At 67.7% G+C, this 423447-nt stretch carries 381 protein-coding genes, 4 tRNA genes, 5 pseudogenes and 1 riboswitch (1 of these 391 running past the window's edge); of the genes and pseudogenes, 209 read left to right on the forward strand and 181 right to left on the reverse strand.

All coding sequences use genetic code 11. The annotated features are described in order from the left end of the window. The 3 genes from TRAD_RS13005 to TRAD_RS13015 all read left to right on the forward strand — a co-directional run. Positions 1–223 carry the final stretch of a PSP1 domain-containing protein gene (locus tag TRAD_RS13005; RefSeq protein WP_013179075.1) on the forward strand. Its footprint begins 605 nt before the window's first position, so only the last 223 of its 828 coding nucleotides appear in the window; its start codon lies beyond the left edge, outside the window; the stop codon is at positions 221–223. A 51-nt stretch (positions 224–274) separates the two neighbouring features. Continuing rightward, entirely contained in the window at positions 275–1852 is a 1578-nt protein-coding gene (locus TRAD_RS13010; protein WP_013179076.1) for an ABC transporter permease, read from the forward strand. A 90-nt stretch (positions 1853–1942) separates the two neighbouring features. Then, complete coding sequence (locus tag TRAD_RS13015) at positions 1943–2734, forward strand: hypothetical protein (protein ID WP_013179077.1); 792 nt, start codon at positions 1943–1945, stop codon at positions 2732–2734. Between the two features lie 412 nt (positions 2735–3146). Here TRAD_RS13015 and TRAD_RS13020 read toward each other — a convergent pair whose 3' ends face one another. Next, a complete protein-coding gene (locus tag TRAD_RS13020; protein WP_013179078.1) occupies positions 3147–3827 on the reverse strand; it encodes an aquaporin in 681 nt (226 codons plus the stop codon). 170 nt (positions 3828–3997) lie between these two features. Next, a complete protein-coding gene (locus tag TRAD_RS13025) occupies positions 3998–4681 on the reverse strand; it encodes a M23 family metallopeptidase (RefSeq protein WP_013179079.1) in 684 nt (227 codons plus the stop codon). Between the two features lie 94 nt (positions 4682–4775). Here TRAD_RS13025 and TRAD_RS13030 point away from each other — a divergent pair, with 94 nt between their 5' ends. From TRAD_RS13030 to TRAD_RS13040, 3 genes are read left to right on the forward strand one after another with little or no spacing between them, the layout of a single operon-like run. Beyond that, on the forward strand, positions 4776–5564 hold the full coding sequence (locus TRAD_RS13030; protein WP_013179080.1) for an MBL fold metallo-hydrolase: 789 nt from the start codon (positions 4776–4778) through the stop codon (positions 5562–5564). Continuing rightward, positions 5561–6562: an ABC transporter ATP-binding protein gene (locus tag TRAD_RS13035; RefSeq protein ID WP_013179081.1), complete on the forward strand. Its 1002-nt coding sequence runs from the start codon at positions 5561–5563 to the stop codon at positions 6560–6562. The genes TRAD_RS13030 and TRAD_RS13035 overlap by 4 nt, the downstream gene beginning before the upstream one ends. Then, on the forward strand, positions 6559–7182 hold the full coding sequence (locus TRAD_RS13040; protein WP_013179082.1) for a thiamine diphosphokinase: 624 nt from the start codon (positions 6559–6561) through the stop codon (positions 7180–7182). Before TRAD_RS13035 ends, TRAD_RS13040 begins: the two co-directional genes overlap by 4 nt. Positions 7183–7813: 631 nt before the next feature. On the opposite strand, the gene TRAD_RS13045 is transcribed toward TRAD_RS13040, so the two are convergent. The 5 genes from TRAD_RS13045 to TRAD_RS13065 are packed head-to-tail and all read right to left on the reverse strand — an operon-like array spanning position 7814 to position 11939. Then, positions 7814–8296 carry a hypothetical protein gene (locus tag TRAD_RS13045; protein WP_013179083.1) on the reverse strand — a complete coding sequence of 161 codons (483 nt, stop codon included), beginning with the start codon at positions 8294–8296 and terminating at the stop codon, positions 7814–7816. After that, a complete protein-coding gene (locus TRAD_RS13050; RefSeq protein ID WP_049773126.1) occupies positions 8293–9057 on the reverse strand; it encodes a sugar phosphate isomerase/epimerase family protein in 765 nt (254 codons plus the stop codon). Before TRAD_RS13050 ends, TRAD_RS13045 begins: the two co-directional genes overlap by 4 nt. A 20-nt stretch (positions 9058–9077) precedes the next feature. Next, entirely contained in the window at positions 9078–10274 is a 1197-nt protein-coding gene (locus tag TRAD_RS13055) for an ABC transporter substrate-binding protein (RefSeq protein ID WP_013179085.1), read from the reverse strand. Positions 10275–10311: 37 nt separating this feature from the next. After that, positions 10312–11076, reverse strand: a complete 765-nt coding sequence (locus TRAD_RS13060; RefSeq protein WP_041948083.1) for a carbohydrate ABC transporter permease — start codon at positions 11074–11076, stop codon at positions 10312–10314. A gap of 5 nt (positions 11077–11081) precedes the next feature. Further along, complete coding sequence (locus TRAD_RS13065; protein WP_013179087.1) at positions 11082–11939, reverse strand: carbohydrate ABC transporter permease; 858 nt, start codon at positions 11937–11939, stop codon at positions 11082–11084. Positions 11940–12659: 720 nt separating this feature from the next. On the opposite strand from TRAD_RS13065, the gene TRAD_RS13070 reads away from it, so the two are divergent. Together TRAD_RS13070 and TRAD_RS13075 are read left to right on the forward strand one after the other, a co-directional pair. After that, complete coding sequence (locus TRAD_RS13070; protein WP_013179088.1) at positions 12660–13256, forward strand: NifU family protein; 597 nt, start codon at positions 12660–12662, stop codon at positions 13254–13256. A gap of 236 nt (positions 13257–13492) precedes the next feature. Further along, the gene (locus TRAD_RS13075; protein WP_221401610.1) at positions 13493–14446 is read left to right on the forward strand and encodes a beta-ketoacyl-ACP synthase III; all 954 of its coding nucleotides are present in this window, start codon (positions 13493–13495) and stop codon (positions 14444–14446) included. An 82-nt stretch (positions 14447–14528) separates the two neighbouring features. On the opposite strand, the gene TRAD_RS13080 is transcribed toward TRAD_RS13075, so the two are convergent. Continuing rightward, complete coding sequence (locus TRAD_RS13080; protein ID WP_013179090.1) at positions 14529–17180, reverse strand: bifunctional acetate--CoA ligase family protein/GNAT family N-acetyltransferase; 2652 nt, start codon at positions 17178–17180, stop codon at positions 14529–14531. Positions 17181–17330: 150 nt separating this feature from the next. Here TRAD_RS13080 and TRAD_RS13085 point away from each other — a divergent pair, with 150 nt between their 5' ends. After that, positions 17331–17732, forward strand: coding sequence for a carboxymuconolactone decarboxylase family protein (locus TRAD_RS13085; RefSeq protein WP_013179091.1), 402 nt, complete (start codon positions 17331–17333; stop codon positions 17730–17732). A gap of 2 nt (positions 17733–17734) precedes the next feature. Here the strand turns inward: TRAD_RS13085 and TRAD_RS13090 are convergent, their stop codons facing one another. Then, complete coding sequence (locus TRAD_RS13090; protein WP_013179092.1) at positions 17735–18622, reverse strand: hypothetical protein; 888 nt, start codon at positions 18620–18622, stop codon at positions 17735–17737. 264 nt (positions 18623–18886) lie between these two features. On the opposite strand from TRAD_RS13090, the gene TRAD_RS13095 reads away from it, so the two are divergent. Then, positions 18887–20863 carry a putative bifunctional diguanylate cyclase/phosphodiesterase gene (locus tag TRAD_RS13095; protein WP_013179093.1) on the forward strand — a complete coding sequence of 659 codons (1977 nt, stop codon included), beginning with the start codon at positions 18887–18889 and terminating at the stop codon, positions 20861–20863. 448 nt (positions 20864–21311) lie between these two features. On the opposite strand, the gene TRAD_RS13100 is transcribed toward TRAD_RS13095, so the two are convergent. Further along, a complete protein-coding gene (locus TRAD_RS13100; protein WP_013179094.1) occupies positions 21312–22007 on the reverse strand; it encodes a tetratricopeptide repeat protein in 696 nt (231 codons plus the stop codon). Positions 22008–22095: 88 nt separating this feature from the next. Next, a complete protein-coding gene (locus tag TRAD_RS13105) occupies positions 22096–22989 on the reverse strand; it encodes an NAD-dependent protein deacetylase (RefSeq protein WP_013179095.1) in 894 nt (297 codons plus the stop codon). 332 nt (positions 22990–23321) lie between these two features. Between TRAD_RS13105 and TRAD_RS13110 the strand changes: the two genes are divergently transcribed. From TRAD_RS13110 to TRAD_RS13120, 3 genes are all read left to right on the forward strand, one after another. After that, positions 23322–24458 (forward strand): carboxylate-amine ligase, encoded by a 1137-nt coding sequence (locus TRAD_RS13110; RefSeq protein ID WP_013179096.1) that lies wholly within the window; start codon positions 23322–23324, stop codon positions 24456–24458. A 59-nt stretch (positions 24459–24517) separates the two neighbouring features. Further along, a complete protein-coding gene (locus tag TRAD_RS13115; protein ID WP_013179097.1) occupies positions 24518–25423 on the forward strand; it encodes an alpha/beta fold hydrolase in 906 nt (301 codons plus the stop codon). Positions 25424–25490: 67 nt separating this feature from the next. Then, positions 25491–25961: a DUF6992 family protein gene (locus TRAD_RS13120; protein WP_013179098.1), complete on the forward strand. Its 471-nt coding sequence runs from the start codon at positions 25491–25493 to the stop codon at positions 25959–25961. A gap of 54 nt (positions 25962–26015) precedes the next feature. Here the strand turns inward: TRAD_RS13120 and TRAD_RS13125 are convergent, their stop codons facing one another. Further along, complete coding sequence (locus tag TRAD_RS13125) at positions 26016–26600, reverse strand: thioredoxin family protein (protein ID WP_013179099.1); 585 nt, start codon at positions 26598–26600, stop codon at positions 26016–26018. Between the two features lie 423 nt (positions 26601–27023). Between TRAD_RS13125 and TRAD_RS13130 the strand changes: the two genes are divergently transcribed. Then, complete coding sequence (locus tag TRAD_RS13130) at positions 27024–28523, forward strand: SDR family oxidoreductase (RefSeq protein ID WP_013179101.1); 1500 nt, start codon at positions 27024–27026, stop codon at positions 28521–28523. On the opposite strand, the gene TRAD_RS13135 is transcribed toward TRAD_RS13130, so the two are convergent. The 6 genes from TRAD_RS13135 to TRAD_RS13160 all read right to left on the reverse strand — a co-directional run bounded on the left by TRAD_RS13135 (position 28520) and on the right by TRAD_RS13160 (position 34790). Beyond that, the gene (locus TRAD_RS13135; RefSeq protein ID WP_013179102.1) at positions 28520–29467 is read right to left on the reverse strand and encodes a polyprenyl synthetase family protein; all 948 of its coding nucleotides are present in this window, start codon (positions 29465–29467) and stop codon (positions 28520–28522) included. The two genes, TRAD_RS13130 and TRAD_RS13135, sit on opposite strands and share 4 nt — an antisense overlap. A 96-nt stretch (positions 29468–29563) precedes the next feature. Further along, positions 29564–31180, reverse strand: coding sequence for a PKD domain-containing protein (locus TRAD_RS13140; protein WP_013179103.1), 1617 nt, complete (start codon positions 31178–31180; stop codon positions 29564–29566). Continuing rightward, complete coding sequence (locus TRAD_RS13145) at positions 31180–31797, reverse strand: hypothetical protein (protein WP_148221257.1); 618 nt, start codon at positions 31795–31797, stop codon at positions 31180–31182. The genes TRAD_RS13140 and TRAD_RS13145 overlap by 1 nt, the downstream gene beginning before the upstream one ends. A 322-nt stretch (positions 31798–32119) precedes the next feature. Continuing rightward, complete coding sequence (locus TRAD_RS13150) at positions 32120–33028, reverse strand: DUF1338 domain-containing protein (protein WP_013179105.1); 909 nt, start codon at positions 33026–33028, stop codon at positions 32120–32122. Positions 33029–33170: 142 nt separating this feature from the next. Next, entirely contained in the window at positions 33171–33827 is a 657-nt protein-coding gene (locus TRAD_RS13155) for a nitroreductase family protein (RefSeq protein WP_013179106.1), read from the reverse strand. A gap of 18 nt (positions 33828–33845) precedes the next feature. After that, positions 33846–34790: an SDR family NAD(P)-dependent oxidoreductase gene (locus tag TRAD_RS13160; protein ID WP_049773128.1), complete on the reverse strand. Its 945-nt coding sequence runs from the start codon at positions 34788–34790 to the stop codon at positions 33846–33848. Between the two features lie 161 nt (positions 34791–34951). On the opposite strand from TRAD_RS13160, the gene TRAD_RS13165 reads away from it, so the two are divergent. Beyond that, a complete protein-coding gene (locus tag TRAD_RS13165) occupies positions 34952–35188 on the forward strand; it encodes a hypothetical protein (RefSeq protein ID WP_041947304.1) in 237 nt (78 codons plus the stop codon). A gap of 288 nt (positions 35189–35476) precedes the next feature. Continuing rightward, positions 35477–36895: a hypothetical protein gene (locus TRAD_RS13170; RefSeq protein WP_013179109.1), complete on the forward strand. Its 1419-nt coding sequence runs from the start codon at positions 35477–35479 to the stop codon at positions 36893–36895. Between the two features lie 7 nt (positions 36896–36902). Here TRAD_RS13170 and TRAD_RS13175 read toward each other — a convergent pair whose 3' ends face one another. Together TRAD_RS13175 and mnmC2 are read right to left on the reverse strand one after the other, a co-directional pair. Further along, positions 36903–37976, reverse strand: coding sequence for an NAD(P)/FAD-dependent oxidoreductase (locus TRAD_RS13175; RefSeq protein WP_041947306.1), 1074 nt, complete (start codon positions 37974–37976; stop codon positions 36903–36905). Further along, positions 37973–38698 (reverse strand): tRNA (5-methylaminomethyl-2-thiouridine)(34)-methyltransferase MnmC2, encoded by a 726-nt coding sequence (gene mnmC2, locus TRAD_RS13180; protein ID WP_041947307.1) that lies wholly within the window; start codon positions 38696–38698, stop codon positions 37973–37975. Before mnmC2 ends, TRAD_RS13175 begins: the two co-directional genes overlap by 4 nt. 62 nt (positions 38699–38760) lie before the next feature. On the opposite strand from mnmC2, the gene TRAD_RS13185 reads away from it, so the two are divergent. Continuing rightward, entirely contained in the window at positions 38761–39576 is an 816-nt protein-coding gene (locus TRAD_RS13185) for a hypothetical protein (RefSeq protein WP_013179110.1), read from the forward strand. Here the strand turns inward: TRAD_RS13185 and TRAD_RS13190 are convergent. Continuing rightward, positions 39573–39950, reverse strand: a complete 378-nt coding sequence (locus TRAD_RS13190; protein ID WP_013179111.1) for a nucleoside triphosphate pyrophosphohydrolase family protein — start codon at positions 39948–39950, stop codon at positions 39573–39575. The genes TRAD_RS13185 and TRAD_RS13190 overlap by 4 nt on opposite strands. A gap of 137 nt (positions 39951–40087) precedes the next feature. Between TRAD_RS13190 and menC the strand changes: the two genes are divergently transcribed. From menC to TRAD_RS13205, 3 genes are all read left to right on the forward strand, one after another. Then, positions 40088–41191 (forward strand): o-succinylbenzoate synthase, encoded by a 1104-nt coding sequence (gene menC / locus TRAD_RS13195; RefSeq protein WP_013179112.1) that lies wholly within the window; start codon positions 40088–40090, stop codon positions 41189–41191. 108 nt (positions 41192–41299) lie between these two features. Next, positions 41300–42613 (forward strand): alpha/beta hydrolase family protein, encoded by a 1314-nt coding sequence (locus TRAD_RS13200; RefSeq protein ID WP_148221258.1) that lies wholly within the window; start codon positions 41300–41302, stop codon positions 42611–42613. 203 nt (positions 42614–42816) lie between these two features. After that, entirely contained in the window at positions 42817–43275 is a 459-nt protein-coding gene (locus TRAD_RS13205; protein WP_185095175.1) for a hypothetical protein, read from the forward strand. On the opposite strand, the gene TRAD_RS13210 is transcribed toward TRAD_RS13205, so the two are convergent. Genes TRAD_RS13210 through TRAD_RS13220 form a run of 3 tightly spaced genes read right to left on the reverse strand, consistent with a single transcriptional unit; the run spans position 43272 to position 45614 of the window. Further along, the gene (locus TRAD_RS13210; protein WP_013179115.1) at positions 43272–43889 is read right to left on the reverse strand and encodes a flavin reductase family protein; all 618 of its coding nucleotides are present in this window, start codon (positions 43887–43889) and stop codon (positions 43272–43274) included. The genes TRAD_RS13205 and TRAD_RS13210 overlap by 4 nt on opposite strands. Next, positions 43867–44529 carry an alpha/beta hydrolase gene (locus TRAD_RS13215; protein WP_013179116.1) on the reverse strand — a complete coding sequence of 221 codons (663 nt, stop codon included), beginning with the start codon at positions 44527–44529 and terminating at the stop codon, positions 43867–43869. The genes TRAD_RS13210 and TRAD_RS13215 overlap by 23 nt, the downstream gene beginning before the upstream one ends. Next, positions 44529–45614, reverse strand: a complete 1086-nt coding sequence (locus TRAD_RS13220; RefSeq protein WP_013179117.1) for a VOC family protein — start codon at positions 45612–45614, stop codon at positions 44529–44531. The genes TRAD_RS13215 and TRAD_RS13220 overlap by 1 nt, the downstream gene beginning before the upstream one ends. 127 nt (positions 45615–45741) lie before the next feature. Here TRAD_RS13220 and trmFO point away from each other — a divergent pair, with 127 nt between their 5' ends. From trmFO to TRAD_RS16740, 4 genes are all read left to right on the forward strand, one after another. Then, positions 45742–47070, forward strand: a complete 1329-nt coding sequence (trmFO, locus tag TRAD_RS13225) for a methylenetetrahydrofolate--tRNA-(uracil(54)-C(5))-methyltransferase (FADH(2)-oxidizing) TrmFO (RefSeq protein ID WP_013179118.1) — start codon at positions 45742–45744, stop codon at positions 47068–47070. Positions 47071–47701: 631 nt separating this feature from the next. After that, entirely contained in the window at positions 47702–48664 is a 963-nt protein-coding gene (locus TRAD_RS13230) for a GDP-mannose 4,6-dehydratase (RefSeq protein WP_013179120.1), read from the forward strand. 1 nt (position 48665) lies between these two features. Next, positions 48666–48803, forward strand: a complete 138-nt coding sequence (locus TRAD_RS16435; protein WP_185095176.1) for an NUDIX hydrolase — start codon at positions 48666–48668, stop codon at positions 48801–48803. Then, on the forward strand, positions 48764–49015 hold the full coding sequence (locus TRAD_RS16740) for an NUDIX domain-containing protein (protein WP_148221259.1): 252 nt from the start codon (positions 48764–48766) through the stop codon (positions 49013–49015). Before TRAD_RS16435 ends, TRAD_RS16740 begins: the two co-directional genes overlap by 40 nt. A gap of 117 nt (positions 49016–49132) precedes the next feature. Here TRAD_RS16740 and TRAD_RS16830 read toward each other — a convergent pair whose 3' ends face one another. The 4 genes from TRAD_RS16830 to TRAD_RS13255 form a co-directional block, all read right to left on the reverse strand. After that, on the reverse strand, positions 49133–49402 hold the full coding sequence (locus TRAD_RS16830; RefSeq protein ID WP_013179121.1) for a type II toxin-antitoxin system RelE family toxin: 270 nt from the start codon (positions 49400–49402) through the stop codon (positions 49133–49135). Continuing rightward, complete coding sequence (locus TRAD_RS13245; RefSeq protein ID WP_013179122.1) at positions 49399–49596, reverse strand: hypothetical protein; 198 nt, start codon at positions 49594–49596, stop codon at positions 49399–49401. The genes TRAD_RS16830 and TRAD_RS13245 overlap by 4 nt, the downstream gene beginning before the upstream one ends. 48 nt (positions 49597–49644) lie before the next feature. Then, complete coding sequence (locus tag TRAD_RS13250) at positions 49645–50706, reverse strand: thiamine ABC transporter substrate-binding protein (protein ID WP_013179123.1); 1062 nt, start codon at positions 50704–50706, stop codon at positions 49645–49647. A 55-nt stretch (positions 50707–50761) separates the two neighbouring features. Continuing rightward, a riboswitch (TPP riboswitch) is annotated at positions 50762–50867 on the reverse strand. 52 nt (positions 50868–50919) lie between these two features. Further along, complete coding sequence (locus tag TRAD_RS13255) at positions 50920–53595, reverse strand: BamA/OMP85 family outer membrane protein (RefSeq protein ID WP_013179124.1); 2676 nt, start codon at positions 53593–53595, stop codon at positions 50920–50922. A 157-nt stretch (positions 53596–53752) separates the two neighbouring features. Between TRAD_RS13255 and TRAD_RS13260 the strand changes: the two genes are divergently transcribed. Genes TRAD_RS13260 through TRAD_RS13270 form a run of 3 tightly spaced genes read left to right on the forward strand, consistent with a single transcriptional unit; the run spans position 53753 to position 55791 of the window. Next, a complete protein-coding gene (locus TRAD_RS13260) occupies positions 53753–54589 on the forward strand; it encodes a purine-nucleoside phosphorylase (RefSeq protein ID WP_049773129.1) in 837 nt (278 codons plus the stop codon). A gap of 15 nt (positions 54590–54604) precedes the next feature. Further along, on the forward strand, positions 54605–55318 hold the full coding sequence (locus TRAD_RS13265) for a YggS family pyridoxal phosphate-dependent enzyme (RefSeq protein WP_013179126.1): 714 nt from the start codon (positions 54605–54607) through the stop codon (positions 55316–55318). Continuing rightward, complete coding sequence (locus TRAD_RS13270) at positions 55315–55791, forward strand: DivIVA domain-containing protein (RefSeq protein ID WP_013179127.1); 477 nt, start codon at positions 55315–55317, stop codon at positions 55789–55791. The genes TRAD_RS13265 and TRAD_RS13270 overlap by 4 nt, the downstream gene beginning before the upstream one ends. Before the next feature lie 70 nt (positions 55792–55861). On the opposite strand, the gene TRAD_RS13275 is transcribed toward TRAD_RS13270, so the two are convergent. Continuing rightward, on the reverse strand, positions 55862–56503 hold the full coding sequence (locus TRAD_RS13275) for a helix-turn-helix domain-containing protein (protein ID WP_013179128.1): 642 nt from the start codon (positions 56501–56503) through the stop codon (positions 55862–55864). A gap of 185 nt (positions 56504–56688) precedes the next feature. Then, positions 56689–57579 (reverse strand): MerR family transcriptional regulator, encoded by an 891-nt coding sequence (locus TRAD_RS13280; RefSeq protein WP_185095177.1) that lies wholly within the window; start codon positions 57577–57579, stop codon positions 56689–56691. Positions 57580–57905: 326 nt separating this feature from the next. On the opposite strand from TRAD_RS13280, the gene rnhA reads away from it, so the two are divergent. Then, positions 57906–58388, forward strand: a complete 483-nt coding sequence (gene rnhA / locus TRAD_RS13285; protein ID WP_013179130.1) for a ribonuclease HI — start codon at positions 57906–57908, stop codon at positions 58386–58388. On the opposite strand, the gene TRAD_RS13290 is transcribed toward rnhA, so the two are convergent. The 3 genes from TRAD_RS13290 to TRAD_RS13300 are packed head-to-tail and all read right to left on the reverse strand — an operon-like array spanning position 58385 to position 60343. After that, positions 58385–59479 carry a M20/M25/M40 family metallo-hydrolase gene (locus TRAD_RS13290; RefSeq protein ID WP_013179131.1) on the reverse strand — a complete coding sequence of 365 codons (1095 nt, stop codon included), beginning with the start codon at positions 59477–59479 and terminating at the stop codon, positions 58385–58387. The two genes, rnhA and TRAD_RS13290, sit on opposite strands and share 4 nt — an antisense overlap. Beyond that, a complete protein-coding gene (locus TRAD_RS13295) occupies positions 59476–59721 on the reverse strand; it encodes a hypothetical protein (RefSeq protein ID WP_013179132.1) in 246 nt (81 codons plus the stop codon). Before TRAD_RS13295 ends, TRAD_RS13290 begins: the two co-directional genes overlap by 4 nt. Next, positions 59711–60343, reverse strand: coding sequence for a response regulator transcription factor (locus tag TRAD_RS13300; RefSeq protein ID WP_373466579.1), 633 nt, complete (start codon positions 60341–60343; stop codon positions 59711–59713). Before TRAD_RS13300 ends, TRAD_RS13295 begins: the two co-directional genes overlap by 11 nt. A 207-nt stretch (positions 60344–60550) precedes the next feature. On the opposite strand from TRAD_RS13300, the gene TRAD_RS13305 reads away from it, so the two are divergent. The 3 genes from TRAD_RS13305 (at position 60551) to TRAD_RS13315 (ending at position 62700) form a co-directional block, all read left to right on the forward strand. After that, positions 60551–61855: an anaerobic sulfatase maturase gene (locus TRAD_RS13305; protein ID WP_013179134.1), complete on the forward strand. Its 1305-nt coding sequence runs from the start codon at positions 60551–60553 to the stop codon at positions 61853–61855. 66 nt (positions 61856–61921) lie between these two features. Then, positions 61922–62012, forward strand: a tRNA-Ser gene (locus tag TRAD_RS13310). 214 nt (positions 62013–62226) lie between these two features. After that, a complete protein-coding gene (locus TRAD_RS13315; RefSeq protein WP_013179135.1) occupies positions 62227–62700 on the forward strand; it encodes a putative dsRNA-binding protein in 474 nt (157 codons plus the stop codon). 10 nt (positions 62701–62710) lie between these two features. Here TRAD_RS13315 and TRAD_RS13320 read toward each other — a convergent pair whose 3' ends face one another. Next, a complete protein-coding gene (locus TRAD_RS13320) occupies positions 62711–63046 on the reverse strand; it encodes a hypothetical protein (protein WP_041947310.1) in 336 nt (111 codons plus the stop codon). Between the two features lie 418 nt (positions 63047–63464). Between TRAD_RS13320 and TRAD_RS13325 the strand changes: the two genes are divergently transcribed. Beyond that, on the forward strand, positions 63465–66035 hold the full coding sequence (locus tag TRAD_RS13325) for a cation:proton antiporter domain-containing protein (RefSeq protein ID WP_013179137.1): 2571 nt from the start codon (positions 63465–63467) through the stop codon (positions 66033–66035). A 379-nt stretch (positions 66036–66414) separates the two neighbouring features. Here TRAD_RS13325 and TRAD_RS13330 read toward each other — a convergent pair whose 3' ends face one another. The 9 genes and pseudogenes from TRAD_RS13330 to TRAD_RS16555 form a co-directional block, all read right to left on the reverse strand. Further along, positions 66415–67116 (reverse strand): Crp/Fnr family transcriptional regulator, encoded by a 702-nt coding sequence (locus tag TRAD_RS13330; protein WP_148221354.1) that lies wholly within the window; start codon positions 67114–67116, stop codon positions 66415–66417. A gap of 224 nt (positions 67117–67340) precedes the next feature. Beyond that, positions 67341–67715: pseudogene (gene mnhG, locus TRAD_RS13335) on the reverse strand (monovalent cation/H(+) antiporter subunit G); the annotation flags it as partial. Then, complete coding sequence (locus TRAD_RS13340) at positions 67712–67996, reverse strand: monovalent cation/H+ antiporter complex subunit F (RefSeq protein WP_013179140.1); 285 nt, start codon at positions 67994–67996, stop codon at positions 67712–67714. The gene TRAD_RS13340 and the pseudogene mnhG, both read right to left, overlap by 4 nt. Then, on the reverse strand, positions 67993–68475 hold the full coding sequence (locus TRAD_RS13345; protein WP_013179141.1) for a Na+/H+ antiporter subunit E: 483 nt from the start codon (positions 68473–68475) through the stop codon (positions 67993–67995). Before TRAD_RS13345 ends, TRAD_RS13340 begins: the two co-directional genes overlap by 4 nt. Continuing rightward, positions 68472–70016 carry a Na+/H+ antiporter subunit D gene (locus tag TRAD_RS13350; RefSeq protein ID WP_013179142.1) on the reverse strand — a complete coding sequence of 515 codons (1545 nt, stop codon included), beginning with the start codon at positions 70014–70016 and terminating at the stop codon, positions 68472–68474. The genes TRAD_RS13345 and TRAD_RS13350 overlap by 4 nt, the downstream gene beginning before the upstream one ends. Then, positions 70013–70426 (reverse strand): Na+/H+ antiporter subunit C, encoded by a 414-nt coding sequence (locus TRAD_RS13355; protein ID WP_013179143.1) that lies wholly within the window; start codon positions 70424–70426, stop codon positions 70013–70015. The genes TRAD_RS13350 and TRAD_RS13355 overlap by 4 nt, the downstream gene beginning before the upstream one ends. Beyond that, entirely contained in the window at positions 70426–70839 is a 414-nt protein-coding gene (locus TRAD_RS13360) for a Na+/H+ antiporter subunit B (RefSeq protein WP_013179144.1), read from the reverse strand. The genes TRAD_RS13355 and TRAD_RS13360 overlap by 1 nt, the downstream gene beginning before the upstream one ends. Positions 70840–70903: 64 nt before the next feature. Continuing rightward, positions 70904–73231: a putative monovalent cation/H+ antiporter subunit A gene (locus TRAD_RS13365; RefSeq protein ID WP_013179145.1), complete on the reverse strand. Its 2328-nt coding sequence runs from the start codon at positions 73229–73231 to the stop codon at positions 70904–70906. Positions 73232–73416: 185 nt separating this feature from the next. Further along, positions 73417–76017 (reverse strand): thioredoxin domain-containing protein, encoded by a 2601-nt coding sequence (locus TRAD_RS16555; protein ID WP_221401612.1) that lies wholly within the window; start codon positions 76015–76017, stop codon positions 73417–73419. A 194-nt stretch (positions 76018–76211) separates the two neighbouring features. On the opposite strand from TRAD_RS16555, the gene TRAD_RS13380 reads away from it, so the two are divergent. After that, positions 76212–78077 carry a dynamin family protein gene (locus TRAD_RS13380; RefSeq protein ID WP_013179147.1) on the forward strand — a complete coding sequence of 622 codons (1866 nt, stop codon included), beginning with the start codon at positions 76212–76214 and terminating at the stop codon, positions 78075–78077. Between the two features lie 315 nt (positions 78078–78392). Here the strand turns inward: TRAD_RS13380 and TRAD_RS13385 are convergent, their stop codons facing one another. From TRAD_RS13385 to TRAD_RS13395, 3 genes are all read right to left on the reverse strand, one after another. Then, entirely contained in the window at positions 78393–79214 is an 822-nt protein-coding gene (locus tag TRAD_RS13385) for a hypothetical protein (RefSeq protein ID WP_013179148.1), read from the reverse strand. Between the two features lie 271 nt (positions 79215–79485). Then, positions 79486–80697, reverse strand: coding sequence for a hypothetical protein (locus TRAD_RS15440; protein WP_013179149.1), 1212 nt, complete (start codon positions 80695–80697; stop codon positions 79486–79488). Positions 80698–81027: 330 nt separating this feature from the next. Then, positions 81028–81318 carry a hypothetical protein gene (locus tag TRAD_RS13395; RefSeq protein WP_041947313.1) on the reverse strand — a complete coding sequence of 97 codons (291 nt, stop codon included), beginning with the start codon at positions 81316–81318 and terminating at the stop codon, positions 81028–81030. A 566-nt stretch (positions 81319–81884) separates the two neighbouring features. Between TRAD_RS13395 and TRAD_RS13400 the strand changes: the two genes are divergently transcribed. Next, complete coding sequence (locus TRAD_RS13400; RefSeq protein WP_148221260.1) at positions 81885–83588, forward strand: hypothetical protein; 1704 nt, start codon at positions 81885–81887, stop codon at positions 83586–83588. A gap of 119 nt (positions 83589–83707) precedes the next feature. Here the strand turns inward: TRAD_RS13400 and TRAD_RS13405 are convergent, their stop codons facing one another. After that, positions 83708–85396 (reverse strand): alpha-amylase family glycosyl hydrolase, encoded by a 1689-nt coding sequence (locus TRAD_RS13405; protein WP_221401613.1) that lies wholly within the window; start codon positions 85394–85396, stop codon positions 83708–83710. A gap of 212 nt (positions 85397–85608) precedes the next feature. On the opposite strand from TRAD_RS13405, the gene TRAD_RS13410 reads away from it, so the two are divergent. The 4 genes from TRAD_RS13410 to TRAD_RS13425 all read left to right on the forward strand — a co-directional run bounded on the left by TRAD_RS13410 (position 85609) and on the right by TRAD_RS13425 (position 90080). Then, a complete protein-coding gene (locus TRAD_RS13410; protein ID WP_013179152.1) occupies positions 85609–86796 on the forward strand; it encodes an MFS transporter in 1188 nt (395 codons plus the stop codon). Between the two features lie 139 nt (positions 86797–86935). Continuing rightward, a complete protein-coding gene (locus tag TRAD_RS13415; protein ID WP_013179153.1) occupies positions 86936–87880 on the forward strand; it encodes an alpha/beta hydrolase in 945 nt (314 codons plus the stop codon). Next, the gene (locus tag TRAD_RS13420) at positions 87877–88614 is read left to right on the forward strand and encodes an esterase family protein (protein ID WP_013179154.1); all 738 of its coding nucleotides are present in this window, start codon (positions 87877–87879) and stop codon (positions 88612–88614) included. Before TRAD_RS13415 ends, TRAD_RS13420 begins: the two co-directional genes overlap by 4 nt. A gap of 200 nt (positions 88615–88814) precedes the next feature. Beyond that, on the forward strand, positions 88815–90080 hold the full coding sequence (locus TRAD_RS13425) for an ATP-grasp domain-containing protein (RefSeq protein WP_013179155.1): 1266 nt from the start codon (positions 88815–88817) through the stop codon (positions 90078–90080). Positions 90081–90312: 232 nt separating this feature from the next. On the opposite strand, the gene nikC is transcribed toward TRAD_RS13425, so the two are convergent. The 3 genes from nikC to TRAD_RS13440 all read right to left on the reverse strand — a co-directional run bounded on the left by nikC (position 90313) and on the right by TRAD_RS13440 (position 93783). Beyond that, positions 90313–91200 carry a nickel transporter permease gene (gene nikC, locus TRAD_RS13430; protein WP_013179156.1) on the reverse strand — a complete coding sequence of 296 codons (888 nt, stop codon included), beginning with the start codon at positions 91198–91200 and terminating at the stop codon, positions 90313–90315. Positions 91201–91208: 8 nt separating this feature from the next. After that, complete coding sequence (gene nikB, locus TRAD_RS13435; protein WP_013179157.1) at positions 91209–92138, reverse strand: nickel ABC transporter permease; 930 nt, start codon at positions 92136–92138, stop codon at positions 91209–91211. Positions 92139–92268: 130 nt separating this feature from the next. After that, on the reverse strand, positions 92269–93783 hold the full coding sequence (locus tag TRAD_RS13440; protein ID WP_013179158.1) for a glutathione ABC transporter substrate-binding protein: 1515 nt from the start codon (positions 93781–93783) through the stop codon (positions 92269–92271). Between the two features lie 338 nt (positions 93784–94121). Between TRAD_RS13440 and TRAD_RS13445 the strand changes: the two genes are divergently transcribed. After that, the gene (locus tag TRAD_RS13445) at positions 94122–95072 is read left to right on the forward strand and encodes an aldo/keto reductase (RefSeq protein ID WP_013179159.1); all 951 of its coding nucleotides are present in this window, start codon (positions 94122–94124) and stop codon (positions 95070–95072) included. Positions 95073–95155: 83 nt separating this feature from the next. Then, positions 95156–96187: an MBL fold metallo-hydrolase gene (locus TRAD_RS13450; RefSeq protein WP_013179160.1), complete on the forward strand. Its 1032-nt coding sequence runs from the start codon at positions 95156–95158 to the stop codon at positions 96185–96187. A gap of 295 nt (positions 96188–96482) precedes the next feature. On the opposite strand, the gene TRAD_RS13455 is transcribed toward TRAD_RS13450, so the two are convergent. Both TRAD_RS13455 and TRAD_RS15445 read right to left on the reverse strand, forming a co-directional pair. After that, positions 96483–99260, reverse strand: a complete 2778-nt coding sequence (locus tag TRAD_RS13455; protein ID WP_013179161.1) for a valine--tRNA ligase — start codon at positions 99258–99260, stop codon at positions 96483–96485. A 105-nt stretch (positions 99261–99365) separates the two neighbouring features. Continuing rightward, a complete protein-coding gene (locus TRAD_RS15445) occupies positions 99366–100148 on the reverse strand; it encodes a class I SAM-dependent methyltransferase (protein WP_013179162.1) in 783 nt (260 codons plus the stop codon). A gap of 440 nt (positions 100149–100588) precedes the next feature. Between TRAD_RS15445 and TRAD_RS13465 the strand changes: the two genes are divergently transcribed. Beyond that, a complete protein-coding gene (locus TRAD_RS13465; RefSeq protein ID WP_013179163.1) occupies positions 100589–101215 on the forward strand; it encodes a DNA-3-methyladenine glycosylase family protein in 627 nt (208 codons plus the stop codon). A gap of 70 nt (positions 101216–101285) precedes the next feature. Further along, positions 101286–102008: an SDR family oxidoreductase gene (locus tag TRAD_RS13470; protein WP_013179164.1), complete on the forward strand. Its 723-nt coding sequence runs from the start codon at positions 101286–101288 to the stop codon at positions 102006–102008. Between the two features lie 268 nt (positions 102009–102276). Here TRAD_RS13470 and tnpA read toward each other — a convergent pair whose 3' ends face one another. Further along, on the reverse strand, positions 102277–102705 hold the full coding sequence (tnpA, locus tag TRAD_RS13475) for an IS200/IS605 family transposase (protein ID WP_013177059.1): 429 nt from the start codon (positions 102703–102705) through the stop codon (positions 102277–102279). A 205-nt stretch (positions 102706–102910) separates the two neighbouring features. On the opposite strand from tnpA, the gene TRAD_RS13480 reads away from it, so the two are divergent. The 9 genes from TRAD_RS13480 (at position 102911) to TRAD_RS13520 (ending at position 111918) form a co-directional block, all read left to right on the forward strand. Then, on the forward strand, positions 102911–103312 hold the full coding sequence (locus TRAD_RS13480; RefSeq protein ID WP_013179165.1) for a fasciclin domain-containing protein: 402 nt from the start codon (positions 102911–102913) through the stop codon (positions 103310–103312). Between the two features lie 109 nt (positions 103313–103421). Next, positions 103422–104510, forward strand: coding sequence for a quinone-dependent dihydroorotate dehydrogenase (locus TRAD_RS13485; RefSeq protein WP_013179166.1), 1089 nt, complete (start codon positions 103422–103424; stop codon positions 104508–104510). Between the two features lie 72 nt (positions 104511–104582). Next, the gene (locus TRAD_RS13490; protein ID WP_013179167.1) at positions 104583–105260 is read left to right on the forward strand and encodes a metal-dependent transcriptional regulator; all 678 of its coding nucleotides are present in this window, start codon (positions 104583–104585) and stop codon (positions 105258–105260) included. 272 nt (positions 105261–105532) lie between these two features. Continuing rightward, on the forward strand, positions 105533–107002 hold the full coding sequence (locus TRAD_RS13495; RefSeq protein WP_013179168.1) for a UbiA family prenyltransferase: 1470 nt from the start codon (positions 105533–105535) through the stop codon (positions 107000–107002). Beyond that, positions 106999–108492 carry an FAD-binding oxidoreductase gene (locus TRAD_RS15450; RefSeq protein WP_013179169.1) on the forward strand — a complete coding sequence of 498 codons (1494 nt, stop codon included), beginning with the start codon at positions 106999–107001 and terminating at the stop codon, positions 108490–108492. The genes TRAD_RS13495 and TRAD_RS15450 overlap by 4 nt, the downstream gene beginning before the upstream one ends. Further along, positions 108489–109223, forward strand: a complete 735-nt coding sequence (locus TRAD_RS13505) for an SDR family oxidoreductase (protein WP_013179170.1) — start codon at positions 108489–108491, stop codon at positions 109221–109223. Before TRAD_RS15450 ends, TRAD_RS13505 begins: the two co-directional genes overlap by 4 nt. Then, on the forward strand, positions 109223–110164 hold the full coding sequence (locus TRAD_RS13510) for a lysylphosphatidylglycerol synthase transmembrane domain-containing protein (RefSeq protein ID WP_013179171.1): 942 nt from the start codon (positions 109223–109225) through the stop codon (positions 110162–110164). The genes TRAD_RS13505 and TRAD_RS13510 overlap by 1 nt, the downstream gene beginning before the upstream one ends. After that, complete coding sequence (locus TRAD_RS13515) at positions 110161–111693, forward strand: glycosyltransferase family 117 protein (protein WP_013179172.1); 1533 nt, start codon at positions 110161–110163, stop codon at positions 111691–111693. The genes TRAD_RS13510 and TRAD_RS13515 overlap by 4 nt, the downstream gene beginning before the upstream one ends. Positions 111694–111843: 150 nt before the next feature. Continuing rightward, positions 111844–111918 (forward strand) — tRNA-Val (locus TRAD_RS13520). A gap of 72 nt (positions 111919–111990) precedes the next feature. Here TRAD_RS13520 and TRAD_RS13525 read toward each other — a convergent pair. Beyond that, a complete protein-coding gene (locus tag TRAD_RS13525; protein ID WP_013179173.1) occupies positions 111991–112380 on the reverse strand; it encodes a type II toxin-antitoxin system VapC family toxin in 390 nt (129 codons plus the stop codon). Positions 112381–112567: 187 nt separating this feature from the next. Here TRAD_RS13525 and TRAD_RS13530 point away from each other — a divergent pair, with 187 nt between their 5' ends. From TRAD_RS13530 to TRAD_RS13560, 7 genes are all read left to right on the forward strand, one after another. After that, positions 112568–115843 (forward strand): helicase-related protein, encoded by a 3276-nt coding sequence (locus TRAD_RS13530; RefSeq protein ID WP_013179174.1) that lies wholly within the window; start codon positions 112568–112570, stop codon positions 115841–115843. A gap of 75 nt (positions 115844–115918) precedes the next feature. Then, positions 115919–116155: a type II toxin-antitoxin system Phd/YefM family antitoxin gene (locus TRAD_RS13535; RefSeq protein WP_013179175.1), complete on the forward strand. Its 237-nt coding sequence runs from the start codon at positions 115919–115921 to the stop codon at positions 116153–116155. 142 nt (positions 116156–116297) lie between these two features. Beyond that, the gene (locus TRAD_RS13540; RefSeq protein WP_013179176.1) at positions 116298–116741 is read left to right on the forward strand and encodes a type II toxin-antitoxin system VapC family toxin; all 444 of its coding nucleotides are present in this window, start codon (positions 116298–116300) and stop codon (positions 116739–116741) included. Then, entirely contained in the window at positions 116738–119935 is a 3198-nt protein-coding gene (locus tag TRAD_RS16440; RefSeq protein ID WP_013179177.1) for a DUF559 domain-containing protein, read from the forward strand. The genes TRAD_RS13540 and TRAD_RS16440 overlap by 4 nt, the downstream gene beginning before the upstream one ends. A 70-nt stretch (positions 119936–120005) precedes the next feature. After that, positions 120006–120239 (forward strand): hypothetical protein, encoded by a 234-nt coding sequence (locus TRAD_RS13550; RefSeq protein ID WP_148221261.1) that lies wholly within the window; start codon positions 120006–120008, stop codon positions 120237–120239. A 17-nt stretch (positions 120240–120256) separates the two neighbouring features. Continuing rightward, positions 120257–120628 (forward strand): type II toxin-antitoxin system VapC family toxin, encoded by a 372-nt coding sequence (locus tag TRAD_RS13555; RefSeq protein ID WP_049773133.1) that lies wholly within the window; start codon positions 120257–120259, stop codon positions 120626–120628. A gap of 7 nt (positions 120629–120635) precedes the next feature. After that, the gene (locus TRAD_RS13560; RefSeq protein ID WP_013179180.1) at positions 120636–123845 is read left to right on the forward strand and encodes a DUF499 domain-containing protein; all 3210 of its coding nucleotides are present in this window, start codon (positions 120636–120638) and stop codon (positions 123843–123845) included. Between the two features lie 285 nt (positions 123846–124130). Here the strand turns inward: TRAD_RS13560 and TRAD_RS13565 are convergent, their stop codons facing one another. The 3 genes from TRAD_RS13565 to TRAD_RS13575 form a co-directional block, all read right to left on the reverse strand. Next, entirely contained in the window at positions 124131–125285 is a 1155-nt protein-coding gene (locus tag TRAD_RS13565; protein ID WP_013179181.1) for a M20 family metallopeptidase, read from the reverse strand. A gap of 58 nt (positions 125286–125343) precedes the next feature. Continuing rightward, positions 125344–125682: a hypothetical protein gene (locus tag TRAD_RS13570; RefSeq protein ID WP_013179182.1), complete on the reverse strand. Its 339-nt coding sequence runs from the start codon at positions 125680–125682 to the stop codon at positions 125344–125346. 93 nt (positions 125683–125775) lie between these two features. Continuing rightward, the gene (locus tag TRAD_RS13575) at positions 125776–127167 is read right to left on the reverse strand and encodes an MFS transporter (RefSeq protein WP_013179183.1); all 1392 of its coding nucleotides are present in this window, start codon (positions 127165–127167) and stop codon (positions 125776–125778) included. A 73-nt stretch (positions 127168–127240) separates the two neighbouring features. On the opposite strand from TRAD_RS13575, the gene TRAD_RS13580 reads away from it, so the two are divergent. From TRAD_RS13580 to TRAD_RS13600, 5 genes are all read left to right on the forward strand, one after another. Next, a complete protein-coding gene (locus TRAD_RS13580) occupies positions 127241–128611 on the forward strand; it encodes a flippase (RefSeq protein ID WP_013179184.1) in 1371 nt (456 codons plus the stop codon). Between the two features lie 219 nt (positions 128612–128830). Continuing rightward, positions 128831–129784 (forward strand): sulfotransferase family protein, encoded by a 954-nt coding sequence (locus TRAD_RS13585; protein ID WP_185095178.1) that lies wholly within the window; start codon positions 128831–128833, stop codon positions 129782–129784. A gap of 99 nt (positions 129785–129883) precedes the next feature. Further along, the gene (locus tag TRAD_RS15455) at positions 129884–130885 is read left to right on the forward strand and encodes a sulfotransferase family protein (RefSeq protein WP_013179186.1); all 1002 of its coding nucleotides are present in this window, start codon (positions 129884–129886) and stop codon (positions 130883–130885) included. Next, positions 130882–131739 (forward strand): sulfotransferase family protein, encoded by an 858-nt coding sequence (locus TRAD_RS13595; protein WP_013179187.1) that lies wholly within the window; start codon positions 130882–130884, stop codon positions 131737–131739. The genes TRAD_RS15455 and TRAD_RS13595 overlap by 4 nt, the downstream gene beginning before the upstream one ends. 40 nt (positions 131740–131779) lie before the next feature. Next, a complete protein-coding gene (locus TRAD_RS13600) occupies positions 131780–132877 on the forward strand; it encodes a glycosyltransferase family 4 protein (protein ID WP_049773134.1) in 1098 nt (365 codons plus the stop codon). A 386-nt stretch (positions 132878–133263) separates the two neighbouring features. Here the strand turns inward: TRAD_RS13600 and TRAD_RS13605 are convergent, their stop codons facing one another. From TRAD_RS13605 to TRAD_RS15460, 5 genes are all read right to left on the reverse strand, one after another. Beyond that, positions 133264–133905, reverse strand: a complete 642-nt coding sequence (locus tag TRAD_RS13605; protein ID WP_013179190.1) for a redox-sensing transcriptional repressor Rex — start codon at positions 133903–133905, stop codon at positions 133264–133266. A 12-nt stretch (positions 133906–133917) separates the two neighbouring features. Continuing rightward, positions 133918–135186 (reverse strand): SPOR domain-containing protein, encoded by a 1269-nt coding sequence (locus tag TRAD_RS13610; protein ID WP_041947315.1) that lies wholly within the window; start codon positions 135184–135186, stop codon positions 133918–133920. 286 nt (positions 135187–135472) lie between these two features. Continuing rightward, positions 135473–137149: a tetratricopeptide repeat protein gene (locus tag TRAD_RS13615; RefSeq protein ID WP_013179192.1), complete on the reverse strand. Its 1677-nt coding sequence runs from the start codon at positions 137147–137149 to the stop codon at positions 135473–135475. A 51-nt stretch (positions 137150–137200) separates the two neighbouring features. Beyond that, on the reverse strand, positions 137201–138250 hold the full coding sequence (gene rlmN, locus TRAD_RS13620; protein ID WP_013179193.1) for a dual-specificity RNA methyltransferase RlmN: 1050 nt from the start codon (positions 138248–138250) through the stop codon (positions 137201–137203). Positions 138251–138258: 8 nt separating this feature from the next. Further along, entirely contained in the window at positions 138259–138771 is a 513-nt protein-coding gene (locus TRAD_RS15460) for a hypothetical protein (RefSeq protein WP_013179194.1), read from the reverse strand. Between the two features lie 219 nt (positions 138772–138990). Between TRAD_RS15460 and glgC the strand changes: the two genes are divergently transcribed. From glgC to hisG, 6 genes are all read left to right on the forward strand, one after another. Then, a complete protein-coding gene (gene glgC, locus TRAD_RS13630) occupies positions 138991–140241 on the forward strand; it encodes a glucose-1-phosphate adenylyltransferase (RefSeq protein WP_041947317.1) in 1251 nt (416 codons plus the stop codon). A 700-nt stretch (positions 140242–140941) separates the two neighbouring features. Next, positions 140942–142939, forward strand: coding sequence for an ATP-dependent zinc metalloprotease FtsH (gene ftsH / locus TRAD_RS13635; protein WP_013179196.1), 1998 nt, complete (start codon positions 140942–140944; stop codon positions 142937–142939). Positions 142940–143312: 373 nt separating this feature from the next. Continuing rightward, the gene (locus TRAD_RS13640; protein WP_013179197.1) at positions 143313–145022 is read left to right on the forward strand and encodes a Stk1 family PASTA domain-containing Ser/Thr kinase; all 1710 of its coding nucleotides are present in this window, start codon (positions 143313–143315) and stop codon (positions 145020–145022) included. A gap of 180 nt (positions 145023–145202) precedes the next feature. Then, complete coding sequence (locus tag TRAD_RS13645; RefSeq protein WP_013179198.1) at positions 145203–145547, forward strand: histidine triad nucleotide-binding protein; 345 nt, start codon at positions 145203–145205, stop codon at positions 145545–145547. Between the two features lie 211 nt (positions 145548–145758). Continuing rightward, positions 145759–146925 carry an ATP phosphoribosyltransferase regulatory subunit gene (locus tag TRAD_RS13650; RefSeq protein WP_013179199.1) on the forward strand — a complete coding sequence of 389 codons (1167 nt, stop codon included), beginning with the start codon at positions 145759–145761 and terminating at the stop codon, positions 146923–146925. 1 nt (position 146926) lies between these two features. Continuing rightward, on the forward strand, positions 146927–147544 hold the full coding sequence (hisG, locus tag TRAD_RS13655) for an ATP phosphoribosyltransferase (RefSeq protein ID WP_041948118.1): 618 nt from the start codon (positions 146927–146929) through the stop codon (positions 147542–147544). Positions 147545–147680: 136 nt separating this feature from the next. On the opposite strand, the gene TRAD_RS13660 is transcribed toward hisG, so the two are convergent. Further along, positions 147681–147983 (reverse strand): hypothetical protein, encoded by a 303-nt coding sequence (locus tag TRAD_RS13660; RefSeq protein ID WP_013179201.1) that lies wholly within the window; start codon positions 147981–147983, stop codon positions 147681–147683. Positions 147984–148360: 377 nt separating this feature from the next. Here TRAD_RS13660 and TRAD_RS13665 point away from each other — a divergent pair, with 377 nt between their 5' ends. Further along, a complete protein-coding gene (locus TRAD_RS13665) occupies positions 148361–149677 on the forward strand; it encodes an acetyl-CoA C-acyltransferase (RefSeq protein ID WP_013179202.1) in 1317 nt (438 codons plus the stop codon). After that, positions 149677–151833 carry a 3-hydroxyacyl-CoA dehydrogenase NAD-binding domain-containing protein gene (locus tag TRAD_RS13670; RefSeq protein WP_013179203.1) on the forward strand — a complete coding sequence of 719 codons (2157 nt, stop codon included), beginning with the start codon at positions 149677–149679 and terminating at the stop codon, positions 151831–151833. The genes TRAD_RS13665 and TRAD_RS13670 overlap by 1 nt, the downstream gene beginning before the upstream one ends. 90 nt (positions 151834–151923) lie before the next feature. On the opposite strand, the gene TRAD_RS13675 is transcribed toward TRAD_RS13670, so the two are convergent. Genes TRAD_RS13675 through TRAD_RS13685 form a run of 3 tightly spaced genes read right to left on the reverse strand, consistent with a single transcriptional unit; the run spans position 151924 to position 153931 of the window. Beyond that, positions 151924–152676: a TrmH family RNA methyltransferase gene (locus tag TRAD_RS13675; RefSeq protein WP_049773135.1), complete on the reverse strand. Its 753-nt coding sequence runs from the start codon at positions 152674–152676 to the stop codon at positions 151924–151926. Continuing rightward, positions 152676–153719 (reverse strand): hypothetical protein, encoded by a 1044-nt coding sequence (locus TRAD_RS13680; protein WP_013179205.1) that lies wholly within the window; start codon positions 153717–153719, stop codon positions 152676–152678. Before TRAD_RS13680 ends, TRAD_RS13675 begins: the two co-directional genes overlap by 1 nt. Further along, entirely contained in the window at positions 153716–153931 is a 216-nt protein-coding gene (locus TRAD_RS13685) for a hypothetical protein (RefSeq protein ID WP_041947318.1), read from the reverse strand. The genes TRAD_RS13680 and TRAD_RS13685 overlap by 4 nt, the downstream gene beginning before the upstream one ends. A gap of 196 nt (positions 153932–154127) precedes the next feature. Here TRAD_RS13685 and TRAD_RS13690 point away from each other — a divergent pair, with 196 nt between their 5' ends. The 18 genes from TRAD_RS13690 (at position 154128) to TRAD_RS13770 (ending at position 170902) form a co-directional block, all read left to right on the forward strand. Next, a complete protein-coding gene (locus TRAD_RS13690; RefSeq protein WP_013179206.1) occupies positions 154128–154730 on the forward strand; it encodes a hypothetical protein in 603 nt (200 codons plus the stop codon). After that, positions 154727–155065, forward strand: coding sequence for a DUF3618 domain-containing protein (locus TRAD_RS13695; protein WP_013179207.1), 339 nt, complete (start codon positions 154727–154729; stop codon positions 155063–155065). Before TRAD_RS13690 ends, TRAD_RS13695 begins: the two co-directional genes overlap by 4 nt. 173 nt (positions 155066–155238) lie before the next feature. Continuing rightward, on the forward strand, positions 155239–155646 hold the full coding sequence (locus TRAD_RS13700; RefSeq protein WP_013179208.1) for a hypothetical protein: 408 nt from the start codon (positions 155239–155241) through the stop codon (positions 155644–155646). Between the two features lie 76 nt (positions 155647–155722). After that, complete coding sequence (locus tag TRAD_RS13705) at positions 155723–156625, forward strand: YrzE family protein (protein ID WP_013179209.1); 903 nt, start codon at positions 155723–155725, stop codon at positions 156623–156625. 13 nt (positions 156626–156638) lie between these two features. Next, positions 156639–156800, forward strand: coding sequence for a YqaE/Pmp3 family membrane protein (locus TRAD_RS15800; protein ID WP_013179210.1), 162 nt, complete (start codon positions 156639–156641; stop codon positions 156798–156800). Positions 156801–157069: 269 nt separating this feature from the next. Continuing rightward, on the forward strand, positions 157070–158017 hold the full coding sequence (locus tag TRAD_RS13715; protein ID WP_013179211.1) for an ion channel: 948 nt from the start codon (positions 157070–157072) through the stop codon (positions 158015–158017). 4 nt (positions 158018–158021) lie between these two features. After that, a protein-coding gene (locus tag TRAD_RS15805) for an IS5 family transposase (RefSeq protein WP_148221177.1) occupies positions 158022–158881 on the forward strand; the annotation gives its coding sequence in 2 pieces (ribosomal slippage) (positions 158022–158376 and positions 158376–158881; 861 coding nt in all). Positions 158882–159304: 423 nt separating this feature from the next. Then, on the forward strand, positions 159305–160306 hold the full coding sequence (locus TRAD_RS13720) for an NAD(P)/FAD-dependent oxidoreductase (RefSeq protein WP_013179212.1): 1002 nt from the start codon (positions 159305–159307) through the stop codon (positions 160304–160306). Between the two features lie 69 nt (positions 160307–160375). Beyond that, positions 160376–161416: a sulfotransferase family protein gene (locus TRAD_RS13725; protein WP_013179213.1), complete on the forward strand. Its 1041-nt coding sequence runs from the start codon at positions 160376–160378 to the stop codon at positions 161414–161416. 192 nt (positions 161417–161608) lie between these two features. Further along, positions 161609–164473, forward strand: a complete 2865-nt coding sequence (gene uvrA / locus TRAD_RS13730) for an excinuclease ABC subunit UvrA (RefSeq protein ID WP_013179214.1) — start codon at positions 161609–161611, stop codon at positions 164471–164473. Then, positions 164470–165003 carry a hypothetical protein gene (locus tag TRAD_RS13735; protein WP_013179215.1) on the forward strand — a complete coding sequence of 178 codons (534 nt, stop codon included), beginning with the start codon at positions 164470–164472 and terminating at the stop codon, positions 165001–165003. Before uvrA ends, TRAD_RS13735 begins: the two co-directional genes overlap by 4 nt. Then, on the forward strand, positions 165000–165689 hold the full coding sequence (locus TRAD_RS13740; protein WP_013179216.1) for a lysophospholipid acyltransferase family protein: 690 nt from the start codon (positions 165000–165002) through the stop codon (positions 165687–165689). Before TRAD_RS13735 ends, TRAD_RS13740 begins: the two co-directional genes overlap by 4 nt. A gap of 88 nt (positions 165690–165777) precedes the next feature. After that, the gene (locus TRAD_RS13745; RefSeq protein ID WP_013179217.1) at positions 165778–166077 is read left to right on the forward strand and encodes an HU family DNA-binding protein; all 300 of its coding nucleotides are present in this window, start codon (positions 165778–165780) and stop codon (positions 166075–166077) included. 136 nt (positions 166078–166213) lie between these two features. Beyond that, positions 166214–166930: an L-serine ammonia-lyase, iron-sulfur-dependent subunit beta gene (sdaAB, locus tag TRAD_RS13750; RefSeq protein WP_013179218.1), complete on the forward strand. Its 717-nt coding sequence runs from the start codon at positions 166214–166216 to the stop codon at positions 166928–166930. After that, positions 166920–167753, forward strand: coding sequence for an L-serine ammonia-lyase, iron-sulfur-dependent, subunit alpha (locus TRAD_RS13755; RefSeq protein ID WP_013179219.1), 834 nt, complete (start codon positions 166920–166922; stop codon positions 167751–167753). Before sdaAB ends, TRAD_RS13755 begins: the two co-directional genes overlap by 11 nt. A gap of 126 nt (positions 167754–167879) precedes the next feature. After that, a complete protein-coding gene (locus tag TRAD_RS13760; RefSeq protein WP_013179220.1) occupies positions 167880–169277 on the forward strand; it encodes an NAD(P)/FAD-dependent oxidoreductase in 1398 nt (465 codons plus the stop codon). A 42-nt stretch (positions 169278–169319) separates the two neighbouring features. After that, a complete protein-coding gene (locus TRAD_RS13765) occupies positions 169320–170123 on the forward strand; it encodes an inositol monophosphatase family protein (protein ID WP_013179221.1) in 804 nt (267 codons plus the stop codon). 50 nt (positions 170124–170173) lie between these two features. Next, positions 170174–170902 (forward strand): ribonuclease H-like domain-containing protein, encoded by a 729-nt coding sequence (locus tag TRAD_RS13770; RefSeq protein WP_041947320.1) that lies wholly within the window; start codon positions 170174–170176, stop codon positions 170900–170902. Positions 170903–170968: 66 nt separating this feature from the next. Here TRAD_RS13770 and TRAD_RS13775 read toward each other — a convergent pair whose 3' ends face one another. Then, the gene (locus tag TRAD_RS13775; RefSeq protein WP_013179222.1) at positions 170969–172669 is read right to left on the reverse strand and encodes a hypothetical protein; all 1701 of its coding nucleotides are present in this window, start codon (positions 172667–172669) and stop codon (positions 170969–170971) included. 634 nt (positions 172670–173303) lie between these two features. On the opposite strand from TRAD_RS13775, the gene TRAD_RS13780 reads away from it, so the two are divergent. The 7 genes from TRAD_RS13780 to moaA all read left to right on the forward strand — a co-directional run bounded on the left by TRAD_RS13780 (position 173304) and on the right by moaA (position 178316). Then, a complete protein-coding gene (locus tag TRAD_RS13780; RefSeq protein ID WP_041947322.1) occupies positions 173304–173771 on the forward strand; it encodes an Rrf2 family transcriptional regulator in 468 nt (155 codons plus the stop codon). Positions 173772–173847: 76 nt separating this feature from the next. Then, positions 173848–174861, forward strand: a complete 1014-nt coding sequence (locus TRAD_RS13785; RefSeq protein WP_221401614.1) for a quinone oxidoreductase family protein — start codon at positions 173848–173850, stop codon at positions 174859–174861. A gap of 55 nt (positions 174862–174916) precedes the next feature. Then, positions 174917–175699 carry a gamma-glutamyl-gamma-aminobutyrate hydrolase family protein gene (locus TRAD_RS13790; protein ID WP_013179225.1) on the forward strand — a complete coding sequence of 261 codons (783 nt, stop codon included), beginning with the start codon at positions 174917–174919 and terminating at the stop codon, positions 175697–175699. Positions 175700–175714: 15 nt separating this feature from the next. After that, positions 175715–175873 (forward strand): hypothetical protein, encoded by a 159-nt coding sequence (locus TRAD_RS16445; protein WP_013179226.1) that lies wholly within the window; start codon positions 175715–175717, stop codon positions 175871–175873. 6 nt (positions 175874–175879) lie between these two features. Next, positions 175880–176968: a prephenate dehydrogenase gene (locus tag TRAD_RS13795; protein ID WP_013179227.1), complete on the forward strand. Its 1089-nt coding sequence runs from the start codon at positions 175880–175882 to the stop codon at positions 176966–176968. Between the two features lies 1 nt (position 176969). After that, positions 176970–177215, forward strand: a complete 246-nt coding sequence (locus tag TRAD_RS13800; RefSeq protein ID WP_013179228.1) for a hypothetical protein — start codon at positions 176970–176972, stop codon at positions 177213–177215. Between the two features lie 90 nt (positions 177216–177305). Beyond that, complete coding sequence (moaA, locus tag TRAD_RS13805) at positions 177306–178316, forward strand: GTP 3',8-cyclase MoaA (protein ID WP_013179229.1); 1011 nt, start codon at positions 177306–177308, stop codon at positions 178314–178316. A gap of 13 nt (positions 178317–178329) precedes the next feature. Here moaA and TRAD_RS13810 read toward each other — a convergent pair whose 3' ends face one another. The 5 genes from TRAD_RS13810 to TRAD_RS15465 all read right to left on the reverse strand — a co-directional run bounded on the left by TRAD_RS13810 (position 178330) and on the right by TRAD_RS15465 (position 183140). Then, positions 178330–179214, reverse strand: coding sequence for a metallophosphoesterase (locus tag TRAD_RS13810; RefSeq protein WP_013179230.1), 885 nt, complete (start codon positions 179212–179214; stop codon positions 178330–178332). Between the two features lie 63 nt (positions 179215–179277). Further along, on the reverse strand, positions 179278–179658 hold the full coding sequence (locus TRAD_RS13815; protein ID WP_013179231.1) for a response regulator: 381 nt from the start codon (positions 179656–179658) through the stop codon (positions 179278–179280). A gap of 60 nt (positions 179659–179718) precedes the next feature. Continuing rightward, entirely contained in the window at positions 179719–180891 is a 1173-nt protein-coding gene (locus tag TRAD_RS13820) for a thiolase family protein (protein ID WP_013179232.1), read from the reverse strand. A 175-nt stretch (positions 180892–181066) separates the two neighbouring features. Continuing rightward, entirely contained in the window at positions 181067–181513 is a 447-nt protein-coding gene (locus TRAD_RS13825; RefSeq protein ID WP_013179233.1) for a hypothetical protein, read from the reverse strand. A gap of 169 nt (positions 181514–181682) precedes the next feature. Next, the gene (locus TRAD_RS15465; protein WP_049773137.1) at positions 181683–183140 is read right to left on the reverse strand and encodes a PAS domain-containing sensor histidine kinase; all 1458 of its coding nucleotides are present in this window, start codon (positions 183138–183140) and stop codon (positions 181683–181685) included. Between the two features lie 133 nt (positions 183141–183273). Here TRAD_RS15465 and TRAD_RS13835 point away from each other — a divergent pair. Continuing rightward, positions 183274–183349, forward strand: a tRNA-Lys gene (locus TRAD_RS13835). A gap of 373 nt (positions 183350–183722) precedes the next feature. On the opposite strand, the gene TRAD_RS13840 is transcribed toward TRAD_RS13835, so the two are convergent. From TRAD_RS13840 to TRAD_RS13870, 7 genes are all read right to left on the reverse strand, one after another. Then, positions 183723–183956 carry a ChaB family protein gene (locus TRAD_RS13840; RefSeq protein WP_013179235.1) on the reverse strand — a complete coding sequence of 78 codons (234 nt, stop codon included), beginning with the start codon at positions 183954–183956 and terminating at the stop codon, positions 183723–183725. A gap of 11 nt (positions 183957–183967) precedes the next feature. After that, positions 183968–184840 carry an SDR family oxidoreductase gene (locus tag TRAD_RS13845; RefSeq protein WP_013179236.1) on the reverse strand — a complete coding sequence of 291 codons (873 nt, stop codon included), beginning with the start codon at positions 184838–184840 and terminating at the stop codon, positions 183968–183970. A gap of 52 nt (positions 184841–184892) precedes the next feature. Continuing rightward, positions 184893–185711, reverse strand: coding sequence for an SURF1 family cytochrome oxidase biogenesis protein (locus tag TRAD_RS13850; RefSeq protein WP_013179237.1), 819 nt, complete (start codon positions 185709–185711; stop codon positions 184893–184895). Positions 185712–185804: 93 nt separating this feature from the next. Next, positions 185805–188516: a cytochrome c oxidase subunit I gene (ctaD, locus tag TRAD_RS13855; protein WP_013179238.1), complete on the reverse strand. Its 2712-nt coding sequence runs from the start codon at positions 188514–188516 to the stop codon at positions 185805–185807. Next, positions 188513–189664, reverse strand: coding sequence for a cytochrome c oxidase subunit II (coxB, locus tag TRAD_RS13860; protein WP_013179239.1), 1152 nt, complete (start codon positions 189662–189664; stop codon positions 188513–188515). The genes ctaD (TRAD_RS13855) and coxB (TRAD_RS13860) overlap by 4 nt, the downstream gene beginning before the upstream one ends. A gap of 10 nt (positions 189665–189674) precedes the next feature. After that, complete coding sequence (locus TRAD_RS13865; protein ID WP_013179240.1) at positions 189675–190571, reverse strand: heme o synthase; 897 nt, start codon at positions 190569–190571, stop codon at positions 189675–189677. Next, positions 190568–191572 (reverse strand): COX15/CtaA family protein, encoded by a 1005-nt coding sequence (locus TRAD_RS13870; protein WP_013179241.1) that lies wholly within the window; start codon positions 191570–191572, stop codon positions 190568–190570. Before TRAD_RS13870 ends, TRAD_RS13865 begins: the two co-directional genes overlap by 4 nt. A gap of 382 nt (positions 191573–191954) precedes the next feature. On the opposite strand from TRAD_RS13870, the gene TRAD_RS13875 reads away from it, so the two are divergent. From TRAD_RS13875 to fabF, 15 genes are all read left to right on the forward strand, one after another. Then, entirely contained in the window at positions 191955–192476 is a 522-nt protein-coding gene (locus tag TRAD_RS13875; protein ID WP_013179242.1) for a hypothetical protein, read from the forward strand. A gap of 85 nt (positions 192477–192561) precedes the next feature. Further along, the gene (locus TRAD_RS13880) at positions 192562–193401 is read left to right on the forward strand and encodes a PIG-L deacetylase family protein (RefSeq protein WP_013179243.1); all 840 of its coding nucleotides are present in this window, start codon (positions 192562–192564) and stop codon (positions 193399–193401) included. A gap of 144 nt (positions 193402–193545) precedes the next feature. After that, positions 193546–194613, forward strand: a complete 1068-nt coding sequence (locus TRAD_RS13885; protein ID WP_185095179.1) for a tetratricopeptide repeat protein — start codon at positions 193546–193548, stop codon at positions 194611–194613. A 178-nt stretch (positions 194614–194791) separates the two neighbouring features. After that, positions 194792–195619: a 30S ribosomal protein S2 gene (rpsB, locus tag TRAD_RS13890; RefSeq protein WP_013179245.1), complete on the forward strand. Its 828-nt coding sequence runs from the start codon at positions 194792–194794 to the stop codon at positions 195617–195619. 96 nt (positions 195620–195715) lie between these two features. Beyond that, positions 195716–196309, forward strand: coding sequence for a translation elongation factor Ts (tsf, locus tag TRAD_RS13895; RefSeq protein WP_013179246.1), 594 nt, complete (start codon positions 195716–195718; stop codon positions 196307–196309). Between the two features lie 50 nt (positions 196310–196359). Continuing rightward, complete coding sequence (gene pyrH / locus TRAD_RS13900) at positions 196360–197103, forward strand: UMP kinase (RefSeq protein ID WP_013179247.1); 744 nt, start codon at positions 196360–196362, stop codon at positions 197101–197103. A gap of 41 nt (positions 197104–197144) precedes the next feature. Beyond that, a complete protein-coding gene (frr, locus tag TRAD_RS13905) occupies positions 197145–197699 on the forward strand; it encodes a ribosome recycling factor (RefSeq protein ID WP_013179248.1) in 555 nt (184 codons plus the stop codon). Between the two features lie 31 nt (positions 197700–197730). Further along, positions 197731–198606, forward strand: coding sequence for a phosphatidate cytidylyltransferase (locus TRAD_RS13910; RefSeq protein ID WP_013179249.1), 876 nt, complete (start codon positions 197731–197733; stop codon positions 198604–198606). 41 nt (positions 198607–198647) lie between these two features. Beyond that, positions 198648–199217 carry a YceD family protein gene (locus TRAD_RS13915; protein WP_013179250.1) on the forward strand — a complete coding sequence of 190 codons (570 nt, stop codon included), beginning with the start codon at positions 198648–198650 and terminating at the stop codon, positions 199215–199217. 42 nt (positions 199218–199259) lie between these two features. Next, complete coding sequence (gene rpmF / locus TRAD_RS13920) at positions 199260–199448, forward strand: 50S ribosomal protein L32 (RefSeq protein ID WP_013179251.1); 189 nt, start codon at positions 199260–199262, stop codon at positions 199446–199448. 159 nt (positions 199449–199607) lie between these two features. Next, entirely contained in the window at positions 199608–200591 is a 984-nt protein-coding gene (locus TRAD_RS13925) for a beta-ketoacyl-ACP synthase III (RefSeq protein ID WP_041948135.1), read from the forward strand. Further along, entirely contained in the window at positions 200588–201511 is a 924-nt protein-coding gene (gene fabD, locus TRAD_RS13930; protein ID WP_013179253.1) for an ACP S-malonyltransferase, read from the forward strand. Before TRAD_RS13925 ends, fabD begins: the two co-directional genes overlap by 4 nt. Then, on the forward strand, positions 201508–202257 hold the full coding sequence (gene fabG / locus TRAD_RS13935) for a 3-oxoacyl-[acyl-carrier-protein] reductase (RefSeq protein ID WP_013179254.1): 750 nt from the start codon (positions 201508–201510) through the stop codon (positions 202255–202257). Before fabD ends, fabG begins: the two co-directional genes overlap by 4 nt. An 82-nt stretch (positions 202258–202339) precedes the next feature. Beyond that, on the forward strand, positions 202340–202579 hold the full coding sequence (gene acpP / locus TRAD_RS13940) for an acyl carrier protein (protein ID WP_013179255.1): 240 nt from the start codon (positions 202340–202342) through the stop codon (positions 202577–202579). 106 nt (positions 202580–202685) lie between these two features. After that, a complete protein-coding gene (fabF, locus tag TRAD_RS13945) occupies positions 202686–203918 on the forward strand; it encodes a beta-ketoacyl-ACP synthase II (protein ID WP_013179256.1) in 1233 nt (410 codons plus the stop codon). 294 nt (positions 203919–204212) lie between these two features. Here the strand turns inward: fabF and TRAD_RS16835 are convergent, their stop codons facing one another. The 3 genes from TRAD_RS16835 to cysK are packed head-to-tail and all read right to left on the reverse strand — an operon-like array spanning position 204213 to position 205762. Further along, complete coding sequence (locus TRAD_RS16835) at positions 204213–204533, reverse strand: GNAT family N-acetyltransferase (protein ID WP_083770864.1); 321 nt, start codon at positions 204531–204533, stop codon at positions 204213–204215. Between the two features lie 4 nt (positions 204534–204537). After that, positions 204538–204771: a GNAT family N-acetyltransferase gene (locus TRAD_RS15475; RefSeq protein ID WP_049773140.1), complete on the reverse strand. Its 234-nt coding sequence runs from the start codon at positions 204769–204771 to the stop codon at positions 204538–204540. A 40-nt stretch (positions 204772–204811) separates the two neighbouring features. After that, the gene (gene cysK, locus TRAD_RS13955) at positions 204812–205762 is read right to left on the reverse strand and encodes a cysteine synthase A (protein ID WP_013179257.1); all 951 of its coding nucleotides are present in this window, start codon (positions 205760–205762) and stop codon (positions 204812–204814) included. Positions 205763–205933: 171 nt separating this feature from the next. Between cysK and TRAD_RS13960 the strand changes: the two genes are divergently transcribed. The 3 genes from TRAD_RS13960 to TRAD_RS13970 all read left to right on the forward strand — a co-directional run bounded on the left by TRAD_RS13960 (position 205934) and on the right by TRAD_RS13970 (position 208791). Next, on the forward strand, positions 205934–206239 hold the full coding sequence (locus tag TRAD_RS13960) for a hypothetical protein (RefSeq protein ID WP_013179258.1): 306 nt from the start codon (positions 205934–205936) through the stop codon (positions 206237–206239). A gap of 161 nt (positions 206240–206400) precedes the next feature. Further along, complete coding sequence (locus TRAD_RS13965; protein ID WP_013179259.1) at positions 206401–207249, forward strand: DegV family protein; 849 nt, start codon at positions 206401–206403, stop codon at positions 207247–207249. A 60-nt stretch (positions 207250–207309) separates the two neighbouring features. Further along, a complete protein-coding gene (locus tag TRAD_RS13970; protein WP_013179260.1) occupies positions 207310–208791 on the forward strand; it encodes a YifB family Mg chelatase-like AAA ATPase in 1482 nt (493 codons plus the stop codon). On the opposite strand, the gene TRAD_RS13975 is transcribed toward TRAD_RS13970, so the two are convergent. Further along, the gene (locus TRAD_RS13975; RefSeq protein WP_148221262.1) at positions 208788–209081 is read right to left on the reverse strand and encodes a hypothetical protein; all 294 of its coding nucleotides are present in this window, start codon (positions 209079–209081) and stop codon (positions 208788–208790) included. The two genes, TRAD_RS13970 and TRAD_RS13975, sit on opposite strands and share 4 nt — an antisense overlap. Before the next feature lie 162 nt (positions 209082–209243). On the opposite strand from TRAD_RS13975, the gene coxB (TRAD_RS13980) reads away from it, so the two are divergent. The 8 genes from coxB (TRAD_RS13980) (at position 209244) to TRAD_RS14015 (ending at position 216648) form a co-directional block, all read left to right on the forward strand. Further along, on the forward strand, positions 209244–210308 hold the full coding sequence (gene coxB, locus TRAD_RS13980) for a cytochrome c oxidase subunit II (protein WP_013179262.1): 1065 nt from the start codon (positions 209244–209246) through the stop codon (positions 210306–210308). Positions 210309–210351: 43 nt separating this feature from the next. Beyond that, positions 210352–212319, forward strand: a complete 1968-nt coding sequence (gene ctaD, locus TRAD_RS13985) for a cytochrome c oxidase subunit I (RefSeq protein WP_013179263.1) — start codon at positions 210352–210354, stop codon at positions 212317–212319. Further along, positions 212316–212927 (forward strand): cytochrome c oxidase subunit 3, encoded by a 612-nt coding sequence (locus TRAD_RS13990; protein WP_013179264.1) that lies wholly within the window; start codon positions 212316–212318, stop codon positions 212925–212927. Before ctaD (TRAD_RS13985) ends, TRAD_RS13990 begins: the two co-directional genes overlap by 4 nt. Positions 212928–212934: 7 nt before the next feature. Next, the gene (locus TRAD_RS15810; protein WP_013179265.1) at positions 212935–214329 is read left to right on the forward strand and encodes a c-type cytochrome; all 1395 of its coding nucleotides are present in this window, start codon (positions 212935–212937) and stop codon (positions 214327–214329) included. Between the two features lies 1 nt (position 214330). Next, positions 214331–215131: a cytochrome c oxidase assembly protein gene (locus tag TRAD_RS14000; RefSeq protein WP_013179266.1), complete on the forward strand. Its 801-nt coding sequence runs from the start codon at positions 214331–214333 to the stop codon at positions 215129–215131. Between the two features lie 63 nt (positions 215132–215194). Beyond that, complete coding sequence (locus TRAD_RS14005) at positions 215195–215602, forward strand: hypothetical protein (RefSeq protein ID WP_185095181.1); 408 nt, start codon at positions 215195–215197, stop codon at positions 215600–215602. 87 nt (positions 215603–215689) lie between these two features. Next, complete coding sequence (locus TRAD_RS14010; RefSeq protein WP_013179268.1) at positions 215690–216313, forward strand: HAD family hydrolase; 624 nt, start codon at positions 215690–215692, stop codon at positions 216311–216313. Then, positions 216310–216648: a DUF3208 domain-containing protein gene (locus tag TRAD_RS14015; RefSeq protein WP_013179269.1), complete on the forward strand. Its 339-nt coding sequence runs from the start codon at positions 216310–216312 to the stop codon at positions 216646–216648. The genes TRAD_RS14010 and TRAD_RS14015 overlap by 4 nt, the downstream gene beginning before the upstream one ends. Here TRAD_RS14015 and TRAD_RS14020 read toward each other — a convergent pair. The 3 genes from TRAD_RS14020 to pdxS all read right to left on the reverse strand — a co-directional run bounded on the left by TRAD_RS14020 (position 216645) and on the right by pdxS (position 218469). Beyond that, complete coding sequence (locus TRAD_RS14020) at positions 216645–216866, reverse strand: hypothetical protein (protein WP_013179270.1); 222 nt, start codon at positions 216864–216866, stop codon at positions 216645–216647. The genes TRAD_RS14015 and TRAD_RS14020 overlap by 4 nt on opposite strands. Before the next feature lie 2 nt (positions 216867–216868). Further along, entirely contained in the window at positions 216869–217360 is a 492-nt protein-coding gene (locus tag TRAD_RS15480; RefSeq protein WP_013179271.1) for a DUF11 domain-containing protein, read from the reverse strand. 170 nt (positions 217361–217530) lie between these two features. Beyond that, positions 217531–218469 (reverse strand): pyridoxal 5'-phosphate synthase lyase subunit PdxS, encoded by a 939-nt coding sequence (gene pdxS, locus TRAD_RS14030; protein WP_013179272.1) that lies wholly within the window; start codon positions 218467–218469, stop codon positions 217531–217533. Between the two features lie 146 nt (positions 218470–218615). On the opposite strand from pdxS, the gene TRAD_RS16155 reads away from it, so the two are divergent. After that, positions 218616–219992, forward strand: a complete 1377-nt coding sequence (locus TRAD_RS16155) for a YopA family protein (protein WP_148221263.1) — start codon at positions 218616–218618, stop codon at positions 219990–219992. A 47-nt stretch (positions 219993–220039) separates the two neighbouring features. Here the strand turns inward: TRAD_RS16155 and trpD are convergent, their stop codons facing one another. The 7 genes from trpD to TRAD_RS14060 all read right to left on the reverse strand — a co-directional run bounded on the left by trpD (position 220040) and on the right by TRAD_RS14060 (position 225331). Further along, positions 220040–221095, reverse strand: a complete 1056-nt coding sequence (gene trpD, locus TRAD_RS14035; protein ID WP_013179274.1) for an anthranilate phosphoribosyltransferase — start codon at positions 221093–221095, stop codon at positions 220040–220042. Further along, a complete protein-coding gene (locus TRAD_RS14040; protein WP_049773215.1) occupies positions 221092–221934 on the reverse strand; it encodes a glycosyltransferase family 2 protein in 843 nt (280 codons plus the stop codon). Before TRAD_RS14040 ends, trpD begins: the two co-directional genes overlap by 4 nt. A gap of 57 nt (positions 221935–221991) precedes the next feature. Beyond that, a complete protein-coding gene (locus TRAD_RS14045; protein ID WP_013179276.1) occupies positions 221992–222567 on the reverse strand; it encodes an anthranilate synthase component II in 576 nt (191 codons plus the stop codon). 108 nt (positions 222568–222675) lie between these two features. Next, the gene (locus TRAD_RS15815; protein ID WP_148221264.1) at positions 222676–223050 is read right to left on the reverse strand and encodes a four helix bundle protein; all 375 of its coding nucleotides are present in this window, start codon (positions 223048–223050) and stop codon (positions 222676–222678) included. A 23-nt stretch (positions 223051–223073) separates the two neighbouring features. Beyond that, positions 223074–224528 (reverse strand): anthranilate synthase component I, encoded by a 1455-nt coding sequence (gene trpE / locus TRAD_RS14050; protein ID WP_013179278.1) that lies wholly within the window; start codon positions 224526–224528, stop codon positions 223074–223076. Between the two features lie 152 nt (positions 224529–224680). Then, a complete protein-coding gene (locus TRAD_RS14055) occupies positions 224681–225085 on the reverse strand; it encodes a type II toxin-antitoxin system VapC family toxin (RefSeq protein ID WP_013179279.1) in 405 nt (134 codons plus the stop codon). A gap of 12 nt (positions 225086–225097) precedes the next feature. Beyond that, a complete protein-coding gene (locus tag TRAD_RS14060) occupies positions 225098–225331 on the reverse strand; it encodes a FitA-like ribbon-helix-helix domain-containing protein (protein WP_041947326.1) in 234 nt (77 codons plus the stop codon). Between the two features lie 129 nt (positions 225332–225460). Here TRAD_RS14060 and TRAD_RS14065 point away from each other — a divergent pair, with 129 nt between their 5' ends. Continuing rightward, positions 225461–226027: a hypothetical protein gene (locus TRAD_RS14065; RefSeq protein WP_013179281.1), complete on the forward strand. Its 567-nt coding sequence runs from the start codon at positions 225461–225463 to the stop codon at positions 226025–226027. 53 nt (positions 226028–226080) lie between these two features. Here TRAD_RS14065 and TRAD_RS14070 read toward each other — a convergent pair whose 3' ends face one another. Genes TRAD_RS14070 through TRAD_RS14085 form a run of 4 tightly spaced genes read right to left on the reverse strand, consistent with a single transcriptional unit; the run spans position 226081 to position 229774 of the window. Continuing rightward, positions 226081–226728 carry a VOC family protein gene (locus TRAD_RS14070; protein WP_013179282.1) on the reverse strand — a complete coding sequence of 216 codons (648 nt, stop codon included), beginning with the start codon at positions 226726–226728 and terminating at the stop codon, positions 226081–226083. Positions 226729–226749: 21 nt separating this feature from the next. Then, positions 226750–227550, reverse strand: a complete 801-nt coding sequence (locus TRAD_RS14075; protein ID WP_013179283.1) for an enoyl-ACP reductase FabI — start codon at positions 227548–227550, stop codon at positions 226750–226752. A gap of 23 nt (positions 227551–227573) precedes the next feature. Then, positions 227574–228338, reverse strand: coding sequence for an SIR2 family NAD-dependent protein deacylase (locus tag TRAD_RS14080; RefSeq protein WP_013179284.1), 765 nt, complete (start codon positions 228336–228338; stop codon positions 227574–227576). A 2-nt stretch (positions 228339–228340) separates the two neighbouring features. Then, positions 228341–229774 carry a hemolysin family protein gene (locus TRAD_RS14085; protein WP_221401615.1) on the reverse strand — a complete coding sequence of 478 codons (1434 nt, stop codon included), beginning with the start codon at positions 229772–229774 and terminating at the stop codon, positions 228341–228343. A gap of 210 nt (positions 229775–229984) precedes the next feature. On the opposite strand from TRAD_RS14085, the gene TRAD_RS14090 reads away from it, so the two are divergent. From TRAD_RS14090 to TRAD_RS14100, 3 genes are read left to right on the forward strand one after another with little or no spacing between them, the layout of a single operon-like run. Further along, a complete protein-coding gene (locus TRAD_RS14090) occupies positions 229985–230614 on the forward strand; it encodes a deoxynucleoside kinase (protein WP_013179286.1) in 630 nt (209 codons plus the stop codon). Then, positions 230614–231246 carry a deoxynucleoside kinase gene (locus tag TRAD_RS14095; protein ID WP_013179287.1) on the forward strand — a complete coding sequence of 211 codons (633 nt, stop codon included), beginning with the start codon at positions 230614–230616 and terminating at the stop codon, positions 231244–231246. Before TRAD_RS14090 ends, TRAD_RS14095 begins: the two co-directional genes overlap by 1 nt. Before the next feature lie 24 nt (positions 231247–231270). Next, positions 231271–232785, forward strand: coding sequence for a UDP-N-acetylmuramoyl-L-alanyl-D-glutamate--2,6-diaminopimelate ligase (locus TRAD_RS14100; RefSeq protein WP_013179288.1), 1515 nt, complete (start codon positions 231271–231273; stop codon positions 232783–232785). A gap of 64 nt (positions 232786–232849) precedes the next feature. On the opposite strand, the gene TRAD_RS14105 is transcribed toward TRAD_RS14100, so the two are convergent. From TRAD_RS14105 to TRAD_RS14115, 3 genes are read right to left on the reverse strand one after another with little or no spacing between them, the layout of a single operon-like run. Next, positions 232850–234079: an alginate O-acetyltransferase gene (locus tag TRAD_RS14105; protein WP_013179289.1), complete on the reverse strand. Its 1230-nt coding sequence runs from the start codon at positions 234077–234079 to the stop codon at positions 232850–232852. Between the two features lie 14 nt (positions 234080–234093). Further along, positions 234094–235500 carry an MBOAT family O-acyltransferase gene (locus TRAD_RS14110; protein WP_013179290.1) on the reverse strand — a complete coding sequence of 469 codons (1407 nt, stop codon included), beginning with the start codon at positions 235498–235500 and terminating at the stop codon, positions 234094–234096. 19 nt (positions 235501–235519) lie between these two features. Further along, positions 235520–236179 (reverse strand): alginate O-acetyltransferase AlgF, encoded by a 660-nt coding sequence (locus TRAD_RS14115; protein ID WP_013179291.1) that lies wholly within the window; start codon positions 236177–236179, stop codon positions 235520–235522. Between the two features lie 196 nt (positions 236180–236375). Here TRAD_RS14115 and TRAD_RS14120 point away from each other — a divergent pair, with 196 nt between their 5' ends. The 4 genes from TRAD_RS14120 to TRAD_RS15820 all read left to right on the forward strand — a co-directional run bounded on the left by TRAD_RS14120 (position 236376) and on the right by TRAD_RS15820 (position 239982). Next, entirely contained in the window at positions 236376–237656 is a 1281-nt protein-coding gene (locus TRAD_RS14120) for a thymidine phosphorylase (protein ID WP_013179292.1), read from the forward strand. Between the two features lie 6 nt (positions 237657–237662). After that, positions 237663–238061, forward strand: coding sequence for a M67 family metallopeptidase (locus TRAD_RS14125; protein WP_013179293.1), 399 nt, complete (start codon positions 237663–237665; stop codon positions 238059–238061). Positions 238062–238735: 674 nt separating this feature from the next. Continuing rightward, entirely contained in the window at positions 238736–239125 is a 390-nt protein-coding gene (locus tag TRAD_RS14130) for a transposase (RefSeq protein WP_013179296.1), read from the forward strand. Then, positions 239122–239982, forward strand: a complete 861-nt coding sequence (locus TRAD_RS15820) for a DDE-type integrase/transposase/recombinase (protein WP_083770868.1) — start codon at positions 239122–239124, stop codon at positions 239980–239982. The genes TRAD_RS14130 and TRAD_RS15820 overlap by 4 nt, the downstream gene beginning before the upstream one ends. Positions 239983–240823: 841 nt before the next feature. Here TRAD_RS15820 and TRAD_RS16160 read toward each other — a convergent pair. Together TRAD_RS16160 and TRAD_RS16165 are read right to left on the reverse strand one after the other, a co-directional pair. Beyond that, complete coding sequence (locus TRAD_RS16160) at positions 240824–241348, reverse strand: hypothetical protein (RefSeq protein WP_148221265.1); 525 nt, start codon at positions 241346–241348, stop codon at positions 240824–240826. A gap of 13 nt (positions 241349–241361) precedes the next feature. Continuing rightward, positions 241362–243110 (reverse strand): hypothetical protein, encoded by a 1749-nt coding sequence (locus tag TRAD_RS16165; RefSeq protein WP_148221266.1) that lies wholly within the window; start codon positions 243108–243110, stop codon positions 241362–241364. A 377-nt stretch (positions 243111–243487) separates the two neighbouring features. Here TRAD_RS16165 and TRAD_RS14140 point away from each other — a divergent pair, with 377 nt between their 5' ends. Together TRAD_RS14140 and TRAD_RS14145 are read left to right on the forward strand one after the other, a co-directional pair. Next, positions 243488–244255, forward strand: coding sequence for a HesA/MoeB/ThiF family protein (locus TRAD_RS14140; protein ID WP_041947327.1), 768 nt, complete (start codon positions 243488–243490; stop codon positions 244253–244255). A 112-nt stretch (positions 244256–244367) separates the two neighbouring features. Then, positions 244368–245402, forward strand: coding sequence for an isocitrate/isopropylmalate dehydrogenase family protein (locus tag TRAD_RS14145; protein ID WP_013179300.1), 1035 nt, complete (start codon positions 244368–244370; stop codon positions 245400–245402). 102 nt (positions 245403–245504) lie between these two features. Here the strand turns inward: TRAD_RS14145 and TRAD_RS15830 are convergent. The 3 genes and pseudogenes from TRAD_RS15830 to TRAD_RS16175 all read right to left on the reverse strand — a co-directional run. After that, positions 245505–246272, reverse strand: a pseudogene (locus tag TRAD_RS15830) (IS5 family transposase); the annotation flags it as partial. A 47-nt stretch (positions 246273–246319) separates the two neighbouring features. Beyond that, positions 246320–246865, reverse strand: a complete 546-nt coding sequence (locus tag TRAD_RS16170; RefSeq protein ID WP_148221267.1) for a hypothetical protein — start codon at positions 246863–246865, stop codon at positions 246320–246322. Further along, on the reverse strand, positions 246856–248565 hold the full coding sequence (locus TRAD_RS16175) for a hypothetical protein (RefSeq protein WP_148221268.1): 1710 nt from the start codon (positions 248563–248565) through the stop codon (positions 246856–246858). The genes TRAD_RS16170 and TRAD_RS16175 overlap by 10 nt, the downstream gene beginning before the upstream one ends. A 341-nt stretch (positions 248566–248906) precedes the next feature. On the opposite strand from TRAD_RS16175, the gene TRAD_RS14155 reads away from it, so the two are divergent. The 3 genes from TRAD_RS14155 to TRAD_RS14165 are packed head-to-tail and all read left to right on the forward strand — an operon-like array spanning position 248907 to position 252816. Beyond that, a complete protein-coding gene (locus TRAD_RS14155) occupies positions 248907–249767 on the forward strand; it encodes a cell division protein FtsX (RefSeq protein ID WP_013179302.1) in 861 nt (286 codons plus the stop codon). 2 nt (positions 249768–249769) lie between these two features. Beyond that, the gene (locus TRAD_RS14160; protein ID WP_013179303.1) at positions 249770–251131 is read left to right on the forward strand and encodes a murein hydrolase activator EnvC family protein; all 1362 of its coding nucleotides are present in this window, start codon (positions 249770–249772) and stop codon (positions 251129–251131) included. A 53-nt stretch (positions 251132–251184) separates the two neighbouring features. Beyond that, positions 251185–252816, forward strand: coding sequence for an adenylate/guanylate cyclase domain-containing protein (locus TRAD_RS14165; protein ID WP_013179304.1), 1632 nt, complete (start codon positions 251185–251187; stop codon positions 252814–252816). A gap of 150 nt (positions 252817–252966) precedes the next feature. Here TRAD_RS14165 and TRAD_RS15490 read toward each other — a convergent pair whose 3' ends face one another. After that, positions 252967–253728 (reverse strand): hypothetical protein, encoded by a 762-nt coding sequence (locus TRAD_RS15490; RefSeq protein WP_049773145.1) that lies wholly within the window; start codon positions 253726–253728, stop codon positions 252967–252969. Between the two features lie 196 nt (positions 253729–253924). Here TRAD_RS15490 and TRAD_RS14175 point away from each other — a divergent pair, with 196 nt between their 5' ends. Together TRAD_RS14175 and TRAD_RS14180 are read left to right on the forward strand one after the other, a co-directional pair. After that, complete coding sequence (locus TRAD_RS14175; protein WP_013179306.1) at positions 253925–254917, forward strand: threonine ammonia-lyase; 993 nt, start codon at positions 253925–253927, stop codon at positions 254915–254917. A gap of 274 nt (positions 254918–255191) precedes the next feature. Then, the gene (locus TRAD_RS14180; protein ID WP_013179307.1) at positions 255192–255713 is read left to right on the forward strand and encodes a Z-ring associated ZapG family protein; all 522 of its coding nucleotides are present in this window, start codon (positions 255192–255194) and stop codon (positions 255711–255713) included. On the opposite strand, the gene guaD is transcribed toward TRAD_RS14180, so the two are convergent. Then, positions 255710–257017 carry a guanine deaminase gene (gene guaD, locus TRAD_RS14185; protein WP_041947328.1) on the reverse strand — a complete coding sequence of 436 codons (1308 nt, stop codon included), beginning with the start codon at positions 257015–257017 and terminating at the stop codon, positions 255710–255712. The genes TRAD_RS14180 and guaD overlap by 4 nt on opposite strands. A gap of 206 nt (positions 257018–257223) precedes the next feature. On the opposite strand from guaD, the gene TRAD_RS15495 reads away from it, so the two are divergent. The 21 genes from TRAD_RS15495 (at position 257224) to TRAD_RS14285 (ending at position 281505) form a co-directional block, all read left to right on the forward strand. Then, positions 257224–258960 carry an N-acetylmuramoyl-L-alanine amidase family protein gene (locus TRAD_RS15495; RefSeq protein WP_148221269.1) on the forward strand — a complete coding sequence of 579 codons (1737 nt, stop codon included), beginning with the start codon at positions 257224–257226 and terminating at the stop codon, positions 258958–258960. Positions 258961–259231: 271 nt separating this feature from the next. Next, complete coding sequence (locus tag TRAD_RS14195) at positions 259232–259702, forward strand: NUDIX domain-containing protein (RefSeq protein WP_013179310.1); 471 nt, start codon at positions 259232–259234, stop codon at positions 259700–259702. Then, complete coding sequence (locus TRAD_RS14200; protein WP_013179311.1) at positions 259699–260517, forward strand: hypothetical protein; 819 nt, start codon at positions 259699–259701, stop codon at positions 260515–260517. The genes TRAD_RS14195 and TRAD_RS14200 overlap by 4 nt, the downstream gene beginning before the upstream one ends. Further along, complete coding sequence (locus TRAD_RS14205; protein ID WP_041947330.1) at positions 260514–260702, forward strand: hypothetical protein; 189 nt, start codon at positions 260514–260516, stop codon at positions 260700–260702. Before TRAD_RS14200 ends, TRAD_RS14205 begins: the two co-directional genes overlap by 4 nt. 273 nt (positions 260703–260975) lie before the next feature. Beyond that, positions 260976–262586 (forward strand): GNVR domain-containing protein, encoded by a 1611-nt coding sequence (locus TRAD_RS14210; protein ID WP_013179313.1) that lies wholly within the window; start codon positions 260976–260978, stop codon positions 262584–262586. Continuing rightward, positions 262583–263938 carry a UDP-glucose dehydrogenase family protein gene (locus TRAD_RS14215; RefSeq protein WP_013179314.1) on the forward strand — a complete coding sequence of 452 codons (1356 nt, stop codon included), beginning with the start codon at positions 262583–262585 and terminating at the stop codon, positions 263936–263938. Before TRAD_RS14210 ends, TRAD_RS14215 begins: the two co-directional genes overlap by 4 nt. Positions 263939–263953: 15 nt before the next feature. Then, positions 263954–264877: a glycosyltransferase family 2 protein gene (locus TRAD_RS14220; protein WP_013179315.1), complete on the forward strand. Its 924-nt coding sequence runs from the start codon at positions 263954–263956 to the stop codon at positions 264875–264877. A 37-nt stretch (positions 264878–264914) separates the two neighbouring features. Continuing rightward, positions 264915–266294 carry an O-antigen ligase family protein gene (locus tag TRAD_RS14225; protein WP_013179316.1) on the forward strand — a complete coding sequence of 460 codons (1380 nt, stop codon included), beginning with the start codon at positions 264915–264917 and terminating at the stop codon, positions 266292–266294. Between the two features lie 2 nt (positions 266295–266296). Continuing rightward, positions 266297–267355 (forward strand): glycosyltransferase family 4 protein, encoded by a 1059-nt coding sequence (locus tag TRAD_RS14230; RefSeq protein WP_013179317.1) that lies wholly within the window; start codon positions 266297–266299, stop codon positions 267353–267355. A 132-nt stretch (positions 267356–267487) separates the two neighbouring features. Then, positions 267488–268471 carry a GDP-mannose 4,6-dehydratase gene (gmd, locus tag TRAD_RS14235; protein ID WP_013179318.1) on the forward strand — a complete coding sequence of 328 codons (984 nt, stop codon included), beginning with the start codon at positions 267488–267490 and terminating at the stop codon, positions 268469–268471. Continuing rightward, on the forward strand, positions 268464–269381 hold the full coding sequence (locus tag TRAD_RS14240; RefSeq protein ID WP_013179319.1) for a GDP-mannose 4,6-dehydratase: 918 nt from the start codon (positions 268464–268466) through the stop codon (positions 269379–269381). The genes gmd and TRAD_RS14240 overlap by 8 nt, the downstream gene beginning before the upstream one ends. Further along, the gene (locus TRAD_RS14245) at positions 269368–270513 is read left to right on the forward strand and encodes a glycosyltransferase family 4 protein (protein WP_013179320.1); all 1146 of its coding nucleotides are present in this window, start codon (positions 269368–269370) and stop codon (positions 270511–270513) included. The genes TRAD_RS14240 and TRAD_RS14245 overlap by 14 nt, the downstream gene beginning before the upstream one ends. Before the next feature lies 1 nt (position 270514). Next, the gene (locus tag TRAD_RS14250; protein ID WP_148221270.1) at positions 270515–272437 is read left to right on the forward strand and encodes an O-antigen ligase family protein; all 1923 of its coding nucleotides are present in this window, start codon (positions 270515–270517) and stop codon (positions 272435–272437) included. A 29-nt stretch (positions 272438–272466) separates the two neighbouring features. Further along, positions 272467–275616 carry an undecaprenyl-phosphate galactose phosphotransferase WbaP gene (gene wbaP, locus TRAD_RS15500; protein ID WP_049773146.1) on the forward strand — a complete coding sequence of 1050 codons (3150 nt, stop codon included), beginning with the start codon at positions 272467–272469 and terminating at the stop codon, positions 275614–275616. 52 nt (positions 275617–275668) lie between these two features. Next, positions 275669–276580, forward strand: a complete 912-nt coding sequence (gene rfbA, locus TRAD_RS14260; RefSeq protein ID WP_013179323.1) for a glucose-1-phosphate thymidylyltransferase RfbA — start codon at positions 275669–275671, stop codon at positions 276578–276580. Between the two features lie 63 nt (positions 276581–276643). Continuing rightward, entirely contained in the window at positions 276644–276796 is a 153-nt protein-coding gene (locus tag TRAD_RS16450) for a hypothetical protein (protein ID WP_013179324.1), read from the forward strand. Then, entirely contained in the window at positions 276793–277539 is a 747-nt protein-coding gene (locus TRAD_RS14265; protein ID WP_013179325.1) for an SDR family oxidoreductase, read from the forward strand. The genes TRAD_RS16450 and TRAD_RS14265 overlap by 4 nt, the downstream gene beginning before the upstream one ends. Then, complete coding sequence (locus tag TRAD_RS14270; RefSeq protein ID WP_013179326.1) at positions 277536–278129, forward strand: dTDP-4-dehydrorhamnose 3,5-epimerase family protein; 594 nt, start codon at positions 277536–277538, stop codon at positions 278127–278129. Before TRAD_RS14265 ends, TRAD_RS14270 begins: the two co-directional genes overlap by 4 nt. Next, positions 278129–279169, forward strand: a complete 1041-nt coding sequence (rfbB, locus tag TRAD_RS14275) for a dTDP-glucose 4,6-dehydratase (protein WP_013179327.1) — start codon at positions 278129–278131, stop codon at positions 279167–279169. The genes TRAD_RS14270 and rfbB overlap by 1 nt, the downstream gene beginning before the upstream one ends. Beyond that, the gene (locus TRAD_RS14280) at positions 279153–280085 is read left to right on the forward strand and encodes an isoprenyl transferase (RefSeq protein ID WP_013179328.1); all 933 of its coding nucleotides are present in this window, start codon (positions 279153–279155) and stop codon (positions 280083–280085) included. Before rfbB ends, TRAD_RS14280 begins: the two co-directional genes overlap by 17 nt. 382 nt (positions 280086–280467) lie before the next feature. Further along, positions 280468–281505: a mannose-1-phosphate guanylyltransferase gene (locus tag TRAD_RS14285; RefSeq protein ID WP_013179329.1), complete on the forward strand. Its 1038-nt coding sequence runs from the start codon at positions 280468–280470 to the stop codon at positions 281503–281505. On the opposite strand, the gene TRAD_RS14290 is transcribed toward TRAD_RS14285, so the two are convergent. From TRAD_RS14290 to TRAD_RS14330, 9 genes and pseudogenes are all read right to left on the reverse strand, one after another. Continuing rightward, positions 281502–281948, reverse strand: a complete 447-nt coding sequence (locus TRAD_RS14290) for a hypothetical protein (protein WP_013179330.1) — start codon at positions 281946–281948, stop codon at positions 281502–281504. The two genes, TRAD_RS14285 and TRAD_RS14290, sit on opposite strands and share 4 nt — an antisense overlap. 63 nt (positions 281949–282011) lie before the next feature. Further along, positions 282012–282543: pseudogene (locus tag TRAD_RS15505) on the reverse strand (Uma2 family endonuclease). A 103-nt stretch (positions 282544–282646) separates the two neighbouring features. Beyond that, a complete protein-coding gene (locus tag TRAD_RS14300; protein ID WP_221401617.1) occupies positions 282647–285742 on the reverse strand; it encodes a DNA translocase FtsK in 3096 nt (1031 codons plus the stop codon). Between the two features lie 61 nt (positions 285743–285803). Beyond that, positions 285804–287117: an AI-2E family transporter gene (locus TRAD_RS14305; protein WP_013179332.1), complete on the reverse strand. Its 1314-nt coding sequence runs from the start codon at positions 287115–287117 to the stop codon at positions 285804–285806. A 121-nt stretch (positions 287118–287238) separates the two neighbouring features. Next, complete coding sequence (locus TRAD_RS14310; protein ID WP_013179333.1) at positions 287239–289071, reverse strand: amylo-alpha-1,6-glucosidase; 1833 nt, start codon at positions 289069–289071, stop codon at positions 287239–287241. Between the two features lie 237 nt (positions 289072–289308). Further along, on the reverse strand, positions 289309–290739 hold the full coding sequence (locus tag TRAD_RS14315; RefSeq protein ID WP_013179334.1) for a carbohydrate ABC transporter permease: 1431 nt from the start codon (positions 290737–290739) through the stop codon (positions 289309–289311). Then, positions 290739–291845, reverse strand: a complete 1107-nt coding sequence (locus TRAD_RS14320; protein ID WP_013179335.1) for a carbohydrate ABC transporter permease — start codon at positions 291843–291845, stop codon at positions 290739–290741. Before TRAD_RS14320 ends, TRAD_RS14315 begins: the two co-directional genes overlap by 1 nt. 60 nt (positions 291846–291905) lie before the next feature. Beyond that, positions 291906–293147 (reverse strand): extracellular solute-binding protein, encoded by a 1242-nt coding sequence (locus TRAD_RS14325; RefSeq protein WP_013179336.1) that lies wholly within the window; start codon positions 293145–293147, stop codon positions 291906–291908. A 110-nt stretch (positions 293148–293257) separates the two neighbouring features. Continuing rightward, a complete protein-coding gene (locus TRAD_RS14330) occupies positions 293258–294247 on the reverse strand; it encodes a LacI family DNA-binding transcriptional regulator (RefSeq protein ID WP_013179337.1) in 990 nt (329 codons plus the stop codon). 258 nt (positions 294248–294505) lie between these two features. Between TRAD_RS14330 and TRAD_RS14335 the strand changes: the two genes are divergently transcribed. Beyond that, positions 294506–294724 (forward strand): DUF2905 domain-containing protein, encoded by a 219-nt coding sequence (locus TRAD_RS14335; RefSeq protein WP_041947333.1) that lies wholly within the window; start codon positions 294506–294508, stop codon positions 294722–294724. Positions 294725–294843: 119 nt separating this feature from the next. Here the strand turns inward: TRAD_RS14335 and TRAD_RS14340 are convergent, their stop codons facing one another. The 4 genes from TRAD_RS14340 to TRAD_RS14355 all read right to left on the reverse strand — a co-directional run bounded on the left by TRAD_RS14340 (position 294844) and on the right by TRAD_RS14355 (position 304231). After that, positions 294844–296925 carry a PQQ-dependent sugar dehydrogenase gene (locus TRAD_RS14340; protein WP_013179339.1) on the reverse strand — a complete coding sequence of 694 codons (2082 nt, stop codon included), beginning with the start codon at positions 296923–296925 and terminating at the stop codon, positions 294844–294846. Positions 296926–296949: 24 nt separating this feature from the next. Further along, entirely contained in the window at positions 296950–299319 is a 2370-nt protein-coding gene (locus tag TRAD_RS14345) for a choice-of-anchor D domain-containing protein (RefSeq protein ID WP_013179340.1), read from the reverse strand. Between the two features lie 482 nt (positions 299320–299801). Next, positions 299802–301004, reverse strand: a complete 1203-nt coding sequence (locus tag TRAD_RS14350) for an acetoin utilization protein AcuC (RefSeq protein WP_013179341.1) — start codon at positions 301002–301004, stop codon at positions 299802–299804. Continuing rightward, positions 301001–304231 (reverse strand): ATP-binding protein, encoded by a 3231-nt coding sequence (locus TRAD_RS14355; protein ID WP_013179342.1) that lies wholly within the window; start codon positions 304229–304231, stop codon positions 301001–301003. Before TRAD_RS14355 ends, TRAD_RS14350 begins: the two co-directional genes overlap by 4 nt. A 158-nt stretch (positions 304232–304389) precedes the next feature. Between TRAD_RS14355 and TRAD_RS14360 the strand changes: the two genes are divergently transcribed. Then, the gene (locus tag TRAD_RS14360; protein WP_013179343.1) at positions 304390–305880 is read left to right on the forward strand and encodes a hypothetical protein; all 1491 of its coding nucleotides are present in this window, start codon (positions 304390–304392) and stop codon (positions 305878–305880) included. Between the two features lie 103 nt (positions 305881–305983). Here the strand turns inward: TRAD_RS14360 and TRAD_RS14365 are convergent, their stop codons facing one another. The 4 genes from TRAD_RS14365 to TRAD_RS15840 all read right to left on the reverse strand — a co-directional run bounded on the left by TRAD_RS14365 (position 305984) and on the right by TRAD_RS15840 (position 310030). Next, positions 305984–307033, reverse strand: coding sequence for a zinc-dependent alcohol dehydrogenase (locus TRAD_RS14365; protein ID WP_013179344.1), 1050 nt, complete (start codon positions 307031–307033; stop codon positions 305984–305986). Between the two features lie 91 nt (positions 307034–307124). Beyond that, complete coding sequence (locus TRAD_RS14370) at positions 307125–308165, reverse strand: zinc-dependent alcohol dehydrogenase family protein (RefSeq protein WP_013179345.1); 1041 nt, start codon at positions 308163–308165, stop codon at positions 307125–307127. Positions 308166–308188: 23 nt separating this feature from the next. Beyond that, positions 308189–308950, reverse strand: coding sequence for an SDR family NAD(P)-dependent oxidoreductase (locus tag TRAD_RS14375; RefSeq protein ID WP_013179346.1), 762 nt, complete (start codon positions 308948–308950; stop codon positions 308189–308191). A gap of 66 nt (positions 308951–309016) precedes the next feature. Further along, positions 309017–310030 (reverse strand): LacI family DNA-binding transcriptional regulator, encoded by a 1014-nt coding sequence (locus TRAD_RS15840; RefSeq protein ID WP_013179347.1) that lies wholly within the window; start codon positions 310028–310030, stop codon positions 309017–309019. A 259-nt stretch (positions 310031–310289) separates the two neighbouring features. On the opposite strand from TRAD_RS15840, the gene TRAD_RS14380 reads away from it, so the two are divergent. From TRAD_RS14380 to TRAD_RS14435, 12 genes are all read left to right on the forward strand, one after another. Beyond that, the gene (locus tag TRAD_RS14380) at positions 310290–311603 is read left to right on the forward strand and encodes an ABC transporter substrate-binding protein (RefSeq protein ID WP_013179348.1); all 1314 of its coding nucleotides are present in this window, start codon (positions 310290–310292) and stop codon (positions 311601–311603) included. Positions 311604–311719: 116 nt separating this feature from the next. Next, on the forward strand, positions 311720–312634 hold the full coding sequence (locus tag TRAD_RS14385; RefSeq protein ID WP_041947334.1) for a carbohydrate ABC transporter permease: 915 nt from the start codon (positions 311720–311722) through the stop codon (positions 312632–312634). Continuing rightward, positions 312631–313461 carry a carbohydrate ABC transporter permease gene (locus tag TRAD_RS14390; RefSeq protein WP_013179350.1) on the forward strand — a complete coding sequence of 277 codons (831 nt, stop codon included), beginning with the start codon at positions 312631–312633 and terminating at the stop codon, positions 313459–313461. Before TRAD_RS14385 ends, TRAD_RS14390 begins: the two co-directional genes overlap by 4 nt. Then, the gene (locus TRAD_RS14395; protein WP_013179351.1) at positions 313458–314477 is read left to right on the forward strand and encodes a zinc-dependent alcohol dehydrogenase family protein; all 1020 of its coding nucleotides are present in this window, start codon (positions 313458–313460) and stop codon (positions 314475–314477) included. The genes TRAD_RS14390 and TRAD_RS14395 overlap by 4 nt, the downstream gene beginning before the upstream one ends. A gap of 18 nt (positions 314478–314495) precedes the next feature. Next, the gene (locus TRAD_RS14400) at positions 314496–315524 is read left to right on the forward strand and encodes an NAD(P)-dependent alcohol dehydrogenase (protein ID WP_013179352.1); all 1029 of its coding nucleotides are present in this window, start codon (positions 314496–314498) and stop codon (positions 315522–315524) included. 167 nt (positions 315525–315691) lie between these two features. After that, a complete protein-coding gene (locus TRAD_RS14405; RefSeq protein WP_049773149.1) occupies positions 315692–316852 on the forward strand; it encodes an MGDG synthase family glycosyltransferase in 1161 nt (386 codons plus the stop codon). 81 nt (positions 316853–316933) lie between these two features. Then, a complete protein-coding gene (locus TRAD_RS14410) occupies positions 316934–317746 on the forward strand; it encodes a PIG-L deacetylase family protein (protein WP_049773150.1) in 813 nt (270 codons plus the stop codon). Between the two features lie 100 nt (positions 317747–317846). Beyond that, positions 317847–320948, forward strand: a complete 3102-nt coding sequence (locus tag TRAD_RS15510) for a bifunctional diguanylate cyclase/phosphodiesterase (protein WP_013179355.1) — start codon at positions 317847–317849, stop codon at positions 320946–320948. 59 nt (positions 320949–321007) lie between these two features. Continuing rightward, complete coding sequence (locus tag TRAD_RS14420; RefSeq protein ID WP_041947335.1) at positions 321008–322414, forward strand: tetratricopeptide repeat protein; 1407 nt, start codon at positions 321008–321010, stop codon at positions 322412–322414. 170 nt (positions 322415–322584) lie between these two features. Continuing rightward, a complete protein-coding gene (locus TRAD_RS14425; protein WP_013179357.1) occupies positions 322585–323106 on the forward strand; it encodes an L-2-amino-thiazoline-4-carboxylic acid hydrolase in 522 nt (173 codons plus the stop codon). A 28-nt stretch (positions 323107–323134) separates the two neighbouring features. Further along, positions 323135–324712, forward strand: a complete 1578-nt coding sequence (locus TRAD_RS14430; protein WP_013179358.1) for an Rqc2 family fibronectin-binding protein — start codon at positions 323135–323137, stop codon at positions 324710–324712. Positions 324713–324759: 47 nt separating this feature from the next. Continuing rightward, complete coding sequence (locus TRAD_RS14435; protein ID WP_013179359.1) at positions 324760–325959, forward strand: MFS transporter; 1200 nt, start codon at positions 324760–324762, stop codon at positions 325957–325959. A gap of 22 nt (positions 325960–325981) precedes the next feature. Here TRAD_RS14435 and TRAD_RS14440 read toward each other — a convergent pair whose 3' ends face one another. Both TRAD_RS14440 and TRAD_RS14445 read right to left on the reverse strand, forming a co-directional pair. Next, positions 325982–326284 carry a hypothetical protein gene (locus tag TRAD_RS14440; protein WP_013179360.1) on the reverse strand — a complete coding sequence of 101 codons (303 nt, stop codon included), beginning with the start codon at positions 326282–326284 and terminating at the stop codon, positions 325982–325984. 9 nt (positions 326285–326293) lie between these two features. Continuing rightward, positions 326294–326653, reverse strand: a complete 360-nt coding sequence (locus tag TRAD_RS14445; RefSeq protein ID WP_013179361.1) for an antibiotic biosynthesis monooxygenase family protein — start codon at positions 326651–326653, stop codon at positions 326294–326296. A gap of 168 nt (positions 326654–326821) precedes the next feature. On the opposite strand from TRAD_RS14445, the gene TRAD_RS14450 reads away from it, so the two are divergent. The 5 genes from TRAD_RS14450 to TRAD_RS14470 all read left to right on the forward strand — a co-directional run bounded on the left by TRAD_RS14450 (position 326822) and on the right by TRAD_RS14470 (position 331404). Beyond that, positions 326822–327547, forward strand: coding sequence for an endonuclease III domain-containing protein (locus TRAD_RS14450; RefSeq protein WP_013179362.1), 726 nt, complete (start codon positions 326822–326824; stop codon positions 327545–327547). Positions 327548–327688: 141 nt separating this feature from the next. Next, the gene (locus TRAD_RS14455) at positions 327689–328351 is read left to right on the forward strand and encodes a hypothetical protein (RefSeq protein WP_013179363.1); all 663 of its coding nucleotides are present in this window, start codon (positions 327689–327691) and stop codon (positions 328349–328351) included. Between the two features lie 229 nt (positions 328352–328580). Continuing rightward, positions 328581–329963: an FAD-dependent oxidoreductase gene (locus tag TRAD_RS14460; RefSeq protein WP_013179364.1), complete on the forward strand. Its 1383-nt coding sequence runs from the start codon at positions 328581–328583 to the stop codon at positions 329961–329963. Between the two features lie 147 nt (positions 329964–330110). Further along, positions 330111–330866 (forward strand): bacteriorhodopsin, encoded by a 756-nt coding sequence (locus TRAD_RS14465; RefSeq protein WP_013179365.1) that lies wholly within the window; start codon positions 330111–330113, stop codon positions 330864–330866. 106 nt (positions 330867–330972) lie between these two features. Continuing rightward, positions 330973–331404 carry a c-type cytochrome gene (locus TRAD_RS14470; protein ID WP_013179366.1) on the forward strand — a complete coding sequence of 144 codons (432 nt, stop codon included), beginning with the start codon at positions 330973–330975 and terminating at the stop codon, positions 331402–331404. 85 nt (positions 331405–331489) lie between these two features. Here the strand turns inward: TRAD_RS14470 and TRAD_RS14475 are convergent, their stop codons facing one another. The 3 genes from TRAD_RS14475 to TRAD_RS14485 form a co-directional block, all read right to left on the reverse strand. Next, the gene (locus TRAD_RS14475; protein WP_013179367.1) at positions 331490–332533 is read right to left on the reverse strand and encodes an ABC transporter permease; all 1044 of its coding nucleotides are present in this window, start codon (positions 332531–332533) and stop codon (positions 331490–331492) included. A gap of 53 nt (positions 332534–332586) precedes the next feature. Further along, positions 332587–333612: an ABC transporter permease gene (locus TRAD_RS14480; protein ID WP_013179368.1), complete on the reverse strand. Its 1026-nt coding sequence runs from the start codon at positions 333610–333612 to the stop codon at positions 332587–332589. Between the two features lie 243 nt (positions 333613–333855). Continuing rightward, positions 333856–335616, reverse strand: a complete 1761-nt coding sequence (locus TRAD_RS14485; RefSeq protein ID WP_013179369.1) for an ABC transporter substrate-binding protein — start codon at positions 335614–335616, stop codon at positions 333856–333858. Between the two features lie 216 nt (positions 335617–335832). Here TRAD_RS14485 and TRAD_RS15515 point away from each other — a divergent pair, with 216 nt between their 5' ends. Further along, positions 335833–336465, forward strand: a complete 633-nt coding sequence (locus TRAD_RS15515; RefSeq protein WP_013179370.1) for a Fe(II)-2OG oxygenase family protein — start codon at positions 335833–335835, stop codon at positions 336463–336465. 7 nt (positions 336466–336472) lie between these two features. After that, on the forward strand, positions 336473–337933 hold the full coding sequence (locus TRAD_RS14495) for an aspartate aminotransferase family protein (RefSeq protein WP_013179371.1): 1461 nt from the start codon (positions 336473–336475) through the stop codon (positions 337931–337933). A gap of 128 nt (positions 337934–338061) precedes the next feature. Here TRAD_RS14495 and TRAD_RS14500 read toward each other — a convergent pair whose 3' ends face one another. Continuing rightward, positions 338062–339372, reverse strand: coding sequence for a DUF2254 domain-containing protein (locus TRAD_RS14500; protein WP_013179372.1), 1311 nt, complete (start codon positions 339370–339372; stop codon positions 338062–338064). Positions 339373–339569: 197 nt separating this feature from the next. Here TRAD_RS14500 and TRAD_RS14505 point away from each other — a divergent pair, with 197 nt between their 5' ends. Both TRAD_RS14505 and TRAD_RS16840 read left to right on the forward strand, forming a co-directional pair. After that, positions 339570–341333, forward strand: coding sequence for a choice-of-anchor Q domain-containing protein (locus TRAD_RS14505; protein WP_013179373.1), 1764 nt, complete (start codon positions 339570–339572; stop codon positions 341331–341333). A 30-nt stretch (positions 341334–341363) separates the two neighbouring features. Continuing rightward, a pseudogene (locus tag TRAD_RS16840) lies at positions 341364–342287 on the forward strand (NAD(P)-dependent oxidoreductase); the annotation flags it as partial. A gap of 67 nt (positions 342288–342354) precedes the next feature. On the opposite strand, the gene TRAD_RS14515 reads toward TRAD_RS16840, so the two are convergent. After that, positions 342355–342789 (reverse strand): Hsp20/alpha crystallin family protein, encoded by a 435-nt coding sequence (locus TRAD_RS14515; protein ID WP_221401618.1) that lies wholly within the window; start codon positions 342787–342789, stop codon positions 342355–342357. Positions 342790–343010: 221 nt separating this feature from the next. Here TRAD_RS14515 and TRAD_RS14520 point away from each other — a divergent pair, with 221 nt between their 5' ends. Then, on the forward strand, positions 343011–344321 hold the full coding sequence (locus tag TRAD_RS14520; protein WP_013179376.1) for a cytochrome P450: 1311 nt from the start codon (positions 343011–343013) through the stop codon (positions 344319–344321). Positions 344322–344346: 25 nt separating this feature from the next. On the opposite strand, the gene TRAD_RS14525 is transcribed toward TRAD_RS14520, so the two are convergent. After that, positions 344347–345096, reverse strand: a complete 750-nt coding sequence (locus TRAD_RS14525) for a class I SAM-dependent DNA methyltransferase (protein ID WP_013179377.1) — start codon at positions 345094–345096, stop codon at positions 344347–344349. An 82-nt stretch (positions 345097–345178) separates the two neighbouring features. Here TRAD_RS14525 and TRAD_RS14530 point away from each other — a divergent pair, with 82 nt between their 5' ends. The 4 genes from TRAD_RS14530 (at position 345179) to TRAD_RS15845 (ending at position 348268) form a co-directional block, all read left to right on the forward strand. Continuing rightward, positions 345179–345664 (forward strand): flavin reductase family protein, encoded by a 486-nt coding sequence (locus TRAD_RS14530; protein WP_013179378.1) that lies wholly within the window; start codon positions 345179–345181, stop codon positions 345662–345664. 94 nt (positions 345665–345758) lie between these two features. Beyond that, positions 345759–346064, forward strand: coding sequence for a cupin domain-containing protein (locus TRAD_RS14535; protein ID WP_013179379.1), 306 nt, complete (start codon positions 345759–345761; stop codon positions 346062–346064). A 195-nt stretch (positions 346065–346259) separates the two neighbouring features. After that, a complete protein-coding gene (locus TRAD_RS16180; RefSeq protein WP_148221272.1) occupies positions 346260–346898 on the forward strand; it encodes a transposase in 639 nt (212 codons plus the stop codon). A 569-nt stretch (positions 346899–347467) separates the two neighbouring features. After that, entirely contained in the window at positions 347468–348268 is an 801-nt protein-coding gene (locus tag TRAD_RS15845) for a sulfotransferase domain-containing protein (protein WP_013179380.1), read from the forward strand. A 533-nt stretch (positions 348269–348801) separates the two neighbouring features. On the opposite strand, the gene TRAD_RS15855 is transcribed toward TRAD_RS15845, so the two are convergent. Then, entirely contained in the window at positions 348802–349176 is a 375-nt protein-coding gene (locus TRAD_RS15855; RefSeq protein ID WP_083770882.1) for a transposase, read from the reverse strand. 360 nt (positions 349177–349536) lie between these two features. Here TRAD_RS15855 and TRAD_RS15860 point away from each other — a divergent pair. Next, positions 349537–350397, forward strand: a pseudogene (locus tag TRAD_RS15860) (IS5 family transposase). Positions 350398–350777: 380 nt separating this feature from the next. On the opposite strand, the gene groL reads toward TRAD_RS15860, so the two are convergent. The 3 genes from groL to TRAD_RS14550 all read right to left on the reverse strand — a co-directional run bounded on the left by groL (position 350778) and on the right by TRAD_RS14550 (position 353248). Beyond that, positions 350778–352430, reverse strand: a complete 1653-nt coding sequence (groL, locus tag TRAD_RS14540) for a chaperonin GroEL (protein WP_013179382.1) — start codon at positions 352428–352430, stop codon at positions 350778–350780. A gap of 12 nt (positions 352431–352442) precedes the next feature. Further along, complete coding sequence (groES, locus tag TRAD_RS14545) at positions 352443–352730, reverse strand: co-chaperone GroES (protein ID WP_013179383.1); 288 nt, start codon at positions 352728–352730, stop codon at positions 352443–352445. 164 nt (positions 352731–352894) lie between these two features. Next, a complete protein-coding gene (locus tag TRAD_RS14550; protein WP_013179384.1) occupies positions 352895–353248 on the reverse strand; it encodes an FUN14 domain-containing protein in 354 nt (117 codons plus the stop codon). 121 nt (positions 353249–353369) lie between these two features. Here TRAD_RS14550 and TRAD_RS14555 point away from each other — a divergent pair, with 121 nt between their 5' ends. The 3 genes from TRAD_RS14555 to TRAD_RS14565 all read left to right on the forward strand — a co-directional run bounded on the left by TRAD_RS14555 (position 353370) and on the right by TRAD_RS14565 (position 356837). After that, positions 353370–354197, forward strand: coding sequence for an SMP-30/gluconolactonase/LRE family protein (locus TRAD_RS14555; protein WP_013179385.1), 828 nt, complete (start codon positions 353370–353372; stop codon positions 354195–354197). Positions 354198–354326: 129 nt separating this feature from the next. Continuing rightward, entirely contained in the window at positions 354327–356711 is a 2385-nt protein-coding gene (locus TRAD_RS14560; RefSeq protein ID WP_148221273.1) for a glutamine--tRNA ligase/YqeY domain fusion protein, read from the forward strand. Between the two features lie 49 nt (positions 356712–356760). Continuing rightward, positions 356761–356837, forward strand: a tRNA-Ile gene (locus tag TRAD_RS14565). Positions 356838–356901: 64 nt separating this feature from the next. On the opposite strand, the gene TRAD_RS15520 is transcribed toward TRAD_RS14565, so the two are convergent. Continuing rightward, entirely contained in the window at positions 356902–358389 is a 1488-nt protein-coding gene (locus TRAD_RS15520) for a S1C family serine protease (protein ID WP_013179387.1), read from the reverse strand. 133 nt (positions 358390–358522) lie between these two features. Between TRAD_RS15520 and TRAD_RS14580 the strand changes: the two genes are divergently transcribed. Beyond that, positions 358523–359551: a DHH family phosphoesterase gene (locus tag TRAD_RS14580; RefSeq protein ID WP_013179388.1), complete on the forward strand. Its 1029-nt coding sequence runs from the start codon at positions 358523–358525 to the stop codon at positions 359549–359551. Between the two features lie 11 nt (positions 359552–359562). Here the strand turns inward: TRAD_RS14580 and TRAD_RS14585 are convergent, their stop codons facing one another. Both TRAD_RS14585 and TRAD_RS14590 read right to left on the reverse strand, forming a co-directional pair. Then, positions 359563–360702 carry a sensor histidine kinase gene (locus TRAD_RS14585; protein WP_013179389.1) on the reverse strand — a complete coding sequence of 380 codons (1140 nt, stop codon included), beginning with the start codon at positions 360700–360702 and terminating at the stop codon, positions 359563–359565. After that, positions 360699–361598 carry a beta/alpha barrel domain-containing protein gene (locus TRAD_RS14590; protein WP_013179390.1) on the reverse strand — a complete coding sequence of 300 codons (900 nt, stop codon included), beginning with the start codon at positions 361596–361598 and terminating at the stop codon, positions 360699–360701. The genes TRAD_RS14585 and TRAD_RS14590 overlap by 4 nt, the downstream gene beginning before the upstream one ends. Positions 361599–361745: 147 nt before the next feature. On the opposite strand from TRAD_RS14590, the gene recN reads away from it, so the two are divergent. Next, entirely contained in the window at positions 361746–363404 is a 1659-nt protein-coding gene (gene recN, locus TRAD_RS14595; protein ID WP_013179391.1) for a DNA repair protein RecN, read from the forward strand. A 30-nt stretch (positions 363405–363434) separates the two neighbouring features. Here recN and TRAD_RS14600 read toward each other — a convergent pair whose 3' ends face one another. From TRAD_RS14600 to TRAD_RS14610, 3 genes are all read right to left on the reverse strand, one after another. Beyond that, positions 363435–364655 (reverse strand): cysteine desulfurase-like protein, encoded by a 1221-nt coding sequence (locus tag TRAD_RS14600; RefSeq protein WP_013179392.1) that lies wholly within the window; start codon positions 364653–364655, stop codon positions 363435–363437. A gap of 61 nt (positions 364656–364716) precedes the next feature. Continuing rightward, positions 364717–365115, reverse strand: coding sequence for a hypothetical protein (locus TRAD_RS14605; RefSeq protein WP_148221274.1), 399 nt, complete (start codon positions 365113–365115; stop codon positions 364717–364719). Between the two features lie 548 nt (positions 365116–365663). Continuing rightward, complete coding sequence (locus TRAD_RS14610) at positions 365664–366476, reverse strand: aldo/keto reductase (RefSeq protein WP_013179393.1); 813 nt, start codon at positions 366474–366476, stop codon at positions 365664–365666. 98 nt (positions 366477–366574) lie between these two features. On the opposite strand from TRAD_RS14610, the gene ppgK reads away from it, so the two are divergent. The 3 genes from ppgK to TRAD_RS14625 are packed head-to-tail and all read left to right on the forward strand — an operon-like array spanning position 366575 to position 368149. Continuing rightward, entirely contained in the window at positions 366575–367336 is a 762-nt protein-coding gene (gene ppgK / locus TRAD_RS14615; RefSeq protein ID WP_013179394.1) for a polyphosphate--glucose phosphotransferase, read from the forward strand. 25 nt (positions 367337–367361) lie between these two features. Next, positions 367362–367754: a 2Fe-2S iron-sulfur cluster-binding protein gene (locus TRAD_RS14620; protein WP_013179395.1), complete on the forward strand. Its 393-nt coding sequence runs from the start codon at positions 367362–367364 to the stop codon at positions 367752–367754. Beyond that, entirely contained in the window at positions 367751–368149 is a 399-nt protein-coding gene (locus tag TRAD_RS14625; protein ID WP_013179396.1) for a hypothetical protein, read from the forward strand. Before TRAD_RS14620 ends, TRAD_RS14625 begins: the two co-directional genes overlap by 4 nt. A 142-nt stretch (positions 368150–368291) precedes the next feature. Here the strand turns inward: TRAD_RS14625 and TRAD_RS14630 are convergent, their stop codons facing one another. Together TRAD_RS14630 and TRAD_RS14635 are read right to left on the reverse strand one after the other, a co-directional pair. Beyond that, positions 368292–369176 (reverse strand): bacteriorhodopsin, encoded by an 885-nt coding sequence (locus tag TRAD_RS14630; protein ID WP_013179397.1) that lies wholly within the window; start codon positions 369174–369176, stop codon positions 368292–368294. Between the two features lie 271 nt (positions 369177–369447). After that, positions 369448–370776, reverse strand: coding sequence for a glycerate kinase type-2 family protein (locus TRAD_RS14635; protein WP_013179398.1), 1329 nt, complete (start codon positions 370774–370776; stop codon positions 369448–369450). Between the two features lie 116 nt (positions 370777–370892). Between TRAD_RS14635 and TRAD_RS14640 the strand changes: the two genes are divergently transcribed. From TRAD_RS14640 to TRAD_RS14660, 5 genes are all read left to right on the forward strand, one after another. Then, on the forward strand, positions 370893–371240 hold the full coding sequence (locus tag TRAD_RS14640; RefSeq protein WP_013179399.1) for a hypothetical protein: 348 nt from the start codon (positions 370893–370895) through the stop codon (positions 371238–371240). A gap of 2 nt (positions 371241–371242) precedes the next feature. Next, a complete protein-coding gene (locus TRAD_RS14645) occupies positions 371243–372052 on the forward strand; it encodes an NAD-dependent epimerase/dehydratase family protein (RefSeq protein WP_013179400.1) in 810 nt (269 codons plus the stop codon). A 33-nt stretch (positions 372053–372085) separates the two neighbouring features. Continuing rightward, positions 372086–372469 (forward strand): hypothetical protein, encoded by a 384-nt coding sequence (locus TRAD_RS14650; RefSeq protein ID WP_013179401.1) that lies wholly within the window; start codon positions 372086–372088, stop codon positions 372467–372469. Between the two features lie 295 nt (positions 372470–372764). Next, positions 372765–374693: an AMP-dependent synthetase/ligase gene (locus TRAD_RS14655; protein WP_013179402.1), complete on the forward strand. Its 1929-nt coding sequence runs from the start codon at positions 372765–372767 to the stop codon at positions 374691–374693. Positions 374694–374757: 64 nt separating this feature from the next. Then, on the forward strand, positions 374758–376110 hold the full coding sequence (locus TRAD_RS14660; RefSeq protein ID WP_013179403.1) for an acyl-CoA dehydrogenase family protein: 1353 nt from the start codon (positions 374758–374760) through the stop codon (positions 376108–376110). 96 nt (positions 376111–376206) lie between these two features. On the opposite strand, the gene TRAD_RS14665 is transcribed toward TRAD_RS14660, so the two are convergent. Together TRAD_RS14665 and miaA are read right to left on the reverse strand one after the other, a co-directional pair. Continuing rightward, entirely contained in the window at positions 376207–377826 is a 1620-nt protein-coding gene (locus TRAD_RS14665) for a tyrosine-protein kinase domain-containing protein (protein ID WP_013179404.1), read from the reverse strand. Between the two features lie 377 nt (positions 377827–378203). After that, positions 378204–379121 (reverse strand): tRNA (adenosine(37)-N6)-dimethylallyltransferase MiaA, encoded by a 918-nt coding sequence (gene miaA / locus TRAD_RS14670; RefSeq protein WP_049773153.1) that lies wholly within the window; start codon positions 379119–379121, stop codon positions 378204–378206. Positions 379122–379314: 193 nt separating this feature from the next. On the opposite strand from miaA, the gene TRAD_RS14675 reads away from it, so the two are divergent. Further along, complete coding sequence (locus tag TRAD_RS14675) at positions 379315–379695, forward strand: Hsp20/alpha crystallin family protein (protein ID WP_013179406.1); 381 nt, start codon at positions 379315–379317, stop codon at positions 379693–379695. 34 nt (positions 379696–379729) lie between these two features. Here the strand turns inward: TRAD_RS14675 and TRAD_RS16185 are convergent, their stop codons facing one another. Genes TRAD_RS16185 through TRAD_RS15525 form a run of 3 tightly spaced genes read right to left on the reverse strand, consistent with a single transcriptional unit; the run spans position 379730 to position 382337 of the window. Continuing rightward, complete coding sequence (locus TRAD_RS16185; RefSeq protein ID WP_013179407.1) at positions 379730–380629, reverse strand: hypothetical protein; 900 nt, start codon at positions 380627–380629, stop codon at positions 379730–379732. 5 nt (positions 380630–380634) lie between these two features. Further along, positions 380635–381717 carry an LptA/OstA family protein gene (locus TRAD_RS14685; RefSeq protein ID WP_013179408.1) on the reverse strand — a complete coding sequence of 361 codons (1083 nt, stop codon included), beginning with the start codon at positions 381715–381717 and terminating at the stop codon, positions 380635–380637. A 53-nt stretch (positions 381718–381770) separates the two neighbouring features. Then, positions 381771–382337: a hypothetical protein gene (locus TRAD_RS15525; protein WP_013179409.1), complete on the reverse strand. Its 567-nt coding sequence runs from the start codon at positions 382335–382337 to the stop codon at positions 381771–381773. 474 nt (positions 382338–382811) lie between these two features. Here TRAD_RS15525 and rpoD point away from each other — a divergent pair, with 474 nt between their 5' ends. Beyond that, positions 382812–384152 (forward strand): RNA polymerase sigma factor RpoD, encoded by a 1341-nt coding sequence (rpoD, locus tag TRAD_RS14695; protein WP_013179410.1) that lies wholly within the window; start codon positions 382812–382814, stop codon positions 384150–384152. 89 nt (positions 384153–384241) lie between these two features. On the opposite strand, the gene greA is transcribed toward rpoD, so the two are convergent. Then, on the reverse strand, positions 384242–384718 hold the full coding sequence (gene greA, locus TRAD_RS14700; RefSeq protein WP_013179411.1) for a transcription elongation factor GreA: 477 nt from the start codon (positions 384716–384718) through the stop codon (positions 384242–384244). Between the two features lie 280 nt (positions 384719–384998). On the opposite strand from greA, the gene TRAD_RS14705 reads away from it, so the two are divergent. The 4 genes from TRAD_RS14705 to murJ all read left to right on the forward strand — a co-directional run bounded on the left by TRAD_RS14705 (position 384999) and on the right by murJ (position 390514). Then, entirely contained in the window at positions 384999–385463 is a 465-nt protein-coding gene (locus TRAD_RS14705; protein WP_013179412.1) for a GreA/GreB family elongation factor, read from the forward strand. A gap of 40 nt (positions 385464–385503) precedes the next feature. Further along, a complete protein-coding gene (lysS, locus tag TRAD_RS14710) occupies positions 385504–386988 on the forward strand; it encodes a lysine--tRNA ligase (protein ID WP_013179413.1) in 1485 nt (494 codons plus the stop codon). 421 nt (positions 386989–387409) lie between these two features. Then, entirely contained in the window at positions 387410–388861 is a 1452-nt protein-coding gene (locus TRAD_RS14715) for a glycoside hydrolase family 13 protein (RefSeq protein WP_013179414.1), read from the forward strand. A 72-nt stretch (positions 388862–388933) separates the two neighbouring features. Beyond that, positions 388934–390514, forward strand: coding sequence for a murein biosynthesis integral membrane protein MurJ (gene murJ, locus TRAD_RS14720; protein WP_013179415.1), 1581 nt, complete (start codon positions 388934–388936; stop codon positions 390512–390514). Here the strand turns inward: murJ and TRAD_RS14725 are convergent. The 10 genes from TRAD_RS14725 to ndk all read right to left on the reverse strand — a co-directional run bounded on the left by TRAD_RS14725 (position 390474) and on the right by ndk (position 401163). Further along, entirely contained in the window at positions 390474–392657 is a 2184-nt protein-coding gene (locus TRAD_RS14725; protein WP_013179416.1) for a bifunctional rhamnulose-1-phosphate aldolase/short-chain dehydrogenase, read from the reverse strand. The genes murJ and TRAD_RS14725 overlap by 41 nt on opposite strands. Further along, positions 392654–393295: a LutC/YkgG family protein gene (locus tag TRAD_RS14730; protein WP_041948186.1), complete on the reverse strand. Its 642-nt coding sequence runs from the start codon at positions 393293–393295 to the stop codon at positions 392654–392656. The genes TRAD_RS14725 and TRAD_RS14730 overlap by 4 nt, the downstream gene beginning before the upstream one ends. After that, entirely contained in the window at positions 393292–394725 is a 1434-nt protein-coding gene (locus tag TRAD_RS14735; RefSeq protein WP_013179418.1) for a LutB/LldF family L-lactate oxidation iron-sulfur protein, read from the reverse strand. Before TRAD_RS14735 ends, TRAD_RS14730 begins: the two co-directional genes overlap by 4 nt. Next, positions 394709–395500 carry a (Fe-S)-binding protein gene (locus tag TRAD_RS14740; RefSeq protein ID WP_013179419.1) on the reverse strand — a complete coding sequence of 264 codons (792 nt, stop codon included), beginning with the start codon at positions 395498–395500 and terminating at the stop codon, positions 394709–394711. The genes TRAD_RS14735 and TRAD_RS14740 overlap by 17 nt, the downstream gene beginning before the upstream one ends. After that, positions 395497–396669 carry an L-rhamnose isomerase gene (rhaI, locus tag TRAD_RS14745; protein WP_013179420.1) on the reverse strand — a complete coding sequence of 391 codons (1173 nt, stop codon included), beginning with the start codon at positions 396667–396669 and terminating at the stop codon, positions 395497–395499. The genes TRAD_RS14740 and rhaI overlap by 4 nt, the downstream gene beginning before the upstream one ends. Beyond that, positions 396666–397463 carry a DeoR/GlpR family DNA-binding transcription regulator gene (locus TRAD_RS14750; protein WP_148221275.1) on the reverse strand — a complete coding sequence of 266 codons (798 nt, stop codon included), beginning with the start codon at positions 397461–397463 and terminating at the stop codon, positions 396666–396668. Before TRAD_RS14750 ends, rhaI begins: the two co-directional genes overlap by 4 nt. Before the next feature lie 78 nt (positions 397464–397541). Next, positions 397542–397961 (reverse strand): thioredoxin, encoded by a 420-nt coding sequence (gene trxA / locus TRAD_RS14755; RefSeq protein WP_013179422.1) that lies wholly within the window; start codon positions 397959–397961, stop codon positions 397542–397544. Positions 397962–398034: 73 nt separating this feature from the next. After that, positions 398035–399339, reverse strand: a complete 1305-nt coding sequence (locus tag TRAD_RS14760) for an MATE family efflux transporter (RefSeq protein WP_013179423.1) — start codon at positions 399337–399339, stop codon at positions 398035–398037. A gap of 54 nt (positions 399340–399393) precedes the next feature. Further along, entirely contained in the window at positions 399394–400557 is a 1164-nt protein-coding gene (locus TRAD_RS14765) for a pyridoxal phosphate-dependent aminotransferase (RefSeq protein WP_013179424.1), read from the reverse strand. A 186-nt stretch (positions 400558–400743) separates the two neighbouring features. Further along, positions 400744–401163 (reverse strand): nucleoside-diphosphate kinase, encoded by a 420-nt coding sequence (gene ndk / locus TRAD_RS14770; RefSeq protein ID WP_041947338.1) that lies wholly within the window; start codon positions 401161–401163, stop codon positions 400744–400746. A gap of 107 nt (positions 401164–401270) precedes the next feature. Here ndk and TRAD_RS14775 point away from each other — a divergent pair, with 107 nt between their 5' ends. Beyond that, entirely contained in the window at positions 401271–401591 is a 321-nt protein-coding gene (locus TRAD_RS14775; protein WP_013179426.1) for a rhodanese-like domain-containing protein, read from the forward strand. Between the two features lie 58 nt (positions 401592–401649). On the opposite strand, the gene TRAD_RS14780 is transcribed toward TRAD_RS14775, so the two are convergent. From TRAD_RS14780 to mnmG, 21 genes are all read right to left on the reverse strand, one after another. Continuing rightward, complete coding sequence (locus tag TRAD_RS14780; RefSeq protein WP_013179427.1) at positions 401650–403113, reverse strand: NADH-quinone oxidoreductase subunit N; 1464 nt, start codon at positions 403111–403113, stop codon at positions 401650–401652. After that, positions 403110–404597, reverse strand: a complete 1488-nt coding sequence (locus TRAD_RS14785) for a complex I subunit 4 family protein (RefSeq protein WP_013179428.1) — start codon at positions 404595–404597, stop codon at positions 403110–403112. Before TRAD_RS14785 ends, TRAD_RS14780 begins: the two co-directional genes overlap by 4 nt. Further along, positions 404594–406537, reverse strand: coding sequence for an NADH-quinone oxidoreductase subunit L (nuoL, locus tag TRAD_RS14790; protein WP_013179429.1), 1944 nt, complete (start codon positions 406535–406537; stop codon positions 404594–404596). The genes TRAD_RS14785 and nuoL overlap by 4 nt, the downstream gene beginning before the upstream one ends. After that, positions 406534–406866 (reverse strand): NADH-quinone oxidoreductase subunit NuoK, encoded by a 333-nt coding sequence (gene nuoK / locus TRAD_RS14795; protein ID WP_013179430.1) that lies wholly within the window; start codon positions 406864–406866, stop codon positions 406534–406536. The genes nuoL and nuoK overlap by 4 nt, the downstream gene beginning before the upstream one ends. Continuing rightward, positions 406859–407413, reverse strand: a complete 555-nt coding sequence (locus TRAD_RS14800; protein ID WP_013179431.1) for an NADH-quinone oxidoreductase subunit J — start codon at positions 407411–407413, stop codon at positions 406859–406861. The genes nuoK and TRAD_RS14800 overlap by 8 nt, the downstream gene beginning before the upstream one ends. Before the next feature lie 94 nt (positions 407414–407507). Further along, complete coding sequence (nuoI, locus tag TRAD_RS14805; protein ID WP_013179432.1) at positions 407508–408032, reverse strand: NADH-quinone oxidoreductase subunit NuoI; 525 nt, start codon at positions 408030–408032, stop codon at positions 407508–407510. Positions 408033–408042: 10 nt separating this feature from the next. Beyond that, on the reverse strand, positions 408043–409071 hold the full coding sequence (gene nuoH / locus TRAD_RS14810; protein ID WP_013179433.1) for an NADH-quinone oxidoreductase subunit NuoH: 1029 nt from the start codon (positions 409069–409071) through the stop codon (positions 408043–408045). Continuing rightward, positions 409068–411542 (reverse strand): NADH-quinone oxidoreductase subunit NuoG, encoded by a 2475-nt coding sequence (gene nuoG / locus TRAD_RS14815; RefSeq protein WP_013179434.1) that lies wholly within the window; start codon positions 411540–411542, stop codon positions 409068–409070. Before nuoG ends, nuoH begins: the two co-directional genes overlap by 4 nt. Before the next feature lie 25 nt (positions 411543–411567). Beyond that, positions 411568–412911, reverse strand: a complete 1344-nt coding sequence (gene nuoF, locus TRAD_RS14820) for an NADH-quinone oxidoreductase subunit NuoF (protein ID WP_013179435.1) — start codon at positions 412909–412911, stop codon at positions 411568–411570. 61 nt (positions 412912–412972) lie between these two features. Further along, positions 412973–413548, reverse strand: a complete 576-nt coding sequence (locus TRAD_RS14825) for an NADH-quinone oxidoreductase subunit NuoE family protein (protein WP_013179436.1) — start codon at positions 413546–413548, stop codon at positions 412973–412975. A gap of 120 nt (positions 413549–413668) precedes the next feature. Then, positions 413669–413896, reverse strand: coding sequence for a hypothetical protein (locus tag TRAD_RS14830; protein ID WP_013179437.1), 228 nt, complete (start codon positions 413894–413896; stop codon positions 413669–413671). A gap of 9 nt (positions 413897–413905) precedes the next feature. Beyond that, positions 413906–415135, reverse strand: coding sequence for an NADH dehydrogenase (quinone) subunit D (nuoD, locus tag TRAD_RS14835; protein ID WP_013179438.1), 1230 nt, complete (start codon positions 415133–415135; stop codon positions 413906–413908). Continuing rightward, positions 415132–415782, reverse strand: coding sequence for an NADH-quinone oxidoreductase subunit C (locus TRAD_RS14840; RefSeq protein WP_013179439.1), 651 nt, complete (start codon positions 415780–415782; stop codon positions 415132–415134). The genes nuoD and TRAD_RS14840 overlap by 4 nt, the downstream gene beginning before the upstream one ends. Then, a complete protein-coding gene (locus TRAD_RS14845) occupies positions 415779–416315 on the reverse strand; it encodes a NuoB/complex I 20 kDa subunit family protein (protein ID WP_013179440.1) in 537 nt (178 codons plus the stop codon). Before TRAD_RS14845 ends, TRAD_RS14840 begins: the two co-directional genes overlap by 4 nt. 11 nt (positions 416316–416326) lie before the next feature. Further along, positions 416327–416656, reverse strand: coding sequence for an NADH-quinone oxidoreductase subunit A (locus tag TRAD_RS14850; protein ID WP_041948193.1), 330 nt, complete (start codon positions 416654–416656; stop codon positions 416327–416329). Between the two features lie 261 nt (positions 416657–416917). Next, complete coding sequence (locus TRAD_RS14855) at positions 416918–417400, reverse strand: Fur family transcriptional regulator (protein ID WP_013179442.1); 483 nt, start codon at positions 417398–417400, stop codon at positions 416918–416920. Positions 417401–417615: 215 nt separating this feature from the next. Next, a complete protein-coding gene (locus TRAD_RS14860; RefSeq protein WP_013179443.1) occupies positions 417616–418596 on the reverse strand; it encodes a malate dehydrogenase in 981 nt (326 codons plus the stop codon). A 440-nt stretch (positions 418597–419036) separates the two neighbouring features. Beyond that, positions 419037–419915: a ParB/RepB/Spo0J family partition protein gene (locus tag TRAD_RS14865; RefSeq protein ID WP_013179444.1), complete on the reverse strand. Its 879-nt coding sequence runs from the start codon at positions 419913–419915 to the stop codon at positions 419037–419039. Beyond that, a complete protein-coding gene (locus tag TRAD_RS14870; protein ID WP_013179445.1) occupies positions 419899–420657 on the reverse strand; it encodes a ParA family protein in 759 nt (252 codons plus the stop codon). Before TRAD_RS14870 ends, TRAD_RS14865 begins: the two co-directional genes overlap by 17 nt. 73 nt (positions 420658–420730) lie before the next feature. Continuing rightward, on the reverse strand, positions 420731–421360 hold the full coding sequence (locus tag TRAD_RS15530; RefSeq protein WP_049773154.1) for a 16S rRNA (guanine(527)-N(7))-methyltransferase RsmG: 630 nt from the start codon (positions 421358–421360) through the stop codon (positions 420731–420733). 100 nt (positions 421361–421460) lie between these two features. Beyond that, the gene (gene mnmG, locus TRAD_RS14880) at positions 421461–423329 is read right to left on the reverse strand and encodes a tRNA uridine-5-carboxymethylaminomethyl(34) synthesis enzyme MnmG (RefSeq protein WP_049773219.1); all 1869 of its coding nucleotides are present in this window, start codon (positions 423327–423329) and stop codon (positions 421461–421463) included. Between the last annotated feature and the right edge of the window lie 118 nt (positions 423330–423447).

Below are 423447 nucleotides of genomic sequence, written 5' to 3' on the forward strand. Positions count from 1 at the left end.
CGAGCACGACCTCTACAAAGAGCTCCTCAAAGACCTCCCCAAAAAGGGTGCGAGAGCCTGCCACAAAGAGACCGGCGCGTGCGGGCGGGTGGTCAAACTCAACCCGCTTAAAGGCACCGCCGAGCTCGCTTTCGACGACGGCGGGGTGCAGGAGCTGCGCGCCGAGCTGCTCGAGCGCCCTCACAAGGCGTCGCCGAAGCAGGCGGCGCAGCGGCGCTCGTAACCCCGCGCGCCAGGGGTGCTGTTGGCAGTCCCGTAGGGATACACTGTCCCCGTGCAGCGCCCCCTCCTCGCGCACCTCTGCGGCGCCTTCGCGGCGCTTTTTTTAGCGGTTTTTCTCCTCTACCCGCTCGCGGTGATCCTGGTGCGCAGCGGTAGCGGCGCGCTCGCTTTTGAGGCGATCTTCGGCAACCCCTACTACCGCCAGCGGCTCGCGTTCACCACCTTTCAGGCGCTTCTCTCGACGCTCTTAACGGTCGCGCTCGCGCTGCCGAGCGCGCTGCTCTTGGCCCGCTTCGACTTTCCGGGCAAACGGCTCTTTCGCAGCCTGCTCACCGTCCCTTTCGTCATGCCGACCGTGGTCGCGGCGATCGGCTTTCTCGCCCTCGTAGGGCCGCAAGGGGTTTTCGGCGGGGTTCTCGACCTGCGCGGCACGCTCGCTGTCATCCTGCTCGCGCACGTGTTTTACAACTACGCGGTGGTGGTGCGCATCGTGGGGGCCTACCTCGAGGCGCTCGGACCGCGCCCGAGCGAGGCGGCGGCGACCCTCGGCAGCTCAGGCCCGCGCACCCTGTGGCGGGTCACGCTGCCGCTCGCCTGGCCCGCGGTCCTGGCGGCGGCCACCTTGGTCTTCATCTTCTGCTTTACGAGCTTCGGCGTGATCTTGATTCTCGCCCCCCAACCGCGCTTCGGGACCCTCGAGGTCGAGATCTACCGCCTCACGGCGCGGCTCTTGCAGCTCGACAGCGCGGCGCTCCTGGCGCTCGTGCAGCTCGCCGTCGTCGGCGGCTTTACCCTCCTCTACACGCACCTCCAAACGCGCCTCGCGGTCCCCGTGAGCGGAGCCGGGCGCCCCCGACGCCCCGAGGGGGTGTGGCGCTGGCTCCTCGCGCTCAACCTGTGCGTCGCCGGCGGGCTCATCCTCGCCCCCCTCGCCGCCCTCCTGCTGCGCGCCTTCTGGTCGGGCGGGGCGCCGTCGCTCGCGAACTTCGCGGCGCTCGCCGAGGCGCCGCGCACGGTCGGCTTTGCGGGGCCTGGGCGAGCGGTCCTCAACACGCTCCGCTTCGCCCTCTTGAGCCTCGGGGTGTCGCTCACCGTCGGCGCGGCGTTCGCCTACGCGGTCGCGCGCGGCGCCTGGCGCTGGCTCGACGCGCTGAGCCTGCTGCCGCTCGCGACCAGCGCCGTCACGCTCGGGTTCGGCTACCTGCTCGCGTTTCCGCAGCTGAGCGCGAGCTTTTGGGGCATCGTCTTGGCGCACAGCTTGGTCGGCTTTCCGTTCGTGGTGCGCAGCCTCCTCCCCGCCCTGCGCGGGATACCGCCGAGCCTTTTGGAGGCCGCGAGCACCCTCGGCGCCGGCGCCTGGAGCCGGTTGCGGCGGCTCGAGGCGCCCCTACTGGCCCCCTCGCTGGTCGTCGCGGCAAGCTTTGCCTTTGCCGTCTCCGTCGGCGAGTTCGGCGCCACGTTGGTGCTGCAACGCCCCGAGTTCGCAACCATCCCCGTGGCCATCTTCGACCGCCTGGGCCGTCCGGGGGCCGCCAACTACGGCGCCGCGCTCGCTTTAAGCGCGCTCCTCATGCTCCTCACCGCCGCCGCCATGCTCCTTCTAGAGCGCTTTGGGCGGGGCGAGTGGTAGGGGCTGTGTGGGCAAACGCAAGGTCTACCGCTTCCGCTTGTGGCAGCGTATGCTAAGACCATTTAAGTCTCACCAAAGGGGCGATGCTACATGAGAAACCTTCTACCTCGAACCGTTTGGGACGTCGTGCTCGCCGCGATCAACGCGGTCGTGATGGCCCTTATCGCGCTGCTGCTCGTGGGGCTCGTCGCGGGTTCGCTGGCGAGCCGCACGACGATTACCTACCGCGCCCTCTCGGGTAACGTGACCTACCAAGCGGTCGTCGATCACCTCGCGGCCGTGGGGGGGATGGCGCTCCTCGGCGTCTTGCTCGCCTGGCTGCTCTACGAGGGGGCGCTCTTTTACCGGGCGCGGGGGAGCATCCTCGAAGGGGGCAGCGAGGCGCGCCTCATGACCCGCCGCTCGCTGCTGCGCGCGCTGACAGGGGGCGCCGTCGCGGGCCTTTACGCGACGCTCGTCGCCCTCGCGTTCGTGCCGCTCGCGCGGGGCGCTTTTATCGCCGACCTCAACCCGAGCTGGGTGCTGAGCCTCGGCCTGCTCCCCTCCTTTTTCCTGATCGCCGCCTTCGCCCTCGCCTACACCTTTACGGGAGATGAGGCCAACGCGCTGCGCCGCGAGGTGACCCTTTGGGAGCAGATCTTTTTGCTCGCCCTACCGCTCGCCCTCGGGGTGCTTTTGGGCCTCCTCTTTGGGGCGGCGGCCGCTGGCACCGAGGGCATCTTGAAAGCCCTCCTGGCGGCGGTGCTCACCTACGGTTTGGTCGACCGCTTTACGAGGCTCAAGGGGCGCGAGCTCGAGCGCGTCTGGACGAAGCTGCTCGACGCGCGCGGCGCCCCGACCATCAAGGTCGTCTCCGAGCACCGCGCCAAGCGGCACAGCTAACGGGGCGCAAAAGCTAAGCCAAAGCGCGCCAAAGCGCCACCATCCCGACGAGCAGGCCGAGCCAGAGGCCGCGCGAAACGGCGTAGGCTGCAGGCGACGAGGCCAGAGGGGAAGCATGGCGCGACGCGCTAGAAGTCGCGGCGTCCTCCGGCACGTAGGTTCGTGGTCGGCGGCGCTTTCACGCGCCCAGCTTACGGGCACACGCCGCTATCTCACCCGAAGCCATCACCGCCCTCGGCGAGAAGCACTCGCCGAGGACGGTGCGAGCCGAGCGCGGTGCGACAACGCTCCCCATGCAAAGAGCCGTCTTTGAGCGCGTTCTAGGTCCCCCGCGGCGCGCTCGGGGTGCCGCTGTGCCGCAGAAAACCTCACGCAGGGGCTTCCCGACAGCCGACCCGTCACCGAGCGCGAGCTACGCTGCAACCTCCGCTTCCGGCGACAAGTAGAACGCGAGCAGCGCACCCGTCACCGCGGCGATCAGCGGCGCCAGAAGGTAGGTAAACGGTTGTATGGGCTGGCCCCGCAACAGGTCGCCCGTAAGCAGCACGGTAGCGATGGCTGGGTTGAGCACCCCCCCGCTGCTCGGCCCCGCGATGGCGATCCCGATCAGCAGCGCGACGCCGATGCCGAGCGCCGAAGCGGCCTCGGGGAGCTTGGCGAGCACCACGCGCACCACGACAAAGACGAAGAGCGCGGTGCCCAACATCTCAAACCACGTGGCGTTAACAGCCGGGTCGGTCTCGGGGAGTCGCCGGTCGAGCAGCTGACCGAGACCGAGCGCCAAAAACGCCCCGACGACCTGAGCTGCGAAGTACGCTACCCCCTCGCTAAGGGGAAACTTCCGGACGACCACCAAGCCGACTGTCACGGCGGGGTTGATGTGCGACCCCGAAACCTTGCCGATCGCTAGGACCATAACGAGCAGCGTCGCCCCGACGATCGCGAAGGTGAGGTGCGGCGGCGAGAGAAGCGCGGCGACGGTGAGCAAAAAGGTACCGACCGTCTCCGCCACGCACCGCGTCGCTAGGCTCGGGGGTTTCGCGAGCGGCGTGGTGACGGCGTTGACGTCGGCAGCACTCGGGGCGGTTGTCATAATGCCTCTCCTGACGGGAGTGTCGGGTCGTTACACGCCTCCCGAACATCTCCGCCCCCGGCAGTCGGTCAGGCGCAGCCTAACCGCTGCAAAAGGGGCACAGCGTAGATTGCCCCACAATCACGCTCGAGCGGCCACGCGGCCGGGTGCACAACCGCGCCGCAGCCCCCTCAGTCGTCCAAACCGGCCTGCCAGTCGCGGTCCACAAGGAGCGGCAACGGGTCTTCGGCCTCCCAGTCGCAAAGCCCGGTGTACATCCCGAGGTGCAGGTGAGGGGGCGTCCCCGAGGCGTTGCCCGTGCGCCCCACAAACCCCAACAGCGTCTCCGGCGTCACCGCCTGTCCCTCGGTGAGCCCCTCGGCGAAAGCGCTTAGGTGCGCGTAGTAGTAGCGCACCCCCGCCCCGCCGATCACGGTGACGACGTTGCCGCCGAGGTCGTTCTCGCCGATGCGGTAGACGAAGCCGTAGGTGGCCGAGTAGACGGGGGTGCCCTCGGGGGCGAAGATGTCTTGTCCCTCATGGACGCGCCCCCCGCCGCGCGGCGCACCCCAGGTGTCGGCGACGTGCGCGACGCGCGCCCCGAAGACGGGCATCAGCAGCTCGGTGTCGCGCGCTTCGGGGAGCGCCGCCAGAAAGAGCGGCAGGAGCGCGCGGTAGGCGCGGCGGCGCTCGCGCTCCTCCGGCGCGCGGTCGGCGTCGCGCCCCCCCTCGGGCGGGTCCGGGCAGACGAGCGGCGGCAGCGCTTCGAGGGGGGGCAGCCCCGCGACCTGGGGCGGCTGCTGCGCGGGTGCGAGCGCGCCAAAGAGCGCGGCGAGCGCGAGCGGGCGGGCGACGCGGCGGGAGAGGCGGGCCATAGGTCATGATAACGCCTTCTCAACACCTCTGGGTGGGACACGTGAGGGGCGCTGCGCCCACCCCCACGGCGGCGCCAAGCGATATGCTGCCCCCATGCCCTCCGGACCCACCCTCCGTTTTTTGGGCGCCGCCGACTCGCAAGGGGTGCCGCGCTGGTGGTGTGCTTGCAGCGTCTGCCGCGACGCGCGCGGGGGCGGCGTCAACGCCCGCACCCGCCCCTCGGTGCTCATCGAAGGCCCCGAGCGCGTTCTCATCGACGCCGCCCCCGAACTGCGGCTGCAGGCCTCGCGCGAGGGGCTCACGGGTTTCAGCGCGGCCCTCATCACCCACGCGCACAACGACCACGTCCTGGGGCTCGGCGACCTCGCCGACTGGAGCCGTTGGACGGGGGCGCGCTGCCCCATCTACGCCCCCCGCGAGGTGATGGAGGCCTTGGCGGCGCGCTTTCCCTACCTGCAAACCGCGAGCTACCGAGCGCGCACGCCGCTTCTAGCGCTCGAGGACGCCGCTTGCAGCCGCACCTTCGCCGGCTACCGCGTTAGCGCCCTGCGCGTGCCGCACGGCTTTAACGGGTTTGCGTACGGGTTTCGCTTCGAGGGTCCCGGGGGCGCCTGGGGGTACCTACCCGACTGCCTGGACCTCGCCGACCTCGCGCCGTGGCGCGGCCTTAAGCTCCTGGTGCTCGGCGCGAGCTTTTTCCGCGAAGCCGCGCCCAAGGCGGGCCGCAGCGTCTACGACGTGCAAGAGGCGCTTGCGCTGCTCGCCGAGCTGAAGCCTAAGCGCGCCCTACTCACCCACCTCGGGCACGGCGTCGACGCCCGCCAAGGGGCGCCCGATGGCGTGCAGTACGCCCGCGACGGCCTGGTGGTGCCGCTCCCGTGAGCCTGAGGCTCGAGCGCGTCAGCAAACGCTTCGGCGACACCGTAGCGGTGCAGGACGTCTCGCTCACGCTCCGTCCGGGCGAGACGGTGGCGCTCTTGGGCCCCTCGGGGTGCGGCAAGAGCACGCTGCTGCGGCTGATTGCGGGGCTCGAGCACCCGGACGGCGGCCGTATCGGCTTCGCGGGGGCCGACCTCACGCGGGTGAGCGCGCCGCGGCGGGGCTTCGGCATGGTCTTCCAGGACTACGCCCTTTTCCCCCACCTGAACGTCTTCGGCAACGTCGCCTACGGGCTCGTCGAGAGGGGGTGGCGCCGAGAGCGACAGCGCGCCCGCGTCGCCGAGCTGCTCGACCTGGTCGGGTTGGCGGGGTTAGAGGCGCGCCGCGTCACGGAGCTTTCGGGCGGCCAGCAGCAGCGCGTCGCCCTGGCGCGCGCGCTCGCCCCCGAACCGCGGCTTCTGCTCCTCGACGAACCGCTCTCCAACCTCGACCTCACCCTGCGCGAGGAGCTCAAAGAGAGCCTCCGCGCGCTCCTCGCCTCCCTCGCCATCCCCGCCGTCTTCGTCACGCACGACCAGTCCGAAGCCTTTACGGTCGCCAACCGCGTCGCGGTGATGCGCCAGGGGCGGCTTTTGCAGCTCGGGGACGCCGAAACGCTCTACGCCCGGCCCGCGTCCGTGTGGGTGGCGCGGTTTTTGGGGCACGCCAACCTGTACGCGACGAGCGAGCACCGCGCGGCGCTCGCCAGGCTGATGGGCGCTCCCCCGGCGGCCCCTTACGTGCTCCTGCGGAGCGACCTCGTGCGCCTCGGGGCGGGCGCGTGCGCGGCGACCGTGCGCGCGCACCGCCGGGTGGGCGCGCTCCACCACCTCGAGCTCGAGCTCCTCGGCCTGCGGGTGCGCTGGCGCGGGTTTGCGCGCGAGCTGCCGCCCCTTGACCTCGGGCAGCCCGTGCGCCTAGAGGTCCCCCCCGAAGCGCTCGTCCCCCTGGAGGCGGGGTGAAGGCCGTCCTCCTGGCGGGGGGGCCGGTGACCCCGACAAGGGGGCTGCTAGAACGCCTCCGAGGGGCCGCGCTCGTCGTCGCCGCCGACGGCGGGGTGCGGCACGCGCGCCCCTTGGGGCTGACGCCCGACATTATCGTCGGCGACTTTGATTCGGCCACCCCCGAGGAGCTGGCCCCCTTCGCGGGGGTGCCGCGGCAGGTCCATCCGCCGCGCAAAGACCTGCTCGACCTCGAGCTCGCCGCAGCGGAAGCGGAGCGGCAGGGGGCATCTGAACTGCTCTTCGTCGGCGCCCTCGGTGGCCGCTTCGACCAGTCCTTGGCCGCCCTCTTCATCGCCATGCGCCTGCGCGAGCGCCTCACGGTCTCCCTGCACTCCGGTTGGAGCGCGGCCTATCCCCTCGTAGCGGGTGACGCGCTCACCTTAGAGCTCCCTCAAGGGCAGCGCTTCAGCCTCCTCAGCCTAGAACCCGCGCGCCTCAGCCTCACCGGGGCGAGCTACCCGCTGACGCGCGCGCTGCTCCCCTTCGGCGTCGGTCTGGGCGTCTCCAACGAGGTCGCCGCCTCCCCCCTGACGGTCACCCTGCACGAGGGGCGGGCGTTTTTGGTGCTCGACTGCTAAGCCGCGCACAGCGCACGTCCCTTACGAGGGGAAGCCAGGCGCACGCACCTTCGCCCGGTTTACTCGTAGCCGACGGCTCTCCCGCGATGACGAGCGCCAACCCCCAAAGCTCCGAAGCGCGGGTCTAGGACGCAGCGCAAAGACGGCCCTCCCGACGGGGAGCGTCGTCGCTTACGCGCCCAGCTCGCACTCGGCAAGCCCTGCCCGCCAAGGTTGTTGCGATGGCTTCGACACCTGGGTCTACACCCGGGTCTACACCGCCACCATGCGCCACAGTAGGTCTCACGAAAAGACGGTTCGCCGAGCTGTGATCTGGGTTCAAAAGCGTCTCACGGCCCGCAGCGTGCGGTCACGGCGCTCCGCACGGCCTGCGGTTCGGGGCCAGAGCCACCCTATCGGCGCCCGCCCGGCTATGACGCGTCACCCTGAAGACCATCCCTGACCCACGACGTAGGCAACGCCGACAGGTCTTCACCATCTACCGCCACCCACCCCCGCAAATACCGGCAGCGACCGATAAGAGCGTGAAGCTGCCGAGACCGCTCCCTCCCGAAGGCGCGAGCATCTGGCTTGTGCGTCACATCGCCCGGCGTCCAAACGCTAGGCGCAAGCAACCTAGGTGCGGCTCAGGTCATCTGCCGCCTGGCTGGGCGTGGGCTACGCCAGCGTGGCGAGCCGCCCTGCCGCGTCTGCTGCGCCACCACAGCAGCAGCACCGTTAGCACGCCCAGCGGCAGCGCCACGAACCCGAGCTCGAGCACGAGCGCATACACCAGGTTGACGGGCGTGTTGATAAGCGCACCCCGGACCAGGCTTGGACGCCCCCAGCCGCCGCCGAGCGTCAGCTCGACCAAGCCGGCGACGACCCCGGTCACAGGGGCGTAGAGCAGCAGAAAGAGCAGCGTCACCAGCGGCAGCGTAAGCCAGCCGCTACGGCGAAAGAGCGGCGCAAAGAGCAGCGCGCACACGAGCGTCATGACCGTGTAGATGGCAGCGTCCACCCAAGCCCACGAGGTCAGCGCGGTAAAGAGCCCCAAACGAGCGCTCGTGACCTCGATGATGATCGCACCCATCAAGCCCAACACCAAAGCTAAGGCGGCGTACGGCAACCTCATCCATCCCCCTTGACGACGGCCCGCAGGTGCGCAACGCTCCTACCCACGCCAGCCTCGCTGCTGATTTCTAGACAGATGGTGCCGTTAAACGTGGCGAGAAATTCGCGGTAGCAGCGGTAGTCGATGCTGCCTTCAGGGGTCGGCAGGTGCTCGTCGCGCTGGCCGTGGTTGTTGTGCAGGTGCAGGTGCATGAGGGTGTCATCCAGCAGCTCGAGGTAGCGCTCAAGCCGCGCCTCGCCGGCGGCGTTGCTTTCGATGTGGGCGTGACCAAAGTCGAGGCAGTTGGCCAGGTCAAATTGGCGCGTGAGCTGCGCCAGCTCCTCAGGGGTGCGCAGGTAGTCATCCTCATCGAGCACCAGGTTCTCAAGCGCTACCGGCACGCTGGCGCCTTTAAGCGCCGCGAGCGACTCGCTGAGCGCCTCGGCGACCAGCTGGTCTGCCAGCGGGTGGCGCAGGTAGTGGCGCCCGGTGTGCAGCACCCCGCAGCCCGCTTCCACCTGATGGGCAAACTCGAGCCCGCGCAAGGTGCGCTCAACGGCAGTCTGCCGCGCAGCTGGGATGAGCGAGGCCAAGTTTAAGTCGACGTAGCTTAAGTGCACCGTGACGCCGACACCGCTATGGCGACGCAGCTCGCGCACCCGCGCAGGCTCCTGCAGCGCCGGCGCCAGCTCGTGCAGGTCAGCTGAGAGCTCGACAAAGTCAAGCGCGAGCGACTCGGCCAGGCGAAAGGCCGCCTCGAGCTCGAGCATGCCGGCGGTCATTGGGGTAAACCCAAGCCGCATTAGCGGCTCTCCAAAGCGCGCCGCTGCGCTTCGGCCAAAGCGGCTTCGGGTGCCTGATTGCCGCGCAGCGCCCGCTCGAGCGCCTCGTCTAAAAGCGCCCGCCAAGCGTTAAACTCGGGGTTGCGCGGGCGCGGCACCGCGAGCTCGAGCTGCGCGAGCGCCGCTGCGCGGTTGGGGTCAGCCGCGTAAAAGTCTTCCAGTAGCGGCAACGCCGCGCGCCTCACCGGGATGTAGTAGGAGGCCTCGATCCACTTGGCCACGTTCTCGGGCTCCATCAAAAACCGCCAGAAGGCGAAGGCGCCTGCCCGCTCCGCTTCGCTCGCGCCGCGCATCACCACCAGCTGCGCGCCGCCCAAAGGCACGCGCCCCCCTTCGCGCATCGGCACCGGCGCTGCGGCGATGTCGAAGCCGATCGAAAAGCGCCGCACGTCCGGCCAGTTGGCGATGCTGGCGAAGGCCATGTTCGCCCGCGTGCGGACAAAGCTAAGGATCGCCGGGGTGCTCTCGCCGCTACCGAAAAACGCCAGTTGGCGCTGCTGCACCAGCTGCTGCAAGAGCGTGAGCGCTTCGACCGCCTCGTCGCTCGTAAAGTTGGGGGTGCCGTCAGCCAGCACCAACTCACCGCCAAGGCTGCGCACCATCATCTCAAAGAGCCACGAGTCGCCGACAAAGACCACCCCCTGCGCCCGGCGCGAGGTCAAGGCCGCCGCCGCCTCGGCAAACGCCTCCCAGGTGGTCGGCACCGCGACGCCCGCCTGCTCGAGCGCGTTGGCGTTGTAGTACATCACCGGTGTCGAGCTGTTCCAAGGTAGCCCGTAGCGGCCACCCTCGAGCTCGCCGTAGGCCCACAGCCCCGGATAGAAGTCCTCGGTAACGTCTTGGGGCAACGCGGCCACCAGGTCGCTTAAGTCCTGCACCGCGCCGTCGGCGACCAGACGCGGAAAAAAGGCGATCTCCGCCTGAAACAAGGTCGGCTCATCGGCGCTGCCAAAGGCCGCCACGAGCCTCGTCTGCGCTTCGCTATACGAGCCGACGTAGCGCGCTTCGACCCGGTAGTCGCTCTGCGCGCTGTTAAACGCGTCCACGAGCGCAGCCACCGTGTCGTCCACCGCCTCCATCGAATGCCAGAAGGTAACGGTCGTCTGGGCGAAGGAGAGGCTCAGAGCGAGCAGGACGGGTATTCCAAGTAGCCTCATGAAACTCCTTTGACCGGCTTACCGCCGTGACGGCAGGTCATGAACGAAACCCCGCCTCAAAGACCTGCACGATGCGCTTTTCAAAAAGGCTGTAGAGCAGCAAAATGGGCAAGCTGGTAACGAGCGCCGCCGCGCCGAGTAAGCCCCACTCAAAGGGGCGGGTGCGCAAGAGCTCGGTGAGCACTGCCTGCACCGTCCAAAGCGACTCGCTGGTCATAACGCGCGGGTAGAGCACCAAGTTCCAGTGCGAGGCAAAGGCCAGCACGCCCGTTGCCAGCAGCTCGGGGCGCAACATCGGGGCGACGATGCGTCCCACGATGGTCAGCTCACCCGCCCCGTCGAGCCGCGCCGCTTCGATCGTCTCCCGGGGGATGCGTCTAAGCGCCTGGAGCAGCAAGAAGATGACCAGCGGGCTCGCCAGAAAGGGGAGGATCAGCGCCGCCAAGGTGTCGAGCAGCGCCAGGCTCTGAAGCTGCCGATAGAGCGGGATAATCAGCAGCTCGGTGGGCAGCGCCAAAAGCACCATGACGAGCCCCAGCAGCCGAAAGCCGTTACGAATCGCGTAGGCGGCCCCCAGCCCGAAGGTGAGCTGCCCCAAAACGACCAGGCTGGTGGCGCTGACCGACACGCCGAGCGCCCGCCACAAGCCGCTCCCCCAAAGCGCTGCAAAGTTGTCGAAGCTCACCCCGAAGGTCGCTAAGTTGGCCTGTACAAGCGCCTCTGCTGGTAAAAATGCCGCGTAGACGAGCCAGAGAATGGGCAGCGCCACAAAGAGGCAAAAGGCAGCGGTAATGGCGCGCATCACCCTCACCCTTGCACCTCCACGCCACCGCGCCGCGCCAAGAGCTTCGCCTGCACCGAGGCGACCGCAAGCGTCACCAGCATGACAAAGAGGGTGACGGCCGCGCCGTAGCCCAGCTCGAAGCGCTCGAAGGCGGTTTCGTAGAGGTAGTAGCCCAGCACCCTGGTCGAACCGAAGGGGCCGCCGCGGGTCAAAAGATACACGGCCGTGTACGACTGGAGCGCGAAGACGGTACCGACCACCAGCAAAAAGAGCAAGGTCGGCTTGAGCAGCGGCAGGGTGATGTGGAGGCGCACCTGATGCTCGCTCGCCCCATCGATGCGCGCGGCCTCTTTGACCTCACGTGGGATGCCGCGCAGCGAGGCGGAGGTGACCAACACCCCATAGCCGGTCTGCTGCCAGAGGGTAAAGAGCACCACAAACAGCAGCGCCGCCCAAGGAACGGTCGTCCAGGGGAGCGCTAGGCCGCTGAGCTCGACGACAAGGCCAAAGTCGGGGTTGTAGAGCAGGTACCAGGCGATCGCCGAACCACCCACGGTGATGAGCCCCGGCAGAAAGAGCAGCGCCTTGACGAAGCGCTCGAGCCGCACGCCCTCGATCGCCATGGCGATCACCACCGACAGCACCAGAAAAGCCGGCAGCGCCACGAACATAAAGAGCAGCGTGGTGCCCAGCGAACGCCACAGCGCCCCATCTGAAACGAGCCGCGCCAGGTTGAGCAAGCCGACCGGTACCGGCTCGGTCACCCCGCTCCAGCGCCAGGTCGCGTAGCGCACGACGGACAAAAGCGGCAAGACGCTAAACGCACCAAAGACAACGAGCGCGGGGAACGCCAACAGCGCCGTTTGCCAGCGCGACCTCACACGCTCTCCCCAACTGCGCCTATGGCTCGCTCGTTGCAAGGCGCCTTGACGATGACGCCCACGCCGTCAGCATATCGCACGCCAGGCTAGTCTAGCTACGGTTTGTCAGCGCGGTGTCAGGCGGCACGCGATCGGTGCGCGCCCAATGACGGGCTGACGCTGAGAACGGGGCAAAGCGCCCGGGGAGGTCGCAGCCCAGAAACGCCTGGGCGGCAACGTGATCGCAGCCGCGTCGACAGGGGTCAGGGAGATGCTTACCCGAGCACGCGTAGCGGACGAGAGCCCAACGCCGCCCGGATGCGCGAAAGTCCTCTGATCTGCCGACGCCGTTTGTCGAGCTGCGGCTCTCGACCGTCTCGGGTTTTGTGACACCTCTTTGCGGTTAGGAGAGCTCGTCGGGCGAGCTGGGAGCGTGGGTGCGGTGGGAGGGTCGACCGAGCGACGCGGTAGCAGAACCTCGCTACCTCGTCGTAGCCGTGGCGGACTATGGGACCAGAGCTGCAGGGCGGGCCTAGGGCCTGTGGTCGTTGCGTATGGTCGTTGCAGAGCCGAACGCGGCTCTAAAAGCGCACGGTTGGCGCCACGCTTCGCATACCGAGCGTACCGGGCGTTCTGCGCGTGAAGCGCATGGGCTGAGGGCGGCAGCTCCCGATGGGACAGAACGAGCACCAAGGTAAGGGCTAATGCACCCCGCCCTCACGCGCACCCGTACACTAAAGCATGCTGACCTTTACCGACACCGCCAAGGAGAGGGTCGCGCGCTTTTTGGCGCTGCAGCAGGCCCAGGGCGTGCGCGCGCTGCGCGTCGCCGGGGACCGCCGCGAACAGAAGCTCTGGCTCGTCAAACCCGAAGACCGCCGCCCCGATGACCACACCTTCCGCGTCGCGGGCGACGAGGGCTTCGACGTCTTCGTCGACCCCCGCAGCGCCGAGCAGCTCGCGGGCGCTACCGTCGACTTCGTCGAGGACGTCATGCAGAGCGGTTTCCGCGTCTTCTACCCGAGCCCCACTTGGGACGACCCCGTTGCGCAGCGCGTGCAGGAGGTGCTCGACCGCATCATCAACCCCGGCGTCGCGAGCCACGGCGGGCACGTCTCGCTCGCCAAGGTCGAGGGCGACGCGGCGTACGTGCTCCTAGGGGGCGGTTGCCAAGGTTGCGGCGCCGCCGACATCACGCTGCGTCAAGGGATCGAGGAGGCCATCTGCAGCGCCGTGCCCGAGATCAAGCGGGTGCTCGACGCGACCGACCACGCGAGCGGCACCAACCCCTACTACGCCCCCGCCGAGTCGGGCGACTCGCCGCTCGCCCGCAGCTAGGCGGCGCCCCGGTATGCCGTACCCGCCCAGACCGCCTCGCCGCACTACCCTGCAGCTAGCACCCGGTAGCCTCTCCTGCGTCGACAAGCCGCGGACGCGCTGTGGATAACTTGTGGACAACCTGTGGATAACTCCCGTCCAACCTGTGGATAACCCGCCCGAATCTGGGGATAAGCCGTGGATAACCCGCCGCGGCACCCCCTCCGGAACCGCGGCTTGTGGATAACGCGGCGCACGTGAGCGTGCTCGGCGTCGGCTCCTACGTCCCCACAAAGCGCCTGACCAACGCCGAGCTCGAGCGCCTAGTGGACACCTCCGACGCCTGGATCACCACCCGCACCGGTATCTCGGAGCGGCGCGTGGCGGAGTCGGGGCAAGCGACCTCGGATCTGGCCCACGCCGCCGCCGCCGCCGCCCTCGAGGACGCCGGCACCCTCCCCGAGAGCATCGACCTCATCGTCGTCGGCACCTCGACGCCCGACCACGCCTTTCCGTCGGTCGCTTGCAAGGTGCAAGCGCGCCTCGGCTGCACCCGCGCGACCGCTTTCGACGTCAACGCGGCCTGCGCGGGTTTCTTAAGCGCCCTGCAGGTGGCCGAGCAGTTTCTCCGCGCGGGCGGGGCCACGCGGGCGCTCGTCATCGGCGCCGACACGATGTCGCGCATCGTGGACTATAGCGACCGCACGACCTGCATCCTCTTCGGTGACGGCGCGGGCGCGGTGGTGCTCGCCAAAGGGGAGCGCCCCGGGCTCCACGCGACCGTCACCCACGCCGACGGGACGCACTACGAGCAGCTCTACGTCCACGGCGGCGGCAGCCGTTTGGACACCGAGGGCGAAAGGCCGCGCATCAAGATGAACGGGCGCGCGATCTTCCCCTTGGCCGTGCGCGCGATGATCTCGGTGACCGAAGAGGTGCTCGCCAAAGCGGGCAAGACCCTCGACGACGTCACCTGGCTCGTACCGCACCAGGCCAACCAGCGCATCCTCAAAGCGGTCGCCGAAGGTTTGAACGTCCCCGAAACGCGCGTCGTGAGCACCATCCGCGACTACGGCAACAACTCGGCGGCGTCGGTCCCTCTGGCGCTCGACCTGGCCATTCGAGACGGGCGCATCCGGCGCGGCGACACGGTGCTGCTGACCGCTTTTGGCGGCGGTCTGGCGTGGGGCGGGGCGCTGCTGACGTTGTAACGGCAGAGGTCGGTAGCCAGAATTCAGGGGTCAGAACCCAGCGTCAACGGGTTTCGCCTGACCCCTGAGTCGTGGCCTCGGGCTACTGCCCTATCCTCACCCGCGCCGAGAGCACCACCACCCCCTGCCCCGGGGAAAAGGCGCGCAGCGGGTTGAGCTCCAACTCGGCGACCTCGGGCAGCTCCTCGACGAGCCTCGAGACCCTGAGAAGCGTCTCCTCGACGGCCCTAAGGTCGCTCGCAGGGTGGCCGCGGTAACCCAAAAGCAGCGGAAAGCTCCGCACGCTGCGGACCATCTCGGCGGCGTCGCGGTCGGTGAGGGGCGTGACGCGCAGCACCCGGTCGCGCAGCACCTCGCTGTAGAGCCCGCCCATCCCGAACGATACGAGCGGCCCGAAGAGCGGGTCGCCCTGCACCCCGACGGTGAGCCCCGTCCCCTCGGGGACCATCTTCTGCACCCAGACGCGTAGGGGCCCCTCCGAGACCGCGCGGCGGAGCTCGCCGAACGCCCGCCGCACCGCCGCGCTCTCCGTCAGGCCCAACTTGGGCTCCGCTCGCGGGTCGCCGACACCCGTGTCGTTGGTCGCCAGTTTGAGCACGACGGGGAAGCCGAGCGCCTCGGCGGCCGCGACCGCCTCATCTTCAGTGGTTGCGCCGCGCCCGGGGGGGAGGGGGAGGTTAAAGGCGCGCAGCAGCGTCGTCACCTCCTCCGGGTCCAACCAACCGCCGCCCTGGGCGCGCTTCGCGCGGCAGAGCGCGCGCGCCGTGGGGAGGTCGAGGTCGTCAAAGCGCGGCAGCGTTCCCAAGGGCTCGGCGCGCCAGCGGGCGTAGGCGTAGGCGCGGGCGAGCGCGCGCGCCGCCGACTCGGGGAAGCGGTAGCTCGGCAACCGCTCGCGACCCGCATAGAGCGGTTCGTGGGCACCCGTAAAGCAAGCCAGCACGGGGCCGGCGTATCCCGCCCCCCGCGCCCGCACGACCTCCTCGCCGAGCACCGCCCCGATCTCGGCCGCGGTGCTCGTCCCGAGGGGGGCGAACACGACGAGCAGGGCGTCGAAGGGGGAGGCGAGCGCCCGCCGAACGGCCTCTCGGTAGTCCTCGGGGGTCGCAAAAGCGCTCAGGTCAAACGGGTTCGCCTCGTCGTCCGTCGGCGGCGCGAAGGGGTCGAGCGGCGCCAGCCCCGCCGCGCGCAGCGTGTCGACCGCCAGGGCCGCCGGCCCGCTCGCGTTGGTGACCACCCCGACCCGCGGTCCACGGGGGAGGGGTTGGTGCGCCAGCAACGAGGCGACGTCAAACAGCTCCTCGAAGGTCTCCGTGCGGATCACCCCGGTCTGCTGAAAGAGCGCGTCCGCGGCCCGCTCGCTGAGCCCCCCTTCGGCGGCGGTCGCCGCGTCCAGGGGCGCGCGCCCCGCTTTAACCGCCAAGATGGGCTTTTTGCGGCCCACGCGGCGCGCGAGCCGCGCGAAACGGCGCGGGTTCCCGAACGAGGCCAAGTAGAGCAGGATCAGCTTCGTCGCCTCGTCGTCCTCCCAGTACTGCAGCAGATCGTTGCTGGAAACGTCCGCCTTGTTGCCCAAGCTCACGAAGCTCGAGAGCCCCAACCCCGCCGCCGCCGCGTGCTCCAAGATCGCGAGCCCCAGCGCGCCCGACTGCGACGACACCGCGACCGACCCCGCCGGTGGGGGGTGGGGGGCGAGGCTGGCGTTAAGGCCGACGCTTAGGTTGATCACGCCCAGGCTGTTGGGGCCGATCAGCCGCATGCCGTGCGCCCGCGAGCGCTCCGCGATCCCCTCCTGGAGCGCTCGCCCCGCCGCTCCGGTCTCGGCGAAGCCGGTCGTGACCACCACGAGCGCCCGCACCCCCGCCGCGCCGCAGGCGTCGACGGCCGCCAAAACCTGCTCGGGCGGGAGCGCGATAATCGCGAGGTCGGGGGGCTCCGGCAGGGCGGCTACGGAGGGTGCGGCGCCCTCGAGGTTGGGGTTGACGAGCGTCACCTCACCGGCAAAGGGCTGCGCGCGCAGGTGTTTGAGCAGCCGCTGCGAGGCGCTTTTGGGGGAGGTCGAGGCGCCGATCACCGCGACCCGGCGGGGGTGAAAAAAGGGGTAGAGCGAGGCGACGGTCGCGACGCGCTCGCGCAGCTCCATGCGCTCGACGCTCTCGCGGCTCGGCAAGATGGAGAAGTTCACCTCGACGTCGCCGTACTCGAGCCGCCTCTCGACCGCGAAGCCGCTGCTACCGAACATGCTGATCATCGGGCGGTTGCGCGCCATCGTCACGGCGGTAAAGCGCGTGATGCCGTGGCGCGCCGCGACCAGCGCGAGCCGCTCGAGAATGAGCGTGCCTAGGCCCTTGCCGTGAAAGGCGTCGTCGACCAAAAACGCGACCTCGGCGACCTCGGCGTCGGGGCTTTCGCGGACGTACTCGCCGGTCGCCAGCAGCCGCGGGTGCGCCGCGTCGCCGGCGAGCACAAAGAGGACGAGCTTGTTCTCGCGCGGCTCGGGCGCCAACATCCGCTCGGCAGCGACCTCGATGGGGGTCTCCGCGTAGAAGCGGCGGACGTACGACTCTTTGGAGATGCTCCGCAAAAAGGTGCAGAGCAGCTCGAAGTCCTCCGGCGTCGCGGGCCGCAAGGTCGCGGTGCTGCCGTCGCGCAAGATGACCTGTCCGGCGTCGGGTGCCCCCTGCGGCTCCGGCGCCTGGTAGTAGCGCGCGTCACCCTCTCGGTCAGCCTGGCTCATCGGACCCCCTTCGCCCTACAGTCTACAGGTGGGCCCCAAAGTTCCTCTACCCAGAAGGCGCTCACCGGCGCGTATAGTGAGCGCGTGTCACGTCCTATCCACAGCAGCGACCCAAACCACCCCGGTAAGGTCGCGGACAACCACCCTGACATGACCGGCGCCGACCGGGGCGACCAACCTGGCGCCGCCAGCGTCCGTCAGCGGCTCTGGGGGGCGCAGCGCGCGGCGATCGAGGGCGCCCTCCACACCCTCGACCCCGACCTCGCCGCGCTCATCACCGACGTCGTCTACGAGACCGTCTTGGCGCGCCCCGGGCTCGACCTCAAAACGCGCGAGCTGCTCGCCGTCACCGCCCTGATCGGCGTCGGGGGCGAGCGGGAGCTCAAGACGCACCTGCGCGGCGCGCTGCGCTGCGGCGCCACCGTCGGCGAGCTCAAAGAGGTGATCATCCAGGCGGCGATGTTCGTGGGCTTTCCCAAAGCGCTCGCCGCCATGCGGGCGCTAAGGGGGCTCGAGCCCCCCCCGGCGCCGGACGCCGCCGAGGTCGGCTGAGCTCAGCGCGGCTCGAGCAGCATCTTGGCGGTGCACACCTCGCGCTCACCCGCGAGCACCCGGCAATCGAAGCCGGCGATACCCGTCGCGAGCAGCGCGCGCTCGTCCGCGAACGCCTCCGGCGCGCGCCGCACCTCGAAGCGCGCCGCCTCACCGGCCCAGCAGAGGTCGCTCGCCACGACGCTCGCGCGCACCCCGCGAAAGGCGCCCGTCGCGAGCAGGTGCGACGCGGTATCGCCGAGCTGGCCGACGAGGAGCGCCACGGGCAGCGCCGGGTACGAGGCGAAGTGCCCCGCGCAGGCCGCTTCGGGCACCGCCGGCACCTCGTAGCTAGCGGTGTCGGTGACGCTGAGGCGCCCCGGTAGCGCGGCGCACATCCGGGCACGCGGCGCCGTCGCGCGCGCCCGGTGCCGGAAAAGGCGCCGAAACGCGTACTCGGTCAAGATGGTGTAGCTCACCTCGAGGCGCGCTAGGGGCTCGTCGCCGACGCTCGCCGTGATGCTCGAGCGGGCGCTGCGTTTGTTGAGGTCCTCTAGCTGCGCGCAAAAGCTCACCGGCGTGCCGTAGGGCGCGGCGCTCGGCAGCGCGTAAAACTCGGCGCGCTGCGCCAAGTAAAACCGCCGGTCGTCGTCCCCCTGCGCGAGCGCCGCGCCGCAGAGGCCGGCGATTGCCGCGTGGCGGCTGATCTCGGCGCTGCTCATCGGGCCGACCTCGCGTCCGAGGGGCAGGTCGGCGGCGGCGGTTGCGTAAAAGCGCCCTTCATGAGCGCGCAGCTTATCGAGGGCGAAGTAGGGGCGCGAGACGCAGATGCGCGTGAGCAGCGCCGTTTCGGAGACGGGCGTGCCGGGCAGAGCGGCAGACGTCGGCGTGGTTTCGACAGGAAGCTGCATGAGTCGGGCCTTTCATCCCGTCGCCCTTCGGGGCGGTCGGGAAACGTCACAAGAGGCAAAGTTCACACCGGGGGTGCGCTGTGCAACGGTTCAAGCATAGAGCGCTCTGCAGCGCGTATTGTGGGTGTCACAGCGCCGCCGGGCCCATGGTGACACACTTCGGGCGCGGCGCTTGTGACCTGCTGCGCGCTTTACCTGCCCGTAAAGGGCGCTTATGCTACACCGGCGAGCGCGACACCGCTCAGCCGTGAGGGCGCCTAGACGATGCTCAAGAACCTTCGCCTCTCCCTACCGCCCGGTGAGGGCGCCCCCGCCCCCAAGGGTTGGCGCCTCGGGCTCCTGCTCGCTTTGCCGGTGCCCGCGTTTGCGCTCCTGATCGGGCTCGCCCTCGAGCACCCGAGCGGCCAAGCGACCCCTTTTGACCTCGCCGTCTACCCCGCGCTCGCGGCGCTCTTGCTGGCGCTCGACGTGCTCCTCTACCTGCGGGTCTGGAGCTTCGAGCGCGTGTTTCGCGTCACCATGGGCGCCGCGAGCGCCTTTTTCATCGGCAAGCTCGTCTACATCCTCTACTTCCTCCCCCCCACGGCCGACTTTTTCCGCGAGCTGAGCGAGTCGTTTTTCTGGGTGCCGGCGATCTACGTGCTCTCGTCGCTCCTCCCGCGCATCCGCGGCGGACGGGCGGTGGCGCTGACCTGCCTGTCGAGCATGGTCGCGATTAGCCTCGTGTATGCAGTCCCCAACCTTTTAGCGGGCGAGAACTACGGCGAAGTCTACGCGCTGTCGCAGCTCGTCTTGGCCAACGTCACCTTCTACGTGCTGACGCAGCTCTTTAGCCTCTACATGGAGCGCTTTATCCGCTCGCAGACGCACGCGCAGACCATGGAGCGGCTCGCCTACACCGACCTCCTCACGGGCCTACCCAACCGCCTGGCGCTCGAAAACGAACTCAAACGCCTCCTCTTCGCCGACGACCCCCTCGAGCCGCACCCGCTACCCGACAAGCTGGCACTCCTCTTTATCGACATCGACGGCTTTAAACTCGTCAACGACACCATGGGCCACGAGGCGGGCGACACGCTCTTGGTGCTCATCGCGCAGCGCCTGCGCACCTATAGCCGCCAGGGCGACCTCTTGGCCCGCATGAGCGGCGACGAGTACGTCCTCGTGCTGCACAACGTGCGCTGCGGCGACGAAGCGGTGCGCGTCGCCGAAGCGCTCAAGCTCGCCCTCGACGAGCCCTTTTTCATCGAAGGGCAGGTCGTGAGCGTGAGCGCGAGCATCGGGGTGAGCGTCTACCCCGAGGACGCGCTCGACCCCGCGGGGCTTTTGCGCCACGCCGACAGCGCCATGTACCACGTCAAACACGCGGGCAAAAACGGCGTCAAGCGCTACCACGCGAGCGTCGACGCCGCTTTGGAGGAGCATAAACGCCTCGAGCGCGACCTGCGCGGCGCGCTCGGGCGGGGGGAGCTGCACCTCTGCTACCAACCGATGTTTCACCTGGGGAGCGGTCAGCTGCTTAAAGCCGAGGCGCTGCTGCGCTGGCGCCACCCGACGCGCGGTTGGATCTCGCCCGCCGAGTTCGTCCCGCTGGCTGAAGCCAACGGCTTTATCCTCACCCTCGGGGAGTGGGTGTTGCAGGCGGCGATGGCGCAGGCGCGAGCGTGGCAGGGCGGCCAGTGGCCGGTGCGGCTCAGCATCAACGTCTCCCCTCTCCAGTTCGCCCAACCCAACTTTAAAGAGACGGTCTTGGCCGCCCTTCGTGACGCCCAGTTCGCACCGCAGCTGCTCGAGCTCGAGCTCACCGAGTCGATCGTCATGCGCAACCCCGAGATCGTGCGGCGCAACCTCCAGGAGCTGCGCAACGAGGGGATCACCGTCGCCATCGACGACTTCGGGACCGGTTACTCGTCGCTGTCGTACCTGCGCGACTTCGACATCAACACCATCAAGATCGACCGCTCGTTTGTCCGCGACCTGAGCACCCCGCGCCACGCGCCGCAGTACGCCCTGGCGCTCGTCGAGGCCATCGTCAAGCTCGCCGGCAGCCTCGACGTCGAGCTCGTCGCCGAGGGCATCGAGAGCCGCGAGCAGTTCGAGCTGGTCCGCTCGCTAGGGTGCGACGTCGGGCAGGGCTACTTTTTCGCCCGCCCCTTGAGCGCCAGCGAGTTTGCGCGCCTGCTCGGGCGCGAGCCGCGTCAGCCCGTCACCTTCGAGCGGGTGCGCGAAGTGCTGAGCTAGGCTCTGGGTGACGTCGTGTCCCGACGCCCGCAGGTCAAGGGCCCTGTCGCGTGTAGCTCGTGGCCCGTGGAGGACGCGTCACCCGCGGTGGCTGAACCCCCAAGAGCGCGCGGGTGACACCCACGCGACCCCCCGGCAGGCGTTGGCGCCGCAGCCAGCACCCTCGCCCGACCCCAAAAACAAAAAAACGTCAGGTCCCCTGGTAACGGTGAAGGAGAACGCGGGGACCTGAGCTGGCTGAAAGCTTTCTAGAGAGTGCGGGGGGAACGTGAAAGCCTTCTAGCGGCACGATAACTGCAGCGCGCTTACAGAACTCTTACACGGCGCTCTTGCAACGACCGCAACGGCTCCCCCCTCAGATGCGCAAGTGCGAGGGGAGCGCGGATGAGCGAACGCACAACCGACACGACAGGGCGGTTGCAAGCAGCCTAGTGGCCTTGGGTCAGCGTCAAAAGCGCGACGCGAGAAGCTCGCGGGCGCGCGCCTGTTCGGCCCTATCCGCGGCGGTCGGGGCGGGCAGCTCGAGGGCCAACTCGAGCTGTCGCCGCGCCGCTTCGGGGTCGCCGAGCGCCAGGAGCGTCTCGCCGTACTCGAGGTGATGGAGCACGGTGGGGTTTATCGCAATGGCGCGCTCAAAAAGGGGCCGGACCTGCTCCGTGCGGCCGCCGAACACCCACGGGACGTTTGTGTGCCACAGTGCGAGCGCGTGCAGGGCGCCGTCGTGGTCCGGGTCGAGCTCGAGCGTCCGGTCGAGCTCGCGCTTAATCAGCGTCGCTAAGTTGAGCGACTCCAACACGCCGCGGTACTGCGCCAGGCGCCCCCACGCGCGCGCGAGCGCGAAGTGGGCTTCGGGGTCGTCGGGGGCGAGCTCGGTCGCGCGCCGCGCGTGCGCTACCGCCTCCTCGTAGAGGGCGACCGCCGCCTCCCCTGCCGTCTCGCGCGCCTGATAGGTGCGGGCGCGCGCGGCGTGGTAGAGGGCCGCCGCGTCCTCGGGGTCGGCTTCGGCGGCGGCGAGGTAGGCCGCGGCCGCCGCCGCGTAGTCGCCTGCGGCGAACAGACGGTCGCCGTCGGCGCTCTGGGCGTGCGCGCTCACGGCGAGAGCGAACAGCAACAAGCTCAACCAGCGGTATCGCGAACGTCTCATCGAGCCTCCTTGGGTGCAACCAGCATGTCACATCCCGGGGGCGCGTGCGAGCGTCTGGCGCGCGCCAAAGTAGTCCGTACCCGTAGCGCTAGGCGGCGAGCAGCGCGGCGAGCTTGGGGAGCGCCTCACCGAGGGGCGCCTCGAGCTTGAGGGCCGCAGCATCGTCGCCCCGCGTCGGGCCGCGGTTGAGGATGTACACCGGCCGCCCCGTCTGCACCGCGCGCACCACGAAGCGGTAGCCCGAAAAGACGGTTAACGACGACCCGACGACGAGCAGCGCCTCGGCGCGCTCTAGCATCGCGTACGCCCGCGCCACCCGCGGCGCCGGGACGTTCTCCCCGAAAAAGACCACGTCGGGTTTGAGCACCCCGCCGCAGTGCGTACAGGCGGGCACCCGCACGCAAGCCCAGAGCGCCTCGGGGATCTCGGCGTCGCCATCGGGGGCACTCGCGGACGCAGCGCGAGCGGCCAGCGCTAGCTCTGGGTTGAGTGCGAGCAGGCGCGTCTGCAGCTGCCGCCGCGACGACACCCTGCGGCACGTGAGACAGCGCACCGCCGCGAGGCTGCCGTGGAGCTCGAGCACCCGCCGGCTCCCCGCCGCTTGGTGCAGACCGTCGACGTTCTGCGTGATCACGCCCATGACGCCGCGCGCCTCGAGGCGCGCGAGGGCGCGGTGCGCCGCGTTGGGCTGCGCCGCGGCGACGCGCGGCCACCCGACCGCCGAACGCGCCCAGTAGCGCTGCCGCGCCCCTTCGGAGGCCACGAACTGCTGATACCGCATCGGATGGCGCGGTTTCGCCAAACGCTCGGGGCTGCGGTAGTCGGGGATGCCCGAGTCGGTGCTGATCCCCGCGCCGCTTAAGACGAGCGTCCGCCGCCCGGCGAGCTGCGCGGCGAGCTCCGGGAGCGCGGCGGTAAGAGCGGGGCCACCGAGGGACGCTGCGGGACGCGCCGCAGACGCGGAAAGGGCGTTGCGGGACATGCTCTACTCTAGAATGGCGCCGCGCGGCGGGCAAGGCGGCGTTATACCCGGGCGCTAGGTTGTAGGTGCTGGGTTGTAGGCGCTCGCGGCAGCGCCAGCCGCACCCAAACCGCCGCACCCGCGACCGCACCTATAGCGGCACCTCACAACGGCACCTAGCGACTGCAGATTGCTCTTGAGCGCAGAGCGAGGTGTACCGTTACCCCCAACGCGCGAGCTCGACACCCCAACCCAAGCGGGCGCTCCTCGCCCCCTTCGCCCCGCTTCATCCCCCACACCGGCTGCTAGAATCGGCTAATATCAGCAAACTTAGCCAGCGATTGGAGCGCACCGTGGCCGTCAAACGCCCTTCGTTAACCGTCGGCATCGAAGAGGAATACCAGATCATCGATCCCGAGACGCGCGAGCTCAAAAGCTACATCACCCAGTTTATGCAGGGTGACCACAGCGTGCTGCGCTACCTAGACCTCAAACCGGAGCTCCACCAGAGCACCGTCGAGGTCGGCACCAAAGCCTGCGCCACCATCCAGGAGGTGCGCGGCGAACTGATCGGTCTGCGCTGCCAAGTCGCCGACTTCGCCAGAAAGCAGGGGGCGTGCATCGCGGCGGCCGGTACCCACCCCTTTTCGACCTGGCAGACCCAGGAGATCACCCCCGACGCCCGCTACCACGGCATCGTCGAGGACATGCAGGACCTCGCGCGGCAGATGCTGATCTTCGGAATGCACGTCCACGTCGCCATCGAGGACCCCGAGCTGGTGATCGACACGATGAACACGCTGCGCTACTTTATGCCGCACGTCCTCGCGCTCTCGACCTCGTCGCCGCTATGGGAGGGGCGCGACACGGGGCTTAAAAGCTACCGCAGCGCGCTCTTTAAACGCTTTCCGCGCACCGGGCTGCCCGTCGAGTTCGGCTCATACGGCGAATACCAGAACTTTATCGACGTACTTGTGAGCACCCGCTGCGTCGCCGACGCCTCGAAGATCTACTGGGACCTGCGCCCGCACCACAAGTACCCGACTCTGGAGTTTCGCATCTGCGACCTCTGCACGAACGTCGACGACGCCCTCTGCTGCGCCGCCATCTTTCAGGCGCTCGTGCTCAAGCACTACATGATGCGCGTCGACAACATCTCGTTCCGACGCTACCCCTTGGCCATGATCGAGGAGAACAAGTGGCGCGCCGTGCGCTACGGTCTCGGTGGCAAGCTGATCGACTTCGGTCGCCAAGAGGAGCTGCCGATGGACCTGCTTTTAGGCGAGCTGCTCGAGTTCGTCGACGACGCGCTCGACGAGCTCGGCAGCCGCAAAGAGGCCGAGCACGCCTACACCATCTTAAAGCGCGGCAGCAGCGCCGACCGGCAGCTAGAGGTTTTCGGGCGCACGCAAGACCCCAAAGCAGTCGTCGACTGGCTTGTACAGGAGACCACCGCGAGCTGCACCGTACAACCCGAAGGGGCGGCGTAGCGGCGAGGAGCGTGCGCTCCCTACCAGAAGCCCCGCACCGCTCGTCGTACACTAAGGGAGTGACGACGGGCGGTGCGGGGGCGGAGCCTTTTTCCGGGCGGGGTGCAGCTAACCCCACGAGCCTCGAGCCCACCCCCCACACCCTGCGGGTCGACGGCTTGCGCGTCCACTACCTGCGCGGCGGGCGCGGGACGCCGCTCGTCTTGCTCCACGGTTTTAACGTCGGCAGCAGCCGCCTCACCTACGGCCCGAGCTTGGCGCCCTTAGCTGAGCGCTTCGACGTCATCGCCCCCGACCTCCCCGGCTACGGCCTCAGCGACGCCCCCGACCCCTTTTACACCACCGAGGACTACGTGCGGTTTTTGACGCGCTTTTTGGACGCCCTCTGCGTCAGGCGCGCCCACCTCGTCGGCTTCTCCAAGGGGGGCGGTATCGCTCTGGGGGCGGCGCTCGAGCACCCGGAGCGGTTTTACAAGCTCATCTTGGTCAGCGCCTACGCGCTGAACCGCACCCCACAGCTGCCGCTTCTGCCCTACCTGGCGCTGCGCTCGCCCTGGCTCAGCCAGATTTTTTGGCGCACCCTGCGCCGCTACCGGCGCCTGCTGCCTTGGTACCTCAAAAACGTCATCTTCGGCGACGCCCAAAAGGTCACCGAGCAGCTTTTGGAGGAGGTCCGCGAACCCTTGAGCCACGAGGGGAGCGAGGCGGCCTTTATGGCCTGGTTGCGCGGTGAAATGGGCCTTTTGCGCTTTCGCACCGACTACCGCGCGCAGCTTGGCGACCTGCAGGTGCCGACGCTGTTGCTCCACGGTACGCGCGACCTCGTCGTGCCCGTTTGGGGGGCGCGGCGCGCGGCGCGCAGAATACCCAACGCCCGCCTTCGGCTCGTCCCGCGCTGCGGGCACTGGCTGCCGCGCGAGGCGCCGGAGGCGCTCATCGAAGCCGCCACGACGTTTTTTGGCTAAGTGTCGCTGAAGCTGCCCGCCGAGCCGCGGCCACGAACCGAACTCCCTATCCCGCGTATAGTGGGTTATGGTCCAAACGTCCATCTGGTCTTTGCAGCGGCAGCTGTCGCGCAACCTGCTCGCCTGGAGCGCGCTGAGCGTGGGCGCGGGGGGCTTACTCCTCGCGGGCACCCCCTTCTGGCGCGGGGTGGGTTTGCAAGGGGTCGTCTGGGGGGGGATCGACGCCGGCATCGCCGCTTTCGGGTTGCGCGCCATGCGGCGTCGGCAGCGGGCGCTAGAACGCCCCGACGATCCGCAGGTCACCCGCGAGGAGGCGCGCAACCTCCACAAGCTGCTGCGCGTGAACGCCGGACTCGACGTGCTCTACGTCGCCGGCGGGGCGGCGCTCGCGCTGACCGCCGGCACGACCGACGCCTTTGCGCGCGGCAACGGCGTCGGCGTCGTCGTGCAGGGGGCTTTTCTGCTCGCTTTCGACCTCGTCTACGCGCAGCGAACGGGCCGCTACCTCCAGGAGCGCCGTCAGAGCGCCCAAGCTTGAGTTGGGCGTTGCCGCAGCGACCGTACCGCTTGTGAGCGGCTTATAGCACGCGGTTTATAGCACGAGGTCGCACGCTTCGGGCGGCATCCAGTGGGCGTCGCGGCCCTCCCACTTGATGTTGCAGCCGATCGGGTTGGTCACGGGCACGCGGACGGGGCGGCCCGCCAAGAGGTCCTCGAGGGCGTTCTCGAGGTCACTTACGGTCACGCGGCCTGCGTCTTTGGGGTTGTCCACCCCACGCCCCGTGTAGACGAGCTTGCGCTCGCGGTCGAAGACGAAAAAGTGCGGGGTCCGGAGGGCGCCGTAGGCGTAGGCGACCTCCTGCGTCTCGTCGCGCAGGTAGACCCAGGGGAAGCGGTGCTCGCTCATCCGCGCGACCATGTGCTCGAAGGAGTCTTCGGGCTTCGTGGTGGCACTGTTCGCGTTGATGCCGACGAAGGCGACCCCTTTGGGCATGAACCTCTCGGCCGTCTTACGCGTCAGCTCGTCCGAACCGAGGACATAGGGGCAGTGGTTGCAGGTGAAAAAGACGACGAGGGCTTCTGCGCCCTCAAAGCTCGCCAGGCTGTAGGTCTGGCCGTCGGTGGCCGGAAGCGAAAAGTCTTTGGCTGCTTCGCCAAGCTGTAGGGTAAAGCTCATCCGCGTCTCCTTTCGCCGAGCGTGTAAAGACGTGCGGGTCTAGGCTACCGCGACCCGCGGAGGTCACGTGTAGGCAAGGCAGCGCTGCGGGTCGTGGCGGCCGTCAAAGTCGGGGAGCGCGTTGGCCTCGGCGTGAGCGAGCGCGTGAGCCCAGCGTGCCCCTGAGCGGGACGTCGCGCCGCGGCGCCCATCGGCAGCGCCCCGCACAGGGGCTCTCCCAAGTGAGCGCTACTGGCCGCGGCCAGGGTTTTTAAGAGCGCCACCCCGACACCATCATGCCCACGAGCATCGCCTTGGCTACGCAGCCGTCACCCCAGACGGGTCTCGCGCGCACGCCGAAGACGGCCGCGACCAACGTCATGCGACCCCTCAAAAGCGCTTTGGGTCGTTGTTTCAGCGCGCCACAAGGGCCACACTAGGAGCATGCAACAGCTCGTGCTCGTCACGGGGGCAACGGGGTATATCGGTGGACGCCTCGTCCCGAGGCTTTTGGAGGCGGGGCTGCCGGTGCGCTGCCTCGTGCGCGACCGGGCGCGCCTTGCGGGCAAACCGTGGTTTGCGCAGGTCGAGGTCGCCGAAGCCGACGTGCTGCGGGGCGAGGGGCTAAAGGCGGCCTTGAGGGGCGTCCACACGGCGTACTACCTGATTCACTCGATGGGCGCCTCTGAAAAGGGGTTTGAAGACCGCGACCTAAGAGCGGCCCGCAACTTCGCTGCGGCGGCGCGCGAGGCCGGCGTGCAGCACATCGTCTACCTGGGCGGGCTGGGCGCCGCGCACAAGGGGATGTCCAAACACCTGCGTTCGCGCCAGGAGACGGGCGCCGCCCTCGCCGCCGCCGGGGTGCCCGTCACCGAGTTTCGCGCGGCGATCATCGTCGGCTCGGGGAGCCTCTCGTTCGAGATGATCCGCTACCTCACCGAGCGCCTGCCCCTCATGGTCACCCCCAAGTGGGTCGACACGCGCGTCCAACCCATCGCCATCCGCGACGTGCTGGCCTTTTTGCAGGGCGCTTTGGAGAGGCCCCCGCAGGGGCACCACGTCGTCGAGATCGGCGGCCCGGACATCCTGAGCTACCGCGACATGATGCTCACCTACGCGCGGGTGCGCGGGCTTAAACGCACGATGATCCCGACCCCCGTGCTCAGCCCGCGGCTCTCGTCGTACTGGATCAACCTGATTACCCCCATCCCGGCGTCGATCGCCCGCCCCCTGGTCGAGGGGCTCACGAGCGAGGTGATCGTCGACGACCCCGAACCCGCCAGAGCCTACGGCGTCCACCCCATCTCCTACGAGACCGCCGTCAAGCTCGCCCTCGACCGCACCCAACAGGGGGCGGTTGAAACGCTCTGGAGCGGCGCGCTGGCCGCCGTGCCGCGCGGCACCCCCGAACCCACCAAGCTGAGGCCGCGCGACACCGAGGGGATGCTCCTCGACCGGCGCGTCGAGCGCTTCCGGGTAGCTCGTGAGGACGTTTTTAGCGCCGTTTTGCGGATCGGCGGTGAGGAGGGCTGGGGGACGTTCGATTGGCTCTGGCAGCTGCGCGGCCTCCTCGACCGGCTCTGGGGCGGGGTGGGGATGCGGCGCGGACGGCGCGACCCCGTGAACTTGCAACCCGGCGACGCGCTCGACTTCTGGCGCGTCGAGAGCGTCGCGCCCAACGACCACCTGCAGCTGCGCGCCGAGATGAAGCTGCCGGGGCGGGCGTGGCTCCGCTTCGACCTGCGCGACACCGAAGACGGCGGGACCGAGGTGCAGCAGACCGCATTTTTTGAACCCAAGGGGCTCTTGGGGTTTCTCTACTGGTGGGCCGTCTACCCCTTGCACCTGTTCGTCTTCCCGTCGATGCTCCGCGCCATCGGGCGGCGCGCCGAGCAGCTCAGCCAGCAGCGCGCGGTGGCGCCGGACCCGTCACCGAGCCCCTAACGCACCCGCTCGAGCTCCCGCTCGGCGAGCGAGACGAGCGCCCGCTTGGCCGGGCCCTCCTCAAAAGGCTCCAGGGCCCGCATCGCCGCCTGTGCCTCGAGCGCGATCTGCGCCGCCGCCCGCGCCTCGGCGCCGTGCGCGCGCACGAGCTCGAGCATCCGCTCGACATCACCCGGTTCGCTGGCGTGCCGCCGCAAGATGGTCCGCGCCTCCTCGACGCCCGCCTCTAGAAGCGTCAGCACCGCAAAGGTCGCCTTGCCCTCGCGCAGGTCGCCGCCTATGGGTTTGCCGAGCGTCTCGGGGTCGCTCATGAGGTCGAGTAGGTCGTCGCGCATCTGAAAGGCGCGGCCGTAGTGGAGCCCGAAGGCGCGCAGGGCGCGCCGCGCCCCCGGCGCGGCGCCCGCCAGGAGCGCCACCCCTTCGGTCGCGGCGGCGAGCAGCACCGCGGTCTTGCCCTCGATGATGGTGTTGTAGTGCTCGAGCGAGTAGGTCTCTAAAGACGCCATCTGAAACTGCAGCACCTCCCCCTCGCAGATGCGCGCGGCGGTCTCGGACATGAGCCGCGTAAAGCTCGGCGCGTCCGCCTCGGCGAGGATGCCGAGCACCCGCGCGAGCATAAAGTCGCCCGACATCACGCTCACCACGTTGCCGTAGCGCCGAAACGCCGCGACGACGCCGCGCCGCGTGCTGGCGTCGTCGATGAGGTCGTCGTGCAGGAGCGAAGCCGAGTGCAGCAGCTCGACGGCGAGCGCGACCCGCATCGCCGCCTCGCGCTCCGCGCCCAAAAGCCGCCCCGTCAAAAAAGCGAGGCTCGGCCGCAGCCGCTTGCCCCCCGCGTGCACGAGGTCCTCGCCGATGGCGCCGATAAACTCGACGGGTGAGTAGAGCTCCTCGGTCAGGCGCGCTTCGAAGTCGCTGAGGTCCTGCTGGATAAGGTCGAACACACTAGGCAGTATACGGGGCAGTACACGGGTCCGCTCGCACCGCCCGAACGCGGCCCGCCCCCTTGAGGCGGCCCCCTCGAAGCGCGCCGCGAGCAGCTAGCGGCGCGCTTCGATGCGGACGAGCACCCGGCCGGTGGCGCGGTTGCCGGCGGTGTCCTCGATGGTGTAGGTAAACGCGTCCGTGGTGAGGAGCTCGGGCGGCGGCGTGTAGCGGACGAACCCCCCGTCCACGACCTCCGCCACGCCACCCGCTACCGGCTCGCTCACCCCTACGAGGGTCAGCTCCCCCGCGCTCGAGGCGTCGTTCGCGAGGACGTTGATCACCACCGGTTCGCCGGGCAGCGTCACCGCCGCGTCGTCACCAGCGATGATCGTCGGGCCGCTCGGCGGCGCGGGGGGGGCACCGCCGTCATCACCACCGCCGTTACCGCCCCCTCCTGCGGTCACCGTCACCGTCACGCTGGCCCGCCCGACCCCGCCGCGGCCGTCTTCGACGGTGACGGTCGCCGTGTAGCTGCCGGGGGCCGTATAGGTGTGCGTCTGCACCCGCTGTTCGCGGGTCGTCGCGGGCAAAACCGTGCCGTCGCCAAAATCCCAGCGGAAGGTGAGGGGGTCACCGTCGTAGTCCTTGGCGTTGGCCGTAAAGGTCACCGTGAGGGGCGCTTCACCGGCGGTGGGCTCGGCGGCGAGCGCGACTTCGGGGCGGCGGTTGTCGGGGTCCTCGGGGGGGGTGGTCGGGGGTGCGGGCGGGTCCGTGGGCGGGTCGGTAGGATCCGTCGGGGGCGTGGGCGGGTCGGTGGGGTCGGTCGGCGGTGCGGGGGGGTCGGTGGGGTCCGTGGGAGGTGCGGGGGGGTCGGTGGGGTCGGTCGGGGGCGCGGGCGGCGCGGTGGGGGGGTCGGTCGGCGCACCGTCGCTCGGACGCTCCGCGACCCTGAAGGTGTACGAGGTCGCGTTGGGAACCCCCACCCCGTTGACCGCCTCGAGCCGCACCGTGTAGGAGCCCGCGGGCAGCTCGAGCGCTGCGGAGAACGACGCGGGGGAGGCGGGGTCGAGCGCCTGCTCCTGGCCGTTTACAAAGACCGCGAAGCTCGCGATCCCGCTTTCCGGGTCGTTCGCGCTCGCGCTCAACTGCACCGGGCCGGTCGCACTGGCGCCGTGGCCGGAGACCGAAAAGTCGAAGTCGGGGCGGCTGCCGTCGGCTTGCACCTCGAGGACAGCCGTCTGACGCTGCTGCCCCGCGGCGTTACGCACGACCGCCTGGAGCTGCGAGGTGACAAGACCGCTCGCCGCGCCCGGCAGCGGTACGCTGGGGCGCCCGCTCTCCGGCGCTGGAAAGACAAAGGGGTTGCCGAAGGCGCGCGGGTCCGTACCGCGCACAAAGCGCCCCATCGACGCGCCGTTGACGAAGAGCTCGACGCTCTCGACGCGCTCGCTGTCTGAAGCGGTGACGAACACGGCGACGGGGTAGCTCGTCGTCTGCTGGGTGACGGGGTCGTACTGCGTGTCGGCGGGGACGAGGAGCGGCCCGTTGCGCGGGGCGCGCGCGTCGACGAGCACCTGCGGCAGCGGTTCGGCGTTCGGGTTACCGATCTGCGCGATGGCGACCGCAGGCTCCTCAGCGGGGCCCGAGCCAGCGGTCGGTTGTGGGCTGAGGGAGCTGCAGGCGCTCAGCGCGCAGACAAGGAGGAGCGCGCAGCGAAAGGGGGGGCGCATCACGGCCCCTGACCCACGATGATCGCGACCTGATAGGGCCCGCTGCGAAACGGCCGCTGCAGGTCGTCGGTCCCGTAGAAGTAGAGGTTGGCGTAGGCGCCGACGGCGCCGCCGACACCCACGAGGCGGTAGAGCTCCCGAGCGACGTCTTCGGGGACGAGCGTCGTCGTCGGTAGGTTTTCCGCCTGCCCCAAGGGGGGCCTTACGGGGCCGCGCCGGAAGGCTGCGCCGGGGGAGTTGACCGTGCAGCCGTCGAAGGTCTCGTCCTCTAGGAGCTGGTCGCAGGAGAGCCCCGGGGGCACGTAGAGGTTGAGGCTCCCGCGGCTCCTGAGAACAGCGTCGCCGGGGAAAGCCGGGTTACCGCTCGCTTCATAGAAGAAGATCTCGTACCCCTCGATGGTCGCACCGACCGCCCCCGCTTTGCTCGCAAACCGCAGCACGTGGGCGCTCGGCGCGTACGTAGCCCTACCCTCGGGGCCGAGCGCCACGTTCAGGGTGATGGGTTGAGGATCTAGCTGCACGTCAAACGCGTAGGGCGCCATGCGCAGCGTGTGGCTGCACGCCACGAGGCCCATGAGTAGCGCCCCGCTCGCGATCCGCATAGCAGCTCTAGGCATGAGAGTCATCTGCGCCTCCTGGCCGATTCGGCACACACCCCAAGCTTAGGGGCCCCGGAGGTGCGCCTTTGGTGAAAACTCCACAGCCAGCGCCGCACATGTAAAGGAGTTCACACCGTAGGTCTTCCCAGGTTTTTGGGGGCGACGTCTTCCGGTGCCTGAAGGGTAGCCGCAGCTACGCGAAGAGGCGTTAAGCGTGGCGGCGTTGAGGGCCAACTGACCTGCAGATGCCCCCCTAGCGCTTGACGCATGGCGGCGAGCGCAAAAGAGAGGGCTCGAGGTCGCCTCGAGCCCGTTGCTAGGTTTGGGCTGCAGGTTCGGGCTATCCGCGCCGCCCCGTCTGCGCGGCGTAGGTGCTCTCAAAGATCTTGTCGGCGTTGCCCGCCTCGAAGCCCTCGCGGCGCTGCTCGCGCGTCAGCTCCGTCTGCCCCGCGAACTCGGGGAGCGGACGCCTTTCGGCGAACTCGACGTACGACCCCGCGATCTTATGCCGCTCGCCCCCCGCGAACTCGGCTTCGATCATCTCGGCGACCGTCGAGCTCTGGATGAGGAGGCCGTCGGGGCTCCTTTTCGCCTTGCCACCCGCGGCGTTGAGGGTAAAACCCCGAGCCTCCAAAAAGGCGTTGAACTGCTCTACCGTGTTGTACCCCTCGGGCAGGTTGTGCACCGAAATGGTGAAGTGGTTGAGGTAGTAGCGGTTGTAGATCACCCACGCCGCGTACTCGCTCTCCTCGGCGAGGCGTCTGTAGTCGGCGTAGCTCGGCAGCCGCCAGAGCGGGTGGTGCAAAAAGGCGTCGACCGCCCCCGCGTCGTCGAGGTCAAGGGCGTCCACCGGGTCGCGCGTCACCTCGTCCGTGTAGGCGTGGATGATGCGCTGCGCCTCCGGGCTCAGCTCGCCGACCCGCAGCTCGCTGATAAAGACGCGCGGAAAGCGCGGTTCGGGCGGGCTGTACCAGTAGGCGTCGAGCTTTTTCGCCGGAAAGTCGTAGGCGTCGCGGCGCCGGTAGCCGTAGTGCAAAAAGACCTTTTCGAGCGACGCGATACCCAGGTGCGGCACGCCCATCGTGCGAAAGGCGATGTGGTCGTTTTCGATCTCCTCGGGCGTGCGGATGATGCCCTCGGCGGTCATCGCCTGCAGGATCGCCTCGACGTCGGGGACGCGCGCCTTGTAGCGGCGCATGAGGCCGTCTAGCACGCCCTGCAACGTTTCCAGTTTGGATGCAACGCTCATCGGCTCCTCCTTAGGCTTTAAAGCCTTTGGCGCCACCATACACCCAAAGCGAAAGCGCGTCTAGCGTTTTACGGCAGAACCGTAGGCCACAAAAGCGCTTTGCTTATGGACCGAAAAAGCAGGGTGAGGGTAACGGCTGGCCTCAGGGCTCGAGAAACCCCGCCGCCTCTCCCCACGCCCCCTCGAAGACGAGCTCGCGCAGCGGTTTGCGTCGCCGCGGCGCGCGCTCCCGCTCCTGCAGCTCCGCGGGGAGCGCGGCGGGGTCGCCGAGGTAGCCGAGCGCCAAGACGGTCACGGGCCTAAAGGTCTCGGGGATACCGAAGGCCGCCCTCGCCTCGTCGGGGCGAAAACCGGCCATCTGGTGCACAAAAAGGCCCAGTGCGGTCGCCTGAACGGTCAAGTTGGCGACCGCCAGACCGACGTCGTGCAGCGCGTAGGCGTGCTCGGCCGCGGGTTTGTCGCCCTTGGCCGGCAGCAGGGTGTCGGCGAGCGTCAGGATGAGCACCGGCACCCGCTCGGTCCAGCTCTGGTTGCCCCGCGCGAGGCAGGCGCGCAGCGCGTCAAAGGCGTCCGTCTTGCGCCGCGTCACCAGAAAGCGCCAGGGTTGCAGGTTCGACGACGACGGCGCCCAACGGGCGGCCTCGAGCACGCTGGCGAGCTTTTCCGGTTCAACCGGCGTCTCGGCAAAAGCGCGCGGGCTCCAGCGCCGCGCCAGGAGGTCGGTGAGGGGGTAGTCGCTCGGGGCGCGCCGGTCACGGTCGGGACGCTCGGCGTCCTGGGGGGGGATAGCGGTACGCATCCCGCTATTATCGGGCGCCTAACGCGCCGCGCCTGCAGCCTGGCTCACGCGGCGCAGCGCCGCCGCCTCCTCGTCACCGAGGCCGACCAACGCCTCGCTCAGGCGCCAAAAGCGCGCCTGCAGCTCCGGGTCGCGCGAACGCCACGACGAGCTCGCGGGCCGGCAGTCGGCGAAGTAGCGCCCCGAGATCCCCGCGACCTCGGGCGACGCCGCGAGGTAGATCACGGTCTTCGCCCCCTCCTCCGGCGACTTAAATAGGGGCCGCGCGAGCTTGAGCAAAAGCGCCCCGACGCCACGGTTGCCGCTCCCGAAGCCGGTCGCGACGCCGCCGGGGTGGAGCGCGTTGACGCTCACAGCGGTGCCGGCGAGGCGGCGCGCGAGCTCGTACGAAAAGAGCAGGTTGCCGAGCTTCGACTGGCTGTAGGCTTTCCAACCGTTGTAGCCGCGCCGCAGCATGGGGTCGTCCCAGTGCACGCGCCCGAGGCGCTCCGCTTGCGACGAGACGGTGACGACGCGCGCCGCGGGGCTCGCCAGCAGCGGTTCTAGAAGCAGGTGGGTCAGCAAAAACACGGAGAGGTGGTTGAGCGCGAGGGTGCGCTCGAGCCCCTCGGCGGTCGTCTGGCGCTCCGAGAAAAAGGCGCCCGCGTTGTTGACGAGCACGTCGAGCCGCGGCGCGCGCGCGCGCAACGCGCGCGCCACGCGGCGCACCTCGGCGAGGCTGGAGAGGTCGGCGGGGAAAAAGTGCACCTCGGCGCCCGTCTGGCGTAGCTGCGCCGCCAGCGCCTCCCCCTCGCCGCTCGGCCGCGAGACCGTCAACACGGTGGCGCCCGCGCGGGCGAGCGCGCGGGCCGTCTCGCGGCCTATGCCCGAGCTCGCCCCGGTCACGAGCACCGTGCGCCCACGGAGGTCGGCAGGGGCGGTGATCCGGGCCGCTGCGGATGGTGCCGTCTCTGAAGTCTGCATATAGGGCACTATACGGACGCGCGCCCCCTAAGAGCGTGGGGAGGGGCCCCTTTCGGCGCCCACCCCGCGCTCGAGGCCGGCCCCCATGGGCCATGGGTCTTATCGCCACACATGTCCGCCGAATCTACGGTGTCGTGAGGCTCGGCGACCTACACTTGGGCATGGCCGACGCGCAAAGTTACACCTCCGAAGAGCTCCTAGCGATGTGGCAATCCTTTCAGCTCAACCAGCAGCCCATGTGCCCCGCCTGCGGCGAGGCGGTCGAGCTCGAGCTCTCCGGCGACCCCGCCGAGAGCGGCGCCGACACCGCCGAATTCAGGGCGCACTGCACCGGCTGCGGCCGCGAGGGCCGCGACAAGCCGGGGGAGCACGGCGACGTCCAGGCGTGGCTCGACTAGTCGGGCGCGGGCGGCGCCTCACCCGAAGCGTGGGGGGGCGGCTGCGCGGGACCGCAGCGCAGCCGTTGTGACCCCAGCGCCCTGGCGGTGACCTCAGCCGAGCCCCCTAGTCTTGCCCGCAGCGCGCTCTTGGCGCGCTTTTTTTGTGGCGTGACCGCCTTGCGGCGCTCTAAACCGTGCGGTGCGCACCGGCCAAAAGGAACGCCACCGAACGGCTGCGCCCCCTCGCCACCCGCCCCGTCGCCGCCGTCTGCTATACTCACACGAGTCTCATCCAGAGGAGGACGGGTGCCTCGACCCCTGCCGACACGACCCCCCTTCAGGGCGGCTTTGCAGCTGCGCTCGGTCGCCTCGCTGCTCATCGGCGCGTGCGTCGTGGGGTGCGCGGACGGGCGCGGCGACGTGACCGCTTCGCCGCTCTGGATCGGCGTCGAGGGCGCGCAGTGGGTCGCGTTGCAAGACGGATCGGGGCCGTGGCGCGCGCTCGAGCTGCGCGGCGCGCTCCCCTACACCCCGCCCCCGACCGAGGCAGCACCCTTTGAGGTCGCGGCGCGCGCCGCCCCACCCACCACCCGAACCGACGCCTCCAGCTTCGCCTTGCAGGTCACGGTCGCCGATCCCCAAGGGCGTTACGGCGTCGCGAGCGTCTGCGTAGACGCTTCGGGCAGCGTCGTCGTCCGCGTGCAGCACGCCACCCTCGCCGAGGGCGCGCACGTCACCTCGGGCTGCACCCCACCCCCTACCGGTGAGGTCGCAACGGTCGCCGGAAAGGTCATCGGGCTCGCGGAGGGGGCTTACAGCAGCGTCTACCTGGGGGGACGCGCCACCCTCGTCGAGGGTGCAGCGCCGGAGCAGCGCTTGGTGGTGCCCCCTCACGGCGACGCCGCGCTCGACCTCGTCGCGGCCCGCTACCGAGGCGACGCGCTCGTCCCCGAGCGGTTGGTCTACGAACCCAACGTCGCTCTGGCACCCGAAAGCGGCCTCGAGGTCGATTTCACCGGCCCGTCATCTTTTGCGCCACACCCCAACCGCTTTACGGTCGGCGGCGCTGCCGTCGGGGAGGTCGTCGCCGGGAGCGTCGACCTCGTCAGCCCCGGCGGCACCCGGGCGCGTTTGGGGGAGGTCAGCGGCGAAGGGGCGCTCGTCTACGCCCAGCCGACCGCCGACCGCGTGCCGGGGAGCGTGCTGCACGCCGTGGTGCAGGGCTTTGCGTACGACGACGCCGCGCAGGCGGGCGCGAGCCGCGGGCTCGCGGTGGCGTTCCCCCCGCCCGAAGCGCCCCGCGCGCCGCAGCACCCGCCCAAGCTCACGCTCCCCGCAGCGCTCGGCCCGGTGCAGCTCACCCTCCGAGGCGCGCCCGATACCCTACGCCCGCTCGCCTCGTGGTCCGCACACGCGCGTAGCGGCCGCTACGCGCAGGTCTACTCGCAGATCCGGGGTGGGCGCACCCTGTCGTACGCCCTGCACCAGAGCCACCGCTGGACCGAGCTGCGGCGCGCGCGCTCGAGCGTGCGTGGGGGCGAGCGCACCCTGCGCGCAGCGCTCCCCGACTTCAGCGACCTCCCGGGTTGGGACCCGAGCTGGGCGCTCAGCGCGGACACCGAGCTCTTTTGGAGCGTGGTCTTCGAGAGCGCACCCTTCCCCATCGGTGGCGTTGGGGGCACGGCGCGCGCGTTCGCGAGCCGCTCGGGGGTGGTGCGGCCGTAGCAAAGCCTCAGGGATGACCGCGGCCACCCGCGCGCGCGCCCCCCACGAGCGCCTCCGCGAGCGGCGCGGCGAGCGCGGCGGCGGCCAGGAAGCCGCGCCCAGCGAGCGCGCCGACGAACACCACGTTGGGGGCGAGCTCGAGCACCCGCGGCCGGTTGTCCTCCGCCTTGGCGCGCACCCCGGACCACACCGCGCACTGCGGCGCCCCCAAAAGCGCAGGTACGAACCACCCCCCCGCGCGCTGCAGCCGCGCGGGCGCCGACGAGTCCTCACGGTCGGCCGCGCGGTGGTTGCCCCCCAGGTGCATCACCCCCGCCTCACCCCCCGCCGCGACCGGCACCCCGTAGACGGCCCCCGCGAGCGGGTAGCTGGGGAGCGCCCCCAGCGCGAAGGTCACGACCTCCCCCGCGACGTGCGTCAGCTCGGGGGGTGCAGCCGCCCCCGCCGGTAGGGGCGGGAGCGCGTGCGCACCGACGCAGAGGGCGACGGCGTCGGCGACCAAAGGCCCCGCCGCGGTGCGCAGCGTGTAGGGGCCGCCGCGCTGCGGCGCCTCGACCGCCAGCACCTCGCACGCCGTGCGCAGCGCCGCGCCGCGCGCCGCCGCCGCCGCGCGCAGCGCCGCGAGGTAGCGCGAGGGCAGCACGAAACCGCCCTCGCGCGCCACGAAACCGCCGAAAGGGGTGTGAAACCCGCCCCGCGCCACCCGCCCTGGCACCGCGTCCGGCCCGAACCAGCGCACCCCCGGCCGCTGCGCCCAGAGCCGCGCCTGCTTGGGGCTCGAGGCGATGCGGAGCACCCCGCTGCGCACGGCGCCGGTGCGGTAGCCCGCGGCCTCGAGCTCCGCGACGAGCGCCCAGGTCGCCCGCAGCGCCGCGAGGTCGGCGCCTGTGGCCCGCGCGCTGCGCCCCCGGTACGGGTTCAGCAGCGCCGCGGGCACCGCCGACGCCCCTCCGGAGCCCGCGGGGGCGCGCTCGAGCAGCGTCACCCGCGCGCCGCGCCGCGCGAGGGCGTAGGCGAGCGTCGAACCCATCACCCCGCCCCCGACCACGGCGACGTGCGGTGAGTCTTGCGGCGGGTTCATCGGGGAGCGTGGACGGGTTTATAGGCCAGCAGCACCTCGCGCTTACCCCCTTGGGGGCCGGGGCGCTTGTGCGGCACCAGCCCGAGTGCGGCGAGGCGCCGCCGCACCTCGCCCTGGACGCAGTAGCTCGTCAGCGTCCCCCCGGGGACGAGCGCCGCGGCGAGGCACGCCAAAAACGCGGGGGTCCAGAGTTCGGGGTTGACCTCCGGGCTAAACGCGTCTTGGTAGACCGCGTGGTGCGCGCAGGCGAGCCCGCGAACCCGCTCGGCGGCGTCCCCGAGGCGGAGCTCGAGCGTCACCTCTGCACCCGAGCGCGCAAAGGAGAAGGGCTGCGCTTCGGAAGCCGGCCCCGAGCGCCACGCGAGAAACGCCTCGACGAGCCCCTCCTCGCCGAGGAGCGCGCCGTAACCGAGGGCGGCGAGTTCGGCCGCCGTGAGCAGGTCGCGCTCGAGCGCCACGTAGTGCAGCCGCGCCCCGGGGGTGCGCAGGGCCGCGCGCGCCGTCACGAAGAAGTTGAGCCCCGTCCCGAAACCGACCTCGAGCACCCGCGCGCGCCCCGCCGCGAGCCGCGCGGCGACCCCCGAGGGCTTCAGAAACACCTCGAGCGCTTCGGTGAGCGCCCCGTGGCGCGAACCGTAGGCTTGCGCGTAGCGGGCGCTGTAGAGCGTCAGGCTGCCGTCGCGCGTCCTTTGCACGTGGGGCTGGGGGGTAGGCGCCGTCACCCCCCCATCGTACCGCAGCCCCTCCCTCACCCCCGCCACGGAGCGCGGTATAAGCTGTAGGCATGATGGACGTGCTTGAACGGGCGCGGGCGACGGTGACCGCGTTTCTCTCCGCAACCGGCGCGGCCTTGGGGGCCGCTCTGGCGCGCCTCGGGCCGCTCGAGTGGGGCGCGCTCGCCGCCGCGCTGCTGCTCTTTGTCCTCGTCGCGCTCCTTGTGCGCGCCCGCCGCAGCGACCCCAACCAAGGACGTCCGGAGGTGCTCATCTCCCTGGGCGCCATCACCGCCTCCGAAGGGTTCGACGCGGAAGGGGGGGTGATGCTGCCCAAACGCTACCGGCTCAAGATGACGGTCAGCAACCTCAACACCTACCCGATGCAGGCGCTCGAGCTCGCCCTCAAAACCCCCGAGATGGCGCTGCCCATTACCGTCGAGCTCGCCGCCATCATCCCCCCCGAGGGGTCGGTCGTGATCGACGAGCCGCTCCCCGAGATCACGGGCGACGAGGGCAAGCTCAACCTCTACCTCTACGCCGCCAACCGCTCGGGGCGCACCTACCGGTTGCAGACCGCGTTTGCGCTCGAGCCGTGGAACGAGCGCTACAAGATCTCCCCGCTCGGTCAGAGCGTCGCCGTCACCCGCCAGCTCGCCAGCATGGGGGTCAGCCGCGTCCAGGAGCGGGCGTGGCGCGAGCGCGAGGAGCGGCGCGCCCCTAGCGAGAGCGGCGCGTGGCGCGCGCCCGTGCGCCGCGCACCACACGCCAGGCGCCGCGAGCGCGCCGAACCCGAGCGCGGCGTAGGGGTCTATGACGCGCCCGAAGAGCCCTTACGCGAGGAGGCCGTGCGGGGCGAGCGCCTCAGCTTCCCGGACGAGTTCTAGCGCCCGTCCCCCTCGCCGCCGAGCGTCCCGCGCGCTTGCCGCGAGGCGAGCTTGGCGAGGTTGGCCTCCGCGACCTCCCCGAGCGTCAGCCCGAGCTCCGTACAGATCTGGGTCAGGTACCAGAGCACGTCGCCGAGCTCACCCTTAAGCGCCTCGCGCTCCGCCTCGCCGATCACCCCGCCCTTGTCGCGAAAGATCTTCTTGATCTTGCCGGCGACCTCCCCCGCCTCGTTGGCGAGCCCCAAGGTCGGGTAGACGATGGGGTGGTCCGTTTGGATCACGCTCCAGGTGTCGCGTGAGAGGCGTTGGTAGCGCGCTAGGTCGAGAGACGGGTCGCGGGCTGGGTCGCGTGATGGGTCGCGCGTGTCGTCCATACCGCCTTTATAACGCGCCCACGGGGTCGTCGGGGCGCCCAGCCGGTCGCTGGCCACGCCGTGATGGTAGCGTGAAACGGGTTGTGTAAGACGGATCGCGTGAGACAGCGGCGCAAGACGCCCCCGAGGAGGCCGACATGAAACTCGAACGCATCGAGCTGCGCGAGCTCGAGGTGAGCTTAAAGTTCCGCTTTGAGACGAGCTTCGGCGTCGAGCAGCGCCTGCGCAAGGTGCTCGTCACGGTGTTTAGCGAAGGGCTCGAGGGTTACGGCGAGGCCACCGCGGGCTCCTTTCCCGGCTACTCGTACGAAACCACCCGGACGGTGTGGGACACCCTTTGCGAGCACGTCGTACCGCGCGTGCTCGGCCACGACGTGCAGACCCCCGCGCAGCTGCTGGCTTGGCTCGCCCCCATCCGCGGCCACAACATGGCAATAGGCGCTCTCGAGACCGCCTTCTGGGACCTTCAGGCTAAAGCCGCCGGGGTGCCCTTGTGGGTGCTTTTGGGGGGCGTCCGCACGGCGCACCCGGTCGGGGCGTCGCTGGGGATCCAGGAGAGCATCGCCAAAACGGTCGAGGTCGCCCTCGCCCACGCCGAAGCGGGGTACAAGCGCCTCAAGTTCAAGATCAAACCGGGGTGGGACGTCGCGCCCCTGCGCGCCGTGCGCGAGGCGCTCCCCGAGATGCCGCTGACGGTCGACGCCAACAGCGCCTACCGGCTCACGGACGCGCGCGTCTTCGGGCAGCTCGACGACCTCGGGCTCGACTACATCGAGCAGCCCTTGGCGCACGACGACCTCGTCGACCACGCGCAGCTCCAGCGCCTCCTCGCCACCCCCCTCTGCCTCGACGAGTCCGTCCACTCCCCCGAGGACGCGCGCAAGGGTCTGCAGCTCGGGGCGGGGCGCGTGATCAACATCAAAGTGGGGCGCGTGCGCGGGCACCTCCTGGCGCGGCGGGTGCACGACGTCGCCCTCGCGTTCGGCGCGTCCGTGTGGTGCGGGGGGATGTTGGAGCTCGGCGTCGGGCGCGCGCACAACCTGCACCTCAGCGCCCTCGAGGGCTTTTCGCTCCCCGGCGACACCGCGAGCGCCTCGCGCTACTGGGACGAGGACATCGTCGAACCCACCTTGGACGCCGTCAGCGGCGTGCAGCGGATCCCCGAGGGCGCCGGCATCGGCGTCAGCTTAAAACGTGACCTCATCGAGAAGCTGACGCTGCGCCGCGAGACCTTCGCCTAGCAGCCCCTCGACTTCTGGCTACTGCCTTCTGTCTACTCCCTTCTACCCCCAAGGAGCCCCATGCCCACCCTACGCGCCCTACACCCGCTCTGCGTTAGCGTCTCCCTTATGGCCTTCTCCGTTGCGCTCACCCAGACCGACGCCACCGCCCAGACCGCCGCCGCCAGCTTCGTCTTCGGCGACCCTCTGCCGGACGCGCCGGAACTCGCGGCGCGCGGCCCCTACGGGGTCGGGGTGCGCACCCTGGCGCTCGTCAACCCGGACCAGCTCGAGGTGCTCGCCGTCACCCCCCAGGACCCCGAACCGCGCTACGACCGCCCGCTCACCGTCGAGCTCTTCTACCCCGGCGACGCCCCCGCGGGCGCGCTGACGACCTACGAGGACGTCTTCGGTCACAGCGCCGACCCCGAGCGGCCCAACCGCCCCCTGACCTTCCTCGGGCGCGCCGAGCGGGACGCCGAACCCGACGCCAGCGGCGCGCCCTACCCCCTCGTCATCTTGTCGCACGGCTACCCGGGCTCGAGGCTGATGATGACCTACCTCGCCGAGAACCTCGCCTCCAAGGGGTACGTGGTCGCCGCCGTGGCCCACACCGATTCGACCTTCGACGATGTGGGCGCGTTTGCCAGCACGCTCTTAAACCGCCCCCTGGACCAGCTTTTCGTGCTCGACGAGCTCGCCCGGCGCGGCGCGGGCGAGGGCTTTTTAGGCGGTCTCGTCGACGCCGAGAGGGTCGCGCTCATCGGCTACTCGATGGGCGGTTACGGCGCACTTAACGCCGCCGGCGCGGGCTTTAGCGAGGCGGCGGTCGCCGCCCCCTTCGTCCCCAACCGGGCGCTCGCGCTGCGGCAGACGGGCGCCTTCGAACCGGACCCGCGGATCAAGGCGGTCGTGGCCTTCGCCCCCTGGGGGGGGCCCGCCGCCCTCGAGGCCGTCGGCGTCTCCGGGCTGTCGTTCTGGGACGAGGCGGGGCTCGCCGGGCTGCGCGTCCCCACGCTCTTCGTAGCGGGCGACCAGGACGACGTGTCGGGGTTCGAGGGGGGCGTCAAGGCGCTCTTCGAGGGGGCTGTAAACGCCGAGCGCTACCTGCTCGTCTACCAGAACGCGCGGCACAACGTCGCGCCGAACCCGCCGCCTCTTGGCGCCCCCTTTACCGAGTACGCGCGCTACGCCGAGTTCGCCTGGGACGCGCGGCGCATCAACAACATCAACCAGCACTTCGTGACGGCGTTTTTGGCCAAGGTGCTCAAGGGGGAGCCGACGGGGCGCTACTTGGAGCTCGTCGAGCGCTCCAACGAAGGCGTTTGGGCGCAGCGCGAGGACGGCTCCTTCGCGCCCGAGCACTCCTACTGGGCGGGGTTTGAAAACCGGACGGCGGTCGGGCTCGAGTTCTACCACCGGCCCGCTCGCGGGCGCGAGTAGCGCTTTAGGGAGCCGCGTACCGTCACGGGGTGACCGACGCACCTAGCTTGAACCCAGCGCACGGTGTCAGTCTGGGGGGAGGCCCGCACCCCGCGCGTCGGGTGTTGCCAAGGGGTGAAGAATTGCTACAATACCCTAAGGACGCTCGGCTTGGCAGCCGAGCACCGACGCCGTGTAGCGGTTGCCTGGTTGAAGGGGAGATGATGCGTCGTTTCAACACCCATAGATGGTTGCTCGGAGGGCTTTTGGGGCTCCTCGTCGGGTGTGGTGAGCTTAGCTACACGGGTACGATCAGCGGCACGGTGACGGCGCCGGCCGGCGGGGACGTCGCCGGCACCAGGGTCATCGCCTGCTACCGCAACGAACGCGACTGCGAAACGTTCGAGACGCTCGTGACGCAGTCGGGGCCGTCGGCGAGCTACCGCATCAGCGGTCTGCCCCGCGGTTCTTTCGGCGTCTACGCCCTTAAAGACGTCGACAACGACGGGCGCGCCGACGGCGACGGCGACTTTTACGGGGTCTACGCCCCCGACCCGCGCTTCGTCACCCAGGTCACCCCGCCCGCCGAAGGTGTCGACATCACCATGTACGTCCTGAGCGGCGTCACGCAGCCCCCCTTAGAGGCGCCACCCGCCGTACGCGAGTCCGTCAGCGCGCCCTAGACCTCCGGGCGCGCAAGCCGAAACACGCGCCCGAGCGTCGCGTACGCGTCTCGGCCCAAGCGGGCGACGGGGCGGTACGCCGCCGCGTCTATCAGGCCGTCCTCGGCGAGCAACCCCTCACGCACATAGATCACCAGCACCTCACCGAGTACAAGCGTCGACGCCCCACCGGCAAGCTCGAAAAGCTGCGTGACGCGGCACTCCAAAGCGACGGGGGCCGCCGCGACGCGAGGCGCTCGGACCCGCAGCGAGGCCGCCGCGCGCAGCCCCGCCTCATCAAACTCGCTGACCTCGTGCGCCCACGCCCCGGAGGTGTGGTTCATGGCCTCGGCCAACGGCTCGTCGACGAGGTTGACGACGAACTCGCCCGTCTCCTGAGCGTTTTTGAGCGAGTCCTTGGGGGACCCGTCGCGTTTGCGACCGGCGGAGAAGAGGACCGTGAGGGGCTCGCTCGCCACCGCGTTAAAGAACGAATAGGGGGCGACGTTAGGCACCCCACCCTTGGAGACGGTGCTGACCCACGCGATGGGCCGGGGGATGACGGCGCTCGTGAGCAGCTTGTAGGCCCTTTGGGCGCCCAACGCGGCGACGTCAACGTGTGTGGGCGGTGTCATCGGCCTCCGACAGCCCGGTGAGAAGCTGCCGCACGGCGTCCAGTTCGTCTTGGTTGACGGTGTGCCCCAGCCCCGGATAGATGCGCTTCGTGACGTCGCCCCCGAGGCGCGCCATCACCTCCGCCGACGCGTGGACCCTTGCTGCGGGGATGTGCGCGTCCACGTCGCTGCACCCCAGGAAGACCGGCGTGCCAAGGAGCGACCCCGAGAGGTCCCGCGGCGTCCCCTCGGGGCCGATAAGACCGCCCGAGAGCGCCACGACCCCGCCGTAGCGCGCGGCGTTGCGAGCGGCGTACTCGAGCGCCAAACACGCCCCCTGCGAAAAGCCCAAAAGCACCGTCTTCTCCCTCGGCACCCCCGCCTCCCCGAGGACCGCGAGCGCCTCCCCGACCGCCCGCAGCGCGGCGCTCAAGTGGGGCTCGTTCTGCTCCAAGGGCGCCAGAAACGAGTACGGGTACCAGCTCCCCCCCGCCGCCTGGGGCGCCGCGAAGGCGACCCCGGGGACGTTAAGAGCGTCGGCCAGGCTTAAGATCCCCGCCGCCGAGTCGCCACGCCCGTGCAGGGCGAGCACGGCGACCCTGGCGCGCTCCAGGGGGGCGCCGCGGCGGGTGAGCTGGCGGCCGTCGTGGAGCGTCGCCACTACCCCACCACCTGCGGGTCCCAGAGGGGCGCCTCGAGGGGTTGCAGGTAGGGCTCGAGCCGCCCCCGCTCCGCTTCTAACCAGGGCGGCAGCATGAGCCCGGTGCCCAGCGCGTGCTCGTCCTCGTCGACCGTAAAGCCGGGACCGGCGGTCGCGAGCTCGACGATGTGCCCGTCGGGGTCTTGGGTGTAGATGCTCTTAAAGTACACCCGGTCCATCACCGGCGACACCCGGTACCCCGCCGCCAGGAGGCGCTCGCGAAAGACCCCTTGCGTCTCGTCGTCGGGTACCGCGAGCGCGTAGTGGTGCGTCTGGCCGGCGCCCATGCGGGCGCGCGGCTCCCGTCTGGGGTCGCGCTCGAAGTAGGTCACCAGCGTCCCCGGTCGGCCACCGCTGACGCCCCAGTACAGGTGCGCGGACTCCGGGTCGTCGAAGTTGGCGGTGCGCTTGACGAGCTCCAACCCTAGCAGCTCGCCTAAAAAAGCGTGCGTCCGCCCGATGTCGCTGGCGATGGCGGTGATGTGGTGCATACCGAACCTGAGCGCCATGTCGGGGGTCCGCTCCGGCACCTCCTCGGGGTAGGTGTCGGCTGTGACGCGCGCGCGGTCGCGGTTGGTGGTGAGCATCTCAGAGGGCGGTGCGCGGTAGCTCTGGCCCAAGGCGTCCGCCGGTTCGTCGATCGTCCACCCCGGGCCCTGCGTCGCGAGCTCGATAGTGGCGCCGTCGGGGTCCTCGAAGTAGAGCGACTCGAAGTAGTGCCGGTCCAAGGGGCCTTTGACCGCGACCCCACGGTCCGTTAGGTAGCGCTTCCACTTGCGCAGCACGCTGCCGTCGGGGACTTGCAGGGCGAAGTGGTGGGTGCCCCCGATGCCCGGCGCGCCCCGCGGCGCCCCCGCCCACTCGAAAAAGGTCACCACGCTCCCCGGTGTACCGCGCGCGTCGCCGAAGTAGAGGTGATACGAGGTCGGGTCGTCGAAGTTGACGGTCTTTTTGACCAGCCGCAGACCCAGCACGCGGGTGTAAAAGGCCACCGTCCGGGCGGCGTCGCTGCAGCCCAGCGTGATGTGGTGAAGTCCTGTGACCATACGCTCTCCCTTGGCGCAGACGCCCCTAACCACATCATAGGGGGGTTTTGAGGCCGAGAGAGAACCGGAGCGCCCAATCACGAAGCGCGCGACGTCACGAGCACATGGCCCTTGCTAGACTCGTTTTATGACGACACCGACCCTTACGGTCATCGGCGCGGGCATGGCCGGTTCGGACGCGGCCTTTGCGGCGGCCAAGCTAGGCGTCAAGGTGGCACTTTATGAAATGCGCCCCGCCAAGATGACCCCCGCGCACCGCACGGGCAGCTTTGCCGAACTGGTCTGCTCGAACTCGTTTGGCGGCGAGGGCGAGGCGAACGCCAAAGGGCTCCTGCAGCGCGAGATGCTCGCCGCCGGTGGGCTTGTGATGACGAGCGCGCACGCGACTCGGGTGCCCGCCGGGGGCGCGCTCGCGGTCGACCGCGAGGCGTTTAGCGCGCGGGTGACCGAGGCCCTGTGCGAGCACCCGAACATCACCGTGCACACCGAGGAGCTGACCGAGCTTCCAGACGGCGTGGTCGTCGTCGCTTCGGGGCCCCTGACCTCGGACGCGCTCGCCGAGAGCTTGCGCAAGAGCGTCGGCGAGGACTTTCTGGGCTTTTACGACGCCGCCGCCCCCGTGATCGACATAGACTCCATCGACATGGGGATCGCCTACCGCAAAGGGCGCTACGACCAAGCCGCCGACTACCTCAACCTGCCCTTTACCAAAGAGCAGTACGACGCTTGGTATGACGCCCTTACCCGGGCGCGACAGCACACCCCGCACGACTGGGAGAAGCTCGAGTTCTTCGAGGGCTGCATGCCCATCGAGGAGCTCGCGCGGCGCGGCCCCGACACCCCCCGCTTCGGGCCCCTCAAACCGGTCGGTCTGGAGCACCCCGAGACGGGGGAGCGCCCCTACGCCGTGGCGCAGCTCCGGCAGGAGGACGCGCGCGGTCAGATGTGGAGCCTTGTAGGGTTTCAGACCGGCCTCAAGTGGGGCGACCAGAAGGAGGTCGTGCGGCTTATCCCGGGGTTGCAGAACGCCGAGGTGGTGCGCTACGGCGTGATGCACCGCAACACCTACCTCAACGCCCCCAGGCTCCTGACGCCGCACCTGAACCTGCGCGCGCACCCGCGGCTCTTCGTCGCGGGGGTCTTGGCGGGCACCGAGGGGTACCTCGAGTCCTCGGCCACGGGCTGGCTCGCCGGGACAAACGCGGCGCGGCAGCTCCTGGGCCTAGCGCCCGTGCTGCCGCCGGAGACCAGCATGCTGGGCGGGTTGGTCCGCTACCTCGCGAGCGCGAACCCGGACAACTTTCAACCGATGAACGCCAACTGGAGCCTCGTGCCCGCCCTGCCCAAGGTGCGGGGCGAGGGGAAAAAAGAGCGGCGCGCCAGGGCCTTTCGGCGGGGGCTGGAGGCCTTCGAGGGGTGGCTTCAGGAGGTGACCACCCCACCCGTGCTAAGCTAGGGGTGTGGCAAAAGTCGTGCTCGAGGTTCCCGGTGCGCTCGCTGCAGAGGCGCGCCAACGGGGCTTACTTACCCCCGAAGCGCTTCGAAAGTGGCTCGCAGACATGCTCCGACAGCGCCGCATCGAGGACTTTTTTGCCGCCGCCAACCCGAGCGCACCATCCTCGAGCTGGCGCGCGCCTCGCGTCTGCACCTCTGCACGAGCCCGCCACTACTTGCCGAACTGCAAGGGGTCTTGGCGCGAGAGAAGTTCAGACCCTACCCGCTGAGCGCGAAAACCAACGCCTACGATGTAACGCTAGGCTACGCAGCGCTCGCCACGGTCTTTCAAACCCCCACAATCGCTCCTGTTGTCGCAGCCGACCCCGACGACGCCGTCCTCGCCTGTACAGAGGCTTCAAAAAGCGCTTACATCGCGTCAGGGGATCGTCATCTTTTGGCGCTAGGCCGCTATGACGGGGTGCCTATCGTCAACGCTCGAGCGTTTGTCGAAGCTGAACTTTAAGTTGCCGAGGGGTCACGTATCGCCACACCGCTTTAGCGGCTTGGGTGCTCCCAACGCAGCACCTGCCCTAAAATGAGGAGGCGCTCGTGTCAAACTGACGCTATGACACCGAGGATGAGGGGTTGACGTGAAGATCTTCGTAACCGGAGCCGCTGGGTTTATCGGCAGCCACCTCGCCGAAGCGCTCGCCAAGCGGGGCGACACCGTCATCGGCGTGGACAACTTTAACGACTACTACGACCCGGGGCGCAAACGGCGCAACGCGGCCGCCGTCACGGCGCACCCCGGGGTGACGCTTCTCGAGGCTGACATCCGCGACCGCGAGCGGATGTTCGCGCTCTTTGAAGAGCACGCCTTCGACGCGGTCGCGCACATCGCGGCGATGGCCGGCGTGCGCAACTCGGTCGCCAACCCGGCGCTCTATATGGACGTCAACCTGGTCGCGACGCAAGGGCTCATGGACGCGGCGCGCACCTTCGGGGTGCAGAACTTCGTCTTCGCCTCGACCTCGTCGATCTACGGCGACACCCCCGACATCCCCTTCCGCGAGTCCGACCCCTGCGTGCGGCCGCCGCAACCTTATGCCGCCGCGAAGCGCGCCGCCGAGCTCTTGGGCTACACCTATCACCAGCTCTACGGCCTGCCCTTTACCGCCACGCGCTTTTTCACCGTCTACGGGCCGCGGGGCCGCCCCGACATGATGCCGGGGCTGTTGGCCGAGAGCCTCTTTTACGGCCGCACCATCCCGCTCTATGAGGGCGACATGCGCCGCGACTGGACCTATGTGGACGACATCGTCGCGGGCGTGGTGCTGGCTCTCGACAAGCCGCTCGGTTACGAGATCCTAAATCTGGGCCGGGGGGCGCCGCAACCCTTGGCCGCGTTTATCCGCGAGATGGAGCGAGTCGCCGGCAGACGCGCGAAGCTCGAGCCTAAGCCCAAGCTCCCCGCCGACGTGTACGTCACCTACGCCGACATCTCCAAGGCGCGTAAGCTCCTGGGGTTCGAGCCCAAGGTCTCCATCCCCGAGGGGGTCGAGCGGTTCTGGAGGTGGTTCGAGGCGGAGCAGCGCGACCTCGTGGGCGCGTAGGGTGCCGACCTCCTCGTACATCCAGGGGGTGCGTGACAAGATCGGGCACGGCCTACCGCTCAACCCCGGCGTGGCGGCGCTTATCCGCGACGAGACGGGGTGCGTTCTTCTGCAAAAGCGGAGCGACGACGGCTCCTAGGAGGTGCCCGCAGGGGGTATCGACCGGGGGAAACGCCCACCCAAGCTGCCTTTCGGGAGGTGTTCGAGGAGACGGGCTTGCTGACCGTACCTACGCCCGTCGTCGCGGTGCTCGGCAGCCAAGCCAGAACTTACCCAGACGTCATCGAACCGACCACCATCCTCTTCGAGAGCACCGTGGTCGGTGGAACGCTTGAGTCCCACGACGGGTAGGTGCTAGCTTTTCGTCACGTGCCGCCAAACGAGATGCCAGAGAGCCGCTTTTTTCTTTGCCGAGGACTTTACCGGCGTCTACTTCGGTTGGGATGAACGCTGACGTGAAACGCTCGTCTAAGGGAAATAACGGTAGATGTCCTTGCGATGTAAAACGCGTCTAAAAACAACCGTCTCCCCTTCTAGTGTCAGACCCAGACGGTACTCGCCGAGTTTGATCCGGTAAGCGTCACGATACCCCGTGAGCTTTTTAAGGTTGGCTACCTCACCTAGGGTCCTGGCCTGTGGCACCGTCTCAAAAGCGAGGGTATGGATGCGGGAATAGGCATCCGTACCCTCGAGCTTTTTTAGGTCCTTGATAAAACTTCTCGCGTAGGCCGTCCTCATTCATCCTCGAGCGCCAGACGTGCTTGCTCAGGCCCGAGCAGGTCATCCCCTGCGGTTTCCCGGAGGGCACGTACAAGCCCTTCGTCCTCCAACGCTTCTAACAGCTTTTCATACTGCTCGATAGGCAAGAGGACATGCGTCTTGTGGCCCCGAGCGTCGTAGACAAACGCGGCAACTTCATTAAGGTCAAGCATGCTTTGAGTTTAACCGTGCTAGGGAGCGTGCACGCTGACCCCACCGCGCTACCGCACCGCCCCCGGGTCCTGCCCCTGCTGCACCACCCGCGTCCAGGCCTCGAGCCAGGCGTCTAGGTTGGCCGCCACCTCGTCGAAGGCGATTTCGGCCACGTGCTCGGGTTCGGGCAGACCGCCGTGCTCTCTAAACACCTCCGGCACCTCGGCGTCCTCGCTCACGGGGTAGACGAACATGTTTAGGGGGATGTCCTCTTGCACCTCGCGCGAGAGCAGCCAGTCGATAAAGGTTCGCGCCGCCTCGACGTTGTCGCTCCCCGCCAAGATCCCCGCCGCTTCGATCTGTTCAAACACGCACCCCTCGCAGAAGAGGTTGGCGGTCGGCGCGGCGTCCAGCGCCTCCTCGGCAAAGACCACCTCGGCCGCGGGTGACGAGGCGTACGAGAGCACGATCGGCCGGTCGCCGCCGTAGCGGGTGAACGCGGTGTAGTAGGCGTCCGTCCACCCGTCGGTGACCTGCAGGCCGTTGTCGCGCAAGGCCGCCCAGTACGCCAGCCAACCGTCGCCGAACTTGGCGATAGTGGTGAGCATAAAGGCGAGCCCGGGGGAGCTGCTCGCGGGGTTTTGCACCACGGTGAGGTCTCTGTAGGCGGGCTCGGTGAGCGCCTCGAGGCTCGTGGGCGGCTCGAGCCCCTCGGCTTCAAACCACGCCACGTCGTAGTTGAAGTTGACGTAACCGACGTCGACGGGCGTCACCAGCTCGGAGAAGCGGTAGCGCTCGGGGACGCGCGCTAGCTGCGGGCTCGTGTACGGCTCGAAAAGGTCCGCTTGCGCCGCGCGCGCAATCAGGCTGTTGTCCACACCGAAGAGGACGTCGGCGAGCGGGTTCGCGCGGGTCAGGATGGCGCGGTTGACGGTCTCCCCCGCGTCGCCCCCCTGGATAAAGGTGACCTCAATACCGGTCTCCTCGGTAAAAGCCGCCACGAGCTCCTCGGAGAGGCTAAACGAGCTGTGGGTCAGCACCTCGAGGGTCTGCGCGGCGGCCGGAACGAACGCGCCCCCCAACGCCGCGCCGCCCAACGCCAGAAGCCACACATGAAGAGCTTGAAACATAAAAAATCCTTTCCGTCACCAGAAAGGAGGGCGCAGGACCCGCGCGCAGGCTGCGGCGTCCCCGACGTCACGCTCCCTCCGCCGGTCTTAACCGGATCAGGTTCGTAAGGGTATGGTCTCAGCCGCCGTGGCCTTCTTCGGCAGCACCCCTGGTGACAAGACGACGCTACCCCGCCGCTTCGGGGGTGTCAAGCGGCGAGGCGACGAGGCGCGTTAGAAATTAAACCCCAAGCGGAAGCCGAACACCCCCGTGGGGTGCGTCGGCGAAAAGCCGTAGTCGAGGCGCAGCGGGGGGATGGCAAGGCCGCCGCCGAAGCCGATGTTGATCTGCAACCCCACGCCGGCGCTCGGCAGCAGCGCGGCGTCGACGCTCGAGGCGTACCCGAGGTCGACGAACGCGAGCCCCACGACCGTCTGCGTCACGGCGGTCGCGAGCCCGAAGTCGTAGCGGTACTCGGCGGTCGCCGTGGCGTAGGTCTGCGCCGGGTTGATGTCCTCGCGGCGGTAGCCGCGGATCAGGGTCGCTTCGTTGTTGGTGTCGCCGACGATAAACAGCCGGCTCTCGGGGTAGTCGGCGCCGAACTGGTGGCCGACGTTGGCGCGAAACGCGAAGACGTGGTTGCGGTCGCTAAAGGGGGTGAGGTAGGTGCGGCCGCCGAGCTCGAGCTGCTGGTAGGTGTAGCCCTGCTGGACGCCGGCGACGCTAAAGTCGTTGCCGAAGCCTACCCCGCCGCCGACGGTGACCCGGTAGCCCTCGCGGGCAAACTCGGGGTTGTCGCGGGTGTCGTAGGCGAGGGTCGAACCGATAAAGCTCGAGAAGCCCGACTGCGGGACGAAAGCCCGCGCCTGCGCGACGGGTAGCGCGCAGGTGTCGGTGATCGCCCCCGGCGCGCAGACCTCAGCGGGAGGCTCGAGCGCGTAGTCGCTGCGGGTAAAACGCGCGGTGAGACCCGCCGAGAGGTTGGGGATCACCGGCCGCCCGACGCCGAAGCGGAAACCGCTGTCACGCTGGGTGTACTCGCCGATCAGCACGCGCTCCTCGTCGGGGCACTCGCCGCCACCCAAACAGACGCGGCGCCCCCCCTCGAAGGTGAGCGGTTGGTTCGAGACCACCTCGCTAAAGACCTCGCCGCTCAGCTCGGTCGCAACCTCCTGGAAGTCCAGGAAGTCGAGGTAGAGCCACGGGATGGTGTAGGCGAGGCTGCCCCCGACCAAAAAGCCGATGTCCGAGGTTCGCGCGCTGATCGAGGCGCTCGCGCGGTGCGCCTCGCCGAAGAGGTTGGTGTCGCTCACCGACAGGTCGGTGCCAAACGCGATGCCCCCTTCCGTGGTGAGCTCCGCCGACGGGCGCAGGGTGCGCGAGGGCAGTTCGCGCGCGGCGAAGCGGAGCACCTGCTCGCTCGGGTCCTCCGTCGGGATCAACCCGACCTGCGTGGGCTGCACGATCTGCAGCCGGCTGATCTGCAGCACGGCGCGCTGCACCGCGTTCTGGTTGTAGACGCTGCCGACTGGGGGCAAGTAGCGGGTGATAACCGCGGGGTTGGTGCGCGGCGCGTCGGCAAGGAGGTCAACCTCGTACCCCGCGATCCGCACCTCCCGCAACCGCTGCACGTAGGTACCGTCTAGAAAGTTAAAGTTCGGTTCGGGGACGAGCAGGTACCCGGCGGCGGCGTAGCGTTCGCTGAGGCGCGCGAAGTCCTCTTGCGCCAGCGCCGAGGTAAAGGTGTCGCCGACGCCGAGCGCCAACACCTCGAGGAGCTCCTCGTCGGTCAGGGCGGTGTTCCCCTCGATACGCACCGCGGTGATCGGGCCGGCCGTACCGGGCGGCTCCGAGGTAAAGACCACCCGCACCCCCCCCTCCGGCGTCGTCTGGGTCTCCAAGCGGATGTCGCGGTCGCCCCCCTCGGCGAGGCGGCGTACGTCGGCGAGGAGCGCGTCGTAGTTGAAGAGGTCGCCGGGTTGCAGCGACAGCTCCGCGGGGTCGACCCCGATAGCGGTGGTGTCGAGGCTGAGGATAGAGAGCTCGACGAGCTGCACGCGCAGCGTCCCGCCGACGAGCTCGCTGCGCTGCGCGTCGACCCCGCTGCCGCGAAACCCGCGCGCTTCGTAGGCGTCTGCGACGCGCCCAACCGCCGCGGTGTAGGCCTGCAAATTGAAGGCGTCGGCGCCCACGAGCGGCCGGAAGAGGTCGCGCAGCTCGCTCTCGCCCAGCACCGTCGCGCCCGCAAAGGTGAGGGTGTCCAGGGGTGGCGATTCGTCGACGGTGTAGATGAGGCGCAGCGCCTCGGCCTCGGCGAAGTCGACGCTCGCCGGGGGCGCTTCTGCCTCCTCGTCCTCGTCGGTGGGGGGCGCCTCGCCGGGCGTCATCGGGAGCACCGACAGCGTCACCGGGATCGTCCCCGGAAAACCGACCGCCTGCTGGTAGATCGCCTGCAGGGTCCCGACGGCCTCCTGCGCGCGGGCGCTGTTAAAGGGGCTGCCGACTTCGATCAGGTTTTCCTGCTGCAGCGCCGCCAAGACCGCCTCGGTGCTAAGCTGCGAGCCGCGCAGCTCGACCGCCCCGATGGGCGGGTTTTCGCGCACCCGCACGACCATCACGGGGCCAGCCGCGGACGCCTCGAGGCTGACGCTCACCTCCGAAAAGGTGCCCAGGTTGTAGACGCGGTTGCGCTCGGCCTCGAGGTTGATGCTCTCGACGGGGGTACCGGGGCGCGCCACGAGCCGCACCCGTACCAGGCTCTCCGTGGTGGGGCTGCTGACCCCTTCGATGCGGACCTCGGCGAGATCGCCGGCGATCTCGGCGGTTTGCGGCGCAGCGGGGGCGCTCTGGCCCCACGCCGCGGGGAGCAGAAGGCACGTCAAGAGGAGAAGGTGAAAAGCCCTAGGCATGGCGCCCAGTTTAACCTTGCAGGGGGTGAGAACTCCCCGGAGCGCGTGAACATCCGGTCACCTCGAGGACGCCGCGGCGGATGAGGCGCGCGCGCCCTCCCCTAGCGCTGCCCGAGCGCTCAGCCGACCGGCCCGCCACATTGCTATGATGCACCCCATGCCCCTTTCAGAAGCCCCTCCCCTACAAAGGACGCTGCACGACGCGGTAGACGCCGTGCGCGCCCACACCGACTTCGCCCCCGAGATCGCCCTGATCCTCGGGTCGGGCCTCGGGCCGCTCGCCGACGAGATCGCCGCGCAAGCCACCCTCCCCTACCGCGAGATCCCCGGCTTCGCACCGAGCACCGCCCCCGGCCACGCCGGAGAACTCATCCTCGGAACGCTCGCGGGCCGCGACGTCGTCGCCATGAAGGGGCGGCTGCACGTCTACGAGGGGATCACGGCGGCCCAAGCGGCCTTCCCGGTACGCCTCATGCACGCCCTCGGCGCCCGCAGCCTCGTGGTCAGCAACGCCTGCGGCGGCCTCAACCCCCACTTCCGCGCGGGCGAGATCATGCTGCAGCTCGACTTCATCAACTTTACGGGTACAAACGCCCTTATCGGCCCCAACGACGAGGCGCTCGGCCCCCGCTTCCCCGTCGCCTTCGACGCCTACGACCCCGAATACCTCGAGACCGCCCGCGCGGTCGCGCGCCGCGAAGATATCCGCCTGTGCGAGGGGGTCTATCTGGCGATCAGCGGCCCGAGCTACGCCAGCCGCGCCGAGCTGCGCATGTTCCGCGGCTTCGGCGCCGACGCCATCGGGATGTCGACCGTCCACGAGGTGCTCGTCGCGCGCCATCAAGGGCTGCGCGTGTTGGGGCTCTCGGTGGTGACCGACATGGCGCTCCCCGACGGGGAACGCCACGCCGACGAGGGGGACGTGCTCGAGACCGCCGCGCGGACCGGCCCCACCTTTCGGCGCTTGGTCAAGGCGCTCTTACCGCACCTTTAGCTGCCGCTTACCCGCATGAGTGCGCTAGACGCCGTCAAGACGCGCCTCGAGCGCGCCTGCGCGCGCGCAGGGCGCGACCCCCGGGCCGTGACGCTGGTCGCCGTCACCAAAGGGCGCAGCGCCGAGGAGGTCGAGGCGCAGCTTTTGGGGCGCGGCCACCTCACGCTGGGCGAGAGCCGCGTCCAGGAGTGGCGCAGCAAAGCCGCGCGGCTTGCCGAGCGGGGCTGGGCGCCCGAATGGCACTTTATCGGCAACCTGCAGACGAACAAGGTCAAGTACTGCGCGCCCTTTTACGCGCTGCACTCGCTCAACTCGAGGCGTCTTGCCGAGGCGCTCGAGGCTTTCGGCGCGAGGCGCGCGCACCGCTTTCGGGTCTTTGTCGAGGTCAACGTCGCGGGCGAGGCGAGCAAGCAGGGCGTACCCCTGGCCGAAGCCGAGGCGCTCGTGCGCTACGCGCAAGGGTTGCCGCACCTCGAGGTCTTGGGGCTCATGACCATCGCCCCCTATAGCCACGACCCGGAGGCGGTGAGACCGGTGTTCCGGGCGCTCCGCGAGCTGCGTGATAGACTCGCGCTAGAGGCGCTCTCGATGGGGATGAGCGGCGACTTCGAGGTCGCCATCGAGGAGGGGGCGACGCACGTGCGCGTAGGTTCGGCGCTGTTTACGCCCGACACCGCGACCCTTCCGGAGCCCCCCGCCGGACCGCGTGACAGGAAAGGGACCGCGTGAAACTCAGCCCACTCGACATCCAGCACCAGGAGTTTGCAACCGCCCTCAACGGTTTTAACAAGGCGCAGGTGCGCGACTTTCTGGAGCAGGCCGCCGAGGCTCTAGAGGCGCTCGCCCGCGAAAACCAGGCGCTCAAAGACGAACTCGTCAAACGCGACGCGTTAATTAGCGAGCTGCGCGCCGGCGAGAGCGAGCTGCGCCGCGCGGTCGTCTCGGCCGAACGCCTCGGCAGCGAGATGAAAGAGCGGGCACAGCGCGAAGCCGAGCTGATCATCCAAGAGGCCAAGGCCGAGCGCGCCGCCCTGCTGCGCGAAGCCGAAGCCGAGCTGCGCGAGCTTAAAGCCGAGTTCGCCCGCACCGAACGCGAGCACCGGCTCTTTAGCGAGCAGTTTCGCGGCATGCTGCGCGCTTATGAGCGCAGCTTAGACAGCGTGAGCCGTACGCCGGGGGTGCCGGTCATCCGCGACGAGTAGCCTAGGCGTTCACCAGAGCGGGGACGGCGCGACGGCCGTCCCCGAACGGTTGCGAGCACGGGTATCGCTGCTAGAAGCCCTCGGCGATCTCCTCGAGGGTGTCCGTGTCGAGCAAGACGATCGAGCGGTAGCCCGACTCGATGAGCCCCTCGCTGCGCAGCTCGGTGATGATCTTCGAGACGCTTTCACGCGTGCTCGCGGTGCCCTCGGCGATGAGCTCGTGCGTCGCCGAGACGACGATGCGTCCCTCGTCGTTGCGGGTCGCGAGCGGCGTCTCCGAGAGGCTCATGAGGTAGCGCGCGACGCGCTGGCGCAGGTCACCCGTCTGGAGGTGATACTCGTAGTCCATGAGGCGCTGCATCTGGCGCGACAGCGACTGCGTGATGGTCATGAGGTCGCTGTGGTTGATCAGCTGCGGGTCGATCGCTTCGACCTGCGCGTTGGTGAGCGCTTCGGCCATCTCCTCACGGCGGGCGTCCATAAAGGCTTCTTCGCCGAAGAAGTCACCGGGCATCACGTGGCGCACGGTCAGGATGCGCCCCTCGGGGGTCATCCGGGTAATGCGGATCAGGCCGTCGCGGACGCGAAACACCGACTGAGCGGGGTCACCGTTGTGATAAAGCGTCTGCTTCCGTTGAAAGCGCAGCATCTGGCTGGGCGCCTCGATAGGGACGTCGGTTTGTTTGGCAGCGTCGTTCATCGTGCTATTCATGATGCCTCCCGTAACGTGTGAGGGCTTGAAGCGGACCGTATCGGCAGATGGTGTCAGCGTGTCTAGCGCGGCGTCTATGCGCGTCGTACGTTGTTGAGGTCGTTAAACCGTCACACCCTCGTGCCCCCTTTCGCTGCCACCCCGGCACGGAAAGTAGCGGGGGCAACGCGCAGCGTAGCGAGCGCTCACGCGCGCATCACCCCCTTTTCAAGGACGAGGTCGTTAAAGCGTTCGACCGCCAAAGCCCCCTCTTCGGCGAGGAAGGTGCCGCCCAAGCTCTGCGCGAGCTCCGGCTGGCGGTTGAAAAAGCCGCCGCCGAAAGCGAGCACGGGGGCGATCCCTTGAAGGTAGCGGCGCCCCGCTTGCAGCTGCCGAAAGGCCTCGGGGGAGGAGGCCGAGATCATGACGCCTACGGGAGCGAGCTCGTCGGCCATCTCGCGCAGCTCTTTAAGCGGCGTGTTGGCCCCGACGTAGAGGACGCGGTAACCCGCGCGGCGCAAAAGCACCGCGAGGCAGAGCGCGCCGAGTTCGTGCTGCTCCGACGGGGCGCAGGCAATGATGACCATGGGCGCCCGTTTGGGGTTGCCCATCACGCTTAGCAGCGCCCGCAGACGCCCGTGGAGGTACGCGCTCGCGAAGTGCTCGGTCGTCGTCGACACCGCGCCGCGGTGCCACAGGGTCCCGATCTCGACCATCGTCTTGCGCACGAGCTCGAGCACCGTCTCAACCGGGTGCAGCGCGTGCGCTTCGCCGAGCAGCCTTTCGGCGGCGGCTTCGTCGAGCTGGACAAGCGCCCCGACGAGCCCCGCTTGCAGTTCGCTGAGCGTGCTCGGCCGCGCGGGGGCGGGCTCGAGCTGGCGCACGAGCTCGGCGGCGCGCGAAGCGGGCACCCCCTCGGCGATAAAGCGCTTCATCGCCTCGATAAGGCGCACGTCCTCGTCGCAGTAGAGCCGGTACCCCGAAGTCGAGCGTTCGGGTTTAGGGAAGCCGTAGCGCCGCTCCCACTGGCGCAGCGTGCTGCCCGACACCTTCGTACGTTCCTCGACTTCGTTGACGGTGTAACGACCCCTACTCACACGCACCTCTCTCGCGATGGCCTCTCCACAGCGAGGTCTGTACAACCTCTGAACAAGCGTAGGGCAAGTATAGCACCACCTTGTACAATGTCAATACTGACAAATGTACCTAAGGGGTGGACTCAGGGACGCAAAAATGACCTTTTTGCTCGACTAACCTTGCACGTGAGCTGTGGAAGCTTTGTCCATAAGAATTGTGAGCTGCGTAGGATTGTACCCGAGCTTGTACAAGGTTGTGTACGAGGTTGTGTACTGTCGCGCAGCGCCTAGCGTAGCGGGCCCCCCTCCGCGGCGCCGCCACGGTGCGGCGCGGTAGACTCGTGCCGATGACGCTGACCGATTTCCCCCACCACCCCCCTGCGAAGGCGCCGCGCAAAGCGGTGCTCATCTACACCGACGGCTCGTGCGACACCGCCTCGCGGCGGGGCGGCTGGAGCTATCTGCTCGTCTACGGCGAGCACCGCAAGACCGCCTCGGGGTCTGCGAGCGACACGACAAACAACCGTATGGAGCTGACCGCCGCGGTCGAAGCGCTCTCGGCGCTGACCGAACCCTGCGCCGTGACCCTGGTGACCGACTCGCAGTACCTCAAAAAGGCCTTTAGCGAGGGGTGGCTGCGCAGCTGGCAGCGCAACGGCTGGCGCACGGCGGGAAAGCAGCCGGTCAAAAATCGCGACCTCTGGGAGCGGCTGCTGGAACTCACCGCGCGCCACCAACTCACCTGGCGCTGGACCAGGGGGCACGCGGGAGACCCCGAAAACGAGCTCGTCGACCGCCTAGCGCTCCAAGCGCGGCAGCGCGGCCGCTAAAGGGCGCTCAGGCGCTCCAACAGTCGCGCCAACACCCCGTACCCCACGCTTAAAGAGGCGGGCTCGAGCCACTCGGAGAGGCGGTGCGCGTCGCCGCCGCGGTAGACCCCGAAGGCGATAGCCGGGACGCCCGCCGCCATCGCCGCGTTCGCGTCGGTGCTGCTCGCCGCGAGGCGCACGTTCACCCCGGCCTCGCGCAGCGCCGCCTGCGCTTCACGCACGAGCGCGGCGTTGGGCACGCTCGCGGTCGGGCGGTCGCCGACGCACCGGACCGCGAGCTCGACGCCATGCTTGCGCGCCACCCGCGCGAGCCGCTTGCGCGCGCCCTGCTCGAGCCGCGCGAGCGTCGCGGCGTCGGTGCTGCGCAGGTCGAGGTTAAACCCCGCGCGTTGGGCGATCGCGTTGACGCTCGAGCCCCCCCAGACCTGACCGACGTTGTACGAGCTGCGCGGCAGCTCCGGCACGGGGAGCTTGCCGAGGCTAAAGACGGCCTCACCGAGGGCGTGCGTCGCGCTCGGCGCCGGGAAGTCGCCCCACGAGTGGCCGCCGCGCGCCGAGAAGGTGATCTCGAAGCGTTTGGAGCCGACCGAGGCGTGGATAAGCGCCCCGAGGTGGCCGTCGAGCGCCACCATGAGGTCGAAGTCGTGGGCGCGCTCCGCCATAAGGTGCCGGATGCCGCGCAGGTCGCCTAGCCCCTCCTCGCCGACGGTAGCAGCGACCGTGAGGCGCGGCCGCAACGGGTGCGCGTCCCTGCGCTGCAGGTAGAAGAGCAGCACCGCCAAGCTCGCGCTGTTGTCGCCGATCCCCGGCGCGAGGAGCCTCGCGCCTTCGGCGCGAACCCGCACGTCGGTGCCGGCGGGGAACACGGTGTCGAGGTGCGCGGCGATCAACAGCCGCGGCCCGCTACCGCCGGGGACCTCGGCCGTGACGTTGCCGACCGCGTCGGTGCGGGGCGTTAGACCCGCGCGCTCGAGCAGCTGCGCGACGAGCGCGCCGCGCGCAGCCTCCTCAAAGGTCGGCGCCGGCACCTCGCAGATGCGCGTCAAGAGGGCGACGAGCTCGCGCTCGTGCCCCGCTGCGCGCGCGCTCACGGCTCGAGCTGCGCGCGCAGCGCCCCGAGCGCAGCGAACGGGTGCGGCGCCCCCTGGGGGAGCCAGCGGCAGAAACTGGGTCCCCCGTCGGGGGTGAGGCGGTGCGGGCAGGCCGGGCACTCGGGGTACGCGAGCTCGGTGTAGGCCAGCTCAGGGAGCCCCGCGGGCCCCTCGCAGGTGCGCCCGCAACCCGCCCTAAAACGCGCGCTGCGCAAGGGCGCGCGGCCGGCGCTAGCTTTCATGCGTCAGGGTGGCGATGCCCTCGCGCAGGGCGTAGAGCGCCGCTTGGGTGCGGTTGTTGAGGCGCAGTTTGGAAAAGATCTCCGACAGGCGGTTGCGCACCGTCTTCTCGCTCACCCCAAGTGAGACCGCGATCTCTTGGTTCGACGCCCCTTGGGCGAGCAGCCGCAAAATGGTCGCTTCGCGTTCGGTGAGCTCCGAAAGGCGGTGCTCGGGGTGCTCGGGGGTTTCGGACTTGGCGCGGCTAAACTCGTCTAAGACCGACGCCGCGAGCTCGGCGCGCAGCAGCGTCTCCCCCTCGTCGACGCGCCGAATGGCGCTGATCAGGTCGTCCGCCCCGGCGTCTTTGAGCAAGTAGCCGCGCGCCCCCGCTTTGACCGCCTCGAAGACGTAGCGGTCTTGGCGGTACATGGTGAGGATGATGACCTTGGCGTCGGGGAACTCCTCGAGGATCGTCTTCGTCGCGGCGACCCCGTCGAGTTCGGGCATCTGGATGTCCATCAAGATGACGTCGGGGTGGGTCTCGAGGGCGTAGCGCACCGCCTCGCGCCCCGTGGCCGCCTCGCCGATCACCCGAAAGCCCTCCTCGGTCTCGAGGATGCTCCGCAGCCCCTGGCGAAACATGGCGTGGTCGTCGCAGATGAGCAGGCGCGTCACCCCCTCATGGTAACGCACCCCGGCGCCCCCGACCTACCCAGCACCTACAAAGCCCTACCGCCAAAGCGCCTCGCGAGCTCAGCGTGACCCCCGCCACTAGCGGTCTGGCGCTGCGCCGGGCGCCTTAAACGCGGGTGGCCCCAAAGGGGTACCCTAAAGGCAACCGGAGGCCCCGTGACACCACCCGCCGACACCCCCACCGCCACGGTTCCAGAACGCCCCGCGTTTCACGTCATGATTAAACCGGGCGGGGCGATCTGTAACCTCGACTGCGCGTACTGCTACTTTTTAAGCAAAGAGCTCCTCTACCCCGGCAGCCGCTTCCGTATGGCCTACGAGCTGCTCGAGACCTACACGGCGCAGTACATCGCGGCGCAGCGCGTCCCCGAGGTGACCTTTGCCTGGCAGGGGGGGGAGCCGACGCTGTTGGGGCTCGAGTTCTACCGCCACGCCTTCGCCTTGCAGCGACGCTACCGCCGCCCGGGGATGCGCATCCACAACACCTTTCAGACCAACGGCGTGCTCTTAGACGACGCCTGGTGCGCGTTTCTCAAAGAGCACGAGGTCTTGGTCGGGCTCTCGCTCGACGGGCCCGAGAGGCTGCACGACGCCTACCGCGTCAACAAGGGCGGTAAGGGCACCTTTCAGGAGGTCATGCGCGGTCTCGGCTACCTTAAAAAGCACGGCGTCGCCTTTAACGTCCTCACCACCGTCCACGCCGCCAACGCCCCCTACCCGGAGGAGGTGTACGCGTTTTTGCGCGACGAGGTCGGGGCGCAGTTTCTGCAGTTTATCCCCATCGTCGAACGCGACACCGCGAGCGGGTCCCGCGTGACCGAGCGCTCGGTCACCGCCGAGGGGTACGGGCGCTTTATGACACGGGTCTTCGACCTCTGGGTGCGCCGCGACGTCGGGCGCGTCTTCGTGCAGCTCTTTGACGTGGCGCTCGCGGCGTGGCTCGGCCTCGAGCCCGGTCTATGCGTGTTCGCGCGCACCTGCGGGGGCGCGTTGGCCTTGGAGCATAACGGCGACCTCTACAGCTGCGACCACTTCGTCGAACCGGCCTACAAGCTCGGCAACCTGCTCGAGCTGCCCCTCGCGAGCATGGTCGGCAGCGAGCAGCAGCGCGCGTTCGGCGAGGCGAAGGCGTCTACGCTGCCGCAGTACTGCCGGCGGTGCGAGGTGCGCTTCGTCTGTAACGGCGGCTGTCCAAAAGACCGCATCCGCACCACGCCGGACGGCGAGCCGGGGCTCAACTACCTCTGCGCGGGCTACCGCGCGTTCTTTAACCACATCGCCCCCGCGATGCGCTTTATGGCCGCGGAGCTGCGCGCGGGGCGCTCACCCGCCAACATCATGCCGCACCTCGCGCGCCAAGCGGCGCAGCCGGAGCGCCGCGCGGCGGGGGGGTCGCGCAACGCCCCCTGCCCCTGCGGCAGCGGCCGCAAGACGAAGCGCTGCTGCGGGGCGCGCCGCTAGCGTCCGCTCGGCGCAAAGGACGTGACAACGCCGGCGGAGTAGGGTATACTAACGCTCGCCGCTTGGGGAGAGGTGCCAGAGCGGTTGAATGGGACGGTCTCGAAAACCGTTGTGTCCTTTTAGGGCACCGTGGGTTCGAATCCCACCCTCTCCGCCAACTCTAAGGGACGCTCAGCTGCTGGCTGGGCGTTTTTTTCGGCACCACGAGCTTGCGCCGGTCACGTCATGACAGACCTCGACGGGTATCATCTCACAAGGCGCGCGTCGCCACGTTACCCGTTTTGGCGACGTAGCGCCGCCCTCGGGGGTTTGCCGCTGACACCCAGGTGCGCAACCCCGGCGGCTGACAACCGAGCACACGAAGGAGATACATGCAACACCCCAAAGGCACGCTGATCGAGCGCTGCAAACAGCTGAGACTCGGCGCCCCGAGCTTTAACACCCGCAACCTCGGCCCCGACCACGAACCGCGCTTCGAGAGCGAGGTCCTTATCCAGGGGGAGGTCTACGGTCGCGGCGAAGCGGGGACGAAGCGCGACGCCGAACGCCGCGCGAGCGAGGAGGCGCTCGAGGCGCTCGAGGCGCTCGCCGCGCGTACCGGCGCTGCAGCCTCGCACCGCGCCCAGGACCAGGGCGGCGCCGGCGACGAACCGTTCACCGGTCCCTGGCCGATCTTCCCGGAGGTGCTCGCAGCCAGCCTCACCGTCGCCGGCAGCCGCGTCAACCCGACCCTCATGGGAGAGACCGCCATCCTCGAAGTCCAGGCGCTCGCCCTGCAGCTCTACAAGGGCACGCTCGAGGCGTTGGGCGAGGTGATGGAGATTGAAGAGGAGGTGGGTCGCTAATCACGGGGGGTCAGCCGCGTGACTCGGACGCCTGCTCCCCCGCTGCGCGCCGCCTCCCTTTGGCCCACCTTTCGATCCGCGTCAACTCGTCCGTGGCGCGCTCTTTTTTAAGGAGCGCGATCACCTTGGGGTCAGCTTTGACCTCACCGGTACCGATCCCCTCGATGATGTCGAGCATCTTGGCGCTAAACGCGCGCAGCGGGGTGCTGTAACCGGCGGCGGCCGCCTCCTCGGGGGTCGGCTCGCTGAGCGACAAGAGGTCGTCCTCGAGGGCGTTCGTGCAGCTTTCGTTGACGCGCACGAGCACGTCACCGTAGTCGGTCGTCACGAGGTAGGTCTGAGGCATGCTAGAGGGTATCATCAGTAAGGGCCCCCTCGGGCTCCCTACCGGACGTCGGCGGGTCGCCTCGGTACCTTCGCGCTGCGCTAGGCCACTATGCATCCGGCAGACACCTGGCGCCCGAATGGCGCCCGAGCGCGCCGCAGCCCCGCCGGAGCGCCCCCGACAAGCCTGGGACGACGCCTCTCGGGGACCAGACTCGTCTTCGTCGGTTCGCCAACGCGTTTGGAGACCCCTTACCCCGCTAAACCACCTCGCCTAGCGCGCGCAGATAAGCGCCTAGAGACTTTTAGGTACAGACTATGGGCTATACCTCAGCGCGACCCACGCCGGGGGTGCTACACTCGCGCGGGGTTGGGCGCACCCCCCCCCGACACCCCTCCCATCAAGATGCTCTTCCCGCTCGCGGCCACGTTGGAGGGCCATGACTGACCTGCTCGCCCACTTCGCCACCCCCTTTACCGACCCCGTTTTGATCTTCGCCGCGGCGATGACGATCTTTCTGCTCGTGCCGCTCCTGTTCGAACGCCTCGGGATCCCGGGGATCATCGGGCTCATCCTCGCGGGGACGCTCGTCGGCCCGAACGGTTTGGGGCTCCTCGAGCGTGACGCCACCTTTCAGCTCCTCGGTCAAGCGGGGCTGTTGTACCTCATGTTCGTCGCGGGGCTCGAGATCGACTTGGGCGGCTTTCGCCGCAACCGCAACCGGAGCCTCGGTTTCGGCGCGCTGACCTTTCTGATCCCGCAGGGTCTGGGGACGCTGATGGCGCTCTATCTGCTCGACTTTAGCCTCCCGGTCGCCATCTTGCTCGCGAGCTTGTTCGCCTCGCACACCCTGCTCGCCTACCCCGTCGCCAGCCGGCTCGGCATCTCCAAATCCGACGTGGTGACGACCGGCGTCGGCGGCACCATCATCACGGACACCGCCGCGCTCTTGGTGCTGACCATCGTCGCCGCGTCGGCCGTCGGCGACCTCGACGCGCGCTTCTGGGCGACGCTCATCCCGTCGGTCGCGCTCTACACCTTTCTGATCCTCTGGGGGCTGCCGCGGCTCGGGCGCTGGTTTTTCCGCAACGTCAAAGCGGGCGGGGTCGCCGAGTACAGCTTCGTCCTCGCGGTCGCCTTTATCTGCTCGTTCTCAGCCGAGCTCGTACGCCTCGAGCCGATCATCGGCGCCTTTTTGGCCGGCCTCGCGCTTAACCGCCTGATCCCCCCCGCGAGCACCCTAATGACGCGCATCGAGTTTTTCGGCAACGCCCTCTTTATCCCCTTTTTCCTCGTCTCGACGGGGATGCTGGTCGACGTCCAGGTGCTTATCGAAGACCGCAGCGCCTGGCTCGTCGCGGGGGCGATGGTCGTCACCGTGACGCTCACGAAGTTTCTCGCGGCTTGGGGGACGAAACAGATCTTCGGCTACTCGAGCGCCGAGGGGATGGTGCTCTTCGGGCTCTCGGTGCCCCAAGCGGCGGCGACGCTCGCCGCCGTCGCGGTCGGCCTCAACCTGGGGCTCTTCGACGAAGCGGTGCTCAACGGGGCCATTTTAATGATCCTCGTCACCTGCCTTATCGGCCCCTCGGTGGTCAGCCACTTCGGTCGGCAGGTCGCGGTGCAAGAGGAGAGCGCCCCCTTTACCCTCAAGGACGCGCCCAGGCGGACCCTCATCCCGCTCGCCAACCCCGCGACCGCGAGCGCCCTGCTCGACCTCGCCTTTCTGGTTCGCGACAAGAGCTCGAGCGAACCCGTCTTGCCGCTCACGGTCGTCCCCGAAGACGAAAACGCCCTCGCGCAGGTCGCCGGCGCCGAGCGTATGCTTGCCCACGCGGTCGTGCACGCCGCCGAGGCCGACGTACCGATCACGCCGCTCACGCGCGTATCGCAAAACCGCGCCTCGGGCATCGTGCGCGCAGCGACCGAGGCCCGCGCCACGGACATCATCATCGGGTGGAACGGCAAACGGAGCGCGCCGCGGGCGATCTTTGGCAGCGTCATCGACCAGGTTCTCGAGCAGACCGACCAACTCGTCATGGTGAGCAAGCTCGACCACCCGGTGAGCACCCTCAAGCGCCTCGTCGTCGTGCTCCCCCCCCTGGTCGACTACAACCCGGGCTTTTACGACGCGGTGCACACCCTTAAACGCCTCGCGCAGCAGCTCTCCGGCGACCTCGAGGTGCTCGCCGTGCAGGGCGACACCGAACGCCTGAGCGCCCACTTCGCGGGCGTCAAACCCGACGTCCGGGTCCGCTACCACGGGATCACCAGCTGGGCGGCGCTCCGCCGCACCCTACGCGAGACCCTCACCCCCGACGACCTCGTCGTGGTGATGAGCGCGCGGCCGGGGACGGTAGCCTACTCGAGCTACCTCGAGCGCCTCCCCGGCGAACTCGCCAACCTCGCCGACGCCTTCGTAGTGCTCTACCCCTCCGAGCAGGCCTACAGCAGCACCGAGGAGCCCCAAGGGGTCTTTGCGCTGTTGCACCGCGAGCACGTGCTCCTCGACCTGCAGACGCCCAGCTACGCCGAGGCCATTGAACGGCTGCTCTACACCGCGATCCCCAAAGGGGGCGTGCAGACGCAGCGGGTGCTGCGCATGCTCGTCGAGGACGACATCGGTTTCTCGAGCGAGGTGTTGCCAGGGGTGCTGATCTCGCACGCGCGTGAACGCGGCATCCGGCAGCCCACGCTGTGCCTAGGTATCAGCCGCCAGGGTCTGTCGCACTACAGCTCGTCGCACACCATCTACGTGATCGTGCTCCTGTTAAGCCCCGCCGAGCTCCCCATGCAAGCGCACCTCGCCCGCCTCTCGGAGGTGTCGCAGCAGCTCGCCCACGCGGGGCAGATCAGCCGGCTCGTCTCCTGCAAAACCCCCGAGGAGGTGCTCGCGTGGTTTGCCCAGAGCCGCTCGGGGGAGCGCGCCAGAACCTCCCGCGACGAACCCAGGGAGGTGATCGGCGCCCTCGGTGTCACGTCAGGGAGCCCCTTCGACGCCGAAGGTTGACGCCAAGACCGGTTCTAGACACCAGCTCACGACCCCTAGACGGGCTCTGCTCGCCGAGGGGTCGTCGAGCTAGGTGCGATAAGGCCAGACGTGCCGGCGTCGCGGTGCGTCGCTGCCCCCCGGCACCCCCGACGCCCCATGAGCAGCGGCGCGAAACGCGCTGCGGGGCTAGGTGCGTGCTCGCGACCTCGTCCACGGCTTTGTGTGTTGGGCCCGCCCCGTCGCCGACGTCGTACGAACCAACCAGGGGTGTCGCTACGGATTACGGGCTCTGTCAGCGGCGTTCGTCTTGGGTTTGAGGCGCGGCGGGCTCTTAAACGCTGCCACGCGGGCGCCAGCTCCGACGCAGCGCCAGAGCGGTGCAGCGGTAGCCGCCTCGTCAGTTACCCGACTCGTCCAGAAACTTCTGCAGCTTCGCCGTGTCGACCGTGATCGGCGAGCGGCGGCGGCGCACCGCGCCGTACTCCAAAAGGCGCGCCAGGCAGTGCGACACGGTTTCGCGGGTCGCCCCGATCATCTTCGACAGGTCTTGTTGGGTGAGGTTGAGGTCGATCACCGTCCCACGCTCCCCCGGTTTGCCGAAGTCGTGCGCGAGCCGCAAGAGCAAGTTCGCGAGCCTTCCGGGGGCGTCGAACGCGCCCACCTCGGCAAAGCGCGTCTGCGCCTGCCAGAGGTTGGTCGACATCACCTGAATAAACTTCATGGCGATCTTGGGCTGCTGGGTCAAAAGCCGCTGAAAGTCGGCCTCGGGGAGCACGATGAGCGTGGTGTCCATGACCGCCTCGGCCTGGTTCGGGCGGCGCTCCGAAGGCAGCAGCAGAAGTTCGCCGAACGCGTCGTACTTGCCAAAGAGCGCGAGGATCATCTCTTTGCCGTTAGGGAAGTACATCGAGATCTTGACCATCCCCTCGCGGATAAAGTAGAGGGCGTCGGCGGGGTCCTCCATCCGGTAGATCACCTCCCCCGCTTTAAAGCGTTTGTAGGGGGTGATGCGCGACAGCTGCTCGAGCTCCTCCTCGGATAAGTCCTCGAAGAGTTGAGTATTCTTCAGGTGCCAGACCAGGCTAGGATACTCTTGCATCATACGAGCAGTGTACTGCAGATTTTCTTCAGAGCTTTCACATTTTTCACGTTCACCCCGAGCGGCGCGGATCCCCCCCCGAGAGTGAAGTTTCTAACCGGCCGCGCGACCTCCTAGGTCCCCCCGCCACCCGCGTCCTGGCGGCCCTGCGGGCGGCGCTTGGCCGCCGCCTCGCGCGCGCGCCGGCGCTCCGCTTCGAGCTCGGCCGCCTTGCGCTGCGCGCGCTCCTCGGGGGAGGCGCTCTCGACCTCGTGCGTGAGCCGGTTGTAACGCCCCTCGAGCTCGTTGAGGCGGGTCCCCTCCCAGAGCGACAGGCGCGCCGCGAAGTAGGCCGCGCGGGCGATGATGTGCGCGGCGACGGGGCCGGTCAGCAGGATGAAGAGCGCGGTGACGACCGCCCGCGCCGACACGCCGACGTCGTGGTGAAAGAGCGCGACCCCGAAGAGGATCAGCCCGGTGCCCAGGCTCCCCGCTTTCGAGGTCGCGTGTAGCCGCGTCGGCAGGTCGGGCATGCGCAGGAGCCCGATGCTGGCCACCAGCGCGAACCCCGACCCCAACAGGAGCACCGCGGCGATGAGGAGCTGCTCGAAAAGGCTCACTGCCCACCCCCTCTTTCGGCGTAACGGGCGAACGCCACCGTGCTGACAAAAGCGATGAGCGCGAGCGCGGCGGCGGCGTCGATAAAGGCCACCTGGCCCGACCAGACGGTGTAGAGCGCGATGAACGAGACCGTCAGGACGTTGACCAGCTCGAGCGCGGCGACCCGGTCGGGCAGCGTCGGGCCGCGGATCACCCGTACGAACGAGAGCGTCAGCGACACGAGCAGCGCGGCGAAGGCCAAAAGCACCACCACCACGAGAAAGGGTGAGAGCGGGGTCACCGCGTCACCTCCAACACGCGCCGCTCGAGGCCGCTCTTAATCTCGCGGCGCACCGCGTCGGGGTCGTCGCCCCCGTACATGCTGTGGATGTAGAGCACCCGTTTGTCATCCGACACGTCCAGGGTCAAGGTCCCCGGGGTCAGCGAGATAACGTTCGCCAGGAGCGTCACCGAAAAGTCGCCCTCGACGTCTAGGGGGACGGCGACGATGGCCGGGCTGATGTTTTGGCGCAGCTTGGGCCGCAGCACATCGGCGGCGACGCGAAAGCTCGAGCGGAAGAGCTCGCCGAGGAAAAAGAGCGCGAAGTAGACAGCGTACCAGAGCCGCGCCATGTACCCCGACCCGCCGAAGAGCGGCTGCGCGAAACCGACGACCAAGTAACCGATCAAAAACCCGACCACGAGTGACGCCGGCGAGAAGTTCGAGTTGATCGCCATCCACAAAATCGCCAAGAGCACGTTCAGAACGAAAAAGTTCACGGCGCCCCCCCTTCGAAGCTCCCGCCGGCGAGCGCCGAAGCCGCCTCGGTTCCGAGCACCGCTGCCACGTAGCGCTCGGTGCTTAGTAGCTCCGCTGCCGACGCGTCGGCGAGCACGAAAAAGGGCTGCGCGTAGATGCCGATGAGCACCGTTAACGAGGCGAGGAAGATGACCGGCAGGTAGAGCCCCCAGAGCTCCCCGAAGCGCGTACCGGTCGGCGCCTCGAGCTCACCCTCCGGCATCTTTTTCCAAAACGCCTCGTTCCAGATCTTGGTCATCGAGAAGAGCGTCAAAATCCCCACCACGAGCGCCACCCCGACGATCGCAAAGGCCCCGACCTCGAGCCCCGCGCGAATGAGGATGTACTTCGCCCAAAAGCCCGAGAGCGGCGGAAAGCCGGCCAGCGAAAAGGCGGGGACGAGAAAGAGCAGCGACAACAGCGGCGACGCCCGGTAGAGCCCGCCGATCTTTTTGAGCTCGAACGACCCCGTGAGGCGGGCGATAATCCCCCCCACGAAAAAGAGGTTGGCTTTGACGATGATGTGGTGGGTGATGTAAAACACTGAACCGACGAGCGCCAGGGGGGTGTAGAGCGCCAGCCCCATCACCATGTAGCCGATCTGGCTGATGATGTGCCACGATAGGATGCGCCGCACCTCGAACTGCGCCGCCGCCCCCAACACCCCCGTCACCATCGTCAACCCCGAGACCCAGAGGAGCAGCGTGTGGGTGTACCCCACGTCGCCGGTAAACAGGAGGGTAAAGGCGCGGATAAGGGTGTAGACGCCCACTTTGGTCAAAAGCCCCGCGAAGATCGCCGACACCGCCACCGGCGGCGTGTGGTACGACGCGGGCAGCCACGCGAAGAGCGGAAAGACCCCCGCTTTGAGGCCGAAGGCGATCAGGAAAAGGGTCGCGACCGCCGTCACGAGGCCGGGGTTCTCGACCTGCGGCAGCTTGAGCGCCAAGTCCGCCATGTTCAGCGTCCCGGTCATGCCGTAGGTGAGGCCGATGGCCGTGAGCAGCAGCGCCGACGACAGGAGGTTGATAAAGACGTACTTGAGGCTCCCGTCGAGCTGCGCGCGCTCGCCGCCCAGCGACATGAGGACAAACGAGGCGATCAGCATCACCTCGAACCAGACGTAGAGGTTAAAGAGGTCGCCCGTCAAAAAGGCGCCGTTGACGCCAAAGAGCAGCAGCTGCAAGAGCGGGTAGTAGCCGTAGTCGGTGCGCTCCGGGCCGATGTCTTGCAGCGAATAGACGGTCGTGGCGAGGCCGACGAGCGCGCTCAACACGACCATGATGGCGCCCAGGTGGTCGGCGACGAAGGTGATGCCGAAGGGCGCGGGCCAGTTGCCGACGTCGGCGACGAGGATCCCGCCGGTATGCACTTCGCTAAGGAGCGCGAGCGCGACGATCAGCAGCGTGAGCGACCCGAGGAGCGCCAGCAGGCGCTGCGCGCGGTCGTAGCGCCACAGCACGAGCGACAACGCGGCGCTTAACAGCGGCACCACCAACGGCGAGAGCAGAAGCCAGCTCACAGCGCCTCCCGCACGCCCGTCGGCGCCTCGGCGAGCGGCTCCGGCTCCGCGCCGGTCGGTTCGGGTGGCTCCGCGACCCGGATGGCGTCGGGGTCGACGGTCGCGAGCTCCTCGAAGTTGCGCAGCACCAGCACCGCCGAAAACGCGAGGAGCCCGAAGCCGATCACGATGGCGGTCAGGATAAGCGCTTGGGGGAGCGCGTTCGCTACCCCCGGCGGCGGCACCGTCTCACCCGCTGGAATCAGCGGCGGCTGACCGCGGGTAAGGCGCCCAACGGTAAAGATCAGCAGGTTGACCGCGTTCGTCATCAGGCCCAGGCCGAAGATAAAGCGCAAGGTGTTGCGGCTCAGCATGAGGTAGACCGCCGACGCGAAGATGCCCCCCGCGACGACCGCGAACAGCGCCTCCACTAGGCCTCCTCCAGCGAAAACACCGCTGCCAGGGTGCCGCCGATCACCACGAAGTACACGCCCAAGTCGAACACCGTCGGGGTACCCACCTTGAGCAGGTAGTTGGCGCTCAGGCGCCACTCGAGCCAGTACCCCGTCAAAAAGGGCGCGCCCGGAAAGGCTGCCAACAGGCCGCTCCCGACAGCGAGCACGAGCCCCAGACCGAGCAGCGTGCGCGGGTCGAAGCGCAGCGCCTGCTTCGCCGCCTCGATACCGTACGCGAGGGTGTAGAGGCCGAAGCCCGCGACCGCCATGAGCCCCCCCACGAAACCGCCCCCCGGTTCGTTGTGACCGCGCAGGAGCAAAAAGACCGAAAAGAGGAACATGAGCGTGACGAGAAGTCGCCCCACGACCTGCAGGATAAGCGAGTTCACCGTCCCCCCTCCCTCACCGCGCCTCCTGCGGCGAGCAGCACGTGCACCTTCATCCCAAGCCCCCTCACTTTCGCTGCTCCCTATTGGGCGCCGAGGCGCGCAGTTTGAGGAGCGTCAGCACGCCCACCCCCGCGAGCGCCAGCACGGTGATCTCGCCGAGGGTGTCGAGCGCGCGAAAGTCGACCAAGATGACGTTGACGATGTTGCGCCCCTCGGCCTCTTTGTAGCTGTTAGCCTCGTAAAAGGCGGGTACCGCGCGGTCTAGCGGCAAACTCGTCACCGACCAGACGAGCGCCGTGATGAGCAGCCCGGCGAGCACGGAGACGCTGACGTCGCGCACCACGGGCCGCTTCGAGTCGTGCATCTCGTCGTCGCGCAACAGCTGCGGCAGGTGAATGATGATAAGCGTCAGGATGATGACCGAGAGCGTCTCGACGAAAAGCTGCGTCAGGGCGAGGTCGGGCGCCGAGAAGAGGACGAAAAGGAGCGCCAAGCTGTACCCGGCGATGCCGAGCGCCGCGACCGCCGCGAGCCGCGAGCGGGCGAGCACCACGAACACCGACCCCAACAGGCAGAGGATGGCGAGCACCCACTCGTAAAACGACGCGTACGACGTCACCGCCCCGACCTCCGGAAAGCCGAAGCCGCCCTTGACGAGCATCGTCACACCCGTTAGGAGCAGCGTCGAGGCGATGATCAAAAAGAGGTAGCGGCGCAGCGAACCGTTCTGCAGCGTCCGCGTCTGCCACGCGGCCACCGCATTAAGGTGCTCTAGTAGCCCCTCGTAGATGCGGCGGGGCTCCTCGCCCATGAGGTCGTCAAACGAGGCGAGCGCGGCGCGCAGCCGCGGCCAGTAGCGGTAGAGCACCACGCCCCCCGCGATGGTGACGACGCTCAGCATCAAAGGCAGGTTAAAGCCGTGCCAGAGCGCCAGCTCAAAAGAGAGGGGCTCGCCGTAGACGCTGCTGGCCGCCCGCACCAGCACGACCGACCCCACGAGCGCGGGCAGCAGCCCGAAGAGGAGGCTCGAGGCCCCCAAGGTCAGCGGTCCGAGCCAGAGGCTTACGGGCCCCTCGTGGGGCGCTTTGGGCGTCTCCTTGAGGGGGCCGACGAAGGGTTTGAGCGCCACGATGCCCGCGACCGCGACGACCGCCATGTTGGCCGCGACCGCCGTCGCCGCCACGAGCCAGGGGAGGTTGGAAAAAGCGAGCGCCCCTTCGTAGATGATCTCTTTGCCGACGAAACCAAAAAGGGGCGGCAACCCCGCCATCGAGAGCGCCGCGACCGCCGCGCCGGTAAACGTCAGCGGCATCCGCCGCGCGAGCCCCGAGAGCTGCAGGACGTCGCGGGTCCCCGTCTCGTGGTCGAGAGCGCCCGCTACCATAAAGAGGGCCGCCTTGTAGAGCGCGTGCACGGTCAGAAAGACCACCATGGCCTCGATCGCCAGGTAAGAGCCGAGGCCAAGGAGCATCGTCAAGGTGCCGAGCGCCATCATCGTGGTGTAGGCGAGCAGCCGTTTGAGGTCGGTGTGCGTGAGCGCGAGAAGGGCGCCCAGCAGCATCGTGGCGGCGCCGACCCCGCCGACCAACCACTCCCACGCCTGCGTCCCCCCCATCGCCGGGTGGAGCCGCGCCAGGAGGTAGACCCCCGCTTTGACCATCGTCGCCGAGTGCAAAAAGGCCGAGACCGGGGTGGGCGCCTCCATGGCGCCGGGGAGCCAGAAGTGAAAGGGAAACTGCGCGGACTTGGTAAAAGCGCCCGCGAGCACCAACGTGAGCGCCCCGAGGTAGAGCGGGTGCTGCGTGAGGTTGAGCCCAATCAGCTCGCTTAACTCGAACGAACCGCCGATGAGCGCCACCAGCACGAGCCCCGCTAGCATCGCGAGCCCCCCCAGACCGGTGACGAGGAGCGCCTGCAGGGCCGCCTTGCGCGAGCGCTCGCTCTCGTGCGTAAAGCCGATGAGCAGGTAGGACGAGAAGCTCGTCAGCTCCCAGAAGATAAACAGGGTGACGACGTTCGAGGCCAGCACCACCCCGAGCATCGATCCCATGAAAAAGAGCAGGTAGAGATAGAAGCGGCCGAGCTGCGGGTGCCCTTTGAGGTACCCTCCAGCATAAATCACGATCAGGGTGCCGATCCCCGAAATCAGCAGCGCAAAAAGCAGGCTGAGCCCGTCGAGGTAGAAGGTCAGGTTGACCGCCAACCCCGGCACCCACGGCAGCACCTGGAGAAGCGCCCCCCGCTCCGCCAAAGCTGGCAGCTGCGCCACGAAAAAGGCGAAGACCGCGGCGGGCAGAAGCGCCAAAAGCCACCCCACGCGCGCCTGCACGAGGCGGTGCAGCGGGGGGGCGAGCGCTGCGAGCACAAAACACGACATTACGGCAACGACCATCTGCGTCTCCTTCTCACCGATCCCCTCCGGGCGGAGCGCTCACGCTAGCGTGAGCCGGCACACCCCGGCGGAAGGGCTTAGAAAGCCTGGCCGACGCGTCGCGGGCCGCTCCCCTGCCAAACCGAACGCGCCCCGAACGCACCAAGGGGTAGCCTAACACGCGCCCCAAGCACCCCGCGCGCCCGTCAGGGCGACGCCGGCAGTTCGCCGAAGGTTTCCAAACGGGCGATCGCGCGCTCGTAACCCGCTGCAGTCCCCGCGGCGGCCGTCGGCAACCGGTAGGGCCCGACGAACACCGTCGGCGTCGCGCTGAGCCCTAGGGTCTGGGTCGCGAGCGCGTACGCCTCGCGGACGGTTTCGGTGTAGTGCCCCTCAGTGAGGCACGCCGCGACGCCCTCCGCCGACAAACCGACCTCGCGGGCGAGCCGCACGAAGTAGGGCGCGGGGTCGCCGAGGTCGCGCCACGCCCCCTGCCGCTCCAAAAGGGCGTCGTGAAAGGTCCAAAACGCCTCCGGGTCGCCCGCGTTGGCGTCGGTCACGCATTCGGCCGCCTCGGCGGCGGGGGCGGCGTTGGCGTGGATGCTTAGGAGCGGCAGGTGGTGGAACTCGAAGCGCACGTCGCCGCGCGCGAGCAGGGTCGCTTTGAGCTCGGGTAGCACCTCGAGCCCGTAGCGCGCGCAGAAGGGGCACTGCAAGTCGGAAAACGCGCGGACGACGACCGCCGCGTCCGCAGGGCCCAGGGTGTGGCGCACCGCCGGAAAGCGGTCTTCGGGCACCGCGGCGAGCTCGAGCTCAAAGCGCACGTGTGGCGCCCCCCCGACGCGTACGGGGTCGGGGGTGACCGTGAGGCGCAGCGCGAACTCCTCGACGTTGAGGCCGACCTCCCCCTGACCGGTGAGCTCCTCGGTGCGCGCCGCCAAAAACTCGGCGAGCGGCGCCGCGATCCCCTCGCCGTAGCCCGTCGCCGCCCCCACGAGCTGCGCGAGGTCGCGCCGACCCACCTCGTCCAAGACCCCCCGACCCGACACGCGGTAGAGCGCCCCCCCTCTGGGGGTGAGTTCTAGCGTCAGCCCCCCCAAGGCGTAGCGCTCCCCCGCTTCGCGCAGCTCGAGCCGCTCGACGAGCGCCTCCGGCGGCTCACCGATCTGCGCCGCGGCCACCGACAGCACGGCCCCCAGCAGCACCCCTAGGAGCGCCCCCCCGAAGGGCGCCCTCACGCACCCAACCCGTAGAGCGCGCGGAACTTGCGGTTGAGGTAACCCACATAGGGCGCTGCGCTGAGCTCCGAGCCGGTCGCGCGCCGCAGGAGTTCGGCGGGTTCGAAGCGCGAGCCGTGTTGATGCACCTGTTCGCGCAACCACCCGAGGAGCGTGCCGAAGCGCCCGGCTTCGATCTCCGCCTCGAGCTCCGGGTGCGCCGCCTTGGCGGCCTCGTAGAGCTGCACGCTCATGAGGTTGCCGAGCGTGTAGGTCGGAAAGTAGCCGATCATCCCCAGTGTCTTGCAAACAGCCCACGGCGTCGTCGGGCGGCACCACCCCCAGGTACGCCTCGTAACGGGCGTTCCACGCTTCGGGGAGCTCGCGCACCGTCAGCGACCCCTCGAGCAGCGCGAGCTCGAGCTCAAAGCGCACCATCACGTGGAGGTTGTAGGTCACCTCGTCGGCCTCGACCCGGATCAAGCTCGGCTCGACCCGGTTGACAGCGGCGTAAAAGTCCTCCAAAGCGACCCCGGCGAGGGCTTCGGGAAAGATCTCCTGCAGCTTCGGGTAGGCCCAGCGCCAGAAGGGGAGGCTGCGCCCCACCAGGTTCTCCCAGAGGCGCGACTGCGACTCGTGCACCCCCAAGCTCACCGCGTGCTCCAGAGGCGAGCGCGCGTAGCGCGCCGCGATCCCCTGCTCGTACATCGCGTGCCCCGCCTCGTGGATCGTACCGAAAAGCGCGGGGTTCAAAAACGTCGGTTCGTAACGCGTGGTGATGCGCACGTCCCCCTGACCGATGCGCGTGGCAAAGGGGTGCACGGTGCGGTCGAGGCGCCCCCCCTCGAAGTCGTAACCGAGCGCGCGCACCACAAACCGGCCAAACGCCTCCTGGTCGGCCTCCGCAAAGGGGCGCCGCACGGGGGCGTCGGAGAGTACGCGGCCGCTCGCGGCGATCTCCCGCAACAGCGTCACGGTCGCGTCGCGCAGCTCGGCGAACACCCGCTTGAGCGTCTCGACGTCGCTCCCCGGCTCGTAAAGGTCGTGGAGCGCGTTGTAGGGGTGGCCTTCAAAGCCCAAAAAGTCGGCGTAGCGGCGGCTTAGCTCCAAGGTCTTCTCGAGGTGCGGGGCAAAGCGCGCGAAGTCGGCCTCGGCGCGCGCCTCCGTCCAAGCCGCTAGCGCCGCACTGCGCGCGCGGCTCACCTCCGCCACAAAGTCGCTCGGCACCTTCTGGGCGCGCTCGACGTCGCGCCGCGCCTCGCGCACAAACGCGCCCACCTCGCTCTCCGGATCGACCCCCTCGAGCGCCCTAAGCAGCTCCTTAAGCCTCGGGTCCGTCAGGCGCTCGTGGATCACCTGCCCGAGCGTCGCGAGCTGCTGCCCGCGCGTCGCGGCCGCTTTCGGCGGCAAGTTGACGCTCTCGTCCCACGAGAGGAGCGACTGCGCTTGCGACAGGTCGCTGATCACCCCGAAGGCCTCGCGAAGCGCCGCAAAAGCCGCCTCCTGCTCGCCGTTCAGGTCGCCCTGGAAGGTCACGCCCACCTCCGGCGCGCCCTGTTGCTCTGCTTGATCGAAAGTTTGAGAAGCCATAACCCAGCTTAACGCACCGTTTAACGTTCCGTTTATGTCGCTTGCGCTCTTGCTTCCGCGGCGGGGCGAGCAACGGCGTCGTGAACGCGCGGATTCACGGGCCTGCGCAGCCAAGCGTCGCGCAGGCCGCTTTTGGCGCCTCACAGTTCGTTTCACGCCGGGTTCTAAGGTGGTCGCGTGCTATCTTACGGACTATGAATCTCGACATGAGCGAGGCCGCCCGCGACTTTTTGCACCGCGAGCGTCTGGTCATCGCCGATCTCATCGCACTGCTCGGGCGCCTCGACGCGCACAAAGAGGACCTCCAGGAGCTGCGCACCGCGCTCGAAGACCTCGAGGGCCTCTTTATGCTCGTCGTGTGCGGCGAGTACAACGCCGGCAAGTCAACCTTTCTAAACGCCCTTTTGGGCCACAAGGTGATGCTCGAGGGGGTCACGCCGACAACCGACCGCATCACCATCGTGACCTACGGCGACAGGGCGCGCGACACCGAAGAGGGCGACTTTATCCTCCGCCGCGAGTTTCCCGCCCCCATCTTGCAGGAGCTCGCGCTCGTCGATACGCCGGGGACGAACGCGGTCATCCAGAAGCACCAGGAGCTCACCGAGCGCTTCGTCCCCCGCGCCGACCTGGTGCTCTTCGTGACGTCCGCCGACCGCCCCTTCACGGAGTCCGAGCGCCGCTTTTTGGAGCTTATCCGCTCGTGGGGGAAAAAGGTCGTGGTGGTGGTCAACAAGTTCGACATCTTAGAACCCGACGAGCGCGAGAAGGTGCTCGAGTTCGTCCGCGACCACGCGCGCGAGGCGCTCCACGAGAGCATCGAGGTCGCGCCGCAGGTCTTCGGCGTCGCCGCCAAGAGCGCCTTTCGGGCGCGCCAAGCGGGGGACGAAGCGGCGCTCGCGGCGAGCGGTCTCCCCGCGCTCGAAGACTTTATCGAACGCACCCTCTCGGCAGGGGCCCGCGTCCAACTCAAGCTCGCCTCACCCCTGGGGGTCGCGCACCGCATCGCCGCGCGCTACGCGCGCACCACCCAAGAGCGCCTCGCGCTCCTCGCCGACGACCGCCGCACCCTGCAGGAGGTCGACCGGCAGCTCGAGCAGTTTAAGCGCGACATGTACCGCGGTTTCGAGAGCTACCTCACGCAGGTCAAAACGGTGCTTATCGAGGTCGAGCGGCGTGGCGACGTCTTTTTCGACGACACCGTCCGCTTGCGGCGCATTCTGCAGCTCATGGACAACGAGCGCATCCGCGAGGCCTTTGAAGCGCGCGTCATCCGCGGCGCCGACAAGGAGATCGACGGGGTGGTCGCCGAGATGGTCGACTGGTTTATCTCGAGCAACCTGCAGGTCTGGGAAGACATGATGAACTTCGTCACCACCCGCCGCCAAGCGGGCGAGGAGCGGCTGATCGGCGAGGTCGGGGGCCGCTTCCAGTACGACCGCGACGCGCTGATCCGCGGGCTCTCGGCGAGCGCCGAGGAGGTGCTCTCGTCGTACAACCAAGACCTCGAGGCGCGCCGCTTGGCCAACGCCCTGCAGGCTTCGGCGGTGCAGACGGGACTCATCCAGGTCGGTGGCATCGGGCTCGGGGCCGCCGCCGTCGCCTTTTTGTCAGGCGCCGCCCTCGACGCCACCGGTATCGTTGCCGGGATCACCATGGCGGGGCTCGGCTTCCTCGTGCTCCCCAACCGCCGCCGCGTCGCCAAGCGCAACTTGCACGAGCAGATGCAGCGGCTCCGCGACGGCCTCGCCGAAAGCCTCACCGCGCAGTTTGAAGCGGAGCTGCGCCGCGCGACCGATAAGCTCTCCGCGGCGATCAGCCCCTACACCCGCTTTGTCCGCAGCGAGTCCGACCGTTTGGAGGAGCTCCAGGGTGACCTCGAGCGCGCCGAGCGCGAGCTCAAAGCCTTGCGCCGCGAGGTCGAGACGCTCGACCTCAGCGCACCCAGCACACGCGGTAAGCGGCCGCCGCGGGCCCAGGAGACGCCCGCACTGGAAACTCCAAGCACCTCCGGCGCGCAACCGAGCGAGCGGGAGCGCGCGCGCAAAAGGAACGCGTAGCGCGCGCCAGAGCGCCGCAAGCCTCCCCCCATCTCGGTCACCTCACGCGCGTTGCCTCTACGCAGATCTCACGCAGCTCCGACCAACGAGGGAGCCCCCGACGTTCATCTAGCACGCCTTAGAGGTAACGTCTCACTACCCTTGCAACGCGGGCGACCCGCCCTTGGGTGCCGTGGCCACCGCGAAACTTCGGGCGCGAGCGCGCCGCAACGCTGCTCCACGAGCCCGCAGCCCTTTCTAGCTAACCCTTGAGCTGGGGTGAGCGAGCCAAAAAAAGCGCGGCCAAAGCCGCGCTCTTTCCCTGTTAGGGCGGGGTTACTCGATGATGACGTAGCCGCGGATCGGCTCGTTCGAGGTGTTGCCGCCCGCGTCGGTCACCTGCGTGCGGAAGACGTAGGCGAACTCGTTGCCCGAGCCGGGGAGCTGGTCGATGTTGACGACGTCACTCGCGACGTTGATCTGATAGACGCACGTCACGCTGGTCGAAGCGCCCGACAGGTCGCAGTTGTCGCCCGTGGGCTCGCCGGCAAGCGTAAAGCCGCCGACGGGTTCGGTCGTGCTGAGCGTGCCCCTTAGACCTTCAGGGGAGCTATTTACGAGGTTGATGACGATGCCGGTGATCGGTTGGCTGCCGGTGTACTCGACTTGCGCGTAGAAGCTGCCCCCAGCCGGCACGCGGATGATGCGCTCGTCCGACGGGTCGCTGATGTTGTCACCGAGGTCGTTCGTAAAGGGGCCCTCGGGGCTCGTGCTGACACCGAAGGTGCCCGTGGGGGGGTCACCCGGCGTGATGGGGCCACCGTTGTCGGTCACCGTCACGGTCGTCGTCGCCGTCGTGCTACCCTGGGCGTTCGTCGCCGTCAGGGTGTACTCGGTCGTCGTGGTCGGCGAGACCGAGACGCTCGAGCTCCCCGTGACGTCACCCACACCCGGCTCGATCGACAGGGTCGTGGCGCCCGAGACCTCCCACGACAGCGTCGCCGAACCACCCGACTGGATGGTGCTGGGGGTGGCGATAAAGCTCTCGATCGTCGGGCCCGTACCCGGACCCGGCGGTTGAGGGTCGATCAGATCACCGCACGCCGCTAAACCCGCGACGAGCACTGTGGACACGAGTCCTGCTTTAAGTAACCTCATGTGCTCCTCCTACAGGTAATTGACAGCCCCCCTTAGGCGCAGCCGCACCCAAGAGCAAGATACTGCCCTTACTCCCCCACCTTACTTGATTCGACATGAAAAGCCAATGAAGCGTGCACACCTTTCTCGGCGTTTTGGGTGTATGGGGCCTCCCAGGCGCTCCAGTTCCCCTGACGCCGAGCGCTCGGTTGCCCCAAAAATGCCGCTGCGCAACCGTCGCCGCGTAGAAAAGGGAAGGCCTTCGCCTTCCCTACAGCGGGTGCTTGTGCCCTTACTCGGCGAGCGCCACCGTGACGTCCGCCGTGTCGAGGACCTCGTCCGCCGCGTCGAAGAGGCTTAGCGTAAAGGTCGTCTCCTGGTCGATGCCGCTCTCGAGCGTGTAGCTGCTGCCCGTCACGATGACCTCATCCGCGCCCAGCACGTCCTGGTCGGCGGTTAGCGACAGGGTGCTGCCGCTCGGCACGTCGCCCGAGAGGCTCCACGACAGAGTGATGCTCTCCCCCGCCGGCGCAGGGTTGGGCGACGCTGTAAACGCGGTGATCAGCTCCTCGCTCGGCGGTTCTGGAGCCGGGGGCTGCGGTGGGGCGGGTGGCTCGGGCTGCTCCGGCGGTTCTGGCTGGGGCGGGGAGGGCTCCTCGGGGGGCGCCGGGGGGGTCGCCGCCCCACCGACGACCACGTAGCCGCGGATCGGCTCGTTCGAGGTGTTCCCCGCCGCGTCGGTCACCTGCGTACGGAAGACGTAAGCAAACTCATTTTCGGAGCCCGCCAGACGGTCGATGTTGACCACGTCGTCGCCGACGTCGATCTGGTAGACGCAGGTGATGCTCGTCGGGCGGTTTTGCAGGTCGCAACCCGAGTTCACCGGTCCCACGAGGGTAAAGCCCGAGACGCTCTGTCCCTGGACGAGCGTCCCCGCGATCCCCGGCGGGTTACGATTGACGAGGTTGATCTGAATCGCGGCGATACCGCTCGGGTCGCTATAGGACACCTGAGCGAAGAACGAGTCGCCGGGTTCAAGCTGCACGACGCGCTCGTCATTCGGGCCCGTGATGTTCTCCGCGCGGTCGTTCGTAAAGGGGCCGTTGGCCGTCGGGCCGACGGCGAAGTTGCCGGTCGGCGGGGTCGTGTCCTGCCCCGGCGGCTCGGGGGCCGTGCCGTCATCGAGCGTCACCGTTGTCTGCGCGCTGCTCTCACCCGCGCTGTTGCGCGCCGTGAGCGTGTACGTCGTCGTCTGGGTCGGGTTCACGGTCGTGCTGCTGCCCGACACGGCGACGCCACCCGGGTCGAGCGTGAGGCTCGTCACGGCCCCCGAGAGCTGCCAGCTGAGCGTCACCTCTTGACCCGGCGCCGTGATGACCGCAGGGTTCGCCGTAAAGCTGCGGATTTCAGGTCGCTGGGGTGTCGGTTCCGGCCCCCCGCCAAAGAAGTCGCATCCTACGAGCAGCACCACCAACAGGGCGGCCGCCCCTCGCATCTGTCGCATCGTCGCCTCCTCTCACCGAACCTCGGTATGGCTGTGATGATACCCGCTTTGAGCGGCGCGCGCTAGCGTCTAGCCCCCGTTGTGGGGTATCCCGGACGACGGGTACAGCACGGGCCGCTGCAAAACCGTCGTTTGCGAGAGGGTGCTCACCCTAACGCCCCGCATCGATAAGCACGTAAACAGGTTGAACTGTCGGGCAGCAGCGCAAACGCGAGCCGAGCAGCTGCCCTCGGGGCAGCTGCTCGGCATCGACGACCCAGTTGCCTCAAACCCACGTGCCGCTCGCGAGCGCACCCCGCCTAACACCCCGTACCCCTACCGGCGAAGCGGCTAGTCGTAGAGCTCGCCAGTAAAGGGGGCGTTGCCACGGAAAAGCTCGAGCAGCTCGCTCTCCGAAACCCCCGCCAAAAGGCCCGCTGCAGCCAGCTTGCCAAAGACCGACGAGGGCGTTTCAGCGGCGAACGCCTCGAGCCACGAGAGGGCCGCTGCATCCTCTAGCTGCCGCTCTTTCAGCGTCGCAGCGCGCCGCTTGAGCCTCTCTACAAACCCACCCCGCCTTGGAACGAGGGAGCGCCGCTCCGCCCGCTGCCCCTCGCCGATACCGGAGTTCGCATGTTTCATCACGGTTAACCACCTCCTGCGAGCAGCTTAAGGCGGCCCTCCACACCAACCGTGTGCACGCTTCACAAGCGTGCGGGGACTTTTCCGTCAGAGCGCCTATCCGCAAGGCGTGATCATCAGGCTTGCTGAGCGTTGTAAAACGCCTTACAACCTCCTCCAAACATGAGCGCAGCTCTCATTTTAAAAGATTAACAAGCAGCTAAAAAATCAGCACGGCTAGCCTGTAGCGAAAAAACAGCCCTCACCAATTTTCATTTTTCACTCATTTTATCTTAATTCTCTTCATTTTCTCATACGCTACCTTCATCCTCGCTGAGCGGGTGGCCTCCCCTCAACACCTGTAACGTCCGCCCCACCGCACCTGGTTGGGGCGGGGCGCTACAGACCCTGCCGGAAGATGCTGCAGCAGGGGGCACCTCTAAGCGTGGGGGGCGCTTAGAGGTCCTCTCTGCCGGAGCGGCTTATCCGGTCAGATTCCACGAAGCTGGGCAGCGGAGAGGAAGCGAGAGTTGGAACACAAGCCGAACCCCTCACGAGCCGTGGTGCGACGGTCGCTCCGGTCGTTTATGCCGGTCGCCGTCGCCCTCCTTTTGGCCGCCTGCAGCAGCGGCATCGAACGCCCCGAGGTCGACCTGGAGACCACCTCGCGGCAGACGTTGCGCACCTGGATCCGCAGCGGTGCCGACGACCGCGCCGAAACCCGTTCGGGCGCCATGACCACGGGCAGCGCCCGCAACACCCTGACGTTCTCGCGCGACACGGTGGGGTTGCGTTTTACCAACGTCACCATCCCCCAGGGGGCCAGGATCACCAACGCGTTCGTGCGCTTTATGCCCCACACCTCCGACGCGGGTAGCACCACCATCACCGTGCGGGCGCAGGATGTGAACTCGGCGCCGCAGTTTACCAACGCCAACCGCAACATCAGCTCGCGCAACCTCACCTCGGCGTCGGTGTCGTGGCAGCCCGGGGCGTGGCGTGCGGGGCAGGTGGCGGAGACAAACGACCTGTCGCGGGTGATCCAGCAGGTGGTCAACCGCAGCGGGTGGCGCAGCGGCAACGCGCTGGTGCTGGTGTTTACGGGGGACAACCGGGCGGTGCGCACGGCGCGTGCGGTCGACGGGTGGGGGACGCGGATCGCCCCGACGCTGTACGTCACCTATGAGACGAGCGGCGGCAGCGGCGCTGGCAGCAGCAGCGGCAGCACCGCCCCTAGCAGCAACGTCAGCAGCGGCCAACAGGAGTGGCTCGAGCGCCTCGTCGCGACGATCGACAATCCAAGGTACGACAGCAGCAATGCCTGGATGGATCCGTTACGAATGGCGGACTCCGGCGACCTCAACAAGTATGGTCGCGACCTCAACCACTACCTAACGAGCCTGATCCTGGCGTACCGGACGACGGGGGACCGGCGTTTGGTGCAGCAGATCGACACGGTGATGAACCGGATGCGGGGGACGCTGCGCGACACCACCGGCGACGGCTTCCGCAACTGGCGGTACTTGATGCGAAACCCAGACCCTGGTGGGCGACAGCACGTGGGTCGCGACACCCATGAGATGGAGGAGATCTTAGCGCACTCAGTGGTGGCGGCGGCGGCCTACACGCTGCGGCAAGCGGGCTTTAACAGCAGCGCGAACTTCTGGACGAACTACCTGCGCAACGACTTCGAGGCCAAGTGGCGTCGGCGCAAGGGGGTGCGTTCGGGCTTTCCGTTTTTGACGCGCAACCTGATGCACCCGTACGTGCAGTGGATCCGCTACCACCACTACATGGGCAAGCTGACGGGCGACAGCGGCTACACGGCCGAGGCGCGGCGGATGGCGCGGATCGTGGAGAACAACATGCGCAGCGTCAACACGCCGTCGGGGACGGGGTACGTGTGGGACCACCGGGTGCAGCTGTCGGGGCGAGCGAGCAACGGCTGCCAGCCGATGGTGTACGTGCGGCTGACGACGCAGGGGCTAGCGGACCTGGCGACGCAGGGGGTGTTCAGCAACACCTTTATGCAGCGCGTAGCCAACGGTATGGCCCATGTCGGCCTCAAGAGCACCGACGGGCAGCTCGCGGGCAACATCTGCGGGAGCGGGACCTACGGCGGCCTCTACCACTTCGTCAGCCGCCCCTACGTGCACCTCGCCCCCTGGGACCACTCCAACCGGCTCCGCGAGGCCGCCGAGAGAACCTACAACGCGACTGAACGCGGCCGGCTCGCAAGCCCTCGGATCTACAACATCCCCGCGTCGATGGTGTTCATCTTGGGACGTTAAAGAACGCTGCGCCGGACCACGTCGGCACCGGCGCCGTTAGCGGCCCGAGAAAGTGGTTGCACCGCGAGGGAGGGCTCGAGCCCTCCCTTCGACGTTTTCCGACAGCGCCCCTCTCCACGCTAGCGCTTGACGAACACCTGCGCCTCCCACGGCCCGAGCTCGAGCGTCAGCTCCCCCGCGACGTCCGTGTCGTAGTCTTTGGTCCACTCGTGCCAGGTGCCGCTGCCAAGCCCCGGTACGCAGTACGATGCGTGATGCTGGTCCGAGAGGTTGGCGACCACGACGACCTGCGAGCCGCCCTCGTCCCAACGTTTAAAGGCGAGCACGCGCGCCTCGTCGTTTTCGTGAATGAACTCGAGGTTCTCGGTCTGCAGCGCCCCCTGCTCTTTACGCAAGGCTACCAGCCCTTGGTGATACGCAAATAGCCCCCTGTTGGCCTCGTTGGCCAGCAGCGGCCAGTCGATCTTGGCCTCCTCGAGCTGCTTCTTTTTGTACTCACCGAACTCGCTCCCCATCCAGAGCATCGGGACGCCGAGCGCGGTAAAGGTCAACGCGGCCCCCAGCTTCGCCCGCCGAAAGGCCTCGGCGTCGTGAATTCCCGCCTCGGCGAGCACCGCCATCAGGTGCCCGTGGTCGTGCGAGGCGATGTAGTTGACCAAAGCCGTCGGCCCCGTGAAACCCTTACGCCGACCGTCCAGCAGCCCTTTGAGCTCGTCTAGGTCGAAGCGCTCGCCTTTGAGGTGGGCCGTAATCCCGTGATAGAAGCCGTTGTGCCAACACCCGTCCATCGGCCCCTCTTGGCCGACGATCTCCGGAACCTCGGGGATGTGCTCGGCGATGGTGTAGAAGGGTTTAACACCCGCCGCGCGCTTCGCTTCACCCACCACCCACGTCATAAAGTCGTGCGAAGCGATGTGCTTAGCGGCGTCGAAGCGGATGCCGTCGATGTGATACTCCTCGACCCAGAAGCGTACCAGGTCGCCCGCGAACTTGCGCGCCGGGAAGGTGCCCAGGGACTCGTCGTACTTTTCGTAGTTGAACTCGGGTCCCCAGGTGTTGTTGGGGTCGGTCGGTTCGTGGTGGTACCAGTAGTCGTGGTCGATCTGCGTCAGGGGGCTCTCGGACTCCGAGTGGTTGAGGACCATGTCTAAAATCACGCGCATACCGCGCCCGTGACAGGCGTCCACGAGGCGCTTAAGGTCCTCCGAGGTGCCGTAACCGGGATGGACGGCGAAGAAGTGGCGCGGGTTGTAACCCCACGAGTGGTCGCCGGGGTAGGCCTGCACGGGCATCAGCTCGAGCGCGTTTACGCCGAGCTCTTGCAAATAGTCGAGCTTCTCCTCGACGTGCCTAAAGTCGCCGCGTTCGTGCGCGTCGTCTTCACCCCCTGAGAAGTCGGCGACGTGCAGCTCATAGATGGCGAGCGCGTGGTCCGGCGGCAGGTGCGCCTCGTCGTGCTGCCACGCGTAGTCGTCGACGTAGCGCTCCCCCCCGCGAACGCGCACCACACCGTTTTCGCCACCCTCGTGGTCGATGGCCGTCGCGTAGGGGTCGACGACGTCCACCCACGCGCCCTCTTCGAAAAACCAGCTCTTCGAGCGGACGCGGAACTTGTAGCGGTAGGTGCCATCTGCTAGCGGCACCTGCACGCGAAAGACCCCATCTTCACCCCGCGTCATCGCGAGCGGTTCCCAGTCCGTGAACTCGGCGATGAGGGCCGCCTCTTCGTTGTAAGGGGCGAACAGGGTGAATTCCACCATGGGGGCGTCGGCAGACGTGCTTGAGGGCGTATTCGAGGACGTGCTCATAAGACTCCGTAAAGATGACGTTGGCGCGCCCGTCGCGGCGCACGCCGTAGGGTAACCACCCCGCCCCGAAGCGCATTGTAGGGGAGCGCCTTGCGCGCGCGCTAGCCTTATAGGGGATAGCCGACCGCTCTCCTGGAGCTGCCGAGCGCACCTTCGCGGTCGGTGCCGGTGCCGACCACCCGCCAAGAGACGCCCGTGGTAGCGTGCGGCGCATGTCGCCCCGCACATTTCTCATCGCGCTCGCTTTTCTCGCCTTTGTCAGCTTGGGTCTCCCCGACGGGCTCCTCGGGGTCGCGTGGCCCTCCATCCGCGACACCTTCGGACTGCCCCTCGACGCCTTGGGTGCGCTGCTCGTGAGCGGCACCGCTGGGTACCTGACCTCGAGCTTTCTCGCGGGCCGCATCCTGCGCTTTATCGGCGTCGGTACGCTGCTCGCGCTCTCGACCGCCGCCGCCGCGACCGCGCTCCTCGGCTACGCGCTCACGCCGGTGTGGCCTTTAATGGTCGTGCTCGCCTTTTTGGCGGGGTTAGGCGGCGGGGCGGTCGACGCTGGGCTCAACGCGTACGGGGCAGCGCACTTTAGCGGGCGCACGCTCAACTGGCTCCACGCCTTTTTCGGCGTCGGCACCACCTTGGGACCGCTCATCGTCGCGGGGGTACTCAACGCGGGGCTCGTGTGGCGCTGGGGCTACGCCATCGTGGGGTGTGCGCAGCTCCTCTTGGCGGCGACCTTCGCGCTCACCCGTAAGCGCTGGGAGACAAGCGGCAGCGTACAGGCTCCCCCCCCTGCGTCGCCCGCTCGCACGCGCGAGACGCTCCGGCGCGGCGCGACCTGGCTCGGGATGGCCGTCTTTTTCGTCTACACGGGGGTCGAGATGGTCGCGGGGCAGTGGAGCTACAGCGTCCTGACGCTCGCTAGAGGCGTCTCCGAAGGCGCCGCCGGCGTCGCCGTGAGCCTCTACTGGGGGAGCCTGATGGTCGGGCGCGTGCTCTTCGGGTTTGTCGCCGACCGGGTCCCTCTGGTGCCGACCCTGCGCGCGTGCATGCTCGGGGCGGCCGTCGGCGGCCTTCTCTTCTGGCTCAACTTAGGGCTCGCCGCGTCGCTCGCGGGCCTCATGCTCGTCGGCCTCTCGGTCGCGCCGATTTTCGCCTCGCTCGTCGCCATGACCCCCGCGCGTATCGGCAGGGCGCACGCGGACAGCGCCATCGGCTTTCAGATCGCCGCGGCGGGGCTCGGGGGGGCGGCTCTGCCGGGGCTCGTGGGGCTCATCGCGGGGCGCGCCGGGCTCGAGGTCGTCGGCGCGGCGCTCGTCGTCGCCGCGACTTTACTGCTGGCGCTCTTTGAGGTCATGACCTGGGACACGCGGCGGCGGCTTGGTGGGGTGGCGCGTAGCGAGTGACCTGTGGCTCGTGACTCGTGGGGAGAACCAGGCGCCATTCCCCACGGGCCACAAGCCACCTCCTATGAGCTCCCTGTACACAACCCCACATTTTGGCTGCGACCTGCAACCCTGCGCCCAAAGCGCGCTAAGATAGCGCATGACGCTCCCCACCCCGCCCTCCCCTACACCGGCACCTCAGCACTGCGGGGCTCGAGTCTTTAAGCAAACCTTTACGGGCAGCCTCGGCGAACGCGCGCTCTACATCTACCTCCCGCCGGACTACTTCGAGCCGCACGCAGCTGACACCCGCTACCCCATCCTCTACCTCCACGACGGTCAGAACTGCTTTGAAACCTTCTCGGAGGACGCCTTTAGCGGTTCGTGGCGGGCCGATGAGACCGCCGAACGGCTGATCCACGAGGGCCAGATGCGACCCGCCATCCTCGTCGGCGTCAGCAACGGGGGGGCCGCGCGCCTCGCGGAGTACCTGCCCCCTTACAGCCGCTTCGCCACGGCGCCCTCGAGGCGCTACCGCCACCGGCTCCGGCGGCGGCGGCGTGTGGCCTACCTCTGGGGGCAAGCGCACCGGACCTTCGCCTTCTACGAGGAGGTGCACGCGTACATGTGCGAGCACTTCCGCGTCCGGGGGGGCCGCGAGCACGTCGCCACGTGTGGTTCGTCGATGGGGGGGCTTTTCTCGGCCTACATCGCCTTTGAACACCCCGCGTTCGCACGGCACCACGCCATCTTGTCGGCGTCGTTCTGGGTCACGGAGACCGCTGCGGGGGAACTCGAGATGCTCACGCGGCTCCGCGAAGCGCCCGTACACGACCTGCGCGTGTGGCTCGATTCGGGCGAGGGCGAGGGCGACTCGGACGACAACAAGTGGGTCACCTTGGCGGCGCGCCAAGCCCTCCTGGACGCGGGTTACACCGAGGGCCAGGAGTTCGTCTACCACCTCGCCGAGGGCGCCACCCATAGCGAAGCGGCGTGGGCGGCGCGGCTGCCGCAGGTGCTCTCGTACCTCTTCCCGCCGGAGCCCGCCCCCTGCGACGCAGCCGAGGGGGACGCGGCAACGGTTCTCGTCGGGGACGCTCCGTGAGGCGCCGCTACGAAAAGCTCTACAACCCCGCCATCGGGCGCGACGTGCAGGTGCTCGCCTTCGGCCACTACGGTGCCCCGTTGATCGCTTTCCCCTCGGGCGGCGGGCAGTTTTACGACTTTGAAGACAACGGGATGATCGGCGCCGTCGCGCACCTCATTGAGGCGGGCAAACTCAAGGTCTACTGCCCGGAGAGCCTGGACCACGAGACGTGGCTCGCGCACAAAGACCCCCACGAGCGGGCGCTGCGCCACCGCGCCTACGAGGACTTCATCCTGCACACCCTGGTGCCCGCCATCCGCTACGACTGCGAGGACGCCACCCTGAGCGTCGCCCTCACGGGCTGCTCGTTGGGCGCCTTTCACGCGGCCAACTTCGCCCTGAAGCACCCGCACGTCTTTCCTTACGCGCTGTGTCTCAGCGGGCGCTACAACGCCGAGTCGTTTACCGGTCCGACAGCGTCCCAGGAGGTCTACTTCAACAACCCGGTCGCGTACGTGCGCAACTTCGGGGGGGCACACCTCGAGTTCGTCCGCCGCCACGCGCACCTCGTGTTGGTCTGTGGCCAGGGCGCCTGGGAGGACAAGTGCCTCGCCGACACCCACCTGTTGGCCGACCTGCTGCGGGAAAAAGGCGTGTCCCACGAGCGCGACATCTGGGGGCACGACGTCGACCATCACTGGTACTGGTGGCGGCAGCAGCTCGCGCACCACTTAGGCCGCGCGCTCGGTTAGGGGCGGCGCCCGGTTGCCTGGGTTTGGCACGCTGGGTGATAATCACCCTACGTCAAAGACCTCCCGCGCGGAAGGCGCTCCGCCGCCCGACGCCGGTTTTTGCCGAACGGGGTGCGCGTGTATGGGTGTGCGGGTGGGCTGGCCACCAACGGAGCTGGTGACGTTTCGAGAAGAGGGTTCCCTAGGAGGTGCGACAACCGATGTCCAAAGTTGCCAAAAACAACGTCGTTACGAAAAAGATCGGCCTGCTGCTGGGCGACGAGGAGGACTGGCCGAGCACCCTAGAGGCCCTCGCGCGCCGCTTTCTTAAACCCATCCGCCGAGGCCGCAAGCACTACGCGTTCGCGCTCGAGCGCGTCCGCATCCATCCGTTTCGCCTCGACGCCCCTACCTCCTACGACCTGGTCATCGACCGGCTCGCCTGGTGGCACACCAACCCGCGCGAGTGGCTGAAAAAGGCCGCCATGGTCAACGGTACCTACCTGATCAACAACCCCTTTACCTTCCAGAGCATGGAGAAGCACACCGCCTACTGCGTGATGATCCGGCTGGGGTTGCACATCCCCGAGACCTGGCTGATCCCGCCCAAAGAGGGGCCGCCGTCGGAGAAGTACCGCCGCACCGCCGAGCGCTACCACGACCTCTTCGACCTGCCCGCGATCGCCGCAGGGATCGGCTACCCGCTCTTTATGAAACCGTTCGACGGCGGCGGCTGGCGCGGCGTCTCGTTCATCCGCGACGTGCACGACCTGATGTCGTCTTACGACGCTTCGGGCACCATGATCATGCACCTGCAAAAGGGGATCGACTTCGACGTGTTCGTGCGCTCATTAGGTATCGGACCGCAGGTGATCTCGCTGCAGTACGACCCTACGCAGCCGCTGCACGCGCGCTACCGAGTGGCGCACGACTTTTTGGACGCTAGGTCGGGCCGCGAGGCGCGCGCGATCACCAAGATTATCAACGCGGTGTTTCGCTGGGAGTTTAACTCGTGCGAGGCGCTCCTCAAGGGGGGCACGCTCTGGCCCATCGACTTCGCCAACGCCTGCCCCGACATCGCCCTCACAAGCCTGCACTACTACTTCCCCTGGGCGATCAAGTCGCTTCTCGCCTGGAGCCTTTTTTGCGCCGTCACCGAGCGCGAACCGCGCGTGACGATGGACCTGGAAAAGTACTTCAAGGTCGCCGACTCCGACCGAAGCTATGAGGAGAAGCTCGACGCCTACGAGCGCATGGCCGACAAGTACTTCGATACGGAGCGGTTCGAGGCGTTCAGGGCCAAAGAGCTGCAGGGGCTCGATGAGGCGATGTGGGAGCTTGTCGCGAGCCCCGAGTTCGCGCGCATCTTGGAAAACACCGTGCAGAGCACCTTTCCGCCCCACGAACACGAGCACTTCACCGCGCACTACAAGGGGCTCATGCAGCACTGGCTCGAGGCCGAGAGGGTGCAGGCGGCCGCCCCTTGAGCGCCCGCCTGCCCGAGCTAGTCCTTATGTACTAGGGCACCGTGACATAGAGACCTACCGGCGCGCCGAGCGGCCTCTGTATAGTAAAGGCCATTGGGATTTCCGTCGGGGGAAGAGCGAGGCGCGCTAGCGCGCCTCGCTCCGGCGTGTCGGCCCACTGAGGGTCTCCTACCTCGCCACCACCACGAACGCAGCGGGCCCGAAGGGCGCACCCCACGCCCGTTCGCGCGGGCTACCTCGAGCCCCGCATCCGCGGGTCGAGAATGTCGCGCAGCGCGTCGCCCACGAGGTTGAGCGCGAGCACCGTGACGACGATCGCCAAACCCGGGAACGTCACCGCCCAGTGCGCCTGGCGGATAAAGGGCCGGGCCGCGTTGAGCATGCTGCCCCACTCGGGGGTCGGCGGCTGCGCGCCCAGCCCGAGAAAGCTCAGACCCGCAGCGGCGAGAATCGCCCCCGCGAGCGACAAGGTCACCTGCACGATCACCGGGCTGAGGGCGTTCGGGATGATGTGCTTAAACATGATGCGCAGGTCCGAGGAGCCCGCCGCCTTGGCGGCCGCGACGTAGTCGAGCTCGCGCACCGAGAGCGCCGCCGAACGCGTGATGCGGGCGAAGCTGGGGATGTTGGCGATGCCGACGGCGATCATCACGTTCGTCAGGCTCGGGCCGAGCGCCGCGACGATAGCGAGCGCCAGGAGAAACGCGGGGAGCGCCAAGAGCACGTCGACGAGCCCCATAAAGAGGCTGTCGAGCCAGCCGCCGTAGTAAGCGGCCAAAACGCCCATCAAACCGCCGATGACGAGCGCGATACCGACCGACAAAAAGCCGACCTGAAGCGAGATGCGCCCGCCGTGGATAATCCGGCTCAAGATGTCGCGGCCGAACTGGTCGGTGCCCAAAAGGTGCTCGGCGCTCGGCGGCTGCAGGCGGTTGCGAAGGTTTTGGACGTTGGGGGGGTGCGGGCTCAGCTGATCGGCGAAGATCGCCGCGACGATAAGTAGCGCGAGCACCAGCGCGCCGAAGACGGCGCGCGGGTTGCGGGCCAAGCGCCGCAGCGCGCCGCTACCGAGCGACCGGCGGCGCGGGGCAGCGGGTGCAGACGGGGCAGTTGTCGCCATGGTCCTCCTTAACCGTAGCGCACCCGCAAGCGGGGGTCGAGCGCGGCGTAGGTCAGGTCGACGAGCAAGTTGACGAGCGCGTAGGCGATCGCGAACACCAGGATCACGCCCTGCACGACCGGAAAGTCCTGCGCCCGAATGGCGTCGACGGCGAGGCGGCCGATACCCGGCCAGTTAAAGATGGTTTCAGTCAGCACCGCGCCCGCGAGCAAGCTCCCAAACTGCAACCCGATCACCGTCACGACCGGGATGAGGGCGTTGCGCAGGGCGTGGCGGTAGATCACGCGGCGTTCGGCAACCCCCTTGGAGTGAGCCGTGCGCACGTAGTCCTGCCGGATGGTCTCGAGCATCGTCGAACGGGTCATGCGGGTAATCGCGGCGATCGAACTTGTACCCAACGTCAGGGTGGGCAGCACGTAGTACTCCCACCCGCCGAGGCGCCCCGACGAGGGGAACCAGCCGAGCCACAGCGAAAAGATGAGGATCATCATGAGCGCTTGCCAAAAGACCGGCATCGCCAGCCCGCCGAGCGCCGCCACCATGGTGGCGTTGTCGAGCAGCGAGTTGGGGCGCGTCGCCGACAGCACGCCGATGGGGATGCCGATCGCGACTGAAATCAGCGTGGCGAGCACCGCGAGCTCGATCGTCGCGGGCAGCCGCGAGGCGATCTCGGCGGCCACCAGCCGGTTGGAGCGGATCGAGCGCCCCAAGTCGCCCTGCAGCACGCGCCCGACCCACATGCCGTACTGCACGTGCAGGGGTTCGTTGAGGCCGAGCCGCGCGCGCAGCGCCTCGAGCTCGGCCTCCGGCGCGCCCTCACCGAGCATCAAGATGGCCGGGTCGCCGGGGGAGAGGTGCATAATGCCGAACACGAGGATCGACACCCCGAAGAGCACCGGGATCACCAGGAGAATGCGTTTGACAATATACTGAAACATCGTAAACGTCCTAGAGCGTGGGGTCTGGGGAGGCCGTTAAGAGACTACCCCACCCTGGCCCCTGCAGACCGGGTGGGGTGGGTCGTCCGGCTAGGGCCGCCTTTGCGCGGCCGCAGACGTCGCGCCGGCGCTAGCTCCCCGTGATGGTCACCGAGTGGAGCCGGTGGTGGCCCGCCGGGTGGGGCACGAAGCCCTCGACGTTGTCGCGGACGCCGTTGTCCTCGACGGTGATGTTGAGAAAGAGCCAGGGCGCCTCTTCGAGGATGATCTCCTGGGCTTCGGCGTAGGCGGCTAAGCGCTCCTCTTCGTCGGCGCTGCTGCGGCCGAGGTCCAAAAGCTCGTCGACGCGTTCGTTGGCGAAGAAGGTGCGGTTGCCGGGGTTGCCCATCTGCTCGGAGTGGAAGAGCGAGTAGAGGCCGTAGTCGGCGTCGCCGGTGACCGACACCCAACCGAGGATGAACATGTCGTGGAGCCCTTCGGCGGTGTCGGCGAGGTAGGTGCCCCACTCGAGCACCTGCACGTCGACGTTGATGCCGACGTCGAGCAGCATCGCCTGGACGATCTCGGCGATCTGGATCCGGGTCGGGTTGTCGTTCGTCCAGATGGTGGTGCTAAAGCCCCCCTCGAGGCCGGCTTCGGCGAGCAGCTCGCGGGCGCGCTCGGGGTCGTAGGCGTAGGGCTCTAAGTCGGTGCGGGCACCGAAGACCGCCGGCGCGATGGGGCCGGTTGCCGGGATCGCCCGACCTTCCAAAACCGCCTCGATAATGAGGTCGACGTCGACGGCGTGGTTGATCGCCTGGCGCACGCGCACGTCGTCGAAGGGCTCTTTCTGGACGTTAAAGCCGATGTAGTTGGTCGAGAGCGTCTCGACCGTTTCGAGCCGGACGCCGGGCACCCCGCCCCCTTCGATGCGGTTGGCGTCGGTGGGCTCGAGCCCGTAAGCGATGTCGATGCCGCCCGTTTCGAGTTCAATCGCCCGCACGGTGCCTTCGATGATGGGGCGGAAGACGACGCGCTCGGGCAGGACCTCGCCCCCCCACCAGTCGTCGTTGCGCTCGAGCACGATCTGCGTGGCCGGCTCCCAGCGCACGAAGCTAAAGGGGCCGGTGCCGACGACGGTGGTCGTCCCATAGTCTTCGCCCGCTTCGGTCACGGCTTGCTCGTTCAAAATCGAGGTCGCCGTGTGCGAGAGGTGCGCCAAGATGGGCGCGAAGGGGTACTGGGTGGTGATCCTGACCGTCCGCTCGTCGGCCGCCTCGACGCTCTCGACGAAACCCAGCAAGAAAGCCGCCGGCGCCGCTACCTCGGGGTCCGTGAGGCGGTTAAAGGTGAACACCACGTCGTCGGCGGTCAGCGGTTCGCCGTTATGGAACGTCACCCCTTCGCGGAGGGTAAACTCCCAGGTCGTGTCGTCGAGCTGCTCCCACGACTCGGCCAAACCGGGGACGAGCTCGAGGTCCTCTTGCTGGATGATCAGCGTGTCGTAAATCTGCCGCATCACCCGCGCCGAGGGCTGGTCGTTGGTGCCGTGTGGGTCGAGGGTGACCGCGTCGGCGCCTTGACCCACGGTAATCGTCTGGGCTTGGGCGAGCGCACCTGCCCAGAAAAGACCCAGAACCGTCAATCCGGATACGATTCGCTTCACGTTTCCTCCTTGGGGAGCAGGGTCACAGCGGGACGTACCGTAAGCTAGCTGTAACAGGGCTGCTCGGGGGTGTAGAGTGCAGGGCACTCCTGGGGTCTTTAGCAGTCTAACAGACATTGCGAGCCAGCACACAACCTCTTCAGCGGAAAGCTACACAGCGAGAGAACACAGCCACCCATAGGGCTGCCGCACCTTCTCCAACGCGACCCACTCGAGCGCTCGCGAGCCGCGGAGGACTGCACGCTCGCAAGCTAGAATGGGGCTTGCCACAATGGGTCTTACCGCCGCCCGCCGGCACAGCGGCGGAAGACGCGACGGGGCAGCGCTAGGAGGCAAGGATGCAGTACCGCAGACTCGGCAAAAGCGGCCTTAAGGTCAGCGTGATCTCGCTAGGGGCGTGGACGACCTACGGCGGCAGCGTTCAGGACAAGGCGGTGGTTCGGGAGATCGTCGACAAAGCCCTCGCGGGCGGCGTGAACTTTTTCGACAACGCCGACGTCTACGCCCACGGTAAGGGCGAGGAGTTTTTGGGCGAAGTCCTCAACGACACCGGCGTCCCGCGCCACCACCTCGTCTTGTCGACGAAGGTCTTTTGGCCGATGTCGGAGAACGTCAACGACCGCGGGCTCTCACGCAAGCACGTCTTAGAGTCCATCGAGATGTCGCTCGACCGCATGGGCACCGACTACGTCGACATCTATTTCGCCCACCGCTACGACCCCGAAACGCCTTTGGAGGAGACCGTCGAGGCGTTTTCCGACGTGGTCCGGAGCGGTCTGGCCCACTACTGGGGCACCTCGGAGTGGACGGGCGCGCAGATCGCCGAAGCCCACACCTACGCGCGCGAAAACGGCCTCGTGGCGCCTGTGACCGAGCAGCCGCAGTACTCGATGCTGTGGCGCGAACGGGTCGAGAGGGAGATCCTGCCCGTCACCGAGAACAAGGGCATCGGCCTCGTCGTCTGGAGCCCGTTGGCCATGGGGATGCTCACCGGCAAGTACGACGACGGCGTCCCCGAAGACAGCCGTTTCGGACGCGACAGTGGGTTTGGCGAGCGCTACTTGACTGAGGAGAACGCGCGCCGGGTGCGTGCGCTTAAAGAGGTTGCCGACGAGCTCGGCGTCACCCGCGCGCAGCTCGCGCTGGCGTGGGTGCTGCGGCAGCCGGGCGTCTCGAGCGTCATCACCGGCGCGACCAAGGTGAGCCAGATGGAGGACAACCTGGGCGCCGCCGAGATTGAACTCTCGCCGGAGCAGCTCGAGCGCATCGAGGCCATCTTGGCGAGCTAAAGGGCGCGTCGCCGCACGCTTTTCCCCTCCGCTTACAGCTTTTCCCCCCCACCGCGCCTAGAGTGCGCGGTGGGGGGTACACCATGAACCAGAGCCACCGCCAACCTGCAAGCCGCGCGCCCGGCTTCTTCGTCACGGTCAAGCGCACGAGCGCCAGCGGCCAGGCCGCTAACCGAGCCGAAGACGTCTGGGGGTTGCGGACGCTAGTCGCTAACGTCTACTTCGTCGCGGTTACAGGCACTAGCCCGACGCCCAGTGGCGCTGACCGAGGCCACCCCGGGAGCCGCAACTGGGTGCTTATAGACGCGGGCATGCCGGGAACGGCGCGCCGCATCCTGCGGGTCGCCGCCGCCCGCTTCGGCGGCCCGCCCAAAGCCATCATCTTGACGCACGGCCACTTCGACCACGTAGGAGCGCTTTCCAAGCTGCTCGAGCGTTGGGACGTGCCCGTTTACGCGCACGCGCTCGAGCTCCCCTACCTCACCGGCCGCTCGGACTATCCGCCCCCCGACCCCTCCGTGGGTGGCGGCCTCATGGCTAGGAGCGCGCCCCTCTACCCGCGCCGCGGCCGCAACTTCGGTGGACGGGTGCGGCAGCTACCCGAGGACGGCAGCGTTCCCTTTTTGCCGGGGTGGCGCGCCCTGCACACACCCGGCCACACCGACGGGCACGTGTCTCTCTTTCGGGAAGCCGACCGGACGCTGCTCGCCGGGGACGCCTTCGTCACCGTCCGGCAGGAGTCGCTCCTAGCGGTGCTGCGGCAGCGCCGTGAGCTGCGCGGGCCGCCCCGCTACTTCACGACGAACTGGCTCGCCGCCCACACCTCGGTCCTGCGCCTCGCGGCGCTCTCTCCACAGGTCGCAGCGACCGGCCACGGCCGACCGATGCGCGGGGAGCGTTTGGCGCGCGAGCTAAGCGAATTAGCCGCCAACTTCGACCATCTGGCGGTGCCGAGGCGCGGGCGCTACGTCGGGCGCCCCGTGAGGGCCGACGAGCGCGGGGTGGTCTATGTGCCGCCGCCCAAACCGAGCCCGCTGGCACCAGCTCTTATCGGCGTAGGCGTGGCGGCGCTTCTGGGCGCCGCTATCGCGCTGCAGGGGCGCAAGAACCGCTGAGCTTTAGGGGAGAGGTCAACGCCACACTCAGCCTCATTAGAGGCGGGGCAGGGCCCCTGTGAGCACTCAGCCTCACTAGAGGCGTCCCCCGGTGGGGATGCTGCGCGAGGGCAGGGCCCCTGTGAGCTAGGCGTTCGGCCCATGGCCGTAACCTTGAGGTCAACGCCACTAGGCGTTCGGCCTATGGCCGTAACCTAGGCGCGCCGTCTCCCCTTGTGCACACTCACCCATAGGACAACGCCGCTAGTACGGGCACCGAGCCCGGCCCTAGTGGGCCTAGTACCAGGCGCCCCGGCTAGGCCGGTAACCTCCCCAAGGTCGCTAGGCTCGCCTCGAGCCCCCTGATTAATGCCTCGGCCTCCTCAAGGCGCCGCCGCTCCTCGGCCACGACCGCTTCGGGCGCGTTCTGCACGAACTTGGGGTTGGCGAGCTTTTTCTCGCTCTTGGCGCGGTTCGCGCGCAGCTCGGCGAGGCGCTTTTCCTGCCGCGCGCGCCACTCGGCGACGTCGACAAGGCCCTCGAGGGGCAGGGTGAGCTCGAGCTCCGGCACCACCTGCGACAATGCGGCGCCCGAAACGGGCTTGTCGAGCAAGGCGGCGCGCGTCAGGGCCTTGAAGACCGCCTCGTTCTCTAGAAGCGTCCCCGCACCCGCGCCGCTCGCGTACACCGCCACTTCCTGCGAGGGGGGTACGTTGGCCTCGGCGCGCAGGTTTCGCACCGCCGTGACCGCGTCCTGCAGGCGCCTAAAGTCGCGCTCGGCGGCCTCATCGAGGAGGCTCTCATCCGCTTCCGGCCAGGCGCTCAGACCGAGCTGCGTCTCCAGGTTACCGGCCCAGCCGGTGCGCCCGGTACTAGGCCCACTAGGGCCGGGCTCGAGTCTAGGGCCACTAGGCCCCCGGCGGGTGCCGGTACTAGTGCCCGTACTAGTGGCGCTGACCTCATGCCCCAACGCCTCGTAGAGCTCAGACGTGATAAAGGGCATCAGCGGGTGCAGCAGCTTCAAGATATCGGTGAGCGTGCGCCGCAAGACCACCCGGGTCTCCTGGTTGCCGGCGCGCAGCTCCGGTTTGGCGGCCTCGAGGTACCAGTCGCAGAACTCCGACCAGACGAAGTCGTACGCGGCGCGGCTCGCACCGCCCAAGTCGAAGGCCTCGAGGTGGCGCGTCACCTCCTGGATGGCGCGCTGCAAACGGCTGGTGATCCAGCGGGAGGTCAACCCCCCCGCCTCCGGCACCCCCCCTTGTAGGGGAGGCAGGGGGGGATCCCCAAGATGCATCATCGCAAACCGCACCGCGTTCCACAGCTTGTTGCCGAAGTTGCGCCCCATCTCCACCCGGCGCGGGTCCCAGCGGATATCCTGCGCCCCCGTCGAGGCGTAGGCCATGGCGAAGCGGAGCGCGTCGGCGCCCGCTTCGGCGATCACGTCCAGGGGGTCGATGCCGTTGCCCTTGGACTTCGACTGCTTCTGGCCGTGCTCGTCCAAGACCAGCCCGTGCAGCACGATGTCCGAGAAGGGTTTCTGGTCGAGTAGGGCGTAGCTCGCGAGCTGCATCTTGGTCACCCAGAAAAAGAGGATGTCGTAGCCCGTGACCAGCACCGAGGTCGGGAAGAACTTCTTGAAAAAGGGGTCCTCCGTGTCCGGCCACCCCAGGGTCGAAAACGGCCAGAGGTTCGAGGAGAACCAGGTGTCGAACACGTCGGGGTCTTGGGTCAGGGTCAGGTGCGCGTAACGCGGGTCGTCGGGGGGGTCGAGGTCGGGGTTTTGGGGGTCGGGGACGTAGATGTTGCCCTCGGGGTCGTACCACGCTGGGATCTGGTGGCCCCACCAGAGCTGCCTTGAAATGTTCCAGTCGCGTAAGCTGAGGAGCCAGTCGCGGTTGACCTTGGTGTAGCGCTCGGGCGTCAGGCGCATCTCGCCCGCGTCCAACGCGGCGAGCACCTTGGGCGCCACTTCGGACATCTTGAAAAACCACTGCGTCGAGAGAATCGGCTCCACGGGCGCTTTGGTGCGTTCGGAGAGCCCGATGGGCACGGTGTAGTCGCGCGCGTGGGCGAGCGCCCCGGCGGCCTCTAACGCCGCCACGACGCGCGCGCGCGCCTCGAAGCGGTCCAAACCGCGAAACGCCTCCGGCACTAGCTCGCCGGTGAGCCTCGCCTCGAGGTCGATCACCGAAGGGCGCGGCAGGCCGTGGCGCAGGCCGATCTCGAAGTCGGTCGGGTCGTGCGCCGGGGTGATCTTAAGCGCCCCCGTACCGAAGTCCCGCTCGACGGCCTCGTCGGTGATGATGGGCACCCACCGGTCGGTCAGCGGGATGCGCGCCCGCTTGCCGTGCAGGTGCGTAAAGCGCTCGTCTTCGGGGTGCACGGCCAGGGCCACGTCCGCGAAGATGGTCTCGGGGCGCACGGTGGCGATCTCTAACGCGCCGCCCCCCTCGAGCGCGTAGCGGAGCGTGTAGAGCTTGCCGGGACGCTCCTCGCGGTCGACCTCGAGGTCTGAAAGCGTCGTCTGGCTCACGGGGTCCCAGTTGACGATGCGCTCGCCGCGGTAGATGAGGCCCCGGTGGTAGAGCTCGACGAACTGCTTGCGCACCGCACGGGACAGCCCCTCATCCATCGTAAAGCGCGTGCGGGTCCAGTCCGCCGAGATGCCGAGGCGCTGGAGCTGGCCGAGGATGATGCCGCCGTAGCGCTCCTTCCAGGCCCACATGCGCGCCAAAAACGCCTCGCGCCCGAGGTCGTGCTTGGTCAGCCCCTCGCTCTGCAAAGCCCGCTCGACCTGGACCTGGGTCGAGATCCCCGCGTGGTCGGTGCCGGGTTGAAAGAGCGCCTCGAAACCCCGCATCCGCTTGAAGCGGATCAGGGTGTCGATGAGGGTGTTGTCGAAGGCGTGGCCCAAGTGGAGGCTGCCGGTCACGTTGGGCGGCGGGATGACGATGCAAAAGCCTGGCTTGTCGCTCGTCGGGTCGGCGGTAAAGGGCCTCTCGGCCCAGCGCCGCGCCCACTTCTCCTCGACGCTGTGGGGGTCGTACTGCTTGGGCAACTCTCGGGTCTGGGTAGATTCAGACTGCGTCATCGGTGGCTCCTTTAGGTTACGGCCATCGGCCGGAGTGCGTAGCCGCGCGAAGCGACGCCTGGTACTAGGCCCACTAGGGCCGGGCTCGGTGCCCGTACTACCGTACTAGTGGCGTTGACCTTTGGTGAGTAGCACGATCATGCGCGGGCTTACTGGGGTGTAGGGCGCTAACGTCCAGTCGCCGTAGACCTCGTGCACATCGAAGCCGGCGGCGTGGGCGCGCTCAGAGAGTTCGCTCAGGGTGTAGTGAAAGCGCGTGAGGCGGCGCGTTTGGCAGCGCCCGTCGGCAAAAATGCGCTGCTGCTCGAGGTGCTGCGCGCCCGTGCGGAGGTCGAAGTGGGCTTCCTCGAGGATCCAGGGCAGCTCTCCCCCACCCAAGAGGGGCGCCAGCTCCGCTCTGGGGGGTGCAGCCTTGCGCCACGAGCGCGTCGTCCCCGCCTGCACCAGTCGCTCGCGGTTGCTGGTGTCGAGCAGAAAGCGGCCCTGCGGCTTGAGGGCGCGCGCCACCCCGCGCAGCACCCGCGCCGCTGCGTTGGGGTCGGCAAAGAGGCCGTTGGCGACGCAGTACACCGCGTCAAACGCGTCCTCGAACTCGAGCCGGGTCGCGTCTTGCTCGAAAAGCGTCACCCCCTCGATGGGCTCCAGAAACGCCCCTTGCACGTCTACGCCGACGAGCGCCCCGAAGCCGCGCCGCTTCAGTTCGCGCAGGTGCCGCCCCCAACCGCAGGCGAGGTCCAAGATGCGCTCGGTCGGTTGGAGCCCCAACACGCGCACGAGCGCGTCCACCTCGAGCCGGGTGCGCGCCGCCGTAAAGCGGGCCTCATGCTCGAGGCGGTAGACCGTGTCGAACTCGCTCAGATCGACTGTTTGGGGTGTTTGGGTCGACATGCAAAAACCTCCTCCGCTCGGTCAATAGCTGCGGACGAGGCGAACCCCGCGGTACCACCGCGCTTCCCTTAGCACGCGCTAAAGGCACTCGTTCAAGCTGCACTGTCGGGGCAGCGTCCGGGGCGTCTACTGGGCTCGGTGTTCTATACCAAACCGTTCTTGCCCGGGCTCACGGGCGACGTTCGCTCGGCTCTCCCGGCGCCAGCTCTCAGCGCGCCGCTGGCGCTCTCTGTCGGGCAGCTGCGGTCAACGGCACGAGCCGTGGGCCTAGTGGCCCTAACCGTTCGGTCAACGGCACAAGCCGCGGGCCTAGTGGCCCTCACCGCTTCGAGCTACTCCTCCCGCTCAACGCGCCTTAAAGGATAGCAGACCGCACGGACTCCAAACAAGCGCTCTAAACCTTACGGTCGCGCGGCCTCCGACGTGCCACAGTCGGGGCCATGACCGACCCCGCAACCGCCCCCTCCACCGTCACCGCCGACCCAGCGGCGCTCGCCCACCTGCAGACCGACCCCACGATGGCGACGCTCGTCGCCCGTTTTGGGCCCTACGGATGGCGGCTCGGGGAGCCCTACCGGGTGCTCGTGCGGGCGATCGTCGGGCAGCTCATCTCGGGGGCGGCGGCGCGGGCGGTGTACGGGCGGCTCCAAGCGGCGACCGACCTCGACCCCGAACGCCTGCTGACCTGCACCACGGACGACCTCCTCGCCCTCGGCGTGCCGCGCCGCAAGGGGGAGTACCTCAGGGAGCTCTCGGCCGCCTACCTCGGCGGCGCGCTCGAGGGGCTCGCGGGAGGCTCCGACGCGGACGTCCTGGCGCGGCTCACGGCTCTTCGGGGGGTCGGCGTGTGGACGGCGGAGATGTTTCTCATCTTCGCCCTCGGCCGCCCGGACGTCTGGCCGCTGAAGGACATGGGCGTGGTGCGCGCCGGGGAGGGGCTCTACGGCGCCTTCGGCGTCCCTGCTCTAAGCGAGCTCGGCGCGCGCTTCGCGCCCTACCGGAGCGCGGCGGTGTGGTACCTGTGGCGCTGGATCGAGGCGGGAGGGCTCAAAGTGGCGCCGAAGTGACCCCGCGCGTCGTCGGCGCATTGTCGGCAACGCTTCAGAGCCCCTTCGCGCCGCTTGATAGCGTAACCGCATGGAGACGAACCTACAAGGCAAGACCGCGCTGATCACCGGCGGCAGCAAGGGCATCGGTTACGGCGTCGCAGAGGCGCTCGTCCGGGAGGGGATGAACGTCACCATCACGGCCCGCACCCAGAGCGAGGTCGAGGCGGCGGCGGAGCGGCTGAGCGGCGTGGGGCCGGGGCGGGCGCTCGGGCTCACCTGCAACGTCCGCAACTTCGACGAGCAGCGGGCGGTCGTCGAGGAGACAGTGAGCACCTTTGGCGGCCTCGACGTGCTCGTCGCCAACGCCGGCGTCGGGCACTTCGCGCCGGTCGATGAGCTGAGCCTCGAGCAGTGGCACGACGTCATCGACACAAACCTCACGGGCGTCTTTTACAGCGTCAAGGCCGCTCTCGACGCGCTCAAAAAGGGCGGCGGCTACGTCATCACCATCTCGTCACTCGCGGGCCGCAATCCGATGCCGGGGGGCGCCGCGTACAACGCCTCGAAGTTCGGCCTAAACGGCTTTTCCGAGGCGGTGATGCTTGACTTGCGCCAGCACGACATCAAAGTCTCGTACATCATGCCCGGGTCGGTCGCCACGCACTTTAACGGCCACACGCCGAGCGAGGCGGACGCCTGGAAGATCCAACCCGAGGACATCGCCGAGATCACGCTGATGCTCCTCAAGATGCCCGCGCGCACGCTGCCGAGCCGCGTCGAGGTGCGCCCGAGCAAACCGCCTACGAAGTAGCCTACGTACCCGCGAGGTCGGGGAGCCCCTCGGCTCCCCCTCGCAGCACCCGCCTCGACTCCGCGCGGCTTCCTGATCGTCGGGCCTGGAAAGACGATAGCGCTTCCCGTCGGGCATCCGGGCCACCGCGTTGGCGCGGCGTTCGGCGTGTTGGGTGGAGCCCCAAAGGCGCAGCCCCTATGTGAGCAAAAGCGCACTAAACAACCACCGACTAAAGTCGGAGGGTTTGAAAGAGCGACTGAAAGTCGGGATACGGGTCATAGACCCGTCAGTCCTCTGTCCTGAAGTTGTCCTCTCGGGTCGGCTCGAAGTGATGCTCCAGGTAGCTCTTGATCATCTCTTCCGTGACTTGCCCCACCGTCGCACAGAAGTACCCTCTAGCCCAAAAGTGCCGCCCCCAATAACGTGCTTTTAGCTTCGGATACTCCTCGAATAGCTTGCTCGCACTTCGCCCTTTGATCCGCCGCATGATCTCACTCGGCGCCATTGTCGGCGGCGCACTCACCAGAATATGCACGTGGTCGCTACTCACCACTCCGCTCAGAATCCGTATCTCGAACGCCTCGCAGGTTTGCCGCACCAACTCCCTAACACGCTCGGCTATGTCCCCTTTCAGCACCTTGTAGCGGTACTTCGTGACCCACACAAAGTGGTACTCGATGTTGAAGACGGTATGGCTGCCATAGCGATACTCCATCCGCCAAGGCTAGCAGATGAAATCTGACCGCCTAAAGGCGGTGGTTTCAACCTTACGCTTGGAATAATGAAATTTCCTCCCACACTGCCTAGCTGAACGGGCATCTACACTGACGTCGTGCGTTCCAACTCGGCTGCGAGGTGTCACGCTAGGTCGGCACCTGCAGCGCACATGCTTTAGAACGCACCTCGCCGGAGGAGGACACATGCCGAACCTTGTCGAAGTCGCGGTCAACGCCGGTAACTTCCAGACGCTCGTCAAAGCGGTGCAGGCTGCGGGGCTTGAAGAGACCCTTGCGGGATCTGGCCCCCTGACGGTTTTTGCACCCACAGACGAGGCTTTTGCCAAGCTTCCCGAGGGGACGGTAGAGGGGCTTCTCAGCGACAAGGAGCAGCTTACCAAAGTTCTCACCTACCACGTCGTTTCCGGCAAAGTTACTGCCGCCGACGCGCAAACCCTCAGTAGCGCGAAAACCGTTGAGGGTGGCGAGCTCAGCATCGACACTTCAGACGGGGTCCGGGTCGGCGGGGCGCGCGTCATTCAGGCCGACATCGAAGCGGACAACGGTGTTATTCACGTGATCGATAGCGTTTTGCTGCCCGGCTGAGTTCGGCACCAACAACCAGCCGCTCGCAGGTTTGCGAGCGGTTCTTGCCGTCCCGCGGCGAACCTAGCGGTCGAGAGCTCTCTAGCCCCCACTTACCGTAAGCTGTAACGTGTACAAGGCGCTCCGCCCCCTCCTGTTCCATCTCGACCCCGAAAGCGCCCACGACCGCGCCATGGCGCTCCTCGAGTGGACCGCGCGGCACCCCGGTGCGCTGCGGCTCGTGCGCGCGGCGTGCGCTCTTGACGATGAGCGCCTCCAGACCAGGGCGTTCGGCCTTCGTTTCCCCAACCCCATCGGCCTGGCCGCCGGCTTTGACAAAAACGCCGTCGCCGTACCCACCTGGGCGGCCCTAGGCTTCGGGTTCGTCGAGGTCGGCAGCGTCACCGCGCACGCGCAACCCGGCAACCCCAAACCGCGCCTTTTTAGGCTGCCGGAGGACGCGGCGCTCGTCAACCGCATGGGTTTTAACAACGCCGGGGCGGCGGCCGTTGCGGCGCGCCTCGCGGCGCTGCGGGCTTCGGGTGCTATTCAGGTGCCGCTCGGGGTCAACCTGGGTAAGTCCAGAGTCACCCCCCTAGACGACGCGCCGGGGGACTACGTGCAGTCGCTAGGGGCGCTCTGGCCCCACGCCGACTACTTCGCCGTCAACGTCTCGTCGCCCAACACGCCGGGGCTGCGGGCTTTGCAGGAGGCCGCGCGGCTCGATGAGCTTTTGGGGGCCGTGACCGCTTTCGCCGCGGCGCAACCCGTCCAGAAGCCCATCTTGCTCAAGCTCGCCCCCGACCTCTCGGAGGCGGAGCTCGCCGAAGCGGCCGAACGCGCCGCTCGCTACGGGCTCGCGGGGCTTATCGCCACCAACACCACGGTGTCGCGGGAGGGTCTCAGGACGCCCCTCGACGAAGCGGGGGGGCTCTCCGGCAAACCGCTGCGGGCGCGGTCTTTGGCAGTGCTGCGCTTTTTGCAGGGCTTGGGGACGGGGTTGCCGCTCGTGTCGGTGGGCGGCGTCGCCAGCGTCGACGACGTTTACGAACGCCTCGCCGCGGGGGCGTCGTTGGTGCAGCTCTATACGGGTCTCGTCTACGAGGGACCGCTGCTCCTAAAGCGCCTTCACCGTGGGCTGCTAAGGCGGCTCGAGCACGAGGGTCTCGCTTCGGTCGAGGAGCTCGCGAGGCGGCACGCGCCGCCCCCTGGCTTCTAAGGCTCTCTTAAGCTATGCTCTAGGCATGCCTAAACCCGGCACGTCCAACCGTCGCCCTCTGGGGGTGGCGCGGTGACGCGGCGGACGATCTCAGCCGCTACCGAGGACTACCTCAAGACGATCTACGACCTCGGTGGGCGCGACGTCAAAACGCAGGCGCTCGCCGAGGCGCTCTCGGTCAGCGCGGCGAGCGTCTCAGGGATGCTCAAAAAGCTGCACGCGCTTAAGCTCATCACCTATGAAAAGTACCGCGGCGTCTCGCTCACCCCGGCCGGGCGCAAGGTCGCCCTCGAGACGCTGCGCCACCACCGCCTTATCGAGACCTACCTGAGTGAGGCGCTCGGCTACCCCTGGCACGAGGTGCACGACGAGGCCGAGAGGCTCGAGCACGTCATCAGCGAGGCGTTCGAGGCGCGCATCGCCGAAGCGCTGGGGCACCCCACCTTCGACCCCCACGGCGACCCCATCCCGCAGACCGACGGCAGCTTGCCGGCGCCGCGGGGCCGCCCGCTGACCGAGCTCGAGCCCGGCCGGCGCGCCCGCTTGACGCGCATCACCGACCAGCGGCGCGAGGTGCTCGTCTACCTAGAGAGCCAGGGGCTCAAACCGGGGGCCGAGCTCGAGGTCGTCGCGCGCGCCCCCCTCGCGGGCCCCGTGACGCTGCGCTGCGGCGGCCAGCAGCTCGCCCTCTCCCTCGAGCTCGCCGAGACGCTCCACGCCACCCCCCTAGACCCCTCCAACGGTCCTTAGCGCGGCTCGGTGCTTGATGATCCCGCAGACGGTTGTACCCCGCCTCTACGCCGCAAGGAGCGCCAGACCCCGTATACTAAAGCGCGTACCCTGGGCGCTAGACGCTAAAGAGCCGTGCACGGCCTCGCGGCTGGCCCTGCGGCAGCGCTCACGGACGCAGGTCCACGTACCAAGCCCGCCGATCCTTGGGGTTCGCATGGCGTGGGGGGAAGCAGGTGACGAGACATCGTTGCGACGTTAGCGGTGCGCGCCGCGCTCTAGGGGTGCGCGCCATGACCACGAGCGTCATCAGCGGCGAGGGCTTTTCGGCCCCCCCTTCTGCGCCGCCATCGGTGCCCCTATGCGTCGATCTCGACGGCACCTTGATCCAAACCGACCTTCTGCTCGAGTCGCTGCTCGCCCTGCTCAAGCGGCGCTCGCCGAGCCCCCTCAAGCTCCCCGTGTGGCTACTTGGGGGTAGGGCGCACCTGAAACGCGAGGTCACGGCGCGCGCCGAGCTCGACGTCACCGCGCTACCCTACCGCGAGGAGCTCGTCGCGTACTTGCGCGAGGTGCGCGGCGCCGGGCGACCCCTCGTCTTAGCGACCGCCGCCGACCAGCAGGTCGCGGCGCGCGTCGCCAAACACCTAGGGCTTTTCGATCACGTCGTCGCCAGCGACGGCCGGGTGAACAACGCCGGCGCGGAAAAGCTGCGCGCGTTGCAGAGCGTTTTTCCAGAGGGCGCATTCGTCTACGCTGGCGACGCCCCCCTCGACCTTGCGGTGTGGCGCGGCGCGGCGGGCGCGGTCGTCGTCGGCGAACGGCTCGCGGCCAGGGTCGCGAGGGTCACGCCTATCGAGCGCGTGTTTCCCGTGCAGGACCGTCTGCGCGAACTGCCGCGCGCGCTCAGGGTGCACCAGTGGGTGAAAAACCTGCTCATCGGGGTGCCGCTGCTGCTCGCTCACCAGCTGAGCGCGCCCCTGCTCCTAGCGGCGCTTTTGGCCTTTGTCGCCTTTGGCCTGCTCGCCTCGGCGACGTACGTGATCAACGACCTTTTGGACCTCGAGGCCGACCGCCACCACCCCCGCAAACGCCGGCGCCCCTTCGCCGCCGGCACGCTCCCCCTCAAGCTGGGCGTCGCACTCGTACCGGCGCTTTTGGCGAGCAGCGCGCTCGTTGCGCTCGCCCTTCCCCCCGCCTTTTGGGCGGTGCTCGCGGGCTACTTTGTCACGACGCTCGCCTACTCGCTCCACCTCAAGCGCGTGCCCATCCTCGACGTCATCGTGCTCGCGCTGCTCTACACCCTGCGCATCATCGCTGGCACCGCAGCCACCGGGCTCGAGGTCACCCCGTGGCTGCTCGCCTTTTCGACCTTTTTCTTTCTCTACCTCGCGTTCGTCAAGCGCCTCTCCGAGCTCCACGCGCTGCGCCGAGCGGGCGACCTCCAAGCCAAGGGGCGCGGCTACAGCGTCGAGGACTTTGCGGGGCTCGCCAACTTGGGCGCCTCGAGCGGTTACGTGTCGGTGCTCGTCGTCGCGCTCTACCTGAGCAGCCCGCAGGTCGCCGAGCTCTACCGCGCACCCCTCGTGCTCTGGCTGCTCTGCCCGCTGCTGCTCTTTTGGATTAGCCGCGTCTGGCTGCTCGCTCACCGCGGGCAGATGCACGACGACCCGGTCGTGTTCGCCCTACGCGACCGCGTGAGCTACGCCGTCGGCGCCCTCGCCCTAGCGATCGGCTTAGCGGCCACCTGGGGGTGGGGATGAGCGGGGCCGAGAGCGCATACACCTCGCAGTACACCTCGTGGGGCCGCTACCCGCGCGCGCAACACCGCGTCCGCCGGCTCGCTTGGCGCCACGACGCCGAGGCCGCGCTGACGCCGGGCGACGGCACCGTGCTGCCCTACGCTTACGGCCGCTCCTACGGCGACGTCTGCTTAAATGACGGGGGCACCCTCATCGACACGCGCGCGCTGAATCGCCTGATCGCTTTTGATCCGCAGACCGGCGTGCTGCGCGCGGAGGCGGGGGTGAGCCTCGAGCAGGTGCTGGCGTTCGCCGTGCCGCGCGGCTTTTTCCTGCCGGTCAGCCCCGGCACCCGCTACGTCTCGCTCGCGGGCGCGGTCGCAAACGACGTCCACGGCAAAAACCATCACCGCGCGGGCACCTTCGGGCGGCACGTGCGCGCCTTTGAGCTCCTGCGCTCGGACAGCGCCTCTGGACGCGCGGGCTGCACCCGCACCCGAACGGACAGCGCCTCTGGACGCGCGGGCTGCACCCGCACCCGGACGGACAGCGCCTCTGGGCGCGCGGGCTGCACCCGCACCCGGACGGACGGCGCACGCCTGGTGTGCTCCCCCGAGGAGAACCCCGAGCTCTTTCGCGCGACGGTGGGCGGGCTCGGCCTAACGGGGCTCATGCTCTGGGTCGAGATCGCCCTCAAACCCATCCGCAGCGCCGAACTCGAGGTCGAGACCATCAAGTTCGCCAACCTCGACGAGTTTTTCGAGCTTTCCGCCGAATCCGACGCCACCCACGACTACACCGTCGCCTGGGTCGACTGCGCCGCGAGCGGGGCGACGCTGGGGCGCGGCCTCCTGATGCGCGGCAACGAGGCGGCCGACGGCCCCCTGACGCCGCACACCACAAGGCGCCTGAACGTCCCCCTGGAGGCGCCGAACGCGCTCTTAAACCCCCTCTCTATCCGCGCCTTTAACGCGCTCTACTACCACAAGAGGCGCGCCAAGGTGGTGCGCACGCGCCAACACTACTCGAGCTTTTTCTACCCGCTCGACGCCCTCGGGGGGTGGAACAAGCTCTACGGCCCGCGCGGGTTGTTGCAGTACCAGTGCGTCCTCCCCTACGCGGGTGACGCAGGGCCTCTCAAAATGATCTTCCGCGCGGTCGCCGACTCGGGGATGGGGTCACCTCTGGCCGTGCTCAAGGTGTTCGGCGACCTGCCCTCGCCCGGGATGCTCTCGTTCCCGCGCCCGGGGGTCACCTTGGCGCTCGACTTTCCCAACGCGGGCGCGCGCACGCTGGCGCTGCTGGCGCGCCTCGACGACATCGTCCGCGCGGAGGGGGGGCGGCTCTACCCCGCGAAAGACGCCCGCATGTCGGGGCGCGACTTTCGGCGCTTCTACCCGCAGTGGCGCGCGTTCGCGCGGTTCGTCGACCCGCGCTTCTCCTCGAGCTTCTGGCGGCGGGTCACGCAAGACGCCGCTCAGGAGACGGGTGGGGACGGGGAGGACGTGTGAGACGCACGCTCATCCTCGGCGCAACCTCGGCGATTGCCGCGGCGACCGCGCGGCTCCTGACCGAGCGCGGCGACGCGCTCTACCTCGTTGCGCGCGACGCGGCCAAACTGGGGGCGGTGGCGCAGGACCTGCGCGCGCGCGGCGCGGCGGTGCAGAGCGCGGTCGCCGACCTCACCGACACCAAGCGGCACGAGGCGCTCTTAGCGGCCGCCGCGGACGCCTTGGGCGGGCTTGACGTGGTGCTCATCGCCTACGGCACGCTCGCCGACCAGGCGGCCTGCGAGGCCGACTACCGCGTCGCCGAGCGGGAGCTGCGGACGAACCTGCTTAGCGTGGTGTCGCTTCTGACGCACCTCGCCAACCGTATGGAGGCGCAGCGGAGCGGGACGATCGCGGTGATCTCGTCCGTCGCCGGCGACCGCGGCCGCGCGAGCAACTACGTCTACGGCAGTGCCAAGGGCGCGCTGAGCCTCTTTGCGCAGGGGCTCAGAAACCGCCTCCACCCCTCGGGCGTGCGCGTCGTCACGATCAAACCGGGTTTGGTCGACACGCCGATGACCGCCCACCTCAAGAAAAACCCTCTTTTTGCCTCCCCCGAAGCCGTCGCCAAGGGCGTCGTCCGGGCGCTCGATGGCGGCCCCGAGGTCGTCTACCTGCCCGCCTTCTGGCACTTGGTGATGCTCGGGATCCGCGCCCTGCCGGAGGGGCTCTTTAAACGGCTAAGGCTCTGATGGACGCACCGCGACCACGCCCCCCGCGCCTGCGGGCGCTTCTCTGGACCGCTCTGGCGGCCATGCTCGGTTACGCGGCGCTCACCCTCTGGAGCGGCGCGGCGGAGACGGCGGCGGCCATGCGCCGCTTGGGCCTTAGCGGCGCTCTGCTCGCGCTGCTTTTGGCCCTCGCCAACTACGCGCTGCGCTTCGGGCGCTGGCAGCTCTACCTAGCGCACCTCGGCGCCCCCGTCGCGCTGCGCCCGAGCCTGCGCGCCTATCTGGCGAGCTTTACCTTTACCGCTACGCCGGGCAAGGTCGGCGAGGCGGTGCGCGCCATCTACCTCAAACCGCACGGCGTCCCCTACGCCGCGAGCCTCTCGGCGCTCTTTGTCGAGCGGCTCATCGACCTCGCGGCGATGCTCCTGTTGGCCGCTCTGGGCGTACTCCACTTTGGGCGTTACGCGCCCCTGGTGGCGCTACCCTTGGGCGCGGTGCTGGGGATCGTGCTGCTCTTTAGGAGCACCCGCTTTCGGCGGTGGGCGCGCGCGCAGCGCGTCTTGGCGCGCGCCGAAGGGGTGCTGAGCGCCCTCGAGGCCACCGCAGCGCTCAGCAGGGGGCGGCCTTTGGTCGTAGGCGCCCTTTTAAGCCTCGTCGGGTGGGGGCTCGAGGCGCTCGCGTTGCACGTCATCCTCCTCGCGTTGGGGTTCGAGCTCCCCCTCACCGCGAGCCTCGGCATCTACGGTCTCGCCGTCGCCGTCGGGGCGCTCTCCTTTTTGCCCGGCGGTTTGGGTGGGATGGAGGCGACCATGATCCTGCTGCTCTCCCTAAGCGGCGTCGGCGTCGCCGACGCCGGTGCGGTCACCCTCTTGCTGCGGTTTGCCACGCTCTGGTTCGCCGTCCTTATAGGCGCGCCCTTTGCTGTCGGCTTTGGGCGCGTCGGTGCGCAGGTAGGTGGATGAGGCGCCCCCCCCGCGTCCTCCCCGCCCCGCGCTCACCGGGCTGCTCGCGCCTCCCCCTGCTGTCCGCGCTGCTCGCCCTCCTCCTCGGTTGGGGCTACCTCGCGACGCTACTACCCGGTATCGGCTACTCGGGTGACGCCATCAAGTTTCAGTACCTCGGTCGCGTCCTGGGTATTCCGCACGCACCCGGGTACCCGCTCTACATGGTCTTGAATCACCTTTTCGTCACCCTGGTCCCGGTCGGCACGCTGGCTTACAGGGCGAACCTGCTCACCGCGCTCTGCGCCATCGGCGCCTGTCTGGTGCTCTTTAAGCTGCTCGAGCTCCTCGGCGTGGGGCGCTTCGTCGCCTTTGTCATGGCGCTCACCTTCGGGTTCAGCCAGACCTACTGGTCACAGGCGATCATCGCCGAGGTCTACGCGCTCCTGGTGCTCTTTATGGTTGCGGTGAGCTTTTTTCTGGTGCGCTGGCACCTAAGGCGTCGCGACCGCGACTTCTACCTCGCCACCGCTCTTTACGCGCTGTCGTTCGGCCACCACCTGCTCGCGATCACGCTGCTGCCAGCTTTTGTCTACCTGGTCGTGGTCACCGACCGCAGCGTCTTCGTCCAACCCAAAAAGGTGCTCTGGGTGCTCGCGGTCATCACCCTGGGCGCCGCGCAGTACCTCTACCTCTTCTGGCGCCTCGCTGACCCGCAGACCCCCTACATCGAGGGGTTTACCGGGGAGAACGTCTTTCACTTCGTCACCGGCGGCCCCTTTAAACCCTACATGTTCGCCTTTACGCCCGCGCAACTTGTGCAGAACCGTCTGCCGCTCTTTTTGAGCTTTATGCGCACCGACATGCCCGTACTCGGCCTCGGGGTCGTCGGCGCAACCTTCGTGCGGCGCGCGCTGCGGCCGGTGCGGGTCTTTTTGCTCCTCTACTTTCTGAGCAACGCGCTCTACGCGGTCAACTACGACATCCCCGACATCGAGGGTTACTTTTTGCCCAACGACCTCGTGCTGGCAATTTTCGCCGCCCTCGCCCTCGGACGCGTGACGCGCGGGGTGCGAGGTAGGGGGGCGCGCGGGACGAACAGGACGAAACGGTGCGGCGCGTGGCGGTTGGGCGTTCTGCTGCTCCTACCCCTTACCCTCTACGTCACCAACTACCACGCCGTCGACCTTAGCGGCCACAGGTGGTTACAACGCGACACCGAGGCGGCCCTAGCGGCCATCGGCGAAGACGCGCTCATCATCGCCCCCGACTACGCCCGGGGCCAAGCCCTGCTCTACTACCTCATCGGCTACGGGTGGGGCGAGACGCGCAACCTCCACGCGACCAACATCGGCTGGGTCTGGGGCCGTTTGCGGAGCTACCTCGAGGACGGCGCGCCGCTCCCCACCCTCGGGCGGCGGGGTCCGCAAGCGGGCCTAGCGCTCTACGCTTTTCCCTGCCAACGCGGCCTTTTCGAGGCTGCCGGCCTTATGGTCACGCGCCCCGCCGACCACCTCCCCGCCCTCTGCCGCCTGGAGGCCGCTTTTTAAACCTGCGCCCCCTAGTTTGAAGCCCCCGGGGCGCCCCGAGGCTTTCAGCTGCCGCGTCGGCGTGCTGGTTTTCCGTCGACTTGACAGCTGGCTTCACGGCGGCTTTACAGCGCAGAACCCAACGGGGTAGAATCGGTGACGACCCAGCTCGGGCGGTTAGCTCAGCGGGAGAGCACTCGCTTCACACGCGAGGGGTCACTGGTTCAATCCCAGTACCGCCCACCAATCAGGGACGCAGACAGCCCGGCGTAAAGACCGGGCTGTCTGCTGCTTAACACCCTCGCTTTCAACCTCAAACTACCCATAGACTTCACTCCCCATCAGGCCGGAGTGCTGCCGGTCGAACGTCACCACCTGTAAACCGAGCCGCACCGCCATAGCCGCTAGGGTAGCGTCGGTCAGCGAGATGCGCTGACTTTCAAAACGCTTCAAGCTCGACAACGCCGCCTCGCCGTCCGCCGCTCCTGGATAATGCACCGGCGCACGCTCCTTGAGGGTCAAAATGCGCCCGCGCGCCCGCGCCGCGTCGCCGCGGCTAAGCATCAGCCGGTGCGTCTCTAGCAGCGCGGGGTAGGCGAGAAACACCGGCACGGCGTCGGCTTCGAGGCGACCGAAGAGGTCGCGCGCCGCGGCGTGATACAGGACCCAAGAAACGAAAAGCCCTATGAACCGTCTGGAGAAGCCCATCGCGCCCCTTTTAGCCTCCTAGCCGGTTCGCTCACCCATTGCTCGAGCCAACGCCTTCGAGTCGCTCCGGACTCGAGCGACCTCGAGCTCATTACTCCAATCAAGTGCTTGCACGCGCTCTTTCGGTGGCGAACGGGGTTATGTCGATTTTTGGTAACCTTGCAAACACCTAGGAGGCGTTGGGGAAGTGGACGTCACGGCGAGCCTAACAGACCAGCGGGTAAACGATCCGCTCTGGCCCGAAGCCGTTCGTATCATCAGAATCAGCAAGCTGGGCGCGCGCTTTGAAGTGCTGGCCGAAGGGCTGCAGACACAGAGCCTACATAAGCGCCTCTTAGACGGCGCGCACTTGGAGCGCCTCGCCGCGGGCTTGGGCCAGCGCATCACCTTCCAGGCCGATCCTGAGCTCTATGCGTTGGGGGTGGAAGCGCAGCGGATCCGGCTGGGCCACACCTTCGACCCCTTTTTCGCGGTCTCCACCAGCCGCATCGATCCGCTGCCGCACCAGCTCGAGGCCGTCTACGGCACCCTGCTGCAGAAGCCCCGCATCCGCTTCCTCTTGGCCGACGACCCCGGCGCAGGCAAGACGGTGATGGCTGGCCTGCTCCTCAAGGAGCTGAAGTACCGCGGCTTAGTCGAGCGGGTGCTTATCGTGACGCCCGCCAACCTCACCGACCAGTGGCGGCGGGAGATAAAGGACAAGTTCGGCGAGCGCTTCGAGGTCATGAACCGCAACACCGTCACCGCGCTCTACGACGAGAACCCCTGGGCGGCCAGGCCGATGGCGATAACCAGCGTGGACTTCGCCAAGCATGAAGCCTACTTGCAGAGCTTAGAGCACACCACTTGGGACTTGGTCATCGTGGACGAAGCACACAAGCTCTCCGCCACCCGCTACGGCCACGACGTCAAGAAGTCCATGCGCTACCGGCTCGGTGAGGTTTTGGCGCAGACCAGCACCCACCTGCTTTTCCTCACCGCCACCCCGCACCAAGGTGACGACGAAAAGTTCCGCCTGCTCCTAGACCTTTTAGAGCCCGACCTCTTCGCCACCAGGGCTCTTCTGGAGGAAGCGGCGCAGGAGGGCGAGAACCCGATCCTGTTACGGCGCCTCAAAGAGGACATGACGGACTTCGAGGGCAAGCCGCTCTTCCCGCCAAGGTACGTGCACACGCCAGAGTTTCGCCTCACGCCGAGCGAGCGGCAGCTTTACGAACGGGTCACGGACTACGTCACAAAACACTTCAAGCGCGCCTGGACGGAAGGCAAGCGCAACATCGGCCTCACCATGACCGTCTTACAGCGCCGTCTGGCTTCGTCTACCTACGCCATCGCTTCCTCGCTGGACAGGCGTTACCGCCGCCTCCTGACCCTACGGGACGAGGTGAGCCGCGTCCACACCGACCCGCTCTGGAACCTTACCGACGAGGAGCTCGAGGACCTGCCCGAAGAGGAACGCTGGGAACTCGAGAACGCCCTAGCCGAGCGCCTGACGTTAGCGGATAACCTGCCCGACCTGGAGCGGGAGATTCGGGAGCTAAAGGAACTAAGCGAAACGGCCACGCTGCTGGCGCGGCTGGAGCAAGACCGCAAGCTCACGGAGCTACAGAAGATTCTGCAGAGCCTACCCAATGGCGAGAAGCTCCTTATCTTCACCGAGCACAAGGACACGCTGACCTTCATCATGCGGGTGCTGGGAAAGCGAGGTTACACTGCTACCTCCATCGACGGCTCCATGAGATTGGAGGAGCGTATCGCCGCCGAGCGGGCGTTCAGGGACAGCTGCCGCGTGATGGTGGCGACCGAAGCGGCGGGCGAGGGCATCAACCTGCAGTTCTGTTCGGTGATGGTCAACTACGACATCCCCTGGAACCCAACGCGCCTAGAGCAGCGCATGGGCCGCGTTCACCGCTACGGACAGCGGTACGACGTGCGCATCTACAACCTGGTGGCTCAGGGTACGCGCGAAGGCGACGTGCTGGGCCGCCTCTTGACCAAGCTAGAGGCCATGCGCGAGCAACTCGGCTCGGACCGGGTCTACGACGTGGTGGGCGAACTCCTGCGGGATGTGAACTTAGAGAGACTCATCGCCGACCACCTGCTGGGCCGCAAGTCCTTAGCGGAGATTCAGGCGATGGTGGAAGCGCGCTTAAGCCCGGAGCGGGTAGCGCACATCAAGGACATCACCTTGGAGGCGCTCGCTAAGCGGGAGCTCGACCTCTCTAGGCTTAGGGAGCAGAAGCGCGACTCGGAGGTACACCGCCTGCAGCCGGAGTACATCGACCGCTTCTTCCGCCAGGCTTTCACCCGCCTTGGTGGGGTGATTGAGAGGCGGCAGGATGGCCTCTTGCGCCTGCGCGTGCCTTACGAGCTGAGGCAAGCGTGCGAGGGCGTGCAGAGCGAGTACCTGCGGGCTACTTTCAACCCCAAGGACGCAACGGACGCGGAGTTCATCGCACCAGGGCATGCCCTTTTCGACGCGGTGCTCGAGCGCACCCTCAAGGACGCCACCCCCGCCATGCAGCAGGGTGCTGCTTTTGCCCTACCCCAAGCCGCGGTGCCTGGGCTCCTCGCTCACTTCGAGCTGACGGTCCGGGACGGCACGGGCGCGGTGGTGTCCAAGCGGCTGGCAGCCTGCTTGGAGGGCGCAGAACTAAGGACGGTGCCTGCGCGCGTGCTGGTGGACGCCGCACCAGGGGAAGCCCCAGAGGACGCTACCGGCGCGGACGAGGCCAAGGAGCGCCTGCGTGACTGGGTGCACGACCACCTGCTGGACGGCTACCTGAGCGAAGTCACCGAGTCACGCTTGCGTGAGGTGGGCATCCGCCGCAAGTACGGCACCAGGAGCCTGCAGCATCTCCTTCGTGAGTCCACCCGCAAGCTCACCCAGTACAAGGTGAAGCAGCGCAGTGGAGAGGACATGGCGCTCGCCACCTTGCAGGAGGAGCGGCGGCAAACACAGCTCAAGGAGCGGCTAACCAGCTTGGAGGCGCGGCTGTCCCAGGAGGAGAATCTGAACCCTGAGCCTGCCGAGCTTCTGGCGCTCGCCTACGTGCATCCCCCAGCGGCCCTAGACGCGGTAGATGAGGATGACCCGCAGGTGCGCCGCCAGGTGGAGCTGGCCGCCATGAGAGTTGCGCTGGACTACGAGCGGCAGCGGGGACAGGAACCGCAGGACGTGAGCGCCGAAAACGTTGGTTACGACATCGAATCCCCCGACCGTGCCATCGAGGTCAAAGGACGGGCTGGCACTGGGGCGGTGGTGCTTACGCCCAACGAATGGATCGTGGCGGGACGGCTTGAGGACCTCTACTATCTCTACATCGTCACCGACGCGCTCTCTAGCCCCAAACTGCACATTGTCCGTGACCCCGTGAACAACCTCTCTGCGGTGGAGGAGGTTGGGGTAGTCAGGCTCCTGGTGCCGCAGGCGTCATGGCGGGCGGTGGCAGAAGAAATCTAAAGCTGCTAAGATGGTCATAGAGATGACCATAACCCCAACTCTACCCCCTAAAGAGGGTAGGGAGAAAGAGCAACCATGCTAGAAGTCACCGTGGCGGAAGCCAAAGCCAAACTGAGCGAAATCATCAAGCGCGTCGAAGAAGGCGAGCAGGTCACCATCACCCGCAGGGGAAAACCCGTGGCGCGCCTCAGCGCCACCCAAGCACCCAAAAAGCCTTTGCCTTCACGCGCCGAATTTCGGGAAAAGCACGGCAACATCAAGACGAGTGCCGTTGAAGACCTTATTGCGATGCGTGAAGAGTACCGCTACTAGAAGCCATCTCAAAAACCCTTGGCGGGCTTTGCACGACGAGGTACTAGGCCCGCTAGGGCCGGGCTCGTGCCCGTACTAGGGAGCTGGGCGAGTAAGATAAAACGCTCAGAGTCTGAAAAGCCATTTTTGAGATGAGTTCTAGGTGATTTACCTCGACACGAGCTTCTTGATTCCCTACTACCTCAAAGAGAGCAGCAGCAAAGCCGTAGAGCTTGTGCTTCAAGCCGCCCCCGTAGGAAGCCTCGCCGTCAGCACCTGGACGCGGGTCGAGTTCATCAGCACCGTTGCGCGCAAGGTTCGCATGAAAGAGCTCACGAAAGGGAACGCTACCGCTCACGCGCAAGCCCTCGAGCACGACCTGCAAGACGGTTTTCAACTACTCCCTTGCACCACCGCCGATTTCGAGCTCTCTGGACAACTGCTCCTCTTAGACCCCGCGCTGGGTCTGCGTGGGCCTGACGCCCTGCACTTAGCCCTGGCTCGCAGGCACGAAGCGCAAATCTACAGCCTGGACAAGACCCTCATTCACGCCGCCACCGCCCTGGGCATTCCCGCGACTGACGCCAACATCTCAGGAGAAGCATGACCAAGCGCCTCATCGAACACCGCCTACCCTTGGCGGAAGTCTCCGTGGAGTCCGCTCGAGAAAAGAGCATCCGGCACGGGCACATTTCTACCTTGCACATCTGGTGGGCGCGCCGCCCCTTGGCGGCCAGCCGCGCCGCCGTTTTCGCCACGCTGGTACCCGACTCGGAGGAGAACTACGAGCTGGTGAAGAAGATCGTGCCGTGGGAGGCGGTCAAAGACGGGAACAACGCAGCTATCCTAAAGGCCCGCCGGAAGGTCTTGGAGGCTAACGGCGGTAAGCCGCCCAAGGTGCTCGACCCCTTCGCGGGTGGTGGAGCCATTCCTCTGGAGGCTCTGCGCCTGGGCTGCGAGACCTACGCGTTGGACCTCAACCCCGTCGCGCATATCATCCAGCGGGCGACCCTGGAATACCCCCAGAAGTTCGGCCAGCCCAACTCGCGCCCTGTTCCCGATTATATCCTCTCCCCCCCTCCCCCTCTCCTTGAAGGAGAGGGGGTGAAGGGGGTGAGGTCGTACATCCGCGACTTGGCCCGCGAGTTACGCCAGCGCGCCACCGACGCTGAAAGCCTACTGTGGCAAGCCCTGCGAAACCGCCAGCTCGAGCAGGCCAAATTTCGCCGTCAGCACCCCATCGGGCGCTATATTTGCGACTTCTACTGCCACGAAGCCAGACTCGTCATCGAACTTGACGGCAGCATTCATGATGAACCCAAGCAAGCCGAGTACGACCGAGTCCGCGAAGCCGAGCTTAAAGCTCAAGGCTACACGATACTCAGGTTTCGCAACCGAGAGGTGCTGGAAAACACCGAGGAGGTGCTGGGGCGCATCGCTGACACCCTAGCTGCCGGTCGTTGGAAACAAGGGGGTCTAGGATTCAACGAGGATTCCGAGCGCGTAACGGCCTACAAGAAGAACCCATTAGCAGCAGAGGTGCGCTACTGGGGCGAATGGGTGCTCGAGCGCGCCAGAAGCGAGCTGGCAGAGTTCTACCCGGCAGACCCCGACGGCAAGACGCCCATAGCCTACCTGTGGGCCAGGACCGTCACCTGCATCAACCCAGCCTGCCGCGCCGAGGTGCCGCTGGTCAGGCAGTGGTGGCTTGCCAAGAAGCCAGGCAAGCGCTTAGCCCTCTCCCCACAACCCCCTCTCCCCTCGGGAGAGGGGGCGAAGGGGGTGAGGGTCTCCTTCAAGGTCGTTGAAGTCGGCAGCAAAGAAACGTGGCCAGACGAGGGCACCATTACACGGGGCAATGCGGTTTGTCCTGTATGTAGTACGGTGATTCCTAGCCGAACAACTCAGGAGCAGGCCAGGCAGAACAAGTGGGGACAGCGGCTTCTCGCTGTGGTTCTATCATCCTCGACGAGTAGCGGCAAGAGCTATCGCGCAGCGACAGATGATGACTTATGTATTTTTGAACAGGCAGCCGCCAAGCTAGAGGCGCTAAAGCAGGAAATGACCTTTGACGGTCTGCCTATTATTCCCGAAGAACCCATACCCTATGAACCAAGAGCCTTCACACCCTGCATCTACGGCTTTGACAAGTGGGGCGAACTCTTCAACCCCCGCCAAGCCCTCTCGCTCGTCACCTTCGCCAAGTGGGTACGCGAAGCCCACGCGGAGATGCAGCGGCAGGGGATGGATGAGGAATGGGCTCGAGGGGTAGCGACGTATTTGGGTATACTTGCTGACCGCCTTGCCGATAGAGCTTCAACGGTTTGCCGTTGGGACAATACAGGTGAATCCATCATGAATACTTTTGCTCGCCAAGCTTTGCCGATGGTATGGGACTTTGTTGAAGTCAATCCAATGAGTGAGCAAACTGGGGGTTGGTTGGGAGCAATTGATTGGGTGCTCAGAGTTGTCGAACATTCTGCCCAATCATCTTCTTGCCCTGCAAATGTACTCCGAGGCTCTGCCACTCGCATTCCCTTAGAGGACAACTCCCTCGACGCCATCATCACCGACCCACCCTACTACGACGCCGTACCCTACGCTGACCTCTCCGACTTTTTTTATGTCTGGCTAAAGCGAACCATTGGGCACTTGTACCCAGCAGACTTTCGCACGCCACTTACGCCAAAAGCGCAGGAAGCGGTGCAGAACCCGGTGCGGCATGGTGGCGACAACAGCAAGGCCAAAGTCTTTTTCGAGGACATGATGGCGCAAGCCTTTAAGGAGATGTACCGCGTGCTTAAACCCAAGGGGCAGGCGACGATTGTCTTTGCCCACAAGTCCACCGATGCGTGGGAGACGCTGATTAACGCGCTCATCAAGGCGGGCTTCACGGTGGAGGCATCATGGCCGCTACATACGGAGATGGCGACGCGGCTGCGGGCTAGGGGCTCAGCGGCCCTAGCCTCGTCCACCTTCCTCAACTGCTCTAAGCGCAGCTTTTCTCCCTCTCCTGGGGGAGAGGGCCGGGGTGAGGGGCCAATTGGTTACTTCAACCAGGTGCGCAGGGAGATGCAGGCAGCCATCCGCCCGCAGCTCAAGGAGTTCTGGGACGCGGGCATTCGCGGCGCGGACTTTTTCATGTCGGCCATCGGGCCAGGCCTAGAGTCCTACAGCCGTTACGACGAGGTTAGGCGGGCCAGCGGCGAGCCGGTCAGTGTGGGCGAGTTTCTGGACGAGGTGCGCAAGATCGTCATGGAGTTCGCGCTGCAACAGGTTCTCTCCCCCTTCGCTCCCTCTCCCGGGGGGAGAGGGGATTGGGGGGTGAGGGTAGATGAGCCCTCGCAGTTCACACTCTTGACGCTCTGGGCCTACGGCTACGAGCTGCCTTCGGACGAGGCGCGCAAGTTGGCGCAATCGAGCGGCATCGAGCTGAGGGAGCTGAGCGACATGGGCCTGGTGAGCGTAAGGGGCGAGAAGGCCAACCTGCTCACCGCCAGGGAGCGGCTGAGAAAAGACGACGCTCTGGGCCAGCCCACCCTGAAAGCGCCGCAGGTGCCCATCGTGGACGCCATGCACCGCGCGCTCACGCTCTTGCCCGCGGGCCGCCAGGCGATTTCGGACTACTTGGAGGTCGTGAAGTACCGCAAGTCCGAGAGCTTCTGGCGTACCACCCAGGCCTTCGCGGAGGTGCTGGGCGACGAGGAGAGCGAGGGGCGGGCGCTGGACGAACTGCTGACCCTGCGCGACAACCTGCCGGAGCCCACGCAGAGCGCGCAGCAGGGGCTCTTCACCTCATGACCCTTTGCTGCATACGCAGCTTATGCGCCACTGTTATGCGCTACGATAGGCATGGAGGCTTAAGATGCGCGTGACGGTAAATGTTCCCGATGACATCGGCAAGACTGCCGAGCAGGTCGCTAAGCAAGCGGGCAAGTCGGTGTCGGCGCTCTACGCCGAAGCGATCGAGGCGCACGTCAAGGCGCTCAGGCGCAAGCAGGCGATAGAAGCCATCAACAGCCTTATCGGCAAGACCTACGTCGTACCGGACTTTGATGAGCAGCTAAAGAAAATGCGGCGCGAGTCGGACAGGGACTTTGAGTGATTGGGCTGGATACAGGGGTGTTCATCCGTCTCCTCAAAGAGGATAAGGGGGCGCTCGAGCTTTGGGACGAGGTCACGGCTGGACCGCAAGAGGAGGCCCTGGTTTCTTGCATCACGCTTTACGAGCTACAACGCAGCGGCCTTCGCGGGCTTACCGAAGGAGAGAAGACGGATCGGTTTTTAGACGCGCTGCCACAGGTCTGCAGCATCTTGTGGCTACGTGACGCTGAATCGATGCGGCGCGCGACGCGGCTTGCTCACGGCAACGGCCTAGCGATGGCCGACGCCCTGATTTTGTTTTCACTCATCGAAGCGGGCGCTGAGGTCATTTACACCACCGACAGCGATTTTGAAGCGTACAAGGCAGGCCCGCGCATCGTGAGGCTATAGGGGGAGAATGACAACGGACTACGACCGCGTCGGCCAGGCGCTCAAGCTCTACGCGGACAGCGTGCGCGCCTACACGCTGCGCAAGCTCAAGGGTCACTACGGTTCGGGCAGGGCGTGGCTCGAGGCCTACCTCGGCTCGTTCAAGTCCGAGAGCCGTCGCCAGAACGCCATCGCAAACCTGAAGAACCAGCAGGCGCCGGAGGACGTCTTCGACATCGTACACGTCAAGGACTTGCTCTTAGCCAACCAAGACGTGTTCCGGGATGACTTTAAACGCTCCTTGCAAAAAGCGGCGACCTGGGCCGACGAGATCGTGGAGGTGCGCCACAAGTACGCACACCAACAGGATATCCCCGCCGAAGACGTGACGCGCGCGCTCGACTCCATGGCCCGCATCCTCATCTCCATCGGCGCGGACGAGCACGCGCAGGCCATCAAGAACCTGCGGGACAACGCGCCGCCCCAAGCCAGCCCCAGCACGCAGCTCGCCCCTTGGTGGCAGCACGCCGAGCCGCACGAGGACATCAAAAAGGGTGGCTTTGACGAGAGCACCTTCGCCGCCAAGCTCGACGACGTGGTAGCGGGCAAGGCGCCCCCGGAGTACGGGCGGGCCGAGGAGTTCCTCCGCAAGACCTACCTGACCCGCGAGCTTCGCAGCCTCCTGGTGGACACGCTAAAGCGCCTCGCGGGAACGGGCGGCGAGGCGGTGGTGCAGCTGCGCACGCCCTTCGGGGGCGGCAAGACCCACACCCTGATCGCGCTTTACCACCTCGTCAAGAGTGCGGCGGACATCGAAGGCATGTCGGACATCCAGACGCTGCTCAGGGAAGCTGGGCTAGATCACGTGCCGCACGCGCGCTGCGCGGTGGTGGTTGGCACGGACGTGAGCGTAGAACCCCGGGAAGCCGAAGCGGGCGTCACCGTCCACACGCTTTGGGGTGAGATCGCCTACCAGCTCGGCGGCAGGGCAGGCTATGAGGTCGTGAGGGCCAGCGACGAGAGCCGCATCAGCCCCAGCAAGGACACCCTGAGGACCCTTATTGGCAAGTACAGCAGGGTGCTCATTCTGCTGGACGAGCTGCTCGTTTACCAGGTGCGCGCCAGCGCGGTGGTGGTGGGGGACAGCAACCTGCAGGCGCAGACCTTCGCGTTTCTGCAGTCGCTGACCGAAGTGGTGAGCTCGTCGAAAGGTACCGCTCTGGTGACGACTTTCCCCGAGTCACACCTGGAGTACTACGACCACGAGAGGGCACAAAGCGTCTTTGACACCCTCGGCAAAATTCTGGGCCGCGTGGAGGCCACGCGCGTGCCGGTGCAAGGTGAGGAGATCTTCGAGGTAGTGCGGCGCCGCCTCTTCCGCAGGATCGACGAGGCGCAGGCTAGAGGGGTGGTAGCGGCCTACCAGGGGCTCTACGAAAACTACCGCGACGACCTGCCCACGGACGTGCGCAGCCAGGATTACGGCAGGCGCATGCTGCGCGCCTACCCCTTCCACCCCGAGCTTATCGACGTGCTCTACGAGCGTTGGGGCACCATGCAGACCTTCCAGAAAACGCGGGGCGTGCTGCGGCTCTTGGCGCGCGTCATCGAGTACGGTTATATGTCCCCCGCCGCCAGACCCCTCATTGGTCTCGGCGACGTGGGGTTGGAGGACCCGCAGCTCAGAGCGACCGTCATGCAGATCCTGAGGGGCGGCAACTGGGATCCCGTGCTGGCCTCGGACATCGTCCCCAGCGATGGCAAGGCCTACCTGACCGACAAGGAGCGCGGCGGGGAGTATGCGAGACACCGGCTCTGCCAGACGACGGCGACGGCCATCTTCATGTACTCACACTCCGGCGGCGGGGAGAAGGGCGTGACCGAGCCGCGCCTGCGCCTGGCGCTCGTCCAGCCCGACGGCATCTCCCCGACCTTGCTAAGCGACGCGCTCTCCCGCTTGCGGGGGCGGCTCTACTACCTTTACGGCAACGGCAGCTGGGTCTTTCGGGTACAAGCCAACCTCAACGCGGTCTTGACCGACCGCATGGGGCAAGTGAAACCCAACGCTGTCGAGGAACGGCTGAAGGACGCGGTGAGCGCTCGCGCGGGCGGCGTCCCGTTCATCAAACCCATCGTCTGGCCGGAGGAAACCCGCGATATTCCAGACAACGCGCAGCTCAAGCTAGTGGTGTTCTCACCGCAGCAGCCCGCTGACGACAAGGAGAGCCTCGAGCGCGCTACCTTCGTCTTCCAGAACACGCACGCTTCCAGCCCGCGCGTCAACAAGAACACCGTCCTCTACCTCGCGGGCAGCAGCAGTGATTTCGGCAGGGCGCGTGCCCTCGTCCGTGAGCTGCTAGCGCTAGAGGAGATCAGCGCCGACCGCGGCTTGGAGCTGTCGCCAGACCAGCGGCTTGACCTCACCGAGCGTCTAGGCAAGACCCGTGAGCGCTTACCCGAAGCGGCCAAAGCCTGCTACACCCGTCTTTACGAGCCCCTGGACGCAAGCTCCCAGAAGTTTCGGGTGCACGACGTGAGCGCGCAGGTCAAGACGGCCCGCAGCCTCGTGGACGCGGTGGTGGAGACGCTGCGCTCGCAGGACCGGTTGCTGGCCGCACTAGACCCTGCGCTGCTCGCCACCGGTCCCTACGACCTCTGGCCTGCGGATGTGGAGACGGTCAGGTTGCGTGACCTGCGCGACTACTTCCTGCGCCTCCCACACCTTCCCTACTTAGAAAACGAGGACGTGCTCAGAAACGCCCTCGTCAAAGGTGTAAGAGATGGTCTTTTCGAGATCGCCCTCAAGCGGGACGACAGCACCCCGCGGGTGTGGCGGCGTACCAACCCGCCCGCAGCCAACGACTTCTTTTTCGCCGACCACTACCTGCTCGCCCGGCCCGGGGTGCTGCACGAACCGGAAGTCAGCAAGCCTGGTGGCGAAGTAAAGCCGCCCATCGCCCCAGCCGACCCAGCCCCGCCTTCCAGCAGGGATGGCACCGGCCCTGCCGCGGTCAGCAAGAACAAGACGCACGTGCGGCTCAGCTTCAACGACCTTAGCATCAGCGACCTGCCCAAGCTTGTGGACGTGGCCTACGCGCTCGAGGATGCCAAGGGTAAAGTCAGTGTCGAGGTGCGCCTGAGCGCCGAGAATCCTGCCGGTTTGGATGAGAGCCTGCTGGAGCTGAACGTCCGGGAGCTGCTGGCGCAGCAGGGACTACGGGCCGACTGGGAGGACTAAGGGCGACGCACCGCACTAAACCACCCCCCCTTACGAACGCGCCGAGCACCCTTCTCGCTCTGGCTGTCAGCGCGTCACCGCCGCACACAGAGCGGGGCACTGACCCGTCGAGCGCACCTCGCCGACGAATGGGGACAGGGCGTGGCGGGCCGAGGATCTTCACAAAGTGTGACACGAAGTGGGCGCTGCACACGCGAGAGGTCACGGGTTCACGCTCAGTACCGTCCACCAGCCAGGGAGGCGCGCGATACCGGGAGGCTCGTCGCCCCTGCACTGGGCCCGCCCCTAAGCGGCCAACAGCGCCGCGAGCAGCGCGACGCGCTCGAGGGTCTCGCGCACGCGGATGTGCTCGTGGCGCGCGTGCGGTCCGCCACCGACGGCACCGAGCCCGTCGAGCGTCGGCAGCCCCATCGCCGAGGTGAAGTTGCCGTCCGAGGCGCCCCCCACGACGGCGCCCTCGAGCGCCACCCCGAAGCCGGAGGCGTAGCTTTTGGCCTCCTCGAAGAGCGCCAGGTTCGCCGCGGTGGGCTCCATCGGCGGGCGGTTTAAGCCCCCCTCGACGATGACCTGCACCCTCGCGTCGGCGGGGCGGTAGCCCTCAACGGCTTGGATCACGCGCTCGGCCTCGCCCAAGCGGAGCACGCGAAAGTCCACCGTGGCCCGCGCCCGCTCCGCGATGACGTTCGCCGCCGTCCCCCCTTGGGCGACCGTTAGGTTGACGCTGGTGTCCGCCTCGGGGTCCGCGAGCGCCTCGACGAAGAGGAGGAAGTGGGCGAGCTCTCGCAGCGCCGAGGCGCCGAGTTCGGGGTGGTTGCCCGCATGGGCGCTTTTGCCGACGAAGGTGAGGAAAAAGTCGCCCACCCCCTTGCGCCCGACTTTGAGCGCGCCGTCGTCGCGGCCGGGCTCGAGCACAAACACGCGGTCGTGCTCGCGGGCGAGCGTCTCGATGAGCTCGCGCGAGTGCGGGCTGCCGATCTCCTCGTCGGAGGTAATAAGGAGCGTCACGGGGCCGCGCAGCGCCACCCCGCTCTCCTCGAGCAAGCACACCGCCTCGGTGGCGGTGGCGATCCCCGCTTTCATGTCGAGGATGCCGGGGCCGTAGACGCGGTCACCCTCGCGGCGAAAGGGGGTCTCAGCGAGGGTCCCTTGGGGCCAGACGGTGTCCGCGTGCGCTAGGAGCAGCGTCCGTGGCCCCGCTGCCTCCTCGTCCCACCCCTTGCGGGCGACCACGACGTCCCCGACCGCCTCGCGCGGCAGGCGCTCGGTCTCCCAAGCGTGCCCCACCAGCGTCGCCTCGAGGTGGGTCATCAGGAGGTCGACGAGGGCCTTGTCGTGCGTCGGCGATTCAAAGCGCACGAGCGCCTCGAGGGTGGCCAAGTAGCGGTGCTCACGCCGCAAGGCCGCGGTCTGCAGAGCTGGGCTGATGCGCGCTAGGGTCATGGGCGCTACTGTACCACCCGCACCCCGCGACGCAGCGAGCGCTTTTCGCGTCGGGGGGCTACCCTGACCCTTTGGCCCGCAGCAGCTCCTGCCAGAGCGTCTCGGCGAGCACGCGCACGGTCGGCTCCTGCGTCGTGCGGGCGTACGAGTAGCCTAGGCGCAGGTCGCGCAGCGCCGCCGAGGGCCCTTCGGCAGCTTTGGGGTGCGCGCGCGCTAGCTGGTAGCGCGCGAGGTAGACGCGCGCTAGGAGCACGTCGCGCTCGCGCTGCGGTTTGACCGCGTGCAGGTCGCGCAGCGCGGCGGCGTAGGCGGCCATCGCCTCGCGGCGCGCGCCCGCTTCGGCGTGCGCTTGCCCCCGCTTAAAGTGCATGGCCGCGCTGTAGAGCAGTTCGCGCACGGTTCCCCTCTCGCCCCACCCACCCCTCCAGCAAAGGCTGGAGGGGTCAACATGTCAAGCCGAGTATACCCACTGGACCCTAGGTGGTGCCGACTACACCTCGGCGTCCCGCGCGGCTAAGCGCTCACGCGCCGCCTCGTGCGCGCGCCGCGAGATGGGGTAGCGCCACACCAGCGGCAGCGCCAGCAGGAACACGAAGGCCGCCGTGCCGCCCACCGTCCAGCTCACCCCGGCGAGCGCCGAGGGGGGCTGGACGCTCTCGCCCGCGCGGTAGCCGAGCGCCCCCAACATGAACCCGTTGAGCGCGGCCGCGAGCGCGAACGCGAGCTTTTGCGCAAAGGTGAAGCCGGCGTAGAGGAGCCCGTCGCGCCGCTCACGGGCCGCGCCGCGCGCCAGGGCGTCGAACTCGAGGACGTCGGGCAGCATCGCCCAGGGAAAGAGCAGCACCGCCCCGACCCCCACGCCGACGACCACAGTGCCGAGAAGCAGCGCCGCCGAGAGCGCTCCCGCGGGGCTCATGAGCACGAGCGCGGGCAAGCTCACGGCGAGCAGCGCGAGGCCGACGCTCAGCGCGCCGCGCTTGCCCAGGCGGCTCGAGAGCCGCGTCCAGAGGGGGACGCTAAGCGCCGCGACGACGAACAGCAGCCCCAAGAGCCCCGTCTGCACGGCCGGGGGCAGCTGCAGGCGGCTCGCCAGGAAAAAGGGCAGGATAGACGAGAGCGTCCCGAGCCCGAGCGTCAGGGTCGCGAAGAGGGCGAGCACCGGGAGGTAGCCGTGGGCGGCGGCGAGCGACCGGAGCGCCCCCTCGCGCCGCGCTGCCGGAACCGCCGCACGCCCCCCGGGCCGCGCGGGTTCGCGCACCGCGAGCGCCGTCGCCGCGTACGCGAGGCTCATCAGCGCGCCGAAAAGGAGCCCCATGGCGCGCCACCCGAAGGCCGCCCCCTCGGGCAGGCCGCGCCACGCGTTAAACTGCGCGGCGAGCAGCGGGGGCGCGGCCGCCGCCACGAGGGAGGCGAAGGTGGCGAACACCACGCGGTAACCGCTCAGCACCGTGCGGCTCTCGTAGTCGGGGGCGAGCTCCGGGGTCATCGCCAGGTAGGGCACCTGCACAAAGGTGTAGACGAGCGTGTGCAGCAAGAGCGCCGCCGCGGCGAGCGCGAGGAGCGCCCCCTGGTGCTCTAGCGCAGGGAGCGCCCAGAGGAGGGCGAAGGTGAGGCCAAAGGGCAGCGCGCCGCGCGCGATAAAGGGCGTGCGCGTACCGCGCCGCGCGCGCACGCGGTCGCTCCACACGCCCATGAGTGGGTCGGTCACGGCGTCAAAAACGCGCCCCAGCAGGAGCACGGCGCCGGCGAGCTCCGGGCGCAGCCGCGCGACCTCGACGAGGAAGAAGAGGAGAAAAAAGTTGATGGCGTTGTACGAGAGCGACGCCCCGACCTCCGCGACGCCGTAACCGAGGGCGAGGCGGCGGGGCAGTGGGGTGGGCATAAGGCATCTTAAAGGTCCCGCATCATCCGCTCGAGGCGCCCGCGCGTTATGATGCGCAGCGGCCCGGGCTCTTATGACCACGCTCCAACGCTTTCGCACCTCGCTCGCAACCCTCCTTGGCCCCCGCGGCGGCGCCAAACAGGGCGCCCTCTGGACGCTTTTGATGCGGGTCGTCTCGACCGGCCTGGGTTTTGCCACCAGCGTCTTGTTGGCGCGGCTTTTAGGCGTGAGCGGCTACGGCGTCTACGCTTTCGTCTTCGCTTGGGTCAACCTGCTCGCCATCCCGACCGCGCTCGGGATGGACAAGCTGATGGTCCGCGAGGTCGCCGTCTTTCGCGCTCGAGGCGCGTGGGGGGCGCTGCACGGCTTTGTGCGCTGGGGCAACCTGGCGGTGCTGGCGGCCTCACTGGGCGTCGCGGCGCTCGCGGCGGGCGTCGGTTGGGTCGTGCTGGCGCCGCGCGACGGGCTCCGACTGGCGTTCGTGCTGGCGCTCGCGTCGCTCCCCTTGACGACCCTGACGAGCTTGCGGCAGGCGGCCATGCGCGGCTTTAACCACATCGTTAGCGGGCAGTGGCCCGAGCTGCTCCTGCGGCCGGTGCTCATCATCGCCTTTAGCCTGCTTGCGTGGTTCGCGCTGCCCCGCTTCGGGCTCCCTTTTAACGCGGTGTGGGCGACCCTAGCAGCGTTCGCGGCGACGGCGGTGGCCTTCGGGGTCGGCGCGCTGCTGCTCGTCAGGGTGCTGCGCGACGAAACCGAGAGCGCCCCGCCGAGCGCCGAACCGGGGCGCTGGCTGCGGCGCGCGCTGCCCTTTATGGTTATTAGCGGGATGTACGTGCTTAACGCCCGCACCGACGTGGTGATGCTCGGGATGCTGGCTGACACCGACGCCGTCGGGCTCTACACCCCCGCGACGCGCGGCGCCGAACTCATCTCGTTCGTGCTTTTAGCGGTCAACACGGCGCTCTCACCGACGCTGGCGCGCCTGTTCGCCGAGGGCAAACGCGCGCAGCTCGAGGCCGCGACCGCCCGCAGCACGCGCCTGATTACCCTCGCGACGCTGCCGCTGGCGCTCGGCATGGTGCTCTTGGGCGGGGTTTTTCTGCGGCTCTTCGGCCCCGAGTTCGTCGCCGCGCGCACCGCACTGGTGATTTTGAGCGCCGGGCAGCTGATCAACGCCGCTACGGGCACCGTCGGCACGCTTCTCAACATGACCGGTTTCGAGCGCGACACGGCGCTGGCGGTGGGTTTAAGCGCCACTCTCAACATCCTGCTCAACGCGCTCCTCATCCCCCCCTTCGGGATCAACGGCGCGGCGGCCGCGACCGCTTTGAGCACGCTTACCTGGAACGCGCTGCTGGCCACTTTTGTCTACCGGCGCCTGGGCTTCTACGCGCTCCTCGGCGTCCTCACCTTACGCCGGGCTCGGCACGCGAGCGAACGCTAACGCGCCCGCGCCCCCCGAAGCGCCACCCCCGAGTACCCTGTATACTGGAGTACATCCAGGGTTGGGGGTGTCGGCCGCTGACGCCGTGACTGGTAGCGGCGCGCCGGAGCCGGTTGCTTGACGTGCAGCTCGTCCGGCGCGTTCGCCACCGATTCACCGGGGGGCGAGCTGCCGCGGGCGCTCGTGTCGACGCTGACATCAAGGAGCATAAGCATCGAGGTGCGCTCACATCCAACCACGCTTTCGCCCCGCGGCTCCAACCCCGTACGCGCGCACGCGGCGCCCCTTCGAGACCGGCTGCGCACGCGCCTCTACGCGCTACGGTTCTCCGCCGAAGTGTGGGCCGCAGGCCGCCGCAAGGACGTCGCGCCGCGGTACCCGGACTTTCTCGGCATCGGCACCCCGCGCTCGGCGACGACCTGGCTCCACCTGCGGCTCGCCGCCCACCCGGGGGTCTTTTTGCCCGCCCGTAAAGAGCTGCACTTTTTTAACGAACCCCGCCCCCACACCCCCTGCCGCTTCTCCGGCGCGACCTGGACGCGCCCCCTCTACTTCGACCTGGAGAACCCCGCGCACTGGCGCTGGTACGCGGCGCAGTTCGCGGGGGCGGGCGAGCGCCGCTGCGGCGAGATCACCCCGGACTACGCCACCTTGTCGCGCGAGCGCGTCGGCGAGGTTCTCCGGCACCTACCCGAGGTCAAGGTCATCCTCAACATCCGCAACCCCATCGCGCGGGCCTGGTCGGGGCTGCGCTACTCGTGGCGGCGGCACATCGGGCGCTACACCGATCGGCAGCTCGGCGAAAGGCTCCGGGAGGAGCTCACAGACGCGCTCATCGCAGCAGCCCTGCACCCCGAAAGGCTCCTGCGCGGCGACTACCCGCGGACGATAGGGAACTGGGAGGCGCACGTGCCGCCCGAGAGGCTGCTCTACCTCTTCTACGACGACATCGCCCGCGACCCCGGCGCCGAACTGCGGCGCGTCGCCGACTTTTTGGAGCTCGACCCCGCCGGACTCCCGCCGAGCGCCGCGGACACCAGCCCCGTCAACGACGCCCCCGCCACCGACATGCCGGACGCGGTGAAAGAGCGCCTCGTAGCGTACTACGCCCCCCACATCCGCTGGCTAGAGGCCCACTTCGGGCGCGACTTGAGCGCCTGGCTCGAGCTGTGACCGGGGCGCGCACCCCTCACCCACGCGCCACCTACCACGCAGGCATGCGCGGCGGGGTACGCTTAGCGGGATGCGCGCCAAGCGCCCTAGGACCTCGCCATGACCCATACCGCCACCCACCCCCCAGCCGAGACCGGCGACACCCGCCCCGAGACCACCGCACAGGCCCCGACGCGCGACACGCGGCCGAACTTTTTCATCGTCGGCGCCCCCAAGTGCGGCACCACCGCCATGAACGACTTTCTGGCGCAGCACCCCGACATCTTCATCCCAGAGACCAAGGAGGTGCACTTTTTCGGCCGCGACCTCCACTTCTCCAAGGGCGCCCTGCGCGACCCGGAGGCGTACGCGGCGCTCTTCGAGGGCGCCACCCAACCGCTGCGCGGCGAGGCGTCGGTGTGGTACCTCTTCTCCAAAACGGCCGCCGAGGAGATCCACACCTACAACCCCGACGCCAAGATCATCATCATGCTGCGCCACCCCGCCGACATGCTCTACTCGCAGCACTCGCAGTTTCTCTTTAACGGCAACGAGGACATCGAGGACTTTGCGGCGGCGCTCGCCGCCGAAAGCGACCGCAAAGCGGGGCGGCGCGTCCCCAAGAGCGCACACCTCCCCGAAGGGCTCCTCTACTCGGAGACGGTGCGTTACGCCGAGCAGGTAGCGCGCTACTTCGCGCGCTTCGGCCGCGAACGGGTGCACGTCATCCTCTACGACGACTTCCGCACCGACCTACCCGGCACCTACCGCCAAACCCTGCAGTTTTTGGGGGTGCGCGACGACTTTACCCCCGCGTTCGGGGTGGTCAACCCCAACAAACGCGCCCGCTCGAAGCTGCTGCGCGAGTTTGTGCAGGCGCCCCCCGAGAGCGTCAAACGGCTTTCGCGCCTTCTCTTCCCCCGCCCCTTTCGCCAACGGGTGATGAAAGGGCTCGACCGGCTCAACGTCCGCTACGAAGCCCGCCCCCCCCTCGACCCCGAGCTACGCGAGCTGTTGACGCGGCGCTTCGAGCCAGAGGTCAGGGCGCTCGAGGACCTCCTCGGCCGCCCGCTGCCCTGGCACCCGTCGGCCCCGGACACCGCCGGACGCGCCTCCCAATGAGCCGCCCTAACCTCTTTCTGGTCGGCGCGCCCAAGTGCGGCACCTCGGCGCTGCACGGCTTTCTGGCGCAGCACCCGGACGTGTGGATGTCCGAACCCAAAGAGCCGCACTTTTTCTGCACCGACGTCGACGCCCCCTTCGCCATCCGCGACCCCGAGCGCTACGAGGGGCTCTTCGCGGGGGCGCGCGCGCGCGTCGTCGGGGAGTCGTCGGCGACCTACCTCATCTCCAAGGTCGCCGCGCATCGCATCCGCGAGCGCTACCCAGAGGCGCGGATCATCGCCATCGTGCGCAACCCCCTGGAGATGCTCCCCTCGCTGCACTCGCAAAAGCGCGTCAACGGCACCGAACCCTACGCGACGTTCGAGGCGGCGTGGGCAGCCGAGGCGCGGCGCAGAAGGGGGCTCGAGCCGGCGCTGGGCGCGTTTCCCTTCTACGAGGACGCGGCGCGCTACAGCGAGCAGCTGGAGCGGTTTTTCACCGCGTTCCCCCGCGAGCAGCTCCACGTCATCGTCTTCGACGACTTTAAACGCGACCTGCCGGGGGTCTGGGAGCGCGTGCTGGCGTTTTTAGAGCTCGCGCCCTTTACCCCTAACTTCAAGGTCGTCAACCGCAACAAACGCATCCGCAGCCGCGCGCTGCACAAGGTGTTGCAACCTGACTCGGCGCTGCACCGCCTCCCCAAACCCTTGAGCACGGTGCTCTACAAGGGGCTCGACCGGCTCAACTCGGCGCACGAACGGCGCGCGCCGCTCCCCCCCGAGCTGCAGCAGGAGCTGCGGGCGCGCTTCGAACCCGAGGTCGCGCGGCTCAGCGCGCTGCTAGGGCGCGACCTGTCGCACTGGCTGGCGTGATGGCGCGCGTGACGACGCGCAGCGCGCGTGGGGGCGCCCCGTGAGGGTCACCTTCGTGCTGCCCGGTTCGGGGCACCTGCCGGTGGGCGGCTTCAAGGTGGTCTACGAGTACGCGGGCCGCCTCGCCGCGCGCGGCCACCAGGTTCGGGTGGTGCACGTCGCGCAACCCGACCTGGAGGCGCCACTCCTGGCGGCCCTCAAGGCGCGCGCCCGCTACGCGCAGAGGCGGCTGCAGCGGAGCTACCTGCCGCGGTGGTTCGCCCTCCATCCGGCCGTCGAGGTGCTCTGGCGCGCCACCCCGGACGCGCGCGGCGTCCCCGACGGCGACGCGGTCATCGCCACCGCCTGGCAGACCGCCGAGTGGGTCGCGCGCTACCCCGCCGCCAAGGGGCGCGGCTTCTACCTCATCCAGCACTACGAGACGTGGAGCGGCCCGCGAGCGCGCGTCGACGCCACCTTCCGGCTGCCGCTGCGCAAACTCGCCATCGCGCGCTGGCTCCAGCGGGTCGTCGCCGACGCCGTCGGTCCCGACGGCGAGGGCGCGGCGTACCTACCCAACGGCCTCGACCTGGACGCGTTTGGCCTCGATAGCCCCATCGAGGGGCGCGAGCCGCGCGCCATGATGCTCTTTCACACGGCCGCGTGGAAGGGTTCCGGCGACGGCCTGCGGGCGCTCGAGCGCGTCCGCGCCGAGCTGCCCGAGCTGCGCGCGACGCTCTTCGGCGTGCCCGCACCGCCACCAGGCCTCCCCGCGTGGGTCCGCTACGTGCAGACCCCCCCTCCGGAGGTGCTGCGCGGTCTCTACAACGAGAGCGCCGTCTTCTTGGCGACCTCGTGGACCGAGGGGTGGGGGCTGCCGGGGTGCGAGGCGCTCCTCTGCGGCTGCGCCCTCGCCGCGACCGAGGTCGGCGGGCACCTCGAGTACGCCCGTCACGGCGAGACCGCCCTCCTAAGCCCCCCCAAGGATCCGGGGGCGCTCGCCCGCAACGTCCTCACCCTGTTGCAGAACCCGCCGCTGCGCGTCACGTTGGCGCGCCAGGGGCACCGCTACGTGCAGCGCTTTTCGTGGGAGCGGGCGGTCGCGCGGCTCGAGGCGCTCTTAAGCGGCGGAGAGCTCTCAGCCCAACCGGATAGCTGACCCACCATCGCCCCCCCGCCCACCTGCTAAGCTCGGCGTCATGAAAACCACCCTCCTCCTGCTCGCCGCCCTGTTCGCCCTAACCGCCTGTGAACCCGATGCGCAGCGCGCCCAAGACGCCGGCCAAGCCGTGGAGAACGCCCTCGAGAACGCCGGCTAGTCGCTCCAGAACGCCACCGAGAGGGCTGGACAGACGGTCGAAGAGGCGGTCGAAGGGGCCGAGGACGCCGCGCGGGGCGCCGCGCAGAGCGTCCAAGACGTGACGCGGCAACCTGAGGATCCGAACCGAGAGCCGACTGAAGGCCGCGCTGACGACTGAGCGAAGCGGTGCTCACAAAAAACGGCCCGCTCGAGCGGGCCGTTTTCCGTTGCGAGGTGCGCCGGTGCTAGGCGACCTCCTCGCGCAGCTGCGGGTTGAGGATGTAAAACGACAACCGCTTGAGCCCCGCCAAAAAGTCCACGGGCTCGACGTGGATCTCTTTGGGGACGTCGATCACGGTTGGCGCGAAGTTGAGGATGCCTTTGACGCCCGCGCGCACGAGCGCGTCGGCGGCGTCTTGGGCGGCCTCGTGCGGCACGGTGATAAAGCCGATGTCGATCCCCTTCTCGCGCACCACGCGGGGAAGCTCGTCGACGTGCTGCACGGTGAGCCCGGCGACCTCGCGGCCGACCTTGTGGGGGTCGATGTCAAAGGCGCCCTTAAGCAGAAAGTCGTAAGCGCCGAAGTTCGGGTAGTGCGCGATCGCCTCACCGAGCCGCCCCATCCCGACGATAGCGGCGCTCCACGAGCGCGTCAGCCCCAAGATGCGCCGCAGCTCGCGGCGCAGCGTCGGCACGGTGTAACCCGCGCCGCGCGTGCCGAAGCGCCCGAAGTAGGCGAGGTCTTTGCGCACCTGAAAGGCGGAGACCTGTGCCTCGTCGGCGAGGTGCTCCGACGAGGTCTTTTTGATCCCCTGCGCCTCGAGCTGCGTCAAGATGCGCAGGTAGGTCACGAGGCGGCTGATCGTGGCGGTAGGTACGGTGGACATGGGGCGTACGGGCTACTGCGCGACCGGGAAGCTGTCGATCCCTTGAGCGGTCAGGGTGGCCTGCGTCTGCGAGAGCTCGTCAGCGTCGAAGGGGCCGACGTAGAGGCGGGTCAAACCGGTTTCCGTTTCGCTGCGGGTGACGTCGAAACCGAGATCTTCAAGCCGCTGGTGAAGCCCCTCGGCGCTCTCCGGGCTGGCAAAAGCGCCGACTTGCAAGTAGCGCTGCCCCGCGGGCGCGCTCGGTGGGGCCACCTCTTGAACCGCGCTCCCCGCCCCGACTTCGGTTCCAGGTGCGTCAGCGGTTTCAGCCGTCTCGGTCTCCTCCGTGGCAGCGTCTGCAGCAGCCGTACCGGTGTCGGCCGTCGCCGCTCCCTGTGCGCCGACGTCGCCCGCACCCGCTTCGCCCGCACCCGCAGCGGCCGTTTCGGCGTCGTCGGTGGCGTCAGCCACCACGTCACCCTCAGCCGCGGCGACGTCGGCGCCGGTTGCCGCCTCCTCGCCGGCGACCGCCGGTGAGGTCTCGGCTACGGTGTTCTCGTCGGTGTTCTCGGCAGCGTCCTCTGCCGTCTCCGCTGCGGCGGCTGCACCGCCTTCAGCGTCCGCAGCCGCCCCCGCAAAGCGGTAGACGAGCGCGTCACCGCCCGCGTCGCGGATGCCCTGCGCGGCCGCTTCGGCGTCCTCGGCGTTGTCATAGGGGCCGACCCACAGCAGGAAGAGGTCGCCCTGCTCCTCGACGGCGACGGTGTAGCCCAGCTCGCGGTAGCTCTGGGCCAACTCGTCGGCTCCCTCCCTCGAGCCGACCGCCCCCGCCGCGACCCGGTAGCTCCCCGTCGGCGAGGCGGGCGCAGGGGGTGCGTCGGCGGCTGCCGCAGTCGCCTCCTCGCCGCCGTCGGCCTCGGCTTCGGCGTCCTGCTCGGCCACCTCATCGTCATCGTCGTCTGCACCGGCTAGCAGCGGCGCGCCACCCGTCTGAGCGTCACCGACCTCGGGGATAAAGGGGTCGATGGTGGCGGCCTCGGCGGTGGGTTCCGGGGCATCCCCCTCGGCTTCGGCGCCTTCGCCCGCCCCTTCATCCGGCGCGTCGTCGGCAGCGACCGGCTCCGGTTCGGTGATCGGCTCCGGACCGAGGGTCGTCACCGCCTGCGGCTCGGGTGGGGTGTCGCGCCGCACCAGCGAGAGGAGCGAACCGCCACTAAGGAGCGTTGCGATGATCATAGCGATGACCAGCACGAGCGCCACGCCGATCAGCAGGTCAGGCCAGTTGCGTCTTATCCAGTCCATGGCCCCCATTCTAAAGCGAATACTCATAGCGGATGCTAAGTCAACCTTGAGCGATAGCTCACACCTTGCTCATTGAGCGTGCATGCTAAAAGAGACTGATAGTGTGTAATAGGTGCAACACCTATACGAGACACTGGGGTAGCGGCGCTGTGCTTGGTAGCTCGGGTGCGGGGCGTGGTGTGTGGCCTGTGGCTTACCCGTCACCGCGCGGCACCTCCAGCTCGGCGTCCCAGAGGGTGCGCGCGAGACCCGGTTGACGGTTGCGCGGGGAGGCGGCCGCTAGCGGCTAGAAAAACTGGCTCAGCGCCGCGCGCGCCGGTTCGAAACCGAGCTCTACGGCGCGCTCCCAGGCCTGACGCGCCTCATCGGGGCGGCCCTGCGACAACAGCGCCCAGCCGAGGTTGTAAAACGCGTCGGGGTCCTCCCGGAACTGGGTGGTCAACAGCTCGTAGACGAGGGCGGCGTCCTCGTAGCGCCCCGCCGCGAGGTAGGCCGCCCCCAGATTCAGGCGCGCTTCGGCGCCGTTCGGGTCGAGCGCCACCGCGCGCTCGTAGCGGGCGATGGCCGCCTCGAACTCCCCCCGTTGGTAGTGTGCGAGCCCCGCCCAAAGCTGCGCGTTGGCGTCCTCCGGGCGCGCGTCGGCGACCTCGCGAAGCGCCAACAGCGCCCCCCGGAACTCGCCCAGGGCGTAGAGCGAGCGCCCCAAGATGGCGCTCGCCTCGAGGCGCAGCGCAGCGTCGGCGAGCCGCGAGGCGGCGGCCTCGGCGCTCCGCCGCGCCTCGTTGGGGCGGCCGAGCTGCTCGTAGGCGGCGGCGAGCGCCAAGTACACCTCACCCTGCGCCGCGCGCGCCCCCTCCCCCTGCGCCCTAAGCTGCAGCATCAGCGCGCCCTCGAGCGGCTCCAGGGCGCGATCGGGCTGGCCGCTCTCGAGGTAGCTGAGGCCGAGGTTGTAGAGCGCTTCGCCGGAGTCCGGCGCGCGCTGCGCCGCCGCCCCGAAGGCGCGGGTCGCCGCCGCCTCGCGCCCCAAGGAGCGCTGCAGCAGCCCCAAACGGATGAGCAGGTTCGCTTCGGCGCTCGCGTCCTCGGCCTCCGCCGCGCGCCTCACCGCCCGCTGCAGCGCCCGCAGGGCGTAGTCGGTCTGCCCCGCTTGGGTGTAGATGTCGGCGCGCAGCGCGCTGACGCGGTAGTCGACGCTTTCGGCCTCGAGCGCGTTTAGCGCCGGCAGCGCTTCGATCCCCCGCCCCGCACGGTAGAGCGCCTCGGCGCGGGCGTAGACGAGCTCGGGGGCGTCGCCCGTCAGGGCGATCGCCTCGGCGTAGGCCTCGGCTGCCGCCTCGAAACGGCCGAGGGCGATGAGCTGCCCCGCGAGCCCCACGTAGGCGTCGGCCCGCGCCTGCGCGCCGGTCTCGGGGCCCGCCTGCGCGAGCGCCTCTTCAAAGGCCGCGACCGCCGCCTCGGGGCGGCGAAGCCGCGCGAGCGCCACGCCGCGGTTGAAGTGGCCGTCGAAGCGCTCGGGAAAAAGCCGCGCCACCTCGCTAAAGGCGAAGAGGGCGGCGTCAAAGTCCCCCCGGCCGTACTCGCTCAGACCGAGACCGAAGTGCGCGTCGGCCGCGAGGTAGTCGAGCGCGATGGCCTCTAGAAAGCTCTCCTTGGCCCTGTCAAAGCGCTCCGCCTCGAGGTAGGCCGCACCCAGGTCGAGCCACGCGTTGAGGTCTTCGGGCGCCGAGCGCACGCGGGCTTCGAGGGCCGCTAGCGCGGCGTCGGGCGGTTCGCGCTCGGGCACCGAGGCTTCGCCCCCCCGCATCTGCGACCGCAGCGCCTCGGCTTGCGCCGCCCACTCAGGGGCGCTCGCAAAGGCCGTGCTCGCTACGAAGAGCACCGCCCCCACCCAACGCCCTTTGCGCCACGCGCGCCCCACACCCTGGCGGGACCTCGGCTGCTGGCCCAACGTCGCTCCGCTCATCCTCCGCATGGTAAGGCGCAGACGCCCACGGGGCGTGTTAAATCGCGCACCTCAGAGGCCAGAAGAGGCTAGGGCGCCCTCCCCGCTCAGGGCCAGCTGCCCGCACGCCCCACCGGTGTCGCGCCCGCGCGAAAAGCGCACCGACACCGAGAGCCCGGCGCCCGTCAGCACCCGCTCGAAACGCGCGATCTGCGCGCGCGAGCTCGAGCGAAACGGGGAAGCGCCCCACGGGTTAAAGGGGATGAGGTTGACGTGCACCACGAGCCCCCGCAGGAGCGCCACGAGCGCTTCAGCCTGCCAGAGCGCGTCGTTGACGCCCGCGAGCATGGTGTACTCGATCGTCACGCGGCGCCCCCCCGCAGCCTGCCAGTCATGCAGCGCGGCGATGATCTCCTCGATGGCGTGCGCGTGCGCCGTCGGGATGATCTCGCGGCGCGTCTTTTCGTCGGGGGCGTGCAGCGACACGGCGAGCACCAGAGGCAGCCGCTCCGCGGCGAGCCGCCGGATACGCCCCGGCAGGCCCACCGTCGAGAGCGTGATGCGCCGCGGCGACATGTCAAGCCCCTCGGGGTGGATCATCGTGCGGATCGCCCCGAGGGCGTTGTCGTAATTCAGCAGCGCCTCGCCCATCCCCATCAGCACGACGTTGCGGATCTCGCGCGGGGCGATCCCCTCGGCCTGCGCGACCACCAGGAGCTGCCCCAGGATCTCCGCGCGGCTCAGGTTGCGGCCGAAACCGAGCGCGCCCGTCGCACAGAAGGCGCAGCCGGCGGGGCAGCCCACCATCGAGGAGACGCAGAGCGTCTTGCGGCCTCGGTAGGGCATGTAGACCGCTTCGGTCTGTTTGCCGTCGGGCAGCGTCAAGAGGTAGCGCACGGAGGCGTCGGCGGAGACAAAACGCTCGAGTCGGACAAACGGGCTTAAGCGGTAGCGCGCCCCGAGCTCGGCGCGCCACGCGCGCGGAAGGTTCGTCATCGCCTCCCAGGAGAGCGCACCCCGCTGGTAGAGCCACGCCGCGAGCTGCGCGCGGCGGTAGGGCTGCGCGTCGGGCGCCGGCAGCGCGTCGGGGGACAGCTCGAGCAGGCTCTGAACCCCCTGCATGGAGCCCCTCACGCCACCCTCGCCGCTTCGGGGAGCACGAAAAAGGGGAGCTGTGCGCGCAGCGGTTCGATCTCCCCGCGCAGCCGCGTAAACACCTCCGCGTCGAGGTACGAGGCCGAGGAGCGCAGAAGCCCCAAGTAGTAGGTCGCCACGAGGCGTTTTTCGGCGTCGCTGAGTGCCGCCTGTTCGCGGCGCGTGAGGAGCGCGGCGATAAAGTTTTCGGGCGACTCGAGCGCGCTGCACCCCCCCTGCTCGATGGTCCGGCGCAAAAATTCGATGCTCTCCCCCGGGTTGTGCCAAAACCCGAAGTTGATGGCCTCGGTAAGCGCTTCGACGCGGCGCAACCCCTCGCGGTAGTCGCGCTCTTTTAAGACCTCCCTCGCGAGCGCCTGACGCTCGAGCCGCTTGCGCGCGTACTCGGGCAGCGACAGGTACGGCGTCTGGGGGCGCGTCCGCCCCCCGACGAGGGCGCGCAAACGGTAGGCTAAGACGTAGTCTTGGTACTCCAGGAGGTGCTCCACCCCCCCATTGTAGGCGCTCTTTGGCCGCCTCGGCTCCCCGTTGGCTACGTTCGTGCAGGGTTGGTTGCGGACGGTTCGGAAGCGGTTCGTGGACGCCCGCGCGCCGACGGGATGGGCTATAGTGACGGTAGAAGCCGTTTAGCGCGCTGCACGCTCCCCGTGGACGTGCTTGGGTCTTGGTGGGGGCGGCAGCCCTTTTGGAGGGGTCGCGTGAGCAGGATGTCAAACCGCAAAAAGGTGCTCGGGATGGTTCTCGCCGGGGGCAAAGGGACGCGGCTCGAGCCGCTGACCTCTAAGCGCACGAAACCCGCCGTGCCCTTCGGCGCCAAATACCGCATCATCGACTTTGCCCTCAACAACATGATGAATTCGCAGATTTACGGCATGTACGTGATGACGCAGTTTAAAGCGCAGAGCCTGACCGAACACATCCAGCGCCACTGGCGCTTCGGCTCCTTTTTGAGCGACTACTTTATCACCCTAGCGCCCGCGCAGATGTACCGCTACGACGAGCTCGGCGCCGAGTGGTACCGCGGCACCGCCGACGCCATCTACCAGAACTTGCACCTCGTTCACAACAACCACGCCGACTTAGTAGCGATCTTCTCGGGCGACCACATCTACAAGATGGACATCCGCCACATGATCGAGCAGCACATAGACAGCGCGGCGGACGTGACCATCGCCGCCTACCCGACGCTTTTGGAGGACGCCACGCGCTTCGGCGTGCTGCAAGTCGACCAAAACTTTCAGATCACCGAGTTTCAGGAAAAACCGCAGAACCCCAAACCGATCCCCGGCCGCGACACCCACGCGCTCGCCTCGATGGGCAACTACGTCTTTAGCACGGAGGCGCTCGTCGAGCTCCTCACCAAAGATGCGGCCAACGAGGCTTCAGAACACGACTTCGGCAAAGACGTCCTGCCGATGGCGCTCGACGAGGGCTACAAGATCATGGCCTACGACTTCGCTCAAAACCCCATCCCCGGGCAGGAGGGGCTGAACACCTACTGGCGCGACGTCGGCACGCTCGACTCGTACTGGGAGGCCAACATGGACCTCGTCGCGGTCAAACCCGAGTTCGACCTCTACAACCCCGAGTGGCCGCTACGCACCGCCGCCGAGTTCTCCCCCCCCGCCAAGTTCGTCCACGAGACCAGCGACCGCCGCGGGCAGGCGTTTAACACGCTGATCGCCGGGGGGGTGATCATCTCCGGCGCGACGGTGCGCAACTCGGTCATCTCGCGCCGGGTGCGGGTCAACTCGTACAGCCTCGTCGAGCGCTCGGTGATCCTAGACGGCAGCGAGGTCGGGCGGCACTGCGTGGTCCGCAACGCCATCATCGACAAAAACGTCCGCGTCCCCGAGGGGACGCAGATCGGCGTCAACCACGCCGACGACCGGGCGCGCGGCTTTACGGTCACCGAGCGCGGCGTGGTGGTGGTGCCCAAGAGCTACCGCTTCGCCTAGGCCCCGTTGGACTCCGTCGATGGCGCTAGCGACTCGCCCCTAGCACCCACGCGAGCCTTTGAGGATCGGTGACCCGCAGCGTGTGGTCCGCACGCGCGCCTACCGGGCGCTTAAGCGCCGGTTGGACGCAGCGCGAGGGTCACCAGAGCTAGGTAGCTGAACCGAGATGGCTTGACCTTAGGTGGCTTGACCTAGGTGGCTTGACCCCGTGGCTCCGCGCGTCACGCCTCTAGGGGGATGGTTGGGGCGCAGCGCTAACGAAGTCGGGTGCCCGTGAAGGCACCCCGACCGGCGAACCCAGCAGGATCTCGTCGTCCGTAGCGCGCCGTCGGGAACGCTATCGCTCCTTCCTGCCCTATTCCACTGGCCTCGAGGTTGGGCCTAGGGGCGCGCTACGGGCGCTCCGCTCTTGGGGCGTCGGCTGCAGGACCTAGACCCCACTTTGGCGGCGCGCAACCCTCGGCGGGTTCAGCCGCTTCGCGAAGCTCAGCGCGGCCCCACGAGCGTCACGCCACGCCCGGTGAGCACGACGGGAGCGCAGCGCGCGCGAAGGCGACTTTGGTCCCTTGGCTTACACCGCGCGCGGGCCCAGATGCTACCATGCTCTAACAGTTGACGAGGCCGCGCCCAGCCGTTTCCCAAGCACGTCCCCCTCGGGCGACGTGCCCTTGCAGGCGCAGCGCGCCCCGTGGAGGCTCCTTTGAAACGACCGTTTAACCCTTGGCTGTTTGTCATCCTGATCGTCCTCGGGGTGGTGATCTTCAACCAGTTCAGCGCCCGGCCGCCGGGGAGCGAGATCACCTACTCGACGTTTACGCAGCTCGTCGAAGAGGGCCGCGTCGCCTCCGTGGTGCTCGAAGAGAACACCATCCGCGGCGAGCTGCGCGAAGAGACGCAGATCGACGAAGCGGGTCAGACACGGGTGATCAGCAGCTTTCAGACCACCGCGCTCCCCGTCGAAGACAGCGAGCTGCTGCCGCTTCTACGCGCGAACGACGTCGAGGTAAGGGGGCGCGCCCCGTCGCCGTGGCTCGGGCTCATCGTCGGCTTTTTGCCGGTGCTGCTCATTATCGCCTTTTTCTGGTTTATCTTTATGCGGGCGCAGGGTGGCTCGAGCCAAGTCATGCAGTTCGGCCAGTCCAAAGCGAAGACCTACGGCCGCGAAAACAAGGTCAAGACGACTTTCGAAGACGTCGCCGGCCACGAAGAGGCCAAACAAGAGCTCAAAGAGGTCGTCGACTTTCTCAAAAACCCGCAGAAGTACCTGCGCATCGGCGCGGAGATCCCCAAGGGGATGCTGCTCGTCGGCCCCCCGGGTACGGGGAAGACGCTCCTGGCTCGCGCGGTCGCCGGCGAGGCAGGGGTCCCCTTTTTAACGGTCTCAGCCAGCGAATTTATGGAGATGTTCGTCGGGGTCGGCGCGAGCCGCGTGCGCAACCTTTTTGAGGAGGCGCGCAAGGCGAGCCCCGCGATCATCTTTATCGACGAGCTCGACTCCATCGGGCGCCGCCGCGGCGCCGGTATCGGCGGCGGTCACGACGAGCGCGAGCAGACACTCAACCAGATCCTCTCGGAGATGGACGGGTTTGAAAAGGACACCTCGGTGATCATCATCGCCGCGACCAACCGTCCGGACATCCTCGACCCCGCGCTCTTGCGCCCGGGCCGCTTCGACCGCCAGGTCACCATCGGGCTGCCGACGCTGCGCGAGCGCGCGCAGGTGCTGCGCGTGCACGTGCGCAACAAACCCATCGCTGACGACGTCGACATCGAACGCTTGGCGAGCGCGACCCCGATGTTCTCGGGGGCCGACCTCGAAAACCTGACCAACGAGGCGGCGCTCATCGCCGCGCGGAGCGGCAAACAGGTGATCTCTTGGGCGGATTTCAACGAGGCGCTCGACCGCATCGTGCTCGGCCTCCGGCGCGGCTCGCTCGTCCCGACAGAGGAGGAGCGCAAGATCTTGGCCTTTCACGAGGCGGGGCACGCGGTCGCCTTTGCCTCGCAGCCCGACCTCGGTCAGATCCGCAAGGTCACCATCATGCCGCGCGGCGGCGCGGGCGGCTTTATGGCGCCTTTGGCCAAAGAGGAGATGTTCTTCTCGCGCGAACGCTTTCAGCAGCAGCTGATCGTCGCCTTCGGCGGCCGCGTCGCGGAGAAAAAGCTCACCGGCACGATCTCCTCGGGCGCCTCGAACGACCTCAAACAGGCCACCGACATCGCCAAACAGATGGTCTTCGACCTCGGTATGGGTGGGCCCGAGTACGTCGCTTGGGGCTCCGATCAGGGGCCGGTCTTCTTGGGGGGTGAGATCAGCCGCCGCAAGGACTTCTCCGAGGAGACCGCGCGCGAGCTCGAGGAGGAGGTCACCACCATCCTGGCCGAGGCCTACCGCACGACCGAGACCGTCATCGAGGAGAACTGGACCGCCGTACGGGGGGTTGCGGAGGCGCTGCTGCAGCGCGAGACGGTCGAGGGTACCCTGGTGATGAAGGCCTTTGAACGCGCCAAAGAGGGTGCGAGTGCCGAGGAGATCACCCGCATGATCGTCGAGGAGTCCGAAGCCGCCGAGCGCCGCATGGCCGCCGCCGCGCAGCGCGCCGCCGAAGCCGACAAGCAGCGCCGCCGCGAAGCCGAGGGGCGCTCTAGCGGCCCCGCCATCGACACGCGGCCGGCGCCCGAAGGCCCGCGCAGCTAACGCGACGCACCCCAACCCGTTCACCTCACCCCAAGGAGCGCTTCGGCGCTCCTTACCGTTGCGCTCGTGGACCGCTGGCCCACCGGACGCGCTTGGCGCGTTGTCAGCGGTGGCGACCTCGAACCGACGCTGGCCTCGGGATCCTCACACCTGCGCTTTGAGCGTAGAAGGTGCGGTGACCGTGGGGTACCCCGTGGCGTCAACGCGGCGCTCACCCAAACGCGTCATACTGATGACTGCAGGCAGCCCCCGGGTCGCGCCTTCAACGACCAGGCACCTGCGTGCGGTGTGTTGACGATGCCCAGACGACGCCACTTCTCCCCCCTTCGCCCCCCCCTAGCGGGGCTCGGTACGCAGCTCGAGGGGGCCTGGGGTGCTTGACGGCAAATACGAGATCACCGCCGAACGCGAGATCACCCCCCACAGCACCCTCTTCGGCGGCACGGCCCCCGACGGTACGGCGGTGCAGATCGTCTGGTACGACCTGCGCACCCCCGACGACGAACGCGCCTTCGAGCGCTACCGCGCCGCCTTGCGGGCGCTTAAACGCCAGGGTCTGGCGGCGGTGTACGACCTCGTAGCGCGCCCCGGCGCTTACTACGTCGCGTGGTTCGCCCCACCGGGGACGGCCCGGCTGACGGCAGCCGAGCTCGACCCCGCGACCCGCGACGCCCTCACGGCGGCGCTGCCGCCGCACGGCAGCCTCACCGAGGCCGACGTGCGTCTGGACGCTGCAGGCAAGGTCCAGCTCTACGGTTTGCCCTTCGTGCTGCCATCGGCCACACTGCCCCCACGCAGCGCCCCGCTCGCGGAGGCGCGCGCCGCGACGCCCAAACCCGCGGCGCTCGCGCGTGCTCGTCCCGACCGCTGGGAGCTGCGCCCCGCGCTGCTCGGCATCACGCTCGCCCTCGCCGGTTGCTGGCTGCTCCTCGTGAGCTTTTACCGAACCGTCCAAACGGGCACCGTCACCGTCCCCGAGCTGCGCGGCGCGGAGGTCAACCGCGCCGCGGAGGTGCTCCACACCCTCGGCTTGGCCGTTGCCGCCGTACCCGTCGCACCCCGCGACGCGTCCCTCGAGGAGGCCGCTGCGGGCACCGTGCTCGAGCTCACCCCCGCAGCCGGCACCCTCCTGCGTCCTGGGCGCACCGTCAACCTCCGATACGCACCGCCCGGGCACCCGTCCCCCCAGATGGTCCCCGAGCTGCGCGGTCAGTCGCTCGCCGAAGCCGAACGGACGCTCGCCGCGCACGGGCTCAGCGTCGGCGAGGTCGCGCGCGTTCACGCCGACGCCTCCACGGGGACCGTTCTAGCTCCCGCCCCAGGGGTGGGCGCGCCCGCCCCGCTCAGCGGCAGCGTCGCGCTGCTCGTCAGCGACGGTCCCAAGGGGGAGGTGACCTTTTTGCCCGACCTGACGGGGTTACCGCTCGCCGACGCGCTGACGCTGGCGCAGCTCGCGGGGTTGGCACCGCCCCTCGTCGAACGGGTTCACGGCAGTGGGCGCGCACCGGATACGGTGTTGGCGCAGAGCCTCCCGCCACGCGTCCCCTTCCCCCGCGACGGCACCCGGTTGCGCCTGACGGTCGCGGGCGCGTCTGAGAGCAGGGCGCCTAGCGTCGGCGGCACGCCCGACTTTACCGGTCTGCCCCTCGCCGAGGCGCAGCGCAGCGCCCGAGCGCTAGGCGCCCGCGCCGAGGTCGCCGCTCAGGTCAGCACCCTCGAGCTGCCCGAAGGGGTGGTGATGCAAGACCCACCCCCCGGAAGTCCCCTCACCGAGCGCGTCGCGCTTACCCTCAACGTCCACCCCCAACCGCTCCCGCTGCCGACGCCACAGGCCCGCGTTCACCGCGGCGAGGTGCGGCGCGCGCGCTACCGCTGGGTGCTCGAGCCCGGGATCCCGGCGCAGCGCGCGCTCGTCACCGCGCAGACGCTCGCGGGCGAGCGCACCGTCGTGCTCCGTGACCGGCTCGTCTCGGGGGGCGACGAGCTGACGGGGATCTGGCTGACGACCGCCCCCGGCCCCATCACCTTTACGCTGACGCTAAACGGTCTGCCCTACGGGGAGCCCATCACCGTCAACCCGTAGGGTCACGGGCGTTTCACGCAGCCCCCTCCCGCAGCGCGCCTAGGGTGACCCGAGCGCTCGCAAAAACAGCGTCGCCGCTCGCTGCAGGCGCGGGGGCGTCGTGGTTAGATAAGGCGACACCCAGACCGCCCGCGGGAGCAGGCAACCGCTAGGGCGCTTACACCCAAAGCGAGGAGCATCATGAGCGAAAAAGGCGTCTTTCAAAAGATCATCGACGGCGAGATCCCCGCCGAGCGCGTCTACGAAGACGAGGAGTACCTGGCTTTCAAAGACATCGCTCCCAAGGCGCCCGTGCACTTTTTGGTGATCTCCAAAAAGCACAGCCCCCGCTTGGACGAGATGCTCGACGCCGAGGGACCGGAAGCGGTAGGGGGGCTTATGGCGGCGGCGGTGCGCACCGCGCGTCACAACGGCCTCACCGACTACCGCTTGGTGATCAACGTCGGCCCTGGGGCGGGACAGGAGGTCTTTCACACGCACGTGCACATCCTGGCGGGGAGGGAGAAGCCGCTGCCCGTCTCGTGACAGTGCGGTCCTAACGGTGAGGTTGACTAGCGGGTTGCTCAAACGCCGACCATCGATAGGCAGGTAGCATCTTCAGGATGCGTGTGCCGAACCCGTTCTGCACTGTTGGTTACGTATCCAACCCAACGCCACTTGCCATAAAGGCGCTAGAGGCCAACATGCTTATAATGACCCCTAGCCGCCCCGCGCGCCGCGCGGTAGGCTAGCCGTTGTGAAGCTCTCCCCCCCCGAAGGCACCCGTTACGCCCTAGCCCAGGAGAGCGCCGCGCGGGGGCGCGCCGTGGGGACGCTGCGCGCGCTCTTTTCGAGCTGGGGCTACGAGCGCGTCGACGTGCCCGTTTTGGAGCGCTTCGACCCCGCCCACCCGGTCGCCGAGCGCTCGTTTAAGCTCACCGGCCCCGACGGCGAGCTTTTGGCGCTGCGCGCCGACTTTACCTTCGCCCTCGCCAAACTCGTGCGCTACAACTACCCGCAGGGGCTTCCCGGGCCGCTGCGGCTCCAGTACGCCGGTGGGCTCTGGCGCACGGTGGTCCCCGACATCGCGCGCACCCGCGAGTTCACCCAAGTGGGGCTCGAGCTCCTCGGCGTCTCCGGGCCCCGCGCCGACGCCGAACTCATCCACCTCGCGCGCGAGGCGGTGCGCGCGGTCGGCTTGACCCCGCGCGTCGAGATCGGCAACCCCGGCTTCGTCCGGCGCCTTTTTGAGCTCGCCGAACTCCCCGAAGCGCTCCAGGGCCCCGTCGCCAACGCCATCGACCGCAAGGACCCCACAACCCTCAAAGCCCTTTTGGAACCGCTGCGGCTCGCGAGCGACCTCGAGCGGGCGCTCCTCGCCGTCCCCGACCTCTACGGCGACGCGCGGGTGCTTGGGGCGGCGCGGCGGCTCGCGCCGTGGCCGGAGACGCGGGCGGCGTGCGAGCACCTCGAGGCCGTGTTAGAGGAGTTTGAAAACCGCAGCGAGCTCCTTTTGGACCTCGGGATGGCGCGGCGGCTCGCCTACTACACGGGCGTGATGTTTCGCGCCTACACCTTCGACTTCGGCCAGCCGCTCCTCGGCGGGGGCCGCTACGACGGGGCGCTGCTGCCGCTCGCGGCGGGGTTCGCGGTCGGTCTGGAGCGGCTCCTTTCGGCGCTGCCGGAGGTCTCCGGCGAGGCGCCCCCGTTGGTCTTGAGCCTGGACGACGAGGGGGCGCGGCGGTTGCGGGCGCGGGGCTTCCGGGTCGAGCGGGCGCTGAGCGCAGAGGTCAGCGAGCTGCGCAGCTACGCCAAGGCGCGCGGTATCGCCTACTTGCTGCTCCCCGAAGGGCTCGAGCCCCTCACCCCCGAAAGGCCCCTTTACGACGAGCTCCTCGCCCTTTTGGAGGGTGTGCGTGGCTGAGATGACCGCTCAGAAGCTCACCCTCGCGCTCCCCAAAGGGCGCGTGATGCAAGAGAGCGTCGCGCGGTTGCGGGCGGCGGGGCTTGAGCTCGAGCTGCCCGCCGCGGGCCGCGCCCTCCGCTACGACGCTGGCGACGCGGTGATCATCGAGATGCGCAACACCGACGTGCCGACCTACGTCGACCTGGGCGTCGCCGACGCGGGGGTGGTCGGCAAGGACGTGCTTTTAGAGGCCAACCGAGACGTCTACGAACCCGTCGACCTCGGCTTCGCCCGCTGCCGTTTGTCGCTCATCCGCCCGCGCGGGGCGTCGGGGCCGGTGCGCCGCATCGCCAGCAAGTACCCGCGCGTGGCGCGGCGCTACGTGCAGAGCCGCAGCCTCAGCGCCGAAGTGGTCAAGCTCGCGGGCAACGTCGAGCTGGCCTGCTTGACCGGGCTGGCGGACGCCGTGGTCGACATCGTCGAAACCGGCAGCACGCTGCGCGCCAACCACTTAGAAGAGCTCGACGTCTTGCTCTACTCGTCGGCGCGCTTCGTCGTCAACCGCGCGGCGCTAAAACTCAAAGGGGAGCTCCTGCGACCGCTGATCGCGGCGCTGCGGGGCGCAGGCGAACCTTGAGGTAACCTGGGGATAGAACGAGACTAGGCTAAAGGGGGGAAAATAGAGAGCGCGCCGGGGATGCCCGGCGCGCTCTGCAACGTTTTTACAGCGTTGGTGACAGGTCGCCTACACGACCCACGCCCGAACCGAGCGCTTAGTTGCCGTCGTTCCCCTCTTCCATGTCCATCATGTCCATGCCGAGGTCGCCGCCGGTCATGAGGCCGCGGTCGAGCAGCACCTGCACGTCGCCGCCCGTCATGATCCCCATGGCGATCGCCTGCTGCACGTCGCCACCGGTCATGGTGCCCGCCTCGACGGCCGCGATGACGTCACCACCGGTCATCATGGCCATGTCCATCATGCCGCCCGTCATCGTGCCGGTCTCTTGCTGCGTGGTCGCCGCAGCGCCGAGAGCGAGGAAAAGACCGATCACCAACAGCAGAGCAACTTTTTTCATGCTTCCCCCTACGTGAGATGAAGTTCGCGCATGTCGAGCGGTTCAACGAACGCGCCCCCTGCGCACAAGGGTGAACGCCCGTCCTACAGCCGCCACGATACTAAGGGCGACGCCCGACCATATGTCGGGTCGGCCACAATTCTAGCACGGCTGCGCTCCGGGCGTAAGGGGTAGCCCTGGCAAAAGCCTGTGAGTTTATGCGCTGCAGTATAGCCAAAACAGGCATGTGTGACTGTGACGCCTGATAACCATGTTGACGGTGATGTGCATCGCCTAGCCTCTACGGGGGCGCGGCGGCGCGCCCCTCAAGCTCCCCACGAGGGCGTAGAACACCCCCACCAACCGCCCTTTCATAAAGAAGCAGGTACAGTGGGGTCATGACCAAGGTTTCTCAACCCTCACGGGAGCGCCGCGTCGTGCTCGTCGACGGCGTGCGCACCCCCTTCATGCGCTCCGGTACGGCCTACCTGGGGCTCACCACCTACGACCTGGCGCGGCTTGCGCTAAAGGGCCTGTTGGCCCGCAACGCCCTCGACCCGGAAGCGGTCGGTTACGTCGTCATGGGGACGGTGGTGCAAAACGTCGCGACGAGCAACGTGGCGCGCGACGCCGCCCTCGGGGCCGGCTTTTCGCACCGCGTACCCGCCCACACGGTGACGATGGCCTGCATCTCGGCCAACCAAGCGGTGACGAGCGCCGCCGAGGCGATCCGCTCGGGGGCGGCCGATATCGCCGTTGCGGGGGGCGTCGAGATGCTCTCCGACGTGCCGCCGCAGTTTCCCTTGGAGGTGCGTAAACGCCTCTTTGAAGCGCAGCGCTACGCTTCGCCGCTGGACTACCGCAAGCTTTTCGCCGGTATGTCGCCCTCAGATTTGCTGCCGCGGGCGCCCAAGGTCGCGGAGTACTCGACGGGCGAAACCATGGGTGAGAGCGCCGACAAGCTCGCCGCGAGCTTTGGCGTCACGCGCGAGGAGCAAGACGCCTACGCCCTGCGCTCGCACCAGCTCGCCGCTAAAGCCACCGGCGACGGCATCTTGCGCGACGAGATCCTGCCGACTGCCACCCCCCCCACGTTCGACCTGCACACCCGCGACAACACCGTGCGCGCCGACTCGAGCCTTGAAAAGCTCGCCGCGCTCAAACCCGTTTTCGTCAAACCCTTCGGTACCGTCACCGCGGGCAACTCGTCGCCGCTGACCGACGGCGCCTCGGCGGTGCTCCTCATGGAGGAGGAGACGGCGATCGCGCTCGGCTACACCCCCAAAGCGCGCCTCGGACACTACACCTACGTCGCGCAAGACCCCGGCGAGGAGCTCCTCTTGGGTCCCGCCTACGCCACCCCCAAGGTGCTCGAGCAAGCGGGGGTGACGCTCCGCGAGGTCGACGTCATCGAAATCCACGAGGCCTTTGCCGGGCAGGTGCTGGCGGTGCTGCGCGCGCTGGAGTCCGACACCTTCGGCCGCGAGCGCTTGGGCCGCAGCGGCCGCGTCGGCGACGTCGACCTGGACAGGCTCAACCGCTGGGGTGGGTCGCTCTCGCTCGGCCACCCGTTCGGCGCCACCGGGACGCGGCTGCTGACGACCGCCGCCCACCGCCTCGAGGCCGAAGACGGCACCCTGGCGCTCGTCACGGCGTGCGCCGCCGGGGGGCTCGGCCACGCGATGCTGGTAGAACGTTTTGAAGGGAGAGCGTGATGGAGCTGCGCTTTTTTAGACTCGACCGCGACGATGACGTCGCCGTGATCGTCTTTGACCAACCCGACAGCCGCGTCAACACCCTCTCGCAGGAGGCGATGCGCGAGTTTGCCACCGTCCTAGACGAACTCGAGCGCGACGAGGCGCTGCGCGGCGCCGTGCTGTGCAGCGGCAAACGCGACTCGTTCGTCGTCGGGGCGGACATCAAAGCCTTTCGCACCTTCGAGAGCCCCGAGCAGGTCACGGCGCTCATCCACGAGGGCCACGCGCTCTTTAACCGACTCGACGCCCTTAACAAACCCGTCGTCGCGGCGGTGCACGGCGCGGCGGTCGGGGGCGGGCTTGAACTCATCTTGGCCTGCCACTACCGCGTCGCCTCGCAGCACCCCAAGACCAAGTTCGCGCTCCCCGAAGTGACCCTGGGGCTCCTGCCGGGGCTCGGCGGTACGCAGCGCCTACCGCGGCTCGTCGGGGTGGAGCAGGCGCTCGACATGGCGCTCACGGGCCGCTCGGTGTACGCCAAACCGGCGCTCAAAATGGGGCTCGTAGACGCCCTCAGTCACCCGCAGGGGCTCGTCGCGGCCGCCAAGGCGGCGGTTCGCGGCCTCGTTGCGGGCGAAGTCACCGCGCGCAAGGCGGGGGGTGGCGCCCAGGGGGGGCTTAAGGGGCTGCGCAGTGCGCTGCTCGAGCGCACCCCCTTAAACCGCCTCATCTACCGCCAGGCGCTCGAAGGGGTGCAGAAAAAGACGCGTGGCAACCTCCCCGCCCCCGTCAAGATCATCGAAACGATCCGCATCGGGCAGGAGCAGGGGATGCAAGCGGGGCTCGAGGCCGAGGCGCGCAACTTCGCCGAGCTCGTCTTCTCCCCCGAGTCCAAGGCGCTCGTGCACCTCTTTTTCGCCAAAAACGCCGCCGAGAAAAACCCCTACGCCGAGGCCGCGAGGGCGGTGCGCACGGTCGGCATCCTGGGCGCGGGGCTCATGGGTTCGGGGATCGCGCAGGTGAGCGCCGAGGCGGGACACCAGGTGATCCTCAAAGACCGCAACCTCTCGGTCGCCGTCAAAGGCAAGGGGAGCGTCTGGAAGGAGCTCGACAAACGCGTCGGCAAGGGCCGCAGCGCCTTTGAACGCGACGTGATCGACGCGCGCATCACCGCCGTCGAGGACTACGCCGCCTTTAAGCGCGCCGACCTGGTCATCGAAGCCGTGCTCGAGGACGTCGAGCTCAAACGCAGCGTCCTCAAAGAGGTCGAGGCGGTCGCCCAGGAGGAGCTCATCTTCGCCACCAACACCTCGTCGATCCCCATCCGCGAGATCGCCGCGGCCTCTAGGCGCCCCGAGCAGGTCATCGGGATGCACTACTTCTCGCCGGTGCCGAAGCTGCCGCTACTTGAAATCATCAAGACGGACGCCACCCCCGACTGGGTGCTCGGGACGGCGCTGCAGGTGGGCCTCGAGCAGGGCAAGACGCCCATCGTGGTCGGCGACGCCCCCGGCTTCTACACCACCCGCATCCTGGCGCTCTACATGAACGAGGCGCTCGTGCTGCTCGACGAGGGGGCGCGCGTCCAGGACATCGACCGCGCGATCAAAGACTTCGGCTTCCCGGTCGGGCCGATCACCCTGCTCGACGAGGTCGGGATCGACGTCGGGGCGAAGATCAACGGGGTTCTGAAAGCGCCCTTCGCCGAACGCGGGATCGCGCTCGCCGAGGGGGGCGAGGCGCTCATGAACGCGGGCTTTTTGGGGCGCAAAAACCGCAAGGGCTTTTACGACTACAGCAGCGGCAAAAAGGGGGAAAAGGCGGTCAACGAGGAGGTCTACCGCTTCTTTAGCGCCCCGCGCAAGGAGGTCGCAAGGGAACGCATCCAGGAGCGCCTGCCGCTAATCATGATGAACGAGGCGTTTCGCTGCCTCGAGGAGGGCGTTCTCAGCTCGCCGCGCGACGGCGACCTCGGCGCCGTGTTCGGCCTCGGCTTCCCGCCCTTTCTGGGGGGGCCGTTCTGGTACGCCGACCGTTTGGGGCCGCGCACCGTTTTAGAGCGGCTTGAAAAGCTCGAGCGCGACCACGGCCCGCGCTTTAAACCCGCCGAGCTGCTGCGCGAGCACGCGGCGGCCGACCGGCCGTTCTACGCCGACGCGGCGTCGGAGGGGTAGTCGCGAGGGGCCAGTGGCGCGTGGTACGTGGCTTGTAGGAGCCCACAGGCCACACGCCACAAGCCTCCCACCTGTCAACGCGGCGCGGGATCACCCCTCAGAGGTTTCCCGCGCCGCTTCGTAGAGCGCGACACCCACCGCCACGGCCAGGTTCAGGGACTCGACGAGCGGGCTCTGCGGGATCTGCACGCTCTCGAATGCGCGGTACGCCTCCGGCAACCCCGCCCCTTCGGGGCCGAAGACGAGCGTGTAGGGTGCCTCGAAGCGCACCTCGCCGAGCCTTTTTGCACCGCCCAGCATAAAGGGGTAGAGCCGGTGCGCGTGGGCCGCGCGGTACACCTCTAGGGAGGCGAAGTACGCGAAATTCACTGCAAAAGTAGCCCCCATGGAGGCGCGCACCACGTGCGGGTTGAAGAGGTCCACGGCGGGCGCGATCAGCGCGAGGTCGCGCACCCCGAAGCCGAGCATCGTGCGTACGATCGTCCCCACGTTGCCGTTGTCGCTGGGGTTCACCAGCAGCAGGTGGTTGCGCTCGCGCGCGAGCGGCGCCGCGTACTTGGCGAACACCCCGAAGAGGTAGACGTTGCCCTTGTGCGACAGCCGCTCGACGGCGCGGTCGTTGACCTCAAAGGGGAGACCGCGCGCCTCGCAGCGCGCGCGGACCGCTGCCACGCCGCGGCGCCCGAGCCCCTTGGTGTGGGCGACGACGCGCAGGGCGTGCTCGGGGCGGTGCGTGAGCAGCTCGAGCGTCGGAAACTCCCCGAAGCTGTACGCGTAGGGCAGCGCCGTCTTGTATCCCTGCAGCTGCAGCGGCCCCGCTCTGGGCGGCGCGGGTGCGCGCACTAGCGCCACCCTTCGGCCGCCGGTGAGCCCGCCGGTTCGACGAGCCCCTCGAAGGGCGCCTCGAGCCCGGCGCGCGCCGCCGCGACCGCCTCGTCGGGCGCCCACGAGAGCGCCAACACCCCGCGGTAGGCGCGCCGCGCCTCGTCGCGCTCCCCCACGAGGTCACAGACCTGTCCGAGGCGCGCGAGCAGATACCCCGGCAGGTAGTAGGGTGCGCTAAAGTCGCCCTGCACCCCCGCGCGGAGCGCCGCTAGCGCCTCGACCATGTGCCCGTTGGCGAGCAGCAGGTTCGCCTCGTGAAAGCGCGCCTCGGGGTGCTCCAGGGTGCGCAGCTGCGCGATCAAGGCGCCCGGGTCCTCGACCTCGCCCCGAAAGGCGACGTCGAGCAGGGCGCGCTCGCGCACCGCGTCGCTCGGCTCGGCGGGCAGCTCGGGCAGCTCCTCCCAGACCGCGGGGTCACCCAAGCGCGCCGCGAGCGCCTCGCGCAAGAAGGGCAGGTGCTCGGCGCTCGCGAGCACCGCCACGCGGGTGTGCGGCAGCGCGGCCACGCGCTCGGCCATCACCGCCGTGCGCGCACGCAGCCAGTCGGTACCCGGGCCATCTTCAAACGCGGCTTCGCGCCCCCGCTGGTAGCTCTCGAGTAGCGGCAGCAGCTCGAGCCGCACGCGCGTCAGGGTCAGCGGCGCGCGCAGCAGCTCGCCGAGCGCCGAGAGGGGCGCGTCGACCTCGCGCAAGGTGGCGCGGGTCGTCTCGTACGCCTCCAAGTAGCGCCGAAAGTCGCTCTCCGCTGCCTCGTCGGGGGAGGGCTCGAACACCTCGTAGAGCGGCAGCGCGCGCCGCTGCGCCCACGGCACGACGCTGAGCGGCAGGGCGACCTCGGGGGTCGCTTGCCAGCGCGGGTCGCGCAGCGCCCCCGGTACGAGCGGGGTCAGGGCGAGCGCTTCGGGCGCAAAGGCGCGCACGAGCTCGAGGACGCTCACGGCGTTGTAGCGCGGGTAGAGCAGGTGCCACGGGCCTAGAAGCGGGAGCAGCGCGAGCTTCACACCTCACCCCGCGCTTTTGCGAGCGCGTCGCGGCGCGCCTCGGTGCGCCGCGCTCTCGCCGCGCGCTGCGCTGCAGCTCGGTGCCTGTGCTCGGCCTCGAGCCGAATACGCATGAGTAGCCTCTCCCCGACGCTCGGCTCGGGGCGCTTGTCGGCGCGGGCCGCTCGCTTGGCGGCGCGGCGGGCGCGTTTAGCGCGTGTGCTTCTCGCCATGGCTTTATGGTAGCGATTTCCGAGCGCCTTCGATGTCGCCGCACCGCCCCCCGCGCGCCGTCGCCCTCAGCCCCTACCGTGTGCCTTACTACGGTGTCTCTCACGCCCTCCTCAATAATTGGAGGAGGTAAAAAGTACGCGAAGTGACTTTTTACAAAACCCGACACCCAAAGCAGCTTCGCAGAAGGGGGGCCTGATGGACCACGACGAAACCTCAACCGACCACGTTTCAGGCGACCGCGCCGAAGCTGCGCGTGACGTGCTCGGTACCCCGCCTCAGCACCTCGCAGCTAAGGACGCCGTTCAGGACCTTTTGGTCGAAGCCCGCAAACGGGGCCAGGGGGTAGCGGAGCAGGCGGCGAGGGAGGTGAGGGGTGCGGCCAAAACCTTGCAGGGGCGCGGCGCTCACGCCCTCGAGCGGGGCAGGGGCCGCCTCGCCGAACGGGTCGGCGGGCTAGCCAGGGCGCTGCGGCGCGGGAGCGCGCAGCTGCGCGCCGACAGCTTGCCGAGCCTCGCGACGTTCGGTGACCGGATCGCCGAGGAGGCCGAAGCGGTCGAGCGCTACCTACAGGGGTGCAATGGTGAGGAGCTCCTGCACGACCTCCAGAGGTTCGCTCGCGAACGCCGCTCGCTCTTCGTCGGCAGCCTCTTCCTCGCGGGCGTCGCCGCAGCGCGTTTTATGCGCTCGCCCGGCGTGACCCCGCAGCCCGGGGAGGCGGTGGGTTCTCGCGTCGTCATCCGTGGCGGCGACCCCGTGGGCGACGCTCCCGACGCGCCCTCCAGGGAGGCGCAACGATGAGCCGCTCAGCCCAGGACCGCTCTTACGAACGCGCGAGCATCGCCGAGCTTGAGGCCGACATCGCCCGCACCCGCGCGCGCATCAGCGATGAGCTCGACGCCATCGGCTACCGCCTCTCCCCCGCCGGGTTGAGCCGTGACGCCAGCGGCCTCTTGGGGGAGGCTCAAGACGCCTCGAGCGAGGCGCTCGGGGCGCTGCGCGAGAGCCTCGTCGAACGCGGGCAACGCCTCGGCGCCCAGCTAGCCGACCGGCTGAGGCGCCATCCGGCCGAAGCGACGCTGCTCGGCTTCGGCCTGGCGTGGCTCTTGATGCGCTCGAGCCGCCCCAGACGTTAGCTCACCGTTTTTGCAGCGCCGCTCGAGCCACCGAACCGTGACCCGCCCACGCTCGCTGGTTGACGGAGCGCAACGTAGCGCTGCTCCAACACGGGTGTAGTAAAGGGGGTCACAATGTCGTAGCGGGTGCTACAGAAAACTCGTAAACCATCTTGGCAACGGAGGGAGTCAACGTGAGAGACAGTCGTGAGTACTTTGAAGGTGCACAGCGTCAGGGCGCGCGCAAACGCCGCAGCTTCGAACGCCTTTTGGACGAGCAACCCCTGATCGTCGGCGTCGTCGCGGTGCTTTTGGGGGCTCTGATCGCCTTTATCCTGCCGCGGACGCGCCGCGAAGACGCCCTTATCGGCCAGCGCAGCGATCAGTTCGTCGAACGCGTCAAAGAGGTCGCCGGGGCGACGTTCGAAAGCGTCAAGGAGACGGCCTCAAAGGAGATCTCCGGGCTCGTCGAGGGCGCCAAAGAAGCCGCGCACAAAACCGCCGAGCAGGCCGCCGAAGCCGCTCAGAAGACCGCTCAGCAGGCCGCCGAAACGGCTGAGCGGGAGCTCGACCAGCAAGGTACGCAACGCAACACCAACTAGGCTCCGCTGCGCGGCCCTAGACGCACAGCCAGGGCGACGCTAACGCGCAGCACATGGACGATTGAGGAGAATACGCATGGCACGAACCGACCGAGTTATCGTCAGCAACGACCGCCCCAACAACTACGCGGGTCCCCGTTACGACGGCACCCCCGTCCGCCGCACCTCGTGGGGCGCGGTCTTCGCAGGGGCGCTCATCGCCCTCATGGTGACCCTGCTGCTCACCCTGCTTTTTACGGGGATCGGGCTGCAGAGCTTTAACCCCGCCACGAGCGCCGACCCCACCGCCGGACTCGGCACCGGCAGCATCGTCGCCGTCATCATCACCAACCTGCTCGCGCTCTTTTTGGGCGGTTACGTCGCGGGCCGTTTGGCGGGCTCGCCGCGCCGCGGTGACGGCGTCCTGCACGGGCTGCTGACCTGGGGCGTGCTGACGCTCTTTACGCTCTACTTTCTGACGACGGCGATCGGTGGCCTTATCGGCGGCGCCGCCAACCTCCTTGGTGGCACCGTCGCGGGGATCGCTCAAGGGGCGGCCGCCGTGGCGCCCGCCGCGACCGACGCCGCGCAAGAGCAGGGCGTCGACGCGAACTTCATCCAGCAGCAGGTCAACCAACTGCTGGCCGACGCCGGGGTGCAAAACCCGCAGCAGACCGGCCAGGAGCTCGTGCAGCGCATTACGCAGCGCGTGCAGGCCGGCGAGAGCCCCGTGTCGCCCGAAGCGCTCGACGAGTACACCACCTTCTTAGCGAACAACTCCGACCTCACCGAAGAGGAGATCCAGCAGCAGGTGCAGGCGTTTGAGCAGCAGATCGGACAGCTGCAGCAGCAAGTCGCGCAGACCGCTGAAGAGGTCACCGACGTTGCCGGCACCACGCTCATCTGGGCCTTCGTGGGTCTGCTGCTCGGCGCGGTCGTCGCCGTGCTCGGTGCGGTCGCCGGTTCGCCCAAAGATGTTGCGGACGCCCACGCGGCCTAAGTGAGCTGCGCGGATGGGTGACCTGCTCAAGCTCGTCGTCGCCGTCTTGGTACCGCCGCTCGGGGTGTTTTTGCACGTCGGTTTCGGCAAGCACTTCTGGCTGAACCTGCTCCTGACGCTGTTCGGCGTCGTCCCGGGTATCGTGCACGCGGTCTGGGTCATCGCGCGGCGGTGAAAGGGAGCTGTCACGCACGTCCGCCGAAGGTCACCCCAGAAGGAGGAGCGATGCTCCTCCTTTTGTTTTGTCCCCGCCGACGCCACGCGCTTGGGCGCCCCAAAAGCGTCGCCTCTGGTTGGACATGCCACCCTGGTCGGGGTTGGCACGCACCTTCCGGAGCAGCTGAGCACAGGTTCGCGCCCCGGATGGACGCAAACCGCTATCGCCGTTGCGCGGCGGAGGACGTCGCGCTAGACCGGCGCGGGATGACGGGCGTTAAATAGGGTATGCTCGCGCTGGTCGGGGCTCTCCTCATTCTCTTTACCCTGCACGACGTGGTGTCGACGACCCTGGTGCCGCGCAACGGCGCCCTCTCAGGACGCCTGACCGCGCGCCTCTGGCACGCCGCTCTCTGGTTGCACTGGCGCGCCAACACGCAGCACCCGCTCGCGCTCGCCGGCGTCGGTCTGCTGCTCGCTACGGTTGCCGTCTGGGCGCTGCTGCTCTGGATAGGGTGGTCGCTGGTCTTTCTGGAGGGCCGCCCGTCGGTGCTCACGACGCAAGGGGGAGAACCGGCCGATCCCTGGGCAGTCATCTACTTTACGGGATACGCGCTGATCACCCTCGGCAACGGCGACTTCCGTCCCGCCGGTCCCCTCTGGCAACAGCTCGCCGTCCTCGCCTCGATGAGCGGTTTTTTCCTCTTTACCCTGTCGATCACCTTTCTGTTCTCCGTGGTGCAAGCGGCGGTCGGGATGCGCGCCACGGCGGTCTACATCTCGAGCCTCGGCGATACCCCGTTCGACCTGCTCGCGCGGGCTTACGACGGCGAGAGCTGCAGGGCGTTAGGCGCCCACGTCAGCACCTTGGCCGCGCAGCTTAGCGCCATCTCGCAGCAACATCTGGCGTACCCCGTCCTTCACTACCTCCACAGCGGACGCCGCTACAACGCCCTCCCCATCCAGGTCGCCGTGCTCGACGAGGCGCTCAGCTACCTGCGCGCTGGCGTCGCCGGGCACGGCGGCTTCAAGGAGGCCGAGCTCGCCCCCCTCGAGCGCGCCATCGGCGCCTTTTTGCTGACCCTCAAAGCGGCGCACCTCGAGGCCGCCGATGAGGCGCCCCCCTTGCGCTCGCTCGACGCGTTGCGTCAACGCGGTCTCCCCACGCACGACGCCCCTACCCAAAGCGCGGCTAGGGTCTGTCTGACAGAAGGGCTGACTGATGTTTTAGGGTAAAGGCATGGCACGGACGGACTTAAGCGAGAAACAGTGGCGAGCGTTAAAAGCGCATTTACCTGCGAATCCCCAACGCGGCCACGCCTACGTTGACCATCGCCGAGTTATCAACGGCATTTTGTGGCGGCTCAAGACTGGAGCACCTTGGCGAGATGTTCCTGAGCGCTACGGAGCCTGGCAAACCTGCTGGGACCGGTTCACGAGGTGGGAACGTAGCGGTGACTGGCAGCGCATCCTACAAGCCCTTCAAGCGCATGCCGACGCCACAGGCGATATTGACTGGGACGGAGCGGCCTTGGACAGCAGTCACATCAAAGCCCACCGGAGCGCTGCAGGTGCGAGAAAGCGGCCCGCCGAGGGCGAAAAAAGGGGGGCTTGACAGATGAGTGGTTAGGCCACTCGCGTGGCGGGCATACCAGCAAAGTTCATGTCTGTGCTGATGGGAAGGTTCGCCCCCTGTCCCTTGTCGTGACCGCCGGGCAACGCAACGATGCCGCTTGGTTGGAGCGGGTGCTCGACGAGATACACGTACCACGTTTAGGTAGAGGGCGACCCCGAAAGCGCCCCTCACAGCTCCGCTTGGACCGGGCTTACAGCTTTAAGAAGCAGCGCCAAGGGTTGAGGCGACGGAACATTCGCTGTATCAGCCCTGAGCGAGAAGACGCCAAAAAGCACCGGCTCGCCAAGGGCTCCAAAGGTGGGCGTCCACCTGCTTTTGATACCAAGGCGTACAAGGGGCGCAACGTCATTGAGCGCTGCATCAACCGACTTAAAGACTTTCGTGCTGTAGCAACCCGCTATGACAAGCGGGGTCGGAACTACCTCGCGGGCGTGCTTGTCGCCTCCATTATCCTCTGGCTCTAATCAGTCAGACAGACCCTAGCGCGGCCCGAGAACGCGACGAGCACCGCCGTCTGCTGCTCGCACTCGTCGAAAAGGACGGGTGGAGCTGGGAGGACGTCTACCGCGCGGATGAGCTCCCGAGCCCGCGCGAGAAGTTTCGGCGCGGCGAGGTGCAGCGCCCTTACGCCTAGGCTTTCGGTGCGGCGTTCGTCGGCCCGGTTGCTGTCATAGGACTAGAGCCCATGGACGGGCCACCTATTTAGCGAGACTTCGGGCGCTTTGCGGCCCCGTGAGGGTCCGCTTAGCCGAGGAGGCGGGACAGGGACCACGCACGCGAACGGCCGTCCTTTGTGCTACGCCTTCTCGAGGCTTCGGAGTGGGCGCTTAAAGGAAAGAAACCCCACACATGCCAGCCGCCGCTTCCGAGAAGATAAGGGGGTGAGCGTGTCGGCTACCAACGTCGATGTCACCGTGGTCGGCGCCGGCGTCGGTGGCCTCGTCGCCGCCCGCGCGCTAAAGCGCGCAGGGTTGACGGTACAGGTTTTTGAAAAGAGCCGCGGGGTCGGTGGTCGGGCGGCGACGAGGCGCGTTCGGATGGGCGCTAGCGAGACGCCAGTCGATCACGGCGCTCAGTACTTTACGGCTCGAGACGCACGCTTTCGGGAGCAGGTCGAGGCGTGGCTGGCCGAGGGGGATCTTCGGGTTTGGAGCGCGGGGTTTCACACGCTCAAGGGCCGCAGCCTCATACCACCCGAAGCGGGGCACCCCCGCTACGCCTTCGCGAGTGGCCTGAGCACCCTCGGCAAACAGCTCGCGGCGGAGCTCTCGGTCCGCCGTGGCGCGCGCGTGAGGCAGCTGACGCCCGCTGACGGGGGTGGCTGGCGGCTGACTTTCGAGGACGGCAGCCATCACCTCAGCCCGCGCGTGCTCCTCAACCTGCCCGCTCCTCAGGCCCGCGAGGTCTGCGGCCCCTCCCTCCCGCCGGACGCCGAGCGCGCCCTGGCCGCCGTCCGTTTCGCCCCTTGCCTAGCCGTGATCGCCGGATACCCCGATCACCCGCCACCTGCGTGGCGCGGCGTCCACGTCGAGGACGGTGGCCCCTTGGCGTGGATCGCACACGACAGCAGCAAGCGCCCCCGGGCACCCGGAACCATCCTCGTCTTGCACGCTACCCCCGCGTTTTCCACCCAGTATCTGGAGACGCCCGACGCCGCTGCACCGCTGATGCTGCGAGCAGCTGCTCCTCTCGGCGCAGCACTTACCCAGCCCGCCTGGACCCAGGTTCACCGCTGGCGTTACGCGCGGGTCGTGACGCCTCACCCGCAGCCCTACCTCGACGGGGGCAACGGGCTTCTCTTCTGCGGCGACTGGTGCGGTGGCGACCGGCTCGAGGCGGCTTACCTGTCGGGCCTCGCGGCTGCCGAACGGTTTCTCGGCTCGCGTTGACGCCCCCGCACGGGCGGCCATATGACCTTCGTACCTCCGGTGAGGTAGGGGCCTGTTAGGATAACAACCATGAACCATCTCGCCGGCTCGCCCTCTGAAGCCGACATAGCTCCCGCTCAGGGGACGAGGCAAACCCTCCGGAAAGCCCCTCCCCCCCCGCAACTCCACGGAAGCTCCCGGCTGCTACCGACTTTTTTGGTGATCGGCGCGATGAAGTCGGGGACAAGCTCCTTATACATCTATCTCAAGCAGCACCCCGAGATCTATCTCGCTGACATTAAAGAGCCGCACTTCTTCGCCTTCGACCCCTCCCCCCGGGCGTCCCTCGAGGCTGCCCCCGGCTACCGCCAAAAAGCCAAGTACATGGTCACCGACCGCTCAGCGTACGAAGCGCTCTTCACGGCGGCGACCCCCTCACAGGCCAGGGGCGAAGCCTCGGCGATGTACCTCTACTACCCGGGCACCGCCGAGCGCATCCGAGCAGCGCTCCCCGAGGTGCAGCTCATCGCCATTTTGCGCAACCCCATCGAGCGGGCTTACTCGGCCTTTTTGCACCAACTTCGGGAGGGCAACGAGACCCTCACCGATTTTGGGGCGGCGCTGCAGCTCGAGGAGGAGCGCATCGCCCAAGACTACATGCCCATGTGGCACTACACGCGCGCCGGGTTCTACTTCGAGCAGCTGTCGCGCTACTACGCCGTCTTTGACCCCTCGCAGATCCACGTCTACCTCTACGAGGACCTTCAGCGCGATCCCCTAGCGCTCGTTCAGGAGCTCTACCGCGTCATCGGCGTCGATCCCGGCTTCGTCCCGGACACCACGAAGCAGTACAACCGCTCCGGCGTGCCCAAAAACAGGCTGCTGCACCGCGTGCACCGTTTTCTTAAAGGGAACCACCCTATCAAAACGGTCGGTAAACGGCTCCTGCCACTGCCCGCTGCGGTGCGCAGCCGCTTCAAACTCAACCTCATCGCGCAGATCGAGGCGGCCAACCTGAAAAAACCCCCCCTCGACCCCGCCGTGCGCGCGCAGCTCGTCGAGCGCTACCGCAGCGACGTCCTCGAGCTGCAAGACCTCATCGGCCGCGACCTCTCGCACTGGCTCACCTAGCGCGCCTCAGCCCGGCACCGTGCGCGCGGCCCTGGTGCCGCGCGCGCCGTTTTTTAAGCGCAAGTCGCGTCGCCACGTTACGGCCCTTCTATAAGGGCTTGGTATACTCGACTGTTTGGCCGAGGGCTCCTCGGCCGCGCTATGAGTCGCAGGTTTGCACCCCTGCGCTTGACCCGCTTCTAGGGAGGCACGTTGCAGAACCTCACCATCCGCGGCGCCCGGGCCCACAACCTGAAAAACGTCTCGACCACCCTGCCCCGAAACGCGTTTATCGTCTTTACCGGCCCCTCCGGCTCCGGCAAGTCGACGTTAGCGTTCGACACCATCTACGCCGAGGGGCAGCGGCGCTACGTCGAGTCGCTCTCGGCCTACGCCAGGCAGTTTCTGGGCCTCATGGACAAACCCGACGTCGACGCCATCGAGGGTCTCTCGCCGGCGATCAGCATCGACCAGAAGACCACCTCGCACAACCCGCGCTCGACCGTCGGGACGGTGACCGAGATCCACGACTACCTGCGCCTGCTGTTCGCCCGCGCCGGCAAGCCCCACTGCCCTACCTGCGGCCGGCCCATCGAACGGCAGTCGGCCTCGGAGATCGTCGACCGGCTTTTGGAGCGTTTTGCCGGGCAGCGCGCGCTCGTACTCGCACCGCTCGTGCGGGGCCGCAAGGGGGAGTACAAAAAGCTCTTTGAAGGGCTTAAAAAGGAGGGGTTCGCCCGCGTCCGCGTCGACGGCGAGGTCAGGACGCTCGACGAAGCGCTCAAACTCAACCTCGAAAAGTACGAAAAGCACGACATCGACCTCGTCGCCGACCGCGTCCGCATCAGCGCCGACGACCGCGCGCGCCTCGCCGAGTCGGTCGAGCTCGCGCTGCATAAGGGCGAGGGCCTCGTGCGGGTCTCGCTACCCGACGTGGGGCGCGATGAGCTCTTTAGCGAGCGCTTCGCCTGCCCCGAACACGGCACCGCGCTCGAGGAGCTCGAGCCGCGCGTGTTCTCCTTTAATTCCCCCTACGGCGCCTGCACCCACTGTACGGGGCTCGGCGCGCGCCAAGAGTTCGACCCCAAACTGCTCGTCCCCGACGACGAACTCTCCATCGCACAGGGCGCCATCGCCGCCTGGAGCGGGAGCAAGGGTGACGGCAACAAGGTGTTCTACTGGGACCGCCTCAAAGCGCTCGCCGAGCACCTGCACTTCGATCTCAAAACCCCCTGGAAGGACCTGACGGAGGGGGCGCAAAGGACCATTTTGTACGGCAGCGACGAGGCCATCGAGGTCGTCTACAAGCGCGGTGGCCGCGAGACGATGCGCTTTCAGGTGGCGTTTGAGGGGGTCATCCCCAACCTCGAGCGGCGCTACCGCGAGGCGAGCTCGGACTACGCGCGCGAAAAGATCGAGGCCTTTATGTCGCTCGTGCCGTGCCCCAAGTGCGGCGGCTCGCGCTACAAACCCGAGGTGCTCGCCGTCAGGGTCGCGGGGCGCAACATCGCCGAGCTCTCGAGCCTGACGGTTTTAGAGGCGCGGCGCTTTTTCGGCGAGCTGACGCTCCCCGAACCGGCCGCCTCGATCGCCGCGCCGATTCTGCGTGAGGTCGGTGCCCGCTTGGGCTTTTTAGAGAACGTCGGGCTCGACTACCTCACCCTCGACCGGAGCGCGAACACCCTTTCGGGGGGCGAAGCGCAGCGCATCCGGCTTGCGACGCAGGTCGGCAGCGGCCTCACGGGGGTGCTCTACGTCCTCGACGAACCCTCCATCGGGCTGCACCCGCGGGACAACTCGAGGCTGCTCAAGACCCTTTTGCACCTGCGCGACCTCGGCAACACGCTGATCGTCGTCGAGCACGACGAGGAGACGATGCGCGCCGCCGATTACCTCGTCGACTTGGGGCCAGGGGCGGGGATCCACGGCGGCACCATCGTCGCCGAAGGCACCCCCGAGGCGCTCATGCGCCACCCCACCTCGCTCACCGCTGCCTACTTACGCGGCGAGAAGAAGATCGAGGTACCGAGCACGCGCCGTAGCGGCAACGGCAAAACGCTCACGATCGTCGGCGCCACGGAGCACAACCTCAAAGACGTGAGCGTCGCGCTGCCTCTGGGCACGCTCACCTGCATCACCGGCGCCTCGGGGTCGGGCAAATCCACCTTGGTGCACCGCATCTTGCACGCGAGCCTCGCCAAAAGGCTCTACCGCGCCAAAGAGACGCCCGGAGCGCACCGCGCCATCCACGGGGCCGAGCACATCGACAAGGTGATCGAGATCGACCAGACCCCCATCGGGCGCACCCCGCGTTCGAACCCGGCGACCTACACGGGGATCTTTACCGAGATCCGCGACCTCTTCACCCGCGCGCCCGAAGCGCGCAAACGCGGCTACAAACCGGGGCGGTTTTCGTTCAACGTCAAAGGCGGTCGCTGCGAAGCCTGCAAAGGCGACGGCACGGTCAAGGTCGAGATGTACTTCCTGCCCGACATCTACGTTCCCTGCGAGGTGTGCAAGGGAGCGCGCTACAACCGCGAGACCCTGGAGGTCAAGATCCGCGGCCGCTCGATCGCCGACGTGCTTGACATGACCGTCGACGAAGGGGTCGACTTTTTCGAGAATATCCCCAACATCGCGCGCAAGCTGCAGTTGATGCAAGACGTCGGCCTCGGGTACATTAAGATCGGTCAACCCTCCCCGACGCTCTCGGGGGGGGAGGCGCAGCGCGTCAAACTCGCCGCCGAACTCGGCAAACGCTCGACCGGCAAAACGCTCTACATCCTCGACGAGCCCACCACGGGGCTGCACTTCGACGACGTCCGCAAGCTTCTCGGTGTGCTCCATCGTCTCGTCGAAGGGGGTAACACCTTGGTGGTGATCGAGCACAACCTAGACGTGATCAAGACCGCCGACTGGATCGTCGACCTCGGCCCCGACGGGGGTGCGCGCGGTGGCAGCATTGTCGCCGAAGGGACCCCGGAGGCGGTCGCCGCACATCCGACCTCCTCGACGGGCGCCTATTTGCGCCTTATCCCCGAGCTTGCCGCGCGGCTGCCGGAGCTCACCCCCGCATGACCCCTCGAGCCGCCCCGCGGGTCACCGTGCGCCCCGCACCGTCGCCGCAGCGCCTCGTCGTCGGCTTTTTTCTGGTGCTCCTAGCGATCGTCGTCGCCGTCGCACCGCTGCCCCTACTCGCGCGCAGCTTGGGCATCTTGGCTTCAAGCTACGCCGCCCTGGCCTTTGGCGGCCTCCCCTTCGCCTTCGCCGCCGCGCTGCTCGCGCCCGTCGCCGGGCTTCTCACTGGCGATCCAGACTGGCTCGTCATGCTTCCTTTGCTGCTGAGTTCGGGGCTCTTGGGTTTTCTGGGGCTCGACTACGCGTGGCGCTACCCCGCCGTCGCCATCTCACCCCTGCTTTACATGGTGCCCCAGGCGCTCGCGTGGTGGCTCTCGCAACGCGACCTCTTCGCCATCGCCCTCCCCTGGCAGCCTTCTGCTCCGGTGTGGCTCGCGCTGCACGCGTTCGTGGCGCTCTTGGGGACGCTGCAGGCGGTCGGGCTCGACCGCCTGCGCGAGCGCAGCGCGCAGAAAAGGGGGCGGCGATGATCCTCCCGCCGGACCCCGCTAGGGTGCGCGAGCTGTGGTTCTACCTCTTCGCCGCCTTTGTGGTGCGTAACGGCGCGCGCCTCTTTCTCGGGCTGCGCGTCGAGGGCGTAGAGCATATCCCCAGAGAGGGGGGGCTGATCATCGCCGGCAACCACATCTCGAGCTTCGACCCGCCGATCATCGGCTCGCTGGTACCGCGCGAAATCCACTTCATGGCCAAGCGCGAGCTTTTCGACAAGCAGCCCATGCGCTGGATCGCCGAGCACCTCATGGCGTTCCCCGTCGACCGCGAGCGCAACGATACCAAAGCCATCAAAGACGCCCTGCGCTTTTTGCGCGCGGGGCTCGCCGTCGGGATCTTTCCGCAAGGTACCCGCAACGCCGGCGACGCCCAGGCGCTCGACGGCGCCGCCTTTTTGGCCCAACGGGCCGGGGTGCCGCTGCAACCTGTGGCGATCTGGCGCGAAGGGCGCGCGTTTCGCGTCCGCTTCGGCCGCCCCCTGCCGCCGTCCGGCCGCTCCAAAGCGGAGATGCGCGCCCTCACCGAGACGCTCATGGCGCACATCAACGCCCTCTTGCCCCCGCACCTGCGCGCTCAAGCGAGCGGTGAGACGACCCGCTCGGACGCGCCAGCGCCGTCCGAGACGCCCGCAAACGGGCCAACGCTTATGGAGCAGGGTGCCTGACGGCGCAAATCGAGCAGCTCCGTCGGGGACTTGCTTTCTCAGATAACGCGTGCTACAGTACCCGCGAAGTCACGTAAAGGAGGCAGACATGGCGAAAGCGAAGACGGTGTCGAAGGCCGATCTCGTCGACAAAGTTGCCGAAGATACGGGCATGCGTAAAAAAGACGTCAAGACGATCGTCGACACCATGATCGATCAGGTGAGCCAGCACCTCAACAACGGCGACAAGGTGCAGCTGACCGGCTTCGGCACCTTCGAGGTTCGCGAGCGCCGCGCCCGCACCGGGGTCAAACCCGGCACCACCGAGCGCATCGAGATCCCCGCGAGCAAGTACCCCGCCTTCAAACCCGGCAAGGCGCTTAAAGAGAAGATCGAAGCGCACTCGTAAGACGCGAGCACCGCACCTGCGCGGACGGCGGGTGGGCAGCCCGACCCGTCCGCCGCCTTGTTGACAACGGGCTTAAGCCTACACAAGCGCGCTCTGCCACCCAAACCCCGCCGCGCTGCGCTACACTAGGCCTACCATGGGTCTACTCGACGTGATCGGGCCGGTGATGGTGGGGCCCTCGAGCAGCCACACGGCGGGCGCCTGCCGCCTCGCGCTGCTCGCGCGCAACACCCTCCTCACGCCGCCGACGCGCGCCACCCTGACGCTCCACGGTTCGTTCGCCAAGACCGCCAAGGGTCACGGTACCGACCGTGCGCTCGCCGCCGGGCTCTTGGGCTTTTTTCCGGACGACCCGCGCATCCCCGAGGCGCTCACGCTCGCCGAACGCGCGGGGCTCGAGCTCGAGTTTCGTAGCCGCGACCTCGGCGACGTGCACCCCAACACCGTGCAGCTCGAACTCGAAAACGCCAGCGAAAGGGTGAGCGTGCTCGGCTCGAGCGTAGGCGGCGGTTTGGTGCGCGTGGTTCGCGTCAACGGCTTTGAGATCCTCTTCTCCGGCGCCTACCACACCCTGTTGGTGGGCCACACCGACCAACCGGGGGCTATTGCCACCGTGGCGCGCATCTTAGCCGACGACGGGGTCAACATCGCGACCCTCCACTGCGCGCGGCGCCAACGCGGCGGAGCGGCGATGATGTCGCTTGAAATCGACCGCCGCCCCGCGCAGTTCGTCCTCGACTACCTCTCGCAGCTGAGGGTGGTGAGCTGGCTGCGGATGCTCCCCGAGGTGATGCAGACCGCCGCCCCCACACCCGCAGCCCCGAGCCCCCAGGAGGTCCCGCATGACCCTTAACGAGCTCGCGCAGGTTCCCGGGCGCGCCTCGGAGGCGGTCCTTAGGGCGAGCACCCCCCCCGAGGAGCGGGAGGCGCTCCTCTCGGCGATGGCGGGGCGCCTCGCCGAGATGCGCGACGCCGTGCGGCGCGGTCTCGCCACGAAGGCGCCCAGCCGCACCGGGATGGTCGGTTGGAACGCCGCCACCCTCTGGGAGGCCGACGACCGCCTCGGGGCGCCCCTGCTAAAGCGCGTGCAAGCCTACGCGATGGCGGTCAACGAGGAAAACGCCCGGATGGGGCGGATCGTCGCCGCACCGACGGCGGGGAGCGCGGGGACGCTGCCCGGGGCGCTTTTAGGCACCGCCGATCACCTCGGAATCCCCGATGAGGTGCTCGTCATGCCGCTCGTGCTCGCCGCCGGCGTCGGCGAGGCGATCTCGCAGACGATGTTTATCGCGGGCGCCTCGGGCGGGTGCGGGGCGGAGATCGGCCCCTCGGCGGCGATGGCGGCGGCGGCCGTCTGCGAGCTCTTAGGTGGCGGGGCGCGCGCGGCGGTGCACGCGGCGGCGATGGCCCTCATGAACACCATCGGGTTGGTGTGCGACCCCGTCGGTGGGTTTGTCGAGGTGCCCTGCGTGTCGCGCAACGCCTTTTACAGCGTGCACGCGGTTGCCGCGGCGCAGCTCGCGCTCGCCGGGCTCGAGTCCTTCATCCCCCCCGACGAGGTCGTCGGCGCGATGGCGTCCGTCGGCCGCCTCCTCCCCCCCGAGCTGCGTGAAACGGGCGAGGGGGGCGTCGCCGACACCCCTACCGGGCGGATGATCGCCCTCAAGATGGCCTAGCGGGGCTCACCGAGTTTTCAACGAGCGCTACGAAGTCCCCACCCCCTCCCGCCTATACTCGTAACCACGGGGGGAGGGTGGCGCGTTCGTGCTGGCTCCGCGCCGCCCGCGACCAGGAGGCAAGCGATGCTCTACCCCCCCAAAAGGCCGCGCGTCGTGATCATCGGCGCCGGCTTTGCTGGGCTCTACGCCGCCAAAGCGTTGCGCCGCGACCCCGTCGAGGTGCTCGTCATCGACCAGAACAACTACCACACCTTTCAGCCCCTCATCTACCAGGTCGCGACCGCTGGCCTCGAGCCCGGCGACGTCGCGCACAACGTGCGCGCGATCTTTCACCGGCAGACCAACTTCGCCTTTCGCCAGGCTACCGTCACGGGTGTCGACTGGGAGGGAAAGACGCTCGAGCTCGCCGGCGGCGCGCGCGAGGCGTTCGACTACCTCATCCTCGCCGCGGGGGCGGTGTACAACGACTTCGGGGTACCCGGGGTCCAAGAGCACGCGTTTTTTCTCAAGTCGCTCACCGAAGCGGTCAACATCCGCTCTCACATCCTGCGCCAGCTCGAGCGCGCGAGCGCCGACCCCACCCTCGTCGACCAGGGGGTGCTCAACATCGTCATCGTCGGGGGTGGGCCGACAGGGGTCGAGATGGCGGGGGCGCTCACCGAGCTCTTTAGCCGCGTGCTGCCGCAGGACTACCCCGAGCTCGACCTCGCCAAAGCCAAGATCATCCTCGTCGAGACGATGGACCACCTTCTCCCGCCCTACAGCGAGGCGTCGCGCACCTACGCCGAGACGGTGCTGCGCGAACGCGGCGTCGAGCTGCGCCTAGGTTCGACGCTGACCGCCGTGCGCCCGCACGAGGTCGAACTCAAGAGTGGCGAGGTCATCCCCACGCAGACGCTGATCTGGGCAGCGGGGGTGCGCGGGCACCCGCTCGTTGACGCGCTCGGGGTGGAGCTCGAGCGCGGCCACCGCATCAAGGTCAACCCCGACCTCAGCCTTCCGGGCCGCCCCTTCGCCTTCGCCGCTGGCGACCTCGCGGGCAGCAAGGACGCGAGCGGTCGGCTGCACCCGCAGGTCGCGCCGGTCGCCATTCAGCACGGCAAGCACATCGCCAGAACCATCCGCAGGCAGCTCCGCGGCCAACCCACGACGGCGTTTTCCTACTTCGACAAGGGCAGCATGGCGATCATCGGGCGCAACGCCGGCGTCGCCGAGCTCTCGCGGGCGTTTTTGGGGCTCCGGCTGCGCGGGCTTTTGGGTTGGCTCGCGTGGCTTTTCATCCACCTCATCTACTTGCCCGGCTACCAAAACCGCTTCAGCGCCTTTTTCAACTGGGTATACAACTACCTGACCTTCGACCGACACTCACGCCTGATTACCGACATGCGCCCCGCTTTGAGCGAGGTCACCGATACGAGCCACCAAGTCGTCCCCGAGCAGAGGGTCTCCGAACCACCCCCCCGCATCGCCAAGCGCGAAGCCGCGGCCTCACCCCGGCGCCGAGAGCCGCACCCCACCTAGCTCTCGCTACACCGCGGCCATGGGCGGCACGTATAGTGGGGCATGAACTCGCTTAGAGGCTTTTTGCACACGGCCATCCGCGCGGCGCGAGCGGCGGCGCATCTGCACCGCTCGAGCATCGGCAGCGACCTCGGCGTCGCCATCAAGACGAGCGAGGCCGACCTCGTCACGCGCGTCGACAAGGAGAGCGAGGCGCTCATCCGCGAGGTGCTGCTGTCGAGCTACCCCGACCACGTCGTCTTGGGCGAGGAGGAGGGGCAACCGGGCGGCGACGCCCCCTACCGCTGGATCGTCGACCCCCTGGACGGTACGCTCAACTACGCTCACGCCTTCCCCTTCTACTGCGTTTCGATCGCTCTAGAGGTCGAGGGGACGGTGCAGGTCGGGGTGGTGCTCGATTCGGCCCGCGGCGAGCTCTTTAGCGCCACCCGCGGCGGCGGCGCTTACCTCAACGGCGCCCCTATCGAGGTCAGCCGTCAGCGCACGGTCGCGCAGGCGATGTTGGGAACCGGTTTCGCCTACGCGGAGGACGCGATCGCGCAGAACGTCGAGGTCTTCGCGCGGATGCTGAGCCGCTGCCGCGCGGTGCGCCGTCTCGGCGCCGCGGCGCTCGACCTCGCTTACGTCGCCGCGGGGCGGCTCGACGGCTTTTGGCAGCTGCAGCTTAAACCGTGGGACGTCGCCGCCGGCCTCTTGCTGGTCGAAGAGGCGGGGGGGCGTGTGTCCAATGGGAGCGGCGAGCCCTACCGCATGGGGGATGGGGCGCTCGTCGCGGCAAACGCCCACCTCCACGACGAGCTCGTCACGGCGCTCGGGCTCGCCGACCGCGCCGCCCTCCCCCAGTAACCGTGACCTCGGCAGCCATAGCCCCGACCGAGCCCCCCTTGAGGCGCCTCGTGCTCGACCTCGAAACGGAGCGGTCGTTTGACGAGGTCGGTGGCACCGAGAACCGCGCGCAGCTTGGCGTCAGCATCGTCGGGGTCTACAGCTACGAAAACGACCGCTTTCACACCTACCGCCGCGCCGACTTTTCCGAGCTCGAGCGCGCCCTGCGGGCGTCGGAGCAGATCATCGGCTTTAACCTCGTCGGCTTCGACTGGCCGGTGTTGGCCGCCGAGCTCGGCGACTGGGTTCTCGCGCTGCCGACACTCGACCTCATGGTCGAGGCGCAGCGCGCCCTCGGTCGGCGGGTCTCGCTCGACGCGCTCGCGCGCGCGACCTTGGGTACGACCAAGTTGGGCTCGGGGCTCGACGCGCTCGCCTACTTTCGAGCGGGCGATTGGGAGCGGCTCGAGCGCTACTGCCTGGAGGACGTCAAACTCACCCGTGACCTCTACGAGTACGCCCGCCGCCACGGCCAGCTCTTCTACCAGAAAGGTTCGCGGCGCGCACCCATTCCCATGAGCTTTACCGAACACCCCCTAGGGGCGGTGTTTCGCCAAGCGTTAAAGACGCGCGCGCAGGTGCAGATGAGTTACGGGGGCAAGGTGCGCCTGGTCGACGTCACCGCTTTCGACGGCGCTTACATCAGAGGCTTTTGCCACTTGCGGCAAAAACCCCTGACCTTTCGGTTGGATAAGGTCGAGGAGGCGATGCTCGTCGCCTCCTCGACACCCCTGTTTTGAAGCTACGAAGAAGGGAGAGGAAACCCTCTCCCCTTAGAGACATAACGTTTAACTAGTGCGTAAGGATTACCGCCCCAGCGTAAAGACCATGGTCGCAGGGATGTTGTAGAGCCTCGGTCGAGACTGGTTGCGCTCGACGGCGTTAAAGGCACGCTCGGCAGCGGTACGCAAACGGCCTGAGCGGTCCCAGCGGGCAATCTGCGCGTAGGGGAAGGCATTAAACAGGTTGACCGTGCCGTACGAACCGCTACCGCAGATGTTGCCGGCCATGCCACCACTGGTGTTCCTAAGTCCTCGGTGCGCCATACCGTTGGCCACGCGCTGCATAAAGGTGTTGCTGAACACCCCCTGCGTCGCCAGGTCCGCCATCGCCTGCGTCGTCAGCCGCACGTACACCATCGGCTGGCAGCCGTTGCTCGCTCGCCCCGACAGCTGCACCCGGTGGTCCCAGATGTACCCCGTCCCCGACGGCGTGTTGACGCTGCGCATGTTGTTCTCCACAATCCGCGCCATCCGCCGCGCCTCGGCCGTGTAGCCGCTGTCGCCCGTCAGCTTCCCCATGTAGTGGTGGTAGCGGATCCACTGCACGTACGGGTGCATCAGGTTGCGCGTCAAAAACGGAAAGCCCGAACGCACCCCCTTGCGCCGACGCCACTTGGCCTCGAAGTCGTTGCGCAGGTAGTTCGTCCAGAAGTTCGCGCTGCTGTTAAAGCCCGCCTGCCGCAGCGTGTAGGCTGCCGCCGCTACCACTGAGTGCGTCAGGATCTCCTCCATCTCATGGGTGTCGCGACCCACGTGCTGTCGCCCACCAGGGTCTGGGTTTCGCATCAAGTACCGCCAGTTGCGGAAGCCGTCGCCGGTGGTGTCGCGCAGCGTCCCCCGCATCCGGTTCATCACCGTGTCGATCTGCTGCACCAAACGCCGGTCCCCCGTCGTCCGGTACGCCAGGATCAGGCTCGTTAGGTAGTGGTTCATGTTCCGGCCGTAGACGTTAAGGTCACCCGAGGCGGCCATCCGCATGGGGTCGAGCGCTGCTTGACCACTTGCATAGTTGGGGTTGTTGATGGTCGACAGCAGCCGGTCGTGCCAGACGCGCTGGCTGCTGCTGACGTTGCTGCTAGGGGCGGTGCTGCCGCTGCTGCTGCCAGCGCCGCTGCCGCCGCTCGTCTCATAGGTGACGTACAGCGTCGGGGCGATCCGCGTCCCCCACCCGTCGACCGCACGCGCCGTGCGCACCGCCCGGTTGTCCCCCGTAAACACCAGCACCAGCGCGTTGCCGCTGCGCCACCCGCTGCGGTTGACCACCTGCTGGATCACCCGCGACAGGTCGTTTGTCTCCGCTACCTGCCCCGCACGCCACGCCCCGGGCTGCCACGACACCGACGCCGAGGTCAGGTTGCGCGAGCTGATGTTGCGGTTGGCGTTGGTAAACTGCGGCGCCGAGTTCACATCCTGCGCCCGCACGGTGATGGTGGTGCTGCCCGAGTCGGAGGTGTGGGGCATAAAGCGCACGAACGCGTTGGTGATCCTGGCCCCCTGGGGGATGGTGACGTTGGTAAAACGCAACCCTACCGTGTCGCGCGAGAAGGTCAGGGTGTTGCGGGCGCTGCCCGTGGTCATGGCGCCCGAACGGGTTTCGGCGCGGTCGTCGGCACCGCTGCGGATCCAGGTGCGCAACGTCTGCCGCGAAGTGGTCTCCAGGTCGACCTCGGGGCGTTCGATGCCGCTGCTGCAGGCGGCCAAAAGGAGGGCGACGGCGACCGGCATAAACGACCGGAGCGACCGTCGCACCACGGCTCGTGAGGGGTTCGGCTTGTGTTCCAACTCTCGCTTCCTCTCCGCTGCCCAGCTTCGTGGAATCTGACCGGATAAGCCGCTCCGGCCAGGCGTATGCAGCGGCCGCCCGGTCCCGCCGTCGGGGGGAGCACGCTGCGCTAAAATAGGCCACGCTGGCGTGGCTTGACTGAGGGGAGGCCACCCGCTCAGCGGTTGCAAACTTATCCTGGACTACTATTAAGATTGTTAAGCCTTTCTGTGCGCTTTATGAGACTAGGCACAAGGAAGCTTTACTCAGACGCCCCTTCGTTAGCGTTCACGACTTTGTGAAGGTTCTCATATTGGGATGGTGCAGCAGCGGCTTGGAGCGGACTTGGGGGGTAGTGACCAGTCTGCGCTCCAGCGGGACGGCGACCCAAAAACGCGTCGTTCTCCCTACCGCAGCCTTTTCCGAGCCACAACCCGCCCCTAGCCTCGACCTCGTGGAGGGCGCTTAAGCGCCAGAGCGCAGGTGACCGCGCCATGAGACACAGGCCATAAGACACGCGCCATGAGGCAACGGTCACGTCGTCTCCGTCGGCTCAGGCGGAGGGGGGTGCGCGACGCGGTATACTGGGTTCTACGCATGCGCCTCTCGACAACGGACATCTATGCGTTTCAAGCGCTCGGCTTTCTCGGAACGCAGCCGCCGGGCCGCTGGGTCGGCAGCGACACCATCAGCGAGGCGACGGGGGTCGCGCGCCCCTACCTCGTGCGCATCCTCGCGCAGCTCACGGCAAAGGGGATCATCGTCTCCAAAAAGGGCGCGGGGGGTGGCTACGCGCTCGTCCGCGAGGCGCACCTCATCAACCTCCGCGACGTCATGCGCGCCATCGACGGCCCCGTCGCGCCGCTCTCGTGCGTCTCGCTCAACTGGCACGTCCCCTGCGTCGAGGAGGCGCGCTGTCACGCGCGCAGCGCCGTCTGGGAGAGGGTGCGCGACGCGCTCCTCACGGCGCTCTCCGAGGTCAGCGTCGCCGACCTCGCCGCCGACTTCGAGCAAGGGGTGACGTACAGCCCCTGTTTGGGGCACCTGCTGCGACCGAACGCCTAGCTTTTAGCAGCGCCACGCCAGGGGTTCGTAGGCTGCACCGCCCCCTCCGGTCCGGCGGCGGCTTAGGCTAGGGCCCATGACCCACGCTCCAGCCAAAGGCAGCCCGATGCGCGCGGTGCAGATCCGGCGTACCGGCGGACCCGACGTTTTGGAACTCACCGAGCTCCCCGTGCCCGAGCCGCGCTCCGGCGAGGTGCTCCTTAAAGTCGAAGCGGCCGGCGTCAACTTCGCCGACATCATGGTGGTCGCGGGGACCTACCTGACGCCCACCCAAACCCCGCTGGTGCCGGGGCTCGAGGTCGCCGGTCGGGTCGTCGCCCTCGGCCCGGACGTCCAAGGGGTCGCGGTGGGTAGGCGCGTCGCCGCGCTCGTCGGCCGGGGCGGCTTCGCCGAGTTCGTCCGCGCCCCCGCGGCGTCGCTCGTACCGGTGCCGGAGGCGTGGAGCGCAAAGGAGGCGGCCGCCTTCCCGGTCTCCTTCTTTACCGCCTACGGCGCCCTCAAGGCGCTCGGGCGCGCCCAGGCGGGCGAGCGGGTGCTCGTTCAGGCGGCGGGCGGCGCGCTCGGCACGGCCACGGTGCAGCTCGCCAAAGCGCTCGGTTTGGAGGTCATCGGGGCAGCCTCGAGCGACCAGAAGCTAGAGCTCGCCCGCCGCTTAGGGGCCGACCACACCGTGCTCGCCGAGCGGGACGCGCCCTTCGAGCGGGTGCTCGCAGGGGTCCGAGAGGCCACCGGCGGGCGCGGCGTCGACCTCATCTGCGAGATCACGGGCGGCGAGGACTTCGAGCGCAACCTCGAGCTGCTCGCCCCCTACGGGCGGATCCTGGTGATCGGCGCGGCGAGCGGCCGGATGCCGACGCTCAACCCCTTGCGGCTTATGTACAAGAACCAAGCGGTCATCGGGGTGTGGCTGAGCGAGCTCGCCAAAGACGCGGCGGTGATGGGTGAGGCGAGCGCCTTTTTGGGCGACCTGCTCGCCGCGGGCAGAGTGAAGCCGGTCGTCGGCCGCACCTTCCCCCTGGAGGCGGCCGCGGACGCGTTTCGCTGGATCCAAAGCCGCCACAACCAGGGCAAGGTCCTCCTCAAACCCTGAGGCCTCGCGTCACGCACGCACCCTCCGCCGCACCGCCAGATGATAGGCTACACGGATGAGCCGCCCCCGCATCCTCCTCAGCACGTCGTCGTTTTTTCGGACCGTCGGGCTCCGCCGCACGGATGCGCTCATCGGCCAGAACTACGCCGAGGCCGTCGCGCGCGTCGGCGGGCTGCCGCTGCTGGCCCCCAACCTCACCCCCGACCTCGCCGAGGCGTACCTCGAGGGGGCTGACGGGCTGATCCTCACGGGTGGCGTCGACGTCGACCCGGAGCTCTACGGCGCCGACCCGCACCCCATGCTCGGCCTCGTCGACCGGGCTCGGGACCTCTTCGAGGGGGCGCTCTACAAGGCGGCGCGCGCGCGCGGCGTACCGGTTTTGGGGATCTGCCGGGGGCATCAGCTGATTAACGTCGTCGAGGGCGGCACGTTGCACCAACACCTCCCGGCGCTGCCGGGCACTTTGCAGCACGAACAGCTCGAGCTGGGCGGCGCGCCCTCGCACCGGATCCGGCTCGAGCCCGGAAGTGCGCTCGCGGCCGCTTTCGGCGCCGAGACGGTGCGCTGCAACTCCTACCACCACCAGGCCGTCGACCGCCTCGGGGCGGGGCTGCGCGCGGTCGCCTGGAGCGGCGACGGCGTCGTCGAGGCCTTGGAGAGCGCGTCGGGTTCCTTTGTCCTCGGGGTGCAGTGGCACCCGGAGATGAGCTTCGAAGCCTTCCCGGAGCACCTAGCGCCCTTCGAGGTCTTTATGGCGGCCGTCGCGCGCACCCGCTCGGACGCCTTCGCACCCCAGCCCAGCGCGTCCGAGCCGGACGCCGCGCACCTCACCTCGTAACCCTTGGGAGGCCCTATGGACACCGACTACAAGCGCGACGACGTCGACACCGAACAGGACGCCGAGCACGACGAAATCTTGGGCGAAGAGGACATGGAGCTCTTCGAGGAGGAGCTCGACGAACTGCGCGAGCTCGACGAGCTCGACGACGACCCGACCGAGGGGGAGCTCTAACGCCCCGTGCGGCCGAAGGCGCTCTTCGGCACCGTCGTGGTCGCCGGGGTCGGGCTGATCGGCGGGTCGGTCGGCCTGGGTACGCGGCAGCGCTTTTTGGCCGAGCGCGTCGTCGGCTTTGACCAAGACCCGGCGGTGCTCGAGGCCGCGCGCGGCATGGGGGTCATCGACGACGCGCAGCTCCACCCCGGCCCCTGGTTGCGGGAGGCCGAGCTGGTCGTGCTCGCCTCCCCCGCGCGCGCGCTCGTCCCCCTGGCGCGGAGCCTCGAGCCCTTTTTGGGCCCCCAAACGCTCCTGACCGACGTCGGCAGCATCAAAGCCGAGGTCTGCCGCGAGCTCGCGCATCTGCCCTTCGTCGGGGGGCACCCGATGGCGGGGAGCGAGCGCGTCGGGGTGCAGCACGCCGACGCCGCGCTCCTCGAAAACGCCGTCTGGGTGCTGACGCCAGACGAGACCACCGACCCGGCGGCGCTCGGGACCGTGCGGCGCTTCGTCGAGCAGCTGGGGGCGCGGCCGCTCGAGACCACCCCCGAACAGCACGACCGCCTGGTCGCCGCCGTCAGCCACCTCCCCTTTTTAACCGCGGTGGCGCTCACCGAACTCGTCGCGCAAAGCGGCGACCGCGACCTCATGATGCTGCTCGCCGCCGGCGGCTTTCGCGACCTGACGCGGGTCGCCTCGGGGAGCCCGCGGATGAGCCGCGACATGGTGGTCGGCAACCGCGAGGCGCTGCGGGGGGCGCTCGCGGCGTTTCGCGCCCACTTGGGCGAGCTCGAGGCGCTCCTGGAGGACCCCGAGGCGATGCTCGGGCGCGCCGAAGCCGCCAAACGCACCCGCGACGCGCTCCCCATCGTGCGCCGGAGCCTTCTGCCGGCGCGCTTCGAGGTCGTGATCGCGGTGCCCGACCGCCCCGGTGAGCTCGCCCGCATCACCCGCGCCCTGGGCGAGGCGGGGGTCAACATCAAAGACATCGAGGTCTTAAGCATCCGCGAGGCGGGCGGCGCGGTGCGGCTCGCCTTCGACCACGAGGAGGGGCTGCGCACCGGCACGCGGGCGCTGCAGGCGGCCGGCTACGAGGTGCGGGGGCGGGGCTGAGGTGCCCCGCGACGCGCTCTTCGACGCCGCCGTCAACCGGGCGCACACCTACGCCGCGCGGCTCGGGCTGCTAGGGGCCCCTGAACGGCTCAGGGCGGGGCTCGAGCTCTGGTACCTCAAGACCCGCTTCGCCTACCGCGTCCCCTTTGACGACGTTCTCGACGCCCTGGCGCGCCACCCCGCAGCGGAGGGCCGCTACGCGTGGGTCGGCGGGCGCGCGGGGGGGTGGCGGCGGGTCGACGCGTAGTCGCGCGGCCCCCCACGCCCCGCGTTCTCGAAGCGGACGCTTGGACGCGTGTCGGCTGGGGCCCGCCCATAGGGGGCAGGGTTCAGTACCATGAGGGCCATGACCCACCCGGCGCCCGCAGCCCCCACGACGCTCACCGACCGCTACGGCCGCGTCGTACGCGACTTGAGAGTCAGCGTGACGCCGCGGTGCAACTTCCGCTGCACCTACTGCGACCCTCTGGGCCTCGGGCACGCCGACCCGGTGGGCACGCTCAGCGTGCAGGACGTCGCGCACGTGCTCGAGGCGGCCGTGGGGCTCGGGATGCGCTCGGTGCGCTTTACGGGTGGCGAACCGCTCCTGCGCCGCGAGCTCCCCGAGATGATCGCCTGCGCCAAACGCCTCGGGGTCGAAGACGTCGCCATCACCACCAACGCCACGCTCTTGGAGCGCCGCTTGGACGCGCTCTTAGCAGCGGGGTTGGACCGCGTCAACATCTCGCTCGACGCCGTTTCGCCCGCGGTCTTTAGACGCGCCACGGGTGGGGGGAACCCCGACCCCGTGTGGCGGGGCGTCACGCTGCTCCTCGAGCGGGGGCTGCACCCCGTCAAACTCAACGCCGTGGTGATGCGGGGGATCAACGACGGCGAGATCGCCAAGCTCGCCGAGCTGAGCCGTGAGCGGCCGCTACACGTGCGCTTTATCGAGTACATGCACCTCAACAACGCCGCACCCGGGGCCTACCGCAGCGCTTTTATGCCGGGCGCAGCGGTTCGGGAGGTCGTCGAGCGGGCCTTCGGTCCCCTCGAGCCCGTCCCCACCGACCCGAGCGCCCCCGCCCGCCTCTACCGGGTCCCCTCGTGGGCCGGCGCGATAGGGTTTATCAACCCCGTCTCCGAGCCCTTCTGCGGCGCCTGCAGCCGGATGCGGCTCACCAGCGACGCCAAGCTGCGGCCCTGTCTGCTCAACGACCGCGAGTTCGACGTGCGGCCAGCGCTCCTCTCCCCCGAGCCCGTCCCGGCCCTGCAGGAGGCCTTTCTGGTGGCGGCCCACCGCAAGGTCGCTTCGGGCGTGACCGCGCCGACCGAGCGGCGCCGGACGATGGTGGCTATCGGGGGGTAGCGCACGCAGCCCCCTAGAGAGACGGCACGAGGTCGAACACGGCGAGCTCGGCGGGGCAGTTAAAGCGCACCGGCAGCAGGCTCACCCCGAGACCGCGCGACACGTAGACCTTGTCGGGTTGCCGCACCCACCCCTCGGCGTAGCGGTTGCCGAAGCGCGAGGAGGTGTAGAGCGCCCCTATGACGGGCAGCCTCACCTGGCCGCCGTGGGTGTGGCCGATGAGCGTCAAGTCGACGCTAAAGGGCATCTCGGGTAGGTAGTCGGGTTGGTGGCACAAAAGCACGCTCGCGGCGCCCGGCGGCAGGTCCTGCAAGGCCGCCTCGAGGCTCGGCGCGCCCGTCCCGTAGTCGTCGACGCCGGCGAGGTAGAGGTCATCGCGGAGGCTGACGCCGCGGTTGACAAGGAGCGGGATGCCGGCCGCGGCGAGGGCCGCCTCGAGCGTCGGCAGGTCGCGGCGGAAGCGGACGCGGTCGTGGTTACCCAGGCACGCCCAGACCCCCAAGGGCGCCGACAACCCGGAGAGCGCCTCCACGAGGGGCTCTAGGGGACGCGTCAGCTCCTGGTCGACGATGTCGCCGGTGATAACGATCAGGTCGGCCCCCTCGGCTTGGGTCTGCGCGACCCAAGCTCGCACCGACCCCTCGCGGATAAAGGGGCCGTAGTGCAGGTCCGAAAGCTGCGCCACCCTAAGGGGCGCGCGCAGCTTGGGGAGCTCGAGGAGGTGGTGCGTCACGCGCGCGCGGTAGACCTCCCCCGCGACCGAACCGCCCAACCAGGAGAGCCCCACGGCGCCGAGCAGCGCGAGAAACTCGCGCCGCGAGAGGTGCGTAGACGTGGGGACCCGTTGCGACTCGGCGGTTGGGGACCGGTTGCGAGAGGAACGTGCGGACGACGACATCTGAGCAGCATACCGCGCCGCCCCCGTCCCGCTGCGCGCGGCCTACACACCGGCGACCGCGACCTATGGCGTGGGTGTGGCGGTGAGCACCTCGCGCACCGTACGCTTAAAGCGCGGGAGGTCGAGAGGTTTGGCGAAGCAGGCGTAGACGCCGTGCTGCGCGAGCGCCTCTTCGGTGAGGGGGTGCGCGCTCACCACCAGCTTGGCAACGCCGCGTTGCGACCACACAGGACACGTGTGGAGGCGGCGGAGGAGCTCGAGACCGTCCATCACCGGCATGTCGAGGTCGGTGATGAGCAGCTTGGTGTCGGGGTGGTGCTCGAGCTGCTTAAGCGCCGCCGCGCCGTGTTCGGCGAGCGTCACCGCGTAGCCTTCACGGCTCAGGACGCTCCGTAAGAGAAGCCGCGTGGTGGGGTGGTCGTCGACGACGAGGATGGTTGCCACGGCACGGAGTCTACGGCGGCGCGTCTTACAAGGTTCTTACGGGGCGCTAACTAGCGGTCGCTACACCCGCTTGAACAGCGCCGCCATCCCCTGGCCTCCGCCCACGCACATTGAGATCACGCCGTACTCGGCCCCGCGCCGACCCATCTCGGCGAAGAGGTCGGCGGCGATGCGCGCGCCCGTAGCGCCCAAGGGGTGCCCGATGGCGATCGCACCCCCGTTGACGTTGAGCTTCTCGTCGGGGATACCGAGCTCGCGCTGCGAGTAGAAGCACTGCGAGGCGAACGCCTCGTTGATCTCGAAGAGGTCGACGTCCGCGACCGTCATTCCGGTCTTTTGGAGGAGCGCACGGATCGCCGGCACCGGGCCGACCCCCATGATCTCGGGGGGCACCCCGACGACGGCGGCCTGCACGAGCTTCGCGAGCGGTTTGAGACCGAGCGCGCGGGCGTCCTCCTCGGGCATGACCACGGTCATGGCGGCGCCGTCGTTGAGGGGGCTCGAGTTCCCCGCCGTCACGGTCGCCGCGTCGTCGTCGGCGAAGACCGTTTTAAGCCCCGCGAGGCGCTCCAAGCTGGTGTCGGCGCGGGGGCCCTCGTCGTGCTCGAGCGTCACCTCGTGCCAGGCACCCGCTTCGTCCTGGACGCGCGTTGCGACCGGCACCAGCTGCTCGTCGAAACGCCCCGCCGCGCGCGCCGCCACGGCCTTCTGATGCGAGCGCAGCGCGAACACGTCTTGCTCCTCGCGGGTGATGCCAAACTTGCGGGCGACCGCTTCGGCCGTCTGACCCATCGTGTGGTACGCCTCGGGGTGGCGCTTGTAGAGGCGCTTATTGATCGACATCGTGTGCCCCCCCATCGGCACGCGGCTCGTGCAGTCGCTGCCGCCCGCGAAGACGACCTCGCTCATGCCGCAAGCGACGGCGTGCGCCCCCTGCACCATGGTCTGCAACCCCGAAGCGCAGAAGCGGTTGATGGTCGCCCCCGCGACCGTCTCCGGAAACTCGGCGATCTGCAGGGCGATGCGCGCGAGGTTGTACCCCGCTTCACCCTCCGGGTGCGCGTTGCCCATGAGCACGTCGCTGATGCGCCCGGGCTCTAGACCGGGGGTGCGCTCGAGTGCCGCGCGCAGGATCAACCCGCCGAGGTCGTCCGGACGGGTGTCTTTGAGCTTCCCCTTGTGCGCCCGCCCGACGGGCGTCCGCACGGCGGTGACGAAAACGGCTTCTCTCATAGCCACTCCTTTGCGTAGGGGCGTGACGCCGGGACCGTCGCTCGGCGCAGGCCGACGCTAGCGAGGTGTGCACCAGCGCGCCCCCCCACCAACAACCGGTTAGCGCCAGAGGCCGCCCCGCGATCTGTCAACCCTTGCAGTATACCGGTAGCATACACCGGAGCCCTTTGGTCCACTAGGTCCGGTACGCCAAAGACGAGGTTTTCGAGACACCTCGGGCGCTGGCACCATGGGTACCATGCGCGCGCCACGAGGTCTCGTCGGCCGCCGTCGCCGGATCGGCGGTCGCGCCACCCTCACGGGGGCTGTCGGCGCGGCCGAGGGGTTGGAGAAACACGAGCAGAGCCCCCTCGACGGTGCACTCGAGCCAGAGCACCTTCGCGTTTAGGGGCGGGCGCTGAGGGCGCCCCTCAGCCCGCCTCTCAGGGCGGAGCAGCACGCTGCGCCCCGCGTGATAGAGGTCAGCGACGTCGCACGCCAAGCGGTAGAGCGCGCCCACCCCCGACGCGCAGCCGAGCAGGCGCGGCTCCGTGCGCCACACCAGACACGTGTGACGCTCGCCGAGCTCACCTCCGACGGGGTAGAGCTGCCCCAGCTGCCCGCAGAGCCGTGCGTAGGTCACAGTCGCCTCACCTGAGCCCCACACCTCCAACCCCTAGGGGCTGGGGGCGCCCTGAGAGGCGGGCGCATCCGCTTCAGGCGGTGCGCCTTGAGACGCGTCGTCGAGGGGGTGGTGCGGACCACACGCCAGTTTAACGGTTCGCGGGCGGTTGAGGCGCGCTTGCACTGCGCTACGAAGGCACCTCGAACAGGCACGTCACCACCGTCCCCTCACCGCGACGCGAGGTGAGCTCGAGCTGCGCGCCAATAAGGCGCGCGCGGTAGTCAAGAAGGCGCAAACCGATGCCCCGCCGCAACCCCGCCTCGACCTGCGGCTGAAAGCCGCAGCCGTCATCTTGCACGGTGAGCGCGACGAGGCCATCGGTGCGCGCGAGGCTAATACCGATAGCGGAGGCCTTGGCGTGCTTTGCGGCGTTCGTGACAGCCTCCTGAGCGATGTAGTAGAGCTGCGTCGCGAGCTCGAAGTCGTTTACGTAGATGGGTTCTTCGTAGACGAAGCTGCAGGGGACCCCGTAGAGCTCCTCGACTTTGGTCGCAAGCCCCCCGAGCGCCATCATCAGCCCATTGGCGCTGCGCTGAACGGGGGCCATCCCCTGGACGACGGTACGCAGGCTCGTCACCCCAGCCTGCACGAGGCCGTAGAGCGCCTCGGCGCGCTCGGCGAGGTCGTCGTTACGCGACGCCAGCGTGCGCGCGAGCGCTTTGGCCTGGAGCGCCGTACCGATCAGGTGTTGCTGAAGCGCGTCGTGCAGTTCGCCCGCGATGCGCTGCTGCTCGCGCGCGCTGATGTCGAGCGCTTGGCGCTCTAAAAGGCGCCTTTCGGTGACGTCGCGCTGCGTCGAGACCCAGTGGGTGATGCTGCCCAGGGCGTCGCGGATCGGCGCGACGTGCCACGCCAAAATAAAGGGGGAGCCGTCCTTGCGGTAGTTGATGGTCTCCCCCTGAAAGACGCCGCCGCGACCTAGGCGCCGCCGCATCCGGTTGAGCACCGCGCGGCTCGTGCGCGGCCCCTGAAACATCCGCGGCGTTTTCCCGAGCACCTCTTCGGGTGCGTACCCCGTCATCGCCGAGAACGCCCGGTTGACGTAGAGGATGCGCGGACCGGGGCGCTCGAGCGCCGCTTCGGTGACGATGACCGCCTCGTTGGCGTGCTCGAGCGCCTGCGACATCAGCGCCTGCTCCGCCTGCGCCGCCTTGAGCAAGGTGATGTCGTTTTGCACCCCCAAAAAGTAGACGAGACTTCCTGCTCGCCAGATCGGGGTGATATGCAGCTCGTTCCAGAACATCGCGCCGTCTTTGCGGTAGTTGCGCAGCTCGACGCGGATCCCCTGCCCCCGCGCGATGGCCGCGCGCAGCGCCGGAAGGGCCGCCTGGTCGGTGTCGCGACCTTGCAAAAAGCGGCAGTTGCGCCCTAGCACCTCGTCGCGCGCGTACCCCGTCAACCGCTCGAAGCCGCGGTTGACGTAGATGATGGGGTTGTCGGGCAGGCGCGGGTCGGTGATCAGCACGACGTTGTTGGCCGCCTGCACCGCCTCACGGAGCATCTCGAGCTCGTCGCGCTCGCTCATCGCGGCGAGGCGCCCCCTAATCTCCTCGGCCAAGCTCTCTGGTGGCTCGATCCGCCTCACTCCCCTCGCGCTGCCCTTTCATCTTGCCACATCCCAGCTTGCGGCGGCGCTTTTTCAGAAGTACAACCCACAAAACGCGCGATGTAGCCCCCGCACCCACGTGGCCTTTGCGGGGCGCTAAACTAAAGGCCTTGGGTCGTTAGCTCAGTTGGCAGAGCAGCTGACTCTTAATCAGCGGGTCGTAGGTTCGAGCCCTACACGACCCACCACAGATAAGCTGTTTGGGACGGCAAAGAGAGAACCCGCCGGAAGTGGCGGGTTCTCTCTTTGGGCAAAAGTATTGCTATCTGACTGCTACCGGAACCGTTTCAGTTAGCTACACGCGGCGTCCTTGGCGCTAGCAGCTCGGTGAGGCTAATCACGGCGGCTTGACGTTGCTCTTTAAACCTGTGGCTGTACTTGCGGAGCGCCGAGGGGTCGAAGGTGGGGCGGTGTGGCCTACACGACCGACCAAGCGCGCCAGACCCCGCCTTGCCCGCGAGACGCCCCCCCTGCAGCAGATGTAGGCGTGCGCGTTGGGTGACGGTTACCTTACCCCAGCTACCCTTACACCGCGCAGCTCGTTAGAGGCGTGCTCCGGCTTTACAACGACCGCTCCCGCCAGCGCCCGTGCTCGTCCTTTTCGTAACGCTTGCCCACCGCCGCCCACGCGACGCGGTGGGCGACCTCTTCGCGCGAGGCGTCGTCGCGTCGGCTTTCGGGGTCTTTGTACTCCTCCCACGCGCTGTTGTAAGCCGCGCGGTAGATCTCTTGGGCGTGCTTGGGTAGGTTGTCACGCACGGCGTCCGGGAGATCGCTGAGCTTGTCGTAGGGCATCTTGGCCTCCTCTACCCACCGACGATGTCGCCACCGTTGGGATGCAGCGTCTGACCGGTGATATACGACGAATCCGACGAGGCGAGAAAGACGTATGAGGGCGCGACCTCCTCGGGTTGACCGGGGCGTCCTAGAAGGGTGTCGGCGCCGAAGCTGGCCACTTTTTCCTCGTCAAAGGTCGACGGGATAAGGGGCGTCCAGATGGGACCGGGGGCGACCGAGTTGACGCGGATCCCCTTGTCAGCCAGGTTCTGGGCGAGCGAGCGGGTAAAGGCGACGATGGCGCCTTTTGTCGCGGCGTAGTCAAGCAGCCCGCCCGAGCCGCGAAACGCCGTCACCGAACAGGAGTTGATGATGGTGCTCCCCTCGCCAAGGTGCTTGACGGCGGCTTTGGTCATGAAAAAAGTGCCGAAGACGTTTGTGCGGAAGGTGCGCTCGAGCTGCGCCGCCGTGATGTCTTCGATGCGCTTTTGTGGGTGCTGCTCGGCGGCGTTGTTGACCAGAACGTCGAGCTTGCCGAGCGTGGCGACGGTCTTCTCAACCGCCTCGCGGCAGAAGGCCTCGTCACCAACGTCACCAGCGAGAAGCAGGCAGCGCCGACCCTCGGCCTCGACCTGGCGTTTGGTCTCCTCGGCGTCCTCGTGCTCACTCAGGTAGAGCACCGCGACGTCCGCCCCCTCGCGGGCGAAGTGCACGGCCACGGCACGGCCGATGCCGGAGTCGCCGCCGGTAATCAGCGCGACTTTGCCCGCGAGCTTCCCCGACCCCCTGTAGTCGGGCCCCTCAAAGGCCGGCGCCGGCGTCATCGCGCTCTCCAAACCGGGCTGCTGGTCCTGCGTCTGCGGTGGCAGCGTCTGGTCGTCCGCCGTTTGATCGTCTGGCATGGCGTCCCCCTGGTGCGCGCCCGCCCTCTAGGGGGCGGGCTGACTGGGGCCATTATCCAGCGGCGCTACCCCGCCGACTGTTCTCCACGTCCGCTTCCCCCCCCGCAGCGCGGCGCTCCCGAAGGACGCTGCGGAGCAAAAAGGCGTACCCGACGACGCCGATCAGCGCGAAGGAAAACCACTGCAGCGCGTAGGAGAGGTGCGGGCCGCCGTCGAGCTCGGGTGGGGGTAAGGGGCGCGGGAGCGGCCCCTCTTGGGCCGGCGACTGCGCGGTCAGCTCGAGGTAGACGGGGTCGAGCCGGTACGGCAGCTGTGCGCTGAGGCGCTCGGTATCGACCCAGAACACCGCGTCGAGCTCCCCCGTCGGCGGGTCCTTCGCCCCCAAGCCGGCCGGCTGCGTCTGGCGCGGCAAGAGCGTTCCGCTCACCGTCACCGGACCCGCCGGCGGCGCCGCCTCGGCGACGGGCGGCGTGTCGAGCTCAAAAGGGACCCAACCGCGGTCGACGAGCAGGGCGCTGCCGTCCTCGAGCAGGAGCGGGGTGAGCACGTGGTAGCCCGGTTGCCCGTTGAGGGCGCGCGACCGCAAGAGCACCTCGCGCGCCGTGTCGAAGCGCCCCGTCACCTCGGCGCGGCGGTAGGCGATCGACGCTGCGTCCTCGGGTGGGGCCTCGAGCGACAAACGCGCGCGCAGCTGCGGGTAGGGTTCCGGCTCGGCGGCGAGGCGCATGCCGACGAGGGCGTTGTAAGCGCCCCGCTCTTCGTGGCGCCGCAGCTGCCAGAAACCGAAGTTGACAAACAGCACCACGAGCGTTAGCGCGAGCAGGTGGCCGGCCAACCAACGCGGTGAGAGGAGTTTATGGGTAGGGTTCATCGGTAACCTCTCGCGGGCGGCGTTCGCGCCGCCCCTAGCGGACTAGCCGAAAAAAGGGCCGCGCGCGCGGCCCTCGGGGCGTCCCGGGGGGACTTAGTTGCCGCCCCCCTGCGGCTGTGCCTGGGGTTGTGGTTGTGGCGGTGACTGTGGTTGCGACTGCGGTTGCGGGCTCCCTTCGGGGATCGCCGGCGTCCCCTCCTCACCGGCCGCAGGACCCGGTTGCACGAAGTCGGGCTCCGCCGGCGCGGTCTCCGTGGGGGGCGGGACCGCCGGGGTGGTCGACTGGGGCAGCGTCGGGATCGCTTGCTCCGTCCCCTCTTCGCCCATGATGGTGTCTTGCATGTAGACGCCGAAGGGGTCGCCGGGGTTACGGACGACCTCCGGCCCCTGATAGAAGATCGGCAGCACGTAGACGAGCAGCAAGACGACGATCCAGACGCCGTCGACGAGGTGCCAGTAGGCCACGGGGACCTCGACGCCGTTATGCAGCTTCGGCGTGAAGTGACCCCTTAGGCCCCGCACGAACGCCAAACCGAGCATGAAAAGGCCGATCACGACGTGCAGCATGTGCAGCCCCGTGATGGTGAAAAAGGCCGACAGGTAGAGGTTTTGGCGCGGGTCGTAGTGAGCGAGGATCTCACGCCACTCGATGCCGGTAATGCCCAAAAAGACGGCGCCGAGGCCGAGCGTCCCGGCGAGCAACCCCAAGAAGGTCTTGCGCTTGTCCTTGATGAGGTCGTGGTGCGCCACGTGAACCGTCACCGAGCTCGAGACCAGGAAGAGCGTGTTCAGTAGCGCTAGGCGCAGGCTCGGCAGCTCCTCGGGGAAGTTCATCCGGCCCGAGAAGAGCAGGAAGAGGTACGCCGAGAAGATCATTAAAAAGAGCGCGACCTCCGAGCCCAGGAACCAGTAGGCGAACATCATGCCGTTATTCACGCGGGTGCGGTTGTGGTGTTCGACCTCGAGCTCGATCTCGGGGCTTTCAAAGGCGGGTTCGCGCGCCCACATCACGATGGCGAAAAGCGCCAGCAGCAACCCGCCGAAGAGCAGCGGCCCCTGTAGGATCAACCCGACGAGAAAGAGCGTCAGGCCGACCGTCGAGACAAACGGCCAGATGCTCGGGTTCGGCAGGTGAATCTCCGAGGCGCGCAGCGCGGCGTCCTCCTTAGGCGGCCACAGCCCCAGCTTGATCCAGTCGTAGAGCGGGCGCTCGCTGCGAAACTCCTCGGGCAACTTCACGCCGAAGTTGTAGGCCGGCGGCGGGCTCGCCGTGGCCCACTCGAGCGTGTAGCCGTAGCCCCACGGGTTGGGGCCCGCCGTCTTCGGCCCGCGCAGGCTGATGATCACGTTGTAGACAAAGAGGATAAAGCCGAAAGCGAGCATCAGCGAGCCGAGCGAGGAGATCGCGTTCCAGACCCCCCAACCGAGCCCCTCCTGGTAGGTGTAGATGCGGCGCGGCATCCCGAGCAGCCCCAGCACGTAGTGCGGGAAGTAGGTGACCATAAAGCCGAAGAACCAGAGCCAGAAGAGCCACTTGCCCAGGCGCTCGTTTAAGAAGCGGCCGGTCATCTTGGGGAACCAGTAGAAGATCCCCGCCATGATGATAAAGATGCTGCCGCCGATCAGGATGTTGTGGAAGTGCGCCACCACCCAGTACGAGTCGTGCATCTGCCAGGTAAAGGGCACGAGCGCGAGCGCCACCCCGGTAATCCCCCCGATGGTGAAGAGGAAGATGAACCCCAGGCTCATCAGCATGGCGGTGTTAAAGACGATCTTGCCCTTCCAGATGGTCGCCAGCCAGTTAAAGATCTTGACCCCCGTGGGCACCGCCACGAGCATGGTGGTAAAGGCGAAGACGGAATTAAGCAGCGGGCTCGCCGTCGAGGTGAACATGTGGTGCGCCCACACGAGGTAGCTCACCAGGGCGATCCCCATGGTGGCGCCCGCGAGCGCGACGTAACCGAAGATCGGTTTGCGGGTAAACGTCGGCAGCATCTCGGAGACGATGCCGAACCACGGCAGCACCATGATGTACACCGCCGGGTGCGAGTAGAACCAGAAGAGGTGTTGGTATAAGACCGGGTCGCCGCCGATCGCGGGGTTGTAGAGGCTGATCCCGGTCATCCGGTCCATGAGGGTCAGCATGGTCGCGGCGGTGATCCCGGGGGTCGCGAGCACCTGCAAAAACGAGGTCGCCATCACCGCCCAACCGAACATCGGCAGCTGCCGCCACCCCATCCCCGGCGTGCGGAGGTTGACCATCGTAACGATGAGGTTGATCCCCCCGAAAACCGACGAAAAGCCGACGAGCTGCAACCCCAAGATCCACGAGTCGACCCCGGCTTGCGGTTGGTACTCGGAGCTGGCGAAGGGGAAGTAGGCGACCCAGCCCCCTTCGGCCCAACCACCAAAGAGCGGCGCGGCGTAGAGCGTCAGCCCCCCGAAGAGGTAGAGCCAGTAGGCAAACGCGTTCATCCGCGGCAGCGCCATGTCGCGCGCCCCGATCATCAGCGGGATAAAGTAGTTCGCGAACCCTGCAGCGATCGGGATAATAAACAGAAACTGCATGGTGCTGCCGTGCATGGTGAGCACCTGGTTGTAAAACTGGCCGACCAGCACGTCCATGTTGGGGCGCGAGAGCTGCAACCGGATGAGGAGCGCCTGCAGCCCGCCGAAGGCGAAGAAGACGAAGCTGGTGACCAGGTACATGATGCCGATCTTTTTGTGATCGACTGTGGTCAAGAGGTCGAGCCAGAGCGGCTTGGTGCGAGCCGTCTGGGGAACGGTGCCGGCGGTGATGCTCATCGGTCGCCCTCCATGCTAGCGATCTCGGTTTCCGAAAGGGATCCCGCCTCGTCGACGGGGTAGCCAGAGGCGTTCACGTGGTTTTGCGGCCCCTCGCCGCGAATGGCCGCGCGCAGGTCGAACTCGGGGAGCGTGAGCGTCTCCAAGTAGGCGGCGATGCGCTCCGCCTCCTCCTGGCTGAGCCCCAAGTTGGGCATCGCCACCCCCGGTTTGACGGTGTCGGTAAAGCGCAGCCAGCGGATCATGTTCTCCCGGGTGTTGGGGAGCATCCCCGCGGCGATCGAGGTGCGCGAGCCGATGTGCGACAGGTCGGGCCCCGCGCGGTTGTAGGCGTTGACCCCCTGCACCGCGTGGCAGTTGATGCACCCCTTTTGCACAAAGAGCTGCGCCCCCTCCTGCGCCAGCGCGTCCTCGGGGGGCGCGGCCGGTCGCTGCGCCGCCGCCACCCACGCCTCGTAGTCTTGCGGCGAGAGCACCACGAGGCGCAGGCGCATGTTGGCGTGCGAGTCGCCGCAGATCTCGGCGCACTGGCCGTAGAACACCCCCTCGCGTTCGGGGGTAAACCACATCGCCCGCTGGTTGCCGGGAATAAGGTCGGTCTTTCCGGCCACCTGCGGGATCCAGAAGGAGTGCATGGTGTCGCCCGAAGCGAGGTTGAGCCGCACGGGTTGACCGACGGGCGCGACGAGCTCGTTGGCGGTGACGATGCCCAGCTCGGGGTAGACCATCTCCCACCAGAACTGCCGCCCGACGACGTTGACTTCAAGGGCGTCCTCCGGGGCGGCGTAACCCTCGAGCCGGTAGATCGCGCTCAGCGTCGGCACGAGCAAAATAGCCAAGATGATCAGCGGAATAATCGTCCAAGCGATCTCGAGCTTGAGGTTGCCGTGGGTCTGCGGCGGCTCCTCGTCGTGGTTGCGGTCGCGCAGACCGCCGATAATCCCCGCTGTCATAAACGCCACGACGACCGCGAGCACAAAGATGCTAAAGCCCATAACGAGCCAGAAGAGCTTGGAGATCTCGCGGGCGTTGGGTGAGGCGACGTCTAAAATACTGGGCGTTGGCAGGCTCGGGAGCGCAGCGAGCGCGCCGCCCCCCAGGCCTAGCACCAGCACCCCCAAAGCGAGCAGAACCGACTTTTTCTTCACGCTCTCTCCTTTATGCCAGGGCGCGGTCGAGCGCCATGGTGACAAATAAAAGCGCCAGATACGACATCGAATACTTGTAGAGGCTTAGCGCCGTCGGCCGGTCGACCCGCTCGGCGCGCCGCACCGCCACGAGCAGCTTAGCGACCCGCAGCAAGAGCAGCACGTTGAGCACCAGAGCCGCTAGAAAATAGGCTACCCCAAACTCGTGGAGCGCAAACGGGATCAGCGTCAAGACGACGGTGAGCAGGGCGTACATCACCATCTGCAAGACCGTGGCGCGCTCACCGATCACCGCAGGCGCCATCGGCACCCCGACCGCCTGGTAGTCGTCTTTGATAAGGAGCGCGAGCGCCCAGAAGTGCACCGGCGTCCAGAAAAACACCAGCGCGAAGAGAAACCAGGCGAGGAGGCTGAGTTCGCCCGTCACCGCGGCCCACCCCACGAGCGGCGGCACCGCCCCGGCGGCGCCGCCAATGACGATGTTCTGCCAGGTGGTGCGCTTAAGCCACATCGTGTAGACGATGACGTAAAAGGCGATCCCCGCCCACGAGAGGAGCGCGGCCAGCACGTTCGAGGCGAGCGCGATCACGACGAACGAGAGAAACGTCAGCGCGGCGGCGAAAAGGAGCGCGTCGCGCGTCGAGATCACCGACGTGACCGTCGGCCGGCTCGCGGTGCGCTTCATCCGCAGGTCGATGTCGCGGTCGTAGACCATGTTGAAGACGCCCGCCGCCCCCGCTGACATGTAACCGCCGACGAGCAGCCCCAAGAGCGGCACCCACCCGGGGAAGCCGCTCGCCGCGATAAACATCGCGCCGACGGTCGTCAGCAGCAGCAGGCTGATGACTTTGGGTTTGGTGAGCGTAAGGTAGTCGCGCCACGTCGCGCGCGCGGGGGCGGGGTTCACATCAGGCTCCCGTCGCCCTGGGGTTCGCGCAGGGGCGCACCGGGCGCGCGCGAGGCCAGGCGGTGCAGCTGCAGCGCGCGCGGCTCGGGCGTGTCGCCCAGGGTGTAGACCGCGAACACCGAGAGCAGCGCAAACGCCGCTACGGCGAGCCCCAGGTGCAGCACCTGCAGGGTCACGGGGGCGAGCAGGGCGAGGTTAAGGGTACCCACGAGCAGCTGCACCACGTAGACGCCGAGCAGGGTCTGCGCGGTGCGTTTAGCGCGCGCCACCGGTTTGAGCCACCAGGAGAGCCCCAGGCTCAAAAAGAGGTAGAGCCCCACCGAGATGGCAATGAGCGGGTGCAGGATGCGCAGCCGGATCAGCAGGTGCGACGTGGGGTCGAAGTCGGCGGCGATGCCCGCGGCGAGGCTTTCGGAGGGGAAGATGGTGTTGCCCATCGCCGCGATGCCCCCCGAGAACATCAGCACGAGCATCCCCACAAGGCCCACTGCGAGCACGGTCGTTACGAGCGGTTGCGCGCCCGCGCGCACGGGGCCCGGCGCCCTCGGCAGGGCGTAGACCAGCGCGGCGCAGAGGGCGCCGACGAGGAGCAGCGAGTTGACGAGGTGCGTCGCGACCATCAACCCGCGCCCGACGGTCGCGTTGTCCCCCGTCAGGCCGAGCAGCACGGTCGCAGCGCCCAGAAGGGCCTCGACGATGAGGAAGAAAAAGGCGAGCGACGCCCAGGTAAAGAGCGGCGGGTTCTCCCGCTGAAAGCGCCACGCCCGCACGAGCAGCCACAGACCCAACAGGAGCGCAGCTAGCGACAGCAGGCGGTGGGAAAACTCGATGAGCGTCTCTACGCTCGGGGCGAGCGGCACCACCTCGCCGTTACAGAGCGGCCAGTGGCGGCCGCAACCGGCGCCCGAACCCGTCGCGCGCACCACGGCGCCCTGCAAGATCACAATCGCGTTGACGACGACGGTCAGCCACGCGAGCGCTGGCGTTGACAGTTTCAGCATCCTCTTCCGCCCTTCCTGGCCACTCCCCTTGTGCGGTGAATCGGTTGGTCGATACATACCATGGTTTGCTCGAGGACCTTCTTGCGCAGGAGCCTGAGACCTTCATTATAGGGAAGCGAGCGCGCGGGGCTCTTAGGACAATTGTCCCAGAACGCGCCCCGCAAGGCAGCCCAGAACGCGCCCGACGTGCGGCTTCTGCACGCCCGCCATCCTGCCTCGCTATAACGTGTTGCACCTGACACTGTGCGGGCGCTGCGCCGGTTGCGCAGCGCCCTTTAGCGTAGCACCCCGAGCGCGCCCAAACCGCGCCGCCGCACTTGCACCCGACCCCTTGAGGCCCGCTATGATGGCGGTGCTACAGGTCAACCCCAAGGGAGGCGTTATGTTCGTTCCGCTACTGCTCTCGTCCGTCGCCGCGGGTCTTATCGCAACTGGGGTCATGGTCTTTTTCCTCTACCTGCCGCTGACGTGGCGCGGCAGCTACTACGACGTCCTCGGCGCGCTCGGCTCGGCGATCACCCGGCGCGTCGACGCGCAGGCGCGCTTTTTGGGCGGGCTTATCTACTTTGCGGGCGGGATCTTTTTCGCGGTCTTCTACGGTTGGGCGACGCTGTCGCTGCTGCGGCTCAACTACCCTCTGCCGCAGCTCAACGTCTTCCCCGGGTTGCCCGTCGAGGTCAACCTGTTCTACCCCCTTTTGGGCGCCGTCGTCGGGTTGGGGCACGGCATCTTGGTCGCCTTTATCCTGACGATCATCGTGATCGAGCACCACCCGCTCGAGCAGTTTCGCTCGCGCTTTATCCTGGTCGTGTCGCAGATCATCAGCCACGTCGCCTTCGGCGCGACGGTGATGTTTTTCCACTCGCAGTTTCTGCAGCTCCTCACCTCCCCCGGGGGGGCCTAAGCGGACGCCACCTCCGATTGCAGCGCCGACATCAAGCACCGACACGAGACGGCCACGGGGGCGGCGGCATGCCACAATAGCGCCTATGGCCGCGCCACCACCCTCTCGCAACGCCGCCGCCTCCCGGCCCCCCACCGCAGCACACCGCACCTCCGCCGCCGACCCCGCGCAGAGCAGCGAAAACCCCGCCGAGCAGGCGCTCGGGGCGCCCCACCAACCCCACGCCGGCGAGCGCCACCGCATCCTCGCGGTCTTCGCCCACCCCGACGACGAGCTCGGGTGCATCGGCAGCCTGCGCAAGCACGCCGAACGGGGCGACGAGGTGATGCTCGTGTGGACCACCCATGGCGAGCTCGCCAGCCAGTTCGAGGGGGCCGCTGACGCGTACGTCCGGAGCGTGCGCCAGGAGCACGGCGCGCACATCGCCGAGCTCGTCGGCGCCGAGCACCACTTTTTCGATTTCGGCGACTCGCGTATGACGGGCAGCCGCGCCGAAGCGCTCGAGCTCGCGCAGCTCTACGCGCGCTTTCGGCCAGACGCCGTCATCGCCTGGAGCGACGACCATCCCCACCCCGACCACCGCATGAGCGCGAAGATCGCCTTTGACGCCATTACCCTCGCGCGCATCCCCAAAATCCTCGCCGAGGGGCGGAGCGCACCGGTCCCCCCCCACCGCAAACCCGTACGCTTTTACCAGTACCCTTCGGCGGGGTCGTCGTACCCGGTCGTGCACGTCGACGTCTCCGCGCAGATCGAGGTCGTCAAGCAGGCGTTTGCGTTTTACCAGGCGTTTTACCAGTGGCCCTTTTCGGTGGCGCAGTTTGAGGGGAGCCTCGCCGCGCGCGGGCGCGAGGTCGGGGTCCCTTACGCCGAAGCGTTTCAGCTGCGGCAGCGCTTCCCGCCCGCGCTCGAGCGGCTCGTGTAAGCTGCACACGGCTCTCTCACGCTGCGTGGTCATGATAAAGCTTATGTCGGCTTCTGTGTTCGCCCCCCTCGCGGCGAAGTTGTTAGAATGTGGCGCCCTCGCCGCTGGCGAGGTACCCCGCCTCTGGAGGACGTCCCTGTGAAGATGCGCGCGCTTCTCGCCCTGCTCCTACTCCCCGTCGTATGGGCCCAGGAGCTGACCGAGCGATCGACCGACGAGCTGCTGCGCTACGGTGACGTGCTCTACGCCCAGGGCAACTGCCTCTCGGCGCGCCTGTTTTACCAGCAGGTTTTAGAGCGCGAGGCGAACAACCCCGACGCGCTTCTGGGCAAAGGCCAAGCGCTCGTCTGCGAGGGGGCCTTTGACGAGGGCATCGCGACGCTGCAGCGGGTTCTTGAGGCGGCACCGGAGCGTACCGAAGCGTACCTGCGCCTCGCGAGCGCCTACGTCGAGCAGCACCGGAACGCCCCGCAGCGCCACACCGAGGGGCTCCAGGAGGCCCTGGCGGTGCTCGAAGAGGCCGAGTCGGCGGGCCTCGGGGGCGCCGAGCTGCTCAACTTGCGCGGGATGATCCTCTACCGCCGCGGCGAGCTCGAAGCCGCCCGCGACGCGCTGCAGCGCGCGGTGGCGCTCGACAGCACGGCCGCCGCCTACTACGAGAACCTGGGTCTAACCTACCTCGGCCTCGGCGAGCTCGAGCCGGCTGTGCGGACGCTGCGCCGCGCGGTGACCCTCAACCCCGACAGCGCCTCGGCGCGCAACCAGCTCGGCAGCGCGTACCTGCTGCTGGGCCGCTGCGAGGACGCGCTCTTCGAGCTCGAGCAGGCCGTCTCGCTCGCCCCCGAACAACTGGAGACCAACTTCAACTTGGGGCGCGCGCTCTTTGACTGCGGCGAGGTTCGCGCGGCGCGGCCCTACTTCGAAAAGGTCGTCGCGTTAGACGTCACCGCTCTGCCGCCCGTGTACACCTACCTCGCCCGCATCGACCTCGAAGAGGGGAACTACGACGCGGCGGTCACGCAGGCGACCAAAGGGGCGCTCTTGCCGCAGCCGAACGCTGCTGAGGCCTACTACTGGCTCGGCCAAGCGTACGAAGCGCGCGGCCGAACCTCCGAAGACGGCGCCTCCGACGCGGAAAAGGCGCGCGAGGCGTACGAGCGCGCGCTGCAGCTCGACGGCTCGTTTACCCCGGCACGCGAGGCGCTCAACTGACCTAACGCCGCGCTTGGTGTATACTGCACCCTTGGCGCGCCCTGCGCTAGCTCTAGAGCTGCGCAGGGCGGTTTGCTGAGGTGAAGAGGGGCGCGCCAGCAGCAGCGGGGTCGTCTGCGGCGCTTAGGGCCCCCTTCGCACGTCACTTTAAGCCCTAACGCCCCGCTTTGGAGGAACCGTGTCCTACTTAGGCATGAAGCAGCTGCTCGAGGCCGGCGTTCACTTCGGTCACGAGACCAAACGTTGGAACCCGAAGTTTAAACGCTACATCTTCGCAGAGCGCAACGGCATCTTTATCATCGACCTGCAAAAGACGCTGCAGGAGTCGGACAAGGCGTTTGACTACCTCAAAGACACCGCCGCGCGCGGCGGGACGATCCTCTTCGTGGGGACCAAAAAGCAAGCGCAGGAGATTCTCGCCGCCGAGGCGCGCCGCTGCGGGATGCCCTACCTCAACGAGCGCTGGCTCGGGGGGACGCTCACCAACTTTAAAACCATCCGCAGCCGGGTCGAACGCCTTAAAGAGCTCGAGCGCATGTTCGAAGACGAGTCCATCTTGCGCTACTCCAAAAAGGAGCAGATCGACCTCGGCAAGGAGCTGCAGCGCCTGCAGCGCTACCTGGGCGGGATCAAGGACATGACCCGGCTGCCGGACGTGCTCTTTGTCATCGACCCGACGAAAGAGGCGATCGCCGTGCGCGAGGCCAACAAGCTGCGCATCCCGGTCGTCGCGCTCGCCGACACCGACTCCGACCCGGACGTGCTCGACTACATCGTCCCCGGTAACGACGACGCCATCCGTTCGATTCAGCTCGTCACCGCGCGCCTCGCCGACACCATCGTCGAAGTCCGCGGCGGCGCCGCCGAGAGCGTGAGCGCCGAAAGCGCCGGGGAGACGGAGCGCGAAACCCTGCCGACGCCGGTCTCCTCCCCCGAGCAGATGATCGCCGAGGCGGCGCAGCGCGGCTCCGAAAGCGCTGCTACCGGGGACGCCGAGCCCGCCTAACCCACCCCGTCAAGACCGTGTAGCGGGCGAGCGCGGACGCGTCCGCGCTTCGCCTTGCTCACGTGAGCCCAGTGCAACCCCAGAAAGGAACCGACGATGGCTGTCACCATGGAGGACATTAAAAAGCTCCGCGCGATGACCGGCGCGGGCATGATGGACGTCAAAAAGGCGCTCGAGGAGACCGGCGGCGACCTCGAACGCGCGGCGACGCTGCTGCGCGAGCGCGGCATCGCCAAGGCGGCGAAAAAGGCCGACCGCGAGGCGCGCGAGGGCTTCGTCGGCGCGTACGTGCACCACAACGGCAAGATCGCCACGCTCGTCGAGCTCAACTGCGAGACCGACTTCGTCGCCCGCAACGAAAAGTTTCAGGAGCTCGCGAAAAACATCGCCATCCACATCGCCATGGCCAACCCCCTTTACAAAAGCCGCGACGACGTACCGAGCGAAACGGTCGAAGCCGAGCGCAAGGTGCTCGCCGAGCAGGCGCGCCAGGAGGGGAAGCCCGAGCAGGTGGTGGCGAAGATGGTCGAGGGGCGGCTCGGCAAGTTTTTCGCCGAGGTCTGCTTGCTCGAGCAACCCTACATCAAAGACGACAAAAAGACCATCGAAGCGCTTCTTAAAGAGGCGGTCGCCACGATGGGCGAGAACATCCAAGTTGGCGCCTTTTATCGCGTCGCCATCGGCGAGTAATCGCCTGGGCCGCGCGAGCGCGGCCCACACCACACGACTTGGAGGGGCGTGTGCGCGTTCTGCTTAAACTCTCCGGCGAGTTTTTGGCCGGCACCAAAGGCGTCGGCGTCTCCCCCGAGGCGACCCGCACGCTCGCTCAGGAGATCGCCGCCGCCCACCGCCAAGGGGCGCAGGTCGCCGTCGTCGTCGGCGCGGGCAACTTCTGGCGCGGCGCCCAACACGGCGGCGAGATGGACCCGGCGACCGCCGACTACGTCGGTATGATCGCCACGGTGATGAACGCCGTAGCGCTGCAAGACGCCCTCGAGCAGCAGGGCATCGACACGCGGGTGCAGTCGGCGATCAACATGCAAGAGGTCGCCGAGCCCTACATCCGGCGCCGCGCCCTGCGCCACCTTGAAAAGGGGCGCGTCGTCATCTTCGGGGGCGGCACCGGCAACCCCTTTTTCACCACCGACACGGCGGCGGCGCTGCGCGCGCTCGAGATCGACGCCGACATGGTCTTGATGGCCAAAAACAAGGTCGACGGGGTTTACAGCGACGACCCGCGCAAAAACCCTCACGCCGAGCGTTTCGAAACGCTCACCTACCTCGACGTGCTCAACCAGGGGCTCAAGGTGATGGACGCGACCGCCATCAGCCTCTGCATGGGCAAGGAGATGCCCATCGTCGTGTTCGACATCTTTACCCCCGGCAATTTGGGGCGCCTGCTCGCCGGCGAGCACGTCGGCACGCGGATCAGCTCTGCGGCCACGACCCCCGCTTCGGCGGGGACGCTGCCGGGTACGGTATAAAGAACCGGGCGCGCCGCACTGCCCTGCAATAAGGAGGCACGATGAAAGCCGTTTTGGACGAAGCGCGCACGCGCATGCAAAAGTCGCTCGAGGCCTTTGAAAACAACATCGCCGCCGTACGTACGGGCCGCGCCAACCCGGCGATCTTAAACCGGATCCAGGTCAACTACTACGGCGCGCAGACGCCCCTGAATCAGCTCGCGACGGTCTCCTCCCCCGACGCCCGCACGCTCGTCATCACCCCCTTCGACAAGAGCGTCGCCAAGGACATCGAGAAGGCGATTCGCGAGAGCGACCTCGGCTTCAACCCGAACAACCGCGGCGACAGCCTCTTTATCAGCGTCCCCCCCCTTAACGACGAGCGCCGCCGCGCCCTCGTCAAGCAGGTGAAAACGATGGCCGAAGAGGCGCGCGTCGCCGTGCGCAACGTCCGCCGCGACGCCAACGAAGAGCTTAAAGAGATGCGCAAGGAGAACCTGCTGACCGACGACGAGCTGCGGCAGGGGGAGAACGACGTGCAGCGGCTGACCGACGAGTTTGTCGGGCAGATCGACAAACGCGTCAAGAGCAAAGAAGAGGACATCATGGCGGTGTGAAACCCGCCCCCTCGCCCGCAAGGAGCGGCTGGTGACCCGCCTCCGCGTACGCCCCCCCTACACCCGCATCATCTCGGCGCTCATCGCTCTCGGGGCGGCGCTACTTATCGTGTGGCTGGGGATACCGCTGCTCGCCCCCGCTTACTTGCTCCTGTCGCTCGTCGCGCTGCAAGAGTACGCCGTGCTGATGAACCTGCGCGGCGTCCCCATCCGCCGCCGCAGCCTCTGGGTCGCCACGCTGCTCACGCTCCCCGCCTCGCTGCCGGTCACCTACACCGGCCTGTTCGACATGCAGCCGCTCTTTGCCGGGGTGAGCTGGCGCGAGGCGCTGCTCGGTCTTTTCGCGCTCTACCTGATCGGTCTAGAGGTCATTCATCCCAACGACCGCTCGGTCGAGAGCGTGATCTACACGCTTTTTGGCTACCTCTATATCCCCTGGCTGTTGGGCTACGCCATCACGCTGCGTTACACCCCCGACGGTGTGCTCGGGCTCTGGTACCTGATGATCCCGATTCTCGCGATTATCGCCTCGGATGCCGGTGCCTACATCTTCGGCAAGCTCTTCGGCAGGCGTAAGCTCGCACCGCAGGTGAGCCCCAACAAGACCCTCGAGGGGGCCTTTGGCGGTCTCGCCTCGGCGATCGTCATCGTCTCGCTCGTCACTTTTGTCCTCGAGCTCGTGCTCGGGTTGCGCGTCGACATCTACGACACGCTGCTCTTTAGCGTGCTCGTCGCGAGCGCTGCGCAGCTCGGCGACCTCTTCGAGTCGCTGATCAAACGCTGGGCCGGCGTCAAAGACGCGGGGTTTTTCCTCCCCGGCCACGGGGGGGCGCTCGACCGCATCGACAGCATGCTCTTCGCGGTACCGGTGACCTACTACTTCGTCGTCCTGGTGGTGCTCCGCTAGCTACCTTGACAGCCCTTGGCGCCCCCAGATACTCTTAAGGGATGGCTCGGCAGGACGCGACACTCAACTTAGCCCGGCTTTTAAAGCACGACCCCGACCTTGACGACGAGGTCGAGGGCACCGGGCTTTTGCTGCCGAGCGCCGAGGTGCAAGCGGCTGATGGCATCCGGCTCGAGGCGCCCCTGCGCTGGCACCTCACGGTGCGCGCCACGGGGGGCGTCGATGATCTTATCCTGACGGGCAACGTCGCCGGCGAGGTGATCCAGGAGTGTCGGCGTTGCCTCAGCGACGTCCGCACCGCGCTGCACGCCGACCTGCTCTACCCGATGGTGTATCGGCCGGGGCGTAAACAGGAGGGTGGCGGCGTGCTCTCCCTGCTCGAGGGAGACGAAGACGACACGCTCGTCTTTACCCACCCCGAGGTCGACTTCGCGCCGCTCCTCGCGCAGGTGCTCGCCATCGAACTGCCGCTGACGGTTCTCTGCAAAGAGGACTGCAAGGGGTTGTCGGTCGATGGGGTCAACCTCAACGAGCATCCCGAGCACGCGGCCGAGGCGCCGCAAGACGACCTTCCCTCCCCCTTTTCGGTGCTCAAAGACTTTGAGCTTTAATCCCACCGCGCCGCCCGTTCGGCCCTGAAGGAGACTTTAGCCATGGCGAAACACCCCGTCCCCAAAAAACGCACCTCGAAAGCGCGCCGCGACTCGAGGCGTGCCCACGACGCGCTGAGCGCCCCCAACCTGACCCCGTGCGCGCAGTGCAAAGAGCTCAAACCCGCCCACGTGGTCTGCCCGCACTGCGGCACCTACGCCGGTCGCCAGGTTCTCAACCTGGAGGCCTGACGCGCGCCGACCCGCCGCGCACCCCCCGCACGCGCCGATAAGGCGCGCGCGATGTGCATACAATGGCTGCATGAAGCAGCCTTTTTTCGTGACCCGCGCTAGCGGGCGGGGCGCTATGCAGGTGGACGTGCAGACGACGGACGTGACGCGGTGAGCGCGCTGCGAGCGGGCATCTCGGCGCTCGGCGCCTACGCGCCCGAAAAACACCTGACGAACTTCGACCTCGAAAAGATGATGGACACCTCGGACGCGTGGATCACCACGCGCACGGGGATCCGCACCCGCCACGTGGCCGCCGACGGCGAATTCACCTCGCACCTCGCGGTGCGCAGCGTCGAGGCGCTCGTCGCGCGCCACGGCGAGGGGGCGCTCGAGGGCGTCGACATGGTCATCGTCGCGACCAACACCCCCGACGCCCTCTTCCCCGCCACGGCGGCGCTCGTGCAGCACCACTTCGGGCTGCGCGCGGGGGCCTTTGACCTCCTCGCGGCCTGCCCGGGTTGGCTCTACGCGCTCTCGGTGGCGCGCGCTTACGTCGAGTCGGGGATGATGCGCAAGGTGCTCGCGATCGGCGCGGAAGCGCTCACCAAGATCGTCGATTGGAGCGACCGCGCGACCGCCGTGCTCTTCGGCGACGGGGCGGGGGCGGCGATCGTCGAGGCCACCCCCGCCCCCTACGGCTTCCGCTCGTTTGTCCTCGGCACCGACGGCGCCGGGGGGCACCTGTTGCACCGGCGGGCGGTCGCGCGCTGTCTCCCCGACGGCACGCCGATGACCGATTACCTTTACATGAACGGCCGTGAAGTCTTTAAGTTCGCCGTCCGGGTGATGGACACCGCCACGGTCGAAGCGCTCGGCAAGGCGGGTTTGAACGCAAACGACGTCGCGCTCTTTGTCCCCCACCAGGCCAACTTGCGCATCATCGAAGCGGCGCGCGAGCGCCTGCAGCTCCCCCCCGAGCGGGTGATGGTCACGGTCGACGCGTATGGCAACAATTCAACCGCTAGCATCCCGCTTGCGCTCCAGAGCGCCCTCGACACCGGACGCCTGCGCGCCGGCGACCACACCCTCTTGGTCTCGTTCGGCGCGGGGCTCACGTGGGCGGCGACGGTGCTGACGTGGGGTGGAGGAGGTGACGGGTGATCGCTGCGCTGTTTCCCGGACAGAACTCGCAGGTCGTCGGTATGGGGCACGACCTCTACAAAGGCGGTGGCGCCGCTAGGCGCGCCCTCGACGAAGCCGAACGGGCTCTGCCGGGGCTTTTAAAGCTCATGTGGGAGGGCCCGGAGGAGGCGCTCAAAAAAACCGCTCACCAGCAGCCCGCACTCGTGGCGGTCGGCGCGGCGGCCTTTGCCGCCTACCTCGAGGAGGGTGGCGAGGCGCCCGCCTACGCCGCGGGGCACTCGCTCGGCGAGTTTACCGCCCACGTCGCGGCGGGTTCGTTGGCCCTCGGCGACGCCGTCAGGCTCGTACATAAGCGCGGCCAGTACATGCAAGACGCCGTACCCGAGGGGGTCGGCGCGATGGCCGCGATTTTAAAGACCGGGCGCGATCACGTCGAACGCGTCTGTCAGGCGGTCGCCGCCGAGGGCGGCGTGGTCGAGGTCGCCAACCTCAACGCCCCCGAACAGACGGTCATCTCCGGCGAGGCGGGGGCGGTCGAGGCGGCGGCAGCGCGCCTCAAAGCGGAGGGGGCGCGGGTGGTCAGGCTCAACGTCTCCGCCCCCTTCCACTGCCGCCTCATGCGCCCCGCCGCCGAGCGCCTCGCGCGCGATCTGCGCGCCGTCGCCTTCGCCCCGCCGCGCTTTCCCGTGCTCTGCAACGTCACCGCCGACGTGCTACCGGACATCCGGGAAGCGCCCAGGCTGCTCGAGGCGCAGGTCACGGCGCCCGTGCGCTGGACCGAGACGCTCGAGCGGCTACAGGCTTTAGGCGTGACGCGCACCCTCGAGTTCGGCTCCGGCGCCGTCTTGAGCGGCCTCGTCAAACGCACGCTCACGGGCGTCAGCGCGCACGCGGTGACCGACCGGGAAAGTTTGGCCGCTGTGAAAGGACCTGTATGACCGAAACTGGAGCGAGAGTCGCCCTCGTCACGGGCTCGAGCCGCGGGCTCGGCCGCGCGATCGCCCTCGAGCTGGGCCGCTTGGGCTTCACCGTCGCGGTGCACTACGCCACCTCGGAGGGGCCCGCCGCCGAGGTCGCCGAACAGCTTCGCGCCCAAGGGGGCCGCGCCGAGGTGTTTTGCGCCGACGTTTCCCAAGAGGCCGCCTGCACGGCGCTCGTCAAAGCGGTCAGCGACCGCTTGGGGCGCCTCGACGTGCTGGTGAACAACGCCGGCATCACCAGAGACGGGCTCGCCCTGCGCCTTAAGGCCGACGATTGGGCGCAGGTCTTGGAGACGAACCTCTCGAGCGCCTTCTACCTCTCCAAGGCCGCGCTGCGGGGGATGCTCAGCCGCAAGTGGGGGCGCATCATCAACGTCTCGTCGGTCGTCGCCCTTAACGGCAACCCCGGCCAGGCCAACTACATCGCCGCCAAAGCGGGGCTCTTGGGGCTGACCAAAGCGCTCGCCCAGGAGTACGGCGCTAGGGGCGTCACGGTCAACGCGGTCGCCCCCGGCTTTATCGTCTCGGACATGACCGCCGGGCTCCCCGAGGAGCTTAAACGCAGCTACTTAGCGCGCATCCCCGCCGGCCGCTTCGGCGAGCCGCACGAGGTCGCCGCGGCGGTGGCCTTTTTCGCCAGCGAGGGCGCCGCCTATGTCAACGGCCAAACGCTCGCGATCGACGGCGGGATGGTGATGCGCTAGGGCACCCCTTGCCTCTACGCCGCAAAAGACCCGTGTTAGAATCCGAAAGCTTGAACTTAAGCGTACCCAATGGAGGCTTGCTATGGACCGCAGTGAAATCCTCGCCAAGATCAAAGAAGTCGCCGCCGACAAACTCGACGCCGATCCGAGCGACGTCACCGAAGAGGCGTCGTTCGTCGATGACCTGGGGGCCGACTCGCTCGACGTCGTCGAGCTGATCATGGGGCTCGAGGACGAGTTCGGCATCGAGATCAGCGACGAAGAGGCTGAAAAGATCCGCACCGTCGGCGACGCCGTCACCTTTATCGCGGCGCAAAAGTAGCGCGCTTACAACCCCGATGTCGACGCCGCGCGGCAACGCGCGGCGGTAAGGACTTCAGCACATGAGGCATTTGGCACCCTTAAGCACCTTTGGCGAGGCGTAAGGCATGCACCGCGTCGTCGTCACCGGCCTAGGCCCCGTCACCCCCATCGGCGTCGGCGCCGAGGCCTTTTTAAACGCGCAACACAGAGCCAAAAACGGCATCCGCCACATCACCCGCTTCGACGCCACCGAGCTCGGCGTCACCATCGCCGGCGAGGTCGACGTCGACATGGGCGCTTTTATCGAGCGCAAGGAGGCGAAGCGGCTCGACCGCTTTGTGCAGCTCGCCCTCGTCGGCGCGGCGCTCGCTCTAGAGGACGCCGGCCTTAAGCCCGAAGAGGTCGCGGGGGAACGGACGGGCACCTGCATCGGCAGCGGTATCGGTGGGCTCGGCATCTGGGAGGAGCAGTCGCGGGTGCGCTTTGCGCGCGACCCCATGCGTATGAGCCCCTTTTTTATCCCCATGCTGATCGCCAACATGGCCTCTGGGCACGTCGCCATGCGCTACGGTCTCACCGGCCCCTCGTCAACGGTCGTCACCGCCTGCGCGACGGGCTCCGGCGCCGTCGGCGACGCCTACCGCATGGTAGAGCGCGGCGAGGCGGACGTGATGATCACCGGCGGCACCGAAGCCTGCGTGACGCCCATGGGGATCGCCGGTTTTGCCGTGATGAAAGCGCTCTCGACGCGCAACGACTCCCCCGAGACCGCTTCGCGCCCCTTTACCGCTTCGCGCGACGGGTTTGTCGCGGGCGAGGGGGCGGGCATCTTGGTGCTCGAGTCGTACGAGCACGCTAAGCGCCGCGGCGCCCGCATCTACGCCGAAGTGGTCGGCTACGCGACCAGCGCCGACGCGCACCACATCACCGCTTCAGCGCCCGGCGGGGCGGGGGCGGTGCGCTGCATCACCTGGGCGCTCAAGTCAGCCGGCATCGGCCCCGAAGCGATCGGCTACATCAACGCCCACGGCACCAGCACGCCGATCAACGACCTTAACGAGACGCTTGCCTACAAGACCATCTTCGGCGGCCGCGAGCGCGTCCCGCCGGTCTCCTCGACGAAGTCGATGACCGGCCACATGCTGGGCGCGGCGGGCGCCGTCGAAGCGATCGCCAGCGTGCAGGCGCTCTACAGCGGGGTGCTGCCGCCGACGCGCAACTACCTAGACCCCGACCCCGAACTCGACCTCGACTACATCCCCAACGAAGCGCGCGAGGCCAGGGTGGACTACGCGCTCTCGACGAACTTCGCTTTTGGGGGGCAGAACGCGGCGCTCATCTTTAAACGCGTCGAGTAAATGTCGGCGGCGTGCTGTGACGTGGGTACCACGCCGCCGCTGCTTTCTCTTGGGTGTAGAACCGAGCGTTGGCTTGACAACACCCGTCCCGCCCGACGCGTTCACACCGATTGCCACACGTGACCTTGCGCCCTCTCCCTCTCCTGCTACACCCCCGCCGGTCTCACGCCGCCGGGAGAGCAGGAAGACCCTTTAGAGAGTTCGCGAACGTGCGCGTTCGAGGGGGATTTAGAAGCTTGAGGGATCACTAGCCCAACCGTGCAGCGTTGGCCGCCCCGCGTGGCGGTAGCCGCTCTACGTAGCGGCGCTGCGAGCCGCCGCGGTGAGGTCAGAGTGGAGCCGGTCGGTGACGTAGAGATGGTCGGGGTGCGTATAACCCGCAAGCCTCACCTCCCGTTCAAACCGCATCCCCAACTTACGAGCGACCCGGAGGGAGGCGCCGTTGGCCGGATCGATCCTCGCCACGACGCGCCTCAACCCAAGGTTGCGAAAACCGTGCTCGAGCACGGCGCGCGCAGCTTCGGTGGCGTAGCCCTGGCCCCAGGCGTGCCGGGCCCAGCGGTAGCCGAGTTCAGTCTCAGCGCGCCCCCCACATCTGTCAGGAAGAGGCCGCAGTAGCCTAGCCTATGATCTCGCCCGAACGCTTTTCGACGAGGCTGTAGGGGCCGTGACCCCAGGTCGGGTAGTGGTGCTCGAGGCAGAGCCCCAACCAACCGCGCACCCAAGCGGCCGATCGCGCTCCCTTTTCGCTAAAGCGCATCACCTCTGGGTCGCCGAACACCTTTTCGAGGGCGTGAGCGTCGTCTATCACGACGTAGCGCAGGGTCAGTCGGGAGGTTTCAGCGATGACCATAGGCGTCAACGGCTAGCTGCTCCGTGTCGGCAGCGCACGCCTACTCTTCAGCGAAGAGCTCCGTACTCACGTAGCGCGCCCCCGTGTCCGCCGCCATGCAGACCACCACCTTGCCCGGCCCCAACGCGCGCGCCTTTTCGAGCGCCGCCCACACCGTCGCGCCGCTCGACATGCCGACGAACAACCCCTCTTCGCGGGCAAGCCGCCGCACGAGCGGGAAAGCGTCCTCCTCCCAGACCATGATGGCGCCGTCTAGCAGGTCGACGTCCAGGTTACCGGGGATAAACCCCGGTCCCATCCCCTGAAACTTGTGCTGGCCGCGCTCGTGGCCGTTAATCACCGCGCTGCGCGCCGGTTCGACGGCGTACACCTCGACCTTGGGGTTTTGCTCCTTGAAAAAGCGCCCCACCCCGCTGATGCTGCCACCCGTCCCCGACGCCCACACAAACGCGTCGACGCGGCCCTGCAGCTGCGCCCAGAACTCGGGGCCGGTGACGCGGTAGTGGTAGCGCGGGTTGGCGGGGTTGTCAAACTGGTTGGGCATCCACGCCCCGGTCGCCTCGGCGATCTCGCGGGCTCTCGGGATCGCCCCCTGCATCCGCTCCTCACCGGGGGTCAAGACGAGCTCGGCGCCGTAGGCTCTCAGGGTGCGCTTGCGCTCTTCGCTCATGGTGTCGGGCAAGACGATGGTGCAGCGGTAGCCGCGCAGCGCGGCGATAAAGGCGAGGCCGATGCCCGTGTTGCCGCTCGTGGGTTCGACGATCCGCTGGCCGCTGCCCGGGGTGAGGATGCCCCGCTCCTCGGCGTCTAGGATCATGCCGAGCGCGGTGCGGTCTTTGATGGAGCCAGCCGGGTTGTGGCCCTCGAGCTTGATCCACACCTCGGCCATGTCGGGCGTTACGACGCGGCTGAGCTTGACCACGGGGGTGTTCCCCACATAGGCGTCGAGCCGCTTGGGTGGTAAGGCGGTCATGGGATAGGCGTCAGCCATACGAGCCAGTCTAGCGGGGGGTTGGCGGCGGCGTTGTCGCACGGTTGTCGCACGGCTGCCGTACACACCGCGTGTCGGGCTGTGCACGGGGGGCTATGGCGGCGACCTGGAGGCGAGAGCGCCCAACCGATTCCCTACCCAGGGTTCGCCGTCAAACGGGTAAGATGACGTGTGGACGACGCACACCCCCTCTGGCGCTACTTCAAAGACCTCAGCAGCGCCGTCAACGCCGCGAATCGGGGCGAGGGCGCGCAGCCCTACGTGAGCGGGTCCTTCATGGTTTCGGCGATCGCCGACGACGTCGAGCTGACCGTCTCCGACATCAGCGAAGAGGACGCCGTGCTGATCGCGGCCGAGCTGCGCAGCATGGGCGTCAGGGCTATCGTGCAGGGTTCGCGCATCTGCTCGAAGTGCGGCCAGCGGGTGCCGGAGCAGGCCTTTTGCATCGCCTGTCGCGCCAAGCTCACCCCGAGTTAAACGCCTCTAGCACCCCCCACGTTGGTGACAACGGCGTTTTGGGGTATTGTGGCCTACATCGCTCTTTAGCGGACGCCTCGAGATAGCGCGTCCCAGCTCGCGGCATCCCTGTCGGTCCCGCTGAGAGCGACGTGCTCACCCAACCCGGCTAAGGAGGCCCCATGCTCGCCATTATTACCGACTCGACGTGCGACCTACCCGCCGAGGAGCTCGAGCAGCTCGGCGTGCGGCGCGTGCCGCTCTACGTCAACTTCAAAGGGGGGGTGTACCGCGACTGGCTCGAGATCACCCCCAAAGACATCATCGAGGGGGTGCAAGCGGGCGCGCCGATCCCGAGCACCAGCCAACCGAGCCCGCAGGACTTTACCGACGCCTACGACGCCGCCAAAGCCGAAGGGGCCGACGAGATCCTCTGCATCACCATCTCGAGCGGGCTTTCGGGCACCTACGCCTCGGCGACCCTCGCCGCCGAACGCCCCGACATCAAGGTGCACGTCTTCGACTCGCGAGCGGCGAGCTTGGGCATCGCCATGATGGTTAAGCGCGCGGTCGCCCTGCGCGACGCGGGCGCGGGGATCGACGCGATCTTGGCCGAGCTCGAGCGCCTGCGCGCGCAGGCGCTTTTGCGCTTTACCGTCGGCACGCTCGACTTCCTCAAGAAAAACGGCCGCATCGGGGGGGCGCGGGCGCTCCTCGGCAGCCTCCTCAACGTCAAACCCATCTTGTCGGTCACCGACGGCAAGGTCTCGCCGGTCGGGCGCGCGCGGGGGAGCAAAAAGGCCACCAAGATGATGCTCGACGACCTCGAGGCGCTCCAAAAGCAGGGGACGCCGGTCGTCTACTTTCTGCATATCCAAGACCCCGGGGCGGCCCAAGCGCTCCGCGAGGAGCTGCGGGCGCGCAACGTCCCCTTCGAGGACGGCGGCACCTACGAGATCGGCGCGGTGATCGCCACCCACGTCGGCCCCGGCACCTACGGCTTCTACGCCTACCCGGCGCCGCCAGCGTAAGCGCGGCCCCCGCGAGGTTTTTCATCTCGGCGCGGCAAGCGCGCTCCTTAAGATGCGGGGGTGTTTGCTCAGCTCACCTCTGCTACCACCCTAGGCGTCAACGCCTTCGCCGTTCAGGTCGAGGTCGACGTCTCGGGGGGGCTCCCCGGCATGCTCATCGTGGGGCTGCCCGATGCCGCCGTGCAGGAGTCGCGCGAACGGGTGCGCGCGGCGGTGCGCAACGCCGGGCTCCCCTTCCCCGCGTCGCGCATCGTGGTCAACCTGGCCCCCGCCGACGTCCGCAAAGAGGGGCCAATGTTCGACCTGCCGATCGCGCTCGCGGTGCTGCTCGCCCAGGGCGTCATCCCGCAGAGCGCCCTCGACAGGACGCTCGTCGCGGGTGAGCTCGCCCTCGACGGCTCGCTGCGGCCCGTGCGCGGCGCCATCAACCTGGCGCTCTACGCCGCCCAAGCGGGGGTCACGCGCCTGCTTCTGCCCCCCGCGAGCGCCCCCGAAGCGGCCGCCGTCGGGGAGATTGCGGTCTACGCGCCCGCCACGCTCGCCCAAACGGTCGCCTTTCTCACCGGTGAGCTGCCGCTAGCACCCGTCGCCCCCGAGGCTTCCGAACCCGCCCCGCCCCCCCTCGATCTTTTCGACATCAAGGGCCAGAGCGCCGCCAAACGCGCCCTCGAGGTCGCCGCCGCGGGCGCTCACAACCTGCTCCTTACGGGGCCGCCGGGGAGCGGCAAGACGATGCTCGCGCGGCGGCTCCCCGGGCTCCTGCCGCCGCTCACGCGCGAGGGTGCTATTGAGGTGACCCGCATCCACTCGGCGGCGGGGCTGCACTGCGGCGGGCTCGTCCACGCCCCCCCCTTTCGCAGCCCGCACCACACCGTCTCGGACGCCGGCCTCATCGGCGGGGGGAGCGTCCCGCGCCCCGGCGAGGTCTCCTTGGCGCACCGCGGCGTCCTCTTTATGGACGAGTTCCCCGAATTTTCGCGGCGGGCTCTAGAGGTTCTGCGCCAACCCCTCGAGGACGGCGTCGTCACCATTAGCCGCGCCCGCGCCGCGCTCACCTTCCCCGCGCGGTTTATGCTCGTCGCCGCCCAGAACCCCTGCCCCTGCGGCTTTTACGGCGACCCGCAGCGGAGCTGCTCGTGCGCCCCCGGAGCGCGCCAACGCTACCGCGAACGCCTCAGCGGGCCGCTTCTAGACCGCATCGACCTGCGCCTCAGCGTCCCGCGGCTCGCCCCCGAAGAGCTGCTGCGCGCCCCGCCGGGCGAACCGAGCGCGCGGGTGCGGGAGCGGGTGGTGGCGGCGCGCACGCGCGCGCTCGAACGCCAAGGGGTGCCCAACGCCGAACTCGGCGGCGCGGCGCTCCGCCGGCACGCCGCTTTAGGCGCGAGCGCGGTGGCGTTCGCGCAGACGCTCGCCAAGCAGCTCGGCCTCTCCGGACGCGGCTTCGACCGGCTTTTGCGCGTCGCGCGCACCGTCGCCGACCTCGCCGGCGCTAGCCAGCTCGAGGAGGCGCACCTCGCCGAGGCGGCTGCGTACCGCGCCTAGCGCGGCCCCCTACCGCTCACCCCGGGTTCACCAGCGCCCTCTGCACCCCCCTCTGGCTCCTCCTGCATAGAGGGCGCGGCGTCCCGCTCGGGCGGCAGCGCCTTGGGCTCCCTGGACTGCCGGTACTCGTGCACCAGGTAGGAGATGATGTAACCGATGCCGGCTCCCATGGCCGCGATGCCGACGAACAGCACCGTGTAGAGCAGCACCTGATAGAGCGGCAGAGGGATGTCGAAGCGCGGACCGAAGCTCACCCCGCGCCCCCTTTCCAACGTGCGTCCATACCTCACCTTACACGCCTCGGATCCCCGCGCCCCTAGCACCACCCCGCGTGTGATAGATTAGGCGGGTAGGACGACCTCACAACCCATAGATGGCTACGGCGAACGCTAGCTCCCCCCGATCAACCTGTACGGTCCAGCGAGCGGGGCGCTAGCCGCGAAGGAGGAAGGGTGGAACGATTGAGGCGGCCCCAAAGGGGCCTGTGGGGAGCCGTTCTCCTGGCAGGGCTCCTCAGCGGTTGCGCCATCGACGGTCCGCAGTCCATTTTCAACCACGCCGGACCGATCGCGCGCGCGCAAGGGGAGCTCTTTATCTATATCTTCTGGTTTGCCGTCGGCGTCTTTGCCGTCGTCACCGCCGCCCTCGTCTACACCGTGGTGCGTTACCGCAGGCGCGGCGACGACACGGTGCCCGAGCAGGTTCACGGTGTCGCGTGGCTCGAGGCGCTCTGGACCGCCGCCCCCGCGGTGATCCTGGTGCTCATCGGGGTGCCGACCGTGTCACTCATCTTCGCCACGGAGCGCCGCATCGAACCCACCGAGGCGGACCTGCACGTCAACGTCACCGGCTACCAGTGGTGGTGGCAGTTCGAGTACCCCGAGCTGGGCATCACCACCGCCAACGAGCTCCACATCCCGACCCATCGCCGCATCGTCTTACACCTCCATTCGGGGGACGTGTTGCACTCGTTTTGGGTGCCGCGCCTAGCGGGCAAACGCGACCTCATCCCCAACCAAGACAACCAGCTCTGGTTTATCGCCGAGGAACCGGGAACGTACTACGGCCAGTGCGCCGAGCTCTGCTTGGGCGCGCACGCCTACATGCGCTTTCGGGTGATCGCCAGCGACGAGGCCAGCTTTCGGGCGTGGGCCGCGGACTTTCAGGGGGCGGCGCAGACGGTCGCCCAGACGCTCGGCGCCGAGGCCGCAGCCGGCCGCGAGCTCTTTAAAACCAAAGGCTGCGCGACCTGCCACGCGGTCGCGGGCTACGCCGAGGGCCAGAAGGGCCCCGACCTCACCCACTTCGGTCAGCGCACGACGCTCGCCGCCGGTTGGGTCGAGAACACCCCCGAAAACCTCGCTGCGTGGCTTAGGGATCCCCAGGCGATCAAACCGGGCAACTACATGCCCACGCTCTGGGCGCCCGACGACCCCAACCGCGACGCCGAGATCGCCGCTCTGGTCGCCTACTTGCACAGCCTAGGACGCAAAGGCGAGCAGCAGGCGCAGCGGTAACCTCCGCAGGAGACACTCGCAGGAGACACCCGTAGGAGACACCATGGCGATTGGCAGACACCCCCTCCCGCAAACCCCCAGTCAGCGCGCCCTCCTCAAACGCCCAACGGCCGAGACGGGTTTGTGGAGCTGGCTCACCACCGTCGACCACAAACGCCTCGGCATCCTCTACTTTCTGACCACCTTTACCTTTTTTATCCTGGGTAGCGTCGAAGCCTTTATCATCCGCTTGCAGCTCGCCGCCCCCACGCAGCAGCTCGTCTCCCCCGACCTTTACAACCAGCTCTTTACCGTCCACGGCGTGACGATGATCTTTCTCGCCGTCATGCCCCTCGGCACGGCTTTCGCCAACTACTTCGTGCCGCTACAGATCGGCGCGCGCGACCTCGCCTTCCCGCGCCTCAACGCCTTCGGGTACTGGGCGTATGTGGCGGGCGGGCTGATCCTCTACTCGAGCTTTTTTCTGGGGGGCGCCCCTGACGCGGGCTGGTTCGCCTACGCCCCCATGACCCTGCGTGAGCATAGCCCCACCGCCGGCATCGACTTCTACGTCGTCGGCCTTCTCATCAGCGGGATCGGCACGCTCGTGACCGCCATGAACCTGATCGTCACGATCATCAACATGCGCGCTCCGGGGATGAGCATGATGCGCATGCCGCTCTTTCCCTGGATGATGCTGGTGACCTCGTTCCTGGTCATCTTCGCCTTTCCGCCCCTGACGATCGCGCTCATCCAGCTGCTCATGGACCGCACCTTCGGAACGCTCTTTTTCAACCCCGCAGCGGGCGGGCTGCCGATCTTGTGGCAGCACCTCTTCTGGATCTTCGGTCACCCGGAGGTCTACATCGTCATCTTGCCCGCGTTTGGCATTATCAGCGAGGTCATCCCGACGTTTTCGCGCAAACCGCTCTTCGGCTACCCGCTGGTGGTTCTGGCGGGGATCTTCATCGGCTTTATGGGCTTTGCGGTCTGGAGCCACCACATGTTCACCACCGGCCTAGGCCCGATGGCGAACGCCGCCTTTGCCATTACAAGCTTTATCATCGCCATCCCGACCGGGGTCAAGATCTTTAACTGGATCGCCACCATGTGGGCGGGGCGCATCTGGTTCACCACCGCCATGCTCTTCGCCGTCGCCTTTATCTTTACCTTTACGCTGGGGGGCATTACGGGGATCATGGTCGCGGTCCCGCCCTTTGACGCTCAGGCCCAGGACTCGTACTTCGTGGTGGCGCACTTTCACTACGTGATGGGGGGCGGGGCGCTCCTGTCGTTTTTTGCGGGCATCTACTACTGGTTTCCCAAGATGACGGGGCGGCTCCTCAGCGAGCGGCTCGGCCGCTGGGTGTTCGCGCTCGTCGTGGGCGGCTTTCATCTGGTCTTTTTCCCGCAGCACTTTCTCGGCCTCAACGGGATGCCGCGCCGCATCCAGACCTACGAAGCGGGCATCGGTTGGGACCTCTACAACTTCATCTCGACCATCGGGGTCTTTGTCCTCGGGGCGGGCGTGCTCATCTTTATCTACAGCCTGCTGCGCGACCTGCGCCACGGCGAACTCGCCGGCGACGACCCGTGGGACGGGCGGACGCTCGAGTGGAGCATCCCCTCCCCCCCACCGCACTACGACTTCGCCGACCTGCCCGTCGTCAAAGACCGCGACCCCGTTTGGCTCGCCAAGCATCCCGAGCTCGTCGAGCGCCGCGACCCCTTGTCCGAAGGGGCCGACGACGACGCCGACACGCCCAACACCCCCGACGAGGCCGACCTCAGCGTCCACCTCCCGGGGCAGTCGTGGTACCCCTTTCTGGCCTCCGTGGGGCTTTTCGTGGGCGGCTTTGCGCTCATCTACCACAACTGGCTCCTCGGCACCCTGGCGCTCGGCTTTATCACCCTCTGCATCTACGCGTGGGCCTTCGAGGGGGTCGGCGGCACCTACATCACGATCGACCCCGAGCGCCGTAAAACCGGCCTCGCAGCGATCGCAGCCAAACAGACGAAAGGGGCGTCATGAGCACCCTGTCGCACACCCCGGCGGCGGCGGAACACGCCGAACACCGCAGCACCAGCCTGTCAGACCGCAAGCTCCTGATGTGGATCTTTCTCGCCTCGGACTGCATGTTTTTCGCCGCGCTGATCGGCACCTACTTGGTCTACAAGGGGCGCAGCTTGGTCGGCCCCTACCCGACCGAGATCCTCGACATCCCGCTGACCACCATCAGCACCTTTGTGCTCCTCATGTCGAGCTTTCTCATGGTGCTCGCGCTGCACGCCATCCGCCTAGGCGACATCCCCAAGTTCCGCCTCTGGACGCTCGGGGTCTGCCTCTTCGGCTCCATCTTTTTGGGGTTTCAGGTCTACGAGTTTAGCCACTTCGTCCACGAAGGGCTCACCCTGCAGCGCAACCTCTTCGGTACCACCTTCTTTACCCTGACCGGCACCCACGGCATTCACGTGTCGGTCGGGGTGCTCTGGCTGCTCTCGCTGCTTATCACCTCGTACGTGCGCCCGATGAGCGCCAAAGACGCCCTGGGGGTCGAGATCGCGGGGCTCTACTGGCACTTCGTCGACATCGTCTGGATCGTCATCTTCACCGCCGTCTACTTGGTCGAGTTTATCTAGGAGGCCCATGCACAAGCCCGAGCACGAAACCTCGCCGCACAAACCGGAGGGCCACCCCGAGGCGCACGGTAGCAGCGTCGGTTTCTACATCTTCGTCGCGGTGGTGCTCGCGATTATCACCTACATCGAGTTCGCGCTGGTCGAGCACCAAGAGACCTGGTTCGCCTGGATGTCGCGCCCCTGGCTCTTTTTCTGGTTGGTCGTGCTCTCAGCCATCAAGTTCTTGATGGTGGTAATGTTTTTTATGCACCTCAAACAGGACCACCGCGCGTTCACCGGCTTTTTCTCCTCAGGTATGGTCATCGCCGTCGGGACCCTGGCGGCGCTCGCGGCGCTCTTTAGCGTGCGCAGCATCGCCGAAGCGCAGGCGCCGGCCGAACCCGAAGGCGCCCCCACGGAGGCGCACGGGGCGCCTCACAGCGACCCCCAAGGCGACCCCCACGGTGATCCTCACGCCATCGGGGCCGACTTCGGGCTCGAGGACAACCGCGACCCCCTCGAGCGCTTCGCCCACCCCGCACCCAAAACGCAGGACGTCACCCGCACCGAGCTCCGCCCGACCCTCCCGGGCAGCGCAGACGGCAGCGGCGCCGGGCTCGGCGCCGACGTTTTGGCGATGACTGGCGGGGCGCTCCCGAGCGCCTCTACCGAGGACCCGCTGGTCAACCCGACGGGCCTCATCGTCGGCGAGTCCCCCTTCCCGCTCGCCGAAGCGGCCCCCGAGATCACCCTGCCGAACTTTTTCGCGGCCGACGGTACCCCGCAGCCGCTCGCAGGCACCCCAGCCGAGGGCGAGGCCACCGAAGAGGCCGCGGCGCCCCCCGCGGAGACCGACGCCGCGCAGGCTGAGGCCGAACAAACTGGCACCGAACAACCCGAGGCGGCGCAAACCGACACGGCACCAACCGACGCCACGCAACCCGACACCGCAGACACCGCGGCGGCGCCAGCCGAAACCGCCCCCGCCGAGGCGGGCGCGCCTTTGCTGCGCGAGGTCGACGTCAGCACCGGCGAGGGCGTCTACACCGCCAACTGCGCCTCGTGCCACCAGGCCAACGGTCAGGGGCTCCCGGGGGCCTTCCCGCCGCTCGCCGGCCACGTCCCCGACCTCGCGCTCGCCGAGGGCGGCCGCGACTACCTCGTGCAGCTCCTCCTCTACGGCCTCCAAGGGGAAGTCGGGGTCGAGGGCCAAGCCTATAACGGCGTGATGCCCGCTTGGCCGCAGCTCTCCGACGAGCAGATCGCGGGCGTGCTCAACTACACGTTGAGCGCGTGGGACAACCTCGAGCGCATGCCCGAGGACTACCCCGCGTTTACCCCCGACGACGTCGCCGCCCAGCGCGACGCTGGCCTCTCCCCCGCCGACGTCTACGAACGGCGGCAGGCCTTAGAGCTGCCCTGAGATGACCGGGCGCTGGCTCTTAGACCCCGTGCTGATCGGCGGCCTCGTCACGCTGGCGCTCGTCTACGCCCTCCTCACCGGCCCCTTGCGCCACCGCCTTGCGCCCGGCACCCCCTATCCGCGGCGCAAGGCGCGCTTCTTTTACGCCGCCATCCTCGCGCTCTACCTCACCGAGGGCTCGCCGCTGCACGACTTCGCCGAGGTCTACTCCTTTAGCGCGCACATGCTCCAGCACATGCTCTTAAGCTACCTCGCGCCGAGCCTGATGCTGCGCGGGCTCCCCGACTGGGTCCTGCGCCCTTTGCTCCTGCACCCCCGCGTCAAACCCGTCGCCAAGGTGCTCACCCACCCGGTGGTGGCGTTTTCGGTGTTTAGCCTCTTTTTTTCACTCTGGCACATCCCCGTCATCTACGAGGGGGCGCTCCGGAACCCCGCGCTGCACCACCTCGAGCACGTCCTCTTCTTCATCGCCGCCCTGATGCTCTGGTGGCCGCTCCTCAGCCCGCTGCCCGAGCTGCCGCGCCTCTCGTACGCGGGCGCTTTGGTCTACCTCTTCGTGCTCCCCATCGCCCAGCTGCCCGTATTTGCGGCGGTGACCTTTGCCGATCACGCGATCTACCCCACCTACGCCAGCGTCCCCCATCACCCCTTCGGCGACGCCCACGCCGACCAGGTCTTCGGCGGGGCGCTCATGAAAGTGGGCGGGCTTTTCACCTTTGGGCTCCCCTTTATCCTGACGTTTTTCGCGTGGTACCGGCAGGACAACCCGTCGCACTACCGCAGGCGCGCCTCGACGCCTTGAGGCGCGCTCGACACCCCGCGGCAGGAGGTCAGGACCATGCGCAGAGGGCTTCTGCTCGGAGCCGTGAGTATCGGCACCCTTCTGGCAGCCTGCACGAACGCCGCTGAGAGGGGCGACAGCGTCCACTTTTTGCGCTGGCGCACCCCTACCGAGGGTGTCGAGCTCGCCCTGACCGAAGGTACGCTCGTTTTGGAGGCCTCGTGTCTGCGCCTCCAACCTCGCTCTGGCGGCACCGACTACGCCCTCATCTGGCCCCTCGAGTTCGGCTTTAAAGCCGAAGGGAACACCGTGACCATCCTCGGCGTAGGAGGTCAGCGCGTGGCCAAGGTCGGCGATGTGCTCGAGGTAGGAGGTGGCGATTACGGCGAGCTGACGGCCGAGGAGTTCGAGCGCTTCGTCATCGGCAGCCCTCGGTGCGGCGGACCTTACTGGCGGGTGGGCGGCGTCGAGGTGACGGCCTCCAAACCTTAGCGCCAACCGGAGCGTCGCGTACCCGCTTGACTGCCTTACGGGTCGCGCCACCCTCGGCGCCGCTTGGAGGATGCGGTATCGTAACGCATGCCCGTGACCGCCATCGCCTTCGACTGGGGAGGCATCTTTACCGAAAACACCTTCGACTCGAGCGCCGTGCGCAACCTCGCCCGCCTCGCCGGGGTCAGCGAGGCGCAGCTCGGCGAGACCTACTTCCCGCTGATGGAGCTTTTCGAGGCGGGCGCCTTTGACTTCCCCGAGTTTTACCGCCGCTTCGTGGAGCGTTCTGGGCTCGAGCTAGACCCCACCCGGTTTCGCGAGACCTTTTTGGGTTCGGTCGTGGAGCGCCGCGAGATGTTTGGGGTCCTCGCCGCCATCCCCGCGCACTACACCGTCGGCATGCTCTCGAATAACGTTCCCGTGCTCTGCGACCGCGTGCGGAGCGACCCGCGGATGGCGAGGATCGAGCACTTCATCTTTTCAAACGAGATCAACGTGCGCAAACCCGCGCCCGAAGCGTTCGCCGCTCTTGCCAAAGCGCTCGGCCGCCCCCCCGAGGAGACGGTCTTTATCGACGACAACGAGGCCAACATCCGCGCGTGCGAGGCGCTCGGCTTTCGGGGGCTCTGGCTCGAGTCCTACGAGGGTTTTGCGGCGCGGTGGCAGCGCCTGTTGCCCGAGCTGCCCCTCCCGGCGCCGCACGGGGTATGAGCGACACCGACGAAAAGCGCACCTTTAAGCTGCTCCAGGGCTACATCTGGTTTCCACGCGACGCGCAGGTCGAACTCGGCGACTTTCTGCCCGAGCGCCTAGAGCCCGACATCTACCTCCTCTGGGACGAGGTGCCGCCGCCGTTTGCGTTTTTCGACGACGGCACGCTCGCGGCGACGCAGCGCGTGTTTCAGTTTACGGCGCTGGCGAAGGGGCGGACCGAACGCGAGGCGCAGGGGTTGGTGCCGTGGCTCGCCGAGACGCTGCAAAGGCGGCTCGAGGCCACCCCGCCGGGGGTCGGCTGGCAGGTGATGGAGGACCTGCGGAGCCTCTAGACCGCGTCAGACGCCGTGTCGAAAGCGAGGCGCGCACCGAAGTAGAGCGCCACCCCCAGGGCGAGGAGCCCCAGACCGCGCGCGCTCCCCAACACGAAGAGCTCAAAGGCGCCCACGGCCGTGCAGGCGAGGAAAAAGGCCAGCAAAAGCCAGCCGAGAAACCCGATAAAGGCCCCCAACGCGCGGTCGATCAGCTGCGGGGGCCGGCGCCGCGGCACGCCTACTCGATCACCACGCGGTAGACGAAGCGCACCTCTTGTTGGGGCTCGAGCGGCACCAGCAGCGTCCAGCGCACCGCCGCGTAGTCGGCGGGGTCGACCACCGTCTCACCGGCGAGCACCGGCGGCTCGCTAAAGGTCTGGCCGTCGGCCGAAAACTCGGTGCGCACCTGCTGCGAGCTCGGCGTCGCGGAGCCGTCGACGTAGCTCGCCCCTTCGGGGATCGGCCCGGTCACGCTCACCGTTCCGGCGGGGAGGGTCGTCGGGTCCTGGTTGGTAGCGGTCACGCGGTACTCGACCACTTGGCCGGGGCGGGCCGTCTCGGACTCGGTGAGGCGCTCCTCGGTGGTGCCGTCTTCCGCCGTCACTTGCGAGACGATAAACGCCTGGATCGCGATGCGAATGGGGTTGTCGGTTTGCCCTTCTTGGGCCGACGCGGTACCGAACAGAAGCGCGAACACCATGAGCGCGCCAAGTGCACCTAGTTTCAACATCCGTGCCTCCAAACAAACTGTACTCGCCCGCGAGGGACGTCGCGTGAGCGGGACGTGAAGGGAGTTTACCAAACGCTTCACCGGTACCCGCCTCCGGGCGCGAGGCCAGAGCACGAAAAACCGGGCCGCTAGGGCCCGGTCGCGTCTTTGCAGCTCGAGCTAGCGCGCGGCTACCAGCCCCGCCCCGCCATCAGCTCGCTTTCGGCCAGGGTGTCTAGGTTGATGCCGACCATCGGCTCGCCCAGGTTGCGCGAGACCCGCGCCAAGATGTCGGGGTCGTTAAAGTGCGTTACCGCCTCGACGATGGCGCGGGCGCGGTTGAAGTGGGCACGGTTGCGCTCCTCGGGGTTGGTGATGGTCGCGCCCGCTTTGAAAATGCCCGAGCCGACGAAGACGCCGTCCATCCCGAGCTGCATCATCAGCGCGGCGTCAGCCGGGGTCGCGATCCCCCCTGCGGCAAAGTTCACCACGGGGAGTTTGCCGTGCTCGTGGACGTACAGCACGAGCTCGTAGGGCGCCCGCAGGTCACGCGCGGTGCTCATCAACTCGTCGCGGGGCAGGCTCTGGATCCGGCGGATCTCCCCCATGATGGTGCGCGCGTGCCGCACGGCCTCGACCACGTTGCCGGTGCCCGCCTCACCCTTCGTGCGGATCATGCTGGCGCCTTCGCCGATGCGGCGGAGCGCCTCGCCCAAGTCTTTGGCGCCGCAGACAAACGGCACCGTAAAGGCGTGCTTGTCGACGTGGAAGTTTTCGTCGGCGGGGGTCAAGACTTCGGACTCGTCGATAAAGTCGACCCCCAGCGCCTGCAGGATCTGCGCCTCGACGAAGTGGCCGATGCGCACCTTCGCCATCACGGGGATCGAGACCGCTTCGATGATCTCCTCGATCATGCTGGGGTCCGACATGCGGGCGACGCCGCCCTGCGCGCGGATGTCGGCGGGGACGCGCTCTAAGGCCATCACGGCGGTCGCGCCCGCGTCCTCGGCGATCCGCGCCTGTTCGGCGTTGACGACGTCCATGATGACGCCGCCCTTAAACATCTCGGCAAATCCGGTTTTGACCCGCAGCGTGCCGACGGTTTGGGTGGGGTTGGGTGTTTCAGCCATGAGTGCCTCCGCGAACGTCTCTAGCTCTAATTGTGCCGCACGGCGCCGCAAGGTGCGGGTGTGCACGTGACAGATAGACGCCCCTATAGTATACGCCCTATTCAGATCCTCTTAAATTTGAGCGCTTCGTGTATAGTACATTTACTATGTCTCATTCCGAAGATAAAGACGAGCAACAGCAGCTTGAAGACTATAAGCGTTGGATCTCAATGCTCCCTCGGCAGTTTGTTCCTTACTACGATGCGAATCCTAATGAGCCGATCATGCTCTATCAGGACGAAATGACGCTGAGAGAACGTAATGGATACGAGATCACAAGCAAAGGTACGTTATCCGCCTTTTGGTTCCCAACCCCTGGTGTCCGTTTCAAGTTGAAAGCTGATCCAAAGAATCCAGCATCATGGTTTATAGTCAGAGATCCTCTATGCAGGTTGGATGTGCCAGGTTTGAACCTCTCTGTGGACGTTTTTCTGACTAGGATGACGCCAGGCATTGCTGAAGGCTTACTCAACTCCCCTACTGTCCTTGGACCAGATAGCGACCTTGCTTACTTGCAGCTTCATATCGTCAACTTTGTTGATTACCATGGTGAAGCTATTGCTGTAACCGATACCCGAGTTCATACGGCTCAACTCACTATGGAGAATAGTGGTTGGCATCTCACAATCCAGCTAGTTAAGGACGGCAGGAAGCGTATAGAAAGGCTGAAAAAGGAGTACGGATATGCGATCACACATGTTGCGAAGCTCGAATGTAGGCACGGCAGAGCGCTAACTACTGACGAAGCCATAGAGGCAACCCATAATCTGAACAGACTTTTTTCATTCATCAAGGGTGCAGATGTTGCTTCCGTGTTAACCGTTGGCTTTGACACATCAGATAGAAAAGTCTGGGAATATTGGAATCCTCTGTTTCTTGGTGACAACGCTAAGTATCCCGAGCGCAATTGGTTTCCTCATGACCAGCCTACAGGGCTTGATCGGCTTTTTTCCGGCTACATGGACTTACAAGCCGATGAGGCATGGAGCGAAGTTATCGACTCAGCTATCACTTGGTATGTCAAGAGTTCATGTGCGACGAGCGTGGAAGTGGCTATTTTGTTTGCTCAAATGGGTCTAGAGCTGCTGAGCTGGGCGAGCTTTGTGGAAGTGGATCAGAAAATTAGTGCGAACGGCTTTGAAAAGCTTCCCAATGCCGACCGGATGACACTACTGCTTTCTACTTTGTTGATCCCAACAGCTATTCCGGATCAGCTTAAGGCGCTGCAAGCCTTTGCGCGGAGCAAAAACATGTCGTCTGGCGCAGAGGTTATCGCCCATTTGCGCAACAACATCGTGCATCCCAACCTGCGAGCGAAGATCCGTGTCCTGCCATCTGAAGCTCAGATAGAGGCTGTCAAACTCTGCCTTTGGTATCTGGAGCTATCTTTACTCAAACTCTGCGGCTACCACGGCACCTATAACAATAGACTGGATACCTCTAATCGGCATATGTGTCAGCCCGTGCCGTGGGCTGATACCTAGTCAGCATGAGTGCAATTTCAGCGGCACGGGCTCAGCCAGTCCAACCTTTACAAGTCTTCAGGTTGCCGGGTAAACGCGACGTACTCGAGCAGCTTCTCCGCCGCCGCCCCGCTCTCCAAGATCTCGTCGGCCTTCGCTACCCCCGCCTCGATGGTCGGCGCCTCGTCGGCTAAGTAGAGCGCCGCCCCGGCGTTAAGCAGCACCACGTCGCGCTTCGCCCCGTGCAGCTCGCCATTTAAGACCGCGCGGATGGTCACCGCGTTCTCCTCGGGGCTCCCCCCGGCGATCTCCGGTTTTTCGTAGTAACCCAGCCCGACGCGTGACGGGTGCACGGTGTAGGTGCGGGTTACCCCGTCGGGGCCGAGCTCGGTGACGCGCGTCTCGCCGCAGACGGTGAGCTCGTCGATGCCGTCGCCATAGACCACCAGGGCGCGCTCGACGCCGAGGCCGGCCAGCACGAGCGCCAGCGGTTCGGTGAGCTTGGGGTCGTAGACGCCCAAGAGCTGCCGGTTGGCGCCCGCGGGGTTGGTCAGGGGGCCTAGGGAGTTGAAGATGGTCCGCGCTTTTAAGTCCGCGCGGATGGGGGCGACGAACTTCATCGCGGGGTGATGGGCGCGGGCAAAGATAAAGGCGAGCCCGAGCGTCTCGATGCTCCGCGCGAGGCGCGCCGGGGAGGCCTCGAGCCGCGCCCCGAGGGCCTCTAGGACGTCTGCCGCCCCCGAGCGGCGCGTCACGGCGCGGTTGCCGTGCTTGGCGACCTTCACGCCGCCCGCCGCGAGCACGAAGAGGCTCGCGGTCGAGATGTTGAAGGTGTCGACGCCCGTGCCGCCCGTGCCGCAGGTGTCTAGCAGCGGGCCGTCCACGGCGACGGGCACCTTGACAGCCCGCGCGCGCATGGCCCGCGCAAAGCCGATGATCTCATCGACCGTCTCGCCGCGGGTGCGCAGCGCCGCCAACAGGGCCGCCGCCTGCATCTGGCTGAGGCGCCCGTCCATAAGCGCGCCCATCACCTCCTCGGCCCTGGCCTGATCGAGCGTTTTGCCGTCGAAGACGTCGCCAAGGAGCGGCGCGATGTCAAAGGGTGCGTGCGGGGCGTCGGTCACAACGTTCCTCTTTCACTAGCGGGATCTCGTTCGCTAAGAGCGCCCTCGAGGTAGGCGCGTTCATAAGCGTAGCGCTCGGGGGCCAGCGCGCGCCAGAGCGCTCCGGGCCTGAGGGCGACCCCCTTGAGGGCGAGCAGCGCGGGGTGCACCCCCAAGCGGTAGGCGAGCTCGGGGTGCTGGCGAGCGATGCGCGCCGCGTTGCGCCCCGCGCTGCGGGCCTTGTGCAGGTTGCCCCCGCGCACCGGGTTGGGGCCCAGGTGCTGCGCGCGCGCCTCCGGGAGCGCCCGAAAGGGGAGCCCGTACCGGTGCAGGGCGTAGCCCAAGAGCACGTCCTCGCCGCCATAACCCTCCAAGCGCTCGTCAAACCCCCCCACGGCCCGAAAGGCCGCCGCCGGCAGGCTCACGTTCGCCCCGTTGAGGTTCCAAAAGCTCACGCGTTTGGGCCGCCACGTCTCGACCTGACCGCTGTGCACGAACTCGAGCCCCCCTACCGCCACGCAGGGCGCCGCTTGCGCCGCGAGGTGCGCCGCGAGCGTCTCGGGGTGGGGCGAGCAGTCGTCGTCGGAGAGGTAGAGCACCGCTCCCGTGGCGGCCGCCGCACAGGCGTTGCGCGCCGCCGCGACGCTTAAGGGCACCTCAAAGCTCAGCACCGTCATCCGGTAGGGCGCTGAGGCCTCCTGAAGCGCCTCGAGCGTCCCGTCCGCGTCACCGTTGACCCCCACCACGAGCTCGAAGTGCTCGGGCGAGAGGGTCTGCGCCGCGAGCGCCCGCAGCTTCTGGAGCAAGAGCTCGCGGCGGTTGTGGGTGACGGTGATGATGCTGAGCCTTGACGGCGCCACACTAAACTCGTCCCGCGTGCTCACGTGTCACCGAACGTAGGCGCGCAAGACAAGCCCCTAGCAGCGGTCCAGAAAGTTCTTGAGCATCGCCTTACCCGTCTCGGTGAGCACGCTCTCGGGGTGAAACTGCACGCCCCACACGGGGTAGCGTTTGTGCTTAAGCCCCATGATCACCCGCTCACCCGCTTCGTCGACCCAGGCGTTGACGGCGAGCTCGTCGGGCGGGTCGCGCACGACCAGCGAGTGGTAGCGCGTCACCGTCACGGTCTCTGGCAGGCCCTCGAAGACACCCGTGCCGTCGTGCGTCACCTCGCTCGTCTTGCCGTGCATGATGCGCCGCGCCCGCTCCACCTTGGCGCCGTAGGCCGCACCGATGCTCTGATGCCCCAAGCACACCCCCAAGATGGGCGTCTGGGGGCCGTAGCGCTGGATCACCGCCACCGACTGCCCCGCCTCGGCGGGCGTGCACGGCCCCGGCGAGACGACGATGCCGTCTGGCGCCAGCGCGTCGACGTCCTCGAGGCTGAACTGGTCGTTGCGCCACACGATCGGCTCGACCCCCAGCTCGCCTAAGTACTGCACGAGGTTGTAGGTAAACGAGTCGTAGTTGTCGATGACCAGAATCCGTTTCACCGGAAACCTTTGCCAACGATCGAAGACAAGCAGCAAAAGGTAAGTACCGAGCAATGAGTCCTGAGTACCGAGTTACTGTTACTTGCGTTTAGGCACATGGCTTGACGCTCACTTTCTCCTATCGATCGACGCTCTGAGTCCCCCCAAAACCCTAGCGACTTCTTCGGCTTGTTTCATCAGCTCTTTAAACGCGCCCTGACTGAGATAACCAACGTCTTTAGCTAGGTAGAGCTGTGAACGCAATTCTGCACATGAGGCTTTGGCAATCACCACGTAACGGTGAAATTCTGCCGGACTGCTGCGTTCAAAGCCCTCCGCAACGTTTGACATGACGGATACTGCAGCCCGCTGCATTTGGCGTGCTAAGCCCACATCCCTCGCAAACTCACCTGTTTTGGTGACGAGATAAACGTTTCGGGCGAGCACTCTCGCCTTTTGCCAGGCGATGATGTCTTCAAACCGTAAAAATCCTTCACTCGGCACTCGGAACTCATCTCTCGGCACTGCTAACTTAGCCCCTCCGTCGCCAGCTCGACCGCCCGCACGAGCGCCGCGAGCTTGTTCATGCTCTCTTGGTACTCGAACTCGGGGTCGGAGTCGGCGACGACGCCGCCGCCCGCTTGCAGGTGGATCTTGCCGCCCGCAACGACCGCCGTGCGCAGCGTCAGGGCCATGTCCATGGCGCCGGAGACCGACACGTAACCGAACGCCCCCGCGTAGGGGCCGCGCCGGGTGGTCTCGAGCTCGTCGATGATCTCCATCGCGCGCACCTTGGGGGCGCCCGAAGCGGTGCCCATCGGCAGGGTCGCGGCGAGCGCGTCGAGCGGCGTCTTACCGTCGGCGAGCTCGCCCGTGACCGTCGAGACGATGTGCATGACGTGGCTGTAGCGCTCCACGCGCATAAGCTCCGAGACCTGCACGCTGCCGTAGCGGCACACCCGACCGAGGTCGTTGCGCCCTAAGTCGACGAGCATGATGTGCTCGGCGCGCTCTTTGGCGTCCGCCAGGAGTTCGCGGGCCAGGGCGTCGTCTTCGGCGGCGTCGCGGCCGCGTTTGCGGGTGCCGGCGATCGGCCGGGTCTCGACGCGCCGACCGTCGCTGCGCACCAGGCTCTCGGGGGAGGAGGCGACGAGCGTTACGGGACCCAGGTCCAGGTAACCCAGGTACGGACTCGGGTTGATCACCCGGAGCGCCCGGTAGAGGGCGAAGGGGTGCACGCCCAACTCGGCGCTGAGGCGCTGGCTCGGCACCACCTGGAAGATGTCGCCGGCGTGGATGTAACCGACCGCTTTCGCCACGGCCGCCATGTAGGCCTCTTTGGAGACGCTCGGCCGGAACTCGGTGCGCCGCCCCGCCCGGTCGCCCGGCACCCCCGGCAGCGGCCCGCGCAGCTTCGCGTAGAGGCTCTCGACGAGCTCGCGGGCGCGCGCCTCGTCGGCAGCGTTGCCGACCTCGGCGGGGGCCACCAGGAAGATGCGGCGCCTCAGGTGGTCGAAGATGACGAGCGCTTCGGGTTCGATAAAGAGCAGGTCGGGCAGCCCCAGCTCGTCGGGGTTGCTGTCGGGGAGCCTTTCGTAGGTGCGGACGAGGTCGTAGGCCGCGTATCCGACCATCCCGGCCCAGAAGTCGGGCAACTCGGGGGGCGTCTCGGCCGCGCGCACGGTGAGCTCCCACAACAGGCGCAGCGGGTCGTTGCTCTCGCGCTCCTCTGCCCCCTCGGGCGTCGAGACGCGCACCGTGCGGCCGCGCGCCTCGAGCCGCCGCCGCTCGCCGGTGCCGATAAACGAGTAGCGCGCGACGCGCTCGCCCTGTTCGACGCTCTCCAAGAGAAAGCTCGGGTGCCCGGCGACCTTGAGGTAGGCCGTCAGGGGGGTTTCGAGGTCCGCTAAGACCTCCTTATAGACGGGTTTGACGCGGGTTTCGGGGGACACGCTCGGTTGTGGCGCAGCCGTAGGGGACATCTCGCCTCTCTTTCACGGGGACTTCGAGCCGGGTTCGCGTTACGCGGACGGGGAAGGGCACGCGCTTGGGCGCCGCCATCGCCGAGGCTCGAGCCAGGAGAGAGGGGGAAACATGCGGGCAGTATACCGCACGTAGCGACGCCCGCGCCCGCCTAAACGTCCTCGCCGTAAACCTCGAGCTGCGCGCGGTGCCCCGGCGCGCGGCCCAAGCGGGCGTCGAGGGTGATGAGGGGAGCTTCAAGGATCTCGGCGAGCGCCACGTAGGTCGCGTCGTAGGCGCTGAGATTCGCCCGCAGCTCCCACACGCGCTCGGCGAGCGGCACGTGGGGGTGGCGCTCGCACCTCAGCTCGCGCAGCCGCGCAAAGGCGCGTTCGGCGCGCGCGGGGGAGATAAAGCGCTGCCGCTCGTAACGCCTCAGCGCGTGTAAGACCTCGAGATCGAAAAGCTGCGGCACGTGAAGCGTCCCTGCGCGCAAGACGCGCTCGCGCAACGGCGCGTAGGCGGGTTCGATCCGGAGCAAAAAGCTCACCCCGGCGGAGGCGTCGAGAACGATCACGAGCGGCAGCGCCTAGTCGTCGCGAAGTCGGCGGATCACGCTAGCAGGCGCCTCCTCGGGGGGTAGGGCGAGCGGCGGCTCCGCGTCGATGCGCCGCACGAGCTCCTCTAAACTCGGCGTCTCCGCCGCGATGGTGGCCTGCTCGAGCAAAAAGTCCGACAAGGTCATCCCCCGCTCCGCCGCCCGCATCTTGAGTTTGCGGTGCAGCGCTTCGGGGACGTTGCGGATCTGGATCATCTTGGACATGCTCTTCACATTAGCACATGCGGCTCGCATGCGATGTCCAACCCCCTCGACGGTGATCTTCCAGCCCGTGTCGTCGGAGATCCTCTCGCAGAGCGTTGCATCCGTCTCATCAAACGCTTAGGATGGTTTATGTTGCTCTCTTTACTCTACCCGCCGACGCTGGACATCTTTTGGCTCGGCCTCTTTTCCAGCGCGGGCCCCTTTGTCGCGGTGCTGCTTGTCCTCTTCGGCCAGCATGTCGAGAGGGGGCGGGCCCTCTTGCTGGCCAAGTGGGTAGCGCTCGCCTACCTGGCACTGGCCTTCACGGCCCGCCTCCTCAACCTGCGGCATCTCCTTCAGGGCTTCGACCTCACCGACACCCCCGTCAGCTTGGTCATTCTCGGGGGGCTCTTCTGGGCGCTTCTCGCCGCACGTAGGCTGGCTGAAAGGCCACGAGACGCCGTCCGGCAGTTCGCGGTCGCCGCTGCCGCCATACTCTTGGTGGACATCCTACGCGAGCTCATCAACCTCGTCCCCCGCAGCAGCGTGGCGCGTAGCACCGACCCGTGGCCTATGGTGATGCTGCTTCTCCTCGCGCTGCTGACGCTCTTATGCGACCGCTTTAGCCGCCAGGGTCACGCCACTATAGCGCCTTTGGTGCAACATCCCGAGGAGCAGGCACCCACCTCCACGCCAACCTCCGCCGCGCGGGGGTAATTGGCGCAGCGCCCGCATCTGCCGTGCTCGAAAGCGGACGACATGCGAAGCCCTCAAGCGTCGGGCAGCGCGCGGCAGCCCTCACGGCTATCCAGGACGAGGACGCCTTTGGGCGTCTCTAGCTTCGCGCGTAGCAGAGGGTGCTCGGCCGCGACCACGGGTACGCCAATCTCAAGGGCGGTGTAGAGCCGCGAGAGCGCTTCGTGGTGGGGATGACCCACGGAGAACTCGAGCAACCTGCACCCTTTAGGCGCCGTCTGAGCGGGGTGGTGCGCACCCCCGAAACGCACGAAAAAGGGCAGTGAAGCGCCGAACGCGTGCCCCTTTACAAAGGCCGTCTGCCACGTTACAAGGGTGCCTTCAGGCGTTCGCCTCGAGCCGCGCGTCAGCGACACCGTCAGTCCGGCTGCGATCGCCAACCGTTCGACAAGGTTCAGGTCACCGCTCACCGCAAACGCAAAGAGCCTCGGGACGAACTCGGGCGGTGCCTCCTTAGGCAAAGCAGCCCCGCTCGGATGGGTGGGATGGGGGGCGATAAGCTCGAGGTACGCCCTTTCACCCAAGGACAGCAGGCTGTTGTGCGTCCCTCCAACGCTATGCGAGCCGCCACGGGCGGGGGCTACGCCCGTCAGGTCAAAAAAGCGGCGCTCGCCCTCCTCTAAGCGCCACTCCTCCCAGAGCAGGTGGTCGAGCGCGTGCACGCGCCCCCAGTCCTGTACCCCCTACTCCTGCCCCGGCGCCTCTAAAAACATCCCCATCGCGTGGTAGCCCGCGTCCACGTAGATGGTCTCCCCCGTGACGCCGCCGCCCAAGTCGTCGGCTAGAAGCGCGAGCGCGAGCCCCGCGACCTCCTCCTGGGTGATGTTGCGCTTTAGCATCGAGAGCTTGCCGGCGACCTCGAACATACTGCTAAAACCCGAGATGCTGCGCGCCGCGACCGTGCGCAGCGGCCCCGCGCTGATCGCGTTCACGCGCACCCCCTGCGGGCCCAGGTCGTAGGCCAAAAAGCGGACGCTGGCCTCCAAGGCCGCCTTGGCGACCCCCATCATGTTGTAGTGCGGCACCACGCGCTCGGCCGCGAGGTACGAGAGCGTGACGATGCTCCCCCCCCGTTGCATCAGGGGTTGCGCCCGCCGCGCGGCCGCCACGAGCGAGTACGCGGAGACGTCTAGGGCTGTCGTCCAGTCCTCGCGTGACACCTCGTAAAAGGGGCGCTCGAAGGTCGCGGGCGGCGCGAAGGCGACGGCGTGCACCAAGAAGTCGAGGGTACCGAACTCCCGCGACAGCGCCTCAAACACGGCGTCGAGTTCGGCGTCTCGGGTGACGTCGCACTGGAGCAAGAGGGGGTCTTGCAGCCCCGCGGTGAGCTTCTCGAGCGTGCCTTTTAGCCGCTCCCCCTGGTACGAGAAGGCGAGCCGCGCCCCCGCCCCGGCCAGCTTCTCGGCGATCGCCCAACCGATGGAGCGCTGATTGGTGACGCCGAAGACGACGCCCGTCTTACCGCTTACGTCGAGGGTGTACATGGCGCTAAGCTACCACGCGCGCCCTACCCGGGCGGCGGGGTGAGCGGGCCGAGGAGCGCGTGAAGGCCCGAGACCGCGTCCTGGCGCAAGGAGAGCGTGGCGTAGGGGGTCAGGGGCGTCGGCTCGGGGTTGATCTCGACGACCACCGCGCCCCTCTGCGCGGCGAGGCGCCCCAAGCTGGCCGCCGGTTCGACCACCCCCGAGGTGCCGATGACGAGCGCCACCTCCGCGCGCGAAAAGGCCGCAGCGGCCGCTTCAAACGCCCGCTCGGGCAGATGTTCGCCGAACCACACCACGTTGGGCCGGGCGCGGCTGCCGCAGCGCGAGCAACAAGGTGGCAGCGCAAAGCCCGGGGCGAGCGCGTCCAGGTGTCCGCAGCGCTCGCAGCGGCTCTTGGTGAGGTTGCCGTGGAGCTCGAGCACGCGCCTTGAGCCCGAGCGCGCGTGCAACCCGTCGACGTTTTGCGTCACCAGGGTGAAGTCGGGAAGTTGCGCCTCGAGCCGCGCGAGGTGCAGGTGCGCGCCGTTCGGCGCGGCGGCAGCGGCCGCGTGAAAGCGCGCGGCGTACCACTCCCAGACGAGCAGCGGGTCGCGGGCGTAGGCCTGGGGGGTAGCGAGGTCTTCGGCGCGGTGCTCGCGCCAGAACCCGAGCGCCCCGCGAAAGGTCGGCAGCCCCGAGGCGGCGCTTACCCCCGCCCCCGTCAGCGCGGCGACGCGGCGCGCCCTAGCGAGGCGCGCGCGAACGGCGCCCAGCGCCGCCTCAGCGCCCCCTCCCACCGGCACCGACACCTTTAGACCTGGGTGCGCTCGCGCGGCCCCGGCTCGGCAGTGCCGGAGGTGGGGCTCGGCAGGGCGCCGCTCACGCCGAGCGCGTCGTGGAGCGAGGCGAGCACCGAGATCACCCGGCGCTCGTCCGCCTCTTCGATGGTGAAGCTGCAGGTGCCGATGTCGAGCGTTTCGCCGGGTTGCGGGATGTGGCCGAAACGGGAGATGAGAAAGCCCGCCAGGGTGTCGTACTCCCCCCCCTCACCGAGGGTGAGCTTGAGCTCGGCGCCGACCTCCTCGAGGTGCGCCGAACCTTGAATGCGGAAGACGCCCTCGTCGAGCGGCACGATGGGGGCGGCCTCCTCCTGGTCGGTCTCGTCGTAGATTTCGCCGGTGATCTCCTCGATGATGTCCTCGAGGGTGACGATCCCGGCGGTACCGCCGAACTCGTCGACGACGATGGCGATGTGGTTTTTGCGGGCGCGCATGTCGCGCAGCAGGTTGAGGATAGAGAGCGTCTCGGGAACGTACTGCGCGGGCGTCATGAGGTCGGCGACGCGGGTCGTGTGGAGCGCCTCGCTGCGGCCTAAATAGGCCAAGAGGTCGCGGGCGTAGACGGTGCCGCGCACGTTGTCGATGGTCTCGCTGTAGACGGGCAGGCGGCTGTAGCCGTGTTTGGTCACGAGCTCTAAAAGCTCCTCCAAGGTGGCGTCTTCGGAGATCGCCACGACGTCGACGCGCGGCGTCATGACCTCGCGCACGACGGTCTCCTCGAGGTCGATGATGCCGCGGATCATCTCCTGCTCATGGGCCTCGATGACCCCCGACTCCTCGGCGCTGCGGAGCATGAGGCGCAGCTCGTCTTCGGTAATCAGCGGGTTGGCGGTCGTCTCGAGGCGAAAGAGCCGCAGGATGAGGTTGGCGATAAAGGTGAAAAAGCGCCCGATGGGGTAGACGACGACCGAGAGGTAGTAGACCGGCCGGATGACGACGCGCGACAAGGGGACCGCGTTTTGCACCGCGAACGACTTCGGCGTGATCTCGCCGAAGATCAGCACGAGAAAGGTCATGAGGCCCGTGGCGTAGGCGAGCGCCAGGGACTCGCCGACCCCCAAGGGGGCGGCGAGGCGCAGCGTGATCTGCGTGACCAAAGCCGTCGCGGCGATGTTGACGAGGTTGTTGCCGATCAGCAAGGTGGTGATAAAGCGCGCGCGGTCGCGCTCCAAGAGCGCAAACGCGCCCGTGGGGTCCTGGCCCTCTTCGCGCAGCTGGCGGATCTTCCAGTGCCCGACCGCCGTGAGCGCCGTTTCGGCGCCCGACATAAAGGCCGAGAGCGCAAAGAGCAGCACGAGCAGAAGGACCTGAGTGGGGGTCACGCCGCCCTCGGTCGGGGTCACGGGGGCGGCGAAGGCGACCGCCGAGCTAGCGGCGAGCCAGACGGCGGCTACGGGGGTCAGCAAAGGGGGGAGGAAGCGACTAGATCGGGGAGGGACGTCGTCTTGAGGATCCTCAGGCATCAGTAAGCGGAGTTTAGCATAGTCACCCCTTGAAAGCGCCCGCGTCTACAACCGTGACGACTGGTTGCAACCCTCGGCGGCGCCCGAGAGGCAGCGGGGGCGCGTGGGGAGCTGCGCTGGGTATACTCGGGGGCGTGTTGGGAGGAACGCCGCGTGTCGTTTATCGCCGTTGAAGGCCCCATCGGGGCGGGGAAGACGAGTTTGAGCCGGCTGCTCGCCGAGAGCTTGGGGGCGCAGCTGGTGCTCGAGGTGGTCGAAGAGAACCCCTTTTTGGCACCCTTTTACCGCGACCCCGAGCGCTACGCCTTTAGCGCCCAGACCTTTTTTCTGCTGTCGCGCTTTAAGCAGGTGCAGGAGATGCGCCAGGGGTCGCTCTTTTTTACCCACACCGTCGCCGACTACCTCTTCGATAAGGACGTCATCTTCGCCTCGCTCAACCTGCGCGGCGACGAGTGGCGCCTCTACGAGGAGCTCTACACCCAGCTGCGCCCCAAGCTCCCCGAACCCGACCTCACCGTCTACCTGCGCGCCACCCCCGACCTGCTCTTAGAGCGCATCGCCAAACGCGCTCGCCCCTTCGAGCAGGACCTGGAGGCGGCTTACCTGCAGGCCTTGGGGGAGGCCTACGACCGCTACTTCGAGCGCTACGCGGGGCCCCTATGCGTCATTGAAGCGCGCGAGTACGACTTTGTCGAGAACGCCCGCGACCGCGAGCGGCTGCTGGGGCTGCTGCTGGGGCGCGCCCAGAGCGACCCTGAACGCGCGCAGCAAAGGGCCGTTTGATGTTCGTCGCGGTCGCCGGCAACATCGGCGCGGGCAAGTCGAGCCTGACGCGCCTGCTCGCCGAGCACTACGCGCTCGCGCCCATCTACGAGGCGGTGGACGAAAACCCCTACCTCGAGGACTTCTACCGCGACATGCGCCGCTACGCTTTTCACTCGCAGATGTTTTTCCTCGCCAAACGCCTCGAGCAGCACGCGCGCCACGTCAACCCGGGCGACCGCGTGATCCAAGACCGCACCATCTACGAAGACGCCGCGGTGTTCGCGCAGAACCTCTTCGAGGAGGGCGTCTTGGGGGCGCGCGACTTTGGCGTCTACCGCGCGATGTACGAGGCCGCCACCCAGGTGCTGCGCCCGCCCGACCTGCTCATCTACTTGCGCGCGGAGCTGCCGACGTTGCGCCGCCACATCGCGCTGCGCGGCCGCCGCTTCGAGCTCGGCATCGAAGACGCCTACTTGGAGCGCCTGAGCGCGCTCTACGAGCGCTGGTTCGCGAGCTACACGCTCTCACCCAAGGTGGTGCTCGAGGTCGGCGCGCTCGACTTCGTCCACCGCGAACGCGACCTGCAGGCGGTGCTCGCGCGCCTCGCCCCCTGGCTGGCCGAACCGGTGCTGCCGCTAACGGCGCGTTGACCTAAGACGCCTAGAAGGAGCCGCGTGAAACTCGCCCACCTCATCCGCGCCGCCCTCGGCCCCGACGCCACCTGGTCGCACCTCCCGCTGCCCGAGGTCGAGGTGCGCCGCATCGTCCAGGACACGCGGGAGCTCACGCCCAGCGACCCGGCTACCGAACCCTTCATCTTCGTCGCGCGGCGCGGCGCCGCCGTCGACGGGCACCGCTTCGCCGCGCGCGCCGTCGCGCAGGGGGCCGTCGCGGTCGTCGGCGAGGCCACGCCGGAGGAGCAGGCGAGCTTCGCGTGGCGCCACGCGGCGCCCTACATCCAGGTCCCCGACGACCGCGCGGCCCTGGCCCAGCTCGCCGCCACCCTCTACGGGCACCCCTCCAGAGCGCTCTTTACCGTAGGCGTCACGGGCACCGACGGCAAGACGACCACCGCCACGCTGCTGCACCACCTGCTGCAGGGGGACCGGCCGACGGGGCTGTTGTCGACCGCGGGGGTCCGGTTGGGGGAGGCGGAGGGGGGGCTCTTCGGGCACTTCACCACCCCCGAGGCGCCCGAGGTGCAGCGCACGCTCGCGGCGTTTGTCGCGCGCGGTCTGCGCGCCGCGGTGATCGAGTCGAGCTCGCACGGGTTCGCGCAGCGGCGGCTCGACGCCATCGACTACGACCTCGGCATCCTCACCAACCTCTCCCCCGAGCACCTCGACTTCCACGGCACCTTCGAGAACTACCGCGCGGCCAAAGCGCAGCTCATGGCGCGCGCCAGGACGAGCATCCTCAACGCCGACGACCCTAACTACGCGTACTTCGCGGCGCGCGCGCGGCGGATCATCACCTACGGGGTGGTGCGCGCCGCGACCTGGCGCGCCACCGAGGTGCGGGAGCTGCCGGGGGCGCTCGAGTGGCGCCTCACGCACGCCGGCCGCAGCTACCCCGCCCGCCTCCCCATGGTGGGGAGCTACAACGTCTACAACGCGCTCGCCGCGCTCGCCGCTGCCTGTGAAGCGGGGGTGCCCTTGGCGGGGGCGCTGGCGCGCCTCGCGACCTTTCCCGGCGTGCCGGGGCGGATGCAGGTGGTGCAAACGGCGCCCTTTGCGCTCGTGGTCGACTTCGCCCACACCCCCCCCGCCCTCGAGAAGGCCCTCGCGGCGCTCCGGCCGCAGGTTCGGGGCAAGCTGATCGTGGTCGTCGGCGCGGCGGGCGAACGCGACCCCGGCAAACGCGCACCCCTCGGCGCCGCCGCCGCGCGGGGCGCCGACCTCGCGGTCTTCACCGAGGAGGACGCGCGCTCGGAGGACCCAGAGGCGATCTTGGCGCAGCTGCGCGCGGGCGCTCAAGGGGCGGGGGGGCGCCTCGGGGAGACGTTCTGGCTCGAGCCCGACCGCCGCGCGGCCATCCGGCGGGCTGTGACGCTCGCCGAGGCGGGCGACCTCGTGCTCTTAGCGGGCAAGGGGCACGAACGGACGCTCGAGCGCCGCGACGAGACGCTCCCCTGGGACGAGGTCGCCGAGGCGCGGCGCGCGCTCGCGGAGCGGGGTCTAGGCCCCTAGCCTGCGGGCCACACACCACCAGCCACACGCCACTCGCTACCAACCACCCGCCACGAGCCCGCCCCTATGGGGTCTCCGGCAAGGGGTTGGGTACGGCGCCCGCGGCCGCCGCCTCGTCGATGAGCGCGTCGCCCTCGGGGCCGTTGGGGATGGGGAGGTAGCGCTCGGGGAACTCCCAGATGACCAGCTCGGGTGGGGTGTCGCGGAGGGTGGCGGCGTCTAAAAAGGCGTGCATCGGCGGCAGCGGGCCGAGGCCCTCGTCGGCGACGTTGAGGACGTCCGCGCCGAGGGCCTCGCGCAGCGCCCCCGCGAAGTTCCAGCGCTCCCCCGCGCTGTACGAGGTGCCGACGAGCACCACGGGGATCTCGGGGGTGTCGAAGAGCCCACCCTGCTCCCTTTCGCCGACCGCTTCGGTGGTGCGCGGCTCGAGCGTCTCCGGCGGCGGCCCGAGGTGCTGCAGGGGGCCGAGCGGGACAAAGGCCAGAAGGTCCCCCTCGAAGGGTTCGGGGGGGAGGGTGCGCGTCTCGTACGCGGCCCTAAAGAGCTCCGAGTCCTCCGGCAGCGCCGGGCGCAGCGCCGCGGCGAGCGCGCGCGCGGCGACCTGCGCGCCAAAAGGGGTCCAGTGCGTGTCGGTGCGTAAGAAGACGGGCGCCTCCGCCCTCGCCTCCAAGAGCGGCGTCAGGAGGTCGGGGGCGAGCACGCCGCGCGCTACGAGCGCCGAACGGAAGGCGTCGTAGCGCGCCGACACCTCCGCGGGTAAGCGGTAGCGCCCGAGTTTGTCGTCGTAGACGCGCGCCTTGGCGGGTACGAGCGCCAGAGCGAGCTCGGCGCCGTGCTCGGCGAGCGCCCCTTGCACCCGCACGACCTCCTCCAGGGTAGCCGCGAGCCGCGCCGCCTCCTCCGGGTAGACGGCGAACTCCTCATCGGTAAAGAGCCAGTCGTCCTCGCCGATGAGCACCCCGGGGCGCCCCTCGCCCAGGAGGGTGTACTCGAGCACCCCCCAGGTGGTGATGGCGGCCTCCCGAAAGGGCAGCGCGGCGTCTAGGTCACGCTCAAAGCGCGCCGTGCGCTCGCCGCGCCGCCACGAACCGCTCTCGGGGAACCTCAGCGCTTCGGGGGTCAAAGCGACCGCCGCCGCCCCCAGGGCGACGCAGAGCAGGAAAAAGGCGCCCGGCAGCCACCGGAGCCCTTTGGGGAGGAGCGAGGCGTCGGTGCGCGGCTCCGCCTCGGCGCTCGCCGCGCTAGCCGGCGAGGGAGGCTCTTGGACGGCTTCCAGGGGGTGATAACGCTTCATCGTGCGAGCAGCGCCTAAAACTGAAAGTAGAGAAAGGGCGAAAAGGCCTGCGCGGAGAGCCGCATCACCCCGAGGACGAAGACGGGTAGGATCGCTAGGTGCAGCGCGGCGAGCGCGCGGCCGCGGGGCGACCAGACGAGGGTGCGCCAGTAGGGGGCGAGGTAGATGAGCACAAACCCGAGAACGAGGGTGACGAGCTCGAGCCCCGAGAGCTGCACCCAAAAGGCGTCCCCGGCGACCCAGCCATTGGCCCCGAAAAGCCCCCGGTAGAGCGCCCAGGCGCTCCCAAAGTCGGCCGCGCGGAAGGTCACCCAGCCGAGCACGACAACCAGCATCGTCTTGGGGACGGCCACGAGAGCGGGCAGGGGTGCCCACAGCTTTTTACCGCCCAAAAAGCGCTCCAACGCCAGAAACCCGCCGTGCCACGCCCCCCAGACCACGAACGTCCAGGCGGCCCCGTGCCAGAGCCCCCCCAAGAGCATCACCAGGGCCAGGTTGACGTAGGTGCGCCCCGCCCCGCGGCGGTTGCCCCCCAGGGGGATGTAGAGGTAGTCGCGCAGCCAACTCGAGAGCGAGATGTGCCAGCGCGTCCAGAACTCGGTGATCGAGCGGCTGACGTAGGGGTGGTTGAAGTTCTCGCGGAAGCGAAAGCCCATCATGAGCCCCAACCCGATGGCCATGTCCGAGTAACCCGAAAAGTCGAAGTAGAGCTGCGCGGTGTAGGCCAGGGCGCCGAGCCACGCCTCGGGGGCGCTCGGGTCGGGGAGCGCGAAGACGCGGTCGGCCAGCGGCGCGACCGCGTCGGCGACGAGCACCTTTTTGCAAAACCCCACCATGAAGCGCAGCGCCCCCTCGGAGAACTTCTCCAGGGTGTGGGTGCGCGCCGCGAACTGGTCGGCGAGGTCTTTGTAGCGCAGCACGGGCCCCGCGATGAGCTGCGGGAAAAGGGCGATAAAGGCGCTTAGGTCCCAGAAGCTCCGCGCCGGGGGGGCGTCTTGGCGGTAGACGTCCACGATGTACGAGATCGCTTGGAAGATATAGAAGGAGAGCCCGATGGGCAGCACGACCTCCCAGAGCGTCAGCGGGCGCGCCCCGAGGGCGACGAGGAGGGCGTTAAAAGACGCCACCCCGAAGTTGAAATACTTGAAGTAGGCGAGCGCCGCGAGGTTGCCGGCCACCCCGAGCGCGAGGGCGGCGCGCGCGCGCCGCGGCGTGCGGGCGCGCGCGACCGCGCGCCCCGCGAAAAAGCTAAAGAGCGTGACGCCGACTAGGAGCAGGAGGAAGTCGAGGCGCCACCAGGCGTAAAAGAGGTAGCTCGCCACCAAAATGAGCGGCGAGCGGAAGCGAAACGGCAGGAGGTAGTAGAGCGCCAGAAAAAGCGGCAGGAAGAGAAACAAAAAGACGTGGGTGGAAAAGACCATGAACCGGAGCTCGGCGCGGTTACTCGAGCGTCTGCGTGGTGTTGACCTCGAAAAGCCCGCTCGGCGCGTCCGCGGGGCCGAAGACGAAGGCGCTGTAGACGCCGCCGCGCTGCAGCGCGACCTCGTCAAAGGTGGCGATCGGCACGTCCGCCTCGAACACCCCGAAGGCCGTGGTGATGGGGTTGACGTCGATGCTCGCCGACGCCCCCGGCGCGACCCCGGCGATCACCTCCGTCTCCCCGTCGGCCGTCCTTAAGTCCACGGCGGCGAGGTCCGAGAGGTTGTAGAGCGTCAGAAGCGCGCGGGCGCTGTTGTCGAGCGTCGGGTCCTCCAAGAGCAAGGCGCCCTCGTCGGTCAGTGCGACCGTGTAGAAGCGGCCCGCGCTCACCTCGAGCGTCTCCTCGAGGGCTCCGGCCAAGAGCGTGCGCTCCCCCTGGCTGACGACCTGGTACGGCGTGACGCTCCCAAAGGCGATAGCGTCAAACGTGCTCTCGCCGACCTCCGGCGTCACCTCGGCGAGGTCCTGCGCGGCGTGCACGACCCGGACAAAAGCGGCGTCGGGCGGCGGCGCCGGCGCGTAGAGCTCCTGCGCCGCCCCCTGCACCCCCCAAAGAAACGCCCAGAGCACCATCCCCACGTAGAGGGGCCGCGACGTACGTCCCAACGATGCTGTTTTCATCAGTGGCTCCTTAAACCGCTCTAAACTGGTTGACTCTAACATGCTCGCACGGGCGTGCAGAACGGAAAAGGGTGAGCCTTACGGAGCCGTTTTCTCACCATTTTCGGCCCCTTGTCTGTTTGGCGCCAGCTGGGTAGCGCGCCACAAGACGCCGCGCCGTGGCGCCGAGACCGTTTCGCTATCGCTACAATGGTTTATGCGCGCAACCGACATGATCGACAAAAAACGCCACGGGGGTGAGCACACCCGCGAGGAGTTAGAGGCCTTTATCGGGGGCTACGTCGCGGGTGAGGTGCCCGACTACCAGGTCGCGGCGTGGCTCATGGCGGTCGTTTTTCGGGGGATGACGGTCCGCGAGACCGCCGAGCTGACCGCCGTCATGGCGCACTCGGGCGACCTGCTCGACCTGAGCGGCCTCCCCCACACCGTCGACAAGCACTCGACGGGTGGCGTCGGCGACAAGACGAGCCTCGTGCTCGCGCCCCTCTTGGCCGCCGCGGGCGCCGTGGTCGCCAAGATGAGCGGGCGCGGCCTCGGGCACACGGGCGGCACCATCGACAAACTCGAGAGCATCCCCGGCTTTCGCACCGACTTAAGCGAGCGCGACTTTTACCGGCAGGCCGAAACCGTCGGCGTGGTCATCACCGGCCAGTCCAAGGAGCTCGCCCCCGCCGACGGGCTCCTCTACGCCCTGCGCGACGCCACGGCGACGGTGCAGTCGCTCCCACTCATTGCCGCTTCGATCATGAGCAAAAAGCTCGCCGGCGGCGCGCGCACCATCGTGCTCGACGTCAAGGTGGGTAGCGGCGCCTTTATGAAGACGCCCGCCGAGGCGCGCGAGCTCGCCCGGACGATGCTCGGTATCGGGGAGCGCGCGAACCGGAACGTGCGGGCGCTCCTCAGCGACATGTCCGAACCCCTGGGCCGGGCGGTCGGCAACGCGCTCGAGGTCGACGAGGCGGTGCGCTGCCTCCAGGGGGAGGGGCCGGAGGACCTGCAGGCGCTCTGCTTGGCGCTCGCCGAGGCGGGGCTCGCGGCGGCGGGGCTCGACGCGAGCCGCGCGGCGCTCCAGGAGCTCATCTCGAGCGGGCGGGCGTTTGCAACGTTCGAGGCGTGGGTGCGGGCGCAGGGGGGCGACGTGAGCCAGCTGGGCCACCTCGAGCGCGCCCCCGACAGGCACACCCTCCGGGCGCCGCGCAGCGGTTACGTGGCGCGCCTTGAGGCGCTCGAGGTCGGCCAAGCGGTCAAGGTCTTGGGCGGCGGCCGCAGCAGAAAGGGGGACGCCATCGACCCGGGCGTCGGGGTGGTGCTGCACGCCAAGGTCGGCGACGAGGTCGCCGCGGGCGACGCGCTCGCGACCCTCTACCACCGCGGCGGGCGGGGCTTCGAGGAGGCGCTCGCGCGCCTCGAGGGGGCCTTTACGCTCGCCGACGAAGCGGCCGCGGCGCCCGAGCTCGTGCTCGAAACCCTCGCCTAGGCGCCCGTGACAGAGCCCCTGCGCCTCCCCGGCGCGGTCGTCGAGGGGATGCTGGCGCACGCGCGCGCGCGTGACCCCGAGGAGTGCGTGGGGCTCGTCTTCGGCCGCGAGGGCGCCGCGACGCGCCACGTCCCCCTAACCAACACCGCCGCGGCGCCGCGCACGCGCTTTTTCGCCGACCCCACCGAGCTGCTGCGGGCGCTTATAGACGCCGACGCGCGCGGCGAGGCGCTCCTGGCGCTCTACCACTCGCACCCGGACGGGCCGAGTGCGCCCTCTGAGACGGACCTCGCGCACGCGCACTACTCCGCCCTCACCCTCATCGTTACGCTCCGGCCGGAGGGAGTGAGGGCCTTTTGGTTAGGTGAGGCGGGTTTAGAGGTGAGGCTCGAGGTTATGAGTTAAGACCCGTAAAACTCCCTCGAGTCGGCCTCGAGAGGGCTGAACGCAACGGTTACGAGCGGTTTCTTTTCTACTCAAAAACCACGGACACGCCGTTACCCTCAAAAAAGATGTCCGCGCCGGTTAGGTCTCTCAAGCTTGCATACTGCGTCAAGCCGTTTAACCGGAATGTACCGGGTTCGGTAGCAGTGAATGTGAAGGTGTGGCTGTAGACGCTCGTCTCTCCCCGCATGACCGCATGATCGCCAAACTCTTTATATAGGACTTACGCACACCGTTCAAATGAGGAGAACTGCTGAGATGGGTCATGGATTATAGGCAACACCGGCTGGACTACTGTCAGTTTTTAATTGCTAGCCAGATCAACTACACCCAAACCTACCTAGCGGACCATAACGACAGCTATAGCCATGACAGCATGAATCGCTTTTTGCGTTTGGACAAGCTCACGCCGAGAACAATATGGGAGAACGTGCGAGACGACGTTGTGCCGAGCGAGCAGGGCTACGTCTTGTGCGACGACGTGGTCTTAGACAAACGTCACAGCCGAGAAGCGCATCTGGTGCGAAGGCAGTGGAGTGGGAATGAGAAGCGAGTCATTTACCCTCTGTGCCAAAATGTTGAGTGCCGGTCTTTCCAGATAGTTTCTTGAGCAGAGGGCAGGATAGGTAGAGCGAATGGATAAGGTCACCACCACAAGAGCGCACGCCAGCTCGGAGGTCAGCGTACCGAGAAGATTTTCTACGAAGTACAAACTCGCTATCCTCGCAGAGATCGAGGCGGCCAACGAGAAGGGAGAGGTTGGACAGATTCTCCGTCGTGAAGGGTTGTACTCCTCGCTCATCTCGGAGTGGCGCAAGCAACGAGAGCGGGGTGCACTCGAAGCGATGAGCGGCAAGCAGCGCGGCCCCACGAAGGACAAGCTTGCTGCTGAGAATAAGCGGTTGCGAGAGCGACTTGCCCAGCTAGAGGAGCGTTTGGGTACGGTCGAGGAGTTGATTGATGCCCAGGGAAACGCTTTTGCGCTCTTGCAGGAGATGTCCCGCAAGAGCGACGGGGCGAAATGAATGAAATTTTGGACGAGCAAGTGAAACGCTTCGCCCCTCGTGTTGGCACCTTGCGTGCCTGTCGGGCGTTCGGTGTGAACCCGAGGACGTTTCGCCATCGTCGCCAAGCACAAAAAGGCCAACTGCCAATTAGGAAGTCGAGTCCACACAAGCCGCGCTCGCCGCATCCGGCCGCGCTCACCACTGAGGAGAGGCGGCAGATTCTCGGGGTCTTATGCTCCGAGCGCTTCTGTGACCTTCCTCCTGCGCAGGTGTTCAACACCTTGCTCGACGAAGGAACGCACCTCTGTTCAGTCCGGCAGATGTACCGTTTACTGGCAGAACACGGCCTTTTGTTCGAGCGGCGTCGTGGCGGTCATTTCCGTCGTGGTCTATACCCCATTCCACAACTCGAGGCAGCCGCGCCCGATCAGTGCTGGACTAGGTCATCGCCACTAGGCGAAGGGTCTAGTGACCCTAACCTGTGGGATATCACGAAGTTGCCAGGTTCTGCGAGGGGTGTCCATTACCACCTCTACACCGTTCTGGATATCTTCAGCCGGGAAGTGGTGGGGTGGATTGCGGAGCACGATACGGTGGCTACGCGTGAATCCGAGATGGTCGCACGTGAGCTCATCGACAAGAGCTGTCAGCGCGAAGGGATCAATCCCAACCAGCTCACCCTCCACGCCGACCGCGGCTCACCCATGGTGGCGCGTAGCATGGCCGACCTGCTAGACGAGTTAGGTGTTTACAAAAGTCACTCCAGGCCGCGCCTCTCAAACGACAACCCCTACAGCGAAGCACAGTTCAAAACGCTAAAGTACCGCCCTGACTATCCGCAGCGTTTCGAGTCTATCCAGACTGCCCACAACTGATGCCGAGAGTTCTTCGACTGGTACAGCTACAGCCACTACCACAGATGCTAGGGTCACTAGACCCGCCCTGGTGGGCGCATGAGCGGTATCGGCTACCTCAGACCGGCTGATCTGCACGCTGGTCGTCACCACGACATCTTAGAACGTCGTCAGGAAATTCTCGACCAAACTCATGCCGCTCACCCAGAGCGCTTTAACCGCCGACCCAAACCAGCCACCCCACCCGTAAAGGCTTGGATCAACAAGCCGACTCTTCAAACTCGTTGACATAAGCGGCAATCAGCTATTGACAAATTCCGTTTACGCAATCACATCGCTTGTTCTTTCCTGGTCTGGGCGCGTCTCAAACGGTTGGCTCAGCAGCTTGACAGCAATGTCTACCGGCTCAAGTTCTCCTTACTTGAAGACTACATGAGGCAGCAGCTCAAGAATACTTCCATCCCTATGGTCTTACGTGCGTAAGTTCTATGTATATGGCTCGTATCATTTGACAGCGCGATGCTGTCGGGTAGGGGCACCCCGCCCGGTTCGCAGAGACCAACTTTCGAGACAACCTCCTCCCCATCTACGCGTGAGAAGCAAGCTCCTAGAGTAAGGTCGTGCCAGACCCGTTCGGTCAGGTGAGTACAAGTTGGCACCTGAAACGAGGCTGAAAGGGTGACGGTAACGCTTTCGCCCACCTAGGCTTGATTGAGATCAAGCTCGGTTTCAGCAGAACCTTCGACACCATAACCTCCTTCAAAGGGCTCACACGAGTAAGGGAACCAATTGCAAGACGATAGCAACAGGCTCAGGCTGACAAGAGAAGAACAAACGATTCTTTTAATCTTCCCTCACTGCTCTACTTGAAAACGACCCGAACGGGTGTACCCCCGGCGTAATTCACCCTGGACGGACTTTGTCCCTGAAACTGCCTCACTGGTTCAATAGAGAACTCTCCCGGCACGGTCGAGGTAAAGGTAAAGGTATGTTCAAAGAGGCGAGTCTCTCCGCGTTGAACTATGAACGTACCGTACTCTCTGACATGGTGCGTGCCGGCTAGCAGCTGAAATTCAGAAGGTAGAGGTAGGTCTTCATCTCTACATAAGCCGCCTCTAACTTCTGAAGCCGCTTCACCGAAGAATACGCAGGCACCCAATTTTAGGTCTTCGTGAACGTTCTCAGTTAAGCGGCTTTGACTAGGCAGCTCGAACCCACCTGTGAGGGTAACGGTGACAGAATCTCCTACCTTGGTCTGCGTTTTATCTGCTTCCGCAGTCAGCGCAATCTCAAACCCATCGTATCTCTCCGGGTCGGGATTGAAAAACCCGCAGGCGGCTAGCAGGATGCAGAACACTGAGAGGTACAAGTACAAAGATAGTCTCATAAAGTTAAGCCTTCTACTTGTCGCACATGCCGGTAACGGCTAACGTGTTGTACTTAACGACAGAGCAGTACAAATCTCGTTGACTGCTGCTGAGCTTGGGGCTGATGCGGTTCTTGAACATGTACGTGAAGTTTTCTACAGGATGAGCATTGTAGAAATGGCTGGCAACCCTTGCGTAGCGTTGTTTCACGGATTCTAAGCTGTTGTAATACTTGACTGCATCAGCATCCGTGTCGGGAATCAAGTTCTGCGCGTTCGTATTGCTTAGAGCATGAGCGTCCGTCACATCCCAAAGGTACTGAGCGACACGTCCGGGAACCGCTGCGCCTGCTGGTTTGCTGCTAATGGAAGGTTTAACTTCAGGATCAAAAAGGTTGGTATCACGCCATCTATTACTTAGAACCCTGGTCGTAATAGATTCAAACCAGAGAGCGAAACCCTCCAACATACCCGCACAGCCGTCCACATGCGACCATACACTCCATCCTGTCGAACCGTAGCACCACGGAAAATCCGAGAGACCTGTTTTTACAGCCTTTTCGTGAGAACTTTGGTATGCACTTTCCCCAAGCATCCGGCGGTAGTACACCTCATGACCATATTCATGAAAGAGCGTAGGGTCATAAGCTCCATCAGCGGGTTTTATGTACATGCGACCATAGTACGCACGCGAACGGGGAATAATCTGGCTGCTGTCCGGGTAAACGACCGATAGGGGAAAGGTGTCGTACAGACCATGGGAAGTTCGTTCCCAGTCATGGACTCTATTCACTTTGTAGAAAACGCGCTGGGCAAGCTGAATGTTGCTGGCCGAGTTTTTAGTCGAAGCGTACACGGTCGTGTTTCTAAGGCTTGTCGGGGTGTTGATGCGACCGGAGGGGGAGACGACTTGTGTTTGCCAAGTGCGTAAGGGATAGGTATCTATCGTCCGGGTGTGTATATAGATACCCGTTTGCGTCCAAGCCAAAATCTTAAACGTTGTCGTTTTCTCGCAGCCGGCGGTGAACTCGAGTGCCCCTCCTGCCCCAACATGGCGCGTTTGGTTAAGAGTTCTGTGAGAAGAAGGGGCGGTCATATCGCCGGAGATATAGACGCGCGTCGAGCTTGGGAGCGGTTGAAAGCTTCCGTCAACATAGGACTTGAGAAAGACTTTCGTCAATGCTCTTGTGCAGCTAGCGGCAGTTGAGCTTGGCTCGCCCGTACCTACCTGCGAACCGGCATTAGAAACGATGATGTCCATAGGCTCGCCCAAGTTGCCGTTCTCTTCGGGGAACCGAACGTCGTTGACGATGACGTCGCCCGGTTTGTCGCTGCCATACACTTCGAGCGCGTCCAAACCATCAAGGACAGGGAGCGAGGCGTAATACTCGTCGAGGGTGACAGGTTCACCGATGATGGTTTCGGCTTGAGCTTGAAAGTCACTCTCGTGTGACGGTTCAAAGTTGACGTAAAGCACGTTCGCAGCCGTGCCCTCTGCAAAAGAGGCGCGGACGCTCAGCATATTGAGTTGCGCTTTGGTCGCCCTACCGCTCAGGCGCACCTCCGCGCGACCGGCTCCATCGGAGGTAACGGAAGCTTCGCTGATGCTCGGGATGATGCCCCAGTTGTTGATGTCGAGTGTGATGGTGTCGTTGGGGGGGAAGTCCTCGAGCTCGACGATGATGGGGAACGAATTGCCGAGCGGGATGCTCTCCCGCAGCGCTTCAACCGTCAAAGTAGGCAGTGCAGCTTCTTCTCGAGCAGCGCTAAACTCCTGCGGCACACTCGGCTCGGTCGTCCGGCAGCCCGCCAATACCAATAGAACGCCTATGTATGTATGTATGTATGTATGTATCTCGGCTTCATCCTGCTCGTCCCCTCGCCCAAACGAAATTAGCCGAACGGCGCAGCGCACAGACCCGTACACATCACACGCTGTTTACTTTTACCCGCTACTCCGTTACTAGGGGGAGTGTAGAGCAAAAGCAAGCGCCCTACCAGAGCAAACTCAGCAAAAACTTAATCGTTTCTTAACCTGGGCGCGCCGAGTCTACCGTGCTCTGTTTCGGCTACGAATGATGACTAAGCTTGTTAGTCGAGGACCTAAAAAACTATCGCGAGCAAGCGACGGTGAAGGGCGTAACTGGCTATGCTGGAGGGGTGACCTTTAGCCGCGAGCAGTTAGACCGCTACAGCCGCCAGCTCCTGCTGCCGGGGGTCGGCGCGGCGGGGCAGCGCAAGCTCCTCGAGGCCAAGGTGCTCGTCGTCGGCGCCGGCGGGCTCGGGTCGCCTGCGCTCCTCTACCTCGCGGCGGCGGGGGTCGGCACGCTCGGAATCGTCGACGACGACGCCGTAGCGCTCTCCAACTTGCAGCGCCAGGTGCTCTACACGACGCGCGACCTCGGCGAGCCCAAGGTGAGCGCGGCGGCGCGGCGGCTTCGGGAGCTCAATTCGGACGTGCGGCTCGAGCCCCACCCCGTGCGGTTGACAGAGGGCAACGCCGGCGCGCTGGTCGCCCCTTACGACCTCGTCCTCGACGGTTCGGACAACCTAGAGACGCGCTACCGGCTCTCGGACGCCTGCGTGGGCCTCGGCAAACCGCTCCTTTACGGCGCGCTGTCGCAGTTCGAGGGCCAGCTCAGCCTGCTGCACGCGCCGACCCCCGCGGGCCCCGGGCCGTGCTACCGCTGCCTCTACCCCGAAGCGCCACCGGGGGGCGCGCCGAGCTGCGCGGCGGCCGGGGTCTTCGGCGCGCTGCCGGGAACCATCGGCAGCCTCATGGCCGTCGAGGCCATCAAGTACCTTGTGGGGTTGGGCGCGTCGCTCGCCGGCACGCTGTTACACTACGACGCGCTCGACTCGAGCTTTCGCCGCGTGCGGCTCGCGCGAGATCCGCACTGCGCGAGCTGCGGCGACGGGAGACGCTAGGCGGCCGGGCCCACCGACCCGGGCACAACACGCGTGATAGCGTAGGGGGATTGTCTTTGGCGAGGCGGTGCTGCGCGCCGCACCCACCCACAGACGCGACACGAGGTGAACTGTGACACGACGCGCCTACACGATCACGCTGATTCCAGGCGACGGCATCGGTCAAGAGGTCGTTCCCGCCGCCGAGCGCTTGCTCCGCGAGACGGGGCTCCCTTTAGAGATGCACTACGCCGAAGCCGGTTGGGACACCTTTCAAAAGGTCGGCAAAAGCGTCCCCGACGAGACCCTCGAGCGGGTCAAGGCCTCCGACGCGACGCTCGCCGGCGCCTTTACCAGCCCGAGCGGGTCGCAAAAGGTGCCGGGCTTTCAGGGGGCGATCCGCTACCTGCGCCGCACCCTGGATCTGTTTGCCAACCTCCGCCCGACCAAGTCGCGCCCCATCCCCGGCTCCATGAAAAACGTCGACATGCTCATGGTCCGCGAGAACACCCAGGGGCTCTACGTCGAGCAGGAGCGGCGCTACGGCGACGTCGCGATCGCCGACTGCGTGATCACCAAAGGGGCCTCGGAGCGCATCGCCAAGGTGGCGCTCAAAGAGGCGCAGCGGCGGCGGCGCAAGCTCGCGGTGATCCACAAGGCCAACGTCTTGCCCCTTACCACGGGGCTCTTTTTAGAGACCGCGCTGGAGGCCGCCAAAGCCTTCCCCGAGGTCGAGACCTACGACATCATCGTCGACGCGGCGGCCATGAAGCTTGTGCGCGACCCGCAGAGCTTCGACGTGCTGGTCACCACCAACTTGTTCGGCGACATCCTAAGCGACCTCATGGCGGGCCTCGTGGGGGGTTTAGGCCTCGCGCCGAGCGCGAACATCGGCGAGCGGACGGCCATCTTCGAACCCGTCCACGGCTCCGCCCCCGACATCGCCGGCAAGGGCGTCGCCAACCCCGCCGCGACCTTCTTGACCGCCGCGATGATGCTCGACTACTTGGGCGAGGCGGCGACCGCCAAGCGCATCGACCGCGCCGTCGACACGGTTTTAGAGGAGGGGCCGCGCACCGCCGACCTGGGCGGCAAAGCCGACACAGAGGAGTTTACGGACGCGGTCATCGAGGCGTTTAGGAGCCTCGCACCGCACGAAGCTGCGTAGCGCCGACGGGCGACGGGACGCTGCGCCAAAGGCCCGCAGCCCCGCACCAGCGCGCGGGGCTGCGTTGTCCCGACCTCTCACGGCGGCCCTACTCAAAGAGAGCCTGAAACAGATGAGGACACAACCGAGGTCAAGAAAGGCTTGATGGATGTCGGCTCGACGCTCATAACGGACCTTCAAGCGGCGGAAACGGTTAAGCCATGAGCCAGTGCGCTCAATCACCCAACGGTAACGGCCCAAACGCTCGCTACTGTCGACTCCCTTACGGGCAATGCGGGGCGTGATAGAGCGTTTGCGCAGTTGATGACGACAGTTCCAGCTGTCATAGGCTTTGTCGGCGTGCAGCTTCTCGGGCCGCTTGCGAGGTCGTCCCCGTGGGCCTTTGATGGGTTCGATACGTTCTAACAGCTCGGCCAGCACCTGCGATTCATGCCGGTTTGCGCCGGTGAGAAGGGTGGCTAAGGGGATGCCCTGCCGCTCGACCACAACAGGGCGCTTCGTGCCCTGTTTGCCCCTATCCGCCTCCTTCGCCCCCCCTGGCGCGGGCACACTAAAGCAGTCCACACAAGCACGTTCCCAATCGATCTGGTTTGCCTCCCCGAGCCTGTCGAGGAGCACCCGGTGAAGCCGATGCCAAACGCCTGCTTCCTGCCAGTCCCTAAGCCGTCGTCAGCACGTCACCCCACTGCCGCAGCCCATCTCCTGCAGCAGCAGCTCCCACGCAATGCCGCTCTTGAGCACGGACAAGATGCCCGTCGGCGCAGCACGGTCGGCAACTCGAGGGCGGCCCCCTTTGGGCTTGGCGGGCTCTTTGGGCAGTAGCGGTTCCATGACGTTCCACAGCGCATCGGTTACTAAGGGCTTCGCCATGCGCTACTTTAGACGATCTTGCCATGAGGTTTTGAAAGGTGCTCTAACTACTCGAAGAATATCTCGGTACGGAAGCCGTTAGCGAAATCTGGTGTGCCCCATTCACCTCTTACAAATCGCATGTTTGGAAAAAGGACGACTTTCCCGGCTTTTGTCGAGGTAAAGGTAAACTCGTGAACCAAGTCACGGGTTTGTCCTCGTTTTACGACGACATCGCCGAGATCAGTTATGAACTTACTGCCGTTCAGCATGTTTAGGTGTGATGGAAGGGGGGTGTCGTGCTCTCCAGAGGAAAGACAGAAGCCTCTTGGGTCAACGACATGTTCTTCTTGCACATCCGAGGCAAAACACGCTCCAAGCAGGACGTTCTCTAGCACTTGAGAAGGCACTCTGCTCTGACTATGCAAAACGAGGTCGGTCGTAAGCGTTACTGTTACGGGTTGGGCTATTTTAACAGTAGTTGCAGATACTTCCGCCGTCGGCGGAAGCACCCCTATAGAGTCGAACGCGTCTACGGACGGATTGCACGCACTGAGAAGAGCGGCAAGCAACAGCCAAGCAACTATTCTGACCTTTACCTGACCTAATTGCATGACGATACCGTAATTGTGTTAGCGACCATGACTCTCCTATGCGCCTCACAAGTTCCGAGTGACCTTGTATCCGGGCGGATGTTCTGCTGCCATACCTGATCAATGCTTGAGTGTGTAGCCATTCCGCGAAAAAAGTTTGCTACTCGCGTGTAGCGTAAATCCAGTTCCTCGTTTGTGCGCACAAACGCATCACTGTCGTCATCTTTGAGACGAGCCTGCGAACCGCTATCGTCAGCGATGTCATAGAGATATGCAGCAACGTTTCCGGGCACGCGAGGCCCTGAAGGAGCGCTCGATGGTCGAAACTCGGTACGTCTGTACAACCGTGTATTGAGCCTCGCAGTCGCTACTTGCTCAAAAAACACTGCCCACCCCTCCAAAAGGCCAGCACAGTTACTCTCATCTCCCCAGAGAGACCAACCAAGCGCACCCAAACAGGCTGGATAACTTACAGGTAGCCCTGATACAGCCTCTTGATGAGCACGGTTATACGCCGATGCTCCCATCATCCTTCGGTAGTAGACCTCGTGGCCGAACTCGTGGTAAATCCCAGCGTCATAGAGCGCAAAACCATCCGCGTACATGATGCGCCCTATTCCAGCAAGGCTGCCTTTGGAACTAATGTACGGATAGAACGCATCGACAGGAAAGCTACTATAAACAGTGGACGCTTTTCGCTCCCAGTTGTAGACCTGATTGAGCCTAAAAAACAGTCTCTGCGACTTACGACTAAAAGAGCTAGCGGTTGATGGAGCCATCTGAATATTACGGTTACGCACAGTATCCGCGTTAAAACTACCGGACGAGGCGCGCTCACTCTTCTTCCACATTACAGGCTTGTTGAAGACCTCACCTGTATGCATAGATATACCGGTACTGGTCCAAGCAAGAACTTTGAAGTGCAACTGAGTGCTGCAACCAAGGTAAAATTCTAAACGTCCGTTGTTTCCCACAAGCTTAACTTGTTCCCTATATGTGTGGTCAGAGATGTAAACACGCGTGTTGACAGGAAAATTCACAGCCTGACCATCGACCGTGGTCTTTAGATTAATGTAAGTGAGCCTCCTTGTACAATCCGTTGCCTGAGGCATCGCAACGCTCTCGGAACCGACATCAAACATAATGGCATCGAGCGGCTCTAGTTGCCCGTCCTCGCCCACCAGCCTTACGCCGTCTAAGACGACACCGGAAGCGTTCTCCTGATGTGCGTAAAGGTCTTGAGGTGTTTTAGCTACAGGCAGCGTTTGGTAGTAATCCTCTATAGTGATGGGAGATCCGATGATATCGCCGTCGTCCGCTGCTTGGGCTTGAAACAAACCCTCTTGAGGGGGCTCGAAGTCTATGTACAACGTTCCCGTGACAACACCGCCATCTTCCATGCGGCCTATCGCGTCCAAAGAGACAAGCTTCGGTTGGTGAGCACTACCTCTCAACGATAATTCAGCGTAGCCAGCAGCGTTGGTCTGCAATGTCGTCGCATCGGTTCCAACTTGCATGCCGTCTGCGAACAGTTGCACCTGGATCTGCTCACCTGGAGGGGCATCCTTGACGACAACTCTGATAGGAAACGAATCGGCTAACGGAATATCATCCCGCAGCGCCTCAATCGTCAAGCTTGGTAGAGGGGTTTCTGCTTGAGTTGGGTTGAACCGACGCTCCGTGGGGGAGATTGCGGTCGTTTTACACGCTATGAGTGCCACAACGACCAAGCAAAGACCTATGTATGTATGTATGTATCGCCCCAGCTTCATCCTTACCCCCTGTTTGTACAGCTGTAGCCAGACCGCGCCGTGCTTAGTGGGTTCAGCTCCTAGGCATCTCCGACCCTTTTATTTTCCGGTCTTAAGCTGAACGCAGTGTAGAGCTACAGAGGCGACTTGTCCACATCAGATTCACCAAAACCTTAATCATTCCTTAATCTAGGCTGGGGCGACGGCTCACCCTGCACAGCGCATCTCACGGGACGTTTTGGTATAACGCAGTAGACTTCCTGCCCGTCGCGCAGGCAACCTAAGCTTTAGTTTCGTCCCTCAGGAGCTCTATGTACGCCCTTCGCCAAGCGCTGCGCGCCATCCGCAAAAACTGGATCGCGAGCATTTCGACCTTGACCACCATGACCCTGTCGCTAACCATCCTGGCGGGGTTTAGCCTTTTGAGCCTCAACCTCAACCTGACCTTGGGGGCGCTGCAAAACGAGCTCGAGCTCGCCGCGTACTTAGCGCCCGAGGCCGACCCCGAGGCGGTCTTCGCGCAGGTGCAGGAGCTACCCGGCGTCACGAGCGCCGAGCTGGTCTCCCCCGAGGCCGCTTTGGGGACGCTGGTCACCGAGCTGCCCTACCTCGCCGAACCCGCTTCGCGCGTCGGCAACCCGCTCCCCTACTCGGTGTATTTGCAGGTCGCCGACCCCGCCGACACGGCGCAGGTCGCGGGGGCGCTGCGGAGCCTCCCCGGCGTCGCGGAGGTCGAGGACGCCCAGGAGGCGGTCGCGACCTTTCTCGCCATCAACGAGGCGCTGCGGCTTGTGGGCTCGGTGTTGATCGTTATCCTGCTCTCGAGCGCGCTTTTCGCCATCGTCAACTCTATTCGCGCCGCGATTACCGCCCGGCGCGACGAGATCGAGGTGATGCGGCTCGTGGGCGCGACCCGCGCCTTTATCCGCGCGCCCTTTTTGCTCGAGGGTTTCGTGCTGGGGCTCCTAAGCGCCCTCTTGACGCTCGCCCTCGTGCTCCCCGGTTACAGCCTCGTCACGCAGCGGCTCTCGGAAAACCTCCGCTTCGTCCCCTTGGTGCGCGACCCCGCCGCCCTCGCGCAGGTCGCCTTGCTGCTCGTCGCCCTGGCACTGTTGGTGGGCATCGTCGGCAGCGCGATCTCGGTGTCGCAGTACCTGCAGGAGGAGGTCTAAGGGTGTGGTTCCCGGGGGCGCGCGTGCGCCGCACCCTGCTCGCCGCCCTCGTGGGGGCAGCGCCCCTGGGGGGCGTCGCGCGCGCCCAGGAGAGCGCGCAGCTCGAAGCCGACATCGTCGCCTTCGAGGAGCTCCTCAACGAACGCATCAGCCAACTGAGCGCCCTCGAGGCGGAGCTCCAGGAGACCGAGGCGGCGCTCGCCGAACGGGTCGCCGAGCGCGACCGCTTGAGCGCCGAGGTCACCGCCCTAAGCGCCGAGGGCGAGGCGCTCGAAGCGCAGATCCGCGACCTGAGCGCCCAGCAGGAGACGGCCGCGGCGCGCATCGAGGCGCTTCAGCTCGAGCTCGCGGGGCTCGAGGCGCAGCTCCGCGAGCTCCTCGTGAGCCTGCACAAGCGGCGCACGGGGCGTTACGCGCGGCTCCTCGCCGAGTCGGCGACGCTCTTTGAACTGCGCGTGCGCAACTACTACCTCTCGCGCCTTACCGAGCGCGACGTCGCGCTCCTCGAGCGCTTCGAGGCCGGGGTCGCCGAGCTCGAGGCCGAACGCGCCGCGCGCGCCGAGCAGCTTGAAGCCTTGGCGGCGCGCGAACGGGAGCTCGAGACCAACCGCGCGGCCCTCGAGCGGGCGCAGGTGGAGCTCGCGGCGGCCGTCGCCGCCCTCGAGGGGACGCGCGCGGGGCAGCTCGCCCAGCAGCAGGCGCTGTTAGAGGAGCAGAGCCGCATCGAGGCCGACCTCGTGGGGGCGCGCGCGACGCTCGCCGAGGTGCTCGAACGCCAGCGCCAGCGGGCCGCCGAACGCGCCGAAGCCGAGCGGCGGCGCGCCGAAGCCGCGCGCCTAGCCGAGCAGCGCGCGGCGAGCGAGGCGGAGGCCGCCGCGCAGGCAGCCGAGAACGCCGAGGACGACTTCGCTGCCGAAGCCGCGCGCTTAGAGGAGCTGATCCGCGCCCTGAGCGAACCCGCCCCGGCCGCCGAGACCGACTTCATGGCCCCTATCCCCGACCCCGTGGTCGTGCGGGCGTTTGGCGAGGGGGGCGCTTCGGACATCTGGCTGCAGGCCGAAGAGCCCGGCACGGCGGTGCAGGCGGTCAAGTCGGGGGTGGTCTACCAGGCGTCGCGCATCACCGCCAACAGCGGTTACACCGTCGCCATACAGCACGAGGGCGACCTCATCTCGGCCTACACCAACCTGCAACCCCCCGAGGTCGAGGTCGGCGAGCGGGTGCATCAGGGGCAGATCCTGGGCTACCTAGGGGGCGGCATCATCGCGCCCAACGTGCTGCAGTTTCGCTTGGGGACGCAGTCGGGGGCGCAGATCATCTACCAAGACCCCGCCCCTCTGCTCGGCGTCGCCGCGAGCGAGTAACGAAGCACCGGCCCCCCGACGCCACCCGGGCGGCGGGTACGTATAATTTTCTCGTGAGCCTCTTTTGCCCCCGCTGCGGCGCCGACAACCCGCGCGCGATGCGCTTTTGCGGGATGTGCGGCGCGCCCCTCTCCGCCGCGCCGGCGCGGCGCGAGCGCCGGCGCGTCACCGTGGTGTTTTTCGACCTCGCGGGGTTTAGCGCGCTCACGCGCGACTTCGACCCGGAGGCGCTGCGCGACCTCGCCGACGACGTGCTCACGGTCGTCGCGGGGATCGTCGAAGCCCACGACGGCTTCGTCGACGCCTTTCAGGGCGACGGGCTCATCGCCCTGTTCGGGGCGCCGCACTCGCACCCCAACGACCCCGAGCGCGCAGTTTTGGCCGCCGCCGAGGGGTTGCGGGCGGTCGAGGAGATCGGCCGCGCCAAAGGCTACCCGCTTAAGGGGCGCGCGGGGGTTAACACGGGGCTGGTGATCGCGGGCGAGCTCGGGGCGGGCCGGAAGGGCTACACGGTGATGGGGAGCGCGGTCAACCTAGCAGCGCGGCTCGAGGCCGCGGCGACCCCCGGCGAGGTCTGGGTCGGCCCCGAGACCTACCGCGCCACCCGTCACGCCCTGCGCTTCGTCCCTAGCCCGCTCCTTAACCTGCAGGGGTTCCCCGACGTCACGCAGGCGTACCGCCTCGTCGAGGAGGTGCGGCAACGCGACCCGTACGCGCACCTGCCGTTCGTCGGGCGCGAAGCCGAGCGGGCGCGGTTGTGGCGCCTTTTGGAGCGCGCCGAGCGCGAGGGGCGCCTGCTCGAGCTCTGGCTCGTCGGCGAGGCGGGGAGCGGCAAGACGCGGCTCGCCCGCGAGCTCGCCCGCGACGTCGAGCGCGCGCGCCGCGCGCAGGTGGTGTGGCTCGAGGCGCCCCCCATCGCCCTCCCCGACGCGCCGGCGGCGCGGTGGCCCGACAACCTCCTGGCCGCTCGCCAGCACCCACTCCTCGTCGTCGTGGACACGCCCCACAGCGCCGCGCAACCTCACCTCGAGGCGCTGCGCCGCGCCCCCATCCGGGGGCTCGTGCTGCACCTGGCGCGTAAACCCCCCCTCGAGGGAGCCGGTGCGCACGAGGTGCTCGCCCTGCCGCCGCTCGCCACCGACGACTGCCTGCGCATCCTCGGCGAGCTCGTCGACCCCAACCTCGGGCTCGTCACCCGCTCGCTGGTCCACGAGACGGGGGGCAACCCCGCTTATACCATCGAGCTCGCACGCACCCTGCGCAGTGCGCGCACGGGGGCCTTTTCGGGGTCGCTCTCCTCGCTGCTGCAAGCGCGGCTCGACATGCTCACCCCCACGCAGCGCCACCTCCTGGCGCAGCTCGCGCTGGTCGGCGAACGCACCTGGTGGGGGCTCGCCCAGCGGCTCGCAGCGAACAGCCGCGCCGACCTCGAGGCGCTGCTCGCCGAGGACGTGCTCGTACGCGAAGAGGTCTCGAGCCTCCCCGGCGAGGTCGAGCTGCGCTTTCGCAGCGAGCTGCTGCGCCGCGCCGCGCTGCTGATGGTGCCCTTAAGCGAACGCCCCGCGTTGCACCTGCAGATCGCCCGCTGGCTCGCGCCGCGCGCGGGTCCCGAGCTGCGCGCGCTCGTCGCGCATCACCTCGGTGAGGCCAAGCACCACGCCCCGGCGCTCGAGCACGAGCGCTAGCGTGACGCGTCGCACCCCGCCCAACCGGCGCTTCTGACACCCGGCGAGCGCGTATGAGCCGTACGAGCGCACAGGCTCGTGTACAGGCCACGAGCCCCCGAGGGTCCATGCGGGCGCGAGGACGCGGTGAGGACGCGGTGTCGACAGCGCCTAGGGTGCCCACCCCCGCAGCGCGGGTTCGGCGGCCGCGGCGCGCGCCACCGCCTCACGCGCGCTCCCGGAGACCTCCCCGCGCAGCGCCCCCCAACCGCGCGCGGCGAGCGCCTCACCGACCTCGGCAAGCTGGCCCTGCTGCCAGACGAGCGCGTCGAAAGGCGCACGGCCGCGGGGGTAGACGAAAGCCGTCGGCTGCCCCACGGGGGGGGCGCCGGCGCGCTGCACCTCCCCCCACGCCGTCACGGCGCGCCGCTGCTCCCCCTGCCCCGCCGCCTCCAACGCGAGGCACCAGAGCGCGACGGCGAGCACCTCGTTAAGCCACGGCGCGCGGCTCCTGAGGTCGGCCGCGTAGAGCGCGGCGTGCGCCCACTCGAGCCCGACGAGCGCGTCCATCAACGCGCGCACCCCCGTCGGCGCCTGCCGACCGGCGCTCGCCGCGCGCAGCAGCACCGCGTCCCAGCGGCGCAGCAAGCGGTTGGGGTAGTCCGCGGGCGCCACCACGCTCACCCCGCCGGCGGTGCGGCGCGTGAGCGGCCAGCCGTAGGGCGCTGAGAGGAGCGCGCGCCAGTCGCTCGCGGCGAGGACCACCAGCGCGGGGGGCTCGAGCGCGCCCAGGTGGCGTTCGGCGGCGCGGTGGAGCGCCCCGACGAACGCCTGAAGCTGCGCCGCTCGCAGCCGCTGCCCAGCCGAGAAGCGCGTCTCCGGCACCCTCCCTGGAAGGGTCTGCAAAAACGTCCTGCGCGCAAACGGGTCCACCCCCCTAGCGTACCGGTCGGCGCCTGGCGCCGACGTTGCGCCCCGTCCGTACCCCCGCACGGCCGAGCGGCGCGGGCGGTATACTCGTGTACCGCGACGTGTACCTGTATACGGCTGGCCGTTCTAAGATGGCCCTACCGCGCTTCGCGCACCCCGACCGAGCGACACACCGACCTCCCGCGACTAAAGGACCGCCATGCTCATCCCCTTAACCGACATTCAAGCCGCTAGAGACCGCCTCGCCCCCTACCTGCCGACGTCGCCCGTGGTGCGCGCGGCGAGCTACTGCGACCGCACCGGCGCCGAGGTGCGCTTTAAGCTCGAGCTCCTCATGCCGACCCACGCTTTCAAGGTGCGCGGCGCGCTCAACGCGCTGCTGCTCATGGACGAGGCGCGGCGCGCGCGCGGCGTGGTGACCGCCTCGGGGGGCAACCACGGCCTCGGGGTGGCCTACGCCGCGCAGCTCCTCGGGGTGCGCGCCACCGTCGTGGTGCCCGTGACCACGCCGAGCATCCGGACCGAGACCATCCGGCGCTTCGGCGGGAGCGTCGTCGTCTGCGGGCGCGACTGGAACGCGGCCAATCAGCACGCCCTGGCGCTCGGCGAGGCCCAGGGCGCGACCTACGTGAGCCCCTTTGACGACCCGGCCATCATGGCGGGGCAGGGCACCCTCGCGCTCGAGCTGCTCGAGCAAGCCCCCGACACCGAGGTGATCCTCTGCTCGGTGGGCGGCGGCGGCCTCATCTCGGGCGTGGCCTCGGCGGTGCGGCAGCTCCGCCCCGAGGTGCGCGTGATCGGCGTCGAGACCCTGGGCGCCGACTGTATGGCGCAGTCGCTGGCGGCGGGCAGGCTCGTCGAACTGCCGCAGTTTACCTCCATCGCCGAAAGCCTCGGGACCCGGCGCAGCACCGAGCGCCCGTTTGCCATCGTCCGCGAGGCGGTCGAGCGGATCATCACGGTGAGCGACGCGCGCGCCTTTGACGAGCTTCTCTGGACGCTCAACCACGAAAAGCTCCTCTGCGAACCGGCCGCGAGCTGCACCCTCGCCGCTCTGACCGACCCCGCGACCGACCTCGCGGGGCGCCGCGTGGCCGTTGTCCTCTGCGGCGGCAACATCACCCTCGAGCAGGTTCGGGGTTGGGAGGCGCGCTTCGGCTCCCGCCAGCGGGTGCCGGAGGCTGCGCTCTAGACGCTAGCGACAGCGACGCTCCGAGCGCACGCAGCCAGAGCGACGCCGCACCCCGCTACAGGCGGGGCACATCTTCCGGGGCGCGTTTTACCGTAAACTAAGCTATGCTTAGGGAGCCGCAGCGCACGCCTACTTCGCAGCATCAGCCGAGGCCCACGCGCGACCACACCACCTTGCAGCGCACGCGGTAGCTCCAGCACGCAGCGACCGCGCCGGGTCGCCCTTGGGACGTTCTAGCGCCGCCGACCTCACGCGGCGCTACGTAGGAGGAAGCATGTACATCGAAAACTTCTGGCTCTTTGTCATCGTCGTGATGAGCGTCGGTGCGATTTTGGGGTTTTCCTTCTTTTCGCTCCGCTACCGCAACTCGAAGCGGATCGAACAGCTGCAGCAGCAGCTCGAGGCGAAAACCGAGGAGCTCGCCAACTACCGCGGCGACGTCAACGAGCACTTTTTGCGCACCGCCGAGCTGATCGACGAGCTCACCAAGAGCTACAAACTGGTCTACGACCACCTCGAGAGCGGCGCCTACCGGCTCGTCGGCGAGGAGACCTTCCGTCAGCAGCTCGCCGAGCGCAAACAGCCGCAGCTCGCGGCCTTTAGCACCGCGCCGAGCCGCGAACTCGGCGCCGAGGGTGAACGCACCCCGCTCAACGCCGCCGCGCTGGTGATCGAAGAGGACCTTTTCGAACCCGAGCCGGTCGCCAAACGCCCGAGCGGCCCTCCCGAGGCGCGGCGGCGGACCCCCGCCCAAAGCCCGCGCGCCGGCGACGACGAGGTGCGCCGCTCGGCCTAGCGCTCCCCCCCCGCGAGGTGCGCCCGCAGCGAGACGCCCGCAACCCAGACGTCGCGCACGCTCTCCTCGCGGGCGAGGGTAAAGAGCGCCCCTAGACTCGCCTCCGGCGAGGGGCTGTGGCGCAGCACCTCCTCGAGGGTGCTCCCGGGGGGCGGCTTGAGGAGGACGAGGTCCGCCTGCCGCCCCGGCGACAGGTCGCCAAGCGCCTCCTGGCCCAGCGCGAGCGCCCCCGCGCGCGTCGCGAGGTAGAGCAGGTGCGCCGGGCCGAGCGGCACCCCGTCGGGTTGGAGCATCTGCCCCTGATACGCCATCAGCCCCTCTTTGAGGAGGCTAAACCCCGTCCCCCCACCGACGTCGCTGCCGAGCGCCACCCGGACGCCGCACGCGAGGTGGCGCCGCAAGCTGAAAAGCCCGCTCCCGATAAACATGTTGCTGCTCGGGCAGTGCGCGACCGCCGACCCGGCCGCCGCGAGGCGCCGCAGCTCCCCCTCACGCACGTGCACGTTGTGCGCAAACACCGAGCGCGCGCCGACGAGACCGAAACGCTCGTACGTCGCGAGGTAGTCTTCAGCCCACGGAAACAGCTCGGCGACGGTGCGGATCTCGTCGCGCGACTCGTTGAGGTGCGTCTGGAACCAGACGTCCGGGTACGCCCGCAAAAGGGCCCCCGTCACCTCCAAAAGGGCGTCGCTGCACGACAGGGCGAAGCGCGGGGTCAGGGCGTAACGCAACCGCGAGCGCCCATGCCAGCGGCTGATGAGGGTCTCACAGGTACGGTAGGCGGTCTCGGGGTCGGTGTGCAGCTCGGGGCGCAACAACCGGTCGGCGAGGACGAGCCCGCTTGTGAGGCGCAGCCCGACCCGCTCCGCCTCCTCGAAGAGCGCCTCTTGCGCCCCCGGGAAGTGCGAGCCGAACACGAGCGCCGTGGTCGTCCCGTTGCGCAGCAGCGCGCGCACAAAGCGCGCCGCGAGCGCGCGCGCGTAGGCGAGGTCGGCGAGCCGCGCCTCTTCGGGGAGGGTGCGCTCGCGCAGCCAGTCGAGCAGCGTGAGCCCCATCGCCCCGATGACCCGCACCTGTGGGTAGTGCACGTGCGTGTCGACGAAACCGGGGAGCAGGTAGCTCTCGGGGTCGCCGGCGAGCGCCGCGCTTTGGTAGCGCCCGCGCAGCGTGGCCGCGTCGCCGACGGCGACGATGCGCTCCCCGTCGATCACCAGGGCGCCGTCTGAAAACGCCTCGAGCGCCCCCGCCTCCGTAAAGGGGTTTTTGGGGGTGTGGAAGAGTCGCGCGCGCAGCAGCGTAAGCATCCCCCTTAGCATAGCGCGCTAGGCGGGCCCCTTCGCGCCGCCCCCGAAGATGGGGCGCCGCGCACCCCGCTATCATCAACGCGTCATCGACACGTCATCACCATGCCACCACACGCCATCACAGCCGTAACAGCCGCCTTTGCAGCGGTGTAGGGAGGGTGCTCTCAGCAAGCTCCCAAACTCCGCGTGCTAGACTCTGAAACGCCGTGAAGCGTCCCCTTGCTCGCCTCTTCGCCCTAGGTGTTTTGGTTATGGCGTCGGCGTCGGCGCAGACCTGCTCGGACTACATCGCCATCAGCGGGGTGCTGTTAGAGGGGCCGACCGCCTGCTACTTCGGCGACGAGCGGGGCCCCGAGGCCGCTTTTATCCGCACCGACCACCTCACCCGCGCGTTAGCGCTCGAGTCCACCTACGACCAGGAGACCGGGCGGCTCCGCTTCCGCCAGGGGGAGCTGGTCTTCGAGCTCGCCACGACGAGCGACCCCGAAGCGGCGCTCGAGGCGCAGCCGGAGGCGCTGATCATTGGCGGCGAGGCGCAGCCGGCGCGACCGGCGGTGCTCGCGGGCTCGAGCTACCTGCCGCTGACGACCGTCGTCGCGGTTCTAGGTGGGCAGAGCCACTGGAGCGAGACGGCGCGGATGATCGAGGTCTCCTTTAGCGACCTCGCGCAGGACCCCGCCCCCGAGGCGCTCACGGCCGCAGCGCCAGATGAGGCGGCTTCGGGCGGCACGCCGACCGACCCGACGACCGACGACGCGAGCACCACGGGCGACGTCGGCGGCGAAGCGGGGGACGGTGCACCGCCCCCCGTCGCGGAGCGCCCCGTCGATCCGAACGCCGTGCTTTTGAGCGCGCCGCGCTACGGGGTGCACGACGGCTACACGCGGGTCGCGCTCGACCTGCCCGCGGGGCTGGGGTACCAGCTCGCCGTCGAGGGGGACAACTTTATCGTGCTCTTTACCGGCGCGCGCGCCGAACCCTTTCAGGTCGCGCCGCAGAGCCCGCAGCTCGCCACCTTGGGTTACGCCGAGGTCGGCGATACGCTCGCCTTGATCGCCAGCACCACCTACCCGCTCACCCCCGAGGGGGACGGTTTTGACGTCGGTCTCATGGGCGACGAGGAGCGCGTGCTCTACATCGACTTCGCCCCCGAAAAGCGCGGCGAAGCGGTCGCGCGCCTGCAGGACCTGCCGCGGCGCACCGCGAGCGCCCCCGTCCGCAGCGTCCGGCGCCCCGAGCACGTCCCTAAAACCGTGGTGATCGACCCCGGTCACGGCGGCCACGACCCCGGCGCGGTCAGCCGCTACGTCGTCGAAAAAGACCTCGTGCTCGCCGTCGGCCTCAAGCTCGAGGCGCTTTTAGAGGCGCGCGGGATCAACGTGGTGATGACCCGGCGCGACGACACCTTCGTCGACCTCGAGACCCGCGCCGAGTTCGCGATCCCCTCCGAGCACAACCTCTTTATCTCGCTCCACGCCAACTCGGTCGCCGACAGCACGGCCCACGGCATCGAGACCTGGGTGTTCGGCAAACCCCAAGACGAGTCGCTGATCAACCTCGCCATCCTCGAAAACGGCGGGGGGGGGCTCGGGCGGGCGCGTACGGCGCAGGCGCAGGAGATCGCCGCGAGCATCTCCGGCGACCTGTTGCGCGAGGAGAACCTCTCGTTTAGCATGATGTTCGCCGAGGCGCTGCAAAACGAACTCGTCTTCGCCACCGAGAGCGAAAACCGCGGTGTGCGCCAGAACTACTTCTCCGTCTTGCGTAACGCCCGCGTCCCCGCCGTGCTGGTCGAACTCGGCTTCGTCAACCATCCGGTCGAGGGGCCGCGGCTCGCCTCGGAGGCCTATCAGACGCTCCTCGCCGAGGCGCTCGCCGAGGGCATCGAGGCGTTTTTAAATGGCGGCGGCGACCTCGCGCTGCGGCGGGCCTCGAGCAACTAGCGCCCGGCCCAAACGGCCCTCGCGGGGAGCGCCCAACTGTTCTCGAGCCCTGAGCTACCTACAACGCGGCCCGAACGGGCGTCCTCGGCCCACCCCTACAGGCGCGCCTCGGGCGGCGACGGTAGGTCCGACTTCGTGCCCGCGTTGGACCAGCCACCTTCGTACCGCCGCTCTTGCCGCGTCTGATAGCATGGCACCATGACGCAGCGGCTTCTCTCGGCACCCGGGCGTTCCCACCCGCTCCCCCCTCGCCACTCCCTTCGCGCGGCGCATGGCTGAGCGCGACACCCCGACCCCCGCGCCCGACGCGGCCGGCCCCGTAGCGACCGACGAGGTCGCCGGCGCCGGCGGGGTGGTGTTCCGCCCCTCGGGCGAGGTGCTGCTCCTCGGCCACCGCGAGGGGAGCTGGGTCTTCCCCAAAGGGCACGTCGACCCCGGCGAGAGCCCCCTCGAGGCGGCGCTGCGCGAGGTCGCCGAAGAGGCGGGGGTGCGCGCGCACTGCCCCGACGAGACGCAACGCGACGAGACGCGCTACGTCAACGCGCGCGGCCAGGCGCGCCGCATCACCTGGTTTCTGCTCCTCACCGACGACCGCGCCCCCGCGCTCCGCGAGGCGCTCTTTCCGCGGGGGGGCTTTTTTACCCCCGAGGCCGCCGGCGCCAAGCTGAGTTTCCCCGAAGACCGCGCCCTTTTGGGGCGGATGCTGCGGCGCTTCGAGGCGCTGCGGCGGGAGGCGCGGTGACCGGTGCGCGCGGTACCCTCGGGCCCCTGTCGGGGGGGGCGTGGGTGCGGCTCCTGTCACAAGCGGGGCTCTCCGGCACGCTGCTGCTAAGCAAGGGGGAGAGAGCCACGCTCTTCGTGCTCGGGGAGGGGCGCGTGCAGGGGTGGGACGTCGGCGCCCCCTACGGGCTCGGCGAGGTCGGTGGCCGCTTCGCCTTCTGGCCGCACGCCGAGCGCCCCCAACCGAGCCTCGAGCCCCGCTACCCGAAAGCGGCGGGGCCGCTGCGCGCGCTCCCCGCGCTTCTCGAAGAGGCGCTCTTAAGCACCGCCGAGCTCAACGTGCGCGCGCTGTTCGCGCGCCTCGCCAAAGAGGCCTTTAGCGGCGCGCTGGTCTTCGAACGCCCGCACGCGTCGGGGGTCGTCGTGGTGAGCCGGGGGCGACCCGCCGCGGCGGCGCTCGAGGCGCGCGCGGGGCTGCTCTACGGTCCCGCAGCGCTGCGCCCGCTGCTAGAGGGCGAGGCCGCCGCGCTCTCCCTCTACCCCCTCCCCGAACCCCTCTGCTCGAGCTTTCTCGCACTGGTGCTGGCCTTTGAGGCGGGGGTGCGGGGGGGGCGCCGCCGGAAGCGGCGACGGGCACCTTGGTCGGCGAAACGGGGTACGCGTTTATGCGCGGCGGCGAGGTCTACTTGGAGCTCCTCACCCCCCCCGCCTTGGAAAGCGGCTTCGTCCCCGCTTGCGAAGCCCCCCCGAGCCTCCCTTTGCCGAACGACCCGACCGGTTGGGAGGGGCGCCGCTACGCCCTCACGCTGCGCGGTCGCGACGCGCTCGACCCCATGACGGAGCTGTCGATGCGCTTTCGCAGCGAGTTCGGCCGCACCGGTCAGCGCGCCCTCGAGGGGTTTCGCCGCGCCGCGGCCGCCGAAGCCGTCGCCGAGGCGCTCGGCCTCGAGGCGGGAGCGTTTCGCACCCTTTTGGAGCGCCTCGAAGCCGAGGGGTTCATCCGGCGCCTCGAGGTGCGTTGAGGGGCTACATGACGCCCCGCTGAAGCGCCTCTCAGCTATCACTGACACACCTTGGGTATACTCGCTAGGCTGCGTGCGGGTGCTCGGGCACCGCCGCGCTCCTCCAAAGCCTCCGCATGCACGGCCGCGCCCACAAAAACGCCGCTAGCGCGCTGAGCGCTAAAGGTGGCGCCCGACGGCCGCGAGACCGTCGCCGGGGTGCGCCCGAACACCTCAACGAAGGGCATCACGAGTTATGACGCACACACTGCAAGACCTTCCCGGGGGACGCCGGTGACGTCGCCCTCCACGCCACCTCCGGCCGCGCCCCCCGCCGAGGAGGTGTCGCTGCGCGACCTCTACCTGGTCATCGTGCGCGGTCTGCCGATTATCCTCGGACTCGCGCTGCTCGCTGGCTTCGGCGCGTTTTTGCTCAACGCCAACCGGCAACCGGTCTACCTCGCCGAGAGCACCGTGCTCGTCACCCCACCCCCCATTCAGATCGGCGGCGGCGACAACCTCAGTTTCAGCCCCGCCTACGAGGTCTCCCTGCAGACGTACGAGACGCTCGCCTACAGCCAGATGGTCCTGGAAAACGCCGTCGCGCAGACCGACCTCACCCCGCAGACGCTCGCGGGTCTCGGCTCGCTGCGGCAGCTTATCGGCCCGCAGCGCCCCGACCAGGTGGTCCCCCTCTCGGTCGTCCACCGCGTGCGCAACGCCGACCCCGAGCTCGCCGCGCAGCTTGCCGACGCGTGGGCGCAGAGCACCCTCGAGGCCGTGCGCGAGTCGCTGTTCGCCTCGCTCAGCCCGGTCGACGCCACCACCGCCCAGGAGGTCGCGCGGCTCAGCGCCAACGTCGAGGAGGTCGAGGCGCGCTACCGCGCGTTCGCCGCCGAGGACGAGGGGCCCCAGCTCGAAGCCCAGCTCATCGCGCTGACCCGCGACCTGACCGACGGGCGCGCCCGCGAGGGGCAGCTGCAGCGGGAGATCGCCGCAGCCGAGGCGCGCATCGCCGCGCTCGAGACGCTGCAAGCAGAAGCCGGTACACCCGCTGCCGCCGACCCCAACCTCACGGCGACCCTGCTCGAGCTGCTGAGCGCCCAGGTGTCGCTGCGCGAGACCGCGCCGCCGGCCCCGCGCCTCCCCGCCGACCCCTACGGCCCCCTCAGGGAGGAGCTCGAGGCGCTTTTCGGGGCGCTCGACGTCAGCGCCGAGGAGGCCGCGGCGCTCGCCGAGCTCGCCGCGGCGGTCGACCGCGAGGCCAGCGACGCGCTCGCCGAAGCGCTCGCGCGCCAGGGCGACGCGCTGCAGCGCGCGCGCCAAGAGGAGGCGGCGCGGCGCTTTCAGGGGGCGCTCGTGCGCTACGCGGTGCTCGCGCAAGCGTCGCCCCAAGCGCCGGGGCAGGGCGACGCGGCGCAGGGCAACGACGTGCAGGACGACGCCGCGCAGGCTGACGCGGCGCCGGCTGACGCCGTCGCTCTGCTTAACAGCGCCGCGTTGCAGACCGAACGCGTGACGCTCGCGGGGCTCGAGGCCGAGCTCGGGGCGCTGCAAGCCGAGCTCGAGGACTATAGCGAGGCGGCCGCGGAGCTCCGCGGCCGCCTCGCCACGCTCGACCAGGAGCGCAGCCGCCTCACGCGCGAGCTCGACAGCGCGCTGAGCGCCTACAACACCGTCGCCGAGCTCCAAGCGAGCGTCTCCTACCTCACCGAACTCGCCCCGACGAACGCGCGGATTTTAAGCGAAGCGTCGGTGCCCAGCGCCCCAGTCGGCCCGCGCCGCGGCTTTAACACCGCCCTCGCCGCCGCTCTGGGCGCGGTGGTCGGGCTCGTCTTCGTCTTTTTGCGCGCCGCCGTGCGGCCGCGCACCCACACCACGGTCTCAAGAAAGGTTCACGCATGAACGTCACGATCATCGGCACCGGTTACGTCGGCCTCACCACGGGGGTCGCGCTCGCCTACTTGGGGCACCGGGTCACCTGCGTCGACAAAAACCCGCGCATCGTCGAGCGCCTCGCCAAAGGTGAGGCGACGATCCACGAACCGGGCCTCGAAGAGCTCTTGCGGCGCGCCGCGTCGCACCTGCGCTTTCAGACCGCGATTCCCGACCTGAAGGGTCAAGGGGTCGTCTTTATCGCCGTCGGCACCCCCACCAAGCACAACGGCGACGCCGACTTGCAGTACGTCGACGCCGCCGCCAAAGAGGTCGCCGAACGCATCCAACCGGGCGCTCGGCTCGTGGTGGTCAACAAGTCAACCGTCCCCATCGGCAGCGCGCGGCACGTCGAGGGGATTATCCGCCGGAGCCTCGAGGGGCGCGGCACCGAGGCGCAGGTGTGGGTCGCCTCGAACCCCGAGTTTTTGGCCGAGGGGCGCGCCATGCACGACACCCTCTACCCCGACCGCGTGGTGATCGGCGCCGACGACCCCGCGGCGGTCGGTCTCCTGCACGACCTCTACGCCCCGCTCCTCGAGCAGACCTTCGCCCCCCCCGTCGAGACCCCGCGCCCCGAGCGCTACGCGCTGCCGCCCCTTATCACCACCACCCCGACCAGCGCCGAGCTGACCAAGTACGCCGCCAACGCCTTTTTGGCGACCAAGATCAGCTTTATCAACGAGTTTTCGCGCCTCGCCGAACACGTCGGCGCCGACATCACCGAGGTCGCGCGGGCGATCGGGCTCGACACCCGCATCGGCCCCAAGTTTTTGCAAGCCGGTATCGGTTGGGGGGGGTCGTGCTTCGGCAAGGATACCCGCGCGATCCTCGCGACCGCCAAGTCGTACGACTACGCCATGCCGATCGTCGAGTCGGCGATCTTGGTCAATGAGCGCCAGCGCCTGCACGTCATCGACAAGCTGCAGCGGCACCTCAAGGTGCTGCGCGGCACCACGGTCGGGCTTTTGGGCCTCGCGTTTAAAGGCAACACCGACGACCTGCGCGACGCCCCGGCTCTGACCCTGATCGAGCACCTGCATGAGCGCGGCGCGGTCATCAAGGTGCACGACCCCGTGGCGATGGACAACGCCAGGCGGCTCTACCCGGAGCTGCCGGTCACGTACTGCTGCGATCCCGAGGCGCTCGCTGCGGGCTGCGACGCGCTCGTGGTGGTGACCGACTGGCCGGAGTACACGCGCTTGCCACTAGGGGCGATGAAAGCGCGTATGAAAGGGGAGCTTCTGCTCGACGCGCGCAACCTGCTCAACCCCGAGAGCGCGCGGGAGGCGGGGCTCACCTACGTCGGCATCGGCCGCTAAGCGGAGGCCAGGGCGTTGACGCCGGCGCCGCCCGCCTACCCCCTCGTCTACATCGTCCTCGTCAACTGGAACGGTTGGCGCGACACGGACGCGTGCCTAGCGTCGCTCAAGGCGCTCGACTACCCCAACGCCCGCGTGGTGGTGGTCGACAACGCCTCGACCGACGGCTCGGTCGCGGAGCTGCAGCGGCGTCACCCCGACCTGACGCTGCTGCCAAGCGGCGCCAACCTGGGCTTCGCGGGCGGCAACAACGTCGGGTTGCGCTACGCCCTTGAGCAGGGCGCCGACTACGTGTGGCTGCTGAACAACGACACCTTGGTCGAACCGGACGCCTTGACGCACCTCGTCGCGCGCGCGCAGGCGGGCGCTGCGGGGCTGCCGGTCGGGCTCTGCGGTTCGACCCTGATCTATGAGAGCCGGCGCGACACGGTGCAGGCGCTCGGCGGCGCGCGTTACAACCGCTGGTGGGGGACGGTCGCGCACATCGGGCGCCACAGGCCGCGGGAGCTGCCCATCGACGCCGCGGCGGTCGAGCGGCAGCTCGACTACCTCATCGGCGCTTCGATGCTCGTGTCCAGGCCCTTTCTCGAGACCATTGGGCTGATGCAGGAGGACTACTTTCTCTACTTCGAGGAGCTCGACTGGGCGGTGCGCGCGCGCGGGCGCTTCGCGCTGGCGTACGCGCCCCAAAGCGTCGTCTACCACAAGGAGGGCGCGAGCATCGGCGGCAACGACCGGGCGCGCGCGGCCAAGAGCTTTACGGCCGACCGCTACGCGCTCCAAAACCGCGTCCGCTTTACCCGCCGGTTTTACCCGTACGCCCTGCCGACCGTATACTTGGGGTTGGGCGTCGCCCTTATCAACCGCGTCCGCCGCCGCCAGTGGGACCGGGTGGGTTTGATCGCGCGTATCCTGCTGCGCGGCGGCGAGATCGTTTAGGGCGCAAAGGGGTTGGAGCGACATGTGGGGAGAGCAGATGGCACAGATCGTTCGGGTGCACCGCCGCAGCGCGGGCGCGCCGGTGGGGGTGGCGAGCGCGTGGGCGCGCGCCGGACGCGCGCCACTCGTCGCTGCAGCGGTGCTCGCCCTCGCCCTCCTCTACTCGTTTCCGTGGCTGCGGATCCCCGACGTCCTCGGCGTGCCGCTCCCCTTTCAGCGCCTGATCGCCTGGTGCGGTCTCGCCGCCCTTGGCGTGCGCGTCGCGCTGCAAGGGCGCTTTCGCGCGAACGCGGCGGCGCGCCTCTACCTGGGCGTCGCGGCGCTGTTTTTTATCGTGTTGGGTTTTTCGACGTGGGTCAACATGACGCGCAGCGAGGTGTTTCACACCCTGCGCTACGCGAGCGAGATGTCGAAGTACGTGGCGGTCTTCGGTACCGGATTTCTGGTGTACTACGCGCTCGAGCACGGCCTTGTCAAGGTCGTCTGGCTCGAGCGGCTGCTCCTCGTGTCGGGCGCGTTGTCGATCGCTTTTGCCTACCTCTTCCTCTTCCTCTACTGGGCGGGGTTTCGTTCGACCAACGAGATCCTGACCAACTCCTTTGGCGGCGCGCTGGGCGTCTGGCCGACCGCCTCGTTTCTCCCGCGGCTCGCCGGGACGACCGCCGAACCGCAGCAGCTCTCGGTCATCTTTAACACGGCGCTGATGCTGATGCTAAGCCGCACCTACGTGCGCCGCTGGTGGCCGGTCGCGCTCGCCGGGCTGCTCGTGCTCGTGCTGTCGCAGTCGAAGTTCGCGCTTATCTCGCTGGTCGCTATCGCGCTCTTTGTCGACGCCACGTATAAACGCCACCGCTTCGTCTTCGCCGCGCTCGTGGTGCTCATCATCCCGCCGGGGCTCAACTTGTTAAGCACGCTCCCCGTCTTTCGCACGACCTTAAACCAGGGGCTCGAGGCCCAGGCGTTTACCGACCGGCTCGAAAACCTGGGGATCTTGGCCGCGATCATCCGGAGCAACCCACTCGAAGGCATCGGTATCGGGCAGTACGGCGTCTACCGCGGCGCGCTCTTGTTTAACGACCCCTTCGACAACCCCAACTACAACGCCGGCAACGACCTATTCACCATCTTCGCCGAGGCGGGGATGTTCGGCTTTTTCTTGATCGCGCTCCTTTTCGGGGCGCTGTTCGGCAAGTTCGTAGGGGTGCTGCCGCGCCTGCGGGGGCAGCAGCGAGAGAGCTACCTCGCGGTGCTCATCGGCGCCGTGACGATCTTTTTAAACATGCTGATCGGCTACGCCTTTTTGCACGCCTTTTTCTGGGTCAACTTGGGGATGCTCCTCTACCTCTACCGCGCTTGGGGGTGGCGCCCCGACCCGGCCCCAACGTCGCTGTCCGCACCCCCTCGAGGTCACCTCTAAGGATGCCGCCGCTTTTCGTCAACGCCCGCTTTTTGACCCAACCCATGACCGGCGTGCAGCGCTACGCCGCCGAGGTCGCCAGGCGCCTTAAACGCGCGCGCCCCGCGACGCGCTTTTTGGTCCCTCGCAACGTGCTCCACACGGGTCTCGCCGACGAGCTCGGCGCCGAGGTCACGGGGCGCCTCACCGGGCACGCCTGGGAGCAGCTCGAGCTCCCCTTCTACACCCGCGGCGGCGGTCTCCTGAGCCTCTGCAACACGGGCCCCCTGCTAAAGCGCCGCCAGGTCGTCACGCTCCACGACGCGGCGGCTTTTGCCATCCCCGAAGCCTACGCGCTCGCCTTTCGGAGCTGGTACAAGGTGCTCTTCGTCGGGCTCGGGCGCGCGGCGCGGGGCGTGCTGACCGACTCGCACTTTTCCGCCGCCGAGCTGCAACACTACGCGCACGTTCCCAAGCACAAGCTCCGCGTCGTGTATCTGGGCAAAGAGCACCTCTTGCAGACCCCGCCCGACCCCGCGGTCTTGACCCGTCACCACCTGACGCGCCCCTTTGTGCTCGCCGTCAGCAGTTTGAGCCCGCACAAAAACTTCGGCGCCGTGGTGCGGGCGCTCGAGCACCTCGGTGAGACCCCCTTCGACACGGTCATCGCGGGCGGCATAAGCCCGCGCGTCCACGCCCGCACCGCGCAGCTCCCCGCCAGCATCAAACACGTCGGTTACGTCAGCGACGGCGAGCTGCGCGCGCTCTACGAGGGGGCGAGCGCCTTTATCCACCCCGCCCTCTACGAGGGGTTCGGCCTCCCCCCCTTGGAGGCGATGGCGTTGGGTTGCCCCGTGATCGTCTCCAAGGCCGCCTCGCTGCCGGAGGTGTGCGGCGACGCGGCGCTCTACTTCGATCCACACGACCCGAGCGACTTAGCTGATAAGATTCGGCAGCTTATGCAAGACGCGCCCCTGCAGGCGCGCTTGCGCCACGAGGGGCCGGTGCAAGCCGCGCGCTTTAGCTGGGAGCGCTGCGCCGACGAGGTGCTCAGCTTCGCCGAGAGCGCCCTCGCCCCCTGACGTCAGGGCGCAGGGGCTCGCCGCCGAGAGGTCGCGGGTGGCCGCTCGGGAGCGCTTTTCGCTGGCTGCCGGAGCAGCTTTGCACGGGGCGCCGTACGCGCCGACCAAGACCTGCTAGGGTAAGGGAGACTTATGGGTAAAACCGCACTGATTACAGGGATCACCGGGCAAGACGGCGCTTATCTGGCCGAACTGCTCCTCCACAAGGGGTATACGGTCGTCGGCGCCGAACGCCGCGCGAGCACCCGCAACCGCGCCCGTTTGGACGAGCTCGGTATCACCGACGAGATCATCTTTACCGACTTCGACTTGGCCGACCAGGGCAACATGGTGCGCGCGCTCGAAAAGCACGCCCCCGACGAGGTCTACAACCTCGCGGCGCAGTCGTTCGTGGCGCTGTCGTTTGAACAGCCCGTCATGACGGGCGACATCACCGGCGTCGGCGTCGCGCGGCTTTTGGAGGCGATCCGCACGGTCAACCCCGAGACGCGCTTCTACCAAGCCTCGACGAGCGAGATGTTCGGCAAGGTGCAGGCGGTGCCGCAGAACGAGACGACCCCCTTCTACCCGCGCAGCCCCTACGGGGTCGCCAAGCTCTACGGGCACTGGATGACGGTCAACTACCGCGAGTCCTACGACATGTACGCCTGCTCGGGGATCCTCTTTAACCACGAGAGCCCCTTGCGCGGCGTCGAGTTCGTCACGCGCAAGATCACCCTGGCGGTCGCGCGCATCAAACACGGCCTGCAGCGCGAGCTGCGCCTCGGCAACCTCGACGCCAAACGCGACTGGGGTTACGCCAAGGAGTACGTCGCGGGGATGCACGCGATGCTGCAGCAAGCGGCGCCGGAGGACTTCGTGCTGGCGACCGGTGAGACCCACACCGTCGAGGAGTTCGTCGAGGCGGCTTTCGAGGCGGCCGGCCTCGAGTGGCGCGACTTCGTCGTCATCGACCCCGCCTTCGTCCGTCCGGCGGAGGTCGACCTGCTTTTGGGCGACCCCTCCAAAGCCAAGGCGAAGCTCGGTTGGACGCCCCAGACCTCGTTCCGGGAGCTCGTCGCGCTCATGGTCGAAGCTGACCTGGAGCGCGTCGCGCGGCCCCTCTCGTATGCCTAGAGCGCTCGTCACGGGGGCGGGGGGGTTCGTCGGGCCGTACTTGGCGCGGCACCTGCGGGAGCTGGGCTACGAGGTCTGGGGCACCGCCCTGCGGGAGGTCGCCTCGAGCGACTTTCAGAGCGTCCCCCTCGACGTGCGCGACGCGGCGCGGGTGCGCGCGGTGGTCCGGGAGCTCCAACCCGACGAGATCTACCACTTAGCGGGCGTCACCCGCCCCGCCAGCGAGGGCGCGGCGGCCTTTTACGCGGTCAACTTGGGCGGCACCCTAAACGTGCTGGAGGCGGCGCGCGAGGTCCGCGCCGCCGTGCTCGTCGTCGGCAGCGCGTACGTCTACGGCGCGCAGCGAGGGCCTCTCAGCGAGCGCGCGCCCCTGCAACCGGTCAACCACTACGGCGCCTCCAAAGCGAGCGCCGAGCTCGCCGCGCTCCCCTACGCGCTCTCGGGGATGCGCGTCGTGCGGGCGCGCCCCTTTAACCACGTCGGCCCCGGGCAGTCGCCCGACTTCTTGCTGCCGACGCTGGTGCAGCAGCTCGCGCGCATCGAAGCGGGGCGCGCGGAGCCGGTGATCAAACTCGGCAACCTGGACGCGGTGCGCGACTTTACCGACGTGCGCGACATCGTTCGGGCGTACCCCAAGCTGCTCCACGAGGGCGACAACGGCGGCGTCTACAACCTCGCGTCGGGGCGCGGCGTGAGCGTACGCGAGCTCGCCGAGCTTGTCTTGGAGCGCGCCGAGGTCACCGTCAGGCTCGAGACCGAGGCCGCGCGGGTGCGCGCGAGTGACATCCCCGAACTCGTCGGCGACGCCACGCGCGCCCGCGAGGCGGTCGGCTGGGCCCCCTCTATCCCCCTAGAGGCCACCCTCGAGGCGATGCTCGCTTTTGAGCGGGAGCGGTATGCGGCCCCTTGAGGCGGCGCGCGTCGCCATCGTTCACGACTGGCTCACGGTCTACGCGGGGGCCGAACGGGTTTTAGAGCAGATGCTGCTGGCGCTCCCGCAGGCCGACCTCTACAGCCTGGTCGACTTTGTGCCCGAGGACGCGCGCGGCTTTCTCGGCGGGCGGCGCGCCCGAACCTCGTTTCTCCAACGCCTGCCGCGCGCGCGGACGCACTACCGCAGCTATTTGCCGCTCATGCCGCTAGCGGTCGAGCAGTTCGACCTCTCGGGCTACGACCTGGTGATCTCGAGCTCGCACGCGGTCGCTAAAGGGGTCCTCACGGGCCCCGATCAGCTGCACCTATGCATTTGCTACTCGCCGATCCGCTACGCCTGGGACCTGCAGCACCAGTACCTGGAGGAGTCGGGCCTGACGCGCGGCGTCAAGGGGGCGGCGGCGCGCCTGCTGCTCCACTACGTCCGGCTCTGGGACGCGCGCACGGCAAACGGCGTGGACGACTTTATCGCCATCTCCGGCTTTATCGCGCGGCGCATCCAGAAGGTCTACCGCCGCGACGCGACGGTCATCTACCCGCCGGTCGACACGGACGGGTTTGCGCTCCGCCCCGACAAGGAGGACTTCTACCTCACCGCCTCGCGCCTGGTCCCCTACAAAAAGATCGACCTCATCGTCGAGGCGTTTTCGGCGCTCCCCGACCGGCGGCTCGTGGTGATCGGCGACGGCCCCGAGATGGCGAAGGTGCGGGCCAAAGCGGGACCCAACGTGCAGCTTCTAGGCTACCAACCCTTTTCGGTTCTGAAAGACCACCTGCAGCGCGCGCGCGCTTTTGTCTTCGCCGCCGAGGAGGACTTTGGTATCGTGCCGCTAGAGGCCCAAGCGTGCGGCACGCCGGTGATCGCCTACGGCAAGGGGGGGAGCCTCGAGACGGTGCGCGGCCCCGAGGCCGGCGAGGGGGCGACCGGGGTCTTTTTCGAGGCGCAGACGGTCGCCAGTTTGCAGGGGGCGGTGCGCGCCTTTGAAGCGCAGACCTTTTCGCCGGAGGCGGCGCGCGCGAACGCCGAACGCTTCTCCGTGGCGCGGTTTCAGGAGGCGTTTGGCAGCTTTGTCGCGGCGCGCTACCGCGCCTTTCACGGCGTCACCTAAGGTGCCTACCCCCCCCACCCCGACGCGACCACCCCCGACGGGCGAGGTGAGCTGGCTCTGGACCGGTCTGTGGGGCGCCGCGGCGCTGCCGCTCGCGCTCTACGGCGCGCTCTTTAGCGCTTCGCGCGCGGCGGTCGCGGGGCTCGTGGCGCAGTGCCTGCTGGTGGCCGCGCTCGGCTACCTGCGCCCCCCGACGCGCGCGGTGCGCTGGGGGCTGCTCGCTGCGCTCGCCCTCTTTCTCGCCGGTGGGCTTCTAGAGGGTGCGCTCGCGCGGGGCGTCTGGCTCTCGTCGGACAAGTCGGGGCTCGCCGAGAGCGTGTCGCAGCGCCTTTACGAACGCGTGTCGGGGGTGGGGCGGCGCAGCTGGCACACCGGCGCACACGAGGCGGCGACGCTCAGCTTCGAGGCTCGCCTCGCCGCCGGCCAAGCGGGGTGGGACTGGGCGCGCTCGCACCCCGGTTTTGAGCTCGAGCCCCTGCGCGACGCGGAGGGGGGCTTTACCCGCATCAGCGCGCCTGCGGGGGTGCGGGGCTACCTCATGCGCACCTTCGACCTCGGCCAGCCCCTCGGCGGCGAGCTCTTTCGCGTGGTGCTCGAGCTGCGCGACCCGAACGGCCCCCCGCGGCGCGCCCCCCGCCCCGCGATCGAACGCGGCGAGCCCGTCGGCGCGCGGCGCTGCCGCGGGGTGGCGCTCGCAGCGTGGGCGCCCGGGGGGGGCGGGCGCTGTTTGCCCGTCACCCTAGACCGCGAGTGGGCGCGTTACAGCCTCTCGTGGCGGGTGCCCGAGGGGGTCGCGTCGTCCGTGGTGCGGCTTTTTCTCTCCGACTTCGGCGGCAGCACCCTGGACGTGCGGCGGGTGCAGCTCTACTGGCACCGCCGCCCCGTCGGCCCCCTGATCCCCCAGGGGGCCGCGCTGCAGATCGCGTGGCCGGAGCGCCCCGAAGCGCACTCGGGGTACGCCTTCGTCCCCACCGAGGTGTGGGAGCGCCACGAACTGCCCCTGACGCGCGGCCCGGCGGGAGAGGGGGTGCTGACAGCCACCTTGCGCACCGGCAGCGGGCTCGTCGTCGAGACGCGCAACGTCGCACTCACCGCCCCCGACGGCACGCCCTTGCCGGCGGCGGCGAGCAGCCCGCGGCGGACGCTCGTCTTCGGCGACCCCAACCTCGCGGGGCACACCGCCGCCGCCCTCGGCCTCGCGCTGCTCAGCCTCGCGTCCCCCCCCCTGGCGCTCGCCGGCGCCCTTGCGAGCCTCCTCAGCGTCGCGCTTACGGGCAGCCGCGCCGCGTGGCTCGGCGTCCTCGTCGGGGTGCCGTGGCTTCTTTTGCTGGCGCTCGCCCGCGCGCGGCGCACCGGCGCCACCTGGACGCTCCTGGCGCCTTTGTGCGGCGCCGGAGCGCTGCTTCTGGTGACGGCTTGGGGCCCGCTCCAAGGGGGGGCGCGGCGGATCTTCAGCCTTCACGAGGTGACCGCGCGCAGCGACATCTGGGCGGCGGCTTGGGAGGCGCTGCGCAGCCACCCGCTCCGCGGCCTCGGGGCGGGCGGCTTCGCCGAGTTCTGGGCGCAGACGCGCGCCGGCGGCGAGGCGGTGCAGCACGCGCACAACGCCTGGCTCGAGCTCTCCGCCGCTTACGGGCTGTTCGGCGTGGCGGCGGCGCTCATCCTCCTGCTGGGGCTACCCTACGCGGCGTGGCGGCTGCAGGGGGGGCGCGGCGCGGCGCTCGTCGCGGGCGTTTTCGCGATGAACCTGCTTGACACCACCCTCTTCTACGCGGGGGTGCTGCTCCCCCTCGCGCTCGCCCTCACCGCCCACCCACCCCCTCGAGGGCTCGGCCACCGCAGCTTGCAGCGCCCCTCAGTAAATCGGGGCATAATCGGACCGGGGGGGCGCCCCGCGCGTCACCGCCCGACCGACACGCCATGACCCCGACACCGCCCCTTTCGACCCCACCCGTGACGCCGACCCGAGACCGCGCCCACGTACCGCTTTTAGCGGTTCTTGGCCGCGGGCTCACCTTCGCGCTCGGCCTCGGCTTTGCGCTGCTACCCGCCTACGGCCCCTTCGCCGGTCTTTTGCTCCTTCTGCGCGGCCGCCGCGCGCGCTGGTCGCTGCAACGCAGCGACCTCTTATGGTGGGGCTCGGCGCTGCTGCTCGCCCTGCCGCTGGGGCTGCACGGCGGCCCCTCGGGGTTTCTCTTCGGCGCGGCGCAGGTGCTCGCGCCGTGGCTTATCTTCCGCGCCTTTTTCCGCCTCCACGGCGCGCGCTTGCGGCTCGAGACGTCCTGGGTGGGCGTCGGCCTGCTCACGGGGCTCGCCACCCTCGTCGCCCTCGGCTGGCTGCAGGAGGGTTCGGGGGCGCTCGCCGAGCGCGCCGCCGCCCTGATCGGCCCGACGCGCGGCAGCCTCTACGGCCACACCGTCCTCGCTCTGGGGGCCCTCGTCGCCGTGCTGCTGCGCCGCGGGCGCTACCAGGTCCTGAGCCTCACGCTCTCCGCCTTGGGCGTGCTCATCTCGGGGAGCCGCGAAGCGGCGGTCGCGTGGCTCGTGGTCGCCGTGGCGCTCATCTTCGTCGGCAAAACCCGCACCCCGCGCAAACGCGCCGCGTTCGGCGCCGCGGTGGGCGTTATCCTCGTCGGCGCCTCCTTGCTGGGGCCGCTCTTCGGGTGGGGGAGCGCGGGCTTTTTGCTCGACGTCGCGCCACCCCCGGCTGAGGCGAGCCGCAACCTGCTGCAGGGCACCGAGGTCGCCAACGGCGACTGGTGGCAAGCGGTCGGGGTGCACGTCGAAGCGCACCCCGTCACGATCGGCGACGCCGCGCTCACCGGCTACCTGCTCACCAAGACCGACCCCGCCCCCACCTCGCGGCTGCAGCAGCCGGTGACGCTCGAGGCGGGCGCCACCTACACGCTTAGCGCCTGGCTCCGCCCGGATGCCGGAGGCCGCCCGGCCCGCGGGGCGCAGCCGGGGTTGCAGGGTTGGGGGCAGCCCCTGGGTGAGGACGAAGCGTTTACGCTCGAGGGCACCCTCGAGGGGGGGCGCTGGGAGGCCCGCGTCAGCGGCGCCGGCCAGCTGCTCGACGCGGGCGTCTTGGAGACCCGCGGGGCGTGGCGCCGCGTGTACCTCAGCTTCGCCTACGTCGGTAGCGCGCCGCGCCTCGACGCCTGGGTGGGGTTTGCGCCGGACGCGCGGACGCGCGCGGGTACGCGCGCGATGTTCGCGGGGTTGCAGCTCGAGCGCAACCTGGCCTCCCCCTACACCCCCGGCGCTCTCACCCAGGGCCTCAGCTTGCAGCGCACCCGCGTCGCCTACTGGCAGACCGCGTGGCGGGGCTTTTTGGAGTCGCCCCTGTGGGGTCAAGGGGAGCTCTTCCCGCGCTTTTTCCGCGCCACCTGGCCCGACTTCCGGCAGGTGAGCGCCCTGCCCTCGCACGCCCACTCCCTGCCGCTGCAGCTCCTTTACGAACGCGGGCTTATCGGCTTCGCCGGGCTGCTGCTCTTCGTCGCGGCGCTTACCTCCCACGCCCTGCGCAAGGGCGACGCGGCCTTTTTGGTCGTCGTCGCCGCGCTCTTGGTCGCCAACGTGTTCGACACCACCCTCTTTTCCGGCGGGGTGCTCTACCCGCTCGCGGCGGTCGCGGGGTGGCGCGCGGCCGCCTACCGCTTCGCCCGCACGGGCGAACGCGACTCCGCGACGCGGCAGTTCGGCGTGCGTCTGTCGCTGATGATCGTCGACTTTGCCGCCGCGACGCTCGCCTTTAGCCTGGCGCTCTGGACGCGGCAGCTCGGTACGCTCTTGGGGATGCCGGCGATCAACCCTTTGGCCGCCTCCCTCGAGGTCGCCCGCTACGCGCTGCTCTTATGGCCCGTGATGGCCTGGCGCGAGGGGCTCTACCCCGGCTACGGCCTCACCGCGCCGCAGGAGCTGCGCAAGCAGGTCGTCAGCGCCGCCTACGCGGGGCTTATCCTGGCCGCCGGTACGGTGCTCTTTCGCGTGCAGCTGCCTATCCCCCGCAGCATCTTGCTCCTCACGATCCTCTACAGCATGGTGCTCAACCCGGCCGCCAGGGCGCTCACCAAACGCCTGTTGCAGCGCGCTGGGCTCTGGGGGCGCCCCGTCGTCATCCTGGGTGCGGGGCGAGCGGGGGAGCGCATCGCGCGGGCGCTCGGCCAAAGCCCCCTCGACGGGCTCCACCCCATCGCCTTTTTCGACGACGACCCCGCCAAGCAGGGCCGGGTGATCGCCGGGTTGCGGGTGCGCGGCCGCCTCGCCGACGCCGACCGCTACGCCCTAAAGCGCGGCGTGCAGCACGCCATCGTCGCCATCCCGACCGCGACGCCGGAGCTGCTCGCAGGCCTGATCAACATCCGCGGACGCGTCTTTAAGCGGGTGCAGTTTATCCCCGACTTGGTCAACCTGCCCTCCGAAGGGGTCTACGCGAGCGACCTCGACGGGCTTTTGGCGCTCGAGGTGCGCCTGGGGCTCTACTCCCGCGCCAACCAGCTCTTTAAACGCGCCGTCGACCTCGTCGGGAGCGTGCTGGGGGGGATCCTTATCGCCCCCGTGCTGCTCGCGCTGGCGGTGTGGATCAAACTCGACTCCCCCGGCGGCGTCTTCTACTGGAGCACCCGCATCGGGCAGAAGGGCGCGCCCTTTAAGTGCCTCAAGTTTCGCAGCATGTTCGAAGACGCCGACGCGCGGCTCCAGGAGATGCTCGCGCGCGACGAAGCGGTGCGCGCCGAGTACGAGCGCTTTCACAAGCTGGAGCGCGACCCGCGCATCACCCGCGCGGGCGCCTTTATCCGCCGCTTTAGCCTCGACGAGCTGCCGCAGCTTTTCAACGTCTTTAGGGGGGAGATGAGCCTGGTGGGCCCGCGCCCCTACTTGGTGCAGGAGCTCCCCGACATGCGCGGTTTTCAGGAGACCATCTTGGAGGCCAAACCGGGGATGACCGGCTACTGGCAGGTCTCGGGGCGGAGCGACGTGACCTTCGAGGAGCGCCTGGTGATGGAGGCGCAGTACGTCCGCAACTGGTCGCCCTGGTGGGACCTGATCATCTTGGTGCAGACCGTAACGGTGGTGCTGCAGCGGCGCGGGGCGCGTTAGCCGGCGCAAGACGTGCGGCAGCGCGCCGCGCGGGCGGTGTAAGGTAGCTCTGATGACGCGCGCTCCACATCCTATCAAGGGCATCGTCCTCGCCGGCGGCTCCGGCACCCGCCTCTACCCCGCGACGTTGGGGGTGAGCAAACAGCTCATCCCCGTTTTTGACAAACCGATGATCTACTACCCGCTCTCGGTGTTGATGCTCGCACAGATCCGCGACATCTTGGTGATCTCGACCCCGCGCGACCTCCCCGCCTTCCGGCGCCTTTTGGGCAACGGCAGCCAGTGGGGGGTGCGCTTTACGTACGCTGAGCAACCCGAACCCAAGGGGCTCGCGCAGGCGCTCACTTTGGGGCGCGACTTCGTCGGCGCGAGCCCCGTGTGCCTCATTCTGGGCGACAACATCTTTTTCGGGCAGTCGTTTTCGCAGCAGCTGCAGCGCGCCGCGCAGCGGGTGCAGACCGAGGGGGGGGCGACGATCTTCGGCTACTACGTGCGCGACCCCGAGCGCTACGGGGTGGTCGCCTTCGGCGAGGACGGGCGGGTTGTGAGCTTGGAGGAGAAGCCTGCGCGGCCGCGCTCACCCTACGCCGTCACCGGGCTCTACTTCTACGACAACGCGGCGCTTGACATCGCCGCTGGCCTTCGTCCCTCCGCGCGCGGCGAGCTCGAGATCACCGACGTCAACCGCGCCTACCTCGAGGCGGGGCGGCTCCGCGTCGAGCTCTTGGGGCGCGGGATGGCGTGGCTCGACACCGGCACCCACGAGTCGCTGCTGCAAGCGTGCAACTTCGTCGCGACCATTGAGGCGCGGCAGGGGCTCAAGGTGGCCTGCTTGGAGGAGATCGCCTACCGCCAGGGGTGGATCGGCGCGCGCGAGCTCGAGGCGCTCGCCCAGCCTCTCGCCAAAACCGGTTACGGCCGCTACCTCTTGGGGCTGCTGCACGGCCCCCCCGGGGCGCGCTAGCGGGCGCCTAGCCGCGCCGGGTATCATCGTAAACGCTGCACGCGCAGCCGAGGAGCTCACCCCATGACGACGCCCCCGCACCCCCTCAAGCTCGCTTCACGTCCCCATGCACCACCTCCCGGTACGGGTGACGTTGTCACCGACGCCATCACCGACACCATCACCGGGGTCACCGACGGGGTCACCGTCGCCGTGACGCCCTCGCCGGAGCGATGACCCGCGGCGCGCGCATCTTGCTGACCGGGGGCAGCGGGCGGCTCGGCCGCGAGCTGCAGGGGCTACTCGATCTCGTCGCGCCGCCGCGCAGCGAGCTCGACCTCACCCGACCCGACACGATCGCCGGGGCGCTGCGGCGCTACCGTCCCGAAGTCGTCGTCCACGCCGCCGCCTACACCGACGTGCGGGGCGCCGAGAGCGACCGACGGCGCTGCTGGGAGACGAACGTGGGCGGCACCCGCAACCTCGTCCGCGCGCTTCTCGCCGCCGGTCACCCCCGCTTGGTGCACATCTCGACCGACTACGTCTTTTATGGCGACCGCGGCCACTACCACGAGGACGACCCCCCCGGCCCCGTGCGCAACCACTACGCGCTCTCCAAACTCGTCGCCGAAGAGGTCGCCCGCCTCGCCCCGCACCACCTCGTTATTCGCACCTCGTTTCGCCCGCGCGAGTGGCCCTACGAGACGGCCTTCGAGGACGTCTACACGAGCCAAGACTACGTCGATGTGATCGCCCCCGAGCTCGCACTCGTGCTTAAATATCTGCACGACGTGCCCTACGACACCCTCCACATCGCCACGGAGCGCAAGAGTGTGTTCGAGCTCGCCCGGCGGCGGCGCCCCGACGTCCGCCCCGGCCGCAAAGCCGAAGCGGGGGTCGAGCTCCCCGACGACATCAGCTTGGACACGAGCCGTTGGCGCGAACTGCGGCTCATGCTCGCGGCAAAGGACGCCCTATGACCCACACCCCCAAAGACCCCCGCCCACCCGCGCCGGAAGCCGCGGCTTCCGGCGCGACCCAGCTCTCGGCGCGCGCCCAGGCGGCGCTCACCTTCCAGGTCTACGCCCCCCCCACCGAGATCGCGGGGGTGTGGCTCAAACCGCTTAAAAAGCACCGCGGCGACAACGGCGCCTTTATGGAGTACCTGCGCCTCGATGAAGGCGCCGCCGAAGGCCTCCCCGCGCCCTTTACCGTGCGGCAGCTGAGCGTTTCACACGCCCAACCGGGGCGCATCAACGCCTTTCATATCCACCCCCGCGAACCGCAAAACGAGCTCTGGACGGTGATCCAAGGCCAGCTCAAGGTCTGGCTCGTCGACCTGCGCGCAACGTCGCCGACCGAGGGCAACAAGCGCGCCTTTATCCTCTCCGGCGAGGAGCCCGCGCAGCTCTTCGTCCCGGCGGGGGTCGCGCACGGCTACCAGGCGGGGCCGGAGGGGGCGCTGCTGCTCTACACCATGGACCAGCAGTTTAACGCCGAGCACCCCAACGAGGGTCGGCTCCCGTGGGACTTTTTCGGCGCCGAGCTGTGGGCGGAGGATCGCGGCTGATGGCCCCGGAGGGGCGCTACCAACGGGTGCTCGTCACGGGTGGGCTCGGTTTTATCGGCTCGAGCTACGTCCGCTTGCTGCTCACCGAAACGGCGCTCGAGGTCGTCAACTTAGACCTCATGACCTACGCCGCGCACCCCGAGACGCTGCAGGAGCTGACGAGCGACCCGCGCTACGCCGCGCGCTACACCTTCGTCAAGGGCGACATCGCCGACCCCGCGGTGGTGCGGCGCGCGCTGGAGGGGTGCGACGCGGTGGTCAACTTCGCCGCCGAAACCCACGTCGACCGCTCCATTCACGACGCCGCCCCCTTTGTGCACACCAACGTCGAAGGGGTCCGGGTGCTTTTGGACGCGGTGCGCGAGGCCGCCAGGGAGCGCCCCGTGAGGTTCGTCCACGTCTCCACCGACGAGGTCTACGGCGAGGTCTTAGAGGGGCTCTCCCGCGAGGACGACCCCTTTCGGCCGCGCAGCCCCTACAGCGCCTCCAAAGCGGGGGGCGACCTGCTAGTCGGGGCGTACGGCGTCACCTACGGCCTCGACACCGTCGTCACGCGGGGCTCGAACAACTACGGTACGCACCAGTTCCCCGAGAAGATCATCCCGCTCTTTATCACCAACGCGCTCGACGACCAGCCGCTGCCGGTCTACGGGACGGGCAAGGCCATTCGCGACTACATCTTCGTCACCGACCACGTGCGCGGGATTCACGCCGCGCTCCTGCGGGGGCGGCGCGGCGAGGCGTACAACCTCGGCGGGCAGAACCAAACCGACGGTTTAAGCGTCGCGCGCACCATCCTCGACGCGCTCGGCAAACCGCACACGCTCATTCAGCACGTCCAAGACCGCCCCGGCCACGACCTGCGCTACGCGCTCGACATCACCAAAGCGACGCGCGAGCTCGGGTGGCGTCCCACGGTAACCTTCGCCGAAGGGATCGCGCAGACGGTGCGGTGGTACCAAGAGCACCCCGACTGGTGGCGCCCGCTCAAGGCGGCGCAAGCCGCGTTCTTCACGCAGCAGTATGCCCAACGATCCTGACGGGATGCCGGGGGCGCCCGCGGCCCTGCCGCGGCGCCCGGAAGCCGCGCCTTACCAGAAAACCGCGACAGCGGTTACACTAGAGGGCGTGGCCGCCCCGCCGCACCACCCCGCCCTGCACCGCGCGCTTAGCCTTTGGAAGGCGCTGACTGCGCCCCTTTACTGGCTCTACGAAGAGCGGCTCGAGCGCAGCGTCCGCAGCGGCAGCCTGCCGCGTCACATCGGGCTCATCATGGACGGCAACCGCCGCTTCGCCCGCAGCGTCGGCTTAGACGTCACCGCGGGGCACGACTACGGCGCCGGCAAGGCGCGCGAGGTGCTCGAGTGGTGCTTTGAGCTCGGCATCCCGCACGTGACCCTGTGGGGTTTTAGCACCGACAACCGCGGGCGCGCGCAGAGCGAGGTGTCGCACCTGCACAGCCTCTTCGCCAGACAGGCCAAGGAGATGGTGCAAGACCCCAAGATCCACCGCAACCGCGTGCGCGTGCGGGTGATCGGCGACATCGGCGACTTTCCACCGGAGGTCCAGGCGGCGCTACGCGAGGTCGAGCGGGCGACCGAGCACTACGACAAGATGCAGCTCAACGTCGCGGTCGGCTACGGCGGCCGCGAGGAGATCGTCGCGGCGGTGCGCAACCTGCTGCGCGACGAGGCGCACGCCCACCTGCGCCCCGCCGAGCTGGCCGAACGGGTGAGCGCCGACACCATCGGCCAGCACCTCTACACCGCTGGCGTCCCCGACCCCGACTTCATCATCCGCACCTCGGGGGAGGTTCGGCTCTCCGGCTTTCTCTTGTGGCAAGCCGCCTACAGCGAGTACTACTTCTGCGACGCCTTCTGGCCGAGCTTTCGCAAAGTCGACTTTTTGCGGGCGCTACGGAGCTACCAGGCGCGCGAGCGGCGCTTTGGCAAGTGAGGGGGGTGTTTGGGGGTGGCGCGACCCCATCGCGACGGTGAGGCGTCCAGGGCGGGCGACAGAAAGCTCGTCAAAGACCCCGTCACCGAGCTGTGCGCCGACGCCACCCCCTTGAAGGGCGTTAAAAACGACGTAAGATGAGCTTCGTTGCCGCGCCGCTAACCCTTACGGCGCACCGCGGGGCGATGGTCGCTCCCCGTGCCGACCAACGCCCGCAAGGACCTTCGGCGCTACCGGGCGTTGTGAAACGCAGCAAACGTTGTGGCGCGCGCGTCTGATACGTTGGGCGAAGCTCGTCGGGCGCCGTCGCGTCGGCCGCCCCCCACAGGGGTGGCTGACGCGGGGGCGCGGCGCAAAGCGCGGTGTAACCAAAGGAGGAGACGTGTTCGTCGCGGTCATTATGGCAGGGGGGCGCGGGCAGCGCTTCTGGCCTCTTTCAACCGAAGACAAACCCAAGCAGTTTTTGGACCTCGAAAAGAGCGGTCGCACCCTGATTCAGTCCACGCTCGACCGCCTGGTGCCGCTCACGGGCGGCGTCGAGCGGGTGTTCGTCATCACCGGCGAACGCTACCAGGCGCTCGTGCACGACCAGCTGCCCGAGCTGCCCCACGAAAACATCATCCTAGAACCCGTCGGGCGGGACACGGCGCCCGCCGTGGCGCTCTCCGCCCTCGAGATGCGCGCCCGCTTCGGCGACGTCGTCATGGGGCTCTTTACCGCCGACCACCGCGTCGGCAACGTCCCGAGCTTTCAGGGGGCGGTCAGACGGGCGATCTCGGTGACCGAACAGACGCGCGGCCTCACCACCCTGGGCGTCAAACCGACCTTTCCGGCGACCGGTTACGGCTACATCCAGGCGGGGGCACCGGTCGGCGCGGGCTTTAAGGTCAACCGCTTCGTCGAAAAACCCGACGCCCGCACCGCCGAGGCCTATCTGCAAAACGGCGGTTACTACTGGAACAATGGCATCTTCGTCTGGCACACCTCGACCATCTTGGAGGAGTTCGCCAAGCACGCGCCGAATATCCTCACCCCGCTCGAGGCGGCCCACGCGGGCGGCATGGTCGCCGAGGTGTTCCCCAAGATCGAAAAGATCAGCATCGACTACGCCGTGCTCGAGAAGACCGACAAAGCCTACATGGTCGTCGCCGACTACGACTGGGACGACTTAGGCGACTGGCTGGCGGTCGAGCGGCACCTGGGTAAAGACGAAGCCAACACGGTCGTCGGCGCGCACGTCGGGCTTGACAGCCAGGGCAACGTCATCTACTGCGACGACGAAAACGCCACCATCGTCACCATCGGCGTCGAGGACATGATCATCGTCAAACGGGGCGACACGGTCTTGGTCACGCGCAAAGACCGCGCGCAGGACATCAAGAGCGTGCTGCAGCGGCCCGAGTTGGCGAAGAAGGGTTAGGGGAGGCGCTTTAGGAAAAAGGTACCCGCTGGCACGTAGGGACTCTCTTCGCTGTTAAACGACCAGTACCCCGAATAGTCGTTTCCGACCAGCGAGCCCGACCACGACATACCGTAGAACCTAGGGGGTGAACGTGTCGGCTGAAGAGCCTCTAGTGGAATGGTAAAAACGAAGACGTCTCCTTCATCACTTGCGCCGCTGTAGCAGCCGGTGACCTGGTAAACCTCATCACCGACCGTGAAAACACCGGCATACGTGGCTTCTTCCGGTTCTAACGCCGTGATCTCAGCGGTGAAGGGCTCCGTCCCCGAGCCGCCCGTGGTCGTGGTGAGCGTCCCCTCCCAGTGCCCTACGGGGCTCACCGAGGGTCTTGGCTCACGGCTGCAAGCGGCGAGCAAGAAGAGCGTAGCGAGCAGCCCCCAGAGGGCGGTGCGGGTTTTCATACCGCAAGCATGCGCCGCGCCAGGGGCCTTGTCAAGCGTCTTTGGTCGGGCGACGCAGCGGGCCTAGACGAGCCCCCACGCCCTGAGGATGCTCAGCAGGGGTGGCAGCGGCTCCCGCCACAACCAGGCGACCTCGAGCTTCAGCCCCGGCAGCGCGTGGCTCTCGAACACGCCCTCCCGAAGCGGCACGGGTTGGTAGATGCCGCGCGCGTCCGGGCGGTAAAACTCGGCTTGCTCGCGTTCGTAGTCGATGAGCCAGTACTCCCTCACACCGAACGCCTCGTACTCGAAAAACGTTTCGCCACGGTCTCGCGCGCGGCTTTCGGGGCTGATGATGTTGGCGACCAAGTCGGCAGGGCCCTCGAGCCGGTTTTTCTTGAGGCGTCTTGAGGCGCCCCAAGTTTGCTTTGGCGACGAAGAGAAGGTCGGGCTCACGCCCCGGACCGTCTGGTGAGAGCTTCACCTGAAACGGTGCAGGGCGCACTATGCCCAGGTCGTAGACCTCAGTGAAGTGGCTGAGGACGGCTGTGAGGAAGCGGACGAGGTCTTGATGCCTGTCCGAAGCCGGGCTTATAAGGATGACCCTACCATCCACCCATTCCGCATGGGTCTCGTCCGAAGAGGCCAAAAACGCCTCGTAGCTGACCTAGTCCGTTCTCTCCTCGGTTCTCTCCTGAACGTCGCCCACCCCACTCACCTCACTTCCCGAAGATGTCCGGCAGCTCGTGCAGCTCGACCAAGACCTCGCGCGGTTTGGAGCCGACGTGCGCGCCCACGACGCCCAGCGCCTCGAGCGAATCCATGAGCTTCCCCGCGCGCGCGTGCCCGACCGACAGGCGCCGCTGCAAGCGCGACACGCTCGCCTGCCCCTCGCTGACCACCAACTCGGCCGCCTCGCGCAGCTTGTCGTCGTTCCAGTCGACCAGCCCCGACGCGGTCGATTCGTCGCTGGGGGGCGGGTCGAAGTCGGCGCCGTAAGCCTCGACAAAGTCGTCGTCGAAGATCTGGCGGCGCAAAAAGCTCGCCAGGGTAAAGATCTCGTCCTCGCTGATAAAGGGCCCCTGGAGGCGCACGGGTTTGGCTAGGCCGGGTTGGTAGAAGAGCATGTCGCCCATCCCGGTCAGGCGCTCCGCACCCATGGTGTCGAGGATCGTCCTCGAGTCGTGGCCGCTGGAGACCGCAAAGGCGATCCGCGCGGGCACGTTGACCTTGATGAGGCTCGTCAGGATGTCCACGCTGGGGCGCTGCGTCGCCAGGATGAGGTGCATCCCGGTCGCGCGGGCCATCTGCGCAAGGCGCATGATCGCCGACTCGACCTCTTTGGGGGAGGTGATCATCAGGTCGGCCAGCTCGTCGATGATGATGACGATAAAGGGCAGCTCGGGCAGGTCTAAGTTACGCGCTTTTTGGTTGTACTGGTCCAGGTTCTTGGCGCCCAGCTTGCTCATCATCTTGTAGCGGCGCTCCATGTGGGCGACCGCGCCCAAGAGCACCCCCGCGGCGTCGTTCGGGTTGGTGACCACGGGGCGCAGGAGGTGCGGGATGCCGTCGAAGGGCGTCAGCTCGACCATCTTGGGGTCGATCATCAAGAAGCGCAGCTCGGTCGGCAGAAACTTGTAGAGCAACGAGCCCACGAGCGTGTTCACCGCGACCGACTTGCCGGAGCCCGTCGAACCGGCGATCAAGAGGTGCGGCATGCGCGAGAGGTCGCCGACGAGCATCTCGCCGTCGATGCTCTTACCCAGGATGAGGGGCAGGCGCGCGCGCGCGCGGCGAAACGGGGGCGCCTCGGCGGCCTCGCGGAACTTGATGAGGTCGCGGTGGGCGTTGGGGACCTCCAGACCGATCACGCTCTTGCCGGGGATCGGCGCCTCGATCCGCACCGAACCGACCGCCATCGCCAGCGCCAGGTCGTCCGAGAGGTTGGAAAAGCGGCTGATCTTCTCGCCGGGGGCCGGTTCGACCTCGAAGCGGGTGACCGTGGGGCCGCGGACAGACGCCACCACGCGCCCCTGAAGGCGGAAGTTGGCGAGCGTCTCGTCGATTTTGGCGATGCGCGCGCGCACCTCGCGCTGCTGCGCGGCGGGGTCCTCGTGGGCGTGGATGGGGGCGTCGAGGAGCTCCAGGGCGGGGAGCTGGATGGGGATACCGCCGACCTCGGGCAAGGGGTCGGCGGCGCCCTCTTCGTCGCTCGCCGCTGGCTCGAGGTCTTCGTCGCCGACGTCGTCCCAGGCGGGGCCGGTGTCGTCGCGGAGGGTGCCCCGTTCGGCCTCCGCTTCGTCCGCCCACGGCGGCGCGGCGCTGACCCTGACGGGGGGCGGCGCCCACGTTTCATCGGCAGCGGCGTCGGTGTCGCCGCTGGCACCGGTGTCGCCGCTGGCACTGTTGTCGCCCCGCTCGGCGCTCTCGGCGGGTGGCGCCCCCCCGACGACTTCGAGGGCCGCTTCGAGCTCACCGAGGGCCGCCTCGTGCGCCTCGCGCTCGGCGAGCTCGGCGCGGTTTTTGCGCAGACGCCCGGCCACGGCGTTGTCGAAGGCGGCGACCGAAGCGTCGCCCGACAGGTCGCGCGCCAACGCCTCCAAGCGCTCCAGGAGCCCGCGCCACGCTCCCAAACGCTCGGCGTCGCACGCCAGCGCCGCTTGCGCCTGCTCGAGCCCCGCTAGCTTCTGGGCGCGGGCGTGGTGCCCCTCAGAGGCGCGCACGAGCTCGCGCGCTGTGGTGCCCCTGTCCGCGAGCGCCTGCGCGGCCAGGTCGCGTTCGCGCAACGTCCGCCCGTAGCGCTCGGCGAGCGCCGTGAGGTCGAGGAGCAGCGTGCGGCGGGTGTCCTCGAGGGCGCGCGCGAGCTGTGAGGAACCGCGGAAGCCCTCCCCCAACGCCTGCGCCAGCTGTTCGTGCCGGTCTTCAAACCCCAGCACCCCTTCGTCGAGGAGCTGCGCGCGCAGCTCCTCGACGCGCCCCGCCGTAAACCCCCCGATGGCCTCCTCCCAAGCGTCGAGGTCGGCTCGCGTGTCCTCCAGGGTCGCCGCGTCGGCCCCCTTGAGGCTCCCCCGCGCGCGCGCCACCTCCCCTTTCCAGCGCGCCAACTCGGCGCTGCCGGGGTAGAGGCGCTCGAGCGCCGAGAGGTCGCTCGCCAGCTCCTTGAGCCGCCCCCGCGCGAGCGCGACGTCGGCGTTGAGCGCGGCCCGCTCGCGCAGCCGGCGCCGCAGGCGCGCGCCGCGCTGTAAAGCGCGCTGCACCCCCCCGACACCGCGTTTGACGCCGCCGCGTAGGAGCGTCATCGGCGCCTTGCCGAGGAGCAAGTCGGCGCCCACAAGGATCACGACGAGCGCCAGGAGGTACGCCAGCACCCCCGCCGCGCCCGCAGCCGCGCCGTGGAGCGCCACCCCCCACGCCCCCCCCAGGGGCGGCTGGAGGAGCGTGACGAGCAGCCACGCGCCCGCCCCCACGATGAGGTAACCGAGTAAGAGCCGCCACCACCTCCGGATGGGCCGCTGCAGCAGCAGGGCGCCGCCGAAAAAGAGCAGTGGCCACGGCAGCAGGTACGCCCCTACCCCCGCGCGACCGACCGCGAGGTTGCGGGTCATCGCCCCGAGTTCGCCGGTCGGCAGAAGCGGTACGAGCAGCCCCAAGATCAGCACGCCCAGCGCCAAAAGCGGGAGGCCGAGGGCTTCGAGGTCGACTTGGGCGGGGCGCTGCGGGCGCGCCCGCCCCGCGGCGGCGCCTCGCGAACGGCTCGGGGTGCGCCGCGGGAGGTTGCCGGAAAGCTCCGTCTTCATGCCACGCTTGCTAGCCACGCTTTAGTCTACCTTTCGTCGCCTTGTTCCGCAGCGGCGGCTCGAGGCCGGCTCAGGGGCGCTAGGCCCCTTTTCTGCGGCGACGTAGACGCAGCACCCGGGGGCGCGCGGCCGCCCCCTCCGGCGCGGCAGCCTCGCTTTCGGCGCGCTCGGTGTCGCCAGGGCTTAGGGCCGCGTCTGGCACCGAGCGCGGAAAGACGCGCACCTTGTCCTCCGTGTAGGCGGGGCGGCGCAGCACGTACTCCTCGACGAGCACCTTGATAAGCGCCACCGTCGGCACCGCGAAAAGCGCCCCCACCAGACCGAACGCGCCGAGCCCGGCGGTGATCGAAATGAGCACCGTCACCGGATGCAAGTTCGTCGACTTCGAGAGGATGAGCGGCGACAAAACGTTGCCCTCGAGCTGATTGGCGATCACGAACACCACCACCGCCAAGATGGCCGTGGTAAAGGGCGTGTCGGTCGTTAGCCCCAGAAGCGCGGCCGGGATGGTGCCGATCACCGGCCCCAAGTAGGGCACGAGGTTAAAGATGGCGGCGAAAAAGCTGAGGGCGAGCGCGAGCGGCACCCCGGCGAGCGACAGGCCGATATAGATCATGATCCCCAAGACGAGCGCGATGAGCAGCTGGCCGCGCAGGTACCCGCCCACCGCGCGGTCGGCTTTGACGCCTAGATCTTCGTAGAAGGGGCGGTAGCGCACCGGTACGTAGCGCTTAAAGTTGGCGGTGATGCGGGGAAAATCGTAGAGGAAGTAGGCGCTCGCCACGAGGATCAAAAATGCCTGCAGGGTCGTCGACACGACGCCGGTCGCGCCGGTGAGCAAAAACGCCGGGCCTTGCTCGAGCGTCGCCTGCAGGACGTTGACGAGCCCCGCCGTCGCTTGGTCGAAAAGCGTCAGGACGCGCGTCTCGACCTCTTGAGCGATGTTGACCCCATCGACGCCCGTGCCGAAGCGGTCGGCGAGAAACTCCGGCAGGCGCTCCTGCCACCCCAACACGAACTCCGACATGCGGGCGAGCAGCGGCCCCAGGGCGTCGAGCGCCCCCGGAATGAGCGCGACGAAGCGGCCGAGCTCGGCGACCACGCTGGTAAGCAGCACGGTCCCGAAGACGATCAGCAGGATAAGAAAGAAAAAGACGATAACGGTCGCCAAGCCGCGGCCGATGCGCAGCCGCCGCATCCCGCTCACCAAGGGGTGCAGCACGTAGGCGACGATAAAACCGATGAGCGCCGTTTGCAGCGCGAACGAGAAGGTGCGGTAAAAGTACCAGAGGAGGAACCCGACCCCGATGAGCAGCACGAGCTGCACCGTCGCGCGTACCCAGACGTTCTGCCAGACGACCTCGAAGGCCGTCGGCGTCCGCTGCCTAGACATGGCGGCCCTCTACACGACGCGAGGCGCCGGGGCGCTGCAGGGTTCTACCCATCACGCCCCGAGTGTAGCACACGCGTTGTACACGGGGTTGTCCGTACACAGGCCCCACCCCGCCCGGCCTCTAAAGCCGCAGCAGGTAGAGCAGCGCCGCCGCGTCCCACGCTTGCGGGCGGCAGGCGACGGGATAGGGGACGGGGGGCGCGTCCTCGCGTTCGTAACCGGCGATCAGCTCGGGGAGCCGACGGTCGGCCTGGCTGTGCGCGAGGTCAAAGAGCGCCTCCCGGACGCGCGCCGCCTCCGCGGCGAAGCCGTAGCGGGCGAGCCCACCCGCGACGAGCGCGGTGTCGTGCGGCCAGACCGAGCCGTTGTGGTACGAGACCGGGTTGTAACGCTTTTCCCCCCGCCCCAGGGTGCGAAAGCCCCAACCCGTCCAGTTGGTCTCCGAAAACAACGTCGCCACCAGACGGGGCGCCACCGCCTCCGGTACGATCCCCGTCCACAGGAGCTGCCCCGCGTTGGAGTTGTGCACCCTTAAGGGGCACTTGTCGCCGTCTAGAGCCATCGCGTAGGTCTGCAGCTCCTCGACCCAGAACGCCTCGTGAAAGCGCTCTTTGAGTTCACTAGCGCGCGCGCGCCAGCGGTCGCCGCCCGCTTCACCGAGCGCGTCGTAAAAGGTCGCCGCCGCCTCGAAGGCGTCGTAGGCGTAGCCCTGCACCTCGCTGCCGGCGATCGCCCCCGAAGCGAGGTACCCGTCGGCGTGGCTCATGGAGTCGTGCGAGTCCTTCCAGGTCTGCACGCTGAGACCCTGGCCCATGGGCGCCCCCACGAACTCCAAAAAGCCGTCGCCGTCAGGGTCGCCGTCCTCGAGCATCCACGCGAGCGCCGCCTCCCAGTTGGGTTTGAGCTCGCGCACCAACGCCAGGTCGCCCGTGACGCGGTAGAGCTCGTGGAGGAGCACGACGAAGAGCGGGGTCGCGTCGACGGTGCCGTAGTAGCGGCGAAACGGCACCTTGCCGGTGCGCGACAGCTCGCCGTAGCGCACCTCGTGGAGGATCTTACCGGGCGCCTCGGCGGTCACGGGGTCGTGCGTGCGCCCCTGATAGGCCGCTAGAAAGCGCAGCGTCCCCTCGGCGACCTCCGGGTGGTGCGGGAGCAGCATATAGGCGCTGAGCAGCGCGTCGCGGCCGAAAGCGGCCACGTACCAGGGGATGCCCGCCGCCGGATAGAGGCCGTGCTCGGTAAAGAGCAGCAGCGCGCGCAGGTCGTCGATGGCGCGCGCCAAGACCTCGCCGTGCCCGTCCGAGAGCGCCGGCACGTCGAACCCCGCGCGCCAGCTTTCGTAGCTGATCCCGGGCGCGTCGACCGCGAGGGGGTTGTGGAGGGTCACCTCGAGCGTCAACACCTTAACCTCGCCGGGTTGCAGAGGGAGCACGAAGCGCAACCCGGTGGCCTCTTGCGCCGTTGGCGGCTGCGACGGCGCGAGGCGGACGCTGGTCTCCAAGCCGTCCTCGGCGCGGTAGCGGAGCCTAAAGGCCGCACCGTCGGGCTCTAGCGCCACGGGCGCGCGCGCGACGCGGTGCCACCCGCGCGCCTCGAACATGTCGACGAAGTCGGCGCCGAGCTCGAGCGTGAGCGCCACCTCCACCGGCTCGGGGCTGGTGTTCTCCACGCGCAGGCGGTCGTCAAACCCGCGCGCGCCAAAGTCCAGGTGACGCTGAATACCGACCGTCTGCGACGGCCCCTCGATGCGGGCGTAGTGCGCGCGCAGGCGGTCGGGGCGGGGCGTGTGCAACAGGAGCGTCTCAAACGCCTCCCCAAAGCGCCAGCAGTAACGGTTTAAAAAGCGCGTGTCGCGGTTGTACAGGCCGTGCTCCCCGCCAGTGATCTGCCCCGCCCCGTCGGCCACGAAGAAGCTGTAGTTCTCTTTCAGCACCACGTCTTTACTCAGGTCCATCGGTCACTCCTAGCTGTGGGAGCCTAACACATGGGCCAAGGGCAGGCCACGTGCGGGCGGGGCGTGGGCAGTGATGAGCCAAGGCTCAGCCATGAGCAACCCCCCGAAGGGGGCGCTTCGCGGCGAGCCATGAGTGATGCTCCCCATCTCATGGCTCATTGCTCATGGCTCGTTACTCATGGCTACTTGCGCCTAACCCACCTCCCCTAGCGGCTAGCGGTACGGCACAGTCTCCCCCTACTCCTTACCCCCGCCGTAGGAGACCCCCTCTAGGAAGTACTTCTGGAACACCACGAAGAGGATGATAATGGGCAGCGCGCTCATCACCGCGCCCGCCAGGATGAGCCCCCAGTCGCCGACGTTGCCGTAGATGTTGCGGAAAGTCAGGAGGCCGATGGGGAGCGTTTTGATGTCCTCGGGGGTCGTCAAGACCACGAGCGGCCAGAAAAAGTCGTTCCAGGCGCCCTGAAAGGTCAAGATGGTGAGCGCCCCCAGGGCGGGCCGCGCCATCGGTAGCACCACCTTGGAGAAGCGCTGCCACTGGGAGGTGCCGTCGATCATCGCAGCTTCCTCGACCTCGCGCGGGATGGTCTCGAAAAACTGCTTCATGATAAACACCGCCCCCGCCCCCACGAGCCCCGAGAGGATGACACCGGAGAGGCTATTAAGGAGCGTCGCCTGACCCCAGAGCCGCGAGAGCCCGAAGATGCCGTCACGCAGCACCAGGTAGTTGGAGATGAAGGTCACCTGGCCGGGGATCATCTGGGCGAAGAGGATCAGGATAAAGATCAGGTTTTTACCGGGGAAGTTAAGCCGCGCGAGCGCGTAGCCCGCCATCGAAGCGAACAAGATGGTGGTGATGACCTTGGCGAGCGCGATGATAAACGAGTTGAGCGTCCAGCTCAAAAAGAGCGAGCGGCCGGTGGTGATGCTCCGCGCCTCCTCGAAGACGCGCGCGTAGTTGTTGAAGACATAACCCAAGGAGCCCGGCGTGATGTTGTCGAAGCTGGCGACGCGGCCGCGGCGCTCGAGCCGCGAGGGCGAGAGCGTCGCGGAGACGAAGACCTGGTCGCGCGTCGGCACCTCGATGTCCACGGGGAGCCGGTTGACCGTCGGGCCGTCGCCCTCGTAGGTGACCGTAAAGCCATAGGTGACGAACGTCCCCGGGACGCTCTCGCCGCCCACGGTGAACTCGCCCGCCTCGCGCGCGAGCTCCTGGGTCGGCGTCAGGGCGGCGTAGTCGGCGGCGAAGTCGATCTGCTGCACCGCCCCCAACCCCCCACCCGGTCGCCGCCGCGGGACGGTCACGGTGGGCACCTCCGGCTCGGCGCCTTGGGGGACGAAGTAGGTGATCTCAAAGGGCACCTGCGCGCCGGGGGCGAAGCCCCCCCAGAGGGGCGCGTTCGCCCCCGCGCGGCCCAATGCGGCGCCGGCCGCCCAGTTGCGCGGGTTGAGCTGCGGGATGGCGAGCGTCGGGGGGTACTCGAGCGGGTCCTCTCTCAGGCTCGAGAGCGCGGCGAAGAGCAGCGGTCCCAGAAAGAGGATCGAAAAAATCAGCATGACCGTGTAGACGATCCCCACCCGCGCCCAGCGCCGCCGCGCCTGCCAGCGCTCGATGTCCTGGGCGGGGGGGCGGCGGCGCTGCGTCAGAACCCGAACCTGCGCCATTACGAGGCCTCCGAACGGATGAAGCGGCGCTGGATCAGGACGATCAGCAGCGTCAGGGCCGCCAAGAACATGGCCGCCGCCGAGGCGAAGCCGACCTCGGGGAGCTGCGCGCCGGGGAACATGCGCTGATAGACGAAGTAGGCCAGGGTGATCACCGAGCGCGTGGGCACGGCGTTCCCGAAGATCGCCACCTGGTCGAACATCTGCAGGGTACCGATGAGGCTAAGCGTGACCACCAAAAAGGTCACGGGTTGCACGGCCGGGATGGTGATGTGGAAAAACTGCTGCACGGGGGTCGCGCCGTCCAAGGAAGCCGCCTCGTAGTGCGACTTGGGCACGTCTTGAAGGGCCGCCAAGAACATCAGCATAAAGGTCGGGATGGTGGTGAAGATGTTCTGGATCATGATGGCAATAAGCGGCACCGGCGCGCGCAAAAAGGTCGGGAAAACGCCCGGCACCTCCTGGCGGGTCTGCAACCAGACGAAGTCGACGACCCCACCGCGCGGCACCAGCACCCCCAAAAAGGTCAGCAGCCACGCCGCGGCCACGGCGACAAGCAACGAGATGACAAAGAGCGCCGGGTCGTTCCAGCGGGCGGGGAGGCCGCGCGCGCGCTCGAGCCCGACCTGCAGCGCCTGCAACCCCACGAGCACGAGCGCAAACGCCCCGAGCTGCGGCGCGTAGTTGACCACCTGCGTCGCCAGGTAGTTAAAGAGCCCCTGGCGCTGGTACATCCACAAGAAGATGAGGGTGATCACCACGCTGCTGGTGACGCTCGGCATGTAGAAAGCGGCGCGAAAAAAGTTGAGCCCGCGGATCTTTTGGTTTAAAACCGCCGCCATCACGAGCGCCCCGAAGGTCTGCACGGTCGTGACGATGGCGGAGAAGAGGAGCGAGTTGCGCAGCGCGAAGAGAAAGTTCTCCTCGCGGAACAAGTTGACGTAGTTCTGCAAACCGATCCACCGCGGCGCGTTAAAGAGGTCGTAGTTGGTAAAGCTAAAATACACCGCGCGCACGGTGGCGTAGAGGAAAAATAGCCCCAGGGTGACTAGGAAGGGGAGGAGAAAGAGATAGGCTGCGACGACCTCCTGCTGTTTCGCTCGCATGACCGACTTCCTCTCGTACTAGGGGGGCGGGGGGAGCCCCCGCCCGACAGCTGCGCCTGACTACCTCGCGCCCGCGCGCGCCAAAATCGCGTCGAGCTCCGACTGCGCGCTCTGCAGCGCCGACGCGGCGTCCGCTTGGCCGGTCATCACGGCGGTGATGGCGTTGTTGATGGGGGTCATGTAGTCGGTACCGATGTTGCCGAACTGAAAGCCCAAGACGTTGCCGTCCGAAGCGCCCTCGAAGATGATGCGGTTGGCCTGCGCCTCGGGGTCGTCTTCGTTAAAGTAGTCGAGCTCGCCCAAAGCCTCGCGGCTGGGGATCGCGAGCCCCTGCTCGAGGATGAACTGCTGCGCCTCCTCGCTGGTGAGCGCCTCGAGCACCCGCACGGCCGCCTCCTGGTTGGGCGAGTCGGCGTTGATCGCCCACGCCACCGAGTAGACGAAGTTACCGCGTTCGCCGGTCTCATCCGAGCGCGGCATGGGGGCGGCGCCATAGGCGAGGTTGGGGGCGTTGTCGCGCAAAAAGCCGAGGATCCACGCGCCCTCGATGGCGACCGCCGCCTGCTCGTTGGCCAAGCAGTCGCCGGGCCACCCCGCCCCGACGTCGGAGGGCTGCACGGCGGTGCCCTCGGTGACGAGCCCGGTGTAGAACTCGAAGGCGTCGACGAAGGCCTCGTCTTGGAGCGACACGCTACCGTCTTCGTTAAAGGGCTGCCAGCCGTTGGCGTAGGCAAAAGCGCCCAAGCGGGCGAAGTCGGCGCTCAAGCAGGCGCCGTAGATGCCGGGGTCGAGCTCGCGCACCGCCCGCAGCTTTTCGGCAAAGCTCTCGAAGGTGTCGTCCGCGTTCGGGTAGTCGACCTCGGCCTCGTCGAAGAGGTCTTCGTTGTAAAAGATCGCCAGGGTGTTGAAGTCTTTCGGGATGCCGTAGACCTGACCGTCTTGGGTGTAGACCTCTAGGAGCGCATCGATAAAGGGCTCCGTGTCGACGAGGTCGTTTAACGGCTGTACGCGGCCCGTGGCGATAAACCCGGGGGCGACCTCGCCGGGGAGGTAGAACACGTCGCCGGCGGTGCCCGCCGAGAGGTTGTTGGTCATCACCGCGTTGTAGTCGGTCTCGATGGGCTCGTACTGCACGGTGATGCCCTCGGCCTGGAGGTCGTCGCCGATGACCTCGTTTAAAAGGCGCTGCATGATGGCGGGGTCTTGTCCACCGTAGCCCTGCACGCGAACCGTCGTCTGGGCAAGAGCGGCGCTGCAGGCGGTGAGCGAAAGGGCGAGAAGCAAGCCGGTGCTGCGTTTCATAGGGTCTCCTTTGAGATTGGCTCGAGGCTGAGATTGGCTCGAGGCGTACTGCGAACGTGCTAAAGAGGACGCGCTTGCGCAAGCGAGCAGTTAGAGGGCTACACGCCGCATCACCTCCTCCGAGCGGTCGTGCCGCGCACCACGAGCTGAACGGGGATGACTTCGGAGCGGGGGGGCTCGCCGCGCAGGCTCTCCTTTAAGAGGGCGGCGGCGGTCGCGGCGACCTTGGCGACGTCTTGGCGCACCGTGGTGAGCCCGTCGCCGAACTCCGGCAGGTCGTCGAAGCCGACCACCGACACGTCGCCGGGGACGCGCAGCCCCGCGTCCTCCAAAGCGGCGATCACCCCGCACGCCATCTCGTCGGAAGCGGCGAACACGCCGGTAAACGTCACCCCGCCCTCGAGCGCGCGCCGCACCGCGCGGTAGGCGCCGAGCGTGGTGAAACCGCCGTCTAACACCCGCGCGTCGGGGAGCGCCACGCCGGCCTCCTGCAGCGCCCCCCGAAAGGCTCTGAAGCGGTCGAAGGCCGCCTGACCACCCAAGTCACCCGTCACGTGCAAGAGCTCGGTGTGCCCCAAACGCAGCAGGTGCAAAGCCGCTTGGCGCCCGCCGTCAACGTCGTCGGCCCGCGTCCAGCGCTCCCCCTCGGCGTGACCGGCGAGCACCACGGGGATCCCCTGCGCGTGCAGGTAGCCGATGCGGGCGTCGTCGTCGTGCAGCCCGACGAGCACAAAGGCGTCCGCGCTGCGCGCGGGCAAACCGTCGGGGCGGCTGGGGACGGTCTCGAGCCTGAGCCCCGACTCCTGCAGCGCGGCGCTTAGGTGCTGGGCGAAAAGCGTGTAGAAAGGGGAGAAGCGCGTGCTGCTCGGCGCGACGTGAAACCCGATGCGTTTGGGGTGGCGCAGCGAGAGCTCGCGGGCGGCGGCGTCGGGGCGGTACTCGAGGCGGCTCACGGCCTCCAACACCGCGTGACGCGTGGCCGCTTTGACCCCCGCGCGCCGGTTGAGCACGCGGCTCACCGTCCCCGTCGAGACTCCCGCAGCCCGCGCGACGTCCTCGATGGTCACGCGCGCGGCCGTTTGGTGCGATGCCCTTTTCAACGCCCTTGCTCCTTTGCGCCAGCAGGCTTTTTGTAACCGCTTACAACGTGGGTACCCCTGCATCCTACGTCGCCCTCAGGGGGTTGTCAAGTAGGCCACCGTGGCGCTACCGGTGTGTGGGACAACATCCCCCGCTGGGGGCCATCACACTGGAGTTGGTGGGGGGCGTTGTAAGCGCTTACGGGCGTGGCCGCCGCGTGCAAAAGCCGTTGTAGCGCGGCCCGCGTGCGCGCGCCGGGGGCGCGTTACCCTAAGGGCATGGCACGCCTTCTCATCGCTTTGGGGTTGTTCTTGCTCGTCGCCGGCGTCGCCCTGGCGCTCTTTCCGCGGGCGTTCTCCTGGTTCGGCACGCTGCCCGGCGACCTGCGCATCCGGCGCGACGGCGTCTCGATCTTTATCCCCATCACCTCGGCGCTCCTGTTAAGCGGCGCGCTCACCCTCGTGATCAACCTGATCGCGTGGTTTTTGCGTCGCTAACGCCGCAGCGCGCTTAGAAACGGCCACGAAAACCCGCACGCGGGGCCAGCCGCCAACACGAACCCCCCACATCACCGGCGATGTGGGGGGTTTAGCAGCGCGGTGAAGCGCCTAGAGGGTTACTGGAGGGGCCGCAGCAGCTTCAAACCGGCGTCGGGGACGTTCAGGCTGCTGCTCTCGCTGCCGTACTCGGAGACGTACAGGTAGCCGTTGCGGAGGTCCTCGGCGAGGTCGAGCGGGTTCTGGAAGCTCCCCGAGGTGACGATCGGCTCAGCGCCGACGGGGTTGCCGAGGCTGTCGAGTTCGACCGCGAGCACGTCGTTAAAGTTGCTGTAGCGCGTCACCAGGAGCTGACCGCGCAGGGCGCCGCCGAAGGTGCTGCTGCGGTACTCGATAGCGCCGTTGGGTGAGACGTTGAGGCCGAAGTCGAAGGCCGCGCCGCGCCAGTTCGGGTCGGGCGACACCGAGCCGGGGTAGCCCTGAACGCGCGTCGAGTCGGTCGCCGTACCGCCGCCATTCATGATCCACTCGCAGCGCGTCGGGTTGGGATGACCGTAGTAGCTGTCCTCTTCGACGATAAAGAGGTAGTCGCTCTGCGTCTGGTTGATGCGCCAGCCGTCGGTTTGGTCGCTCGAGTAGGGCGCATTGACGTCCGACGGGTCGTCGAGCACGGGGCCGCTGTAGCCACCCTCAGGGCGGGTCGAGCAGTCGCCCAAGCTGGGATCGAAGCGCGGCACGTTGCCACCCGCCGCCGAACCGTTGGTGGGGACGTAGAGCCGGCCGTTAGAGTGCCACACGAGGTCATAAGCGTTGCGCAGCCCACGCCCGAAGATGGTCAGCGGCGCCCCCGGCGCGAACGGGTTGTACGAGCCGCCGTCTTCGGTCTGCACGTTTAGGGGCGGGCTGGTAATCTGCGAGACGTCGACGCGCAAGGTAGCGGCGGTCAAGAGGCGCTCCGGACGGAAGCCCCACGGTGCGTCGGGGGCACCCATCGCCGTGTTGCTCCCCTGGTTGAAGTAGAGCACGTTAGGTTCAGCGGGGTTAAAGGCGATCTTGTTGGTGACGTGGTCGCGGATCGAGCGGGGGAGGCCGATCACGTAGTCCTGTACGGCCTCGAGGTTAGGGCCGCTTAGACGCGTGATCTTACCGCTCCACTCCTCTTGCACGTTCGAAAAGCCGAAGTGCGTGTGGCTCACCCACAAGATGAGGTTGCTCGCGGTCGCGCTCGGATCAAAAGCGATGCCGATGGTGAGGCGCGGGCCACCCTCGGCCTGCTGGAGCGAGGTCAGGGTCTGCGGCGCGCCGAGGGTGCCGTCGCCGTTGACGCTGTAGCGCAGGATGCGCCCGTCGACCGTCGAGGCGTAGAGGTTACCGTCGGGGCCGAAGGCGAGCGAGGTGTGGCGCTCGCCCCGCGTGGTCGGCAGGTCAATGATGTCGAAGCGCGGGGTGATCTGCGCGCCCCCCGCCCCCGTGGTAAAGGTCGCGCTGTAGGGCAGCAGGGCCGCACCGGAGACGTCGCGCACCCCGTCGACGGTAAAGGTGTACTCGGTGTTGGGGCTGAGCGGGCTGTTCGGCTGGAAGCTGATGACGTCGCCAGCGGCGGAGGTGTTGATCGACCCCTCGACGCGCCGCTGCGTCCGCGTTTCGGTCAGGGTGACCGTCTCGTCGGTGAGGCTGTCGTTGGCGACCCCGCCGTTGGGCAAATAGAGGTCGGTGGCGATGCCGGTCGTTACCGGAACGTTCGTCTCGCCGTCGGCCGGGCGCGAACGCACCACTGACGGGGAGGCGTCGCCGGCGGTGGTAAAGGTGCTGCTATGCGCCCGGAACGCCTGACCGCTCTCGTCTTGCACCGCGCTCGAGATCTCGAAGCGGTAGGTGGTGTTAAAGGCGAGCGCCTCACGCGGCGTCACGACGAGCGTCTCGCTCTCGTTAAGCACGCGAACCGTCACGGGGACGGGTTGCGAGTTGCTCTCGACGATGAGCCGCACGCTCTGCTCGCTCACCGTGGTGAGGTTGAGGTCGCCGCTCGGCAGGTTGAGCGCGACGTTGATGCTGGTGCCGACGGGGACGTTCGTCGCCCCGTCCGCGGGGGTGATCCGCGCCACCGACGGACCGCCGACGCTCGGTACGAAGGGGATGAGCTCGCACGCCGCGAGGCTCAAGGTGAGGAGGACGAAGAGCAGGGTTTGGGGTCGTTGCATACGGACTCCTGTAGGCGAGGACGTTTAGTTGACGGGTTCGATGTTCTCGATCAGGTACATGTTGTCGTTGTAGTCGCAGTTGGCCGTGTCCGTCGTCCCGCAGCCGTTCTCGACGAAGTCTTGCGCGGCGATGTAGGTGTTCGGAATCGGCTGACCGCTGCGGTCTTTGGCGGGCCAGAGGCGCAACCCCAGGTTGCCGTTGCCGCGCCCCAAGCTCGGGTTGGTGCTGTAACCCGCCGAGCGCATCTCGAAAGGCCCGGTCGGGGAGACGCTCATACCGGCGATCTCCTCGCCGCCCAGCGCGCGCGGGTAGATCGTCTGGCCGTCGAGCCGCTCGTGGCGGAACGAGGCGAACGGCGTCGAGGCGCCCTCGTAGAACATCTCAAAGGGGTAGGTTACGTTGCAGCACGAGTGAAAGGCAGCGATCTGCGTGACCGTCACCGGGCCCGGCGTAGCCGCTCGCCAGTAGGCCGAGCGCACCTCGTCGCCGGCCAAGGGCGCGTCGGGCGCGGCGCTCGTGAGCCCCCCCTGACTGTCCGCCCCGACGTCGATGGGGTAGCCGAAAGCGTCGACGACGAGCCCCTCGAGGTAGACCTCGCGCCCCCCTTCGGGTGCGGGCATGTAGATCCCCGCGAGTTCCATCTCGGCCGTCGCGCCCCCGACCTGCGCGACGAAAGCCGCCTGCAACACCCCTTTACCGCCGAGCCCAACGGGCGCGAACTGCACCGTCAGGTCGTACGTGCTGCCGGGGTCGAGGGTGAGGAAGGTCTCCCCGTTCGGGAAGATAAAGGCGCTCGGCTCGGTGGTGCTGACGCTCACCTGCAAAGGTGCGCCCCCGGTGTTGCGCAGCCGCACCGTACCGGTGTTGCGGGTGTTGAGTTCGAGCCACGGCTGCGCGGTGGGGTCGCAGGTCGGGTCCCTCTCCGGGTTGCAGAGGTTGCCGCTGGTGTCGCGGATGCTGTGGAGCACCAAGCGGTCGTCGAAGGGGAGCCCCAAGGGGTTGGTCACCTGCAACCCGTCGATATCGGCGGTGCTAGCCGGCGCGACGTTGCGCACGAGCACCACCACGTCGTTGTAGTCAAAGCCTTGGCTAAACTCCTCGGTCGCGAGGACAAAGGCGTTCTCGACAGTTTCGCCGTTTTCCACGAGCGGGTAGGCGCGCACCTGCCGCGGCACCGCACCCTGGAAGGTGTTGAGGCGGTCCTCGGTGTAGACGTAGCGCTGGTTGAAAAAGCGGTTGGTCGGCCAGAACGAGTAGAAGCCGAAGGGCTCGCTGCTGGGGTCGAAGCGGATGAGCCCGCTCGCGTCCACAAGGTCGCTCTCGATGTCGGGGGCGAGGCGCTGGGCGTTGAGCGCCGGCGCCTGCGGCACCGTAAAGAGCGCCTCGCGGGTGCCTACGCGCCCCGCTTCGTAGACGCCGAACTCGAGCACCGGATCGTTCGGCACCCCGAAGGCCGCGAGCACCTCGATGGTCACGGGTTCCGCGGGGTTGGCGCGCACCATCCGCTGCAAAGAGACCTCGTCGCCCAAAAGGTCGTTGTTGGGTTCGGTGACCAAAAAGGTGTCGCCTGGCGTCGCGTCGCCGGTGTCGATGTCAAAGCCGTAGGTGTCTAAAATCCACTGCAGCGAGGGCTCTTGGTTGCCGCCCTGACCGCGCACCCCGAGGCCGCCCAGGGGCACTTCGAGCCGCGGCGTCTGCGGGTCGCTACTCGCGACGACCAGCGTCGCCCGCTGCGGCCCGGGTGCGCTCGGCGTAAAGCGCAGCGAGAGGGTCGCGCTCTCGCCGGGGGCGAGCGTCGCCGGGGCGGGGGTCTCGAGGTCAAAGCGCGCCGCCCCCTCGCCCGTGATCGACACGTCGCTCAGGCTGATGGGGCTCGAGCCGTCGTTGCGCAGCGTTACGGTGCGGGTATCGCTGGCGGTCTCCCCGCCGGCGGTAAAGAGCACGCGCGCGGGCACTGCCTGAAAGGTCACGTCCGGGTTGGGCGACGCCCCCTGACCGGTGGTAAAGGTGCTCTGAAAGGGGGTAAAGGTCGCCCCCGTCTCCGTCGCCAAACCTTCGGTTACCGCAAAGCGGTAGGTCGTTTCGGGCGCGAGCGCCTCGGTGGGCCGCAGCACGAGCGTCGCGCCCTCTAACGTGCGGGTCGCGGCGACCGCGTTGCCGCTCCCGACGTCCGTCAGGCTCACCGTCTCGGCGCTTAGGGTCGTGAGGTCGATGCTCCCCGCGCTGTCGGGCACGCTGAGCTGCGCGCGCACCGCGGCGTTCGTCGGCACGTTCGTCGCCCCGTCGGCGGGGCTCACGCTGCTGACGCGGGGGGTCGCTGGGGTCGGGAAGAGGTTGCAGGCGCTCAGGGTGAACACGAGGCCGGCAAGGAGCGCAACACGGGTGCGCTGCATCAGGTCGCCGACCCGAACGCACCCGTCGCCCGTGAAGGCGTGGGGGGGAAACCGTAAACCGTGACCATCTCGTTAACCTCCGTCTGGGGGCGTGCTCGGGGTAGCGCGGGCGACGATGACGCAGCAGCGCCCCCACCCCCTAACCCTACCGCGCCTAGGCGACGGGCTGCGGCGAGCGTGCCCGGTCCACCTGCGCCGATGGGCGCCGCAAGCGTTTCGCCCCATCTTAAGAGCGTGCGCCGCGGCGCGGGCGTGCGAGCGTTACACCCGAGCAGCCCCGCTGCCCCTTGGTGCGCTTGCAGCCGTTCTCGGGGTGCGCCGAGACGGGCGTGCCGCCCTCACCTGCTCCAAGCACCGCGCTAGCCCAGCGTACCGCACCCTTCTTAAGGGCACCTTAACAGCTCGAGCACAGCGCATAGAGGGGCGGTTGTCCCACAAGGCGCCCCAGTGGCCTTTTTAACGCGTTTAACGCACGGTCTGGGTCAGGTGGGGCGCCCGAAACGCTCGCGCCAAATGGGTTCTAGCGTGGCGAGCAGCCGTTTGGCGCTTAAGCGGTTGGCGGCAGCGATCGCGCCGCGACGCGGTGAGGGCGGCCAAGGGGCGTCGGCGAAGCTTAGGGGCAGCTCCGCGCGCGCTTCGGCGGCGAGCGCGTCCTGCCAACGCGCGCGCCAGGCTTCGGGTACGACCTGCGGCAAGGGCTTGTCGCTCAGCACCGCCCAGAGGAGCGCCCAGAGCCGCGGCACGGTGCGGTAGGGGTCGTAGCCGCCGCCGCCGGTCGCCACCAATCGCCCTTCGCAGAAGCGCTCCGCGAGCCGCACCACGCGGCGGTAGCTCTCAGCGATCCCCTGGACGCTCAGGTTGAGGTCGGCTAAGGGGTCGAAGCGGTGCATGTCGGCGCCCGCTTGGAGCACGATGAGGTCGGGGTGAAAGGCCGCTAGGGCGGTCGGTACGACGGCGTCGAAGACCTCCAGGTAGGACTCATCCTCGGTAAAGGGCTCGAGGGGCACGTTGACCGACAGGCCGCGGCCCGGCCCCCGCCCGACCTCGAAGGTGTGCCCCGTACCGGGGAAGAGGTAGCGCCCCGACTCGTGCAGGCTGATGGTCATGACCTCGGCCGACTCGTAAAACAGCCACTGCACGCCGTCGCCGTGGTGCGCGTCGAGGTCGATGTAGGCGACCCGCGCGCCGAAGCGCGCCGTGGCCTCCAGGATCGCGAGCGCGACGTCGTTGTAGGTGCAAAACCCCGACATCTGACCCGCCTGAGCGTGGTGAAGCCCCCCGGAAAGGCTGAGCGCGCGCCGCGCGCGGCCCGCCGCCACGAGCTCGACGGCCGTTTGGGTCGCCCCGCAGACCGTCAAGATGGCCTCATGCATCCCCGGGAAGATGGGGTTGTCGGCGGTCCCGAGCCCGTAGGCCACCGCCTCCGCGAGGGGCTCGCCGCGCGACACGCGTTTTACGGCGTCCACGTAGTCGGGGGTGTGCAGCTTAAGGAGCTGCGCCTCCTCGAGAGGGCGCGGGGCGACCTCGTGCGCCGCCCCCAGAAGGCCGCAGCTCTGCAGCAGGCTGCGGGTCAGCTCGAGCCGCAGCGGTTTAAAGGGGTGCGTGTCGGAGAGGCGGTAGCGGCTGAGCTCGGGGCTGTAGACGAAGACGACGTCGGCTATGGGCGCGCTCGGCGTGGGGCTCATGAGGCGAACGGCTCCGCCGCGGTGGCGGGCAGCTGCGCCTCACCGCGCCCGCTTTCCTCGTCGGCGTCCGCCCCCCGGTGGCGGGCGCGCCACTGCAGCACGAGCGCGTCCGAGAGGCGCAACCCGCTCGGGTCGGCGAGCGGCCCGAGCACCGCCTCGAGCTGCGCCCGCCACCGCGGCGGGTCGGCCTCGGCGAGTTCGCCGACAAACCGCAGCAACCCCTCGTGATAGGGGGCGAGCAGGGGGTCGCGCAAGGCCTCCGCGAGCGTCTCCCCGAGGGGGGGGCGCTCGCCCGAACGCCAACGCCCGAGGAGCGAGAGCGCGAGCAGCCAGGCGCGCACCCCCCCGTCCCCCTCCTCCGGCGGCGCCGCTTTGGGGAGCGCCTCCCACGCCTTGACGAGCACCCCCCCGAGCTGCCCTGCGGGGTCGCCCGCACGCAGCAGCGCCGCCGCGAGGTGGGCGTGGGTCAGCGCCGTCTGGTAGGGGTAACGCGCCTGTGCGGCGGCCGCCGCCGCGGCCTCGAGCGCCGTTTCGGGGGGGTCGAAAAGGCTGCTGACGAGTTTTTCTTGCAGGTGCAGCGGCCGGTAGCGGCTACCGGCCGCGGCGAGCGCGAGGCGCACCCGCTTTAAAAGCTCGCGCGCGTGCTGCAGGTCGGGGTGGGTGCGGTCCTGGGGCAGGGCCTCGCCGGTAAAGTAGGCAAGGGGCGGCAGAAAGGGGAGCCGGTAGGGCGTTTTAAGGGCGCGGCAGCCGTAGGCGAGCGCGAGGCGCAGGGTGCTGCGCAGCACGCGGAAGCTCGAGTCGACCCCGAAGTGCGCGCCGTAGGCGGAAAACGCCGCCGCGCACTCGCCGAAGTCGAACACCGCCCCCTCGAAGTCGCCCTGCGCGAGCCGGTTTAGGGCCGCTTCGTCGCGCACCTTGAGGTGCTCTAAACTGAGGCGCGGCGACGCCTCCTCGGGGGGCCCCAAGACCGCCCGCGCCGCCGCGAAGTCCGCCTCGGCGGATCCGTAAGCGCCGCGCCGGCGCCCCAGCGTCCCGCGCCGCGCGAGGTAGCGCGCCCGCTCCGCCGCCGGCGCTTCACCGCGGTAGGAGAGCCTGACCGCCTCGTCGAGCGCCCCTTGCGCCTCGGCAAAGCGCCCGAGCGCGAGCTGGACGTCGCCGCGCTGAAAGGCGAGGCGCGCGCGCAGCAGGTCGTCGTCGGTTACAGCGCGCGCAAAGTGCGCCAGCGCCCCCTCGAGGTCGCCCTGGTCCTTGGCCACCAGCCCCGACCCGATTGCGACCTTGACGCTGAGGAGCTTCGGCCTCTCACCGGTGCAGCCGAGCGCCTCCAAAACCTCGGCGCTCTGGCGGGTGAGCTGCGCCGCCTCGCCCAGGTGCGAGCGCCAACGGGCAATACTCGCTCGAACGAGGAGCGCTTCGGCGCGCAGCACGGGGTCGGTGATGTGCGACCAGGTGCTTACGAGCGTCTCCGCGCGCTCAAAAGCCCCCTGCATCACGGCGCTCTCCGCCCGCTTGAGCGCCGTCCAAGCGCGCCGGTCGGGGTCGTCCGAGGCCGCCAGCAGGTCGAGCGCGCGCACCACGTCGGGGTGATCGACGCTGCCCAACTTTAAATAGTGCGAGGCGACAACAAACGCGACCGCCTCGAGCGTCTTCGGGTCGCTACCCAGCTCGCTCTGGGCCACCCCCCACACCCGCTGGATGAGCGACTGCGGCACCGCCGCCGCGCGCGCCCACGCGACGAGCGCGTCCCAGGCGCGCGCGGCGAAGAGGTGGTGCAGGTAGCGCGTCGCCGCCTCGCTGCGCGGCGCGGCGTGCGCGGCGGCCTCGTAGAACTGGGCGGCGCGGCGGCTGAGCGCCCGGAAGCGCTCCGGGTCGTGCGCCTGCAAGCGCGCGCGCAGCGCCCGCGACAGCTGCCGCGAAAAGGAGCGCAGGAGGTGCGCGTCACCCGGTACGGGGTCTAAAAAGGCGGCCTCGAGCGCGTTGAGGTCGGCGGGTTCGGCGGTGCGCAGCGCGCTTAGAGCGTCCCTTTCAAAGGTCGGGAACTCGGGGAGCGAGAGCACCGCCAGAGCGCCCAAAAAGTCGCGCAGGCGCGCGTCGCCCGAGTGCAGCGCGAGTTGGCTAAGCCCCTCGACGTGTTTGCTGCTCGCGCCCCCTTCGGGGAGCGGTTCACGCGCTTCGGCTAGGAGCGTGAGCGTGCGCAGGTCCTCAAACGAGCGCCGCGCCCGCGCCACCAGCGCCTCCTGCTGCTCCGCCGAGAGGTGCGGCACGCGCGCCTTGACGAAGCGGCGCGCCTCGTTGGCGGTCGGCGGGCTCAGCTTCACGGGCCCCTCGAAAGCGCCCGTGCGGCCGGTGAGCGACAGCGGCAGCTCGCTCATGCTAACAAGGAGCGCGACGTTAAGGCGGCTAAGGGGCTCGATCAGCGTGATCCAGAGCCACTCGGTGACGCTCACGCGCGGCACCTCGGGGGTGCTGAGCCTGAGCGGCACGTTGCCGAGCACGTCTTGGCTGGGGAGCGACTGGGAGATGTGCAGCAGGAGCGCGAGCGGGGTTTCAAGGCTGCGCACCCGCTCGATGATGACCCGCGCGACGTCGGCTTGGGCGTCGGCCTGCACCGAAAAGGCCCCCGCCGCGCCGATCCTCACGAGCCGCGACTCGAAGACCTCGGCCGGCACCCCCAGAGCGAGCGCGAGCCGCGAGAGCGACGCCGCCAGGTCTTGCGACGAGAACTCCTGCCGCACGAGCTTTAAGGGCGCTCTGGGGGGCAGCTCGAGCGCCTGCTGGATGTAGTCGGTAAGGAGCGTTTTGCCCGACCCCGGCCGCCCGATGATGAGCAGTTTGGGTGCCCCCCCCTGCCGCACGCTGCTGACAAACGCTTGGTAGGCGCGCCGCTTTTCGCGCCCCAAGAGCTGCATGACCTCCTGGTCACCTTCGCTAGGGGCCGCGAGCAGCACCTCGAGCTCCGGTACGCGCAGGGGCGGCCGGCCGGTGCTCTCCCACAGCTCGCTGAGGAGGCTGTAGAGCACCCTTTTGTCCGAAAGCTTGCCCTTGTCGCGGTAGATGATGTTACGGACGACGTTCGGGTTGGCGCCGCGTTCGGCCATCCCTTTGCGCAGCCAGTTGATGGAACCCAAAACCCCCGTCTCGTCGCGCCGGTTCCCGAGCGCCCGCCGCACCTCCTCGAAGATGCGCCGCCAGGGGTTCCCTTCACCTGCTGTTGTTGGCACGCCCACGCTGCTATTCTATGATGAAAGGTAAACAGGTACAACGCACCGGCGTTCACCGGGCTCTCATGGTTTATTCAACCTCGGCGACCGGGGTAGAATCGACCTGACGCGTCCTCGAATCTTGTCTTGTCACCTGAGCCGCTAGGTGCGCGTGGGGGGTGAAGATGATCGGCAGTCTGGACCGCAAAAAGGTCGGTACGCAGCAAAAAGCGCTCGAGATCAACCTCGACAGCCGCAAGTACGGCACCTTCGCCGAGATCGGTGCCGGTCAGGAGGTGGTGCGCTGGTTTTTCCAGGCGGGGGCGGCAGCGGGCACCATCGCTAAGTCCATCTCGGCCTATGACATGGTCGTGAGCGACGCCATCTACGGGCGGGCGCCGCGCTACGTGTCGCGCGAACGGCTGCAGACCATGCTCGACTACGAGTACGACCTGCTGCTCGAGCGGCTCTCCGAAAAGCGCGGCGCCGAGACCGACTTTTTCGCCTTCGCCAACACCGTCACCGCCCGCAGCTACCGGGGCAACGACGAGTGCCACGGGTGGATGGGGGTCAAGTACCAGGCGACCCCCGGCAGCGAGCCGAGCCAGATCGTCATCCACGTGCGCATGCTCGACAAGGAGAACCCCGCGCAGCAAGAGGCCCTGGGCATCTTGGGGGTCAACTTGCTGCACGGCGCGCTCTTTCACTACGAGGTGCCGGACGACCTGCTGAGCTCGCTGCTGGACAACCTCTCGACCGAGCGCATCGAGGTCGACATGGTCAAGTTTTCGGGGCCCGCTTTTCAGGGGCTCGACCACCGCTTGGCGAGCCTTAAGCTCGTGCAGCTCGGCCTTAGCGACGCGGCCATGTTCTCCGCCGCGGGCGAGGTCTTGCAGCCCGCCGAGGTTCTCTACAAAAAGCCTGTGCTGGTCGAGCGCGGGAGCTTTCGGCCGGTGACGTATGTCAACCTCGACATGCTCGCTTGCGCCCGCGAGCAGTTCGCGCTGCCCCTCGCTCAAGCGGGCGAAGGGGAACCCGTCGCCCTGATGGAGCTGACCATGCGCAACCTCATGGCGGGCGGCGGGGGCGAGATCGACTACGCCGACTTTTTGGCCCGCGCCGACGTGCTCGCCGCAACCGGCGCGACGGTTCTAATCTCCAACTACTTCGAGTACTATCGCCTCGCGAGCTACCTGCGGCGCTATACAAAAAAACCCATCGCCATGACCATGGGGGTGCCCAGCCTGCGCGAGCTCTTCGACGAGAGCTTTTACGAGGGGCTCGAGGGGGGCATCTTGGAGGCGTTTGGGCGGCTTTTTCGCAACGACCTGCGGCTTTACATCTACCCGCTCAAAGACCCCCAGACGGGGGGGCTCGTCACCGTCGAGAAGCTCAAGGTCGCCCCGCACCTGCAAAACCTCTACGCGCACCTCGTCGGCAACGGGCACATCACCTCCATCGACTTCTACGACAAGAACGTGCTGCACATCTTTTCGCGCGACGTCCTCGCCAAACTGCAGCGGGGCGACCCCGCTTGGGAGCGCATGGTCCCGCCCGAAGTGGCCGAGATGATTAAAGCGCGGGGGCTTTTCGGGTATAGCGCCACCAAGCCGCGCCCCACCGCCCAGCCCGACGCGCCGCCCGACGCCCGGGCCGTCCCCACGGGCGACGCGTAGAACCCCGTAGGCCCTGCGTCACGTGCTTTCGTAAACGTTGCCGGCGCTCGGTTCACCGCACGTCACGTACCACAAGCCACGCGCTACGAGCCATGTGCCAGCCCTACACCTCGACGATCACCTTGTGGAGCCCCTCCGGGTAGGCGAGGTTGAGGTCGAACGCGCGCGGCGCCTCGGCCAGCGGAAACCGGTGCGAGACGAGCGCGTCCAAGTCCACCGCGCCCTTGGCTGCGAGCCGGATCGCGCGCGGGTAGGTGTGCTTCATCCGCCGCGACATCATGATGGAAAGCCCCTTGCGCCGCGCCACGGAGTGCTTGAGGCAGAGCGTGTCGTCGCCGGGGATGCCGACCAGCACCAGCCGCCCCCCTAGGCGCGCCATCTCGGCGGCCTGCTGGACGCTCGCGTCCGCCCACGCCGCCTCGAAGACCACGTCGGCGCCGCGCCCCTCGGTCTCCTGCATAAGCCACGCCACCGGGTCGCCGTCCGCCAAACAGAAGCTGTGGGTCGCGCCCCACTCGAGCGCCCGCTCGGTGCGCCAGGGAAACTTGTCGAAGGCGTAGACGGGCCGCGCCCCCGAGAGCGCCGCGAGCTTGGTGATCATCAGCCCGATGGGGCCGGAGCCGATCACGGCCACGCTCCGCGCCAGCTCGAGCTTGCCCAAGTCGACCGCGTGAATCGCCACCCCGAGGGTCTCTAGGAGCGCGAGTCCAGCGTCCGAGATGCCCTCGGGCACCGGGAAGCAGTTGCGTCCCCCGACGATCATCCGCTCGCGCAGGGCGCCGTCGTCGGGGTAGAGGCCGTAAAACGCGAGGTTACAGCAGAGGTTGGGGTGACCCGCTTCGCACAGCTCGCACCGCCAGCAGGGGGTCGCTGGGTCCACGGCGACGCGCTGCCCAGCGCGCAGCGGCTTGCCTTCGCCGTCGCGGGCCCCCTCCCCCACCTCTCTAATCACCCCGCCGAACTCGTGGCCCAAGACGAGGGGCGAAGCGACCCGCGTGTCGCCGATACGCCCGTCCTCATAGGTGTGCAGGTCGGAGCCGCAGATGCCGACGGCCTCGACCTCGAGCAGCACCTCCCCCGGCCCCGGAGATCCCACCTCGGGGATCTGTTCGACGCGGAGGTCTTTGGCGCCATGTAGTCTAGCTGCTTGCATCAGTTTGGGGTCCTTTCAGGCGCGCGGCTTGTGGCCTGTAGCTCGTGGTTTCGACCCACACGCCACGGGCCACAAGCGTCTGCAACGCGCTCTACGCCATCACGATGGCGACTTTTCCGGCCGTTCCGCTGTCGGCGGTCTCGTAGGCGGCGGCAGCCTCCTCCAACGCGTAGCGGTGGGTGACGATAACCTCGGGGTGAAGGGACCACGCGGCGAGCTTTTCCAGGAGCGCCTCCATGTGCCCCGTGCTGGTCACCCACGACCCGTAGAGCGTGAGCTGGCGGTGGATGAGGTCGTGGCTCACGTCGAGCGCCCCCAACTCCGGCCCCTCGCCGACGAACACCACCCGCCCCCAGCGCCGCGCACCCCTCACCGCGAGCGCGCGCCCGGCCCCGGAACCCGAGCAGTCGAGCGCGACCTCGCAGCCGTGCCCCTGGGTGAGCTCGAGGATGCGCGCTAGGGCCCCCCCGTCCGCCCGGACGGCACCATCGATGCAGCCGCGCTCGCCCGCGAGCGCTAGGCGCGCTTCGGAGAGGTCCACCCCGATGACCTGCGGGGCGCCCAAGGCGCGCGCCAACAGCCCCGCCGCCATCCCGACGGGGCCCATCCCGACCACGAGCACGCGGTCCGCGCCCGACACGCGCGCCCGCAAGAGCGCCTCGTACGCGGTGCCGAAACCGCACGAGACGAGCGCCCCGTCGAGGTAGGTCAAGGGTTCGGGCAGCAGCACGCAGGTGTTCTCCTCGGCGAGCATATAGTCGGCGTGCCCACCGTCGCGCTGCCAGCCGTAGGCCGCGCGCAGCGGCGAGGTGCACGAGATCAGGTAGCCCGCGCGGCAGTCCGCGCAGACGCCGCAGCCGCTGATGTGGTAGACCACCACGCGGTCGCCGACCCCCAGGCGTTTGCAACCCGGCCCGACGCTAACGACCCGCCCGCACGGCTCGTGCCCGGCGATGACGTTCTGATACGCCTCGGGACCCGCGCCCAGGTGCTCGCGGTAGATCGCGCGGAGGTCGGAGCCGCAGATCGATGAGGCTTTCATCTCGAGCAGCACCTGGGCGTAGCCGGGCTCGGGGACGGGCACCTCGACGAACGCGACCTGACGGTTTCCGGGCAGCTTGACGCCGCGCATGGTCCTAGCCGCTACGCCCCCCGCTACCACGAGGTGTACCCGCCATCGACGATGAGGTTGGTGCCGGTGGCGAAGCGCGCCGCGTCCGAGGCGAGGTAGAGCACCGCGTGCGCGATGTCACGCGGTTCACCCACGCGCCCCTGGGGGGTCATCTCGAGCCACGTCTTGTACCAAGCCTCGTTGCTCATCCCGAGCTTGGTCATCTCGGTACCGATGTACCCCGGCGACACCGCGTTGACCCGCACCCCCCTGTCCGCCCACTCGCACGCCAGGGACTTTGTGAGCATGATCACGCCCGCTTTCGAGACGTTGTAGGCGGCTTGCGGCTGCGGTTTGTTGACCACCACCCCCGACATCGAAGCGATGTTGACGATCGCCCCACCCCGACGCGCGAGCATCCGCCGCCCCACCGCGCGGCAGCACCAGAAGACGCCACTCAAGTTGACGTCCATGATATTCGTCCAGGAGGCGTCGGTGGTCTCCTCCGCGGGGACGTTCTCGGCGACGCCCGCGTTGTTGACCAAGATGTCCACGGGCGCGACCCCCTCGGCCTCGGCGGCCATCCGCTCGGCGCTCGCTGGGTCGCGCACGTCGACCTGAACAAAGCGGCCGCCGAGCTCCTCGGCGGCGCGGCGGCCGTTCTCCTCGTCAAACTCGGCCACCGTGACCGCGGCCCCGGCCCGCTTGAGGGTGCGGGCGATCTCGAGCCCGATCCCGCGTCCGGCGCCCGTGACGAGCGCGTGTTTACCGGTGAGTGCAAAAGGGTTCTCTGTCGTTGCGTCCATAGCGTCACATCCTTTGCTGCGAACTCTTGGGGTCAGAAACGGGTAGCACAAACGGTGGAAGGGACCTCATTCAGAACGAGGAGGAGCACAACTACCGCGCCGAATCAACCTACCTGAGAAGCGCTGACGGGTGGGAGGTGTGTCTGGCGCCTTGAGTTGGGTGAGTACACGATGTACCGCTGCCTCCCCCATCGCCTCCACGGGTTGCTCAATGACATCCAAGGGGGGGCTCACGACACGCGTCCACGGATAGTTATCAAAACTCAACAGGGAAACATCATCTGGAATGCTTAATCTCAACTCTTTGAGTGCTTGAAAAGCTCCGATGGCTAAGTGGCCTGTGGTGGAGAAGAGAGCCGTGGGCGGCCTTTCCAAACTCATAAGCTCCTTGGTTAGTATGTAAGCGTCATGAAATGTAGGCTTGATAACGCGCTGGTAGCTTGCCGGAAGCGTGAGTCCCAACTCCTGCATAACTTTGGGAAACGCCCTCGTGCGCTCATCGGGTAAGACGGTTGGGTGAAAGGTACCCAGGGCAGCGATCCGTTTGTGTCCCAGGGAAGCAAGGTACTGCACACCAGTGCGAATGCAACCTTCATTGTCGAGCATCACGTGACTGAATGGGCTACCCGGAAAGAAGTAGTCGATTTCAACGATGGCTGTACCTCGGTTCCGCATACGTTCGAGGTATTCAAGGTTCGGGTCGCCGTAGCCCGACCTCAAAATGAGCCCTGCAACCCGATAGCCGTAAAATGCTTTAAGCTGTTCTAACTCATTAGCAGTGTCGTACTCGTTATCTGCCACGAGTAGCGTGTAACCGCTTGCCCGTGCAGCCTTGCCAATGGTTCTTATAAGCTGCGCGAAAAATGGCTCGACAATGTTGCCGACAATAAGCCCTATAGTGCTACTTCTTCCTCGCCTTAACGCTGCAGCCACCCTGTCAGGTTCGTAGTTAAGCTTTTCGATAGCCTGCTGAACTTTGTGTAACGTTTGCGGAGCTAACAGTTCAGGTGTGCGAAGAGCACGTTTAGCCGTTGTTGGTGAGACGCCGGCAAGGCGCGCTACATCATTGATATTGGCCACGTGCTCATCATAACGGCTTCCAAGTGGCTAAAAAGCAGCGGTCTGAAGTCATAATTAAACGTTACAATGGTCTGCTGTCAGCTGGCGTTGAGGGCTCTTGACAAAGTGCCACTTTTGTTCTAATGTGATGGCCACGAGACCAACGTAGGGATATACTCACCGAACGTCGGTGCAGCGTCTCTGAAGGGAGGCTGAGTTCGATCGCAGGTAACTCGATGGCCACGTGGCCATCAGCATGACCAGTTTAAGGAGCTCGTTTATGAAAAGGTTGGTTCTAGTCACAGCTGCTCTTTCAACTGCTGCTTGCGCCTTGGCTCAGACAAGAATCACCGTCGCCTCGGTGAACAACCCGGACATGGTCACTATGCAAGAGCTGAGTCGGGAGTTTGAGGCACAAAATCCTGACATCCGCCTCGATTGGCTTTTTCTAGACGAGGGCACACTTAGGAGCCGCCTTACTACCGACGTTGCTACCGGCAGTGGTGCGTTTGACCTCGTGACCGTTGGCGCCTACGAGGTACCGCTCTGGGCTGCTAACAATTGGATCGTTTCAGTTGACGCTTTGGCCGAGCAGTACCCGGAGGCGGTTAGCAACTACGACTTCGATGATCTCCTCCCCTCGGTAAAAAATATGCTCTCTTACGAAGGCGAGCTCTACGCCCTACCCTTTTACGGTGAGTCGAGCTTCACGATGTATAACGCAAGGCTCTTCGAAGAGGCCGGTTTGACTATGCCGGAGCAGCCGACCTGGGAGCAGATCAGAGAGTTTGCCTGCGAGCTGCATGACCCGGCCAATGGCATTTACGGCATCGTGTTACGTGGCAAACCCGGTTGGGGCGACAATATGGCCCCCATTACCACGGTAGTCAACACTTTTGGTGGGCAGTGGTTTGACGCCGAAGGGCGTCCACAGATAGATTCACCTGAGTGGCGCGAGGCCATTACCTTTTACCGCGATCTGGTCAACGAATGCGGCGCGCCTGGCGTGACCGGGATTAGCTTTCCTGAAGCACTACAGCTCATGTCCACGGGGCAGGCGGCTATGTGGGTAGACGCTACCGTAGCAGCCGGCTTTTTAGCTGGTACCGACGCTGGGCCCGACCTTTCGTATGCACTAGCACCGGTGGGCCCGGTTGAAAAAGGTAACGCCTGGCTCTGGTCTTGGAACCTGGGTATCCCTAGCACGAGCGACGCGCAGGAAGCCGCTTTTAGGTTTATGACTTGGGCGACCTCGAAAGAATACATCAACCTTGTCGCTCAGGAGCGAGGTTGGGCCGCTGTCCCCCCCGGCACCCGCACCTCGACTTACGAAAACCCCGAGTACACTGAAGCCGCCCCTTTTGCCCCTCTGGTCTTGCGGTCTATGGAGAGTGCCGATCCAACCGACGCCACCGCAGAGCCGCAGATCGCTCCGGGGGTTCAGTTCGTACAGATCCCTGAGTTCCAAGGGATTGGCAACGACGTTGCCCAAATCATCTCGGAAATTCTCGCGGGCGGCACGAGCGTCGAGGCAGGCTTGGCGAGAGCGCAGCAGCTTGCCGATGATGCGATGTCCGACGCGGGCTACTACTAATACTAGGCTCCTAAGGGAGGAGGTCGGGGGTTACCCCACCTCCTCACCTCCTAACTACAGCGTTTCACAGCTCTACCCCTAGACCCAACGGAGGGAATCCAATGGCAACCCGTGCCATGACCCCGACTCAGGTCGCCACCACCAAACCACCGAAACAGGAACGTCGCAAGTTCCTATCCGCTCCGGGAATTGCTTTTCTCATCATTGTGACACAAATTCCCTTTGTACTGGCCATCTGGTTCTCGTTTACCAACTGGAACCTGCTACGCCCGGACTCCCAGGGTTTTTTAGGCTGGGACCGGATGTGGCGTAATTATGAGCGCATCCTGAGCAGCCCTGACTTTCTCACCGTCATCCTGAACACCATTGTGCTCACTGTTTCGGTTGTGCTTATTACTTTTGTTTTAGGGCTTGGCTTTGCCCTACTGCTTAACCGTCCCTTTCCCGGCCGCGCTCTTGCCCGCACGCTCCTTATCTCACCATTTTTAATGATGCCGGTTGCGGCGGCCGTGCTCTGGAAAAACATCATGCTTGATCCTTCATTTGGACTAATGTCCTTTTATCTCAGCCTTTTTGGAATCAGAAACTTTTACGCGCTTGAAGCCTTCCCAATGGCTTCAGTGATCGCTATTGTGTCGTGGCAGTGGACCCCCTTCGTCATGCTTATCTTGCTAGCTGGTCTGCAGTCGCTGCCCGACTCTACCGTTGAAGCGGCACGCATCGATGGGGCGAGCGGCTGGGCGATGTTTCGGCACATCATCTTGCCCCACTTGACGCGCTTTATCGAGATCGCACTGCTTCTAGAGACCATCTTTATCCTAAGCGAGTTTGGGGTCATTTTCGTTACCACCTCCGGTGGCCCAGGACTCCAAACGACCAATTTGCCCTACCAAATCTTTCTGGAGGCGTTTTCGCGCCAGAACGTTGGTCGGGCGAGCGCTTACGGCATCTTTGCGGTCATTTTGGCGAACATCGTTATTCTGCTCTTTTTGCGTGTGTTACGAAACAACAAAAAGGAGGTGGCGTTGTGACTGCCGGTCGCTCCAAACTGGGTAGCGCCCTTCTTTCGGCCCTAACCTTGCTGCTCGCTTTTGCCATGTTTTTCCCTATCCTCTGGATGTTTCTGACCTCTTTCAAGACCGAGCAACTTGCCATTCAGTTTCCGCCGCCGCTGTTTTTCGAGCCGACGCTCGAGAACTGGCGCGTCGCGCTCCTCAATTCGCCCTTCATGCAGTACCTCAGAAACACCATCGTCATCACTTTTTTCGCCATCGTGCTAGCGCTCGCCCTGGGTATCCCAACCGCTTACGCTATGGCCTTCTACCAGACCAAACGGACTGATTCGTCACTTTTGTGGATGATGTCGACGCGGATGTTACCGCCTGCTGGGGTCATCGTTCCCTTATACGTTATCTTCTTGCGGACAAACCTGCTCGACACACATCTAGGGCTCATCATCCTTTATGCGGGGATGAACTTTCCGCTCGTGGTGTGGATGCTGCGCTCGTTCATGCTCGAGGTCCCCTATGAGGTGATCGAGGCAGCGCGCTTAGATGGCGCCAACCTATGGCAAGAGTTCGGCCGTGTGATCCTGCCGCTCCTCATACCCGGCTTAGCTGCGACCGCTCTTTTAGCCATGATCTTTACCTGGAATGAGTTTTTCTTGGCTGTTAATCTGACTGCTCGCGACGCCTCGCCGCTTTCGGTCTACGTCTCGACGTTTAAAGCAGCGCAGGGCAATCTCTTTATCGCCAAGATGTCGGCTGCCGCAACCGCTGCCGTCATTCCCGTCTTAGTCGCCGGCTGGGTTGCGCAGCGACAACTCGTTACGGGACTCACCATGGGAGCCATTAAGTGATCGCTGCTCAGGTGCAGGCACCTCTAGAGGCTGAGGTGCTCGAAGTCCAAGAACCCGAGATCGGTCCCCACGAGGTTCTTATCGAAGTCAAAAACGCCGGTATCTGCGGCACTGATCTTCACATTTGGCACGGCTCCTACGCGCTAGCAAAGTACCCCGTGGTGCTAGGACACGAATTCAGCGGGGTTGTGGCGGCCGTCGGTCGTGAGGTCAAAGGGTTTCAGGTTGGTGAGCGGGTCACCGCCGACCCAAACCTGCCCTGTTATAGCTGTATCTTTTGTCAACGGCGCCAGTTCAACCAGTGCCTCAACCTAGAGGTTTTAGGGGTTACGCGCCAGGGTGCTTTCTCCCGTTACGTCGCCGCGCCTGAAAGCGCGGTCTACCCCATCGGCGACCTCTCCTTCGCCGAAGCAGCCCTGCTAGAGCCGCTCGCCTGCGTGGTATGGGGGCTTAAGCAGGTGCAGCTGCAAGCGGGCGACACCATGCTCATCTTCGGGGCGGGGCCGATGGGCATCCTGATGATGCAGGCGGTTCTGCGCGCCGGCGCTGCATCAGTCGTCATGGTGGATAAAGAGGCTTGGCGCCTAAACTTAGCCCGACAGCTCGGTGCAACCATGACCTTTGCAGCGGATGCACTTACACCGGATGTTGTTCATGATCTCGCGCCATACGGGTTTGACGTCGTCGCCGACGCCACAGGGGTCCCAAAAGTTATCGAACAGGCGTTTACATATCTGAGACCTGGAGGAAAGCTCTGGGTCTTCGGTGTGACCTCCGAGGGAGCGCGAGTGCCCTTTGCCCCCTATGAGGTTTTTCGCAAGGACCTACACATCATCGGCTCGTTTGCGCTCAACAAAACCTTTTATGAGGCTATTAACCTCGTGCACGGAGGGGCGATAAAGCTCGCCCCCGTCATCTCTCATATCCTGCCGCTAAGGGAGTTTTGGCAGGGACTCAAAGTTGCCGAGCACGACCCTGCACGCATGAAAGTTCAGTTCGCTGTAGACGCAACGTAATCTAGAAGGGTATGGGAGATGAGAGCAGCCGTCTTACATAGGGCCCGGGACCTGCGCCTCGAAGAGGTGCCCACCCCTGCCTACGGCTCCGACGACGTGTTGGTGAGGATCAAGTCGGTCGGTATCTGCGGCTCCGACGTCCACTACTGGCGCACGGGACACATCGGTGACTTCGTGGTGAAAGCGCCCATGATCCTCGGCCACGAGGTCGCGGGCGTCGTCGCGGCGGTCGGCGCGAACGTCAGCGCGCTCAAGGTGGGCGACCGGGTGGCCTTGGAGCCCGGCGTCCCCTGCCGCCGCTGCGAATGGTGCAAGACGGGCCGCTACAACCTCTGCCCCGACGTGCGCTTTTTCGCCACCCCACCGGTCGACGGGGCGCTCGCCGAGTACGCCGTCTCCCCCGCTGACTTCGCCTACAAGCTGCCCGACGCGCTCAGCCTCGACGCCGCAGCGCTTATCGAACCGCTCTCGGTCGGTATCCACGCCTGCCGGCGCGGGGGGCTCACGGCCGGGCAGAGCGTCTTTATCGCGGGCGCCGGCCCCATCGGGCTGACCTCGCTCGTGGCCGCCAGGGCGGCGGGGGCGACGGAGGTTGTGATCAGCGACGTGCGGCCGCACCGGCTGGAGGTCGCCCGCAAGATGGGGGCTAGCCACACCTTCGACGCTCGCGAAGACGCCCTTGCGCACGTCATGGAGGTCACCTCGGGGCGCGGCGTGGACCTCGCCATCGAGTGCGCGGGCGCCGAAGCGGCCCTCGTCAGCTGCCTAAAAGCGGCCAAGCGCGGCGGTACGGTCGTCGTGGTCGGTTTGGGCGACGCCGCCGACTACACCCTGCCGATGGTCGAGCTCGCGGTCAAGGAGCTCGACGTCAAGGGGATCTTCCGCTACGTCTACACCTACCCCGCGGCGATCAACCTGCTCGCCTCGGGCAGGGCGGACGTCGAGGCGATGATCACCCACCGCTTCCCTTTGGATGACCTCCTCACGGCCTTCGCGTACGCCGAAGAGGGCACCGACGGGGCGGTCAAGGTGATGGTCGAGGTCTAGAACGGTTCCACGCAAGGCCGGGCGTCCGCTTAGACGGTTGTGGGGAGGCGTGCTCGCCAGCGGTGCGCGTCACGTGAGGGCGGAGCCAAGCAGAGGCCTTACCTAGGGAGAAGCGCGGCGTCGTGGCAGGCGTCGCCGCCGCCCTCGGCGCCTGTTACACTCGGCGGGTGACGTCGCCAAGCTCGCCACCGCTGCAGCTTTTGATCGTCTCCGCCTCCATAGGCGGCGGGCACGTCGCGGCGGCGCGGGCGCTCGAGGAGGCCGCGCGCGCGCGCGGCCTCGAGCCGCAGCACGTCGACCTGCTCTCCTACACCCCGCTGGGGTTCCGGCGGCTCTACCGGCAGACCTACTTCGACCTCGTGCGCACGGCGCCCGACTTCGTCGATTGGCTCGGCAAACGCCTCGACCGGCGGCCGCGCGAACAGCGCACCCGTCAGGAGCGGGTGATGGCGCGCCTTACCCAACTGATCTCGAGAAGCCTCCTCAAACTCGTGCGCAGCAGCGCCCCCGACGTGGTCTTGCACACCCACTTCCTGCCCCCCGCGATCTTGCACGCGCGGCGCCTGCGTCTCCCGCAAGCCGTCGTCATCACCGACTACGCCGCGCACAACCTCTGGCTCCAGCCGGGGATAGGGCGCTACTTCGTCGCCAGCGACGAGGTCGCGGCGCACCTGCAGGCGGTCGGCGTCGAGGCGGCGCGGGTGCGCGTCTCGGGTATCCCGATTAGCGGGCGCTTTGCGAGGGCCCCCTCGCAGGCGGCCGCGCGCGCCGCCCTCGGGCTCGCACCGGAGCGCGACGTGCTGCTGCTCATGGCCGCAGGGCTGAGCGCCGGGGTGCTGCGCGGGCTCCTCGAACAGCTCGCGACGCTCCGCTGGCCGCTCACGGTGGTCATCATCTGCGGGCGCTCGCACGAGCTCGTCGGGGTCGCCGAACGCGAAACGGCGCGTTACCGCCCGCACGACGCCGCGCAAGCCGTGCACTTCGTGGTTCACGGCTTTACCGAGGAGGTGCCGCGCTACATGGCGGCGGCTGACCTCTTGGTGGGCAAACCCGGCGGGCTCACCACCAGCGAGGCGCTCGCCATGGGGCTCCCCTTCGCCGTCGTCAACCCCTACCCGCTCCAGGAGGAGGCGAACGCCAACTTTTTGCTGGAGCGGGGGGTGGGGTTGCGGCTCGAGCCGCTGACGGTTGCCCCCTTTAAGCTGCGCCGCTTTCTCGAGGACCCGCCGCGCCGCGCGGCGATGCGCGCCGCCGCGCGCGCGCTCGCCCGAGCCGACGCGGCGGACGCGGTGATCAGCTCGCTGCTCGAGGAGCCCCTCGCCCCGTAGCCGGACGCGCCCGGCCTGAGGCGCGCCAAGCCTTACGGCGGACAACCCGACAAGACGCCGCCAACGGGTATGCTCCCCCCTATGTCGCACGCTCCCTCCGCCACCGCGCCACCGAGCGCCCCCCCCGCCGAGACCGAACGCGCCGAGCTGATGCTCGTCGTGCCGCACCCCGACGACGAGGTGTTCGGCTGCGGGGGGCTCTTCTCACGCATGGCCGACGCGGGCAAGCCGGTTGTGACGGTGACCCTGACGCGCGGCGGCGCGGGGCGCACCCTGGGGCTCTGCACGCAGGCCGAGCTCGCCGCGGTGCGCGAACGCGAGCTGCGCGCGGCGCTCGCCGTGCTCGGGGTGCCGCACGCCTACGTGTTCGACTATCCCGACTTCGTCCCCGACGGGGAGCGGGGCCTAGCGGCCCACGCCGGGCTGCGCGAGGTCCCCGATGAAGCGGTGCTGCCGCGTTTGGTGACGCTCTTTAAGCGTCACCGACCACGCAGCGTCGTGACCTTTCCGCCCAACGGCGCCAACGGCCACCCCGACCACGTCGTGACCCACGCGTGGGTCGTGCGGGCGCTAGCGTGCTACAGTGAGGCTACCGGCGAGCACCCCGCGCTCTACTTTTTCGCCAACGAGCGCCCCTACCAGGGCGCGGTGCGCGAGGGCTTTTTGGACGCCGAGACGATCCGCCGGCTGCACCTGCCGCCGACGCACCTCGTCGAGGTCGGCCCCTACATCGAGAACAAGCTCCGCGCGATGGCCCAGCACGAGACGCAGGCGCGTAGCGTCCTGGCCTTTATGCGCCTCTACCCGCGGCGGCTGCTCGTCGAGGCGTTTCACCGCGCGCGTCCCAGCTACCCCGACGAGGAGGGCGCGCGCACGGTGACGTGGTTGACGTGACGCCGCCCGACCGGCGCACCCTCGCACCCGGTCGCGCCCAGGCGCAGTTAGCGGCTTGTAAGAATCTTGTCACAACGGGCTAGGTAACGTGTCCAACGAGATGCAGCACACCCCGGCTCGAGACGATACGCCGCCCGCTCCGGGCGATGAGGCGACCCAGCGGCGGCTCGCGGCGCTAAGGCGCTACCGCATTCTAGAGACGCCGCCCGAACCCGCTTTCGAACGCATCGTCGGGCTCGCGCAGCGCCTCTTTGGGGTGTCGGGCGCCGTGATCAACCTGCTCGACGCGCACCGCGGGTGGTTTAAAGCGTGCCGCGGCCTCCCCTTCACCGACGTGCCGCTCGAGCAGACGATCTGCCTCCATACGGTGCGGCGCGCCGAGACCATCGTCGTCCCCGACGCGGCGCAAGACCCGCAGTTCTGCGACAACCCGTTTGTCACCGGCGCGCCGCAGCTGCGCTTTTACGCGGGCGCGCCCCTGGTGACCCCCGACGGCGTAGCGCTCGGCACGCTCTGCATCTTCGACCCCGCGCCGCGCCCCCCGCTAAGCGCGAGCGAACGGGCGACGCTCGAGGACCTCGCCGCGCTGGTCATCGACGAGCTCGAGCTGCGGCGCGTCGCCCAGGCGCTCGAACGAGAGGCCGCGCGCACCGAGGCGATCTTGTCGAGCATCACCGAGGCGCTCTACACCCTCGACGGCGAGGGGCGCTTTCGCTACCTCAACGCGCAAGCCGAGCGCTTTTTGCGGCGCTCGAGCGCCGAGCTTTTGGGCAAGCGCATCTGGGACGAGTTTCCCGGGGCGCGCGCGCTGCTCGGGGCCACCTTTGACGAGGTCATCACGAGCGGCCGCGCGGCGAGCACCGAGCTCTTCTACCCGCCCTTTGGCGAGTGGTTCGAGGTGCGCGCCTACCCCTTGGACGGGGGGCTATCGGTCGTCTTTCAGTCGGTCACCGAAAGGCGGCGCGCCGCAGCGCAGCTCGCCTTTCAGGCGTCGCTTCTAGAGCGGGTGCAGAGCGCGGTAGTGGCGACCGACCCGGCGGGCCGCGTCGTCTACTGGAACCGCTTCGCCGAAGCGCTCTACGGCTTTTGCAGCGCCGAGGTCGTGGGTCGACCCCTTGCGCGCTTTCTCTTCCCAGGCAGCGCGCGCGCGGCGGCGCGCGCCGCGACCGAAGAGGCCAAACGCTCGGGCCAGTGGCGGGGCGAACTCACCTTAAAGCGCCGCGGTGGCAGCCGCTTCCCCGCGCTCGTCACGGTGAGCGCGCTGCGCGACGAAGGGGGGGCGCTGCTCGGTTTTATCGGGGGGGCGCTCGACATCAGCGAGCGTAAACAGGCCGAGCGGCTCGAGCGAGACCGGCGGCACATCCTCGAGATGGTGGTGCGCAACTGCCCCTTAGACGAGACGCTCGGCAAACTGGCCGAACTGGTCGAGCGTCAGCATCCGGGAGCGCGCTGCGCGGTGCACCTGCTGCGCGCGGGCCGTCTTCTGCCCGCAGCTGGCTACCGCCTCACCGACGAGCGCCAGGGGCTCCCCGTCGGCCCCCAGGCGGGCGCGTGCGGCGCCGCTGCCGCCCTCGGCGACGTGGTCATCTGCGAGGACGCGCAGACCGACCCGCGCTGGGGACGCTACCGCGAGCTCGCGCGCGCGCACCGGTTACGTTCGGTGTGGTCGCAGCCGATCCTCTCCGGGGAGCGCGAGGTGTTGGGGACGCTGAGCGTCTACTACGACGCGCTCACCCCGCCGACGCCGGAGGCGCTCGCGCTCCTCGACGACAAGGCGAAGCTAGCCGCCGTCGCCATCGAGCACCGGCGACTCCTCGACAGGCTCTCCTATAACGCGCGCCACGACGCCTTGACGGGGCTTCTCAACCGCTCGGCGTTTGAGGAGCGGCTGCGTAGCGCCGTGGAACGCGCGGCTAAGTCGGGGGCCACGCTCGCCGTGCTCTTTCTCGACCTCGACCGCTTTAAACGCGTCAACGACACCCTCGGGCACGCCGCCGGCGACGCGCTTTTAAAGCTCGCCACGGCGCGGCTGCGCGCCTGCGTCGGCGAGGCGGCGCTCGCGCGGGTGGGCGGCGACGAGTTTTTGTGCCTGCTCGAGGCGCCCCGAGGTGCCGCAGCGGGGCTCGCCGCCGGGGTCGCGAGCTGCATCGTCGAGGCCTTTGACGCCCCCTTTACGCTCGGCGCGCGCGACGTCTTTCTGGGGATCACGGTCGGCGTCAGCACCTTTCCGTCAGACGGCACCGACGCCGCCACGCTTATCCGCAACGCCGACACCGCGATGTACCAGGGCAAGGTCGCGGGAAAACACACGGTGGTCTTTTTCTCGGCCGCCGTGAGCGCCACCATGCAGCGCCAGGCGCGCCTCGAAAGCGACCTACGCCGCGCGCTGGCGCGCGGGGAGTTTCGGCTCCTCTACCAGCCCCAAGTCGAGCTTCGGACGGGCGCCCTGACGGGGGTCGAGGCGCTCCTCCGGTGGCAACACCCCGAGCTAGGCTGGATCGCCCCGCAGGACTTTATCCCCGTCGCCGAAGAAAGCGGCCTCATCGTCCCCTTGGGTGCGTGGATCTTGCAGGAGGCCTGCCGTCAGGGGGCGCGTTGGCGGGCGCAGCGCGGGGTGCACCCCTTGAGGGTGGCCGTCAACGTTTCAGCGCTGCAGTTCGGGCACGCCGACTTTGTCGGGGTCGTTCTGCGCGCGCTGCAAACGAGCGGCCTCCCGCCCGAGCTGCTGACCCTCGAGATCACCGAGTCGGTGGTGATCGGCGACCTCGGGGCCGTCACGGAGCGCATCGCGGAGCTTAAACGCCTCGGCGTGCGCCTCTCGCTCGACGACTTCGGCACCGGCTACTCGTCGCTCGCCTATTTGCGGCACCTGCCGATCGACGAGGTCAAGATCGACAAGGTCTTCTTGCCGCCCCTCAGTGCCCCCGACACCTCCCACGACACCACGCGCGCGCGCGACGCCGCCGAGGACCGCGCGATGGTGCAGGCGATCGTCTCGCTCGCGCACGCGCTCGAGCTCGAGGTCGTCGCCGAGGGGGTCGAAGACGCGGCGCAGCTCGCTTTTCTGCGCGACACCGGTTGCGACGGCGCCCAGGGTTACCTCTTCGGCCCCCCCGTCGCCGCCGCCGCCGTGCCCGCGACGCGCCCCCCACCGTGGTTGCCCCTTCGCGCTACGGCGGGGGGTGCGTACACCGAGCGGTAGTGCCCGCCAGGGTGTGAGAGCTTTTGCAGCCCCCCCGGCGGCGCGTGTTACGCTTGAGCATGTTTTTTCGTCGCTCCCCGCAGCTCGAGGTCGAGCCCGCTCACCGCGCGCTCGCCGAGGGGCGTTACGAGGTGGCTCTGTCGCTCCTCGAGGGGGCGACGCGGCGGCAGCGGCGGCGGAGCTCGCAGGCGCAGCTCAAGCTCTTTCTCGCCGCGACCTACGCGTTAAGCGGTACGCAGGGCCTCGAGGGGGGGACGCGCAAGCTGCGTGAGGCCGCCGCGGCCGACGCCGACATCGCCCACCACCCGCTCTACCGAGCGCTCTACTGGGAGTTCGCGGCCTACCGCGGCGACGCCGCCACGGACGTGCGCAAAGGTGCCCTGGCGGCCGCCGCGAGCGGCGACCCCTTCGCGGTCTACCACGCGGCCTGCGCGCTCGTCGCCATCCGCGCCTTTCGCCGCGCCACGCGGCTTTTGCAAAAGCTCGACCCGCTCGCCTTGCCTGACTATTTGCGTTGGCGCTACTGGTCGCTCTTGGGGCGCAGCTTCGACGCCGTCGAACGCCCCGACGAGGCGCTCGACGCCTTTTGCCGCGCCGTCGCGCTCGCCCCGCCGGGGGAGCGCCACCGGGAACGCCTCAACCTCGCCTCGAGCCTCCTCGAGCTCGACCGCGCCGACGAGGCGCTGCACGAGCTTCAACGGGTCGACGAGGGGGCCCTCGAACCCGCCGAGAGGACGCTGCACCTCTTTTTGCAGGGGCGGGCGCACCTGCTCGCGGGCAACCCCAACCGCGCCCTCGAGCTGCTAAAGCGTGCGAGCGCCCTTGAAGCGGCCTCGGCCCCCCCCTCCTACACCCTCAAGCTCACCCTGGCGCAGTGCTACGGCACCCTCAAAGACTACGCGCAGGCTGCGAGCCTCTACTTCGAGGCGATCGAGCTCGCCCCCAAACGGCAGCGCACCTGGACGCTGCACGAGTGCGCGCTCTTGCTGCTCGAGGCCGACCGCCTCAGCAACGCCCGCGAGCTCCTCTGGGAGGCGCTTAAAAGCGACGGTTACGCCTACCGCGCGGAGCTCTACGCCGACCTCGCCGAGGTCGAGTACAAGCTCGCCAACCTGACCGAAGCGAGCGAGTACGCGCGCCGCGCGCTCGACCTGGGCGCGGTCGTCTCGGCGTGCCTGACGCTCGGCTCGGTGGCGTACGAGTACTACCACCTGGACGAAGCCGCCACCTGGTTTGAAAAGGCTGCGGCGGCCAGCCACGAGGGGGAGACCGACTGGCTCCACGCGCAGGAGATGCTCGCCGACATCTTCGTGCAGCAGGGCTACAGCGTCCCCGAACGGGTGGTGTTTCACGCCGAGCAGGCGCTTAAGTACCTGCACCCGAGCGACGAGTGGGCGCTTATCCTGCGCGAGTACGCCGCGCACGCCCGCAGCCTTCTGGGGGGGCACGCGCGGCCGCTCAACTAGAGCGTGGCTGGTGGCGCGTGGCTTGTAGCCTGTGGCGCGTGGTCGTCAGCTCGTCCCACAAGCTACAGGCCACGCGCCACACGCCTTCACCTTGTAGCCAGTAGCCAGTAGGGGTGGTTGCCTATCCCACACGCTACAGGCCACGAGCCACACGCCTCTAGAATGGGCGCATGCCCCAGCCCGACCCACCCACCCCCGACGACCCCCCTGACCACGCCCCCGATGACACCCTCAACGAGCGGGTCGGGGTGCTCACGCGCCGCGAGATCGAAGCGCGCATCCTGGGGCCGTTTGTCGCGGCCCTCGCGGAACGCTTCGGCGAGGCGGAGGTGAAAGCGGTGCTCGCCGAGGTCGTCCGGGCGGCGGCGCGCGAGAGCGGGCGGGCGATGCGAACAGCCGCTGCGGGGGATGACCTGACGCGCTTCGCGGCGCTCTGGGAGCCGTGGTTTCGGGGGGGCGCTTTGGAGATCGAGGAGCTGACGCGCACCCCCGAGGCGTGGGCCTTTAACGTCACGCGCTGCCGCTACGCCGAACTCTACCGCGCGCTCGGCCTGGCCGAGCTGGGCGCGACCCTGTCGTGCAACCGCGACGCGGCGCTCATCGAAGGCTTTAGCGGTGAGGTCGAGCTGAGGCGCACCCAGACGCTGATGGAGGGGGCGCCGCACTGCGACTTTCGCTACCGGAAGCGCTAGCGGCCCACCCCCCCCGTAGACTAGGGGCATGGAAGGCCTTCTCATCGCCGAAACCCTGCGCCACCTGACGCCGCTGCTGCCGAGCCCGCGGCTCGGCTGGCGTTTCCCCGACCCCTACACCTTCGTGCTCCCGCTGCGGCAGGGGGCCTTGTGGGTCTACAACAAACCGCCACACGCGCAGATCGCCCTTAAAGCCGAGGTGCCGCCCGCGGGCGGCACCCACACGGGGTTTCAAGACCTCTTGGTGGCGCGCGCCGGCGGGTCCCTCGAGGGCGCCGAGCAGTTCGGGCTCGACCGCGTCCTCAAGCTCACCTTCGGGGCGAAGGGGGGCTTCGTCACCACCCCGCCCGTCGGGCTCATCTGTGAGCTGACCGGCCGCAACTGCAACCTCATCCTGGTCGACGAAGCGGGAGTGATCCTGGGCGTCGCGCGCGAGGTGACGCGCGAGATCAACCGCTTTCGCCAGCTGCGGCCGGGCCTCCCCTACCGGCCGCCCCCCCCTTACGACAAGCGCGACCCGCGAACCCTCACCGATGAGGCGCTCGCCGCCCTCCTCGCCGGCCGCCCCCTAAGCGCGCTGCGCAAGCACCTCGACGGTATCGGGCCGGAGCTCACGGCGACGCTCGCCAGAGCTCTCGACGTGCCGCGCGACCGCCCCCTGGAGGGCGCTGAGGTCGCCCGCGCCGTGGCGCTCGTGCGCCGCTTGACGCTAGCGCCGAGCCGCGTCATCGAGGAGCTAGGGGGCCGACCGGACCTCGCCGAGCTGCGCGCGCGCGAGGCGCAGCAGGCGCGCCTCTCAAGGCTCCGCAGCGCCCTCCAAAAGCGCCGGAACCTCGTGCAAAAGCGCCTCGCGGACCTTCAGCGGGTCTTCGAGGCCGCCCTCGAGGCCGACACCTTGCGCGCCGAGGCCGACCTCCTGATGGCCTACGCGCACCAGGTGCCCGCGGGGGCGTCGGAGGTGATGCTGATGGACTTTTCGGGGGAGCCCAGAGGGATCAGGCTCGAGCCCCGCCTCAGCGCCGTGGAGAACGCCCAGGCCCGCTACGAGCGGGCGAAAAAGCGGCTCGCGCGGCTCGAGGGGGCCGAGGCGCGCGAGGCGGCGCTGCACGACGAGCTAAGGACCCTGGAGGAACGTTTGGCGCGCCTCGACGAGCTTCACGAAGACGAGCTCGAGGCGCTCGAAGCGCGCTACCTCGCCGAACCCAGAGCGCCGCGCCGCGCCGCCCCCGGCACGCGCTACCGGAGCCCGCAGGGCTTCGAGGTGTGGGTGGGCCGGAGCGCCAAGGGCAACGACGAGCTCACCTTCAAGCTCGCCAAGAGCCGCGACGTGTGGCTGCACGCGCAGGGCCACCCCGGCTCGCACGTCATCATCCGCGCCGAGAACCGGGAGGTCCCCTTTGAGACGATCCTCTTCGCCGCGCAGCTCGCCGCCGCCTACTCCAAAGCCGGCGACTCGGACAACGTGCCCGTCGACTACACCCTCAAAAAGCACGTCTGGAAACCCAAGGGCGGGCCGCCCGGCGCGGTGCACTTTACGCAGCAGAGAACGGTCTTCGTCACGCCGAGCCGGCGGCCCGAGGGGGAGGGGGCGGACGACGAGGCGTGAGCCCACCCGTGGAGGCGCCGCGTCCTCGCTGGGGCGTAGACTGGCGCATGGCGACCCCCTCGACGCTTTCCAGCCGCCTCGCCCTCTCGGGCGCCCCCCTCTCGCTGCTGCTCATCGTCGTGCACGCCACCAACGACGCCTTTACGAGCATGTTGGCGGCGCTGTTGCCGACGCTGCAGCGCCGCTTCGGCCTCACCGAGACGGCGCTCGCACTGATGGTCGCGACCCTGTCGTTCTCCTCGTCGGTGACGCAGCCCTTTTTCGGCGCGGTGGCCGACCGGCTCGGGCGGCGCCTGGTAGGCGCGCTCGGGGTGGTGGTGAGCTCCACCCTCCTCTCGCTCATGGGGGTGGTGCCGGACGCGTGGCTGCTCTTTGCCCTGCTGCTCGTCGGCGGGCTCGGGTCGGCGGCCTTTCACCCGGCCGGTACGAGCATGGCGCGCACCGCCGGGGGGGCGAACAAGGCGCTCACAGTCAGCCTCTTTAGCGCCGGCGGGACGGTCGGCCTGGCGCTCGGCCCGGCGATCATCCTCTTCGTGGCGCGCACCTTCGGGCTTGAGTGGAGCCCCGTGCTCATGCTGCCCGGGGTCGCTCTCGGGGCGGCGCTGCTCGTGCTCGCCCCCCCGCAGCCGCGCCTGCGCGGCGCCGCCAAACCCAAGCTCTTCGACGCCGCGCTCTTTCGCGGCCCCGTGGGGGTGCTCTGCGTCTCGGGGGTGCTCCGCAGCGTCGCCTACGTGACCTTTACGAACGCCGTGCCGCTCTGGCTGGTCACCACCCAGGGGGTCGCGAGCGACAGCGCGCTGATCGCCAGCACGCTGCTCACCTTTTCGGTCGCAGCGGGCGCCGGGGGCGTCATCGCGGGGGCGCTCGGACGGCACCTAAGCTCGCAGGCGCTCATTACCGGCACCATGCTCCTGGCGCTCCCCGTCTTCTGGGGGATGCTCTGGGCCCCCGCCGGGTCGCCGCTCTTTTTCGCGCTCGTGGCGCTCGCCGGGGCGCTCGTCAACGCGGGGTTGCCCTTGATGGTGGTGCGCGCTCAAGACCTCGCACCGCACGCGGTCGGCACCGCCTCGGGGATGCTGATGGGCTTTACCTGGGGCACCGCCGGGGTGCTCTACATCCTCATCGGCTACCTGCAGGAGCGCGTCGGGCTCACGGCGGCGATGCAGCTCTCCTACTTAAGCCTGCTGCCGGGGGCGGCGCTGGCCTTTTGGGTGCTGCGGCGTCACCGCCAGCAGCTGGGGGCCTAGCAGCCCCGCGGCTTCGCCTCCGCTACAGGACCGTCCGCTTAAGCAGGTAGGTGCGCTCCTCGAAGCGCGCCTCGCCCTCGAAGTCGCCGTAGGGTTTGCCGAACGCGGCTTTGCCGCGTAGCGGGCTCACCGTGGGGGTCACCGCGATGACCTCCCACCCGTCGGCGCCGAGGTCGTTTAAGTAGGGGATGAGGTTGACCGCGTGCGTCGCGAAGCGCTCCTCGCCCTTGCGCCCCGTGATGATGAGCGAGTAGCTGCTGCTGGTGTCGCGGACGACCTCGAGCTGGATGTACTCGAACTTGGGGGTGCGCGTGAGGTTGCTCAACGGGGCACCTCAGTGAGGGGCGCCGCCCAGCTTGAGGGGCGCGTCTGGCTTTAGCGCCGGGTCGCGCGAATCCTGGATGACCTGGTGGATCTCGAGCACGTTGCGCCCCGTAAACGCCTCTTTGGGGAGGCTGCCGCTCTTCGCGTGCCCCTCGCGAAAGGCCGCGGACGTGGTCCAAGCCTCGAAGGCGTCGAGGCTCTCCCAAAAGGTCAGCACCACGTAGGGCTCGCCCTCGCGGGTCGGGCGCAAGAGCTGGTTGGAGAGAAAACCGGGCATGGTGTCGACCTGCCCCGCGCGGTTGCGAAAGCGCTCCTCGAACGCCTCCGCATAGTCCGGGTGAACGAAGATGCGGTTGGCCACGCTGATCATGGGGCTATCATACCAACCGCTTCGGTGAGCTTTTGACCCGCCCAGCGTGAGCGCCGCGCTTAGCGGGGTGCGTTATGGTCTTCGCGCGCGCGGACGCGCACACTGGCGCTGTGAACCCCAATCCCGTGCACCCCGACGCCGTGACCCCCGCGACCCGGAAGCCGCGCGATGGCTGAAGCGCCCCCGCATGAACCCGACCCCGACGCGCCGCACGAGGCCGAAGCGCTCCGCGAAAAAGCGCTCTGGACGCTGCGGCGCCTTACCGAGCGCTACGGCCAGCGGGAGCTCGCGCCGCGCCGCGAACCGATGCACGAACTCGTCTCGACGATCCTCTCGCAGCGCACCACCTGGCAGAACGAGGAGCGCGCCTACCGGCGCATGTGGGAGCGCTTCGGGTCGTGGGTCGGGGTGCGCGACGCGCCGGTCGCCGAGCTCGCCGAGGCCATCGCCCCCTCCAACTACCCCGAGGTCAAAGCGCCCAACATCCAAAAGACCGTCGCCCGCGTGCTCGAGCGGAGCCCCGAGGCCGACCTCAGCTTCCTGCGCGACCTGCCCCTCGACGAGGCGCTCGCGTGGCTCACCAGCCTCCCCGGCGTCGGCCTCAAAACGGCCTCGCTCGTGCTGCTCTTCTGTTTCGCTCGGCCCGTCTTGCCCGTCGACACGCACGTCTACCGCGTCAGCCAGCGCGTGGGGCTGCTGAGCGCGCGCGTCAAAACGCCGACCGCCGCGCACGCCCCGCTGCTCGCGCTGCTGCCGCCCGAACCCGCAGTGCTCTACAACTTCCACATGGCGCTCCTCGTGCACGGGCAGCGCCTCTGCGTGTGGCGCGCGCCGCGTTGCTCTCGCTGCCCCTTGACGGCGCGCTGCCGCTGGTTTCGCGCCCAGGTCGGTTAGGCTTGGTCCCCGCCGTTCCGATGCGGCTAGGCCATCCAGAGGGGGATGCTAAAGTGCCCTGTAGAGGCGGTGTCGACCGCACGGCGTCGGCGCAGTGACGCGCGTCCACGCTGGTGCGGCCACACCGGTAAGGAGGTTTTGATGCACAGGTGGCTTCCCCTTTTGGCGGGCGCGCTGCTCGCGGCCTGCGCCCCCGCCCCCCAACAACCGGCGGCGCTCGAGCCCGCCCCGCCCATCGCCGAACCCATCGAGGAACCCGCCACTGAGCTCCCCCGCGCCGAGGAGCCCATCGGCGCCCCCGGTGGCGCGACGGTAACGCAGCTCGAGCCGCCCGAGGTCGACGCGGAGCCAGACGCCCCGGCCGAGGCAGCTGGCGAAGCGGCCGCCCCCGCCGAGGTGCCGCCCGCCCCCCAGGGGGTGATCGCGATCAGCGCCGACGGCGAGACCTTCGTCACGGGCGAGGAGAACCCGGTGACGGTCGCCGCCGGCTCCTCGTTTTCGCTGCGGCTCGAGTTTAGCGACCCCGACGGCATCACCGACCTAGGGGTCGAGCTGCGCAACTCGGAGTTCGCGGGCCCGCTCCCCACGGGCCCCTTCTCGGTCACCGCGTCGGACTGCGACGCGCAGCTCGCGGGTGCGCCGACCGAGGTGAGCTGCACCCTGGAGGTCGCCATCGCCCCCGACGCGCAACCCATCGACCAGGAGGGGGAGTTTGCCTACGCGTTCCGCCCGAGCGCGACCGACAGCTTGGGCAACAGCGCGCTGGCCTTTAGCTGGGCGTACCTCATCGTCGAACCGCTCTAAACGCGGCGCCGCGCCCACCAAGACCCCGGGACCGCACCCGGGGTTTTTTGGGTTCGGCCGGGCGCAGGCCGTTTGGCCCCGAGGGGAGGTTTGCGTTACGATACAGGCTGCTGCGCGCGGCTGCGCCCCCGAAACCGGCGCAAGACGCCGTGCAAGCCGCCCTGGCGCCGTGCGTCCCAAGGGCGGCGGGCGGGGTTGACCGCAAAACCACGAAAAGGTGTGCACGCCTATGAATATTGGTACAGCTGAGCGCCCTTTGCGCGTCGCCATCATCGGAGCCGGGCCGTCGGGGTTTTTCGCCGCCGAGGCCCTGCTCAAGGGTCCTCTAGAGGTCGCTATCGACCTCTTCGACCGCTTGCCCACCCCCTTCGGCTTGGTCCGCTACGGCGTCGCCCCCGACCACCAGAAGATCAAGAGCGTCACCCGGCTCTACCAGAAGACCCTGGACGACCCGCGGGTGCGCTTTTTCGGTCACGTCACCTTCGGCAAAGACGTCCTCAAAGAGGAGCTGCGCCGCTTTTACGACGCGCTCATCTACACCGTCGGCGCGCCCTCGGACCGCCCTTTGGGGATCCCCGGCGAGTCGCTCCGCGGTAGCTTGTCGGCGACCGAGTTCGTCGCCTGGTATAACGGTCACCCCGACTTCGCCGACCTAGACCCCGACGTGTCGGTCGGGAGCGTCGCGGTCATCGGTATGGGCAACGTGGCGGTTGACGTCACCCGCATCCTCGCCAAAACGGCCGACGAGCTCCGGCACACCGACATCGCCGACCACGCCATCGAGACCCTGCAGCGGAGCGCCGTGAGAGACATCTACATGCTCGGGCGGCGCGGCCCCGCGCAGGGCAAATTCACCACCAAAGAGCTGCGCGAGCTCGGCGAGCTCGCCAACGCCGACGTCCTGGTCGACCCCCAAGACCTCGAGCTCGACCCCATCAGCGAAGCGTCGTTGACCGAAGACCCCATGGTCGCCAAAAACGTCGAGGTGCTGCGCGAGTTTGCCGCGCGCACCCCGGCGGGCAAACCGCGCCGCATCCACATCAAGTTTCTAAGCTCCCCCGTCGAGGTTTTGGGTCTAGAGCGCGTCGAGGGGTTGCGCGTCGAGAAAAACGAGCTGCGCGAGCGCGGCGGCACCCTCACCGCGGTCGGCACCGGCCAGACCGAGGTGTTACCGGTCGGCATGGTGCTCCGCTCGGTCGGCTACCGCGGGGTCGCGCTGCCGGGTGTGCCCTTCGACGAGCGGCGCGCGGTGATCCCCAACGCGCTCGGCCGCGTGACGCAAGAAGCAGGCGGCGAGGTCCTCCCCGGCGAGTACGTCGCGGGGTGGATTAAACGCGGGCCGACGGGGGTGATCGGCACCAACAAAGCCGACGCCGCCGAGACCGTCCGCAGCCTCCTCGAGGACGCGCCGCAGCTCCCCCCCGCCGCCGAACCCGACCCGGACGCCGTGACGCGCTACCTCGAGGCCCGGGGCGTCGCTTTCGTCGGTTTCGACCACTGGCTCGAGCTCAACGCCTATGAGCTCGAGGCGGGCAAGGCGCAGGGGCGACCGCGGGTCAAGGTGACGCGGCTCGAGCAGATGCTGCAGCGCCGCGGCAAAGCGCTGCGCTGACGCCCCGTCCCGTCGACCAGGGGCTCGCCAAAGGGGCAGCGCGCGGTCGAGCGGGGCCGTTTTTGCCCAGATGACGAAACGGCGCGGGGACGGTAAGGTATAAGCGGTAAGGTAGACCGTACACTTCACTTTCGTCGGGAGGCTTTGATGACACCCTCAACACAAGCGTGGTTCTGGCTCGGGGCCATGGGCATGATGGTCGGCGCCCTCTACTTCGGCCTAGGCGCCTACAGCGCGCGCAAGCTGCACAACGGCCGCGCCGAGATCGTTTTTCAGCTGACCTTTTTTGCGTGCCTCGTGGCCGTAGCGCTCTACCTCGCGCTGGCGTCGGGCTACGGCGCCATCGAGGGGACGTTTAACACCGGCGAAGGCGCGGGCACCCGCACGGTGTGGGCGCGTTACGTCGCCTGGACGCTCTCCACGCCGCTGCTCGTCACCCTCTTCGCGTACCTCGGCCGCAGCCGCCTCGCGACCACCACCGCGCTCCTCGGTACAAACGCCGCGATGGTCGGCGCCGGCTTTTTGGCGACGCTCGCGGTCGGGCCGAGCAAGTACCTCTTTTTCGTCCTGGGGCTCGGCCTCTACGCCGCGCTCGCCTATCTGCTGCTGCGCCCCTACCGTGAGGAGGCGCACGCGCACCTCCCCGAGCATAGAGCCGTCATCGACCGCCTGATCGGCGCCTACGTCACCCTCTGGGCGCTCTACCCGATCCTGTGGCTTCTGGGGCCCGAGGGGTGGCGCGCCTACGGCGCGACGATGGAGGCCTCCCTCTTTACCATCTTCGACCTCGCGCTCAAGGTCGGTTTCGGCCTCCTGGCCGCCGCCACGCTCGCGCACATCGACGGCGGCGAACCGATCCGCCCCGCCGAGCTCGGCCGCTCGACGCGCTCACCGTCGCACTAGCTCCGGCCCAGCGTCACCCGTAGCGCGCCCGCAGGGGCGCGCTTTTTGGTCTGTTTAGCCGACGCCCTTGGCCAACAAGGCGCGGGCTCTGGTATAAGCTGCCGCTATGACCCACCCCGCGCGCTTGGTCGGCTCCCTCCTCGCGCTCGCGGCGCTCAGCTTTGGGAGCGCTCTAGCACCCCGTGGCGCCGGCGCGCTGGGCGAGGCGCTCTACGGGCGCCGCTGCGCCGTCTGCCACGGACCAACTGGCTTGGGGCTCGAGGAGGCGCGCCTCGCGTTTCCCGAAAGCCACCGCCGCTGCACGCAGTGCCACAAGTCGGGCGGCTATAAGCGCCTCACCTACCCCATCAACGACCGCCACATGTTCGACGTCGGGCGCGCGCCGCCGCTGCGCGGCCCGGGCGCCTTGGAGGCGCTCCGCGACCCCGCCGCTTTGCGCGCCTACATCCAAGCGGCGATGCCGCGCCACGCCCCGGGGACCCTCAGCGCGGCCGAAGCCGACGCCCTCGCGACGTTTCTCGAGGGGCTCAGGCCCTAGTCCCGTTTTTGCAACGTCCCCACAAGTACCGCCGTGTCACCTGCGCGTGTTGGCTTACACGCGCTCCCGCGGCGAAAGCCAAAGGCTACTGGCTCCGCGGGTCGAACACGTCCCTAAACGCGTCACCCAACAGGTTCCACCCCAGCACGAAGAGCAAGATGGTCACGCCCGGCCAGAAGGAGACGAACCAGTAGCCGAAGGGGTCGCCGGGCGGGCCGATGATCCACTGGCGCGCAAACGAGATCATCTGCCCCCAGTCGGCGTAACCGACCGGCGTGCCGAGACCCAAAAACGACAGCGAGGCGGCGATCAGCACCACCGAGCCGATGTCTAAGCTGGCGATCACGAGCAGCGAGGAGATGGCGTTCGGAAGCACGTGCCGAAAGATGATGCTGGGACCGCGCGCACCCAGAGCCCGCGCGCTCTGCACGTACTCGAGCTCCTTGACCCGCAAGATGTCGCCGCGCAGCAGCCGGGCGTACGCGGGCCACTGCGTGAGGGCGATCGCCAACATCAGGTTGAAGATGCTGTTACCGAAGACGGTGATCAGCACGAGCGCCAGCACGAGCGAGGGGAGCGACAAGACGATGTCGGTAAAACGCATGAGCGCGTTGTCCACCCAACCGCCGAAGTAGCCGGCGATGCTGCCGAAGATAATCCCCACCACGAGACCGAAGCCCACCACGAAAAGGCCGATCAAAAAGGCCGTGCGGGTGCCCCAGACGAGGCCGTAAAAGATGTCGTAGCCGCCGCTCGTCGTGCCCATGATCGAGCCCTCGGCGGGGCCGACGGGAATAGGCGAAAAGGTCGTGCGCGGCACCGTGTAGCACGCGTGGTCGGGTGGCACGACGATCGCCCGCCAGAAGACGCCGGAGAGCGGGTTGCGCACCTCGCTCACCGTCTCAGCCGTTAGGCCGAGGTCGCGCAAGCAGTTGCGGGCGTCCGGGCCGAGCGTCAGCTGCGGCGCGAAAATCGCCACGAGCGCGAACGCCACCGAGATAAGGACCCCGACGATAGCCAGCGGGTTGCGCCGAAAGCGCCGCATCGCCTTGCTCCGCCACCAGCGGGCGAGGGCGCCGGGGCGCCTGTCGTCGTGCGCTACGCCGAGCTCGAGGTTCACGCTATCCATGCCGCGCTACCCCGCGACGCCCCGAAACCCACGTGCGCGGCCCATTAAGCGCGCTAGTCATAACGGATCCTCGGGTCGACGACCCCGTAAGCGATGTCGACGAGCAGGTTGCCGAGCACCACCACCACGGCGGTAAAGACCGCAAACCCCATGATCGAGGCGTAGTCGAGCTGCGTCGCCGCGGCGGCCGCCCACTGCCCCAGACCGGGGTAGTTAAAGATCGTTTCGGTGATCACCAGGCCGCTGATAAGGCCGATGAGCACAAAACCCGCGAGCGTCACCACGGGGATGAGCGCGTTGCGGCGGGCGTGCTTGTTGTTAACCACGCGCTGATCCAACCCCTTGGCGCGCGCCGTGCGCACGTAGTCTTGCGAGAGCGCGTCGAGGAGCGACGAGCGCATCACCCGCATGATCTGCGCGGCTTGCACCACCGCCAGGGTGATCACCGGCAGGATCAGGTGCTTGAGCGCGTCCCAGAAGATGTCCAAGCGGCCGTTGAGGAGCGCGTCGACGGTCAGCATCCCCGTGACGTGCGAGAAGCCGCCGCGGGCGACCTGAATCTGATAGGTCGTCGACAGCCGCCCCGGCTCGAGCCACCCCAGCACGCCGTAAAAGATCACGAGCAGCCAGATGCCGAGCACAAAGGTCGGCAGCGACCAGCCGACGATGGAGAGCACGCGGGTGAACTGGTCGATGAAGCGGTCGCGGTGGATGGCGGCGGCCGAACCCAACCACACCCCGAGCGCGATCACCGGGACGATCGCGTAGAGGGTGAGCTCTAGGGTGACCGGAAAGCGCCGCTGCAGGGTCGTCCACACCGGTTCGCTGGTGACGCGCGAGTAGCCCAGGTTGCCCCGAAAGACCTGACCGAGCCAGCGCCCGTACTGCTCGTACCAGGGGTCCTCGAGGCCGTACTGTTCGATGATCGCTTCGATGTTGCGCAGCTGCGCCTCGCTCTGCACAAAGGCCGCCGCGCGCTGATAGGGTGCTAGGAGCTGCATGAGCAACACGATCAGCAGCGTCACGCCGAAAAACACGACGGGTAAAAAGAGCAAACGCCGAATGATAAACACGAGCACGGGGGTTCTCCTCGGGCGCCATCATACTCCCTACGTTCAAAAAAGCAACGCGCTGCAGGGCTGAGCGGCACAAACCGCCCACCTGATCCAAAGGTCCCCCCCAGAACGCACGTGACGCGCGTTAGGGTGCTTCTCCGGGCGCTTTGGGCGCCGAGAACCTGGAGACCGCGAGGCAGAAAGCGGGGTACGAAACGAAAAGCGAGGGGCCCCCGAAGAGGGGGGCCCCTCGCTTAAAGGCTCAGCTCAGTTTTTCGAGAGGTCTTTCCAGAAGAAGTTGCCCGAGAGCATGGGGTTGTAGTAGTAGCCCTGCAGGTTCTCGCGCACGGCGAGGTAGTCGAACTGCGCGGGTACGATAATGAGCGGCGCGAGCTCGTAGTGGAGCTGCCCGATCTCCTGGTAGAGGGCCGCGCGCTCCTCCTGGTCGATGATGCTGTTGGCCTGATCGATCAAAGCCTGCATCTCGGGGAAGTCGATCGAGGTGCGCGCGGCGTAAAAGCCCTCGTTCGAGTAGAAGGTGTTGATGAAGTTGCGCGGGTCGGCGTAGTCGGCCGCCCAACCGAGCGCGAAGAGGGGCGCGAGGCGCTGGTCGGTGCGCGAGAGGTAGTCCGCCCACGGCAGGCCGCGCACGTTCATCCGGAAGTTGGGGTTGAGCTCGCTTAAGTTCTGCGCGATGATCTGCAGCGCGATCTGCCGCGCCGTGTTGCCCTCGTTGTAGAGCGCGGTGAACTGGAAGCCGGTGTCCCAGAGCTCACCGCCATAGGCCGCGCGGAAGTGCTCCTCGGCCGCCTCGAGGTCGAGCGTGCGGATCTCGACGTCGGGGTTGTAGCCCAAGAAGGTCGGCGGCAGCCCCATGGTGAGCGCTTGCCCCTGACCCTCTAAGACCTGGTCGACGAACGCCTGCTGGTCGAAAAGGTGCGCAAAGCCCAGCCGGACGTTTTCGTCCTGGAAGAAGTCGGCTGGGATGCCGTTGCCGTCGAGCTGCCCCGACCCGACGTCTTCGTTGTTGGCGGTGTTGATGTCGTAGTTGAAAAAGATCGAGGTGACCACGGTGGTCAAGAAGGGTTCGCCCGCCTCGTTCTGCTCGACGACGCGCACCCCGGGCGCCCCGCGGAGCTGCGCCAGACCGGCGCGGTCGCCCAAAACGATGCGGTCGGCGTCGCCTTGGGTGAGCGCCAAGATGTTGGTGGCCTGCTCGTCGACGTAGTTGTACACCACCGCCTCGAGCGCGGGGGCGCCGCCCCAGTAGTCGTCGAAGCGTTCGGCGATAAGCGAGTTTGTCTCCCAGCTCACCAAGCGGTAGGCGCCCGTACCGCTCGCTTGGTTCTGCATGAATTCCTGGGTCAGGTCGCGCCCGATCCACTCGGTCCAGGTCGCTTCCGTACCGTCCCACATGCCGTTCTCGATCGCCCACTGCGAATCCACGATGCTAAAGGCGGAGTAGACGATGATCGACAAGAAAGCGGGGTCGGCCTGACGCAGGGTGAACTGCACCGTCAGCCCGTCGTCGCCGTCGGGGCACTCGATAGCGCCGTCGATGTCGGCAAACGAGACCTCCTGCTGGTACGCCTCGGGGTCGGTGCCGTCGGTCTGGGTGCCTAGGAGCTGCGCCCCTAAAAGGTACGAAAAAGCCCCCTCGGGGTGCGCGGTGACAAAACCGCGCTCGAACGAGTACTCGACGTCGCGGCAGGTCAGGGTGTTGCCGCTATGAAAGGGCACCCCTTCGCGGAGCGTAAAGGTGTAGACGGTGCCGTCTTCGGACACCTCGTAGCCGGTGGCGAGCTGCGGCACAAAGGCGTCGATGGCTTCGCCGTCGTAGGTGTAGAGGGTTTCGTAGAGGTTCTCGATGATCTCGCTCGAGGCCGAGTCGTAGTTGCGGGCCGGGTCGAGCGTGACGGGGGCGCCGAACTGGTTGACCACGTAGGTGTCGGCGGGCGCTTGGGCGAGCGCGGCGGGCGCCGCTGCCAGCGCGAGGGCGAGGAGAGCGCGTCGGGTGGGTCGTGTCACGGTGTCTCCTAGGTTGGAGCGAGAGTTGGGCTGTTAAAGGGAGCTGCTGACGAAAAAGGTGCGGCGGTGCCCGGTAGGTCCCCCTTTCGAACGGGGCGCGCTTGGGCGCCCAGAACAGCGATGGCGCTAGTGTAGCAGACTCGCCCGCCGTGTCAACGCGCGCCCCGAGCGCGCGGGAAACCCCTCGAGGCGCCCACGATGCGGTAGAGTAGCCCCGTGAAGGTGTCTACCCGTAGCGCTCCCGCTCCCCGCGGCCCCCGCAACAGGCGCCGTTGGGGGCTCTGGGCGGCGGCCCTCGCCGCGCTGCTCGCGGGGTGCGTGAGCCGCGGCGACTCGCTCGCCCCCGTGATCACCGTTACCGAACCGCGCAGCGCGGCGGTGCGCAGCGGCGACGATGTGCGCGTCGTCGGTTACGTCCTCGACGATGCCGGGATCGTCTCGCTGCAGGTCGACGGCACCGACCTGTTGGCTGACCCCGCGTTCGCCAGCGAACGGGGCAAGCGGCTCATCAACTTCGGCTTCCGCCCCCGGCAGCTCGCCGAGGGGACCTGGCGCCCCCGCATCACCGCCACCGACGTCAACGGGCGCACCACCACCCTGGAGGTGCCCCTAGAGGTCGACGGCACCCCGCCGACGATTGAGATCACCGCCGTCGAGAGCTTGGGAGGCGGGCGCAGCCGCGTCTCGGGCGTTGTGCGCGACGACGACGCGGTGGGCAGCATCAGCGTCAACGGCGTCGCGCTCTCCTTTACCCCCGCCCCCGAGGTGACCTTTACGCAGGACGTCGAAGGGCCGCTCGTGATCGAGGTCGCCGACCAAGCGGGGAACCGGGCGACGCTCGGCCCTTGAACCCCCCGTGAGCGCCTCCGGCCTTCGCCGCGACAGCGACGCCGCAGCCCCCCCCAGCGGGCTCGTGCGCACGGACGAGGTCTTCGCCGGCCTCGAGCCGGCGCGCTTGGGGGCGCTTGAACGCGCGCACGGCAACGGCGACCTCGTGCGGGTTTTAGAGGCGCTCGGGATCGCCGGCCCCTTCGTCGCCGTCACCCCCTGGGAGCTCGAGGGGCCCGCCGGCGAGCGGCTCATCAACGCGGGCGGGTACGCGGCGCTCCCCTTCGGCGAGGCGTACCCGCCGCTCGTGGCCTTCGTGGCGCGCTACCTCGAGGCGAACCGCTGGATGGGGTTGCCGCAGCAGGCGCTCTCCCCGTGGCGCGGGGCGCTGGAGGCCAACCTGGTGGCGCTGTTAGCGCGCGAGGCGCCGAGCCACGCCGACTCGCAGGTGTTCTTCTCCAATAGCGGCGCCGAGGCGGTCGAAACCGCCCTCAAGCTCGTGCGCGCCGCTCGGCCGGGGGCGCGTTACCTCATCAACTTCGCGCGCGCCTATCACGGCAAGACCCTGGGGGCGCTCTCGCTGACCCCCAACGAGGAGTTTCAGGCGCCCTTTCGGCCCCTTTTGGAGGGCGTCGTCACGCTCCCCTACGGCGACGCGCAGCGCCTCGAGGACGCCGTGCGCAAGCTCGGCCCCGACAACGTCGCCGGCGTGATCGTCGAACCCGTACAGGGCGAGGGCGGGGTCATCACCCCACCGGCGGAGTTTTTGCCCGCCCTAGAGCGCTTACGTCAGCGCTACGGGTTGGTGGTCGTCGCCGACGAGATTCAGACCGGTCTAGGGCGCTGCGGGGCGCTCTTTAAAGCGCTCGCCATGGGGCTCGAACCCGACGTCATCACGCTCGCCAAACCGCTCGGCGGCGGGCTCGTACCGGTCGGCGCGACCCTGGCGCGGCGCGCGATCATGGCGCGCGCGTTGGGGGGGCTCGCCAGCAAACGGCACTCGAACACCTTCGGCGGCGGCTCCCTCGCCATGGCGGTCGCGCTCAAGTCCCTCGAGATCATCCTCGACGAGGACCTACCGCACCGCGCGCGCGTCCTCGGCGAACGCGGTTTGGCGCGCCTCGAGGCGCTGCAGGCGCGCTACCCGGGGCTGTTGCGGGCGGTGCGGGGCTCCGGGATGCTCTTCGCACTGCAGCTGCAGCCCCTCCTCTCGCCGCGCACCCGCCTCCCTCAGGAGCTCGTGTCGCAGCTCGGCAGCGCGCTCGCCCTGCGCGCGCTGCATAGGGGCGGTATTCACGCCTGCTACACGCTCAATTCGAGCCGCACGGTGCGCCTAACGCCCGCGCTGACGATGCCCGAGAGCGTCTTTGAAGCGATGCTCGCGCGCCTCGAGGAGGTCGCTAGGCGCACGCCGCAGGCGTGGCGGCTCCCTCTGCAGACCCCGCCGCACGTCCTGTCGGGGCTCGCTCGGCTCGCCCTCAAGGGCTAGGGCTGGCCAACGGGGTCGCTGGAACCGCTGGTCTAGCGTCGGGGCAGGCGCCCGTGGCGGTCGGGCGTGATCCACGAGCTGCCCTTGCACGAGCCCACGCCGACGCCGACCGGGCGCAGAACCTGGCCCTAGGCGCTCGTGGCCTTCGGGTCACCGCGCCGCGTCACCTCGAGGTAGCGCTCCTGCAGACGCCGGTGGTCGTCCTCCAACAGCGCCTTCTGAGCGCCCTCGACGGTGAGCCGCGCCTCCTCGCGGAGGGTGCGGTGGAGCGCCCCGTCGTCGGTGAGCTCGAGCAGCTTCCCGAGCGTCCCCAAGAGGTGCAGCGAGTAGAGCATGTTGTCCGCCGTAGCGCGCCGCATCTCCCCCAAGGTGCTGTGCACGAGGCGCGAGAGGTCGTAGTCGGGGACGAGCAGCCGGAGCGCCCCCCCTTCCCCGCGGTACTGCGTCGGGCGCTCGCGGGCGCAGAGCCGCTTGATCCCCTCGGCGATCCGGTCGGTGCAGCGCATGGCGGTAACGGGGTCGTTGACCCCCCTGGAGAGCGCCCGCAGCGCCATCTCGGAGAGCTCATCGAACAAAAAGTCGAGGTCGCGCGCCGAGGTGCGGCGGGGGCCTATGGTAAACGCACCGAGGAGCTCCTCGCGCGCCCCCGCGTCCAAAGCACCCCAAACGCGTACGAGCGGCTGCCCCTCCAGCAAAAAGGCGCCCGTTTCGTGCAGCACCTCGAGGACCACCCCGCGCCGGTCGGCGAAGGTGATGAGCCCCTGGCGGTCGAACCCCTGGAGGTAACCGCCCCGCGGCGCAACGAGGAGCACCCCCTCCCCCGGCGGCCGCGGGAGGTGTTCTCGGCGCTCGCCCCGCGCCTCGGGGTAGAGCCGCTCGGTGAGCGCCGCGAGATCGCGAGCGATGCGCGTGGTGATGCTCGAGGCCTGCACCGACTGCGCGGTGTGGTGGATGAAGTAGACGAGCACACCCAAGCTGGCGAGCGCGAAGAGGATCGCGAGCAGCACGGCGAGGTGCGGAACGAACTCGTCGCCGGAGATCGCCCCCCCTTCGCGAATCGCGCGCATCACGAAGATGCAGTAGATAAAGGTCGACACGAAGGTGCCGAGCACCACCTGGTTACCGGTGTCGCGCATGAAGTTATTCAGCAGCCGCGAACCGAACTGCGACGAGGTGAGCTGCAACACGGCCAACGTGATCGAAAAGATGGTGCCCGCGACGGTGATCATCGAGCTCGCGATGGTCGAGACGAGCGCGCGCGCCCCGGCCGGCTCGTTGAAGTGGACAAACCCCAGGTCGCGAAAGAGCTCCTGGTCTAGATCGCCGCCCAGCCGCAACACGAGCGACGCGAGCAGCGCCGCCCCTAACGACATCACTCCGGGGATAAACCAGTAGCTCGAGAGGAGCGCGTCCTTGACGCTTTCAAAGCGGTTACGCACCGGTTTCTCCGGTGCGCCTGGTGCACGTTAGCGGCTTCACAACGCCATCATATCCACCAAGGTCCTCGGACGCGCGCCGCACCGAAGCTTAAAGCGGCCTCCACGAGGCGCCTGGGGGCGAGCCCCCTCGGGCGGGCTCTTTAAGCGTTGAAAAATTTCTAACAGCGCGCGGCGCGGCGCTCGCCTAAGGTGGGTGGATGAACCGGCCCAGGTCGACGACGCTCGCCACGCCGCTCGCCCCCCCGAGCAGCGGCACCCTCACAACGGGCGTTCCAAAACGCCCGTCACCCCCCCGCCCCCGTGGCCTCACCCTTTGGCTCCTTCTCGCTTTTGTGCTGAGCGCTTGCGGGGGTCAGAAGGAGGTGCCCGAGCTCGAGCCCAGTGCGCGTCCCCGCCTGGTGCTCGTCACCGAAACCGGCGTCACCCCCCTCGCGGGCCGCACGGTCTCGGAGCGGGTCACGGTGCGGTTGCAAGGCGCCGCGGCGGCGCGCGGCGTCGCGTTTTTCTTGAGCGGCCCCGAGGGTCAACGAGCACCGCTACACGTCGCCAAACGCGCCCCCTTCGACGCCGCGATCGACCCCTCGGCGCTTCGGCCGGGGCGCTATACGCTCACCGCCACCCTCACGCCCAGCGAGGGGCGGCGGGTGCAAGCGAGCGCCACCTTTCGTGTGCAGCGCGCCCAGCGCGCCGCTCAGACCTACTACCTCGACTGCCACGCCGGCGACGACCGCCACGCCGGTACCACCCCGGAACGCGCCTGGAGGACGCTTTCACGGGCCCACCGGGCCGAGCTGAGAGCGGGCGACGCGCTCCTCTTGAAGCGCGGCTGCGCCTGGCGCGGACCGCTCGAGGTGCGCTGGCACGGCACCGCCGAGCGCCCCGTCCGGGTCGGTGCCTACGGCGTGGGGGCAGATCCTCTCATCCACGACGGGGCTTGGGTCAACGTCGACGTCACCGGCTCGCACGTGGTGGTCGAGCACGTAGAGGCGACCATGGACACCACCGCGATGCCCCGCGACCCCACGTGCGACGACCAACCCTACGGTTGGCGCGTCGGTTTTCATCTGGCACCGGGCGCCGAGCACGTCACCTTGCGCCACGTCAAGGCTTCGGGGCACACTGCGGGCGTTCACGTCGCCAAAGGGGCCCGTTACAACCGGGTCGTCCACAGCGCGTTCACCCACAACACGGTGATGAGCCAGCTGAGCCGCGCGCACCCCGACGACGACTCGGGCGCTTGGGGGGTGCTCCTTAACGGCGACCACAACGTGGTGGCCTACAACCGTTTCGGCGACAACGTCGGGTGCTCGCACGATTACGGCGAGGATGGCGCGGCCGTCGAGGTCTACGGCGCGGTGGGCAACGCGGTGCACCACAACCTCTCGGTCGACGACCTCGCCTTTTCGGAGCTCGGTGGGGAGCGTGGCAGCCGCACCCGCGACACCCTCTACGCGTACAACCTCGTCGTCTCGAGACGCCAGGGTGCGCAATTTCTGGTTTTGAGGGGGGCCCAGAGCGCTTGGGGGCCGACCGCCAACACCGAGGTCTACCACAACACGGTGTACCTCACGGGCGCGCGCAGCGAGGGTCTGGTCTGCTACGGCGGCTGCAGCGAGGGGGTCCTCGCGGCCCACAACAACGTCTTCTGGGTCGAACACAAGGCGATCTACGCCGACGGCCCGTTCTCGGAATCGCACAACCTCTTCTGGCGTAGCGGCGGCGACCCGTGGCTCGACCTCACGGGGACGCGCTTGCACGCTACCTCGAAGATCGCTCGGCCCCGCTTCGTCGACCCCGACGCCATCGATTTCAGACCCCGCCCCGACAGCCCGACGGTCGACGCGGGCGCCCCCCTCGCGCGCAGCTTCGGCGCCGACCTCGGCGGGGTACCGGTGCCGCAGCGCGGCGCGGCCGACATCGGTGCCTACGAGTGGGACGGCCCCCTCAGGGCGAGCTTTTAGGGCGGTCCCACCGAGAGAGCCCCTCGGCAGCAGCGGCGTCACCGTGTCACCGTTATGATGTGGCCCATGGCAGCAGCGCAACCCACCAACGTCGCCTTTATCGGTCTCGGTACGATGGGCGCCCCCATGGCCGCGCGCCTCGTAGCGGCGGGGTTCGACGTCACCGTGCACAACCGCACCCGCGAGCGCGAACGGCTGGTCTCGGGGGCGCGCCGCGCGCCGACGCCGCGGGCCGCTGCAGAGGGCCAGGACGTGGTGATCACCATGGTGAGCGACACCGCCGACGTCGAGGCCGTCGTGCTCGGCCCGGAGGGCGCGCTCCACGGGATGCGGTCCGGAGCCGTGCTCATCGACATGAGCACGATCAGCCCGACGCGAACGCGCGAGGTCGCGCAGGCGCTACAAGCGCGCGGCGTGGCGATGCTCGACGCGCCCGTTTCGGGCGGCTCCGAGGGGGCGGAGCGGGGCACGCTGACGATCATGGTCGGCGGTGACGCCGCGGTGCTGGCGCGGGTCCGCCACGTCTTGGCACAGCTCGGGCGCACGGTCACGCACGTCGGACCTTCGGGGAGCGGCCAGCTCGCCAAAGCGATCAACCAGGTGATCATCGCGGGGACCTACGCGGCGGTCGCCGAGGGGATGGCCTTGGGGCTCGCGGCGGGGCTCGAGATGGACGGGGTCGTCGCGGCCCTCGCAGAGGGGGCGGCGGGGTCGTGGGTGCTGCAAAACCGCAGCACCAACATGCTTAAGGGCAGCTACCCCTTGGGGTTTCGCACGCGGCTGCACCGCAAGGACTTGGGGATCGCCCTCGCCGAAGCGCGCGCGCTAGGGGTGCCGCTGCCCGTCGCGGCCTTTGTCGAACAGTTAGAAACCGGCCTCATCGCGCGCGGTTACGGTGACGAGGACGTCTCGAACCTCGCCCGCACGGTGCGCGAGGCGGCGGGGCTCGACTGAGCGCCCCAAAGCGTTGCGGCGCAGCGCGTAGGGGGTGCGCTGCGCCGCAACGGGGAAGCTCGGCTGCTTAGCCGCTGGTGATTTCGATCTTGCGCGCTTTGGCCGCCGCCGCTTTGGGCATGGTGAGCGTCAGGAGCCCTTCGTGCACGCTCGCCTGGATGTTGTCGAGTTCGACGCTGGCGGGCAGGCTGACGGTGCGGCTAAACTGACCGCGGGGGATCGTCTGCAGCCAGTAACGGCGCCCTTCGTCGGCGACGTTGGGCAGCGTACCGCTGATGGTCAGCTGGCGCCCCTCGACGCTGACGTCGAGATCCTGGACGTGCACGCCGGGAACGGCCATCTCGAGCACCACGTTGTCAGCGGTTTCGTAGAGGTCGACCGGGTAACCGTACGCCCACGAGCTGGTGTTGAGCATCGGCGAGGCGAGCTGTTCAAAGAGCCGGTCGAACTCCCTGAAAAGGCTCCCCGCACCCTCCGTGAGATCCCAGCGCTGAACTGGCACCGGGCGCGCATCTTGAGCACGAACCATGGCCATACTGAAACCTCCTCGTGTGCTGTGATTAAGGCTTTCGCCTTACACTGGGCATTATAAAACATGAGCCTGTTCTTGTCAAGTATTCTCACCGCTTCTCATCATATTTTCTCGTGTTCTCACAGTAACCACATTGCGCCGCGGTGGTGTACGCTGCGCTTTTACGGGGCGCTAACGCATAGACTGTCCTCATGACCACGCTTTTTCCCCGGCACCCGGTGTGGGGCGACCTGCCCGCCTACCGGCGCGACCCGCTCGGGTTTGGCCGCACGTTGACCGCGCAGCGCCGAGTTGCGCGCGCGCGCTTCTTTACCAAGCGCGTCTTTTTTATCACCGAGCCCGAGCTTATCCACCAGGTGCTGGTGCGCGACGCCGCCAAGTTCCGCAAGTCCCCCGCGTACAAGGTGCTCGAGCCCACCTTGGGGCAGGGGCTCTTGACCTCGGACGGCGACTTCTGGCGGCGGCAGCGGCGGCTCGCCCAACCTGCCTTTCACCACGCGCGCGTCGCGAGCTACGCCGACATCATGGTGCGCTACGCCCAAGAGCGCCGCGCGTCGTGGCGCCCCGGCCAGCTCCTGGCGATCAACCACGAGATGATGGCGCTCACCCTGCGGGTCGTCGCCAAGGCCTTGTTCGACACCGACATCACCGCCCAGGCAGGGCGCGTCAAGGAGGCCCTCGAAACCCTGCTGCACGTCGCTACCGAGACCATCACGACGCCCATCCCGCTCCCCGCTTGGCTACCGACGCCCCGCAACCGGCGCTCGCAGCGCGCCACCAGAGCGCTCGACGAGATCGTTTACGAGATGATCGACGCGCGGCGCCGCTCGGGCGACGACACCGGCGACCTGTTGTCGATGCTGCTCGCCGCCGTCGACGACGAGGGCCAGGGGATGAGCGACAAAGCCGTGCGCGACGAGGCGGTGACGCTCATCCTAGCGGGACACGAAACCACCGCGAACGCGCTGACCTGGGCCTTTTACCTCCTCGCGCAGCACCCCGAGGTCGAGGCGGCGCTGCGCGAGGAGGTGGCGCGCGTCCTGGGCGGGCGCGCGCCGACCTTCGCCGACCTGAGCGCGCTGCGCTACACCGACCTCATCGTCAAAGAGACCATGCGCCTCTTTCCCCCCGCCCCCGAGATCGGCCGCCTCGCGACCGAAGAGGTCGCGCTCGGCGACACGGTGGTCCCCGCCGGGAGCATCGTCGTCATCCCCATCCACGTCGTTCACCGCGATCCGCGGTGGTTTCGCGAGCCCGAGGCGTTCCGACCGGAGCGCTTCGCCGACACCGCGGCGCTCCCCAAGTTCGCCTATCTCCCCTTCGGCGGTGGTCCACGCATCTGCATCGGCAACGCCTTTGCCCAGATGGAGGCGACGCTGCTGCTCGCGACCCTGATCCAGGGGCGCCGCTTGTGCCTAGCGCCCGGCCAGACGGTCACGCCGGAAGCGACGCTGACCCTAAGACCCAAGCGCGACCTTTTGATGCGCGTCTTGAGCGCCTAGGCGCCCGGGGCGAGCCGAGCGCGCATCAGGGGCGCGCCACGACCCAGACGCGCTCGGTTTCCGGAGTCGGCGCGTCGGCGTCTGGATAGGTGACCGCGCGCACCGAGGAGAAACCGGCAGCGCGCAGCAGCGCCTCGATCTCGGGCGGGTCGTAGGGGCGCTCGACATGCACCTCGGTAAAGCTGCGGCCCCCGCGCTCGCAGTAGGCGACCACCTGGGCGAGCCCGGTCGTTTCGTCAAACGTGTGCTCCCAGAGGTAGTACACGTCGTCCACCCACCCCTCGGCGCGCCCCCCCTCCCACAGCTCGCGCAACCCGTGGGTCGTGTTGACGTCGAAGACGAACGCCCCGTGGGGCTCGAGGTGCGCCAAGACGCGCTCCCCGCAGCGGCGAAGGTCACCGGGCTCGAGCAGGTTGTTGAGCGCGTCGAAGACCGACACCACGAGGTCGAAACGCCCCGGGAGGGAGAAGTCGGTAAAGGTCGCCCGCACAAAGCGCGCCTCCGGCAGTTTGCGGCGCGCCACCTCGAGCATCCGCTCGGCGGCGTCGAGCCCCACGACCTGCATGCCGCGCGCGACGAAGGGCGCCGCGGAGTTGCCGGTGCCGCAGCCGAGGTCTAAAAGGCGCGTGCGCGCCGGCGCGGGCAGCTCGGCACCGGCGCGCTGCGCGAGCTGCAGGATAAACGCTGCCCAGGCGTCGTACGCGATGTCGCTCATGATGGCGTCGTAGACGTCGGCGAGGCGGCTAAAGGGCGGCGGGACGTTCTGCGGCGGCACGCCCTCTACTTTAAGGCAGCCGGGGCGCAAGGGGGCGCTTCGGACGCCAGCCGAGGAGTAAGCTGGTCGTAGGAGGTCGGAGATGGATGCACGCGAGTTTCGCAACGCGCTGGGGCGGTTTGCTACCGGCGTCACGGTGGTGACGGTACCGAACGGCGAAGGGGTGCGCGGCATCACCGCCAACGCCTTTATGTCGGTGTCGCTCAACCCCCCGTTGGTGGTCGTCTCCATCGACAAAAAGGCGCGCGCCCACGCGCTCTTGCTCCAAGCCGAGCGCTACGGCGTCAGCATCTTGCGTGAGGACCAGGAGGCGCTCAGCAACCACTTCGCGGGGCTAGAGGGCGGCGCCGAACCCGCGCTCGGCACCTTTGCCGGCCTGCTAGTCGTCGAGGGGGCGCTCGCGCACCTCGTGTGCCGCACCGTCGACCGCCACGAAGCGGGCGACCACACCCTTTTCATCGGCGAGGTCGAAGCGCTGCGCTACCGCGAGGGGCGCCCGCTCCTCTACTTTAGGGGCAAGTACGGGCACTTCCGGCACCCCGAAGAGGCGCCCGAGCTGACCGTCTAGGGGCGCATCAGCAGAGCCCCTTAACGCCTCAGCGCCCCCCGGAAAGCGGCCCCCCTGACGTTGGGGGGCGCATGGGTCTCGGTACACTCCCCCTATGAAACTGCTTCAGCTCGAGTTCAACCACTTTTTCGAAGTCGTCGCCGAGACGAAACGGGCGCAGGCCGCCGTGATGACGCTGCCGCCGGGCCAGCGCACGGGCGGCGAGGACAACGTCCACGAAACGAGCGACCAGTGGCTCTTCGTGGTCTCGGGCCGGGGGGAGGCGACCGTCGCGGGGGAGCGGGTCACGCTCGCGCCGGGGAGCCTCCTCATCATCGAGGCGGGGGAGACGCACGAGATCGCTGCCCAGAGCGCCGAGCCGCTGCGAACGCTCAACCTCTACACGCCGCCCGAGTACTAGGGACCCCAAGTAAAGGACCCCGCTTTTCGCTAAAGCCACGCCAAAACCCGGGGCTTTTCTCTAGAGCGTCTCTGCAGCCGCCCCCGAGGTGTTCCAAGCGCCCCGCGCTGGTCCAGATCCTCCGAAGGAGCACAAGTTTACGAGGTAAGGCGGAATAGCCTCAGGAGGCAATACACACTCCAAAGTCTCCAAGTAGTGCTCGAAGCTTTACTTAAGGAAAGAAAATTAAAGGGAAGTCTCTACTGGCAGTCGCTGATCCTGTGCCTGATGACGTTAGCCAAGCTTTATGGGTACCACGCCTATACCACAATGGCACGCTTCGTGCGCAACCACTCTTACCGCCCGCCGCTATTAGGCGCCCCTACTTACCCTGTGGCGATACCTTCCGCTACGCTATGCGTCATCTTGATGTCGAGCGATATGAGCGTGCTTGAACACATTAGGTGCAGCGGAGCAAGACAGTTCCTTTGCTACGCAGCAAAGGGTAAGACCTTGGGTGGTAGCGCTGATGTGCTCAAGGGGCAGAAGGCAACGCATCTGCTATCGTTTGTTCATCAGCGCTACCGCAGCACGGTTGCCCAGCAGCAAGTTTCCGGCAAGCGCAACGAAATCAGCACTGCCAAGAGCCTATTGGGTGGCCTGAACTCAACAGGTATGCTGATCACCGCCGATGCTTTACTAACACACAAAGGGTTTACGGCTGTGATTGAGCAGCAAGGACGCTACCTGCTACTGGTGAAGGAGAATCAGCAACAGCCACAAGAGCTTCTCGCAGAGGTGTTTCGTGAGGGCCTTCCCTCCCCAGCCTTTTGCAACCACCCACCAGATGAGTGAGGTGCACAAGGGCTGGCTTGAGAAACGTTCCTTGCAGTTGGTGCCCCCGAACTTCGGCGTTGAAGATTTTGCAAGCGTGAAGCATGTAGGGAAGCTGGCACGCTACCTCATAACAAACCTTTCTCCACAGGAGGCGGAAGCCAAGCAGGTGCTGACCTGGTTGTGGGGGCACTGGACGATCGAAAACCACCTCCACAGAACGCGGGATGTACAGAATGCAAGAGGTGCCTTACGCATTCGTCGGTATCAGGCGGCAAGGGTGTTAGCGGGCTTGTCCAGTGCCATCATTGGTCTCCTGACGCGACGGGGCTCTGCTCCATCAAACATGTGGTTGAGCTGTTTCGTACTCAGCTAACCTTGGCTCTTGACCTCATGGCTCGTGCTGCTTAGAATTTTCGGAAGCTCGACCCTCACATCGTTCTCTTGCTCATTCCCTGTGTTTCCGCTAAACTGGTGAGGCTTCGCGTAAGCTGCTCATGCTGCTTACCACAGATAAACCCTAGAGGGTAAACCTAAGTATGATGCTATGTGGTTTGGCTTGACGAAGCCGCAAGATTAGGAGCCTATGGATGTTAGTACTCGCAAACGGAGCTTTTAAATCGGGATCTACCTGGCTTTTCGAAATCCTTTCGGCGACCGAGCGCTTCAGTTATGTCCCATACGAATATAGTAGGTTACCATATCCTGCCCGTCCTTGGCTAGCACAAAGCAAAATAAAGCCATTCTTAGCAACCGGTCTTCATCACAAAGAAAACTATCTCACCAAAATGCACCTTTTTTCAGAGCGTCTACGTGATACGTTGTTATCATATGACGACGTTTTTATCTTTGACATCAAACGTGACATCAAAGACTCCCTCGTTTCCCACTACTATCACATAATACGCGAAGGTAAGTTTCAGGAGAAGTATGCGAAGCAAGAATACATCAAAGACGGATTCAGGAAGTATTACTGGCGCTTCGGGCGATATAAAGCACAGCAACTTGTTATATACCATAAGGTTTGGAGTATTCCTTCCCCAAAAATTTACATTACGTCGTTTGAAGTTTTAAAAAATGATTTTGAAAATGAGGTTAGTAAAATTACCGATTTCCTCGGGATGCCTCTAACTCCAGTTGATATTAAAAAAATCAGAGACAAAACCACATTGAGCAATCTCCAAAAAGTGCGGGGGCAGGACAAACTCGAGGAACACAAACGCTTTTTTCGTAAAGGCGTCATCGGTGAATGGCGGCAACATTTTGACTCAGAGATGCTTGCGGACGTTGAAAGGATCGAACAGCAAGGTTTGGGAACTTTTGATATGTTACGCTACCACGCTGTTTTTGAACTAATTGAAGTGAGAAAAAAGCTAAAAAAGGTGTTATAAACTAAAAAACCTGTACAACACAGAGAGGCGAGCACATTTTGTTAGCTAGAGCGCCCTACAGCAAATCGTGAACCAGCCCAAGAACGCGTAGATTAAGCAGGGATAAGCAGATGTCTAAGGCATAAGAGGATGGCGGAGAGGAGCACGTAGGCGCGATAATGAGCGGCTTTGCGGTCGTAGCGTACGACGCGTCCTCGGCAATGGTCATGCCAAGTGTTGACCCGCTCGACCATCCAGCGTCCCAGGCTCACGGGGTAGAGCTTAGGATGCGCCCCCTTCTGCCTGCGTTTACCACGGCGCTTGCGTTCAGGAGCTGAAGCTTTGATGCCACATCTACGTAGCGACCGTCGCACTGCTTGAGAGTCGAAGGCAGTATCCATCGCCAACGCTTTGCTGCGCTTTTTCGGTCGCCTCCGCCATGTACTGGGAACACGAATCTGCGCCGGCGTCGGCAGTGCAAGCCGCAACTCATGGAGGCTGTGGGGGGCTTAGCAGAAAAGCGACGGGTAGGCCATGGCCTTCGCTCACGACCATCAGAGTTGAACCTTTGCCTTTGCGTCCATGGTCGACTTGCTCACCCCCCTTTTCGCAGGTACGAAGCTGCCGTCCAAACTGCCTTTACTCAGGTCGAGCTTGCCGTCTCTTTCCACAAGGCTCAGCAGCTCCTGCCAGATCCGCGCCCGTACACCCCGCTTCAGACCACGTTTTGAGTCAGTGGTAGGGGTGGTGCGTGGGGCGTACTCAGCTGTGCGTGGCAAGTCGCGGTAACGGGCGCCCGTAGCCAAGCGATAGACCAAGCTGTTGAGCACTTCTCGGTCATGCTCCCGTCTGCGTCCAGTGCGGGGTTGAGGAGGTAGCAGCGGCTCGATAACGGCCCACTGCTCGTCACTCAGTTTCGCTTCGTTCATCCCTAGAGCCCAACCAGCTCCTGCATAGCTTTGAATGCTTGGACTACTTCACACGTGCATGGAGCTTGAACCCGTAGACCATACCCATCGTTGACAAGCCCTTGCTCGCCCCGAGACATCTTGTACGCTCGGCACGCCTGCCTTTAGCGACATGCAGCGGTTTGGCGTCTGCGAGCTTAACGCCAATAGCGCCGCTACCCGCCACCTCGACCGCTAGCGTTGCCCACAGCTTTTCGGCGTTGCATACCACACGGTGGTAACGTCTACACTCGGGCGGCTTGGGAAACAAGTCGCAGTAGCTTTGACGCATCAGCTAGGGTCTGTCTGACAGAACCGTTGAAGGTGGTTTAGGGTAGGGAAATGGCACGAACGGACCTAAGCGAGAAACAGTGGCAAGCACTTGAGCCGCATTTACCTGCGAATCCCCGACGAGGACACGCCTACGTTGATCATCGCCGCGTTATCGACGGCATTCTGTGGCGTTTAAAAACAGGGGCACCCTGGCGAGATGTTCCTGAGCGCTACGGAGCTTGGCAAACGTGTTGGGACCGGTTCACGAGGTGGGAGCGTGGACGGTACGTAGAGGCACATCCTGCAAACGCTTCAGGCTCATGCTGACGCCAGGGGCGATATTGATTGGGACGGGGCAGCCTTGGACAGCAGCCACATCAAAGCTCACCATAGTGCTGCGGGCGCAAGGAAGCAGCCTGCCGAGGGAGAAAAAAGGGGGATGTAGCGGACGAGTGGCTGGGTCAGTTGCGCGGTGGCCACACCAGCAAAGTTCATGTCTGTGCCGACGGCAAGGTTCGACCCCTATCCCTGGTAGTAAGTGCTGGGCAATGCAACGACGCTGCCTGGTTGGAGCGGGTTTTAGATAAGATTCGGGTGCCCCGCTTAGGCACAGGGCAACCGAGAAAACGACCTCCACGGCTCCGCTTAGACCGCGCCTACAGCTTTAAGAAGCAACGCCAAGTGTTGAGACGCCAGGGCATCCGCTGTATCAGCCCTGAGCGAGAAGATGCCAAGAAGCATCGGCTTGCCAAGGGTTCTAAGGGTGGGCGTCCACCCGTTTGTGACACTGAGGCTTACAAAGGTCGCAACGTCATTGAGCGTTGCATCAATCGGCTCAAAGACTTCCGGGCCGTGGCGACCCGCTACGACAAACGCGGCAGAAACTACCTCGCTGGCGTACTTGTAGCCTCCATAGTCCTCTGGCTCTAATCAGTCAGACAGACCCTAGTACCAGATCGACCTATAGAGCTGAGCCACCAACTCGCCGACGACTGCGATGGTGAACAGCTCGCCGTAAGACGCAACTTGTCAGAACTGCTTGGGCAACGCAGAACGCGTTTCATGCTCCTTGAGCCAGTCATCAACTAAGATGTAAACGCGCAAAAACAGCTCCTTAAGGCTATGCTGGTACCGGGGTTGTAGGTTCATAGACAAAACCACCATCCCCTTTCTTTACCGCTTCTTCAAGTAGCAAATGGGGTACTTGTTTTTATCTGGCTGCTTTTTATCTAGCTGCAACCAAGCTACAAAAGAAAAAAGAGCGGCCGAAGCCGCTCCTTGACCTTTCACTGTTTCGCGAGGTGCGGGACTTAGAAGTCCATCCCGCCCATACCGCCCATGCCGCCGCCCGCGCCGGCACCGGCCGCTGCGGGCTCCTCTTTCTCGGGGCGCTCGGCGATGACCGCTTCGGTGGTCAGCAGCAGCGAGGCGATGGAGGCCGCGTTCTGTAGCGCCGTCCGGGTGACTTTGGCGGGATCGACGATACCCGCTTCGATCATGTCGTCGACGAACTCGCCCGTCTCGGCGTTGTAGCCGTAGCGGCCGTCGTTTTTGCCCTTGATGGCGTTGACGATCACGCTGCCCTCGGCGCCGGCGTTGGCAGCGATCTGGCGAGCCGGCTCCTCGAGCGCGCGCATGAGAATCAGAGCGCCCGTGCGCTCGTCGCCCTCGAGGCCCTTGGCGACTTCGGCAACGGCGCTAATCGCGTGGATGAGCGTCACCCCACCGCCGGCGACGATGCCCTCTTCCACGGCCGAACGCGCGGTCGAGAGCGCGTCCTCGAAGCGGTGCTTTTTCTCCTTGAGCTCAGTTTCGGTCGCCGCCCCGACGCGGATCACCGCGACGCCGCCGGCGAGCTTGGCGAGGCGCTCCTGCAGCTTTTCGCGGGCGTAGTCGGAGTCGGTGTTCTCGATCTCCGTGCGGATCGCCTTGACGCGCGCTTCGATGGCGCTCTGGTCGCCCTTACCCTCGATGATGGTGGTTTCATCCTTCGAGATGCGGATGCGGTTGGCGCGGCCGAGCATGTCGAGGCGGGTGTTCTCGAGCTTGTAGCCGAGCTCCTCGGAGACGACCGTACCACCCGTGACAGCCGCGATGTCTTTGAGCATCTCCTTGCGGCGGTCACCGAAACCGGGGGCTTTGACGGCGGCGATATTCAGGGTGCCGCGGATTTTGTTGACGACCAGGGTCGCGAGCGCCTCGCCTTCGATGTCCTCGGCGATGATCAAAAGCGGGCGGCCGGTCTGGGCGACCTGCTCGAGCACCGGCAAGAGGTCTTTAAGCGCCGAGATCTTCTTCTCGTGGATGAGGATGTAGGCGTCTTCGAGCACCGCTTCCATGGTGTCGGAGTCGGTGATGAAGTAGGGGCTGATGTACCCCTTGTCGAACTGCATCCCCTCGACGACGTCGAGCTCGGTGTCGAGACCCTTGGACTCCTCAACGGTGATCACGCCGTCGCGGCCGACTTTGTCCATCGCTTCGGCGATGAGCTGGCCGATCTCGCGGTCGTTGGCCGAAATGGCGGCGACTTCGGCGACCGCCTTCGAGTCCTCGACGCTGCGGGCCATTTTGCGGATCTCTTCAACCGCCGCCTCGACGCCTTTGTCGATGCCGCGCTTTAGCGCGAGGGGGTTGGCGCCCGCCGCGACGTTGCGCAAACCCTCTTTGACGATCGCCTGACCGAGCACCGTCGCGGTCGTGGTACCGTCACCGGTGATGTCGTTGGTCTTCGAGGCGATCTCGATCAGGAGTTTGGCACCGATGTTTTCAAGGCCGTTGCCGAGCTCGATGTCTTTAGCGACCGTGACGCCGTCTTTGGTGATGGTCGGCGAGCCGAACTTCTTCTCCAACACCACGTTGCGGCCTTTGGGGCCCAAGGTGACCTTGACGGCGTTGGCTACCGCGTTGACGCCGCGCTCGAGGCTGCGGCGCGCTTCTTCTTGGAAAATGAGGTCTTTTGCCATGGTCTCTCCCTACTAAGCGATGATCGCGTGGATGTCGCGCTCGCTGAGAATCATCAGCTCTTTGCCGTCTAAGGTGACTTCGGTGCCGCCGTACTTGGCGAACATCACGGTGTCACCTTCGTTGACCTCGAGAGCCGCACGCTGGCCGTTGTCGAGCAGCTTGCCGGGGCCGACGGCGATGACTTTGCCCTTCTGGCTCTTTTCCTTGGCCGTGTCGGGCAACACGATCCCGCTCGCCGTGGTCTGCGGCTCGTCGATCACTTCGACGATGACCTTGTCGCCTAAGGGTCGTAGCGTCATGGATGGGACCTCCTGTGGGGACAGCTTTTTAGCACTCGGCCTGTGCGAGTGCTAACCAAAGCCGATGATACGCACGCCGCGCGGCGGATGTCAAGACCCCGGTATCAAATAGCTTGAGCCCGCTGCGCTCACAATCCCTGCCTAAACCCGGAGACCCGAGGCCGCTACCCGCGCTGCAACCCGACCACGAAGCCCGGTACGAAAGCGGCGGCGAAGGGGAGGTTGAGGGTCAACAAGGCGAGCAGGTTGCGCCACAACCCCTCGAGCGCGTCGGGTTGCAGCAGCGGATCGACGTGGCGCTGGATCTGCAACCAGTTCACCTCGACGAAACCGAAGTAGGCGAGCAGCTGGAGGAGGATGAAAAAGATCCCCAACGCGATGGCGGCGAGCTTACCGACCTTTTTGAGGGCGTAGCCCGCGGCAAAACCGGCGAGCGCGCCGAAGGTGAGCTGTCCGAGCACGGGCGCTAAGATCTCGACGCGCGGTAGCTGCACGGTATCGGGGAGCCGGAGCGACACGCCCGCGAGTCTAACACGCGTTCGCGGCTGGGCAGGTCGCCGCTACGTGGCAGCGTTTAGCGGCCGGGGAAATCGGGTACAGGCGGCTTTTTGGGCGTCGGCGCCGCGTTAACGTAGCGGTATGGACATCCTCGTTCAAGCCAACTGCAAACTCGGCGAAAACCCCTTGTGGGACACGCGCGAAGCTTGCCTCTACTGGACCGACATCGACGGCGGCACCCTGCACCGCTTCAAGGATGGGGGGCATGACGTCATCTACTCGGGGGAGAAAGTCGGCGGGTTCACCCTGCAAGACGACGGGAGCTTGCTCCTCTTTCGCGTGCGCGACATTGCGCGGCTCGTCGTCGGCGAAGAGGCGGTGGTGCTGCGGGAGGTCGACGAACCCGGGATGGCGCGCTTTAACGACGTGATCGCCGCACCTAACGGCGAGGTCTTCGCGGGCACCATCGGTGCGAGCAAGACCTCCGGCGGCCTCTACCGCGTCGGCCTAGACGGCAGCGTGACGAAGCTTTTTGGGGGCACGGGCACGGCCAACGGCATGGGCTTCTCGCCGGATTTGAGCGCGTTTTACTGGACCGATTCGACCGCGCGGCATATCTACCGCTTCGCCTACGACGCCGACACGAACGCGCTCTCGGCCCGCGAGCGGGTCTACGCCGCCGCCGAGGACGAGGGCACCCCCGACGGGCTGGCGATGGCCGCCGACGGGAGCTTCTACTCGGCGCGCTTTCGCGGCGGGGCGATTTTGCACCACGCCCCCGACGGGGAGGTGTTAGAACGCCTCGCAGTCGACGCCCAGAACGTCTCCTCGGCGGCTTTCGGAGGGCCTAACTTCGACGAGCTCTTCGTCACCACGGCTCAAGGGGACGGCGCGGGGGCGGGGGCAATCTTTCACCACAAGGTCGGCCACAAGGGGCGGCTGGAGTTTCGCTCGAGGGTGCTGTTGTAGCCTCGGCTCTTCAGCCGCTTAGCGCCCCTGGCCCCGAGCGCCCGCGGCCCGTGGTGGAATCTGACTGAGACCCTAAGCTCCCGGTCAGCCGCGCACCTCGGGGAGCGCCGCACTATGCTAGGCTCAAGCATGGCTGGAGCGGCTCCCCACGACCTCGAAGCGGACGCGGAAATCCGCGGCGACACCCTCGGCAAAGAAGCGCCTAAAAAGCGCCTCGTCGCAGAAAACTTTATCACCGAGATCATCGACCGTGACCTCGAGGAGGGGCGCTACCCAGGGGTCGTCACCCGCTTCCCCCCCGAACCCAACGGCTACTTGCACATCGGGCACGCCAAGAGCATCTGCCTGAACTTCGGGTTGGCACACGACTACGGCGGCCTCTGCACCCTCCGCTTCGACGACACCAACCCCGAGACCGAAGACCCTGAGTTCGTCGAGAGCATTGTGGCGGACGTACGCTGGCTCGGCTTCGAACCCGCGCAGGTGCGTTTTGCCAGCGACTACTTCGACCGCTTTTACGCCTGCGCCGTGCAGCTCGTCAAAGACGGGCTCGCGTACGTCGACTCGGTCTCCGAAGACGAGATGCGCGAGCTTCGCGGGACGACCACCCAACCCGGCCGCCCGAGCCCCTACCGCGACCGCAGCGTAGCGGAGAACCTCGACCTCTTAGAGCGCATGCGAGCGGGCGAGTTCGCCAACGGCGCCCACGTGCTGCGCGCCAAGATCGACCTCGCCCACCCCAACTTCAAGCTGCGAGACCCCGTGCTCTACCGCATCGTCAACGCCCCCCACTACCGCACGGGGGACGCGTGGCACATCTACCCGATGTACGACTTTGCCCACCCCTTAGAGGACTTTATCGAGGGGGTGACGCACTCGCTATGCACCCTCGAGTTCGAGAACAACCGCGCGGTGTACGACTGGCTGCTCGAAGCGCTGCGCGGCAAGGTCGGTTTTCCCGCGGCGCCGCGGCCCTACCAGTACGAGTTCGCCCGCTTCAACATGACCTACACGGTGCTGAGTAAGCGCAAGCTGATCGGGCTCGTCAAAGGGGGGCACGTCCGGGGTTGGGACGACCCCCGCATGCCGACGCTCTCCGGCTTTCGGCGCCGCGGGGTGACGCCGGAGGCGATCCGCACCTTTTTCACCGAGCGCATCGGGGTCGCCAAGACGAATTCGCGCGCCGACATCGGCCTTTTGGAGGCCACCATCCGCGACGACCTCAACTACCGCGCGCCGCGGGTGATGGCGGTCCTCGACCCCCTCAAGGTGGTCGTGACGAACCTCCCCGAGGGGCACACCGAACCCCTCAGCGTCCCCTATTGGCCGCACGACGTCCCCAAAGAGGGCGCGCGCACGGTGCCCTTTGGGCGCGAGCTCTACATCGAACGCAGCGACTTCCAGGAGCACCCCGAACGCGGCTTTCGGCGCCTCTCCCCCGGGGCGAAGGTGCGGTTGCGCCACGCCTACGTCATCCGCTGCGACGAGGTCATCAAAGACGACGAGGGCGCGGTGACGGAGCTGCGCTGCACCTACGAACCGGACTCGTTCGGCAAAGCGCCGAGCGAGGGGGTCAAGGGGGTGATCCACTGGGTCGCCGCCGCGGGGGCGGTGCCCGCCGAGTTCCGCCTCTACGAGCGGCTCTTTAGCGTACCCAACCCCGAAGAGGGTGAGGGGAGCTACGTCCAGCACCTGACGCCGGACTCGCTCGTGGTCAAACGGGGCGTCGTCGAACCGAGCGTACGCGACGACCCCGCCGACACCCGCTACCAGTTCGAGCGGCAGGGGTACTTCTGGCGCGACCCGGTCGACTCGAGGCCCGACGCGCTCGTCTTCAACCGCATCATCGGGCTGAGCGTGACGCCGAGCCCCAGAGCGTCCGCGCGCCCCGAAGCGCGCTACAAAGCCGAAGCGACAGCCAAACCTGCCCCGCTGCAGACCGAACCGCAAGACCCCGCCGCTCGGCTCTCGGGGGCGGCGAGGGAGGCGTTTGAACGCTACCTGACGCTCGGCGCCAACCGCGAGGAGGCCGCCGCGCTCGCCAAAGACGCGGCGCTCGGCGCCTTTTTCGAGGCGGCGCAGCGCGCGCAGCCGAGCCCGCAGCTCGCCAGCTGGGTCGTCAGCGAGGTCGCGCGGCTCGTCAAAGAGGGCTCGGCTGCGCGCCTCACCCCGGGCGCGCTAGCCGAGCTCGTCGCGTTCGTCGATGACGGTACGCTGAGCGCGCGGCTGGGCAAGGAGGTGCTGGCCGAGATGGCGGCGACCGGCCAGAGCGCCGCGCAGCTCGTCGAGCAGCGGGGCCTTAAGCAGGTCTCGAGCGCTGAGGCGCTGCGGCCCATCGTCGAGGCGGTGCTCGCCGAGCACCCCGACAAGATCGGCGCCTACCGCGGCGGCAAGGTCGGCTTGCTCGGCTTTTTCGTGGGTCAAGTGATGCGCAAAACCGGCGGCAAGGCCAACCCGCAGCAGGCCCAAGCGCTCCTCAAAGAGGCGCTAGCGGGGGGCGCTCAAAACCCTTGACGCGCGCGCAGAGCGCGTGATAGGCTTTTGAGCGCTACGACGTCGGCGCGGGCGATTAGCTCAGTTGGTTAGAGCGCGTCGCTGATAACGACGAGGTCAGTGGTTCAAATCCACTATCGCCCACCAGAGCGCCGTTAGCGAGCGCCCCCGAGATGGGGGCGCTGCTTTTTTGTGCCGCCCCGCCGGCGCGCTACCGGCCGAAGACCGCGCGGCGCGCGCCGAGCTCGAGGGGGAGCAGCAACCGCTCCTCGCCGCGCTGCACCTCGAGCTCGACGGTCTGACCGATCGCCCGGCGGCGGATCACGCTCGTCAGAGCGTCGTAGGTTGGGGTGCTCTCGCCGTCGACGGAGACGATCACGTCGGCCACGGGGCGCAGCGCCTGTAGGGCGCCGTCACGGTAGACCTCCTCTTGCCGCGCGCTGCGCAGCCCGGCCCGCTCGGCAGGGCTCCCCGGCGCGACCTGGCCGACGACCACCCCCGGGCGCGGCCCGAGCACCCGGTCGGGAAACAGGCGCGGGTCGTAGCTCTGGCCGACCCCCTGCACCCCCAGGGTAAAGCCGATCACCGGCACGTCGCGCTGCACCCCCTCGCGGAGCCCCGCCAAAACGTCGCTCTCGGCCGAGACCGGCACCGCGTACGACGCGAAGGTGCTCGTCAGCTCGCGCTGCGGCAGCCTCAGGAAGGGGAAGCGGTTGCGCTCCGGGGTGATCTCGGGGTGCCCTTCGGGGAGCGCGTCGGGGAGCGTGTCCAAACCGGGGGGACGCCCCGGCTGCGCGGTGATGGCGATATAGCTCACCACCCCGACGACCTCGCCGTCGCGGTTTAGCACCGGCCCACCGGAGTCGCCGGGGGCGAGCGAGGCGGTCAGCTCGGAGGTGCCGTCGGCGAAGTCGGCCCGCGCCGCCCGGACGTCCAAACGGCGCACCCGCCCGACGCGCCCCGCCAAAAACTCGCCGCGGCTGTTGCCGATAGCGACGATTTCGCTCCCAACCTCGAGCGCGCGGCGCGCGAGCGGCAAGCTCGGTACCTCGGTAACCCCGGCGCTCTGCAGGTCGGCTTGCAGCACCGCGAGGTCGCGGTAGGCGTCGAAGCCGACGAGCTCGAGCCCGTAGCGCGCACCGTCCGGACCGACCGCCTCGAGCGCGCCGCGGCGGGCGAAGCCCAAGGTGGTGTCGACGACGTGATAGGCGGTGAGCACCTCACCGTCCGGCGAGATGAAAAAACCCGTGCCGATGCCCTGCGGGGAACCCGAGGGATGCCCCGGGACGCGCAACTCGATCTGCAAGGTCGCGGGGCGCGCCGCCTCGAAGACGCGCAGCAGCTCCCCCTCGGGGCGCTCGACTTCGGGCAGCGCGCTGAGGCCACGCTGCACGAAAAGGGGCGCCGGCGGGGTCGGCCCCGCGCTGCGGTAGAGGAGCAGCGCCCCGACGAAGAGCAGCGCCAGGAGCAGAAGCCGCAGCCCGAAGAGCGCGCGGCGGCGAGCGGAAACGGGCAGCGCGGCCGCCCCCCCGATGCCGGTACCCTCGCTATCGCTCCCGGCCACGCCCGCACCCTCCGGGACACCCGTCACGTCGGCGCGGAGGTCGCCCTCACGCTCCCCAGTAGCACCCGGCAACGCGCGCGGGGGAGCGGCGTCGACCGCTGCCTCCGTGGGCCCTTCAGCTCGCTTGTCCAGCACCGCTTCCTCCTACCGGGGCGCGCCCTTGGCAGCAACTGCCTCTCGTCCCCTCCAGGGTAGCCCGTCAGGGCAGGCGTCGCCGTGTGGAACGCTACCCTCAACAGACTCAAGGGGGCGCTCGGTATAGTGCCCCATGACCTCGGATCACGCCGAACACCCCGACAAGCCAGCACAGCTCGCCCAGAAGCTACGAGACTGGGCGGGTCCCATCGTCCTCGCTTCACACGAGAGCCCCGACGGCGACGCCTTCGGCAGCGCGCTCGCGCTCAAAAGGGCGCTCGACCGGCTCGGCAAACGCACCACCTTGCCGCTCACTCCCCCTCGCTACCTCGCCTTCCTGGCCGAAGCGGGCGAGCTCTCAGCGCCTCTAACGCACCTTGAACCAAACACGTTGGTCATCGTGCTCGACGTCGAGGTGAGCCGCCGCTTGGTGGGGGTGCCGGTTACGGACGAGCGCGTCGAGGGGGCCGCGCTCACGGTGGTGATCGACCACCACGGCACCAACAACGGCGCTGGCGACCTGCTCTGGGTCGAACCGGGCCGCGCGGCCACCGCCCACATGGTCAAAGACCTGATCAGCGCCCTCGGCGTCCCCTGGGACGCGGCGCTCGCCACCCCCTGTTTGACGGGTATCCTCACCGACACCGGCGGCTTCCGCTTCGGCAACACGACGCCAGAGGTGCTGCGCGCGGCGGGGGAGCTGATCGCGTGCGGCGTCGCCTATAGCGACCTGACCGACCGTCTGGCGTGGCGTCACCCCGACTTTTTCCGGATGCTCGGCAAGGTGATGGGGACCGTTGAGTTCCCCCTGGGCGGCCTCGTCGCCTACGCCGAGTTGACCGAGGCGATGCGCCAAGAGATCGGCCCGACCGACGACGACTCGAGCGACTACGTGGGGCAGATCCGCTACGCCGAGGGCACCGTCGTGGCGCTTTTTCTGCGCGAGGAGCGCCAAGACGGAACCCCGCAGACCAAGGTTTCGGTGCGCTCGCGCGCGGGGGTCTCGGCGCAGGCCATCTGCGTCGCGCTCGGCGGTGGTGGGCACGTCGCGGCGGCGGGGGCGACGGTCGCCGCCGACCTCGCGACCACCAAAGCGCGCGCCCTCGAGGCGACCCGGGCGGAGCTCGCGCGCTGCGGTTACGACGTCCCGCCGACGGCGTAGCGGCCCGAACGCTAGCTAGGTCCCAGCGCGCGCGGCGTGGCACCTAGGGGAGCGTGCGGCGCCCGCGGCAGGGCGACGTAGAAGGTGCTGCCGCGCCCGAGCTCGCTCGCGACCCAGATGCGCCCGCCGTGCAGCTCGACGATGCGCCGCGCGAGCGCGAGCCCGAGCCCCGCCCCGCGGTGCTGCCGAGCGCTCGAGGCGTCAACCAGAAAAAACGGCGAGAACACCCCCTCGTGGTGCTCCGGGGCGATGCCGATGCCGTCGTCGCGCACCATCAGCACGACCTCGCTCTCGCGCAGCTCGGCGCTCACCCAAACCCGGCCGCCGAGCGGGGTGAACTTCACCGCGTTCGATAGCAGCGCCCCGAGCACCTGCGCGAGCCGCGCGGGGTCGCCGTAGAGCGCCGCCTCTGGCGGCGGTTGCAGCGTCACCGAGAGCCCCTTGGCGCGGGCTTCGGCGCCGACGCCCGCCACACCCGCCCGCAAAAGCTCGGCGACGGCCACGGGGCGGCGCTGCAGCGCCACGTCCCCGGCCTCTAGGCGCGAGAGGTCTAAAAGGTCGTCGATAAGCCGCATGAGCTGCAACCCAGAGGTGTAGATCGTCTCGGCGTAGGCGCGCTGTTTGTCGTTCAGGGGGCCTATGATCTCGTCGCCCAAGACCTGGGCGTAGCCGATAACCGAGGTGAGCGGGGTGCGCAGCTCGTGCGACAAGATCCCCAAAAACTCGCGCTGCACGCGGTTGGCCCGCTCGAGGTCGCTGTTTTTGCGCTCGAGCGTCGCTTGGTAGCGCCGCAGCGCGCTCTGGGCGCTCGTCGCCAGACTGACCCCGCGCACCGCGACGAGCTCGACGGGGCGGCCCTGAAACCGCCAGGGACGCCAGAGCAGTTCGACCGGCAGCTCTTTGCCCCCCCACAGGGTCAGCGTCCCCTCGAGGGGTTGCGGCGCGCGCCGCAGCGCCTCTAACACCCCCCCTTCAGCCGGGGGCTCCACGCGCACCAGCGACCCGAGCGCGCGCCCCCACAGCTCGTGCGGCGCGCACCCCACAAGCGCCCCTAGGGCCCCGTTGGCCGCGACGACGCGCCCCCCTTCGAGGGCGGCCAGGGCGTCGAAACTCACCTCGAGCGCCGCCGCTAGCGCCCCCTGCCAGGTCACGCCGCGCCCCCCCGCTCGGGGGGCCGCGGTAGGTCGTAGCGCTCGCGCAGGGCGCGCGCCGCCGCCGCCAGGTCTCCCAGCGGCGCCCCGGCGGGCGTCACCGAGAAACCGCGCTCGAGCAAAAAGGGCAAGACCGCTTCGGTCGGTAGGTTGCCCGTGCGCGCGTCCGCCGCGAACGGGCACCCGCCGAGCCCCCCCAAGGCCCCCTCGAACCAACGCACCCCGCGCGCCAGCGCGAGCGCGACCGTCGCCTGCCAGCCCCCCGGGGGGGCGTGCAGGTGCAGCCCGAGCTCGCTCGCCGCCGCCCCCTCCCGAGCGGCCGCCTCAAGCACCGCCTCGAGGCGCTCCGGCGTAGCGGTCCCGACCGTGTCGGCGAGCACCACGCGCGTCACCCCGTGCTGGCGCACCCGCGCGAGCGCGCGCGCCGTGTCCTCAGGGCGCCACGGCTCCCCGTAGGGGTTGCCGAAACCCATCGACAGGTAGACCGTGAACCCTAGCCCCGCCGCGCGCGCGGCCGCCTGCAGGCGCGCCAAGAGCGCCCACGCCTCCGCGAGCGTCTGACGGGCGTTGCGCCGCTGAAAGGTTTCGCTCACCGAGAGCGGAAAGCCGACGTGCGTCGCGCGCGTCGTCGCGGCCCGCTCGACCCCGCGCTCGTTGAGCACCACGCAGCTGAGCTCGACCCCCTCGGGCACCGTGAGCGCAGCGAGGAGCGCCTCGGTGTCGGCGGTTTGCGGCACCGCCCGCGGCGAGACGAACGACCCGAGGTCGAGGCGCGTAAACCCCGCCTCGAGGAGCGAACGCACGTACCCCACCTTGACCTCCGTGGGGATCACGGTAGCGAACCCCTGCCACGCGTCGCGGGGGCACTCGACGTAGACGCACGCGGTACCGGGCATGCTGGGGGCAGTATAAACCGCCCCCCAGGGGCGCGCTAGGGCAGGTGCGGGCCGCGCGCGCAAGTGTTAGCTTTTTGGCACTTTGGGAGCCGCGGGCTCGGGGGGCGGGGTACGTTTGGGCGGTCTGAGCGGCGCTATACTGGGCGGGTGCTGGTCGCCCTCGAGCTGCGAGACTTCGCGATTATCGACGCTTTGCGCCTCGAGTTCGCCCCCGGCCTCAACGTCCTCACCGGCGAGACGGGGGCGGGCAAATCCATCCTGGTCGACGCCCTAGCGCTCCTTATCGGCGGCCGCGCCGACGCCAAAGCCGTGCGCACGGGGGCGCAGAGCGCGCTCGTCCAGGGGTTTTTCGCCCCGCATCCAAACCCTAGCGAGGAGGCGCTTTCGAGCGTCGCGCGGCGCGTGCAGGCCTCGGGCCGGAGCACCGCGCGGCTCGACGGCGAGGTCGTGACCGTCGGCGAGCTCGCCCAGGTCGGCGCGCAGCGCCTCGCCATCCACGGTCAGCACGCTTCGCAGACGCTTCTAGAGAGCGCCGAGCAGCGGCGGCTTCTGGACAACCTGCTGAGCCCCGAGGCGCAGGCGCAGCGGGCGCGCTACGGCGCGCGCTACGCGCGCTTGACCGAGGTCGAACGCGAGCTCGCCGCGCTCGAGGCGGCTTCGCGCGAACGGGCGCGGCGGCTCGACATCCTGGCGTTTCAGGTCGAGGAGATCGACCGCGCCAAGCTCCAAGTCGACGAGGAGGGGGCGCTGCGCGCGGCGCTCGAGAGCCTGCGCCACGCCGAGCGCATCCAGAGCGCGCTCGGCGTGGCCTTGGGCGCGCTTAGCGAGGGGGAGCCGAACGCGCTCGGGCTGCTCGGGGGGGCGCTGCGCGAGCTAGAGACGGCGGGGCGCTACCACGCCACCCCCGCGGCGCTCGCCGGAGAGCTGCGCGACGCGGTCGCCAGCGTGCAGGCGATCGCCGCCGAGGTCGCCGGCTTCGTCGACGACTTCGAGGGGAGCGCCGAGCGCTTAGAGGAGCTCGAGGCGCGGCTGCAGCTCCTTGAGACCCTCAAACGCAAGTACGGCGACACGCTCGCTGCGGTGCTCAGCTACCGCGACGAGGCGGCGCGCGAACTCGCGGCGTTAGGGCGCGCCGAAGAGAGCGCGCTCGAGCTGCAAACGGAGCGGGACGCCCTGAGGGGGGAGCTTGAAGGTCTCGCCGCCGCGCTCACCAGCGCGCGCCGGGCCGCCGCCGCCGCGCTCTCCGAAGCGGTGACCCGCGAGCTGCGCCCCTTGGGGATGGGCAACGCCCAGTTTCGCGTGCACCTCGAACCGCTCCCGGCGCTCGCCGCGCACGGCAGGGACAAGGTCACGTTTTTGCTGCGCGCCAACCTGGGCGAAGAGGCTGCCCCCCTCGCGGCGGTCGCCTCGGGGGGGGAGCTCTCGCGGGTCATGCTGTCGCTCAACGTCGTCACCGGTACGGAGCTCCCCACGCTCGTCTTCGACGAGGTCGACGCGGGGTTAGGCGGCCAGACCGCGCGCACCGTGGGCGCGCTTTTAAAACGGCTCGCCGCGCAGCACCAGGTCCTGGTCGTGACGCACCTGCCGCAGGTCGCCGCCTTCGCCGACGCGCACTTTCGGGTCGAGAAGCGCGAACGCGGGGGGCGCACCGTCACCCGCGTGGAGCGCCTTACGGGCCGCGAACGCGAGGCCGAGCTCGCGCGGATGCTCTCCGGCGCGGCCACCAAGACGGCGCTCGCGCACGCCCGGGAGCTGCTCGAGAGCGTCGCCGGTGAGAGCCCCTCGGCCGGCGCGGTAGGGAGCTAGCGCCCTCACACCCAGCGCCCCTGCTAGGGGCTACGCCAACGCCCCCAGCGCCTCGAGCGCCGCGTCGACCTCCTCAAAGCTGGTGTAGTGCAGCGCGCTGAGCCGCACCGCGCCGCCGCGCGCCGCGAGGCCAAGGTGTTTCATCACCAGCTCATGGGCGTAGAAGTGGCCCCAAGCAGCGCCGACGCCGCGCGCGGCGAGGTGCCCCGCGACCTCTTTGGGGGCGCGCCCAGGTAGGTTAAACGCGACCGTCGCCGTGCGACCCGACGTGCCCAAGAGCCCGTAGCGTTCGGCGCCGAGCCGCTCTAGACCCGCAAGCAGCCGCGTTGTCAGCGCCCGCTCGTGCGCCGCGAAGCGCGCAAACACGGCGGCCCACGCCCCGCGCCCCGACCCCGCGACGCCCAGCTGCGCGGCGACCTCGTCGAGGTAACGGAAGACCCCGCCGAAGGCGACGATCGCCTCGTGGCTCTGCGTCCCCGGCTCCCAGGCGATGGGCTCTGATGCCGGCAAAAAGGCGAGGCGCGGGGCTGGCAGCGCCCCTAACGCCGCGTCGCTCAGGTAGAGCACCCCGAGGTGGGGCCCGAAGACCTTGTAGGGGCTAAAGACGAGCATATCGGCGCCCCACGCGCGCACGTCCGGTAGGGCGTGCGGGGCGTAGTGTACGGCGTCGACCATGAGTCGCGCCCCGACCGCGTGCACCCGCTCGGCGATCGCCGGGAGGTCGGTGAGCGTGCCGAGCGCGTTGCTCGCCGCCGTGACGGCGACCAGCTTGGTCTTGGAACCGAGGAGCCCCTCCAGGTCACCCAGCTCGAGCCGCACCTGCGGTCCCACGGGCACCCACGTTTTCAGCACCGCGCCGCGCGCCGCGAGGCGCCGCCACGGGTCGATGTTGGCGTGGTGGTCTAAACCCGTGACGATCACCTCGTCCCCCGGCGCGAGGGTTTCACCGACGCTCTGCGCGAGCAGCGCGACGAGCGTCGTGGCGTTCGGGCCGAAGATAACGTTGTGCGGCGCCCCCCCGAGAAACTCGGCGACGCGGGCGCGCACTCCCTCCTTGGCCGCCGTGACCCGCCTCGAGGCGGCGTAGGCGCCCCCTTTGTTGACCTGCATGGTGCTCATCGCGTGGTGCAGCGCACCCAACACCGCCCGCGGCACCTGCGCGCCGGCGGCGTTGTCGAGCCACACCTCGCCGCTACTCAGCGCGGGAAACTGCGCGCGGATCCACTCGAGCGGGTAGGCCGCACCGGTCACGAGCGACCCCCAAACAGATAGCGCGTTTCAAAGAGTCGTGCAGCCACCGCGCACCTCCCCCTTAGCGCTCGGGCAGGCGAGCGCCGACAACCTCCCTAGCGGCCGGCCGGACGGAGACCCGGGCACGGCCCTCAGCCGACACCGCGAGCGTCCTCGGCACCACCTGCAGGCTCAACCGAGCGGTGTAGAAAAGCCAACCGACGATGCCAAAGAGCTTGGCGCTGTCCTCGAAAAAGAGCTCGAGACCGGCGCGCAGCGAGGCGACGCGTGACAGCCCACCGATGTCGATAAAGATGGAGAGCGTGAAAAAGGCGAGCGCCGCGACGAGCGGCAGAAAATCGCTCTGCAGGATGAACAGCCGAAACCGCCACAGAAGTAGCGCGGTCAAAAGCCCATACAGGAGGAAGGTGACCTCTTCGGGGATGCCGAACAGGCGCAGAAACACCTCCTCGTGAAACATAAAGAGGTCGTCCAGCGCGAGCGCGGCCGTAAGCCAACCCAGGGACCAGAAGAAAGCGCGCGCCTCACGCGCCCTTTCACTATGAGCAGGAGCGCTCGGCTTAAAAAACAGACGACCGCGGCGCTCCACCAGAGCAGCACGCCGACGTTCGAGATCGCGCCGCGGTAAAACGGAACGCCAGCAAGAGCGTTCGGGTCGCGAAAGAGCTCGCCCACGCGCACCCACCGCGCGCCGACGGCGAGAGCGATCAGGACGAGGAACAACGCGAGCGGCAGGTAAGCTCGCAAAAGGGGATCGACCACCGACCACTGCGCCCGTAGGCGCGCGCGCGCCAGCGCGAGAAGCCCCCTCAACCGCTTCCACTCATCGCGCCAACGCGGCGCGCGCAGCGCTCGCCCCCTCCGCCGCGCGTACGTGGGCGTTTCCCGTTGCCCTCACCGCTACATCCGAGGGGGGACGCTCGGACGGCAACCTGTGTCATACAACCATCATGCCATTGTCAGGGAGGGGATGCAAGGATGACCTCGTGCCCACACACCGCCCTACGGCTACCTCTCCCAATCCCGCCCGTCGCCGGGGTCGACCAGGCGCTCACCCCGGTCGAGCGCCGCGACGCGCGCCATCTCCTCTTCGGAGAGCGCGAAGTCGAAGATGTCGAGGTTGCGCTCGCGGTTCTCCGCCGATGCGGCTTTGGGGATCGCCGCGACGCGTTGCTGCACGAGCCAGCGCAGCGCGACCTGACCGGGGGTCTTGCCGTGCGCCTCGCCGATCTCTCGGAGCGTGGGATCTTTTGACACCTTGCCGCGCGCCACCGGGCTGTAGGCGGTGAGCAGGTAGTCGAGCTCCCGCGCCTGCGCGAGGAGCCGCGCCTGTGACAGGTACGGGTGGTACTCGACCTGATTGGCGAACACGTCGGCGTAGCGGCGCGCCTCTAGCACCTGCGACGGGGTGAAGTTGCTGACCCCCACATGCCGCACGGCACCCCCGTCTTGCAGCTCGCGCAGCGCCCCCAAGGTCTCCTCGACGGGCACCTCCGAGCTCGGCCAGTGCAGCAGCAGCAGGTCGACGTAGTCGGTGCGGAGCTTGCGCAGGCTCTCCCGCACGCTCTTAGCCGCTCTGAGCCGCGAGAAGTTCGCTGGTTTGACCTTGGTCACCAAAAAGACCGCGTCCCGCGGCACGCCGCTCCGCGCCAACGCCAACCCGACCTGCTCCTCGTTGTCGTAGCCTTGCGCCGTGTCCAGGTGCCGGTAGCCGAGGGCGAGGGCGTGCTCGACAGCTTCGGTGCAGGCGTCTCCGCGAAGCTCCCAGGTGCCCAAACCAAGCGCTGGAACCCGGGTGCCGCGCCGTTCAAGGTGCTCCATCGTACCTCCAGAGGCCTACGCTACACCGGTAAGCTGAGCAGCACGTCGGCGTAGCGCCCACTTGGGCGCGGGGTGCGCGGCAGGTAACGCAGGTCATAATGGGGGCCGTGAAGCACGTTTTAGGTATCGACATCGGCGGTTCGGGGATTAAAGGTGCGCTCGTCGACATCGAAGCGGGGGGGCTCGCGACCGAGCGCTACCGCCTCGAGACCCCCCAGCCCGCGACGCCGGAAGCCGTCGCCGAGACGGTCGGGAAGATCGTCGCGCACTTTGCCTACAGCGGGCCCATCGGCTGCACCTTCCCCGCCATCGTCCGGCACGGGGTGACGCTCTCGGCGGCCAACGTCGACAAGAGCTGGATCGGCACGGACGCCGACGCGCTCTTTTCCCGCGTCACGGGGCTCGAGGTCCACCTGCTGAATGACGCGGACGCCGCGGGCGAAGCCGAGATGCGTTTCGGGGCGGGCAGGGGGAGAAGCGGCACGGTCATCATGCTCACCTTCGGCACGGGCATCGGGAGCGCGGTGTTTCTAGACGGTAAGCTGCTGCCCAACACCGAGTTCGGGCACCTCTACCTCGAGGGGGGGCAGGAGGCCGAAGCGTGGGCGTCGGACCGCGCGCGCAAACTGGCGGACCTCAGCTGGAAAAAGTGGGCCGCCCGGGTACAGACCTACCTTAAGCACCTCGAGTTCCTCTTCTCCCCCGACCTCTTTATCGTCGGCGGCGGCGTCAGCAAAAAGAGCGACAAGTTCCTCCCCTTGCTCGAGCTCGGCACCGAGGTCGTAGCGGCGGAGCTGCGCAACGAAGCGGGAATTGTGGGCGCGGCCCTAGCGGTCGCTCGCGGGGCTCGTGAAGGGTGAAAGGGGTGGGCTATTGGAGGATGACATGCCGACTGTGACCGTAAACGGCGCTCAAGGAGAGTTCCCCGACGACACGCGCTTGGTGCTCGCCATCGAGGCGCTGGGCGTCCCCATCGGGCACCGCTGCGGCGGCAAAGCGCGCTGCACGACCTGCCGCGTGCGCTTTACGCGGGGCGAACCCGAGACGATGACGCGCGCCGAGTTCGTTAAGCTGGGGCTCGACCAGGGCGTCAAACCCGACTACCGCCTATCGTGCCAGATCCTCTGCACGCACGACATGGAGGTCGAAGCGCTTATGACCCTAGACAACCAGAGCTGGAGCGACACCGGTCCCGCTCCGAACCCCCACGTCGAACCCGAGGCGCAGTGGTACACGCCCGACGAGCTTCGGCTCGAGCTTCAAGGAGGGGCGCAGTGACGACCCAAACGCCCATGCTACCCACCTTGGCCGTGATCATCGGCCTTCTACTTATCATCGCCGGGTTTCTCAGCTACCTGCTCGCCGGCGCCACGAGCCTCACCGCCCTCATCCCCGCCTTTCTGGGGGGGCTGTTAGCGCTCTGCGGCTACATCGGGCAGCGCCACGAGGGCGCGCGCCGACACGCCATGCACGCGGCGGCGGTCGTTGCGCTGCTCGGGTTTTTGGGCACCTTTAGCGGCGTGGTGTCCTTTTTCGTCCTCTTGGGCGGCGGCTTCGTGCTGCGCCCTTTCGCCGTCACCATGCAGGCGCTGACCGCCGTGTTGTGCGCCATTTTCTTGCTCCTCGCCGTGCGCTCGTTTGTCCAGGCGCGCCGCTGGCGGTCGCGGGAGTAACGTACGCCGCTGTGAGAGCGCCGACGCGGGCGCTCTCGCAGCGTGACGGTTCACCACCCTCACCCCAACCCTCGGTCGGACGCTTTAGACCACGTTAGACCACGCCAGCCGCGCGACCTGACCGCACCCGACCGAGAACCCGCTACGCCGTCTGCACCTCCCAGTCGTAACCTTCGGCCTTGCTCATGCGCGTCGCCGCGGCGGCGAGCAGGACGCCGTAGATCACCTTGGAGGTGACGTCGGCGACGGTGTAGGTTAGGTGCCGGGCCACGACGGCTGACTCGCTGAGCGCCGGCTCGAGCGAAAAGCTGTATAAGTAGGGCATCAAGTAGGCGCCCGGATAGAGCATCCAGGAGATGAGAAAAAGGGGCCAGATCGCGCCCAACATCCCCTTGGCCGAGTCCGGCGCGTTCTCGACCCCCTCTTTAATCACGCGCCGCATCACGATCAGGATGTGGATGAAAAAGACGGTCGAAATGCTGCCCCAGAGGAAGAAAAGACCCGGCCGGGTGACCTCGTAGAACTGACCGACGTAACCGGTAATGATCATCGCGACGCCCGAAAACCAGAACTGGTTGCGCACCGACGCAAACGAACTGCGGCTCAAGGTGACGACGAAGAGGATCTGAAAGAGCAGCATCGGCACGTCGATCAGCCAGTTGAGGTAGCGGTAACCGTTGTTAAAGAGGTCGCCGGCGGTGACGATACCCTCGACCCCCTCGGGGGCGAGCCTGTAGCGCGCCGTTGCGGGGTCGAACTGCAGGGCGCTGGTCCAGTTGAGCTGCTGGATCAGGAGCAGCAGAAAGGCCGAGACCATGACCACGACCGAGAGGATCGACGACATCCGGTAGCGCGGCCTAACCTGCCGGATCGTCAGGATAAAGTAGATGAGCGCCGCTAACATGATGGCGTAACCGACCGTCAGCACATGCGCCGACATCTGATAGGCCATCTCGGTGTAGCCCGATTCCAAACCTACGTAGTTCTCGAACGTGGCGTTACCCAAGCGGTGTGGAGACGGCTGCATAGAGACCTCCTACAGCGGGGGCAGAGGCACCGCGGTACCCAAAGCGCGCACAAGAACGGCCGTTCGTTAGATAACCCTACACCAAAAACGAACAAAACATAGCGTTTTATGTCTCAAATGCTCAACAAACGTTCTTTTTGTGACACGTATGACATTGGTGCGTAAGGCGCAGAGGTCTCACAACACCGGCGGTCGCGGCTTTGTCACCGGCGGTCTCGTCGGCGTCAACCTGCAGCCAGCGCGTCCACACTGCCAGCCCGAGTGCTGCGCCTCACCCAAAGCGCTCCCGCCAAGCGCCCCGGGCGTCATCGACCAGCACCATCCGCACGTCGTTGACGTTCGTCAGCGTCGGGCCGGTTTTGACGAGCCCGCCGGCGCGCTCGAAAAAGGTGTAGGCGTCGTTCGCTCCCAGGTAGCGCCGCGCGGCGAGCGGCCCAAGCGTGCCCAGCGTCGCCGGCGTCACCAGCGCGCCCGCCGCATCCTCGGTGCCGTCGACCCCGTCGGTGTCGGCGGCGAGCGCGTAGACGTCCGGCAGGCCACCGAGGGAGAGCGCCAGCGAGAGGGCGAACTCGAGGTTGCGCCCCCCGCGCCCGGGCCCCCGCACCGTGACCGAGGTCTCGCCGCCCGAAAGGAGCACCGCGGGCGGGCGCACGGGCTGCCCGTAGCGCTTGATCTGCCGCGCCACGGCGGCGTGCACCTTGGCGACCTCTCTCGCCTCGCCGGTCACCGCATCACCGAGGATCAGCGGCGTAACGCCGCGCGCCGCAAACCACGCCGCGGCCGCCTCCAACATCCCTTGCGCGCTCCCGACGAGGCGGTTTTCGACCCGCGCGAAGAGGGGGTCGCCCGGTTTGGGCGTCTCGGGCACCTCGCCGCGGGCGCCCCGCTCCAGGTGGGCGCGCGCGGCGGGGGCGTCGATCTCGTAGCGCGTCAAGACCTCGAGCGCCTCCCCAAACGTCGTCGGGTCGGGGACCGTCGGCCCCGACGCCACCGCCGCGAGATCGTCGCCGGGGACGTCCGAGAGGATGAGCGACACGACCCGCGCCGGGGAGGCGGCGCGGGCGAGGCCGCCCCCCTTGACCCGCGAGAGGTGCTTGCGCACGGCGTTCATCTCGCCGATCTCCGCTCCCGAGCGCAAGAGCGCGCGGGTGAGCGCCGCTTTCTCGGCGAGGGTCACGCCCTCTGGGGCGCAGAGGAGCGCCGACCCGCCCCCCGAGAGGAGGCAGAGCAGCAGGTCGTCTTCACGCAAGGACGCAGCGAGCGCCAGGATCCTCGAGCTCGCCTCGACCCCCGCTGCGTCCGGCACGGGGTGCGCCGCCTCGACGACCTCGAGCCGCTCGGGCCGCCGCGCCGGGTCCAGGTGGCCGTAGCGGGTGATCACGAGCCCCGTGACCGCGGCTTCCGGAGAGGCCGCGCGGAGGTGAGCTTCGGTCGCCCACGCCATCGCCGCGGCCGCCTTGCCCGCCCCTACGACGACGAGCCGCCCCTTTGGCGGGGGCGGCAGGTGCGCGCCCAGCACCCGCGCCGGATCGACCGCCTCGAGCGCGTGCGCGAGCGCCCCGCGCAGGAGCTCAGGCGCCGCTCGCGGGCCTACCGCCACGCCCCGGCCCCCTGACCTGCGTGGGCTCGCTGCCTTCTCGCCATGCGCCCACCTTACTACGCGCGCCCCGAACGCGTGCGGCCCGCACCCCACCGGGCGGCCGGTATGATGCCCCTATGAGCCGAACCGCCGACATCCGCATCGCCGTCACCCGCAGTGGCGACGGCGACATCGGGCGCATCCGCTGGAGCGCCACCGACGCCCCCGTCTCGGGCCCCCAGGACGCCAAGGCGATGTTTTTGGCCCTCTGGGACGCCGAAGCGCGCACCTCGCTGCGCATCGACCTGTGGACGCATGACATGACGGTCGACGACATGAACGACTTCGTCTTCCAAACGCTCCTCACCTTGGGCGACACCTACCACAACGCTACCAAGGACGTCGAGCTGATGGCTGAAATCAAGACCTTCGCCCGCACCTTTGCGGAAAAAGCGGCGAAAGCCGCCGCCCGCGCGCGCGGCTAGCGATGCGCATCGGCATCCTCGGGTGCGGCTGGGTCGGCGCGGCGCTCGGCAGGGTGCTCGTCGCGCGCGGCCACGCCGTGACGGGGACGGTGACGACCCCGGACGGACTGGCGGCGCTCGAGGCCGCCGGCATCCGCGCGGTGCAGCTTGTGCTCACCCCCGCCCTCGTGGGCGACCCGGCGGACCTCTTCGAGGCCGACGCCCTCGTGCTGACGCTCCCCCCCAAACGCCGCGCCGACGACGTGCGGACGCGCTACCCGGCGCAGATCGCCGAGGCGCTGCGCCACACCCCAGCGACGACCCACGTGCTCTTTACCGGCTCGACCTCGGTCTACGCCGACGGGACGCTCGAGGCGCGGGGGCGCGAGGTCCGCGAGGCGGACGCGGGCGGCGCGGTGAGCGCGAGCGGCGCCGCCCTCCTCGCGGCCGAAGCGCTCCTCCGCGAACGGCGCGCCACCGTGCTGCGCCTCGCCGGGCTCTACGGCTACGACCGGCAACCGGGCCAGCGGCTCGCGGGGCGCGAGGTCACGGGCGGCGACGCGCGGGTCAACCTCGTCCACCGCGACGACGTCGTCGCGGTGATGACGCGCGTGCTCGAGGAGGGGCTCTGGGGGGAGACCCTCAACGTCTGCGCCCCCTTGCACCCCACCCGCCGCGCGCTCTACACCCGCTACGCCGCGCGCAGCGGCCTCCCTCCGCCCCGCTTCGTCCCGCCCCACGCGGTCCCCTTCAAGGTGGTGCGCAGCGACAAGCTGGCGCAGACGCTCGGGTACCGCTTCATCCACCCCGACCCCTCAGCCGACGCACCCTAGCGCGTCCCCCCTCACCCTTCGTGGAGGCCGCCCGTGAAAACCCCGCTCACGTTCGCCCTTTTGAGCGCGCTCGCCGCTTCGGCGGCCGCTACCGCCCCCCAGGACGCCCTGTTCGACCTGAGAGCGGCGCTGGTTCAGAACCTGCGCGTCGTCGAAACGGTCTGCCCCACGGGGCTCGCGCTCGCAGCGCCGCGGTGCTTCGAGCACGGCTACCCCAGCGTGTTCGACTTTAAAGAGGCGCTTGGCGCCCTCGAGCTCGAACCCACCGAGCTCTGGCATACCACCACCCTCGTCGCCGGCGGCGACGCGGGACCCGCCTACAGCGCGTCGTTCCGGACGCCGCGTGACCTGCGCGTCACCTTGACCTTCGTCGAGGGGACGCTGCTGGTGCTCGAGGCCGAGGACGAGACCCCGTAGCTCGGGCCGTCGCCGCGGCCCCGGGCTTCTGCCCCCGCCAGACCGAGACCGGTGTGCGGGGAGAGGTGTAACGCGGGTGGTGTTTTCGTCACCCCCATAGGCCACAGTGATGCGCGCAAGCAGCGTTTATAGTAAAGGAACACCCCAACGTCCGGCGGCAGCGCGTCCGGGCCGACCTGTCGACCCTCCGCCTCGCGGTGAAGGGCGTTCTAGACGCGTCGCCGACCGGACCCTTCGGTCGGACCCGACCGCCACGACGTCCTAAGCCTGCAACGGCAGCTTGCGGAGGAGAACCATGAACGTAGCGCCGATGAACGCGGCGTCGCCCCAGACGGCGCCCCCCACGCCCGTCCACACCGCCTCGCCGCAGGCGGGGCGCGTCCTCTTGGGGCGCACCCTGCCCTCGCTTTTAGACGAGGCGTGCCACAACAACCCGAACCCGCTCGCCTTTAACCAGCCGACCCCGTCGGGGTGGAAGACGCTCTCCACCGAAGCGTTTCGCGCTCGAGCGGAGGCGCTCGCGCTGAGCTTCGCCGACCTGGGCCTCGCCCACGGCGACCGGATGGCGCTCTACACCCATAGCGACCTGTCGTTCTGCCTCCCGGATATGGCGGGGCTCATCATGGGGGTCGTCGGCGTCCCCTTGTACCTCACCCACGGCGACGAGGCGTTTCGCTTTATCCTCGGGCAGACCGAACCCAAGCTGCTCGTCGTCTCCGACGAGGCGCTCTTGGAGAAGATGGCGCCGCACGTGCGCGCCGCCAAGATCCCCCACGTGCTCCTCGGCGACCCCTTCGAGAGCCCCGCGCCCGAAGCGCTGCGGGCGCTCCAGGACCGCCTCGGGGAGGCGCAGCTGCACACCCTCACGGCGCTCGTCGAGCGCGGCGAGGCGCTGCGAGCGGAGAACCCGGGGGCGCTCAAGCGGCTGCGGGAGAGGGTCCAAGCCGACGACCTCGCGACCATCATCTACACCTCGGGGACGACGGGCCGCCCCAAAGGGGTGATGCTCAGCCAGCAGAACATCTCCTCAAACGCGCTCGCCGCCTTTAGCGGGTTGCCGGGGCTCAAGCGCGGGGGCGAGACGGCGCTCTCGTTCCTGCCGCTCACGCACATTTTCGCCCGCACCCTGCACTACGGCCTCACGGCGTGGGGTACGGCGGTCTACTTCAGCGCCCCGGAGACGGTGCGCGACCACCTCAAAGAGGTGCAGCCGACGATCCTCGCGACCGTGCCGCGCGTGCTCGAAAAAGTCTACGAGGGCATCTTAAAAGCGGGGGGCGAACTGACCGGGGTGAAAAAGTCGCTGTTCGACTGGTCGGTGTCGCTCGCCCGCCGCTACGACCCCGAAAAGGGGACCTCGACGTTCTACAGCACCCAACGGCTCGCCGCCGACAAACTCGTCTACGACAAGTGGCGCGAGGCGCTCGGCAGCCGCCTGCGGCTGGTGATCGTCGGCGGCGCGGCGCTGCGGCCTGAGCTGGTGCGCGTCTTCGGCGCCGCCGGTATTCACGTGCTGCAGGGCTACGGGCTGACCGAGACGAGCCCGATCATCTCGTACAACCGGCCGCACGCCAACCGGCCCGGCACCGTCGGTCAGCTTCTCGCCGGGGTCGAGGTCAAAATCAGCCCTCAGGGCGAGATCCTTACCCGCGGCCCGCACGTCATGAAGGGCTACTTCAACGCCCCCGAGGAGACCGCCAAGGTGCTCGACGCCGACGGCTGGCTGCACACCGGCGACCTGGGCGAGATGTCGGACGACGGGTTTCTCACGATCACCGGGAGGCTCAAAAACCTCTTCAAGCTCTCGACCGGCAAGTTCGTCATGCCACAACCCCTCGAGGGGCGGCTCGAGGAGAGCCCCTTGGTCGAGCACGCGCTCGTCGTCGGCGAGGGCGAAAAGTACACCGCCGCGCTCCTCTTCCTGGCCCCCGACACCGACCCCGGCGCTACCCAAGAGGCGCTCCGCGAGCTCGTGCGCGCGGCCAACCGCGACCTGCCGGCGTGGTCGCAGATTAAACGCGCGGCCTTGGTGCGGGGCACGTTGAGCGTCGACAACGGCCTGCTCACCCCGACGCTCAAAGTCAGGCGCCCGCAGGTGCTCGCCAAGTACGAAGGCGTGCTCGAGGCGCTCTTCGGCCGCGCCCCCCACGCTGAAGGCCCAGCGTCGGAGGACTTTAGTATCCTAGAGGTGTCGGAGGCGCCCGCCAAAGGGGCGACGGCGTAGCCTCCCAAAACCGCCTACCACCCGTTACCAGCACCGGAAATCCGGTAGAAAGCAAGGACGCATGATGGCACTTAAAGACATGGGGAAAGTGATGGCGCTCGCCAGCAAGATCGATATGGCCAAGGTCGCCAAACTGTCGGAGAAAGTCGACCTCAACGAGCTGCTCGGGTTGGTGTCCAACATGGACGAAAAGACCCTCAAGCAGATGATGAAGCTCGCCGCGCCCAAAACGCCCAAAGCGCCGCCCGAGATTAACGGCGACTTCTACGATATCGGCGCGCTCCTCACGCCGCGGCAGCGCGAGATCCAGCTGCGGGTACGCGCGTTTATGGAGCGCGAGGTCGAACCCATCATCAACGACTACTGGCAACGCGACGAGTTTCCAAAGGAGCTCATCGGCAAGTTTCGCGAGCTCGACCTGATCAAGGAGATCTTCGACGACGAGGGCAACCGCACCCCCGACGCCGCCGTTTTAGAGGGCATTACGGGGATGGAGATGGCCCGCGTCGACGTCTCGACCACCACCTTTTTCGGGGTGCACGCGGGGCTCGCCATGTGCTCGATTTTGGTCGGCGGCTCCGAGGCGCAGCGGCGCGAGTGGCTCCCCCGGATGCGCCGCTTCGAGGTCATCGGGGCGTTCGGCCTCACCGAACCGGAGGTCGGTTCGGCCATCTCGCAGGGGATGACCACGACCTGCCGCCGCGAGGGCGACACCTGGGTGTTAAACGGCGAAAAGTACTGGATCGGCAACGCGACCTTTAGCGACATCACCATCGTTTGGGCGCGCGACGAGGCCGACAACCAGGTCAAGGGGTTTATCGTCCGCCGCGACAACCCCGGCTTTAGCGTCCGCAAGATCGCGAACAAGATCGCCCTGCGCGCGGTTGAAAACGGTCACATCACGCTTCAAAACTGCCGCGTTCCGGAGAGCGACCGGCTGCAAAACGCCACCTCGTTTCGCACCACCGCCGACGTCTTGCGCATGACCCGCGCCGGCGTCGCTTGGCAGGGGGTCGGCTGCGCCATGGGCGCGTATGAAAAGTCGCTCGCCTATGCCCAGAAGCGCCTGCAGTTCGGCCGCCCCATCGCCAACTTCCAGCTCGTGCAGAACCTCTTGGTGCAGATGCTCGGCAACGTCACCGCGATGCAGACGATGTGCTTCCGGCTCGCGCAGCTCCAGGACGCGGGCGTGATGACCGACGAGCAGGCGTCTTTGGCGAAGGTGTTTACCGCCAAGCGCTGCCGCGAGACGGTGGCCTTGGCGCGCGAGCTGCACGGCGGTAAGGGGATCCTCTTGGACCACCACGTGGCGCGCTACTTCGCCGACACCGAGGCCATCTACTCGTACGAGGGCACGAACGAGATCAACACGCTCGTCGTCGGGCGCGCGATCACCGGAACCGGGGCGTTCGTCTAAACCGCAAGGCGGCGCCGCAATAGCGAAGCAGGCGCTAGCGTGAAAGCGCTGCGCCTGCTCGCTTTTGCTGTTGTACCTGCTGCTCTCGCCCTGGCGCTACGACGGCCTCGAGCGCGCCTTGACCGGCTGGGCCGCGGTGGGTGGCGGGAGCGGTGCGACCACGAGCGGGTCGTCTTGCAGCTCCCCTTCGTAGGCGTAGCGGTAGCTCGCTGCGCGCGCGCGGGCACCGGTACCGCGCGGGACAAAGGTCGCGGCGATCCCGAAGATGCGCACGCCGCTACGCTGTAGCAGCTCGACCGCGTCGGTAAGCGCCTGCGGGTCGGTCTCCTGCAGGCTCGCGACCAGGACCGTTCCGGTGCATAGGGGCGCGATGGTGAGCGTGTCCGCGACGTCCAACAGGGGCGCCGAGTCGATGACGATGACGTCGTAGTCCTGCTGCCAGCTCTCCAAGCAGCTCGGGAACCCCAGGCTGAGGAGCTCCGTGGGCGACGGCGCGGCGCGGAAGGTCGGGATGATGTCGAGCGTCTGAGCGAGGTTGACCCCGACGTGCGCGGCCTCGTAGCTCCCGTGGGGGTTCTCGAGGTGGGTGCGCAGCGGCATGTGGCGTTTGTCGTCTAAGTTGTACTCGCGGGCGATCACCGGTTTGCGCAGGTCGGCGTCGACTAGAAGCGTGCGGTAGTTTGCGCGGGTAAAGGACTCGGCGAGGCTGATCGCGACGCTCGACTTGCCCTCGCCGTGGTGCGGGCTGGTTACCAAGATCACCTTGGGGTGCACCTTGGGGGTCGCCAAGAGCAGGTTGGTCCGCAGGTACCCCGACGCCTCGCGCGGCAGCCGGCGCGTCTTTTTGGGCGACTTGGCGAACTCGGCGAGGATCGGCAAACCGCTGACCGCCTCGAGGTCCTCGACGCTGCGCAGCCGCGTGTCGAGCAGGTTGCGTAGCAGCAGGATGCCGTAGCCGAGGACGAAGCCCAAAAAGCCGGCGATCACGGCGTCTAGCGGCGGGCGCGGCGACACGGGGCGCAGGGGCGGAACCGCCGCTTGGATCACGCTGAGGCGGCTTGTGGCGGTGCCGATATTCGCCTCCGCCTCGTCGCGGTTGGCGAGCTGGTTGTTAAGGCGGTTTTGCAGACGCCCGATCTGGTCGGGGGGCGCACCCTCGGCCTGCAGGCGCGCGATCTCGGCTTGGGTGTTGGCGATGCTGCGGTCGAGCTGCGCGATGCTCTGGGCGAGGGCGTTTTCGGCGCGCAGCAGGTCCCACTCGATGAGCGAGCGGGCGAGCGCGTTGGCGAGCGCCGCCGAGCCCTCGGCGCTGCCCTCTTCGACTTGCAAGATGAGCTGGCTCGAGTCGCGCGCCGCCGCGCTCTCGCGTGGTAGCGCGGCGGTGCGGTTACGCACCCCCTGCACCTGCTGCGGCGTGACGGTTTCGGCCCCTAGCGCGACGAGCGCCTCCTCGATCACCTCGCTGCTCTCGGCGGCGGTCGCGTACGCGCTCGCGTCAAGGGGTGGGGCGACGATCACAGGGGCGCTAAAGGCGCCCAGGTTGAGGTCGCCGCGCGTAATCAGCAGCGTCGTCTCGGCGCGGTAGAGGGGCTCCCGGAGGCCGCTCAGGACGTAGGCGAGCCCAGCCCCCAAAGCGGCGAGCAGCAGCGCGAGCAGAAACCCGCGCCGCAAAAAGCGGAAGACGTCACCTAAGCTGACACTAATCTCTTGTTGCATCCTCGTCCCATTCCACCTGATCATCAGGCTCTAGCGACCGCACCGACGTGTACCAAGGCGTTCTGGCCACGTTCGCTATCATCCCCGCGTCATCCCCGCCTCGGCGCGCCCCGCTCTCCTGTGGACGCGACGCTTGGGTTCCCGAGCACCCACAGACGCCTCTAGGCTAATGGCTGCCGCCCCGCTAGGGGCATGGCGCACTCTAACAGATTCGTACCGGGTCACTCTGCGCAGATTTCACATACGCCCGCCTTGACGCGCGCCTCGGGTGCACCCAGCTCCTTGGAAGCGCCTGCGGCCTCGAGGCCGCAGGCGCGGCTGGTACTTTTGTTTACCACGCGAGGATGAGAGCGCGCGTAACGCCCGACGCAGGGGCGTTACGCGTCCTTACGCAGCCACGCCGACAGCTCCTCGAGCAGCGCCCCCCCCTCGTCACCCCCGACCTCCCGAAGGTGCGCCCTTGGCTCCTTGCGAAACCACGTCCGCTGGCGCTTGGCGTAGCGCAAGGTGGCGCTAAGCACCGCCTGCCGCGCCTCCGCTAACGACGCGCGGCCCTCTAGGTGGGCGCGCACCTCCTTGTAGCCGATCGCCTGCAGCGCGGTCGTCGCCCCGGGATAGCGCGCCAAGAGCCGCGCAACCTCCGCGACAAGCCCCGCGCGAAACATCGCCTCGGTGCGGCGCTCGATCGCGCGCGCGAGCGCCGCCGGCTCCGGCAGCAAGACCCATTTGCGGTACGTAAAGCGTGGCGGGGAGGGCGGAAAATCGGCGGGGGAGCGGCCGGTGCGGTGCCAGACCTCGAGCGCGCGCACGACGCGGCGCGGGTTGCGCTGCGCCCGCAGCGCGTCACGCGGGCTGCGCGCCGCGAGTTCGCGCTCGAGCTCGGCGAGCCCTTCGCGCGCCAAGCGCTCCCAGAGGGGGTGCTGCACCGCCGGGTCGGCCGGGGGAACGGTCGGCAACCCCTCGGAGAGCGCTCGGATGTAAAACCCCGTCCCGCCGACGACGAGCGGTAGCGCGCCGCGCGCCAACACCTCGGTGATCGCCGCCTCCGCCAACGTGACAAAGGTCGCGACGTCGAAGGGTTCGTCCGGTGCGACGACGTCGATGAGGTGGTGCGGCACCCTCCGGCGCTCTTCCGGCGAGGGTTTGGCCGTCCCGATGTCCATCCCCCGGTACACCATCATGGCATCGGCGGAGATGATCTCGAGCGGCTGGCGCTCGGCGAGGCGCAGCGCGAGCGCGCTTTTGCCCGACGCCGTCGGACCGGCGAGCACGGGGATAGACGGGGGCCGCTGCACCCTCGTACGATACCAAGCCCCGCAGAACGCCCCACCGCTCGGCGAACGCCACCCGGCACAGCCGAGCTGGGCGCGCTAGGTGCTGGACGCGAGGGTGCTAGACGGAGGGTGCTAGACGTCGGTGCGCTCGGGTGTAGCGCGTTTGTGACTGGGGGCGTTGTCAAGCCCGAGCCGCTGCTATAGACTTCGCGCTATGGAGTTGGACAAACGCGGGGGTACCGAGAGCGACCTGCAGCGGCTTTTTATCTTGCGTGAGCGCGTCAGCGAGCTCGCCGAGGGGCTCGAACCCGGCAGCCTCGAGCCGAGCGTCGACCTCATCGACACCGGCGACACCTACCGGCTCATCTTCGACTTGCCCGGCGTCTCCCAGGATGACCTCGAGATCGCCTTGCGCGGTCGCCAGCTGACCATCGCGGGCCTGCGCGAGAGCGGCGGCGAGCAGAACTTTCTCATGCGCGAGCGTCCGCGCGGGCACTTCCAGCGCTCGGTCGAGCTGCCCTCAGACGTCCTTTACGAGGAGAGCAACGCGCAGCTGCGCGAAGGCCTGCTGATCTTACACCTGCCCAAAGCCTGACCCCGCCCCTTTTAGCGTCCCCAAACCCTCAGCGCTACTCCCCCGCCTCGCCGGCCCCCTCCGCAGCGGGCGCCACTGCGCCGGCTCCCCCCACGCCGTCTTCGAGCGTCAGCGTCGCCCGGACGCTGCCGCGCACCACGACATCGTTGCTTTCAAGGTCGTACACCAAGACCTCGCCGGAGACCTCGCCCTCGGCGTCGCGGCTGCGCGCGGGCGAGCCGCGCAGCACGGCCACGCCCGCCTGTTCGTCGAGCTCGAGCTCGTCCGCTTCGCTGACGCGCCCCTCCGCTTCGACGCGCACGCCGCCGCGGAGCGTCTGCAGCTCGTCGTCGACGTTAAAGAGCAGGGCGTTCGAGGAGGCTTGCAGCGCCGGCGCCTCCCCCGCCGCGCGGCGCTCGAGCGCGATAGGCCCTCGCATCTCACCGATGCCCGACGCGTTGTCGTAGCGCAGCGCCCCCCCCTGCACCGTGGTGCGGCCCTCGCGCAGCGTCACCCGGTCCTCGGGGTTGCGCACCAGGTTGTCGGGGCAGAGGGTCTCGGGGTTGAGCTCTAAAGAGCCGCCGAAAAAGTCGAGGACCGCCTCGTCTTGCGCGTCCCCGCCTTCGGTGGTGCGCTCAGAGCGCGGCTGCTCGCGCAAGACGACGCGCGAGCTGATGCGCAGCTCGCCGACTGTCGTCTCGATCAGCTTGGGTTCGGGGGCGTAGTAGAAGGAGAGGTCGAAGCCGTCGCGGCAGTTACCGCCGCGCGGGATGGCGATCCCCCCCTCCGCGTCCGTCGCGGTCTGCTGCACCACGATGGTGCGGTCGCCGCGGCGCAGCTCGAACGAGGGCAGGTTGGCGTCAAGCGGCGCTGCCCCCCCCGGTGCGGCGCTCACGAGGGCGCCCGACAGGGCGAGGCCAACGGCGGCGGGGGCGAAGCGCCTGGGGGGACGCATGCGCCTCAGCCCGCACCCCCCGCACCTTCGGCGTCGCCTTCCACTTCGGAAGAGAGGTCAAAGGCGCTGACATCAAAGCTCGGCTCCGTACCGCTCAGCTGCCGCACCGCGTTGATGTCGGTGCGCTGCTCGAGCCGCCCCCCCGTGACGCGCGACCCGAAGGCCTCGTCGACCGAGACCGCCGGGTTGCCGATCACCTCGGCGCGGGAGGCCGCGTCGTCGTAAAAGACCAAGTCGCCCGTGGTGGTGGTGTCGCCGTCGACGATGGTGACGTTGCCGACGCCCAAGAGCGTGTCCTCGGCCGTCAGCACCCGCACCTCGTCGGCGGTGATAGTTAAAAAGGTGCCGTCGTCGTTTTCGCGCTGCACCGTCACCTGGCCCCCCGCGCTCGCGAGCACCGCGAGGTCGCGCCCCTCCTCGAAGATGAGCTCCTCCGCCTCGGCCCCCTGGTTGCCGCTCGTCAGGGTGACGTTGCCGCGGCTCACGCTGGTGTCGGTGTCGACGTCGAAGGTCACCTCGTCGGTAAAGATGACGACCTCGTCGTCCTCTTCGGTCTCGGGGGTGACGATGATCTCCGTACGCTCGGGCATCACGCCGCGACCCGTGGCCTCACTGTAGTGCAGCGCCTCCCCCGTCGCCGTCAGCCGCCCCCGCTCGACCCGCACGCCGCCGTCAAAGCTCGCTTCGCGCTGCCCCTCGGCTTCGCCGATGAGCACCCCTTCGGGCGCGCGCAGCTCGCCGCGCTGGGTGTAGATCGTCAGGTTAGACACCTGGGCGACGATGCCGTCTGGCTCCGGGTGCTCGTAGAGGTAGGGGCCGTAGCGCAAGTCCGGGCTGCTCCGCGTACCGCCGTCGTAGGTGATGGTGATAAGGCGCCCCGCCGCTGGGGTTTCGGCGTCCGTGGGGGCGCTCGTAAGCGGCGCGCCGCCCGTCTGAGCCCCCCCTACCGGCGCCCCACCCGTCTGCGCCCCACCCGTCTCGGCGCCCCCCGTGGGTTGGGCGTACGTCAGCGTCCACACCACCCCCCCAGCGATGAAGAGGAGACCGAAGGGTCGAGGGCGAAAGAGGCTGCGGTTGGCGTGGGGCATACGGGGCTCCTTTAGGGTGGCGTCAGGTTGGTCGACGGCTCTTTACGAGCGCGTCACTCGCCGCGGCTCGGCGCCTGGCGGTCGCGAAAGGCGTCACGGTTCTGGGTTCCCTCACCGCCGGAGGTGAACTCGGTGAGGTCGAAGTTCATCCCGGCGTTGGCCGACACGCTCTCGATGTCGCGGCCGGAGATGCTCAAAAGGGGCGCCTCGAAGCGGCCGCGCGCCTGGTCGATAAGCACCGGCACGCCGTTTTGCCCGCGCATGTCGAGCGTCCACTCGGCGTCGAGGATAAAGACCACGACGTGATCGCTGAGGAGGTTGTCCTGCACGTCGATGACGACCCGGTCGGCCTCGAGCGTAAAGTCGGTCTCGTCACCAAGACGCCGCTCGGCGTCTCGGATCGTGTGGAGCGTGGTCTCGCCGATGTCGGGCTCGTATTCGACCCGCTCGGCGCTAAAGTGCCAGACCGCCTCGGGGTCAGCTTGCGGGTAGAGCGTCAGGCGCGCGTTGGTAAGGGCGACCGTACCCGCCGGAACCGTGCGCTCGCGCTGCGGCAACAACGAGAGGACGACGAGCCCTACGACCGTTACCGACAGGGCGAGGAGCGCAAGCCGAAACACGCCCCCAATCTATCAGCCCGGGGGGGTGAGAAGCGTGATGCACGCGTAAAGGGGCGCCAAGACCCCCACACGCACGCCGGCGCGCTAAGACGGGGCCCAAGGGGTAAGGCCCGGGCGCGTCGGCTCCTAAAAGACTGCTTAAAGGCGCGCTTTATGCTATACTTGACACTTGGCGCGGCGTGAAACCGGGTCGCGCACGGGTGACCAGAGGGAGGTTGCAGCCTTTTTCGCGTACCGTTTTGCCTCAGCCCTTGCCCAACGCCACCCTGGCAACTTCTGCACTCACGCCGCAGGGCCAGCTCGAATGTAACACGACGTCATGGTGCATAGCTACCCACGCTAAAACCGCACAACGCCGCTCTCAGGGCTCTGCCCAGAATAGCGCCCTTGGGACTTAGGCTACCGGCGCCACCACGCGCGCCCACACGACCACACGACCACACGACCACACGATCCGCAAGGTAAGGAGACGCGATGACCGAAACCAGAACCGCTAAAGCGCGCAGCCGTTCTCGGAGCAAAGGGGGCGCCAAGGGCGAGGGCGCCGGTGCGGCGAGCGCCGGACCCGCCTGGCTCGAGCTGCCCGCGATTCAGCGGCTGCTCGAGGCGGCCACGCGTGACGGCTCGGTCAACACCGAGGAGATGACCACAGCGCTGACCGCCGCCAACGAAGCGCTCGCCGAGGGCGACACCGAAATCTCCTTTGACGACCTTATGAAGGTGCTCGAGGCGCGCGGCGTCGAGATCGCCGACCTCGCCGAAGACGAGGTGCTCGACGAGGACGAGTTCGACGAGGTCGACGCGCTCGGCGATCTGGATGAGCCCGAAGACGAGCTCGTCCGCGACCGCGAGGAGATCGAAGCGCGCGCCGAAGCGATGGCCGGTAGCCGCCTGTCGACCAACGACCCCGTGCGGCAGTATCTGCACGAGATCGGCCGGGTGAGTCTCCTGACGCTCGAGGAGGAGATCTCGCTGGCGCGCCGCATCGAGGAGGGTGAAGCGGCGCAAAAACGCCTCGACGAGGAGGGCGACAGCCTCCCCGAGAGGGAGCAGCGCGCCCTCAAACGCATCGTCGAAGACGGCGAGATGGCCCGGCAGCACCTCATCGAGGCGAACCTGCGGCTGGTCGTCTCCATCGCTAAAAAGTACACCGGGCGGGGGCTCTCGTTTTTGGACCTGATCCAAGAGGGCAACCAGGGTCTTATCCGCGCGGTCGAGAAGTTCGAGTACCGCCGCCGCTACAAGTTCTCGACCTACGCGACCTGGTGGATCCGGCAGGCCATCAACCGCGCCATCGCCGACCAGGCGCGCACCATCCGCATCCCCGTGCACATGGTCGAGACCATCAACAAGCTCACCCGCACGGCGCGGCAGCTGCAGCAGGAGCTCTCGCGCGAACCCTCGTACGAGGAGGTCGCCGAAGCCATGGGGCCGGGGTGGAGCGCCGAAAAGGTCGAGGAGGTCTTTAAAGTGTCGCAGGAGCCGGTCTCCTTGGAGACGCCCATCGGCGACGAGAAAGACTCCTTCTACGGCGACTTCATCCCCGACGACAACGTCGAGTCGCCGGTCGACCAAGCCTCCAAAACGCTCCTGAGCGAGGAGCTCGAGAAAGCGCTCGACAAGCTTACCGAGCGCGAATCGATGGTCCTAAAGTTTCGCAAAGGGCTCGTCGACGGGCGCGAGCACACCTTGGAGGAGGTCGGCGCGCACTTCGGCGTCACCCGTGAGCGCATCCGCCAGATCGAAAACAAAGCGCTCCGCAAGCTCAAGTACCACGAGTCCCGCACCCGCAAACTGCGCGACTTTTTGGACTAGCGCTCTCACTTCGCCCCGCCTGCTGACGGCGAGGCCCAGAACAAAACGGGCGAGCTAAAGCTCGCCCGTTTTGCGTGCGCGCCCCAGCGCTACTCGAAACCGACCTCGACCACCGTGTACTCGCTCCGGGTACGGCCGAGCGCCAAGTTGACCTTGTCGCCGACGCGCTTGCCGAGGAGCTCACGGCCCAAGGGCGACTCGTCGGAGATGCGGTTTTCAAAGATGTCCGCTTCGTGCGTGCCCACGAGGTAGAAGGTCGTCTGCTGGCCGCTCTCGTCCTCGAGCGTCAAACTCGCGCCGAGGCGCGCGACCGCCAGCTCCCCCTCCTGGTTCTCGACGACCACCGCGCGGTGCAAGATCTCTTCGAGGTCGGCGATGCGCGCCTCGTTGGCGCTCTGCTCCATGCGCGCTTCGTCGTAGGCGGCGCTCTCGCGAAGGTCGCCGTCGGCAATCGCGGTGCCCATGTTTTCAGCGATCTGCTGGCGCTTGACCTCGACGAGGTAGCGCAGCTCCTCTTTGATCTTCTCGTATCCCTGTGGGGTCAGGTACACCGGTTTTTTGGTCACAGGGTCACCTCCTTGTGTGCCGCCCCCGCTGGCGCCCCCGTCGGGGCGGCTGTGGTAGCGGATCAGTATACCCCACCGCCGGCGCCCCGACGCCGCCAAGGGTTTTCCCAACACCCCTAGCGGTTTGCGCTAGAATGGGTCGCTAGCGCGAAACCTAGAAGGGCTCGGGGTCACGGACGACAAGTGGGCATCTGCAGCACAGCTGCCTGGCGGTAGCGTGACGGGGGGCGCTAGGTCTAGGTCGCAAAGACGTCTAGCATTCGCGACATGAGGAGGCACGATGACGCGAGAGGTTTACGTTACCCCCGAGGGGATGCGGCGGCTTCAGGCGACGCTCCAAGAGGAGTACAAGCGGCTCGAGGAGGCCACCCGCATCCTGCAGGAGCTGACCAGCTCGTCCGACGACTACGACGACTCGGGTCTCGAGGACGCCAAACAGGAAAAAGCGCGGCTTGAGCGCCGCATCGACCAGCTCGAGGAGCAGCTGAGCCGCGCCGTGGTGATCGAGGAGCACGCCCGCACACAAGCGGATCTGGGCTCGATCGTCACGCTGCAAGGCGACGGCGAGGAGATCACCGTGCAGCTCGTCGCCCCCGTTGAAGCGGAGGTGATCAGCGAGGACATCCCGCATATCTCCAACGAGTCGCCCCTAGGCAAGGCGCTGATGGGCCGCAAGGTCGGGGAGCGCTTCGAAGTCAAGCTGGGCCGGCGCACCGCCGCTTACACCGTGCAGAGCATCCGCTAGGCGCTTAGGGCGGTAACGGGGGCGGGATAAACTAGGCGCTATGGAGAAGTCCCTCAGCGAACAGCGCGCGCAGCGCCTGCGCAACCTAGACGCCCTCGCGGAGCGCGGGTTCGAGCGCTACCCCTACCGTTACCGCCCCACGCACACCGCCGCCGCGTTGCACGCCGAGCACCCTAAAGCGGCGCTGCAACCCGGCGACACCTTCCCGGGGGAGGTCACGGTCGCGGGCCGCGTGATGCTGCTGCGCGGCATGGGCAAAGCGACCTTCGCGACCCTGCAAGACGCTTCGGGGCAGATCCAGGCGTACTTTCAAAAGGACCACCTAGAGCACTACAACGCCCTTAAAAAGATAGACCTAGGCGACTGGCTCGAGGTCACGGGGACGCTCTTCGTCACCAAGACGGGCGAGCTCACCGTCCAGGCGCAGCGCTTTCGCCCCCTCGTCAAGTCGCTTCGGCCGCTGCCGGACAAGTTCCACGGCCTCGCCGACAAAGAGGTGCGCTACCGCCAGCGGCACCTCGACCTCTTGGTCTCGCCGGAGGTCAAGCGCGCCTTTGTGCTGCGCTCGCGGGCGGTGTCGTTTATCCGGCGCTACTTAGACGACCTGGGCTTTTTAGAGGTCGAGACGCCCGTGCTGCAGAGCGTCCCCGGGGGCGCCGAGGCGCGGCCCTTTACAACGCACCACAACGCCCTGTCGCACGACTTTCACCTGCGCATCTCCTTAGAGCTCTACCTCAAACGGCTGATCATCGGCGGTTTCGACGCGGTCTACGAGATCGGCCGCAACTTCCGCAACGAGGGGCTCTCGCCCAAGCACAACCCCGAGTACACCATGTTGGAGCTCTACTGGGCGGGCCGCGACTACGAGGACATCTTGGCCCTGGTCGAGGACATGTATAGCCGGCTCGTCGAGACGCTCACGGGTTCGACCAAGCTCGTCTACCAGGGCGTCACGCTCGACTTCACCCCGCCCTGGCCGCGCGTCGACTACACGGGCGAGCTCAAAAAGCGCGCCGGGATGGACTTCGACCCCTTAGACGAGGCCAAGCTGCGCGACTGGGTGCGGGCGCACCACCCGCCCAAAGAGGGGCCGGCTTTGGCGGACAGGCCCCTCAACGAGGTGTACAACAAGCTCTACGACCTCTACCTCGAGCCCTGTATCGAGCAGCCCACCTTCGTCATGGATCACCCGCTGGCCATTAGCCCGCTCGCCAAAGCCCACCGCACCCGCCCCGGTTTGGTCGAACGCTTCGAACCGGTCTGTATGGGCATGGAGCTCGGCAACGCCTTTAGCGAGCTCAACGACCCCCTGGAGCAGCGCGCGCGTTTCGAGGCGCAGCAGCGCTTACGTGAAGCGGGCGACGAGGAGGCGCACCCCTTGGACGAGGAGTTTTTGGCGGCCCTCGAGGTCGGCATGCCGCCCACGGGGGGTCTGGGGCTCGGTATCGACCGTCTGGCGATGCTCTTAGCCGACGCGCCCAGCATCCGCGACGTGATCTTGTTTCCGCTGCTGAAACCGGAGTAGGAAGGCGCTCCCCTCGACGCGATCCCGAGGCTGACGGGTAGGGCACGACCGAGGCGGTGACGCACGCTCTCGAGCGCTGTCAGGCCGAGCTGATAGCAGAACGCGACGCCGAAGCGGCCATCGCTGCCGTTAAACAGCACCATTGCCTCTACGCTTTGCCGTGCCGAGGCGGGGGGCCAACGAACAGGGGCAGCAAGAAGCGCTCGGGTTGTCGTGGTTCTCGACCCGAGCGCCCTGCTGCACGTCCCCTTTGAGGAACCCGGTAAAAAGAGAGCAGCCGTTAGCTTCTAAATCAGTCCGGCGGAGAACCGCCCTCTTTCTTGGACGACTTGAATCACACCGACCTCGCCGCCATCTGCCCCCCTTCGCACCGTGACGCGCCCGCCCACGCTGCGCCCGCGTCTCCCCTACACTGGGGCTTATGTCCGACATGTACACCCCCGAGTGGGTCAAAGACGCCGTCTTCTACCAGATCTTCCCCGACCGCTTCGCCAAAAGCGCGCGCGTCCCCAAACCCACCCACCTCGAGCCCTGGGAGATGCCGCCCACGGTGCACGGTTACAAGGGGGGGGACCTCCTGGGGGTGGTCGACAAGCTCGACTACCTGCAAGACCTAGGGGTCACGGCGCTCTACTTCAACCCCATCTTCCAGTCGGCCTCGAACCACCGCTACCACACCCACGACTACTACCGCGTCGACCCCATGCTAGGCGGCAACCGCGCCCTTAAAGAGCTCCTGGACGCGTGCCACGCGCGCGGGATGCGGGTCGTTCTAGACGGGGTCTTTAACCACGCGAGCCGCGGCTTTTTCCAGTTTCACGACATCCTCGAGAACGGGCCGCACAGCGCCTACCTGGACTGGTTTCACGTCTACACCTTTCCGCTTAACGCCTACGACAGCGACGGCGCGCTCGGTTACGCCGCGTGGTGGCAGCTGCCGGCGCTGCCGAAATTCAACACAAGCACCCAAGCGGTGCGCGAGTTTCTCTGGGGGGTGGCGACCCACTGGCTCGAGTTCGGCATCGACGGCTGGCGCCTAGACGTGCCCAACGAGATCGCCGACGACGCCTTCTGGCGCGAGTTTCGCCGCCGCTGCCGCGCTGTCAACCCCGAGTGCTACATCGTCGGCGAGATCTGGGACGACGCCGAGCGCTGGCTCGGGGGCGACCAGTTCGACGCGGTGATGAATTACCCCTTTACCCGCGCCGCGTTCGGCCTGGTGGCCGCCTCGAGCCTCAACCAGCGCGAGATCGGCCGCTGCGGCCTCCAGTACATCGCGCCTTTAGATCCCCCGGGGTTCGCCCGCGAGGTCGAGGTGCTGCTGACGCGCTACCGCCCCGAGGTGACCGCCGCGCAGCTCAACCTGCTGGGCAGCCACGACACCCCGCGCGCGCTGACCATCGTCGGCGGCGACGAGAGCGCCCTGCGCCTCGCGCTGCTGCTGCTATTCAGCTTCCCCGGCGCGCCCTGCCTCTACTACGGCGACGAGCTCGGCCTCTCGGGGGGCCACGACCCCGAGTGCCGTCAGACGGTGCCCTGGGACCATCCGGAGGGGTGGAACCGCGGGCTCTGGGAGATGGTGCGCAAGCTCGCGCACCTGCGCCTGGCGCACCCCGCGCTGCGCCGCGGCCGCTTCCGCACCCTCTACGCCGACGCCGAGCTCTACGTCTTCACGCGGGAGTTCGGGGGCGAGCGGCTCGTCGGCGCGCTTAACCTCGCGCCGTACGCGCTCGCCGCGAAACCCCTCCCCCTCGAGCTGAGCGCGGCCCGCGCCGAGCCCCTCTTGGGCGCCGGCCGCCTGGAGGCCGCAGCGGCGGGGGCCGCGCACCTCAGCCTGGGAGCGCGTTCGGGGGAGCTCTTTCAGCTGGCGTAGCGCCCCTTACCCCGGGCCCGTGGGCGAGATGTGGTTAAGTGGAGCTGGCGGTGAGAAGGGCGCCGCTCGGGCATGCAGAGCAAACACCAACGGAGGCTAGCCGGGCGCCTCGAGCGGCCCAGGGGCGGCGCGCGGGGCGCCGTGACCCTCATGATCGGCACGCTCGCAAGCCGCGTCACGGGGCTCCTCAAGCAGTCGCTGCTCGTGCAGCTCTTCGACCGCAGCGTCACCGACGCCTTTAACGTGGCGCTGCGGGTGCCCAACTTGTTCCGCGAACTTCTCGCCGAAGGGGCCCTCACGAACGCCTTCGTCCCCGTTTACAAGGGGCTCGGCGCGGCGGAGGCGCGGCGCCTCTCCGGCGCCCTGTTGAGCCTGCTGCTTTTTGTCAACGCGCTCTTGGTGCTGCTCGCGGTGTGGGCGGCGCCGTGGCTCGTCACGCGGTTGCTGGTCGCGCCGGACACGCCCCTCGACGTCCCCTTGATCATCACGCTCACCCGCATCGTCTTTCCGGTGCTCGCCGCGCTCTCGTTTTCGGCGCTGGCGATGGGGGTGCTCAACGCCGAAGAGCGCTTTTTCGCGCCCGCGTGGGCGCCCGTGGTGCTCAACGTGGTCACGGTCGCCCTGATGCTCGCCTTTCCCGGGCAGGCCGTGATGCTCGCCGTCGCGTTCGTCGTGGGGGGCGCGGCGCAGCTCCTCTTCCAGCTCCCCGCGCTCGCCCGCGCGGGGCTCCTGCCGCGGCTCGGGGTGTGGTGGCACCCGCAGCTTCTGGGCGTCCTCACCCTGATGGTGCCCTTTACCTTCTCGACCAGCGCGCGGCAGTTTCTCAACGTGGTGTCGAGCCGCCTGCTGAGCACCCTCCCCGAGGGCAGCGTCACGGCCTTTAGCAACGCCGACCTCTTTTTGAGCCTCGCGCTGGGGCTTTTTAGCATCTCCCCGGCGCTCGCCTTCTATTCGCGCCTCTCCGGGCAGACGGGCGACCCGGAGGCGTTTCGCGCGACGCTCGGGGAGGGCCTCGGGCTCATCGCCCTTTTGACCGCGCCGGCGGGGGTCTTTCTGAGCGTGTGGGCCACCCCCGTGGTGGTGAGCGTGCTCGACTGGACCCCCGTGCTGGGCGGTTCGGGGATGGGCGACACGCTCGTGCACTTCTCCGCCGCCGCGCTCTGGCCGCTCGGTTTGGCGGTCTTTCCGGTCGGCCTGAACAACCTGCTGCTGCGGACCCTCTACGCGCGGCGGCGCGTGCGGACCCCCGTGGCGCTCAGCGTCGCGTTTTTGGGGTTGCACGCCCTCCTCTACGCGCTGCTAGCCCCCCGCTACGGGCTCGTCGGGCTCTCGGCGGCGACGGCGGCGGTCGGCTGGCTGCAGCTCGGCGTCCTGCTCGCGCTGGTGTGGCGCCGCGAGCGCTTCGACCTCAGGCGGCTCTGGCGCTCGAGCCTCAAGGTGTGGCTGGCCGCGGCGCTCAGCGCCCTCTTGGTGCGGACGCTCCTCGAGCCGCTCGCGCTCCCCGGCGGATGGGTGGGGGCCGCTTTGGAGGTCGTGCTCGCCGGCGTCGGGGTGCTCGCCCTCTACGCCGCTCTCTGCGTCCGCTTGCGGGTCCCCGAAGCGGCGCGGTTCGCTAGCGCAAAAACGCCTCCGGCAACCCCCCGTCGACGCTGAGGATCTGCCCCGTGGTCTTCGAGAGCTTCGCGCTCGCGAGCAGGTAGGCCGCCTCGGCCTGGTCTGCTAGGGTGATGGGCGTCTTGGTGAGGGTGCGCTCCGCGTAGAAGGCGGCGAGCTTGCCCCGCAGCGCCTCGGTGCTCTCGTCGTCGGAGAAAGGCACGTCGTACTTGGTGAGTGAGCTCTTCACGCGCTCGCGCGGGAACATGCTGCTCCCCTCGACGACGGTCGCGGGGGCGAGACCGTTGACGCGCACCAGCGGGGCGAGCTCGAGCGCCAGCTCGCGCACGAGGTGGTTGAGCGCCGCTTTGGAGGCGTCGTAGGCCAGCGACCCCGTTTTGACCACGGCCGCGTTTACGCTGCTAGTCAAGACCAAGCTCCCCCGAAGCCCCTGCGCCTCCCACACGCGCCGCGCCTCGTCGGCCACCAGGTAGCTGCCCATGACGTTGACGTCGAAGGTGCGCCGCCACCCCTCGTCGGGGATGCGGCCCTGCGCGTCGGGGGTGACGAAGATCCCGGCGGTGACGATCACCGCGTCCACGCCGCCGTAGGCCAGCACGGCCCGCTCGAAAAGCCTCCGGACGCTCTCCCGGTCCGTCACGTCGACCTGCGCGCCGATCGCCGGACCGCAACCCGACACGCCGGTGCCGGCGACCCCGATGCCGACCCCGTGGGCGTCCGTCAGGGCCCTCGCCGCCCCTTCGGCCGCCTCGGCGCTTAAGTCAGCGCAGACCACGTGCGCCCCCTCGAGCGCGACGCGCTCACAGGTCGCGCGGCCGATCCCGCTCCCCGCGCCGACGACCACCACCACGTGGCGGGCAAATTCGCGTTCGGGGGGCATCCGGCGCAGTTTGGCCTCCTCCAGGGCCCAGTACTCGATGTCAAACGCCTCCTGCGGCGGCAGGGCGGTGTAGCGGCTCACCGCCTCGGCCCCGCGCATGACCGCCACGGCGCTCGCGTAGAACTCGGCGGTGACGCGCGACTCGCTCTTGTTCTTGCCAAAGGCGAGCATCCCGACGCCGGGGATGAGGACCACCGTGGGGTTGGGGTCGCGCATGGGGGGCGAGTCGGGGCGCCTACGCGCTTCGTAGTAGGCGGCGTAGCGGTCGCGGTAGTGCGCCAACCCCGCCTCCAGCTTCGCCACGAGCGCCCCCGCCCCCTCCTCGGGCCGCCAGTCGACGTAGAGGGGGCGGATCTTGGTGCGCAGAAAGTGGTCGGGGCAGGAGGTGCCGAGCTCGGCCAGCCGGGGGGCGTCGTGGCTGCAGACGAACTCGAGCACCTCGGGGCGCGCCTCGAGGGTGGCGATCATCCGGTTTTCCTTGGAGACCAGCCCCCGCAGCCTCGGCAGCACCCCCTGCAGCAGCGCCGCTCGCTCCCCCTCCCCCAAGGGCGCCACCTTCTGGCCGCCGAACGCCTGCGCGCCCCTGTCCTTGGCTTCCAAAAAGCGCGCCGCCCGCTCGATCAAACTTAGCGTCCGCTCGTAACACGCCTTGTCGTCGTCCGCCCAGGTGATGAGCCCGTGCTGCCCCATCACGAACCCCTTGAGCTCGGGGTTGTCGCGCAAAAGCCGCGCCATCACCAACCCGAGGTCGAAACCGGGGCGCTGCCACGGCACCCAACCGACCTCGCCCCCGTAGATCTCGCGGGTCAGGGCCTCGCCATCTTCAGCAGCGGCGATCGCGATCACCGCGTTTGGGTGGGTGTGGTCGACGTGCTTGGCGGGGATAAAGGCGTGGAGCGGGGTGTCGATGGAGGCGGCGCGCGGGTTGAGGCCGAAAGTGGCGTGCGGGTACATCCCGACCATCTCGTCCTCGATGCTGGTCTTGACGCCCCTTTCGGGCGCCGCCTCGTAGCGCGCCCTGAGCTGCGCCAGCTTGTCCAGGTAGAGCGAGGCGAAGTGCTCGCGCCCCGCGGTGCGCAGGTCGCCGCCGGAGCCCTTGACCCAGAGCACCTGGACCTCGTCGCCGCTTAGGGGGTCGCGCATGGGGAGCTTCGACGAGGTGTTGCCGCCCCCCGTGTTGGTCACGCGCTGGTCGCTGCCCAAGAGGTTTGAGCGGTAGACGAGGCGCGCGACGGGGTCTAACCCCGCGGCGACGGCGTCGTCCCAGGCGTAGGTGACGTGTTTGAAGTCGGTGGCATTCATGGAGCGCTCCTGACGAGCAACAGGACGAGGTTGCGAGGGCCGTGCACGCCCTCGACGCGACTCAGCTCGATGTCCGAGGTCGCCGACGGCCCCGAGATGAGCGTCAGCGGCCGCCGCGCCGCCCCCTCGAGCGCCGCGACCGCCTCGGGCACCGTGCCGACGATCTGGCGCTCGAAGACCACGCAGAGGTGCAGGTCGGGGAGCAGCGTGAGCGCCCGCCGCCCCTGATGGGCGCCGCCGTCTAGGACCACGGTGCCGGTCTGCGCCACGGCGAGCGCGCACCCCGTGAGCACGCCGTCCAGGTTGGCGAGCTCGAGGTGCGTCAGGGCGTGGTCGCGAACGCCGGTGACGCCCTCGGGGAGCCACGCCTCCGGCAGGTCGGGCGGCACGGCGAGCCTAGCGGCGCTGTGGTCGCGGCACACGGCGGCGACGCGCTCGCGCAGCTCCGACTCAGAGAGCCGGTGCACCGCCGCGCGGTAGTCGCTCGCGCGTTCGACGAAGTCGTGCACCAAACGCTCGCGCTCGGCGCCGCTCGCGCGCTGATAGGCACGCGGGACAGCGACCTCGCTGGGCGCCCCAGCGAGCGCCGCGCGGATGCGCCCCAGCACCGCCTCCTTGGCGTCCCCCGCGTCCGTCACGCCGCCCCCCGCGCGCGCCACCACTCGCGGAAGGTCTGCGGCGGCACCGCCCTAAGGTCGCGCACCGCCGACCACCCCGACAGCGGCGGGGGGAGGCTCGAGACGAGGCCGCGCCGCGCGAAGGGCCACTGCGCGAGCCGCGCGAGGCGCTGCGCGCGCTCGTAGCGCGCGGGCGAGGCGAACACGCGCGCAGCCGCCGCCATCGCCAAGCGCTCGGCGCTCGGCCGCTCGCGCTGCGCGTCCACGACGCGCGCGCGCAGGTGCACCAAGACCTCGGGGATGTTGATCTTGACGGGGCACACCTCAAAGCAGGCGCCGCAGAGCGAGGAGGCGTAGGGGAGCGAGGGGGCGTTCTCGAGTCCGCGGAGCTGGGGCGTGAGGATCGCGCCGATGGGCCCCGGGTAGACGGAGCCGTAGGCGTGCCCGCCCGCGCGCTCGTAGACCGGGCAGACGTTTAAGCAGGCGCTGCAGCGGATGCAGTGGAGCGCAGATCGCCCGACCGCGTCGGCCAAGACCTGCGTGCGGCCGTTATCGAGCAGCACGAGGTGAAACGCCTGCGGCCCGTCGCCCGGCGTCACCCCGGTCCAGAACGAGGTGTACGGGTTCATCCGCTCGCCGGTCGAGGAGCGCGGCAGGAGCTGCAAGAAGACCTCGAGGTCGCGCCAGGTCGGCAAGAGCTTCTCGATGCCCATGACGGTGATCAAGACCTCGGGGAGCGTCACGCACATCCGGCCGTTGCCCTCCGACTCGACCACCCCCACCGTGCCGGTCTCGGCCACGGCGAAGTTCGCCCCGCTCACGCCCACGGGGACGGTCAGAAACTTTTCGCGCAGGTAGGCGCGGGCCGCCCCCGCCAGGGCCGCCGGTTCGTCGGAGAGCTCAGCGAGCCCCAGCGTCCGCATAAAGAGCTCGCGGATCTCGGCGCGGTTTTTGTGGATCGCCGGAACCAGGATGTGCGAGGAGGGCTCGCCGGCGAGCTGGATGATGAGCTCGGCCAAGTCGGTCTCAATGGCCTTGACGCCGGCCCCGGCGAGCGCGCGGTTGAGGCCGATCTCGTCGGTCGCCATCGATTTGACCTTGATGACCTCGCGCGCGCCGTGCGCCCGCACGAGCCGCACGACGTGGGCGTTCGCCTCGGCGGCGTCGCGGGCCCAGTGAACCTCCCCGCCCGCCGCGCGCACGGCCGCCTCGAGCTGGACGAGGTAGCCGTCTAGGTTCGCCATCACCCGCCGCTTGATGGCCTCACCCGCGTCCCGCAGGGCTTCCCAGTCGGGCAGTTCACGGACGACCGCCGCGCGTTTTTCCCGGATCGTCGAGGTCGCTTTGCCCAGGTTGCGCCGCAGCTGGGTGTCGGCCAGGCTCACCTTGGCGGCCTTTTCGAAGCGCATGGGGAGCGCCACCGCCCCCCCCGTGCTAGGTGCTCGCGCCATGCGTCCCTCCCGGTAGGGGCTGGTGTGTCCCACCCTGCCCCTGCGCCGCTTCGGTCGAGGCCAGGATCTCGGCTAAGTGCACCACCCTGACCCCCGTCCGCCCGCGGCTCAGCGCCCCGCCGATATGCAGCAGACACGAGTTGTCGGCGGCGGCGCAGACCTCGGCTCTGGTGTTGAGAATCCCCCGGACCTTGTCCGAGAGCATCGCCGCCGAGGTGTCGGCGTTTTTCACCGCGAAGGTGCCGCCGAAGCCGCAGCAGGCCTCGGCGTCCTCCAAGGGCACCAGCTCGAGCCCGCGCACCCGCTCCAGGAGCCTATAGGGGGCGTCGCCCAGGCGCAGCCCCCTGAGGCTGTGGCAGGTCGGGTGGTAGGTGACGCGGTGCGGGTAGTAGGCCCCCACGTCGGTGACGCCCAAGCGGTGGACCAAAAACTCGGTGAGCTCGAAGACCTTGGGGGCGAGCTCGAGGGTGGCGCGCGCCAATGCGGCGTCCCCCGACGCGCGCGCCAGCGTGGGGTAGAGCTCGCGCACGAGCCCCACGCACGACGCCGAGGGGGCGACGACGACCTCGGCGTCTGCAAACGTCTGGACGAAGTGCCGCACCAAGGGGAACGCCTCGCGCTGATACCCCGTGTTGACGTGCATCTGCCCGCAGCAGGTCTGCGCTTCGGGAAAGTCGACCGCAAGCCCCAAACGCTCGAAAAGCGCCACCATCGCCCGCCCCGTCTCCGGAAACAGGGTGTCGGTGTAGCAGGGGATAAAGAGCGCGACCCTCACGTCGGGTAGCCCCCGCCCGCGGCGGCGGTGCCGCGCTCGCGGGCGTTGCGCGCGTCGTAGCCGCCCTCGCGCAGGGCGCGCAGGGGGTCCGCGGGGAGCCCCCGGGCCTCGCGCCACGCCCGTAAAAGGGGCCGCACGTCGGTCGCGAAGGCGTCTCGCAGCACGCCGTGCGCCCCCAACACGTCGCCCGCCGCCTGCGCCGCGCGCAGCGCCCCGACGTCGAGCTGCAGCGCTTTGGCGTACGCCTCCTGGCAATTTAAGACGGAGCGGAGCATGGCCTCGAGCTTGGGTTCGATGGCGTGGCTCTGGTCGATCATGTAGCTCACCTCCGTCGCCCCCGGCACCCCCTCCCGCTCGGCCAACACGAGTTCGGCGTAGAGGCAAAAGAGCCCGAAGGGGTCGGTCGAGCCCACGATGAGGTCGTCGTCGGCGTAGCGGCGCCCGTTAAAGTGAAACCCGCCCAGACGCCCCTCGGAGAGCAAAAAGGCGACGATCTGCTCGACGTTGGCACCCGGCAGGTGGTGGCCCAGGTCGACCAGCACGAGCGCCCGCTCGCCCAGCTTGAGGAGGTGGGCGTAGGCCATCCCCCAGTCGGCGACGTCGGTGGCGTAGAAGGCGGGTTCGAAGGGTTTGTACTCCAGGAGCAGCCGCGCCCGTTCGGGCAGGGCGGCGTAGACCTCGCTTAGAGCGTCCTCGAAGCGGCGTTTGCGCGCGCGCAGGTCGTCTTGGCCGGCGTAGTTGAGGCCGTCGGCGAACCACAGCGAGAGGTCTTTGGCGCCGGTCTGCTCGAGCACCTCGATGCACTCCAGCACGTGCGCGACGGCCTCTTTGCGCACCGCCTCGTCCGGGTGCCCGAAGGAGCCGAGCTTAAAGGCGTCGCGCTGAAACAGGTTCGGGTTGATCGCCCCGATGCCGACCCCTTGCGCTTCGGCAAAGCCTCTTAGCTCGCTCCAGTCGTCGACCCGGTCCCAGGGGATGTGCAGCGCGACGCGCGGGGCGATGCCGGAGAGCCGGTGGACGGTCGCGGCGTCGGCTACGCGCTCCCAGACGTTGCGGGCCGCGCCGGGGTAGGCGAAGGTCTTGAAGCGGGTACCGGTGTCCCCGTAGCCCCACGAGGGGGTCTCGAGGGCTTGGCGCGAGAGCGCGGCGTAGAGCTCGGCTTGGGTCATGGGGCCTCCTCGGCGACGATGAGGCGGATGTCGGCGGCCTCGAGGGCGGCGCGCAGCTCCTCGGGGGGCACCTCGTCGGTGATGAGCACGTCGATGCGCTCTAAAGGCACGATCTGGCAGAACGCCTCGCGCCCCAGTTTGGTGTGGTCGATCAGGGCCACGACCGTGCCCGCCGTGGCGATCAGCCGCTCCTTGACCTCCACCTCGGGCAGGTGCGCGTCGGTAAAACCGGCGCTCACGGTGAGGCCCTTCGCCGAAAAAAAGACCTTGTCGAGGTGAAAGCGCGCCAGCGCCCCCGTCACGAGGCTCCCGACGAACGAGCGCGCCCGCTCGTGGAAGGTGCCACCCACCAAGGTAAAGGGCACCTTGGCGGCGGCCAGGACGTTGGCCACATCGAGCCCCGTGACGACCGCGTGGATGGGGGCGCTGCCGAGCGCCTGGGCGAGGGTGAGCGCCGTGGTGCTGGCGTCGAAGCCGACCGTGTCGCCGTCGCTGATCAGCGCGCGCGCGGCGCGCGCGATCCGCGCTTTCGCGCCGACCTGTTGGGTGGCGCGCATCGCGTAGGCGACCTCGGCCCCCGCCTGCTGCATGAGCCGCGCCCCGCCGTGCACGCGCTGCAAGAGCCCCTGTTCGGCCAAGAGGTCTAGGTCGCGGCGGATGGTCATCTCGTGGACGCCCAAGCGCTTCGCGAGGTCCTTGATCCGCACGATCCGCTCGGTGAGCGCTAGGCGCAAGATGTACTGGTGGCGCTCGGCGGGCACCAGCGCACCCTCGGACGGCTGGGGGATGGTCACCCCTCAAAGGTAGCACAAAACCGCTTTTTCGAACAACGCTCTGTGCGTTTTTGTGGAGTGCGCCCGGGGCGTGTGGCCCTAACCGAGGTAGGGGGCGAGGCGTTGCAGCAGCGCCCCCTTGGGGAGCGCGCCGACGACGGTCGTGAGCGCTTGTCCGTCCCGAAAGAGCGTCAGCATGGGGATGCTCTGCACCCGGTAGCGCCCCGCGGTCTGCGGGTTCTCGTCCACGTTGAGCTTGACGACCTTGAGTTTGCCCGCCTGCTCGCGCGCGAGCTCCTCTACGACGGGCGCCACCATGCGGCAGGGGCCGCACCAGGGCGCCCAAAAGTCCACCAGCACGGGGACGGGCGCCTCGAGCTCGGCGGCGAAGCTCGAGTCGGTCGCGCTCAGCAGCCAGGGGAGCGTCGCACCGCACTTGCCACAGACCGGCAGCTGCCCTTTGGGGGGCGTCCGCAAGCGGTTTTTCGCCCCACAGCTGGGGCACACGGCGAGGTCCATGGGCGTAGCTTACGCGTTTTTTGGCGTCCCAGAGCGCCGCTGGAGGCGGCCAACGGACAACACCAGAGCCGCCTCAGCGGCCCAGCCGCGCGTAGCGCCACGACAGCGTCACGAGGCGCACCCCCATCAAGGTCGCCACCCCCCACCACACCCCGGTGAGCCCCCAACCCAGGGGCAGCACCAACAGCAGCACCAGCGCCCCGCACGCGGCGGACACGAGCATCGCCAGCGCCAGGTAGCGAAAGTCCTCTAGGCCCATCAAGACCCCGTCCCACACGAACACGAGGGCGTTAAGGGGCTGCATGAGGGCGACGAAGGGGAACACGGTGAGGACCGCGCGAACCACGGCCGGGTCGTCCGTAAAGAGGCGCGGCAGCACGGGGGCGAACAGGGCGAAGCCGGCAGCGAGGACGAGGCCCACGCCGAACCCCCACGCGAGCAGTCGGTCCGCGACCGCTCGCGCCCGCAACGGTTGCCCCGCCCCGCGGTAGCGCGCCACGAGCGCCTGCGCCGCGACGGCGAGCGCGTCGACTACGAGCGCCAAAAAGAGCCAGAGCTGCGCGGCGACCTGGTGCGCGGCGACCTCGAGCACCCCCACGCGCGTCGCCACGGCCGTCGCCAGGGTCAGCGTGCTGAGCAGGGCGGCCGTGCGCACCAGCAGCTCCCACCCGACGCGCACAAAGGGGCGGAGCTCGGCGAACCGCGGGAGGGCCACGCTGATCCCCAGCGCGCGGCGGCGCGCGAACAGCACCCACACAAACCCGAGCGCCCCCGCCCACTGCGCGACCACCGTCGCCCAGGCCGCGCCGGCGAGCCCCCAGCCGAAGCCGAAGATGAACAGCGGGTCGAGCGCGACGTTGACGAGGTTAAGCCCCAGCGTCAGCAGAAAGGGCGTGCGCGTGTCCTGGTAGCCGCGAAACGCCCCGTTGCCGGCAGTGATCAGCAGCAGCGCGGGCCCCGCCAGCGCGCGGACGCGCAGGTAGCCGAGGGCCGGACCCACGAGCTCCTCGCCCGCGCCCATCAGGCGCAGGAGGGGTGCGGCGAAGAGCTGCAAGAACGCTACGGCGAGCCCTCCGGCGAGCAGCGCGAGCGTCAGCGCCTGCACCACCGCGCGCCCCGCCGCCTCGCGGTCGCCGCGGCCCAGCGACCGCGCCACCATCGGCGTGGTGCCGTAGGCCAAAAAGTTAAAGACGACGAAGGCGAGCGAAAAGAGGGCGGTGTTCACCCCCAGCGCTGCCAGCGGCACCGACCCGAGGCGCCCGACGAAGGCCGTGTCGACGAGCGACACCAGCGGGTCGGCGGCGAGCGTCCCCAGCGCGGGCAGGGCGAGGGCGAGGATGTCGCGGTCGTAGGGGTTGACGCGGAGGGGGCGGAGCACGGCCCAGTCTACCGCCCGAGGTGTCAAGGAACGTGCTCCGAAAGGGCCTGGGAACTAAACGCTCGCCCCCACAAACGCCCCCAACCGCTCCAAAGCCTTCTCGATGTTCTCCATGCTGGTGGCGTACGAAAACCGCGCCTGACCGGGCGCTTCGAAGTCGGTCCCGGGGACGACCGCGACGTGCGCCTTTTCGAGCAGCAGCGTCGCCGCCTCCGTCTCGTCCGGGTGAATGGGCGTCAGGTCGCTCATGACGTAAAAGGCGCCCTGCGGTTTGGGGGTGTGGAGCCCCAAACGGTTGAGCCCCTCGACGAGGCGGTCGCGCCGCGCCACGTACGCCCGTTTGGTCATCGCGATAAAGGCGGCCGTCTTCTCGACCTCATTGAGCGCCGCCGTGACCGCGTACTGCGCGATCGCGTTCGCGTTGCTCGTCACCTGCCCCTGAAGCTTGCTCATCGCCTTGATGAGCCGCTCGGGACCGGCGCCGTAACCGATACGCCACCCCGTGAGCGCGTACGCTTTGCTCGCCCCGTGGATGATCAGCGTGTGCTCCGGCGCGAAAGCCGCCCCCGAGACGAACTCGCCCTCGTAGACGAGGTGCTCGTAGAGGTCGTCCGAAAAGAGCCACAGGTCGTGTTCGGCGGCCAGTTCGGCGATCCCCCGCACCACCTCGGGCGGGTAGACCGCGCCGGTCGGGTTCGAGGGCGAGTTGAGCACGATCACCTTCGTGCGCGGGGTGATGGCCTCGCGCACGGCCTCGACGCTCGGTACGAAACCGTCCTCGGGGCGGGTCGGGACGGCGACCGTCACGCCGCCCGCGAGCTGCACCTGCGCGGGGTACGAGACCCAGTAGGGCGCCGGTACGATGACCTCGTCGCCGGGGTTTAAAACCGCCATAAAGCCGTTGTAGAGCACCTGTTTACCGCCGGTGCCCACCGAGATCTGCGCCGGGGTGTACGAGAGCCCGTTTTCGCGCCGAAACTTTTCGCAGACCGCTTCGCGCAGCTCGGCCGTGCCCTCGGCGGGGGTGTACTTGGTCAGCCCCTTGTCGATGGCCTCGTGCGCGGCCGCCAGCACGTGCTCGGGCGGCGCGAAGTCGGGTTCGCCGGCCGTCATCGCGACCACGTCGACCCCGCTGCGCTGCAGCTCTTTGGCCTTGGTGTTAAACGCCACCGTGGACGAGGCTTTGAGTTTTTTGAGGGCTTCGGAGAGTTCGGGCATGCGTAGACCTCCCTGCGCGTAGAGGCAGCCGGTGCGGCCTCCCATGCCCCGATTGTAGAGGTTCGCGGCGCTGGCTGCTTGACGGTAGGCCTTGGCAGCGCCTTCCACGTCGAAGCGCCGGTCGGGGTTACAGCAAAAGCCGGCCCACGCCGAGGTTTCAGCGTGGGCCGGAAGGCTAAAAGGCCTTTAGAGCAGCTCTTCGGGTTTAAAAAAGATCCCGATCTCGCGCTCGGCGGTCTCCGGCGCGTCCGAGCCGTGGACGATGTTCTCGTCGATGGTCGCGGCGAAGTCGCCGCGCAGCGTGCCGGGAGCGGCGTCTTTGGGGTTCGTTGCGCCCATCATCTTGCGCCACTCGGCGATCGCATTCTCCCCCTCGACGACCATCGCCACCACCGGGCCGGAGGTGATAAACGACACTAGCCCCTCGAAAAAGGGTTTGCCTCGGTGCTCGCCGTAGTGCTCCTCGGCGGTCGCGCGGGGGATCTGCATGAGCTTCATGCCGACGATCTTAAAGCCCTTGTGCTCGAGCCTGCGGAGAACCTCACCGACGAGGCCGCGCTTGACGCCGTCGGGTTTGACCATTGCGTAGGTGCGTTCAAGTGCCATAACGCGCCACTTTACCATAGAGGTCTGCAAGGCCGCTCTGAGCCGTCTACGCCACTTCGGACGCTGCGCAAACATTGGGCGCGCACGCACCCGCTATAGTAGGGCTCATGGCCGAAGACACGACCCCCGAGATCTCCGTTCACGAGGCTCAACGACGCATCCAGGAGGGCGCGCTGCTGCTCGACGTGCGCGAGCAAAACGAGTTCGACGAGCTGCGCATCCCCGGCGCGCAGCTTTTGCCGCTCTCCGAACTCACCGCCCGCGTCGACGACCTGCCCAAAGACCGCCCCATCGTCGCGCAGTGCCGGAGCGGCAAGCGGAGCGCCAAAGCCACCGACTTTTTGCGCGAGCAGGGTTTTGACGCCGTCAACATGGAGGGCGGTATCCTGGCCTGGCGCGACGAGGGGTTGCCGGTCGAGGAGGGTTGAGCGCCCCCAAACCCCCAAGGGCCAGCCGCGGCTGGCCCCTTAGGGTGACGCCGCTCGCCTAAAAGCCCGCGAGCAGGGGCCCCCCCACGCTCAGCCAGCCGTACCACCACCCCGGCAGGAGGCCCAGCAGCACCGTCCCGAGCGCCGCCACGCCGAGGGCGACGTTGGTCATCTGGCTGCGCGCGCGCTGCGGTTCGTACTCGGCTTCGCGGAAGTACATCGCGCCGACAACCCGGAAGTAGTAGACCACCGCCACGATGCTCGTAACGATACCCAGCACGGCCAGCTCGAGGTAGCCCGCTTGGATCGCCGCCTGAAAGACCAGCACCTTGCCGACGAAGCCGGCGAGCGGCGGGATCCCCGCGAGTGAGAGCATAAACACCGCCATGAGCGCAGCCAGGTAGGGGCGCGTCCGCCCGAGGCCGGCGAGGCGCTCGAGGTCGTCGCCGTGGTCGTTCGGGTCGGTGATGAGCGTCATCACGGCGAGCGCGCCGGCGTTCATCAGGGTGTAGGCGAGCAGGTACCAGACGACCGCCTGCGCCCCCGAGTTCGCCCCCTGGCCGGCGGCCAACACCGCTAGCCCCAAGTAGCCCGCGTGCGCCACCGCCGAGTAGGCGAGCATGCGTTTGACGGAGCGCTGCACGAGGGCGCTGAGGTTGCCGATCACCATCGTCAGGCCCACGAGCACCGCAAAGATCACCGGGACCACGGCGCCGAGCGCCGGGAAGACGGTGGCGAAGACGCGTAGAAGCGCTGCAAACGCCGCCGCTTTGACGACGACGCTCATAAAGGCCGTTACCGGCGTCGGCGCGCCCGTGTAGACGTCCGGCGCCCACTGGTGAAAGGGGGCGAAAGCGGCTTTGAACGCGAGCCCCGCGAGGATAAAGACCCCACCCAAGGCGGCGAGCAGCGGCTGGTCGAACCCTTCGGCGGAGAGGAGTGCGACGACGCCCGCGTAGGTAAAGTGCCCCGTGGCGCCGTACATCAGGGCGATCCCGTAGATCAAGAAGGCCGAGGCGAAGGCGCCCAGCAGAAAGTACTTCATCCCCGCCTCTTCGGATTCGCGCACCCCTTGGCGCCAAGCGGAGAGCACGTAGACGGCCAGCGAGAGGATCTCGAGCCCTAGCAGCAGGGTGATAAAGTCGCCCGCGGCCGCCATCACCATCGCACCCGTGGCGCTCAGCAGCACGAGCGGGTAGAACTCGGCGTGCTCGAGCCGAGCGCGCCCCAGGTAGGTGTAGGACATAAAGAGCGTCAGCGCCGTACCGAGGAGGATGACGACGTTGAAGGTAAGGGCCGCTTGGTCGGCGAGGTAGCGCAACCCGAACGACGAGAGCGTCTCCCCCGCGCCGCTGCGACCGAGCAGGAGGACGGTAAAGAGGAACGCCACCCCCACCCCGACGAGGCTGAGGAGCGCCGTAGGGCGGGTGCTGCGAAACCCGATCCCGAACACGATCCCGATGCAGGCCGTGACGAGCAGCGCAAGGGGCGGCGCAAGGGTGAGCCAGTTGATGTCGATCATTCGTCCTCCCCGTGGGTCGCGTCGGCCGCGAGGGCGGCGCCGTGCACGGCCGCCCCCTGTGCCGCAGGTTCAGCGAGCCGGGCGACCGTCCGCTGCGCGTGCGCGTCGATACGCGCGAGCTGCGGCTGAGGAAAGAGGCCGAACCACAAGATGGCGGTGAGCAGCGGGGCGAGCAGCGCGGCTTCCCCCCAGCGCAGCTCGCGCGTCTGCAGCGTAGCCTCACCCTGAAAGAGGCGCTGGTAGAGGTTGACCCCGTAGACGCCCGCCGCGATGACCGACAAGGTCGCCAAACCGCCCAAGAGCGGGCTGCGCTGAAAGGCGCCCATAAGGCTCATGAACTCGCCGGGGAAGTTGGCGAGCCCCGGCACGCCGATGCTGGCGAAAAGGGTAAAGAGCGTAACCGCCGCCAGACCGGGCGCGCTTTTGGCGAGCCCGCCGTAGGCGGTCAGGTCGAAGGTCTCGCGGCGCGCGTAGAGCATACCGGTGATGAGGAAAAGCCCCCCCGTCGAGAGCATCTGCGCGGCGAGCAGGTACATAGCGCCGTTCAGTCCCGCCAGGTAGAGGCCGAACACCCCGACGCCGACGATCCCCATGTGCGAGAGCGAGGCGTAGGCCAACAGGCGCTTGAGGTGCGTCTGCGCCGTGGCGATGACCGCCGCATAGACGGCCGTAAAGGCGGCCAAGGCGAGCAGGTAGGGCGAGGCCGCGGCCGCCGCCTCCGGGAAAAGGGGGAGCGCAAAGGCGAAAAAGCCCCAGCCGCCGACCTTGTAGAGCGTCCCGGCGGCGTCGGCGACCCCCGAGGGGTGGTTCTGCTCGTGAAAGTCGGGGAGCCACGCGTGCAGCGGCCAGAGGGGCAGCTTGACGGCGAAGGCGAGCGCGAAGGCGACAAACAGCGCGAGCTGCGTAGAGAAGGGGAGCGCTTGGGTCGCGGGCAGCAGGTCGGCCAGGCGGAAGCTCGGGGCGCCCGACAGGGGGCGCAGCGCCAGGATCGCCACCAGCATGAGAAACGACCCCGCCACGGCGTAGGTGAGGTACTTTAGCGTCGCCTGCCGTCGGCCCTCGCCGCCCCAGATCCCGAGGAGCAGGAGGCTCGGGATCAGGGTCGCCTCCCAGAAGACATAGAAGAGCACGAGGTCGGCCGCGAGAAAGATGCCGTTGAGCCCCGCTTGCATCAGGAGCAAAAGCGCCAAAAAGCCGCGCGTGCGCTCCCGGACGGCGAACGAGGCGTAGAGCGCTGCGGGCAGCATCACGGTAGCGGCGGCGAGCACCAGCACGCCCCCCGCCCCCGCCGGATCGAGTGACCAGTACAGGCCCACGGCCTCGATCCAGGGGGCTTCGAAGGGCTGGGCTTGCGGCAGCGCGAGGGCGAAAAGCCAGGTAAAGAGGGTGGCGAAAAGGACCACGAGGCGCTGCGCGCCGCGCGCGGGCAGCGCGAAGAGCGCGAGCGCACCGAACAGGGGGAGGAGGATCGTCCAGAGGGTCACGCGAGAACTCCCGAGAGGGCGACGAAAAAGACGAGGGCGGCGAGCCCCAAGAGCATGAGCAGCGCGTAGGCGCGCACGAACCCCGACTGCAGGAGGCTCGAGGCCCGCGCCAAGATCCCGACGCCCAAGGCCGTCTCGCCGAGGCCCTTGTCGATCAGCTCGCCGTCGACCACCCCGAAGCCCTGCGCGAGCGCCTCACCCGGGCGGACGAAGAGGCGGCGGTAGAGCGCGTCGAAACCGAGCGCCTCCTGCGAGGCGCGCTGCAGCGCCCCGGGGCGCGCTTCGCGCATGCCGCCGCGGTAGCGCAGGTAGCCGAGCCCTAGACCCAAAAAGGCCGCCGTCACCGAAAGGCCGATCAGCAACCACTCGACCGCCACAGGGGGGTGGCGGAACGACACGGCCGCTGCGGTCTCGAGCCAGGGCGCGATCAGGTTGGGAAAAGCGAACTCGGGCAGACCGATAAACCCGGCCACGGCGCTCAGCACCGCCAGCACGATAAGGGGCGTTGTCATAAGGGGTGGCGATTCGTGCAGGTGCGCCCGCGCTTCGGCGCCAAAGCGCTCCTCGCCGGCGAAGACGAGGTAGTACCAGCGGAACATGTAAAAGGCGGTGAGCACCGCCGTCGCGAGCAGCGTGAGGTAGATAAGAAAGCTCCCGTACCCGGCGATGAGCTCGGTGGTAAAGGCGTGGAGCAAGATCGCGTCTTTGCTGAAAAAACCCGAGAGCAGCGGCACGCCGGAGATCGCCAGGGTGCCCACGAGCGCGGTCGTCCCCGTGACGCGCATGTGTTTGCCGAGCCCACCCATCTTGCGCACGTCTTGTTCGCCGCCTAGCGCGTGGATCACCGAACCCGCAGCGAGAAAGAGGAGCGCTTTAAAGAAGGCGTGCGTCAGCACGTGAAAGATGCCGACCCAGTAGGCACCGACCCCGACCGCCACGAACATAAAGCCGAGCTGCGAGATGGTCGAGTAGGCGAGGATCTTTTTGATGTCCAGCTGTGACAGGGCGGCAAAGGCGGCAAAGAGCGCCGTGAGCGCCCCCACCCAGGCCACCGCCGCCGAGGCGGCGGGCGCGGCGGCGAAGAGCGGCGCGGCGCGCGCGACCAAGTAGACCCCAGCGGTGACCATCGTGGCGGCGTGAATCAGCGCCGAGACGGGCGTCGGGCCGGCCATCGCGTCGGGCAGCCAGACGTGCAGCGGGAGCTGCGCCGACTTGCCGCAGGCGGCTATGAGGTAGAGCAGCCCCAGAGTGGTCAGCACCGCCGAACCCGCGACCAGGCCGCCCGCCGCTTCGTTCACGGCGGCGATCTCGAGCGTCCCGAAGGTCTGGAAGGTGAGAAACATCGCCAGCAGAAAGCCGACGTCGCCGACGCGGTTGGTGATGAACGCCTTGCGCGCCGCGTCGGCGTTGAGGCGGTCGCGGTACCAGAAGCCGATCAGCAAAAACGAGCAGACCCCGACCCCTTCCCACCCGAGAAACATCAGCAGGAAAGAGTCGGCCATGACCAACACCAGCATCGACGCGACGAAGAGGTTGAGGCCCGCGAAGTAGCGCGCAAACCCCTCGTCGCCGTGCATGTAGCCGATCGAGTAGAGGTGGATTAAAAAGCCGACCCCGGTGATGATCAGCATCAGGGTAACGCTCAAGGGGTCGAGGACAAAGCCCAAATCGAGGCGAAAGTCGCCCGCTTGCAAAAACGACCAGAGCGGCACGTGCACGGTGCGCTCGGCGCGAAAAAGCAGGCTAAAAAAAGCGGCGAGCGAGAGGAAAAAGCCGATGCCGACCATTGAGGTCGCGAAGACGCCGGGGGCGGTGCCGCGCAGGTAGCGCCCGAAAAAGCCGCAGACAAAGGCCCCCAAAAGGGCGAAAAAGGGCGCTCCCGCCGCGAGCGAGGTCGCGTCGATGACGGTTACGGCGTCAGGGGGCACGGGCGCGGTCACAAGCGTACTCCTGAAAGGTTGTCGACGTCCGTCGAGTGACGGTAGCGGAAGATGGCGACCAAGATGCCTAAACCCACCGCGACCTCGGCGGCGGCCACGGCCAAGATGATAAACACGGCGACCTGCCCCGAGAGGGCGATCTCGGTGCCAGCTGCCGCCCAACCGCGCGCAAAGGCCACCAGCGCGAGGTTCGCAGCGTTTAACATCAGCTCGACCGACAAAAACACCATGATGGCGCTTTTGCGGGTCAGCACCCCGACCGCGCCGAGGGCGAAGATCAGCGCTGAGAGGGCGACGTAGTACTCGGTCGGTACGGAGGCGTCAAACACGGGTGAGCTCCCGCTCCGGCTCCCCGAAGACCTCTTCGTCCCCCTTTTCGCGGGCGCTGCGCTCGACGAGGCTCACCGCGCCGACGATCCCCGTGAGCAAAAGCACCCCGACGAGCTGAAAGGCGAGCACGAACTGGTTAAAGAGCACCCCGCCGAGCGCCCCCGCACCGCCGCCCGCGAGCGCGGCGGTGATCACCTGCGCGTCTGGCAGCTGGCGCGCGTCTAAAAACGCGGTCAGAGCGACCCCGGCTGCCGCGACGACCCCCGTCAGATAGGCCGCGGGCCGCACCCACGCGAGCCGCACGGTGCCCTCGTCACCCTCGACGTTAAGCAACATGATGACGAAGAGAAACAGCACCATGATCGCCCCCGCGTAGACGATCACCTGGATCGCCGCCAAAAAGTGCGCTTGCAAGGTGACGTACGTCACCGCGAGCGTGAGCAGCGTGCCGACGAGCGCGAGCGCCGCGTGCACGGGTTGGCGCAGGGTGATGACACCGAGTGCACCGAGAACCATCACGGCGGCGAGGAGGAAAAATGTCAGCATGGGGAGCTCCCTGTGCGCGACCCGGGGGCCGTGAGCCGTGAGACGTCGGGGCAGCTCCCGTGACCACCCACCGCTCGGAGCGCGGTACACGTCACTAGTAGTCCACCCCCTCGAGCTCCGGCCGGCTCCCCGCTTTGAAACCGAGCTGCACCGGTTTACCGAGCTTTTCCGCCTCGCGGCGCTGCCACTTGGAGCCCTTGACGCCGACCAACATGTCCTCTTTGCCGTAGACAAAGTCGTTGTAGCGAAAGTCGGACAGCTCGAACTCGTGGCCCAGCACCACCGCTCCCGTCGGGCACGCCTCCTCACAGAAGCCGCAGAAGATGCAGCGCAGCATGTTGATCTCGTAGATCTTGGCGTAGCGCTCCCCCGGCGAGGTGGGGTTCTCCGGGTCGTTTTCGGCCGCTTCGACGTAGATGGCGTACGCCGGACAGGCAGCGGCGCAGAGCGAGCAGCCGATGCACTTTTCTAAACCGTTCGGGTGGCGCAGCAGGTGGTGCCGACCGCGAAAGCGCGGTTTGATGTCGGCGGGCTGCTCGGGGTAGCGCACCGTCACCGGCTTTTTAAAGAGGTGCCCGAGCGTCACCCCCATCCCCTTGGCGATATCTAAAACACCCATCTCAACTCCTTTAGAGCACGAAGGCGATAATAGCCGCGGTCGCGATGGCGCTTAGAAGCGCGATCTCAAAGAGCCAGATCCACCCGAAGCGCATCAGCTGATCGTAACGAAAACGCGGCAGCGTGGCGCGCAGCCAGATAAAGAGAAACATAAAGAGCGCCATTTTCAGGATAAGCCAGACAAACGGCCACTCGGACATCCCCGGGATGATCTGGTCGACGAACGCCGGACCCCGCCAGCCCCCCAAAAAGAGCGTGCTGATAAAGGCGGCAGCCGTCATCATGTTGACGTACTCGGCCATCTGAAAGAGCGCCCACTTGATCGACGAGTACTCGGTGAGGTACCCCGCGACGATCTCCTGCTCCGCTTCGGGGAGGTCGAAGGGTGTCCGGTTCACCTCCGCGACGGCTGAGATGACGTAGGTCACGAACGCTATCCCTAGGGGTACCCAGAGCCACGGGCTCACCGACCACACCCCCGTATCGACGATCTCGCGCAGGTTAAGGGTCCCCGTAATCAGGATGACCGTAAGCGCCGAGAGCCCAAGCCCCAACTCGTACGAGATCATCTGCGCCGACGAGCGTAAACCCCCCAGGAGCGAGTACTTGGAGTTCGACGCCCACCCCGCCAAAAAGATCCCGTACACCCCGATGCTGGTCGCCGCAAAGACGTAGAGCAACCCGATGTCGAGGTCCATGATCCAGGGGTTAAAGCCGAACAGGCTGCCAGCGGGGCCCGCGGGGATGGCGCCAAACGCGGAGAGCGCGAAGGTGATCGAGATAAAGGGGGCCAAAAAGTAGACGAAGCGGTCCGAGGCCGAGACGACGATGTCCTCTTTGAAAATCGACTTGATCGCGTCGGCGATGGGTTGCAACAGCCCGAAGGGGCCGACGCGGTTCGGCCCCAACCGGTGCTGCATGCGCCCTAGGATCTTGCGCTCGATCACCGTCATGTAGGCAAACGCCCCGAGCAAAAGGACGCATAGCAGCAGCGCTTTGATAAAGGTGACGATTAAGGGGTCGTTGGGGGCAGGGGTCACGCGGTGATCTCCTCCGTGGCACCGGCCGGTTCGGCACCCACCGGCTCGGCGTCAACGAGCGGCAGCGGTTCGGGCGCCCTTTCGACCGAGACGTCGGTGACAAGCCCGACGGGCTGATCGAAAAGGGCGCCTAGGAGCATCAGGTCTTCGGGGAGGTCGGCGTCGCAGCGCACGACGGCGTCACGGGAGAAGCCGCCGGCACGGACCACCACCCGCTCACCGTCCGTGAGGCTGCGCGCGGCCGCCGCACGCGGGTGCAAGCGCAAGGGGGGATCGCCGTAGGCCGCGTGCAGCTTGGGGTTACGGGAGAGGCGCCCCAGCTTGATCAAGCTAGGCGTCAAGAGGAGCCGGGGGCCCGCCGGTGCCGCGCCCTCGGCTTCGGGGGTCGCACCCTCGGCGTCCTCCGCCGCGGCGCCTCCGGCGGGGGCCTCGCTGGGGGCGAGGTGCCCTTCCGGGTCGAGCGCCGCGAGGTCAAAGCCCAGCGCTTTGTTGAGCACCCGCCGCGCCGAACGCACGCTGCGCCCGTCTAAACGCGTCCCGAACGCCTCGCCGAGGGCGCGCACGACGCCCGTAAAGTCCTCCGAGAGCCCCCCGTCGACGGGCGCCGGGTGGACGCCTAGGTAGCGGCCCTCGAGGTTGACGAACGTCCCCTCCTTTTCGTAACCCGTCTTCGCGGGGAGCACCACGTGCGCGAGCTCGGTCGTCTCCGTCGGGAAGCTTTCGTGGACGACGAGCAGCTCGAGCTCCGCGAGGTGCGCCCGCAGCGGCGCGCTTTTGGCAGGGTTGAGCTGCGACACAAAGAGCGCGCGCGAACCCCGCAGCAGCTCGGCGTACCCCGCCGGCGAGGTGACCCCCGTCGCCTCGAGCCCGTACGAGTTGGCCATCGGCCCGAGCTTCATCACCTTCGCCCCGACCGCTGCGGCGAGGCGCTGGGCGGCAGCGGTCGCGCGCGCCGAGGCGAGGACGAAGGCGCCGAGGACGATGACGGGGTTTTGGGCCGCCTCCAAGCGCTCTTTCAGCGCGCGCAGGCGTTCGGGCTCGAGGCCCAGCGCCTCGCCGTCCCCCGCGAGCACCCCCTCGAAGAGCGCCGCTTCCTGCCCCGCGGGGTAGATCAGCGTCTCCCCCGCGTGCCTAGCGAGGCTCACGCGGTAGGGCGCAGCGACGGTGAGGATCTCCCGCTTGCGCGGCATCCGCTCTTTGAGGCGCAGGTCGGCGATCGGCACCCCGTGCGGCAGCAGCTTGGGGGGCGCCACCCCTTTAAGGGCGTCTTTGATGCGCAGGTCGAGCGTCGGCACCTCCTCGGTGGGGTCGCCGACGACGAAGAGGGCGTCGCTCGTGGCGACGTCCGTGAAGGTCGCCGGGTTCGGCGAGATGAGCGAGGCCGCCGGGCGCGGGAAGTGCTCGGCGTGTCCACCCAGGTGCGCCGCGAGCGCCCTGGCAGCCACGCCCTCCTCGAGGGTCGCGTCCGCGCGCAGCACCACCCCGACGGGGGCGCCGGCGAGCGCCCCCAGGCGCTCCCTAATAAACGCCGCCGCCTCCTCCCACGAAGCCGGCACGAGCCGCCCGTCGCGGCGCACCAGGGGTGTTTTGAGGCGGTCGGGGGCGTCGACGTACTCGTGCCCGAAACGGGTGCTGTCGTCGATCCAGTCGAGGTTGACCTGCGTGTTGCGCGCCGCTTTGATGCGCTCGATACGGCCCGTGCGCGCGTCCACCGTAATCGCCGCCCCCGAAGCGTCATCAGGTGAGGTCGTGCGGGTGTGGTCGTACTCCCAGTTGCGCCCGCGAAAGCGGCTGGTGGCGTCTAAGAGCGCCCCTACCGGGCAGATGTCGGTGATGTTACCCGTAAAGGGGCTCGGCAACCCCTCGTCGACGGTACCGATATAGGTGTGGCCGCCGCGCTCCATAAAGTCCAGCACCTCGTCGCCCGGCACCTCTTCAAAGTAGCGGACGCAGCGCTTGCAGTGGATGCAGCGTTCGCGGTCGAGGGTGATCAGCTCGGAGAGGGCGTGATGCTTTTCCTGGTGGCGCTTGTCGAACTGAAAACGCGACACCCCTTCGCCGTACTCGTAGGCGCGGTCTTGCAGCTCGCACGCCCCCCCCTTGTCACACACGGGGCAGTCGAGCGGGTGGTTGATGAGGGTAAACTCCATCATCCCCGCCTGCGCCCGTTTGACCTCTTGGGAGAGCGTGTCGATCACCATCCCCTCCATGATGGCCGTCGTGCAGGTCGCCATCAGGTTGGGAAAGTAGAAGATCTTGGGTTCCCCCGACTCGTCGCGGATCCAGTCGTTCGTGTCGCGGTCTTTGCGCGGCGCGCCGATCTTGCCGAGGCACAACCGGCAGGCGCCGATGGGCGACATGTACTCCTGCGAGCAGAAGTAGGGCACGTCGTACCCCGCGGCGAACACCGCGTCGATGGCGCTGGTCCCGGGCTCCAAATCCAGCTCGACGTCGTTGACCCGAACTTTCATCGCGTCGTCCTCGCGTGGCGTGTGGCTAGGCGTCTTTCCACCAGCTGCTCCTTGTGTACATCGGTCGCCCGTGGGCGATGAGGTACTCGTACTCGTCTCTAAAGTGCGCGATGCTCGACAGCACCGGCCCCAAGCAGGCGTCGGCCAGGGGGCAGAAGGCTTTGCCCTTGATGTTCTCGGCCATCATCTCGATCAGTTCCAAGTCACCCGCCTCACCGAGGCCGGCGACGAGCTTCTGGTACATCTTGGTCATCCACCCCGAGATCCCCTCGCGGCAGGGGGTGCACTTGCCGCACGACTCATGGGCGTAGAAGCGGACCAGGTTCCAGGTGGCGTTGACGATGCACTTGTCGCGCGGGATGAGGATCACCCCGCCGGTCCCCAACATGCTGCCCTTTTTGACGATCGCCCCATAGTCCATCGGGGTGTCCAAGACGTCGTCGGTAAAGGGGAGCATGGGCGTCGACGAACCGCCCGGGATGAGCGCCTTGACCGGTTCGGTGACACCGCCGCCGAGGTCGAAGATGAGCTCGCGAAAGGTCGCCCCCATGGGGAGTTCGTAGACCCCGGGGCGCACCGCCGGACCGCTCAACTGGTAGAGCTTGGTCCCTTTGGAGTCCTCGGTCCCCATCGCCGCGAACCAGTCCGCGCCGCGGCTGATGATATGCACCACGCTCGCTAGGCTCTCGACGTTGTTGATCGTCGTCGGCAGCCCGTAGACGCCCGCTTGCGCCGGGAAGGGGGGCTTGAGGCGCGGGTTGGCGCGCAGCCCCTCGAAGGAGTTCATCAGCGCCGTCTCCTCACCGCAGATGTACGCCCCGGCGCCGCGGTGCAAGATGACGTCGAAGTCAAAGCCGGAGCCGAAGAGGTCGCGGCCCAGCAGGCCCTCGGCTCTGGCTTCGGCGATCGCCTCCCGCAAGCGCTCGTAGGCCCGGTAGTACTCGCCGCGGATATAGAGCACCCCTTTGGTCGCGCCGATGGCGTAACCCGCGATCGCCATCCCCTCGAGCAGCTGATGCGGGTCGTCCTCCATGATGTAGCGGTCTTTGAACGACCCCGGTTCCGACTCGTCGGCGTTGCAGACGATAAAGCGTTGGCGGCCGTCGACGGGCGGCATAAACGACCACTTGACCCCGGTCGGGAACCCCGCCCCCCCGCGCCCGCGCAACCCCGAACGCTTGACCTCGTCAGTGACCTCGGCGGGCTTCATGCCGGTGAGCGCTTTTTTCAGCGCCTCGTACCCACCGTGCTGGCGGTAGTAGGCGAGCGTGTGCGCCCCCTCGACGCCGACGTGTTTATAGAGGACGACCTCGAAGCGCGGATCTGTGCGCGAGGTGATCGCCCTGGGTTTGTCAGCAACAGCGGTCATACTTACCCCTTAAGTCACGAGTGCTGAGTACCGAGCGCCGAGTGTGCCTTTTACTCATCACTCAGTACTCGGCACTGATTTCTGGTTTCTCGGCCCCCTCGTTGTCGCCCCCGCGCTCGCGCCACGGCGCCGGCTCCTCACCGCGCCGCAGCGCTGCAAGGAGCGCCTTGCAGCGCGACGGGGTGACGCGCTCGTAAAAGGTGTCGTTGACCTGCAGCACGGGCGCCGTCCCGCACGACCCCAAACACTCGACCTTCTGCAAGCTAAAGAGTCCCTCGCGGTCGGTTTCGCCGCTCACCAGACCGGTCTCTTCGGAGATAAAGTCGTACATCTCGTCGGCGCCCGCAAGCGAGCACGAGAGCGTCGCACAGATCTGCAGGTGATACTTGCCGACCGGCAGCTCGTGGTAGGTCGAGTAGAAGCTCATGACCCCTTTGACCTCGGTGGCGTGGAGCCCCAGAATCTCGGCGATCTCCTCGATGCGCGCTTCGGAGATGTGACGCTCCGCGCGCTGCACCTCCCAGAGCAGGGGCATCACGGCGCTGCGGCGGCCGTACTCGGGGTAGCGCCCGAGGATCTCCGACAAGACGTCCTGCTTGTCGGCGAAAAAGGGTTTGTGCGTCTTCAGCTCGATCATGCCCGGTTCCTGTCCGCGCGATAACCTAGCTCCCGACGCTCCGCGCTGATGTTGCGACTTGGGTGATCTGTCTTCATCCTGCTCCTACTGACGTGCGCTGAGCCGACCGAGCGCAGCGCCTCACGCGCCGGGCTCCGAGGTGTCGTCGGCGACCTCGCGGCTCTCTTTGCGGATGGTGTTAAGACCGGCAATAGCGGCGGCGCTGCAGACGGCGCCGACGACCAACCCCACCGCCAAGCTCTGCAGCAGCAGGCCGAAAAGGGCGCCAAACGCCGCACCGACGCCCAGCCCGGCGAAAACGGCGGTCAGACGGTTTGCACGCTCTTGCTCGCGGGTTCGTTTACGCATACTGACCCGTCACTTGTCGACGTCGCCGAGCACCGGGTCGAAGGTCGCGATGTTGACGACCATGTCCGCGAACAAGCCGCCGACGCACGCGGGCTCGAGGCTCTGCAGGTTGATAAGGCTGGGCACACGCACCTTGACGCGGTAGGGCATGCTGCCACCGTCCGAGACGAGGTAGTAGCCGAGCTCGCCGCGCGCCGACTCGGTCGGCACGTAGACCTCGCCGCGCGGGGGGTGAAAGCCCTCGGTGACCAACTTGAAGTGAAAGATCACCGCCTCCATCGAGGTCTCGAGCTCCTCGCGGGGGGGCAGCGAGATGCGCCTGTCGGGGTCGCGGATGGGGCCGGGCTCGAGCTTGTCGAGCGCCTGTTCGACGATGCGGAGGCTTTCGCGCATCTCATAAAAGCGCACCATAAAGCGGTTGTAGGCGTCCCCCGCCGTGCTGGTCGGCACCTCGAAGTCGTAGTCCTCGTAGCCGCTATAGGGTTGCGCCTTGCGGAAGTCTAGGGGCACGCCCGAGGCACGCAGCGACGGGCCCGTAAGGCCGTAGTCGAGTGCGGTCTCCTTGGAGATCACCCCCACGCCCTTGGTGCGGTTGACGAAGATGTCGTTTTTGGCGAACATCGCCGCGTACTGGTCGAGCATCCGCGGAAAGCGCTTGATAAAGGCGCGGGTCGCCGGGACGAACTCGTCAGGTAGGTCGCGCGACAACCCCCCGACGCGGAAGTAGCCGTAATTCATCCGCACGCCGCAGACCATCTCGAAAAGGTCCATGATCGCCTCGCGCTCGCGGAAGGTGTAAAACAGCAGCGTCAGGGCGCCCATGTCGAGAATTCCCGTGCCGAGAAAGACGAGGTGGCTCGCGATGCGGTTGAGCTCCGTTAAGATCACCCGGATCCGCTGCGCCCGCTCGGGTACCTGCGCGCCGACGAGCTTTTCGGCCGACAACACGTACGCGAGGTCGTGGCCGAAGCCGTGGAGGTAGTCCATCCGGTTCGAGTAGGTCACGCCCTGCTGGTAGGTGCGGTTTTCCATGGTCTTCTCAAAGCCGGTGTGCAGGTAGCCGATCTGCGGGGTGATGCGCGCGATGCGCTCCCCGTCGAGGTCGACGACGAGCCGCAACACGCCGTGCGTCGAGGGGTGCTGCGGTCCGACGTTGATCCGCATGTATTTGGTTTCGAGGGTGCCCTTCGGCGCGTCCTCGGCGGTCGCCTCCGGGGCGTAACCCGCTTGACCGATCATCCCGTCTCCCCTGTGGTGCCATGACGTTCGGGCTCCGCTTTGAGCCCGTCGCCGCCGAGCCCTGTACCGGCGACGCTCTGGCTGACGACCCCTTTGCGCGCACCCCCGCGCCACCCCGTGAGCCCCGAAGCCTGCCCCGTCATCCCCGCGCGAAAGGCTGCCGGGTCGATAAACCGCCCCTCGTTAAAGAGGGTCGGCGTTTCGCCCAGCGGAAAGTCCTTGCGGTGCGGGTGCCCGTCTAAGTCCTCGGGGGTGAGCAGCTTGCGCAGATCCGGATGCCCCTCGAAGGGGATGCCGAACATGTCGTAGACCTCGCGCTCCATAAAGTTGGCGCCGCGCCACAGCGGGGTGATCGTCGGCAGCGCCTCGCCGTCATCGAGGTCGACGCGGATAAAGAGGCGTTCGTTGTGGGTAAGGCTGTAAAGGTTGTAGACCACCGTAAAACGCGCTCCCTGGTGGCCGGGGTAGGTCAGGTAGTCGATACCGAAGATGTCCGAGATCATCTCGAAGCCGGCGTTTTTCGCCGTCCTCACGGCGTCGACGAGGCGCTCTTTGGGTACGGTGACGCTGACCATACCCTTAAACTCGTTCCGTTTCGCACCGTAGCGCAGGCGGAGCGATTCGGCAGTCCTTTGCAGAAGCGTCACCGCGTCCACCCCTGGACCATCGGTAGCGCGACGCCCCGTTGGTCGAACGCCTCGCCGCGCACCTTCTTCTGCAGCTGCATCACCGCGTACACCAGCGCCTCCGGGCGCGGCGGGCAGCCCGGTACGAAGACGTCGACCGGCACCACCGAGTCGACGTTCTGGACGATCGCGTAGTTGTTAAACATCCCCCCCGACGACGCGCAAGCGCCCATCGAGATCACCCACTTGGGGTCGGGCATCTGGTCGTACACGCGGCGCATCACCGGCGCCATCTTTTTCGACAACCGCCCCGCGACGATCATGACATCGGCCTGCCGCGGCGAAGCGCGGAACACCTCCGAGCCGAAGCGCGAGAGGTCGTGCCGGGCGTTCGTCGACTGCATCATCTCGATCGCGCAGCACGCGAGCCCAAAGGTCGCCGGCCAGAGGCTGTTCGAGCGCCCCCAAGCGACGAGCTTCGAGAGCGTCGAGAACAAGATTCCCTCGTTCTCAAGCTCCTGCACGTCTTTCTCAAAAAGGTCTTTGAGCGCCACCTAGGCTCCTCCTAACGCCACGCCAGCACACCCTTGCGTAACACGTAGATGTAGCCGACGGCGAGGATGGCGATAAAGATAAGGCCCTGCACGAACAAAAATTGCGGCTCGACCTGAAAGTGCACCGCGAGCGGGTAGAAAAAGGCCGCTTCGATATCGAAGATGATAAAGAGCATGGCGACGAGATAGAAGTGCACGGGGAAGCGCTCGCGCGCGCTCGAGGTGCTCGCGATCCCCGACTCGTACGCCGCCAGTTTGTCTTCGCTCGCCTTTTTCGGACCGATTAACCCACCGACCAAAAGCGCCAGGGCGCCGATGAGGCCGGCGGCCAAAAACATCATCAGTAAGTTGAGGTACACAGGTTGACAACTCCTTTCGAGAGGGTCAAGCTTACGGTGACGGCGTCGCGCTGCGCGGCCCTAGGGATGCAGGACGGTTGGCGGTGCTCACGAGGGCGCACGTAGCACCCGGACGCACTCGTGCCGCTTTTCACAGCTTCGCAATTTTATCACTTCTGCGTTTACCTGAACAAGGGTGAAGAGCGCTTTCCGAACGCGCTTATTCCGAGCCAAACGCTCGGTGTTCACCCGCCAACACCCCCTTTAGGGGGTGGCCTGACGGGGTTCGCAGGCGCCCTCCTGCGCCCGCTGACACGCCGGGCAGAGGCCGAGAAGGTCGAGGTTGGGCTCGTCGATCTGCCAACCCGAGTCGCTTTCGGCCCGCTGTTTCAAAAACGTCTTGAGGGGCAGGTGCGCAACTGTCAGCTCGGGGAGGTCGAGGATGGCCCCGCAACCTTTGCAGATGAGGTGGTGGTGAGGGCCGACGTTGGAGTCGTAGAGGGCCTCGCCGCTAACCCCCGCGAACTCGCGCACGAGCCCGGCGTTTTTCAGCACGCCGAGGTTGAGGTAGACGGTCGAAAGGCTCAGCGCCTCGCCGCGGCGCTTGAGCTCGAGGTAGAGCTCCTCGGCGCTGACGTGCGTGTCCCGCTCGCTAAAGTAGCCCAAGATGACCTCCCGCGGACGGCTGTAACGCAAGCCGCGTTCGTGCAGGATCTCCCTCGGCGTCTGACCCTTCCCTCGCTCCATCGCCTTCCTCACTCGACAGCCTCACCACCTGAGTAGCCACGCCACCCACCTTAGAGGCACCTATACGGTGAGTTTAGCACGCCTCCTTAAAATCGGAACGGCTCCGATATCACATAACCGCCGTCACCGAGACCGAGTGGCACGCTAAGTCTAGCGCCCGCACGGGCGGGAAGCCGGCGGGCACCAGACTACCCCGTGCTGCCGAAGCCGGACGGTTACCCTAGCAGATGGGCTACCGCCTCACGCTCCTCGATCAGCTCGGCCTCGCTCGCCCGCATCTTCTGACGGATAAAGTCGCCCACCTCTAAGCCCTCGACGACGCGGATCGTACCACCGGCCGTAGTCACCGGAAACGAATAGATGAGCCCCTCGGCGACCCCGTAGGCACCCGTGCTGGGGATCGCCATACTCGTCCAGTCGCCTTCCGGCGTTCCAAGGACCCAGTCGCGCATGTGGTCGATCGCCGCCGAGGCGGCCGAGGCGGCGCTCGAGGCGCCCCGCGCTTCGATGATCGCCGCGCCCCGCTTCTGCACGGTCGGCATAAAGGTGTCGCGGACCCACGCGTCATCGACCACCTCGGTCGCTGGTCTCCCCCCGACCGTGGCGTGCGTCAGGTCGGGCACCTGGGTGCTCGAGTGGTTGCCCCAGATGGTCATCCGGCGCACCTCGGCGACCGCCACCCCCGCCTTCTGAGCGAGCTGGCTGAGCGCGCGGTTGTGGTCGAGGCGGGTCATCGCCGTAAACTGCTCGGGGCGCAGATCGGGGGCGCTGCGCATGGCGATGAGCGCGTTTGTGTTGGCCGGGTTGCCGACGACGAGCACCTTGACCTCGCGGCTGGCCACCTCGTTCAGCGCTCTCCCCTGCTCGGTAAAGATGTGGCCGTTCGCCTCGAGCAGGTCACGGCGCTCCATCCCGGGGCCGCGGGGGCGTGAACCGACGAGCAGCGCGTAGTCGGCCCCCTCGAAGGCGACCTTGGCGTCATCCGTGGTCGTTACACCGTGGAGCAGCGGAAATGCCCCGTCGTGCAGCTCCATCACCACCCCTTCAAGCGCTTTCATCGCGGGGGGGATTTCCAAAAGCTGTAAGATGACCGGCTGATCCGGCCCCAACATGTCACCCGCAGCGATCCGAAAAAGAAGCGCGTACCCGATCTGCCCAGCTGCTCCCGTCACCGCTACCCGCACCGGTTGCTTCACGTGACACTCCTTTCAAAGCGGCTCCCTTGACCGCCACTTAACGTGTCGGCGGTCACGGCTCGTAGCGCACCACCAGGGCGACCGCGGAGGCCTTTCGAGAGCTACCTAGAGGCGCGCACGGGCTCACACCGACACAAACGGCTCTACTCTATCACCCCGCACCGCCTCCGGCCGCTCGCCACTCCGAGTGTACGGCACGCCCTGCAGCGCGGCGTCGCGACGCCGCGCTGCGAGGCGGTTTTATCGGGCAGTCGTCACCAGAGCTCGCGCGGTGAGGTGCGACGGCTGCGCCCCAGTACTAGCTGCGTCCGCGCCCCGGTACGGGCGCCGATCTCGGCGGGCCGCTTAACCGTGAGGTAGGGTCGCGCGACCGCCCCGCTCCTGTTTCACGTGAAACATCCCGGTTGGCGTGCGGCTCACCAAGGCGGTTGCGGTGGGGCTCAGGCTCGGTAGTGGAGCAGCTCGAGGAGGCGCTGCAACTCGTCGGGGGAGAAGAAGTGGAGTTCGATGCGCCCCTTTGTCGCCCCGACAATGCGAACTTTGGTACCGAGGTGGCGCGTGAGACCCGCCTCGAGGTGCGCTCGAGCCGCGACCTCGTCCTCGGCGTGCGGTGGTGCCGTCGGTGCGGGCGCTTTGGTGCGTCCCTCGGGCACCCCCCCTCCAGCAACGGCCTCGGCAGGGTACTCGAGCCGCTCGGCTTGACGCACCGACAACCCCTCCTCGAGGATGCGCCTTAGCGCCCAGGGGCGCGCCGCTTCGGGAAGCGACAAGATCGCGCGCGCGTGCCCTGCGGAGATGCGCCCTTCGTCGAGCGCAGCTAGCGCCTCACCGTCGAGCTGCAGCAGCCTCAGCGTGTTGGCGACCGCACTCCGGCTCTTCCCCACCGCCTGCGCGACCGCCTCCTGGTTGAGGCCAAAGTCCATCAGCTGCTTAAAGGCGCGCGCCTCCTCCACCGCGCTGAGGCTCTCGCGCTGCAGGTTTTCGATCAGGGCGATTTCGAGGGTCTCGCGGTCGGTCAGCGGTTTGACGATCGCCGGTACCGTCGCCAACCCGACCTGCTGCGCCGCACGGAAGCGCCGCTCGCCAGCGACGATCTCGTAACCCGAGTCGGCGGGGCGGACGAGCAGGGGTTGCAACACCCCTTTCTGCGCCACCGAACTCGCCAACTCGGCGATCGCCGCAGGGTCGATCCGTTTGCGCGGTTGAAACGCCGACACCCTGAGCGCCTCAAGGGGGAGCTGCTCGATACCGCGACCTTTTTCTACCTTGGGCAAGAGCGCGTCGAGGCCCCGCCCCAGGCTGCTACGTTTGGCTGACACGCGCGATCACCTCTTCAGCGAGACGACGATAGGCTTGCGCACCCTGCGATGAAGGGGCGAAGGCGAAGATCGACTGACCGTACGAAGGCGCTTCGGCGAGCCGGACGTTGCGCGGGATGACCGCTTCAAAGACGAGCTCACCGAAGTGTTGCCGAACGTTCGCCTCGACCTCTTGCGACAACCTCGTCCGACTGTCGAACATCGTGAGCAAAATCCCGAGCACCTGCAGCTTGGGGTTGAGCGAGCTGCGCAACCGCTCGACCGTCTCCATCATGCCCGCGATCCCCTCGAGCGCGTAGTACTCGGTCTGCAGAGGGATCACGAGGTGGTCGGCGGCCACGAGCGCGTTCAGCGTCAACGCGCCGATCGAAGGGGGAGCGTCGAGCACGATAAAGTCGAAGTTGGGGCGCACACCGATAAGCGCTTTTGTCAAAAGCCGCATGTTCTCCGAGGTCGCGTCGAGCTCGAGGGCGGCTCCGGAGAGCTCCATCGAGGCGGGCAACACCTTGAGGTCGGGGAGCTCGGTGTCGGCGACAGCGCGGCGGGCCGAGACCTCACCGATCAAGACGTCGTAGACGGTGCGCTCCGGTGAGCGGATGCCGAGCCCGCTGCTCGCATTCGCCTGCGGATCGAGGTCGACGAGGAGTACCCGACGCCCTTCGGCAAGCGCCGCAGCGAGGTTGATCGCGCTCGTCGTCTTCCCCACGCCACCCTTTTGGTTGATCACCCCCACGATCGGCAACGTCGTCCTCCCAGAGCCGAAAACTGCAGCGCGCGGAGCGCCACGCGGTATCGCAAGCCGCATAGCCGCCGTGCTACCCGGCAGCAGGCGATGGCAAGGCGCTCGGAGGCGCCTCGAAGCGTAACCCGATTACCCTACCATGTGCCGGCAGCGGTGCGGAGAGCAGGGTGAGGGGCCGCTTTGCAAGGCCCGACACCGCTGCCAACTCCGCGTGTAGCGCCGCGTCATCGTCACCGCGGCGGGCGACGAGCGTCACCGCAGCACCGTGAAGGTGCGCTGTCGTGGTGTAGAGGAGGGGAAAGCTGCCCACCGCTTGCGCCGTTACCCACGCCACGCGCCCCACGTCGTCCGGGGACAACGCACGCGCGTCGGTAGCCATCACGCGGACGTTAGCGAGCTGCAGGTGGGCGACGACGAGTTCGAGAAAGCGTGCACGCTTGCGCCGCCGCTCGACGAGGATCAGCGGCGCGTCCGGAAAGCGAAGCGCCAGGGGGATACCCGGTAGCCCGACCCCCGAGCCGAGATCGAGAAGACGCTCAGCGGGGGAGAGGTGCGGCTCGATGAGATCGGCGTACACCAAGCTCTCCGCCACTTTGTCCTCGAAGTTCTCGATGGCGCGGGGCGACATGAGGTCGAGTGCGCCGCTATAGCGGCGCACCAGCGCCGCATAACCGGCGAGCTGCGCCGCGAGGTCATGTTTCACGTGAAACATCTTATCTGCAAAGACGTCAGCACGGTCTTCCGTGCCCTCTCGTCAACGCGGCGGCGCCGCAACGGCGAGGTTTTCCGGGGATGGCCACCCGTTAGGCGGATGACGCAGCGAGGGGGGTGTCGCCGCTACGCCGCCTGCAGTGCACCAGCAGCGCGGTCAGGTCGCTGTCACGTACGCCGCGCAGCCGCCCAGCTGCACCCAGGGTCGCGGGCCGCTCCCGCAGCAGCACTTCGAGCCCCTCCGCCGAAAGACTCCCCACGCGCCGGAAGTCCGTCCGCGTGAGGTCGAGCGTTTCATAGGCGGCGCGCGCCTGCAGTTCGCGGCGGCTGCGTTCGATGTAGGCGGCGTACTTCGTGAGGATCTCGACCTTGCGCGCCTCTTCAGGCGACAGCGGCGGCGTCGGGGGACCGAGGCGCTCGAGGAGCGCGGCGTAATGCATTCCGGGGCGGCAGAGCACGCGGTCTGCGGGCACCCCGTCGATACGCGTGCGCCGCAAGCGTTCGAGCTCGGCGGCAACCGCAGCTTCGCTCCGGCGCAGCGCGCGCAGCGCCGCGTCGTCGCGCAGCCCCCAAGCGTGGCCGAGGGGCAAGAGCCGCTCATCGGCGTTGTCCTGGCGGTGCAGGAGGCGGTACTCGTTACGCGAGGTGAGCATCCGGTAGGGCTCATCGATCCCCCAACGCACAAGGTCGTCGAGGAGCACGCCGATGTACCCTTCGTCGCGGCGGACGCTCACCGGTCTTTGCCCCGCAGCGAAGCGCGCCGCGTTGACGCCGGCGACGAGGCCCTGCGCCGCGGCCTCCTCGTAACCGCTCGTGCCATTGATCTGCCCCGCGCTAAAGAGGCCCGGTAGGCGTTTAGACATGAGCGTTGTGTCCAGCTGGGTGGGGTCGAGCGCGTCGTACTCTACCGCATAAGCGTAGCGCTGGATCACCGCCCTTTCAAACCCCGGCAGGGTGCGGATCATCTCGTCTTGCAACGCGGGCGGCATGGAGCTCGAAAACCCTTGCAGGTAGACCTCGCTCGTCCCCGCACCGTCGGGTTCGACAAAGAGCAGGTGGCGCTCCTTGTCGGCGAAGCGAACGACCTTGTCCTCAATAGAGGGGCAGTAGCGCGGCCCACGCCCCTCGATCTCGCCGCCATACATCGCCGAGTGCGCCAGGTTGGCCTGGATCAGGGCGTGCGTCTCGGGGGTGGTGTGGGTGAGCCAGGTCGGGCTGCTCGTCGCCCGAGGTCCCGGCGAGCCGCTGAAGGAACCCGGCGGGTCGTCCGCCGGGACGACCTCGAGCACCCCGAAGTCGACCGAGTCGGCGCGGATCCGCGGCGGCGTACCGGTTTTAAACCGCAGCAGTGCGTGCCCCGTCGCCCGCAAGCTGCGCGAGAGGTGACGCGCCGGCGCCTCCCCTTGGCGGCCCGCAGGCCGCTGCTGTTTGCCGTACCACACCACCCCGGCGAGAAAGGTCCCGGTGCACAGCACGACGCTCGGCGCGCGGAGCACCCGACCGTCGGTGAGGCGTACGCCCCTGAGCTGCGGGGCATTACCGGTCGCCGTTACGAGCAGCTCGGCGATCTCCCCGCGGACGATCTCGATCCCGGGGGTCGCCTCGACGAGCGCGCGCGCCGCCGCCGCGTAGTCGTCGCGCTCATTTTGTACCCGTAGCGACTGGACCGCCGGGCCCTTGCTGGCGTTAAGCGTCCGGGCGTGAATCGCTGTGGCGTCGGCAAGGCGCCCCATGACCCCCCCCAGGGCGTGCACCTCAAAGACAAGCTGCGACTTGCCGGGCCCTCCGATAGCCGGGTTGCAGGGCATCAGCCCGATCTTGTCGGGGTTGGGGAGCGTCAGGGCGACGCGCGCACCCAAGCGGGCCGCCGCGTGCGCCGCCTCAATCCCAGCGTGTCCGCCCCCGACGACCACGACATCGACCTCGCGCTCACCTCTCGTTACCCCTTGTCCGCTGCGCATCTCGCTCACCCCACTAGGGTAAACCTTTTACGGCGCAGTCGCCTAACGCAAGCGACGTGCTTGGCAGGGTGGGCGCGACCGGTAACGCCACGGTTTGTGGCGGGCGAGACAGCTCAGA

The sequence above is a fragment of the Truepera radiovictrix DSM 17093 genome (assembly GCF_000092425.1).
GTDB lineage: Bacteria > Deinococcota > Deinococci > Deinococcales > Trueperaceae > Truepera > Truepera radiovictrix.

Excerpts from the sequence above, each read along its gene's own strand:
- TRAD_RS13015 (WP_013179077.1), top strand. The coding sequence starts at position 1,943 with ATGAGAAACCTTCTACCTCGAACCGTTTGGGACGTCGTGCTCGCCGCG.
- TRAD_RS13020 (WP_013179078.1), bottom strand. The coding sequence starts at position 3,827 with ATGACAACCGCCCCGAGTGCTGCCGACGTCAACGCCGTCACCACGCCG.
- TRAD_RS13025 (WP_013179079.1), bottom strand. The coding sequence starts at position 4,681 with ATGGCCCGCCTCTCCCGCCGCGTCGCCCGCCCGCTCGCGCTCGCCGCG.
- TRAD_RS13030 (WP_013179080.1), top strand. The coding sequence starts at position 4,776 with ATGCCCTCCGGACCCACCCTCCGTTTTTTGGGCGCCGCCGACTCGCAA.
- TRAD_RS13045 (WP_013179083.1), bottom strand. The coding sequence starts at position 8,296 with ATGAGGTTGCCGTACGCCGCCTTAGCTTTGGTGTTGGGCTTGATGGGT.
- TRAD_RS13050 (WP_049773126.1), bottom strand. The coding sequence starts at position 9,057 with ATGACCGCCGGCATGCTCGAGCTCGAGGCGGCCTTTCGCCTGGCCGAG.
- TRAD_RS13055 (WP_013179085.1), bottom strand. The coding sequence starts at position 10,274 with ATGAGGCTACTTGGAATACCCGTCCTGCTCGCTCTGAGCCTCTCCTTC.
- TRAD_RS13060 (WP_041948083.1), bottom strand. The coding sequence starts at position 11,076 with ATGCGCGCCATTACCGCTGCCTTTTGCCTCTTTGTGGCGCTGCCCATT.
- TRAD_RS13070 (WP_013179088.1), top strand. The coding sequence starts at position 12,660 with ATGCTGACCTTTACCGACACCGCCAAGGAGAGGGTCGCGCGCTTTTTG.
- TRAD_RS13080 (WP_013179090.1), bottom strand. The coding sequence starts at position 17,180 with ATGAGCCAGGCTGACCGAGAGGGTGACGCGCGCTACTACCAGGCGCCG.
- TRAD_RS13085 (WP_013179091.1), top strand. The coding sequence starts at position 17,331 with ATGACCGGCGCCGACCGGGGCGACCAACCTGGCGCCGCCAGCGTCCGT.
- TRAD_RS13090 (WP_013179092.1), bottom strand. The coding sequence starts at position 18,622 with ATGCAGCTTCCTGTCGAAACCACGCCGACGTCTGCCGCTCTGCCCGGC.
- TRAD_RS13095 (WP_013179093.1), top strand. The coding sequence starts at position 18,887 with ATGCTCAAGAACCTTCGCCTCTCCCTACCGCCCGGTGAGGGCGCCCCC.
- TRAD_RS13100 (WP_013179094.1), bottom strand. The coding sequence starts at position 22,007 with ATGAGACGTTCGCGATACCGCTGGTTGAGCTTGTTGCTGTTCGCTCTC.
- TRAD_RS13105 (WP_013179095.1), bottom strand. The coding sequence starts at position 22,989 with ATGTCCCGCAACGCCCTTTCCGCGTCTGCGGCGCGTCCCGCAGCGTCC.
- TRAD_RS13120 (WP_013179098.1), top strand. The coding sequence starts at position 25,491 with ATGGTCCAAACGTCCATCTGGTCTTTGCAGCGGCAGCTGTCGCGCAAC.
- TRAD_RS13125 (WP_013179099.1), bottom strand. The coding sequence starts at position 26,600 with ATGAGCTTTACCCTACAGCTTGGCGAAGCAGCCAAAGACTTTTCGCTT.
- TRAD_RS13130 (WP_013179101.1), top strand. The coding sequence starts at position 27,024 with ATGCAACAGCTCGTGCTCGTCACGGGGGCAACGGGGTATATCGGTGGA.
- TRAD_RS13140 (WP_013179103.1), bottom strand. The coding sequence starts at position 31,180 with ATGCGCCCCCCCTTTCGCTGCGCGCTCCTCCTTGTCTGCGCGCTGAGC.
- TRAD_RS13145 (WP_148221257.1), bottom strand. The coding sequence starts at position 31,797 with ATGCCTAGAGCTGCTATGCGGATCGCGAGCGGGGCGCTACTCATGGGC.
- TRAD_RS13150 (WP_013179105.1), bottom strand. The coding sequence starts at position 33,028 with ATGAGCGTTGCATCCAAACTGGAAACGTTGCAGGGCGTGCTAGACGGC.
- TRAD_RS13155 (WP_013179106.1), bottom strand. The coding sequence starts at position 33,827 with ATGCGTACCGCTATCCCCCCCCAGGACGCCGAGCGTCCCGACCGTGAC.
- TRAD_RS13160 (WP_049773128.1), bottom strand. The coding sequence starts at position 34,790 with ATGCAGACTTCAGAGACGGCACCATCCGCAGCGGCCCGGATCACCGCC.
- TRAD_RS13165 (WP_041947304.1), top strand. The coding sequence starts at position 34,952 with ATGGCCGACGCGCAAAGTTACACCTCCGAAGAGCTCCTAGCGATGTGG.
- TRAD_RS13175 (WP_041947306.1), bottom strand. The coding sequence starts at position 37,976 with ATGAACCCGCCGCAAGACTCACCGCACGTCGCCGTGGTCGGGGGCGGG.
- TRAD_RS13185 (WP_013179110.1), top strand. The coding sequence starts at position 38,761 with ATGATGGACGTGCTTGAACGGGCGCGGGCGACGGTGACCGCGTTTCTC.
- TRAD_RS13190 (WP_013179111.1), bottom strand. The coding sequence starts at position 39,950 with ATGGACGACACGCGCGACCCATCACGCGACCCAGCCCGCGACCCGTCT.
- menC (WP_013179112.1), top strand. The coding sequence starts at position 40,088 with ATGAAACTCGAACGCATCGAGCTGCGCGAGCTCGAGGTGAGCTTAAAG.
- TRAD_RS13200 (WP_148221258.1), top strand. The coding sequence starts at position 41,300 with ATGGCCTTCTCCGTTGCGCTCACCCAGACCGACGCCACCGCCCAGACC.
- TRAD_RS13205 (WP_185095175.1), top strand. The coding sequence starts at position 42,817 with ATGCGTCGTTTCAACACCCATAGATGGTTGCTCGGAGGGCTTTTGGGG.
- TRAD_RS13210 (WP_013179115.1), bottom strand. The coding sequence starts at position 43,889 with ATGACACCGCCCACACACGTTGACGTCGCCGCGTTGGGCGCCCAAAGG.
- TRAD_RS13220 (WP_013179117.1), bottom strand. The coding sequence starts at position 45,614 with ATGGTCACAGGACTTCACCACATCACGCTGGGCTGCAGCGACGCCGCC.
- trmFO (WP_013179118.1), top strand. The coding sequence starts at position 45,742 with ATGACGACACCGACCCTTACGGTCATCGGCGCGGGCATGGCCGGTTCG.
- TRAD_RS16830 (WP_013179121.1), bottom strand. The coding sequence starts at position 49,402 with ATGAGGACGGCCTACGCGAGAAGTTTTATCAAGGACCTAAAAAAGCTC.
- TRAD_RS13245 (WP_013179122.1), bottom strand. The coding sequence starts at position 49,596 with ATGCTTGACCTTAATGAAGTTGCCGCGTTTGTCTACGACGCTCGGGGC.
- TRAD_RS13250 (WP_013179123.1), bottom strand. The coding sequence starts at position 50,706 with ATGTTTCAAGCTCTTCATGTGTGGCTTCTGGCGTTGGGCGGCGCGGCG.
- TRAD_RS13255 (WP_013179124.1), bottom strand. The coding sequence starts at position 53,595 with ATGCCTAGGGCTTTTCACCTTCTCCTCTTGACGTGCCTTCTGCTCCCC.
- TRAD_RS13260 (WP_049773129.1), top strand. The coding sequence starts at position 53,753 with ATGCCCCTTTCAGAAGCCCCTCCCCTACAAAGGACGCTGCACGACGCG.
- TRAD_RS13265 (WP_013179126.1), top strand. The coding sequence starts at position 54,605 with ATGAGTGCGCTAGACGCCGTCAAGACGCGCCTCGAGCGCGCCTGCGCG.
- TRAD_RS13275 (WP_013179128.1), bottom strand. The coding sequence starts at position 56,503 with ATGAATAGCACGATGAACGACGCTGCCAAACAAACCGACGTCCCTATC.
- rnhA (WP_013179130.1), top strand. The coding sequence starts at position 57,906 with ATGACGCTGACCGATTTCCCCCACCACCCCCCTGCGAAGGCGCCGCGC.
- TRAD_RS13295 (WP_013179132.1), bottom strand. The coding sequence starts at position 59,721 with ATGAAAGCTAGCGCCGGCCGCGCGCCCTTGCGCAGCGCGCGTTTTAGG.
- TRAD_RS13300 (WP_373466579.1), bottom strand. The coding sequence starts at position 60,343 with ATGTTTCGCCAGGGGCTGCGGAGCATCCTCGAGACCGAGGAGGGCTTT.
- TRAD_RS13315 (WP_013179135.1), top strand. The coding sequence starts at position 62,227 with ATGCAACACCCCAAAGGCACGCTGATCGAGCGCTGCAAACAGCTGAGA.
- TRAD_RS13320 (WP_041947310.1), bottom strand. The coding sequence starts at position 63,046 with ATGCCTCAGACCTACCTCGTGACGACCGACTACGGTGACGTGCTCGTG.
- TRAD_RS13325 (WP_013179137.1), top strand. The coding sequence starts at position 63,465 with ATGACTGACCTGCTCGCCCACTTCGCCACCCCCTTTACCGACCCCGTT.
- TRAD_RS13330 (WP_148221354.1), bottom strand. The coding sequence starts at position 67,116 with ATGCAAGAGTATCCTAGCCTGGTCTGGCACCTGAAGAATACTCAACTC.
- TRAD_RS13365 (WP_013179145.1), bottom strand. The coding sequence starts at position 73,231 with ATGGTCGTTGCCGTAATGTCGTGTTTTGTGCTCGCAGCGCTCGCCCCC.
- TRAD_RS16555 (WP_221401612.1), bottom strand. The coding sequence starts at position 76,017 with ATGGCTTCTCAAACTTTCGATCAAGCAGAGCAACAGGGCGCGCCGGAG.
- TRAD_RS13380 (WP_013179147.1), top strand. The coding sequence starts at position 76,212 with ATGAATCTCGACATGAGCGAGGCCGCCCGCGACTTTTTGCACCGCGAG.
- TRAD_RS13385 (WP_013179148.1), bottom strand. The coding sequence starts at position 79,214 with ATGAGGTTACTTAAAGCAGGACTCGTGTCCACAGTGCTCGTCGCGGGT.
- TRAD_RS15440 (WP_013179149.1), bottom strand. The coding sequence starts at position 80,697 with ATGCGACAGATGCGAGGGGCGGCCGCCCTGTTGGTGGTGCTGCTCGTA.
- TRAD_RS13395 (WP_041947313.1), bottom strand. The coding sequence starts at position 81,318 with ATGAAACATGCGAACTCCGGTATCGGCGAGGGGCAGCGGGCGGAGCGG.
- TRAD_RS13400 (WP_148221260.1), top strand. The coding sequence starts at position 81,885 with ATGCCGGTCGCCGTCGCCCTCCTTTTGGCCGCCTGCAGCAGCGGCATC.
- TRAD_RS13405 (WP_221401613.1), bottom strand. The coding sequence starts at position 85,396 with ATGAGCACGTCCTCGAATACGCCCTCAAGCACGTCTGCCGACGCCCCC.
- TRAD_RS13410 (WP_013179152.1), top strand. The coding sequence starts at position 85,609 with ATGTCGCCCCGCACATTTCTCATCGCGCTCGCTTTTCTCGCCTTTGTC.
- TRAD_RS13415 (WP_013179153.1), top strand. The coding sequence starts at position 86,936 with ATGACGCTCCCCACCCCGCCCTCCCCTACACCGGCACCTCAGCACTGC.
- TRAD_RS13425 (WP_013179155.1), top strand. The coding sequence starts at position 88,815 with ATGTCCAAAGTTGCCAAAAACAACGTCGTTACGAAAAAGATCGGCCTG.
- nikC (WP_013179156.1), bottom strand. The coding sequence starts at position 91,200 with ATGGCGACAACTGCCCCGTCTGCACCCGCTGCCCCGCGCCGCCGGTCG.
- nikB (WP_013179157.1), bottom strand. The coding sequence starts at position 92,138 with ATGTTTCAGTATATTGTCAAACGCATTCTCCTGGTGATCCCGGTGCTC.
- TRAD_RS13445 (WP_013179159.1), top strand. The coding sequence starts at position 94,122 with ATGCAGTACCGCAGACTCGGCAAAAGCGGCCTTAAGGTCAGCGTGATC.
- TRAD_RS13450 (WP_013179160.1), top strand. The coding sequence starts at position 95,156 with ATGAACCAGAGCCACCGCCAACCTGCAAGCCGCGCGCCCGGCTTCTTC.
- TRAD_RS13455 (WP_013179161.1), bottom strand. The coding sequence starts at position 99,260 with ATGACGCAGTCTGAATCTACCCAGACCCGAGAGTTGCCCAAGCAGTAC.
- TRAD_RS15445 (WP_013179162.1), bottom strand. The coding sequence starts at position 100,148 with ATGTCGACCCAAACACCCCAAACAGTCGATCTGAGCGAGTTCGACACG.
- TRAD_RS13465 (WP_013179163.1), top strand. The coding sequence starts at position 100,589 with ATGACCGACCCCGCAACCGCCCCCTCCACCGTCACCGCCGACCCAGCG.
- TRAD_RS13470 (WP_013179164.1), top strand. The coding sequence starts at position 101,286 with ATGGAGACGAACCTACAAGGCAAGACCGCGCTGATCACCGGCGGCAGC.
- tnpA (WP_013177059.1), bottom strand. The coding sequence starts at position 102,705 with ATGGAGTATCGCTATGGCAGCCATACCGTCTTCAACATCGAGTACCAC.
- TRAD_RS13480 (WP_013179165.1), top strand. The coding sequence starts at position 102,911 with ATGCCGAACCTTGTCGAAGTCGCGGTCAACGCCGGTAACTTCCAGACG.
- TRAD_RS13495 (WP_013179168.1), top strand. The coding sequence starts at position 105,533 with ATGACCACGAGCGTCATCAGCGGCGAGGGCTTTTCGGCCCCCCCTTCT.
- TRAD_RS15450 (WP_013179169.1), top strand. The coding sequence starts at position 106,999 with ATGAGCGGGGCCGAGAGCGCATACACCTCGCAGTACACCTCGTGGGGC.
- TRAD_RS13510 (WP_013179171.1), top strand. The coding sequence starts at position 109,223 with ATGGACGCACCGCGACCACGCCCCCCGCGCCTGCGGGCGCTTCTCTGG.
- TRAD_RS13515 (WP_013179172.1), top strand. The coding sequence starts at position 110,161 with ATGAGGCGCCCCCCCCGCGTCCTCCCCGCCCCGCGCTCACCGGGCTGC.
- TRAD_RS13525 (WP_013179173.1), bottom strand. The coding sequence starts at position 112,380 with ATGGGCTTCTCCAGACGGTTCATAGGGCTTTTCGTTTCTTGGGTCCTG.
- TRAD_RS13535 (WP_013179175.1), top strand. The coding sequence starts at position 115,919 with ATGCTAGAAGTCACCGTGGCGGAAGCCAAAGCCAAACTGAGCGAAATC.
- TRAD_RS16440 (WP_013179177.1), top strand. The coding sequence starts at position 116,738 with ATGACCAAGCGCCTCATCGAACACCGCCTACCCTTGGCGGAAGTCTCC.
- TRAD_RS13560 (WP_013179180.1), top strand. The coding sequence starts at position 120,636 with ATGACAACGGACTACGACCGCGTCGGCCAGGCGCTCAAGCTCTACGCG.
- TRAD_RS13565 (WP_013179181.1), bottom strand. The coding sequence starts at position 125,285 with ATGACCCTAGCGCGCATCAGCCCAGCTCTGCAGACCGCGGCCTTGCGG.
- TRAD_RS13575 (WP_013179183.1), bottom strand. The coding sequence starts at position 127,167 with ATGCCCACCCCACTGCCCCGCCGCCTCGCCCTCGGTTACGGCGTCGCG.
- TRAD_RS13580 (WP_013179184.1), top strand. The coding sequence starts at position 127,241 with ATGACCACGCTCCAACGCTTTCGCACCTCGCTCGCAACCCTCCTTGGC.
- TRAD_RS15455 (WP_013179186.1), top strand. The coding sequence starts at position 129,884 with ATGACCCATACCGCCACCCACCCCCCAGCCGAGACCGGCGACACCCGC.
- TRAD_RS13595 (WP_013179187.1), top strand. The coding sequence starts at position 130,882 with ATGAGCCGCCCTAACCTCTTTCTGGTCGGCGCGCCCAAGTGCGGCACC.
- TRAD_RS13605 (WP_013179190.1), bottom strand. The coding sequence starts at position 133,905 with ATGTCCACCGTACCTACCGCCACGATCAGCCGCCTCGTGACCTACCTG.
- TRAD_RS13610 (WP_041947315.1), bottom strand. The coding sequence starts at position 135,186 with ATGGACTGGATAAGACGCAACTGGCCTGACCTGCTGATCGGCGTGGCG.
- TRAD_RS13615 (WP_013179192.1), bottom strand. The coding sequence starts at position 137,149 with ATGAGCGGAGCGACGTTGGGCCAGCAGCCGAGGTCCCGCCAGGGTGTG.
- rlmN (WP_013179193.1), bottom strand. The coding sequence starts at position 138,250 with ATGCAGGGGGTTCAGAGCCTGCTCGAGCTGTCCCCCGACGCGCTGCCG.
- glgC (WP_041947317.1), top strand. The coding sequence starts at position 138,991 with ATGTCAAACCGCAAAAAGGTGCTCGGGATGGTTCTCGCCGGGGGCAAA.
- TRAD_RS13645 (WP_013179198.1), top strand. The coding sequence starts at position 145,203 with ATGAGCGAAAAAGGCGTCTTTCAAAAGATCATCGACGGCGAGATCCCC.
- hisG (WP_041948118.1), top strand. The coding sequence starts at position 146,927 with ATGACCGCTCAGAAGCTCACCCTCGCGCTCCCCAAAGGGCGCGTGATG.
- TRAD_RS13660 (WP_013179201.1), bottom strand. The coding sequence starts at position 147,983 with ATGAAAAAAGTTGCTCTGCTGTTGGTGATCGGTCTTTTCCTCGCTCTC.
- TRAD_RS13665 (WP_013179202.1), top strand. The coding sequence starts at position 148,361 with ATGACCAAGGTTTCTCAACCCTCACGGGAGCGCCGCGTCGTGCTCGTC.
- TRAD_RS13670 (WP_013179203.1), top strand. The coding sequence starts at position 149,677 with ATGGAGCTGCGCTTTTTTAGACTCGACCGCGACGATGACGTCGCCGTG.
- TRAD_RS13685 (WP_041947318.1), bottom strand. The coding sequence starts at position 153,931 with ATGGCGAGAAGCACACGCGCTAAACGCGCCCGCCGCGCCGCCAAGCGA.
- TRAD_RS13690 (WP_013179206.1), top strand. The coding sequence starts at position 154,128 with ATGGACCACGACGAAACCTCAACCGACCACGTTTCAGGCGACCGCGCC.
- TRAD_RS13695 (WP_013179207.1), top strand. The coding sequence starts at position 154,727 with ATGAGCCGCTCAGCCCAGGACCGCTCTTACGAACGCGCGAGCATCGCC.
- TRAD_RS13705 (WP_013179209.1), top strand. The coding sequence starts at position 155,723 with ATGGCACGAACCGACCGAGTTATCGTCAGCAACGACCGCCCCAACAAC.
- TRAD_RS15800 (WP_013179210.1), top strand. The coding sequence starts at position 156,639 with ATGGGTGACCTGCTCAAGCTCGTCGTCGCCGTCTTGGTACCGCCGCTC.
- TRAD_RS13715 (WP_013179211.1), top strand. The coding sequence starts at position 157,070 with ATGCTCGCGCTGGTCGGGGCTCTCCTCATTCTCTTTACCCTGCACGAC.
- TRAD_RS13725 (WP_013179213.1), top strand. The coding sequence starts at position 160,376 with ATGAACCATCTCGCCGGCTCGCCCTCTGAAGCCGACATAGCTCCCGCT.
- TRAD_RS13735 (WP_013179215.1), top strand. The coding sequence starts at position 164,470 with ATGACCCCTCGAGCCGCCCCGCGGGTCACCGTGCGCCCCGCACCGTCG.
- TRAD_RS13740 (WP_013179216.1), top strand. The coding sequence starts at position 165,000 with ATGATCCTCCCGCCGGACCCCGCTAGGGTGCGCGAGCTGTGGTTCTAC.
- TRAD_RS13745 (WP_013179217.1), top strand. The coding sequence starts at position 165,778 with ATGGCGAAAGCGAAGACGGTGTCGAAGGCCGATCTCGTCGACAAAGTT.
- sdaAB (WP_013179218.1), top strand. The coding sequence starts at position 166,214 with ATGGGTCTACTCGACGTGATCGGGCCGGTGATGGTGGGGCCCTCGAGC.
- TRAD_RS13755 (WP_013179219.1), top strand. The coding sequence starts at position 166,920 with ATGACCCTTAACGAGCTCGCGCAGGTTCCCGGGCGCGCCTCGGAGGCG.
- TRAD_RS13760 (WP_013179220.1), top strand. The coding sequence starts at position 167,880 with ATGCTCTACCCCCCCAAAAGGCCGCGCGTCGTGATCATCGGCGCCGGC.
- TRAD_RS13765 (WP_013179221.1), top strand. The coding sequence starts at position 169,320 with ATGAACTCGCTTAGAGGCTTTTTGCACACGGCCATCCGCGCGGCGCGA.
- TRAD_RS13775 (WP_013179222.1), bottom strand. The coding sequence starts at position 172,669 with ATGCCGGTCGCCGTCGCCCTCCTTTTGGCCGCCTGCAGCAGCGGCATC.
- TRAD_RS13780 (WP_041947322.1), top strand. The coding sequence starts at position 173,304 with ATGCGCCTCTCGACAACGGACATCTATGCGTTTCAAGCGCTCGGCTTT.
- TRAD_RS13785 (WP_221401614.1), top strand. The coding sequence starts at position 173,848 with ATGACCCACGCTCCAGCCAAAGGCAGCCCGATGCGCGCGGTGCAGATC.
- TRAD_RS13790 (WP_013179225.1), top strand. The coding sequence starts at position 174,917 with ATGAGCCGCCCCCGCATCCTCCTCAGCACGTCGTCGTTTTTTCGGACC.
- TRAD_RS16445 (WP_013179226.1), top strand. The coding sequence starts at position 175,715 with ATGGACACCGACTACAAGCGCGACGACGTCGACACCGAACAGGACGCC.
- moaA (WP_013179229.1), top strand. The coding sequence starts at position 177,306 with ATGAGGGCCATGACCCACCCGGCGCCCGCAGCCCCCACGACGCTCACC.
- TRAD_RS13810 (WP_013179230.1), bottom strand. The coding sequence starts at position 179,214 with ATGTCGTCGTCCGCACGTTCCTCTCGCAACCGGTCCCCAACCGCCGAG.
- TRAD_RS13820 (WP_013179232.1), bottom strand. The coding sequence starts at position 180,891 with ATGAGAGAAGCCGTTTTCGTCACCGCCGTGCGGACGCCCGTCGGGCGG.
- TRAD_RS13840 (WP_013179235.1), bottom strand. The coding sequence starts at position 183,956 with ATGCCCTACGACAAGCTCAGCGATCTCCCGGACGCCGTGCGTGACAAC.
- TRAD_RS13845 (WP_013179236.1), bottom strand. The coding sequence starts at position 184,840 with ATGCCAGACGATCAAACGGCGGACGACCAGACGCTGCCACCGCAGACG.
- TRAD_RS13850 (WP_013179237.1), bottom strand. The coding sequence starts at position 185,711 with ATGAACCCTACCCATAAACTCCTCTCACCGCGTTGGTTGGCCGGCCAC.
- ctaD (WP_013179238.1), bottom strand. The coding sequence starts at position 188,516 with ATGAGCATCACCGCCGGCACCGTTCCCCAGACGGCTCGCACCAAGCCG.
- TRAD_RS13870 (WP_013179241.1), bottom strand. The coding sequence starts at position 191,572 with ATGCTGAAACTGTCAACGCCAGCGCTCGCGTGGCTGACCGTCGTCGTC.
- TRAD_RS13875 (WP_013179242.1), top strand. The coding sequence starts at position 191,955 with ATGTTCGTTCCGCTACTGCTCTCGTCCGTCGCCGCGGGTCTTATCGCA.
- TRAD_RS13880 (WP_013179243.1), top strand. The coding sequence starts at position 192,562 with ATGGCCGCGCCACCACCCTCTCGCAACGCCGCCGCCTCCCGGCCCCCC.
- TRAD_RS13885 (WP_185095179.1), top strand. The coding sequence starts at position 193,546 with ATGCGCGCGCTTCTCGCCCTGCTCCTACTCCCCGTCGTATGGGCCCAG.
- tsf (WP_013179246.1), top strand. The coding sequence starts at position 195,716 with ATGGCTGTCACCATGGAGGACATTAAAAAGCTCCGCGCGATGACCGGC.
- frr (WP_013179248.1), top strand. The coding sequence starts at position 197,145 with ATGAAAGCCGTTTTGGACGAAGCGCGCACGCGCATGCAAAAGTCGCTC.
- TRAD_RS13915 (WP_013179250.1), top strand. The coding sequence starts at position 198,648 with ATGGCTCGGCAGGACGCGACACTCAACTTAGCCCGGCTTTTAAAGCAC.
- rpmF (WP_013179251.1), top strand. The coding sequence starts at position 199,260 with ATGGCGAAACACCCCGTCCCCAAAAAACGCACCTCGAAAGCGCGCCGC.
- fabG (WP_013179254.1), top strand. The coding sequence starts at position 201,508 with ATGACCGAAACTGGAGCGAGAGTCGCCCTCGTCACGGGCTCGAGCCGC.
- acpP (WP_013179255.1), top strand. The coding sequence starts at position 202,340 with ATGGACCGCAGTGAAATCCTCGCCAAGATCAAAGAAGTCGCCGCCGAC.
- fabF (WP_013179256.1), top strand. The coding sequence starts at position 202,686 with ATGCACCGCGTCGTCGTCACCGGCCTAGGCCCCGTCACCCCCATCGGC.
- TRAD_RS15475 (WP_049773140.1), bottom strand. The coding sequence starts at position 204,771 with ATGGTCATCGCTGAAACCTCCCGACTGACCCTGCGCTACGTCGTGATA.
- cysK (WP_013179257.1), bottom strand. The coding sequence starts at position 205,762 with ATGGCTGACGCCTATCCCATGACCGCCTTACCACCCAAGCGGCTCGAC.
- TRAD_RS13965 (WP_013179259.1), top strand. The coding sequence starts at position 206,401 with ATGCTCGCCATTATTACCGACTCGACGTGCGACCTACCCGCCGAGGAG.
- ctaD (WP_013179263.1), top strand. The coding sequence starts at position 210,352 with ATGGCGATTGGCAGACACCCCCTCCCGCAAACCCCCAGTCAGCGCGCC.
- TRAD_RS13990 (WP_013179264.1), top strand. The coding sequence starts at position 212,316 with ATGAGCACCCTGTCGCACACCCCGGCGGCGGCGGAACACGCCGAACAC.
- TRAD_RS15810 (WP_013179265.1), top strand. The coding sequence starts at position 212,935 with ATGCACAAGCCCGAGCACGAAACCTCGCCGCACAAACCGGAGGGCCAC.
- TRAD_RS14000 (WP_013179266.1), top strand. The coding sequence starts at position 214,331 with ATGACCGGGCGCTGGCTCTTAGACCCCGTGCTGATCGGCGGCCTCGTC.
- TRAD_RS14010 (WP_013179268.1), top strand. The coding sequence starts at position 215,690 with ATGCCCGTGACCGCCATCGCCTTCGACTGGGGAGGCATCTTTACCGAA.
- TRAD_RS14015 (WP_013179269.1), top strand. The coding sequence starts at position 216,310 with ATGAGCGACACCGACGAAAAGCGCACCTTTAAGCTGCTCCAGGGCTAC.
- TRAD_RS15480 (WP_013179271.1), bottom strand. The coding sequence starts at position 217,360 with ATGTTGAAACTAGGTGCACTTGGCGCGCTCATGGTGTTCGCGCTTCTG.
- pdxS (WP_013179272.1), bottom strand. The coding sequence starts at position 218,469 with ATGGCTGAAACACCCAACCCCACCCAAACCGTCGGCACGCTGCGGGTC.
- TRAD_RS16155 (WP_148221263.1), top strand. The coding sequence starts at position 218,616 with ATGTCTCATTCCGAAGATAAAGACGAGCAACAGCAGCTTGAAGACTAT.
- trpE (WP_013179278.1), bottom strand. The coding sequence starts at position 224,528 with ATGTCCCCTACGGCTGCGCCACAACCGAGCGTGTCCCCCGAAACCCGC.
- TRAD_RS14060 (WP_041947326.1), bottom strand. The coding sequence starts at position 225,331 with ATGTCCAAGATGATCCAGATCCGCAACGTCCCCGAAGCGCTGCACCGC.
- TRAD_RS14065 (WP_013179281.1), top strand. The coding sequence starts at position 225,461 with ATGTTGCTCTCTTTACTCTACCCGCCGACGCTGGACATCTTTTGGCTC.
- TRAD_RS14075 (WP_013179283.1), bottom strand. The coding sequence starts at position 227,550 with ATGTACACCCTCGACGTAAGCGGTAAGACGGGCGTCGTCTTCGGCGTC.
- TRAD_RS14095 (WP_013179287.1), top strand. The coding sequence starts at position 230,614 with ATGTTCGTCGCGGTCGCCGGCAACATCGGCGCGGGCAAGTCGAGCCTG.
- TRAD_RS14105 (WP_013179289.1), bottom strand. The coding sequence starts at position 234,079 with ATGAAGCGTTATCACCCCCTGGAAGCCGTCCAAGAGCCTCCCTCGCCG.
- TRAD_RS14110 (WP_013179290.1), bottom strand. The coding sequence starts at position 235,500 with ATGGTCTTTTCCACCCACGTCTTTTTGTTTCTCTTCCTGCCGCTTTTT.
- TRAD_RS14115 (WP_013179291.1), bottom strand. The coding sequence starts at position 236,179 with ATGAAAACAGCATCGTTGGGACGTACGTCGCGGCCCCTCTACGTGGGG.
- TRAD_RS14120 (WP_013179292.1), top strand. The coding sequence starts at position 236,376 with ATGCGCGCAACCGACATGATCGACAAAAAACGCCACGGGGGTGAGCAC.
- TRAD_RS14130 (WP_013179296.1), top strand. The coding sequence starts at position 238,736 with ATGGATAAGGTCACCACCACAAGAGCGCACGCCAGCTCGGAGGTCAGC.
- TRAD_RS15820 (WP_083770868.1), top strand. The coding sequence starts at position 239,122 with ATGAATGAAATTTTGGACGAGCAAGTGAAACGCTTCGCCCCTCGTGTT.
- TRAD_RS16160 (WP_148221265.1), bottom strand. The coding sequence starts at position 241,348 with ATGAGACTATCTTTGTACTTGTACCTCTCAGTGTTCTGCATCCTGCTA.
- TRAD_RS16170 (WP_148221267.1), bottom strand. The coding sequence starts at position 246,865 with ATGCAATTAGGTCAGGTAAAGGTCAGAATAGTTGCTTGGCTGTTGCTT.
- TRAD_RS14155 (WP_013179302.1), top strand. The coding sequence starts at position 248,907 with ATGTACGCCCTTCGCCAAGCGCTGCGCGCCATCCGCAAAAACTGGATC.
- TRAD_RS14175 (WP_013179306.1), top strand. The coding sequence starts at position 253,925 with ATGCTCATCCCCTTAACCGACATTCAAGCCGCTAGAGACCGCCTCGCC.
- TRAD_RS14180 (WP_013179307.1), top strand. The coding sequence starts at position 255,192 with ATGTACATCGAAAACTTCTGGCTCTTTGTCATCGTCGTGATGAGCGTC.
- guaD (WP_041947328.1), bottom strand. The coding sequence starts at position 257,017 with ATGCTTACGCTGCTGCGCGCGCGACTCTTCCACACCCCCAAAAACCCC.
- TRAD_RS14195 (WP_013179310.1), top strand. The coding sequence starts at position 259,232 with ATGGCTGAGCGCGACACCCCGACCCCCGCGCCCGACGCGGCCGGCCCC.
- TRAD_RS14205 (WP_041947330.1), top strand. The coding sequence starts at position 260,514 with ATGACGGAGCTGTCGATGCGCTTTCGCAGCGAGTTCGGCCGCACCGGT.
- TRAD_RS14215 (WP_013179314.1), top strand. The coding sequence starts at position 262,583 with ATGAACGTCACGATCATCGGCACCGGTTACGTCGGCCTCACCACGGGG.
- TRAD_RS14225 (WP_013179316.1), top strand. The coding sequence starts at position 264,915 with ATGGCACAGATCGTTCGGGTGCACCGCCGCAGCGCGGGCGCGCCGGTG.
- TRAD_RS14230 (WP_013179317.1), top strand. The coding sequence starts at position 266,297 with ATGCCGCCGCTTTTCGTCAACGCCCGCTTTTTGACCCAACCCATGACC.
- gmd (WP_013179318.1), top strand. The coding sequence starts at position 267,488 with ATGGGTAAAACCGCACTGATTACAGGGATCACCGGGCAAGACGGCGCT.
- TRAD_RS14240 (WP_013179319.1), top strand. The coding sequence starts at position 268,464 with ATGCCTAGAGCGCTCGTCACGGGGGCGGGGGGGTTCGTCGGGCCGTAC.
- TRAD_RS14245 (WP_013179320.1), top strand. The coding sequence starts at position 269,368 with ATGCGGCCCCTTGAGGCGGCGCGCGTCGCCATCGTTCACGACTGGCTC.
- rfbA (WP_013179323.1), top strand. The coding sequence starts at position 275,669 with ATGACGCGCGCTCCACATCCTATCAAGGGCATCGTCCTCGCCGGCGGC.
- TRAD_RS16450 (WP_013179324.1), top strand. The coding sequence starts at position 276,644 with ATGACGACGCCCCCGCACCCCCTCAAGCTCGCTTCACGTCCCCATGCA.
- TRAD_RS14265 (WP_013179325.1), top strand. The coding sequence starts at position 276,793 with ATGACCCGCGGCGCGCGCATCTTGCTGACCGGGGGCAGCGGGCGGCTC.
- TRAD_RS14270 (WP_013179326.1), top strand. The coding sequence starts at position 277,536 with ATGACCCACACCCCCAAAGACCCCCGCCCACCCGCGCCGGAAGCCGCG.
- rfbB (WP_013179327.1), top strand. The coding sequence starts at position 278,129 with ATGGCCCCGGAGGGGCGCTACCAACGGGTGCTCGTCACGGGTGGGCTC.
- TRAD_RS14280 (WP_013179328.1), top strand. The coding sequence starts at position 279,153 with ATGCCCAACGATCCTGACGGGATGCCGGGGGCGCCCGCGGCCCTGCCG.
- TRAD_RS14290 (WP_013179330.1), bottom strand. The coding sequence starts at position 281,948 with ATGAAAACCCGCACCGCCCTCTGGGGGCTGCTCGCTACGCTCTTCTTG.
- TRAD_RS14305 (WP_013179332.1), bottom strand. The coding sequence starts at position 287,117 with ATGTCTAGGCAGCGGACGCCGACGGCCTTCGAGGTCGTCTGGCAGAAC.
- TRAD_RS14310 (WP_013179333.1), bottom strand. The coding sequence starts at position 289,071 with ATGGACCTGAGTAAAGACGTGGTGCTGAAAGAGAACTACAGCTTCTTC.
- TRAD_RS14315 (WP_013179334.1), bottom strand. The coding sequence starts at position 290,739 with ATGGCGCAGGTTCGGGTTCTGACGCAGCGCCGCCGCCCCCCCGCCCAG.
- TRAD_RS14320 (WP_013179335.1), bottom strand. The coding sequence starts at position 291,845 with ATGCGAGCGAAACAGCAGGAGGTCGTCGCAGCCTATCTCTTTCTCCTC.
- TRAD_RS14325 (WP_013179336.1), bottom strand. The coding sequence starts at position 293,147 with ATGAAACGCAGCACCGGCTTGCTTCTCGCCCTTTCGCTCACCGCCTGC.
- TRAD_RS14335 (WP_041947333.1), top strand. The coding sequence starts at position 294,506 with ATGGCACGCCTTCTCATCGCTTTGGGGTTGTTCTTGCTCGTCGCCGGC.
- TRAD_RS14340 (WP_013179339.1), bottom strand. The coding sequence starts at position 296,925 with ATGCAACGACCCCAAACCCTGCTCTTCGTCCTCCTCACCTTGAGCCTC.
- TRAD_RS14345 (WP_013179340.1), bottom strand. The coding sequence starts at position 299,319 with ATGCAGCGCACCCGTGTTGCGCTCCTTGCCGGCCTCGTGTTCACCCTG.
- TRAD_RS14350 (WP_013179341.1), bottom strand. The coding sequence starts at position 301,004 with ATGAGCCCCACGCCGAGCGCGCCCATAGCCGACGTCGTCTTCGTCTAC.
- TRAD_RS14360 (WP_013179343.1), top strand. The coding sequence starts at position 304,390 with ATGATCGGCAGTCTGGACCGCAAAAAGGTCGGTACGCAGCAAAAAGCG.
- TRAD_RS14365 (WP_013179344.1), bottom strand. The coding sequence starts at position 307,033 with ATGCAAGCAGCTAGACTACATGGCGCCAAAGACCTCCGCGTCGAACAG.
- TRAD_RS14370 (WP_013179345.1), bottom strand. The coding sequence starts at position 308,165 with ATGCGCGGCGTCAAGCTGCCCGGAAACCGTCAGGTCGCGTTCGTCGAG.
- TRAD_RS14375 (WP_013179346.1), bottom strand. The coding sequence starts at position 308,950 with ATGGACGCAACGACAGAGAACCCTTTTGCACTCACCGGTAAACACGCG.
- TRAD_RS14380 (WP_013179348.1), top strand. The coding sequence starts at position 310,290 with ATGAAAAGGTTGGTTCTAGTCACAGCTGCTCTTTCAACTGCTGCTTGC.
- TRAD_RS14385 (WP_041947334.1), top strand. The coding sequence starts at position 311,720 with ATGACCCCGACTCAGGTCGCCACCACCAAACCACCGAAACAGGAACGT.
- TRAD_RS14400 (WP_013179352.1), top strand. The coding sequence starts at position 314,496 with ATGAGAGCAGCCGTCTTACATAGGGCCCGGGACCTGCGCCTCGAAGAG.
- TRAD_RS14410 (WP_049773150.1), top strand. The coding sequence starts at position 316,934 with ATGTCGCACGCTCCCTCCGCCACCGCGCCACCGAGCGCCCCCCCCGCC.
- TRAD_RS15510 (WP_013179355.1), top strand. The coding sequence starts at position 317,847 with ATGCAGCACACCCCGGCTCGAGACGATACGCCGCCCGCTCCGGGCGAT.
- TRAD_RS14420 (WP_041947335.1), top strand. The coding sequence starts at position 321,008 with ATGTTTTTTCGTCGCTCCCCGCAGCTCGAGGTCGAGCCCGCTCACCGC.
- TRAD_RS14425 (WP_013179357.1), top strand. The coding sequence starts at position 322,585 with ATGCCCCAGCCCGACCCACCCACCCCCGACGACCCCCCTGACCACGCC.
- TRAD_RS14430 (WP_013179358.1), top strand. The coding sequence starts at position 323,135 with ATGGAAGGCCTTCTCATCGCCGAAACCCTGCGCCACCTGACGCCGCTG.
- TRAD_RS14435 (WP_013179359.1), top strand. The coding sequence starts at position 324,760 with ATGGCGACCCCCTCGACGCTTTCCAGCCGCCTCGCCCTCTCGGGCGCC.
- TRAD_RS14445 (WP_013179361.1), bottom strand. The coding sequence starts at position 326,653 with ATGATCAGCGTGGCCAACCGCATCTTCGTTCACCCGGACTATGCGGAG.
- TRAD_RS14450 (WP_013179362.1), top strand. The coding sequence starts at position 326,822 with ATGGCTGAAGCGCCCCCGCATGAACCCGACCCCGACGCGCCGCACGAG.
- TRAD_RS14455 (WP_013179363.1), top strand. The coding sequence starts at position 327,689 with ATGCACAGGTGGCTTCCCCTTTTGGCGGGCGCGCTGCTCGCGGCCTGC.
- TRAD_RS14460 (WP_013179364.1), top strand. The coding sequence starts at position 328,581 with ATGAATATTGGTACAGCTGAGCGCCCTTTGCGCGTCGCCATCATCGGA.
- TRAD_RS14465 (WP_013179365.1), top strand. The coding sequence starts at position 330,111 with ATGACACCCTCAACACAAGCGTGGTTCTGGCTCGGGGCCATGGGCATG.
- TRAD_RS14470 (WP_013179366.1), top strand. The coding sequence starts at position 330,973 with ATGACCCACCCCGCGCGCTTGGTCGGCTCCCTCCTCGCGCTCGCGGCG.
- TRAD_RS14475 (WP_013179367.1), bottom strand. The coding sequence starts at position 332,533 with ATGGATAGCGTGAACCTCGAGCTCGGCGTAGCGCACGACGACAGGCGC.
- TRAD_RS14505 (WP_013179373.1), top strand. The coding sequence starts at position 339,570 with ATGAACCGGCCCAGGTCGACGACGCTCGCCACGCCGCTCGCCCCCCCG.
- TRAD_RS14520 (WP_013179376.1), top strand. The coding sequence starts at position 343,011 with ATGACCACGCTTTTTCCCCGGCACCCGGTGTGGGGCGACCTGCCCGCC.
- TRAD_RS14530 (WP_013179378.1), top strand. The coding sequence starts at position 345,179 with ATGGATGCACGCGAGTTTCGCAACGCGCTGGGGCGGTTTGCTACCGGC.
- TRAD_RS14535 (WP_013179379.1), top strand. The coding sequence starts at position 345,759 with ATGAAACTGCTTCAGCTCGAGTTCAACCACTTTTTCGAAGTCGTCGCC.
- TRAD_RS15845 (WP_013179380.1), top strand. The coding sequence starts at position 347,468 with ATGTTAGTACTCGCAAACGGAGCTTTTAAATCGGGATCTACCTGGCTT.
- TRAD_RS15855 (WP_083770882.1), bottom strand. The coding sequence starts at position 349,176 with ATGAACGAAGCGAAACTGAGTGACGAGCAGTGGGCCGTTATCGAGCCG.
- groL (WP_013179382.1), bottom strand. The coding sequence starts at position 352,430 with ATGGCAAAAGACCTCATTTTCCAAGAAGAAGCGCGCCGCAGCCTCGAG.
- groES (WP_013179383.1), bottom strand. The coding sequence starts at position 352,730 with ATGACGCTACGACCCTTAGGCGACAAGGTCATCGTCGAAGTGATCGAC.
- TRAD_RS14555 (WP_013179385.1), top strand. The coding sequence starts at position 353,370 with ATGGACATCCTCGTTCAAGCCAACTGCAAACTCGGCGAAAACCCCTTG.
- TRAD_RS14560 (WP_148221273.1), top strand. The coding sequence starts at position 354,327 with ATGGCTGGAGCGGCTCCCCACGACCTCGAAGCGGACGCGGAAATCCGC.
- TRAD_RS14580 (WP_013179388.1), top strand. The coding sequence starts at position 358,523 with ATGACCTCGGATCACGCCGAACACCCCGACAAGCCAGCACAGCTCGCC.
- TRAD_RS14590 (WP_013179390.1), bottom strand. The coding sequence starts at position 361,598 with ATGCCCGGTACCGCGTGCGTCTACGTCGAGTGCCCCCGCGACGCGTGG.
- TRAD_RS14605 (WP_148221274.1), bottom strand. The coding sequence starts at position 365,115 with ATGTTTCACGAGGAGGTGTTTCTGCGCCTGTTCGGCATCCCCGAAGAG.
- TRAD_RS14610 (WP_013179393.1), bottom strand. The coding sequence starts at position 366,476 with ATGGAGCACCTTGAACGGCGCGGCACCCGGGTTCCAGCGCTTGGTTTG.
- ppgK (WP_013179394.1), top strand. The coding sequence starts at position 366,575 with ATGGGGGCCGTGAAGCACGTTTTAGGTATCGACATCGGCGGTTCGGGG.
- TRAD_RS14620 (WP_013179395.1), top strand. The coding sequence starts at position 367,362 with ATGCCGACTGTGACCGTAAACGGCGCTCAAGGAGAGTTCCCCGACGAC.
- TRAD_RS14630 (WP_013179397.1), bottom strand. The coding sequence starts at position 369,176 with ATGCAGCCGTCTCCACACCGCTTGGGTAACGCCACGTTCGAGAACTAC.
- TRAD_RS14640 (WP_013179399.1), top strand. The coding sequence starts at position 370,893 with ATGAGCCGAACCGCCGACATCCGCATCGCCGTCACCCGCAGTGGCGAC.
- TRAD_RS14645 (WP_013179400.1), top strand. The coding sequence starts at position 371,243 with ATGCGCATCGGCATCCTCGGGTGCGGCTGGGTCGGCGCGGCGCTCGGC.
- TRAD_RS14655 (WP_013179402.1), top strand. The coding sequence starts at position 372,765 with ATGAACGTAGCGCCGATGAACGCGGCGTCGCCCCAGACGGCGCCCCCC.
- TRAD_RS14660 (WP_013179403.1), top strand. The coding sequence starts at position 374,758 with ATGGCACTTAAAGACATGGGGAAAGTGATGGCGCTCGCCAGCAAGATC.
- TRAD_RS14665 (WP_013179404.1), bottom strand. The coding sequence starts at position 377,826 with ATGCAACAAGAGATTAGTGTCAGCTTAGGTGACGTCTTCCGCTTTTTG.
- TRAD_RS14675 (WP_013179406.1), top strand. The coding sequence starts at position 379,315 with ATGGAGTTGGACAAACGCGGGGGTACCGAGAGCGACCTGCAGCGGCTT.
- TRAD_RS16185 (WP_013179407.1), bottom strand. The coding sequence starts at position 380,629 with ATGCGTCCCCCCAGGCGCTTCGCCCCCGCCGCCGTTGGCCTCGCCCTG.
- TRAD_RS14685 (WP_013179408.1), bottom strand. The coding sequence starts at position 381,717 with ATGCCCCACGCCAACCGCAGCCTCTTTCGCCCTCGACCCTTCGGTCTC.
- rpoD (WP_013179410.1), top strand. The coding sequence starts at position 382,812 with ATGACCGAAACCAGAACCGCTAAAGCGCGCAGCCGTTCTCGGAGCAAA.
- TRAD_RS14705 (WP_013179412.1), top strand. The coding sequence starts at position 384,999 with ATGACGCGAGAGGTTTACGTTACCCCCGAGGGGATGCGGCGGCTTCAG.
- lysS (WP_013179413.1), top strand. The coding sequence starts at position 385,504 with ATGGAGAAGTCCCTCAGCGAACAGCGCGCGCAGCGCCTGCGCAACCTA.
- TRAD_RS14715 (WP_013179414.1), top strand. The coding sequence starts at position 387,410 with ATGTCCGACATGTACACCCCCGAGTGGGTCAAAGACGCCGTCTTCTAC.
- murJ (WP_013179415.1), top strand. The coding sequence starts at position 388,934 with ATGCAGAGCAAACACCAACGGAGGCTAGCCGGGCGCCTCGAGCGGCCC.
- TRAD_RS14725 (WP_013179416.1), bottom strand. The coding sequence starts at position 392,657 with ATGAATGCCACCGACTTCAAACACGTCACCTACGCCTGGGACGACGCC.
- TRAD_RS14735 (WP_013179418.1), bottom strand. The coding sequence starts at position 394,725 with ATGGCGCGAGCACCTAGCACGGGGGGGGCGGTGGCGCTCCCCATGCGC.
- rhaI (WP_013179420.1), bottom strand. The coding sequence starts at position 396,669 with ATGACCCAAGCCGAGCTCTACGCCGCGCTCTCGCGCCAAGCCCTCGAG.
- trxA (WP_013179422.1), bottom strand. The coding sequence starts at position 397,961 with ATGGACCTCGCCGTGTGCCCCAGCTGTGGGGCGAAAAACCGCTTGCGG.
- TRAD_RS14765 (WP_013179424.1), bottom strand. The coding sequence starts at position 400,557 with ATGCCCGAACTCTCCGAAGCCCTCAAAAAACTCAAAGCCTCGTCCACG.
- ndk (WP_041947338.1), bottom strand. The coding sequence starts at position 401,163 with ATGGCACTTGAACGCACCTACGCAATGGTCAAACCCGACGGCGTCAAG.
- TRAD_RS14775 (WP_013179426.1), top strand. The coding sequence starts at position 401,271 with ATGGCCGAAGACACGACCCCCGAGATCTCCGTTCACGAGGCTCAACGA.
- TRAD_RS14780 (WP_013179427.1), bottom strand. The coding sequence starts at position 403,113 with ATGATCGACATCAACTGGCTCACCCTTGCGCCGCCCCTTGCGCTGCTC.
- TRAD_RS14800 (WP_013179431.1), bottom strand. The coding sequence starts at position 407,413 with ATGCTGACATTTTTCCTCCTCGCCGCCGTGATGGTTCTCGGTGCACTC.
- nuoI (WP_013179432.1), bottom strand. The coding sequence starts at position 408,032 with ATGGGTGTTTTAGATATCGCCAAGGGGATGGGGGTGACGCTCGGGCAC.
- nuoG (WP_013179434.1), bottom strand. The coding sequence starts at position 411,542 with ATGAAAGTTCGGGTCAACGACGTCGAGCTGGATTTGGAGCCCGGGACC.
- nuoF (WP_013179435.1), bottom strand. The coding sequence starts at position 412,911 with ATGACCGCTGTTGCTGACAAACCCAGGGCGATCACCTCGCGCACAGAT.
- TRAD_RS14825 (WP_013179436.1), bottom strand. The coding sequence starts at position 413,548 with ATGATCGAGCTGAAGACGCACAAACCCTTTTTCGCCGACAAGCAGGAC.
- TRAD_RS14830 (WP_013179437.1), bottom strand. The coding sequence starts at position 413,896 with ATGCGTAAACGAACCCGCGAGCAAGAGCGTGCAAACCGTCTGACCGCC.
- nuoD (WP_013179438.1), bottom strand. The coding sequence starts at position 415,135 with ATGATCGGTCAAGCGGGTTACGCCCCGGAGGCGACCGCCGAGGACGCG.
- TRAD_RS14850 (WP_041948193.1), bottom strand. The coding sequence starts at position 416,656 with ATGATGTTTTTGGCCGCCGGCCTCATCGGCGCCCTGGCGCTTTTGGTC.
- TRAD_RS14855 (WP_013179442.1), bottom strand. The coding sequence starts at position 417,400 with ATGGAGCGAGGGAAGGGTCAGACGCCGAGGGAGATCCTGCACGAACGC.
- mnmG (WP_049773219.1), bottom strand. The coding sequence starts at position 423,329 with ATGCGCAGCGGACAAGGGGTAACGAGAGGTGAGCGCGAGGTCGATGTC.